This is a genomic window from Lentzea xerophila (assembly GCF_051094245.1).
Taxonomy (GTDB): Bacteria; Actinomycetota; Actinomycetes; order Mycobacteriales; family Pseudonocardiaceae; genus Lentzea; species Lentzea xerophila.
In genome coordinates, this window is the sequence record NZ_CP194934.1 from 3,599,079 (window position 1) to 4,046,256 (window position 447,178).

The window sequence follows — 447,178 nt, forward strand, 5'->3', positions numbered from 1 at the left end:
CGGGTGCGCACCGGACACCGTTCTCGGCACGGGGACGCAGACCGCGCGGGCGGCGATCGACAGCGGGCTCATCGGACGCCCGCTCTCCGCATCGGCCGTGATGGTCACGCCGGGGCACGAACGCTGGCACCCCGACCCCGACTTCTACTACACCGCGGGCGGCGGTCCACTGCTGGACATGGGGCCGTACTACATCACCGCTCTGATCCACCTGCTCGGCCCGGTGCGCACGGTGCTCGGCGCGCAGCCAGTCGCCTGCGCGCCGAGCACGTCATCGGCTCCGGCGCGCGGATGGGCCACCGAATCCCGGTCGAGGTCGACAGCCACGTCTCCGGCGTGTTCGAACACGCCAACGGCGCGCTTTCCACCATCACAACCAGTTTCGACGGGGTGGCCACCACCGCCGCGCCAATCGAGGTACACGGCGAGATCGGCACGCTCGCGGTTCCGGACCCGAACCACTTCGACGGCGAGACCCGGCTCTTCCCGCTCGGCGGCACCGGATGGCGAACCCTTCCCCCCAGCGCGGGCTACACGGGCGCAGGGCGGGGTATCGGCCTCATCGACCTCGTCACCGCCGGCGGGCAGCGGCGGGCCCCGCGCGCCGGCGGTGAGCTCGCGCTGCACGTGCTCGAGACGATGACCGCCCTGCTCCGAGCGGCGGACGAGGGGCGGCGGATCGAGCTGACGACCACGGTGGAGCGGCCACTGCCGGTGCCGCTCACAGCCGTGGACGAGTGGTCCCTCAGCCGTTGACGAACGTCCGGTCCTCTGCATCCGTCTAGGGCGCGGTCACGTCACCTCAGTCGAGGGCGTGGTCGCGACCGGCCCGCAGGATCTCGTCGGACAATGACGGCTCGACGTGGCGCACCGCGCGGGCGAGCATCATCGTCCCGACCAGCTCGCCGAGCAGGCGGATGGCCCTGCGGCGCCCCTGGTCCGGGTCGGGCGTCCGCCCCTTCGCCTCGGCTTCGCGCAGGAACTCGGCGGTGAAGCCGGCGAGGTAGCCCTCGACGCCCTCGGCGTACGCGCGTTGCACCGCTTCACTCTGCCGCCCGGCATCGGTGACCAGGGCGCTGGAGGGACAGCCGCCGTCCTCGGCATCCCGGTGGGCGGCGGAGAGATATCGGGCGACGACCCGCTCCAGCGGGGAGCCGGCCTCGTCATCACCGTCCTCGATCTCCTGTGCCAGTACCCCGAGTGACGCGGCGAACGACGTACCGCACACCTCCACGGCCAGGTCGTTCTTGGACGTGAAGTGGTTGTAGAAGCCGCCGTGGGTCAGGCCCGCTTCCTTCATGAGCTCCGCGATGCCGACCGCGTCGATGCCCTGTGAGCGGAACATCCGGCCTGCGGCATCGACGATGTTCTGCCGGTTGCGGACTTTGTCTTCCTTGGTGATCCGCGGCATGGCCGGCTCCCCAGCTTGACTATTTCAATGATGGGTCTCATCATAACATGGCTTACGATGATGACCGTCATCATTAACTGGGGAGGGCCCATGCGCACCATCACCTACGAACAGCAAGGACACGCCGCACAAGTGCTGCGCCTGCAGGAGTTGCCGGCACCGGCGGCACCCGCGGCCGGGCAGGTGCTGGTGCGGGTGCTGGCCCGGCCGATCCACCCGGGGGACCTGATCGGCGTGGAGGGCTTCCCGGGGCTCCCGCGGAAGCGGTTCGCCACGCCGCAGGTACCTGGCCTGGAGGGGACAGGAGTCGTCGAGGCAGTCGGTGAGGGCGTGCCGGGACTGGCGGCCGGCCGGCGCGTGGCGTTCTTCCCGGTACCGGGTGCCTGGAGCGAGCTCGTCACGATGCCCGCCGAACTGGTCGTGCCCGTGCCCGAGGCGGTCAGCGCGGAGACGGCGGCAGTGCTGCTGGTCAACCCGATCACGCTGCTGACCTTGCTGCGGGCGGTCGAGGACGCTCGGAGAGGTCAGCCGGGACCGGTCGTCCAGACGGCCGCCGGTTCGTCGATCGGAAAGCTCGTCAGCGCCGCCGCGCTGCGGCACGGCTTCCCGCTGGTCAACCTGGTCCGCAGCGCCGCAGGGGCGCGGGAGTTGCAGCAACGCTTCCCCGGACTGCCGGCGATCTCGACCAGCGACGCGGACTGGCGCACCCAGGTACGGGACGCGGTCGGCGGCAGCGGGGCGCGGGTCGTCCTCGACGCGGTGGGTGGATCACTCACCGGCGAACTGACCGCGCTGCTGGCTGACGGCGGCACGCTGATCTCGTACGGCGCCCTCGGTTCCGGGAGCACCCCGCTGGAGTCACTGGCGCTGGTCCCGCGAGAACTGACGGTGCGAGGCGTGTCGGTGGGCCGATGGCTGACCCGCACACCCGCGGAGCGGGCCGAGGACGTCGCCTTCGCCGTCAGCCTGGCCGAGACCTCCCCGGAACTGTTCGAGGTCGCCGGCCGCTACGACCTGGCCGACTTCGCGGAGGCCGTCGACCACGTCCGCCGCCCCGGCAAGAGCGGCACCGTCCTGCTCACCGGTCCCGCCTCCTGAACCCGACGAAGGACATCACCATGAAGATCGGTTCCATCGGCGCCGGGAACGTCGCCCAGGCCATCGCCCGGCACGCGGCGGGCCAGGGCCATCAGGTCGTGCTGAGCAACAGCCGCGGCCCCGCCTCGTTGGCCGCCCTCGCAGAACGACTCGGGCCGCACGTCACCGCCGGTACGCGCGAGGAGGCGGCCTCGGCGGAGCTCGTCGTGCTCGCGGTGGGCTGGCTCCAGGTGCCGGACGCGGTGGCCGGACTGCCGCCGTTCGGCGGACGCGTCGTCATCGACACCACCAACCAGTTCCTCTCCCCGCCCCCGCGCGCCGAGATCGCCGACCTCGGCCCGCTGACCGGCAGCGAGCACGTCGCCTCACTGCTGCCGGACGCCCGTGTGGTGAAGGCGTTCAACAGCCTCTACGGCCAGTACATCGCCGCCGATCCGCGTCATGACGCCGGACGGCAGGTGCTGTTCCTGGCCGGTGACGACGTCGATGCCAAGACCACGGTCACCGAGCTGACCGCCGGTTTCGGGTTCGCTCCCGTCGACCTCGGCCCGCTGCGCGAAGGCGGACGCCTCATGCAGCTCGGCGGCCCGCTCTCGGGTCTCCACGTCCTCAAGCAGGACTGAACAGGGCCTACGCCCACTTTTCGTTCCCGACAAGGAAGATCCTGATGACCAGCCAGCTCCGCACCTCCACCGCCCAGCCCCTGCTGAGGCCGGTCCGCCTCGGCGCACTCGAACTGCCCAACCGAGTGATCATGGCCCCGATGACCAGGGCCCGCGCCAACAACGCGGACCTGGCTCCCACCGACCTGCACGCCACCTACTACGCGCAGCGCGCGGGTGCCGGAGTGATCATCACCGAGGGCACCTGGGTCAACACCGACGCGATCGGCTTCATCGACGTCCCCGGCATCTACACCGAGGAACAGACCACCGGCTGGAGGAAGGTGACCGACGCCGTTCACCGAGCGGGCGGGCGGATCATCTCCCAGCTCGGCCACCTCGGCGCGCTGTCCCACCCCGACCACCTCGGCGGACGCCTGCCCGTGGGCCCGTCCGCGATCAACCCCGGCGAGCAGTCCTTCACCCCGGACGGACCGAAGGACACCGTGACCCCGCGAGCGTTCACCGCCGCCGAGATCGCCGGCACCATCAGCGCCTACCGCCAGGCCGCCGAGAACGCCCGTCGCGCCGGTTTCGACGGCCTGGAGATCCACGCCCAGGGCCAGCACCTGATTCCCCAGTTCCTCAACCCCCGCCTCAACCAGCGCACCGACGCCTATGGCGGCAGCAGCGAGAAGCGAGCACGGTTCCTGCTGGACGTCCTGGACGCCGTGAGCGACGTGTGGGGCAGCGACCGCATCGGCGTGAAGCTTTCTCCGCACTGGACCAGCGGAACCGCGTTCACCGGGGCCGAGGACACGCTCGCCGACTACGACCGGCTGCTCACCAGGCTCAACGACAACAACCTCGCCTACCTCCACCTCGTGGGCTCGCCCGGCACGCCAGAGGAACGCGTCAGCCAGTTCGCCCGCTTCCGCGCCCACTACCAGGGCAACGTGATCGCCAACCTCGGCTTCACCCAGACCCTGGCCAACGAGGTCCTGGACCAGGAGATCGCCGACGCCGTCTCCTTCGGTGCCCCCTTCATCGCCAACCCGGACCTGGTCGAACGGTTCGCCAACGGGCACCCGCTGGCCGAGAGCGACAGCGCCACCCACTACGGCGGTCACGCCGAGGGCTACACGGACTACCCGGCCTTCACTCCCGCCGGCCTCTCCTGAGCGCGGGGACAGGACATCTTGGTGGGCGCCGGACACGTTGTGGGCGGGTCCGGCGTTCCCACTTCGCTCTCCCGGCTTCTGAGTAATCAACACCTGCCGGCGATACCGCGCTTACCTGCGGAAGCATGACTCTCGTAGGTCGGCGCGGGTCCGTTAAGTCCATTGAGGACAGTCTCGGCGCGTTCAGCGGACGGAGCTGCTCCCGCTTCGTGCTCCCAAGACTCATCGGCGCTGTGCGTGGCCCGGTGTGGACAGAGCCAGGATCGGCTGACAGGTTGCCAGGTCGTCGTCAGCTGGTGAAATGGGTCAGGCTCAGGGTGAGGAGTCGCTGCTGGGTGATGGGGTCGTGGGAGACCGGCGGAGTGCTGGATTCCGTGTCACGCCTGAAATAGCGGCCGGTGACAACGGCCATGGCGGGGTCGGTCGCGATGCGTGTCGCGCTTTTCGCTCCTTCGGCGGGGGTGAGCAGGCTGCGGCGGATCAGTGTGCGCATGGGACGTAGCAGCGGGGGCACGAGGTCGTCGATGATGTCGGTGGCGACGATGCCCGGGTGCAGAGCGTTGACGGTCACTCCGTCGGCGGCGAGGTCGCGGGCGAGGGCGTAGCCGGCGGTGACCGTCATGAGCTTGGCGCGTGCGTAGGCCTCGAACGGCGTGAACCCGGCAGCGGGATTGAGTTCTGCGAGGTCACCGATGCCGGCCAGGTCGAGGGTCGCCGGACGGGGCCTGCCCGCGAGCTTGATCTGCCGGGTGTCGTTGAGGGTGTCGCTGGCGACGTTCACCACGCGGGCCTGGCCGCGTCGCAGCGGCACCTCCAGCAGCGTGGTGAGGCCGTAGGCGGCGAGGTAGTCGATGGCGATGTGCATCTCGATGCCGTCGGCCGAGACGCGGCGTTCGGAGAAGTGCGCGCCGGCGTTGTTGATCAGGATGTGGATCTGGTCGTGACGGTCCAGGATGGTCTTCGCCGCGGTCACGACGTCCGCGCGCTGGGACAGGTCTCCGGGGATGATGTCGAGCCGGTTCGCTGCCTGTGAGCCGATGTGTGCGCGCAGAGCGTCTGCACGGGCGGGATTGCGGGCGATCGTGACCACGTGCGCACCTGCGCGGATGAGATCAGCGGCGATGATCTGGCCCATGCCGCCGGTCGCGCCGGTGACGACGGCGACCTTCCCCGACAGGTCGGGGATGGCGGCGTTCACCGGATGATCCGCGGGTAGGCGTGGGCGTACCGCGGGGTTTCGGCCTCGTCGAGCAGGAACGCGGCGAGATCGGCGCGTCCGATGGAACTCCATGGCCGGATCGGCAGGTCGGTTCCGGCCCTGTACTTCCCGATCGCGTCGTGGTCGGCCAGCTTCGGCGGCCGCACAATCGTCCAGTTCAGGCCGGACGCGGTGATGAGCGGCTCCATCGTTTCCTTGTCGCGCATTCGCTCGGCCACATTCGCCCACACCGCCAAGGAGTACAACGACTTGTCGTGCGTCTCCAGCACGCCGTGCGCGCTGACGGCGATCAGGCGGGCCACCCCAGCCGCCTTCATCGCTGTGACCGCGGAGCGGATGCCGTCGGTGCAGACCGTCGTCGGTCCCTTGTCAGCTCCGCCCAGCGCGCTGATCACCACGCTCGCGCCCGGCAGGGCACGCGTGAGGGCCGAGACGTCGGTGACCTCGGGCCAGGTCACTTCGTGAAGCCCTTCCCTCGGCGCGAACGTCCCCGCGCGGCGGACCGGTGCGACCACGTGGTGCCCGCGCTGAAGCGCCGTGGACACCACGTGGCGTCCAGTGGCACCGGTCGCCCCGAGGACCGCCAGGGTCATCTGTGATACAGGATGTCTCATAGCGTTATGATGTGCACTCGCTGTACTACGAGTCAAGTTGTCTCATAAGGTTGGTTCGTGACCAGCGAGAAAGACCCTCGATTCCTGCGAAGCCGCGAGGCGATCTTGACCGCCGCCCGTGAGCTGCTGCTGGAAAGTGGCCCGACCGCGGTGACGCACGTGCAAGTCGCCGACCGCGCGGGAGTAGGACGTGCGACCGTCTATCGCCACTGGCCCCAGGCCGAACCCCTCCTCCTCGAGGCTATGGCCACCGTCCCGATGCCGTTCCTCGACAAACCCACCACTCCCACCTGGGACTGGCTACGACGAGAGCTGACCGCGATCGCCCGTCAACTCGAACTCGACGACGTCCGCGCCGTGTCCACCACCCTGGCGAACACCGCGCTGTGGGACGAGAACATGGACGCCCGCCGCGCGCAGTTCGCCGGCATCCTCGCCGACCGGCTCGCCGCCGCCCTCGACGACGCCCAAGCGCGCGGCGAGATCACCCTCACCCTCACCAGTCGAAACGCCGCCGCCATGACCATCGGGCCGATGTACTACCGCAGCACCATCGAGCACGCTCCGATCGACTCCACCCTCATCGAAGCCATCATCGCCGCCTTGGGCACCTGGTCCACCGACCAGTGAACTTCCCGGAACGGACTCAACACGCCTCATCTCGGCATGAGTGTCCGTTCCAGGGCTGATCACGGGCAAGCGACGCCCGTGCCGAGCGCGGCTGGTGAGGGGGCCTATTCGAGGCATCGCAACCACACCACACGCGGCCCGCCGACCCCCTCCCGGCCGGCGTCCACATCCACGATGCCCAACCGCACGTGGGTCTTCGCGACGGTGCCGGTACCGATACAAGCGGGTGTCGTCGCTGTCCTGCAACGCGATCGCCGTTCCGCTCGCGTTCGGCATTGCCCAGCCCTCGACGAATCGGCAGCCGCATGACTCTGCCCGCGGCTTCGCCCTGGCGGGTCAGACCGTACGCGGCGTGGCGGTCTCCCTGATTTCTTCGGCATCAACCGGCAGGTAGGTCCGTTCCTGCAAGTAGTGCTCCAGGTGATCGGCGACTCTTCGCTGCCAGCGTTCGATGCCGCCGTACAGCTCTTCGAACTTCGTCGGGGGGAACGGGGTCTCGTTCCCGTGGTACCAACTGGGGCGGCCCAGCGGGGTTGCGGCGGTCAGCGTGGACGCGGGTGCGTCGACGTAGGTGGTGCGCAGACCGCCGAGTGCGTTTCCGTGGGCATCCCGCAGGATCTCGTCGGTTTCGTCGACTGTGCTGAGCAGCTTGCTCGGGACCGGCGCCAATCCGATGTCCGACCAGTCCAGCAGCGCCTGCCACAGTGCGTGGTACACGTGGCTGTTGGGGAAGGTGCTCCAGCGGGCACCCGCGGGCAGGGGGCACTGGGCGAGCCGGTCGCGGTCGGCGGCGGACATGTGGCGGGTTTCCCGGTGGGCCATGCCCGCGACCTCGTACAGGCGGAAGGTGCTGCTGTCGGGACGGCGGTGGTTCAGGCCGCGGACCTGGCCGCCGACGCCGCACCGCCTGCGGACGCTCTGGAACTCGGCTTCGCCGAGCACTTCGACGACCGGGACGTCGATGTCGGGCAGTGCCGGGCCGCCGGAGGCTCCTGGCAGGTAGCCGTCGAAGGCAGGGGCTCCTCCTGGGAGCCGCAACCGGGTGTGGTGGTGGCGGATGAACTCCCGGACGGCACCGCCGGTCTGCGAGATGCCGCCGATGTACACCTTGCGGGCGGTAATGCCCGTGCCGGGCAGGCCGCTGCGCAGCGTGGCGGCGACCTGCGCCAGGATCTCCGGTGACTGCGGTGTGGCGTCCCACCACCGCTGCATGAACCTGTCGTACTCCTCCACGACGGCGGCGTAGTCCGGGTCCGGGGAGAACGGGATGGTGGCGGCGAACTGTTCCGAGAGCGGGCTGTCCGCGAAGGTGAACGAGCGGTACCGATCTGGGGCAGCTGCGGCGATCAGCCCCATCGCCGAGGGGGCCTGGGAGTCGATCTCGACCCAGATATGGTTCTCCCGCATGATGAACCGGTTGATCGCGCGCCACACCGAGGTCCCTCCCCAGATGTGACTGGGCTCGCTGATCACGGTGCCGCTGAAGCGGCTCAGGTCGGCCGGCCGGCGGAGAAGAATTCTTGTCCCATAGGGCGATCCGGCTGCGACACCGGACACGAAGTACTCCTCCTGCACGTAGTCGTAGCGCGCCATGCGGTCGGTGCCGTACGGCTCCAACACGACTGCGCGGGAGCCGGGGGCGTCGGGGTGCGGGCCGGTGACGGTGGCCGCGTTGACGGTCATGCAGGTCCTTTCTCTGGTGTCGTCACAGTGAGGGCGCGGCGTCGAGCAACGTTCGGGTGTAGGGCTGTTGTGGCGAGTCGAAGACGTCGTCCCGGCTGCCGAACTCCACCAGCTCTCCGCCGCGGAGCACGGCGACCTGGTCGCTGATGAACTCGACCACCGCCATGTCGTGGGAGACGAACAGCATCGCGAAGTTCCGTGAGCGCTGGATGTCCTTGAACAGGTTCAGGATCTGGGCTTGGACCGAGACGTCAAGGGCCGAGACGGGTTCGTCGGCGACGAGGAGGTCCGGTTCCAGCGCGAGCGCCCGTGCGATGGAGATGCGCTGGCGCTGACCGCCGGAGAACTCGTGGGGAAGGCGGGGGAGGCCGCTGCGGGCGAGCCCGACCTCGTCGGCGAGTGCGGCCGCGCGCCGGCGCCGTTCGTGGCGGGTGTGCAGATTCTGCACCCGGAACGGCTCGACGAGCAGTTCCTCCAGGGTCATGCGGGGGTTGAGCGAGTTTGACGAGTCCTGGAAGACCATCTGCAGGGTCCGGCGGTACTCGCGCAGCCGTTTCGGTGTCATCGGCGCGAGCGCGTTTCCCTGGACGGTCACCTGGCCGCGGTCGGGGGTGAGCAGGCCGACGGCCATCCGGCCGAGTGTCGACTTGCCGCTGCCCGACTCGCCCACCAGGCCGACCGTCTCGTTGGCGTGCACCCGCAGGCTCACCTCGCCGACGGCGGCTGTGCGGCGCCGGGCGAAGAACGGGCCGGACGAGAAGTCCTTGCCGACCTTGTCCAGGTCGAGCACCACGTGCCGGTCGTTCATCGCGCGCCTCCCGCCATCGCCCGGTTCCGGGTCTGTTCGAGCACCGCCGTGTCGATCGTGGGGAGTCGGTCGAGGCGGCGGCCGAGGCGGGGAGCCGCCTCGATCAGCGCACGGGTGTACGGCTCCGCGGGCTGCTCGATGATTTGTTTAGTTGGGCCGTGCTCGACGACCCGTCCGTCGTACATCACCAGCACCTCGTCGCTGTAGCGGGCCACCAGGCCGAGGTCGTGGCTGATCAGCAGGAGCGCGAGGTCGAGTTCCTCGCGCAGCCGAGCCAGCAGCCGGAGGATCTGTTGCTGCACGGTCGGGTCCAGAGCAGTCGTCGGTTCGTCGGCCAGAAGCAGCCGCGGGCCGCAGGAGATCGCCATGGCGATCATGACGCGCTGGCGCATGCCGCCGGAGAGCTCGTGCACGTAGGCGTCGAGCACGTTCCGTTCGGCGCCCAGTCCCACCTGGTCCAGCAGTTCGGCCGCCCGGCTCCGGGCGTCGTTGCGGCTGAGGCCGAGGTGGTAGCGCAGGGGGCGGATCATCTGGGTGCCGATGCGCAGGAGCGGGTGCAGTGCGCTCATCGGTTCCTGAAAGACGTAGCCGATCTCCGCTCCACCTCGGGCGCGGCGTCGTTTCGGCGGCTCCCGGAGCAGCTCCGTGCCGTCGAAGAGGACCGAGCCGCCGACCTGGATCTGCGGCGGCAGGATTCCCATGATCGCGGCGGCGGTGATGCTCTTGCCCGATCCGGACTCGCCGACGACGGCGAGAGTCCGTCCTCTGTGGACTTCGAAGCCGACGTCACGCACCAGCTGCGCGTTCCCGATGCGCGCGGAGAGACCGGAGACGCGCAGTACTGGCTCAGTTGTGGTGTTCACGCGGACTCCTCAGTAGCGGATGCGCGGGTCGAGCAGTGAATAGAGCAGGTCGATCGCGAGGTTGAGCAGTACGTAGACCACGGCGATGAAGAAGATGCAGCCCTCGATGACCGGGTAGTCGCGGCGCTGCACGGCCGTGAGCAGCAGCTGCCCGAGACCGGGGATCGAGAAGATCGACTCGGTGATGACGGCTCCGCCCATCAGCGAGCCGGTGGTCAGGCCGACGACGGTCACCATCGGCACCATCGCCGCCCGGAAGACGTACTTGCGGACTACCGTGCGTTCGGGCAGTCCCATCGACCGCGCGGTGGTCACGAACGGCTGGTGCAGGGAGTCCAGCACCCCGGCGCGGCTGTACCGGAACAGCGTTGCCGCTTCGAGCAGGCCCAGTGAGATCGCCGGCAGCGCGAGGTGGTGCAGGAACAGCACCGGGTCGTCAGTGGGGGACACGTAACCCGCGACCGGGAACACCTGCCACACCACCCCGAACACCGCGATCAGCAGCACGGCCAGCCAGAAGCTGGGCAGTGCGATGCCGACAGACGAACCGAAGACCAGCAGCCGGTCGAGGAGGCCATGCCTGCGGGTGCCGGCCGCGATGCCGAGCGCCGGGCCGATCAGCAGCGCCACGACCAGCGCGAGCGCGGTGAGCTGCAGCGTGACCAGCGCGTGGTCGAACACCAGGCCCGCCACCGGCTGCGACGCGAACAGGGAGTCGCCGAAGTCGAGCCGGACCACCCGGCCGAGCCAGGCGAGGAACTGCTCCCAGAGCGGCGCGTCGAGCCCGAGCCGGCGGCGGACCTCGGCGATCTCGTCGGTGGTGGCCGAGTCCCCGGCGATCGCCGCCGCCGGGTCGCCGGGCGCCAGCCTGAGCATGACGAACAGCAGCACCATGGGCACCGCGACGGTCGGCACCAGCGCCCCGAGCCGTTTGAGGAGATAGTTGATCACCGGGTCCTCACTTCCTGGCCGAGCGGGGATCGAACACGTCGCGGAGGCCGTCGCCGAGCAACACCAGCCCGAGCACGGTCAGCACGAGGGCCAGGCCCGGGAACACACCGATCCACCATGCCGAGTAGAAGTACTGCTGTGCCGCGGAAAGGCTGGCTCCCCAGCTCGGCACGTCGGGCGGCAGACCGATCCCGAGAAAACTGAGCGCGGCAACGGACAGCACGGTCACCGAGAACGCGAGAGTGGCCTGCACGATCGTCACCGACAACGCCTCCGGCGCGACGTACTTGCGCAGCACCCAACCCGTCCGCGAACCCAGCGAGGTCGCCGACTCCACCATCGGAGTCGCCTTCACCGCCAGCGCCGCGCCCCGCACGATGCGGGTGACCATCGGGACCAGCACCACGGTGAGTCCCGTGATCATCGTGCCGATGCCGTCACCCATCACGCCGACCAGGCTGATCACCAACACGATGGAGGGGAACGACATCAGACCGTCGACCACGCGCATCACCACGGCGTCGACCCAGCGGAAGTATCCGCACAGGACACCGAGCAGGTATCCCGTGACGACGGCGAGCGCGGTCGTGACGGCGCCGATCGCCAGCGACGTGCGGGCGCCGTAGACCACCATCGTCCACAGGTCCCGGCCCTTCTCGTCGGTGCCGAACCAGTGGCCTTCGCTGGGCGGCCGCAGCGTGCTGGTGGGATCGACGCGGTAGGGATCACCGCCCAGAAGCGGCGCCAGCGCGGCGAGGACGACCATCAACCCGAGCAGCACCGCCCCGGCCATCGCCGTCCGATCGCGCAACAGATCCGTAAAACGTTGTCGCAGCATGGGATTCCTCAGTCCGGGGACGGGATCTAGTGGCCGAGCCAGATGTTGTAGAAACCGCGGACGGTGCCCAGCGACGGAGCGAACCCGCCGATACGGGTGCTGGTCACCGCCAGGTTCCCCTCGAAGCCGAGCTTGACGAAGGGCAGGTCGGTCCAGATGAGCTTCTGCAGCTCCTGCCACGCGGCCTGTCGTCCGGGTTCGTCCGCGGCGGAGAGAATGCGGTTCAGCAGAGCGTTCTTCTCCGGGGTGTTCCACCAACCGGGGAACCCGGAGCTGAGGAACACCACGGTCAGCGGGTCCGAATAGCTGGTTCCGGTGGCGAGGAACATGTCCCATTGGGACGGATCCGACCTGCGGGAGGTGAAGCTGGTCTCGTCGGTGGCCTGCAGCTCGACGGTGATCCCGGCGGCGCGCAGCTGCTGGCGGACCAGTTCGGCGTGCGGGTCGCGGTTGGGCCGGTACAGCACCCGCAAAGGGCTGCCGTCATAGCCCGACTCGGCGAGCAGCCGCCGCGCGCCATCGACGTCCGGTGCCGCCTTGTAGACCTCTTTCCCCGCGGGGGAGTACCAGGGCGAGGTGCTGAGGAACATGCTCGAGTCGTCGAGGAAGTTCTCGGGTGACCCGAGGCTCTGCAGGGCGATCTGCTTCGGGTCGAGCGCACGCTGAACGGCCTGCCGCAGCTTCGGGTTCGTTGCCGGCCCCTGCTTGAGGTTGAACTGCATCAACCGGAACTGGCCTCCCGGCACCACCACCGGATTCAGCTTGTCGTCACGCTGGTAGCTCGGCAGCTGGTCCATGAGCGGGCCGGACGGTGCGATGTCCACCGCGTCGGTCCGCAGCTGGTTGAGAACGTTCGACTCGTTGTAGGGAACGAACCGCACGCTGTCCGCGTAGGCGGTCTTGGCCCCGCTGGCGCCGCCGTCCGAGGGCTCGGAACGCGGCTGGTACCCGTCGAATCGGTCGAGGACGACCTGCCGGTCGGGCACGAACTCGCGCAGCTGGTACGGTCCGGTGCAGGTGATGCGGGGCAGAGGTTTCTTCGACGGCACGTCCGCCACCAGTGACGCGGGCATGATGTAGGCGGCGGTGTCCGGGGTGGCCAGCAACGCGGGCACCGCGGAGCTGGGCTGCTTGAGCTCGATGGCCACGGTCAGGTCGTCGACGGCCGACACGCGTTCGAGGATCTTGCCGAAGGTCGCGCCGGGGCTGCTTCCCGCGTACCGCCGCAACGACGCGGCCACGTCGCCCGCCCGCAGCGGTTGGCCGTCGTGGAACACGACTCCGGCGCGCAGGCGGACCGTATAGGTGGTGGCGCCGTCGTACTGGTAGTCCTCGGCCAGGCCGTTGTGCACGCCCATGCGGGAGTCGTTCTCCCACAGACCTTCGCACATCGTCGCGGCGGCCAGCCAGTTGCTCCGCAGCGTCGAGTACACCGGGTCCAGCGCGGTCGGCATGCTCGCCACCACCAGCTCGCCACCGCGGCGAGGAGTGGACGTGTCCACTGTGGCTTCGGTGCCACATCCGGCCACAGTGGACGCCACCAGCAGGGCTGCCACGAGGCTGCGAGTGGGCTTCATCGGCACTCCAGTGTGCGTAGGGCGGTGAGTGGCGCTCAGTATGCGACCGGCCCAGCACGGACGTACCCGGAGTTACCGCGGGTGCGGTAATCGTCAGCCGACGATCCTGGCAACCAGGTCGTAGCCGATCCCATAGAGCCTGCTGATCTGGATGCGGTGCTGAACGCTGCGCCCGTGGCGGGCGGACACGACCAGTCCGGCATCGCGCAGCCGCCGCAGGTGCCGGGAGACCTGCGGCGGCGTCATCCCTGTCCGCCACGCCAGTTCGGTCGTCGTGCACTGTTCGTTGATCAGGTGGCGGCAGATCTCCAGCCGGCCGGCGTCGGTCAGCACGAGCAACCGCTCCCTGATCTTGTCCAGGGTGTCCGCACCGCGCGGCCCGTGCTGCTCGGCCGGGTACTGGACCACCACCGGCGGCTGGCGCTGCGGCGACCAGCCCTTCACCTTCTCGTCCTTGACCAGCAGATGGGGTTGGCCGAAATGAGAGGGCACGAGCACCAGACCGCGCCCGCGCACCGGCACCACCGCCTGCTGGAGCTTGCTGAACTCGACGGTCTGCTCTGCCAGGTCGATCACGGCGTTCGGCGCGAGTGACCCCACCACCAGTGGCAACGGCTCCGCGCGCAGCGACGCTTCAACCCGGTCCACCGACCGCTGGAGAGCAGGCCGCAACCGGCGCCAGAGCACGCCGAAGAACCCGCTCGACGCCGCGTGAAGGAGGCCGAGCAGCCGAAGCCGTAGAGCTTCCGGATCCGCCACGAGCTCTGCCGCCAGCACGCCGCGGCGGTGTGAACGCTCAGCGCAGGCCTTGACGAAGGTCTGCGCTGCCGCATCGCTGTCCAGCGGCCAGTCGAAGCTCCGTGCCAAACCGAAGATCGCAGTTCCAGCCATCTGGATGAACGCACCGATGTCGAGGCCCGCGATCTGCGCGAGCTCGTCGTCAAGCTCCCCGGACCCGGCAGGGATCGAGGTCAGCGGAAGCATCATCCGGGTGCGGAACCGGGCCCACAGCGGGGCGAACGCGACGCAGTCCGCCGCCGGCCCGTCGGGCAGGTCGGCCATCGCCCGTCGTACCCAGGCAGCGAGGTCCGGGTGGTGTTCCGGCTCCGCCAGCACATGCAGGCACGCCATCAGTTCGGCGGTCGCCGAACAGCGAGCCGATACCTCGGCGGGGCGCACACCGTGCAGTCGCAACAGGACGGACATGGTCACTGAGTGTAGGCATGGACACGCGGCACGACCCGGCACATCGGCGTCGACCCATTCCGAGCGCTCACGGCAGTCGATCCTCGGATGTTCGTGGCGGTCTCGGTGCTGGCGGCCGCGCTGGTGGCGACCGCGACGTTCCGGATCGTCTTCGCGCAGCGTCTGCGGCAGCTCGCGCTGCTGCGCACCGTTGGTGCCCAGCCCGGCCAGCTGGTGCGGGCGCTGATGGTCGAAGGCGCGGTGGTCGGGCTCGTTGCCGGGATCGCCGGGGTGGTCGCGGCTCAGGGGGCGAGCTCCGCGGCGGTGGCGGTCGCTCGTTCTTCCGGTGTGGCGATGGAGTTTCCGGACTTCTCGTTCGGTGCCGCCGTCGGTGTGGTGATCGGCTCGGTGCTGCTGACGGTCGGGGCGGTGACCGCGCCCGCGTTCACGGCTTCGCGGGCGGCGCCGTTGCAGGTGTTCCGTGCTTCCCGCACGTTGTCGGCGGAGAGCCGGATCAGCGCGTACCGCCTGGTGGCGGGACTGGTGCTCGGGGCCGTGGCGGCGGGGCTCGTCGCGTTGCTGCTGACGGCCGAGCCGAGCAGCGAGCCGGACGGCGGCAACTCACTGGCGTACCTGCTGCTCGCGGTGACGGCGACGTTCGGTGCGCTCATCGCGCTCGGGCCGATGGTGGTGCGTCCGGTGCTGTCGGTGGTGAGCTGGCCGTTACGCCGGTTCAGCACGGTCGGTGAGCTCGCGGCCGGTGGTGTCGGTGGTGCGCCTCGGCGGGCGGCGGGGGGTGTCCGTCGTCGTTGCGCTCGGCGTGGCGTTGATCGTGGGCACCTTCGTCGGCACCAGCGGGATGACCGCGTACCTGGACGAGGAGCTCGCCACTCGGGCGCCCGCGGATCTGGCCGTCTCCCGTATCGGGGATTCCGCCGTCATGGCGATGCGCGGCTCGCCCGAGCTGAAGGACGTGACGACGTTCTGGACCGCTTCGGTGAAGGTCGGCGAGCTGGGCGTGCCGGTGACCATCGCACCGCTGCGGAACGGGCCGTCACCGCGCAGCACCGCCCGCACGGTCAACGACGCCTCGCCGGACTCGTTGCTCTGACGGGTGGCTCACAAGGTCTCGATGAGCTTCCCGAGCAGTGCGGCGAGGTCCGGGTGGTCGCCTTTGTCGACTCGGTGTAGCAGCCGGGCTGCGACGTAGAGCAGTGCGAGTTGTCCGGCGTCGGTGTCGAGCACGTCGGCGAAGGTGTCGCGTACTCGTTCCGCTATGTCTGGCACGAGAAGGCTGTAGCAGAACAGGGTGGCCGCGTCTGTCCCTGTTGGACCGCGGCCCCACAGCTCCCAGTCCAGCAGGCCGAAGTCCGGTCCCATCAGGTTCGCCCAGTGCAGGTCGCCGTGAACCGTTTCCCAGTGGCGTACAACAGGGTTCACCGAATTCCCGAAGTACTGCTGGATCCTGCCGGTGACCAAGGCCTGATCGGCGTTGACCCGGTCGGTCGGCGTCGCCGTGACCACCTCGACCGTTCCGCGGAGTTGTGTCCACCACTGGTCGGGAAGATCGACCGTGAGGCGCAGAGCGTCGGTGGGGGAGCAGGGCGAACCGGGGGCCAGGGTCATCAGCTCGGCACGCTGCTGCCGCCATTCCTCCCACTCGTAGACGTCGAGAACGCGCGGCTTGGGCAGCGTGGTGAACACGTTGGCGTCGAGGTTCCCGGTCCAGAAGGCGCCACCGGTCCACTGCTTGTCCTCGGACACCACCCGAAGCCAGAGCTGCCGGCCGGCTGCTTGTACGGGTGCGCTGATCGACCGGTCGAGCCAGCCGAGCCGGGCTTGCCCTGAGATGGTGAGGCCGAAGTGGCCGGCTGCGTGGCTGAGGTTTTCGTGCATCCACTGCCGGAACCGCGCGTCGGCTTCGCTCAGGTCAACGCTCAACGTCCCGCCGTCGCGGTCGAGCACGGGTGGGTGGTCAAGCTGTTCAGACACATGGTCCCCTCGCCTTGGCGCTTACTGCGCACACTCTGCGAGTTCCTTGGTACCGCTTGGAAAACCTCCAAGCGAGGAACCGAAGAAGTCATGCCCCCGATCGGGGGAAGTGCTGGGCGAGTTTCTTGTGCCTGACAGAGCGTTCACCGCTCAGCCGCCACGTTCACCGTCTGACGAGTTACCTCAACGTCACGCGACAGCCTCTACCCGCTCTGTCGCCTGGAGTGACTCATCTGCGAGCCCCAGCTCAAGCCCACCACGGAGTGGCAGGCGATCGCGCGGGCGCGCCGGATGGGCCAGCTCGAGACGGTCCAGGTCCACCGGCTGCTGTCCGAGGAGGGCGTCGACCGCCGGATCACCGACATCCTCGGGCGCAAGCGCGAGCTCTTCGACGACTTCGACGTGTCCAAGCGCCCGTACGACCGCTATGACCTCATCCCCTTCGACAGGCTCGACGACCTCATCGCGGATTGCTCAGACTTGCAAGGAGTTCTCGGCGAGATGCTCGCTCAATCCGACGGTGGACGTCGCGACCGCCAGCGACGGCGGTTCGAGCCTGCGCAGCAGCCCCAGCAACAGCTCGTCCGGCAGGCCGATGCGGAACATCTGGAAGGCGTTGTAGCCGGCGGCCCAGTGCACGACGCCGTCGTTGAGCATCCAGCGGGCCTGGTCCTCCACCTCGAGTGCCGCCCAGGTGTCGGCCCTGTCGTTGAACGACTTGGGCAGGAACTCCGCGATCTTCGTCGCGTCGTCCCCCTCCGGATGTAACCCCGCGCGGGCCGCCGCCCGATGCTCCGGGTAGTCGCGCATCAGCCGGACCTTGACCAGGTCGGACGCGCTGGCGAGCGCGCCGGGCGTGGCGCGGGCGGCCCGGCACTCGTCCCACTCCCAGACCTCGTCGTCGGAGGCCGCGAGCCGCAGTCGTTCCTTCGCGGGCAACGCGTTCCAGATCTCGTCCTGCCGGGCTGTGTTCGTGCCGACGAACTTCTGCACCCAGGTGACCAGTTCGTCGTGCACCCGCCGGTCCCGCCGGCCGTCCTTCGTCATGATGTCGAGCGTCGGCTCGGGCTCCGGCTCCCTCGTCGTGTCGACGCGGCAGGACACGATCAGCAGCAGCTTCCACTGCTCCCGGGCGGCACGGCCGAACAGGCCGTCGCAGGCGTGCGGGCCCGTTTCGGGACAGCCGCCGGGGTTCGCGCACAGCCTGAGGGTGCCTGGCGTCTCCTTCGACCCGGCGATGAGCACGGGCGCGTCGCACTCGTAGAGCGCGGCGATCGCCCGCAGCTCGTGCGCCTTGTAGGGCTCGTACTTGTAGTTGGGCACCGGCGTTCCCGCGTTCGCGACGTGCATCGGGGTGCGGTGGTGGTCCTTCTTGATCAGTTCCAGCACGTTCACCGTCGCGAGCCTGGTGTCCTCGTCGGCGAAGAAGTGCAGGGTCAGCCCGGCCGGCACCGTTACCCGTTCCTTGCCCTCGTGCGAGCCGTGCCCGATCACAACGCCCACCATCGCGGTCCTCCCTCGATTGATCTCCCTACGAGATCATTCGTCGCCGTCGCGGTTCGTGTAACCGGGTGGACCCGAGCGGAGTAACGGAAATCCCGATGGCACCGCCTATGACGTCTACTGTGGACGATGCTGCTTCAGTCGCCCCAGCCCGCTGAGTTCGAGCCCTGTGCGTGCCGGTGAATACGTCCGTGCAGGTCAGTAGGCTTCGGTGGGTAGCGGTCGTCATCCGGCATGATCGCGGCCGTGCTGGTCCGGTTGACCTACCTCGCCGTCACCCACGCCTTCGCGGCGATGTGGCTCTTGCGCATGACGATCGTGAGAAGGACGTCGAGATTCTCGCGTTACGCCATCAACTCGCGGTCTTGCGCCGGCAACTCGGAGATCAGCGTCCACGGCTGAGACGTGAGGACAGGGCGTTGCTCGCGGCCTTGCTCGTGCCCCTGTGGGGTGCCAGAACTCCGCACTCACGCGTTGAGCTGCGGTGATCAGGTTCTGTCGTCCTGTGGGCATGATCGTGGGCGTGGCGCTGAGACTGCTGTACCTCGTCTTTGTCCAGCTGGGTGGCTGGCTGGTTCGGCTCGGCCGGTCCTCGGCGGCTAAGGACATCGAGTTGTTGGTGTTGCGGCACGAAGTCGCGGTGTTGCGTCGAGGTCAGCGCCGTCCTCGGATGGATTGGGCTGATCGTGCGGTGCTGGCCGCGTTGGTGCGGCAGGCTGCGAGAGCACCGGTTGGTGTCCCTGGGCACCGTGCCGCGGTGGCATCGGCGGCCGTAGGCCCGTACGACGTCACGCGGATCCTCGATGGGGTGATCAACAAGATCGTCGGCCAACAGCGCGCGTTCGAGCACCAGATCGGCGAGAAACGCAATGAGGACGTCCACATACTCGGGCAACGGCTGGTGACGGCGCGCGAACTCGGTGACTTCGGCGATGTACTCCCGGCGGAGCTGCCGTGCGTCGGGTCGGGAGGTACACACGGCGCCTGGGACACTGGACCCCCGACCACCCGTGAGACCAGGAGTGCACTTTGCAGCAGGGAACCGTCCGCTGGTACGACCTCGAGCGCGGCTTCGGCTTCCTCGCCCCCGACGATGGCAGCGCCGACATCTTCGTGCACGTCTCGCAGGTGCAGGGCGAGGGCGCGGCCCGAGCGCTGCGCGAGGGCCAGACGGTGGAGTTCGAGACCGGTGAGGGACCCCGCGGTCCGCAGGCGCTGCACGTCGCCGTCACCGGGGACGTCGCGCCCGACGCGGCCCTGGGTGTGCTCGCCACAGTCTCCTGGTACGAGCCGGCCAAGGGCTACGGGTTCGCCGCGCCGGATGGCGGGGGTGCGGAGGTGTTCGTGCACTCCTCCGCCATCGTCACCGGGGGCGTCCTCGCGGCCGGGCAGCGGGTGGCCTTCGTCGTCACCGCCGGGGAGAAGGGGCCGCAGGCCCAGCACCTGGTGCCGCTGAGCTTCGACGCAGGGGTCCGCAGAGCCCCCCTGGTCGCGCCCGGCGACGGCGCCGACGGCTCCGTCCTGTGGTTCGACGAGGAGAAGTCGTTCGGCTTCGTGGCCGCCGACGACGGGGCTGGCGACGTCTTCCTGCACGTGCGCGCCCTGGTCGACGAGTTCTACCTGCCGGCCGAGGGCGACCGGGTCTCGTTCACCACGGTCACCGTGGACCAGGGTCGTCAGGCGCGCGAGGTGCGGTTCGTGGCCACCGGCGAGCCGGTGGAGGCCGCCGCGGCCCCCAGTCAGGCCCGTTCGGCCGCCCGGCCCGCGGCCCGCGCCGGAGACGGCACGGTGGCCCGTTATGACGCGGATCGCGGTTTCGGCTTCATCACCCCCGACGCAGGCGGGCCCGACCTCTTCGTGCACGTCTCGGTGGTCTCTGGCGAGCCCCTGGTGGCCGGCGAGCGGGTGCGCTTCCGCATCCGGCAGAGCGACCGGGGCCCGCAGGCCGATGCCGTCGAGCACGCCTGACCGTCCGGGACGGTCCTACGACGCCTCGAAGCGGGCGACGTAGCGGCGCTGCCACGGCGTCTCGACCGCCTGGCGGTCCGTAGTGCGCCCGGACGTACGTGACCGCCTCGGCGGCCGGCACCCGTCCAGGACGGCCAGGCATGCCAGCGAGGTGCCGGTGCGACCGTGACCCCGCCGCAGGCGAGCTCCACCCGCTCGTCGCGCGCGGCTCCACGCCTCCCGCAGCGCGTCCGCGGCGGGTCGGTTCATGGGCCAGGAGACCAGGCGGCATGGCGAGGGGTGCGACGCGGTCGAGGTTGGTCCGGCTCTGATTGATCCAGCGGACGAGGACGTTGGCGTGTGGTTCGCGTATCGCAGTAGCGCGTCGGTCGGTGAGGTTGCGCTGCGGCTCGCGGCCTGGGTGAGTAGCGCGGTGTACGGGGTGTGGCTGACGGGTTGAAATTCGGACTGTTCCAACCAGCTCGGACGACGCGCGGTGTGCGTGCCCGGAAATACGGCCCTGCAGGTCAGTGACATCGGTGGGTATCAATCGCGGATCGGCAGGTCGGAGTCTGTATGTAGAGGACGGAAAGTCCTACCTGCGCGCCGCGAGGGTGGTCGCCTCGGCCAGTCGCACCCTCCTGTTCCTGGATCCTCTGAGGTTCGCGTCAGCTGTGGGTACCGCGGTGCTCGGAATCTCCAGGGTGCTCGGTGGCCGGTCGTCCCGGGCCGAACGCGGTGGCCGTGTCAGAACTCGATCAACGAGGTCGACGACGGTGCGTGGGTGACGCTCACGCTCCACTTCTTGGGTGCCAGGCGGATCACCTACTACGCAACGGAAGCAGGAGGATCGGTCTCCGGCGCGGCTGGCTGGGCGGCTCGTCCCGTGTCGTTATCCGCGATGGCGGCACCGAGGTGTTCCTGATCAACGCTCGGCCAGTCGCCTCCGCCTGTCCATGCACCGGTGACCAGCCAGATCTCGTAGTGGAAGAGCCACTCGCTGGCCCACGGCAGGATGCTGCCGGCGACGGGCATATCGGTTTTCCATTCACCGGGCTCGTACAGGCACAACCTGCCGTCGGTGTAGACGTGCGGTAACCCTTGCGCGCCGGGGTGCAGACGCAGAACAGGTGCAATGACCTCGATGACCGGATCGAGAGGCGGACGGTGGGTAATCCTGACGGTGTACCGGCGTGACACGCGGTGTGGGCTGAAGGTCCACGATGCACGTCAGCACACCTCGGCGGCGCCGGCAAGAAGCGTGGCTGGCGGTTCAGCGTGGCGGCTCGACGGCGTCGGTCCGTTCGAGGTCGGAGATCCTGTGCCGCTCGAAAAGTCGTCACCGCGGCGTGGCAACGCATCTCTCCCCGGCTGAGAGCATGCTCGGGTGATCGTGTCTCTGCTCTACAAGGTGACGTGGAAGGTGCTGTCCGCCGCGTCGGTGCTGCTCTGCGGTGAGGTGGCGAAGGATGCGGAGCTGCTTGTGCTGCGGCACGAGAACGACGTGCTTCGTCGGCAGTTGGCCGGCCCGGTCTGTTACGAGCCGGCGGACCGATTCTGGTTCGCGGCCCTGTCTAGGCTGATACCTCGTTCGCGCTGGCGCGAGGTCGCGAGGACACCGAGGTCGTGTGCCACGGACGGCAATATCGACAACTCCGTGACCAACGGGTCGCACTACCACCCCACGACCAGACGCCCCGCTCACGCGATCAAGATTGCGGAATGCCGATGGTGACGAGCAAGTTTGGCCATACTGCGGAGCGTGGCTGAGATCATCCTCCTGCATGGCATCGCGCAGGAACAGCGCTCCGCGGACTCCCTCCAGAGCACCTGGCTGGTCGCCCTAGCCAGCGGCATCCGCACTGCGGGGAGCGAGGAACTGGCCGACCGCATCTGGCGCGACGGCAGGCCAGGCAACGCGCGCATGGCGTTCTACGGCGACCCTTTCCGACGCGCGGGCCAGCAACCCGGCACGGCTGACGCGCTGACCCTCGAGCAACAGGCACTCTACGACGCCTTGCTCGCCAAGGTCCTCGCCAACGCCGCGGATCGGGGCATCGACGAACGTGACCGTCTCGAAGCCGAACATGTCCTCGCCGCCAACCAGCTCGACCGCCAATGCGTCCGCGACATGGCCCACTCACTGCTCAACGTCCTGCTCCGCGTCGGCCCGTTCGCCCGCCTCTGCCTGTCGGCGGGAGAACGCCTGCTCGGGGCGCTGAGGCAGGTCTCGCTCTACCTGACCGACGACGAGATCCGCGCGGCGGCTCAGCAATGCATCCTCGACCTCGTCGACTCCGATACCCAGGTGATCATCGCGCACTTGCTCAGCACCGTCGTGGCGTACGAGGCACTTCATCGCGTCGATCAACCACTGCCGTTGCTCGTGACCTTGGAGTCGCCCCTCGGCATGCGCACGGTCATCTACGAGCGACTGCGTCCGCAGCATGCTCAGGTGCTGGCATCGGTGTGGAGTTGGGTCAACGTGGCTGACCGTGACGATCTGGGCGCCGCTGCCCTCGACCTGACCGCGAGCTTTCCCGGAGCAGACGGCGTTCTGGAAAGCCACTGGACCGTTGACAACGGCGGCAAGCCTTACGAGGCCACCCACTACCTGACCAAGGCCGAGATCGGCCGCTCTGTCGCAGTGGCGCTGGCGTCGTGACCCGTCGTACTGAGCGTTCTAGGACCGGTCGTATCGGTGTGGCGCTGACCGAACTCGCCGTTGTGCGGGACATGCACTGGGTGTTCCGCGAGCCGGGGGAGGAAGACCTCGGTATCGACGCGCACTTAGAGGTGATCGACAACGGTAACTCACTCGGACTGCTCCTGGCCGTGCAGATCAAGAGCGGCCCCAGTTGGTTCCGGTCTCGTGCGGACGGCGGTTGGTGGTTCCGGCCGGACCATGACCACGTCGAGTACTGGCTCAGTCACTCGATCCCGGTCATCGTCGTCCTGGCCGACATCGACACCGGGGCGTGCTACTGGCAACACGTCTCACCGCGGACTCTGATCAAGGACCGGGGTGCGCGGTGGAAGCTGCTGATACCGAGCAGTCAGGTTCTCAACGCGACCGCAGTGGCGCCGTTGTGGGAGGTCGCGGAGACTGGAGGGCTCCCGCCCCGTGACCACGCCGGAGTACCGATCGGAAACTCGACGCGGCTGCGCTGGAGGTGCACGGCACGCATTCGAGCGGTCACGCGTCGCTGGAACTTCCCGAGTACCGGATCCGCACACATGACCAGCGGCTCGACGACGTGGTCAGAGGCGTTTTGGGACCCCAGCCCAGGTCCGCGATCACTGTTCTCGTGGCCAGGTCAGGAGCGGGAAAGACCAGGGCCCTATACGAAGCCCTGCACCGGCCTGTGCTGATCGAGTCCGCCACGACGAGCCTCGCCGAGTCCGGCTGGCAGGTGTGGCCTGAGGTGAATCCTTTGCCGCCCAGGCGATTCCTCGACGAACTCGGTCAGGTGGGCCGGCGGACGGTGGTCTGGCTGAACGAGGCGCAGCGGTACCTGCTGGAGCCGAATTTCTCTCTGCGAGCGGCGATCGCCACCGGGCTGCGCGAGCTCCTGGCCGATGAGACTCGCGGTCCCGTGCTTCTGCTGGCGACACTCTGGCAGGGGTACTGGGACCAGCTCACCGTCAAACCAGAGCCGGGGAAACCAGACGAACTGGTCGCGGCCAGGAGACTGATAGAGACCGCCTACGTGAGGGTTCCCGACACCTTCACCAACGCCGAAGTGGCTGATGCGAGGAAATCAAAGGACCGGCGACTCGCAGCGGCAGCGAACCGAGTCACCGGCACCGGCGTAACCCAGGACCTGGCCGGCGCGCCAGACCTGGTGCGCCGGTACGAAACCGCCGGCCCCGCGCAACGGGCGATCATTCATGCGGCGATGGACGCTCGCCGCCTCGGGCATCGGGAGAGCCTGCCCGAGGACTTCCTGCGCGCCGCGGCACGCTTCTACCTGAGCGACGAGGAAGCCGCGCGGGCGGCCGCCGATCCGTCGTGGTTCAGCGTCTCGATCGCCGACCTCGTCCGTCCTGGCGTCGCCAGCGGACCAGTTCTGCGGCGGAGCGCACTCGGCTACCGCTTAGACGATCTTCTCGACGAGGAGGGGCGCACGAGCCGCATGTTCGAGTTTCCACCAGAAGGCTTCTGGACAGTGGCAGTAGAGAGCGATCTGACGGCCGACAATCGTCTGAGGCTCGCGGACAGCGCGGCAGCACGGCTCCGCTTGCAGATCGCCGCCCAGTTGTACGAGGCGGTCGGTACGGAAGCCGGCGGCGAGGCCTATACGAGATCGCGATGCATTGCGAAATGAGGAAGGGGCCGCGTACTGCGGAGGTCCTGGTGCAACGCGCGGCTGAACTGGGATATGATGACGGACTCATGTCGCTGGCGATGTGGCGCCGCGGACGCGGCGGTGAGTACGACCCCTTTGCGATGCAGGTGCTGCGGCAGGCCGCTGATCGCGGCGACGTGACGGCACTTGAACAGCTCGCGACGATGCTGGAGCGCAGCGGGGACAACGAAGGCGCTGAGAGGCTCGCGCGCAAAGCGGCGGACCTGGGCTCATGGGAGGCCATGTTCTCGGTTGCCGAGTGGCGCGATGTGTTCTACCCGGAGGAGGCGGAGGCGTTGATCGCCAATCTGCCCGAGCACATGAGGATCGCTGCGGTAACGCGGCTCGCGCTTGGGCGAGACGACGTGGGCGATTACAGCGGAGCGGAGGAGTTGGCGCTGGGGCTCCTCGCTTCGGGCCATCCGCGCTTCGGGCCATCCGCAGGTGGCTCTGGCCCTCGCGGATCGGTGGGCACATCTTGAGCGGAGGTCAGAAGCTGCCCGCTTGCTGGACCACGCCGGCCTGCCAGAGGGCATCGAGGACGCGCTGTCGCTGGCAATGACCCGGATCAGCCTTCTTGACCGTGCCGCTGCCGTCCGGATCATCTCGGCCCGAGTCGGGATCGAACTCGGTCGCGTACCGATGGACAAGCAGGACTGCTGGACGGCGGGGCCCGTACTCGTCGGGTTCTCTCTGAACCATTCGGCGGAGATTATTCATCAGCTGGAGAGGGGCCTGCGAGAGTTGAACGAGGACAATCTGATCAGTTTTCTCTATGCGAAAGACAAGCCCGCGCCCGGTGACGAACCGGTATTCGCTGTCGTGGACGAGACCGAGGATCCCCGCGAACAGGTGGAATACGAGGTGGCCGACGCGTACGCCACGCTGGCCGCACACCACGCGAGGCGTGGAGATTTCGTAGAAGCGGAGTCATTGGCGTACCGCGCAGCCGAGGCGGGATCGTCGGAAGGGCTGGAGGAACTCAGCGGAGAGCTCGCCGAACGAGGAGACCGAGCTGAAGCTGACCGGTTGGCGTTGTGCGCGGTGAACATGACGTCGTCGTGGCAGGGAAACGTCTCGAGTGAATCGGCGTGGGCGGCGTTGGCCCGAACTCGGGAGGACGCTGTGCTCGAACTTGGGCTCGACGCCGAAGGCAACACGGCGCAACCCTGGTGAACACGAGTGCTTCTTATGTTCGGTGCTCGAGGGTCGTTCAGGCGCTCTCGGGCGGCATCCATAGCGGACGACTGGGCTGAGCGACTGAGTGACACGTACCGCACCAAGACGTCGCCGACCCGGATCGCTTCGGGGTGATGGTGAGCTGGGACGAGGCGTTGCATGACGGGTATCAGGTCCTGCATGTGATCTCCTACGGAACGACAACGCTTGAGGATTCTCGCCGGTCGCTGGCTGCTGATCTGCCGCGACAGCTGGACTTCGTTCCTTCGTGCGGAAAGCTGGGCAACGGAACGGACGTTTTGCATGCCGTGATCGCTTTCAGTCACCGGTGCTGACGCTTGGTGTCAGCAAAAGTGGACAAATGCTGGACATCTGCGGTCGGATGGTTCAACCAATTCGACGAAGCCGCAGGCGATTTGACGCCGTGGTCACCCGATCGAGTAGGTTGTGCGTTCGACCCGTGAACTTGGTGGAGCATCTTGAGCGCGAACAATTTGCTGGGGGACCACTCGCGACACGATCAGAGGGCTTACCGGCTTGGGCACCGCCCGCTGGGACGCGGCGGTCAAGCCGAGGTGTTTCCCGCCGAGCACAAGGCGACCGGGGCTCAGGTGGCGTTCAAACGGCGGAGGTCGTGGAACGTCGAGGCCGTGGCAAGGATGCAGCGGGAGATCGAGTTCGGCCAGTTGTCGTTGGACAACGACCACATCATGCCGGTGCTGGACTTCGGGTTGAAGCACGATTGGTTTGTCATGCCGCTGGCGCAGAGCAATGCCGAGGACGAACGTCTCTCGCTGCAGGACGACGCGGCGCTCACCACGCTAGTCCTGGGGGTTTGCTCCGCCCTGGAGGCGGCTCACCACGAGGGTTGGCTGCACCGAGACTTGAAACCCGCGAACCTCCTGCAGGTCGACGGCCGGTGGACAGTCGCGGACTGGGGCCTCGGCCGACGGCCTCGGGGCGATACGACGTTCACCGGTCGTACCAAGGCTGGTGAGTTTCTCGGCAGTGAGGGCTATGCCGCTCCTGAACAGACAACGGACGCACACGGGGCCACTGCCTCCGCCGATCTCTACAGCCTGGGACAGATCATCGGCTGGGCGCGGACGGGGCGGACGCCGAAGCACGGCTCACCGCTCGTGCCCGATGAGGAGCCGTGGAGGTCGATCGTGATCGCAGCGACGCAAAGGGAACCGGATGCTCGCCCGCAGCACGCGGGGGAGTTCCGCGAGATCATGGATGCGAGGACCCGACGCGCGTGATGGACTCCATTGCCAGCAAGTACGTCTTGGTGGACGAACCTCCCAGGACCGGCGGTTTCGCCAGCGTTCACAAGGCGTTCGACATCACCGCGCAGAAGCTCGTCGCGGTGAAGCTGATGAGCCGCACGGACGATCCGATTCGTGAGGAGGCTGTCAGACGCGAGATGGACAGCCTCCGCAAGCTGAGCCATCCCAACATCATCAGGTTGAGGGACTCTGGCTTCGACGACACTCGCGATGTCCACTACCTCGTCCTGGACTGGGTCGAGGAATCGCTCGCCGAGGTGCTGAAGGCTAAGGCAACTTACGAATGGGACGACGTCGCCAGTCAGTTGGCCGAACCTCTTGCGCAAGCGCTCTCGTACGCTCACCTGAACGGTGTCGAACATCGCGACATCAAGCCGAGCAACATCCTCATGGCCGGGGGCAACATACCGCTGCTGGCGGACTTCGGCATCGCGAAAGTCCGGCAGGGTGTCGTCAGCGAGCACACTCTGATGAGGTTCGGGTCCGGCCCGTACTCACCTCCTGAGGACGATGGCGAGGTCAAGTACATCCGTGACGTGTACTCGGTGGGCGTGCTCCTGATCCAGGCCATGCACGAGGCACTCCTGCGTTCCCGCGCTGACGTGGAACCTGCGCTGCAGGCCATCAACGTCCCTCCGGACGTGCGCAAGCTGCTCTCGCGATGTGTGCACCTCGACTACAGCGAACGACCGGCCAACGGCGCAGTCCTCGCCGACGAGCTGAAGAACGTGCTGCTCGGGCGTTCGGTGCTTCCAGTCGCGAGTCGCAGCACTGTCTGGCTCAGTCTCACCACCGCCGCCCGGCGCCAGCTGATGGAACACCCGGACGCGGCGGGTGGCAGCGCGGAGGCCGCCTTGTTGAACGACCTCAACGAGGACGTCTTCGTCGCCTACCGCTTCGACACAGCCAAGCGTGAGGCTGACCGCTCGATCGTCTTCATCACGGGAAAGCGGTGGAAGTTCACGCTCAAGCTGGACAAGCCGCTGTCCATGGTCGTCACGGGCGCGCGAGCGCCCGAGTACGAGGAGCTCGAACGGTTCCGCAGGGCTGCGTTGAACGTCGCCGAGTTCGCGGCCTGGGTGTGCGCGGAGCCGCGGAACCGCCTCCAGGCCCAAAACGGCAGGCACGATCTGCTGAGCGCGCTGGATGCCTTCGAGGAGGAGAAACGGGCTCTCCGCAACGGCGATCTCGTCTCCGGTCATGACGGCCTCGACATGCTCCAGGAGTGGAGCAAGGTCCTGCAGGCGCGCGAGGAGCTGGCCCGAGGATCCAACCGGACGCTGCACTACCGCAATCGCGTCGTCCGTGCCCGCGAGGTCGACCTGGAGCTCCGCGAACCCGTCGAGGAAGACCTTGTGGGCACGGACTGGGAGATCGTGGCCAGGGACTCTCGCCGGGTGGTGGCGTACGGCCAGATCATCAACCAGGACAGCGACTCGGTCACCCTGCGCAGCAAGAGCCCGCTGGGAGCGCTCGAACGAACGGGTGGCCTCCGGCCGTTCCTCGGCCCGTCCCGCAAAGCGTTGCAGCGGCAGCGCGACGCGTTGCTGGCGCTCCGCAACGAGACGGCCGCACGCCCGGACCTGCGAGTCAAGATCCAGAACCCTGCCGAGGTCGAGGCTCCGATACCGCGCAAGGTGGAAGAGTGGATCGGCACCCTTGACGACGGGAAGAAGAAGGCTGTCGAGGCGGCTCTCGGCGTTCAGGACGTACTGTTGGTCGAAGGCCCGCCCGGCACTGGCAAGACCGACCTCATCGCGGAGATCGTTTTTCAGTCTCTGAAGGAACGCCCCAACTCCCGCATCCTCATCGTCAGCCAGACACACGTCGCTGTGGACAACGCCTTGGCCCGCCTCGAGCAGGCGGGAATCGAGGGCATTGTCCGGCTCGGGCACCCCGATGACCCGAGAGTCGACAAGACCGTGAGCCATCTGCTGCTCAACCGCAAGATGACGAAGTGGGCCGAGGGGATTCGCCGCAACGCCCAGCGGTACCTGGAGAAGGTCGCGGACGAGCGCGGCATCGATCTGCGGCACCTGCACGCGGCGTTGTCTTTGAGACAGCTTGCGAAGGTGCTCAAGGAGCAGGAAGAGGTCGAGCGTGAGATCAGCCGCAGGGTCCTCAGCAACGACACCTCCTCTCTGGCCACGTCGCTGGAGATCGTCGAAGACGACAGCGATCTCCAGGAGCGGATGGACGATCTTGCTCTTCGGTACGAGCAGCTCCGTGCTGAGGCAGACGAACATCTCGCCGGAGACCTGACCCTGCACATCAACATGACGGTGGAAGAGGCTCAGTCCGCGGCCGGCGCGCTTCTCGGCACGTCGGTACCCGCTCAGCGGCTGCTCGATCTGGTCGGACTGCAGGCGGAGTGGTTGCAGCGCACAGCGACCGACAACCGGCTCGCGGAGGCGTTCCTCGGCACCGCACAGGTGGTCGCCGGAACCTGCATCGGTTTTGTCGGTCAGGCGGCGGTGCGCAACCTGGAGATCGATCTGTGCATCCTGGACGAGGCGTCGAAGGCCACCGCGACGGAGGCGATGGTTCCACTGTCCCGATCGCGCCGGGCGATCCTGGTCGGCGACAACAACCAGCTTCCTCCACAGGAGGAGGAACTGCTCAGGTCCAAGGAGATTCTCGCCGAGCACGGCATAGACGAGGACCTGGTGCAGGAAACGCTCTTCAAGTGGTTCTCGCACCGATTGCCCGAGCACTCGAAGTTCCTCCTGCGCGATCAGTACCGCATGGTCCGGCCGATCGGCGACATGGTCTCGACCTGCTTCTACAACGGAGAGCTCAGCTCACCTCGCACCGATGGCTTGCCAGGCCTCGAGATACTCGGCAAGCCCGTCTCGTGGCTCGACACCTCGCGACTCGGTGACGAACGGCGTGAGGACAGGGGGCCAGGTGGGATCAGTTACGCCAACCGGGCGGAGGTCCGGGTCATCTTCAACCGCCTGGAGACGCTGAACAACGCGATCGAGAAGGGATTCGTGAGTACACCTGGCGAGTCCGGCAAACTGGAAGTACTGCTCATCGCCCCGTACCGGCGACAGGTCGAGGAGATGAGGCGCCGACTGAACACGCGGAGCTTCACCAGGTTGCAGGCCGACGTGCTCTCGGTCGATGCCGTGCAGGGAAGGCAGTGCGACGTCGCTATGTTCTCGGTCACCAGGAGCAACAGCAAACTCAGCCTGGGATTTCTGGGTGCGGACAACTGGCGGCGCATCAACGTCGCGGTGTCCAGGGCGAGGTTCGGGCTGACGATCGTGGGTGACGCTGAGTTCTGCCGCTCTGCCAACGGTGCGTTGCGCGACGTGGTGCATTACATCAGTGAGCACCCTGAGGACTGCGACGTGCAGGCGGTGGAGAGTGTTTAACGCGGAAATGCTTCTCCTCAAGCGGTTCAGCGGCGATCGACCCGGCCTCGATCTCCTCGGGATCGAAAAGGCAGCGTTGCCGGTCACGGTGGTCGCCACCGACGTTCTCGCTCAGGAGGTCAAGCCGTTGCCTCTCCTGGACGAGTTCGTGCTTCGGCTGCTGAAGGCCGATGTCGGTGGGGCGACGGACATTGCAGCCTTCTTGGGCTTGGACCAGAAGCTCGTCGACGCGGTGGTGGCCGACCACTTCCGCGAGGGAGTGCTGGTGGTGGGCCCGGGGCTGGGTGAGCTGACGCTGACCGCACGGGGCCGCAGACTGGCCGACGAGCTCGAGTCGATGCGGCCGATCCAGAAGAACTTCAAGCTTGCCTTCGACAGGCTCACCTGGTCGGTGGCGGACTACGAACCGCGCGATCTGGTCAGCAAGTCCGTTGCCGTCGCCGAAGGTTGCGTGTTGCTGCCGGCACAGCGCACGACCCGCATCAAAGCGGTGGACATCACTCCCGCTGCTGTCAACTCGATCCTGAAGCGGAACGAGAGAGGCCGAGGCGGCTCGATCGACGTGCTGGACGTCATCGACGTGGCACCGTCCATGCACCGGTACCTGGTGGTAAACCTGCTGATCTACGGTGATCAGGACCGGAAGGAAGTCGAGGTCGCGATCGTCGTCGACGGCGACCACAGCGACGTGCACAATACCGCGCTGGGCACCATGGGCGGTACGGACAAGCTGGGCTTCACCGTCGCGTCCGCCCTGCCGCACACCTCGCTTCCCCCTCACATCGAGGTCGAAAGGGTCTATCCCGCAGCAGGTGCGTTGTTCGACGAGAACTCTCCGCGTGTCCGCGGAATCCAGCTGTTCGAGCACCAGGCCGCTCTGATGACTGCGCTGGATACCGCCGAGGACCGGATCTTGATATCGAGTGATCAGGCTACCTCCTCGGTGGTCGACTCGAACTTCCTCGCCAAACTCGAACAGAGGTTGCGGGCACGCGTTCGAGTGGATCTGGTGATCTCGACGTGTGGCAAGGAGGCTCAAGCCGAACTCGACCGCCTTGCCCGCCGGCATCGCAGGCTGACGGTGCATCGGCCTGATGGCGAAGTCGCGAACACACTGGTGTTCGACGGGAACTGGGTCGTCTCGGACTTTCCCTGGTTGTCCTTCCGGGGAGCGAGGATGCCATTTCGTGACTACCAGGGCACGGTGGTAGCAATCCCGGAAGAGGTTGATCACGCATATGCGCAGGAGCTTGCACCGTTCGAGTCCTAGCGGCCGACGGCGCCACCGCAAAGCGTCCACATAGGACTCAATGGCTGAGGTGGTCTCGTCGCACCGGCCCTCGATGCTGTAGGCCGGTACGTCCTTTGGGTGCCAGCGCTGAGCACAAGCTGCCCGACAAGCGATTCCGTCGTGCCGGGTGGGGGCATGGCCTGTGCCGCCCGGAAAGTCATCGCAGCTCTGAACAGTGGTGTTCTCCCGGCTGCGAGCATGTTCGGGTGATCGTTTCGCTGTTGTACAAGATGGTCTGCAAGTTGCTGTCTGTTCCGGTGGTTCTGCTTCGCAGTGAGGCAGCCAAGGATGCGGAGCTTCTGGTGCTCCGGCACGAGAACGTCGTGCTTCGTCGGCAGTTGACCGGGCGGCTCCGTTACGGGCCCGCAGACCGGTTCTGGTTCGCCGCGCTGTCGCGACTGGTGGACCGCTCGCGCTGGAAGGTGGTTTCCCGGTTACTCCTGGGACGTTGCTCGGCTGGCATCGCAGGTTCGTGTCCTGGAAGTGGGACTACGCCGCGCGTCGGCGGACCGGGCGCCCTTCCACTCAGACTGCGATCAGGGCGCTCGCGCTCCGGCTTGCTAGAGAGAATCCGCGGTGGGGACATCGGCGGATCCATGGCGAGCTGGTTCGGCTTGGTCATCGCCTGGGCGCCTCGACGGTCTGGGAGATCTTGAACCGCGCGGGCATCGATCCGGCACCGCGGCGAGGCGGCCCGACCTGGCGCGAGTTTCTGACCGCGCAAGCTGAGGGGATCATCGCGGCGGACTTCTTCCACATCGACACCGTGCTCGGCGCGCGTCTGTACGCGTTGGCGTTTCTCGAACACGGCACCAGGCGCCTGCGCATCACCGGCGTCACCGCGCACCCGACACGGGACTGGACGGTGCAGCAGGCGAGGAATCTGACCGGCGAACTCGGAGTGCGCATGGAGTCTCTCCGCTTCCTGCTGCGTGACCGCGACGGTAAGTACGGCGACACGTTCGACGGCGTATTTGAGGCAGAGGAACTGCGTGTTATTGCGACTGCGCCTCGAGCTCCGCGGATGAATGCGCACTGCGAACGGATCATCGGCAGCATCCGCCGCGAAGTTCTCGACCACGTCCTCATCATGGGAGAAGGCCATGCGCGTGAAGTCCTCGCGGCCTACCAAACGCACTACAACGAGCACCGGCCTCACCAGGCCCGCGACCAGCTACCGCCAGACGTCCAAGAGCACTCCGGAGCGGCAGATGATCTTGACAGCGCCGGCCGTCGACCCATCCGCACGCGGATCCTCGGTGGGGTGATCAACGAGTACCGATATGCAGCTTGAACTGCAGCGATGACTTTTCGAGCGGCACAGGCGGTGGCGGGCACCGGGTCGATGCCCATAACGCGTGGAGGCACGCCGCGCACGGCCCAGCTGTGCAGGCGGACCAGCGGTCGGAGACCTAGTTGCTCGGCGAGCTCGGTCGTGGTCACCACGCACATCGCTGCGGCGTCGTTCTGCCCGCTGGCGTTGTCGGCGGTGACCGTCGCGTCCGGGTCGGTGCGCTGCATCAACGGGCGGCGATCTGGACAGCCGTGTCGAGTCCCTCCGCTTCCTCCTGCGCGACCGCGACCGCAAGTACACCGCTTCCTTCGACGCCGTCTTCGAAGCAGACGAGATGAAGGTGCTGCTCAGCGCGCCCCAGACGCCGCGCATGAATGCCCACTGCGAACGAGTGATCGGCATCATCCGCCGCGAGGTCCTCGACCACGTTCTCATCATGACCAGACCCACGCCGAACAGGTGCTCGCCGGCTATCAGGAGCACTACAACAGGCATCGACCACACCGGTCCCGAGACCAGCGACCACCCGACGTCCATGAGCAACCCTGTCCCATCCGGGACTTCGAGGCCCGCAGGCTCGTGCGTACCCGCGTCCTTGCAGGAGTCATCAACGAGTACCGCTACGCCTCCTGAAGTGCAGCAACGACTTTTCGAGCCCCACAAGGTCCACTTCTTCGCGACCAAGCGCCGATGCCAGCGCAGACGGTGCCCGGAGACACCAGCCGGTGGTCCCACAACCAGACAGGCAGTCGCCGCACCAACGCGGCCAGCACCGCACGATCAGCCCAATCCAACCGGGGGCGCCGATCACCACGACGTAACACCGCGATCTCATGCCACAACACCAACAACTCCACGTCCTTCGACGCCGACGACCGGCCGAGCAGGACCGGCCAGCCCACCCGACTGGACAACGACGAAATCCAGCAGTCGCAGCGCCGCGCCCACGATCATGCCCGCAGGACGACAGTGCCCGGCCACCGCAGCTCAACGCATGTGTGCAGAGTTCTGGGACCCCACACGCCGTCAACGTCTAGCTGAGTCCGCGCTGAGAAGAGGAACCGGTGACACGCCAGCATGCCTGCCGCAGCTGGCGTGTGCCGTCCGTTCATGCTGCTGCCGGTGTCAGCGACCACGGGTGATCAAGCAGGTGGTGGTGAGTCCGGCCCCGGTGCTGACGTGCAGGTGGTGCTCACCTGTCCGTGGTCCTGGATGCTCGGCCAGGTTGGCCAGCATGTCGCCTGAACCGAGGTGCCCGGTCGCGTATCCCGTCTGGACGACTCGGTCCGCCAGACCAGCGGGCAGTCCTGTGCTAGCCAGGTGGCCCACCAACGTCTTGCCGAGCCGGGGGAGCAGCACGGAGCTGATGTCGTTCCAGTCCAGCCCGGCGTCCTCCAGCGCCTGCTCGGCGGCATCGCGCACGTTGGTGGCGAACGCGTGCAGCGCCTGCCTGCTGGGGGAGTTGGTCGTGCGGGCGGCAGCCGGTTCGAAGGGATCGGAGGTGGGGAAGTGCAGTTCCATCCCGGCATCGCCCGCTGTCGTGATGGATTCGACCACTTGCGGGCCAGGACCTCTGGTCAGCACGACGGCGGTGGCGCCGTCGCCGAGCGGCGGCACCGAAAGCCACCTGTCGTAGGGCAGGCCGCTGAAGTTGTCCGCTGTGGTCACGAGCGCGGAGGCTGCGCGAGGTTCTGCGAGCAGATGGGCGATCGCGGTCTGCATCGCGGCCGCACCGCCATTGGACATCTGTCGTATGCCGATCGCGGCGCAGCGGCGCGCGCCCAGTTCCCGTGCGACACGATGCGGTGGAGTCCACGTCTGCGGGCCCTGGTCGTACACCCAGGCATGTACCAGCAGCGCTACGTCCGCTGCCTCGACTTCCGCGCGGTCCAGTGCGCGTTGTGCGGCGAGCCGAGCCATTCGGGGTGGTGCGATGTCGGCCACCGGGAGCCGGCCGATGAGCTCGCCTTCGGAGTCTGCCGCCGTCACCGAGCCTGCGGTCTGCGCTTCGGACGCCGAGTAGACCTTCTCGGGAAGCCACAGGGCGGTTCCGGCGATCGTGACCGCTCCTGCGACCCTCACCGCGCTGCGCCGTTCAGCAGGACGGGTACGCGTTGCGGGACCCGCGGACCGATGCCACCGACCCACACCCACTCCTCGAACGGCAGCTCGAGCCGCAGATCGGGGAACCGGCTGAACAACCCGCGCAGAGCCGCGACCGTCTCGATGCGCGCGAGGTGACCACCGGGACAGCGGTGCACGCCGCCGCCGAAGGAGAGGTGCCCCTGCCGGTACCCGGCGTCCACCGTGCGGTTCGCGGCCGGGATCAGCACCAGGATCGCATCGCCTGGTGCGACGGAGTGGCCGGCGAGATCCATCGGCTCGGTGGCGAAACGCCAGCCGGTGAAGGGGATGGGCGGTTGTTCGCGGAGCAGGGACTCGACCACGGCGTCAGCGTCGCCGTGCAGCAGTTCGGCACGCGCGTGGCTGTCGGCCCGGACCAGTGCGACGCCACGGGAGATGAGCGCGATCACCGGGTCGGCGGCGGCGATCATCAGCAGCGCGAGGTTCGACATGGTCTCCCGCTTGCGCAGCCTGCCGTCCCGCTGGGCAGCGAGCAGGTCTCCCAGCAGGTCGTCGCGGCCCTCCTTCGACAGACCCTCGTCCAGTGCGCCGTTCAACGCCTGGACGAGCAGGGGATACGCCTCCAGCATGTCCGGATCCGCCGGGTGTTGCGGCCCGAACAGCTTGCTGCCGTGGGTGATGATGGCTCGGGTGAAGTCCTCGCGCACCCCGAAGAGCTGTCCGATCACGTCCGTGACGAGGGGAACCGCGAAGTCCTCGACCAGTTCCACCGTGTCGCAGCGAGCGATCGTGTCGAGCCGGCGGTGCACGAGCGCCTCGACCATCGGCCGTGCGGTGGTCAGCGCGGCACCGGACAGCCGCCTGCCGATGACGCGCCGGATGCGCACGTGGTCGTCGCCGTCGAGGTTCATGATCGTGCGACCACCCACGGAGGCGAAGTCGTCCGGCACGCGGCGGGAGCCGACGGGCTGGCCGTACCGCGCCACCCGCATCGGGTCCTTCACCAGCCGCGGGTCGCGCAGGGTCCGCTCGGCGAGGTCGCGTTCGGTGATCAACCACGCCGGCACCTCGCCGGGCAGCGAGATGCGGTGCACCGGCCCGCTGTCGGCGAGTTCGTCGAAGACCGCGGGATGAGGAGAGGTGGTGTAGTCGCTCGTGTGCAGCGGACAACGCACAGCTCGCGTTGTCATCGGGCGGACTCCTCGTCCTGCTCCGCGATCGCGGCTGCCAGTTCGCCGATGGTGCGCACGGTGACCAGTCGGTCGTCCGCCAGTTCGAAGCCCAGCTCACCTTCGACGTGGATCAGACCTCGCAGCATCGCGAGAGAACTCATGTTCGGCATCCCGACGAGCTCGACGTCTTCATCGAGGTCGGTGTCTTCGCGGTCGACTTCCAACGCGTGCGTCAACGCGCTGCGGACCAGCTCCAGGTAGTCGGTTTCAGTGCGAGCCGTGTTGGCCATGGTTGAACTCCTTCGCAGGAAAGACTGGTTCCGCCCTGAGCGGACCGTCAGGATCCGGTCAGCTGGCGGAACAACCGCGAGGTGAGCTTGCGTTGCCACTTGCCACTGGTCGTGCGCGGCAACGTGTTGCGCGGCACCGCGTACACGTCCACCGAGCCGAGGTCCAGACGCGCTGACACGAGCCCTCGGACCTTGTCGCCCAGCTCGGCGCCGGCCGCCGGATCGGACGTCTCGAGCACCACGACGACGCGTTCTTCGTCGGTGTCGGCGAACGCGACACAGCGACCGAGTTCCGGTGGCAGCAGTGTGCGTGCGACGTCTTCGACGTCTTCGGCGTAGAAGTTGCGTCCCGCCACGATGATCATGTCCTTGCGCCTGCCGGTCACGTAGAGCTCTCCGGCGATGCGCACGCCCAGGTCACCGGTCTGCAGCCAGCCGTCGCGGAACGCCGTCGCGGTCGCGTCGGGGTCGTCCCAGTACCCGGTCATCAGCGAGGGCCCGCGCAGCGCGATCTCGCCCACGGCGCCATCCGCGACCTCTGTGCCGTTGTCGGCGAGCAACTTCAGCTCCATACCGGGCACGGGCCGGCCGACCGACACGAGTCCGATCCCGTCCGAGGAGCCGTCCGGCACGCGAACGGCGACCCGTCGATCTCCGAGCGACTCGCGGTCGAGCCACAACGTCCGCGCGGGTGCACCCGGCTCCGGGCAGGCCACCGACAACGTCGCCTCCGCCATGCCGTACACGGGGAACAACACGCCGGAGGAGAGCCCAGCGGGCGCCAGCGCGGCCGAGAAACGCTCGACCGTACCGGGTTTCACCGGTTCGCCACCGCTGAGCGCCAGTCGCCACCTGCTCAGGTCGAGCCCGTCGAGAAGACCGTCGTCGTAGGCCGTGGCGATGCGGTCGTAGGCGAAGTTGGGACCACCGAACGCAGTGGCACCAGCGGCACCCATGTGTTCGACCACCTTGCGCGGCCTGCGGATGAAGTGCCACGGCGAGAACAGGTGCAGCTCGTAGCCCGACCACAGTCCGAATAGGATCGTGATGAGACCGAAGTCGTGGAACACAGGCACCCACGACACGAAGACGTCTCCCGCGGCGATGCTGCTCGCGGACGCCGTCGACGCGAAGCAGGCGAGCACGGCTGAATGGGACAGCACGACGCCCTTCGGCCGGGAGGTGCTGCCCGACGTGAACTGGACGACGGCGGGGGACTCCGGTCGCGCCGGAGACGCGACTCTCGGCTTCGGCGAGCAATCGCTGACACGCACCACACGCAACCCCGGGTGGCGCGCGACGAGTTGTTCGGCCACACCGATCTGGCTGTCCGTGACGACGAGGTGGGTCAGCAGGCCCGCCACGGGACCGAGCGCCGCGGCGACGGACTCGGCAGGGGTCGGCATCGGTGGCACCGGCAGCACGGTGATCGCGCCGCCGGCGGCCCATACACCGAACACGGCGGGCAGAAAACCCGGCTCGGTGCCGGACAGGACTCCGACGACGGAGCCTTCCTCGACACCGGCCCGCAGGAGTTCCTCAGCCACGCCCCATGCCAGCGCGGGCACGTCCGAATGGCACATCTGTTCACCAGTAACGGGAAACCGGACGAGCACGCCACCGTGCTCGTCGTCGAGGTGGTCGATCAGTTCGGCGAGAGTGGACGTGGCGGCACGGCCGTCAGTGGGCATGCGGGGGTTCCTGATCTGCGCGATGTTCGGAGGGTGGTGGTCCGGGCGGTGACATCGCCCGGCGTTCTGTTCAGCTGTGCAGTCGGACGGGGACGCAACCCGGTCCCCTGGGGCCGAAACCACCTCGCCAGATCAGCTCGGTGCTGGGGATCTGCAACTGGATGGAGGGGAACGCGCGGAAGAGTGCGGGCAGTGCCGTAGCGACCAACCGTCGTGCGAGCGACTGGCCGGGGCAGCGGTGCCTGCCGTCGCCGAACGCGAGGTTCCTCTCGGGCCGTCGCTCCGCTGGAGCACGTTCACCTGGACCCGCGGGAGCGGTGGAAGAGCGGACTGGTGGAGCGGACTCGCTGTTCGCCGTGGCGATGAGCACCATCACGGCGTCGCCCGCGCGCACCTGTTGTCCGGCGATCTCCATCGTCTCCGTGGCGAACCGCCAGCTCGTGAACGGGATGGGAGGCTGCTGGTAGAGCAGGTCCTCGACGACCGCCATCGGGTCGCCGCTGAGCATCGCTTCGCGCAGGAGCGGGTCGTCGTGCAGCGCGACCACGGAATGAGCCAGCATCTTCACCGGACCGCCGGTCGCCGCGATCATCACCATGGCCAGGTTTGACGCCGCCTCACGCCTGCTCACGAGCCCGTCGCGCACCGCGCACGCGAGCCCTCCCAGGAGGTCGTCCGCGCCCTCCGCGGTGGAACCCTCCGCAACAGCGCGGGCTGCGGCTCCGGTGACCTGCCGGTACGCATCGATCATCGCCGGTGTGGTCGGGTCGTCCGGGCCGAACAACAGCGCCCCTCCGGTCATGATGACCTCGTTCAGTTCCGGTCGGACGCCGATGATCCGGCCGATGACGTCGTTGACGAGGGGTACGGCGAAGTCCGCGACGAGGTCAGCGGTCTCCTTGGCGGCGAGGGCGTCGACGTGGTGCCGGACGGTCTCGGTCAGCACGGTCTGCTTGCGGGCGACGGCGCTGTCGACGAGGTACCTGGTGATCACCCGGCGGATCCGCGCGTGGTCGGCTCCGTCGAGGTTCATCAACTGTCGTCCGCTCACCGCGGTGAAGTCCTCCGGCACGCGTCGGCGGCCGACGGCCTGTCCGTGGCGCGCGACCTCCAGCGGGTCCTTCGTCAGTCGCGGATCGCGCAGCGCCGCCTCGGCCTCGGCCCGCCGCGTCACGAGCCAGGCAGGAGCCTCACCGGGGAGCACGACGTGGTGGATCGGACCTCGCGCGGCCAGCTCGGCGAAGACCGAAGGTACTGCCGCACACCGGTAATCCTCCGAGTCGAGAGGCCGGAACGAGGTTTCCACCGGCGTGACCGGTGTTCTGGAGGAGTGGGCAGGACAGCTGGGGGTGGACATGAGGGTGCCTCTCGCGGCAGGAGCGTGGGGCTTGCGCAGTCGCTACTTCCGGGTGAACCGTAGGTCGGCTCCTCCCCGGCGACAACGGCGTGTTCCGCAGGGTGGGACCATCCATTTCGTTTCCTCTGGCAAAGCCTTGAGGGTTGGTGTTGGCGTGTTCTTCCGCCTGCGGTGCAGGACCAGGGTTCCGGCAAAGTGGTGTTGCTGGTCAGGTGTGGATTCCGAGCAGGGTGAGTGGTCGGGTGTGGTTGCGGGCCGTGGTGCGCAGGCCGGTGGCGACGCTGGTGTGGCCTGCAACCGGTCCGCGGTCATTACGAAGTCCTCCAAGGTACTTCAGAGAGGGACTGTCCTAAGTGGACAGCTGGAAACACACCGACCTCTGCCGCAGCTTCCAGGCCGTAGGCGTCGGTGAACCGGTCGATGAACGATGCGGGGTCCAGGGAGTAGCCCTGTGAACCCTGGCTCTCCAGAACGAATGTCGCGAGGGTGCAACCGAGCTGCATCGACCGCACCGCCGGCAGGCCGCGGTCGAGGCCGGCGAGAAATCCGGCGCGGAACCCGTCGCCGACACCGGTTGGATCCACGACCTGACGGGCCGCGACGGCGGTCACGCGGACGGGTTCCATGCCGGCCATCTCAAGGCGGACGCCGTTTTCGCCCTCTGTGGTGATCCATGCCCCGACCCGGTCGAGCACCTGCGTTTCGGGCCAGCCTGTCTTCGACAGCAACAGGTCGTGCTCGTAGTCATTGGTGAACAGCCACGTCGCGCCAGACAGCAGCAAGCGAATCTGCCCACCGTCCATTCTCGTGAGCTGCTGCGAGGGGTCTGCGGCGAACGGATGACCAGAACGCACACATTCCTCGGTGTGCCGCAGCATCGCGTCCGGGGCGTTGGGCGAGATCACGACGAGGTCCAGACCCCCCAGGCGGCCCGCGACCGGAGCGAGCTCGATGTGCCGTGCCTCGGCCATCGCGCCGGTGTAAAAGGACGCGATCTGGTTCTGGTCGTCATCAGTGGTGCAAAGAAACCCTGCGGTGTGGCGGAGCTCCGACACCCGTACCGACGCGGTGTCCACACCGTGGTCCTCCAACCAGGCCCGGTAGTCGGCGAAGTCCTGGCCCACCGCGCCGACAAGAGCCGGCCGGGAGCCGAGCTGAGCGAGACCGAAGCAGATGTTGGCGGCGACGCCTCCACGTCTGACGTCGAGCGTGTCCACGAGGAACGACAGCGACACGGAGTCGAGTCGATCGGCGAGGAGCTGGTCGGTGAAGCGGCCGGGGAACACCATGAGGTGGTCCGTGGCGATCGAGCCGGTGACGGCCAGGCGCACGGTCAGCCTCCGTTCACGAGGTCGCGGAGGATGTCCGCGCGGTCCGTCGACTCCCACGGCAGGTCGATGTCGGTGCGGCCGAAGTGTCCGTACGCGGCGGTCGGGGCGTAGATCGGGCGGAGCAGGTCGAGGTCGCGGATGATCGCGGCGGGCCTGAGGTCGAAGACCTCGCTGATGGCCTGCTGGATCTTCTGCGGGTCCACGGTCTCGGTGCCGAAGGTCTCGACGAACAGGCCCACGGGGGCTGCCTTGCCGATGGCGTAGGCGACCTGGACCTCGACGCGGGTGGCGAGGCCCGCGGCGACGGTGTTCTTCGCCACCCAGCGCATCGCGTAGGCCGCGGAGCGGTCCACCTTCGACGGGTCCTTGCCGGAGAACGCGCCACCGCCGTGGCGGGCCATGCCGCCGTAGGTGTCGACGATGATCTTGCGGCCGGTCAGGCCCGCGTCGCCCATCGGGCCGCCGATGACGAAGCGGCCGGTCGGGTTCGTGAGCAGGCGGACGTCGGTCGTGTCGAGCGTGAGCTCGGCCAGCTCGGGGGCCACGACGTGCTCGCGCAGGTCGACGCCGAGGAGCTTCTCGAGGTCGATGCCGTCGGCGTGCTGCGTGCTGATGACGACCGTGTCGAGGCGCACGGGCTGGTCGCCCGCGTACTCGATGGTGACCTGCGTCTTGCCGTCCGGGCGCAGGTACGGGACGGTGCCGTCCTTGCGGACCGCGGTCAGGCGGCGCGAGAGGCGGTGCGCCAGCGCGATCGGCAGCGGCATGAGCTCAGGCGTGTCGGTGCACGCGTAGCCGAACATCAGGCCCTGGTCGCCGGCGCCCTGCTTGTCGATCTCGTCGTCGGCACCCTCGACGCGGTTCTCGAAGGCGGTGTCGACACCCTGCGCGATGTCCGGGGACTGCGCGCCGATGGCGATGTTCACGCCACAGGAGTTGCCGTCGAAGCCCTTCCGCGACGAGTCGTAGCCGATCTCGAGGATCTTCTCGCGGACGATCGTGGGGATGTCCGCGTAGGCCTCGGTCGTGACCTCACCCGCGACGTGGATCTGACCCGTGGTCACCAGCGTCTCCACGGCGACACGGGAGCGCGGGTCCTTGGCGAGCAACGCGTCCAGGATCGAGTCGCTGATCGCGTCACAGATCTTGTCGGGGTGTCCCTCGGTCACCGACTCACTCGTGAAAAGCCTGCTGCCGTGCTCACTCACAGCGCTACCTCCAGTTTTCGAATCCAGCCGGAGAGTGGCAGGACATGGTGCCCAAGCGGTACTTCGCGTTCCACTAGGTGGGTCCTGAACGGGCGACGAGAAATTCGCGGTACGGATCGAACAAGTCCCAGGCAACCGCCCCTGCCTTGCGCCGGAACCGAAGACATGACGTGCGCCCGCTAACGAACGGCACCATCTCGCTGCGGGTCGGATCGACGAAATGGAAATCGTGGCAGCACACTGGTCGGCGGAGAGCAGCTTCCGGGCGTCGTACCAGGCAGCGAGAGGGCTCGGCTGGTCATGCGGACAGCTGGTTCCAGCTGGTGTGCGGCGTCGAACGACTAGGCGTGAACGTACTTTCCCGATTTGCCTGGAACATCGCTGTGATCGCCGTCCTCATCGTCTCTTGGCCGCTCACGGCGGGCCTGGCGGACGCGACCGAGTACGCGAGCTCGCCCACCAGAAAGCGCAAACGAATGTTCACCAGGTATTGGCGCACCGGACCAAGTCCGCGCGCCGCAATCACGACTGCGGACGTCCACTGATGTTGAGAATGAAGTAACCGGTCTCATGATCGCGGCGCCTGCGAGCCCAGCTTGGCAGGCGATCGCGTCGGCCAGCATCTCGCCGACGGCCTCCTGCACTCGATCTCGAGCCAGCATCCTCCGCTTCGCCGTTTCCCCCCGGCCTGTCATCCACGTGGCAAAGACCACGCCTGAGCATGGCCACGGTCGATGTCCGCGACGCGCAGGCGGTGAACCGCTCATCGGCCCGGTCGAGATAGACGTGCCTCGTGACCGTGAAGCGTTGTCGAGGGCGGCGCTCGACTGGCCACACTCACCCCGACGATGAGCGACGCCTCGGCCGGGAAGGTGCCGGGGCGTCGCTCATCCGTCTAATGTGGCCGATACGTCACCTGACCGTCGTGCACCACCATGTCGATCTCCACCGAGCCCTTGCCCCGGTTGCCCACAGGCGCCAGCACCAGCGGGGGCTCGCCGGTTCCTTGGTGGATCACCACGTTGACGCCCAGACGGGTGGCGATCAGGTGCCCGGCCAGGTCGCGTGCGTTGCCCGCGCTCGTGTTCTCGTCCGCGTCGGAGTGCATTCTCCAGTTGGAGCTCTCGATGAGCGCGCCGGTGAGGTGTGCGGCCCGCACCGGTCTGGTGGCGGTGAAGTCGGCCACGGCCTGGCTCACCGCGACGGTGGTGGCAGCGCTGGTGAGCACCTGTGCCCGCAATGCCGCTGGGGCCTGCCGTACGACCACACCGACCGCCGCGTACAGGCCGTCCTCCGTGACCGGCGGTGGAACGGGCCTGTTGAGCACGTCGAGCGCCAGGTGCCGCAGGTGCCGCCGCGTCGCGCTGACGTGGTCGACGTGTGGATCGCGCCGACCCGGTTCTCCTGACACCGGACGCTCAGCCGAAGGGTCGTGGGCACGGTTGCCGAACATGCCTGTGAGGGCATCGAGGTGGTCCTGAGCTCCTCGGACGCCTTCTGCGGCGAGCGTCGTCAGTGTGTGCACGTCGCCGAATTCCGCGATCTTGGCGAGTGCGACGGGGTCTCCGTCCTGCGCGAAGGAGACGACGGCGTTGTAGGCGGGGCCCTTGCCGGTGGCGGCGTCGACGAGTGCGTGGACGTCGTTGTTCCCGGCCAGTGTCATGATCGCGTTGCCGTCGCCCCGCCCGGCGAGGTGCTTCAGCCCGGAGTGGGCCTCGTTCCCCTCGTCGGACAGCATCATCAGCCCAGGCACGTCCGCGTTCTCGACCATGACCGCGAGGGCGTCCGGGTCGCCGTCCTCGGCCAGGTCGCGGAGCACGAGACGTGCCTGGGAGTCGCCGTGGCGCGCCAGTTCGGCCGTGGCCCCCAGATGTCCGTCGACCGACAGGCTCCTGAGCATCTCCGCCGCGAGTTCGTTGGGAACAGGCTGGTGGGCGAGTTCGGACAGCGCTTGCACGGGTGTGCGGTCGCCGAGGTCCTCGTACTCGGTGTCGTCACCGATGCGTGCCAATCCGTCCAGTGCGTGCAGTTCGCCGTCGGACCCGAGATCGACCAGCACCTGGTGCGCGAGGACGTCGCCATCGCCGGCTCGCCTCGCGAGTTCGTCCAGGGAGTGCCGGTGTCCTTGCTCGGCGAGGGCGCTGATGGCGTCCAGGTCGCCGATGGCAGCGCGGGCGAACAGCGACTCGTCCGGTGCGGGGGCGTCGCCGTCCGGTGGCACGTACGACGTCTCCGGGACGATCTTCGTGGTGTCGGCGAGGTTTCGGGTGATCTGCCACAGCTCGCGTGGGCGCAGCACGGTGTCCGGCATCCACGACCGTGACATCAGGCCGCTGTCCTCGTCGCGCACGACGCGATTGGAGACTTTCGCGACCGCACTGCCGCCGGCTCCCCGGTGCCGCGCACCGGCCGGCTTGTCCTGGAACGAGGCGGAGGACTCGTAGGCGTCGTGCAGGGCGAAGCCGTAGTGGCCGAGTTCGTGCGCAGCGTCCTGCGGGTTGAGCCCGGCGCTCCACTGGTCGTGGAAGATCTGCTCCCTCTCCGGCCACACCCGGATGTGCTGGTAGGCCTGCGCAGGGTCGTCGGCGAACTCCACCCGGACGTGGAACTGGTCGCCGTCCGGCATCCGGTTGCCCTGGTTGTACATCCGGTCGACACCGCGCAGCGTGTTCCATTCGAGCTCTGCCACCTCGTTCGGTTCCACTCCGTCCTGGACGTCGAAGTGGACCTTGAGCGTGAACTCCTTGACCCACCGTCCGGGTTCGACCTCGATGCGGCGGACGTCGTGACGAACCGGAACCGTCTGAGCCCGCAGGTCCGGCCGCACGCGACCTTGCGCGTCGGTCACCAACGGCGAATCCGCGTCGATCGCGGTCAGCTCGGTCTCGACGTGGGTGAAGGTGCCGGGGGCGTCACTGCGCAGGTGTTCCCACTGATCGCGGTGCAGGGGGCGGGCGACCGGTTCCATCCAGTCCGCGGTCTTGCCGGGGAAGTGCCGCCAGGCCTCGTCGTCGAGCACGGTCCTCCGCGGTGCCGAGGGATCGCGTCCCGTCTCCGCGCCCCCGGATGCCGGTGGCTGTTCCGGGGGCGCGGAGACGGCGCCCCTGGTCCATCTGCTTGCCCGACAGGCTCGCCGGTTGCTGGGCTGCCGTCGTGGCTTGGCGACCTTGGCGGCCGGGTTGGAACGCTCGTCGATCAGCTCGTCGGCGACGGCGTGCCGGTAGAGGCAGCGCAGTGCGGCGATGAGGTGCTCGGCCGCCGAATTGCCGTTGCGGGTGTTGCGTCGGACGGTCAGGTTGGCCTTGATGTGCTGGACGAGCCGCTGGATGTCGGTCGGGGCGCGGTCGCTGAGCGAAATGTCCGCCCACTGGTCCAACACGCGGTTCCAGTACGGCGTGTAGGCGCGGCGGGTGCCGTCGCTGACCGCGGCGGCCACGACCGGGATGTACTCGCGGAACGTTGGTGCCGGCGGCCTCACGGAGTTGAGCAGGTCCTTGGCCGTCACGCCCATTCGATCGAGGACCAGGCGCGCGGCCGCGAGTTCGGCATGGGTCGGTGCGCTGGTCACGCGTCCTCACCACCTGGCAGGACGGGCAGAACCAGGTCGTCCAGGGCAGTGGGTGGGAACACCGTCACTGTTCGGTGATCGAGGTGAACCGTCAGGAGGACCCGGTCTCCTGAGCAGACGCCTGCCACGCGACGAGCGTCGGCAGGGAGTCGGAGATAGCCGTGTTTGGTCGGCCGAAAGAGGCCGTGCGGATCGGCGTTCACGACCAGGAGGCCGTGGTGTTCGCGGATACTCAGCCGGGTGGCGGCGTTCCAGGCCAGCGCTGCGGTGATGTAGCGATCAGCGACTCGTCCGCGGTCGTCGACGGTGGCCATCCGGTACAGGACGTTGGTCGCCCGAGGTGGTCGCGACGCCCGGACGGCTATAAGCGGAAGCGGCTGGCCAACTACGCGAGCCGACACGCCCGCGTCACTTTCTGACGCGGTGTCAGGAACGATCGGGCGGATGTAGGAGAACGTCATCGGACGCCACCTGAAAGTGGCACCGAGACGCAGAACAGGTGCTCAAGTGGACTTGAGCACCTGCCACGTGGATGTGGCAAATCTGCCACATTTTTGTGTCCGAGGGGGGACTTGAACCCCCACCCCCTTTCGGGGACTAGCACCTCAAGCTAGCGCGTCTGCCATTCCGCCACCCGGACGTATTCAGTTCTGCCGCGGCTCGCGCCGTGGTGTGCCTAGATTACATGATCGTCGACGCGCGCCAAAATCGGGGTCACGTGGGCACGTTCGCGCTGGTAGAGGTGGTGATCGCCGGTGGGTGCAGTGGACGGCTTGCGGCAGGCGGGGACCTGCGGATGGCGGTCGGGGTGGACAGGCGCGCAGAACAGTCGGAGCCGTTGACGTGGCCCACGTTCGCGCGAAGGGGTCTCGGCTGGTAGGGCCTTAGATCCAGCCTCGGGCCCTGGCGAAGCGGGCTGCCTCGTGGCGGTTGGAGGCGCCGGTTTTGCCGACGGCTGAGGAGAGGTAGTTGCGGACGGTGCCGGGGGAGAGGGAGGCGCGGCGGGCTATCTCGTCGATGGGGGCGCCTTCCAGGGCCAGTTCCAGGACGTCGGCTTCTCGTGGGGTCAGCGGGCTGTCGCCGGCGCTGATCGCTTCGGCGGCCAGGGCTGGGTCCACGTAGCGGCCGCCTGTGTGGACGGTGCGGACGACTGTGGCCAGGACGTCTGACGAGACGGTTTTGGGGAGGAAGCCTCGTACGCCTGCTGCTAGGGCTCGTTTGAGGTGGCCTGGGCGGCCGTGGCTGGTGACGATCATGGTGGAGCAGGCAGGGAGGTCGGTGGCCAGGGCTTGGGCTACCGAGACGCCGTCGAGGTCTGGCATTTGCAGGTCGATCACTGCCACGTCGGGGCGGACGACGCGGGCTGTGGCCAGGGCTTCTGCGCCGGTGGCGGCTTGGGCGACCACCTCGAGGTCGTCTTCCAGGGAGAGCAGTGCGGCCATCGCGCCGCGGATCAGGTGCTCGTCGTCGGCCAGGAGGATGCGGATCACGGGAGCTCCACGGTGAGGACGAAGCGGTTGGGAGCTTCCGGTGTGGCGGTGACGGAGCCGCCTAGGGCGGAGACGCGTTCGCGCAGGCCTGTCAGGCCGCTGCCGAAGCGGACGGACGAGGTGGTGACGCCGTCGTTGGACATGGTGAGGATCTTGCCGCGCAACGTGATCGTGCACGTGCGGGCCTCGCTGTGGCGTAGGACGTTGGTGACGCCTTCGCGGACGGCCCAGCCCAGGGCGCCGGCGGGTTCGCCGTCGAAGGTGACGTCGCCGATCACTCGGCAGTCGATGCCGGCGGAGGCGAGCAGCGAGCGGGCGCCGGCCAGTTCCACGGACAGGTCGGCGGTGCGGTAGCCGCTGACGACGGCGCGGAGTTCGTCGAGGGAGTCCTGGGCGATTTGGCGGACTTCCAGCATCTCGTCGATCGCGGAGTCACGGCCGCGGCGTGCCAGTTGGGCGGCGAGGTCGGCTTTCAGGGCCACGACGGAGAGGTTGCGGCCGACCACGTCGTGCAGGTCGCGGGCGAAGCGGAGGCGTTCCTCGGCCACGGCGAGGTTGGCGCGGACCTCGCGCGAGCGGTCCAGTTCCCAGATGAGGCCGACCATCCACAGTGTCGTGCGGAAGGCGAACGCGAGGAGCAGCAGCATGACGCTGGTGGCCAGCGCGTGGCCGGGCGGGGCGGTGATCAGCAGGAACACGCCGGCCACCGCGGCCGCCAGGACGAGGGTCCGTGGCCGGAGCAGTGCGGACAGGGTGGTGATCGTCAGCATCAGGAACAGGACCGCGACGCCGTTGGCGGGGCTGTCGGGCTTGCCGGGGAGCGGGTGCGGGAACGCGAGCTCCGCGGCGATCAGCACGACGCCGGTCAGCACCAGGACGACCACGAGCAGCCGCCGGGGGAACGGGACGTTGCCGAGGTGGTGCTCGATGCCGAGGTGGACCAGCCGCAGGCTCAGCAGGGTGTGGACCGTCACCGCCGCCACGATCGTGACGGCGGTGACGGTGCTGACCTCCTCGGCGATGCCGATGATGAGCAACGGTGGCAGGACCAGGTACGCGAGGTAGAACGTGGCGCGGACGTAGAAGTCGAACCGCGCCGCGTTGCTGCGGGACCGCCACCAGCCGAGCAAGCTCACCTCCGAGGATCCCAGCGGAACCACCGCTGCACAGCGTAGGTCCCGAGGGCGATCCACACCGCCAGAACGATCATCGGACGCAGCACCGGGCCGTCGGCCCACCCCGCCCGCAGCAGGTCGAGCACGGGCGTCAGCGGCAGGAGCCGGAGTGCCGACGCCACGTTCTCCGGCATCATCGACAGCGGGAACATCAGCCCGGAGCCGAGGACGCACGCGAGCAGCACCGGCAACGACGTCACCTGCGCCATCTCGACCGTCCGGGTGAACGCCGAGGACGCCGCCGCCAGCAACGCGAAGACGACGACTCCGCCGGCCACGCCGAGGAGGATGAACCACGGCCTCGTCGGCAACGAGATGCCCGTCATCACGCCGACGATCACCGAGAACAACACGATCTGTCCCAACGCCACCGCGACGGACGGCAGCGACGCGCCGAGGAGGATCTCCGGATCCGTCAGCTCGCCGACGCGCAGCCGTTTCAGCACCAGCTCCTCGCGCCGGGCCACGAAGGTGGTGACGAGGTTGTAGTACACCGCCATCACGATCACGAACCCCGTCAGGCCGACGACCAGCGGTACGCCGTCGGAGTCCACCGAGATCAGCAACGGCACGATCAGCAACGGCAGCAGCAGCGAGTTGAACAGCGCGGTCCGGTTGCGCCAGAACAACTTCAGCTCGGCCTGTCCCACAGCCACGGCCCTCATGCCGCCTCCTCCGCGATCGCCAGGAACGCCTCCTCGAGGGACGCCGACCGGGCGTCCAAACCAGACAGTGCGACATCGTTGTGGTGCGCCCACGCCAGCAGTTCGTGCAGGGTCTGTTGCAGGTCGTTGGTCCGCACGGTGACCCGCCCGGAGGAGTCGGCATCGGCTACGACGGGAAGCGCGACCCCAGTCGGCGGGACGAACGAGATGCGGGCCGGGTACGCGTCCACCACTTCGGACACGGTTCCCTGCGCGACGATCCGGCCGCGGTGCATGATCGCCAGCCGGTCGGCCAACTCCTGCGCCTCCTCCAGGTAATGCGTGGTCAGCAACACGGTCACGCCCTCGCGCAGGAGCGAGCGGATCAGCTCCCACGTGTTGCGCCGGCTCTCCGGGTCGAGTCCGGTCGTCGGTTCGTCGAGGAACAACACCTCGGGCTTTCCGAGTAACGCCAGCGCCAGGTCCAACCGGCGCCGCTCGCCCCCGGACAGCTGCTTCACCCGCACCGAGGCGCGGTGCCGCAGGTCGACGAGGGACAACGCTTCCTCGACCGGACGAGGTGACGTCAGCGTCCCCGCCCACATCTTCGTCGCCTCGGTCACGGTGAGGTCGGGCGGGAAACCGCCTTCCTGCAACATCACGCCCATCCGCGGCCGAACCGCCGCCCGTTCCTGGAACGGGTCGTGCCCGAGCACCCGCACCGACCCCTCCGCCGGGCGTGAGAGCCCTTCCACCACCTCCACCGTCGAGGTCTTCCCCGCACCGTTCGTGCCAAGCAGGGCGAACATCTCGCCGCGCTGCACGTCGAAGGACACGCCCCGCACAGCTTCGAACCCTCCGCTGTACCGGCGCGTCAGCCCCCGCACCTCGATCGCTGTCATGAGTTCACGATCTCCGGAAGAACGCTGGGCCGGCAGTGCCGGGACACATCAGTTCTCCATGACAGATGTCATGGCTGTCGTCCGGAAGGGCTTTCCGGCGGTGCCGTTGCGGACGTGAGACGGGTGTCTGTGGAGGCTCGGTCGTCCGGGAGACTCCTCCGCGGAGAGAGTGATCCAGGTCTCCTGCGTCGTGTTCCCCGTCCATGTCGATTTTCGGTCATCGCCTTCGACACAGCGGTGCAACCGCAATTACCGAACCGAAGGAGCAGGCGAACCATGGAGCAGGAACACGTCAGTGCGACGCTGGTTTTCCCCGTGCCGGCCGAGAGGGTGTTCGAGGTGCTGGCGGACCCGGCGACCCACGTGGCGATCGACGGCACGGGATGGGTTCAGCAGGTCGTCGACCCGGAACCGCTGGCCGAGGTGGGGCAGCTCTTCCGGATGGGCATGTACCACGTCAACCATCCAGACGGCGAGTACGAGACCGTCAACAAGGTGACGGTGTTCGAGAAGCCGCAGGCCATCGCCTGGATGACCGGATCCCGCAAAGACGGCGAGCTGGCGTTCGGCGGGTGGTTCTGGCGTTACGACATCAAGTCGCTGGGCTCGTCGGAAGCCGAGGTCACGCTCACCTACGACTGGACCGCGGTTCCGCCGTCCATCCGCGAGTACCTCACGTTCCCCGTGTTCGGTCCTGATCACCTCACCAACTCGCTGCGCAACCTGGCGGCGGCTTGCGATCGTTAGATTAAGGCCGTAATCTTACGATCGTGCCAAAACGCGCCGATCCCGCCGAACGGCGTCAGCAGGTGGTGGCCGCCCTGTACCGGGTGGTCGACGCCGAGGGGCTGGACGCGGCGAGCCTGCCCAGGATCGCGAAGGAGCTGAACGCCACCACGGGGCTGCTGCAGAAGTACTTCCGCAGCAAGGACGAGCTGCTGCTGTTCGCGCAGGACCAGCTGACCGTGGAGCTCACCGCGAGCGTGCGGGAGGTGCTGGGGCAAGAGGGGAGCCTCCAGGGCCGTCTGCACAAGGCGCTGTGTGCCATTGCGCTCGTGGGTGATGCGGCGCGCGCACGGGTGTGGCTGGCGTTCGCTGCTCGTGCGGCGGCGAATCCTGTGTTGCTCCAACGGCATGTGGAGGGCGCGCGGGAGATCAGGGATCTGTGCCGGCACGTGCTGGATGCGGCGGGTCTGGACGGCGGGGAGGTCGCCGGGCTCGCCGCGCTGGTGGACGGGGTGACGGCGCAACGCGCCCTGGAGCCGGACGTGATGACGGAGGAGGTGGCGGAGCGGGTGATCGCGCGCCACCTCGAACGGTTGTGGGGGAGTGCATGACACTGGGACTGGTCGCGGCGCTGGCTGGGCTTGCGCTGCTGGACTCGACGAGCATCGGGACGCTGTTCATCCCGATCTGGCTGATGCTCACGCCGGGGCGGTTGCGGCTCAGCCGGTTCGCCGTCTACCTCGGCACGATCACGGTCTTCTACTTCGCGGTCGGGGTGCTGATCGTGCTCGGCGCCTCGCAGGTGATCGAGCACCTCGACAGCAAGGTCGCGCTGTGGATCCAGCTGGTGATCGGCGTGTTCCTGTTCGTGGTCAGCTTCCGGTTCGACAGCAAGAAGAAGCCGGACACGGGGAAGTGGCGCAACCGCCTCAACGCCAACGGGTCCGCGCCGGCGCTCGCGGGTGTCGCGGTGCTGGCCGGTGTGGTCGAGCTCGCGACGATGCTGCCGTACCTCGGCGCGATCGGGATGATGAGCGCCGCCGAGCTGAACCCGGGCCAGATCGGGCTCCTGCTGGCCGGGTACTGCCTGGTCATGATCGTGCCGGCGGTCCTGCTGCTCGGCGGCAGGCTGGCGTTGCGGGCGAGGATCGAGCCGTTCCTCACGAGGATCAGCAACTGGTTCGCGGAGAAAGGTGCGGGGGCGACCGGCTGGATTCTCGGCATCGCCGGGTTCCTGGTCGCACGTGATGCCGTCGCACGGCTGTTCTTCGTGTGAACCATTTGGTCCGGTTGGTTGAACGACCCGGTTTCGTTTTCCTCCTACACTCGCGAGGATGACTCAGCTGGACGATCCGCGCGGATCGGTCCCGCGCGAGCTGGCGCCATTGCTCCGAATGGAAGTGGCACCCGTTTCGGTGAGCATTTTCGAGGCGATCGAGGAATCGATTCCGGAATACAGCAGGTTTCGCGAGAACGTGGTCGACGGAATACGGCAGGCGCTGGTGAAGTTCGTCGACCGGGTCGCCGCGCCGGAGACGGAACCGGACCCGCACGACGACATCCACCGCAAGCTCGGCGCGTGGGAGTTCAAGTCCGGCCGCAGCCTCGACAGCCTGCAGGCGGCCTACCGGATCGGCGCGCGGGTGGCGTGGCGGCACGTCTGCGGGTTCGCCGAGCGGCGGGAGCTGTCGCTGCACCTCATGTCGGTGCTGGGCGAGGCGATGATCGCCCACGTCGACGAGCTGGTGAGCCTGTCGGTCGAGGGGTACGCGGCCGCGCAGGCGAGTGCGGCGGGGACGCTGGAACGCAAGCGGCGCAAGCTGATGGAGCTGCTCGTCGGCGATCCACCGGGCAACTGGCAGGTGGTGCTGGACGCGGCGCGGGCGGCTGCCTGGCCGATGCCCGACCGGCTGAGCGCGGTGGCGCTGGAGCCGTCCGCCGCGCCCGTGGACGACCTGCCGGCCGACGTGCTGGTCGACTTCGAGGACGCCGCGCCGTACCTGCTGGTGCCGAACCCGGTCGCGGTCTCCCGCTGGCTGCGCGAGGCACTGCCGGGCTGGCGGGCGGCGGTCGGGCTCCCGGTCGCCCCCGCCGAGGCGCGCAGGTCGCTGGCCTGCGCCCGCCGGGTTCTCACGCTCGGCAGGAAGAAGGTGCTGCCGGACCGCCCGGTGCTCGACTGCTCCGACCACCTCGTCGAACTGACCGTGCTCGCGGACGAGTTCCTGGCCCGGCAGCTGGCCGAACGGGCGCTGGCGCCGCTGGCTCCGCTCACCGACCGGCAGCGCGGGAAGCTCACCGAGACGTTGCTCGTGTGGCTGTCGGCACGGGGCGGCGCGCCCGAGGTCGCCGCACGGCTGAAGGTGCATCCGCAGACAGTTCGCTACCGCGTGAACCAGTTGGACGAACTGTTCGGCGACCGAATGCACGACGCCGGGCAGCGGTTCACCCTCGAACTGGCGCTGCGCGCGCACTATTTGTTGCGGCGCGACTGACAAATCGCGGGAACTCAATTCGTACGCGGATGACAAAAGAGGGTTTTTACTTGCCTCGCGGAATGTGGGGTGGTTACTTTACTGGCGAGTAAAGCAACACCGCCTTCTTGCAGTTCAATGTCGTACTCAGGAGGTCCCTGCAGATGAAGACCGGACTATTCGCGCGCGCCGCCGCCTGCGTTCTGGTCGCCGGAGCGCTGAGCGTGGCGACGGCCGGCACGAGCTCCGCCGCGACCGCCGAGCTGAGCATCACCTACTCCTGCGAGTTCTCGATCGCCGGCACGCACGACATGCCGTCCGTGGTCAGCTCGCCGAACGTACCGGACTCCGCCGCCGTCGGGGTGCCGACCGCGCCGGCCTCGGCGACGGTGATCACGACCGTGTCGGACGACGTCCGCAACACGCTGTGGTGGATCGGCGGCCGTTCCGTCGACGGCACGATGACCACGAACATCGCGGTGGACAACGCCGGCACCGTCCAGAACCTGACGTCGACGCTTACCATCCCGAACACGCCGGTGCCCTCCTCGGGCTCGTTCCAGGTCGTCGCCACCGGCACGTTGCCGGCGCTGACGCTGGCCAACGCCGGCACGACGTCGATCAACCTCGGCGCAGCGAACCTCGCCCTGACCCCGCGCTACGCGAACGGCGACCCGACGTGGATCGGCGTCGTGCACGTCCCGTGCACGGTGAAGCCCGGCCAGGTCACCAAGTTCCACGAGTTCCAGGTGGCGTAGTCCCCGTCCCGTGATGGGATGGCGGCCATGGAGCTCCAGCAGCTGGTGGACCGCATCGCCGCCGAGGTCACCCCTGGCGGCGCCGTGGCCGACTACATCCCGGCGCTGGCCAGGATCGACCCGCACGCCTTCGGCCTCGCCGTCGCCACCCTGGACGGCGAGGTCTTCGGCGCGGGGGACCACGAGACGCCGTTCTCGATCCAGAGCATCTCCAAGGCGTTCATGCTGGCTCTGGCCCTCGCCGAGAACGACGACGTGTGGTCGCGCGTCGGCCGCGAACCGTCCGGATCCCCGTTCAACTCGCTGGTCCAGCTGGAGACCGAGCAGGGCATCCCGCGCAACCCGTTCATCAACGCGGGCGCCGTCGTCGTCACCGACCACCTCGGACCCGGCGCCGCGGACCGGCTGCTCGGCTTCCTGCGGCAGGAGAGCGGCAACGCGCGGATCGGCGTGGACCCCGAGGTCGCCGAGTCGGAGCTCGGCCACAGCGACCGCAATCGCGCGCTCGCGCACTTCATGGCCTCCTACGGCAACATGCGCAACCCCGTGGACGTCGTGCTGCGCGAGTACGTCCGGCAGTGCTCGATCGCGATGAGCTGCGCGGACCTCGCCAGGGCGACCTTGTTCCTGGCGCGCCACGGCGTCCGCAACGACGGCACCCGGCTCCTCGGGGTCAGCGGCGCCAAGCGGGTCAACGCCGTGATGCTCACCTGCGGCACCTACGACGCCGCCGGCCAGTTCGCCTACCGCGTCGGCCTGCCCGGCAAGAGTGGCGTCGGCGGCGGGATCATCGCCGTCGTTCCCGGAAGGTGCGCGATCTGCGTGTGGAGTCCAGCATTGGACGCGCGTGGCAACTCCGTCGCGGGCGTCGACGCACTGGACCGTTTCACCACTCTCACCGGCTGGTCGGTGTTCTGACGGATGGTAGGAAGACGGGGTGAGCACAACGGGGAACGCACTGGCAGTGGCAGAAGAAGAGGCCGTGACACTGGTCAGCGAGCTGATCAGGATCGACACCACGAACACGGGTGATCCCGCGACGGTCGTGGGGGAGCGCGCGGCCGCCGAGTGGGTGGCCGAGAAGCTGTCCGAGGTCGGCTACGAGACCACGTACGTCGAGTCCGGCGCCAAGGGCCGCGGCAACGTCGTCGCACGCCTGCGGGGCGCGGATCCCAGCCGGGGCGCGCTGCTGGTCCACGGGCACCTCGACGTCGTGCCCGCCGACGCCTCGGAGTGGTCGGTGCACCCGTTCTCCGGCGCCGTCCAGGACGGGTACGTGTGGGGCCGCGGCGCCGTCGACATGAAGGACATGGTCGGCATGACGCTCGCGCTGGCCAGGCATTTCAAGCGCGAGAACGTCGTGCCACCGCGCGACATCGTGTTCGCGTTCCTCGCCGACGAGGAGGCGGGCGGCCTGTTCGGGGCGAAGTGGCTCGTGGAGAACCGGCCCGAGCTGTTCGAGGGCGTCACCGAGGCCATCAGCGAGGTCGGCGGCTTCTCGATCACGCTGAAGGACGACGTCCGCGCCTACCTCGTCGAGACCGCCGAGAAGGGTATCCGCTGGCTCAAGCTGCGGGTCAAGGGCACCGCCGGGCACGGCAGCATGATCCACCGCGACAACGCGGTCGCGAAGCTCGCCGCCGCGGTGACCAAGCTCGACCAGCACCAGTGGCCGTTGATCATCCGGCCGTCGGTGCGCGAGTTCCTCGACGGCGTCACCGAGATCACCGGCCTCGACTTTCCCGACGACGACGTCGAGGGCTCGATCGGCAAGCTCGGCGCGCTGTCGCGGATGATCGGCGCGACCCTGCGTGACACGGCGAACCCGACGATGCTCTCCGCCGGGTACAAGGCGAACGTCATCCCGTCGACCGCCGAGGCCACTGTGGACTGCCGGATCCTGCCGGGCCGCGAGGAGGCCTTCGACCGCGAGCTCGCCGAGTTGCTCGGCCCGGACGTGGAACGAGAGTGGGTCGGCCTGCCGCCGGTGGAGACGACGTTCGACGGCGCACTCGTCGACGCCATGACGGCGTCGATCATCGCCGAGGACCCTGGTGCCCGCGTGCTGCCGTACATGCTGTCCGGCGGGACGGACGCCAAGTCGTTCCAGCAGCTCGGCATCCGCAACTTCGGCTTCGCCCCGCTGCGGCTGCCGGCCGACCTGGACTTCTCCGGCCTCTTCCACGGCGTGGACGAGCGCGTGCCCGTCGACGCGCTCAAGTTCGGTGTTCGCGTCCTGGACCGTTTCCTGCGCAACAGCTGAGGAGAGTGCCGTGTCCACTGTGGACTTGACCGGGCAGGCCGCGCTGGTCACGGGCGGTGCGGGCGGAATCGGCGCCGCCGTGGTGCGCCGGCTCGCGAAGCTCGGCGCCCGGGTGGCGGTGCTCGACATCGACGCCGCCGGCGCGCACCGGGTCGCGTCCGCGGTGGGCGGCCTCGCCCTCTCCGGCGACGTCACCGACCCCTCGACGATGCCCGCCGTCGTCGAGCAGGTGGAGAGGGTGTTCGGACGGCTCGACGTCGTCTGCCTCAACGCCGGGATCGGTGGCGGGCAGGCCGGGGTGGACGACGCGCTGGACGTCGCCCGCTACCGGAAGCTGGTCGGCGTCAACGTCGACCACGTCGTGTACGGGCTGTGCGCGGCGGTACCCGCGTTGCGGCGGCAGGGCGGCGGGAAGGTCGTGATCACCGCGTCGCTGGCGGGCCTCGCGGCGATGCCGGCCGATCCGCTGTACACGCTGACCAAGCACGCGGTGGTCGGGTACGCGCGGGCGGCGGGCAAGGCGCTGGCGGGCGACGGCATCACGGTCTCCGCGCTGTGCCCGGGGTTCGTGGACACGTTGCTGCTGGGCGCGGCGAAGGAGGAGTTCGACGCCGTCTCGTTCCCGCTGCTGACGCCCTCGGACATCGCCGACGCCCTGGAGGCGGTGCTGGCGCGGGGGAAGCCGGGGGAGGCCTGGACCATCCAGCCCGGCGGGAGGGTCTCGGCCTACGACTTCCGCGGGGTGCCGGGCGTCGGTGGCGGGCAGACGCCGCCGGATGTCGTACTCGGCCACGTTTAGAGCGTGTCCTGGAACCGGGTTGTCTCGTTAGGACGAACAGACGACACGGCGAAAGGAACTCCGCATGGTGCGGCTGGAGGACGGAACCGAGCTCAATGTGGTGCGCGCGGGCGACCCCGGGGCACCGGTCACGGTCGTGCTGACCCACGGCTACGCGCTCGACCACCGCAGCTGGCACAAGGTCGCCGAGCAGCTCAGCCCGGACTTCCAGGTCATCGCCTACGACCACCGCGGCCATGGCGGGTCGAGCCCGGCGACCAAGGAGTCCGCGACCATCGAGCAGCTCGGTGACGACCTGGGGGAGCTGATCGAGCGGGCCGTGCCGACCGGTCAGGTCGTGATCGCCGGGCACTCGATGGGCGGCATGGCGGCGCTCGCGATGGCCGAACGCCGGCCGCGGCTGTTCCGGCAGCGGGTGCTGGGCAACGTGTTCGTGTCCACGGCGGCGAGCGGGATGTCCGAGACGTCCCTCGCGTGGCCGAAGTCGGTCGGGAAGCTCGTGCGGGAGCTGGAACGGGCGTTCGGGCCGATCGTGCGGGCGGTGCGGGAGAAGATCGAGCCGACCAAGACCGCAGGCCTGCGGTGGTGGCTGTTCGGCGACCAGCCAGCGGACGAGGACGTCGAGCTGACCGCGGACATGGTGTGGGGGCACTGGCCGGAGACGGTCGCGCTGTTCCGGCCCGCCGTGGACCGCTACGACCGCGAGGCCGGGCTCACCGTGGCGCAGGAGAAGGCCGTGGTCGCCGTGGTGGGCGACGAGGACCGGCTGGTGCCCGAGTCCGACGCCGTGAAGTTCGGCGGAACATCGGTCATCCTGGCCGATGCCGGACATATGCTGCCGTTGGAACGGCCGTCGGAGCTCGCGAACCTGATCCGTGAGGTGGCCGCCAAGGCATAGCTGGGGGGCTGGTGCGGCAGTACCTGGAACCGCGGACGGACGTGCCCGCGAGAGACGACTGGTCAACCCGCCTCGCCCTGGCCGACGTCCGCATCAGCACGCGGCAGCACGTCGAGTCGCTCATCGCGGTTGTCACGTTCGTCATCACGTTCTTCGTGCCGTCCACGCCGGGGAACACGGCGGCGAAGATCGTGCTCGGCGTGCTGGTGGTGTTGTCCTTGGGGGCGTTGCTGCCGAACCGGGCCGTGCGCCGCGCGTTGCGCAGTGGTCTGCTGGACGAACCGTGGCGGCGTGCTCCGGCAGCGGTCGCCGAGAAGTGCGAGGACGACCCCGGCGACCGCCTGTTGCTCGACGGGCTGGTACTCAAGGGCTGGTTCCACGACCTGCTTCTGGTGGTGCTGGACCGGCAGGAGGCCTTCGTCTGCGGCCCCGATGCCGAGGGCCACGCGGTGGTCAGGGCCGCCGGGTCGACGTCGATGTGCGTGGTCCGGGCCGACGAGGGGGAGTACCGTCCGAGAGAACGCGAGGAGCGCCCCCTCGGACGTCCTCGCGACGACGAACGGGTCCAGGACGGGCTTCGCATGTCCCGCTCGGTGGGGCGCTACTTCTGGTTGTTCCACGCCCTGACAGCACTGGTCGTGGGGGCGCTGGTCGCGCTGAGCATCTCCCCGTTCGCGCCGACCGGGCTGGTCGCGGCCGCGATGCTCGCCCCCGGGCTGCTCGGCCTGCCCGCGATGATCGAGGTGGTGCGCCGTGAGCGCGACATCGCCAGGGCCGTGGAGAGCTCGCCGGCGTGGAGCTCGGTGCCGATCACGTTGTTCCCCTGGACGCGCGGGTACCACGTCGCCGGGATCGCGCAGATGCCGGGCGGACCGGCGCTGGTGCGGTTTCCGCGGCCGTCGTTCGACCTGGTCGCCAACATCGCCGACACCGGGGCCATGTGGATCGCGGGCACGCATCGGGGCATCCTCGCCGTGGGCGTGCCGGGGACGAGCCACTTCATGTTCGCGGTCGCGCGACCGGATTCGGCCGTTCAGAGCGGCGACCCGATGTCGTGGTGGAGGCGGTGGGGGCAGAACGACTTCAGCGTCGTCGAGGCACAGGGGGCGTGACCTGCCGCGCACCGGCGTCATGCGGATTGCCAGGACGCCGGTGCTCGCGGTGGGGTTGCCGGCGCTGACGCCGGGCTTCAGCGGCCGGCCGCGCCGGACCGGCGTCTGCCCGGCGGGCGGCCGAAGAGCCGTACGTGCTCGTCGACCAGCCAGTCCTTCAGCGGTGCCCATTCCGGGTGGTGGTTGAGCACCAGCAGCCGGTGCATCCACCAGTTCGGGTCGTCGTGGCGGGGGAACGCCGCGAGCCACGCGGCCCGTCCCTTTTCGGGCAGTCCCCAGAGGTGGGCCAGCTGGCCTTCGGCGTCCGTGTCGAGCTGAGCGGTGATCCGACCGCTCTCCGTGTGCCATTCCGCGCGCAGTTCGCGCAGCACGGCGACAGCCTGTTCATCGCCTTCCTCAGCGGTGACGACGACTGTGTGAAGGCCCTGCGCCGCGGCTTCGGCGAGCAGGGCTCTGGCGGACGTTTCGTCGTGCGGCAGTGCGCTGTGAGCGACCCCGACTTCGTGCGGCACGAGCTCCATGACTCAGAATCTGATCATATCTCGTAACCGGTTCGGTAGATTTTATTGCTTCAGTGTTGACTGACGAGTCACCTTCGCCTGGCTCGGCACCACGCACCGATTAGGTTCCCGCGCCGCGGCCGTCTGTACGTGTGAGATCGACTCACGGAAGGCTGGCACGATGCGGAAACTGATCTTCGGCATGAACCTGACCCTCGACGGCTACATCGCCGCGACCGGCGACAGCATCGACTGGAGCGGCGGGGACGGTGGGCCGAGCGACGAGCTGTTCGGGTGGTGGCTCGACCAGGAGCTGGCGAACGATCTGTCGCTGTACGGGCGCAAGCTGTGGGAGACGATGAGCTCCTACTGGCCGACCGGCGAGCAGCAGCCCGACGCCGGCCCGGCGCAGATCGAGTTCGCGCGGAACTGGCGGGACACGCCGAAGGTGGTGTTCTCCTCGACGATCGACAAGGTCGACTGGAACACCCGCCTGGTCACCGGCGACGCGGTCGCCGAGATCACCCGGCTCAAGGCCGAGGACGGCGGTCAGATGAGCATCGGCGGCGCGACGCTCGCCGGGGCCGCCATGCGGGCCGGGCTGATCGACGAGTACGCCCTGGTCACCTACCCGGTCCTGGTGGGCGGCGGCACGCCGTTCTTCACGGCGCTGGACAGCTGGGTGAACCTGAAGCTGGTGGAGACGCGGACGTTTCCCGGCGGCGTGGTGCTGACCCGATACGAGACGAGGCGATGAGCACGGGGTTCCGAGGACCTGTCTGATCACAGTACCGGGGGCAGGTCCAGCCATGGTTTGCCGGTGGCGTCGAAGCCGGTGAGCTCGGCGATCTCCCCGTCGACGATGTGCAGGACCGCGATGGCGAACAGCCGGTACTCCGGGTCGTCGGGGGTGCGGAGGTACAGCACGGCGGCAGGCATGCGGTTGACCGTCGTGGTGACGCCGCGCCAGTCGTCGTGGCCGCGCTGGAAGAGCCCACCGGAGATCCAGCCGTCCACCGCGTCCCTGGCCGTCCTGATCACGGTGCCCGGATCGGGCAGCATCGCGAAGCGCAGGTCGTCCCGCAGCAGGGACATCAGCCCGTCGAGGTCGTTGCGCTCGTGGGCGTCGATGTATGACTTGACCACGCCGCGCTCGTCGTTCGACAGCTCGTGGGTGGCAGGGCTCCGCCAGTCGAGGCGGCGGTCGGGCAGCTGCTCCCGCATCGTCACACGGGCCCGCTGCAGTGCGCTGGTCACCGAGGCGACGGTCAGCTCGAGGGCGTCGGCGGCCTTCGCCGCCGGCCAGCCGAGGACGTCGCGCAGGATGAGCACCGCCCGCTGCCGCGGCGGCAGGTGCTGGACGGCGACGATGAACGCCAGCTCGATCGTTTCCCGCGCCACCACCGATTCCTGCGGGTCCTCGGGGAGCATCCGGTCGGGGTACGGCTGCAGGTACGGCACCTCGGAGCCGGGGTCCGGCAGCTCGGACGGCACGGGTGTGCGGTGGTCGCGCTTCTCCAGGAAGTCGAGGCAGGCGTTCGTCGCGATCCGGTACAGCCAGATCCGCAGGGACGCGTGGCCCTTGAACGACTCCCGCTTGTTCCACGCTCGCAGGAACGTCTCCTGCGTCATGTCCTGGGCGTCCTCGTAGTTCGCGAGCATCCGGTAGCAGTGCACCTGCAGCTCACGCCGGTGGCGCTCGGTCAGGAGCGCGAACCGCGTCGTGTCGTCCGAGTGGACCTCGGTCATGGTCGTCAATCCTTCCACCGGTACGAGAGGGCTACCAGAACTGACGACGTGGCGGCCGATTTCTGATCGGTGAGGCGTGGCCGCTGCTTCACTTAGAATTCTCTATAGCTTCAGTGTTGACTAAGAAGAACCATAATCCGGTGTTCGCCTTCACCAGGCAGGTGCAGCGTCTCGAACACCAGCACATGAGCACCCCAGCGTTCGATGCCAGTGGTGGGAGGCAGCGTCGCGGCGGCGTCGTAGCGGTCGGTGAAGGCGGCACCGGCGGTGATGGAGAGCTCGAACGCGAGCGCGGCCGCGGCGTGGTCGCCCAGGTCGGCCGCTGCCCGGAGTGCGGCGGCGCGGGCGTCCGCGATCGCGTCCCAGTCGGGGTAGCAGGCCTTGGCCTCGGGGCTGAAGGCGAAGCGGATCAGGTTCGGCTCGTCGCCGAGACCTGAGATCGTGCGGAACGTCTCGGTGCACGCGAGGACGTCGCCGGACGGGTTGAACACGCACGCCGCGGCGGGTTCGAGGGCGTCGAGGACCGCCCGGACCGTCGGTCGCAGCGGTGGTGGCAGGGGAGGGGAGCAGGTGCTGCCGGCCTTGATCAGCCGGTACAGGTGGACGCGTTCGTCCGCGGTCAGGCCGAGCGCGTCGGCGAGGGAGGCGAGGACCTGGCCGGAGGGGGAGCGGTCGGTGCCGCGTTCGAGGCGGGTGAGGTACTCGACGCTGATGCCGGCGCGGTCGGCGAGCTCGCCGCGGCGCAGGCCGGGGGTGCGGCGGCGCTGGGTGCTCGGTGGGGGAGTGCTGGCTTCGCGGCGGGCGCGCAGGAAGCGGCCCAGTGCGTTGTCGGCCATGATCAGCGAGTGTAGAGGGGCCCTGAGCGGGACTCCCTCGGCCGGTTTCGCGCGGCGATGCTATGGATCATGCGATACCGACTGTTCGGCCGGACCGGCCTGCGCGTCTCCGAGTTGTTGCTGGGCACCATGACGTTGCGTTCGGAGGACGTGGCGCGGCGGGTGGTCGACACCTACGCCGACGCGGGCGGGAACTTCCTGGACACGGCGTCGGCGTACGGGGAGAGCGAGGAGGTCCTCGGGGCCGTGCTGGGGCGGCGGGACCGGTTCGTGGTGGCGACGAAGTACACGTTGTCGCGGGACGAGCGGGATCCGAACGCGGGTGGGAACCACCGCAAGAACCTGGTGCTGTCGCTGGAGCGGTCGTTGCGGCGGTTGCGGACGGACTACGTGGACGTGCTGTGGGGTGCACCTGTGGGACCGGCACACGCCGGCCGAGGAGACGATGCGGGCGCTGGACGACGTGGTGCGGGCGGGGAAGGTGCTCTACGTCGGGGTGTCGGACGCGCCGGCGTGGTTCGTGGCGCGGGCGAACACCCTGGCCGAGTGGCGGGACTGGACGGCGTTCTCCGGGTTGCAGGTGCCGTACAACCTGCTGCGGCGGGACGTGGAACGTGAGTTGCTGCCGATGGCTTCGGCGATGGGGCTGACCGTGGCGGCGTGGGGGCCGTTGGCCGCGGGGAAGCTCTCCGGTGGCACGCAACGGGCCGGTCGGCTGACCGAACGGGAGGCGCGCGTGGCGTCGGCCGTGCGGGCGGTGGGGGAGGAGCTGGGCGCGACGCCTGCTCAGGTGGCGTTGGCGTGGGTGCGCGCGTCCGGTGCGTTGCCGCTGGTGGGGGCGCGGACGCCGGAGCAGGTGGTCGACTGTCTGGGCGAGGTGGTGCTGCCGCCGGAAGCGGTCGCGCGCCTGGAGGCGGCGGCCCCTCATCAGCGGGGCTTTCCGGCGGACTTCATCGCGGAGTGCGAGGCGAGCCCGTTCGCGTTCGGCTCCGGTGTCGTCGTCAGGTGATGAGGCCTGGCAACAGGGAGGGCTGGCGCTTGCGGCGGAGCCAGACCTTGCGGGAGCCGTCGCCGTAGAGCAGTGTGCGGGAGAGTTCCCAGCCCGCGAACTCGGCGTGGATGGCCAGCTGCGTGGTCGCGGTGCGGCGGGAGATGCCGGGCGGCAGACGCAGCGGCCGGTACTCCCAGTCTCCGTCGATCACCCCTTCGCTCATGGTGAGATCACCTGTATCCCTCCGTTGTCGCCGGACGTGACCGTGACGCGTCCGGATTCCTGGTCGACGCTGACGGTGTTGGGTTGACGCACGGTGGGGAACCGGTGCTTCTCGGTCGGTTCGCCACCGGCGACGTCGAGTCCGACGACCTCGTTGCGCTCGGTGAGCGTGATCCACGCGATGTCGCGCTTGGCGTCGTAGGCGATGCCGTAGGGGGTGCCGGGCATGGGGTAGCGCTGGCGCATGATCAGCGGGTTGATCGAGAACGCGATGAACTCGCCGCCGCGGGTGTCGACGACGAGCAGGCGGCCGTAGCGGTCGCCGACGGCGTTGGTGGCGCCGTCGCCCGCGCGCAGGCCGGGGCCGCGCGTTTCGGCGCCCTTGTCGTCGGTGGTCATCTCGAAGACGGCGCTGCGCAGCCGGTCCAGCTCGACGTTGCGGCCGTTGACCTGGAACTTCAGGGTGGTCTCGCCCGCGGTGAACTGCCGGCCGCCGGGCGTGACCTCGCCGGGGACGGTGCCGGTCTGGGCGGGGGAGTGGGCCGGTGTGGCCGCTTCCAGGACCTCCGCGACCTGCAGCGGATCTTGTGACCCCTCGCTCTGGCCGCACGCGGTCAGCATGGCGGTGGTCAGGATCAGTGCAGCGAGCCGGCGCAAGATCGGGTCCTCCTGTGGAACGTCGTGGTCTCCAGCATCCCTGACGTTCAGCGGAAGGTCACGCAAGGGGTGGGGTGAAACTCGCCCGGGCGCCCCGGTCATTTAACTCTATTGTTTCAGTGTAGACCAAAATCAATAAGCCCGACAGTCACCAACAGCGGTCAAGTCACCACCACAGAACAGCTCAGAAGAACGGGCGTCAGGGCATGGGACGTTCGGGGTAGCCCAGCTCGATGGCGCTGACGTCGTCCAGGGCCGCGCGGATGGCCGGGGGCAGGGTCAGCTGTTCGGCTTCCAGCGAGGCGATGAGCTGGTTGGTGTCGCGCGCGCCGACGACGGGGGCGACGACGCCGGAGCGGTCGCGCACCCAGGCCAGGGCCACGCACAACGGCGAGGTGCCGAGGCCTTCCGCCGCGGTGGCGACGGCCTGCACGATCCGGGCGGCCCGGTCGTTGCGGTGCTGTTCGACGTAGCCGGCGAAGTGGGCGGAGGCGCCGCGGGAGTCCGGTGGGGTGCCGTTGCGGTACTTGCCGGTGAGCACTCCGCGTCCCAGTGGCGCCCAGGGCAGTAGTCCGAGGCCGTGGTGCAGGGCCGCGGGTGCGACCTCGCGTTCGATGCCGCGTTCGAGCAGGGAGTACTCGACCTGGGTGGAGATGAGCGGGAACGTGGAGGGGGTCATGACGGCGGTGGTGAGCTGCCAGCCGCTGTAGTTGGAGACTCCGGCGTAGCGGACCTTGCCGGAGGAGATGGCGTGGTCGACGGCGGAGAGCGTTTCCTCGATCGGGACGTTGACGTCCCAGGCGTGGAGTTGCCAGAGGTCGATGTGGTCGACGCCGATGCGGCGCAGGGAGCCGTCCAGTGCGGAGAGCAGGGCGCCGCGGGAGGCGCCTCCGCCGAAGGGGCCTTCGGTGCGGCGGGCGACGGCTTTGGTGGCGAGGACGAGTTCGTCGCGGGGGACGACTTCGCCCAGGAGGCCGCCGAGGATGCGTTCGGCTTCGCCGTCGGTGTAGACGTCGGCGGTGTCGATGAGGGTGCCGCCGGCGTCGGCGAAGGCCATGAGCTGGGTGGCGGCTTCGTCAGCGTCGGTGTCGCGGCCCCACGTCATCGTGCCCAGTGCCGTCCTGGAGACGCGGAGACCGCTGCGGCCGAGGTATCGCTGTTCCACGTGCGCGATGCTAAGGGGTGATCATCGGTTGAGCCTGGCAATCGGTATTACTGACCGGTAGGGTCACGGCTCGTGAAGCTCGGACTGAACCTCGGATACTGGGGCGCCGGCAACGACGCCGCGAACCTTGAGCTGGCCAAAGAGGCCGACCGGCTCGGCTTTTCGGTGGTGTGGGCCGCGGAGGCCTACGGTTCCGACGCGCCGACGGTGCTCGCGTGGGTGGCCGCGCAGACCGAACGCATCGACGTCGGTAGCGCGATCTTCCAGATTCCGGCGCGGACGCCGGCGATGGCGGCGATGACCGGGGCGACTTTGGACACCCTGTCGGGTGGCCGGTTCCGGATGGGGCTGGGTGTGTCGGGTCCGCAGGTGTCGGAGGGCTGGCACGGTGTGCGGTTCGACAAGCCGTTGGCGCGCACGCGTGAGTACGTGGAGATCGTGAAGAAGGCGCTGACGCGCGAGAAGCTGCGTTATGAGGGTGAGCACTACACGTTGCCGTTGCCGGATGGTCCGGGTAAGGCGTTGCAGCTGACCGTGCATCCGGTTCGTGAGCAGATCCCGATCTACCTGGCCGCGGTCGGTCCGAAGAACCTGGAGCTCACGGGTGAGATCGCCGATGGGTGGCTGGCGATCTTCTTCTCGCCGGAGTTCTCGGTGGAGTCGCTGGCGAGCGTGAAGGCCGGTCGGGAGAAGGCCGGGCTGACGATGGACGGCTTCGACGTCGTGCCGACGGTGCCGTTGGTCGTCGGTGAGGACTGGAAGGCGTGTGCGGATCCGGTTCGTGCGTACACGGCGTTGTATGTCGGTGGCATGGGCAGCCGCAAGCAGAACTTCTACAACAACCTGATGGTGCGGATGGGTTTCCCGGCTCAGGCGGAGGAGATCCAGGAGAAGTACCTGGCGCGTGACTACGCCGGTGCGATGGCGGCGATTCCGCTGGAGTTCCTGGACGCGACGTCGTTGCTGGGGCCGAAGGAGCGCATAGCAGACAAGATGAAGGCCCTTGCCGCGGCGGGGGTCACCACGCTGTCCGTTTCGCCGATGCTGCAAGATCTGGAGCAGGGGATCGCGGGCCTTCGCACCGCGGCCGAGGCTCTGGATCTGGCAGGAGTGGGTAGTTGAGCTGGTTGCAGGCTCTGGTCCTCGGACTGGTCCAAGGACTGACGGAATTCCTGCCGATTTCCAGCAGTGCGCACCTGCGCATCACGTCGACGCTGTTCTTCGGCAACGACGCGGGCGCGTCGTTCACCGCGGTGATCCAGTTGGGTACCGAGGTGGCGGTGCTGATCTACTTCGCCAAGGACATCGGGCGCTTCATCAGCGCCTGGTTCCGTGGCTTGTTCAACGCTGAGGCGCGCAAGGAGAGGGACTACCGGCTCGCCTGGTACGTGATCATCGGTTCCGTGCCGATCTCGATTCTGGGTTATCTGTTGAAGGACGAGATCCGGACGTCGGCGCGGAACCTGTGGATCACGGCGACGATGCTGGTGGTGTTCGGTCTGCTGCTGGGGTTGGCGGACCACCTGGCGAAGCAGCAGCGTGATGAGCTGCGGATGAAGGACGCGATCGGGATGGGGCTGGCGCAGGCGCTGGCGCTGATTCCGGGTGTGTCGCGTTCGGGTGGCACGTTGACGGCGGGGTTGTTCCTGGGGCTGACGCGGGAGGCGGCGGCGCGGTACTCGTTCCTGCTGGCGATTCCGGCGGTGTTCGGGGCGGGGTTGTTCTCCATTCCGGATGTGCTGGAGCGTTCGGGTTCGGGTGTGCAGGCGTCGGTTCCGCAGATGATCGTGGCGACGTTGATCTCGTTCGTGGTGGGGTACGCGACGATCGCGTGGTTGTTGAAGTATGTGTCGAAGCATTCGTATTCGGCGTTCGTGTGGTACCGGTTGATGCTGGGCTTGGTGCTGATGGGGCTGCTGTCGATGGGGTTGCTGCAGCCGATCTAAGGTGGGTGGCGTGGCCACTGTGATCCTGCTTCGACATGCGCGTTCGACTGCCAACGGTTCCGGTGTGCTCGCCGGGAGATCGTTGGGTGTGGGTTTGGACGAGCGCGGGCGGGCGCAGGCCGTGGCGCTGGTGGGCCGGTTGAAGGACGTTCCGGTGAGTGCGGTGGTGTCGTCTCCTCTGCAGCGGTGTGAGGAGACGTTGGCGCCGTTGCTGGCGGATCGGTCGCTGGAGGCGGTCGCGGAGCCGGATTTGTCCGAAGTGGACTATGGGGCGTGGACCGGCAAGGCGTTGAAGGACCTGTTCGAGGAGCCGTTGTGGGCGGTGGTGCAGCAGCATCCGTCGGCGGCGGTGTTTCCCGAGGGTGAGGGTCTGGCGCATGTGCAGGCTCGTGCGGTGGCGGCGGTGCGGGCGCATGACGCGCGGATCACGGAGGAGCACGGTCCGGGTGCGGTGTGGGTGTTGTGCTCGCATGGTGACGTGATCAAGGCTGTTCTGGCGGACGCGTTGGGTGTGCATCTGGACGGGTTCCAGCGGATCGTGGTGGATCCGTGTTCGATCTCGGTGGTGCAGTACACGCAGACGCGGCCGTTCGTGTTGCGGGTCAACGACAACGGTGGCGATCTCTTGGGTGTGGTGCCGGTGGCGCCGCCGCAGGAGGAGCCGTCGTCGGACGCTACCGTGGGTGGCGCGACCGGGACCTGAGGTAGCGCTGTTCGGGGGCGCTGAGCGTCAGTGTCGCGGCTTTCTCGTATTCCTGGCGGGCTTGGTCGTGTTCTCCTCGCAGGTCGAGGAGATGTGCTTTGACGGCGTGCACGCGGTAGTGGTCGAGGTCCAGTGTGGACAGCTCGTCGAGTGCCCGGTCGGGGCCGTGGACCATGGCGACGGCGACGATGCGGTTGAGTGACACCATGGGGCCGGGTGCGGTGACGGTGAGCAGGTCGTAGAGGCCGAGGATCTCGTGCCAGTCGGTGTCGTCGGCGGTGGGTGCCTCGGCGTGGACGGCCGCGATGGCCGCTTGCAGCTGGTAGGGGCCGATCTGTGCGGTCCGCAGTGCTTTCCTGATGAGTTCGGTGCCTTCGGCGATGGCCTTGGTGTCCCACTTCTGGCGGTCCTGCTCCGCGAGGGGGACGAGGGCGCCGTGGGGGTCGGTGCGGGCGGGTCTGCGTGCGTCGGTGAGCAGCATCAACGCGAGCAGGCCGGTCAGTTCGCCGTCGTCGGGTCTGCGTTTGTGCAGCTGGCGGGTCAGGCGGAGGGCTTCGGCGGTGAGGTCGACGCGGACCAGGTCGTCGCCGGAGCTCGCGGTCGAGCCCTCGGTGAAGATCAGGTACAGCACGTGCAGGACGGCCGTCAGGTCCTGGGGTGGGCGGAACTTCGCGCCGGACTGCTTGATCTTCTGCTTGGCGCGGCTGATGCGTTGTGCCACCGTCGTTTCCGGTACCAGGAACGCCCTGGCGATCTCCGCTGTCGTCAGGCCGCCGACCGCCCGGAGGGTGAGGGCGATCTGGGAGGCGGTGGTGAGGCTCTCGTGGCAGCACAGGGCGAGGATCGTGAGCGTGTCGTCCCGCGCCGGCACGGGGTCGGGTGGGGGAGGGGTCAGCGCGACGACCTTGTCCTCGCGCTGACGGCGTGCGGTGTCGGACCGGTACTGCTCGATCCACCTGCGGCTCGCGGCGGTGATCAGCCAGCCCTTGGGGTTGTCGGGCACTCCGTCGGCGGGCCACTGCTGGGCGGCGGCGAGCAGGGCTTCCTGGACGGCGTCCTCGCAGACGTCGAACTGTCCGTGCCGGCGCACGAGCACGCCGAGGACCTGCGGCGCCAGTTCCCGCAGCAGGCCCTCCACCTCACGGTTCACATGTCGTCCAGCATCGTGGAGTCCCAGACCGGCCGGATCTCGATGCCGTCGTTGTGGGCGTCGGGCAGCGTGGCGGCGTGGGCGATGACCTGGTCGATCGTGTCGGCCTCGACCAGGTAGAACCCGGCGAGGTACTCCTTGGCCTCGGCGAACGGCCCGTCGGTGACGACGACCTCGCCGTCGCGGATGCTCACGCCCTTGCCGGTCTCCGGTCCGGGCAGGCCCTCGCTGACGACGAGTTCGCCGGACGCGCGCAGCTTGTCGGTCAGGTCGTAGTGCGCCTTGCCGAACTGCATCTGCTGTTCTTCGGTGAGCTTGTCCCATGCGGCCCGTGACTTCGGGTTGCTGTAGATGAGGATCAGGTACTTCACTTCGGGGCCTCCGCTCGTGGCTGCCAAAAATCTTCTCACCGCCATGTCGAGACCGTGGGTCGTGTCTCGACATCGGTGTGTCAGCCGAGTTGATGGAGGTTGCGAGATGACTCAGACACTGGTGCAGGACGAGGTCGCGATCCGCGCGTTGTTCGCGGAGCAGGTGGAGGGCATGCGTCTGCGTGATCCGGCGCGGATCGTCGCGCGGTACGCCGAGGACGCGGTGACGTGCTCGTTGGCGCCGCCGTTGCGCAACACGGGTGTGGACGCGCGTGACCCGGAGGCGTTGGCGGGGTGGATGGCCGGGTTCAGCGGGCCGATCACGCTGGAGCATCGGGACCTGGTGGTGGTCGTGTCCGGTGATGTGGCGTTCGTGCACGGGCTGGCGCGGCTGGCGGCGGTGCCGGTCGGCTATCCCGAGGGGTTCTCGATGTGGATGCGCACGACCGTGGGGTTGCAGCGCCGTGACGGGCGGTGGCTGGTGACGCACGAGCACGACTCGGTGCCGTTCTACATGGACGGGTCGTTCCTGGCGGCGACCGATCTGGAGCCCTGACCGGTCTCGGTCTTCATTGGACTGGTCGTCCGTTGGTGTGCTGCGAGAGACGTGCCGAGGTCCGGACCGTGCAGGGGGTCGGTCCGGACCTCGGCGTTCTTGCGGGGAGGGAGTCCTAGTTGGCGTTCACCGCGGCCCAGGCCCGGTTGACCGCCGCGTACTCGGGTGACGAGGTGCCGCCTGGGGTTGTGCGCTTCATGAACGCTCCTTGTTCCGCCGCAGGGAGTGATCGCTCCGGCGTTACAGGGAAGCCGGGTCGATCACCGTGGAACAACCTGATCATCGTGGATGACCGGGTGTGGTGATCGTATTGCTCTCAGTGCATGGGGCCAGCCGGTTCCAGAGTGCGAGATTGCTTCATGAATTGAGTCGATGCGCTGGTCAGACAGCCGGGATTTGTCCGCATGGCGGGACATAAGGGCAGCTCAAGCGGCCTGGAAACAGAACGGAAACGTTCCGGTGTGATGGTGCCGACGGTCTAACGTGCTGCGCTGGTTGGTGCAGTCCTACTGGCGGGGATCTTGTTTAGAGTTAACCTCGCGGTCTGAGACCTGGGTCACAACTCACAGGCCCAGGCGGGTGACCGCGTTGTCCTCCAGGGGGTTCGCGGTCCGGATGTAGCGGTGCACCGTGCGCGGGTTCGTCCACCGGCCCTGCCGCATGATCTCCCGGTCGCTCGCGCCGCCCAGCGCCGCCTGCGTCGCGAACCCCGCGCGCAGCGAATGCCCGCCGAACAACGCCGGATCCAGCCCCGCCCGCACCGCGTACCGCTTCACCAACTCGGCCACCGCGCGCCCCGACATCGCCTTGTGCCCGATGCCGCCGTGCCGGTTCACCACCGGGAACAGCGCGCCCTCGCGCCGCGTGGCCTGATAGCCGTGGCAGCGGTGCAGCCCGTTCTCGGTGAGCTGCCTGCCGTCGAGCACGTCCGCCCAGTCCGCGAACGCGCACACCGGGCACGTCGGCCGCCTGCTGCCGCGCGGCAGCACCACCGATTGCTGGTGCTTGCCCGTCTGATCGGTCTTCGTCGTGCCCAGCCGGATCAGCAGCAACGGCTCGTGCGTGCGCGGGTCCACGTCCACCGTGACGTCCTGGAACTCGATCGCCGCCAGCTCGCTGCGCCGGAGTGCCCCGGCGAACCCGACCAGCAACAACAGCGCGTCCCTCGAGCGTGCCGGACCGTCTTGTGGCCGTTCGGCCAGCAGCGCTTCCAGCGTGTCGAGCAGCACGGGCCGTTTGCGCCGGGGCTGCGACTTGCGCGTGCGGCGGATACCGCGCAACGTCAGCCGTACGACGTCACTGCGCGTCGGACTCGGCAACCCGTTCGCCGCGTGCACCGCCGAGATCGCCGCCGACTTGCGTTCCAGCGTCGACGCCCCGAACGCCGGCGACCCGTCCGGCTTCACCGTGTCCGCCGCGGCCGCCAGGTACACCGCCACGTCCAGCGGATCGGCCGGCAACGCCTGCCGCCCCTCGGCCTGGCACCACCCGGCCCACGCGATCCAGTCCGACCGGTACGCGCGCACCGTGTTCGGCGACTGGGCACTGCGCAGATACGACGACAGCGACGCGGCCTGCTCGTCGTCGAACCGCTCCCGCACCCTCGCGAGCGCGTCGACGTCGATCAGCACCGAGTGCGACACCCTGACCAGCGCGTGCTGGACGGGTTCGGGCAGGCTCACACCCGCGATGGTAGCCCTCTGATCAACTCCACCACCTCGCCCGGCGTGAACTCCAGCCCGCTGATCCCCACGCTCACCTCGAAGCTGCACCGCCGCGGATCCGGGTTCGACCGCGCGTACAGGAACAGCCTGATCCCGGTCTCCTCCAGCAGGTTCAGCGCGGCGCGCTGGGCGTCGTGGCGCGACATCGGCAGGTGCACGTGGAACAGGGGAGTGGCCGGCACGTCCGGTGTGGTGTGCGCGAACCCGTCGGCGTTGATCGCCTCGGCCAGGGCCTGCGCGTGCTGCTTGAACTCCGCCCTCCGCGGCAGGTTCACGTCCATGCCCATCAACGCGATCGCCGCCAGCGGCCACGCGTCCACGATCGCCCCGCCCAACCGGCGCCGCCACACCGCGGCGTGCCCGATCGTCTCGGCGTCCCCCGCGAGCACCGCGCCCCGCACACCTTCGAGTCCTTTGTAGAGCGACACGTACACCGTGTCGAACAGGGCGGCGATCTCGGCGAGCGTGGCGTCGTACCCGGTCTGCGCCTCCCACAGCCGCGCACCGTCGCAATGCGCGGCCGCACCCGACTCCCGCACCCACTTCACCTGCGCAGCCAGGCTGGTGAACTCGGGCAGCACGCCACCGATGTCCCGTTGCGGCAGCTCGAACACCACCGCCGCGAGCGGCTCCTGCACCGCCACCAGGTCATCCAGGCCGAACAGCTCGTTGCGGTCACCCACCGGATGGAACCGCAAACCGTGCACGGCGCTGTAACCCTGGTTCTCCCACACGTGCAGATGCGTCTGCGGATGCCCCGCGAACGCCTGCCGCCCCGTCCGCTCGGCATGCACCCGCAACGCCGCCTGCTGCGCCATCGTCCCCGACGGGAAGAACAACGCGCTCGGCTTGCCCAGCAGGTCCGCGACCCGCTCCTCCAGCTCCCGCACCGGATCCTCCGGCCGCGTCTGCGGCGTCAGGTACTCGGTGAGACGGCGCGCGAGCTCCAGCGGCGACTTGCGCGGACCGCTGTGCTGCGACAGGGAACGGCGGATGTCCATGCCGCCGACACTACCTATTGCAAGTTGTTTGCAATAGGTCCGTTCGTCGTGATCAGGCGGCTGCGCTCAGGCGTGCGTCCAACTCCGCCTCGTCCGCCACGAACCACAGCTGCCGGCCCTTGTTCGACTCGTAGACGAAGTCGCGCAGCGCGGTGCTCGCCGCCACCTGCTCGGCGATGTCCCCGACCACCGCGACCTTGAACCCGTACTGCTGGAACTTCTGCACCACCGCACCCGCCACCCGCGTGCGCAACACCAGGAAGTCCTCGGCCAACCGCGGCAGCGGCAGCACCAGCCACTGCACGTCCTGACCCCACAACGTGCCGATCAAGTCCACAGCGGACTGCTCGTCACCGATCCGCGGACCGTCCGGCGCGCACATCAACACCGTCGCGCCATGGCGCGTCTGCACAACATCAGGCATGGCACGGAAACCTAGCGGCGGCACGCGCCCGGTGTCGCGCCGAATTCCCCACCCCAGCGCGGAAGACCTGCGCGTGCGCCGAACTCCCGCGCGAGCGGTGATCACCACTTGCTAAGGTCGCCGCACGCGAACTGCCTGAGGAGGTGAGTCCCATCAACGCGGTGAACCCACGTGGGCGCTCCTCCACACCATCGGCCTGACGCCATCAGCGCGCGTCGCCACGGGAGCGCTCCAGCAGCCATCCCGAAAGGCGAACGACCATGCGCTCCACCTCGGCCACAACGGCCTCCGACGGCATCACCCACCGCGACTTCGTCCACGACGACGTCCCCGGCGCGCTCTGGACCCCCGCCGGAAACCCACCGGCCTCGTGCTCAGCGCCCACGGCGGCGGTCAGCACACACAAGCCCCGGCATGATCACCCGCGCACAACGCTGCGCCGCCGCCGGACTCGCGGTCGTCACACTCGACGCCCCCGGCCACGGCGCCCGGCCCCGCAGCGCCGCCGACGACCGGTTCGCCGCCGGGATCCGCTCCCGCATCACCGCCGGCCAGGACGCCACCGCGCTCGTCGCCGAGTACAACGCCCTGCAAGCCTCACGCGCCGTCCCGGAGTGGCGCTCCGTGCTCGACGCGCTCACCGACATAGGTGACAACGCCGACATCAGCGGCCACGTCGACATCAGCGGCAACGTCGGCTTCTGGGGCGTGTCGATGGGCAGCGCCATCGGCATCCCACTCGTCGCCGCCGAACCCAGGATCCGCGCGGCCGTCTTCGGGCTCGTCGGCGCCACCGACGACCTGGTCCACGCCGCCGCGACGATCACCGTCCCCGTGCGGTTCCTGCTGCAGTGGGACGACCGGCTCATACCGCGCGACGCCGGCCTCGCGATGTTCGACGCCTTCGCCACCCGGCAGAAGACCCTGCACGCCAACCCAGGCGGCCACGGCGAGGTGCCGGCCTTCGAGATCGACAGCGCCATCGCGTTCCTCTCCTGACTCCCGGCCGCACACCCGCGCTCCGCATTCCCCGCGGGGAGGCGGTTGATCATGCAATCAGGACGTCCACCTGACGGCGCCAGGCGTGGATCCGGACAGGATCCACCCGCCCGAGGGACGCCTCGGGCGGGTGGAGCGCTCATTGCGACACACCGGCGGAGAGGCTGCGAACAGGCTCGCCGCGCGGTGTCGCAAAAGAGCGCAGGTGCCGGACCCACCCCAGCGCCGGATCACCCGGCGCCTCGATCTCGGTCGAGCAGGAGGCGACGAATCCGGGCGCACATCCCTTCGGCAGCGCGGCGGCGAGCGCGTGCCGGGCCGCCGGGGACGGTCTCCGGTGTCACCTGGGCCGCCGGGGAGGCTGCCCGGGCGCCACCTGGACCGCGAGGTCGCAACTGACCGAGTGGCCGCGAACCTTCCCCCACGCCCAAGCCGGGGAAGAAATGCCGGGCGCCCGGAGGTGGGCCTGGGTAGCGTCGCGGGCCATGCGTGACCTCGTGGCGTTGCCCAAAGCCCACCTGCACGTGCACCTGGAAAGCACCGTGCGCGCCGACACCGTCGCGGAACTCGCCGGGCACCACGGCGTCGAGGTGCCCGCCGCGTCCGCCGGGCGGTTCGACGGCTTCGCGCAGTTCGCCGCGCACAACGGGGCAGTGCGGGACTGCCTGCGGCGAGCCGAGGACTTCCACCGGATCGCGTACGAGTTCTGCGCCGAGGAAGCAGCGCAGGGGACCCGGTACGCCGAGGTCACGTTCACCGCGGCAGCGCACGGGGAACGGCTCGGTGATCCGGACATGCCGCTCGAGGCGGTGTTGTCCGGGCTCGCCGCAGGACAGGCCGCCCACGGCATCGAATGCCGTGTGATCGTGGACCACCCTCGCAAGAGGTCGGTCGAACGCTTCGAGGCCTCACTTCGGCTCGCGACGATGCACCCACAGGTCGTTGCGATCGGGATGGCCGGCGCGGAGGACTACCCGCTCACCCCGTTCGCCGCTGTGTTCGGTGCCGCGCGAGAAGCCGGGATCGGGCTCGTGCACCACGCCGGAGAGTGCTGCGGAGCACCGAGTGTCGCCGAAGCCGTGACCGTCGGGCTCGCCGACCGGATCGGCCACGGGTTCCGCGCACTCGACGATCCGGAAGTCGTCGCGCTGCTGCGGGACCGCGCCCTACCGCTCGAAGTGTGCCCGTCGTCCAACGTCGCGTTGGGACTGGTCGAATCCGTCTCCTCTCATCCGTTGCCACTGCTCATGGACGCCGGGCTGACCGTCACGCTCAGCACCGACATCCCCGCCACCACCGGCACCACGCTCACCGACGAGTACCGGCTGCTGCGTGAGGCGCTCGGCTTCGACGACGACACTCTCGCGCGCATCGCCACCAACGCCGTCGACGCCTCCTTCGCACCCGACGCCACGAAAACGCGGCTGCGTCAGGACATCGCGACCTGGCGCGCCGGCTCGTAACACACCAGACCGTGCCGGGACGCCAGTAACTCCACCAGGTCCAGCACCTGACGTTGCCCCGGCCACACCACGTGCACGATCACCGCGTCGACCCCCACCGTCAGCGCCTCGTCCCACGACACCGGCGAGGCGGGATCTGGTGAGGTCTGCCGCAACTCCCGCACGAACGCCGCCACCGACGGCTCGAACGCACCCAACGGCGAGGACCGCAGCTCCGCATACCGGGCCGCCGCCTCCGGGAAGGACGCCGGACCAGGAGCCCGCCACACCACCACATCGATCGGCACCTCGACCGGCACGACCATCACGCCACCTTCCCGAACAACGCACCCAACCGCGGAATCCGCGCCGAGACCTCCGCCGGATCGGCGAAATCCCACTGCTCACCCGCCGGCTCTGGAGACACCAGCACCTCCAGCCCGCGCGCGGCGAGCACCGACTCCAGATCGCCGTCGAACGCCTCGGCCGCCACGTAGTCGAGACCCTCCCAGTCCGGCCACTCCTCGTCCGGCCACGCGTGCACCCCGCCCAGCGACGCCAGCCACCGCACGTGGGGGACATCGGCCAACGCGTCCGGCGACGAGGCGACCGCCTCGAACACCGCACGGCCCCGACCCACCAGCCACGCCTGGAAGTAGAAGAACCCGTCGTCCGAGCACAACCCGCCGCAGATCAGCTCCGCCGCGTGCCAATGCGCCCACGTGTCGACCCGACGCCGCACCTCGTCGAGCCGCACCGCGAACTCCACCACCTCATCGGCAGGCAGCGCGGCCAGAGCCGCGGTGAGCCGCTCCAGCCGATCGTCCTGATCGGAGGCCTCCGCACCAGAGGACTCGATCAGGGCCCAGAACGCGTTCAGGTCCATGCCGAGCACGCTAGCGAGGGGGTCTGACAATTTTTGATGCCCCAGGATCGACGCAGGTCAGAGGGTCAAGGATGGTCATGTGGGAGGTCGGGAGGCGTGATCCGGGCGATGGTCGGCGACCTCGAACCGGCGGCAGGCGGCACGGAAAGAGGGACGCCACACAGTTGGCGAGGCAGAGACGCGGAATCGGCACGGGCGAAGACGGAACCGGCGAGAGGCGACGGGCGGCACGAACGGCTCGGTCGCAGGCGCCGAGCAGGTGTTCTGTGTCGGGAGAACACGAACGGCAGTCCGACCGCAGGCTCTGAGAACGCGAACGGCAGTACGGCCGCGGGCCGTGACAACTCGCCACAACCTGGAAGGCAACCCTCGGCTCAGGCCGCTGCCTCCGCCCCGCCGGACAGCTCCCACAACCGCGGCAGTCGCACCGCGGCCTCCACCGGCGAGTCCAGGTCCCACACCGGACCCGTGAACGGCCCCGCATCCGTCACCGGCGCATGCCCCAGCGCCGCCAGCGCGGTGCCCAGCGACCGCCCGGTCGCCGCGAAGAACGCCTCGGACGCCACCCACTGCAGCCCCTCCCACCGGGGCCACGCCGCGTCCGGCCACGACTGCGCACCCACCGCCAGCAACGTCCGCACCGCCGGCACCTCCGCCAGCGCGTCCGGGCACGACGCCACCGCCGCCAGCACCGGCCTGCCCAGTCCGATCAGCCACGACTGGAAGCCGAAGAACTCCTCCGCCGAACACATTCCATCACACACCACATAAGCCGCATGCCAGTGTGCGAACGTGTTCACGCGACCACGGGACGCGCTCAACAACGTCTCGAATCCGCAAATGTCACCCGGCGGCAGCGCAGCCAGTCGCGACGTCAGCCAGACGCGGCGTTCATACTGGTCAGAGCTGGTGGAAGCCGACTGGTCAAGTAATTCCCAGAAGACGTCGAGATCCATGACGACCACGTTATCGGCGAGGTCTGACAATGCGCGGGATCCGCCGAACGGGCTATTTTCCGAACAGTGCCCACAACCGCGGAATCCGGCGCGCGATGTCGGCCGGGTCCTCCACCTTCACGTCCTCGCCGCCCGGTGACACGTCGAACGCCCGCACCTGACCGCGTGAGGCCAGCAGATCGTCCAGCTCATCGGCCGACACCGCCTCGAACGCCGCGTCCGGCACCCGGTAGAGCGCCTCCCAGTCCGGCCAGTCCGCATCGGCCCACTCGTGCACACCGCCCAGCGACGCCAGCCGCCGCACGTGGGGGAGATCGGCCAAGGCGTCCGGCGAGGAGGCGACCGACTCCAACACCGCACGGCCCTGACCCACCAGCCACGCCTGGAAGTAGAAGAACGAGTCCATCCCGCACAGCCCGGAACAGATCAGCGCCGCCGCCTGCCAGTGCGCCCACGTGTCCACCCGCTGCCGCTGCTCGTCGAGCCGCACGGCGAAGTCGGCGATCTCACCCGCGGGCAGCAGCGCCAGCCGCCCGGTCAGCCACTCCTGCCGTTGTTCCAGGTCAGCCGTCTGCGCGACAGCGTGGTCGACCAGCTTCCAGAAGCCCCCTGCGTCCATGCGGACACGCTAGCCAGGGGGTCTGACAGTTATTGACGCGAACGATTCGCACGGCCTGACTATCCTTGAGGCCAAATGGACACCCCGCACGCTGAACTGCACAAACGCCTGCCCGAGCTCATGCCGCGTGATCAACGCCGGCTCGCCAGGCGCCTCGACGGCGCACGCAAGGTCAAAGACCCGATGGCGCGCCGCAAGATCACCGAGGAGATCGCCGCCCAGATCGACGAGGCCGCGCTCAAGGTCGCGCTGCGCAGGGAGTCCGTCCCCAAGATCACCTATCCGCAGGAACTGCCGGTCAGCCAGCGCAAGGACGACATCAAAGAGCTGATCGCGCACAACCAGGTCGTGATCGTCGCCGGCGAGACCGGCTCGGGCAAGACGACGCAGCTGCCCAAGATCTGCCTGGAACTCGGCCGCGGCATCACCGGCCAGATCGGCCACACCCAGCCCCGCCGCATCGCCGCCCGCACCGTCGCCGAACGCGTCGCCGAGGAGCTCGGCACCAAGCTGGGCGACACCATCGGCTACAAGGTCCGCTTCACCGACCAGTCCGGCGACGAGACGCTGGTCAAGCTCATGACCGACGGCATCCTGCTCGCCGAGATCCAGACCGACAGGACGCTGAGCCGCTACGACACGATCATCATCGACGAGGCCCACGAACGCAGCCTCAACGTCGACTTCCTGCTCGGCTACCTCAAACAGCTCCTGCCGCGCCGCCCCGACCTCAAGATCGTGATCACCTCCGCCACGATCGACCCGCAACGCTTCAGCCAGCACTTCGCGGGCGCCCCGGTCATCGAGGTCTCCGGCCGCACCTATCCCGTCGAGACCCGCTACCGGCCCCTCGACGAGGACGACGACCAGACCCAGGGCATCGTCAACGCCGTCCACGAACTGCAGGCCGAAGGCCCCGGCGACGTCCTGGTGTTCCTGTCCGGCGAGCGCGAGATCCGCGACACCGCCGACGCCCTCAAAGCAGAAGACCTCCGCGACACCGAGATCCTCCCGCTCTACGCACGGCTGTCCGTGGGCGAGCAGCACCGGGTCTTCCAGCGCCACACCGGCCGCCGCGTCGTGCTCGCCACCAACGTCGCCGAGACCAGCCTCACCGTGCCAGGCATCAAGTACGTCATCGACCCCGGCACCGCCCGCATCTCCCGCTACAGCCACCGCCTCAAGGTCCAGCGGCTGCCGATCGAACCCATCAGCCAGGCGTCGGCCAACCAGCGCAAGGGCCGCTGTGGCCGCGTCAGCGAAGGCATCTGCATCCGGCTGTACTCCGAAGAGGACTTCGACGCCCGCCCGGAGTTCACCGACGCGGAGATCCTGCGCACCAACCTCGCCAGCGTCATCCTGCAGATGACCAACATCGGCCTCGGCGACGTCGCGAAGTTCCCGTTCATCGACCCGCCGGACGCCCGCAACATCAACGACGGCGTCGGCCTGCTGCAGGAGCTCGGCGCCATCAACGCCGCCGAGAAGACGCTCACGCCGACGGGCCGCAAGCTCGCCGCCCTGCCCGTCGACCCCCGGCTGGGCCGCATGGTCCTGGAAGCCGACACCACCGGCTGCCTCAAAGAGGTCATGATCATCGCCGCGGCACTGTCCATCCAGGACCCCCGCGAACGGCCGGCCGACCAGCAGGAGGCCGCCACCCAGCAGCACGCGCGGTTCGTCGACAAGGAATCCGACTTCCTCACGTTCCTCAACCTCTGGCACTACCTCAAGGACAAGCAGAAGGAACTGAGCGGCAACCAGTTCCGCAAGCTGTGCAAGAGCGAGTTCCTCAACTACCTGCGCGTGCGCGAGTGGCAGGACATCTACCTGCAGCTGCGGCAAGTCGCCAAGCAGATCGGCATGCATCTGGACGACCAGCCCGGCGACCCCCGCAACATCCACATCGCCCTGCTGTCCGGGCTGCTCAGCCACATCGGCGTCCAGGACGTCCTCAAGAAGCAGGCCCCGGGCGAGAAACGCCGGCCGCTGACGGAGTTCCTCGGCGCCCGCAACGCCAAGTTCGCGATCTTCCCCGGCTCCGCGCTCGCCAGGAAACCACCGCAGTGGGTGATGGCCGCCGAACTCGTCGAGACCAGCCGCCTGTGGGGCCGCATCGTCGCCAAGATCGAACCCGAATGGGCCGAACGCCTCGGCGAACACGTCGTCAAACGCCAGTACTCCGAACCGCACTGGGAAACCAAACGCGGCAGCGTGGTCGCGTTGGAGAAGGTGACGCTCTACGGGGTGCCGATCGTCGCCGGCCGCAAGGTCAACTACGGCCGCATCGACCCCGAGCTGTCACGTGAGCTGTTCATCCGCCACGCGCTCGTGCAGGGGGAGTGGACCACGCACCACCGGTTCTTCCACACCAACCGCGCGCTGCTCGACGAGGTCGGCGAACTGGAGAACCGCGCGCGGCGGCGGGACATCGTCGTCGACGAGGAGACGCTGTACGAGTTCTACGACAAGCGCGTCGCCCCCGAGGTCGTGTCCGCGCGGCACTTCGACTCGTGGTGGAAGAAGCAGAAGGACAAGAACCAGCTCACCTTCACCAAGGAGATGCTGGTCAACGACCGCGCCGACGTCAGCCCCGACGCCTACCCCGACCAGTGGCGCCAGGGCGAGCTCACACTGCCGCTGAGCTACCACTTCGAACCGGGCAGCCGCAACGACGGCATCACCGTCCAGCTCCCGCTGCCCGCGCTCACCACCCTGGACGACGACGCGTTCTCCTGGCAGATCCCCGGCCTGCGCCACGACCTCGTCGTCGCGCTCATCCGCTCGCTGCCCAAGCAGATCCGCCGCAACTTCGTGCCCGTCCCCGACGTCGCCACCGCGGTCCTCGCCCGCATCAAGCCCGAGGAGACCAGCCTGCTCAACGGCGTCGAACGCGAGCTGCGGGCGTTGACCGGTGTCACCGTGCACCGCGAGGACTGGCAGTTCGACGCCGTCCCCGACCACCTCAAGCTCACCTTCCAGGTCGTCGACGAGCAGAACCGCACCCTCGCCGAAGGCAAGGACATCGCCGCACTCAAGGAGAAGCTGCGCGACGAGGTCCGCGAGTCGCTGTCGCAGGCCGCCGGCCACCTCGAACGCACCGGCCTGACCACCTGGGACTTCGACGCGCTGCCCAAGACCATCGAGCAACGGCAGTCCGGCATCACCGTCACCGCCTACCCCTCCCTGGTCGACCAGGGCGACACCGTCGCGATCAAGGTCCTCGACACCCCCGGCCGCCAGGCCCACGCCCACCGCCGCGGCGTGCGCAGGCTCCTGCTGCTCGGCATCAACTCCCCGGTCAAACACCTGCAGCGCCACCTCGACAACGCCGCCAAACTCGCGTTGACCCGCAACCCGCACGGCGGCGTCGCGGCGCTGCTGTCGGACTGCATCATGGCCGCCGTCGACCGGCTCATGGGCGACCCCGCCTGGGACGCCAAGTCCTACGCCGCACAGCTCAGGAAGGTCCAGGCCGCCCTGAACGACACCACCTGGGTCGTCGTCCAGGAAGTCCGCAAAGTCCTCGAAGCCGCCCACGAAGCCGAACTGAAACTCACCGGCCTCAAGGGCGCGCCGGACTCGGCCGCCGACATCCGCGCACAGCTCAACTCGCTGGTGTACAAGGGATTCGTCACCCACACCGGCTACGACCGGCTGCCCGACCTCGTCCGCTACCTCAAAGGCATCGCCCGGCGCATCGAGAAACTGCCCGAGAACCCGCGCCGCGACCTCGAGTGGACCGACAAGGTCCACCAGGTCCACGCCGAGTACCGGGAACTGCGCGCCCAGACCCCGGCCGACGAACCCGCGCCCGAACTCGACGAGATCCGCTGGATGATCGAGGAACTGCGCCTGTCGTACTTCGCCCAGACCATCGGGACCCGCTATACAGTCAGCGACAAGCGCATCTACAAGGCATTGGACGCCGTACCGCTGTGAGTCGCGACCCCGTACGCCCGCTCGAACCGGGCGAGGATCCGCTGCTGGGCACAGGTCAGGGCATCGGATTCACGCTGTTGCACAACACCCGCCCCGACGAGCACGGCCGGTTCTTCGCCACCCGGTGGTTCATGCTGCTGTTCCCGGTCGTGCCGCTGGGCCGCTACCACGTGCGGTTGGCCGGGGAGACCACCGGTGGGGGATTCACCAGCGTCAGCGTCACGACCGCCTACCAGCTGCTCGGCCGGTCACGCCTGCGGCCGGTGGAGATCCTGCGGACCTACCTGATGTTCTGGGTGGTCATGCCGGTGATGTTCGTCGGGCCGATCATCGCCGGCATCGCGCTGCAGGACCCGAACTCGTGGGACAGCGACGAGAACATGCCGCTCGCCGCCGGAGTCTCGATCCTGATGGTCGTGGTGTTCCTCGCGGCGTTCGCGTTCTGGAAGGCGAAGCTGCGGCCTGTGCGCCACCCGTGCGAGTAGACCCCGGAAGGCCTCACGCGCTCCCGCGACGGACTTCCGCGCGCTCGCCCAGCAGCGCCTCACCCGTCCGATACAGCTGCACCAGCAGCGGCCGCAGCAGCGTGCCCTTCGGCGTCAACTCGTACGACGTCCGCACCGGAAACCCAGGGGAGCGGTCACACCGCACCACACCCTGCGCCACCAACGAGTCCAGCCGCTCCGTCAGCACCTTCGCGCTCAACCGCGGCAAGCCCGCGCGTAGCTCGGAGAACGACCGCGGCCCGTGCATCAGGTCCCGCAGCACCAGCGTCGCCCACCGGCCGCTGATCGCCGCCAGCGCCACCTCCACCGGACAGTCCGCCGTCGGCTGGGACGTACGGCCGGACGCGGTCGGCACCAGCTCGCTGTCGACATGATCCTTCACCCCGCCAGTGTGGCCCGCAACTTCGCCGAGGCGTTCAACGCCAGGAACGCGGCCGCCGTCGACGCCATCTACGAACCGGGCGGGCTCTTCGTCCCCGAACCCGGCCACACCGTCACCGGCGCCGCCCGCCGTGACGCCAACCAGCGGTTCCTCGACCTCGGCCTGCCCATCGACGTCCGGCCACGCTACGTCAACGCACACGACGGCATCGCCCTGCTGATCGTCGACTGGACCATCGGCGACGTGACGGGTACCGCCACCGACGTCGCTCGCCGCGACAGCGACGGCCGGTGGCGGTACGTGATCGACAACCCCTTCGGCACTAAGGCGCCGGCGGCTCCATCGCGCCGGTCATGATCGCCACCGCGTCCGACATCGACACCGAACGCGGATCCACCACCGTCCTGCGGCGGCCGAGGCGCTGGATGTGGACGCGGTCGGCGACCTCGAACACGTGCGGCATGTTGTGGCTGATCAGGATCACCGGCAGCCCCCGGTCGCGGACCTGCAGGATCAGGTCCAGCACCGCACGCGACTCCCGCACACCCAGCGCGGCGGTCGGCTCGTCCATGATCACGACCCGGCTGCCGAACGCCGCCGCGCGCGCGACCGCCACGGCCTGGCGCTGGCCGCCCGACAGGGTCTCCACCGCCTGGCCGGGGTGCTGGATCGTCATGATCCCCAGCGCGTCGAGCTGGCGGCGGGCCTCCTCGCGCATGGCCTGGCGGTCGAGCATCCGCAGCACCGAGCCGAGCACGCCCTTGCGGCGCAGTTCACGGCCCAGGAACAGGTTCGCGGCGATGTCGAGCGACGGCGCCACCGCCAGCGACTGGTGCACCGTCTCGATCCCCGCCCGCCGCGCGTCCAGCGGCGTCGAGAACGACACCGGGTCACCGTCGAGGACGATCTCGCCCTCGTCCGGCACGACCGCGCCCGACAGGGCCTTGATCAGCGTCGACTTGCCCGCGCCGTTGTCGCCGATCACCGCGAGGATCTCGCCGGGCAGCAGCTCGAGGTCCGAGCCCGCCAGCGCCGTCACCTTGCCGTAGCGCTTCACCAGGCCCGTGGCCCGCAACACCGGGGTGGTCATGGCGTGACCTTCCTGATCCACTGGTCCAGCGACACCGCCACGATGATCAGCACCCCGACGGCCATCGTCTGCCACAGCACGTCCACCCCGGCCAGTGCCAGGCCGTTGCGGAACACGCCGACGATCAACGCGCCCAGCAGCGACCCCACGATCGCGCCGCGGCCGCCGAACAGCGACGTCCCGCCGATCACCACCGCCGTGATCGAGTCCAGGTTGTCCATCTGCCCCGCCTGCGGGCTCGCCGACGCGATCCGGCCGATCAGCGTCCACGCCGCCAACGCGTAGACCAGGCCCGCGACCGCGTAGACGCTGAGCAGCACCCGCGCCGTGCGGATCCCGGACAGGCGGGCCGCCTCGGTGTCGTCACCGGTGGCGTAGACGTGCCGGCCCCACGCGGTGTTCTTCAGCACGAACGCCATCGCCGCCACCAGCACCACCATCATGATCGAGCCGTAGGTGACGCGGGTACCGCCGAGGTTGAGCGTCTGCCCGGTCCACAGCAGCAGCGACGGCATGTCCGTGCCGCGGATCGTCGCGCTGCCCGAGTACCACAGGTTCAAGGCGAAGAACACGTTCAACGTCCCCAGCGTGACGATGAACGGCGGCAGCTTCAGCCTCGTCACGAGCAGCCCGTTGAGCAACCCGCACAGCGTGCCCACCACGAAACCCAGCACCAGCGCGGGCAGGCCGGGCAGACCGGTCTCGGCGGCCACCTTCGCCATCACGATCGACGTCAGCACCATGATCGCCCCGCACGACAGGTCGATGCCCGCCGTCAGGATCACGATCGTCTGCCCCACCGCGAGCGTGCCCACCACCGCGACCTGCTGCAGGATCAACGAGATGTTGCCCGGCGTCAGGAACCGCTCCGACAGCACCGCGAACACGACCACCGCCACCAGCAGCACCACCGCCGGCCCGATCGTGGCCTGCGCGTGCAACAGGTGCTGCAACCGCGTCAGCGGCGAACGCTCCCGCGACTCCACCACGGCCATCGGTCAGCCCCAGCAGTTCTGCCGGCCGAACGACGAGTCCTTCGACTCGACGCCGTCCACCGGCTGGTCGGTGATCAGCGTGACGCCCGTGTCGGTGTCCCGCGGCTTCGAGCCGTCCTTCGCGAACGCCGCCACCGCCTCCACCCCCAGCTGCGCCATCTTCAGCGGGTACTGCTGCGACGTCGCCCCGATCACCCCGGCCTGCACGTTCTGCACGCCCGGACAGCCGCCGTCGACCGACACGATCACGACATCCTTCTCCTTGCCCGCCGCCTTCAACGCCTCATACGCACCCGCCGCCGCCGGTTCGTTGATCGTGTAGACGAGGTTGATCCCCGGGTCCTTCTGCAACAGGTTCTCCATCGCCGTGCGGCCACCGGACGGATCACCGTCGGTCACGTCGTGGCCCACGATCCGCGGATCGGACTCGTCGCCGATGCGGTTGCGGTCCTTCACGTCGATGCCGAAGCCCTCCAGGAACCCCTGGTCACGCTGCACGTCGACCGACACCTGGTTCGGGTTGAGGTCCAGCAGCGCGATCTTGGCCTGCCTGCCGTCCTTGGCGAACTTCGCCTTCGCCCACTGCCCGATCAGCAATCCGGCTTTGTAGTTGTCCGTCGCGAACGTCGCGTCGGCCGCGTTCGCCGGTTCCAGCTGCGTGTCCAGCGCGATCACCAGCAGGCCCGCCGCCCGCGCCTTGTCCACCGACGGCACGATCGCCTTCGAGTCGCTCGGCGTGATCAGGATGCCCTTCGCGCCCGACGCGATCAGGTTCTCGATCGCGTCGACCTGCGTCTGGTTGTCGCCGTCCTGCTTGCCCGCGAACGACTGCACCGTCACCCCCGACGACGAGGCCGCCTGCTGCGCGCCCTCCTTCATCTTCACGAAGAACGGGTTCGTGTCCGTCTTCGTCACCAGCCCCACCAGCGTCGTACCGCCGGAGGACCCACCACCTCCGCACGCGGTGAGCACGAGCAACGCCGCTGCGCCGAAAACCCCGACCGTTCTGCGCATGACCACTCCTACGTCATCGTTGACGTAACCGCCCGTCCGCGTTCCCTCGATCGAGAAGGGGAGAGCGCCTACGTGAGTCAGTCAATCGGGTATACCGTTCACGTCATCGTTGACGCAAGGCTCGTCACTGGGAGTGAGCGGACATGGATCGGGCAGGCGGAAGACGCGAACCCACGATGCGCGACGTCGCGGCACTGGCGAAGGTCAGCACCAAGACCGTCTCCCGCGTGATCAACGACCTGCCCGGCGCCGGCGCCGAGGTCGCCGACCGCGTCCGCGCCGCCGCCCGCAGCCTGGGCTACCGCCCGAACCTCACCGCCAGCAGCCTGCGCCGCTCCGACCGCCGCAGCGCCACCATCGGCGTGCTGTTCGAGGACCTGTCCAACCCGTTCGACTCCGCGCTGCTGCGCGCCGTGGAGGACCGGGCCCGCCACCACGGTGTGCTCGTGCTCGCCGGCAGCAGCGAGGACGACCACACGCTGCAACGCGAACTGCTCGTCTCCCTGGCCGCCCGGCGCGTCGACGGCGTCGTCGTCATGGCCGCCGGCGGCCACCAGGACGCCCTGCAGCAGGAACGCGAACGCGGCACCCCGATGGTGCTGGTCGACCGGCCGCCCACCTTCGGCGGCACCGACTGCGTCACCACGACCAACCGCGACAGCTCCCGCGACGCCGTCCTGCACCTGGCCGCGCGCGGCCACCGCGACATCGCGTTCCTCGGCGACCGCCGCACCCTGTGGACCAGCCAGGAGCGCTACACCGGCTATCTCGAAGGCCTCGCCCACGCCGGTCTCACGCTGCGCGACGAGCTCGTCCACTCCGACCTGCACGGCGCCGGGCTCGCCGAGACCGCCACCGCGGCGCTGCTCGGCCTCGGCCGCCCGCCCACGGCGTTGTTCACCGCGCAGAACCTCGTCACCGTCGGCGCCATGCGCGTGCTGCGCGCACGCGGCCTGCAGCACCGCGTCGCGCTTATCGGGTTCGACGACTTCCCGCTCGCCGACATGCTCGAACCCGGCATCACCGTCGTGCGCCAGGACGTCCCCGGCATCGGCCGCAAAGCCGCCGAACTCGTCTTCGCCCGCATCGACGGCGACACCTCACCACCCGTGCACGCCGTCGTCCCCGCCACCCTCGTGCGCCGCAGCTCCGGCGAGATCGCGCCCGTCAGCTGACCGACAGCACCGCGTCGATCACCCGCGGACCCGACAGCAGCGCCTCGTCGTTGTGATCCGCGCCCGCGACCTCGATCAGCTTCGCCCGCGCCGCCGTCGCCACCTCCCGGCTCTGCGCGGGCGGCACCACCGAGTCCGCCGTGCCCAGCAGCACCACGGTCGGAACGTCCAGGGCGGACACCCGCTCGACCACCGGGTACTTGTCCTGCAACAGCATCTTCACCGGCAGCCACGGGTAGTGGTGCGACCCGACCGCTGCGAGAGAGGTGAACGGCGAGCGCAGCACCATGCCCCTGGGTGCGCGATAGGTCGCCAGGCCGACCGCCACCGCCGCGCCCAGCGACTCGCCGAAGTAGATCACCGGCCCGTCGATCAGGTCCAGCGCCGCCCGCGCGTCGTACGTCAGACCCTCCTCGCCCGGCGTGCCCGGGCTGTCGCCGTAACCGCGGTAGTCGAACAACAGCACCGACAGACCGCGCGCCGTCAGCTCACGCGCCAGCGGCGCCCGTCCCGCCCGGTTGCCGCCGTTGCCGGGGAACACGATCACCGTCGCGGGAGCGTCCGGCACCTCGAAATGCCACCCGCCGAGCAACAGACCGTCCGCCGTCACCAGCCGCACGTCCCGCCCACCGGGCAGAACCTCCTCGGCGGACGGCAACGGACCAGGGGAGGGGAAGTAGACCAGCTTGCGCTGAAAGGCGAAGACCACGGCGACGATGGTGACAACCACCGCCGCCGCGATCAACACCGCCCTGCGCATCAGCTCATTTCAGCAGCGTTTGCCCGTCGTGGCGAAGTGCGCGTACTCCGCGTTGTCGTACAGGTGCCCCTGCGCCTGCGTGCACACACTCAGCGTGTCCGTGCCCGACGACCACACCTCCTGCTGCCGGTTGGAGCCCTTCCGGTAGCCCTTCGCGCCGCCGGAGGTCAGCACCGCCGCCGAGACGCGGTAGTCGTGCCCGCGGTTGTGGTAGGAGTCCCACACGTACACGTACGCCCAGTTCTTGCCGCAGCCCTTGAACTGCTTCACCGACGCCCACTGCACGCCGGCCTCCCAGCCGATGTACGCGGTCGAGCCGATCTGCGTCACCGGACCACAACCGGGCGCGGACTCCGCGTGTGCCATCCCCGGCGACACCACCGACAGGACCAGCGCCGCCGCCGCCACGAGCGAGAGCCGCACCGTCAGCACCTCTTCTCGGTCTTGACGGTGTGGGCGTAGTCGGGGTTGCTGACGAAGTCGACCATCGACCCGGCCGCACGAGTGCACACCGACAACGTGTTGGTGCCCTTGGACCAGACGGCCTGCTGGTTGCGTGGTGCCTTCACGTACCCGTTCATCGTGGTGGTCTCGACCCACGTGGCGACCTGGAAGTCACCGACCCGGGAGACGAACGAGTCCCACACGTACACATAGGCCCAGTTCTTGCCACACCCCTTGAACTGCTTGACCGACGCCCACGCACCCGAGGAGTCGCCGTTGATGTAGGCGGTCTTGCCGATCTGCGTCACGGGGCCGCATCCCGGCGCCGACTCCGCGTGCGCCACCCCGGACGACAACCCGGCCAGAGCGATAGCGGCCACGGCCGCGACAGAAACGAATCTCACTCCCGCGACGCTGCCCGTCCCCGGTTAGCCGGCGGTAAATCACCGCAAAGAGTGAACTTTCGCTAGGGCGCCGGAGCGAATGGCACCAGCACGACGGTGATGTTGTCGTGCCCGCCCGCGTCCAGGGCCACCTTCACGAACTCCTCCGGCCCGCACGGCAGCAGCGGCTGCAGGTCCTCGGGCTGCGGCCGGTAGTTGTGCAGCCCGTCCGAGCACAGCAGGAACACCCCGGGCGAGTTCGGCCGCAGTGTCACGACCTGCGGCTCCACCCGGCCCGCGTCCGCGCCGATCCACCGCGACAGCACGTGCGCGCGGCGGTCCGTGCGGGCCTGCTCCTCGGTCAGCACACCTTCCGCCACCAGCTGCGCGGCCCACGTGTCGTCCGTGGTGAGCTGCTTGGAACCCTCGTCGGAGAGCCAGTAGGCCCGCGAGTCGCCGATCCAGCCGATCGTCACCGTCGACTCCGTGACCAGCGCCGACACGAACGTGCACGACGGCGCCACACCCCGGCCGCCCGCTTCCATGGGTTCGGTCTCCACGAGCTGCTCGACCGCGAAACACGACGCCGCCACGGCGTCGACCATCGCCTGCTCGGGGTCCGCGGTGTCGATCAGCGCGTTGAGCAGCACGTCCACGGCGGCGTCCGCGGCGGCCTGCGAGGCCTGCTCCGCGCGTTCCGACGACGCCACGCCATCGCACACCACCGCGGCGACACCCTTGCCCGCGACGTGCCCGAACGCCATCGAGTCCTCGTTGCGCGCCCGCCGCTTGCCCCGGTCCGACACACCGGACACCGCACCGAGCGTGTACTCGACCCGGTCCCGCGCCGACGGCTGGTGCCGCCCGCACTGGGTGCAGTAGTCCTCGTCATCGATGTCGGGCGACCCGCACAGGATGCATGAGGCCTGCGCGGGACCGGTCGGTCCGCCCAGCGGCGTGCGGCGCACCAAAAGGTTGTGTCCGCACGCCTCGCAGAACCGGTCCTCCGCCGCGACGGGCGCGAAGCACTCCGGGCACTTCAGGGTGTCCATCAAACCAACGTCCTAGGCCTTACCGCGTTCGCGCGGTCCACCAATGCGATCCGTTCCTCCGGCGTGGCCGCGAACCGGGCCAGCGTGCGGTAGCGACGCTCGAGACCCAGCCGAAGCTCGTGTTCGGAGAGTGCACAGTCCAGCACCTTGCCCTCGGCGGCCTGATTGCGGGTCACGTAGTCGTACGCCGCCTCCAGCACCTCCGCCGACAGCTGGGTGTGCGAGTGAACGTCGATGTCCAAGGCGCGCAACCGTTCCCCGGCCGCCACGAGGTCCTCGGCCCCGCAGTCACCCAGCTGCGCGCGCACCGCCGCGATCTGCGCCGGCAGATGTTGTGACGACGTGTCCGGAACCGACAGCAGCACCTCGACCGCCCGAGCCCGGTCCCCGCACGCCAGCAGCACCCGCGCCAGCCCGAACGCCGCCGAGACGTACGCGTGGTCCGTGCGCCACACCAGCTCGTACCAGCCCGCCGCGGCCTTGCCGTCCCCGGTGGCCTCCGCGCACACCGCCAGCGCCAGCTTCGGCGCCGCCTCGCCCGGCACCGCCGAGCACACCGCGTCGAAGAACCCCGCCGCGTCCGCGGGCCGCTGGTCGACCAGCGCCGCCAGGCCCCGGTACCAGTCAGGGCGCCAGTCCTCCGCCGGGTCGAGCTCCGGCTCGTCGAACATCGACGGCGCCGTCAGCGCCTCCAGCTCCCGCAACGCCGCCTGGGTGTCGCCGGACTCGATCAGCACCCGCACGATCCGCAGCCGCACCTCCACGGTCAGCTCCGGTGCCTTGCGCAGCCCCGCCGGATCCGACGTCGTCGCCGTCGCGAGCCACGACGCGGCCGCGTCCGAGGTGCTCACGCTCGGCGCGGGCAACGCCAGCGCCACCTCCGCCAGGTCCAGCGCGCCCTCCACGCCGAACCGGCGGCGTTCCGGCGTGAACTGCCGCGACAGACCCGGCCGCGGCACGCCGTCCTCGATCGCCAGCACCTCGCGCAGCACGCCCGTGAGCTGCTCCGCCATGTCCTCGGCCGAGCAGAACCGCAGCTCCGGGTTCGGGTTCGTGGCGCGCAGCAACAGCCGGTGGAACGACTCGAACCGGCCCAGCAGCGGTTCCTCGTCGATCGTGGGCAGCCGGTCCTTGCAGCGGCCCCGGAAGTCGAACGGGAAGCTCATCACCGCCAGCGTCCTGCCCACGGTGTAGATGTCGGAGAACACCGACGGGCCGATCGTGCCGATCTCCGGCGCCTGGTAGCCCACCGTGCCGTAGATGGGGGAGTGGTGGTCGTCGATGCGCCGCACCGCCCCTAGGTCGATCAGCTTGAGCTGCTCCTCGGTGTGGATCATGTTGTCCGGCTTGAAGTCGCAGTACAGCAACCCCACCCCGTGCAGGTAGCCGACCGCGGGCAGGATCTCCAGCACGTAGGCGATGGCCTGCGCCAGCGGCAACGCCTCGTCGCCACGGCCCTCCCGGCGCCGGTGCGTGATCATGTCCTTGATCGACTCGCCGCCGACGTACTCCATCACGATGTACTCGACGAGCTTGTCGCTCTCGCGGGCCTCGTGCCGGATGAAGTTGTGGATCTTCACGATGTTCGGGTGCTCGACCTCGGCCAGGAACCGCCGCTCGGCCAGCGCCGCCGCCATCGCGTCCGCGTCACCCGAGTCGAGCAGGCCCTTCAGCACCACCCACCGGTCACTCACCGCGTGGTCGAGCGCCAGGTACAGCCAGCCGAGGCCGCCGTGCGCCAGGCACCCCAGCACCTCGTACTGGTCGTGCAGCACCTCACCCGGCGCCAGTTTCGGCGTGAACGAGTACGCGTGCCCGCACTGCGGGCAGAACCCCTCCACCCGGCCCGGGTTGCCGTTCTTGGCCCGCCCGACCTTCTTGCCGCACTTCGAGCAGAACCGCTTCGCCTCCGGGACCTCCGGGTTGGCCAGCACCGCGGTCGTCGGATCGCGGTAGGGCACCCGCGGCACCTCGACCAGGCCCGCGCCGAGCCGGCCACGGCTCATCGACCGCGCACTGCCGCGCCGCGCCCGGCCCGAGCTCGACCGCGTCACCTCCTGCGACACCGACCAGGGCGCGGTTCCCGGTGCCGTCGACGGCCCGGTGTCGGGCAGCTCCCGCTCGTCACTCATCCCGGAACCCTCCCTAGTCCCGATAACGCGCGACCGGCGGCGTTGGTGCCGGACCCAGGGTCCTGAGCCACCGCTGGTAGAGCGCGTTCCACGTGCCGTCGGCGCGCATCCGCTCCAGCACGCCGTTGACGAACCGGACCAGGTCCTGCTGCCCCTTCGGGATCCCCACCCCGTACGACTCGTCGGTGAACCGCGAGCCCACCACCTCGGTGTACGGGTCCTGCGCCGCGAGCCCCGCCAGGATCGTGTCGTCGGTGGAGATCGCGTCCGTCTGCCCCTGCTGCAGCATCACCAGGCAGTCCGTCCAGTTCGGCACGCTCACCGTCGTCCCCGCCCGGTTCACCACGTTGCCCAGCGACGTCGACCCCGACGCCACGCACACCTTCTTGTCCTTGAGACCATCAACGTCGGTGATCCCGGAGTTACGGCGCACCAGCACCCGCTGCCCCGCCTGGTAGTAGACCTGCGAGAAGTCGACCTCCTCGAGCCGGTCACACGTGATCGTCATGGTCCGCACCACGACGTCCACCGCACCGGACTGCAGCATCGGGATCCGCTCGGCGGCGGTCACGACCTTGAACTGCACCTTCTTCTCGTCGCCGAACACGGCCTTCGCGATCTGCCGCGCCACGTCGACGTCGAAGCCCTCGATCTCACCGGTGAAGGAGTTGCGGAACCCCATCAGGTACGAGTTCTGGTCCACGCCCGCGATCAACCGGCCGCGCTGCGCGATCGTCGCCATGGTCGAGCCCGCCGGCATCTGCCCGGCCGCGGGCAACGGGCCGGGCCGCAGGCTCGCCGTCGCGTCACACGACGGTGGCGGGCCCACCTGGCTGCTCGGCGCCGCGGACACCGTGCTCGCGCCCGCCGGCTGCGGGGCGGGGGCGCCGCGGGGCGCGATCTCGCTGGGCGCGGGGCCCGCCGAACACGCGCTGAGCAGCAGCGCCGCCGCCAGGGTCAGTCGCCTCACCGGTACTCCTTGAGTCGCTGCCACAAGCCCATCGTCGACCCGGCGGCGCTGATCACCGCGAGCACCAGCATCCCCACCACCGTGCCCGCCAGCGACGACCGCGCCACCGCCACCTCGTCGCTGAAGTCCTGCCGCGCCTCCCCGATCGCGCGCACCAGCGCCTGGTCGAGCGAGTCGAAGTACGGGTTGTCGATCAGCGCCACCGCGTCGTTGTACTGCCCGGTGTCGTCGGCCTCACGGATGCGCTGGTGGACCTGCTGCCACTGCCGGAAGTGCCGCATCGCCTGATCCACGGCCTCGGTGTTCTCCAGGCGCATGGCCTGCTCCAGCAGACCCTCCAGCCGTTCGGACACCTCGACGAAGTTCTTCTCGTACGTCTGGCCCGCACCGCGCGCGACCAGCGTCAGCGTCTCCTCGCCGCGTGCCGTCAGCGTCGCGATCCGGGCCTGCGCCAGCACGTCGACCTTCTTCGACGCCGCCCGCGAGTCCGACACGTCGTTCATGACCAGCACCGACACCGTCGTCACCCACAACAACGACAGCACCGCCGCCCCGGTGGCGACGAGCAGGCCGACGTTGAGCAGCCGGTTCGTCCTGCGGGTCAGGTAGCGCTGCGTCAGCACGAGCGCGACCACGAACGCCAGTGCCACCCCCACCGCGGCCCACGGGAAATCCGTCTCGTCCTGCGCCCGTTCGACCCGGTCGGTCTCCGCCCGGTACAGCTCCTGCGCCGCCGGCAGCAGCTGGGTGCGCATCAACCCCGACGCCTCGCGCAGGTACGCCGCGCCCACCGGGAAACCCTGCCGGTTGTTCGCGCGCGCCGTCTCGATCAGGCCCGTGTAGACCGGCAGCTGCGCCGCCAGCGTCGCCGTCAGGTCGGGGGAGGAGGCCGTGGCCACCGACAACGCCGCCTGCGCCTGCGCGATGTCGGCCAGGTAGCGCTCCCGCAGCCGCGCGGGCTCCAGCCCACCGGACAGGAACGCGCTCGCCGCCGTCGCGTCCGCGTCCTGCAACGCCCGGTAGACCTCCTGCGCCGCGTGCGCGAGCGGCTCCGACCGCGTCGCCAGGTCCTCCAGCGCCCGCTCCTGCCGGTTCACGCTCCACGTCGACAGCCACCCGCTCGCCAGGCTCGCGATGACCAGCACCACGACGATCAGGCTCAGCCGCCCGGGCGTCGACCGCGCCAGACCGGTGAACCGGCGCACCAGCGCCTGCCGCGGCTGCGAGTCGATCACCACGAGCAGGCCTCCCAATGGCGAGTCGATCCGGTGGCAAGTTGATCGGCGTGGCGTAACTGTAGGCATCCACTGGACATGTCGTGGGAATTAACGACGCATGCCGCGAGGGTGTCACCCGCCTGTAACCAGCCCGGCGACGAGTCAGCCGCGGGAGGTGATCAGCCGATCGACGCCGTCCAGGATCATCGCCAGCCCGAACTCGAACGAGTGCTCCGGGCTGAACGCGCTCTGGTGCGCCTCCCCGACAGCGCCGCCCACGCGCGCCGCCACCGGATAGCGCGCCGGATCGAACACCGTCATCAGGAACGGCGCCGCCGCGTCCCACCACTGCTGGTCGGTCAGCCCCGTCTCCTGCTCGGTGATCGCCGCCGCGGTCAGCCCCCGCGCCGAGTTCTGCACGTGCCCGAGCACCAGGCTCAGCACTGAGTCCATCTCCACGTCGGAGAGCCCGACGCCCTCGATACCGCGCAGCTCGAAGTCGTACTTCGCCGCCACCTGGGGACCGAGCACCGTGCGCGACGGCGCCACCTGCAGCAACCACGGGTGCCGCCGGTACAGTGCCAGGTTCTCCCGCGCCACGTACGTCAGGTGCGCGCGCCAGCCCTCCGCCACCTCACGCCCGGTCGCGGCCTGCACGGTGTCGACCATGACGTCGATCAGCTCGCCCTTGCCCGGCACGTAGGTGTAGAGCGACATCGTCCCCACGCCCAGCGACTCGGCCACGCGGCGCATCGACAGCGCCTTGAGCCCGTCGGTGTCGGCCAGCGCGATGCCCGCCCGCACGATGCGGTCCACGCTCAGGTCCGGCTTGCCCTTGCGCGACACCCGCTCCTGGGTGCGCCACAGCAACGCCAGCGTCCGCGCCGGGTCACCGCTGCCCGTGTGTTCGATCACGAACGTGACGATACCGTACCGTATGCTGTACCGTACAGAGTATGTTCGTGCCTGCCGACCCGCCCCGATTCGGTCAGCTCCGCGGGAAGCCCCTGCTCGAAGCCCTGCCGGAGGCACTTCAGGACGACGGTTACTGGGGAGTGGCTGCCGCCACCGCGCTCGCCCTGGTCGCCCGGGGCCGGATCGTGCCCGGCGTGACGGCGGGCAACCACGACACGTGGCGCGTCGGGCCGCTCGACCACGCCGACGAGCTGCACCTGCGCCGGCTCGCCGCGCACGGCGACTACGACGAGCTCCGCCAGTTCCTCGACGCCGTCGCCGACGTGCTCCCGCGCACCGGCGAGGGCGGCCCGTTCGCCGGCGCCGAGCCGCACGACGTGCCCGAGCTCAAGGCGTGGGCCGACGAGCAGATCATGCTCTCCCTGCGCATCGAGACGACCGACGACCAGCGGTTCCGAGCCATCGTCCAGGTCCGCGCCATCACCGACCCCTACCCGCGCGACGTGCGCGGTTCGGGCCGCGAGCTCGACGCCATCAGGGCGATGAGCCGCATCGACTGGCCGCCGCTGCAACGCCTGCTCGACCAGTCCGACCTCACCGACACCGAGGTCACCGAACTACTCGGCACCGGCATCGAGGTCCACTGGCCCAAGAACCTCACCACCACGCTGTCCGCGAGAGTCGTCATCGGCGAACCCAGCGGCCGGTTCGACGCAGGCGGCCTGCTCACGTTCGACTGGCGCCTCGCTTTGGGCGGCGACGCGCTGACCGACGCGGAGATGGAGGTCGTCGCCGAGGCGTCCAGGCCGATGGTGAGGCTGCGCGACCAGTGGGTCCTCGTCGACCCGAAGTTCAGGAAGAAGGCCCGCGCCCGGCTCAGCCCGATCACCGCCGTCCAGGCCGTGACCGCCGCCCTCACCGGCACCGCGGTCATCGACGGCGAGCACGTCGAGGTCGCCCCGCACAGCCTCACCACGGCCATCGCGACCATCCCGGAGTTCCCGCAACCGGCGACGCTGCAGGCACACCTGCGCGACTACCAGCTGCACGGCCTGCGCTGGCTCGCCCACCTCACCGGCCTCGGTCTCGGCGCGTGCCTCGCCGACGACATGGGCCTCGGCAAGACCATCACCCTGATCGCCCTGCACCTGCACCGCGACCACGAACACCCGACGCTCGTCGTCTGCCCGGCCTCACTGCTCGGCAACTGGGAACGCGAGATCCGCCGCTTCGCGCCCGGCACCGAGGTCACCCGCTACCACGGTCCACAACGGACGCTCGCGCGAACGGGAATCGTCCTCACCACCTACGGCACCATGCGCCTGGACGCCGGCGCCCTGCGCGACCACGAGTGGGGCATGGTCGTCGCCGACGAGGCCCAGCACATCAAGAACCCGCACTCCGGCACCGCCAAGGCACTGCGCGGCATCCCGGCGGCGGCCCGCGTCGCCCTCTCCGGCACGCCCGTGGAGAACTCGCTGTCGGAGCTGTGGTCCATTCTGGACTGGACGACCCCCGGCCTGCTCGGCACGCACCGCGCGTTCCGCACCCGCTGGCCCGAACCCGACGACACGCTCGCCAAGGTCGTCCGGCCGTTCCTGCTGCGCCGCCGCAAGTCCGACCCCGGCGTCGCCCCCGAACTGCCCGCCAAGACCGAGACAGACCGGTTCGTCTCGTTGAGCACCGAGCAGGCCGCGCTGTACGAGGCGCTGACCAGGGAGACCCTCGAGAACCTCGCGGTCAGCGACGGCATGGCCCGCCGCGGCCTGGTGCTCAAGCTGCTGACCGGCCTCAAGCAGATTTGCAACCACCCGTCGCACTACCTCGGCCACGACACCCTGCAGGGCACGTCCGGCAAGCTCGACCTGCTCGACGAACTGCTGGACACGATCGTCGCCGAGGACGGCTCCGCGCTGGTCTTCACCCAGTACGTCGGCATGGCCAGGCTCCTGGAACGCCACATCAAACAGCCCACGAGGTTCCTGCACGGCGGCACACCCGTGCACCAGCGCGAGCAGATGGTCGACGACTTCCAGCAGGGTCGCGCGCCGGTCTTCCTGCTCTCGCTCAAAGCCGCGGGCACCGGCCTCAACCTCACCAGGGCCGACCACGTCATCCACTTCGACCGCTGGTGGAACCCCGCCGTCGAGGACCAGGCCACCGACCGCGCCTACCGCATCGGCCAGACCCGGCCCGTCCAGGTACACAAGCTCGTCACCGAAGGCACCGCCGAGGAACGCATCGCCGCGCTCCTGCAGGACAAACGCGACCTCGCCGACGCCGTCCTGCACGGCGGAGAGTCCGCGTTCACCGAACTCACCGACGCCGAACTCGCCGAACTCGTCCAGCTCAGGAGCGCCGAATGACCGCACGCGGATTCGCCGCGTTCCCCAAGGTGAAACGCCGCGTCGCCACGACGTGGTGGGGCAAGGCCTGGGTGAAGGCCCTGGAGGACACCGCCCTCGACAGCGGCCTGATCCGCCTCGGCCGCCGCTACGCCCACGCCGGCGTCGTCGGCCCCATCACCGTCAGCCCCGGCCGCCTGCACGCCCAGGTCCACGACGACGACACCGTCTACAGCACCACGGTCAGCGTCCCGGCGCTGACCGAAGTCCAATGGGGACGGTTCCTCGACCGCGTCGCCGAGCAGGCAGGGCACATCGCCGCCCTGCTGGACAACGACATGCCGCGCGACCTCGTCGCCGCCGCCGAATCCTCCGGTGTGGACCTGCTGCCCGGCATCGGCGACCTCGAACCCGACTGCGACTGCGACGGCTGGGAACTGCCCTGCCGGCACGCCGCCGCGCTCGCGTTCCAGGTCGGCTGGCTGCTCGACGCCGACCCGTTCGTGCTCCTGCTGCTCAAGGGCAAACCGGAACAGGAACTCCTCGACGCGTTGAAGCAGCGCGTCGCAGGCCCCGTCGGAACCAGAACACCTGTGGTGGTTTCCCACGAACCCGCAGTTCAGCTGGCCGACCGCCCCACGCTTCCGGCCACCACACCTGTGGTGCTCGCGGTCGAGCCGCCACCGGGGTTCTCCGCGGCCGACCTCACCGCGCTGATGGAGGTCGCCGCGAAGAGAGCCCGCGCGCTGCTGCGTTCGGGCACTCTCGACGGGTGATCACCGAGAAGCAGAAGATGATGACCGGCCGGCTCTACCGGGACTCCGACCCCGAACTGGTCGCCGAACGCCTGCGGGCCCAGGCGCTCGTGGACGAGTTCAACGCCACCCGCGACGGCGCGGTCATCTCCCGGCTGTTCGGCTCGATCGGCGAGGGCTCGTGGGTGATGCCGCGGTTTCAGTGCGACTACGGCTACCAGATCCACATGGGCGCCAACAGCTTCCTCAACTACGACGCCATCCTCATGGACTGCGCGACGATCACCATCGGCGACGACGTCTCCATCGGCCCGCGCGTCCAGCTGCTCACCGCCCTGCACCCGATCGAGGACCACGATGCTCGCCGGCAGCGGTTCGAGACCGCCGCACCCATCACCATCGGCGACAACGTGTGGCTCGGCGGCGGAGTCATCGTCTGCGCGGGAGTGACGATCGGCGACGACGCCGTGGTCGGAGCCGGTAGCGTCGTCACGCGCGACGTCCCGCCGCGGGTGCTCGCGGTCGGCAACCCCTGCAAGGTGATCCGTGAACTCTGAAAAGCGCTCCGCCACCGAACCCCTGGTCCTGCTGGGACTGACGGCCGCCGCCCTGGTCGCCTCCGGCATCACCCCGTACGACCGCACGACCTGGTACCTCGAAGTCGCGCCGGTGGTGATCGGCGCGGCGATCCTGGTCGCGACCTACCGGCGCTTCCCGTTGACGCCGCTGCTCTACCGGTTGATCTTCGTGCACGCGTTGGTCCTGATCCTCGGCGGCCACTACACCTACGCGCGCGTGCCGGTGGGGTTCTGGGTGCAGGACCTGCTCGACCTCGCGCGCAACCACTACGACCGGTTCGCCCACTTCGTGCAGGGCTTCGTGCCGGCCGTGCTCGCTCGCGAGGTCCTGCTGCGCCGCAGTCCGCTGCGCCCCGGTGGATGGCTGTTCTTCCTGGTGGTCTGCGTCTGCCTGGCCTTCAGCGCGACCTACGAGCTCGGCGAGTGGGGCGCCGCCGTCCTCGGCGGCTCGGCGGCGGAGGACTTCCTCGGCACCCAGGGCGACGTCTGGGACACCCAATGGGACATGGCCATGGCACTGCTGGGCGCGATCACCGCCCTGCTGACGCTGTCGCGGCCGCACGACCGGGAACTCGCGCGTGAGCGTTGAACAGGCGATCGCCCACGTCGCCGCCCGCTCGACCGGCCAGCCGATGCCGCGCGACCTGCGCGTCACGCTCAACTTCCACCCCGGCCACGGCGTGCTCGCCGCCCTCGTGCGCGACGGCGTCTACCGGTCGCAGTTCGAGACCGGCACCAGCAACGGCGGCCTCACCGCCCACCCCGGCGGCGCCCGCTGGGACTGGGAAAGCCGCCTGTTCGGCGGCGCCTACGACCACGCCCCGCCCGCCGACCGGCCCAAGTACGGCGCGCTCAACCACCGCCGGCGGCCGCACGGAGGCGCGCCGCGGTTCGGCTCCGCGCACGTGCGGCTGAAGGAGGAGGTGCTCGACCGCACGACGTTCTGCTACCCGGACAGCGTGTTCGACCCGGTCGACTTCGGCACCGCACAACGGTTCGCCCTCATCGACCTCGCCGACGCCGACGACCGCGACGCGCTCGACGACTACATCGAGGCCCACGTCCACGGCCCCGTCACGCTCGACGACGTCGAGGCCGTCGTGCTCGATCCCAGCTTCCCCGGCGTCGACCTGCCGTGCCCCGTCGAACGCCACCCCGGGTTCCGGCTGTCCACAGAGGACCTGCTGCGGCACGCCGGCTACCGCACGCCCGAGTCCGTCGTGCTGGGACTCGCGATCGCCCGCGACGGGTTCGTCGACCCGTACCTCTTCGAGAACACCGAAGCGGAACCCCAGGTCGTCAAACACCTGTGGCACCACCTCGCGCGGTTCGGGATCAGACCCGGTCGCTGAGCAGCGGGCGTGGCGGATCGTCCGCGCCCGCCCCGCGCGGCGGCAGGTAGATCGACGCCAACCGGCGTACCGCGTCAGTGAGGTGTTCGCGCAGTTCGGCGGGCGCGAGCACCTCGACCTCGCCGCCCATCCGCAGCAGCATCCCGGTCGCGTGACCGATCGACTCGATCGGGATCGTCACCCTGACGTACCCGCCGTCGTCCACAGCGGACTCCTCGGCCGCGCGCGCCACCACGGGCAGCACGTACGACGAGAACGACTCCCACCCCCGCGGCGAGAGCCGGATGACAGCCTCACCGGTGTACTGCCGCGACTGGAACTCCTCCAGCGACGCCGTCCAGTGCGCCGCCAGGTCGAAGCCCTCCGGCCGCGCGAACGACTCGTCCAGCACCGTCACCGACTGCATCTGCGACACCCGGTAGGTCGAGATCCTGCTGCTGCCCCGCGCGACGAGGTACCACCGCCCGGCCTTGAGCACGAGCCCGAGCGGCCGCAGCACCCGCGTGACCTCCTCCGGCGCCTGCCACCGCCGGTACACGACCTCGAGCAGCCGCTCCCGCCACACCGCGTCCGCCACGCGCTCCAGGAACGGCGAGCGCTCCGGGTCGTAGTACCAGGCGGGCGCGTCGAGGTGGAACCGCGTGGCCATCCGTTCGGCCCGATCCCGCATCGACGACGGCAACGCCGCCATCAGCTTGAGCTGCGCCGCCGACACCGCCTCACCCAGCCCCAGGTCCGCCGCCGGCCCCGGCAGCCCCGCCAGGAACAGCGACTCGGCCTCCTGCTCGGTCAGCCCGGTGAGCTTCGTCCGGTAGCCGTCGAGCAGCTGGTAGCCGCCCTGCGGGCCCGCGTCGCCGTAGAGCGGCACCCCGGCCGCGTGCAGCGACTCCACGTCCCGGTAGATCGTGCGGACCGACACCTCCAGCTCGTCGGCCAGAGCCTGCGCCGTCATCCGCCCCTTGGTCTGCAGCAGGAGCAGCAACGACACCAACCGGCTCGCACGCACGCGGACACCCTGCCACACGTCGTCAGTGATCCCGGCCGGCACAACCGGAGGAAAAACGGCGCGCGACCACTGACACACCCTGTCAGGGTTAGCTCATATGTTCGACGCATGGCTTTCTACGAGAAGCAGCTGGCGGTGAAGGAACCGCTGGTCGTCGCGGGCAGACACGTCAAGCGCTACGAGGTGGTCACTCCGGGGCTGGAGATCACCGACGACGTCCGCGCGGCCGCCTACGAGTTCCTGCCCAAGATCTACCCGGACTTCGCCGACCCGACCCCGCCCGCCACCGTGACGGTCCTGCACCGCAGCGCCGCGGGCATGTACCTCAACGCCTACAACTGGGTCTGGGACAACGTCCTGCACTGCCGCACCGCCGTGTCCGGCGACCAGCCGTTCCTCGGCTCGACCGACCCGGACCTCACGCACTTCAGCGTCATCCCGAAGGACCTCATCGGCTGCGTGTGGGAGCTGCCGCCGCTGGAACACGAGCGCCGCGCGTGGGTGCGGCACGTCCTGGCGCCCGACGAGCCGGACTTCGAGGGCTACCTCGCCGACGCCATGGCCGAAGGCCTGGTGGGCCGATGAACGACTGGCAGGGCGCGCCGTCCCGCTGAGCGGCCCGACCACGAAATCGGCTGGACGGCGCGGTTACGGTCGCAGACATGACCACCCCGGAGAACGTCGTGCGCGCGCTGGCCGAACCGATGCGGCTGCGGGCGTTCGCCGCCGTCGTGCTCGGAGCGGGAACGCCGGCCGACGTCGCCGCCGCCTCCGGGCTCGAGGTCAAGGACGCCGGCACCGCGCTGCGCAAGCTGCGGGAGGCCGGGCTGGTCGAGGGGGAACCCGCCCGGCCGGCCGACCTCAAGCCGCTCGCGGCGACGCTCACCGGGCGGGTGCCCGCCGACGGGCTCGCGCCGTTCGTGCGCGGCGACAAGCTGATCTCGTTGCCCGTCGCGCACGAACGCCGTCGCAAGATCCTCGAACACGTCGCCTCGCACGCCTTCGTCCCGCAGACCTACTACGAGGAGAAGGAGATCAACGAGCGGCTGAGGAGCTGGTGCGACGGGGGAGAGCTCGACCACGTCACCATCCGCCGCTACCTCGTCGACCTCGGCCTGCTCGAACGCGGCGGCGGCCTGTACCAGGCTCAGCCTCTGCCGATGTAGGGCATCGAGGTGGCCATCACGGTCATGAACTGCACGTTGGCGTTCAACGGCAGCTGAGCCTGGTACAGCACCGCGTCGGCCACGTGCCGCACGTCGAACGTCGGCTCCGGCGCCGTCGAGAAGTCCGCCTGCAGCACGCCCTGCCCCATCCGCTCGGTCATCTCCGTCGCCGCGTTGCCGATGTCGATCTGCCCGCACGCGATGCCGAAGGCCCGGCCCTCCAGCGACAGCGACTTGGTCAGTCCGGTCATCGCGTGCTTGGTCGCGTTGTACGCCACCGAGTGCGGGCGCGGCACCGAGGCGGAGATCGAGCCGTTGTTGATGATCCGGCCGCCGCCGTGGGTCTTCATCACCCTGAACGCCTCACGCGCGCACAGAAACGCGCCCGTGAGGTTCACACCGACGACCTTCTCCCACGCGCCGAGGCTGAACTCCTCGATCGGCGTCGGGCGCACGTTCATACCGGCGTTGTTGAACAACACGTCCACACGGCCCCAGCGGGAGACCACGGCGTCGAACAACGCGACGACCGAGTTTTCGCGCGACACATCGGTCGGCACGACGAGCGCGGAGCCGGGAAAGCCCTCTCCGGTGTCGATCAACGCGTCCTCGCGCCGGCCCGCCAGCGCCACCTGGAAGCCTGCCGCCAGCAGGGTTCGCGCCGCCGCGCGACCCACCCCGGAACCCGCTCCCGTCACGACCGCGACCGCCATCGGTGATCTCCCCTCGATCCAGCGATTGCCCACAGTGTCCGGCGTGGAGTAAGAACCTCGTGTGGAGTGCGAAGAGGACACCTGCCGGCTTTGTGCGGGGTCCGGAACCATGTCGTGGCAGCAACCCGTTCCCGGCCCGGAAGGCCTTGTCCTGCACGAGATGTCGCATCCGTGTCCGCGCGGGTGCTCCGGCTGGTGGATGCTCCCGCACGGTGAACGCAGCGGCATCGTCGCAGGCAACGTCGCGCGTGCCAACGAGATTCCGGCCGGACCGTCCACCCCGGTGTGATCACCGAGCGTGCACGACGGGGGTCACCCGTTATTGCCGGGAGGGTCCCTGCTTGGCGGCTGCCCTCGCTCCCAGCGGAAGCGGACACTGTTCTGCTGTGAAGGAGTGCAGCCGTTGCCTTGGTTCCGGGCTCAACGAGGACCGGACCGCCTGCCGGGTCTGCGGTGGCCTGGGTCAGGTCCCCGACCGCTAGCCAGGCCTACCTCTTCGTCATCAAGGTCGGGCCGAGGATCCGGCGGGCCAGCCGCCGGGTCAGCGACTTCGGCTTGCGCTCAGCCGCCGGGGCCGGCGCGGGGGCTGATGGAGCGGGCGTCACCGGCGACACTCCTGGGATGGTCGCCGCGTCCAGTTCCTCGGTCGTGATCTTCGCGAACACCTGGGTCTCCGGCTCGACACTGCCGGATTGCTGCTCGATCGGCACGCCACGATCTTGCCATCGGTGTCATAGGCGCCTCGAATGAGGGGCTCGCTCCCCGCCACCGCGTGACGCGCGTCACGCAGCACACTGGGCCGTGACGGCCCCAGGCGGAGTGTGATGACTGAGACGACCGAGCGCGCGGACGTGGGGCCACCCGACACGCGCCTCTGGGAACAGATCGCGAAAGGCGACCACGCCGCGTTCACCCAGCTGTTCGAACGCCACGCCGAAGCGGTCTGGAACTACGCCTACCGGCTCACGGCCTCGTGGTCGCAGGCCGAGGACCTGCTCTCCGCGACGTTCCTGACCGCGTGGCGCAAGCGCGGCGAGGCCCAGCTGGTGCGAGACTCCGCGCTGCCGTGGCTCTACACCGTGACCGCGAACCGCGCCCGCACCGAGTGGCGGGCGTCGCGCAGAGCGTTGCGCCTGGTCACGAGGCTGACACCGCAGGACGAACGCGACCACGCCGACGAGGTCGCCGCCCGCACCGACGCCCAGCGCAGACTCGCGCAGGTCGTGGCCGCGATCGCGAAACTGCCCCAGTCCGAACGCGAGATCGCCCAGCTCTGCCTGCTCGGCGACGTGTCCACCGCCGACGCCGCCGCGCTCCTCGGGATCGCCGAGTCGAGCGTGCGCGCCCGCGTCTCCCGCACTCGCGCCCGGTTGCGCGACCTGACCCCCGAGGACAACGGATGATCGACCACCTGCCCGACCACCGCACCCTGCCCGACGACGTCCGCATGCGCGCCCGCCAGCGCCTGTCCGAGGGCATGAGCCCCGCCGCCCGCAACGGCAGGCCCGCCCTGATCGCCGCCGGTGTCAGCCTTCTCGCCGTGGGTGCCGTTGTCGCCGGCCAGGCCGTGATCGGCGGCTCCGCCGACGTGGCCGCGCCTCCTGTGCAGTACAACGGCGAGTTCGTCGGCAAGGACCGCACGGTCGTCAACCACGTCGAACTCGGCAAGGTCGCCCCCGACGCGCTGGCCCGCTGTGTCGCCGCGGCGAGGGCGCACCCACCGGCCGAGCAGTGGCAGCCGATCGCGACCAGCCACAAGAACGGCACGGTCCTCACGGCGTTCCGCGGCCCGACCGGCCTGTTCTTCTGCGCGAACACCGCCACCACGACGACGATCTCCGAGCCGAACGCGGCCAAGATCGAGGACGGCCGCCGCAAGGTGAGGATCCTGTTCACCACCCCGTCCGGCACGATGGCGGGCCTGGTCTCACCGGACGTCAGCTTCCTCAGCCTGTCCCAGATCGCCGACTCCGGGCAGAACAGCACCCTGCCCGCGCTCGTGGAGGGCCTGTTCCTCGCCCCCAGCGGCTTCCAGAAGGCGGAGAACGGCACGAAAGCGCTGGTCAACGGCGAGCAGTCCGCCGTGCGAGGCGTGCCGAAGCCCACGCCGTCCGTCGTCGACCGGCCGCTGCCGCCCGCCGCCCGCGACACGCCCGAGACCGCGCGGTTCGGCGCCTGCCTGAAGGGCCGGCCGGTCCCGGACGCCGACCAGTTCGCGCTCGGCCTCACGGCCAAAGTGAGCGCCACCGACACGATCATCACCGGACGGTTCGGCGACCTGCTGCTCTACTGCCGGGAGGCGGACAACGACCCGACCCCCGGCATGGTCTACGACCTCGACGACATGGAGGAGCTCCGCGGCACGACCGTCGCGGCGATGTCGGCCTTCTACGACTTCAAGCCGTTCAAGGTCAAGGAAGGCGGCGAGGAGGGGGAGCTGGAGTCGGGCGGCAGCACCTCCTCCGCGGCCGTCGGCCTGGTCCTCGATCCGAAGGTCGCGTCGATCACCTACGTCCGGCCGGGCACGGCCGACGTGCCCGCGTCGATGGGCAACGGCACGTTCGTGCTGGCCGCGCCGCTGATCGACCGGCACCCGGACGCCCGCGTGGTCGTGCGGGACGCCGCCGGCAACATCCTGGAGACGATCACGCCGGCGAACGTCCCGTAGGCCCGCGTCGCCGCGGACCGGTAAAGCGGTGGACGACCGCGACAGGATTCCCCCGTGGAAACCGAACGCCTGACGCTTCGCCCGGTCGCCGAGTCCGACGTGGACTCGCTGCGCGCGCTGCACGCCGACGCCGAGGTGATGCGGTTCCTCGATCCGGCGCCGGTCGAGAACTACCTCGGAGACAGCTTCCACGCGGCCCACGACAAGGCCACCGGCCGGTTCGTCGGCTGGTTCGAGCTCCGGCCGACGGGGTCGGGTGAGGCGGAGCTCGGCTACCGGCTGCACCGCGAGTTCTGGGGCCTCGGCTACGCCACCGAAGGCGCGAAAGCGCTGATCGAACGCGGTTTCACGGTTGGCGGCGTGCGGCGGGTCGTCGCGACCACGATGTTCGTCAACGCGGGTTCCCGGCGCGTGATGGAGAAGTGCGGACTGCGGCACGTCCGCACCTTCCACGTCGACTTCCCGGATCCGTTGCCCGGTTCGGAATACGGAGAGGTCGAATACGCGCTGACGAAAGAGGAATGGCAACAGGCCTAGGGGGAACACCATGTGGCAGACGGAATCGGTCGACCTGGACGCGTACTTCGAGCGCACCGGAGCTTCAGCGTCGAGTTCACTGACCGAGTTGCACGAGGCGCATGTGCGTGCCATTCCGTTCGAGAACATCGACGTGATGCTGGGCCGCGTGCCGTCGCTGGACCTCGACGACATCCAGGCGAAGCTGGTCGGACGCCGCCGCGGCGGCTACTGCTACGAGCACCAGTTGCTGTTCACGGCCGTGCTGGAACGCCTCGGCCACACCGTCGAACGGCGGATGAGCCGCGTGAAGACCGGGCCGCGCACGCACTTCATGTCGATCGTGGACGGGCAGCTCGTCGACGTCGGCTTCGGAGCCGGGATGCTGCACCCGATGCCGCTGGTCGACGGCGTGGTCGTGGACCAGGCCGGATGGCCGCACCGGCTGCGTCGCGAAGATCGCCGCTGGGTGCTGGAGAAGCAGTCGGCGGAGGGCTGGGAGCCGCAGCACGCCTTCGAGGACGACGTCGAGCAGCGGCCCGTGGACTACGCGGCCGCGAACTATTACGTCGCCACGCACGAGCGTTCGCCGTTCAGCCGCCAGTTGGTCGTCATGCGTCTCGAACCGGGTCTGAGCCGCCGGCTGGTCGGCACGGAGCTCACCGTCGAGCACGCCGGCGCGAAACCTGAGAATTCTCAGGTTGAGGACCTCGCGAAAACGTTGGAATCGCTGGACATCACGCTTACCGAGAGGGAGCTGAGTCACATCAGCTCAACTCTGGGAACAAAAGTGGGAGCGCGTTCGTAATACCAGGTGTAGGGATCGCATTTCGGAGGTGTTGGAAATGACCACCGCGACTCCGTTCGTCACCGGAGCCAATTCCACTGGCGTCAATGCACTGCCCACGCCGCCCACCGGGTGGCCCATCGGTTCCTACGCGACCTACGAACAGGCGCAGCGGGCCGTGGACCACCTGGCGGACAACGACTTCCCGGTCGCCGACGTCACGATCGTCGGGGTCGGCCCGATGATCGTCGAACGCGTCACCGGCCGGCTGACCTGGGGCCGCGTTCTCGGCACGGGTGCCGCGTCGGGCGCCTGGCTCGGTCTGTTCGTCGGTCTGCTGCTGGGCCTGTTCTCCACCGGCGGCGCCATCGCCCCGATCATCACGGGTCTGGTCGCCGGTACGGTGTTCGGTCTCGCCAGCGCCGCCGTCCGGTACGCGGCCACGCGCGGCCGTCGTGACTTCGCCTCGACCACCCAGCTCGTGGCCGGTCACTACGACGTGCTCAGCCAGCCGCGCAGCGCCGAGCGCGGCAAGGACATGCTGACGACGCTCGCGTGGCGCTCGTGACCACCCGCCCACAAGCCTGACAAACCAGCTCCCACCACAGGAAACGCCGTCCCGGACGACCGGGGCGGCGTTTTCGCTTACTGACGGCATGGCGCACCTGGGGGAGCGGTGCGGTGGCGGATGGCGCGTGGGACGCGGCGCCTGTCGGCCCTGTCCGGGTGGTGCCGGTCCTGATCTCGTGCGTGCCGGCCCGAGCTCGCGAGACCGGAGTGGCCGTCGGGCTGGTCCTGCTCGCGCTGCTGGTGGTTCGTGGTGCCGCGTGGCCTGGGACGGTCCGGGCCGCAGGGTGAACCAGAAGGGGCGGCAGCCCGCAGGCTTGCCGCCCCTGTCACTGTCTGGGCTCCTTTCGCGCCGGCTGGACGGGACGTGCGTTCCTCATCCAGCCGGAGGAGATCGCTGCCGCGACCTCGCGACCCCGGCGCGCCGCACCTCTCGCAACGTGGCGGGTTCCGGATAGCCCGCCGCGTTGACGCGAGAGTGAGGACGCGGTGTCGGCATTGTGCCGAAGTTGGCGTCGATGATCGCCTCGAACTCCGCGCTCACCCATGCCGGATCGGCGCACACCAGGTCCGCGAAAGCCCTCTCGCTAGTACTCAGCACCTCGTGTCACTCCCTTGAGGAAGAGCTACCAGGTACAGATTTTTTGTAGCGCCGACTGTAGATATTGTCAAGCACCAACTTGAGGACTCACCTGAACGAGGATCGGCCCAGGTTTCCGTATGACATACGGTATTGTTTCCGTATGGCCTACGGAAATGGGGTGGACGGATGGCCGCCGAACGCAGTGGCGGGGGAGACCCGGCCAGGACGCTCGCACTGCTCTGGCGCACACCGCCGGAGCCGAAGCAGGTGGGCAGGAAGCCGAAGGTGAGCGTCGACCAGATCGTCACCGCGGCGATCGCGGTGGCCGACCGCGAGGGGCTCGGCGCGATGTCGATGGCCCGCGTCGCGCAGGAACTGACCGTCGGCACGATGTCGCTCTACACGCACGTGCCCGGCAAGGCCGAGCTGATCGACCTGATGGCCGACACCGTGCTGCAGGAACGAGACCTCACGCCCGAAGGCACGTGGCGCGAACGCATCAAGCACTACGCCGACCGCACGCGCGAGGTCTACCAGGCACACCCGTGGATGCGGGACGTGTCGATGGTGCGGCCGCCGCTCGGGCCGGGGCTGATGGACGGTCAGGAGTTCCTGCTGGCCGCGCTCGCCGACTCCGGGCTGGAACCGCGGCAGGTGACGGTCGCGCAGGTGGCGGTCGAGGGGTTCGTGCACGGCGCGGCCGCGTCCGAGGTGGACGACCAGCAGCTCGCGGCGACGACCGGTGAGTCCGGTGACTCGTGGTGGGGTGCGCGGCAGGTGTTCTGGGACGACTACTTCGACGTCGAGCGCTACCCGACGATGACGACCCTCTGGAACGCCGGCGCCTACGACACCGAGGGCACGCTCGCCGACAGCGTGCGCGGCTCGTTCGACTACGGGCTCGACAGACTGCTCGACGGAATCGAAGGGGGCCTGCGATGACGATCCTGGTCACCGGTGCGACGGGCAACGTCGGCCGCCTGGTGGTGCGCGGACTCATCGGGCCGGTGCGGGCGATCACCCGCGACCCGGCCAAGGCCGCGTTCCCGGACGGCGTGGAGGTCGCGAAGGCCGACCTCGACGACCCGGACAGCATCCCGTTCGACGGCGTGGAGAAGCTGTACCTGTTCGCGCACCCGCCGACCGCCCAGGAGGTGGTGGATCGGGCGGTGCGGGCCGGCGTCCGCAGGATCGTGACGTTGTCCTCGGGCGCGGTGACCTACGGCTACGACACCAGCCATCACCTGCCGGTCGAGCAGGCCGTCGAGGCGTCCGGCGTGGAGTGGACGCACCTGCGGCCCGGCGAGTTCGCCGTCAACAAGATCGATCTGTGGGGGCCGTCGATCCGGGAGGACGGCACGATCGTGCACCCCGACCCGGACGCGTTCGGGCAGCCGATCCACGAAGCCGACATCGCCGACGTGGCGATCAGAGTGCTGCAGGAGGACGGGCACGCGGGCAAGGCCTACACCCTGACCGGGCCGCCGCAGCTCACCCAGCGGGAGATGGCCGCGGCCATCGGTGAGGCGATCGGCCGCGAACTGACGTTCCAGGACGTCACGGTCGACGAAGCGCTCGCCTACTACGTGAGCATCGGCTGGCCGGAGGAGATCGCACGGTACATCCTCGGCATCGCCGGCTACGAGGGCGGCGACCCGGACGACTTCGCCGACTACGAGTTCGTCGTGTCGCCGGACTACGAAGCGGTCACCGGCAGGCCGTACCGGACGTTCGCGCGGTGGGCTCGCGACCACGTCGCCGACTTCACCGCGAAATGACCGGATAACCGCACGGCCTCCGCGCCGAAACCAGGTCCCGGCGCGGTGGCCGCCGCCTTTTGAGACCAGCCGCTGATCATCCTGTCGATTCCGGCACCCCCTCGTTCGACGTCGATGTAGGAGCGACCGAGGAGGTCCGGTGCGGTTCATGGTGTTCGTCAGGAGCCCGAAACCGTTGGCGGCACTGCACAGGGACGCGCTCGAGCGCGCGGGCGTCCTGCTCGACGCCGGCGACCTGGTGCCCGGCGCGTGCGGGGTGTCGGGGTACTGGCTGATCGACGTCCGCAGCCGGGAGGAGGCGGTGGAGCGTATCAGGCGCATCGCCCTTCCGGCGTGCGTCGTGGAAATACGGCAGGTGGCTGTGGTCTGATGCCCCCATGGGGGCTACCACCTCGGTGCACCGCACCATCGACGCTGTCTGGCGGATGGAGTCGGCGAAGGTCATCGCCGCTCTGGCGCGGTACACCCGCGACGTCGGACTCGCCGAGGAGATGGCGCAGGACGCGCTGGTCGCTGCCCTGGAGCAGTGGCCGGAGGAAGGCGTGCCGCGCAACCCCGGCGCGTGGCTGACGACGACGGCGAAGCGGCGGGCGATCGACCAGATCCGGCGGCGCGAGAACTTCAACCGCAAGGTCGAGGAGATCGGCCGCGACGTCCAGGAGGCCACGCCGGACGCCAGCGAGGGCATCGAGGACGAGATCGGCGACGACCTGCTGAGCCTTATCTTCACGGCCTGCCACCCCGTGCTGGGCACCGAGGCGCGGGTCGCGCTGACGTTGAAGATGCTGGGCGGCCTCAAGACCGAGGAGATCGCCCGCGCGTTCCTGGTCAGCGACTCCACGGTGGCGCAACGGATCGTGCGCGCCAAGAAGGCACTGGCCGACGCCGGTGTGCCGTTCGAGGTCCCCGAAGGTCCCGACCTCGCGCCCCGGCTGGCGTCGGTGCTCGAAGTGATCTACCTGATCTTCAACGAGGGCTACTCCGCGACCCAGGGCGACGACTGGCTGCGTCCCGAACTGTGCGCGGAGGCGCTGCGGCTCGGCCGCGTGCTCGCCGAGCTCGCGCCCAAGGAGGCCGAGGTGCACGGCCTGGTCGCGTTGATGGAGATCCAGGCCTCCCGCTCCAAGGCCCGCACCGGGCCCGGCGGCGAACCCGTGCTGCTGCTCGAGCAGGACCGCGGCAAGTGGGACTGGCTGCTCATCGGCCGCGGCCTCAAGGCCCTCGAACGCGCCGAGGCGCTCAACCAGCCGCCCGGCCCGTACTACGTGCAGGCCGCCCTCGCCGCGTGTCACGGCCGCGCGCGCAGGGCCGAGGACACCGACTGGCAGCGCATCGCCACGCTCTACCAGGTGCTCGCGCAGATCTCGCCGTCGCCGATCGTCGAGCTCAACCGCGCGGTCGCGTTGTCGATGGCCTTCGGGCCAGCGGCCGGCCTCGCGCTCGTCGACGAGATCTCCGGTGCGAAGGCGTTGCAGGGCTACCACCTGCTGCCCAGCGTGCGCGGCGATTTCCTGGTCAAGCTCGGCCGGGCGCGGGAGGCGAAGGCGGAGTTCGAGAAAGCCGCCTCGCTCACCCGCAACGAACGCGAGAAGGTGCTCCTGCTGCAACGCGCCGCCGCCTGCGACTGAGAGGGATTGGCCGCGCGACTGCTCAGGTGAGTGCGAGCTTCACCCCGAGCGCCGCGAACGAGGCCGCGAAGAACCGCCGCAGCCAGACCATCACCCGCGGGCGCGCGAGCACCCGGTTGCGCATCGACGCCGCGAACACCCCGTAGACGGCGAAGACGGCGAACGTCAGCGCCATGAACACCGCGCTCAACGTGACCATCTGACCGAAGCCCGTCGCGAACTGCGGCAGGAACGCCACGAAGAAGATCGTCAGCTTCGGGTTGAGCAGGTTGATCAGCACCGCCGACACCACGATCTTCCGTGCCGACGCCGGTGCGGACGAGGTGTCCACGACCAGTTCGCTCTTGTCCCGCAACGTGCTCCACGCCAGGTACACGAGGTACGCGACACCCAGGTACTTCACGATCTCGAACGCCACGGCGCTTGCGTGCAGCAGCGCGGCCAGGCCGGTCACGGTGGCCAGCACGTGCGGCACGATCCCCAGAGTGCAGCCGAACGCGGCGATGACGCTCGCCTTGCGTCCGTGCGCGAGGCCGGCCGACAGCGTGTACAGCACACCGGTGCCGGGCGTGGCGACCGCGATCAACGTGGTGATCAGGAAGGCGAGGCTCATACCGACGACTCTGCCGCCCAAGCGGTCCAACTGACAGGGCCAAAACCGACTTTCGAAATTGGACCACTTTCGGTGTCGAGATCCGGCAGGACGCTCCGTCCCCTGGACATGACCATCAAGCGCATCGACCACGTCGGCATCACCGTCACCGACCTCACGGCCGCCGTCGCGTTCTTCGAGGACCTCGGCATGGAGCTGGAAGGCAAGGCGCACATGGAGGGCGCGTTCGTCGACGACGTCATCGGCCTCGACGGCTCCCGCAGCGAGATCGCGATGATGCGCACCCCGGACGGCCAGTACAAGGTCGAGTTCAGCCAGTTCGAGACCCCGCGGAGCATCGACGGCGCCTCCGGCGGCCCGATCCACGCCCTGGGCCTGCGGCACCTCACGTTCGTGATCGACGACCTCGACGACACCCTCGTCCGCCTCAAGAGGCACGGCGCCGAGCTGGTCGGGACCGTCGAGCGGTACGAGGACGTCCTGCGGCTCGTCTACGTCCGCGGCCCCGAGGGGATCATCGTCGAGCTGTGCGAGTACCTCACGTGAGCGCCCGCGCGTAGGCGGTGGGGGAGACGCCGACGGTCTGGGTGAAGTCACGCACGAGGTGGGCCTGGTCGCTGTACCCGAGATCCGCGGCCAGTCGAGCCCACTCGACCTCGGACTCGGCACGCTCCAACGCCTCGTGGATGCGGTACCGCAGGATGACCCACTTCGGGCTCACACCGACGTAGTCCGCGAACAGCCGTTGCATCGTCCGCACCGCAACGCCGCAGTCCCGCGCGAAGTCCGCGACCCGCCGGATCTCCCGGTCGTCCCGGATCCGCTGGGCCAGCTCCATCGCCAGCGACGCCTGCGGATCGGCAACCGGTCCCATGCCCAGCAGGAACGCGTCGAGCGCTGCCACCCGCTCGTCCTCGTCCTCGACTCCCAGCACCAGCGACGACGCGACGTCGAGCCGCACGTGCCGCCCGGTCCACTCGGACACCGGTTCAGCTCGGAAAGGCCGGAACCCGCCGGGCCGGAACTGCACACCGGCCACCCGGATCCGCCCGTCCAGCACGCGGCTGAACAGCCCCAGTCCGACCCCGGCGATCTCCGGTTGCGCGTACCCGTGCTCGAAGACGATGTTCACGGACGGATGCGGCACGACGTGTGTGGTGTACGGCGCGTCCAAGTGACCGTCGATCAGCCAGTAGTGCTCCAGATACGGCTGCAACTCCGCGCACGGCAGACGGCGGCGGAACCTCACACGAGCGAAAAGCTCGCGCGCGTCCACGATCCCCCGAGTGTCCCGTCGCGGCCCCTGCACAGCGCCGATCCTAATGCTGCGCCAGTCAGCCTTTGCCCCGTATTCGGTGCTCAGACTGCCGCGAGGCGGCCCGCTGAGCGCCGAAGACGCGGCGAAGGTTGGCTGACGCAGCACTGGGTTGGCGCGTTTCTTCAAGAACGCCCACACGCACGGAAATACCGTCGGCACCATGAAGCTCAGCGTCCTGCTCGACCGCGCCCGCGACCACGCGTTGCCCGTCATCGCCACCATCACCGACGACGACCTGACCAAGCCCACCCCATGCGCCGACTACGACGTCCGCGCCCTGCTCGACCACCTGCTGCACGTCGTCGTGGAGTTCCAGAAGCTCGCCGTGAAGCAGGACGCCGACTTCAGCCACACCCCGTCCTACCCGGACTGGCGCGACCGGTACCCGGCCGAGACGGCCAAGCTCGTCGAGGCGTGGGCACAGCCCGGCGCGACGGACGGCATCGCCGGGAACATGCGGATGCCCGCGCAGACCGTCGGCGGGCTGGCGCTGCTCGACCTCACCATCCACGCCTCGGACCTCGCCCAGGCGACCGGCCGGCGCTTCGAGCCCGATCCCGAGGTGCTGGCGGAGGTCGCGAACCTCGTCGCCCAGATGGGGCCGACGGCCGTCGAGTGGAACGTCTTCGGCCCGCCGGTCGAGGCATCCGCGGACGCGTCGGAGTTCGAGCGGCTGCTCGCCACCACCGGCCGCGACCCGCGCTGGAGTGCTTGACTGGCACCATGCTGACGATCGGAATGCTGGGCGGAATGAGCTGGGAAAGCAGCGCGGAGTACTACCGGCTCGCGAACGTACTCGTGCGCGAACGCCTCGGTGGCCTGCACTCCGCGAAGGTCGTGCTGCACTCCGTCGACTTCGCCGAGATCGAACGCATGCAGGTCGAGGGCAGGTGGGACGACGCGGGCAAGGCGCTCGCCGAGGCCGCCGCACAGGTGCGGGCCGGCGGCGCGGACTTCTTGCTGATCTGCACCAACACCATGCACAAGGTGTACGACGAAGTGCAGGCCGCCGTGGACATCCCGGTGATCCACCTCGGCGACACCACGGCCACGGCGATCAAGGCCGCGGGCCTCACCACGGTCGGCCTGCTCGGCACCGGCTTCACGATGGACCAGCCGTTCTACCGCGAACGCCTGGAGTCGCACGGCCTGAAGGTGCTGCTGCCGTCCGAGGACGACCGGGCGACCGTGCACCGGATCATCTACGACGAACTGTGCCTGGGCATCGTCCGCGACGAGTCCCGCCGCGCCTATCAAGACGTGATCGCACGGTTCGAAGGGGCAGAGGGGATCATCCTCGGCTGCACCGAGATCGAACTGCTGATCACCCAGGCTGACGTGCCGCTTCCCGTCTTCCCGACGACCCGCCTGCACGTCGAGGCGGCCGTGGAGCGCGCTGTTCTGTGAACCGTTGATGTGACCGGCCGCACAACGCGACCACTCTGGGAAGTGTCTCTGTCACTGAGAGCCATGCAGTGAACCCAGGGGAGTTCGCGTTGAAACGATCACACATCGCCGCCGGGCTGACGGCTGCCGTGGTTGCCGCCACGGCAGCCGTTCCTGCTTCAGCGGCGCCACCGGAACAACACGTGCAGGCCGACGGCCTGACCACGAAGGTCACGCTCATCACCGGTGACGAGATCACCGTCGTCGGCGGCAAGGTCCGGGCCAGAGGAGCCAAGGGCAGGGAGGACGTCGGGTTCCGCACCTTCAAAGACCCACAGGGCGACCTGCACGTCGTCCCGCTCGACGCCCAGGCCCGGCTCGCCTCGGGTGAACTGGACGAGCGGCTGTTCGACGTCTCGCTGCTGGCCAGATCCGGCTACGACGACGCGTCCACCAGGACCATTCCGCTGATCGTGCAGGGGCAGGGGATCAGCGCCGCGAACGCCGAGCCGTTGCCCAGCATCGGCGCGCACGCGGTCAAGGCCGGCAAGGACGGCGGGTTCTGGGCCGGTGCCCGGGCGGCGGGCACCGGCAGGATCTGGCTCGACGGCAAGGTGACCGCGTCACTGGACCGCAGCGCCGCGCAGGTCGGCGCGCCCCGGGCGTGGGAGAAGGGCTTCACCGGCAAGGACGTCACGGTCGCGATCCTCGACACCGGCGTCGACGAGACCCACCCGGACCTCGCGGGCGCCGTCGTGGAGTCGAAGAACTTCTCCGACAGCGACACCACCGACGACCGCGTCGGCCACGGCACGCACGTCGCGTCCACCGTCACCGGCGACGGCAAGTACGAGGGCATCGCACCCGACGCGAAGCTCATCAACGGCAAGGTGCTCGGCGACTACGGCGGCGGGCGGGAAAGCGACATCATCGCCGGCATGGAGTGGGCCGCGACCAAGGCCAAGATCATCAACATGAGCCTCGGCAGCTCGTGGCCCGACGAGGGCACCGACCCGATGTCGCTCGCGCTCAACCGCATCACCGAGCAGACCGGCGCGTTGTTTGTCGTCGCCGCCGGCAACTCCGGTGGCCCGATCGGCTCCCCCGCGTCCGCCGACGCAGCCCTCACCGTCGGCGCCGTGGACCGCGACGACAAGCTCGCCGACTTCTCCTCACGCGGCCCGCGCTGGGTGAACAACGCGGTCAAACCCGACATCACCGCGCCGGGCGTCGACATCGTGGCCGCCAAGGCCCGCAACGGCCAGATCGGCACGCCCGCCGGCGACGCGCACGTCGCGCTGTCCGGCACGTCGATGGCCACGCCGCACGTGGCGGGCGCGGCGGCGATCCTCGCCGCCAAGAACCCCGCGTGGAAGGCGGAGGACATCAAGGCCGCGCTGATGAACTCGGCGAAGCCCAACCCGTCGTTGAGCGCCTATGAGCAGGGCGCCGGACGTCTCGACGTGGGTCGCGCCGTGTCGACGGCCGTCTCCACCGACCACGGCAGCTTCTCGCTTGGTACCGCGTTGTGGCCGCACGACGACGACAAGCCCATCACGCAGAAGCTGACCTACCGCAACAACGGCACGTCTGAGGTGACGATCGATTTCAGCGTCGCCGACGTGAAGCCGGCCGCGAACGGCCTGTTCAGCGTCTCGCCCGCGAAGCTCACGATCCCGGCGGGCGGCACCGCCGACGCCACGGTCACCGCCGACACCAAGGCCACCGTGCCGGACGGCATCTACAGCGCGGCGGTCGTGTCGTCCGACGGCACCCGCACGGTGATCGGCGTGAACAAGGAGGTCGAGAGCTACGACGTGAAGGTCACGTTCCTCGACCACGACGGCAAGCCCACGACGAACTACAACTACCGGTTCGTCGACGTGAACCAGCCCAAGGCCTACTTCCGGTCCCTCCCAGCCGGCGCGCTCGTGCAGCGCCTGCCGAAGGGGACGTTCTTCCTGGACGGGTCCATCCACACGCCCAACGCCGACCCGACCAAGCGCGGCACGACGACCACGCTCACCGAACCGGCGCTGGAGGTCAACGGCAACGTCGACCTCGTGCTCGACGCACGGCACGGCGTCCAGCCGTCGATCAAGGTCGAGCGGGAGACCGCCCCGGCGTCCGCCGAGCTGGTCTTCGACATGCAGGCCAACTGGGGCGCCACCGGTGGCTCCTGGTACCTGAACGACTTCGAGAGCCTGCGCGTCCGGCCGTCGACGACGTCCTGGCCGAAGTTCCGGTTCCACGCACAGTCGGTCATGGCAAAGCCGGACGGCGGCGGCGGCTTCGCCGGCAGCCCGTACCAGTACCACGTGCGGATCAGCGAGAACGGCCGCGTGCCCGAGAACCTCCAGCGCTCCGTGAAGGACCGTGAGCTCGCCAGGGTCGACTCGGTGACGCACGTCCGCGTGCCGGGTTCGATCGGCCAGCGCGACAGCGGCGCCTCGGGCCCGCTCCCGTTGCGGCTCAAGGAGTTCTACACGCCCGACGTCGCCTGGGACGGCTCGCTGACCGAGTTCGCGAAGCTCGGCGAGTACCCGGCGTACGGCAGCCAGTACTCGGGCTTCGGCCGCGTGTTCAAGCTCGGCCGCACCACCACCGAGCACTGGAACAGCGCCGTCTACGGCCCCGGCCTGCCGCACGACGCGCGGTACGTCCGCCATGCCGGACGCGTGGGCGACCTGCTGCGCCTGAGCGTGCCGATGCACGGCGCGGAGGGCATGATCGGCGTCACCGGTGAGACGGCGGGCCGCACGACCGTGACCGTCGACGGCAAGGTGATCTCCGACCAGCCTTCCTCCGGCTACGCCTACATCCAGGGCGTGCCGGCGGAACGCAAGCGCTACCAGGTGCACACCGAGTCGGCCCGCGACGGCCAGTCGTCGCGGATCACGGCCGCCTGGTCGTTCACCTCCGAGCACGTCGCCGGCGAGGAGTACCAGCCGGTGCCGCTGCTGGCGGTCCGGTTCACGCCGCGACTCGACGAGTCCAACCGGGCCGGTCGCGTCGTCACCGTGCCGATCACGGTGGAGCGCAACGGCACGGGCAAGGTCACGGACATCAAGGACCCGGCGGTGCAGGTGTCCTACGACGAGGGCGCGACCTGGAAACCGGTGCCGCTGCGCAAGAACCGCGGTGGCTGGCAGGTCACGCTGATCCACCCGCACGGCGCGAAGAACGTGTCGTTCAAGGCGCGGGCGGCGGACGCGGACGGTGAGGTCCAGCAGACCATCATCCGCGCGTACGACCTGAAGTAGCTTCTGCGACCGCACGCGGGGCCCTTTCATACTGTGTGACAGTACGAAAGGGCCCCGCGTGCGCTCACGGCTACTTCTTGTACGGCGCCAGGGTTTCCGGGTCCACGTCGGGCGCGGACATGATCGGGTGCACCTCGATCGGCTGGTTCAGCAGCTTCCCGCCCGGACCGGGGCACGCCGAGGCCTTGTGGGCGATCTCGAGCAGCCGTTCGCGGCTGTCGACCTCGACCACCCAGTACCCGGCGATGACCTCCTTGGACTCCGCGAACGGCCCGTCGACCACGAGCGGACCGTCGTCGCCGCCCCGCACCACGAACGCCCGCGCCGGCCCGCTCAGGCCCTCGGACTGCAGCAGCTCACCGGACGCGCGCAGTTCGGCGTCCAGGTCGCGCATGTAGGCGACCATGCGGTGCAGGTCCTCGTCCGACCACGCGGCGACGCCCTCCCAGTCCTCCTGGTTGCCGCCGTAGCTGACCAGCATGTACTTCACTTCCACTCCCCACCGGTAGCGCGGGCCTTGATCTCCTGCACGGCCCAGCTGTTGCCGTCCGGGTCGTCGAAGAAGATGAACGACCCTCCGTCCGCCTCGTTCATGCGCACGATCTCGCCGACCTCGACACCGCGTTCGACGAGCTGCGCGCGGGCCTTCTCCAGGTCGGAGACAACGAGTTGCACGCCCTTCAACGAGCCGGGCTCGCCCTTGACGATGCCCTTGCCCAGCACGATCGAGCAGCCCGAGCCGGGTGGCGTGAGCTGCAGGACGCGGGTGTCCTCGTTGAACGTCGTGTCGTGGTCGACGGTGAAACCGAGCTGCTCGGAATAGAAGTGCTTCGCCCGGTCGAGGTCCGACACCGGTATGACGACGACTTCCAGGGTCCAGTCCATGGCCGTGCTCCTTCTTGGCTGGTTTCAGCGGTCGCCTTGCACTGACCCGTCGACGTGCTCAGACATTTTTCGACACGGGGTTCCGGCCCACATACCCGAGGAGCCGGTCCTGCAGCGGGGCGTCCGGCGGCACCGGGACCTCCGCGCCGTAGACCTCGATGCCGGGACCGAACGCGCCGGGTGTGCGGAAGCGTTCCATCAGCTCGGGCGGCACCGCCGTCGCGGTGGCCCAGAGGCGTTCGACGTCCGCCGCGGGGATGGTCTCGTCCTGGCCGGTGGCGCGGGCGAGGTCCCAGCCGTGTAGCACCAGGTCATCGCTCACGACCTGGTCGACGTGGTCTTCCAGCGTCATCGGGCCGGCCGGCGTGGAGACCTCGGCCCGCGCCCGGCCGGAGTCGAGCGCCTCCTGCACCTGGCGGCGGGCCTCGCGGAAGTCCGTGAGCGGGTCGCCGGTGCGGGGGATCGCCACGCCGAGCATGACGCCGTGCATCTCTATGACGTGGTCCACGACCTCGAGCGCCGTCCACCTGGCGCACGGCGACGGGTTGCCCCACTGCTCCGCGCGCACCTCCGAGACCTTCGCCTCGAACGCGTCCGCGCGGGCGCGGTACCTCGCAGAGATCATGACCTCACTCCTCGACGGCGCCGCCGATCTCACGCAGATGCTCGCGGAACGTGAGCCCGCTCGCCAGGTACTCGCTGAACCGCAGCTGGCTGCGCAGGGACTCACCCTGTCGCACTCGGTCCGCCTGCGCTCGTTCGACGTCACGGATGCTGGTGGCCTTGGCGACCAGCGAGTCCACGTGGGAGGCCGGCAGGAACAGAACGCCGTCGTCGTCGCCGAACACGACGTCGTCGGTCGTGACGGTCCACTGGTCGACCTCGGCCGTCGAGAGAGCCTCGGGCGCACGGTCGCGCAGGCTCAGCGGACCGGTCGGGTTCGCGCCGAGGCTGAACACGGGCAGCCCGATCGCCCGGATGTCCTGGGTGTCGCGGTGCAGCCCCCAGATCACGACGCCCGCGAGGCCGGCCTGCTGTGCTTCGAGCACGACCAGGTCACCCACGCAGGCCTCGTCGGTGCGGCCGCCGTTGTCGACGACCAGCACGTCGCCGGGCTGACCGCGTTCCAGCGCCTCCAGGAAGACGTCGACGCTGCCCGCGTGCCGGGCGGGCAGGACGCGACCGGACGTCTTCGTGCCGGGGACGACCGGCTTGAGACTCGCCGTGCGGACCGGGATGTGGGACCGGATGCAGGCGTCGGCCAGGTGTGCGGTGGTGAGATCCAGTTCGGCGAGATCCATGCGGGCATTCTTACGCCGAGACGCGCTCCTCGGCGGATTCGGTCCGCAACACGCCAGCGGACAGCGCCGCGACCAGGCACAACGCCACCGGCAGCAGGAACGCGATGTTGAGCGGCACGACGTGGGTCAGCCAGCCGATCACCGCCGGTCCGGCCAGCACGCCGAGGTAGCCGAGCCCGGCTACGCGCGAGACGTTGGCGGCCGCCGCACCGGGTTCGGCGTGCCCGGCCGCGCTGAAGAGCTGCGGAACCGTGCCCGACAGGCCGATACCGGCGATCGCCCAGCCCACCAGGGCCAGCCAGATCCACGGCGACAGCGCCGCGGTCGCGATGCCCGCCGCACCGATCACCGAGCCCCAGCGCAGCACCGCCATCGGCCCGATCTTCGCGGTGACCCGGTCCGCGAGCAGCCGTCCGATGGTCATCGTCGTGGCGAACGCACCGTAGGCGAGCGCCGCGATCTGCGGCGAGGCGTCGAGGATGTCCTGCAGGTGCAGCACGCTCCAGTCGTTGGCCGCGCCCTCGCTCAGCATCACCAGCAGGGCGAGCACCGCCATGATCCAGATCCGGCGCGGCACCTTGCGCTTGCCGGTCTGCCCGGTGGCGTGCTGCTCCTCCTTCTCGTCGAGCAGCAGCCGCGCGGTCACCAGGCTGACGACGACGCCGAACACGGCGGCCGCGCCGAGCGTCGTGGCGGGGGAGAGCTCCCAGCTCAACGTGCGCGCGCCGGTCAACGCCGCCGCCACACCACCGAGAGACCACGTCGCGTGGAACGCCGACATCACGGGACGGTTGTAGTGCCGCTCCACCACCACGGCGTGCGCGTTCATGCTGACGTCGATCAGGCCGTTGCCGACGCCGAAGATGAGCAGTGCCGCACCGAGCGTCCACTGGTTGACGGCCACACCGGGCAGGAAGGCCGTCACGCTGCACACGACACCGGCGATCGGCGTGATCAGCTTCACGCCCAGGCGGTCGGTGATCTTGCCGCCGATCCGCATGCCGACGAACGCCCCGAGCCCGAGCAGGAGCAGCAACCGGCCGAGCTCGGCGTGGGTGATGCCCGTGCGGTCCTCGACCGTGGGGATGTGCACGAGCCACAGCCCGAGCAGGAAGCCGTTGAGGCCGAAGTAGGTGAAGGTGGCCACCCGCGCGGCCTTGAGAGCGTTCACACGGACACGCTAACGAACGGTTCGCATGTTCGAAAGATTGAGTTTCGAACATCACTGATGTTCAATCACGGTCGTGTCCCGACTGAAGCAGATCACCGAGGCGGTCCGCGACGCCGGTTCGCTCGGTGTGGCGGACCTGGCGCTGCTGACCGGTGCCTCCGAGATGACGATCCGCCGTGACCTGGAGGTCCTGGCCGCGCAGGGCGTCCTGGAACGCTTTCGCGGCGGCGCCCGCAGCCTGCTGTTGCGGGGCGAGGAACCCCCGTTCGCGTTGCGTTCGGACGAGAACATGGACGCGAAGCGGCGCATCGCCGCCGCCGTGGCCGCCCTGATCGCGGACGGCGAGTCGGTCGTGCTGGACAGCGGCACCACGTGTCTCGAAGTGGCCCGCCTGCTGCACGACAGACGCGTGACCGTCATGCCGTTGTCGCTGCATTCCATGAACGCGCTGTCTTCGTCGTCGACGCTCACGCTGCTGGTGCCCGGCGGCCGCCCCCGTCCCGGCGAGCTGGCCCTGACCGGACCGCTGACCCTGGCCTCGCTGCAGGCCCTGCGCTTCGACACCGCGGTGATCGGCTGCTGCGGCCTGTCGGCCGAGCACGGAATGACCGCTTTCGACCTGGAGGACGCCTCGGTGAAACGAGCCGCCATCGCCTCGGCCCGGCGCGTGATCGCCGCCGTCGACGCCTCGAAGCTGACCCGCACCGCGCTGGCGTTCGTCGCCCCGGTGTCCTCGCTGGACGCCGTGGTCACCGACGCGGACGGCGACGCGGGGCTGACGGCCGCGGGCGTGCCGGTGGTGACGGCATGATCGTGCTGTTCGACATGTTCGGCGTGATCGCCCGCGACCAGTCACGGGAGGTCATGGACACGATGAGCGTCGACCCGTCGTTCTGGGAGGCGTACTGGGCCCACCGCCCCGGCTACGACCGCGGCGACGTCACGGCCGAGGAGTACTGGCGGCTCGTCGGGCACCCGCCGCTCGTGGAGCAGGACGTCGCCAGCTGGAGCCGCGTCGACTACGAGATGGTGGCGCTGCTGCACGAGCTGCACAACGCCGGCCGCCGCATCGCGTTGCTGTCCAACATCCCCGAGGACCACGCCCGGAACCTCGAACGCGCGCACGCGTGGCTCGACCTGTTCGAGGTGCGCGCGTTCTCCTGCCGCATCGGCGCCGCCAAACCGGAACGCAAGGCGTTCGAGTGGTGCCGCGACCGGCTCGGGGACGGCGACATCCTGTTCGTCGACGACAGGCAGGAGAACGTGGTGGCCGCGCGTGAGGTCGGGATGCGCGGCCACCACTTCACCGGGATCGCCGGTCTGCGCGAGGTGCTCGGTCAGACCAGCGACGACCAGTAGAACCAGAACGCCTGCAGCACACCGGCGATGATCAGCAGGTACCACAGGATCAGCACGACGCTGTGGTACTGGAACCCCGGCCGGATGTTGCGCAGCGTCGTGTACCAGAAGATCGGGATCGTCACCGCCCACACGACCATGCAGTACGGGCACAACGCGCCGATCTCGTACAGCGACTGGAAGATCAGCCAGTGCACGAACAGCACGCCGAACGTGACCCCGACCTGCAGCCCGATCCACACCCACGACGGCAGCGGCACCCCGGCGAGCAGGAGCACGCCGATCGTCGTGACCACCGCGAACCCGGCGATGCCGAGCAACGGGTTGGGGAACCCGAACACGTCGGCCTGGGCGGTCTTCATGACCGAGCCGCAGCTCAGCACCGGGTTGATGCTGCACGTCGGCACGTAGAACGGGTCTTTGAGCAGCGCGATCTTCTCGATCGTCAGCACGAACGAGGCGACCAGGCCGACGAACCCGCCGACCGCGAGCACCCATGCGACCAGACGGTTCACGAGAGCACCTTGTCGATCGCGGCCTTCAGGTTGGCGTAGGACGGAGCGCCGGAGAACTTGGTGCCGTTGATGAAGAACGTCGGCGTGCCCTGCACGCCGGCCTCGCTGCCCTCCGACCGCTGGGCGAGCACCTTCTCGCGCAGCGCGGGGTCGTCCAGCGCCTTCTCGAAAGCGGCCTGGTCGAGCCCGAGCTGCTGCGCGAACCCGTCGAACGCCGCGCGCTGCGAGGTCTGCTGCCCGGCCCACTCCTGCTGCGAGTCGAACAACAGCCCGAACATCTCGTCCCGCTTGCCCTGCGCTCCCGCGGCCTCGACCGCGACGGCGGCGAGCTCGGAGTTGCGGTGGCTGGGAATCGGGAAGTGGCGCACGTCGAACGTCACCCGGTCGCCGTACTCGGACCTCAGCCTCTCCACACCGGAGTAGGCGGCGCGGCAGGCCGGGCACTCGAGGTCGAGGTACTCGACGACGGTCACCCTGCCGTCGGCCGACGGGGGTGCCGCGGTGGTGTCGTTGCGGCTGAACAGGAGGAAGCCGGCGATCACCACTGCGACGACACCGACGATGACCAGGGACAGACGAGCGTTTTTCGACATGGCAGAACTCCACGTGAGGCGAAGGGAAGAGGACCGAACGACGGGTTCGGTCTAGGCGCGCAGCACGCAGAGCTGCGTCAGCCGCACTTCCAGCCGACGTGAAGGGGGAGACAGAACAGCAGGCAGGCGCACCAGCGGCACCGGGATCGAGCGAGACCGCCGCAGCAGGGCGAACCCGATCAGCACCGCGAGCGCCACCACGAGACAACAGCCCGCGACGAGGATGCCTTCGAGCAACGACGAACCGTCGTCCACGTCATCAGCCACGTAGGCGATCGCGGACGTGGCCGACGTGGGGCACTGCGCGGTCCAGGCGAACTCGGTCTCGCAGGGGGTGCCCTGCATCATCGCCACCCCGGCCACCAGCGCGAGCACGGCGAACACCCGCGCGAGATACGCGCGGGTTCGCGAGCTGCGGGTGCCGGGCACACCTCCAGGGTAGCGATGATCGGAATCACACTCCGCTGAAGGTCGGCGTTCACGCCCACGGGGCGGTCGTGGTGCTGACCAACCCGACCCGCTCACTCGCCTACTCCCAGAACGCCAACTTGTGGATGCCCGCGTAGTCGACCGGACCGATCGCACCCGGAGCCAGCGACTGCACGTACTGCCCCTCGGAGAACCGCGGCCACCCCGGCGTTCCGGTGCGGGCGAAGTCCGTCCACGCCTTGATCATGTGGTCGGACAGCCCGCGGTCCTTGCTGAAGGAGGCGTCCGGGAACAGGTAGTCGATGTCGGATGAGTGGTTCGCGCCGTGCAGCTCCTTCGGGAACTCCGGGCTCGTCGCGGCGTTGCGGTCCGCGAACTCGAACGCGTAGACGGGTGCCTTCTGCGCGTACAACGTGTTCTGCCGGAACGTCGCTCGCGCCCACACGCGATCCGTCAGCACCGTGGCCCAAGCCTGCTTCGGCGACGCGTAGGCACTGGCCAGGTACTCGCGCTCGATCTCGGCCGCGCGATCGGGGAACGCCTCCCGCAGCAGCCGTGAGTAGTCCTCCGCGGACATCGGGCCGGGCCGGAACAGTCCGACGAAGCTGTTGTGCTCGTCGCGGGTCGCCCCGACGAGCATCGGCACGTTCGCGTACTCGCCGGCCGCCAAGGACTCGCCGGGCAGCTTCGGCAGCAGTTCGCCGCCGTACCCGACCGGCTGGAAGATGTTCATGATCTGTGGGTGGCCGAGCAGCTTCTCCACCGGCAGTGCCCGCAGGCACTCGACGTCCGCGCAGCCCAGCTCGCCGGCGACCATCGTGCCGATCTCCTGGATCTCCGGCACCGGCCGCCACGCGAGCGAGGGGAGTGCCTCCAGGTCCGGGTACCAGGCACCCTTCGGCACGTCCACCAACGTGAACGAGCTGTGCATGATCGCCTTGTGGAACAACGGTTTCCGCCCGATGAGGTGAGCGCTGACAGCCGTCGCGCCGAACGACACCCCGAACAGCGTCACGTTGCCCGGATCCCCGCCGAACGCGGCGATGTTGCGCTGCACCCACTCCAGCGCGGCCCGCTGGTCGAGCAACCCGAACTCACCGGAGTGCGGGAGGCCCGGCAACCCGAACCCGCCGAACACGCCCATCCGGTAGTTGAAGGTCACCACGACGACATCGCCTTGCCGTGCCAGGCGTTCCGCGTCGAAGTAGTGCCCGGCGCCGATCGCGCCGTCGCCGTGCACCCACACCAGCACCGGCTTGCGGCCATTCGTCGAAGGCGTGGTGACGTTCGCGAACAGGCAGTCCTCGTCCGTGCTCGTCGTCTCCGAGTAGCTGGACCCGACCTGCGGACACGGACTGCCCGGAGTCAGCGCGTCCCTGACCTCGCCCCAGGCGGCCGCGCGCACCGGCGGCTTCCACCGCTCCGGCTTGGCCGCGTAAGGAATCCCCTGGAACCGCAGGTGCCCGTTCCGCACCTCGCCCCGGACCTGTCCGGTGTCGGTCGTGACGACGTCCGGCGGCACCGCATCCCCCTTCCCGCACGCGCTCACCAGCAGCATTGCGGCCAGCAACAACGTCCCCCGACGCATGATGATCAACCCTTTGTGGCCAGCTCGACGGCCGCGACCAGCTCCCGTTCGCAGACGTCGAGATCGAGTGCCCCGGACCGCAGCACGACGCCGTTGCGCATCGCGAGCACGAACACCGCCATCACGTCCGGGTCGAACGCGCGGAAGTCGCCGGCCACCTGCCCCTGCCTGAGGAGGCCGGCGAGTGCCACGTGATCGGAGTCGGCGACGCCCCCGTCGGTCACCGCCGCGTGTGCCCTGATCCGCAGGAACGCGAGCATGTCGGCGCGGTGCTCACGGAGGAACGCGATGTTCGCGCGCAGGAACGCCCGCAGCTCCTCCCTCGCCGTGCCCTGGCCCATGCGTTCGTTCACGAACGTCCCGAACCGCGCCAGGATGTCGGCGAACACCTCGTCGACGAGCTCCTGCTTGTTCCTGAAGTGGTACGAGATCAGCCCCGTGCTGCTCAGGCCCGCCCGCGCCGCGATCGCCCGGAACGACGTCTCCGCGTAGTCCAGCTCGGCGATCGTGGCGATGGCCGCCTGGACGATCTGCGCCCGGCGGGCCTGCTCGGTCACGGACTTTGCTCGCATGAGCAAAAATTAGCACAGCTGAGCAAACTGCGGGGTCGTCACCGCGAAGGATGTGCCGCACGCAGGCGACCGGGGGCGGAGATCCGCGCTCCAAGTGGTTCAGCGCGGTGGCGACGACGTGACGAGGAGGTTCTCCGCGGATCTGACGAACTCCGCGACGAGGAGGTTGGTGTCGGCCGCCCGGATGGCAACGACGACCTGGGCGGGCTCGATCTCGTCGACGGGAACGGCGACCAGGTCGGGGCGAAGGCTGTACCGCCGGTCGCCGGCCGGGACGACGGCGATGGCGCTCCCGCCGGCGATGGCTTCGAGCTTGTCGTCATAGGTGTCGGCGAGCGTCGGGCCGAGCGGGGCCGGTGTGGCGTCCGGACGGGGTTCGAGCCGCCAGAACCCGGTCCACTCGGATCCCATGCCGGTGCAGCCGACGAGCGATTCCGCCCAGATGTCGGCGGCGGTGACCGACTCCTTGCCGGCGAAGCGGTGCGATGCGCTCACGAGCACGACCCTGGGTTCGGCGTAGAGCACCGTCAGGTCGAGGTCGTCGGCCGGGATCGGCAGCGGTGTGCGGATGACCAGGGCGTCGACCTGCTGGTCGAGCAGGACGCGGGCGTCCTGCGAGCCGATGTGGCGGGTGCGGACGTGGACGTCGGGATGGCGGTGGCGCAGGTCGCGCACGGCGGGCGTGATGATCAGGTCGTCGGCGTGCCCGATGGTGATCGTGCGGGCCGGCGCCGCGGCCTGCGCGGTGAGCACCGCCTGTTCGGCGGCGTGCAGCAGTTGCTGTGCCTGCGGCAGGAACGCCGCGCCGGCGGCGGTGAGCCGGGTGCCCTGGGTGGTGCGTTCCAGCAGGCGTACGCCGAGGCTGTTCTCGAGCCGTTGGATCTGACGGCTCAGGGAGGGCTGGGCGACCCGGAGCTCCTCGGCCGCGCGGGTGAAGTTCAGCTGGTCGGCGACGACCGCGAAGTATCGGACCAGCCGCAGGTCCAGGTCGGGAACCATGTCCGCAGCGTACTTGTCATACCGATACTGCATAACGATGTGCGGAACAGGTCTTGGACGGTCGTTACCCACCACTGCTGTTGTTGTCGTATGACCATTGTTTTCGTCAACGGTGTGCCGGTGACTTCCGCGGTGTGGACGCCGCTGATTCACGAACTGTCCGAGTCCCAGCCGCGGGAGATGGTTCCGCTCTCGCCTCCCGGCTTCGGTGCGCCACTTCCCGAGGAGTTCGGGGCCACGTTCGACGACTACCGCGACTGGCTCATCGACGAGCTGTCCCGCTTCGATGAGCCCGTGGACGTCGTGGGCCACGACTTCGGCGGTGGGTTCATCCTGGAGGTGGCGATGGCCCGTCCCGATCTGATCCGCAGCTGGGTCAGCGACACCATCGGCGGTTACGAGGCGGACTTCCGCTGGCACGACATCGCGAGGCTCTGGCAGACGCCGGGCGACGGGGAGCGCCACGTCGAGGAGCTCTTCTCCGGCGACGTCGGCCAGCGGGCGGCACGCATGGTCGGCTGGGGGATCCCCGAACCGGTGGCCCGCGAGGTGGCACTGGGCCAGGGCCCGGAGATGGGCAGGGCCATCCTCGCGCTGTACCGGTCCGTGCCCCGGGAGACTCTGGCCGAGCGCGGCCATGATCTGCCCAGAGCCGCTGCCAGGCCTGGTCTTGTTCCGGTCGCGATCGAGGACCTGACGGTCGGCAGCGCGGCCCTGCGTCACCGCGCCGCCCGGCGTGCCGGCGCTCGCGCCGTCGACCTCGACGGTCTCGGTCACTGGTGGATGCTCCAGGAACCGGCGCGGGTGGCCCGCGTGCTGTCCGATTTCTGGGCCGGCCTGCGAGCGCAGACCGGCGCCTGATCACGTCAGCCGAGGTCCGACAGGTCGAGAACGAAGCGGTAGCGGACGTCACCGCGGCCGAGCCGGTCGAGGGCCTCGGTCACGCGGGCCGACGGGAGGGTCTCGACGTCGGCGGTGATGCCGTGGGTGGCGCAGAACTCCAGCATGGCGGCGGTGGCGGGAAGGCCGCCGCTGCCCCCGGAGCTCAGCTTCTTGCGACCGAGGAGCAGGTCCATCGTCTCCACCGTGATGGAGCCGAGGTAGCCGACCTGGCTGAGCGTCCCGTCGACGGCCACCAGACGCAGGTACGGGCCGAGGTCGTGGGGCACGGGGATCGTGTCGATCAGGACGTCGAACCGGTCGCGGGCGGCGGCCGTGCTGTCCGAGTCGGTGGAGACGACGATGTCGCGCGCACCGAGCCGCACCGCGTCGGCCGCGCGTTCCGCCGACCGGCTCACCACCGACACCTCGGCGCCCAGGGCCGCGGCGAACTTGACCGCGAGGTGGCCCAGCCCTCCCAGCCCGGCCACCGCGACGCGCGTTCCCGGACCCACGCCCAGGGCACGCAACGGTTCCCACACGGTGATCCCCGCGCACAGCAACGGCGCCGCGGCAGCCGGGTCCAGCCCAGGCGGCAGGGGATAGGCGAACCTCTCCCGCACGACGTATTCGCGGGAGAAACCGCCCAGCGTCGTAGTTCCGTCGTGGCGATCCGTGCCGCCGTAGGTGAGCGTGGGGAACTCACGGCAGAAGTTCTCCTGGCCCGCCGCGCACATCGAGCACGCGCCGCACGAGTCAACGATGTTGCCGACCGCAACCGGATCTCCGACCGCGAACCCGGTCACGTCCGGGCCGATCTTCGTGACCGCGCCGGTGAACTCGTGACCAGGTACCAGCACATCGTCACCGTTGTGCGCGTGCACGGCGTGCAGGTCGGTGTGGCAGACCCCGCAGAAGTCCACGCGTACCGCGATGTCGTCGCGGCGCAGGTCACGCCGGGAGATCTCCACCTCGCGCATCTTCCCGGGGCCGTCGGCCTGCCAACCGGTGGTGCTTCGCATGACGCTCCTTCAAACAGACTGTTCGGTCTATTTCGAGGCTAGGCGTGTTCGACCGGAAAGTAAACCGACTGGTCTGTCGTACAGTTTTCCCATGTCCGACCAGCAGCTGACCGCCCGGGGCGCCGCCACCCGGCAGCGCATCATCGACGTCGCGACCCGCGAGTTCGCCGAACACGGCATCGCCGGAGCCCGCATCGAACGGGTCGTCGCCGCGGCGCGCACGAACAAAGCCCAGCTCTACGCCTACTTCGGCAACAAGGACGGGCTGTTCGACGCGATCTTCTTCGGCTCGCTGGAACGGATCGTCAACGTCGTCCCCATCGACGCCACCGACCTGGCGGACTGGGCGGTCCGCCTCTACGACGAGTACCTGCGCAACCCCGACCTCATCCGGCTCGCCACGTGGGCCCGCCTCGAACGACGCCCCACCGGCCACCTGGTCGCCGAGACCGACCGGCTCGACGCGAACAAGCTGCGCGCCATCACCGAGGCGCAGGAGGCCGGTCTGGTGCGCGCCGGCGACCCGTTCGACCTGATGGCCATGGTCATCGCGATGTCGATGGCGTGGTCGCCGGTCAGCAACGTCTACGCGGCCACCGCCGGCGAACCCGCCGAGGTCCACGAACGCCGCCGGGAGTTCCTGCGCGACAGCGTCCGTCGTGCCGTGGCGCCCGGCCCGTGAGGTTTGGAAGACCGCCAAACAACATGCTTTCAGGTTGACCTTCGCGGAATGGGTGGAGCCAAACGGAAGCGCGGCTCTACCTTGTCCCGCATGCCTTTGCGGAGATCAACGGTGCGCGGCCGCGAGTTCGGCGACGCGATCCGGGCGCTGCTGCGGGCGGCGGGCCTGACGAACCGAGCCGCCGCCGACCTGTTGGGCTGGCAGGAGGCGAAGGTCTCCGAACTGGTCAACGGCAAGGAAGGCGTGAGCGACGTCGACCTCGCCAAGCTGCTGGGACTGCTGCGCACACCGCCCGCCGAGTGCGACCACCTGATGGCCCTGCACCACGACGCGCACATCAGGGATTGGTTGCAGCCGACCGGTTCCGGTGTGCCAGATCGGGCTCGCACCCTGCGAGAACACGAGAAGATCGCGTCAGACATCACCAGTTGGTCGATGAACGTGGTTCATGGCCTCCTGCAGGTGCCCGACTACACCTTCTACCTGGCCAACTCGGCGGTGAACGTGAAGGACGTCCCGGCTGTGGTCCGCACCCGGCTGGAGCGACAGCAGTCGGTTCTCGACGGCCACCGCACGATCACCATCTTCATGCACGAACACGCACTCCGGCTTCCAGTCGGTGATGCCGCTGTGATGGCTGAACAACGCCATCACCTGCTCCGCCTCTCTGTGCGTCCCTACCTCACAATTCGCTTGATTCCGACGACGGTGGGCCCGCACGCGGGCCTTGCCGGGGACTTCGACGTCCTCAACTTCAAGAAGATCCCACCCATCGTCTACTTGGAGAGTCACGGCGCTAACGTCTTCCTCGAAGATCAGCCTTCTGTCGAGCTCTACGAGAACGTCGTCAAGTCACTCGGACGGACGGCGTTGGACGAGGCGCAAACCAGGAAGCTGATCACTGACATCATCGGTGAGGAGGCTCGTGATGAGCAGGTGGCGCAAGAGTAGTTACAGCGCTAACGACGGCAACTGCGTCGAGGTGGGCCGCGGCGTCGGTATCCGGGACAGCAAGTCGCCCTCCGTCGAACTCCCGCTCACGACCCACCAGTGGTCAGGCTTGCTGCGCATGGTCAGGACTGGTCCCACGGCGAGGTGACCGAGTCGTCCCACTCGTCGTCGAGGTCCTGCCGGGGCCGCGGCGCGTCCGGCAGCAGCGGCGGGTCGAGGATGCTCGCCGTGACAGCGACCGCATGACCTGGGCGCCCTCGGCGGCGGCGGTGGCGAAGTGGTCGCGGCAGGCGAGGCTGTTCGCGGCGGCGATCACGCGAGCGGCGTAGCCGGTTCAGCTCATTCCGGCGTCGTTCCACGTGCCTTCCATCATCGCCCGCGACCCACCGATGGACGCGGTTGCCACGTCAGGTCAAGGCCGGCTGACCAGCCGCCACCGCTTGGTGTCGAAGTCCCAGTCGTAGCGAGGCCGTCCGCCGGGGGGACGGCTCAGGAACGGTGCTCCGCGGTCGCTGATCTGCAGCACGCCGGACTTCCCCGCGCTGGTCCAGTGCAACTCGGCCAGCCACTCGACGTCCTGCCCGCCGAGTTCGAGGTCCACCACGAAGTGCTCGGGCTCGGCGTGGTGCACGACGTACGGGAACTCGGCGCTCTCGCTGTGTGCCCGGTTCGGGACGACGGAGACGCTGCTGCGCGCGCTCAGGTCGGCGCGGAACCACTTGGGCTCGAGTTTGTAGAACAGCTGCGGAGAGAACAGCTCGATGCCTCCGGCGGGTGCGGCGGGACGGCGAGCGGTGACCGCGATGGTGAGATCGGTCAGCACGACCGCCTGCGGGCGGGTGCCTTCCACCAGCAGCTTCAGGCGGGTGTTGTCCGGTGGCTCGTCGCCGTGCGGGAACTCGAGCATGTTCCCGGTCCCCGTCACTGCCTCGATCGGCGTGTAGACCACGGAGTGCATGCCGTACCGCTCTTTTGTCCACGTCAGCGTGGGCGTGACCACCAGAGGAGTCTCGTCGGGCACGAGGTCCGGGAGCAGGAATCGGCCACCGTGGAGCTGCCGGACCTGGATGACCACGCCGCTCGTTTCGTTCCGTACGCCGTCCATGCGCGAACTGTATCGAGGACCAAACCTCTTGACATCGCCAGCCGGTGCGCAACCGAAGGTTGCGCCAACTGGGATCTGCGGCTAGCTTCAAGTGCAACCGATGGTTGCACTTGAGTCAGGAGAGCAGCATGGAACACGGAAGTATCGAACGCGAGCTGCGCATCGACGCCACCCCCGAGGTGGTCTACGAGGTGGTCAGCTCTCCCGAGCACCTGCGCGAGTGGTGGCCCGACGACGCCGAGCTCGACGCGGTGCCCGGTGGCACCGGCCGGATCTCCTTCGGCGACCCGGCCTCGCCGGACGTGAAGGTCGAGCACCTCACCGTCGTGGAGGCTGATCCGCCTCGCCGGTTCGCGTTCCGCTGGGTGTACGACCAGGGCGAGTCGGCGGCACCGGGTAACTCGCTGCTCGTCACCATCGACCTCCTGCCGTCCGGTGACGGCACGGTGCTGCGCTTCAAGGAAAGCGGCTTCCGCGAGCGTGGCTGGGAGGCCGCCGTGCTGGAGCAGGCCTACAGCGACCACGTGCGCGGCTGGGACCACTTCCTCCCGCGTCTCGTCGCGCGCGCCAACAGCCTGGTGGCGCGGCCGTGAGCACCGCGATCGACGACGACCTGTGGTCCGCGGTCGGCGACCCGACCCGCCGCCGGATGCTCGACCTGCTGCTGAGCGGCGAGGGCGGCACCGCGACCACGCTGAGCGAGCAGCTCCCGGTCACCCGGCAGGCGGTCGCCAAGCACCTCGGTGTGCTCGACCGCGTCGGCCTGGTGCACGCGACGCCGGCCGGACGTGAACGCCGCTACGAGGTGGACGAGGCGCAACTGGCCCGCGCGGTCGCCCAGCTGTCCATGGTCGGCGCGACCTGGGACGCCCGGTTGCAGCGGATCAAGCGGATCGCCGAGCGGATCCAGCGCGACAGGACCGACCAGAAGACAGGACAGGATCACTCATGACGACGCAGGTACCGCGCACCGAGCGCAGCTACTCCACCTCGTACGCGGTCGAGAAGTCACCGGACGAGGTCTTCGCCGCCGTCCTGGACGTCCGCGCCTGGTGGACGGGAGAGATCGAGGGGCTCGCGGACGAGGTGGGTGCCGAGTTCACCTACCGGCATCCCCCTCAGCACTACAGCCGTCAGCGCGTGACCGCACTGGAGCCGGGCCGCCGCGTGGTCTGGCAGGTCACGGACAGCGACCTGTCCTTCGTCTCCGAACCGGCCGAGTGGACCGGCAGCGAGATCGTGTTCGACATCGTCCCCGCGGGTGACGGCGCCGAGCTGAGGTTCACCCACGTCGGCCTGGTGCCGGACGTCGAGTGCTTCGACGCCTGCTCCGCGGGGTGGTCGCACTACGTCAACGGCAGCTTGCGCAGCCTGATCACCACCGGGCAGGGTCTGCCTGACCCGTGGTGACGCCACCGATGATCAAGGAGAGCGTGATGTCCGATCAGGCTGACAAGGCCGATCTTCTGCGTTCGCTGCACGTTCCGGGAGATCCCCTCGTGCTGGCGAACGCGTGGGACGTCGCCAGCGCCCGCGCTGTCGTCGACGCGGGGTTCCCGGTGGTCGCGACGGCGAGCAACGCGATCGCCGCTGCACTCGGTCACGACGACGGTGAGGGCGCGCCGAGGGACGAGATGATGTTCATCGCCGCGCGCATCGTGGCATCGGTCGACGTTCCTGTCACGATCGACGCCGAAGCCGGGTACGGACTGGCTCCCGGCGAGCTGGTCGAGCTGCTCACCGGGATCGGCGCCGCCGGCTGCAACATCGAGGACACCGACCACGCGAACGGCGGCCTGGTCGCCCCGGACGTGCGGGCCGCCTATCTCGGCGAAATGCGGGCGGCCGCGAACCGGATAGGGGTGCCGCTGGTCATCAACGCCCGCGTCGACTCGTTCTTCACCGCCTCGCCGTTCACCGGCGAGCGGAGGCTGGCCGATGCCATCAGCAGGGCGCGGGTGTACTGGGCGGCCGGCGCGGACTGCGTGTTCGTGCCGGGGGCTGGTGCGGACGACCTCCGCGCGGTCGTCACCGAGGTCGGTGCCCCGGTGAACGCCGGTCTGCCGTTGCCGGGCGGGTCGTTGGAGGACCTGCGTGCAGCTGGTGTCGCCCGCGTGTCGGTCGGTCCGCAGCTCTACCGCAGCGCGCTCGGCCACCTGCGCGCCGACCTCGAGCAACTCGCCGGAGCGGCCAGCTACGCGCCCACCGCGTGACGACCGGCTACTGAGCCGTGGTGACCAGCCCGTCTCCAGCGTCCTGGTCACCACGGTTCGTCCACACAGTCCTGATGCCGCTCAACCCGACGATCGTCGGGATTCGCGAAATCGGCGCCCAATCGGACACTGACGGGTGCATGCTGGTGTGCGACAAACCTCGACCCGAGGACTGATGACCATGACGAGTGCGACCGCGGGATCCCGCCACAGCTGGGAGTCCGATCTGGAGCGCTACCGAACAAGAGCGGTCCAGGTGCTCGACACGCACCTGCCCGCGACCACCGGCTGCACCGAGTGCGGCGACCCGTGGCCCTGCGCCCGCGCGTGCTCGGCCGAGCTGGTGCTGGAGCTCTGACGCCTACGAGCTCACCCGGCCGAGGAACGCACGGACACCGGTCACGAGCCGCTCGACCTGCTCGTCGAGCGTGATCGACTCCTTGAACCGCGACCCCGGCCCGGCGCTCTTCCTCCCGCGCAGGTACAGCGAGCACGCCAGGTCGGCGCACACGTAGGCGCCGACCGAGTTGCCCAGTTGCCCGGACTTCCCGGCCTTCCGCGCGGTCATCAACGACACGCCATCACCGGAATGCGTGGTGAGGCACCACGCGCACATCATCTTGCGCGCGTGCCCGGCCTGCGTCGCCCGCCGCAACGCGATGCCGACGAGCCGCCCGTCCAGCTCGATCACCAGGTACGAGCGGTCGGGTGCGGCCGGGTCGGTCCAGCCGAGGAAGTCGAGGTCGTCCCACTTCCGCTCGCCCAGGTCCCTGGGCACGTGCATGCGCTTCGCCTCGCCCTTGGTGGAATTGACGAAGGACGCGCGGATGTCGGGTTCGGTCAGCGGCTTCATGACCAGGAACGCTAGGCTTTCCTAGAGGTCCTAGGCAAATTATTATGAGCCTTAGGAAGGGTGATCGATGGCACGCGCGGGCCTCACGGCCGACCGCCTCACGCAGGCGGCGGCGGACCTGGCGGACGAGGTCGGGTTCGAGAACGTGACGGTGTCCGCGCTGGCCCGCCACTTCGGCGTGAAGGACGCCTCGCTCTACTCGCACATCCGCAACGCCCAGGACCTGCGCGTCCGCCTCGCCGTCCTGGCCCTCGCCGAGCTTGCGGACCAGGTGGCCGAGGCGATCGGTGGCCGTTCGGGCAAGGACGCCCTGGTGGCGTTCGCCGGCGCGTACCGGCGTTACGCGCGTGAGCACCCCGGCCGTTACTCGGCGACGCAGATGGCGCTGGACCCGGACACGGCGGCGACCAGCGCGGCCGGCAAGTACGCCGAGATGATCCGCGCGATCCTGCGCGGCTACGACCTGTGGGAACCGGACCAGACCGACGCCGTGCGGCTGCTGCACAGCACGTTCCACGGGTACGTCTCGCTGGAACGCGCCGGGGCGTTCCACAGCCACCCGCGCGGAGTCGAGGCGTCCTGGATTCGTGCGCTGGACGCACTCGACTCCTTGCTCCGGGCGTGGCCCGCGGCCTGACCTGACCGGACGAACCTCAGCGGGCGAACTTCTCGATGGCGGCCGGGGTGACCGGGGTGAAGAAGTTGACGAGGTTGCCGTCGGGGTCGCGGAACAGCAGCGCGCGGTTGCCCCACGGCATCGTGGTGGGTTCGGTGACGAAGTCCTCCACGAGACCGGCGAGGTTGCGGTGCACGGCGTCCACGTCGTCGACGAGGAACTCGATGATGACGCTGCGGTTGACGCCCGGCTCGGCGGAGCCGGGTCCGAACAGGCCGACGGTGCGGGTGCTGCCGATCGCCAGGGTGGCGGTCGCGGTCCTGATCTCGGCGAAGTCCTCGGTGGCCCAGTTCGCCGGCACTCCGGTCGCGCGCTCGTAGAAGCCGACGAGGCGCGCGATGTCGCCGGTGATGATGCGGATCGAGACGAAGTCCACGGGGTTCTCTCCTGGTCGTTCGGTGCTGATGACCGCACGTTAGGAGCAATACCGGACAGAACTCGCCCGGTATTTGCGGAATACTTTCCGGCGTGCCCCGGCCCATCGCTCGCGTGCTCGCGCTGCTGGAACTCCTGCAGTCCGGAGGTGTCCGGACCGTGGCCGAGCTCGCCGACCGGCTCGGCGTCGACGAGCGCACGGTCCGGCGGTACGCCGACCACCTCCTCGACCTCGACGTGCCCGTCGAGTCGGTGCGCGGCCGCTATGGCGGCTACCGGCTCGCCTCCGGGTACCGCATGCCTCCGCTGATGCTGAGCGACGACGAGGCGCTCGCCGTGCTGCTCGGCCTGGTCGCGGGGCGCCGAGCAGGCCTGACGACGGCCACCGGCGCGGCGAGCGAGACGGCGGCGGCGAAGATCCGGCGGGTGCTGCCCGAACGGCTCGGTCGCAGGCTCGACGCCGTGCTCGGCTCCACGGCCTTCACCGCCCCGGCCGGCGAGCCCTCAGCCCCGCAGGCCTCGGTCCTGCTCTCGATCGCCGACGCGGTGAGCCACCACCGGCCGGTCTCGATCCGGTACACCGCCGCCGACGGGCGGCACAGCGAACGCACGCTGCACCCGTACGGGCTCGTCGCCCATTCGGGCCGGTGGTACGTGACGGGCGCCGATCCCGCGATCGGCGAGGACCGGACGTTCCGGCTGGACCGCATCGCGAGCGCCAGGACCCTGCCCGGCTCGTTCGACCCGCCCGACGGACTCGACCCGGCGCAGCGGGTGCTGACCGGACTCGCCACCGCTCCGCACCGGCACGAGGTGTCCCTGCGGATCCGGGGGACCGCCGAGCAGATCCGCACCCGGCTGCCCGCGAGCGTCGCGGTCGTGGAGCCGGGCACCGCGGACTGGTCCCGCGTCACGCTGCGGGTGGAACGGCTCGACTGGCTGCCCGGCGTCCTCGCGTCGCTGGATCTGCCGTTCGTCGTCGAACAGCCGGACGAGCTCCGCGACCTCGTCGTGGCACTCGCGGACCGGCTCACCCAGTCGGCCCGGCAGCGGTGACCTGATCAACCCTCCGGCTCGCCCTCGGTGAACATGGTCCACATGGTCGTCGCCTCCGCCGAGAGTGGTCGCTGAGGTATTGACATCCTCTCCGTCCTAAAGCTAAAGGGCGGAGATTCTCTCCACGCTGCGCGTGGATCGCGCGGCGTCTGAGTGGGTTACCGCTTCGCGGCGCGGTGCCAGCACGGATGCTGGTCTTACCCGTGCTCCACGGTCGTTTGAGTTGTCCGCCTGCCCGGCGGCCAACACGTTCCTCGCGGCGTTGACGTCCCGGTCGTGGACGCTGCCGCACGGGCACGTCCACGACCGCACGGACAGCGGTTTCGGCCCGTCGATCCGCCCGCACTCCGAACAGGTCTGCGAGGTCGGCAGCCACCTGTCGACCTGGGCGAAGACACGCCCGTACCGATCCGCCTTGTACCGCAGCATGCCGATGAAACCGGCCCACCCGGCATCGTGCACGGACTTCGCGAGCCTGGTACGGCCCAGACCGGTCACGCACAGGTCCTCGACGTACACCGCTTGGTTGTCGCGGATGATCGCCGTGGACAGCTTGTGCTGCCAGTCCCGTCGCGTGTCGGCCACCTTCGCGTGCGCGCGGGCGAGCTTGATCACAGCTTTCTTGCGGTTGTTCGAGCCCTTGACCTTGCGGCTCAGCGACTTCTGCAACCGCGCCAGCCTGCGTGCCGCCTGGCGCAGGAACCTCGGCGCGGCCACCTTCGTACCGTCCGAGAGCACCGCGAAATGCGTCAGGCCCAGATCGATGCCGACCTCGGACTCGGCCGCCGGCAGCGTCTCGTCGGGCTTCGTCGTGACGACGAACGAGGCGAAGTACCGCCCGGCCGCGTCCTTCACGATCGTCACCGAAGACGGTTCGCAGGGCAGGCCACGCGACCAGCGCACGTCCAGGTCACCGATCTTCGGCAACCGCAACCGCCCGTTGCCCAGCACCGCGAACCGGGCGTTGCGGGTGAACCGGACAGCCTGCCGATTGTCCTTACGGGACCGGAACCGGGGCGGGGCGACCTTGCGGCCCTTGCGTTCACCCGTGACCGAGGCGAAGAAGTTGCGGTACGCGGTGTTCAGATCCGCCAGCGCCTGCTGCAACACCACCGCCGACACCTCACCCAGCCACGCCCGCTGCGGCGTCGCCTTGGCCAGCGTGATGACCTGCTTGGACAACTCCCCGTCCGAAATGCGAGGCAGCCCGGCGGCATAGGCGTCCTGCCGGGCACGCAGACCATCGTTGAACACCACCCGCGCACACCCGAACGCCCGCGCCAGCGCATGCTGCTGAGCCGGCGTCGGATAGACGCGGAAGTTGTAACGCAGCTGCACCCGCACCAGCCTATTCGGTTGGCCTCATGACAGATCTTGCTGGTGTCCGTACTGGCAGGCACTGCGTTTTCGCGCACGGGCGGTGTGCGCCGACTTCGAGACCGAACTGGTCGAGTTCAACGGCGAGAACAACCACATACACCTGCTGGTGAACTTCCCGCCCAAGATCGCGATCTCAAAGCTGGTCAACTCCCTCAAAGGCGTCTTCTCCCGCAGGATGCGGCAAGAGTTTCCCGAACTCGCCCGCACTACTGCCGGGCACAACGGCTCTGGTCCGGCTCGTACTTCGCCGGTTAGGTCGGCGGCGCCCCGATCTCCGGGCTACGGCAGTACATCGAGCAGCAGAACCCCCCGGCTTAGAGCACCCTCGGCCGCAGCCGGCCTCCCACGCGGGCCTTCACCACCGGACTGAAGCCCAGCGCACTGGCCCGCATGACAGGTAACGCTCGAACAGGTCGCTGGACTCCTGGACGACCTGGAGCGCGTCCGGCAGGCCCCTGCTCGCCGCCACCGCCCCCAGCACGGCGTCGGACGCCTCGCCCACGTCGCGGTGCTCCGCGAAGCCGGGCACCGTGATGGGCAGCATCCCTTCCGTCGCGATGTCCAGGGCGTCCTCGCGGAACTTCAGCCGGTAGCCGGAGTTCAGGTGGCGGCCGGCCAGGTGGAAGAAGTCGCGCAGCACGGCGAGGTGTTCGACCCGCAGCGGGATGAAGCCCTTGTGGTGAAACCCCAGGCGTGCGCCGTGCTCGGTGGCGTGCTCGCGCTTGACCGCGTTCGAGTCCTGGCCCGAGTGGTAGACGCGCAGCATCCAGCTGACGTGCTTCCAGTTCGCCGAAGCCATGAACGACGCGCGCTCGACGGCGCGGGTCGCTTCGGCCAGTTTCCGCTTGCCGGTCTTCGGTCGCGGCAGGGCGTCGAATGCCGCGCGGTCGCAGGCGAAGGCGTAGCTGTCGGCGTTCTTCAGCGCGATGAGCGACGGCAGCCGCAGGAAGTAGGACGTGCCGGAGTAGGCGTAGTCGAGGGTGAGCAGTTCGCAGCCGTGCGAGGCCTCGTGGATGAGCGTCCTGGCGACGTCGTCGCGGTCGGGGAAGTTGCTCGCGAGCACCAGCATCGCGGTCGCCCCGGTGCCGGACAGGTGCGTGCCGCCGCCGTTGCGGTCCACCTTGACCCGCTTGGACGCCTGCTGCTCCAGGCCGCGGAGGTAGCCGCCGATCTTGGACAGTCCGGCCTTGACCTCGGCGCGGATCTCGCCCTTCCGGCGTGCGGTGTCCTTGCCGAACAGCGCGTCGATCGTGCCGTTCCGGGCGCTCGCGATCATCTGCTGGGCCTGCGGGAACTCGCTCTTCAGCGCCGCCCGCTCCCGGCGCGACAGCGACTGCGCCCGAACGCCCTTCTCCTTCGGGCGGTTCGGGAACGTGCGCTTGACCTCGCCTATCAGTTCGTTGATGGCCTTGCGGTCAGGAGCCTCCAGCAGTGCGCTGATCTTCTCCTGGTACTCGAGCACCGCCGCCAGCTTGACGGAGTCGGGGTTGCCCTCGCGCAGCCTCGCCACCTGCCCGGACAGCGCCAGCAGCGTCACCCTCTCCTCGGCCTCCCGCTCCGGGGGCGGTTTCCTGGGCAGCTTGGCGACGAGGCGTTGCACGGCCCTGTTCCCGGCGGCCGACTGGAGCCGGTGCAGGGGGTGCACGGTCGCCGGTGCTGTCGTCTGGGCCGCGATCGCAACGGAGTCCTGCGCCCAACGCCTCATGGCGCTATTGGAACCAACCGGCTGTACTGAACGGCCCGCGTTCCGGGCGGCGTGAGGTGCCGTGCCTGCTGCCCGTCCGGCTGCCCTTCCGGGTCAGTCGCGGCGGTCGTGGAACGTGCGGCGCAGGTCGGTCACCCAGCCCTCGGGGTTCTCCCAGGGGATGAAGTGGCCGCCGTGGTCATGAGCGTTGACGTTGACGTGGTTGAACCAGGCGGCCTGCGGGCCGGTCTCGAACGCCCGGACGCGCTCCTGCGCGGTGTGGATGCCGGGAGGGTTCTCGTAGGTGACGAAGGTGAGGCCGACCGGGGCGTGCACGACCGGCGTGCGGTCGTGGGCGGGGGACCAGGGGTAGCGGTTGGCGTTGGCGTAGTAGCGCATCGACGTGGCGATGGAGTTGTTCACCCAGTAGATCGTGGCGTGGGTGAGCAGGTCGTCCTTGGTGAAGACGGACTCGACGTCGCCGCCGTTGTCGCTCCAGGCGTTCCAGCGTTCCAGTAGCCAGGCGAGCAGTCCGGCGGGTGAGTCGCTCAGCCCGTGGGCCAGGGTGGCGCCGTCGAGCATGTGCACGGCGAGGTGGGGCGCCCAGCGGTGGTCCATCTCGATGACGCGGGCGCGGACGTCGGCGGGCAGGTCGTCGGTGAGGGGCCGGTTGCGGGCGAAGTCCCAGGCGCGGGGGCCGGTGAAGAAGTCGAGCGGCAGGCCGGAGCCGATGTGGATGCCGTACAGCTCGTCGGCGTACTTGTGGCCGAGCTGGCTGGATACGATTCCGCCGATGTCGCAGCCCGCGGCGGCGTACTTCCGGTAGCCGAGGGTCTCGGTCATCAGGGTGTGCCAGAGGTCGGCGACCTTCCAGAAGTTGACGTCCGGGAAGCCGGTGAGCGGACCGGGGAACCCGAAGCCGGGCAGCGACGGCACGATGACGTCGAACGCGTCGTCCGGGTCACCTCCGAACGCGGCCGGGTCGGCCAGCGGGTCGACCACCTTGGACCAGTGCCAGAACGTCCACGGCCAGCCGTGGGTGAGGATCAACGGGATCGGGCGGGGGCCGCGGCCGGGTTTGCGCAGGAAGTGCACGGGGACTCCGGCGACGTTCACCTGGTAGTGCTCGTAGGCGTTGATCGCGGTCTCGGCCTTGCGCCAGTCGTAGGCGTCGCGCCAGTACGCGACCAGTTCGGTGAGATAGCCGGCCGGGACACCGTAGGACCAGTCGTCGTTGCCCTCGTCCAGCGGCGGGCGGGTCGTCGCGAGGCGGGCGCGCAGGTCGTCGAGGACCTCGTCGGCCACGTGGATCGGGGTGGGCTCCAAGGGGAAGGCGTGCGGAGTCGTCAAGGCGCGGTCCTCACCGGGGTGTCGTCGTAGAGGTCCCAGTTTTTCAAGGCGTATCTGGCCCAAATCAGTCGGGACGTGTGCTGTCTCAACGCGTAGTGGCTGGTCCGAGCTCCTCTATCCTGCAGCGCATGGGGCCGATGATCCGCACGGCGAGTCTGCGCGGGTTCGTGCCGTTGGTCGCGGAGCTGGGCGGTGACCCCGACGCGCTGCTCACCCGGTTCGGCATCCCCCGCTCGTCCCTGGAGTCCGACGACGAGCTGATCTCGATCACCGCCCACGACCGGATGATCGACGCCGCGTCCGACGCGCTGGGCTGTCCCGACTTCGGCCTGCGGCTCGCCGAGCGGCAGGACCTGGGCGTCCTGGGACCGCTCGCGGTCGCGGTCGAGTCCTCGTCGACGGTGGCCGAAGCGTTGTGGTGCGTGTCGAGGTTCATGTTCGTGCACAGCCCCGCCCTCACCATCGACGTCCGTCCCGACCCTCACGGCCGCCGGGGCGTGGTCGCGCTGACGTATCACAAGGACCTGCGCGAGTCGCTGTACTCCCCGCAGGCCATGGAACTGGGACTCGGTCTGTTCCACCGCGTCTCGGTGGCGCTGCTCGGCGACATCAGGGGCCTGCGCTCGGTGGAGTTTCCGCACGTGCCCGTGTCCCCGGTGCGGCGGTACCTGGACTTCTTCGGCTGCGAGGTGAGGTTCGGGGCACCGGCCGGCGCTCTGTGTGTCGAGCGGCACGTCCTCGACGAGCAGTTCAGGACCACGAACGAGACGATCCGCAGGATCGCCCTCGACCACCTGGTCACCCACTACCCCGACTCGACCGGCGCCGTCCCGGCACGAGTCAGGCTCGCCATCGCCGAAACCCTCGGCACGTCCGTCCCGTCCATCATGGCTGTCGCGCGGCTGCTGGCCACGCATCCGCGGACCCTGCAGCGGCAACTGGCCCGTGAGGGGACGTCGTTCGAGACCGTTCTGGACGCCGTGCGCCGGGACGCTGCCCATCGCTTCATCACCGGCACGGACCTGCCGCTCGGTCAGGTCGCCACCCTCGTGGCCTTCACCGAGCAGTCGTCACTGAGCCACGCCGTACGGCGTTGGTTCGGGATGAGTCCACGCGAGCTGCGCCGGTCCGGTGGGTAGAGCACCGGGCTTCAGGCCGATCGGCCCGGCCCGTCGCCTGCCAGCAGTCGCCTCTGGGTGCGGCGGCCCTGGGCGACCACGAGCGGCACGGCGGCCAGACCCAGCCGGGGCGCGAGATCCGCGAGCCGGGCCACGAGCCCTCGTCGGCGGGGAATCGTGGTGACCAGGCGGGGCTTGTCGAGAACTTTCCTGACCGCGTCGACGACGTCTTCCGGCTGGAGCAGCTTTCCGGAGAAGGACAGGGCCGAGGCCGGATCGTCCAGCTTGTCGTGCAGCATCGGCGTCCAGATGCCGTCCGGGCACACGCAGGAGATGTCGATGCCGCTGATGCCGGCCACCTTCAGATCGGCCATCGTGCTGAGGCTGAAGCCGATCGCGGCGTGCTTGGACGCCGCGTAGACCGCTTCGCCGGCCACGGCGGTGAGGCCGGCGAGGGAGACGATGTTGACCACGTGGCCGCCGCTGTCGCGCATGGCGTTGATCGCGGCGACGGTGCCGTTGACCGTGCCCAGGGTGTTGACCTCGATCATCAGTCGCCGGGCCGCGGGGTCCTGTTCCCAGGCCGGGCCGGTGATCAGCACGCCGGCGTTGTTCACCCACACGTCCAGCCGCCCGGCCCGGGTGATGACCGTGTCGCGGGCCGCGTCGAGCTGGGCCGGGTCGCGGACGTCGACGGCCAAGGCGGTGGCGGCGCTGCCGAGCTCGTCGGCCGTGGCGCGGGCGGAGTCCGCGTCCAGGTCGGTGACGAGGACCTGGTGGCCGCGGGCGACGAGGAGCCGGGCGATCTGCCTGCCCAGACCGCGGCCGGCGCCGGTGGCGACGGCACCGGCGGGGGAGCGGGTCATCGCAGCCCCGCCTTGATCTCGCCGTAGGCGATGCCGCCGTGGGCGTAGGTGGGGACGACGGGCCAGAACCGCTTCCACGGGGCGAGCTCGGTCGACGGCAGGATCTGCAGCCAGCGAGGGTCCCGCCTGCAGGGGTCGGCCAGCGTCTTCTCCTTGACCATCGAGTCGTACTGGTCCAGCGAGTCCTCGAGGGTGTTGGCGTTCGGGCAGATCTCGCGGCCGAACCGCTCGTGGTACCCGCGCACTCCGGGGATCTTCGACAGTTCCGGCTGCCAGTTGTCCAGGGAGATCCCGTTCTCCGACGAGACCCAGACGCCGTCGGGCGTGTTGATCACCAGCGAGTGGTTGCCGTCGGTGTGGCCGGGAGTCCACAGCAGCGCGATGCCGGGGCCGAGTTCGATGTCGCCGTCGAACGTCACGAACTTCGCCGGGTCGACGCCGCCAAGTCCGCCCTCGACGTACCAGGCCCACTGCATGGGGTGCAGCGACTGCAGAGTGGCGAGCTCGCGGCGGTGCACGAGCATCCTGGCGTCGCCGAACAGCGGCCGGCGCGGTTCGCTCTCTCCCTCGATGACCTCGGTGGAGCCGAGGATCATCCGCGGATCCTGCACGTGCAGGTGGTCGAAGGTGCAGAAGTCGATGTCGCCGGCGGTCAGGCCGACTTTCGCGAGCACGTCGCCGGGCTCGTTGTAGTACCGGAGAACGACCTTCTCCAGCAGGTGCCCGCCGGGGAGCTTCGCCATGACCCTCTGGAGGTTCCGGTAGAACGGCGCCTCCGCGGAGCCGTCCGGGACCGTGGGCTCGAACACCAGCGTGCGTGGGACACCGTCCCAGTCGTCGTACTGGACGACGACCATCCGGTTGATCATCGAGATCAGTGGCAGCGTGGGCACCGACACCGCGCCGTGAAAAGCGTAGGTGACCGGGTACGGCGCCGCCGCGATGTCCACCGACTTCACCGCACGCACCTGGCCCTGCGCCTTGAAACGCACCTTGTACGCGGCCGCGGCCCGTCGCACCGCGGCCAGCCGCTCGCCTCGCGGCCACACGTCGTGGACGCCGTCGAACTCGGGGATCGGACGGGCGCCGATCTCGGCCAGATCCGTCCCGGACCGCTCTGCCGACTGCGCCATCTGTGCCTCCTCGTGCGTTGCTGATGCGCCTCAGAGTGCAGCCGAACGAGCACCGCGAAACTTGTTCCAGCACGACAACTCGGAGTGGGCGGTGGGATCCACACCGTCGACCACGGGAGGTCGCCTCCCGTCCGACTTCACCACCCGATTAGAGGGGTCACACCTGACGGTCGAGAGGTCGATAATGGATTGTTGGGCCTGCGACGGGTGGGACTCATGTTTCGAATGATGTTAGCCATGATGATGGTGCTGATAGCAGGCTGCTCAGGTGCTGCGAATGATCAGCGTGCCACGACGACGGCCAGCGGTACCACCACCGAATCGACGACCTTCACCACGCCCGCGCCCGAACCAACGGGCAGTAGCGTTCTCCCCGAGCCCACCACCGATAGGCCTGTGCCGACGCCGACAAAGCAGTCGGGCAGGGCGATCGAGATCTCAGGTCCGACAATGGACTCGTACTCACCGAGTACCAACTGGCCGTATTTCGTGGTGTGGGAAGGCCACGAGACGCGGCTGTGCCACTATCTGATCAACAGGGCCGTGCAGAACACGTCACGAGTGCCGCTGACCATCGTCAACATCCAGTTGGCCAACGTCACGTCCGGGCGTTCCCCGTTCACGATCGAGGCCACACCGCCTTCCCACTGCGTGTGGGGAACCTTCGTGTCAGGCTGTTTGGGCCGCACGCTGCAGCCGATGAGCGACGCGGCAGCGCCCGGCGGGTGTGTATTCGGCGAGCTGGCGAAACCATTCCGCGGCACGCGATTCGAGGTCGCGGTCAAAGTCACCGCCGAGGCGTGGTGCCGATCACTCGAGGGGACGCCGTGCGGGAGGCTCGCCGAAAAGAAGGTGACACCGAGCGAAGCGAAGCCGGTGCTGGTCACGTGGACATGGACAACCAAGGTCCTCACAGCCGAGATGACATCGTGCCCGCCAAATCCGAACTACCGATGCCCGACAAGTCAGCCGACGACAACTCGGCCGACGGCGACCACGTAACAAAACCTGGTCTCGGCAAGCGGCTCGAGACGTTCGCCGGTGTGGCCGCACCGACCACGCTGGCCACCGCGCTGCTTTTCTACTTCGGCTATGTGGCCACTTTGGCGCGCTACCTGCACTTTGGTGTCGACCTCTCGACGTTGAACCTCACGACCACGGAATTCCTTCTGCTCGGCACCGAGGTGATCTTTCCGGCGATCGCGGTACTGCTGGTGTTGACGGTCGCGGGCTGGGCGACGCACCGAGGCGTTCGGCGCGTCCTGGCCGCCGGCCGTTCCCTGGTTGGCCGTGTCCTGGCGATCGTGATCTTCCTCGTCGGGGCGTCGATGTTCGTCCGCGGCACCATCGGGGTGCTGTCGATCGCGATCGCGAGGGACGAGTTCCCCGGGATCACGCCGCTGACGTTCGGCCTTGGACTGCCGATCGCGGCGTATGGCGTGTGGACCCTTCGCGGAACGGGCAAAATGCCGGCCGTGCTGATGGTCGTTCTGGTCGGGATCGCCACGCTCGGCCTCTTCTGGGCGACCAACAGCTTCGCGGCCGCCTACGGCCGTGGGCGTGCCAACCAGGTCGCTGCCGCGCTGCACACCCGTCCGGCAGTCGTGTTGGACACCAAGGAAAGGCTGTACCTGACGCTGCCGGGCGTGACCGAGACCGCGTTGCCCGCGTCCGAAGGCCAGACGTTCCGGTACCGCTACCGCGGACTGCACGTGCTGATCGCCGCCGGTGGTCGCCTGTTCCTGGTCCCCGCGCACTGGAACGGCACGCCTGGCACCGTGGTCGTGCCCTACGGCGACGCGGCTCGGATCCAGTTCTTCCCTGGCTAAGTCCTTCTGCCTCCGGGATTGCCGGACCGGCGCCGGTCAGGGCCGCCCATGCCTGAGTCGTCCGATCCAGGAACGAAGCAGTCCTGGCTTCCCGCGGTCCTCGTCGGGTCGGACCCGCACGGCCATCAGCTCGTCGACGACGTCCCCGACGTCTCGGCCGTCTCCCGGGTCGATGGCACCGGCGATCAGGATCTGGGTGGCTTTCCCCAGCACGGAGCGCCGGTTGGCGTGATCGATCACCTTGCCGCCGGCGGCTCCGATGTGGCGCAGGCTGAGCCCTTGGGCCATCCCGGTCAGCATCATCGTCAACTCGTCGAGGGAGATCCCTGGCCGCAGCGACACGCCGCGCGCCTCGAGGATCTCCGCGTACACCTTGCGCCAGTAGTCGAAGGAGTGCTTGTACACGCCGGCAAGCGCCTCCCTGATCTGCTCGTGGAAGTCGGCCAGGCCGGTCACCAGGTACTGGAACCGCGCCGAGGTCTCGTCGGCGTACAGGATCTTCATGTCCTCGTAGGCGACCTTCTCCACCGCGGCGCTGAAGGTTGCCGTCTCGCGCAGCTCGGCACGTGTCGTTTCGTCGAGCATCCCCTCGGTCAGTGAGTAGCGCTCCCGCAGCACGTACCGGACCAGGTCGCCCATGTAGAGAGTGAGATTGGGCCACCGATCCTTCATGGTGCCGACCGAGGGCCTGGTTTTGGCTTTCTTCCAGTAGGGCGGCGTTCCGAACAGCGCGCGGGCGAGGGGTTCGTCGTGCTGCGCCTCTTGAAAGATCAGCTCCGCCTCGTGAGCGATGTTCTTCTGCGTCAGCGTGTCCAGCAGGCGGTACAGGTGCTCCTCGCTCGCGAAGCCCAGCAGTTCTCGCTCGGCTAATCGCCGGCCGCTTTCGAGGCACGCCCGCGTCACCGGGCTGTTGGCCAGCTTCAGGCCGGTTCGCAACCTGCCGCTCTTCTTCCGCACGTTGATCGCCACGTCGTCCAACGGACCGTCATACATGGCGATCGAGTATTCCGGGTCCGGGGCCGGAACTCTTCCTCCGCTCGGGAGGAACTGCGAGGACTTACCAGGTCAGCCCATGTCCGGGTGTCCTGTGATCACCGACCGACGCGCAGAGAGGTGACCACGTTGAGCAAGCACACCCGCAAGCCCCGCCGACAGTCGCAGTCCATCGTCGTGTTGCAGATCGGCTTCGTCCTGCTCCAGATCGGCCTCGTCCTGATCGAGGTGGTGGACGCGGTCAGCAGGTTGCTGGGCTACCTGTGGTGAAGGACCGGTCACTCGGAATTCTGGCCGCCGATAAGGTTCACTTATCGGCGGCCAGAATTATCCCGCCCAATTGGGTAGCGTTGCGTTGTATAACGTAACTGCACACGTAATTCTGCTACGATATGCCGGTGGAGACGAGCTGCAACTTCCCCGGCTGTGAGCGCCCCGTTTTTCGAGGTGGCGGGCCCGGCAGGCCCTCGGAGTACTGCGACCTGCCCGAGCACACGCGCTGGCGGGCATGGAGGGAGCGGCAGCGGCTGGCGGAGAACCCCGAGCAAAACCTGGAGGTCGTCACCGTGACGAATCTCCCGAGGGTCTCCGGTACCGCCAAGATCAGGGCCGAAGAGCTTCTCGACCGCTTCCGGGTCCTGTCCGAGCAGATGACGCAGACGCTGGGGCGGGCCGTCGGCGAGTTGAACGCGATGGCGGACCCGAGCGTCGCGGAGAGCCTGGTGCAGGCCGCTGAGGCGGAGGCCGCGCGGCGGGTCGCGGAGGCGCAGGCGGAGCTGGCGGCGGCGGAACGGCGCCGGCACGACGCTGAGCAGGCGCGTAAGGCGGCTGAGGAGACGACCGAGCAGGCGGTGCGGGCGGCCGAGGAAGCCGACGATGCCGCTGACACCGCGTTGAGTGAGCGGGACGAGGCTCGGGAGGCGGCACGGGCTGCCGGCGAGCGGGCCGATGCGGAGATCGCGGCGGTCCGGACGCAGGCGGCTGCCCTGATCGAGGAGATCCGGGCCGAGGCGGACGAGAAGGTACGTCTCGCGCACGAGGCGGCGGAGCAGGCGAAGGCCGACGCGGTGAAGCACGCCGAGCAGGCGCGGCGGCAGGCGGCCAAGGAGATCGAGCAGGCTCGCGCCGACGCGCGGGCCGAGGTCGAACGCGCCCGTGCGGAGGCTCACAAGGTGGCTGAGCGAGCCAAGGCTGAGGCGGTGGCCGCCGTTGACGCGGCCGAGCAGGCGCGCGGTGAGGCTGCGGAGACCGTCGGGAGGGCCGCGAAGGCGCGGGACCAGGCGGTGGTGCGGGCGGAACGGGCCGAGCAGGCCGCCGCGGACGCCCGTGCGGAGCTGGAGCGTTCCCGCGGCGAGTTCGAGACGCGGCTCGCGCAGGTCAGGCACGAGGGCGCCGAGCAGGTGGCGGCGGTGCGGCAGACGCTCGCGGTGGTGGAGGACGCGCGCGCTCAGACGTTGACGCGGGCTGAGCGCGCGGAGCGTCAGCTGGACGAGGCTGCTGAGGAGCTGCGGGCGGCGCGGCGGGCGAAGACCTCGTCCTGAACGGCGGCCATCTCGCGCAGCGCGGACTTGCGTTCGCGCTGGGTGAGGCGGTCGAGGTAGAGCCTTCCGTGCAGGTGGTCGGTCTCGTGCTGCAGGCAGCGGGCGAAGTAGCCCCAGCCCTCGACGACGATCGGGTTGCCGTCCTTGTCCTGGCCGCGCACGACGGCGCGGTCGGGGCGGGCGACCACGCGGTAGGGGCCCGGCACGGACAGGCAGCCTTCCGGTTCTTCCAGGAGCCGGCGGCTCTCCGCGGGCAGGTCGTCGAGCACGGGGTTGAGGATGTGGCCCGTGTGGTGGACTCCCCACTCGTCGCTCATGTCCCACACGAACAGCTGCAGGTCGACGCCGACCTGGTTCGCGGCGATGGCGGCGCCCTCGGCGACGTGGTTGGTGGCGAACATGTCGTCGATGAGCCGGGTGAGCTCCGGCGTGCCGAACTCGGTGACCTCGCGGCAGCGGCGGGTCAGGACCTCCTCGCCGACGACGGTGATGCGGCGCGGTGTTCCGCGGTGGATCTCGGGCATGCTTTGCAAAGTAGCAGCCTTTGCAAAGTTGCCGGTAGGGTGCGCGTCATGGCCCGACGCCCGCTTCCCGACCATCCGGTGCGCATCGCGTTGCTGGACCTGCTGGCCGAGCACGGCACGCTGACCTCCACCCAGGCCGCCGCCCGGCTCGGGGAGAGCTCCGGGCTGTGCTCGTTTCACCTGCGCCGGCTCGCCGAGCTGGGACTGATCGAGGAGGCGCCGCACCAGGGCGGCAAGGCGCGGCCGTGGCAGCTGCGGTGGGAGGCGGCCGGTGAGCCCGCCACCACGGAGGAGTCGTTCACCGCGGTCGTGCACGTGACGCCGCAGGAGATGGCGGAGATCGGTGCCTCGATCCAGCGCCTGCTGTTCCGCTACCGCGACCGGGGCACGCGCCCGGACGACGCGGTGGCCGTCACCGCGGAGGTGCGCCTGCGCGGCGGGAGCCCCACGCGGGCGAAGTAGGCTGTCCGGTGATGGACGAGCTGAAAGGCGACTGCGCCAACTGCTTCGGGTTGTGCTGCGTCGCGCTGCCGTTCGCCAAGTCGGCGGACTTCGCGGCCACCAAGGACGCCGGCACGCCCTGCCGCAACCTTCTTGCCGACCACAGCTGTGGCATCCACGACCAGCTGCGGCAGAAGGGATACTCCGGCTGCACGGTCTACGACTGCTTCGGCGCCGGTCAGCGGGTCTCGCAGACCGTGTTCCAGGGCAACGACTGGCGTACCGGCGAACGGCAGAAGATGCTCGCGGTGTTCCCGGTGGTCCGGCAGTTGCACGAACTGCTCTGGTACCTCGCCGAAGCCCGTCGCCTCGACCCGCACGACGACCTTACCGCGGCCTACGCCGAGGTCGAGCGGCACACCACGGCCGAGCCGGACGCCATCCTGGCGCTCGACGTCGCCGAGGTCCGGGCCAAGGTCAACGTCCTGCTGCTGCGCACCAGCGAACGGCTGCGGACCAGCGCGAAGTCCTACCGGGGCGCGGACCTGATCGGCGCGCGGCTGCGGAACAGGAACCTCGCCGGCGCGGACTTCCGCGGCGCGTACCTGATCGGCGCGGACCTCACGAACTCCGACCTGTCGCGAGCGGACATGATCGGTGCCGACCTGCGCGGCGCGGACCTGTCGGGTGCGGACCTCAGCACGTGCCTGTTCCTGACTCAGCCGCAGGTCAACGCCGCCCGCGGCGACGCGCGGACGGTACTGCCGGCCGCGCTGACCCGGCCGGCGCACTGGAACGCGAAGCCCGCCCGGCGCCGCTGACCCGGCTCGCGGTCACCGCTGGGCACGACGCTGGGCGACGGTGTCGCGGGTGTCGCGGCGCAGGCTCTGCACCATCGTGAGCAGGCCGAACAGGATCGTCACCAGCAGCACCAGCAAGCCTCCGGCCTGCCGGATGCCGGCGGCCGAGTCCACCGGAGTCACCATGGCGGCCGGGAGGATCAGCATGGGAAGGAGCAGGGTGAGTCCGCCGCCCACCGCGGTCAGGATCCAGCCCGCGGGCCACGACTGCACCATCAGCACCGCGCCGGCGAGGCAGCACAGGCCGACGATGGCGAGCACGATCCTGAGCGCGACGCCGAAGGTGCCGGCCTGGGCGTCGTCGAGGTCGAACAGGCCCGCAGCGGCCAGCAGCGTGAACAGGCTGAGCAGGAGCGCGAAGGTCACGGCCAGGGCGAACGGGACGCGACTCGGCCGATGCCGCTGAGCCTGTCCGATGGGTCCGTTCATCAGCTCCTCCTGGGTTGATCGTGTCGCGGCAGGCGCGGCGACGCAGCCCAAGTTGACCGCATCCGGTGGCGCCGTGACCCGTGACTGGCACCAACCGGCCACCCGGCGTGCTCTTGCCCGGGAAGCGAATCGGCGCGGCGGCGGGCCGGGAGGACGGCTCGCCGCGGCCGGGACGATCGGCTAGACGGTCAGTCGCTGCTGGGCGACCGCGCGGGCGAAGCCCTCGACGTTGTCGATCATGATGTTGTGGCCGGTGTGCGGTACGGAGACGAGCTGGACACCGGAGGCGGTGAGCTCGCGTCCGCCGGTGGGCGGGGCGTCCTCGGGGTGCAGCAGGACGCGCGGGATCTCCAGTTCCAGCAACAGTTTGCGCATCGTCGGTGAGGTGCCGCGCACGAGGTCGACGGCGCTGCGGTAGAGGGCTTCGCGGCCGGCCATGCGCATGGTGGCGGCCCAGTGGGGGCCGACGTCGCGCAGCACGCGGTCGAATCCGTGGTTGAGGAAGTCCGCCTCGCCGTAGGCGGCGATGCCGCGGCTGCCGGGGGCGCCGAGCGAGGGTGTGGCGGGGTCGATGTGGGGGTCGACGAGGACGAGTGAGCGCACCATCTCGGGGTGGCGTGCGGCGAGCACGATGGCGACGGCGCCGCCCATGCTGTGGCCGATGATCTCGTTGCGCCGCAGCCCGATCTTGGCCAGCGCCACCGCGAGGGCGTCCGCGTGGCCCTCCAGCGAGTAGGCGAAGCCGCTCGGGCGGTCGCTGATGCCGAAGCCGAGGATGTCCATCATGAGGCTGCGGCGCCCGGCGAGCAGGGGGTGCGCGACGGCCTCGGCGTAGTAGGGCGCGGAGGAGGCGCCCAGGCCGTGCAGGTAGACGCGGGCGGGTGTCGCACCCGGCACCTCGACCCAGCGGATCCGGACCCCAGGTCTGATCTCGACGGCGCGCATGTCTCTCCCGGCGGTGGTTTGGTGTCCGGACCCTACCTCGCGTGCGCGGCGGGCGAGTCCGCTTTCGAGAGCGGATTCTCATCTGGTGCGCGAGATCCTAGAGCGGCGCGGGACGTCTGGGATCGTGCTGCCGCAGTAACTTTCCCGGCCGCCGGAAATGTCGGACGGGGACGGTTTCCCGGCATCTGGTCGCCGTTGGTTGATCTTGGTGTGGTGCGGATCATGGACTCCACTGACCTGATGGACCTTGGAGCCACCCCGTGAGACAACTGATCCTCCTGGCCTTGGTGGGCCTCGGCGCGCAGCTCGTCGACGGCAGCCTCGGCATGGCTTACGGCGTGACGTCGACGACCCTGCTGCTGGCGATCGGCACGAACCCGGCGGCGGCGTCGGCGACGGTGCACCTCGCGGAGATCGGCACGACGCTGGCGTCCGGGTTCTCGCACTGGCGCTTCGGCAACGTCGACTGGAAGGTCGTCGCGAAGATCGGCATTCCCGGCGCGGTCGGCGCGTTCGCCGGTGCGACGTTCCTGTCGAGCCTGTCGACGGAGGTCGCGGCGCCGGTGATGTCGCTGGTGCTGCTCGCACTCGGCCTGTACGTGCTGATCCGGTTCACGACGTTCGGGTTGCCGCGCACCAACCTGGGCAAGCCGCTGCGCAAGAGGTTCCTCGCCCCGCTGGGTCTGGTCGCGGGGTTCGTGGACTCGACCGGTGGCGGCGGCTGGGGACCGGTCGGCACGCCCGCGATCCTCGCCAGCGGCCGGTTGGAGCCGCGCAAGACGATCGGGTCGATCGACACCAGCGAGTTCCTCGTGGCGGTGGCGGCGAGCATCGGGTTCATCGTCGGTATCGGCTCGGAGGGCGTGAACTACTCGTGGGTGCTCGCGCTGCTCGCCGGCGGGCTCATCGCGGCTCCGGTCGCGGCGTGGCTGGTGCGGCACATCCCGCCGCGGGTGCTGGGCTCCGCGGTGGGCGGCGTCATCATCCTGACCAACACCCGCACGTTGCTGCGCAGCGACTGGATCGACGCGAGTGACGCGGTGAGGTGGCCGATCTACGGGCTGATCTACGTGGTGTGGGCGGCGGCGCTGGCGTACTCGATCAAGGAGTACCGCGCGAACCGCGAGGTGGAGCGGGAGGTCGTGGCGGAGGCGGAGAAGGACTCGGCGGCGAGCGCCTGAACCGGTCACTCTCGCGGCCGGTCGAGGTCACTGGGCGCGGTGGTCCTCGATCCCCAGTGCGGCGCAGGCGGCGGTGACGGTGGCGGCGCGCAGGTCGTCGAGCGGGGCGTCGGGGAACTGCATGGTGCAGTCCTGCATCCCGCCGAACGCCAGCACCGCCCGCGCCTGCTGTTCCAGCGTCGCCGCGGGCCCGAACACGAGCCGGGTGAGGCGGGCGCGCCAGGACAGCACGATGTCGATCAGGCCGAGCTCCGCGAGTGTGGTGAGCTCGGTGAGCAGCAGCAACATGTCCTTGCGGTGGCGGTGGTGGAAGTCGAAGAAGCCCTCGACCAGCTCCCGCGGCGCGACCTCGGCGCGGTCCTCCATGCGGGTGAGGAACGTTTCGCCATCGTCGAGCAGCGGGGTGACGATGCTGCGGATGAGCTCTTCGCGTGAGGCGAAGTGGTAGTAGAGCGCGGGTTTGGTGATGCCGAGGCGGTCGGCGATCTCCTGCAGGCTGGTCTGCTGCACGCCCTTGCTGGCGAACAGCTCCCGCGCGGTCTGCATGATCCGCTGCTTGGTGTCGGACTTGGCCACGGGCCGAATCCTACTTAACAGTCGGTAAGTCGCGGTGCTACAGTCGCCTGATAAGCTTACCGACCGTTAAGTAAGGTGGTGTGACGTGCGGATTCTCGTCTCGGGCGCCAGTGTGGCCGGCCCGGTGCTCGCCTACTGGCTGACCCGGTACGGGCACGAGGTGACGGTGGTGGAGCGGTCCCCGGTGCTGCGCAAGACCGGTGGGCACGCGGTCGACCTGTTCAAGCCGGCGATGGACATCTCGGAGAAGATGGGTGTGCTGGGGCGCGTCGAGGCGCTGGCGACCGGGACCGAGCGGATCACGGTGGTGCGCGAGGACACGCGCAGGGCGATCAGCGTGGACGTCACGAAGATCTTCACGGCCGCCTCGGACCGGCACGTCGAGATCATGCGCGACGACCTGAGCGAGATCTACCACGACGCGACGCGCGCGGACGTCGAGTACGTGTTCGGCGACTCGATCGCCTCCCTCGGGCAGGACGGCGAGGTGACGTTCGACCGGGGCGCGCCGCGGCGGTTCGACCTGGTCGTCGGGGCGGACGGGCTGCATTCGAACGTCCGGCGGCTGGTGTTCGGTGAGGTCGACAAGGCGTTCGTGGGCGCGTACCTGGCGGTGTTGTCCGTGCCGCGCGAGATCGGCTCGCCTGGGGAGATGATCGGGCACATCGGGCCGGGGCGCAGTGCGGCGGTGTACGGGGCGCGGCACCTCGACGACGCGCGGGCGGTGTTCCTGTTCCGGTCGGGTGAGCTCGCCTGTCATCACCGGGACGTGCCGCGGCAGAAGCAGCTGCTGCGGGAGGCGTTCGCGGGGCTGCACCCGCGGGTGGACGAGTGGATGTCCTACCTCGACGACGAGCGGGCGTTCTACTTCGACTCGATCACGCAGCTGCGCACCGACACCTGGTCACGCGGGCGGGTGGCGCTGGTCGGTGACGCGGCCTACTGCCCTGGCCCGGCGATCGGGGGCAGCACGAGCCTCGCGGTGCTGGGCGCGTACGTGCTGGCCGGGGAGTTGTCCGCGGGCGCGGACCACGAGGCGGCGTTCGCGCGGTACGAGGACGAGATGCGCGAGATCGTGCACACCAGCAGGGCGTTCGCGCTGGGGATGGCCAAGACGCTGATCCCGTCGACCCGCGCCGGGGTGTGGGCGTTGACGCGGGGCATGCAGATGGTGACCTCCCTGCCGTCGTGGCTGGTGCGGCCGTTGGCCAAGCTCAACTCCAACGGTGTGCGGATGCACGACTCGATGGCGGTGAAGGACTACGAGCGTCAGGGCGCCGGCACGCCGGCGCCCTGACGGCTCACCACTTCGGAACTACGGGCCGGCTCAGAACTGCAGGCTCCACTTGTCGAGGAACCCGGTGTCCTGGGCGGCGTTGTCGTTGACCCTCAGCTGCCAGTTGCCGTTGGCGACCTCGCTGGAGGCGTTGACGGTGTAGGTGGTGTTGATGTTGTCCGTGCTTCCGCCGGAGCGGTTGTGCAGGACGTAGACGGTGCCGTCCGGCGCGACGAGCTCGACGCGCAGGTCGCCCTGGTAGGTGTGCTTGATGTCCACGGCGACCTTGAGGGTCGACGGGGCGTTGCCCGCTACCTCGGACACCACGAGCGGGGAGTTGACGGTGGTGTTGTCGCGGATCTGGAAGTCCGTGGCGTTCTCGAAGTACTTGCCGGGCAGGGGCGGGTCCACGCCGCAGTACTGCTGTTCCTTGCCGATGGCCTCGTAGGGGCAGTCGGCGCGTTCGAGCAGCTGCAGCACGGCCTCCTTGTTACGGGAGGTCTGCGCCGGGATCACCTCGTCGGGCGGGTAGAAGCCGCCACCGCCGGCGCTGCCGGGGTACATCTCGAAGGTGTAGGCGAAAATGCCCTGCGTGCCCCACAGCCAGTCAGGGATCGACCCGTCGGTGATGTACAGGTCGCTGGACTGCTCGGGCGTGTAGTTGTTGCTGGCGGCCATCTGCCGGCCGATGGTGGCGAACGTGTCGCGCTGGTCCTGGGTCAGGCCCGGTGCGACGTCGTCGTAGGTCCAGCCCCACGGCCACAGGATGAGCTCGCTGTAGGTGTGGAAGTCGATGGACGCGGTGATCTGCTGCTTGCCGCCGACGTTGCGGCCGCGCACGAAGTCGGCCACGACCTTCACCTCGGGCGCGGACTCCGCGCTCGGCCCGCGGTAGGTCTCCGAGCCGGTGCTGCCCGAGGAACCGCCGCAGCAGCCCCACTTGTAGCCCCAGTTGCGGTTGAGGTCGGTGCCGACGTTGCTGGAACCGGCGTTCGGCTGCCGGTTCTTGCGCCACGACCGGTAGCTGCCGGTGGCGATGTCGTACTCGCCGCCGTCGGGGTTGACGTCCGGGATGATCCAGACCTCGCGGGTGTCGAGCAGGCCCTTGATCCGCGCGTCGGTCGCGTACTGGGTCGTGAACTGGTTGATCAGGTACAGCGCCATCTCGACGGTGAGGTGCTCACGGGCGTGCTGGTGGTGCGTGAACAGCACCTCCGGCTCGTTCTCGTCGACGCCGACGTTGTCGCTGATCTTGAGCGCCACGATGTCGCGGTTCTCGTAGGACTTGCCGATGACCTGCTTCGAGATCAGGTTCGGGTACGCCGCGACGGCCTGGTTGATCTTGGCGGTCATCTCGGCGTAGTTGTGGTAGTTCGAGTCCGCGGCGGGGAAGTCGAACGGGCCGATCGCCGAGTTCTCCTCCATCCGCTTGGGCAGCTCGGTGACCTCGAAGCCCTGGGCCCGCAGGCTCTTGGCCTCGCGTTCGGTGGCGGTGACCACGACGATGCCGTGTTCTTCGACCGAGTCGATCGCGGCACCGGACTTGGCGAGCTTGGTGCGCTGTTCAGCGGTGCGAACGTTGCTGACCTGGTAGTTCGTCGACGTTTCCGGAGCGCCTGGGGCCGCGCCGGTGGGCACGCCTCCCATCGCGAACACGACGCTCGCGGCGACGGTGACCCCGATCAGGGGTCTGAGATGGCTCTTTCGCATGCAGGGCAACCCTTTCGTACCACGGCAGGACATGGCTCCGCCTTGTGTAGTCCGTGTTAAGGGTCACTGTCATCCCGCCATCCGTATGGGCTTGGCTGGTCATGGCTTGGCTGGTCCGATGACGCGCTACGACGCTGTGGAGGCCGCCTCGTACCGGGTGGCCCGGGAGATCTCGTTGCCGGGGTTGCCGGCGTGGCGTGCCGCGGTGGCGCCGTACTTCCTGCCGGGCCGCACGGTTCTGGATCTGGGCGCCGGGACCGGGTTGTTCGTGCGGGCGTTCGGGTCATGGTTTCCGGACGTGTCCGTGGTGGCGGAGGGTCTGGGGTTCGCGGTGCCCCAGGTGACCACGTCGTCGTTGGCGGACAAGGCCTCGACGCTGCGCCGGGAAGCTGCGGTCGTTGTCCACACAGGAGTTCGAGGCGGGCCGGCAACGCCTGCTGGAGGCCGCCGCCGTCGAGACCGGACCGGTGGTGGATCACCTGGACCTGCTGGTGCTCAGGATTGTCGGTGCTGTCTGAGACGCTGCTCGGTGTGGACGAGAAAGCACTCGGTACCTGGACTTGGCGCGCTCGGCGTTGCTGTGGAAGCTCGAGGGCCTCTCGGAGTACGACGTGCGCCGGCCGATGACGCCGACGGGCACGAACCTGCTGGGGCTGGTGAAGCACGCGGCCGGGGTGGAGCTGAACTACTTCGGCCGCGTGTTCGGCCGGCCGTTCCCCGACCCTCCACTGTGGTCGACGGCGGAGGCGTTACCGGCGTCGGACATGTACGCCGAGCTCGACGAGTCACGAGAGTCGGTCGTGGCCTTCTACGCGGAGGTGCGCTCGTTCGCCGACGCCACGATCGCCGCCATGCCGCTGGACGCGCCGGGGTTGGTGACGTGGTGGCCGGAAGGCCGTCGTGAGGTGACGCTGCGGCAGGTCCTGGTCCAGGTGTCGACCGAGCTGCACCGCCACGCCGGGCACGCGGACGTGGTGCGGGAACTGGTCGACGGCGCGGTCGGCATGCAGGACGGCAACGCGAACATGCCGCCGGAGCCGGCGTCCTGGTGGGCGGAGCACCGTGCCCGGCTGGAGAAAATCGCGGACGCCGCGGACCGGGTTCTGCGAGGCTGACCGCCATGGCCTCAGACCCGAAAGCCGATCTGCACCGCTATCTCAAAGCCGCCAGGGAGACCGTGCTCTGGAAGCTCGACGGGCTCTCCGAGTACGACGTGCGTCGTCCGTTGACCCCGACCGCCACGAACCTGCTGGGCCTGGTCAAGCACCTCGCGAGCACCGAGCAGGAGTACTTCGGCGGCTGCCTGGGCCGTTCGTTCGGTGAGAAGCTGCCGTGGCTGGACCAGCTCGACGACGACCCGAACGCGGACATGTTCGCCACGGCGGAGGAGTCGCGCGAGGACATCGTGTCGCTCTACACGCGCGTGACCCGGTTCGCCGACACGGTGATCGCGGAGCTGCCGCTGGACGCGCCGGGCGTGGTGCCGTGGTGGCCGGAGGAGCGCAAGTACGTGACGTTGCACCTGTTGCTGGTCCACATGATCGCGGAGACGAACCGGCACGCCGGTCACATGGACATCCTGCGCGAGGGCCTCGACGGTGAGGCCGGTCTGCGGACGGGGATGTCGAACCTTCCCGAGCAGGACTGGGCGGCGTACCGGGAGCGGGTGGAGCAGGCGGCACGGCAGGCTTCGGGCGGGGTGTGACTTGTCGGGCCAGGCCTGAGCGCCCAGGCGTGGGGTCCCGTCGTGATCGGGGTGCGGATGGGGTGCAGGTACGGCAGGGCGCGCGTTCGAGATGAGTGGCTCGGCCGAGGTGCGCCGTGCGCTGGGGTGTGACTCAGCCCGTGGGAATCGCGGCTGACAGGGGCCTCGGAACGATCAATACTGCTGAGCATGGGTAAGGAATACGAGCGCATCGAGCCGCGGCTGTGGGAGTTCATCGAGAACCAGAAGGTGTTCTTCGTGGCCAGCGCCCCGCTGGCGGGCGACGGGCACGTGAACCTCTCGCCCAAGGGCCGTGAGGGCACGCTGCGGATCCTCGACGACCGCACGGTGGCCTACCTCGACTTCGGCGGCAGTCATGCCGAGACGATCGCGCATCTGCGGGAGAACGGCCGCATCACGTTGATGTGGTGTGCGTTCGACGGGCCGCCGAACATCGTGCGCGTCCACGGCCGCGGTGAGGCCGTGTTCCGCGACGACCCGCGGTTCGGTGAGCTGGTGGCGGGGTTCGGCGAGGCGGACGGGCCGGCGTTGCGGGCGGTGATCGTGGTGAGCGCGGAGCTGATCAGCGACACGTGCGGGTTCGCGGTGCCGTTCATGGACTACCGCTCGGAGCGGGAGTTGCACGCGGACTACTTCGGCCGCAAGTCCGACGAGGAGTTCCGCGAGTACACCAACAAGAAGCCCTACAACATCGAGAGCATCGACGGGCTTCCCGCCGTGCCGCTGCCGTTGCCGCCCCGCTGACGCGATCGTCCGGAGGATCGGCTGATGCCCCCGGACGCCCCTGACGCAACGCGCCGGGAGATCTGCCGCCATACAGCCCAGCGCGGCGCGGGAGCTCGTCGAACAGAGGTCAGCTCGACAGGAAGCGGTCCAGGACGCGCACCCCGAACTCCAGGCCGGCGACGGGGACGCGTTCGTCGACGCCGTGGGCCATGGCGCGGTAGTCGAAGCCGACGGGCAGCTGCAGCGGTGAGAAGCCGTAGCAGTGGATGCCGAGCCGGCTGAACGCCTTGGCGTCGGTGCCGCCGCCCAGGCAGTACGGCACGACGGCGGCGGTGGGGTCCTCGTCGCGCAGGGCTTCGGTCATCGCGGCGAACCACGGGGTGTCGATGGGGGCTTCGACCGGGGGCTGGTGTTCGAGGAACTCGCGGGTGACGCCGGGGGCGAGCAGCGAGTCGATGGTGGCTTCGAGCTCGTCGGCGGTGCCGGGCAGGGTGCGCACGTCGAGTTGGGCGGTGGCGGTGCCGGGGATGACGTTGACCTTGTAGCCGGCCTGCAGCATCGTCGGTGTGGTGGAGCAGCGGACGGTGTTCTCCACGAGCTTGGCGGCGGGGCCGAGGCGCGCGATGGTGCCGTCGACGTCGTCGAGGTCGACCTCGACCCCGAGGGCTTTGCCCGCGCCGACGAGGAACGCCTCGACTGTCGGGGTCAGGCGTACGGGGTGCTGGTGGGCGGCGATCCGGGCCAGTGAGGTGAGCAACGCGGTCACGGCGTTCTGGTCGTTGCGGCGTGATCCGTGCCCGGCGCGGCCGGTGGCGGTGAGCTTCATGTGCGAGGTGCCGCGTTCGGCGGTGCCGATCGGGTACAGCCGCACGCCGTCGACGTCGTAGGAGAACCCGCCGGACTCGCTGATCGCGGCCTGCACGCCGGCGAAGTGGGCGGCGTGGTGCTCGACGAGCCAATGGGCTCCGTAGGCGCCCTGGTCCTCCTCGTCGGCGACGAACGCCAGCACGACGTCGCGGCGCGGGCGGCGGCCCTCGGTGTGCCAGCGGTTGATCACGGCCAGGGTCATGGCGGCCATGTCCTTCATGTCGACCGCGCCGCGGCCGTGCACGTAGCCGTCGCGGATCTCGCCGGCGAACGGGTCGACGGTCCACTCGGCCGGGTCGGCGGGCACGACGTCGAGGTGCGACTGGACCAGCACGGCGGGCAGTGACGGGTCGGTGCCGTGGACGCGGGCCAGGACGTTGGTGCGGCGCGGCGCCGGTTCGAGCAACGTGGGCGGCACGCCGTTGTCCTGAAGGACCGCGGCCACGTGTTCGGCGGCCTCGCGTTCGCCCGCGGAGTCACCGCCGCCGTGGTTGGTCGTGTCGAAGCGGATCAGTTGCGCGCACAGCCGCGCCACGTCCAGCGTCATGCCGACACCCTACGGTCAGCCGTAGATGCCCTCGATCGCCCCGGCCGCGACGTGGGTGACGACTTTGAAGGCCTTCATCGCCTCGGTCATCGACGCGGCGTCGAACCCGACCCGCCGCTCGCCGACGAGGTCGACGGTCGGTACGACGGCGGCGGCCTCGGCCAGGTGCGTGGCGTCGAACTCGACCTCGATGCGGTGTGCGGCGACCACGCCCGCGACCCGGCCCGCGGCCGCCATCGCGGCAGTCGACGCTTCGGTGATCTGTGCGGACGTCACGGCGGGTGGCAGGCACACGGCCGCGTACCGCGAGACACAGTCCTTGACCGCCACGGTCTGCGCGGAGGGGGCGTAGGTGGTGGCGTCGGCGCACGTCAGATCATCACCGGTGACGAGCAGCACCGGGACGCCGTACTCGGCGGCCAGTGCGGCGTTGAGGCGTCCTTCGGAGGCGAGCACGCCGTCGAGCCACACGCCGGTGATGGAGTTCTCCAGGTAGGTGTGCGCGAGCACGCCGCGTGTGCCCGCGGCGGTGTGGTAGCCGAGGAAGACCACACCGTCCACTTCGGAGTCGATGCCCTGCATCATCGACAGCGGCTTGTGCCGGCCGGTGAGCATCCGCGCCGAGGTGTGGAGGTCCTCGAGCAGGAGGTTGCGCTGCGAGGAGTGGGCCTCGTTGACCAGCACCTGCCGCGCGCCGCCGGCGACCAGGCCGGCCACGCACGCGTTGACGTCGCCGGTGAACAGGCGCCGGAACCGTTGCCACTGCTCGGTACCGGGGACGACGTCGCCGGTCCAGGTGATTCCCGTGGCGCCTTCCATGTCCGCCGAGATCATGATCCGCACATCTCGGTAGGTTAGCGGTGGGCTGCTGGGAAGAGGGGTTTTCGTGCGGGTGAAGTTGTGTGCGTTGCTTGCGATAGCAACAACTGTGGGGCTGTCGGCTCCTCCGGCGAGCGCGCAGGGGCCGGTGATCCTCAAGGTCGCGATCGTCCAGCAGATCGACTCGCTGAACCCGTTCCTCGCGGTGTTCCAGTCGAGCACCGAGATCGGCCGGTTGATGTACGACTACCTGACGGCGTACACGGCCGAGGACCAGAGCGTGACCGAGGGCATCGCGAGCAGATGGGCTCCCTCGGCCGACAAGCTGACCTGGACGTTCACCGTCCCCGAGGGCAAGAGGTGGTCCGACGGGATGCCGATCACGGCACACGACGTCGCGTTCACCTACAACCTGATGCTGACCAACGAGGTCGCGCGCACCGCGAACGGCAGCTTCGTCGCGAACTTCCGCGACGTCACCGCGACCGACGACCGGACCGTGGTCATCACGACCAAGACGCCCCAGGTGACGATGCTGGCGCTGGACATCCCGATCGTGCCCCGGCACGTGTGGGAGAAGGTCGGCAGCATCAAGGACTACGCCAACGACGAGATGCCGGTCGTCGGCTCGGGCCCGTTCGTGCTCACCGAACACGTGCCGGGCCAGTTCATCAAGCTCAAGGCCAACAAGGACTACTGGCGCGGCCCGGCGAAGTACGACGAGCTGCACTTCGTGTACTTCCAGAACTCCGACGCCGCGGTGCGGGCGCTGGGCAACGGCGAGGTCGACCTGGTCAACCGGATGGCGCCGGCCCAGTTCGACTCGCTCGCGGGTGAGGAGGGCGTCACGCGCAACAAGGCGCAGGGCCGCCGCTTCACCGAGCTGCTGATCAACCCCGGCGCGCGGACCCGCACCGGCGAGCCGATCGGCGACGGCGCCCCGGCGCTGACCGACGTGCGGGTGCGCCGGGCGATCGCGCAGGCCATCGACCTCGACGCGCTGGTGCAGCGGGTCAGCCTCGGCTACGCGGAGAAGGGCTCGGGCCTGGTGCCGCCGGTGTTCGGCAAGTGGCACTGGCAGCCCGGCGAGTCCGAGCGGCGCGAGTTCGACCCGGCCGCGGCCAACGCGGCACTCGACGCCGCCGGGTTCCCCCGCAAGGCCGACGGCACCCGCTTCCCGCTGCGGCTGATCGGCCGCGCCGGCCGGGCCTACGACGAGCAGGCCAGCGAGTACCTGAAGCGGTCGATGAGCGACATCGGCATCCCGCTGGACGTGCGGCTGGTGTCGGACAACCAGCTCAACGAGGCGACCACCGCCGCCACGTACGACCTGGCGTTCTCGGGCTGGGCGAGCAACATCGACCCGGACTTCATCCTCGGTCTGCACACCTGCGCGCAACGGCCGGGCGCGGACGGCAAGGGCGGCACCACCGACGCCTACTTCTGCGACGAGACCTACGACGAGCTCTACGCCCGGCAGCTCTCGGAGTTCGACGAGGGCGAGCGGGTGCGGATCGTGAAGCAGATGCAGGCCCGCTTCTACGACCAGGTGCCCGCGGTGGTGCTCGCCTACGACAACGCGCTGGAGGCCTACCGTTCCGACCACTTCAGCCGGTTCACCACCCAGCCCGCGCAGGGTGGCGTGATCATGGCGCAGAACGGCATGTGGGGCTACTACCGCGCCGAACCGGCCGAGCGTGCCGAACGGGCCGCGCTGGTGCCGGGCGGCAGGTGGGCCCTCCTCGCGATCGGCGGCGCGGTGATCGCGGTTTTCGTGCTGGCGGTGGTCGTGATGGTCCGCCGGCGCAACGCCACGGCAGAGGAGCGCGAGTAAGTGCGTCTGGCCGGTCGGTTCGGTGGTGCCGCGCTCAGCCTGCTGATGGTGGCGGTGCTGGGCTTCTTCCTGTTCCGGGTGGTGCCCGGCGACCCGGTGGTCTCGATGACGCGGGGCCGTCCGACGACGGAGGCGATGCAGGCCCAGCTGCGGGCGCAGTTCGGCTTGGACCGTCCGCTGCACGAGCAGTTCTGGAGTTACTTCACCTCGCTGCTGCAGGGCGATCTGGGCACCTCGTTCACGTTCCGGCGCCCGGTGGCGGAGGTGATCGCGGAACGCCTGGGGCCGACGCTGCTGCTGGTCGGCACGTCCACGCTGATCGCGGTGGGGCTGGGGTTGTGGCTCGGGGTGCGGGCGGCGTGGCGTCGTGACTCGGTGTTCGACCGGGCAACGACGGGGGTGTCGCTGACGTTGTGGGCGGTGCCGACGTTCTGGCTCGGGATGCTGCTGATGATGGCGACGGGGGATCTGTTCCCGTCGCGGGGCATGCGCGACACCGACACGGCGCCGGACTTCCTGTCCCAGGCCCTCGACGTCGGCCACCACCTGGTGCTGCCGTCGATCACGCTGGTCGCGGTGGTGTGCGCGGAGTACATGCTGGTGATGCGGTCGTCGTTGCTGGAGGAGATGCATGCCCCGTATCTGACGACGGCGCGCGCGAAGGGTCTGCGTGACGACCTGGTGCGCCGCCGCCACGCGGTGCCGAACGCGATGCTGCCGGCGATCACGCTGGTGTTCCTGCGGTTCGGGCTGGTGGTGAGCGGGGCGATCACGACGGAGACGGTGTTCTCCTGGCCGGGTCTGGGGCTGCTGTTCTACGACGCGCTGACCGGGCCGGACTACTTCCTGCTGCAGGGGCTGCTGGTCGTGACGGCGGGCGCGGTCGTGGTGATGAATCTGGCCGCCGACCTGCTGCACGGGGTCCTGGATCCACGGGTGAAGGTCGTATGAGCAGGTTCGGCAGGCCGGGCATCGCCGGCGCCGTGGTCCTCGTCGTGGCGGCACTGGTCGCGGTGGTCGCGCCGCTGCTGATCCCCGCCGACGCGCTGGACGTCACCCGCGTGACGGCGGCCCCGTGGCAGGCACCGGACGCCGGGCACTGGCTGGGCACCGACCACACCGGACGGTCGGTGGCCCTGCTGGTGCTGCAGGGCGCGGGCACGTCGTTGTTCGTCGGGCTGACCGCGGCGGTGCTCGCGGTCGGCATCGGCACGCTCGTCGGCATCCTCAGCGCGCATTTCGGTGGTCTGCTGGCGGGGGCGTTGCTGCGGGTGACGGACTTCTTCCTGGTGCTGCCGGCGCTGGTGCTGGCGATCGCGCTGTCCACGGTGCTGCCGCGCGGCCTGGGCACGATCATCCTGGCGATCGGCCTGACGAGCTGGCCGTCCACGGCGCGGATGGTGCGCGCGCAGACGCTGACGATCGAGGCCCGCCCGTTCGTGGAGCGGGCGCGGGCGCTCGGGGGCGGCCACGTGCACGTGATCGGCCGGCACGTGCTGCCGTCGGTGGTGCCGCTGGTGCTGGTCAACGCGACACTCGCGGTGGCGTCGGCGATCGTGGCGGAGTCGACGCTGGCGTTTCTCGGGCTGGGTGATCCGACGCGGATCTCGTGGGGCGCGATGCTGCACCAGGCGCAGCTGCACGGGGCGGTGCCGCAGGGGGCGTGGTGGTTCCTGCTACCGCCGGGTCTCGCGATCGTGGTGGTCGTGCTGGCGTTCACGCTCGTCGGGCGTGCCCTCGAAGCCGTCGTGACGCCGAAGAGGTGAACGCATGCTGGAGTTGAACAACCTCACCGTCCACTACGGGCACAGGCGCGTCGTCGACGACGTGAGCCTGACCCTCGCGCCCGGTCAGACGCTGGGGCTGGCCGGCGAGTCGGGGTCGGGCAAGTCGACGGTGGCCATGTCGGTGCTGCGGCTGCTGCCCAGGACCGCGCGGGTCGAGGGCGAGATCCTGCTCGACGGCGACGACGTGCGGACGATGTCGTGGGGCCGGTTGCGGGCGGTGCGGTGGGCGTCGGCGTCGGTCGTGTTCCAGGGCGCGATGCATTCGCTCAACCCGGTGCGGCGCGTCGGTGAGCAGATCGCCGAACCGATGCGCCTGCACGGCACGGACGGCAGTGTGGCGGAGCTGCTGGAGCAGGTGGAGCTGCCGCGCGAGAAGGCGCGGGCGTATCCGCACGAGCTGTCGGGCGGGCAGAAGCAGCGGGTGATGATCGCGATGGCGCTGGCGTGCGGGCCGCGGCTGGTGATCGCGGACGAGCCGACGACGGCGCTGGACGTCGTGGTGCAGGCGCAGGTGCTGGCCGTGGTGAAGCGGCTGGTCGCCGAGCAGGACCTCGGGTTGCTGATGATCAGCCACGACCTGTCGGTGCTCGCCGAGACGTGTGAGGACCTGGCGGTGATGCACCAGGGACAGCTGGTCGAGCGCGGCCGCACGCGGGAGGTGATCGCGAACCCGCGGCACCCGCACACCGCGGCGCTGACGGCGGCGTTCCCGGTGATCGGCGACCCGGCGCACCGCTGGGCCGAGCCCGCCGAGCCCACGGAGCCGTTGCTGCGGGTGCGGGAGCTGGTGGTGGACTACGGCCGGACGCGCGCGGTGGACGGGGTGGACCTGACGGTCGGGCGGGGCGAGATCGTGGCGCTGGTCGGGCAGTCCGGCTCCGGCAAAACGACACTGGCCCGCACCATAATGGGGCTGCGGGTGCCGTCCTCCGGTCGGGTGATCTTCGACGGTGTGGAGGTGCCCCGCACCGGCAAGGCGCTCAAGGCGTTCCGGCGCCAGGTGCAGCTCGTGCTCCAGGATCCCGCCAGCGCCCTGAACCCCCGCCACACCGTCTTCGACGCCGTCGCGGAGGGCCTGCGCGTGCACGGCCTGCGCGAGGACGAGGAATCGCTGGTCACGGCCGCTGTGGAGCGTGCGGAGCTGCGGCCGGCGAGCCTGTATGTGGAGTCGCTGCCACACGAGCTGTCCGGGGGCCAGCAGCAGCGCGTGGTGATCGCCGGGGCACTGGTGCTGCAGCCCCGCCTGCTGGTGGCCGACGAGCCCGTCGCCTCCCTGGATGCCTCGGTGCGCGGGGAGATCGTGGCCCTGCTGCTCCGGTTGCGCCGCGAACTGGGCCTTGCATCATTGATCATCACGCACGACCTAGGGCTGGCGTGGCAGATCGCCGACCGGGTCGCGGTGATGCACCAGGGGAGAATCGTGGAACAAGGCCCGGTCGAACAAGTCCTGCTCACCCCCTCCCACGACTACACGCGCGCGTTGCTGCACGCGGTACCGCGGGTGTGACGTGGTCCCGCTCGAACACGCCCGCTACCGGGCCTCGCTGACGCCCGCCGAGATCGGGCGGGGCGGGGCCGACGGCTGGGTGGCCGTCGGCGAGGTACCGGCGCTGGCGTCATTGGCGTGGCACGACCTGGGCTGCCCGCCCGGAGTCCTGGGCGAGCTCGCCGAGGCCACCGAACCTGGGCACGTGCTGGCGCTGTGCCGGATCCTGGCCTCGACCTCCCGCGCCGACACCGCCGCCGTCTGGCGCTACCTGGCCGCGGACTGGGAACGCACGGGCGAGCGGTCCGACGGCAGGCAGCGGTTCCTGCTGGACCGGGCCATGCGCGGCGAGGGCATGGACTGGCACAACTGCGCGGCGGTGATGGGCACCGGGCGGCCCGAGGACGTCGACGCGGCGTTCGGCCGCGGCGAGGACATGGTCGGCGTGGCCGTCATCGGCCTGGCCCTGTCCCACCCCGACCCGCTGGTCGTGCTGCCGCGCGTGGCCCGCGCGCTGGACCACAACCGCCTCGAGGTACGCCGGCAGGGCGCCACGGCGCTGGCACACGTGGCGCGCATCCACGGGGTGGTGTCACGGGAGTGCCTGGAGGTGCTGCGCCGCCATCCCGACGACACCGCCGAGGCCGACCTGTGGACGTTCATCGCCCACCACCGGCTGCCCGTGTGGTTGTGGTGGCGGCGGATCAGGTCACGGGCAGGACGGCGAGCTCCGCGCGCACGGCGGTCTCGGTTACCCGGTTGCGCTGCGCCCGCGCCCGCCGCAATGCCTCGTGCAGGTGCCGCCGGGCCCCGTCGAAATCGCCCTCGGCATGCGCGATCCGGCCTCGTTGCAGCGCGATGTGGCACCGCATCTCGTTCGGCCCGTACCAGCCGACCGGACACAGCTCCCACGCCCGGTCGCACTCCGCGCGGGCGGTCGCGTACTCGCCGGTGACGCGGGCGAGCTCGGCGAGGCCGAAATGAGCACCCGCCTGGACCAGGGGCGCCCCGGCGCGGCGGGCCAGGGTGAGCGCGAGAGCGAAGTCCGCCCTGGCCCCGTCGAAATCTCCCGCGACGACCCTCGCCTGGGCTCGTCCGCTGACCGCTTCGGCGGTGTCCTCGGTGGCGCCGAGCTCGGTGAGCAGGCCGCGAGCCCGTTCGATGTGCGCCAGGGCGCTCGTGGCGTCACCGACGCTCAGGGCGATCTCGCCGAGCTGGTTGAACGCGAGCGCGGCACCCCAGCGGTCACCGACGTTCGTGAACGCCGCCGCACCCCGCAGCAGCAGCTCCCGGGCGGTCGCCGGGTCGTCGCCCATGCGGGCCACGAGACCGTCGCCGATCAGGGCGAGTGCCGCGCTCCACGGGTCGCCGCCCAGCAGCCGGGTGCGGCGCTGCCACACCTGCGAGTCGTTCTCCGGCGCTCCCAGCGCCATGCCCCACATCATGGTCATGATCGGGTAGTGCGGCGGGGCGTCGAGCGCGGTGAGCAGGACGTCGGCCTGCCGGATGCGGGCGCTCTGGTCGCCGGTCGCGACCGGCCACGCGAGCAGCAGGCACAGCGCGTACTCCTGCTCCCTGCCTGACGGCGGGGTCTCGCCGCACGCGTGCAGCACGGCGTCGGCCAGCTGGGCGGCTTCCGTGCGCAGGCCGCGGCACCAGTAGTAGGTCGCCAGCGCCGCGACGAGTTCCAGCGCGAGCCCCAGGTCGTGGGCGGTGGCCCAGGTGACGGCGGCGACGAGGTTGTCGTGGTCGGCGGCCAGCCGGGCGAGCCAGGCGACCTGCTCGTGGGCGCGCAGATGCGGTTCCGCTTCGCGCGCGCGATCAAGGAACCAGCGGGCGTGCCGTTCACCCAGCTCCGGCGCGTGGGTGGCACAGAACGCGCGGATGGTGTCGAGCATCCGGTAGCGCTCGCCGACGACCTCGACGAGCGACTTGTCCACCAACGAGGTCAGGGTGTCCACATCGGACTCGCACACGGTCGTGACCGCGGCCAGGTCCGCGCCGCCGGAGAAGACGGTGAAGCGGGCGGCGAGGTCACGTTCGGCGTCGGTGAGCAGGTCCCAGCTCCACTCGACGACGGCGTGCAGCGTGCGGTGACGGGGCGCGGCGGTGCGGCTGCCCCTGGACAGCAACCGGAACCGGTCGTCGAGCCGGGCCGCGATCTCGCCCAGCGGCAGTGACCGGACGCGTGCGGCGGCCAGCTCGACGGCGAGCGCGATGCCGTCCAGCCGCCGGCACACCTCGGCGATGACGCCGTGGTCGGCGGTGAAACCCGGCCTGACCGCCTGGGCCCGGTCCAGGAACAGGCGCGTGGCGGCCTCGTCGTCCAGCGCCGTCACCGGGCTGAGGGTCTCCCCGGTGATGCCGAGCGGTTCCCGGCTGGTCGCGAGCACCCGCACGTCCGGGCACGCGCTCAGAACGCCGCCCAGCACGCGGGCGGCGTCGTCGACGACGTGCTCGCAGTTGTCCACGACCAGCACGATGGCGCGCGCGGCCAGCGCGGCCCGCAACCGGTCCTCGACGCTGACCGATCCCGCCGACAGCAGCCCGGCCTCCCGCACACCGACGCCGTCGAGCAGCGCACGGGCGACGTCAGTGGTGGCACTCAGGTCGACGAACGCCACCTCACCCGGTTCCCGATGCGCGACCTCGACCGCGAGCCGCGTCTTGCCGGTACCACCGGGACCGATGAGCGTCACCAGCCGGTTCTCCTGCAGCCACTTGGTGACGCGCCGCAGGTCCTCGTCACGCCCGACGAAGCTCGTGAGCTGCGCCGGCACACCCCGATGCGGCGCCTCGGCCCGCAACACCTCCAGGTGCGCGGCGGCCAGCACGGGGGAGGGGTCGACACCGAGCTCCTCGGCCAGCAGCTCCCGGCCCCGCTCGAACACCTCCAGCGCCTCGGTCTGACGGCCGTCGCGGTGCAGCGCGCGGATCAGCGCCGCCCGCAGGTCCTCCCGCAACGGGTGCTCCGACACCAGCTCCCGCAACCGCGCCGTGGTCCCGCCCGACAGCGCACAGCCGATGAGCACCTCGGTCAGCCGATGCCGCGCGGCCGGCACGAACGGCGCGTCCACGTCGGCCAGGGCCGGCCCGCGCCACAACGCCAGCGCCTCCGCGGCCCGCCCCGCGGCGAGCAGCTCCTCACACCGGTGCGCGTCGATGTCGGACGGGTCGGCCACCAGCCGGTACCCGGCCGGATGGTGCTCGACCACCAGCCCCGGCACCGTCCGCCGCAGCCTCGACACCTGCGACTGCAACGCGTTGGCCGCACCCGAGGGCGGCTCGGCGTACAGGCCGCCGATCAACTGCTCGTGCCCCACGATCCGCCCGGCGTCCAGCACCAGCCTCGCCAGCAGCGCACGCTGACGAGGCGCCGCGACCTCCACACCGTCGACCAGCACCGGACCGAGCACCCCGAACCTCACAGGGCCCGATTCTTCCCGAGTCAGTGCAGCGGCGAAGCAGGAACGGCCACGCTCCCTCACCGTCAGGCCAGCGCGTGCCCGGTCGTCGCGTCCACGTGGGCCGGAACCTCGTCGTGCCGGTCGCCGACGGTCGGCGTTCCGGTGGGCTCGAACATCAGGATCTGCGCACCGTGCGGGGCTGACGGCTTGTGGAACGTGCCACGCGGCACCGTGAACACCGCGCCCTTCACCAGCACGACCGTGCGTTCACCTGAGGCTTCACGCAGCGCGATGTGCAGTTCGCCGTCGAGCACGAGGAAGAACTCGTCGGTGTCGTCATGCACATGCCACACGTGCTCACCCCGCACTTTGGCAACACGCACGTCGTAGTCGTTGACGCGGGTGACGATCCGAGGGCTCCACACGGCGTCGAACGAGGCCAGGGCGTGGTCCAGGGCAATGGGTTCGTTGGTCACGCCGTCCAGCCTCGCCGCTGACACACGACCACCGTGAGTGCTAGGAATCGCACATGCCGCAAGAATCCTCGCACCGCGTCGTCGTGATCGTCGACGAGAACTCCAACCCCTTCGAACTCGGCTGCGCCACCGAGATCTTCGGCCTGCACCGCCCCGAGATCGGCGGCCACCTCTACGACTTCCGCCTCTGCGCCCCCGAACCCCGCACACCGATGCGCGACGGCTTCTTCACCCTCACCGGCGTCACCGGCCTGCACGCCGCCGACACCGCCGACACCCTCATCGTCCCCAACCGGCCCAACATCGCCGCACCCCGCCACCCGGCCGTCCTCGACGCCATCCGCCGCGCCCACACCCGCGGAGCACGCCTCGTCGGCTTCTGCAGCGGCGCCTTCACCCTCGCCGAAGCCGGAGTCCTCGACGGCCGCCGCGCCACCGCCCACTGGCAGTGGGCCGACGACTTCCGCACCCGCTTCCCCCGCGTACGGCTCGAAACCGACGTCCTGTTCGTCGACGACGGCGACATCCTCACCTCCGCCGGCAGCGCCGCCGCCCTCGACCTCGGCCTGCACCTCGTCCGCCGCGACCACGGCGCCGAGATCGCCAACTCCGTCAGCCGCCGCCTCGTCTTCGCCGCCCACCGCGACGGCGGCCAGCGCCAGTTCGTCGAACGCCCCGTACCCGACCTGCCCGACGAGTCACTGGGCCCCGTCCTCGCCTGGGCCCAGCGCCACCTCGACACCCCGCTCACCGTCAGCGACCTCGCCACCCGCGCCGCCGTCAGCCCGGCCACGATGCACCGCCGCTTCCAGGCACAACTCGGCACCACCCCACTCGCATGGCTCACCGGCGAACGCGTCACCCTCGCCTGCCGGCTCATCGAACTGGGGGAGCAGCGCTTCGACGTCGTCGCCCGCCGCACCGGACTCGGCACCGCCGCCAACCTCCGCGCCCTCCTCCGCCGTCAGACCGGCCTCACCCCGTCGCAGTACCGCCGCCGCTTCGGCCCAGCGCCCGCAGGATGATCCGCTCCACCACACGGGTCTTCTCGTCCGCGTAGTCCTGCACCCGGCGCCACGTCCGGCCCGCCAACGCCCGCTTGACCCGCTCGTACTCCTCCCGGTCCCGCGGATGCGTGCGCAGCCGATCGCGGAACACCAGCATCCGGTCGACCTCCTCACACCCAGGGGAGAAGACGTGCAGGTTCACGTTCGGCACCGTGCCCTTGAGCAACCGGTGCTCATGCCACCCCGGCTCACGCAACCGCAGGTAGTAGCCCGCCCGCACCAACGCCGGCACATAGGCGTCCTCATCACGCGAATCCGGCACCACCAGCAGAATGTCGATCAACGGCTTCGCCGCCAGCCCCGGCACCGACGTCGACCCGCAGTGCTCCAGCAGCACGATCCCGCCGCCCAGAGCGGACCGGATCTTCGCCTCCTCAGCCGCGTACCACCGCGGCCATGCCGAGTCGTACTCCGCCAGCACGACCGGGGCGTCGTGCGGCGGGTCCTCCGTCACGAACTCCACCACGCCCGGATCCGCCCGCCACGCCACATAGGCGCGTTCGAGGATCTCCAGCACGACCTCGGACTTCGCGTCCACGTAGTCCTGCACCCGGTCCCACTCCCGCGCCGCCAGCCCCCGCTTGGCCGACGCGTACAACTCCCGATCGGCATCGTTGCCGCGCAACCAGTCCCGCAACACCACATGCCGCCGCACCTGAGCACACCCACGCCCGAACACGTGCAACTCGACGCCCGGCCCCGTGAGGATCCGGTACCCGTGCCAGTCGTCCTCCCGCACCACCACCCGATACCCCACCGCCTCCAAGGCGGGCACGTACGACACCTCGTCGCGGGGATCCCCGACCACCAGCATCACGTCGACCAACGGCCGCGCGCACAGCCCCGGCACCGCCGTCGACCCCACATGCTCCAGCTCCGCACCCGGCAACGCCGTCAGAATCCGCTCGCGTTCCCGTTCATAGCGGCCAGGCCAGGCAGAGTCATAGCCGACGAGCTCGACGTTCACAGCACGACCCCCAGGCCGCCGAACAGAAGATCAACCCCCGAACAGCTCACCCACCGAACCCACCCGCTCCAAAACCTCATCCGCCGTGAACACCAGATCCTCCACGACCTCGCACTCCTCGACCTCGTCCCACGTCACCGGCGTCGACACCGTCGGCCGCTCCCGCGCCCGCAACGAGTACGGCGCCACCGTCGTCTTCGCCGGATTGTTCTGCGACCAGTCGATGAACACCTTCCCGGTGCGCTGCGCCTTCGCCATCGTCGCCACCACCAGCTCCGGCATCTCCCTCGCCAGCCGCTGCGCCACCGCCTTCGCATACTCCGACGTGTCCTTCGCCGGCGCATACGCGTACACCTGCATGCCCTTGTTCCCCGACGTCTTCACCCACGAATCCACACCGTCGTCATCCAGCACCACCCGCACCCGCTCAGCCACCCGGCAACACTCCACGACCGTCGCCGGCGCACCCGGATCCAGATCGAACACCAGCAGATCAGGATCCCGCTTACCCCCACGCGGCCCCACCGTCCACTGCGGAACGTGCAACTCCAACGCCGCCAGATTCGCCAGCCACACCACCGTCGCCAACTCGTCCACCATCACGTAGTTGACCGTCTCGTTGCCCCTCGAACTACCCGGCGACTCCAACCGCACCGTCCGCACCCACTCCGGACGATGCTCCGACGCGTTCTTCTCGAAGAACCACTTCCCGTCCACCCCGTTCGGATACCGCTTCAACGTCACCGGACGGTCCTTCAGATGAGGCAACAGCACCGGCGCGATCCGCGTGTAGTAGTCGATCACCTCACCCTTGGTGAACCCGAACTCCGGATACAACACCTTCTCCAGGTTCGTCAGCTTCAGCACGCGATCCTCCACGCGCACCGTGGCGTCACTGCTCAACCCGACGCACCTCCTCCGGCGCCTTGTCCGGACGCAACCCCCGCCACGCCGGAAACCGCATCCGCCCATCCGGCGTCCACTGCCGGAACACCACCTCCGCCACCAGCTCCGGCTCCACCCACCTCGCGCCCTTCGACCGCTCCCTCGGCATCTCCGTCACGAACGGCGACGACCGGCGCGCCAACGCCTTCAACCGCGGCGTCAGCACCGCCAGCTCCGCATCGTTGAACCCCGTGCCCACCGACCCCGCGAACGCCAGCCCGCCATCCTGCGGAATACCCAGCAACAACGCCCCCACCACACCGGACCGCTTGCCCTCACCCATCCGCCAGCCGCCGATCACCACCTCCTGCGCCATCAGATCCGTGATCTTGCGCCACACCGGCGACCGCATCCCCGGCTGGTACACCGAATCCAGGCGCTTGGCCACCACGCCCTCCAGGCCCTGCTCCCGGCTCGCGGCCAGCACCGCCGCACCGTCCTCGTCAAAGGACGGGGGAGTGAGCCAGCTCGGACCCCTCAACTCCAGCCCGCGCAACAACTCACGACGTCGCCGAAACGGCAGCCCGAGCAACGAAGTGCCATCGAGGTGCAGCAGATCGAACAACAGAAGCGTGACCGGATACAGCCGCGCCGCCCTGCGCGCCGCATCGGACTTGCTCACGTGCATCCGGTTCTGCAACGCACTGAAACTCGGCCGGCCACCCTGCAACGCCACGATCTCCCCGTCGAGCAGCGCCTCCGTCGACCCCAGCTGCTCACCGACACCCTGCAGCTCCGGATACGCGACCGTGATGTCGTTCCCCAGCCGCGACCACGCCTGCACCCGGCCACCCTCCACCCGCAGGATCGCCCGGACGCCGTCCCACTTGAACTCATACGCCCACAGATCATCATCGTCGTGGGGGAGAGGCCCAGGCACCGCCAGCATCGGCTTCACCTGCTCGGGCAGCACCTGCCAGTCCGGAAGCGCCGGAGCGTGCCGGCGCTTCATCATCCAGTTCCTGTCGTCCTTGCCCGACCGGAAGAACACGAACTGCCCCTGGACGCGCTGACCGTGCAGAACGACGTCGACCTCGCGGTCCGACCACTTCACCGTCTCGTAGCGGCCGCGGTCCCAGATGAACATCTCGCCGCCGCCGTACTCACCCTTCGGAATCTCACCCGAGAACTCCGCGTACTCCAACGGATGATCCTCGGTGTGCACCGCAAGCCGCACCACATCCGTCGTCGGCGGCAAACCCTTCGGCACCGCCCACGACACCAACACACCACCACGCTCCAGCCGCACATCCCAATGCAAACTGCTCGCGTGATGCTCCTGGATCACGAACGTGTCATCGTTGCCCCTCGGCAACGCGTCCACGTCCGGAACGGGCTCCGGCGTCCTGGCCGGATCCCGCTTGCGCCGGTACTCGTCGAGCCCGGCCATCTACGCCGACGAAGCCTTCTTCTTCGCAGGAGCCTTCTTCGCGCCCTTACGGCCCGACTTCGCCTTCTCCACACTGCGCTCCAGCGCCGTCATCAGATCGATGACATCGCCCTTCTCCTCGGCCTCCGGCTGCTCGGGCAACTCCGCACCCTCCGCCTTCGCCGCGATCACCTTCTCCAGCGCGTCCCGGTAGTCGTCGGTGAACGTGTCCGGATCGAAGTCACCCGCCATCGACTCCACCAGCGACGTCGCCATCTTCAACTCCTGCGGCCGCACCTCGACGTCGGAATCCAGGAAGTCGAACTCCGCCTTGCGGATCTCGTCCGGCCACAACATCGTGTGCATCACCAGCACGTCATCACGCGCCCGGATCGTCGCCAGCGTCTCCTTCTGCCGGATCGTGATCTTCACGACCGCCAGCTGGCCCGTCTTCACCAAAGCGTCCCGCAGAAGCACGTACGGCCGCGCCGCCGCCTTGTCCGGCTCCAGGTAATACGTCTTCTGGAAGTAGATCGGATCGATCTCCTCCGCCGGCACGAACTCCAGGACGTCGATCGACTTGTCGGTCTTCACCGGCAGCTTCTCGAAGTCCTCGTTCTCCATGATCACCATCCGGCCGTCGTCCAGCTCATAGCCCTTGGTGATGTCCGAAAACTCGACCTCTTCACCGCACACCGAACAGACGCGCTTGTACTTGATGCGCCCGCCGTCCTCCCGGTGCACCTGGTTGAAACGGAAGTCGTGCTCCTCGACAGCCGTGTAGAGGCGCACGGCGATCGTCACCAACCCGAAGGAGATGGCCCCACGCCACACGGATCTCATTCTCATTGGGTACCCCTGAGATGCGGTTCACGCACTATCAGGTCACCCACCTGGCCTAACGATCCGGCAACGGAGCGACCCCCGGCTCACGCGTACCAGCCGAGAGTGCCCCATGACGGTGGAGCACCGCTAGATGTCCCTGAGCGCCCGGTACGTCCTGTTACTCGCCACCGCGGCCCTGCGCTCCCGCGCCGTCGCCTCGATGTAGTTCTGACTCGTCGCCAGACTCGCGTGCCCGAGCAACGCCATGATCTCGCTCGCACTCGCACCGTCCTCCGCCAGGCGCGTGGCGAACGTGTGCCGCAACGCGTGCAGATTCGCACCCGTCGGCACCCGGTCGTTCAGCCCCGCCCACCGGAAACACGACTTCACCAGGTACTCCAGACCACCCCGCCCGATCGGCTCACCGTGGCGGTCCCGCAGCAACGCCGAGTCACGGTCGAAACGCCCCTGTGGGAACCGCTGCCTGCAGCTCTGCAGGTAGGCGTCGACGATCCGTTCCATCGGCGGCTCGATCGGCACACTCCGGTCCCGGCTGCCCTTGCCCTTCACGTGCAACCTGCGGTCGCCCTCCCGCCCGACGACCGACGCGAGCGTCAAGGTCCGCATCTCCGCACTGCGCAGGCCCGCGACCAGGCCCAGCGCGATGACCAGCACGTCCCGCTCCGGCCACGGGTCACGACCCTTCCGCGCACCCTCTGCGGCGGCCGTGAGCAGCTGTTCCGGCGTGTCCTCGCCCCGCAGCGGCTTGGGGACGAGGGGAGGGGTCCTGGGCCGGGCGACGGCGCCCATCGGGTTGCCGGCGATGAGGTCCTCCGCCACGCAGAACGTCAGGAACTGGTTCCACGTCGACCAGGCCCGCAGCACGGAGCTCTTGGCGTGGGTGTCCGCGAACAACCCGAAAGCGTTGCGGAGGTTGGCCCCGGTGAGGTCCTGGATCGCCAGATCCTCGACGGGGGAGGAGAGGGTCTGCGCCAGGAGCGTGTTCACGCCGGACAGATCGCGCCGGTAGGCCGCCGTCGTGTGCGGCGAGTCCTTGCGGGTTCGGCGGGCGAGGAAGAAGGCGTCCTGGGCGGCGAGCACGTGCATATGGATCTTGTACCGCACACCACCGACAATTCCGTGCGCTACCGGTGGGCTCACGTATTCCAACGTCACGAGTTCGGGGCCCGCAAGACGTCGGCGTAGACGGGCCGGGTGCGCGTCCCGCAGGCAGCCTCGCGTTGCGTCACACCGCAGGCAATTGCTGGGCTTTTTCTGGGCATCGTGCTTCACTCCACTACATGCCCAGAAAAAGCCCAGCACAGGACGAGGTAGTCGCCGCGGTCGGGCAGCTGCTGCGCCGCGGACTGCCGGTCACCCTGGCGGCCGTGGACCCGGTGCTGCTGGACCTGCGCGGAGTGATCGCTCGGACGGTCGACCCGGCGGACCAGGCCAGCCGCGCCACGGCGCTGGATGGGACATTGCGCGGTCTGCTGGCCCGGTTCCCCGATGCCCGGTACGCGGCGGCGGCACGGGCGCTGTTCGGCCTGCCGCCAGCCACACAGGGAATCAACCTGACCGTGCGGCGCGAGCTCGCGGCCGAGCAGGCCGGTCACGAGGTGCACCACTTCCGCAAACGGATCGAACCGAAGCTGGTGGCGACGCTAGCGGCCGAGTTGCTCGCCGATGCCGATCGGTTCACCCGCTCGCCACTGATCGCGCCCCGGCTCGCACCAGCGGCCACGCGTCAGCCGGTAATCGCCGACCCGTTCGCGTGGGAGGTGGCCGAGCAGGAGCAGCAGCTCTCGCTGTTGTGGTCGGCCATCTATGCCGCCCGCGCCGAGCTACTCGCCGTGGAACGGCTGATCAGCCTGCGGGCTGACCGGACCGACGTCATCCGCGCCGCCGTGACCGCCGCGTGGCGGTGGGCCGTCGCCCGTGCCGAGGCGATCAGCTACACCACCGCCTTCGCCCCCGACCTCGCGGTCGACGACCTGACGACACTGGCCGGATGGGCCCCGGCTCTCACCGCAGCGCAGGCCTCGCGGATGACCGAGGCCGCCGCCGGGGGCGCGAGCCGTGAGCAGTTCGTCGCGCATCTGCACGGCGAGACCGGCCTTGGCAACACCTGGACAGAAGGCTTCCTCACCGCTCCACCATCCCTCGAACCCCGCCCCGACAACGAGAACGGAAACCCGTGACCAGCATCAACCCCAACCTGTCCGCTGCGCTCGCCGCTGCGGCGGCCGGCAACCCACGCCGCTACGTCATCACCGGCGGCCCATCTTCGGGCAAGGACGACCTGATCAGTGCGGTGCACGCCGCCGGGATCCCGTGCATGGTCGACGAGCCGGGTCGCGAGATCTACCGCAAGCACCGCGAACGCCTCGGACGCCACCTGCAGAAGGACGACCGGCGCGAGTACTCGCTGGAGGTCCTGGAAGCGTTCGTCGCCGAGTACACCGCACACGTCCACGGAATCCGCTTCTACAACCGGGGGATCCCGGACGGCTACGGCTGGGAAGGCTTCTTCGGCCTCAAGCCCACACTTGAACTCGAGGAAGCGACGAAGCGGTACCGGTACGACGCGATCTTCGTGCTGGACCCGCTGGACACCTTCGAGGACCCCGACGACATCGTATGGGCCAAGGAACGCGAGATCCGCCGCGTCCACGAGCTGATCGTGCAGGGCTACTACGACGCCGGCTACGAACCGGTGTTCGTCGCCGCCGACGCGGCAACCGCCCGGCTGGACTTCATCTGCGCCAACCTGCGACTGCCCAAACCCAGTCGAGGAGCGTGAGTCTCATGTCCCGCAGCGAAAAACCCGCACTGCTCCTCTCACCGAACAGCATCCTGGCCAACGCACTACTGCGCTCGATCGACCTACTCCGGCCCCGCGTGCTCGCCGCCCGCCCGAAGCGGATCGAGTTCGTAGTCGGCACGCAGATCAACGGCGCCCCGCACCTGGGGACGAACCTGGTGCAGACCGCGGCGTTCCTGCTCGCGAAGATCGCCCGACGGGAGTTTTCCATCGACACCGTGGTGCGGTGCGGCGCGCTGGACAACGCGCCGCACACCGTCGACCTTGACCCGGAAACCCACCACGCCTACCAGAAAACCTACTTCCACGCCCTGGGCAAGGACCAGATCGGTGAGCTGATCGAGGGCTACTACCAGGCGGTCTTTCGCTCGCTGTCGGAGGCGACGGGCACGGCGTACGAGGTGGAGACCTACACCGACCAACAGGCCACTCCCGGTTTCCGGGCGGAGTTCCTGCGCACGTTGGAACGGCTGGAGGACATCCGCTGGTGGATGGCGCCCAGCCACGGTGTGGTGCACATCCGGGTGCCGTGCCCGGACTGCGGATGGGCGGAAAAACGCGCCGACCGCACCCGGCTCGCCCACCTCGATGAGGACGGCGCCACCTTTACAGCGGTCTGCATGGACCACGGCAACTACGAGGTCCACATCGACCCCGAGGACGACGCCCCGTACCTCGACCTGGCGACGCTGTACCGGAATCTGGTCAAGGAACGCGCGTTCGGCCGCGATACCGATGTGCTGCACGTGATGCTCAAGGGCGGCGACTGGGCTTTCGGCTGCCAGCTCGTCGACGGCGCACTTGGCGCGCTGGGCACGCCGGCCGCGCAGATGCCGATCCGCGTGTTCACCCCGCAGGTGCTCGCCCCGACAGGCGCGAAGCTGTCGAAATCGCTACTGCGTGAGCAGGGACGCGCCGCGCTCCCGCCTGACGTCGAGCCATGGATGCTCGACACCACCGCCTGGCCCGGCACCGTCGACGACTATGTCGACGCACTGGTGTGGCTGGTCGGCGAGCTTCTCCAAGACCCCAAGCACTTCTTCCGCTCGTTCACCGTCAAGGAACTCGGCCGACTCATGACTCTGCGTCCTAGCGAACCCGCCGTTCGCGCCCACGAGATGGGCATCTACAAGCGCTACTTCGACCTGATCGCCACCGGCCGCAAGACAACGGAGATCCGCGTCAACGACTCCAGCCGCCGCAGCATCAAGCCCGGCTCGCTGATCCGATTCAACTGCCAGGGCGACAACGTCCTGACCCGCGTCACCAAGGTCAACCGCTACACCAGCTTCGAGGAGATGTTCGACCACGAACCCGTCGCCTCGGTCAACCCGACCGCCACCCGCGCCGACCAGCTCGCCAACATCCGCCAGATCTACCCGCCCGAACGCGAAATCCTCGGTGTGGTCGCCATCGGCATCGAACTCGTCGACCCGCCTCGGCTTGCCTGACACGAGCATCAGCCCAGATCGAGAACTGGCTGCCACTCTGCAGACGATCGTCAGTTGACGCCGCGAGCGGTAGCACACAATGGCTCGATGCAACCTCGCGCCCCGAAGGACTTGTGGGGAGCGACCTGGCCAACGGAGTGGGATCCGAACCTCGGACCCGACCTCCCCGCTGACGGACGCCTCTTCGAGCTTGAACACTGGAAGTACCGCTGGCCGACCGGATGCAGGCGTCCGGCAGAGCTGATCCGTGGCGCTTTGGTCTTCTACGGCCTGTTCGACCACCGCGACGTCGAGATCGCCACATGCATGCCACCATGACGACCCCAGGGGAGGGGAGTGCTCGAAATCTGCCTCGCGCGCCTGGTGAGCTGCAGCTCATCGGGCCTAGAACCGCAGGTAAGAGGTTGAGTTCGACCGCCGCGCCGGACCGCAGACCGATCGCCAACATGTCGACGTCATAAGTTCGCAGGTTCTGCAACTCATGCTGGTCTGTGCTGGATAATGGCGATTATGCATGAAATGTCCGTTTCGCCGGGTTTGACTCGGCGGCGGGACGCGCTGGACCGGGTGGCGTCACTTGTCGGGGATCGCGAGCGTAATGGCGCCCCGCCGCGTACGTCTCACTGACGACACGTCGGTGGCGACCGCGCTCCGGCATCGCCGTGGTTCAGATGTTGTGGCGTCTGCAAGAGCAGCCGGCCTGCCCGTTGGCTGACGCTTGCAGACGCGCAACACGGGCGGATTCGGCCCCTTCTGGACGATCTTCGCAGGTCGCCGTTTCGCCGATAATCTACATTATGTCAAGTAACGTGGATTTGGGTCGCTGAGGACGCTCTCCTGGCAGGCTGCGGGCCGCCGATTTCGCCTCTGTCTTTGGTGTGTGCGTCCACGCTCCGGCAGTGCTGCCCCTTCGAGTGCGCTCCGGCTTGGCTCGTTGTCTGCTGCTGGTGCCGACGTCCGCGACTCCGGCGTCCGCGTCGCTGTCACTTCCCGGTCGGAGGTGATGTGGAGTTACGTCACCGTGGCGATAGGAATCAACAGCGGTGTGCGACGCCGGCGTGGCAGGCTCCGGTCTTGTGATCGACGACTTCGCCAAGGAGTACCTGCACAGCGATCTGCGCGAGGTGCGGGAGGTGATGGTGTGGAAGCTCGGGGGCCTTTCCGATTCCGAGATGCGTCGTCCGCTCACCGCGAGTGGCACGAACCTGCTCGGTCTGGTGAAGCACCTGGCGTTGTCGGAGTCGCGGTACTTCGGTGAGGTGTTCGGCCGGCCGTTTCCCGAACCGTTGCCCCGGTGGGACGACTTGGCGGCGCGCGGTGCGGACATGCGGGCGGCCGAGGGTGAGTCGCGTGAGGAGATCGTGGCGCGTTATCGGCGCGTGTGGGTGCATTCGGATGCGACGATCTCTGCTCTTGCGGTGGACTCCCCTGGTCATGTGCCGTGGTGGCCGCGTCCGGACGTGATGTTGTTCAACGTGTTGGTGCATGTGTTGACGGAGACGTCGCGGCACGCGGGGCACGCTGACATCCTGCGGGAGCAGATCGACGGCGCGACGGGAGTCGGCTGGTGAGCCTCTCCCCTGTTTTCCCAGCTCACGCGCTTGTGGACGATCTTGTCGGGGGTGCTTGTCACACTCGGGGGCATGCGATTCGCGATCTATGTGCCGGGGTTCGGTCCGTCGCTGGGTGATCCGTCGGTTCTGGTGTCGCTCGCCGTCGCCGCGGAGGAGGCGGGGTGGGACGGGTTCTTCCTGTGGGATCACGTGGTGGTGCCGGAGGAGCCGGTGGTGGCTGATCCGTGGGTGACGCTGGGTGCGGTGGCGGCGCGGACGTCGAGGATCACGGTGGGGCCGTTGGTGACGTCGTTGGGGCGGCGGCGTCCGTGGAAGGTGGCCGCGGAGGCGTCGACGTTGCAGCGGTTGTCGGGTGGCCGGCTGGTCCTGGGGGTGGGTGCGGGTGTGCCGCAGGACTACTCCCCCTTCGGCGAGCGGGTGTCGCGGGCCGAGGCGATGTCGGACGGTGTGGAGTTGGTGACGGCGTTGTTGTCGGGCGGGGTGGTGGAGCACCGGGGGCCGGTGTTCCGGGCGAGTGGTGTGCGGTTCGCGCCGGTGGAGGTGCCGATTTGGGTGGGTGGGAACTGGCCGCGGGAGGCGCCGTTTCGTGCGGCGGGGCGGTCGGCTGGGGTGGTGCCGGCGACGTTCGGTGCGGAGGGGTTGGTGGTGCTCTCCCCCGAGGATGCGGCTCGGGTGAAGGCGGACTTCGTGGCGTCGGGCGGGCCTGTTGATGGTGATGTGGTGCTGTGGGGTGGTGCCGAGTTACCCGAGGACGTGCGCGGGTACGAGGACGCCGGGGTGACGTGGATGCTGACCGACGGTGGTGCGCGGGGGCTGGAGGAGCTGCGGGCGTTCGTGGCGGCTGGTCCCCCGCGGTCAGGCGGCGAGGCCTCGTAGGAGGGTGTCGAGGTAGCGGCGTGCGGCGGGGAGGCGGTCGGCCGGGGTCGCGCTGTGGACGTAGGTGGCGTAGGCGATGCCGCACAGGAGTGGGACGAGGTCTGCGTCGGCGAGGTCGGAGCGGACGGTGCCGGCGTCGCGGGCTCGGGCGAGTAGCTGGGCGCCGATGGCCATGACCTGGTTTTTGAGTTCGGTGGTGCGGGGCAGGACGTCGTCGCTGGTGGCGGAGACCTTGGCGAGGGCGGGGTCGGTGACCTGGCCTTCGACGAGCCGGGTGACGAAGGTGGAGAAGGCCTGCCAGGGGTTGTCGTCGTCGAGGGCTGTGCGGCCGTGGTCGGCGAGGGTTTCGAGGCAGGGTGTGGCGACGGTTTCGAGGAGTGCTTCGGGTGTCGGGAAGTGCCGGTAGACGGTGCCGACGCCGAGTCCTGCGCGGCGGGCGACGTCGTTGAGTTGCAGCGGGGTGCCTTCGTCGACGAGTTCTCTGGCGACGGTGAGGATGTGTTCCCAGTTGCGGGCGGCGTCCTTTCGCTGCGGTGTCATGCCTTCAGCTTAATTGGATATGCCATCCGGAACGTGGTGGAGCGGGGCGTGCTTCTCGCTGAGTGCGCGCACGGCTTTGACGATGCGTGGGTTCGTCGCGGCGCGGTGGGGTTTCACGGGTGTGGCTTTGGAGCCGATGACGGTGCCGGTGGCCAGTGTCTGGTCGGTGGCGGCGACGATCGACGGGCGCGCGGCGGTGGAGGCCGGTCCGGAGGTGGCCCAGTGGAGGGTGCGGCGCACGAGTGGCCAGAGCAGTCTCAGTCCGGGTGAGACGATCTTGGGTTTGAGCGAGTGGCCGCTGGTCATGTCGGTGGCGGCGCCGCCGGGATCGGCGGCGAACACGGACACGCCGCTGCCCCGCAGCCGCCGGGCGAGGTCGAGGGTGTAGGCGAGGTTCGCGAGCTTGGCGCGTCCGTACCAGTGGAAGCCGTAGTAGCCGCCGGGCGGTTCGACCTCGTCGAAGACCTTCTTGGCGAGGATGGCCGCTTCTGATGTCACGTTGACGATGCGGCCGGTGAGCACGGGGAGCAGGAGTTCGGTGAGCAGGTAGGGCGAGAGGTGGTTGACGACGAACGAGGCTTCGACGCCGTCGAGTTCGGTGTGGTCTTCGAACATGGCGCCGACGTTGTTGACGAGTACGTCGAGTTCTCCGTCGGCGGTGATCCGCGTGGCGAGGGTGCGGACCTGGTCGAGTGAGCTGAGGTCGGCCTGCAGGAACCGGGCGGGCTCCCCCGCTCTGGCGTTGATCCTCTCGACGGCGCGGGCTCCTCGTTCGGCGTTGCGTCCGACGATGGTGACGGCGAATCCGGCGTCGGTCAGTCCGAGGGCGGTTTCGAGTCCGATGCCTCCGGTGGCGGCGGTGACGAGTGCTGTGCGTGCCATGATGTCCTCGATCCGGATAGTGAATCCGTTTGTTGGGTCGACGCTAGCACACATTCGGATGAGCTATCCGTTTCTCGGTCGCGCGGATGCTGCCGTGGGTCTCGGGGTGGATCTCGGAGTGATCGGCCAGGCGGGCATGTCCACGGGAGCGAACGGCGATGACCTGGTGCTGTTCTTCGCGCGGGCCAGGTCATCGCGAGCGAGTTCGCCGAGCCGGAGCCGGACCGTCTCGATGACGGCACGCACCGCGGGCAACTGGACGTCGGCCGGACGTGGTCAGGCGGGCCAGAGCGGCTGCTGCTGAGCCGGGTCTTGGATGGCCGCGGTCAGCGCCGCCGCCATCGCCGCCAGTTGCGCCTCGGTGAGGTCGCGCTCCCCCACCCGTCGCAGGATCTCCGTGCGGGAGCACACCACGACGGCTCCTGTGTGGCCGCCGAGTTCCGCGGCGGCCACGATCCGTGTCGATCCGGTGTGCACGACCAGGATCGGGTCGGGCGTGTCGGTGTAGAGCAGCCGCTCGATGTCCCGTCCGGTGATGGCCATGCTCAGTCTTGTACGGCGCGGGCGTAGCGGGCCGCAAGAGAGCGAACGTGTGCCACGAGCTCGGGTGGCGAGGTGACCTCGAAGTCGAAACCGAGCATGCCGATCCACACCGCGAGCGTCTCGACGGAGTCCGAGCCGGTCACGAGCACGCACGAGTCGGAGTCCACGGCTTCGACGGTGCCGATGGCGGCGTGGACGCGGGCGGCGACGGCGTCGGCCGGGGCGTGGACGAGGACGCGGGCCTGGAAGCGCCAGGCGGCCTGGCTGACGCGGGAGGCGACGTAGGTGGTGGCGTCGAAGTCGCGTGGCGGGAAGCGGGGGCCGAACGGGGGCTGGGGCGGCACGATGCGGTCGACGCGGAAGCTGCGCCAGTCCTGCTTGTCGGCGTCCCAGGCGACGAGGTACCAGCGGCGGCCCCAGTTGACGAGGCGGTGGGGTTCGGCGCGGCGCCGGGTCGGGGTGCCGTCGTGGGAGTGGTAGTCGAAGCGGATGGTCTCGCTGTCGCGGCAGACGGCGGCGAGGGTGGACAGCAGTTCCGGGTCGAGGGCGGGGGCCGGTGAGTCGCGTGGGACGGACTCGACCTGTTCGAGGGCGGCGACGCGGTGGCGCAGCCGGGAGGGCAGGACCTGTTCGAGTTTGAGCAGGGCGCGCAGGGAGACCTCTTCCAGGCCGGTGACCGCGTTGGTGCGCAGTGCGGCGGCCACGGCGACGGCTTCGTTGTCGTCGAGCAGCAGTGGCGGGAGTTCGGCTCCGGCGCCCAGGCGGTAGCCGCCGAACGATCCGGTGGTGGCGTTGACGGGGTAGCCGAGCTCGCGCAGGCGGTCGACGTCGCGGCGCACGGTGCGGGGGCTGATCTGCAGTTCGTCGGCGAGTTCGCTGCCCTGCCAGTCGCGGCGTGACTGCAGCAGGGCGAGCAGGCGCAGCAGGCGCGCCGAGGTCTCCAGCATGGACGCACACTTTAGGTCAGGACGTGGCCACAACTCCGGTCTTGGTTGTGACGTGCTCCCATGCCGTTGACGACGCGGCCGGGTGCGGACACGACGTGCGGGAGCCGTTGGCGGGCGACCTGAGGGGGTTCTCGCCAAGATGGTGACCATGCCCCAATGGGTCGAAGCGGGTGTGTGGGGACTGGCGGGCGGTGGTGCGCTCGTGGTGGGTGCGCTCGTCGCCTGGTTCCTGCGCGTGCCCCGGGCCGTGGTCGCGGTGGTGATGGCGTTCGGCGCGGGTGTGCTGACCGCGGCGGCGGCGTTCGAGTTGATGGATGAGGCCGAGCAGACCGGTGGCCTGCTCGCGACCTCCGCGGGGTTCCTCGGCGGGGCCGTGGCGTACGTGCTGGCCAACGTGCTGCTGGCCCGGCGTGGGGCGCGGCACCGCAAGCGCAGCAGCAACCAGCCCACCGAGTCCGAGCAGGCGGGCAGCGGCACGGCCATCGCGGTCGGCGCGTTGCTCGACGGCGTGCCTGAGTCCGTGGTGCTGGGGGTGTCGCTGCTCAGCGGCGGCGGGGTCGGGGTGGCGATGCTGGCGGCGGTGGTGATCTCGAACGTGCCGGAAGGCCTGTCCAGCGTCGCCGGCATGAAGCAGGCGGGTCGCGGCCCCGGGTACGTGTTCGGGGTGTGGGGTGCGATCGCGGTGGCGAGCGGGCTGTCCGCGGCGCTGGGCAACCTGCTGCTCGACGGCGCGTCACCGCGGCTCATCGCGGTGATCACGGCGGTCGCGGCGGGGGCGATCCTGGCGATGATCGCGGACACGATGATCCCCGAGGCCTACGAACGTGCCCGCCTGTACACGGGGCTGTGCACCACGGCCGGGTTCCTGACGGCGTTCGTGGTGGAACGTCTGGGCTGACGACCACGCCGCGCCGGCCGGGTACCGATTCCGGCTGGGTCCTAAGCGCGCCACACGGTCGCGCTGCGGGTCTCGGTGCTCTCCAGCGTCAGCGGCACCGGCACCTCGTAGCGGGCCTGCGCGGTGAACCGGTCGCGGGGCAGGTGTGCCCGGTCCGGATCGCCGAGCAGGACCACCGCGCCCCGTGCGGCGGCCCTGGTGAGGAACGGCAGCACCAGCGCGGTGATCTTCGCGTCGTAGAACACGTCACCGGCGAGCACCACGTCGGCTCCGTGGGCGTCGCTGTCGAGCTGGTCACCGCCCAGCGTGGTGATCGTGACGTCGTTGGCGGCGGCGTTGAGCTCCACCGCGGCGAGCGCGAGCGGGTCGATGTCGTTGGCGGTGACCGAGTCCGCTCCGGCCAGCGCGGCGGCGATCGCCACGAGGCCGGAGCCGGACGCGAGGTCGAACACCTTCTTGTCGCGCACCAGCCCGGAGTTGTCCAGCACGTGCCGTGCGAGGGCCTGGCCGCCCGCCCAGGGGAACGCCCAGAACGGCGGCTGGTCGTGGCGGGTCAGCTCCCACAGGTCCAGTGCCTCGACCGCGCTGTGCAGCCCGACCTCGGGCACCAGCGGCACCGGGGCCAGCGTCGTGTGGGCGAGCACGAAGTCGGTGAGCGTGGGCGCGGACATGACGCTGAAGCTTAGGGCTGTCGCGCGCGGTGGCCGCAGAGGCGAAAGGCCGCAGATCCGCTCAGGTCCCGCCGGTCACCCGCAGGATCGATCCTGTCGCGTAGGACGCCTCCTCCGACAGCAGCCACGCGATGGCGTTCGCGATCTCCTCCGCCTCACCGGGCCTGCCCATCGGCACGCGTCCGGCGACCTTGTCCGGGCGGTCGGGCTGGCCGGAGAGCTGGTGGATGTCGGTACGGATGGTGCCCGGCTGCACGCCGTTCACCCGGATCCCGCGCGGCGCGAGCTCCTTGCCCAGGCCGATCGTCAGCGCGTCCACGGCGGCCTTGGTGGCGGCGTAGTGCACGTACTCCCCCGGACTGCCCAGCGTCGCCGCGCCCGACGACACGTTCACGATCGCTCCCCTGGTCATCCGCCGCGCCGCTTCCCGCGCCACGAAGATCGCGCCGATGACGTTGACGTCCACGACGCGGCGCAGGTCCTCGGTGCGCAGCTGCGCCAGCGGCCCGGACGGGGAGGTGATGCCGGCGTTGTTGACCACGCCGGTGATGTCGTCACCGGCGGCGTCGAACAGGCGTGCCACGTCGTCCTCGTTCGCGGTGTCGGCCTGCACGGCGAGCACGCCGAGCTCCTTCTCGAGCAGGCGCGCCTGCTCGGCGGCCTGGCGGTAACTGATCACGACCCGGTGCCCGTCGCGCACGAGCCTGCGCGCGGTCGCGGCACCGATACCCCGGCTTCCCCCGGTGATCACCGTTGTCATGCCACCCACCCTAAGACGTTCGGACGGGCGAACCCCTGGCCCTGGCGGTGCTGGCGCTGCTGTCGGAGCGACCCATGCACCCCTACGAGATGGCGTGGCGATGCCGCGCGCCGAACGCTGCCGGGCTGGGCTGGTTCGCCACCGCCACCCACCACGCCGACGCCCTTGACCCGGCCGGGCGTGACGTCGCCGGCCCAGGACATAAGCCGCTCTTGTTTCGGCTTGGCCGGTGTGGTGAAGCCAGCCATTAGATACAAGGGCCGCCACACCCGGCGCGATCCACACGGCGAGGTTCATGATCGAAGTAACGGAAATTAAGTAAGGGCGGCCTAAGTCCTCACCCGAACGGCCGTATAGAGTGTGCGAATGAGGTGCTCGATACTCTCCGAGTTCGCGGGCGAACCGCTGGCCGGCACGGCCGCGACCGCGACGGCGTGGCTGTGTCTGGAACAGCCGGGCCCGTGGGGCCGTGACGCCCTGCTGGAGAGCCACCTCGACCCCGAACTCGGCGCCGAGCTGCAGCGCCGCGCCGAGGGCACGGGGGTGCGCATCCTGCTGATCCGCCGTCCCGGCAAGCACGCCGACGACCACGTGCCCGCGCGGCGCCGGCTGTACCTGGCCTCGGCGAGGCCCGGCGCGTCGTGGCTGGAGCAGGCCGATCTGGCCACTCCGGAGGAAGCGCTCGAGCTCGACTTCGCCGCTCTGGGCGCGGGCCGTTCGACGGCGTTCGGCACGCCGGTCCATGATCCGTTGCTGCTGATCTGCACGAACAGCAAGCGCGACGTCTGCTGCGCCTTGTACGGGCGTCCGATCGCCACCGCGCTGAACCTGTGGGAGTGCACCCACACCGGCGGGCACCGCTTCGCGCCCACCGGAGTCCTGCTGCCCACTGGCCACCTGTACGGGCGTATCGACCACCAGTTGGCCGAGCGTGTCGTCACCGAGGGCATCGTCGCCGATCGCTGCCGGGGCCGTTCCTGCTTCACGCCGCGCGGGCAGGTCGCCGAGGTCGCCGTGCGCCGGCAGATCGGTGAGACCCGCGACGTGCTCACCGTCGCCGCCGAGACGGCGGACTCCGCGACCGTGCGGCACTCCGACGGGCGTGAGTGGCGGGTGGCGCTCGCCGAGCAACCGGTGCCGGCGCGACCGGCCAGTTGCGGCAAGTCACCGGACATCGCGATCGCGCTGGTGGCGACGGCGATCGACGAGCTGGCGAAGGTCGGCCGCTAAGGGCCTGGCCCGGACCGCGAGCTCGCCCGGCAACGGGTCGGAGCGACGCCGCTAGCCTTGATCAAGTGCCCCGGCTGATCCACCTCAACGGCCCCACCGGCGTCGGCAAGTCCACGATCGCCGCCCGCTACGCTGCCGACCATCCCAGGACGCTCAACCTCGACGCCGACGAGATCGTGCGGCTCGTCGGCGGCTGGCAGGACGACTTCTACGGCGCGGTCGGCCTGGTCCGCCCGCTGGCCCTCGTCATGGCGAGCACCCACCTGGCCTCCGGTCACGACGTCGTCATGCCGCAGCTGATCGCCGACCGCGGCCAGAGCGCCGCCTTCGCGCGGGCGGCCGCGTCGGCAGGCGCCGGCTACCTGGAGTTCGTGCTGCTCGCGCCACCCGAGACGGCGATCGACCGGTTCCGGCGCCGCGAGCACCACATCGACGCCGCCGTCGAGGCGATGGGCGGCGCCACGGTCATCCGCCGCATCTACGAGCACCTCGACGCCTACCTCACGCCCGCGTCGGTGGTCATCGAGACCGCCGGGGCCGACGTCGGGCAGACCTACGCGGCGCTGCTGGACGCCCTGGCCGCCGCGGTCTGACTAGCGCGACGGAGCCTTGGGCGCGGTCGCGGAGAACACGCCGATCCCCAGCGCGTACGGGTCGTCGAGCCCGACGGTCTCGAGCGTCTCCCTGGGCAGCGCGAGCAGTGAGATCGCCACGCCCAGGAAGTAGGCGTCGAGCAGGCCCGTGTCGCGCACCGTGGACGGCAGGCCCGCCGCCTGCTGCAGGGTGGCCGCGGCCTCGGCGTTGGCCAGCACCATGCCGGACAGGGCGGCGCGCACGCCGGGGCGGCGGACGGCTTCCAGGTACAGCTCGACCATCGCGAGCATCTGGGTCGGGTCGTCGGCGACCGCGCGGCGCAGCAGGGCCGGGTAGAGCTCGGCGACGTCGGAGGCGCTGATGTCGGCCGGGGTGGTCTCCCGCAGGCGCTGCACGGCGGCGCGGTGCAGCGACGTCATGCGGGCGGCACACGCGGTGAGAACGGCCTCGCGGGTCGGGAAGTAGTTCTTGGTAGTGCCGATGGGGACTCCGGCCTCGCGGTCGATCGCGCGGTGGGTCAGGCCCCGGCCGCCTTCCACCGCGAGGATCTGGATCGCGGTGTCGCACAGAAGATCACGACGGCTCACGGTCCGGGACACTAGCAAGATCACCACAGCCGTGGTGAGTCGGGGCGAACGTGCTGGTCCCGGCCGTCGCGGTGACCACTCCCCGTTCCACGACGAGGAACAGGCCGCAGACACAGCGCACGTAGGCGACCGGGCCGTGCGTGGAGACGGCGCCGGTGGCGGGCCAGTGGCAGGTGGGGCAGGTGGCGATCATGACCCCCAGCCTGGTGTCATGGTCTAGTGCATTTCAACCCTTACGGCGGGGCGGCCGCCGAGCTCGCCGCGGCGCTGGTCAACGCCGGCCCGGCCGATCCGCTGCTCGACGTGCTGAAAGCGTCCGACTACAAGCCCCTGGGCTCCCTCGACGCCCGCCAGGAACGTGACGTACGAGACTGGGTCGAGCAGCTGCGGCAGGTGTTCCGCCACCCCACGGTCGAGCTGCTCAACGAGCTGCTGGCCCGGTCGTCGACCACGCACTACATCTCCACCCACGACGGACGCGCCCCGCATCTGCACTACGCCCGTGAGGACGCACCGACCGACGTGCGGGTCAAGGCGTACACGGCGGCGGGCATGGCGGCGTTGTTCTGCGAGGACGCGCAGCGCATCGGCTGGTGCGACCGCGAGGGCTGCGACACGGTGTTCGTCGACACCAGCCGCAACGGCAAGAGGCGGTTCTGCTCCACCAGGTGCGCCAACCGCGTGGCCGTCGCGAACCACCGCAGCCGCCGGCCGGCATGACGGACGCGCCGGCTGGTGTCGATGACGTGGTGCAGGCGCCGGGCCGTGTAGTCGGAGCAGGGCTCCAGGCCGTAGGTGCGCGAGCGGTAGTCGGTGCCCGGCCGTCGCGGGAACTCTCGTGCGTGTTACTCCCATTCCGTAGATCACCTGCGGGCGCTTAGGGTCGGTTCATGGAGCTGACGGAGCTGTGTTTCGCCGGTGTCGCCAGGCAGGCGCAAGCCGTGCGGTCCGGCGAGGTGAGCGCGCGGGACCTGCTCGCGGAGCACCTGCGCCGCATCGAGCGGATCGATCCGCGGCTCAACGCGTTCCGGCTGGTCTTCACCGACAAGGCCCAGGCGGACGCCGCCCGGGCGGACGAGCTCAGAGCCGCCGGTGAGGACCTGCCGCTGCTCGGTGTGCCGATCGCGGTCAAGGAGGACATCGCGGTCGAGGGCCTGCCCACGACCAAGGGCACGAACGCCGCCCGCACCCCGCAGCCCGCGGACTCCGCGATCGTCACGCGGCTGCGCGAGGCCGGGGCCGTGATCATCGGCCGCACCCGCATGCCCGAGCTGGGGTTGTGGCCCTACACCGAAAGCTCCTGGGCGGGGCCGACGCGTAACCCGTGGTCGTTGACGCACTCCCCCGGCGGTTCCAGCGGCGGTTCGGCCGCCGCGGTGGCGGCGGGGCTCGCGGCGGCGGCGATCGGCACCGACGGCGCCGGGTCGATCCGCATCCCGTCCGCGGTGACCGGGTTGTTCGGGCTCAAGCCCCAGCGCGGCCGTGTCTCGCTGTCCCCGGAGCCGCAGATGCTGGACGGCCTGGTCGTGGCGGGGCCGATCACCCGCACGGTGCTGGACTGGGCGCTGGTCGCCGACCAGATCCGCGGCGCCGCACCCGGTGACGCGCACGTCGCCCACCCGCCGCGCACGAGCTTCACCGAGGCCGCGCGGACCGATCCGGGACGGCTGCGCGTCGGGGTGTCGCTGCGGCCGTGGGGTCCGGGCATCCCGATCGCCGACGAGGTCCGCGACGCCGTGCAGGACACCGCCGCGTTGCTCACCGACCTCGGCCACGACGTCGTGCGCCTCGATCCGCCGATGCGTGACGTCACCGCCTCCACGCGGTTCGCTGCCCGGTACCTGCACAACGCCCACCTCGCGCGAACCGGCATGGAGTTCCCTGACCTGGTCGAGCCCCGCACCCGCGCGGCCGGTGAGCTGGGCCGCCGTGTCCCGCGCGCCGCCGCCCGGTGGGCCCGCAAGGACGACGCGGCGCTCACCGCGTATGCGAACCGGGTCTTCACCTCGGTCGACGTGCTGCTCACCCCGGTGCTGACCCGGCCGCCGATCCGCGTGGGCGAGTGGGACGACCGCAGTGTCTTCACGGCGCTGCTCGCCGCCTCGCGCTACACGACGTTCCTGCCGCTGTGGAACATCGTCGGCAACCCGGCCGCGGCCGTTCCCGCCGGCCACACGTCGTCGGGTCTGCCGCTCGCGGTGCAGCTCGTGGGCCGTCAGCACGACGAGTGCACGCTGCTGTCGGTGTCGGCCCAGCTGGAGCGCGCGAGGCCGTGGGCGGACCGGACCCCGTCCGGTCTCGGTCAGGCGAAGTAGGACAGTTCGAGTACGGACTACCGGGAACGGTCAGAATCCGCGGCGGGACAACTCGTCGAGCAGTTCCCGATCGGCCGCGTGCCGTGACCTGATGTGGTCCAGGTAGTCCGCGAAGGCGTCGGGCTGCAGGCCGCGGAGCTGCTGCAGCCATTCGACGAGCAGTTCCTGCTCCTCGATGCCGCGCCGGGCGAGCTCGACCTCGACGATGCGCCGGTAGACCTCGACCGCCAGCCGGCCGCCGTCGCGCACGAGGTGGTCCACGAGCTCGGCGCGCAACGGCGGCCATTCGTCGGTGTGCACGACCAGCGCCCTGGCCTTGAGGTAGATGTCGAGGTTGGGGCGGGCGAAGAACGCCTCCCGGCACACCTGCACCGCCCGGTGCGCGGCGCCGCGCCGCAGGTGCTCCTCCACGGCCAGGTCGATCAGCCGCAGCGCCGCTCCCCTGCCGCCGACGGCACGCAGGCCGCGTCCGACCCAGTCCAGGGCCTCCTCGGAGCGGCCGCTGTCGCGCAGCACCGTGGCGATCTGCAGGTAGTGCCAGCCCGAGGACAGGTCCTTGGTGAGCACGAGCAGCTGCAGGTCGACGTCCTCGGTGTACTCGGCGAGCTCTTCCATGACGCGCAGCAACGCCCAGCGGGCGCGGTCGTAGCGGCCGGTCTCGCCGAACCCGATCACCGGCAGCGGCGCGAACAACGCCACCGCGCGGTCGCGGTAGTGCCGCAGGCCCTCGTCGTCGAGCGCGCCGGCATAGGCGGCCAGGCTCACGTCGGGCGCCTCGGGGTAGTGCAGCTGCAGGTCGAGCAGCCAGTCCGCGAGCCGCGCGGGGTCGGGGGTGATCTCGGCGCACGCGCGGGCGTGGGTGCTCAGGACGCGGTGGGCCAGTTCGGCGAGCTCGACCCGGTGTCTTCGGCTGGACGCGACCCCGTTGGCCAGCTGGGTGACGATCTGTTCGATCAGCGCCACGAGCTCCGGGCCGGGGTCGGTGACCAGCAACGACTGCAGCTCGATCGACACGGCGGTGAGCGCACGCCACTGCGCGGGCCAGTCGGCGCTCTCACTGTCGGCCTCGGCGAGCGCGGAGGCCACGGAGGCGGGCAGCGAGTGCATCACAACATCATTCCCGCGTCGCCCGGTCGAGTGCTACCTGTGTCGCCCTGACGGATTTGAGGTTCACCCCGCGTGGTCAGACGTTTACAGCTCGGCCAGCTTCCGGGTCAGCACGGCCCGCTCGCGTTCGTTGCCGCACAACTGAATGGCCTGCTCCAGCGCGGTGCGGGCCTCCTCGATCCGGCCGAGGCGGCGCAGCAGCTCTCCGCGCACCCCGGGTAGCTGGTGGGAGCCCTTGAACTCGTCGGCGGACGCGAGCGAGTCGACGATCGGCAGCGCGGCGGCGGGACCCTGGGCCATCGACACGGCGACGGCGCGGTTGAGGTCGACGACCGGTGACGGGGCGAGGCGGCCCAGGCCGTCGTACAAGGCGACGATGCGGTCCCAGTTCGTCTCCTCGACCGAGGACGCCAGCGCGTGGCATTCGGCGATCGCGGCCTGCAGCCCGTAGTAGCCGTAGCCGCGGCCCGCGTCGGCGGCCTTGGCCAGGGCGGCGCGGCCGCGGGCGATGGCGGAGCGGTCCCAGCGGCGCCGGTCCTGGTCCTCCAGCAGCACGGTCTCGCCGGCGGGGCCGCGGCGGGCCGGGAACCGCGCGGCGGTCAGCTCCAGCAGGGCGAGCAGGCTGTGGACCTCGGGTTCCTCTGGCATGAGCCGCGACAGGATCCTGGCCAGCCGCTGGGCTTCCCCGGCCAGGTCGAAGCGGATGACCTCGTCGCCGGAGCTCGCCGACGAGCCTTCGGTGAAGATCAGGTAGATGACGCTGAGGACCTGCGCGAGCCGCGCGGGGCGTTCGTTGACCGGCGGCACCTCGAACGGCACGTTCGCCGCGCCGAGGGTCTTCTTGGCGCGGGTGATGCGGGCCTGCACGGTCGCGGTGGGCACCAGGAACGCCCGCGCGATCTCGTCGCTGGTCAGACCGCCGATGACGCGCAGCGTCAGCGCCACCCCGGCCTCCCGCGACAGCACCGGGTGGCAGGAGGTGAACATCAGGGCGAGGGTGTCGTCGTCGATCTGGTCGGGGTCCCACAGCACGTCGTCCGGCGCCGGGCCGGGTTCGGTGGCGCCGGTGAGCGCGCCGCCCTCGGGCAGGTTGTGCGCCAGGGCGGCGTACTTCTCGTCGCGGGTGCCGCGGCGGCGGAACGCGTCGATCGCGCGACGCCGCCCGACGGTGAGCAGCCACCCCGCGGGGTTGTTCGGCACGCCCTCGCGCGGCCAGGTCACCAGCGCTTCGGCGAGTGCTTCCTGGGCGAGGTCCTCGGCCAGCGCGAAGTCGCCGGTGTAGCGGGTGAGCGCACCGATGATCCTGGCGGAGTCGATGCGCCACACCGCCGCGACGGCCTTGCGTCCCGTGGGGTCGCTGCTCATGGCCCTAATGAGATCAGAGCTGGTTGGTGGCCTCGCGCCAGGCCCGTTCCTTCTTGATCCACTCGTTGTCCTGCGGGAACTCGTCGATCGAGGGGACGCGGCGGATCTCGGTCTTGAACCCGGCGGCGGTCATCGGGGTGCGCTTGGCCCACTCGACCGCGTCCTGGATGGTCGGGACGTTGATCAGGTAGAAGCCGTTGAACAGCTCCTTGGTCTCCCCGTACGGGCCGTCGGTGACGACGGGCGGTTCGGAGGAGAAGTCGACGACCACGCCTTCCTCGGCGGGGGCGAGGCCTTCGGCGGCGATCAGCACGCCGGCCTCGATGAGCTCCTCGTTGAACCTGCCGACCGTCTCGAGCATCGTGTCGAAGTCGATGTCGCCGAGGTTGCCCCAGGCCTCGTCCGAGGTCACGCGCCAGATCAGCATGAACTTCATGTCGGTCTCTCCCAGTGGTTCGTGCGGTCCGTTGTGGACCCTTTCACGCTCAGGTCGAACGGGCAGCCGGTTCGATCGACACGCGCCCGGAAAAATCTTCGAGCGGACGAACGCGAGCGGCCCACCCCGGTGATCGGGATGGGCCGCTCGCGGTGGTGTTGCTCAGACCTGGTCGCCTGGCTGGTGCAGCGACCGGGGCTGTTCGGCCTCGAGCTCGGGCACCGGCGTGGCGGCGGCGACCGAGCGCGGCGGGGTGCTCAGCGGTCCGGGCACCTCCTGGCGTGCGACGGCCTCCGCGGCGGCGACCGCCTCGGCGACCTTCGGGTCGGACTTGAGGTCGAACCAGGCGGCGACCGACTCGTCCTCGTCCTCCGGGCGCGGCGACTCGCCCTCGTCGGCGGCCGGGGGCTCGTAGCGGAACACGCCGTCGTCGCCGGGGGCGCCGAGCATGCGGGCGAAGCCTTCGAGGGCCTTGCCGTAGTCGGACGGGATCATCCACACCTTGTTGGCGTCGCCCTGCGCCATCTGCGGCAGGGTCTGCAGGTACTGGTAGGCCAGCACCTCCGGGGTGGGCTTGCCCGCCTTGATCGCGGCGAAGATCTTCTCGATGGCCTTGGCCTGCCCCTGCGCCTGCAGGTACCGGGCGGCACGTTCACCCTGCGCGCGCAGGATCTGCGACTGCCGCTCCCCTTCGGCGGACAGGATCGCGGCCTGCTTGCCACCCTCGGCGGCGAGGATCTGCGACTGCTTCTGGCCCTCGGCGGTCTTGATGGACGACTCCCGCTGGCCCTCGGCGGTGAGGATCATGGCGCGCTTCTCGCGGTCGGCGCGCATCTGCTTCTCCATCGAGTCCTGGATGGAGGGCGGCGGGTCGATGGACTTCAGCTCGACGCGCGCCACCCGCAGACCCCAGCGGCCGGTCGCCTCGTCCAGGACGCCGCGCAGCTGGCCGTTGATGTGGTCGCGGGAGGTCAGCGTCTCCTCCAGGCTCATGCCACCGACGAGGTTGCGCAGCGTCGTGATCGTGAGCTGCTCGACACCGACGATGTAGTTGGAGATCTCGTACACCGCGGAGCGCGGGTCGGTGACCTGGAAGTACACGACCGTGTCGATGGACACCGTGAGGTTGTCCTGGGTGATCACCGGCTGGGGCGGGAACGACACGACCTGCTCGCGCAGGTCGATGCGGGCCCGCACCTTGTCGATGAACGGCACCATGATGTTCAGGCCGGGCGCCGCGGTGGTGCGGAAGCGGCCGAGGCGTTCGATGACGGCGGCCTGCGCCTGCGGGATGACCAGCACCGACTTGACGGCGATGGTCAGCACGAAGATCGCGATGACGGCCACGACCACAAGGGTGATCGGGTCCAACTCAGGTCACATCCTTCCGGGTCAGACAGCCGCGATGACCACGGCGGTCGCACCCGAGATCTCGACAACGGTGACGGCCTCGCCTGCCTGCACCACGGACCCGTCGAGGGTGCGCGCGCTCCAGGTTTCGCCGCCGATCTTGACCTGCCCGCTGTGCTCGTCCACCTGCGACAACGCGATGGCCCTGGCACCGAGCAGCGCCTCGTGGTGCATCTTGATTCCGGAACCGAGCTGCAGGCGCCTCTTGACGAAGGGCCTGGCACCGACGATCAGCCCGACCGACGTGGCCGCGAACACGAGCACGCTCACCAGGTCGGCGGCCCCCAGTGCCGATACGCCCGCCGCGGCCAGTGCGGCGGCGCCGAGCATGACCAGCACGAAGTCACCGGAGAGAACCTCGGCGACGACGAGCAGTATCCCGACGATCAGCCAGATCAGCGCGGCCATGCGCCCATACATACACCAACGGGCGGCGTGCGGCTCCAAGATTCACCGTGCTGGTCGCTCGACCGTGACGTAATCGATCACCAGCCGGTGCCGGAACCGCGTTTCGCCGTGCGTGCCGGCGGTGTCGGTCTCGGCCGCGGCGGGTCAGTCCTGCGGGACGGTGACGAAGTCGATCAGCCGCTCGACGGCGCCGAGCAGGTCGGGCTCGATGTCGCGGTAGCTGCTCACGGAGCCCAGGACGCGCTGCCAGCCCTCCCAGGTCTCGCCCCAGCCCAGCTGCGCGCAGACACCGGTCTTCCAGTCGGCGCCGCGGGGCACGACGGGCCAGGCCTCGATCTTGACGGCCCGTGGTTTCACGGCCTGCCAGATGTCGACGTAGGGGTGGCCGGTGACGAGCACGTTGCCGTCGTCGATCTGGTCGACGACGCGTTGTTCCTTGGAGCCGGCGACGAGGTGGTCGACCAGGACGCCGAGGCGGCGGTGCGGGGCGGTGCCGAACTCGGCGATGCGCTGCGGCAGTTCGTCGACGCCGTGCAGGGGTTCGACGACGATGCCTTCGACGCGCAGGTCGTGGCCCCAGACGCGTTCGACGAGCTCGGCGTCGTGCTTGCCCTCGACCCAGATGCGGCTGGCCTGGGCGGTCCGCGCGCGCAGCCCCTCGACCTTGACCGAGCCGGAGGCGCTGACGCGTGGCTTCCGCGGCTGCGGCGGGGGTGCGACGAGCGTGACGGGTTTGCCGTCGACGAGGAACCCGGCGGGACGCAGCGGGAACAGCCGGTGGCGGCCGTGGCGGTCCTCCAGGACGACCTGGCCGTACTCGAACTTGACGACGGCACCGCAGAAGCCGCTGGCGGGGTCTTCGACGACGAGGCCGGGTTCGGCCGGGATCTCGGGGACCTTCCCCCGCTTCGGGGTCGACAGGATGTCGCGGCCGTAGTCGTGAGAACGCACGCCAGGACACTAATGTGTCGCGCCGGAGATTCGCGGTTACGCCACCGGCCGTGCCGTGGGGAACAGAAGGTGCTCAGGCGCCGGGCACGTAGAAGGGCGCGAAGGCGGCGAGCCAGGCGTGGACGCGGTCGAGGTCGACGTCGGCGCCGTGCAGGTCGTGTCCGCCGTGCACGAAGTCGAGCCAGTCGACGGCCGGGTCGCCGACGCAGGCCCGCGGGTCGATGGCCACCGGGCCGTGCGGGCCTTGCAGGACGTTGCCGGGATGCATGTCGCCGTGCAGCAGGACGGGTGTGACGTTGTCGGCGGCGAGTGCGCGGGCGCGGGCGTGTTCGGCGGCGTGGTAGGTGCCGGTGCGGCGGGTGAGCAGGACCTCGAACAGGAAGTCGACGCGGGCGGTGAGCGGCGGGAAGCCCGTCGGGTCGGCCTCGTGCAGGTGCGGGACGACCTTGGCCGGGTCGCGGGCGGGGGTGCCGGGCCGCACCGCGGCGAGCAGCAGCGCGCCGCGGGTGAGGTCGGCGTCGAGCAGGTCGACCATGGCGGTGGTGCCGGACCAGGCGGTGAGGGCGCGGGCCTCCTGGACGGCGATGTCGTGGTCGGGGGTGAGTTTGAGGACCGCGTCGGTGCACAGGAACGCCGTGCCGGTGCCGCCGGGCATGAGGCCGGCGATCGTGAGGTCCCAGCGGGCGGTGAGCGTGGCGACGAGGCCGGGCAGCGCGTCGATCCAGCCGGTCACGTCGTCGCCGAACCGGCGCAGCAGCCGTGCTCTGGTGTCCTGGTCGATCATCTCGCTCAGAGTAACGAGCCCGCTCCCGACTGACGGCGCAGCTGGTAGTCCGCGAGCGCCGGGCGCCACAGCGCGTTGACGTCGAAGCAGGTGGACAGCAGCCGCAGGTCGGCGTCGTCGCGGGCGATGGCGACCTTGCCGTCGACGACCCACCGGTCGACCGGCAGCAGCGGCACGGGCCAGCCGGCCACGACGAGCCGGTCGCACACCAGGCGCTGCAGGCGGCCGCCGTCGTTGTCGACGATGACGGCGGGCGTGTCGAGGTCGAGGTCGCGGACGATGGCGAGCGGGTAGCGCCGGACACCGACGTCGGCGAGCGCCTCGGCTCCGGGGCCGATCAGGTGAACCGGTCCGAACCTGCGGGCCAGGCACGCCGCCGCCCGCGCCCCGAGGTCGGCGGCGCCCACGACGACGATCCGTTCGAGAGAGGTCATGTCCACCGTGTCCCACATTCGCCATTCGAATGTTTCCGCAGGTCAGAACGCCTCACAGAAGATAGGGGCACGGTGATCGGCACGTCAACGGCGTCTCGTTCGGTGCCGTGCAGCCGCGCGGAGACCCGCGTCAGTAGGTGACGGTGATCGTGCGGTCCGGGCCGTTGACCTCGACGACGCCGCCGACGGGGATGACGACCTGCGGGTCGGTGTGGCCGAGGTCGACGTCGAACACGATCATCGCGTCGGGCGCGTACTCGGCGAAGGCCTTGAGGACCGCTTCGCGCTGCTCGGTGGTGTAGGTGGCGCGGTCGGTGTCCTGGTTGGTGAAGAACCACGACTTGGCGCGCCCGACGAGCACCGCGGGGAACTGCCGCAGCAGGCCGCGTTCACCCATGTTGCGCAGGATCCGGTACACCTCGGTCGGCGACGGCATCTCCTCGGAGGTCTCGAAGAACAGCACGGTGCCGGCGTAGTGCTCGGGGGCGTTGATCTCGCGGCCGGCCATCATCAGCCAGGACAGGATCTCGAGGTTGCCGCCCCACGACCGGCCCCGCACCACGGTGTGCGGCTGGTGCCAGATCCAGCCGCCGCTGGGGTCGAGGGCGGGTTCGGTGTCGAAGGTCCGCGGGTCCTCCCAGGGGCTGTCCCTGTCGCCGTAGGCGGTGGACTCGGCCAGCCGGTACTCCCCCGGCGTGAACAGGGCGGCCCGCAGCGAGGCGGCGCTGGCCGGGTGCATGGCGCCGGGCCGGCCGAACTGGACCATGACGCTGCCGCCGGAGAAGCCGACGATGCCGCGGTTGGCGAGCCACACCAGCAGGTTGGTGTTGTCGCTGTGACCGAAGAACGGCTTGGGGTTGGCCGTGATCAGCTCGTCGTCCAGGTGCGGCAGCACGGTGATCTGGTCGTCGCCGCCGATCGTGGCGATCACGGCCTTGATGGCGGGGTCGGCGAAGGCGGCGTGCAGGTCGGCGGCGCGTTCCTGGGGGCTGGAGCCCATCTTGCGGGTCGCCGGGTATTCGACGGGCACGAGGCCGAAGTCGCGTTCGAGGCGCCGCAGGCCCAGTTCGTGCGGCAGGGGGAACAGGCCCGGCAGGCCCGAGGCCGGGGAGACGATCGCGACGCGGTCGCCGGGCTGGGGCTTGGGCGGGTTGATCAACGACATGGGTGCCGATCGTAGTAACGCGCGGCGCCGCGGGTGCCGTCTTTGCCGGTGCCGGACCAGGCGGCCGCCTCACCGGGTGGCCGGCTCGCCGGGTGGCTGGGTCAGAACGCGGGCCAGGGGATCGCGGGCCAGTCACCGGACGGCTCGGGGTACACCCCGGCGGCGAGCAGCTTGTCCACGCGTTCCCCGACGGCCCTGACCTCGGCGCGGGTCAGGTGCTCGTGCAGCGCCTCGCCCAGCGCGCCGTCGAGCTCGGACCGCAGGCGGCGCAGGGGCTGCAGGACGTGGTCGGGCAGGGGTTCGCGGGCCCAGCCCCACAGCACGGTGCGGAGTTTGGGTTCGGTGTGCAGGCAGATGCCGTGATCGACGCCGTAGACGCCGCCGTCGTGCGCGTGCAGGACGTGGCCGCCTTTGCGGTCGGCGTTGTTGACCACGACGTCGAAGGCGGACATGGCGGCGATGCGCGGGTGGTCGGCGTGCACGAGCACCGCGGGGTCGCCGAAGCGGTCGTGGGCGTGGAAGACGGGGATCCAGCCCGGCTTGACCTCGTCGACGCCGACGATGTCGACGAGCTCGTCCTCCTCGCGGGTGTCGACCCACAGCTGCACCATGCCGCTGCCGAACGGGCCGGGGCGCAGCACGGTGGGCGGCACGATGTCCAGGCCCGCCGCGGCGGAGATCAGGTAGGTGGCCACCTCGCGGCCGGCGAGGGTGCCGTCGGGGAAGTCCCACAACGGCCGTTCGCCGCGCACGGGTTTGTAGACGCACTGGGCGTCGACGCCGTCCAGCGAGATCTTGCAGAACAGGGTGGCGTTGGAGGCGTCGACGAGGCGTCCTTCCACCTCGATGCGGCCGTGTTCGAGCAACTGCAGGGCCGCGGAGGTGTCCACGTCAGTCTTCTTCGGTGCGGCGGTACCCGTTTTGCCGCGGGCAGATGTGGCCGTCCGCGTCGAGCGGTTCGGCGCACAGGGGACAGGGTTTGCGGCCGGCGTTGACGACGCGGTCGGCGCGTTCGGCGAAGGCACGGGCGGCGGACGGGGACAGGAAGACCCGCACGGCGTCGGGACCTTCCTCGGTGTCGTCGAGCACGACGGCCTCGTCGACCTCCTCCTCGGAGATCGCGAGGAGCTCGATGACGACGGCCTTCGACTCGGCGTCCCAGCCCAGGCCCATCGTGCCGACCCGGAACTCCTCCTCGACGGGCACGTCGAGGGGCTGGGTGTCGAGGTCGTCGGGGGGCGCGTCGTCGGGCACGTCGGTGCCGAAGCGGCGGTGCACCTCCTCGAGCAGCGAGCCGATGCGTTCGGCGAGGACCTGGACCTGCTGCTTCTCCAAGGCGACGCTGATCAACCTGCTCTGCTCGGAGGCCTGCAGGTAGAAGGTGCGGTCGCCGGGCTGCCCGACGGTCCCTGCGATGAACCGGTCGGGTGCGCGGAATACATGAATGACGCGAGCCATGGCAGATACGACCCTAGGCCACGCGGAGATCGTCGGCAGGTCCTCCCCCACCAAACACCCCGCGTATAGGGTCGGGTAGTGGTGAAGATCGCTTCGTACGGGACCTGGACCTCGCCGATCAAGGCCGGTGACACCTCCGCGCCGGGTGGCGGGTTCCAGTGGGCCGACCTGCACGGTGAGCGGGTGTGGTGGGCGGAGAGCCGGCCCGCCGAGGGCGGCAGGGTCGCTCTGGTGCGTGACGGGGTGGAGGTGCTGTCCGCTCCGTGGAACGCCCGCAACCGGGTGCACGAGTACGGCGGGCGGCCGTTCGTGGTGCTGGCCGGGGACAGGGTGGCGTTCACGCACTGGGACGACCAGCGCGTGTACGTGTTCGACCCGGACTCGCCCGCCCCGGAGCCGCTGACGCCGGAACCGGAGCGCCACCACGGCGTGCGCTACTCGGACCTGACGGCGGGCCCGGACGGCGAGGTGTGGTGCGTGCGCGAGTCGGTCACCGGCGATGCCCGCACCGACGTGCGCCGCGACCTCGTGGCGATCACTCGTGCGGGTGAGGTGCGGGTGCTGGGCGCGTCGCACCACTTCATGACCGGCCCGAAGATCAGCCCGGACGGCACGAAGTTCGCCTGGATCGGCTGGAACCATCCGCAGATGCCGTGGGACGGCACCGAGCTGTGCGTCGCCGAGGTCGGCTCGACACAGCACCGGGTGGTGTCGGGGTCGGCCACGGAGGCGGTGTGCCAGTTCGAGTGGGAGGGCGAGGACCTGCTCGCGCTGACCGACCCGGACGGCTGGTGGAACCTGTTCCGCGTCTGTCCCGACGGCACGCGGCGCAACCTCGCGCCGTGCGAGCAGGAGCTGGGCGGCCCGATGTGGCGGCTGGGCAACCGCTGGTTCGCCACGCTGTCGCCGGGCCGGTACCTGGTGGTGCGCTCGGGGCATCTGGCGGTGCTCGACGAGCGGTCCGCGACGGTGACCGACGTGCAGACCGACCTGCCGACGTGGGCGGCGGACCTGTCGGTGCGCGACGGTGTGGTGGTCTGCGGCGCGGCCGGTCCGACGTCGGACTTCGCCGTGGTGCGGCTGGACCTGTCCAACGGTGAGCTGACCTACCTGACCGGGGGCCAGGAGTCGCCGGAGGCGGCGTACCTGTCGGTACCGGTGGAGCGGATGTTCGGCGAGATCCCCGCCTACGTGTACCCGCCGTCGAACCCGGACTTCGCCGCTCCCGAGGGCGAGCTTCCGCCGTACGTGGTGCACGTGCACGGCGGCCCGACGGGCAGGGTGCTGCCGAAGCCCGACGGCGACATCGGGTACTTCACCAGCCGCGGCATCGGTGTGGTGGCGGTGAACTACGGCGGCTCCACGGGCTACGGGCGGGCGTTCCGGGAGCGGCTGCGCGAGCAGTGGGGTGTCGTGGACGTGCAGGACTGCGCGTTCGTGGCCCAGCAGCTGGCGCGGGAGGGCACGGCGGACCCGCGGCGGCTGGGCATCCGGGGCGGGTCGGCGGGTGGCTGGACGTCGGCGGCGTCGCTGACCTCGACCGACGTGTACCGGTGCGGCATGGTGGCGTTCCCGATCCTCGATCTCGCCGGGTGGACGTCGCAGGGCGGCGAGACGCACGACTTCGAGTCCCGCTACGTCGAGGGCCTGGTGGGGACGTTGCCGGAGGCCGCGGACCGCTATCGGGACCGGTCGCCGTCGACGAAGGCGCGGTCGGTGTCGGGCCCGGTGCTGCTGCTGCAGGGCCTGGAGGACGAGATCTGCCCGCCGGAGCAGGCGAACCGGTTCGCCGCGGACCTGGCCGGGTCGGGCATCCCGCACGCCTACCTCACGTTCGAGGGCGAGCAGCACGGGTTCCGGATGGCCGCGAACATCAAGACAGCGCTGGAGGCGGAGCTGTCGTTCTACGGCCAGGTGTTCGGGTTCGTTCCGCCGGGTGTGCCGGTGCTGGAACTGTCGCGGTGAGCGTGCTCGCCGCCGGGGACCGGGTGGCGCTGGTGTCGCCGGCCGGTCCGGCCTCGCCCGACCGGGTCGCCGCGGGTGCCGAGGTGCTGCGCTCGTGGGGCCTCGAGGTCACCACGCCCGTGGTGGCACCGTGGTCGCTGCCGTACCTGGCCGGGCCGGACGAGGCACGGGCGGCGGAGTTCGTGTCGGCGTGGTGCTCGGACGTGGCCGCGGTGTTCTGCGTGCGCGGCGGCTACGGGTGTCTGCGGATGGCGGACCTGGTGCCGTGGAAGGACCTGCCGCCGCGGGTGTTCGTCGGCTCGTCGGACGTGACGGTGCTGCACACCGAGCTCAACGCCGTGGGCCTGGCCACGGTGTTCGGGCCGATGCCGGGCACGTCGGACTTCGTCGACGACCCGCTGGCGCAGTCGCGGTTGCACGAGGTGCTCTTCCGCGGTGTCGGGTCGTGGCGGGCCGGGACGCCGGTGGTGGCGGGGACGGCGCGCGGGGTGCTGACGGGCGGGAACGCGGCGTTGCTGGCGGCGTCGGTGGGCGGGCCGCGGTGGGCGCCGCCGGTGCCGGGCGCGATCGCTTTGCTGGAGGACGTCGGTGAGGAGCCCTACCGGCTGGACCGGATCCTGACGCAGCTGCTGCGGGCCGGGTGGTTCGCGCCGGTGTCGGGGATCGTGCTGGGGTCGTGGACGGGCTGCGGTGACGTGTCCGCGGTGCTGCACGACCGCCTCGCCGGGCTGGGTGTGCCGATCCTGGGTGACTTCGGGTTCGGGCACTGCGCGGGCTCGTGGAGCCTGCCGCTGGGGGTTCCGGCGGTGCTGGACGCGTCAGCTGGGACGTTGACGCTGGCGTAGCGCGGCGGTGCGCAGCCGGTCGGTGTGCCGGCCGATGCCGGCGATCCGGTCGGCGAGCGCGGGCTGCCCGGCGCGCAGTGCGGGCCCGGCGTCGGCGAGCGGTCCGAGCAGGTCGGCCGCGTCCTCACCGCCGAGCGCCCGCTGCACCGCGGCGTCGTGCGGCCCGACCTGCGCGGCGAGCATCCGCAGCACGCCGGCGTTCTCGCGTGCCCAGGCGGCGACGGCCCTGTCTCCCGCGCGGCGGTCGCGTTCGGCCTGCACGCGTTCGTCGCCGGTGCCGGTCTCGCCGGTGCGGCGCACGCGCAGGTACCGCTTCTCCGCGGCTTGGCGGCTCGCGACACCGAGGACCGGCGCGAGGTCGGCCCAGCTCGTGCCCAGTGCCCGCGCGGCTTCGATGAGCTGGGGTTCCCAGCCGGACAGCTCGTCGCGCAGGTGCCGCAGCAGCATCAACGCGCCGAGCACCTCGGCGGCGTCGCCGGGTGCGGCGGCCGCGGACCGGACCGCCTCGTAGTCGCTCGCAGAGTCGTTTGCGGAGTCGTTTGCAGAGTCGTTCGCATGGTCACTCGTCATGTCGTCCTCCCGATGACGCTCGCCACTTGTCATCGTTCCGACGACATGTTACAACGGTGGGGCAGCGCATTGACAGTCCCACGAGAGATGACTGGAGGTGTCAGATGTTGATGCGCACTGACCCGTTCCGTGAGCTGGACCGGCTGACGCAGCAGGTGATGGGGGCCGCGGGCACGTGGTCGCGGCCGACGGCGATGCCGATGGACGCCTACCGTGACGGCGACCGGTTCGTGGTGGCGTTCGACCTGCCGGGCGTGACGCCGGACGCGATCGAGCTCGACGTCGAGCGCAACGTGCTGACCGTGAAGGCGGAGCGCCGTCCGGTGGGCAAGGACGTGGAGATGCAGGTGTCGGAACGGCCGCTGGGTGTGTTCTCGCGGCAGTTGTTCCTCGGCGACGCCCTGGACACCGACCACATCGACGCCCAGTACGACGCGGGTGTGCTGACGCTGCGGATTCCGATCGCGGAACGCGCGAAGCCCCGCAAGATCGCGATCACCACGGGTGAGGAGACGCCCAAGCAGATCGACGCGTGATCCATCCGGCGGGCGGCGGCCGCCCGGGTGCCGCCGGGTAGGCTTCCGCCCGCCATGAGACCGCAGCCTCAGTGGACGGCGTTGGACGTCTACGCGTCCAATTCCGACCTTTACGCCGATCCCCGGCTGGTGGAACGGGTGGACTACCGGCGCCGCTTCAAGCGTCACCGGCCCCGCACCCCGTCGGTCGTTCTCGCCCCGCACGGCGGTGGCATCGAAGTCGGCACCTCGGAACTGTGCCTCGCGATCGCGGGTTTCCACCCGTCCACCAGGGTGCCTTTCGGGCAGACGCACGACTACTGGATGTTCGAGGGCCTGCGATCGTTCGCGAACGACGAGCTGCACGTGACCTCGTCGAACTGCGACGACCGCGTGGCCCGCACGCTCGTGTCGGGTGCCTCGCACGCGTTGGGCCTGCACGGCTGCACGGCCGCCGCCGCGGGTCTGGAGGACCACGACCGGGCGGTGCTGGTCGGCGGGCGTGACGGGCTGTTGCGGCTGGAGCTGCTCACGCGGTTGCGGCGGGCGGGGTTCCACACGATCGACGCCGCGGACCACCCGGTCCTGGGCGGCTACGACCGGGCGAACATCGCGAACCGGACCCGGTCGCGGCAGGGCGCTCAGCTGGAGCTGACCACTCCCCTGCGCACCGCCATGTTCGCGGAGAACTCGCGGTCGGACCGGCGGCACACGACGACCGAGGTGTTCTGGGGCTTCGTGCACGCCTGCCGGGCGGCGCTGGCGGCACGCGAGGCGAGCAACAACTAGCGTCCGGCGTTCGCCCGCGCGGACGAGGATCGGGCGCTGGTGCGGGCGCCGGCCGGGTTCTCGATCGGTGTCGAACTCGGGGCGCGCCCGTTGCCCGGTCAGACGCGCTGGGCGAGCAGGCGGCCGGGCCAGGTGCCGTTCCTGGCGGTGAAGGTGTCCACCGGGGTGAAGCCCTGTTTCTCGTAGTAGGCGACGAGGCGGTGGTCGTCGCCGTCGTAGCAGTCGACGCGCAGCAGGCCGATCCCGGCGGCGCGGGCCTCGGCGCGGGCGTGGGCGAGCAGGGCGGCGCCGACGCCGGTGCCGGCGTAGGGGCGGGCGGTGACGAGCAGGGACACGTAGTGCTCGGGTTCGGGGGCGGGCGGGACGTAGTCCGGTGGCGTGGCCGAGGTGATGATCACGCCGGCGAGTTCGGCGTCGACGACGTCGCTGCCGGTCACGTCGCGGTTGGCGGTGGCGAGCCAGACGGTGCCGGTGGTGGCGAGATGGGTGAACCTGTCGACGGCGGCCGGGAGGCCGGAGAAGTGGTCGGTTCCCCATTGTCCGGTGCGGCCCTGCGAGGCGAGCCAGTCCTGGGCGTCGTCGAGCATCGCCATGATCGCCGGCACGTCGGCCGGCCCGCCTCGCGTGATGTCCATGTGTCTACAGGTACTTCCTGAGCTCCCGTTTCGCCAGCGACATGCGGTGGACCTCGTCGGGTCCGTCGGCCAGGCGCAGGGTGCGGGTGGCGGCCCAGAGCTCGGCCAGGGGGAAGTCCTGGCTGACGCCGGCGCCGCCGTGGGCCTGGATGGCCTTGTCGAGGACCCATTCGGTCATGGCCGGGACGCCGATCTTGATGGCCTGGATCTCGGTGTGGGCGCCCTTGTTGCCGACGGTGTCCATGAGCCACGCGGTCTTGAGCACGAGCAGGCGGGCCTGTTCGATGCGGACGCGGGACTCGGCGATCCACTCGTGCACGACGCCCTGGGCGGCGATGGGCTTGCCGAACGCCACTCGTGTCGTGGCGCGCTTGCAGAGCAGTTCGAGGGCGCGTTCGGCCATGCCGATCAGGCGCATGCAGTGGTGGATGCGGCCGGGGCCGAGGCGGGCCTGGGCGATGGCGAACCCTTCGCCTTCTCCGGCGATGAGGTTCGCCGCGGGGACGCGGACGTTCTCGAAGAGGATTTCGGCGTGGCCGCCGTGGGCGTGGTCGCCGTAGCCGAAGACGTGCATGGCGCGTGTGACGGTGACGCCGGGGGTGTCGCGCGGCACGAGGATCATGGCCTGCTGGCGGTGGCGCTCGGCGTCGGGGTCGGTCTTGCCCATGACGATGAAGATGGCGCAGTTGGGGTTCATCGCGCCGGAGGACCACCACTTGCGGCCGTTGATGACGTAGTCGTCGCCGTCACGTTCGATGCGGGTGGCGATGTTGGTGGCGTCGGAGGAGGCCACGTCGGGTTCGGTCATGCAGAACGCGGAGCGGATCTCGCCGTCGAGCAGGGGCTGCAGCCACTGCTTCTTCTGCTCGTCGGTGCCGAACATGGCGAGCACTTCCATGTTGCCGGTGTCCGGTGCGGCGCAGTTGAGCGCTTCGGGGGCGAGGTGGGGGCTGCGGCCGGTGATCTCGGCCAGGGGCGCGTACTGCAGGTTCGTCAGGCCGGCGCCGTGCTCGGGGTCGGGCAGGAAGAGGTTCCACAGGCCCTGGCGGCGGGCCTCGGCCTTGAGGTCTTCGAGGATCGGCTGGCGTTCCCACGGGTCGGCGGCGTCGTGCAGCTGCTGTTCGAGTACCGCTTCGGCAGGGTAGACGTGCTCGTCCATGAAGGCGAGGAGCCTGGCGCGCAGGTCCTCGGTCGTGGCGTCGTAGGCGAAGTCCATGACTCAGAGCTCCTTGTGGGCGGCGGCGAGTCCCTGCCGCACGAGGGGGACGGTGAACGCGCCGAGCTTGTCGAAGCCGGCGCCGACGGTCTTGCCGCCGGCGTAGCGGAAGTGGATGCCTTCGACGATGACGGCGAGCTTGAAGTAGCCGAAGGCGATGTACCAGCCGAGGCCGGAGGTGTCGGTGCCGGTGCGGGCGGTGTAGCGGGCGACGAGCTCGTCGGCGGTGAGGAAGCCGGGCAGGGAGGTGACGCCGCCGGTGATGGGGTCGCTGCCGGCCCGCGGGTCGGCGCCCAGGCCCGCCCAGTAGACGTAGAGCAGGCCGAGGTCGGCGAGCGGGTCGCCCAGGGTGGCCATCTCCCAGTCCAGGACCGCGCTGATCCGCAGGGGGTCCTGGGTGACCAGCGCGTTGTCGAGGCGGTAGTCGCCGTGGATGATCGTGGCGCGGGCCGAGTCCGGGACGGTGCCGGCGAGCTTGTCGCGCAGTTCCTCGATGCCGGGCAGGTCGCGGCTGCGGGAGGCGTCGAGCTGGGTGCCCCACCGTTTGACCTGGCGGGCGAGGAACCCTTCCGGGCGGCCGAAGTCCTGCAGGCCGACGGAGGCGGGGTCGACGGCGTGCAGGTCGGCGAGCACGTCGACGAGCCGTTCGGACAGCGTGGTGGCCATGGCGGGGGTGATCCACGGGCACTGGGAGCGTTCGCGCAGGGCGGCGCCGGGCATCTCCTGCATGAGGTAGAACGGCGCGCCGATCACGGCGGTGTCCTCGACGAGCAGTTCCGCGCCGGGCACCGGCACGGCTGTGCCGGCGAGCGCGGAGATGACGCGGAACTCGCGGGCCATGTCGTGCGCGGTGGCGAGGACGTGGCCCAGCGGCGGGCGGCGCAGCACCCACGTCCGGGTGCCGTCGCTGACGCGGTAGGTCAGGTTCGAGCGGCCGCCGCGGAACAGCTCGCCGGTCAGCGGGCCTGTGCCCAGGTGCGTGGCCAGTGCCCGCAGGTCGAGGCCGGGAAGGTCGGTCACAGGGTCACTCCGAGGGTGGCGAGGTCGCAGCGGGTGCCGTCGGCGGTGGTGTGGCGGAAGGCGTGCATGCCGACGGCGCGGGCGGCGTCGACGTTGACCGGCGCGTCGTCGAAGAACACCGCGCGCCCGGCGGGGACGCCGATCCGGTCGAGGGTGTGGCGGTAGATGCGCTCGTCGGGTTTGCGCAGGCCGATCCGGCCGCTGATGACGACGGTGTCGAACAGCTCGAGCAGCAGGTCCTTCGGGTAGCCCTCGCCCCAGCTGTTGGACAGCAGCGCGGTGTGCAGGCCGGCGGCGCGGGCCTTGCGGACGAGCTCGACCATCGCCGGGTCGGGCGTCGCACCGCCGAACATGCGCTTGAGCAGCCCGTTTCCGTCGATCGCGGTGCCGGTGGTGGTGATGAGCTCGGCGGCGAGCAGCCGTTCGAACTCCGCCACGGTCAGCTCACCGGTCTCGAGCCGGAACACGGGGTTGTCCGGGAGCGCGTCGCGGCCGAGCCACTCGCGCATGATGCAGCCGTAGACGTCGCGGTCGATGGCCTCGGCGTGCAGCCAGGCGCCGACGAACTCGGGCACGGAGACGGTCATGACGCCGCCCCAGTCGAAGATCAGCGCGTCGACCTCGGGCTGTGCCGGAAGCGTTGTGTCACCCACGCCCCGGAGGGTACCGACCGGTCGGTATGTGGGCAACAGGTGAACGTCCACTTCCACTTTCGGCGGAGGCGACAAGGTCCTTTATCTGGTTTCCGGTTGCCGTGGACCTCGATACGTTCGAGCCGAAAGGGTCACATCGCCTGGCGGGAGGCGGATCCCGTGCCGGCGTTTCTGGGGATGACGACACTGAGGGGTGTTCAGCTGATGAAACGACTGCTGACGGCGGCGATGGCCGCCGCGCTGGCGTTCACGATCACGCAGGTGCCGGCCAGGGCCGAGAGCCAGGGCGCGGTCGTGCGCACCGACAAGGGCGCCGTCAAGGGGACGGTGACGGGCACCTACCGGACGTTCGGGAACATCCCGTTCGCCGCGCCGCCGGTCGGCGCGAACCGGTGGCGCGACCCGCAGCCGGCCGCGGCGTGGCAGGGGGTGCGGGACGCGACGACGCCCGCGCCGTTGTGCGCGCAGACCTCGCAGCTGGGCCAGCCCGGTTCGCAGACCGAGGACTGCCTCTACCTCAACGTCACGACACCGGCCACGACCGCGGCGAAGCCGCGACCGGTGATGGTGTGGATCCACGGCGGCGGCTTCACCGCCGGCGGCGGGTCGCAGTACGACGCGCGGCAGCTGGCGACACGTAACGACGCCGTCGTGGTCACGGTGAACTACCGGCTCGGCGTGTTCGGCTACTTCGGCCACCCCGGCCTCGCCGGGTCGGGCGCGTTCGGCCTGGCCGACCAGCAGGCGGCACTGACCTGGGTGCAGCGCAACGCCCGCGCCTTCGGCGGCAACCCCGGCAACGTGACGATCTTCGGTGAGTCGGCGGGCGGGCTGAGCGTGTGCGCGCAGCTGGCCTCGCCGCGCGCGGCCGGCCTGTTCGACAAGGCGATCATCCAGTCCGGGCCGTGCGGGCTGATCTCGCCGTCGTTCACCGAGCCCGGCACGTTCACGCACGTGTGGAAGACCCGCGCGGACGTGCAGAAGCAGGGTGCGGGCACGCTGGGCTGCGCCGATCTGGCCTGCCTGCGGGCCAAGCCGGTCGCGGAGCTGCTGACCGTGCACGACCAGTTCGCCAGCCCCGCGTTCGACACCGCCGTCCTGCCGATCGACCCGGTCGTGGCGCAACGCACCGGCCGCCTGCACCGCGTACCGACGATGATCGGATCGACCCACGACGAGTTCACCCTGTTCGCCGCGCTGATCTACCCGCAGCCGCTGCCCGAGGCCGGCTACCGCGAACAGGTCGCGGGCCTGTTCGGGCAGGCCCCGGCCGACCGGATCATCGCCAGGTACCCGGTCAACGGCAACGACGACGCCCGCGACGAACTCGCCAAAGTGCTGACCGACGCCTCGTGGGCCTGCCCCACCGACACCGCCCGCCGCGAGATCGGCCGCCACACGCGGGTCTCGGGCTACGAGTTCGCCGACGCCGACGCGCCGCTGATCTTCCCGGACCTGCCGCCGTTCCCCGAGTACGGCGCCTACCACGCCTCGGAACTGCTCTCGTTGTTCGAGTTCCCCGGCGTGCAGCTCACGCCCGCACAGCGGCGGCTGTCGGACTACATGATCGCCGCGTGGGGCCGCTTCGCCCGCACCGGCGACCCGGGCTGGCGTGCCCCGGTGCAGTCCCTGGCGCCGGACGCCGTCGGCGGGACCGACTTCGCCCGAGACCACCACTGCGGGTTCTGGTCCTCCATCCTGTAACGCATGCCCGGCTACCGCGAGCTCGTCCGCGACGCTGAGTTCCGCGCCCTGCTCGTGGCGCACGTCGTGTCGGTGGCCGGAGATCAGTTCGCACGGGTCGCGCTGACGGTGCACGTCTACGACCGCACCGCCAGCGCCGGCCTGACCGCGCTGACCTACGCGTTGACGTTCCTGCCGGACCTGGTCGGCGGGCCACTGCTGTCCGGGCTCGCCGACCGGTTCGCCCGCAAGCGGGTGATGGTGACCGCCGACCTGATCCGGGCGGCCCTGCTGCCGCTCATGGCCGTGCCGGGACTGCCGCTGTGGACACTCGCGTCGCTGCTGGTGCTCGTGCAGTTCGCGGGAGCACCACACGGGGCGGCGCGGGCGGCGCTGCTGCCGCACATCCTGCCCGACGAGCGCTATCCGCTGGGACAGGCGGTGCTCGCCACCGTCACGCAGGCCGCGCAGGTCGCCGGGTTCCTCGCCGGCGGCGCGCTGGTCGCCTGGCTCGGACCGGGCCTGGTGCTGGTGGCGGACGGGGTGACGTTCGCCGTCTCGGCGGTCCTGGTGGGGGTGTTCCTGCTCCCCCGGCCCGCACCGGAAAGCCCGCACGTGCGGGCATGGTCGGCGGACCTGGTCGGCGGGGCGAGGCTCGTGTGGGGTGACCGGCGGTTGCGGGCGCTGGTCGCGCTCGCCTGCGTGTCGGGCTTCTACATCGTCGGCGAGGCTCTCGCGGTGCCGTACGCATCGCAACTCGGAGCCGGGCCGGCCGGCGTTGGGCTCATCTTCGGTGCTTACGCCCTGGGAGCGGCGGTGGGCATGCTGCTGATCGCACGCGTGAGCGAGCGGCTGCAGCTGCGCCTGATGCCGTGGCTGGCCATCGCCGCGTGCGCTGTACTTGTCCCGGCCGCGCTGCGGCCGGGACTCGCCGTCAGTGTCGGGTTGTTCGCGCTGTCCGGCGCGGCCAGTGCCTATCACCTGGTCGCGAACACGCGGTTCGTGCGGGCGGTGCCGGACCCCTCACGCGGGCAGGCGTTCGGCCTGGCGGTCACCGCGTTACGCGTCTCCCAGGGACTGGGGGTGGCGCTGGCGGGCGCAGCGGCCGAGATGGTCACCGCGCACCAGGTCGTCGCCGCCGCCGGAGCACTGGGTGTGCTCGCGGCGAGCGGTGCGGCGATCGTGTGGTGGCTCAGCGCCGCCAGTCCGTCGGACGGTTCCAGTCAGTCGGACGCAGCCAGTCGGTCGGACGAACGGGGCGGCCGGTGGCGGAGGTACGGTTGATCATGACTGCTCCTATGGGTGTTCGTTGCGCTTGAGTTCGCAGGGATATCGGGTGTGCATTCTGTGAGGACTACTTACGGTGAGGTCCCCCACATGGAGCCACGACTTTGCGTTACCCGGTAGCTACAGTGGTTGGTTCCCGGACAGTGGTGTGGGGGTGGCAGCGTGCCTTGGCTTGACCCGCGCCGGTGGAAGTTATGGTCACTTCCACCTGTGGTGCTGGCCTACGTCGTGACGGTGGTTGTCTCAGCGACCCTCGTTGCGCTCGCCACCGCATGGCGTACCCCCGCCGAGGCCTTGAACTGGCCCTGGTTCCTGCTGCTGGCCGGTGGCGCGGTACTGCACCTGGAAGCAGCACGGGGAATCGAACGGATCCGCGAAATCGGCGCCGAGGGATCACCCCACGCCCACATGCAGTCGGTGTGGCTGTTCGCGGGCGTGCTCGTACTACCAATGCCACTGCTCGTGGCGCTGATCATCATCAGCTACGCGCACTCGTGGTACCGGGTCTACAAGCGGCGGGCCGTCCTGTTCCGCAAGGTGTTCTCCGCGGCCACTGTCGTACTCGGCAGTGCCGCGGCGCAACTCGTCCTTAGTTTGTTCCCGGACCGCGCCCTTGACGTCGACGGCCCTCTCGCCCTGCTGACACTGGCTACGGCCGGGTTCCTGTACTGGTTCATCAACTATGCGCTGGTGGTCACCGCGATCTTCGTGACCAACCGCCAGAACCCCGTCCACACCGCACTCGGCAACGCCTCCGACGTGCTCATCGTGCTGGCCTCGGTGGGTCTCGGCTCCGGTGTCGCGATCATCATGACCTCACGGCCGTGGCTGACACCGATGCTGCTGCTGACCGTGCTCGCCCTGCACATGGGCCTGCTGCTCCCGCAGTTCCGCGTCGCCGCCCGCACCGACACCAAGACCGGCCTGGTCGACGCGGCGTTCTGGCACGACGTCGCCGAACGCGAACTGCAACGCGCCCGCCGCCTGCAGTCCACGGTCGGCATCCTCATCCTGGACCTCGACCACTTCAAGCTGATCAACGACAACTACGGCCACCTCGCCGGCGACCGTGTGCTGCGCGCCGTGGCCGACGCGTTGAAGCACTCGGTGCGCTCCTACGACCTCGTGGGCAGATTCGGCGGTGAGGAGTTCGCCGTGGTGCTGCCCGGCGTCAGCACAGACGAGGTCCGCGCCACCGCCGAACGCATCCGCCACGAGATCGCCGACCTGCACATCGCCGTCATCGACCGCCTCGGCCAGGACCAGGTGATCTCCGGCCTGACGGCCTCGGTGGGCGCGGCGGTGTTCCCCGACACCGGGGCCGAGCTCAGCCCGCTGCTGCTCGCCGCGGACGAGGCGCTCTACCAGGCCAAGAGCAACGGCCGCGACCGCGTCGCCACCGCCCAGATCTCCTAGACCACCAAGGCCTGGCAGCCTTCACCCCGGCGTTCCGACGGGTCCGTCGTGGTGCCCAGGCTCGCGTCCTCCTGGTTTGGCTGCGCAGGTGGCGCCAGGCGTCACGCGACCGTGCCCAAGACGAAAGCCTCAGCGGTCCAGGAAAGTCGCGACCTGCTTCACAACCTGATCCGGCTCCTCCACCCACGGATAGTGCCCCACACCCTCGTGCACGTACACAGTGGCGTTGGGAAACAGACCCGCCAGCTCCACACAACGCCGCACCGGCGAAATCGGATCCTCCGAACACGCATACACCAGCACCGGACGATCGAACTCCGCCAACGCCCGCCGCAACACACCCGGCACGAACGCCCCCTCGGCGTTGTACCCCAGCGCCACGTGATACTTCCACTGTCCCAGCTCCGCGTTCGCGTGCGCCTGAGCCCGCTCATCCCACCGCGCATACAACAACGGCGACGCCGCCACCCGGTTCTCCACCGAGTCATCACCCGCCGCATTGCGCTCCAGCGCCGTCACCGCCGCCCCGAACCACGGCTCGTCCGCCCGCGACGCCAGGAACACATCCCAGTCACTCTGCTCCGGCGACAACCCCACACTGCGCAACGCCGGCGTCAGCAGCACCAGCCTGCCCACCCGATCCGGGAAGTCCGCGGCATACCCCATCGCGATCCCCGCCCCCGCGGAGTGCCCCAGCACGTCCACCACGTCCAGGCCCAGGTGCCGGCGCAACATCTCCACGTCCCGCACCAGCATGTCCCGCCGGTAGGTGAACGGATCAGCCGGCTCGTCCGACTCCCCCGTCCCCCGGTTGTCCAGGACCACCAGCCGCCGCGACGCGTCCAGACCGCCCAGCGTCTCCAGATACTCCGAAGCCCGGCCGGGACCACCGGCCAGCACGACGAGCGGAACCCCCTCACCCGCTTCCCGGTAGGCGAGTTCAGTGCCGTCGAACGAGGTGAAACGTGCCATGCTGAACATCATGCCGAAGATCGCCACCGCCGACCTCGTCGACCGGCCGCAGCTGCTCGAGTTCCTCCGCAACCGCCACCACGGCGTCCTCATCACCCGCCGCTCCAGCACCGACGGAGTGCAGGTCTCCCCCGTCGCCTGCGGCATCGACTCCCAGGGCCGCATCGTCATCGCGACCTACCCGCAGCGCGCCAAAGTCCGCAACGCCCGCCGCAACCCCGCCGTCACCCTGTGCGTGCTCTCCGACGACTGGAACGACGCCTACGTCCAGATCGACGGCACCGCCGAAGTCCTCGACCTGCCCGCGGCACTCGACGACTTCGTCGAGTACTACCGCTGCATCGCCGGAGAACACCCCGACTGGGACGAATACCGCGCCGCCATGCTCCGCCAGGGCAAAGCCCTCATCCGCATCACCATCGACCACTGGGGCCCCATCGCCACCGGCGGCTTCCCACCCGAACTCCAGCAGTGACCCGCTAACCGGACCAGCTGCCGCCCCACCCCGCGGGCTTCTCCAGCAACACACACGCACCACCACGCGGACCCTCGACCGACGCGACCAGCCCCGTCGGCACCGTCATCGGCTCCACCAGCACCCGACCGCCCAACTCCGGCACCACCGCACACGCCGCCGCCACATCGTCGACGGCGAAATACACCTGCCAGCCCTCAGCACGCGTCGTCGTCAGCCGACCCGCCACCGCACGAAGGCCACCATGCCGCGCGGACGTGAACAGCACGAAATCATCCACCGCCGGCGAGATCTCCCACCCCAGCTCCGCCGCCCAGTACCCGTCATCCGGCGACCCCGTGCACAACTCCACCCAGCACGGCTCACCCGCACGCGGCGGCGGCGCCCACGGACCGTGCAGCACCCTGCCACCGTCCACCGCGGCATCCCCCGTCAGCCCGCGCGGCTCGTCACCACCGAAGAACACACGCCAACCCCGTTCCCCCGCCACGACCTGAGCCACAAACCGATCACCCACCCACCCCGAGAACGACCCGCCAGGCTCCGCTATCACCGTCCACCCCAGCACCCCGGCGAAGAAGTCCACCGACAACCCCGGCTCGGCAACGCTCAACTCAAGACGACGCAGACCACAAGACGACACGGGCATCCCATCAGGCGGGGATCAGGAGAGGGCACCATCCTCTGCTCCAACCACCCGAGACGACAATGCGCCATTCGGCGGCATGCGCTCCGCGCTCACCACGTCACGCAACGGCACCGGACGCCCCAGGTGAAACCCCTGCCCCACCCGCACACCCAGCTTCCGCAACGCATCCACCTGCGACGGACGCTCCACCCACTCCGCCACCGCCGACAACCCCAGCCCGTTCGCGATCTGCACGATCCCCGACACCAGCACCGCATCCGCCTCGCTGGTCTCGATGCCCTTCACGAACTCACCATCGATCTTGATACCCGTGATCGGCAGATGCTTCAGATGCACGAACGACCCGAACCCCGACCCGAAGTCATCCAGCGTGATCCGGCACCCGAACGCACGCAACTGCCTCGCCAGCGTCACCGCCGCGTCCAGGTTCGTCACCGCCGCCGTCTCCGTGATCTCCAGCCCCAACCGGCCCGGCGCCACCCCCGCCGACCCCAGCTTGTCCAGCACGAAATCCCCGAAGTCAGGATCCTCCAGCGTCCGCCCCGAGACGTTCACGTTGAACCGCAACCGCGAATCCGGCTGCGCCACCAACGCGTCGATCGCCGTCGACAACACCCACCGGTCCACGTCCAGGATCAGGTTCGACCGCTCCGCCACCGGCAGGAAATCCGCCGGCCCCAGATACGGCTCCTGCCCGTCCTCCAACCGCAACAACAACTCATGCCCCAGCGTCTGACCCGTCGCCAGCTCCACCATCGGCATGCCGTACAACGCCAGCCCATTACCCGCCAGCGCCGCCCGCAACCGATCCAGCACACTGACCCGCTTCACCGTGTCCGCGTAATGGTTCGGCTCATACACCGTCACCCGGTCCCGGCCCGCCGCCTTCGACGCGTACAACGCCAGATCCGCGTTCGCCAGCACCAACTCCCACGAGTCACCCGGCCCGAACTCCGCCAGACCCGTACTCACCGTGATCCGCGCCGGCGTACCGATCCCCGCCAGCGGAAAACCCGCCACCGCGTCACGCAGACCATCAGCCACCTCGGACGCGTCCTTCGGCGACGCCCCCGGCAACACCACCGCGAACTCGTCACCACCCAGCCGCGCGATCAACCGATCACCCAACCGCGACTGCAACGCACTCGCCAGCATCCGCATCACCCGGTCACCCACCGCATGGCCACGCAGATCGTTGACGTCCTTGAAGTTGTCCAGATCCAGCACCAGCAACGCACCCGACGAGTTGTTCGCCAGCTCCTGCTCCAGCGCCCGCGTCAACGCCCGCCGGTTCGGCAACCCCGTCAACGGATCCTGCTCCGCCATCCGCACCAGCTCGTCGTGCACCCGCGACGACTGCGTCACGTCATGCGCCGTACCCAACGCCCTCAGCGGAACACCGTCGTCCCCCACGACGACCTCACCGAAGCACTCGAACACCCGCTCCTTGCCATCCGGCCGCAACATCCGATGCGTGTACGTGAACACCGAACCCGTCTTCAACGCCGCATCGAGCGTCTCCTCGATCATCGGCAGATCGTCCGGATGCACCAGCCGCGAGTACATCTCGAAGTCGAACGCCGTCCCCGGCGCGAACCCGAACATCTCCAGCAACGTGTCCGACCAGGTCACCTGGTCTTCCGTGATCGCCCACTCCCACGTGCCCATCCGGCCCAGCGCCTGAGCCCGGCGCAACGCGTCCGCCTCCTGCGTCACCGTCAGCTCACGATCACGCCACGCCGACACGTCCACGACCTCGTACATCAGGTCGTCACCCAGCCGCGAACACCGCACCTCGAGCCACCGCGGCCCCGGCATCAGCACTTCCCGCGCCGGCGCCGCCACCTCGGGCACCCCCGGCAGCAGCGCGGGCAACGACCGCCCGTACGCCTGCTCGACCGGAACCCCCAGCACAGCACCCAACGCGCGGTTGCACCACAACAGGTTCCCGCGCGCATCCGTCACGGCATAGCCGACACCCGCTCGGTCCAGCACCGTGCGGCAGTAGGAGGTCACGCGCGTCATGATCGTCCGATCACCGGACGTAAGCAACCCGCTACGCCGGTAGGTTCGCTACTTCGCGAACGGCTATCGCAGCCGTTCCAAGCCCTTCGCCGACTCCACCAGCTCGGCCGCCAGCTTCCTCAGCTCCTCGTTCTCCGCTCCGTCCTGCGCCGCCGTCACCACGTCCTCCGCGGCACACCGCAGCTGGAACAACCTGTCCTGCAGGTCCGCCAGCTCCGCGGTGCTCAGCACCACCGCGTCCTCCGGCAGACCACCCCGCTGCAACGCCGCCCTGCGCTCGTACGCACGCTGGCGACACGGCTGCGCGCAGTACCGCCTCGGCCGGCCGATCCGCCCACTCCCCGGCAACCGCCTCCCGCACCACGCACAGTGCCTGGGCTCATCCGCCTCCATGGAGCGCTCCATGGCGCGCGACGGTAGCGAATGGCGGTGGTCGGTCTCCAGCGACGCGCCAGAATGCCCGACCTTCGTAGGGAACCGGACAGTACCGGCAGCCCGTCCATGTCGCTTCCGGGTGGGGTTTGATCACCTCCAGTCCGGTTCCTCGGCTCCTTGGCGGTTGTGGATCTTTGGTTACAGGTCGAGCCGAGGGCCGAGAGGTTTTGACTTTAGGCAACACTGAAGCGATAGAGAACAGAAAGAAAGTGGGCCGCCACCCACCGTCCACCCCGCAGCCACCCCCGGAAGGCAGACTCTCAGCCGTGACACACCCCTACCTCGCAGGCCCGCGCCCCCGCGCCTTCGCCCACCGCGGCTGGCACGTCGACGACCTCACCGGCATGGAGAACTCCCTGAGCTCCTTCCGCCGGGCCGTGCAGGAGGGCTACCGCTACATCGAGACCGACGTCCACGCCACCGCCGACGGCGAAGTCGTCGTCCACCACGACCACACCCTCGACCGCACCACCGACGCCCACGGCCCCGTCGCCGCCCTCCCCTGGACCGAGGTCCGCCACGCCCGCGTCGGCGGCCGCGAACCCATCGCCCGCCTCGCCGACGTCCTCGAAGAGCTCCCGGACACCTTCTTCAACATCGACGTCAAGTCCGACAGCGCCGCCGAACCCATCATCACCCTGCTGCGCAAAACCAAGTCACTGCACCGCGTCTGCCTCGCCAGCTTCTCCGACAACCGCCTCACCCGCCTGCGCCGCCTCGGCGGACCCGGCCTGCTCACCTCCATGGGCCCCCGCTCCGCCGGCGCACTCTGGGCCGCCGGACGCATCCCGTTCGCCGGACTCGCCGTCCGCGGCCAGGTCGCCCAGGTCCCCCTCAACCAGGGCCGCCTCAAGGTCGTCGACCACCGGTTCGTCCAGGCCGCCCACCGCAGAGCACTCGAAGTGCACGTCTGGACCATCGACGACGAAGCCGACATGCGCGCCCTGCTCGACCTCGGCGTCGACGGCCTCGTCACCGACCGGCCCGACGTCCTGCGCGAAGTTCTCCGCTCGCGCAACAGCTGGTAACAGGTTGGGTAGTCGATCATTCGACGTGTCGGCGGACAAGTACAGTCCGCCGACATGAAGGTCAAGGGCGACGCCACCGCCGACGCCAACAACGCAGGCCGCCGCAGGGAACAACGCGGCTGGGTCTGGTATGACGTGGCCAACTCCGTGTTCCCCACCTCAGTGATCACCGTCTTCCTCTCGCTGTACCTCACGAGCATCGCGACCAACGCCGCCAAGGCCGACACCACGCTCAACGGGACCAACCCGTGCGCGAACGACAACGCCTTCGACCACTGCGACGTCACGATCCTCGGACTGCAGTTCCCCTCCGGCTCGCTGTGGGGCTACCTGCTCTCCGCCGCCACCGTGATCCAGGTCCTCGTGCTGCCCGTCATGGGCGCCATCGCCGACCGCACCCAGAACAAGAAGAAGATGCTCGGCTTCTTCGCCTTCACCGGCTCCGCCGCCACCATCGCGCTGGCGACCGTCGAAGGCACCAACTGGAAGCTCGGCGTCTTCTTCTTCGTCATCGCGAACATCTGCTACGGCGCCAGCGTCGTCGTCTACTACGCCTTCCTGCCCGAGATCGCGACCCCCGACGAACGCGACGCCGTCTCCAGCCGCGGCTGGGCCTTCGGCTACCTCGGCGGCGGCGTCGCCCTCGCGATCCAGCTCGGCATCACCCTGTCCGCCGACGCCCTCGGCATCACCTCCGGCGACGCCGCCCGCATCGCGTTCGTCATCTCCGGCATCTGGTGGGCCGCCTTCACGATCATCCCGCTGCGCGCCCTCACCGAGCACCAGAACCCGCACGGCCGCGAACACGGCGCCTCGGTGGTCTCCGCCGGCTTCAAGGAACTCGGCACGACACTGCGGCAGGCCAAGGCCTTCCCGCTCACCCTCGCGTTCCTCGGCACCTACCTGATCTACACCGACGGCATCGCCACCGTCGCCAACGTCTCCGCCCAGTACGGCAGCGTCGAGCTCAAGTTCGAACAGCAGACGCTGATCACGGTGATCCTCATCGTGCAGTTCGTCGCGTTCATCGGCGGCGTCCTGCACGGCTTCGTCGCCAAACGCGTCGGCGCCAAGAAGACGATCCTCGGCTCACTGCTCGTCTGGATCGTCGTCATCACCGCGGCGTTCTTCGTGCAGGCAGGCGACGAGATGCAGTTCTACCTCGTCGCCGCCGGCATCGGCATCGTGCTCGGCGGCACCAACGCCCTGTCCCGCAGCCTGTTCAGCCAGATGGTGCCGCCCGGCCGCGAAGCCCAGTACTTCTCGCTCTACGAGGTCGGCGAGCGCTCCACCAGCTGGCTCGGCCCGCTGGTGTTCGCGGGCGTCGGCCAGGCCACCGGCAGCCTGCGGCCCGCCATCCTCGCCCTGATCATCTTCTTCGTGGCGGGCTTCGTCCTGCTGATCTTCGTGCCCGTCCGCCGGGCCATCAAGGCCGTGGGGAACTCCGAACCCGCACTCGTCTGACTCAGGTCACGTGCGGCGTCGCTCGCGAGCGACGCCGCACCGGCCCGACCACGGCGAGCACGAGCAACATGGCCAGCGCACCCGCCGGCACCACGAGCGCTCCCACCGGCACGACCAGGTACAGCAACGGCACCAACTGCAGCAACGCGAACAACGACAACGCCCGTCCCAGCACGAAATCACCGCGCACGAACGCCACCACCCGCACCACCACAGTGATCAACCCGATCGTCAGCATCCCGGTCCCCGCCGAGACACCGCCGATCACGCCGACCAGCACCGCTCCCCCGCCCCACCACAGCAGCCGCCGCGCCGGCGGAACCGGCGCCTCCCGGTGGAAACCCAGGCACAGACACGCGAACGTCACCAGCGACGGCAGCTGGAACACGCTCCACGTCAGCAGGTACCCGGGCTGCCCCAGCGAGACCAGCGCGATCAACGCGGGCGCTGCCGCGGCCACCTTCGCGAGCGTGCGCCGCCCGTTCAGCAACGCCGCGAACGCCACCACCGGCCCCAGCTCCAGCACCCACCACCACGGTTCGGGCGACTGGTACGGCCGCCCGAACCCGACCACGACCCTCACGACCGCCGTCATGGCGTAGAAGATCCCGAGCAGCAGCCCGAGCATCCCCAGCGCCCGCACCACCTCGCCGCGCCACACCACCTTCGCCGGCACGCTGGTCACGACCGCGCCCGCCGCCAGGTGCGTGCGCACGGCGAGCCCGAGCACCGCCCACGTCTCCCCCCACCCCGGCCAGCTGTGCTCCAGGTCGAGCTCGTCGGTCCGCTCGGCCAGGAAGATCCCGACCATCTCCTCCTCGCGGTCCCGCCGGTACCACTTCGGCAACACCCGCAGCAGCGTCCGGTACCGCCGTTCCAGGTTCCTCATGCCCGACCCGCCCATGCCTGGACATCCCTCCCCCTCAGCACCGCCGACGCAGCCCGCACGTTCGCGCTCAGCCTCGCGACCTCCGCCTGCAACGCCCGCACACCGGAGTCGGTGAGCTTGTAGTAGCGCCGCAGCCGGCCCTGGTGCACCTCCTCGCGGTCGCGCTCGGCGAGCCCGTCCGCCACCAACCGGTCCAGCACCCCGTACAGCGTGCCCACCCGCAACACCATCCGTCCCTCGGACAGCTGCTCGACGGCCTGCACGATCGCGTACCCGTGCAACGGCTCCTCCGCGAGCGCGGTGAGCACGAGGAACGTCTGCTCGGACATCACTCGACCACTCATGCCGCTGAATATATCGCGGCGCGAGCTATATCGGAAACCGGTACTTCGTCGCGGCGTTGGTGGTGCGTGTCCGCGCCGGCTATCCCGACGCGGACACTGAGTGCTTGATTTTAGGCAACACTGAAGCTATTGAGGATACTGGCGGGAAGTTTGCCGAGGCGTTCGCGCTGCGGGAAGTCGCCGACGGGGACCCGCGTCACCTCCCGGCCGGTGCGGTAGTCCACGACCGATACGGCGTCCAGGTTGGACAGCGTCACGAAGCAGTGGTTGCCGTCGACGCTGGTGAGCGACCAGTACGGCAGCGCCCCCACCGGGTAGTGCACGTAGCTGTCGACGGTCAGGCCGGGCCGGGAGACGATCGCGGTGTAGTCGTCGATGGTGCCCGCCATGCAGAGCTTGTCCGCTCCCCCGCTGAGCGCCATGCCGTGGTGCGCGGAGTTCTGCGGGTACTCGTCCTCCTTGAGCTTGCGGCCCGCCTCGCTGAACGGCATCTGCACGGTGCGGGTGATCCGCCCGTTCACGAGGTCGAACTCCGCGAAGCCGTTGAGGTAGGACAGCTGCAGGTAGAGGGTCCGCTCGTCCGGCGTGATCACCGAGGGCCGCACGCCGTACTCGAAGTCGTAGGACCGCACCTTCTGCAGTGTCTGCGCGTCGACGACGGTGATGCGCTTGGCGCCCTTGGCCCAGTTCATCCACTTCGGCAGGACCGGGTTGCCGATGCTCATGTTGTAGATGCGCTCGCCGTTGGGCGAGTACATGTTCTCGTGCGGATAGGCGCCCGTCGCGAACGAGCCGAGCACACGGCCGTTGGCGACGTCGAGCACCTGGGCCTTCTCCGCGGTGATCGCGGAGATGACGTACTTCGTCCCGTCGGGCGACAGCGTGGCGTGGTCGGCCTTGAAGCCGTCGAGCTGTGTGCGCCACTTCTGCTGACGTGACGCGACGTCGAACGCCACCGCGTCACCGAGGTTGCCCCGCGAGACGATCAGGGTGCGGCCGTCGGGCGTCAAGTGGGCGTCGTCGACGAACTTGTCCCCCACCTGACCGCGGATCACCTCGTAGGCGGCGCGGCGGATCGGGTCCATCTCGTTGATGCGCTGCTGCTTGTCCGCGGCGACGTCGAGCGTGCCGACGTTCGCGAACGTGCGGCCGTCGAGGAACGTGACGGTGCCGGCCACCGAGTTGCCGACGATGACGACGTCGCGCAGTGGGTCGGCGGCGTGCGCGGCGGGTGCCGCGGTCAGCCCGAGGCAGACCACGGCCAGCAGGAGACGTGCAGGGTTCATCGCCTCTGGTCCTTTCCGATGCGTCGTTGCGGTAGACACCTGAAGGATTCTCACGTCTGGGTTCGGGCGGGACCGCCGTTCGTGCGAAGTACGTGTGCGTCAGTCAACACTGAAGTTATCGAGCAGCTCGATTCCAAGGGATGTTTCGAGCTTCGAGGCACGGGTATGTCATGACGGAAGTACCAGGTCGCACGAGGGAGATGACGCGATGGCGAGGGATGGACCGCGGGAATTCCTCATGATCGGGATCCAGGCACTAGGGTGACCCGCCGTGGACGCCCTGACCGATCCGACCGACGCCCTCTCCGCTGTACCTGTCGCGGGCTCACGGCGCTCGACGCCGGTGGTGGGACACCTCAAGTTCTTCTTCGGCCCGATGGACTGCGGCAAGTCGACGCTCGCCCTGCAGATCGACCACAACAACTCACGCCAGGGCCGGCGCGGGCTGCTGCTGGTGCGGCACGACAGGTCCGGGCGGCCGCGGATCTCGAGCCGCATCGGCATCACGCGCGAGGCGGCCGAGATCCGCGACGACGATCTCCGCCGCCTGGTGCGAGCGGAGTGGGCCGAAGGCCGGCGGGTGGACTACCTGATCGTGGACGAGGCGCAGTTCCTCTCCTCCGAGCAGGTGGAGCAGCTCGCGGAGCTCGCGGACGACGTCCAGGTCGACGTGTACTGCTTCGGGCTCGCCACGGACTTCCGCGGCGAGATGTTCCCCGGTTCGCGGCGGCTGTTCGAGCTCGCGGACGAGCTGAAGGCGATCCAGGTCGAGGTGCTGTGCTGGTGCGGGGTACCCGGGAGGTTCAACGCGCGGGTGCGGGCCGGACGGGTGATCCGTGCCGGGGACACGGTTCTGGTCGCGGACACGGTTCCGGACACGGAACAGCATCGATCGGGTACGGAGAGCAACGGTGTAACCGATACCACGGAAACTACTGTCCGCTACCAAGTGCTCTGTCGGCGTCACTTTAGGTTGGGCGACCTCGGCCCTGACGTCGCACAAAGTGGTCAGCTTCGGTTGGCCTAGGCGGTTGTCCACCGCCCCTGTTGGGCCATTAGAGTGACGCATGACCGCAGTAGCTTGATAACGCGTCACGATCCTGTGGCGATCGCATCCATTAGTAGGAAGCCTTCGTTGACGAGTGAACGACGTCACTGTGGGCGACCATGAGAGCGAACCGGAAACAAACGGAGCAATCCGGGCGTTGCACACGGTGAGCAAGAAGCCTGGGCCCCGGCCCTGAGCCGAGCGAAAGGACACCGCCATGGCCGACCGCGTTTTGCGTGGCAGCCGGCTCGGAGCAGTCAGCTACGAGACCGACCGCAACCACGATCTCGCTCCGCGCCGGGCAGCGCGGTACGCCTGCCCGAAGGGACACGACTTCGAGGTCCCGTTCTCTGACGACGCCGAGTTGCCGCCGACCTGGGAATGCCGCCTCCACGGCACCGAGTCGAAGATCATCGACGGGGTCGAGCCGGAGGTGAAGAAGATCAAGCCGCCGCGCACGCACTGGGACATGCTCCTGGAGCGCCGGTCGATCCCGGAGCTGGAAGAGCTGCTCGACGAGCGCCTCGAAGAGCTCCGCGGACGCCGCACCCGCACGGCCTGATCCTCGGCGAGCAGGTCACACACGCCCTGAGCCGTCCCGGTCTCCCGCCGGGACGGCTTTTTGCGCGCCTGTTGCGGGTGCCTGGGAGGCCCGTGCGGCCCCTGTGATCAAGTTCCGGCCCCACCACACCCCGGCGGCCGCCAGAACCGCCCAGATCGACAACGCGACGATCGAGCGCGGCGAGCCGAGATCGCTCAGCGCGTCCCCCAGCACCGCGGCGAGCACCGTCGAGGGCACCAGTCCGAGCGCGGTGCCGAGCGCGAAGTCCCTGCCTTCGACCGAGGTGACACCCGCGCCGTAGTTCGCCAGCGTGAACGGCAAGATCGGCAACAGTCTGATCACGAGCGTCGCCTCGATCCCGCGCCGCGCGAAGACCTCCTCGAGGACGCGCAGCCGCTGCCCCAGCCAGCCCTTGACCGTGTCCCGGCCGAGCCGGCGAGCGACGGTGAACGCGATCAGCGCGCCCGCCGTGAACCCGGCGATCCCGAGCACGCTCCCCCACCCCACGCCGAACAGCAGGCCCGCCGCCGTGGCGAGGACCGGTTTCGGGAAGAACACCGCCGTGCCGAGCGCGCACACCACGAGGAACACGACCGGAGCCGCGTTTCCCGCTCCGTCCACGAGCTCGCGCAGACGTGCGCCGTCGGGGAGGTCGACGAGCTGGGCCGGCACCGCCAGCGCGACGACGAGCAGCACCAGGAGGATCGGGCCCGCACGTCGCATCAGACCAACGTACCGGGCGAGCTGGAGCGCATGACCGTGCCGCTGCCCTCCGGCGGGACCATCCCGCGCTCGGCATGGGCACCTGGATGATGGCCGGAAGCCCCCCTCGCCGCGCCTCCGAGATCGCCGCGCTGCGCGCCGGCCTCGGCCTCGGGCTCACGCTGATCGACACCGCCGAGATGTACGGCGGCGGCGCGGCCGAGACGCTCGTCGGCGAGGCGGTCGCGGACCGCCGTTCCGAGGTGTTCCTCATGTCGAAGGTGCTGCCGCCCCGCGCGTCCACCGCACGTCCTGCACACCCAGCGGCCTTCTCTTTCGGTCCCCGCCGAAATCCGGGTGGTCGATGTGCGGCAGTCCACACGTTCGCAAGGGGCGAACCCGCCGGTTCGGCCCGGTCGACTACCGGCCGCCGCGCTACCTCTTCCGATCGATCACAAGTCTCTGAGCCGGTCCCGCGCCGAGAAGTCCGCCTCGTTCTTCAGCGGGGGACGGGGGCGGAGCGAGTCCAGCGTGTCCTGGTCCTCGTGCCTGACGGAGCCGATCAGCTGACCGTCCGGGTAGAAGAACCCGACCTGGAGCCGCTGGATGCGGTCGTACTGGTCCTGGGGCAGGTTGACCATGATGTCGTTCAGGTGGGGAAGCACGTGGTCCCGGAGCGCGTTGAAGCTCAACACCTCCGGGGGAATCTGGATCCAGAGTTCCCCGGAGGTCCGTGTCCAGTGCGCCCAAGCGGTCGGCGGCGGCCTTCATCGAGTCCGCGATGCCGTGGACGATGCCCAGCTGGCCGCCCTCGACCTTGACGACCTCACGTCCCACCACCGGCTGTGCCGGGTTGGTCCCCTCGGGTACGGCGACCAGGCCCACGCCGGAGTCCGCGCTCACCACGGGAAGCGCCGCTCCCCCCGGCGTGAACGACAGGGCCATCGACGACAGTTGCGGGCTCACGCCCGCCGCCGTCATCGTGCGCAGCCAGTCGACGTAACGCTGCTGCTCGGCGGGCGGGACACGCTCGAAGATCGCGTGCGGCGAGTTGTCCGAACCCATGGGGAGCCAGCCGTGCTTCGAGGCACGCCACTGCCCTCCCGGCACCTCCGGGGTGTCGGTGGGCGGCTCGGGGCGGTCGTGCGGAATGATCTGGTCCGCGTCTGGGTCCCGGTCCGCCACGCGCCCGATCCCCCTGGCGTCGCCGGCCTCGGCGGTGGTGTCCACGCCGGACTGGCCGCCCCACGAGCGGACGAGCTCTTCGAGCTTGGCCGTGGGGGACGCCAGGGAGCGGGTGGCCTGCTCCCTGGCGTCCCGGACCTGGCGCTCGACGGCCGACACCGGACCGCTGTAGGACCTGACCAGGTCGCCGGCCTGCGCCAGCGCGGTCGCCGTCATCCCGCCCTCGATCGCCATCGACTGGTGGGCGAGTGACGTGAGCCGCCGCACGAGGTCTGCGACCAGGTCGTACGCGGCGGACCTGCCGTGAAGCGACAGCGGTCGCGCCGTGGTCCGCGGCGGCGACCGCGGTCCGGACCGCGTGCCTGAATTCGCCGAGGGACGCGCCGAAGCCGCTCGCCCGTGCGCGGTAGGCGTCGGCGGCGGCTCCGCGCCACTGCCCGGTGTCCTTCGCGACGGCCTCGCCGAGCTGCCGCTGGACGCGGTCGGCGCGGTCGGCGACCCCAGTCCACGCCGTGACGAAGTCCCCGACCAACTGCGCGTTGCCGGCCATCCGGTCGAGCACGCCCTGGAGCGGCGCGACCAGCGGCACGAGGTGGCCCAGCCCGGCCCCGGTCAGCGCGTCAACGGGCCGCATGGTCGCGGACAGGGCGCGCAGGTCGGCGTCAGACACGGCGCAGTTCCGCCGCGTTCGCCGTTTCGACCTCGTCGATCCGCGCGGCCGAGGCCGCCACGCCCGCCGCGGTCGCGTCCAGCGCGGCGGCGCCCGCGCGCAGCGCCCGCTGAGCGGCGTCGGCCGCACCGATCAGCCCGACGCCGAGCGGGAGGCCGATCTCCCCGAGCGCGTCGCGGGTGACGGTGCCGGCGTCCGTGCCCGCCTGGAGGTCGTCGGTGATTCGACGCAGCACGCGGGCGTGCCGCGTCAACGAGTCGGTGACCGCTTCGAACCCCCCGGCCATGTCCTCACCTGCCCACGTCGAACACGGCCGGGCTCTCGTCCCAGTCGTCATCGGCGGGCGGCCCCTGCCGCTGGTCCGGCGGTGGCAGTTGACGCGAGGCCGGCCGGTGGTCCAGCGGTGGTTCGGGGAACCGCTCGCGGGCCGCCGCCACCAGCAGGTGCGTGTTCGCGTCGGTCTCGCCGAGGTTCGCCGCGGCGGCGTCGCGCACCAGGTCCGGAATCCTGGCCTGCGCCCGCCTCAGCGTGGACATGATTTGCGCGGACAGTTCGTCGAAGGGCTGCTTCCGATCCACCAGCCGCAGGTCGGTGAGCACCCCGGTGGCCGACACCGTCAGGCGCACCGTCCCGTCCCGGGACACCTCGGTCACCGAGATCTGCTCGGCCCGCTCGCGCAGCCGCTGGTACGACGCCGCCGTCTCGGCCACAGCCGCCACCCAGTCATCTCCGCCGGCCACACGCACCCCCTGCGTCGTTTGGCTGCGGCCAGTCTCACGGCTCTCGCGGAACAGCAGGTACCGCTGAACGGCCGACGATCTTGACCTGGTGCGACCGGTCCGGCGCGGAGACGTGCTGGTCGCAGGCGTCATCGCCGACACCGTGAGCACCCTGGTCGGCACCATCGGCACGCACATCCGGCCAACCTCATGCCCGACCGGCGACTACGCACCAGACCACGCGTAGTCAACGCGCGATCTCCAAGTACACGCCAAAGGCGCGTGAGCCGGGCTCCGTGAGACGCGCGTCCCACTCCCACGCCGGGCTTACGGCCCGTTCGCTACCGTGGACAGGTCTTGCCTATCAGACAAGAGGAAGCGAGGTGAGCGACACATGCCAGGCGACAGTAGCCAGCGCAGGTCCGTACACCTCGCACGCTCCAGTTCTGGCGTGTGACCGCACACCCCTGTACGCAAGGGGAGTCACACGATGCACGTTTTCGACATGACGCTGCGCATCGCCGAGAGCATGGGCCTCGGCGCGTTGATCGGTTTCGAGCGGCAGTACCGCTCGCGCATGGCGGGTCTGCGGACCAACGCCCTCGTGGCGGTGGGGGCCGCGTTGTTCGTCCTGCTGTCCGCGCAGAGTTTCGACGGCCAGGGCGACCCCACGCGGGTCGCGGCACAGGTGGTGTCCGGGATCGGGTTCCTCGGCGCGGGCGTGATCCTGCGCGACGGCCTGTCGGTCCGCGGACTCAACACCGCGGCCACGCTGTGGTGCGCGGCCGCGGTGGGGTCACTGGCGGGTGCCGGGCTGCACGCCGTCGCGGCGGCCGGCACGGTGGCGATCATCGCGGTCAACGTCGGCCTGCGGGAGCTCGGCCGGGCCGTCGACCGCAAGGACGAGGAGGGCTAACGCGGTTGGTACGTCAGGCAGTTCGCGTGGTGGGCGCCTGGGCCCTGGCCGACCCGCACGCTCTGTGCCGTGCACTCCAGTGAGGCGTTGTGCACGCAGTCGGTGCGCGAACAGGCGCCGACCTGCGCGATGACCTTGTCCAGGCCGCCCTTCGTGCCCAGCGGGATGAAGGTCCCGCAGTCGGCCGCACCGTTGTCGCCGCGCACCGTGATGGCGAAGGCGTGGCAGCCGTCGTGGTTGTAGGAGCAGTCGCTCACGGTGCAATCGTGGACGGCGGGCATCGCCGGGTTCTCGAGAGTGGTCATGTCCGCTCCTGCCGTGGTGGGAAAGGTTCGGTAATCCGGACCATGCCACCGCGGCAGGGGCCCCGCAATTCGAGATTAATTAGGCGAGCCTATCCTTCAACAATCATTTCAGGCGTGGCCCGGAACGTGCCGCGAGAACCGCCGGATGCGTTCTTCGCGCGGGTCGGCGATCATCTGACCAGGAGTTTCGTGCTCCACCGCGCTTGATCGCTCCCCTGCTGCAAGGTTTCACAGCGCACGGGCGGGCAATATCCACACGTTGCCCGTGTCCCACCGGAAAGGGCGGGAATCAGCGCGTCCCTCTGACGGCCCAGGCCTTGGCGGTGAGCTCGATCGGGCCTTCCGCGGGCAGCCGGGACCGGAGCAGGTCACGCACCGCGTCCACCTGTTCCGGCGGCAGCTTCGCGACGTAGGCGGGCGCCGCGCCCGTACCGCCCAGGAACGGCTCCCAGAAGTCGGCGAAGTCGCGGAACACCGTCGGCACGACGATGCCGGTCACCTCGACGTTGTGCAGGCCCGCGCCGGTCCACAAGGCGCGCAACGGTTCAGGGCCGCTCACCTCGCTGAACCGCGGGCCTTCGTCGTGCGCCGCCGCGGCCGGGTCCACGTCCTTCGCGGCGTCCCAGAACAAGCGCATCATCTGCATGCCGCTCGTGTAGTCCCACAGGTACGAACCCACGTACGAGCCGGCGCGGGCGAACTCCCCCACCGCGCGGGCCACGTCGGGCACGAACGTGAGCACGAGCCCGCTCACCACGACGTCGGCGGTCCGCCCGCCGAGGTCGGTCGCGTCACCGATCTCGAACGTCGCACCGGGCACGCGCCGCCGGGCGCGGTCGAGGAAGCCCTCGGACGGGTCGATGCCGGTGACCGAGGCCGGTCGGGCGTGCGCGAGCACGGTCTCGGTCAGGGCGCCGGTACCGCAGCCGACGTCGAGCCACGTCCGGCCGGGCGGCACGTCCAGCCAGCGCAGGAACTCCACCGCGACGGGCCGGCTCCACCGGCCCACGTACCGCTCGTAGGCGTCACCGAAACCCCACACGCGCCGAAACTAGCGCAGCGACCTGCCCGGAGCGAGCCCGGAATTTCGTGCGACGCTTGCTTTCGGTTGAGTCTCTTCGCAGCCCATTTCAGGCAACGTGGCTGTGCGGTTTCCGGTGACGCGCGTAGCCGATTTGCTCACATGGCGACGACTGAAGTCTTGCCGCCATCCACTGTCAACACGGCGCCCTGAATGTAGGAAGCCCGGAGTGAGACGAGGAACCGGATGGCCTCGGCCACTTCTTCGGGCTTACCGCCCCGGCCCGCCGGCACGCCGGCGAGATATCCCCCGTACATTTCGCGCATGTGCTCGTTGACCGGGGTGAGGATATAGCCGGGATCGACGGAGTTGACCCGCACACCGCGTGGCCCGTATTCCGCGGTCCACGATTTCGTCAGCATGTTCAGGGCTGCCTTCGCCGCCTGGAAAGCACTCGTTCCCGCGGCCGCCATCGTGGTGCTGAGGCTGCCGACGTTGACGATCGCCCCCTGTCCACGCCGGGCCATAGCGGGCGCGAACGCTCCGGTCAGGATGTAGGGCGCCTTCACGTTGAGGTTGAACGCGGTATCGAACATTTCGTCCGTCGTGTCCTCGGTCGGCGCGAAGCCTCCGCCGCCGGCGTTGTTGACCAGCACGTCCAAGTTATCGCCGTCGAGGATCTCGTTCACTTCTGCGACCAAGCCGCGTACCGCCGCGGGGTCGCTGAAGTCGGCAATCAGATCGAACGCTCGCCCTCCGGCGGACTCAATCAGTTTCCGGGTCTCGGCGGCTCGGTCTTTGTCGCGGCCACAGACCACGATCGAGTATCCGTCCTCGGCCAGTCCCAGGGCTGTCACTCGCCCGATCCCGCTCGTCGAGCCGGTGACCATTGCCCACGAGCCCGGCACCTTTTCGTTCAACGACAACTTTTTCTCCCTGTACGAACCAACAATCACCTGCATTTCCCACGCTACCCGTCCGAGCCGCTCATGATCCTTCACCGCCCCACCGGGTGCCTGCCCCGGCGGAATAAACGGGGGCTGGTCCGGTTAAGCTGGATGACACGTCAACCAACTAGGGGCGGGTGTGCTGTGAAGATCGCTGTTCTCGGTGCGGGCCACGTCGGTCCCGTCATCGCGCGCCTCGCCCTGGCTGCGGGCTACCCGGTGGCCATCGCGGGGTCCGGTGATCCGTCGCGGATCGAGATGATCACCGAGTTCCTCGCGCCGGGAGCGGTGGCGCTGTCCGCCGCCGACGCCGTCGCGGACGCCGGCCTGGTCGTGCTGGCCATCCCGTGGCACCGCTTCGCCACGCTCGAACCGGGGATGTTCGCGGGCAAGGTCGTCGTGGACGCGATGAACCACTGGCCGCCCGCCTCGGCGCCGTCGGGCACGAGCGAAGAGGTGGCCGCGCGGCTGGTGGGCGCGCAGGTCGTCAAGACCCTCAACCACGTCGCCTACCAGGACATGGAACCCGCCGCAGGGCGCGCTCTCGGGGTCGCCGGTGACTCGCCGGCCGCCGTCGAGGCCGTCGTGTCGTTCCTGGAGCGCATCGGGTTCGACCCGGTGCCGGTGGGACCCCTGGCGGCGGGCCGGTTGCTGGAACCCGGCAGCCCGGTGTTCGGTGCCGCCGCCCGCAGGCCGGAATTCGAGAAGCTCGAGATGCTCGCGAAGGAGCAGTCATGACCACCACGTTCGGACTCGACACGTTCGGCGACGTCACCCAGGACGCCTCCGGCACCCCGCTCACCCACGCCCAGACCATCCGCAACCTCGTCGACCAGGGCGTGCTCGCGGACGAGGTCGGCCTCGACTTCTTCGGCATCGGCGAGCACCACACTCCCGACATGCCGCTGTCGGCCGCCGACGTCGTGCTCGCCGCGATCGCCGCCCGCACCTCCCGCATCCACCTGGGCTCGGCCGTCACCGTGCTCAGCTCGGACGACCCGGTGCGCGTGTACCAGCGGTTCTCGACGTTGAACGCCCTGTCCAGCGGCCGCGCGGAGATCATCCTCGGCCGCGGGTCCAGTGTGGACTCGTTCCCCCTGTTCGGCTACGACCTCGCCGACTACGAGGACCTGTTCGAGGAGAAGACGAACCTGTTCGCCGAGCTGCTCAAGGGCGGCCCGGTGACCTGGCAGGGCAAGACCCGCGCGCCGCTGCACGAGCAGGACGTCGTGCCGTTCACCGAGCCGTTCCCCACCTGGATCGGCGTCGGCGGCAGCCCGCAGTCCGTCGTGCGGGCCGCCTCCTACGGCTTCTCGCTGATGCTCGCGATCATCGGCGGCAACCCGGCGCGCTTCGCGCCGTTCTCCGAACTGTTCACGCACGCGCTGGAGAAGTTCGGCCACGCGCCGCAGCCGATCGGCATCCACTCCCCCGGCCACGTCGCCGCCACCGACGAGCAGGCGCGGGAGGAGTTCTGGCCGCACTACCTCGACCTGATCGGCCGGCTCGGCAAGACGCGCGGGTTCGCCACGCCCACCCTGGAGTCCTACGCCTACGAGGTGGGCCCGCAGGGTGCGCTGTTCGTCGGGTCGCCGGAGACGGTGGCCGCGAAGATGGCGCGCACGATGAAGACGCTGGGCGCCGGCCGGTTCGACCTGAAGTACGGGATCGGCGGCCTGCCGCACGAGTCCCTGCTGCGGACGATCGAGCTGTACGGGACCCAGGTGGTGCCGAGGGTGCGCGAGTTGCTGGCCTGACTCACTTCTTCGAGGACGCGTCGTTGTGGCGTGTTCCAGCGCGAACAGGACAAGGCGCTGCTTCGTCGGAGGTCACGCCGCGAGCGCCTGCGTTGGAGTGAGCCTGGCGGCGCGGATGGAGGGGTACAGGCCGGCGGCGGCGCCCACGACGAACGCGGCGAGCACGCCGGAAGCGAGTACCGGCAAGGGGATGACGAGCGGCCACCGGTGCAGGGTGGCGTAGCCGGCGACGCCCAGTGCGCCCAGTGCGGTGCCCGCTGTGCCGCCCAGGCCGGAGAGCAGGACCGCCTCGGTGAGGAACTGCGCGCGGATGTGGCCGCGGGTGGCTCCGAGGGCACGGCGCAGGCCTATCTCGCTGCGCCGTTCCAGTACGGAGATCACCATCGTGTTCGCCACGCCGACGCCGCCGACGAGCAGCGCCACGCCCGCCAGGCCCAGGAACAGCGCGCTGTAGGAGTTCTGGGTGGCGCGTTTGGCCGCCAGCGCGTCGGACGGGCGGCTCACCTGCACCAGGCCGGGGATCTCGCCGTAGAGCGTGGCGGGCAGGACCGCGCGGACGTCCTCGATGGACTCCTCGCGCGCCTTGACGTACACGACCGTCGGGTGGCCGTCGAACCCGAGGTGGGTGCGGGCGGCCTCCCAGCCGACCAGCACCGAGCGTTCGATCTCGGGCGCCAGTGGCATCGGGCCGAGGACGCCCGTGACGGTGAACCAGCGGTCTCCCACGAACACCGCGGGCTGCTCCCCCACGTCCGGGATGCCGAGCCGCTGCGCGGCGACGCTGCCGAGCACGACCGAGGGGAAGTCCGGGCGCGGCAGGAACTCGCCGCTCCGGACGTGGCCGTTCACCGTCTCGAGCAGGCCGGGGGTCGCGGCGAGGACGGTGATGTCGGAGCTGTGGCCGGGGTCGAGCAGGTCGTTGCGGCGGACGCGGGCGTGGGTGTTGGCCACGGCCGCGGCGGAGGTCACCGGGCCGATGCGCTGGACCATCGCGACGGAGGACTCGGGCAGCAGGACCGGGTCCTCCTGGCGCTGAGTGGGCTGGGCGCGCAGGAGGTTGGTGCCGAGCGCGGTCAGCTCGTCGAGCAGGGCCTGCTGGCTGGAGGCGGGGATGCCGGTGACCACGATGACGGTGGCGATGCCGAGCGCGATGCCGAGTGCGGAAAGGGCGGCGCGGAGCCGGCGGGTGCGGATGCCGAGCGAGCCGACGGCGAGGAGGTCGGCGGGCGAGAGGCGGGTCATCGCACGCTCCCGGTGGCGGGGCGCGGGAACCGGACGGTCGGGGAGTCGTCACGCGGGTCGACGCGGGCACCGCCGGTGACGGCCGTCTGCCCAGCACTCCCGGTGATTTGGCCGCCAAGCCCAGCGCTCTGCTCGCCACTCCCGGCAGCCTGCCCACCACTCCCGGCGGCGGAACCCGTGTCGACCACGATCCGCCCGTCCCGCAGCTCCACCCGGCGCGGCAGCGACGCGGCGATGTCCCGGTCGTGCGTGATCAGCGCGATGGTCGTCCCCTGCCCGTTCAGCTCTCTCAGCAACTCCAGCACCGCACGCCCGTTCGCCGTGTCGAGGGCACCGGTGGGTTCGTCGGCCAGCACGAGAGCCGGGTTGTTCACCACGGCACGGGCGATGGCGACGCGCTGCCGTTCACCGCCGGAGAGCTGGGCCGGCCGGTGCTCGATCCGATGCCCGAGTCCGACGCGGTTCAACGCCTCCACGGCCAAGCCTCGGCGGTCCTTGCGCCGCACGCCCGCGTACAGCAAACCGGTGGCGACGTTCTCCGCCGCGCTCAGGGCCTCCGACAGGTGGAACTGCTGGAACACGAACCCCAACTGCCTGCCCCGCAACGCCGACAACCGGCGGTCCGACAGGCGGGAGACGTCCTGGCCGTCGATCTCCACCGTGCCCGACGACGGCAGGTCCAGCGTGCCGACCAGGTGCAGCAGGGTCGACTTGCCGGAACCGGACGGGCCGACGACCGCGAGCAGCTCCCCCTCGTTCACCTGCAACGACACGGAGTCCAGAGCCGTGACGCCGCCGGGGTAGGTCTTGCTCACCGAGCGCAGCGCGAGCACCGGGGTCACTGGGCCGTCACCACTTCGAGGCCCTCGACGATGCCGTCGCCGGAGATCTCGACCTGGTCCTGCGAGTACAGGCCGGTCCGCACGGCCTTCAGGCCGCCGTCGGCCAGTTGCACGGCGTACCCGCCCTCCTTCAACGCCACGAGCGCTGCCAGCGGCACGGTCAGCACGCCGGTACGGCTCTCGGTCGTGATCTTCAGGCCGACCGGGGCGGTGTCCAGGTCGCCCACGTCCGCCGGGTTGCCGGGGGTGACCACGATGTCGGCCTTCGGGCCGCCGCCGTTCTCGCCGGCGGCCGCCGGGGCCACCGAGGTGACCTTGCCGGGGATCTCGCGGTTGTCCGGGCGCACGATCACCACGGGCATCTCCGCCTTCACCGCGCCCGCCTCCCCCGCCGGCACCTGCGCGGTGACCAGGCGGGTGGTCGGCGTGAGCTCGAACAGCTCCTCCACCGCGGGCGCGCCGAGCTGCGCCTTCACCGCGTTCACCCGCATCGGGCGGTCCAGCACGATCACCCGGCCGGGGGCGAGCACGCCGTTCTGTTCCACGCCGACGGCCTTCTGCCACTTCTTCAGAGCCTCGACCACACGCGGGGTGAACTCGGCCTTGGCGGCGTCACGGGATCTGGGGCCGACCTGGTAGCCCAGCGCCGCGAGGTTGTCCACCAGCACGGCCACGTCCGAGCCCTTGAGGCCCGGCGTGTCCAGGGCCCGGAACATGGGTGTCGCGCCGAAGAACACGACCACCGGCTGGTCGTCGACCCGGTAGAGCTCCTTGCCGAGCTCGGTGGCCTGGCCGACGGCGGGGAGCTTCGTGACGGTCCCGGTGCCGCCTTTGACCGGGCGGGCCGCGCCGAAGCCGAGCTGTGCCTGCAGCGTGCGGGTGTTCGCGAGGTCTCCCTTCCGCACGGTGGTGGTCTCCGCCGCGGGCGGCGGGGCCGCGGCGGGCTCGGCTGGTCTGCCGCGCACCAGCAGCACCGCGGCGGTGGCGACCACGGCGAGCAGAGCGGCCGCGATGAGGGCGTTGCGCATGCGGTGGATCTTCGGAGGCGGTTGTGAGGATCCTGTGTCGAACCCGTGACCGCGCGAAGGGCGTCCCTATGATCGGCTGGTGAGCGCTCTCATCCTGGTCGCGGAGGACGACGAGAACCAGGCCGAACTCATCCGCCGTTACCTGGAACAGGACCACCACCGGGTGCTGGTCGTCCACGACGGACGCGACGCGGTGAACGTGGTCCGGGAGCGGCAGCCCTCGCTGGTGGTGCTCGACCTCATGCTGCCCGGGCTCAGCGGCCTGGACGTGTGCCGCGCGCTGAGGACGGGCTCCGACGTGCTGGTGCTGATGCTGACGGCGCGGTCCACCGAGGACGACCTGCTGCACGGGCTCGGGCTCGGCGCGGACGACTACATGACCAAGCCGTTCAGCCCGCGCGAGCTGGTGGCGCGCGTGCGGACGTTGCTGCGGCGCCGCCCGGCGGACAAACCCGCGCCGATGCTCAGGGTCGGGCCGATCGTGGTCGACCAGCTCCGGCACGAGGTGACGGTGCGCGGCGCGCTGGTCGAGTGCACACCGGGCGAGTTCGGGCTGCTGGAGGTACTGGCGTCCGAAGTGGACAGAGTGTTCAGCCGCGAGCAGTTGCTGCAGCGGATGCACGGCATCGACAGCTTCCTGACCACCCGCACGATCGACACGCATGTGAAGAACCTCCGGCGCAAGATCGAGACCGACACCCGCACGCCCGAGCACCTGGTCACCGTCTACGGCATCGGCTACAAGCTCACCGCGGGACGTCCCGATGCGCCGTAGCGTCTTCACCCGGTTGCTCGTGGTCGTGGTGCTGATCGCGGTCTGCTCGATCGCGACGACCGCGTGGCTCGCCGCCGGGCTGACCGAGGCCTCGATCGCCCGCGAACAGGGCCGCGAGCTGGCCTCCGACCACAAGATCTACACCACGCTGCTCGCCTACGCGGCCCAGCACCGGGACTGGTCCGAAGTGGACCTCTACGTCACGTCCCTGGTCGCCGGGCACCCCAACCGCCGCATCGCCCTGGTCACCAAGGACGGCCGGACGATCACCGACCACGGCGGCAACGGCGGCCAGCTCCCGGCCACGGCCGCGGCGGTCGTGGACCCGCTGACCGTCGACCCGGTGCTCGTGCCGGACGCACCGGCCGACCGGATCGACAAGCGGGTGCTGGGACCGTTCCGGACCCCGATCGACTTCCGGGTCAAGGAGAGCACCCCGACCCTCGAGTGCCTGCGCGCCAGGAAGGAGCGGCCGGGCCTCGACTGCCGGGAGGAGAGCCTGCTGTTCGACACCGCCGCCGACTTCGCCGCGCTGCTCGCCCTGGAGGAGCTGGTCAACGCCTGCCTGGCGCGCAAGGCGCTACCGCCGGTGGACCTCGACCCCGACTACACCCCGGCTCGCAAGCAGTCCGTCGCCGTGCCCCCGGACGAACCGGCCGTCTCCGCGTGCGTCACCGCTGCCCGCAAGGAACAGCTCACGCCGTACGTGGCGCCGCCGGTGCTGCTGTACCTGACGAACCCGACCGGCCCGCCAACGGCCGCCATCTCCTTGTCCGGCAACGGCTGGCAGGTCGCCGGCGCCGCGGCGGGGGTGCTGCTGGTGGCGGTCGGGGTGGCGGCGTACGCGGGGGCGCGGATCACCCGCCCGCTGCGGGCGTTGACGGCGGCGGCGCAGCACATGGCGGGCGGCAGTGACATCCCTCCGGTGCCGGTGCGGGGCCAGGACGAGATCGCGGGCCTGACCAGGGCGTTCAACACGATGGCCGCGAACAGGGCACAGCTGGAGCAGGCGCGCAAGGCGATGGTCAGCGACGTCGCGCACGAGCTGCGCACCCCGTTGAGCACGATCCGGGGCTGGCTGGAGGCGGCCGAGGACGGGGTGAGCGACCTCGATCCCGCGCTGATCACGTTGCTGCTCAAGGAAGCGCTGGTGTTGCAGCACGTCGTGGACGACCTGCAGGACCTCGCCGTGGCCGACGCCGGTTCGTTGCGGCTCACCGTCGCACCGGTGCCGGTCGCGAGTGCGCTGGAGCAGGTTCGCGCGGCGCACGAGGCACGGGCCGCGCAGGCCGGTGTCATGCTGTCGGTGTCGGCCGCCCCCGGACTCGTCGTCACGGCGGACGCCCTGCGGTTGCGGCAGATCCTCGACAACCTCGTCGCGAACGCGCTGCGCTACGTGCCCGCCGGCGGGTCGGTGACGGTCGGCGCGGCGGCCGGCGACGGTGCCGTGGTGATCACCGTGACCGACACGGGCGCCGGTATCGCCGAGGAGGACCTGCCGCACGTGTTCGACCGGTTCTGGCGGGCCGACAAGTCGCGGAGCAGGACCACCGGCGGCAGTGGTCTTGGCCTCGCGATCGTGCGCAAGCTCGTCGAGGCGCACGGCGGAACCGTCGATGTGACCAGCACAACAGGCGTCGGGACCAGGTTCACCCTCCGATTGCCGGAACTCACCTGATACTGCCAGCGTTAGACCGCTGGAGAGGAAACCGGTGATCGTTCCCATGCCCACGAGCGCGCCCCGTCGCACGGGCTCGTTCGTCCTGACCGAAGACGTCACTGTCCGCGTGACCGGACAGGCGCGCACCGCGGCCGCGATGCTGCGCGAGCACATCTTCAGACAGACCGGCTACCTGCTGGCGGAATCGCCCGACGGCATGCTGATGGTGTCGCACGATCCCGCCATGCGCGGGCTCGGCCCGGAGGGCTACGCGCTGCTGGTCAGTAACGACGCGGTGATGCTCCGCGCGGGCACGCAGGCCGGTCTGCGGCACGGCGTGCAGACGTTCCGGCAGCTGATGACCCGCGACGCCACGGTCCGCGCGGCCGACGTGCGCGACTCCCCCGCGTTCGCCTGGCGCGGCGTCTCGAGCGCCCTGCTGCCGCCCACGGAGATGCGCAGGGCCATCGACAGGATGGCCGCCTACAAGCTCAACGTGCTGCACGTCTTCCCCGACGGCGACCCCGACCACCTGCGTGATCTCGTCGAGTACGGGCGTGACCACGGCATCACCGTCGTGCCCGAGCTCAGCCCGGCGACGATCGAGCTGCTGGAGCTGTTCCCGAGCCGCTGGGTGCACATCGGCGGCGCCAAGCTGACGACCAGGTTCGCCGGTCTGCTGGAACGCCACGGGCGGCTGCCGGTGCGGTGGCACGACGGCAGCACGGACGTCCTCGGCCCGCACGGCACGCTCGCCGAAGGGGACGACGGGCTGCGCGCCGTCGCGACCGCGGGCTGGGTGGGCGGCCTGCGCACGACCTCCGCCGTCGCCGCGGCCTGGTAGGACTGCCGGCGAACCCGCGCCGGTGCCCCCCATCAACGTTGTCGCGCGGCCTGGCAGTCCTTCACAGTCGTCGTGTGATCGCAGGTCACGCGACGACAGCGGTTCACATGTTTAACTTTCCTCCACCGGTTTCGCGCGACGCCATGGGCGCCCAGTCGCCGCGGAGGGTGCGCCGGATGCCGTACCACGCGCTTCCACAAGGCGTGGAAACCGGGCGAATCCCGGCATCTCCACCACGTCCGGGACCGGTCGCGGATTCCTGTCCGTTGGCTGTTGCTCCGCTTCGGCGACCTGTCCGGCAAGGTGATCACGTGCCATCGTGGTGCGGTGCGGGCCATGTCGAAGTTCCGGCCGGTCCACCACTTCCGGCTGTTGCTCGTGGAGGACGACCGGGAGCTGGTGGAGCTGCTCTCCGAAGCGTTGCGCGGCGAGGGCTACGCCGTGGACGTCGCGCTCGACGGGCAGCGCGGTCTGCACCTCGCGCTCACGCGCCCGTACGACGTGGTGGTGATCGACCGCGGGCTGCCGGTGCTCGACGGGCTGGACCTGTTGTCCCGGTTGCGTTCCCGGTCCGTGCGGACGCAGGCGCTGGTGCTCACCGCGATGAGCTCGGTGCACGACCGGATCGACGGCCTCGACGCCGGCGCGGACGACTACCTGACGAAGCCGTTCGACCTGGGTGAGCTGACCGCACGGCTGCGGGCGTTGTGCCGGCGGGGCGCGGAACTGGCCGCGGTGCTGCGGATCGGCGCCGGCCGGTTGGAGCTGGAGCAGCACCAGGTGGTGCTGCCCGACGGCGAGACGGTACCGCTGACCCCCAGGGAGTTCGCGCTGCTGCGCATCCTCGCCACGCATCCCGAGACGGTGCACACGCGGGCGGCGTTGCGGCGGACGGTGTTCTGCGACGCGCCCTCGCCGTCCATTGTGGACACCTATGTGCACTACCTGCGGTCCAAGGTCGGGCGCTCGGTCGTGCACACGGTTCAGGGGATTGGTTACCGGTTGGGGGCTCTGTGACGAGGTGGGCCGAGGCGGAGCGCACGGAGGTCCGGCAGGCGCGGCTGCGGGTCAGCGTCCTGGTGGGCCTGGCGATCACGCTGATGATCTCGTTCGTCGGGGCGATCGCGTACGTCGTCATGGTGCACGCGCAGGAAATGGAGGTGTCGCGCGAACTCCAGTACAACGCCCGGTACGGCGTACCGGACATGGCGCCGCGGTGCGCGTGGGTGTTCGTGCTGGAGGACGGCGTGGTGCACGAGGGCCCGCTGGAGGTGCCGGGCGGGTTTCCGCTGCGGGACGACATCGACGCCGTGCACGCGTCCGGCAAGGCCGTCGAACGTGACGTGACCGCGAACGGCACCGAGTACATGGTGCTCACGGCGCCGGGCACGGACGGCACCACCGTGCAGGCGGTGTTCGACCTGCGCTACCAGCTCTCCGACCGCACGCACCTGCTGCTGGCACTGGCGATCGCGCTCGTGGCGGGACTCCTCGTGGCGACGTTGATCGGCCTCGGCGTCAGCCGCCGCACGGTCGGGCCGCTCGCGGAGGCGCTGGCCAGACAACGGCGGTTCGTCACCGATGCGAGCCACGAGCTGCGAACCCCGATCGCGCGGGCGCACCTGCGCGCCCAGCTGCTCGCGGCCGCCGCCGACCTGTCCGACGACCAGCGGACCACCGCCGACGCGCTGGCCAGGTCGATCCGCGGTCTCGCCGACGTGGTCGACGACCTGCTGGCGTCCGCGCAGCTGAGCGAGCGCCCCCGCGCCACGCCCGTGGACCTGGCCGACGTCGCGGAGGCCGCCGTGGTCGGCGAGACCGAGCGCGCCACCGAACGCGGGATCACACTCACCCTGGACCACCCCGGCCACCCGCTCGTGGTCACCGGCATCGAGACGGCGCTGCGGCGGGCGGTCGACGAACTGCTGGCCAACGCCGTGCGCCACACGCCGGAGGGTGGCCGGATCTCCGTCCGTGTCGCGGCTGCGGGCGGGCAGGTGGAGCTGGTGGTGGCCGACAGCGGTGAGGGGTTCGACCCCGGCGAGGCGGAGCGGTTGTTCGACCGGTTCCACCACGGGCCGGGTGAGGGCCGGTCCGGGCTGGGGCTCGCGCTGGTGCGGGAGGTGGTGGCGGGCCACGGCGGAACCGTGGAGGCGGCCGGGCAGCCGGGGCGGGGTGCTCGGTTCACGCTGCGGATCCCCTTGGCGGGGCTGGACTCGCCCGCGGTGCGGGAGCAGGTCACCAGCGCCTGCTGACCACCACCTCCGCCGCCACCCGCACGTCGGCGTCCAGCGGCCGGTCCGGGCTGGGCTCGCGTTCGGCACGGGGCGCCCGGTACACGCTGCGAATCCCTTGCCGGGACGGACAGCAGGTCACCAGCGCCTGCTGACCACCACCTCCGCCGCCACCCGCACGTCGGCGTCCAGCGGCCGGTCCGGGTCCACCGGCTCGATCGCCTCGGCCAGCGCGTCCAGCAACGCGGCGCACCGGGGTGCGGTCGGCCTGCGACCACCCACGTGCACGGCCTGCCGCAGCCCTAGCGCGAGCGACCCGCACAGCAGCCGGAGCAGGTCCGCGAGGTCGTAGGCGCGTAGCGCGGCCTGCGTTCCGAACGGCACGACGTCCTGGTTGTGCAGGTTGGTCGGCAGGCTCTGGGTGCTGGCGGGCAGGACGCCGCGGCGGATCTCGGCGACGAACGCGGTCGCCGCGAGTTGCACGCCCTGCAGCCCGTGCTGCTGACCGGGGCCGGCGGCCAGCATCGGCGGCAGGCCGGTGTTGCGGGCCGGGTCGACCAGCAGGTCGAGCTGGCGTTCGGCCAGGTTTCCCAGTGACGCCGTCACCATGGCCAGGACGTCGGCGGCGAACGCGGCCGGCTGGCCGAAGAAGTTGCCGCCGTGTGCGACGAGGTCGTCGCCGGGGAAGAACAACGGGTTGTCGCTGACGCCACCGAGGTCCGCCGCCACCACGCCGTCGACGTAGCGCAGCGCGTCCTCGGCGGCGCCGAGCAGCTGCGGTGAGCAGCGGATGCTGTACGGCTCCTGCAACGCGCGCAGGCCGCTGGGGGTCGTGCCGTCCAGCATCGCGCGCATCCGCGACGCGACCGACACCGCGCCGACGTGGCCGAACGCGGAGATCAGGCGCGAGCCGGTGAAACCGGGGTCCGCGCCGAGGATGTCGACCAGCGCGCAGGTCAGGTCGGCCAGCGCCTCATGGGACGCGCGCACCGATGTCAGGGCAAGGGCGGTGGCCGCGGTCGTGACGGAGGTGCCGTTCACCAGGGCGAGCGCGTCACGGCCGTCCAGCCGCAACTCCGAGAGCCCCGCGGAAGCCAACGCCTTCGCGGCGGGCAGCCGCACGCCGTCCAGGTACGCGTGTCCACGGCCGCGCAACGCCTGTGCCGCGTAGGCGAGTGGGATGAGATCTCCGCTGGCGCCAACGGATCCGTAGCGCGGGATCGCCGGGACGAACGTGGTCGCGAACATCGCCGCGAGTCCGTCCACCACGTGCGCGGACACGCCGGACAGGCCCTGGGCCAGCGACCAGGTCCGCACCAGCAGGGCGGCGCGGACGACGTCCAGCGGGAGGTCGGGGCCCTGGCCCGCGCCGAGGTGTGCCAGGGTGTTGTCGCACTGGTCGGCGTCCGTGGCACGGCCCGCGAACCCCACCAGGGCCCCGAAACCGGTCTTGGCGCCGTACACCGGGCGTTCGTCGTCGGCGAGAACGGTGCGCAGGTAGGCGCGGCTCCGAGCGACGCGGTCCGCGACGTCGGGTCCGGCGAGTACCTCCAGCGGCGCCGAAGCGCGCTGCAGGTGCGCCGGGGTCAGGGGCGAACCGAGGTCCACGGACGTGTCTGATGCGGTCGTGGTCACTGCACGGACGGTAGGCAGCCGATCTCAGAAAGTTCTGAGATCGCGTGGGTAGCTTCCCTCGGCATGGCGTACGACTACCTGATCATCGGCGCGGGACCGGCCGGTTTGCAGCTCGCCGCACTGCTCGAGCGCGACGGTCGTGACTACGCCGTCCTCGAACGCGGCAGCGGGGCGGGCACGTTCTTCACCCGGTACCCGAGACACCGCAAGCTCATCTCCATCAACAAGGTGCACACCGGGTTCACCGACCCGGAGCAGCGGATGCGGATGGACTGGAACTCGCTGCTGCTCGACGACCCGGAGCTGCTGTTCACCCGCTACAGCCCCCGGTACTTCCCGGACGCCGACGACATCGTCCGCTACTTCCAGGACTGCGCGGCCGGCCTGAAGATCACCTACGACATCGACGTCACGCAGATCTCCCGCGACGACGCCGGGTTCGTCGTGCGGGACCACAGTGGACAGACGTGGCGGACACGCGACCTCGTGATGGCCACCGGTGTCTCCCAGCTCCACGTGCCACCGATCCCCGGCATCGAGCACGCCGAGCGCTACGACACCTTCGACACCGACCCCGAGTCGTTCACCGGCCAGCGGGTGCTCGTGATCGGCAAGGGCAACTCGGGCTTCGAGACGGCCGACGCCCTGGTCGAGCACGCGGCCGTCATCCACCTCGCCGGGCCGCACTCGGTCAAGCTCGCGTGGCAGACCCACTACGTCGGGCACCTGCGGGCGGTGAACAACAACTTCCTCGACACCTACCAGCTCAAGAGCGAGAACGCGGTCCTCGACGGCTCGATCGAACGCATCGAGCAAAGGCCAGAAGGCGGGTTCCGGATCCAGTTCCGGTACGCCCGCACGGTCGAGAAGCTCCGCGAACTGGAGTACGACCGGATCATCGCGTGCACCGGCTTCCGGTTCGACGCCTCGGTCTTCGCGGACGACTGCCGGCCGGTGCTGATCATCTCCGACCGGTTCCCGCAGCTCACCCCGGCGTTCGAGTCGACGACCATCCCCGGCCTGTACTTCGCGGGCACGATCACCCAGTCCCGCGACTTCAAGAAGTCCACCAGCGGGTTCATCCACGGCTTCCGCTACGGCGCCCGCGCCCTGCACCGCGTGCTCAGCGCCCGCAACCACGAGACACCGTGGCACGGCAGGGATCTGGAGCTCTCACCGGAGGCGATCAGCGACGCGGTCATCGCCAGGGTGAACACGTCCTCGTGTCTGTGGCAGCAGTTCGCGGTCATGGGCGACGTGGTGACAGTCAGTGGGGAGATCGCACGGTACTCCGAGGAAGTGCCGGTCGCCTACGTCGCGGACGGCGGGCTCGGACCGGCCGAGCACCGGTTCGTCGCGACGCTGGAGTACGGGCCGGACCACGACACCGTCGACCCGTTCGACATCTCCGTCCCGCGCGTCGCGGGGAACGACGCCGTCAACGCGGCCGGCGCGAGCTACCTGCACCCGGTGGTGCGCTACTACCGCCACGGCGTGCTCGCCGCGACCCACCACCTGGCCGAGAACCTGGAGAACAACTGGGACCTGCCGGAGGTGCACCAGCAGCCGCTGGGCGTGTTCGTGAAGGAATGCCTTGCCGGCGCGTGACACCGTGCCGTTCCCGCGCGCGGTGCTCGACGTGCTCGGGGCCGCCGCGGACCGGCCGGTGTTCGAGCACGGCACCCGCACGGTGACCGGAGCGGAACTGCTGGACCTGGTCGCGCGGATCGCGACCGGGTTGCGCGCCAGGGGACTCGTAGTGCTTTGTTAGGTGTTGCTGACCTGGGGTGTTGTTGTGGGTGTTGGGGTCTGGACGGGTTGTCGGCAGGTGTGGCAGACGCCTGTCCAGACCGCGAGTAAGGCCTGGAGTTCGCGCAGGACCGCGTAGAGCGTCAGGCCTGCGCAGGGGCTTTTGGGGTGCGGCGGAGCTGGGTGCAGATGGCTTGGGCGACGGCGGCGAGGGTGACGTGGCGGTGCCAGCCGAGCCAGGAGCGGCCTTCGAAGTGGTCCAGGCCGAGGCCGTCTTTGAGTTCGCGGTAGTCGTGCTCGATGCGCCAGCGGATCTTGGCCAGCCGCACCAGGTCCCGCAGCCGGATGTCGGCGGGCAGGGTGGAGAGCCAGTAGTCGGTGGGCTCGGGTGCGCCGGGCGGCCATTCGGCCAGCAGCCAGCACTCGGGCAGGCTCCCGTCGGCGGCGCGGGGGATGTTGCGGTTGGCCGGCCGGACTCGCAGCGTGAGGAACCGTGACCGCATGCTCGCGGTCGGATTGCCCGGTGACTTCTTGGTTCCGTGGCGCCAGACCACGAACCTGCCGGCCGATCGGCCCGCGTTCATGACCAGAGTCTTCAGGTCGACAGGTTTGTCCTGGTAGCGCGGCCCCGGCGGGCGGCCGTTGCCGGCCCAGGCCGCGGTCGTCGGCATCGCCTCGGCGGGGTGGGCGGTCGCGGCCGGGCTGACGGCCAGCACGTAGGTCAGGCCGCGTTCGGTCAGGCCGAGCCGGAACTCGGTGGCATCGCCGTAACCGGCGTCGGCCACCACCGGCCGCTGCGGCAGGCCCCAGTCGCCGGTGACCTCGTCGAGCATGTCCAGCGCGAGGCGCCACTTCTCCCGATGCCGCACCTCGTCCGGGATCACACTGCGGGCCCGGCGCGTCCGGATCTCGGCGGCCGTTGTGTCATCGGCGGTTTTCTCGTCGTCCCACGATTCCGGCAGGAACAACCGCCAGTCGATCGCGGCCGAGGCCCAGTCGGTGACCGCGTGCACGCTCACCCCGATCTGACAGTTCCCGGTCTTGCCCAGCGCGCCGCAATACATGCGTGCCACACCGGGGGAATCCTTGCCGTCCTTGGGAAAACCGGTGTCGTCGATGACCAGCGCGTCCGGGTCGACGAACTTGCCGGCCCAGGCCGCCAGGCGTCGCCGCACCTCGACGTGATCCCACGTCGAGGTGCTCACGAACTGCTGCAACTGCTGATGATCGACCCCGAGCCGCTCCGCCATCGGCTGCATCGACTTGCGCCTGCCGTCCAGCATCAACCCGCGCAGATACAGCTCACCCTTCGCCCGCTGGTCACGCCGCGCGAACCCGCCGAACATCGCCGCGGCGAAGTCCTCGATCACCGGCCGAACCCGAGCCATCTCCTCCGGAGTCACCCGGCAAGAAGATCACACACGACAGCCACCCGAACATCCCACCTAACAAAGCACTACTCGGGCCCGGTGACGGGATCGCGTTGCTGCTCGGCGTGCACCCGGAGGCCTTCGCGACGATCCTGGCGGCGCACACCGTGGGCGCACGGGTCGTGGGCGTGCGGCCGGGGCTGACCGACGCCCAGGTGGAGCACCTGCTCAGCCTCGACATCACACTGGTGGTCCGGGACGAGGACGTCCCCGGTCTGCTCGACGCGCCCGCGGAACCGTTGCACTGCAACGGAAAACCCGACGACATCGCCCGGCTGATCCATACCAGCGGGAGCACCGGTGTGCCCAAGGCGTGCGCGCAGACCTACGCCTCGATGACGAACTACTGGAACGCGCGGCCCGCCGCCTGGCCTCCCGTGATCCGGGAGCTCGCGCCCCGCCTCGGCCGGTACCTGGTGTTCGGGTCGCTGTCGAGCCAGGTGATGTTCGAGTACGCGGTGCTGACCCTCACCGCGGGCGGCACCGTGGTCGTCGCCGGCGACCCGGCTGACGCGATCACCCGTCAGCGCGCCACGGCACGGGTGATCACCGTGCCGGGCCTGGCGAAGCTCGTCGCCGCCCAGCGCCACTCCCCCGCCGACCTGTCGACGTTGCGGGCGCTGGTCGTCTCCGGCTCTCCCCTGACCGCCCGAACGCCACCGCGAGGCCCTGGAGGTGCTGGGACCGGTCGTCTTCCACGGCTACGGGCAGACCGAGACCGGCATGATCTCGATGGCCATGCCGTCCGACCCTCCCGGCACCGTGGGGACACCCGCGGTGGAGGTGGAGATCCGCGCCGGTGAGCTGTTCGTCCGCTCTCCCGGCCAGGCGAGCTCCTACTGGGCGAACCCGGAGGAGTCCGCCGAGGTGTTCGTCGACGGCTGGGTCCGCACCCGCGACCTCGGCCGGTTCGACGCCTCCGGCCACCTGCGCCTGACCGGCCGGGCGAGGGACGTCGTCATCGTCAACGCGAACCTGCACCACGCCGGCCCGATCGAGCAGGTGCTCGCCGAGCACCCGGACATCGCCGAGGCCTACGTCGTGGCGGTGCCGGACGACGAGACGGGCGAGGCCGTGCACGCCTTCGTCGTCCCCCGTCGCGACCGCGTTCCCGAACTCGGCGAGCTGCGTGAGCTCGTGACCGGACGGCTGGGCGCGGCCTGCGCTCCCGTTCGCGTCACCGCCATCGCCGAACCCCCTGTCGCGCCCAGCGGCAAGCCCGACAAACGCCAGTTGACCGCGTGAGGAGAGAAGTCGTGTCCAGCGAGGTAACGACCGAGTGTCTCGTGATCGGCGCCGGTCCGGCGGGGCTGCAGGCGTCCTACCTGCTCAAGCAGGCCGGACGGGACCACCTGGTGCTGGAGTCCGGTGCGGCGGCGGGAACGTTCTTCACCCGCTTCCCCCGGCACCGGCAGCTGATCTCCATCAACAAGATCCACACCGGCTGGGACGACCCGGAGCTGAACCTGCGCGTCGACTGGAACTCGTTGCTGTCGGACGATCCCGACCTGCTGTTCACCGCCTACACCCCGCGCTACTTCCCGCACGCCGACGACATGGTCCGCTACCTCGGCGACTTCGCGGTCAAGAACGACCTGCCGATCCGCTACGGCACCGAGGTCGTCGCGGTCACCAGGCCGGACGACTTCGTGGTGCGCGACCATCACGGCGGCACCTACCGGGCGAAGCGGATCATCGCCGCGACGGGCGTCTCCCGGCAGTACGTGCCGGACATCGAGGGCGTCGAGCACGCCGAGCACTACTACGACGTCTCGGTGGACCCGCAGGAGTTCACGGGCAGGAAGGTGCTGATCATCGGGCGCGGCAACTCGGCGTTCGAGACCGCCGACGCCCTCGTCGAGACCGCGTCGGTCATCCACGTCGCCGGGCCCGGTTCACTGAAGCTGGCCTGGCAGACGCACTTCGTCGGCCACCTGCGGGCGGTGAACAACAACTTCCTCGACACCTACCAGCTCAAGTCGCAGAACGCCGTGCTGGACGGCCACATCGCGGGCATCCGGCGAGACGGCGACGACTACCTGGTGAAGGTCAGCTTCCAGCGGGTCAACGAAGTGATCAAGGAGATCCGCTACGACCGGGTCATCCTCGCGACCGGGTTCCGGTTCGACGCCTCGATCTTCGCGCCGGAGTGCCGCCCGCGGCTCACGATCAACTCCCGCTTCCCCGGCCAGACCGCCGCCTGGGAGTCGGTGAACGTGCCCGACCTGTTCTTCGCCGGCACGATCACGCAGGCCAGGGACTTCAAGAAGTCGACCAGCGGGTTCATCCACGGCTTCCGCTACGGCGTGCGCGCGCTGCACCGGATCGTCGAACAGCGCTACCACGGCGTGGACTGGCCCAGCCGCGACGTGGCGCCCGAGGCCGTCACCGAGGCGATCATCGAGCGCGTCAACCGGACCTCCGCGCTGTGGCAGCTGTTCGAGTTCATGGCTGACGCGGTGCTGACCGGTCCGGACGGAGCCGTGCGGTACGTCGAGGAGGTGCCGGTCGCGCACCTGCACGAAGCCGTGGCACGGGGCGAGTTCGGCGAGGTGGAGTCGTACCTGACCGTCACGCTGGAGTACGGCGCGGACCACGACCGGATCAACCCGTTCGACATCACCGCCGGCCGGAACTCCCAGGACGAGGCCACCGGGCTCGACGGCCGCTACCTGCACCCGGTCGTCCGGCGGTTCCGCGGCGGTGAGCTCGTCGACGAGCACCACCTCACCGAGAACCTCGAGAACGAGTGGGACAGCGAACAGGTCCACCAGGCGCCGCTGCGGGAGTACCTGCGGTGAACCCCGTGCTCGCGGAACTGCACGACAAGGCACGCGCGGTGCTCGACCCCGTCCACTACGACTTCTTCGCGGGCGGGGTCGGGGACGAGGTCGTGCTCGCCGAGAACGAGGCCGCGTTCCGGCGCCTCGCCCTGCTGCCGAGGGTGTTGCGGGGGAACGAGACCCAGGCCGGGTTCCCGGTGCTGATCTCGCCGACCGCGTTCCACCGGCTCGCGCATCCCGACGGTGAACTGGCCACCGCACGGGCCGCGGCGGGGACCGTTCTCGTGGCGAGCATGGCCTCGACGGTGCCGATCGCCGACATCGTGGCGGCCGCGACCGGGCCCGTGTGGTTCCAGCTGTACGTGCAGCCCGACATGGACGTCACGGAAGCCCTGGTGCGGCGGGCGGAACGGGCGGGGTGCGGCGCGCTGGTCGTGACGGCCGACTCCCCGGTCTTCGGCCGGCACCGCCGGGACCTCGCGCACGGTTTCCACGACCTGCCCGCCGGGCTGGCCGCGGAGAACATGCGGGACCTGGCCGGTGTCCCAGGTCCGCGGAGCATCGAGATGTCCGCGGCGGTGTCGTGGGAGCACGTCGACCGGCTGCGGGAGATGACCTCGCTTCCGTTGTGGGTCAAGGGAATCCTGCATCCGCAGGACGCCGTGCTCGCGGTGGGGCACGGGGTGGCGGGCATCGTCGTGTCCAACCACGGCGGCCGTCAGCTCGACCTGGTCCCGGCCGCCCTCGACGCGCTGCCCGCGGTCGTCGACGCGGTGGCCGGACGGGTTCCGGTCGCGCTCGACGGAGGTGTCCGCGGTGGCGGCGACATCGCACTGGCGCTGGCCCTCGGCGCGTCGGCGGCCGGGATCGGCAGACCGGTGCTGTGGGGACTGGCGGCCGACGGCGAGCAGGGCGTCCGGCGAGTGCTCGACGTGCTGCGCGACGAGTTCGACCACGTTCTGACCCTGTGCGGCGGAGAGCTGACCCGCGACATGGTCGTGCGGAGGCACGCCGGATGCTGAGCTGGTTGCCCGCACGGGTGGTCGCGCTGCGCGCCAAGGTGTTCGAGAAGGTCAACGGCGACAACGCGATCACGTTCCCGAACTCCCAGGTCGGCCCGGACCGGTTCCAGGAGCTCTACGGCCACCCCGCCGCGAACGGCCGCAGCCGGGGCGCCGGACTGTCGGACCTGTTCTGGTACTGGCTCTCCCCCGGTCCCGAGGTGCACCAGGAACACCTGGAGGCAGGCCCGCGCTACGACGACGTGGCCCGCGCGACCCGCGCCTTCCTCGCGGGACCGGGCGACGCACTGGCCGCCGCCGCGACGAGGTGCACGGCCAAGGTGCTGGACGAGGTGGTCACCGGTCGCGTCACCGCCGTGCGGCTGCGCGACCTGATGATGCCGGTGTGGGCCGAGTACTTCTACGAGCTGGTGTTCGGCGAACCGTGCCCGCGCGCCGCACGTGACCTGATCATCGGGCACGCCGACGACGTCGTGACCTCCTTGAAGTGCACCGGCCTGCGCCATCCCCGGCGCCGGGCCCGCCTCACCCGCTACCTCGGCCAACGCCTGCAGGACGTCCGGCACCCACTTCCCGTGACACTGTCGAAAGCCGAACAGGTCCACTACCTCCAGGGCACCTACTTCAACACCGCCGTCGTGCAGATGTCCGAGGCGATGGCGCACGTGCTGCTCGCGTTGGCCCAGCACCCCGAAGCAGCGCAACGGGTGGACGACGACAGGTACTTCGCCCATGTGCTCGACGAGACATTCAGGCTCTACCCGCTGTTCGGCATCGCCCACCGCATCACCACCGCGGACATCGTGCTGGACGAGCGCACGTCGTTCCCGGCGGGTTCGGTGCTGTGCTTCAACTACCCGGCCTACCACGCCACCGGCTACCAGGATCCACACGTGTTCGACCCGTCTCGCTGGGAGAACACCGCCGCGCGCAACGCCCACCACATCCCGTTCGGCATCGCCGCCAACCGCCCCTGCCCGGCATGGCGGCTCTCCCCCATCGCGATGCGCGCCGCCACTCGCGAAGTGCTGCGCCGCGTCACGCTGCACTCGTCGGTCACGCACAGCCGGTCGTTGCCCAGCCGAGGCCCGTGCCTGCTCGTCCGCGACGGCTCCCCGCCACGGTTCCGGCTGACTCTGATGCGCGTGCGGGACCGCTGGGAGGACGTCTGGCGCAGCGTCGTCCAACTGGTGCTCGGCACGGTCATGGTGCTGCACGCCCACCGGCTCCGGTTGGCGGGCCGCTACTTCGACACGCACGACACGCAGGGCTGCCCAGTCCGCCACTGACCACAGGAGATCACCCGTGCACCAGATCCACTTCGCGTTGCAGGTCTTCGCCGCGCTGGCGGTCGTGCTGGTCGCGACCACGGTGTGCGGGCGGCTGGCCATGCTGGTCAGACAACCGAGGGTGGTCGGCGAGATGGTCGCCGGCGTCCTGCTCGGCCCCGCGCTGCTCGGCGCCGTGGCACCCGGCATGCAGGCCCAGCTCTTCCCCGAGGACGTCAAAAGCACCCTGTACGTGCTGAGCACGATCGGGCTGACGTTCTACATGTTCCTCGTCGGGTCCTCTTTGGACCACGGCCTGACCACAGGCGCGAACGCCCGCAAGGCATCCGTGCTCGCCGTGTCCGGCATCGTGCCCACCTTCCTGCTCGGCGCGGGCGCGGCGGTGATCTTCTACGACACGCTGAGCCCCGCGGGGTCGAGCCTGTGGGTGTTCATGCTGTTCGTCGGCGGCGCCCTGTCGATCACCGCGTTCCCGATGCTCGCGCGGATCCTGCAGGAACGCGGCATCGCGAACACCCCGATCGGCGGCCTCACCCTGGTCGCCGCCGCCATCGACGACGCGGTGGCGTGGGCGTTCCTCGCACTGATCATCGCGGTCGGCGCGTCCGGCAGCCCGTCCGGTGCGCTGCGCACCATCCTGGGCGCGGCGATCTTCGCGGCGCTGATGCTCACGCTGGGCCGCAAGTGGCTGGCCAAGCTCGGCGAGCGGGCCGAGCGCGACGGCAAGCTCAGCCGCGACATGGTGGCGGTGATCCTGCTGATCGTCCTGGTCGCGGGCTGGTTCACCGACTTCATCGGCGTGTTCTCCGTCTTCGGCGGGTTCGTCACCGGCCTCGCGATGCCCAAGTCCGCGGTGGTGCGCCACGAGTTGGAGACCAAGCTGTCCGACCTGAACTCGATCCTGCTGCTGCCGGTGTTCTTCGCGTTCAGCGGCCTCAACACCCAGGTGTCCGGGTTCGGCGCGGGCGGCGCGCTGTGGTTCCCGCTCGCGGTGATCATGCTGGCCGCGTTCGCCGGGAAGTACCTCGGCTGCGGCCTGGTCGTGCGCGCCCAGGGCTACTCGTGGCGTTACGCGAGCGCGGTCGGCGGCCTGATGAACGCCCGCGGGCTGATGATCCTGATCTTCATCAACATCGGGCTCGCCTACAACCTGGTGACACCCGAGATGTTCGCGATCCTCGTCGCGGTCGCGATCATCACCACGGCGGCGGCCATGCCGATCTACCGCGCGTCCCTGCCCGACCGCCTGGAGGCGGAGGCCGACGTCAGGGCTCCTTCACCCGTGCGCTGAGCCGGTCGACGCCCCGCGGCGGTGGACTCTTTTCAGTTTACACTGAAGCTATAGAGTTTACCGGCCCCGTCTGGATCAGCCGACGTCGACCGTGAGCGCCGCCCTGTGCACCTTGCCGCCGTGCGCGAACTCCAGGAACAGCCGGTACTCGCCGCGGTCGGCGAACACGGCCTGGAAGCTCAGCTCTCCGTTGGTGAGCGGGATGCCCGCGAGTTCGAGCGGGTGCAGGTGCGTGGCGGACAGCAGCATGGTGTGGAAGCCGGTCATGTGCCCGTTGGCGCCGAGATGCGGTTCCAGCGAGCTCACCGGTGCGCCGTCCGGGCCGCGGATCGACAGCCGCAGCACCTGCGGGTTCATCGCCTTGGGCTGGGCCGGTTCGTCGACGCGGGTCACGGTATAGCCGTCGGCGGTCGTCGCCGACGGGGCGGGGGCGGGTACCGGGACCACGGTCGTGTCGCCGGGCACGCTGAACGGCACGCCGAGCACGACCGGGTGGCGCGGGTCCTTCGTGTCCAGCGGCACGAACTCCGCGAACATCCGGTAGGCGCCGCCGTCGGGCAGCGCGAGCGTGGTGTGCCAAGTGTCGCCGTGCAGGACCGGGTGCAGGTGCTCGAACACGTTCATGTCCTCGCGGACGGCGAAGAAGTGCATCTGCTTGGTCTGGTTGTCCAGGAACCGGGTGACGGGCCGGCCGGCGGCGTCGAGGATCCGGAACGCCACCGGCACGGCGGCGCCGCGGCTCTCGGGCATGGTGACGCGTTCGAACCGGTAGCCACTCTCCACATCGGACAGTCCGTCGCTGTGCGCGGCGGGGGTCAGCTCGACCCGCTGCCGGTGTGTCGAATGTCCCGACGACGGCTGCGCCAGCACGAACACGCCCGCCGCCACCAGCACCAGGGCCAGCGCGGCGAAGACCCAGTCCGTGAACCGCAACTTGCGCATGATCGCTCCTAGGGCGTGTCCCGTAAGTCCGTTCGATGAGAGTCACGGGCGAGACTTACGGGACACGCCCGAGCGGTGCGGGCGGGCGACCGGCGCCCGCCGCACCAGTGGTGGGTCAGAACTGCAGGCTCCACGCGTCGATGTAGCCGGTGTCGGCGCGGTAGGTGTCCTGGACTTTGAGCTGCCAGGTGCCGTTCGCGACCTCCGCCGATGCGTTCACCGTGTAGGTGGTGATCACGTTGTCGCCCGAGTCCGAGCCGGTGTTCTTGAGCCGGTAGGAGGTGCCGTCCGGCGCGACCAGGTCGATCGACAGGTCACCGCGGTAGGAGTGCTTGATGTCGACGCTCACCGCGAGCGTCGCCGAGGCGTTGCCGGACAGGCCCGACACCGTGATCGGGGACGTCACCGCGGCGCCCGCGTCCGGAATGGACACGTCGGTCGTGTTCTCGAACTTGCCGCCGGGCGGTGGCTCGACGGCGCCGAGGTTGGGCTTGACCACGACCAGGCCCTGCTCGATGCCGTTGACCAGGACGATGCCGCTGGCGAAGTACGGGTAGTTGCTCCACGCCCCGTTGAACCTCGCCTCGTTCGCCGCCGGGTAGATGTCGAAGAACCCGGCCTCCGTCAGCTGCGCCGAGGCGACGCCGCTGACGTCGAGGATGCGCAGACCGGCCTGGTAGTTGGCCTGGTAGGAGTACTTGCCCTTGATGTACTGGTTGTGGTCGATCGCGGTGGCGGGCGAGTGGTAGACGCCGGTGTGCACCGGGTTCGCGAGGCTCGCCAGGTCCCAGATGTAGGTCTTGGTGCGCTTGTCGGTGCCACGCGACTCGTCCAGCTCGTCGTCGAGCAGGAAGTAGCGCTGGTCCTCGGTCAGCCAGCCCTGGTGCGAGTACTGCGCGCCGGAGTAGGCCTTGCGGACGATCTGGACCGGGTTGGCCTTGTCGGTCACGTCGACGATGGTCAGCGTGTCCTCGTTGGAGTTGAAGCAGATCTCCCGGCCGCGGTAGGAGGCGTCCGGTCCGCGGTAGACCACGCACTGGTTGTCGTGCGTGTAGCCGTCCTGCGCGACGCAGCCCGCGTTCTTCGGCGACTTCGGCGTGCGGATGTCGACCATGTGCGGGCCGCCGCTGCACGTGTTGGAGCCGATCGCGTACGCGTAGCCGGTCTCCTCGTTGATGGCGATGTTGTGCGCCGGGCCGAACTCCCGGTAGAGGGCGTCGGCGGTGAACGTCTGCGGCGTCGTGACCGTCCGCAGGCGGGTCAGGTCGAACACCTGCATCCCGTGGCCGGTGATGAAGTCGGCGACGATGAACGCGTGGTCCTTGTAGACCTTCATGTCGCGCCACGAGCTGCTGCCGCCGTTGGACGGCAGGTTGCCCAGGAACTTCGGTGCCGTGGGCGTGCTGACGTCGACGAACGCGGTGCCGTTGGTGCGGCCGACGATCGCGTACTCCTTGCCGGAGGACGGGTCGGTCCAGCCCCAGATGTCGTTGCCGTTGCCACCGCCCATCGCGGACAGGGGCAGCACGCTGAGCAGGTCGACGTTCTTGCAGGGGTAGATGTCGGCCTTGCCGTCGACACAGGGCACGCCGGCGGCGGTTCCGGTGACGGCGTGGCGGTCGGCGGGCAGGTGGTCGGCCAGGAAGGTTCTGGCGGCGGCCTGCCCCTCCGCGGTGTTGGGATCGTGTGCGGACGCACCGGTCATCGAGAGGGCGACCACCGAGGCCGTCAGGACGGCCAGCGCCCCCGTGCGCAGGGATTTCATGAAATTGGGCTCCTCACACCGGAAAGCAGGGGGTTTCCGGTCAACCCACCGACCGTAGAAGGACCGGGCACTCGCCGTGAACCGTCGATCGTCTGGTTCGGGTGGAATGTGGATCAGCTCGATACGCTCGGGCCCATGGACACCAGCAGGCAGACCCGCGTGCGCCAGGCGCTCGACGACTTCTTCGCGCCCAGCGAGCCGACGTCCGCAGCCTGGGTGCTCGACCTGTTCCGGCGCACGGCCGGGACCGTGCCCGCGTATCGGAAGCTTTTGCGGGACAACGGGATCGATCCCGCGTCCGTCACCTCGTTCGCGGACTTCCAGCGGCTGCCGCTGCTCGACAAGCCGAGCTACCACGAGCGGTACCCGCTGCCGGAGCTGTGCCGCGACGGCGTGCTCACGGGCTGCGACATGATCGCCGTGTCGTCCGGGTCGAGCGGGCGGCCGACGATCTGGCCGCGGGCCCTCGAGGACGAGCTGCGGGTGGCGCGGCGGTTCGAGCAGGTGCTGGTCGACGGGTTCCACGCGGACGAACGCACGACACTGGCCGTGGTGTGCTTCCCGCTCGGCACGTGGGTCGGCGGCCTGTTCACGCAGGCGTGCGTGCGGCACCTCGCGGCCAAGGGTTGCCCGGTCACGGTGGTGGCGCCGGGCAACAACAAGGCCGAGATCCTCCGCGTGCTGCCGGAACTGGCGCCGCACTTCGACCAGGTCGTGCTGCTGGGCTATCCGCCGTTCGTGAAGGACGTCGTCGACACCGGGCTCGCGGAGGGCGTCGACTGGCCCGCGTACCGGATCAAGCTGGTGCTGGCCGGTGAGGTGTTCAGCGAGCAGTGGCGTGACCTGGTGTCACAGCGAGCCGGGATCGCCGATCCCGTCCGGGACATCGCTTCTCTCTACGGCACGGCGGACTCCGGCGTGCTGGGCAACGAGACCGCGGTGTCGGTGGGCATCCGCAGGTTCTTCGCGGACCATCCCGATCTCGCCCGCGAGGTGTTCGGCGACTCGCGGCTGCCGACGCTGGTGCAGTACGACCCGGCGAGCAGGTTCTTCGAGGTGCACGACGGCACGCTGGTCTTCACCTCGGACGGCGGCATCCCGCTGATCCGCTACCGGATCGCCGACGAGGGCGGGATACTCGGCCACGCCGAGCTGCTGGAGTACTGCGCCCGCAACGGCTTCACTCCCCCGCCCGGTCCGGAGCTCCCGTTCGTCTACCTCTTCGGGCGGTCGCTGTTCACCGTGTCGTTCTTCGGCGCGAACGTCTATCCGGAGAACGTGACGGTCGGACTGGAACAGCCCGGCATCAGCGACACCGTCACGGGGAAGTTCGTGATCGAGTCCGTGGAGAACGAGGATCGCGACCGGTCGTTGCGGATCACCGTCGAGACCGCGCCGGGCAGGACCGCGGACGCGGCGGTGATCGCGGAGTCGGTGCGGGCCCAGCTGCTGCGGCTCAACAGCGAGTTCGCGCACTACGTGCCGGCCGAGCGGCAGTTGCCCGAGGTCGTGCTGCGGCCGTCCGGCGATCCGGAGTACTTCCCGGCCGGCGTGAAGCACCGGTACACCCGGCGGGCCTGACAGCGCATTTTCCTGGCGCCGCGTCACCGTGGGCCGGCTGGCCGGGCGTGGGGCTCCGCTTCCGATCGCGGCCGCCGGCGTGACCACAAGGCCAGCAGGCACGCCGCGAACGCCGCGCCGGTGAGCAGGATGTGGATCGCGCCGCCGAACCTGGTGGCGAACGTCAGATCGGTGCGCAACGGCACGGTGTCGACCATCAGCTCGTCGGTGAACATCCCGGTCGACTGCACCACGCTGCCGTCCGGGCGCACCACGGCGCTCACGCCGCTGATCGCCGCCACCACGACGGCGCGGCCGTGTTCGATCGCGCGCAGGCGGGCCATCGCGAGCTGCTGGTAGGTCATCTCGCCGCGGCCGTACCAGGCGTTGTTCGTCGGCACCACGAGCAGTTGCGCACCGGCGGCCGCGCTCTCGCGCAGCACGTAGTCGTAGGCGACCTCGTAGCAGATGCCGATGCCCACCTGCGTTCCCGCGATGTCCAGCACTCCCGGTTCGGTGCCCGCCTCGAGGTCCGCCTGGTCCGCGAACGGCGTGAAGATCCGGGCGAGCGAACGCAGCGGGATGTGTTCGGCGAACGGGACGAGCTCCTGCTTCGCGTAGGACTCGCCCGCGCCGGTGGCGGGGTCCCAGGCGATGACGGCGTTCTGCCCGCCGCGTGACGCGCTCACCAGGGTCGGCACGCCGAGGTCGGCTATGGCGGCGTCGAGCACCGGGTCGCGGTCACCGGTCCTGGTCGCGCTTTCCGGCCACACCACGAGGTCCGGCTTCGGCAGCGCCCCGCCGCGGATCAGCGCCGCGAGCTCGCCGGTCTTGCGCAGGTGGTTGGCACGCAGGGTGGCGCCCTCGGTGAGCAGGCCGAGCCCGATGTCCGGGGCGTTGCCCTGGACGACGGCGACCGTACGCCGGCCGCTCTGCGAGTCGACCGAGATCAGCGGACCGACGGCGAGTGCCGCGGCGATCGGGACCACGGCCCAGGCGCGGGACCACCGCACCCAGGCGGCCAGCCCGAACCCGGTCAGGACCACCGCGAACGTCACCAGCGGCGCGCCCCCGACCACGGCGAGCTGCCCGAACGGGCCGTCGACCTGACCGAACGCGACGCGGCCCCAGGGAAAGCCGTTGGCAGGGACCAGGCCGCGCGCGGTCTCCTGCAGCACGAACAGCGCCGCCGCCCACACCGGTGCGGCGGGCAGCCGGGAGACCAGCGGGAACAGCGAGCAGACGCCGCAGACGAACAACGCCATCAACGCGCTGAGCAGAAGCCAGGGCCAGGGCCCGAAGTCCGCGCCGAGGAAGTGCTGGATCCACCACAGGTGCGGCAGGAAGAACGCCAGCCCGAACGCGAACCCAAGGCCGGCCGAGCGGCGGGCGGCCGCGCCCTTGAGCGCGAGCCACAGCACCACGAACGCGGGCACGGCGAGCCACCAGAGCGTTCGCGGCGGGAAGCTCAGCGCGAGGGCGAGACCGCCGACCGAGGCCGCGCCGTAGCGCGCGAAGTCAGCCCTGTGCAACGGACACCCTCGCCCGGCGCAGAACGAGGTACGCGCCACCGACCAGCGCGATCCCCAGCACGTAGGCCATCACCAGCTCGGGCACGCGACCGGAGAAGTTGCCCGCGAGCGGCGGAACCAGCAGCGCGAACACCCCGGTGAGCACGGCGACCCTGATCCGCCACGTCCCCACCGGCAGGCAGGCGGCCAGTGGCAGCACCGCCCACAGCAGGTACCACGGCTGGACCACCGGCCCGAGCACCACGACCAAGCTCATCATCATTCCCAGCGCCGTCACCGGAGAGATCCCGCCGCGCAACTGGCGGTGCACCACCACCGCCATCCCGCAGAGGATCAGCACGAGCCCCGCGATCCGTGCCGAGGAAATCATCGCCTGACCGCTTTCCGGGCCGAACACCGCACCCGCCAGATAGCCCGGCCAGTTGGTCGGCGCCATCCAGCTGTTGATCTTCGACGGCGTGCCGAGCGCCCGCACCCAGCCGAACCCCGCCCCTCCGGCCATCGACGTCGCGACCGACACCACCACCGCGGCGGCCACCATGCCCAGGCCGGCGAGGACGAACCGGACCCAGCCGCCGCCCAGCCTGCGGGCGAGGGCGGTGCCGACGACCGCGAGCGCGACCAGCGCGGGCAGCTTGACCTGCGCTCCGAGTCCGATGAGGACGACACCGGCGGTGAACGGCCACCACTTCAGCTCGGGCAGCGCCTGCAACGCGATCACGGTGCCCGACAGCATGAGTCCGAGCATCAACGCGTCGTTGTGGACACCGCCGATGAGATGCCACAGCACCAACGGGTTCAGCACGCCCAGCCACAACGCCGCACGCTCCCGCACACCCGCCATCCGTGCGAGCCGGGGCACCGCCCACACGACGAGCAGCAGTCCCGCGACCGCCGCCAGCCGGTACAGCGCGATGCCGAGCACCGGGTCGCCCCCGGTGATCCGGGTGATCATCCCCTCGACCGTGCTGAACAGCGGCCCGTACGGCGACGGCGTCTCCCGCCAGTAGACCCCGACGCGCGCCACCGCCTCCGCGCTCGCCCCGGCCGCCGGGCTCACGACGTTCGGGTCGAGCCCCCGCGCGGCCACCTCCCCCTGGGCGAGATAGCTGAAGACGTCCCCGCTGAACAGCGGCGGCGCCACCAGCAGCGGCCCGCACCACCAGGCGAGCGTCCGGCGCAGCCAGTGGGCGTCCGGCGCCGTGCGCCCGAGCAGTCCCCACGCCAGCACGACCAGCCCGGCGCCCGCGATCGCGGCCCCCAGCGCGAACGCCCCCGTTCTGGCGCTCACCGCCCACGCCCCGGCGGTGAGCAGGACCGCGCCGCCGAACCCCGTCCAGCGCAGCAGGTCCGGGGTGGTGTCGGTGGTGGTGACCGCGGTCGGCCAGCGGTAGGTGACGGTCGGCGTCTGCACGGAAGAGACAGTGCTTTCCGGACGGATCGTCACGCGTCCGACTGTGGTCGCCTCTCGATGTACGCCTGAAGGATGATCTTTTCTAGCCGAGAGTCGGTCAACCTCCGGCGAAGTCGTGGGTCATCCACACCGTTCCCTTGGCGTCGCGGACCACCACGATGCCGATCCGGGTGGAGGATCTGCTGAGGATGTTCTTGCGGTGACCGTCGTTCGGCGGCTTCTCGTCGATCATGGCCTGGGTCAGGCCGAGCGCCATCCTGGAGATCGCGGCGATGTCGTCCTTGACCGGGCCGCCCTTGCCGACGTTCTCCGCGACGGAGCTCCACCGGACGCCCGCCGCCGTGCTGCGCTCCCCGAGGCCACTCTCGCCGGGGCATTGGTGCGACAGGCCGCAGCCGTTGCTCATCATCGCCCTGGTGTGGCGGTCGGCCGCGACGACGAGGGCCGGGTCCACGGTCAGTGGCGGCAGGCCCGCGGCCGCCCTGGTCTCGTTGATCAGCGCGAGGACGCGTTCCGCCGGTGTGGCGACGCGAACCGGCTCCGGCGTCTGCGTGGTGGTCGTCGTCGTGGTGGTCGTGGTCGTCGCGGGCGACGACGTGGTGTCCGCCACCGAAGACGACGTCGTGAGCGTGGTCCGGGTTGGCGTGTCGGGAATCGCCACGGCGGCCGGCTGGTCGGACGGGAACAGGACCATGGTGCCGGCCACGCCGACGAGTGCGCAGATGGCCGCGGCGCCCGCCACGACGAGGACCGGCTTGCCGCTCGCGATGCCCGCGAGCTTGCCGAACACGCCCGTCGCCTCCGCGAGGTGAGTGGGTTCGGACACGAGCGCCGCGGGTTCGGGCGTGACGTCGGCGAGGTTCTCGAGCAGGTGCGGCAGGTAGGCGGCGGGGATCACGAGCAGGGCGGCGCCGGTCAGGACGCGTTCGACCGGCATCGCGTCGTCCACACCGCGACGGCAGCGCCCGCACTCGTCGACGTGGCGCAGGAGCCGCTTGCGCCACAACGGGTTCGGCTCGCCGTTCCAGCCCTGCGCCGCCCTGTCCAGAGCGGCGCAGCGCGGCTCCGCCGACACCGCGCGCACCAGGTGGCGGATCGTCTCGAGCCGGCCCTTGAGCCTGCTGACTCGCACCGTGACGGCGTGGGCGCCGAGGTCGAGCGCGTCGGTCACCTCGGCCCTGCTCAGCTGGCCGACGCGCTCCAGCGTCCACAGCGCGAGCAGCTCGCGGTCGGCCGGGTCGAGCCAGCGCGCGGCCTCGTCCACCTCACGCCGTTGCTGGGCGAAGTGCAGGCGGGACAGCGCGACCTCGACGAACTCGGCGCCGGGATCGGCCCTGTCGTACTCCTCCAGCGGCGCCGGCGCGAGGCCGCGGCGCCGGTAGTGCTCGCGGACCTGGTTGATCGTGACGGCGACGAGCCACGACCGGAACCGGTCCGGCTCCCGCAGCGCGTCGATGCCGCGGATCACGCGGACCATCGTCTCCTGCACCACGTCGTCGACATCCGCGACGGCGTGCAGCGCCCGACCGGCGACGTTGTAGACCAGGGGCAGGCAGGCCGCGACGACGGCGTCGAGCGACGCCCGATCACCGGACCGCGCGGCCTGCACCTGCTCCGCGTCCACCTGCCCCAGCCACTCCCGACCCGTCACTTCCGCACCCTTCACCCGGCAACTGTCCGTACGCCATGGGAGACCGGCGAGTCTCACCTCAGGTCACAGAAACCGGACTGATTGGTGAGCCAGGTCACACGGCGACGACCGCCACGCCGGTCCGCCCGCCGTCGACGTCCAGCACGATGCCGTGCACGAACTCGGCGTCGTCCGAGGCCAGGTAGACGGCCGCGGCGGCGATCTCGCCGGGGTGCCCGGACCGGCCAGCCGGGGTGCCGTGCATCATCCGGTCCGCGTACCCGCGGGTGGAGTCGTCCCAGTCCGCCGAGGCGATGACGCCGGGCGAGATGGCGTTGACCCGGATCCCCTGCGACCCGAACTCCGACGCCCACGCGCGCGTGAACGTCTCCATGGCCCCCTTGCTGGCGCTGTAGATGGATCCGCTGGGAACACCGAGCCTGGTGATCCACGAGCCGAGGTTGATCACCACGCCGCCACCGGCGCCGATCATCGCGGGGACGAGGGCCTGCGTGAGGAAGAACGGCGCCTTCACGTTGACGCCGAAGACCCGGTCGAACATCTCCTCGTCGGCAGTCGGGGTGGACGACGGCGGGTAGATGCCGGCGTTGTTGACGAGGATGTCGACGCGCCCGCCGAGCAGGTCGGTGGCCTCGGCGGCGAGCGCCCGGCTCGCGGCGGAGGTGCCGTCGAGGTCGGCGCGGGCGAAGCCGCCCTTCCCGCCCTTCTCGCGGATCTCGGCGACGACCGCCGCTCCCTTCGCCTCGTCGCGCCCGGAGACGACGACGTGCGCTCCCTCCTCGGCCAGGGCGACCGCGATCGAGCGGCCGATGTTGCTGGTGGAACCGGTGACGAGGGCTGTCCTGCCCTGCAGACGTTGTGCCATGCCCTCGAAGTTAGGAGCGAATTTTTGGACCGGCAAGTCCAGAAGTTCAGCCTCGGAGGTGGTCGATGAGGGTGTCCATCGCCGCCTCCAGGTGCACGACGCTTCCCGTCGACATGAGCACCAGGACACCGCCCTGGACGCCCGCGATGAACGCGGCGGAGACCCGTTCGGGGTCCAGGTTCCCGCGCACCAGACCGGACCGCTGCATCTCGCTGACCCCCTGCCGCAGGTGGAACTGCCACTGGCCCAGCAACGCGCTGACGACCTCGTGCGCACCCGGTGTGCTGCCCAGCTGCCCCATCAACGCGCCGAGCGGGCAGTGCCGCCCCTGGGCCCGGTACCGCGCGACGACCGAGTCCCGCCACCGCTCCCACGCCGCCCACGACGTGAGCGCGCCGAGGTGCGGCTGCTGGTCGTCGAGGACGCGCTCGGCCTCGTGCCGGGCCACGGCGAGGAAGAGCTCCTCCTTGCCGTCCGGGAAGTAGTGGAAGATCTGGCCCTTGCTGGTGCCGGTGATCGCGCGGATGTCGTCCAGCGTCACGCCCGCCGGGTCGTCGCCGCGCAGGTAGGCCGCCGCGCCCTCGATGATGCGCTGCCTGGTCGCGCGCCCCTTCGCCGTGAGTGCCATGACCCAAGCCTAGATTTTCTGGACTAGCGGGTCCACTGTGGTTGACTGGGACCATGCTTCCGTGGGAGGGCACACTTTCCGGTCGGCTCGACCGGCGCACCGTCGACTCCGCACTGCTGCGCGGCAACCCGCTCGGCGACCCGCACGAGCGGCCGCTGTGGGTGTACGTGCCGCCGGGCTACGACGACAGCGCCGAGCGCTACCCCACCGTCTACCTGATCCAGGGCTACACCGGGCACGTGGCGATGTGGGCGAACCGCGGGCCGTTCCGCCAGCCGTTCATCGAGACGGCCGACGCGGTGTTCGCGGAAGGGACCCCGGGGTGCGTCGTCGTCTACGTCGACGCGTGGACGACGTACGGCGGGTCGCAGTTCGTCGACTCCCCCGGCACCGGCCGCTACCACTCGTACCTGTGCGACGAGATCGTGCCGTGGGTGGACGCGCACTACCGCACGATTCCGGACCGCGAGTCGCGGGCGATCGCGGGCAAGTCGTCGGGCGGGTTCGGCGCGATGATCACGCCGATGCTGCGGCCGGACCTGTTCGGCGCGTTGGCCACGCACGCCGGTGACGCGCTCTACGAACTCTGCTTTCCCCCGGACTTCGGCAAGGCCGCACGGGCGTTGCGCGGATACGACCACGACATCCAGAAGTGGTGGGCGGACTTCCAGGGCCGGACGGCGTTCACCAAGCCCGAGGACATGACCCTGCTCGGGGTTCTCGGTGTCTCCGCCTGCTACTCGGCGCGCGAGGACGGCACGCCGGAACTGCCGTTCGACCCGGTCACCGGCGCGCTGGAACCCGAGGTCTGGCAGCGCTGGCTCGACTGGGACCCGGTGCGGATGGTGGCGGGCAACGCCGACGCGGTCCGCTCGCTCAGGGCCGTGTGGATCGACGCCGGCACCAGGGACGAGTACTTCCTCGACCTGGGTGCCGAGGCGTTCCACAAGGAGATCACACGGGTTGGCCTGCCTGCCGAGCGCGTCCACTTCGAACTCTTCGACGCCGGTCACGGCGCGATCGACTACCGCTATCCGCTTTCCTTGGCGTGGCTCGCGAATAAGCTGGCTCGATGATCAGTGAAGTGACGCTGCGGCCCGTCGAGGACGCCGATCTGGACGTCCTGTTCGAGCTCATGCGCGACCCGGAATCGGTGGCGATGGCCGCGTTCACCACAGAAGATCCGGACGACCGCGCCGCCTTCGACGCCCACACCCGCCGCAACCTCGCGAACCCGGAGACCACGAACAGGGTGATCGTGGCCGACGGGCGGGTCGTGGGCAGCATCGCGAGCTTCGTGATCGAGGGCGACACCGAGATCACCTACTGGGTCGACCGCGCCGTGTGGGGGCAGGGCGTGGCGGGACGAGCGGTGGCGTTGCTGCTCGACGAGGTCACCGTCCGGCCGCTGCACGCGCGCGTCGCGAGCGACAACGCCGGTTCGCTACGGGTGCTGACCAGGGCGGGTTTCGAGATCGTCGGCACCGACGTCGGCTATGCGGCGGCACGGAAAGCCGAGATCGAGGAGACGATCCTCAGGCTGGGCTGACGAACTCCTCCGTGCCCAGCACGCCGAGCAGCTGCAGCTTCTCGAACGCCTCGGTGCGCGGCGGCGCGGTCAGCACCAGCAACGCCTGCGACTGGTCCTCGGTGAACAACGCCTGGCAGTCGACCTCGATCTCGCCGAGCCGCGGGTGCACGATCACCTTGTGGTCCTCGAACCGCTTCGCGACCTCGTGCCGCTCCCACAGCTCGGCGAACTCGGCGCTCTCCCGGCGCAGGACGCGGACCAGCTCACCGGCGCGCGAGCGCGGACCCATCGACGCGTAGGCGGCACGCAGGTTCGCCACCTGGGCGCGGCCCTGCCGGTCCCGGTCGTCCTCGGGGTAGATCAGCCGCTCGGCCGGGTCGGTGAACCAGCGGTAGATGCCGCTGCGGGCGAGGCCGGTGAAGTGCGAGGAGTCGCCGTACAACGCCTCCGCGAACCGGTTCTGCACCAGGACCTCGCCGAGGTTGGACAGGATCAGCGCGGGCGTGTCGTCGAGCCGGTCCAGCACCCGTTGCAACGCCGGCGCGACGTGCGTGGCGGTGAGCTGCGGCGACGGGGCGTTGCGGCCGGCGACGCGGAACAGGTAGTCGCGCTCGTCGTCGCTGAGCCGCAGCGCGCGGGCCAGCGCGGCCAGCATCTGCTCGCTGGGTTGCGGACCCCGTTGCTGTTCCAGCCGCGTGTAGTAGTCGGTGGACATCGCGGCCAGCGCCGCGACCTCCTCACGCCGCAGACCCTGTGCCCGCCTGCGCGCCCCCACCGGCAGGCCGACGTCCTGCGGCCGCAGTTCCTCCCGGCGGCGGCGCAGGAACGCCGCGAGCTCCACCCGATCCATGACCCCAGTATGCGGGCCCGGCGAACGTCAACCAGGGATCGCCGATCCCCCGACAAGCGCTCTCTGCCGCACCCCTGCCGCAGGTCCGAAGCTCGGTGCATGGACATCACCGGAAACACCGTCTTCATCCCCGGCGCCACCAGCGGCATCGGCCTGGCGCTCGCCCTCGCCCTGCGCGAGCGCGGCAACACCGTGATCGTCGGCGGCCGGCGCACCGACCTGCTCGAGAAGATCGCCGCCGAGCACCCCGGCGTGGAGACCGTCCGCATCGACACCGCCGACGCCGGTTCCGTGCAGGCCGTGGCCAAGGACGTGATCGCCCGCTTCCCCGAGCTCAACGTGCTGATCGCCATGGCCGGCATCATGCGCGTCGAGGACTGGCGCGGCGCGGAGTTCCTGGAGTCCGCCGAAAGCACCGTCACGACGAACGTCCTCGGCCCGATCCGCCTGATCGCCGCGTTCGTCGAGCACCTCCAGACCCGCCCGCACGCCACGATCATGACCGTCTCCTCGGGCCTCGCCTTCACGCCGCTGCAGGTCACGCCGAGCTACAACGCGTCCAAGGCCGCCATCCACATGCTCAGCGAGTCGTTGCGCCTGCAGCTCGCGGACACCTCCGTGGAGGTCGTCGAACTGGTGCCACCGGCTGTGCGGAGCGACCTGCTGCCGGGCCACGCGGAGAACGAGAACGCCATGCCGCTCGACGAGTACATCGCCGAGACCATGAGCATCATCGAGACCCAGTCCGACCTGCGCGAGATCCAGGTCGAGCGGGTGAAGTTCCTGCGCTACGGCGAGGCGCGCGGCGACTACGACCAGGTGGTAGCGGCGCTCAACAGTGCGGACCCGCACGGGAAGTGAGGGGAACGCTCAACGCCAGCAGGGCGGTGTCGTCCTCGACGCCGTCGCCCAGGCTGGTCAGCAACCGGGCCACCGCCTCGATCACCGCGGGCGCGGTGGCCGGGGCGAGGCCGCGCAGGTCGCCGAGCAGCGCTTCCTCGCTGTAGCGGGTGTCCGCGTCGACCCTGGCCTCGGTCAGCCCGTCGGTGTAGAGCAGCAGGGCGTCGCCCGGCGCGAGGTGCACCTCCGCCGTGGTGAACCGGGGGTTCGGCAGCACACCCAAAAGCTGGCCTCCCGTCATCCACACCAGCTCCGCGGTGCCGTCGGCGCGGACCAGCAGCGGTGGGGTGTGCCCGCCGTTGGCCAGCGTGACGGTGGCACCGCCGTCACCGGGCCGGATGCGGCCGTAGATGACGGTGCACAGGCGTGGGGTGGTCTGGTAGAGCATGGTGTTAAGGTGCTCGAGCACACCGGTCGGCTCCGGCTGGTGCACCGCCGCCGCACGCAGGGTGTAGCGCGCGAGCGACGTCACCACCGCCGCCTCCGCCCCCTTGCCCGACACGTCACCGAGGAAGAACCCCCAGGTGCCGCCGCCGAGCGGGAACATGTCGTAGAAGTCGCCGCCGACCTGGTCGAGCGACGCCGGGTGGTAGAAGGCCTCGGCCTGGATGCCGGACACGTCGGGCAGAGCGGGCGGCAGCAGCGTCTGCTGCAACGTCCTCGCGAGCTGCTGCACCCGGTCGCGCTCCCGCTCGGCCTGTTCTCTGGCCCGCAGCAGCTCTTCCTCGTACGCACGCCGGTCGCGGGCGATGAACACGGCGGTGCGGATCAGCGGCGTGCCAGACCCGGACCTCACCACCGACATCAGCAACACCGGCAGCCGCGTGCCGTCCGTGGCCTTCATCTCCAGCGCCACCTCGCCGACCTCGCCCTGCATGTGCAGCAACGGGGCGAAGTGGGTCTCGTAGTACATACGGCCACCGACCGTGAGCAGGTCGGCGAACCTCCTCCGCCCCACCAGCTCGTCGGCGGAGTGGCCCAGCCAGCCCAGCAGCGTGGCGTTGACCTTCACGATCGTGCCGTCCGGCAACGTCGAGACGTAACCGCACGGAGCGTTGTCGTAAAGGTCCTCAGCGCTCTCCTCGGGCAACACCGGCTGGTCAGGCCAGGTCATCGGGAGTCCACGAAGTCGAGGATCGCCGCCGTCGTGACCTCCGGCGCGCTCAGCTGCGGGCAGTGGCCGACCGCGTCCAGCGTCACCAGCCGGCTGCCGGCGATCTGCTCGTGCGTGAACCGGCCGACCTCGGGCGGCGCGATCGCGTCCACCGCGCACTGGATCACCAGCGTCGGGACCGTCACCTTCAGCAGGTCCGCGCGGTTGTCGGACAGGAACGTGGCCCTGGCGAAGACACGCGCGATCTCGGGATCGGTCCGGCAGAAGCTGTTCGTCAGCTCCTCCCCCAGCTCGGGCCGGTCCGGGTTGCCGACGATCACCGGCGCCATCGCCGCCGACCAGCCCAGGTAGTTCGACTCCAGTGCGGTGAGCAGCTCGTCGACGTCCTGCGGGCTGAACCCGCCGCGGTAGTCGCCGTCGTCCACGTAGCGCGGTGACGGGGTGAGCAGCACCAGTTTCGCGAACCTCTCCGGCTCCGCGTTGGCCGCCAGCACCCCGATCATCGCGCTGACCGAGTGGCCGACCAGGACGACGTCCTCGAGGTCGAGCTCGCGGCAGAGGGTGAGGACGTCGTCGGCGTACCCGCCGAGGTCGCCGTAGCGGTCGGCCGACCAGGCCGAGATGTCCGAACGCCCGCACCCGACGTGGTCGAACAGCACGACCCTGCACCGTTCGGCGAGGCCGGGGACCACGCGGCGCCACAGGTTCTGGTCGCACCCGAAGCCGTGCGCGAGCACCACGGCCGGGCCGGACTCGCTACCGGTCACCACGACGTTGTTCCTGCGCACGACATCCACCAGACATACTCTAGGTGGCCACGGTGTGATCTCCAGTCGACGCGGGTACCACCGCCCCAGATGCTCAGGGGAAGGACCACCACCATGTTGCGCCGTATGGCCGTTCTGCCTCTCGCGCTGTTGACCACCGCGGCGGTGATCGACGTGCTGCATCTGCTCACCGGAAGCGCCGCGCTCGCCACCGCGGCCTGGCACCTCATCACCGCCGGCCTGTTGCTCGGCATCGCGGTGATGGCGGCGCAGTGGCTCGACCGGCTGTTCGGCGAGACGGCGGTCCGCACGTCCGGACGCGACCTCGCCGTACTGGCCGCTCTCCTGCTCTTCGGTGCCAGCTGGGTGTTGCGGCTCGGCCAGCCCGGGTGGGAGCCGACCTGGGCGGCCGTGCTCGCCGGGTGGTGCGGCGCGCTCGGCATCTGCGCGGTCGCGCAGGTCCGCCTTCCCCGCCGCCGGGTCCGGCTCGGCGGCGCCTCCGCCCGCTGACGCACCCCGGTGAGCGTCCTGATCAGACGGAGGAACACGGCCTGGAACCCGGCACTTGCCGGCCGTCGCGCACGGCATCCGGGGAGCGGGACGACGCTCCCGCACGTGCTCGCGTCCGACACCGGTGCCGTCCGGCTCTGCGAGCGGGCTCGGGTTCCGGCTGCGGCAGTGGGCCGAACCGCTGGTCCTGACTTTCCCTGGGGGTGGCATGAAGCAGGTTCTAGGGATACGACCCGCCCTTTTGCAGTCATCGTGGTCCCTGCTCGAAGCGGACGGGCGCCCTGGCGGGCCGGACCGGTGGTGCGGGATCCCATACGATGATCTGCGCCGTGACACGGTCCGCGAGGTGATCGCCGCCGGTAGCGTGAGCTCATGCCACAGATCACCGTCGACTACTCCGCCGAACTGAGCGAGGCGTTCGACCGCCGCGCCTTCGCCGTCGCGCTGCACCGGACGCTCTCACCGCTGGTCAGCTCGGAGGAGGCCGCGTTCAAGACGCGGCTGCGGCAGATCGAGGAGTCCGTGATCGGGGATGGCTCCCCCGCGGCGATGATCCACATCCGGGTCGGGCTGCTGTCCGGGCGGCCGGTCGAGCTCAAACAGGAGGTGGGCCGGGTGAGCATCGAGATCGCCCGGGACCACCTCGAGCCGGTGGAGGGACTGCCGACCCAGGTCACGCTGGAGGTGTACGACCTGGATCGCGAGCAGTACCAGAAGCTGGTGCTCTGAAAACCGATGCGCCCATGCGAATTGCTTATGGAACGCAGACCCTGTGGACAACCCTTTATCGAGCAGCCAAGCACTTCAGCCACCATCAGCGGAATTAACTGAAGTCGATCGCACGCCCAATTAGGGGAAAAATCCTCGGATCGTCATCGGGTCCCGCCACCACCCGCTAATGTCAAAGCTCCGACCCGGTGGCAGCCGAGTCGGAGCTTTGAGGCTCTAGGTCAGATCATCACCTGGGCGTGACGATCCACATCGATCGAGCCAAATTTCATCGAGTCCGTCTCCAGGTCGCCTGCATACGCCGGAACGTCCTCAGATGACCGCTCGGTGGTTGCGCCGGCCGGCGTGGCCCCGAGCGGGCCCGTCAAGGTCATGATCGCAGCGGCTGCGATCAGGCCCAACGAGGCCACAGACCCAGTCTTGGGACGAGTGCTCATTCAAACCTCTATCCGATGTTGTCCCCGACCGGATAGATCATCCTGCATCGCCCTGTCCCAGCTCGCGCCGCCCCTACGCGCCGCAGCCCTGACGTACCCCGACCGTGATTGGTCGAGACCAATTTCGATCAAGCGGCATTGCGCGCACCCCTTTTCGCGAAAACGGATGCACTTTCCGTGAAAGAGGCACCAGAATGGTGGACCCCCAATACGGTGACTGGAGGAACAATTCCATCGCACGAAGACTACGGCACGATTTCGCCGCCCGCCCGTTCGTCCGTCTGAGATGAAAGACGTGCCTGAGGTATCTCGGGTTGCGTGAATCGCGCGAGTTCGTCCAGATGGGCGGCGATCAGGTCGGCCTTGCTGTCGCCGATGTCCCGGAACGCCGCGAACGAGGCCTGCCAGTGCTCGACCGCCGGCTCCAGCTCCCCCGCCTTCCAGGCGATCTGCCCCAGGACGTCCAGCACCACCGCTTCCGCTTCCCGGTCGACGCCCCGGCACAGCTCGATCGCGAGGGTCGCGTAGTACCGCCCCAGCTCCAGGTCGTCGGCCTTGACGATCGCGGCGAGCAGCGTCAGCGCGCGAGCCTCCCCTGGACCGAAGTGGGCGAGCTGGAACAGGGAGCGCGCGAGGTGGCAGTTGGCCTTGGCGCCGAACGAGTCCCCGAGGTCGAAGGCGAGCTGGGCGAGGGCGAGCCGGCTGCGCGCGTGGCCGAGGTTGTCGCCGAGCTTCTCCCTCAGGTGCTGGGCCTGGTACAGGTGCGAGGCCGCCTCGTCGAGCCGGCCGCCCTGGCCGCACGCCACGCCCAGCCGGTGCAGGATCCCGGCTCTCGTGTCCTCGGTGACGGCCAGCGCGAGCGCCTCCTGGTACATCTCGATCGCGCGGGGCACGTTGTGGGCTCCGCGCAGGCATTCGGCCTGGTTGCGCAGGAGCACGGCGAGCGTCTCGGGGTCGTCGCGGTCGCCGAAGATCGCCCGTGCCTCCCGGAAGCACCGGTCGGCGGACTCGTGGTCGTGGCGAACCGTCATGTGGACGAAGCCCAGGTTCTGCAACGTGTCGACCACGACGTCGATCTCGCCGGACTCCCGTGCGGCGGCGACGCCCGCCTCCATCACCGCGACCACGGTGTCGTTGCGCAGGTACCGCGAGAAGAGCTCGCCCGCGGAGTTGGCCAGGCGCCAGATCTGGTCCGGGCCGGCCACGTGCCGGATCACCCCGACCAGCGCGCCCTCCTCCTGGAGGCACCACCGCGCCACGTCGTCCTCGTCGGCGAACTGGCGCGGGCTCACGCCGGCGGGCAGCGCGAGCATCGGCACCTCCTGACGGAAGCCGACTACGCGGCGGTCGGCGTTGTGGACCGTGTGCGTGTACCAGGCGAGCATCCGTTCCACCGCCGCTCCGCGTTCTGCCGCGTACTCGCCTCGTTCCGCCAGTTCCGCCGCGTACTCACGCAGGAGGTCGTGCATGCGGTAGCGGTCGCCGTCCGCCGAGTCGACCAGCCGGGTCCACACCAGGGAGTCGGCGAGGTGCCGCGCCTCCTCTCGTTCGACGCCGGCCAGCGCGGCCACGATGTCGAGCGACACCTCACGCACCGGGTGCAGGCCGAGCAGGCGGAAGAGCTCGGCCTGCGCGGGTGTCAGGTTGCGGTAGGACAGTTCGAAGGCGTTCCGGATGCTGCCGGACGAGCCGTTGTTCAGTGACAGCAACGCGCGGCCGGTCGCCAGGACGCGGACGAAGTCGTCGAGCGATCGGCGCGGCTGGGCCGCCACCTGCTCCCCGATCAGGCCCATCGCGAGCGGCATGCCGTCCGCCAGCGCGGCCAGTCTGGCCACCGCCTCCGGAGCGGACGAAGCCCGGTCGCCCAGCCGGTTGCGCAGCCACGCGATGGTGTCGTCCTGAGCGAGCGGCTCGACGGTCAGGCAGCGGGCGTTGGCGTGGACGGCGAGGTCGCTCAGGCGTGACCGGCTGGTCGCGAGCACGACGCAGTTCGACAGCGCCGGCAGCAGCGAACGCACGTGATCGGTGTCCGCCACGTTGTCGAGCACGACGAGCATGCGGCGGTTGGCCAGCAGTTCGCGCAGCCGGGCCGTGCGGGTCTCCAGCGACGGGATCGCGTCGGCCGCCACGCCGAACTCGGCCAGCAGGTCCTTCACGACCTGGTGAGCCTCGACCCGCGGGCCGTGCGCGACGCCGTCGAGCGAGGCGAACCAGTAGCCGTCGGCGAACCTCTCCCGCACCGACCACGCCCAGTGCAACGCCAGGGTGGTCTTGCCGACTCCGGGAGGTCCGTCCAGCGCGATGAGGCGTGGTTGCGGGTGCGGGAAAACGAGGTTGTTCAGTTCCGCCAACGTCTTCTCGTGTCCGGTGAACGCTTCGGCACCGTGCGGGAGGTAGCGCGGTCGCGGACCGGGCGGCGCGGGAGTGCTGTGCCGGGCGTGTTGCGAGCGCAGCTCCTCGAACAGGATCCGGAGCTCTTCCTCCGAACCGTCGCCGATCCTCGCCTGGATCTGGCGCCGGACGTGCAGGTGGTACTGCACGACCTCGACCCGTTTGCGCAGCCCGAACAACGCCATCAGGCGATGCCGGGCCAGCATCACGTCGAGCTCGTGCTCGGGCTGGATCTCGTTGAGGTGCACCAGCATCTGCTCGTACCGGCCGAGCTTGCCCAGGCCGTACAGCAGGCCGTTCATGGCCGGCAGGTAGTGGTAGCGCACCACCGAGTCGCGGCGCTCGCAGGCGACGGTGCTGTCGAGGTCGGCGAACAGTTCGCCGGTCCACAACCTGATCGCCTCCTCGGAGAATGCGCACGCCTTCTCGAAATCCGGTGACGCCTGGTAGGCCGCCGCCTTCGCTTTCCCGGCGAGCTCCGTGAAAGCGTAGAAGTCGATCAGTGAACGGTCGACGTCCAGCTGGTATGCGCGTTCCACATTGGAGATGACGCCCGGCAGACCCGCCTCCTGCAAAGCCTGCCTGATCCGCGCGACGTAGGTCTGCAGGGTCGAGTAGGGATTGCTGGGCCAGTCGTCCGGCCACACCCATTCCAGGAACGTGCGCACAGGAACGGGCCTGCCCGCGTAGAACAGCAGAACCGCGAGCACGGCACGATCTTTCGGCTTCCCCCAGTCGACGCCGAAGCCATCTGCCGTCCTCAGGCCGGTTCGCCCGAGAATCCTGAATGCGATCTCCACCCGCGCCACCCCTCGCCAGGTGCTTCTCTCCCCCGCACAGTGTGCTCTGCATCACGGTGACTTTCCAGCGATGTTGTGAATTCGACGCCGGATTGGCGTACTGAAAGCGGCGTGAAACCACAATCAGTCCAGCACGCCTGGAAAACGCCGCCACCATTGCGCCGCCACGCCGTCCCACCTGCGCTTACAGCGGACTCACAGAGCACGGAAAGCGATTCGAGCAGAGCGGGACCGCACCGTGGTGTCCACAAAACTCATTGGGAGGTGCGTTGTGGACATCATCGACATCGCCGTCGTCGGACTCGGATTCACCGGATTGCCGACCGCCGTCGCCGCCGCGCGGTCCGGCATGACCGTTCTCGGCGTGGACGCGAGCGCGGAACGGGTCCGTGAGATCAGCGAGCAGCGGCCGGGGTGCGGGCTCACCACGGTCGCGGGCCACGACCTCGCCGCGGCCTTGGCAAGCGGACGGCTTTCGTTGCGGCACAACGCGGACGGCCTGCCGCACGCGGGTGTCTACGTGTTGTGCGTGCCGACGCCGGCGGATCGGCACGGCAGGCTCGACGTGTCGTTGCTGACGCGGGCCGCCGACGACGTGGCACGGGCGATGCGGCCGGGCGCGCTCGTGGTCGTGCAGAGCACCTGCGCGCCGGGCACCGTCGAGGAAGTGGTGTTGCCGCGCATCGCGGCCGTGTCGGGCCTGTGCGCGGGACTGGACTTCCACCTCGCCCACTCGCCGGTGCGCACGGATCCCGGCAACGTCGCGGTCGACACCGTCCCGAGGGTCGTGGCGGGCTACACCCCGCAGTGCACGGAACGCGCGGTGCGCTTCGTGAGCCGGGTGGCGCACCGGGTCGTGGCCGTGAGCTCGCCACGGGTCGCCGAGATGGTGAAAATTTTTGAAAACACCTTCCGAATGGTGAACATCTCACTTGCCAACGAGCTCGCGGCGCTGTGCCGCGTCCACCGCGTCGACGTCGACGAGGTGCTGGAGGCCGCGGGCAGCAAGCCGTACGGGTTCCTGCGGCACCGGCCCGGCCCCGGTGCGGGCGGCGACTGCATCCCGGTGTCGGCGGGCTTCTTCACCGCCAGCGCGCGCCGGCACGGCCTGCACTCGCCGGTGGTCGACGCGGCGATCGCGGTGAACAACGCGATGCCCGCGCACACCGTGCACCGGGTGCGGGAGGCGCTCGCCGCGCGCGGTCTCCCGCCGTTGCGGCGCAGCCGGGTGCTCGTCGCGGGCGTGACCTACAAGCCGGACACGGCGAACGTCCGCCAGTCCGCCGCGGTGCGGGTGCTCAACGAGCTGGCCGGCGAGGCGGACGTGGCCTACCACGACCCGTACGTACCGAGCCTCGTGCTCGACGACGGGACGACGCTGCTGTCCCAGCCCGTCTCGGCGCCCGCCGACCTCGTGCTGATCATCACGAGGCACGCGGCGCACGACCCGGTCCGGCGCACCGACGTGCCGGTCTTCGACTGCTCGTCCGGCGACCCCGTCGAGGTGGCGTGATGTGGGAGCCGTTCGGGCCGGGCGCCGGGAGACGGGTCACCGTGCCGGAGTGCCACCAGGTGCTCGTGCTGGTACCGCACGTCGTCGCCGGGACCCGGTTGATGGACGTGGTGCCGCTGCTCGCGGGAGACCCGCGGCTGCAGGTCGTCTGCACGGTGCCTCCCGGATCCCCGCCGGGCACCGAGGAGTTCGTGCTGTCGCGGCGCCTGCTGGCGGTGCCGTGGGACAGCGCGCTGCGGCACCGGTTCGACCTGGTCGTCGCCGCCAGCGGGCAGGCCACGGATCTGGTGCACGGCCCGGCCGTGGTGCTGCCGCACGGCGCGAGCGCGGCGAAGTCCCGGCGCCTGCACGGGCACGGCCTCGACCGCGCCTCGCTGACGCGCAGGGGGCGGGTCGTGCCGGAAGCGATCATGCTCGCGCACGACGACGAACTGGAGTTGCTGGCGGACGCCTGTCCCGAAGCCCTGCCGCGCGCCGTGGTGGCGGGCGACATCTGCTTCGACCGGATGCGCGCGAGCCTGCCGTTCCGCGCGCGGTACCGGGCCGCCGCGGGCATCGGCGAGGACGAGGAGCTCGTCACGATCACCTCGACCTGGTCACCCGCGTCGATGTTCGGCAGCAGGATCCCGCTGTACCGCGAGCTGTCCCGGCAGGGCAGGACGGCGGCCGTCCTGCACCCCAACATCTGGCAGGTGCACGGCGAGTGGCAGGTGCGCGCGTGGCTGGCCGACTGCCCGGGGCTGATCGTCGTGCCGCCGGAGGAAGGGTGGCGGGCGATGGTGATCGCGAGCGATGCCGTCGTCTGCGACCACGGTTCGGTGTCGCAGTACTCGGCGGCCCTCGGCGTGCCGGTCGTCCTCGCCGGCACGCCACCGGTCAGGCCGGACAGCTTCGCCGACCTGCTCGCCCGGCAGGCGCCGCTGCTCGATCCCGGCGCACCCGTCGTGCCTCAGGCCCGGCGGGTGCCGCTGGCGATCAGCTCCCGGCCCGGCGAGGCTGCGGCCGTGCTCCGGCGGACGATGTACCGCCTGCTCGACCTGCCGGAACCCGCGCGGGACTGCCGTGCCGAGCCGGTTCCGGTGCACCGTGCTTGACCGGGGTGTGGTCAGGATCGGTGACCTCCTCGTGGTGCACCTCGGCAGCGCGGACGCCCGGTGGCACGGCCTCGCGGACGTCCTGGTGTGCCGGCCGGTGCCGTCAGCGGCGGTCGCCGTGCTGCTCGCCGGTCGCCTGCTCGGGGATCACGTCGGCTGCACGGCCGTGCTCGTGCCGCTCGAGCAGGTCCCGGACGCGCACGGCAGCGGGATCGGCGGGATCCCGGAAGCACCCGAGTGCGGCGAGGTAGTGCTCCCGCGCCTCGCCGTGGTCGTCCGCGAGCGTGGCCAGCAGCACCAGGGCGTCCGCGCGGTGGAACGGTGACGTGCGCAGGTCGTTGCTCGCCGACTCGAGCAACGACCTGGCGCGGCCCGTCCGGCCGGCGTCGGCGCACGCCCGCGCGAGGAACGTCCGCACTCGCGCCCGTTCCACCGGATCGGTGAGCAGCGACTCGGCGAGTTCGAGCTCCGCGATCGCCTCCCCGGCCCTGCCCAGTTCGATCAGCGCCTGACCGATGCGTCTTCGCGCCATCCCGACCCCGCGGTCCCGCCCTCGTTCGGCGCGTACCTCGAGGACCCGCCGGTAGCAGTGCAGAGCGGCAGCCGGATCTCCACGGTCGAGGTGCACCCGGCCGAGCATCGACAGCGCGACCGTCTCGCTCACCGGGTCGTCCAGACCGGCCGCGAGCACGGCGTCGAGTTCGGCGACGGCCTCGTCGTAGCGGTGGAGGTTGACGTAGGCCATCGCCAGCCGCGTGCCGAGCCGGGCCGCCGCCAGCGGTTGCCCGGCCGCACGGGCCGCGGGAACGGCGAGCCGGTGGGTCTCGACCCAGTCCGCGTAGTAGTGGCCGTTGAGGAACAGGTGCCACATCGGCTCGCACAGCTGCCAGACGAGACCGGGCCAGCCGCGCTCGTGCGCGCACTTCACCGCGGACACCAGGTTCACCCGTTCCGTTTCGAGCCAGGCAACGGGGTCCTCCGCCATCGCCGCCGTCTCGCGGTAGGCCGGTCCGACCCTCTGGCGATCCGGCATCGCGGCCAGGTCGGCGGAGACCGTGGTGGCGACGTACCACTCGAGCGCGCGCCGCAGGCCCTCGTCCCTGGCCGCATCGGGCTTGCTGCGCGCGTGGGTCCGCAGCATGTCGTGGTAGCGGAACCTGTCGTCCGCGATTTCGCTGAGCAGGCTTTTTTCCACGAGGGCTTCGAGCGCCGCGCGGACGTCGTCCACCTGGTCACCGACCATCGCGGCCGCCGCCCCGGCCCCGAACCACCTGCCGGGAAGCCAGGCGCACAAGCGGTACAGCCGCGCCTGCCGGGCCGGAAGGTCCACATAGGACAAATCCAGGACCGACCCGACCGACGCGTCCCCGTCCAGCTCGGGCAGCCGATCGTCACGCAACGCGCTCAGCTCCCGTCCCAGCGACCGGCGTGGCCGTGCCGACAACCGCGCGCCCACCACCGACAGCGCGACCGGGAGCCCGCCGCACAGCCTGGCCAGTTCCCCGGCCGCGTCGGGTTCGGCCGCCGGCCGGTCGTCCCTGACGATCTCCTCGAGCAGGCGGACGGAATCGCGCAACCCGAGCGGTTCCACCTCGACGAGCCGCGCGCCGTCGGTGCCGAGTGAGCTCAGCCGCCAGCGACTGGTCACCACGACCGTGCCCGACGCGGGCAGGAGCGGCCGGACCTGGGCCGCCGACACCGCGTTGTCCAGCAGCACCGCGAAGACCAGCCCGGCCGTGACGGACCGGAACATCGCCTGCCGGGCGGCGAGCGACGCCGGCACGTCCCGCATCCCGAACGCGTGCAGGAACCACTCCAGCACGTCCTCCGGCGCGACCGGCCCGTCCGGCGCGTGGGCGCCCAGGTCGACGTAGAGCTGCCCGTCCGGGAAGTCCGCGCGCCGGTCGTGCAGCCACCGCAGCGCCAGCGACGTCTTGCCCACGCCGCCCGGACCGCTGATCACCAGCAACGGCCAGCCGTCCAGTGCCGCCAGTTCGTCCTGCCTGCTGACGAAGCACCTCGGCGCGGGCGGTAGCTGGAAGGGCACCGGCGTCGGCTCCTGGTTGTGCAGGTGCACCGCGCCGATCGACGACGCCTGAACCACCCTGCCCGCACTGCCCGACATCACGTTCCGCACCGGCCTCGCCTCCCCGTCCGTCCACGCTACGGCTTGGAGGGCGCAGAATTCAGCCATCACTCGGGTTGTGGGCGCGTCAGTGGGGTGACCACCTTCTGTCCCGAAGTCGCGGTCCGCCGCCGGACCGGTCAAGTACCGTGCGCGCGTGGAGATCACTGACGACCGGGAGTTCCCCGCCGCGCTCACCGCGTTGAGCGGCATCGACTTCTCGTGGGAGTACGACGAGAAGACCGATTCGCCGTCGCCGGGCAACATCGACTACGAGCCCTACCAGGAGTTCGAGCCCGCCGAGGAGACGACCGGCTGGATCAGGGCGTGGACCGGGGACAAGGAGCGCGACGGCGACGCGTTCCGGGTGTTCGGGCAGGACGGCACCGGCGGGCTGGCCGCGCTGTGGCTGGTGCGGGAAGGGCCGTTGACCGCGCAGCCCGTGGTGTTCTTCGGATCGGAGGGTGCGACCGGGCCGGTCGCGACGAGCCTGGGCGAGTTCCTGTGGCTGCTCGCGGGCGGGGTCGGGCCGCACGAGGCCGTCGAGTTCGGCGCGGACAGCGGTGTGCCGCACGACGAGCTTCGCGCTGTCGCGGAGAAGTACTCCGGCGTCGAGCCGCGTACTCCCGGCGAGGTGCTGGCGGCGGCACGAGCGGAGTTCGCCGGCTTCGAGGCGACCGTGCGGTCCTGGTGCCGGTAGCGGAATCAGTACTTGGAACTTGTTGTGCCGCAAGGTGAACAAGACCTTGTCATGCGGAGGTTCGTGCCGGCACGCGGAACGGCGTGAGCAGGCCTAACATGGATCCATGGGTACCACGACCCTGGAGCTCACCGACGAGGAACTCGTCCTGCTGCGGCACGCGCTGCGCCACTACCTCTCGGACTTCGGTCACGAGGAGGCCGACATCCGGCGCATGACCCGCACGCTGATCGGCAAACTGCCTGTGCCGGCCCCCAGGTAACCGGCACAGGCTCACCGCGCACGACTGGCCACGAGGTCAGCCGGCGGCCCCGATCGCCTCGTCGAGGATGCCCAGCCCGAGCGCCAGTTCCTCCTCCGACGCCGTCAGCGGCGGCGCGATCCGGAACACCCCGCCCATGCCGGGAATCTGCACGATGTTCATGTGCAGACCCAGTTCGAGGCACTTCTGGGTGATCGGCGCGCTCAGCGACTCGTCCGCGATCTCCAGTCCCACCAGCAGCCCACGCCCGCGGACGTCGGACACGAGCGAGTGCCGCGCGGCGATGTCGTCCAGCCCGGTGCGCAGGAACGTCCCCAGCTTGGCGGCCCGCTCGTCGAGGCGCTCCTCCACGAGCACGTCCAGCACCGTGTTGCCCACCGCGGCCACCAGCGGGTCCGACACGTGCGTGGTGAAGAACAGGTAGCCGCGGGCGTACGCCTTCTCCTCGATCTCCGCCGAGGTGACCACGGCGGCCAGCGGCAGACCGGCGCCGAGGGTCTTCGACAACGTCAGGATGTCCGGCACCACGCCGTCGCGCTCGAACGCGTACCAGGTGCCGGTGCGGCACAGTCCGGTCTGCGCCTCGTCCATGATCAGCAGCATCCCCCGCTCACGGCACTTCGCCTGCAACGCGGCGAAGTAGCCCAGCGGCGGTTCGAGGATCCCGCCGGAGCTCAGGATCGGCTCGACGATGCAGGCCGCCAGCGAGCCGACGGACTGCGCGTCGACCAGGTCGAACGCCAGGTCCAGCTGCGCCTGCCAGTCGCCGGACGGCGCCGGGATCGCGAAGTTGCCGGGCGTGGCCGGGCCGTAGCCCTTGCGGCCCGCGCTGTAGGTGGCGGCGGCCGCGGCGGCCGTCATGCCGTGCCACGAGCGGGCGAACGCCACCACCTCGTGCTTGCCGGTCACGAGCTTGGCCAGGCGCAGCGCGGCCTCGTTGGACTCGGCGCCGGTGGTCAGCAGCTGCACCTTCGCGAGCGGGTCGGGCAGCGTCCCGGCGAGCCGGCGGGCCAGGTCGACCACCGGGCGGCTGAGCATGCCGCTGAACAGGTGGTCGAGGTTCGCGATCTGGCGTTGCACCGTCTCGACGATGCGCGGGTGCGAGTGGCCGAGGATCGCGCTCATCTGCCCGGACGTGAAGTCCAGGACGCGGCGGCCGTCCTCGGTGAACAGGAAGCTCCCCGACGCGCTGTCGATGATCTCGCGCGTGAACGTGCCGCCGTAGCGGACGAGGTGGCGGTCGACGTCGTCCCAGAAGGTGTCCATGCCTGACGACGCTACGAGCGGGTGAGCATCAGGTCCATCTCACGATCCCACGCTCGCTGTTCGGAAATACTGAACAGATGACGCTCAACCCGTGGCGCCTGCGCCTGCTCAGCCAGCTCGACGCGCTGGGCACCGTGCGGGCCGTGGCGCAGGCCGCCAACCTGAGTGCGTCGAGCGTGTCGCAGCAGCTCGCGGTACTCGAGACCGAGACGCGCACGCAGCTGCTCGAACGGACCGGCAGGCGCGTGCGGCTCACGTCCGCCGGGCTGATCCTGGCGCGCAGGGCTCGGTCGATCCTCGACCAGATGGACGCCGTCGAGGCCGAGCTGAGAGGCCTGAACGACGAACCCTCCGGCCTCATCCGGCTGGGCGCGTTCCAGAGTTCGGTCCACACGCTCGCCGTGCCCGCCATCCAGGCGCTCGGCCACCCGCACCTCGACGTCGAGATCGTCGAGCTGGAACCGCACGCGAGCATGCCCGCGCTGCTGGCCGGCGAAGTCGACGTGATCATCACGACCACGGACTTCGTCGAGCTGCCGGTCCCCCGCGACATCGACGTCGTGCCGCTGGGCGAGGACCCGATCGTGCTGGTCACGCCGCCGGGCCAGCCCAAGAGCGATCTGGCCGCGTGCGAGGACGAGCCGTGGGCGTTCGACATCCCCGGCTCCTACATGGCGAACCTCGCGACGCGGCTGTGCCGGCAGGCCGGGTTCGAGCCGCGGGTGGTGGGGCGGTTCAGCAACTACATGCTGACGCTGCGGCACGTCGAGGCGGGTCTGGCGGTCGCCGTGCTGCCCGGGCTGGCCGTCGACCGGCGGTTCGACGTGCTCACGAGGGAGCTGCCGGTGACAAGAAGGATCACCGCGGCTGTGCGGCGCGGCTCGCGAGCCGCGATCACCGCGGTGCTCGACGCCCTGCACACCCGGTCGCAGTCGGACGAGCGGTGACCACGAACAGGCGCGGCACCGGCGTTGCGCCTACGCGGACGACCGCCAGACCTGCCCGCTTCGGCTGCGGACGTGGGGCGCCTTCGTACTGTGTCATAGTACGAAGGCGCCCCGCGTGCGGTCAGGAGGAGCGGGCGGCCACGTCGGGGGCTGCGGTCTGGAGTGCCCACCAGGTGTCCATGCGCGGCACGGCGGTCGCATCCCCCTGAGCGACGCGACCGGCGTGGAACAGGAACCCGGCGATGCCCGCCGCGCCCTGCATCCAGCCGATGCCGGGCGGCAGCAGCGGGTCGTCGTCGCGGTGCTCGATGAACCGCCAGCACACGCCGGAACCGTCCGGGATCGCGCGCTGCACGACCACATCGGCCAGCTGCAGTGCGAAGTCCGTGTGCTGTCCCGCGTCGAGCAGCCTGTCGCCGACGCCCGCGGTGCCGCAGCACCGGCCGTCGTTGTCCCAGAAGCCCGGGTACTTCCGTTCGGGCAGGCCGCAGACGCGGAGGCTGTGCAGGCACCGGCGGTGCCAGTCCACGACGTCCGTGCCCGCCACCTGGGACACGCCCGCGTGCTGCAAAACCCGCCACAGCAACGAGGTTCCGGTCGGGCCGTGGCACCAGCCGTAGCTGAACTCCTCCATGTCCTCCAGCAGGGGGATGCGCAGCTGGACCCGGAAACCGCCGTCGAACGTGTCGGCGAGCGCCACGAGGTGCGCGGCGCCGGCGGTCGCGGCCTCGACGAGGTCCGGGCGCGCGAGCTCGGCACCGGCCAGGGCCAGTGCCGTGGCGATGCCCGAGAGGCCGTGCGAGAAGTTGGGCATCTGCCGTTGCTCCCCGCCGAACCGCACCGGCACCGCACGCCAGTTCAGCCCGCCGGGCACCTGTTCCCGCTCGGCCATCAGCACTTCGGCCGCCAGACCGGCGAGTTCCTCCGCACCTGCCACGCCGTGCCGCTTCGCCCACACCGCGGCCAGCAGCACACCCGCCGAGCCCAGCGTCAGATCGTGGGTGCGGGCACCTTCCGCGAACCGCGGCGGCCCGTACCACTCGTGCGCCCACCCGTCCGGTGTGGACAGTTCCAGCAACCTGGCGACGGCCGCGTCGGATCCCGGCGCGTCGAGGACCGTCAGCACGCCGATCGCGCTGACCAGACCGCTGAAGAACGTGTAGTCGGTGGTGGTGGCGATGCCGGCACGGACCTGGCCTGCCACCACGTCCGCCAGGCGTTGCTCCTCGGCGGTCCACTCGCGGGTCAGGCGGATCTCCGCCAGCGCGTGCGCCAGCCCACCGGCACCCGCGTACATGCCGTCCCGGTCGTCGGGATCCAGCTCACCACCGGCGGACGGCGGGATCCAGACCACACCGTCGTCGTACTGCACCTGATCCAGCACCCATCGCCAAGCACGCTCGGCGGTCCCCCGGTACGTCTCCACCTGGTGATCATCGCACCGGCGGGGCTCGGACAGGCGGCGCTCGCCCGCGCACTCGGCGTTCCCGCCTGGTCGCCGCACGTGATCTGGAAGGCTGGACCCGTGCGCGTGGCATTGCTGGGGCCGACGACCGTGACGGCCGAGGACGGCACACCGGTCGACATCGGTGGGGCCCGCGTCCGCATGCTCCTGGCCCGTCTCGCCCTCGACCCCGGCCGTCCCGTGGCCACGACCACGCTGATCGACGACCTCTGGGGCGAGCAGCCGCCGGCGGACGCGCCGAACGCGCTGCAGTCGCTGGTGTCGAGGCTGCGCAAGGTCTGCCCCGTCGCGCTGGAGCCGGGCGGCTACCGGCTCGGCGTCGCGAGCGAGCACGTCGACGTCTTCCGCTTCGAACGACTGCGCGCCGCCGGAAGGCTCGACGAGGCGCTGGACCTCTGGCGTGGTGACGCGCTGGCGGACGTGCGGGACGCGCCGTTCGCCCAGCCCGTTGCGGCGCGGCTGGAGGAAGCACGGGTGGCCGCCGAGGAGGACCGTCTCGAGTCCGCTGAGCTCGACGTCGCCGCGCTGACGGCGATACACGAGAAGCACCCGCTGCGGGAACGCCTGGCCGGGCTGCTGATGAGGGCGTTGTGCGCGCGGGGCAGGCAGTCCGACGCGCTTCGGGTGTACGCCGAGGTCCGCGGCCGGCTCGCGGACGAGCTGGGCGTCGACCCGTCGCAGGAGCTGCAGGACGTCCACCTCGCGGCGTTGCGCGGCGAGCTCGGGCCACGCGCGGTGGTCGACCGGTTGCCGGTGCGGCTCACCAGCTTCGTCGGGCGCGACGACGAGCTGGCGGAGATCGCGGGGCTGCTCGGCTCAGCGCGCCTGGTGACGCTGTTCGGACCGGGCGGTGCGGGCAAGACGCGGCTGGCCACCGAGGTCGCCGCCCGGCATCCGTTGCACGGCAAGGGACGCGTGTGGTTCGCCGCGCTGGCCGGCGTGCGGGCGGCTGAGGACCTCGCCGGTGCCGTGCTCGGCGCGTTCGAGCTGAGGAGCGGCAGCGGCGATCCACTGCGCCGCGCCAGCGAGGGCATGACGCGCATCGCCGAGGTGCTCGGCGCGGGCGAGTCGTTGCTGGTGCTGGACAACTGCGAACATCTGATCGCGGCGGCCGCCGAGTTCACCACCGAGCTGCTGCGCCGGGTGCCGCACCTGCGCGTGCTCGCCACCAGCCGGGAACCGCTCGCGATCGACGGCGAGTCGCTGTGCCCCATCGGCCCGCTCGCGGTGCCCGACAGGCACACCGACCTGGCCGGGTTCAGCGCGGTGCGGCTGTTCCTGGACCGGGCCGGCGCGGTGAAGCCGGGCTTCCGGCTCGACGAGTCCACTGTGGACGACGTCAGGCAGATCTGCCGCCGACTCGACGGCATGCCGCTGGCGCTGGAGCTCGCGGCCGCGCGGCTGCGGTCGATGACGGTCCGGCAGATCACCCAGCGCCTGGACGACAGGTTCCGGCTGCTCACCTCGGGCAGCCGCACGGCGCTGCCGCGCCAGCGCACGTTGCGCGCCGTCGTCGAGTGGAGCTGGGACCTGCTCACCGAGGAGGAGCTCCGGCTCGCCCGCCGGCTCGCGGTGTTCCCGGCGGGCGCCGACCTCGCGGCGATCGAGGAGGTCTGCCTCGCCGACGCGCTGTACGTGCTCACGTCACTGGTCGACAAGTCCATTGTGGACGTGGTGGAGCTCGACGGCGAGGCCCGCTACCGGATGCTGGAGACGATCCGCGTCTACGCCGCGGAGCGGCTCGACGCGTCCGGCGAGAAGCGGGAGGTGGTGGACCGGTTCCGCCGCTACTACCGGGACCTGACCGCAAGGTGGGAGCCACTCACCCGCACCGCGCGGCAGATCGAGGCGATCAAGGTCTACGAGGCGGAGCAGGACAACGTCGTGGCCGCGTTGCGCGGCGCGATCGACGACCGCGAGGTCGTGCTGGCGGCGGACCTGCTCGGCGGGGTGTTCTGGTACTGGCTCATCAAGGGCGACAACGAACGCGCGGAGCTGTCGGTGCGCGAGCTGCTCGCGCTGGGCGACGACCTGCCGGCCGACCGCCGCGCCACCTTCCAGGCGATGCAGCTGATCATGGTCGCGGTGCCCGGCGCGCCCATGATGGACAACGCGGCGCAGGTCATCGACGACTGCGTCGCCACCGGTGCCGTCGGAAGGTACCCGTCACTGGCGATCGCGCTCCCGATGCTCGCCTTCCTCAGCCAGAACCCGGAACTGGCGCGCCGCGAGGTGAAACGGGCGGCGGCGAGCGAGGACGCGTGGGCGCGGGCGGGAGCCGAGTGGGCGTTGAGCTTCATGCTGGTCGACGAAGGCGACCTCGACGGCGCCGAAGCCGCCCGCGACCGGGCGTACGAGCAGTTCATGGCCGTGGGCGACCGCTGGGGCTCGGCGATGACGCTCGGCATGAAGGCGGCGTTCGTCTCGCACACCGGCGACAACCTGGCAGCGATCGAGTTGTACGAGCAGGGTCTAGCGGTGGCACTGGAGCTGCGGTCCCAGGACGACACGGTGCAGCAGCGGTGGCGGCTCGCGGTCGAGTACGCACGGCTCGGCGACCACGCCGCGGCCGAGCGCCAGGTGGCCGAGGCGGAGCAGTACGTCCGGGAGATCGGCAACGACCACATGTCCATCATGATCGGCTACGCGAAGGCCGAGGTCCTGCTGCGGGCCGGCGAGACCGCCCAGGCACGCGAGCTGAGCGACTGGTTCAAGGAGTCGGCCACGACCTCGACCCTGTTCGGCTCGTTCGTCACGGAGTGGTCGGCGATGCTGGACGCGCGCATCGCGGTCGCCGACGGCAACCTGGACGAGGCCGAGGCGTGCGTCGCGGTGGCGATCGGGGCGACGTCCGATCGCGGCGACATGCCGGATCTCTCGACCGTGACGGAGCTGCTGGCCCACGTCCGGCACCGGCAGGGCCGCGCCGGCGCGGCGACCCGGTTGCTCGCGCTCGCGCAGGTGATCCGCGGCCGGCTCGACATGGGCGACCCCGACGTGCGGCGGATGGTCGCCGAGTTGGGTGAGCCGGAACCGCTCTCGATCACCAAAGCCGAGGCGCTGCACCAGGTCCGCGAAGAGGCGGGCATCGCCTGACACCCGCCTCCCGGCGGTTCACACCCGCTTGCGGTAGGCCCACATGGCGAGCGGGAAGAACACCGCCACCGCCGCGACCATCCAGATCACCGACCCGGTCAGCGGCCCGGCGATCGCGCCGCCGTTGAGCAGCCCGCGCAGCGCGTCCGACAGCAGGCTCACCGGGCTGATGTCCGCCCACGCCCGGAGCCAGCCCGGCATGGTCTCGGTGCTGACGAACACGTTGCTGCCGAACGTCAACGGCATGATCAGCACGAACATCATGCCCTGCACCGCCTGCGGGGTCTTGAGCAGCATGCCCACGAACACCGAGGCCCAGCAGAAGCACAGCCCGAACGCGATCGTCAGCCCGGCCGCGACCAGCAGCTCCACCGGGCCGGTCTGCACGCGGAAGCCCATGATCGTGGCGACCACCAGCAGCACGACGACGCACACCACGTACCGCACGACGTCCGCGAGCACCGCCCCGATCAACGGCGCCGAGCGCGCGATCGGCATCGAGCGGAACCTGTCGAACACGCCCTTGGAGACGTCCGTGTTCAGCTGCACGCCCGCGGTCATGCTGGCCTGCAGGATGTTCATCACCATGATGCCCGGCACCAGCATCTGCAGGTAGGTGTCCGTGCTGCCGGCGAGCGCGCCGCCGAACAGGTAGGTGAACATCACCAGGAAGACGATCGGTGCGAGCGTGACGTCCATCAGCTGCTCGGGGTTCTTGCGGATCTTGAGGACTCCGCGCCAGGCCAACGAGAGGCCGTGGCGCATGCCCCGGTCCAACGCGATGGTGCTCATGCCAGGCTCCCTTCGGTCTGCTTGCCGGTCAGCGCGAGGAAGACCTCGTCGAGCGAGGGCAGCCGCAGCGCCAGTTCGTCCGCGGTGATCCCGGCCTCGTCGAGCTTGCGGACCAGCGTGGACAGCAGCACCGGGTCGTTCACCGGCGCGGTGAGCAACCCCGTGTCGTCGTCCCGCGTCGGCCGGACGCCGGTGAGGTCACCGAGGATCCGGTGGACCACGTCCAGGTCCCGCAACGACGTCGGCCGCACCTGCAGCGTCTGCCCGCCGACACGCCGCTTCAGCTCGTCCGGCCGGCCCTCGGCCACCACGCGGCCGTGGTCGAACACCGTGATCGAGTCCGCGAGCTGGTCGGCCTCCTCCAGGTACTGGGTGGTGAGCAGGACCGTCACGCCGTTCGCGACGAGCTTGCGCACCACCGCCCACACCTCGTTGCGGGCGTGCGGGTCCAGGCCCGTGGTCGGCTCGTCCAGGTAGAGCACGGACGGGTTGCCGACCAGGCTGGCCGCGAGGTCGAGCCGGCGGCGCATGCCCCCGGAGTACGTCTTCGCGGCCCTGCCCGCGGCGTCGGTGAGCTCGAACTGCTCCAGCAGCTCACTCGCCCTCGCCCTGGCCCCCGCCCGCGAGTGGTCCAGCAGCCGCGCGAGCAGCATGAGGTTCTCCGTACCGGAGAGGTCCTCGTCCACCGACGCGTACTGCCCGGTCAGCCCGATCAGCGAGCGGACCGCTCGCGGGTCCTTCACCACGTCGTGTCCGTGGACCGTGGCGTGTCCCGCGTCCGGGCGCAGCAACGTCGCCAGCACCCGCACCGCCGTGGTCTTGCCCGCGCCGTTCGGCCCGAGCACACCCACGACCTTCCCCACCGGCACCTCGAGATCCACCCCGTCGAGGGCCTTGGTCTCCCCGTAGTGCTTGACCAGGCCTTCTGCCCTGATCGCCAGCGCCATCGTTGGTTCCTCCCTGTGTCGGGAGGAACTGTGCGCCGTGCCGCTGGCAGCGCGCGCACAGACGGCTGACAGCCCGGCGCCCGCTCTGTCAGCGGCGCGCTGCGAACTTCATGTCTCCTCGCATGACCGTGCGGATGTGGTCACTGGCGAGCAGGGCGTGCGGGTTGCCGAGCTCGATCGCGCTGACGGCGTCGAGGCGCGCCAGCTGGTCGTCACTGAAGTCGACCTCCAGGGCGCCCAGGTTGTCCGTGAGCTGTGCCGCGGTGCGCGCGCCGATCACCGGTGCCGCGACGCCGGGGGTACGCAGCGTCCAGGCCAGTCCGACCTGGGCCGGGGTGTGGCCCAGCTCTCCGGCGACCTCCCGCACCACGTCGGCGATGGCCAGGTTGCGTTCGCTGACCAGGCCCAGGCCGGTGTTGAAGCTCTTCCGGCTGCTGTCGGCGGAGTCGGTGCCCTGGCCGGTCAGGTCGGCGCGGGTGTACTTGCCGGTGAGGACGCCGCCTCCCAGCGGAGAGTACGGGCACACGCCGAGCCCGAGCTCCCGTGCCATGGGGATCAGGTCGCGTTCCCCGGTCCGGTTGATCAGGCTGTACTCGATCTGCAGCGCGACGAGCGGTGACCAGCCGCGCAGGTCGGCGATCGCCTGCATGCGCGAGATCTCCCAGGCCGGGACGTTGGACATCCCCAGGTAGCGGACCTTGCCCTGGCGGACCAGGTCGTCGAGACCGCGCAGGATCTCCTCGACCGGTGTCGCGAAGTCCCACACGTGCAGCAGGAGCAGGTCGAGGTAGTCGGTGTTCAGCCGCCGGAGACTGCCCTCCACCGACGCGAACAGGTTCTTGCGGCTGCTGCCCGCGGAGTTCGGGTCGCCGGGCCTGCTCAGCGTCGTGTACTTCGTCGCCAGGACGAGGCTGTCGCGGTTCTGGCGGGTGAACTCGCCGAGCAGGCGTTCGGAACTGCCTTCGGTATAGGTGTCGGCGGTGTCGATGAAGTTGCCGCCGCCGTCGACGTAGGTGTCGAACAGCTTGCGCGCATCGTCCTTGTCCGCGCCCCATCCCCACTCGGTGCCGAAGGTCGCCGTGCCGAGCGCCAGCGGTGAGACCCGCAGCCCCGATCGGCCCAGCAGCCGGTAGGTGTCGAGAGTGAGCGGCATGGTCGTCCTCCTGTGTGTCGGTGCGGAGGACGAGTCTGCGGACGTCGCCGGCCGGGGGTAAGGGAAGGAAGTTCCTGGGAAGGTCAGTCCTACCCTCGCTCGGGTAACTTCGGACGCGATGACCCGCACGGTGGACACGACACAAGAGCTGGCCGCGTTCCTGCGCAGCCGGCGCGAAAGCCTCGACCCGGGCGACTTCGGCCTGCCCTCGCACCGCCGGTCCCGGCGGACACCAGGGCTGCGCCGCGAGGAGGTCGCCGAGCTCGCCGGGGTCAGCACCGACTACGTCGTGCGGCTGGAACAGGCCCGCGGGCTGCGACCGTCCGCCACGGTGGTGGAAGCACTGGCCCAGGCGCTGCGCCTGAGTCCCGACGAACGCGCCTACCTCTACAACCTCGCCCAGCAACGCTCCCCCGGCGCCGGCAAACCGGCCACGACCGCCGCGGCACCGCTCGCGCGACTCGTCGCCGACCTCTCGCCGCTGCCCGCCATGCTGATGAACCACCGCTCCGACGTACTCGCCTGGAACGACGAGATGTCGGCACTGCTGGTTGACTTCGCCGCGCTGCCACCGTCCCAGCGCAACGCCATCTGGGTGTGCCTGATGCACCCGCGGACCCGCGACCTCTACGTCGACCGCGACGAGGTGGTGCGCGAAGGTGTCGCGCACCTGCGGGCCGCGTGGGCCGCGCATCCGGAGGACGAGGTGCTGGGCGACCTCGTCGCCGAGCTCGTCGCGGGCGACGAGGAGTTCGCGCGGCTGTGGGCCCAGCGGGACGTCAAGGTCAAGGGCCGGGGGCGCAAGGTGCTGCGGCACCCCGCGGCCGGACTGGTCGCCGTGGACTTCGAGGTGCTGACACCGCTGCAGGACCCCGACCAGTTGCTCGCGATCTACCGTCCCGCCGACGAGGAGAGCCGGGCAGCGCTGGACCGGTTGCGGACCCGCTGACCCACGCGCACCTGGTCAGCCGGGTGGTGTCACGTTGGTTCCGGGCTGGTCAGCTGTCAGCGCGTTCCGCACGCCCGTAGGGCACCGCTTCGAGCAGGGTCACGCGCATCATGGCGCCGCTGGGCACCCGGTAGGCGCGCTGCTCTCCTCGGCGCGCACCGTTCACCGCCGCCCCCAGCGGTGAGCCCGGCGAGTAGACCTCGATCGCGGTGTGTTCCGCGGCGCGCACACCGAGCAGGAACGTCTCGGTGTCCCCGGTGTCGTCGAAGCGGACCGTGAGCACCATGCCGGGTTCGGCGACGCCGTCGTCCGGTGGGTCCTCCCCGACCACCGCGGTGGCGAGGAGGTCGTGGATCTCCCGGACGCGTTCGTCTCTCGCCCGCTCCGAGAGGGCACCGGGCTCGCCTCGTCTGGAGGCGAGCAGTCCCGCCAGCTCGTTGCGAAGCCGGTGGTGCGCTTGTGGCGTGAGCCAGATGCGTTGGGCTGTGCTCATCGTCGTGTCTCCTCAGCGACAGAAAAGTGCCGTCAGGGCGGCCTGGGGGGAGGCGTACCGCCCTGACGGCGGGATGTCCGCGCGGGCCGGGTTCGGCTGTCACGGCCCTTGCGAACCGGCGGAAAGTCAGTCGTGGCACCGTTCCGCGGCACGGCGCTGGACGATGTCGAAGTCCCGCGCGTAGCCGCTCGCGACACCCAGGAGGATGTCGCGCTGGACGCGGAGGAACTCGTTCTCCGCCCGCAGCCGCGCCAGTTCGGCGCGCTCGTCCCCGGTCAGCGGCGTGTTCATCGCAGCGGGTCGAACTCGCGCAGGGCGGCCGGTTGCTTGCCGGTGGTGATCTGCTCGGCCAGCAGCCGTCCGGTGACCGGCCCCTGTGCCAGGCCCCACATCCCGTGCCCGCCCGCCACGTAGACACCGGGCAGCCTGGTCGCGCCGATCAGCGCCCGGCCGTCCGGGGTGACCGGGCGGGGTCCCACCCAGACGTCGGTGCGCTCGTCCCAGCGCACGCCGCGCAGGAGTGGCCGGGCGGAGGCGACGAGGGCGTCCACGCGCGCGGTGTCCAGGGGCGCGTCCGGTCCGCGGAACTCCATGGTTCCCGCGACCCGCAGCGCGTCGCGGTAGGGCGTGCAGGCCACGCGGACCTCCGGCAGGTAGACCGGGCCGGTGGCGGGCCGGTCCACCGGCACCGTGAAGGAGTAGCCACGTCCGGCGCGGACCGGGGTGCGGACACCGAACCGGGCCGCGAGCCGCGGCAGCCAGGCGCCGGTGGCCACGACCACCGCCTCTGCGGAGACAACTGTGCCGTCCGCGGCGTACACGCTGGTGCCGCGGATGTCGGTGGCCTCGAACTGGTGGATCGTGGCACCCCTGGCGACGACCGCGCGGCCCAGTGCCCGCACGAAGCCGCCGGGGTCGACGAAGCGCTGCCCGTCGATGCGCACTCCGGCGGTCAGCGCGGGCGACGCCAGCGGAACCTGCTCACCGAGGTCCTGTGTGGACAGTTCGGCGTGCTCGACCCGTTGTCCCGCCGACCTGAGCCGGTCCAGCTCACGCAGCAGGCTCTTCGCCTCCTTCGCCGACGTGAACGCGGCGGTGATCGGCCGGTCGTTCGTCGGGGCGTCGACGCCGTTCGCGGTGAGCACGTCGTACGCCTCGATGCTCTCCTCGTTGAGCGGGAGGTTGGCGTGCACCGCCCTGGTCCACGAGGACCACCGGCAGTTCGCGGCGAACCGCGTGAGGAACGACCACAGCCCGGGATCGGCCGTCAGCGGCACGTGCAGCGGCGCGGCGGAGTCGAACAGCGACCGCACGCCGTAGCGCAGCACCGCGGGCTCGTTGAGGGGAATCGCGAGGCCCGGCGCGATCCAGCCGGCGTTGCCCCAGGACGCCCCGGCGGCGACACCGGTCCGGTCGACGACCGTGACGTCGACGCCGCGTTCCTGCAGGAACCACGCGGCCGACAGCCCGACGACACCTGCTCCGACCACCACCGCTGACCGCGGACCTCCGTCGATGCGCTCGACGCCGGCCATCCCGACCTCCACCCGTTGTGTGCTGACGACGTCAGGATGGCTCGGGAAGGGAGCGGACCGGATGTCCGTTCCCGACAATCTCAGGGCAGGTGGTTGTCCGATTCCGACACCGTGGCGGCGAGGTCGATGATCATGGCGACCCGTTTGCCCGCGTCGGCCAGGTCGAGCCCGGCCACGTCGGCCATCTTCCGCAGCCGGTTGCGGACGGTGTTGCCGTGCACGCCGAGCCGGTCGCCCGCGGCGAGGAGGTCGCCCTGGGCCTCCAGCCACGCCCGCAACGTCGCCACGTAGTCGGTGCCGTGCTCGGCGTCGTGCCGGCGCAGGTCCGCCACCGGTCCCCGTGCCGGTGCGCGGCCCACTCGCGCCGCGGTGCGCAGGCGTTGCAGCAGGATCTCGTCCCACGACTCGTCGTAGGCGGGCGGCCCGCCGTCACCGCCGCCCGTCTCGTGCAGGGCCAGGCACTCGTCGGCCTCCTGCCGTCCCGCCGGCAGGTCCGCGGGTGCGGCGACGCCGCTGATCCCTGCCGACATGACCACGTTCGCGGGCAGCGCGGCCTTCAGCGCCGCCACCCACGCCCGTGCCACCGACGCCTGCTCGCCCGGCAGGATCGTGTAGATGCTGTTGCCCGCCAACGCGCTGCGGCCCGGCCGCGACCACCCGAACCCCGTGGTCGCCTGTTCGAACGCCAGCAGCAGCGCCGCGTGCCGTTCGTCGCCGACGTGGGCCCGCACCGCGACCACCCGCGCCGGGCCGGGCAGGAGCCCGAGCTGGCTCAGGACGGTCGCGGCGTCCGCGGTGCCTTCGAGCAGGCGGATCACGAGGTCCGACTCGACCTGGCGTTCCAGGTCGGCGCTCGCCCGCAGCCGCAGCAGGTGCAACGCCACGGTCCGGGCACCGTCGGTCAGCGCGGTGAGCCGCTCCGCCTCCAGCGGAGCCGGACCGGCCACCCAGACCGACCCCAGCAGCTCCCGGCCGGCCCGCACCGCCACGACCGTCCGGCCCGTGAGGCCCCGTGCGGGCTCGCCTGCCACGAACAACGGTTCGTCCGACCGCAACAGGTGTTCCCGCACTCCCCTGGCGTCGAACAGCTCCCGCACCCAGGCGGGCACCTGCCGGCCCAGGATCGTCTCCAGCCTGGCCGCGTCGGCCTCCTGCTGGGGACTCGAGTAGGCGAGCACCCGCGAGAGCCGGTCCTCGATCGTCACCGCGCCGTCGATCGCGTCGGCCAGACTGTCCGCCAGCGCGAACAGGTCGGTGGGGCCACGTCCTGACTCGGTCTCGCCCCCCTCCAGCACGAGCCCGTAGACGACACCGGCGAGCTGGCTCCACGACACGGCCGGATCGGCGAGCACCACCGCGACCCCCGCCGCCTCCCCCGCCGCGGCCGCGGCCTCCCGGACCTCCTCACCACCACGCAGGAGCACGACGACCGCGCGTGCCGACGCCGCCGCGCCGACCGCGTCCTTGACGGACTCGGCGCCGACGGCGAGGAAGACGTCACCGATCTGGGCCCGGTCGTCGGAGGCGTCCCGCAGGACCACACCGCGCAACTCCGCCGAGCGCGGCACCGGGCAGCAGCACAGCCGCACCCCGTACCCGCCCAGCACGTTGACGAGACGATCCAGCCGCACCATGAACGCAGTCCTCTCGAGCCGTCTGGCCGTGCCTGAGGACGTGGACGACGGCCTGCACGCGGTCGTGCAGATTATCGCGCCGCGACGCCGGCCACCGCGTTGTGCCACCGGGGGCCGTCGTACGGCAGACCGCTTCGGAGCCCTACTTCCTCGACGCCTCGATCTCGCACTCCTTCGTGTACCGGAGGCCGAGCGTGATCGACTCCTGGTCGTTGTTGGGGCCACCGTACGAAGGGCCGATCACCTCCGACCCCGGCTCCTGGTAGACCTCGACGTACCGAACGCCCTTCTGCCGCAGGCACTGCACGACGCGGTTGGCGAAGTCGAGGGCCTCCGGGTTGGTGGCGTCGAGCTCCCACGCCGGCAGCGGCCTCTTCGGCTCGCACGCCTTGTTCGCCCTGTCGGTGACTTCCCGGGACGGCGGCGGGTCGGCCTTCTTGTCCACGCCGTGGTCCGTGAGACACCTCAGGTACGGCGCCACCAGGGCGTCGCGGTCCTCCTCCGTCATGTCCAGGCGCTCGCGCGGGCGTTGCTCCTCGGGTGCGGCCGAGGACGACGTGCCGACAGGGGTGGACAGGGAGGCCACCTCGGCGCCGCCGCTTTCCGGCGGCGCGGCGCACGACGTCAGCACCAGGGCCGCGCACATGACCACGATCCTCTTCATGCCGCGATCTTCGGGGCCGCTTGTGAGGAACCTGTGTGGATCAGGTGTCCAGGTCGGGGGCGAGGGCGGTCAGAAGTGGTCGTCGCGGGTCAGCTCGTGCTCGAAGGCGTCGGCCCCGGCGACCAGCAGGGTCAGCGGGCGCTCGAACTCCTCGCGGACGCTGAGGTCCTCGAGCGGGACCGTGTGCTTGAGCAGCGCCAGGCCGTCCACCACGGCCGCGCCGCCGATGCCCGACTTGCCGGCGAGCTCCAGCAGGCGGCGGAGGTCGATCTCGTCCGCGCGGCCGACCGGGGAGGAGATCTCCAGCCAGGCCACACCGTCCAGGTCGGGCAGGTGGTGCACCGAGACCTGCTGGGTCCGCTGCGCCTCGGCGTCGAGCCGGAACCGCAGCCAGTCCTCCGTCTCCTCCAGGACCTCGTACCGGACTCGGACGTAGTTGACGACCTCGACCCACGACGTCATGTCGCGCCCCTGCCCCTCACACCGTTCGTGCCTCTGTGCCGATCAACACCGTAGTGCGCGCGGGGCGCGGGCGTCGTGAGTACGCGCCGATCACCGGTCCGGTCATTCGCGGTCCGCGCGGCGTTCCCGGAAGGCGATCATGTTCATCCGGTTGCCGCACCGCACGGTGCAGAACCGCTTGAGGCCGTTGCGCGAGAGGTCCAGCAGGAGTCCGGCGCAGTCGTCCGCCGCGCAGATCCGCAGGCGCTCCGTCTCGTCCATCCGGATCACGTCGATGAGGGCGAGCGCGGCCTCGACCCGGATGCGTTCGGCGAGCGGCGAGGTGGGTTCGGTGGCGTGCATGTGCCAGTCGAGCTCGTCGTGGCGCACCAGCTGCGGGAGTGCCCTGGCGTCGCGGAGCATCTTGTTCACGGCTTCGACGGCGTCGTCGCGATCGAGGGTCCAGACGTGCCTGAGCAGCGCACGCGTGTGGTGGACGTCGTGCAGTTCCGCCTCGTCGTGGTCGATGCGGCCCGTGTAGGAGTACCGAGTCAGGAGGTCCGTGAGCTGGTCGGCCGTGGCCAGCTCGTCCTCGCCGCTGCGCGACGCCGAGGGATCGGTGTTGCACAGGGCGACGACGAAGGCGAGCGACTCCTCCGTGTCAGGGGCAAAATGCAAATTGACTCCTTACTCGGACCGGCCTAGCGTCAGGGGCGTTCGCCACGTTAGACCATGACAGGGCACGGGACCGGGAGGCGCGCGAGCATGGGGATTCAGTCGAAGTCGACCGGTCTGATCGCGGCAGCGGTCTCGTTCATCTCGTTCGGCACCTCGGGGGCGTTCGTCAAACCGCTCCTGGAGGCAGGCTGGTCGCCGACCGCCGCCGTCACGGCCCGCGCGCTCACCGCCGGGCTCGTGCTGCTGCCGTTCGTCGTCCTCTCGCTGCGCGGCCGGTGGAACCTGCTCCTTCAGGCCAGATGGCCCGTGCTGGGCATGGGCGTGGTCGGCGTGGCGATCACCCAGGTCTGCTACTTCGCCGCCATCCAGCGCATCCCGGTGGCGACCGCGCTGCTCATCGAGTTCCTCGCGCCGCTGCTGCTGGTCGGGTTCACCTGGGCGGTCAGCAGGCGCACGCCCGCGCCCGTCGTGCTGGTCGGCTCGGTGCTCGCGATCGGCGGTCTGGTGCTCGTGATCGGGCCCGGCGCGATCCAGGCCGTGGACCCGGCCGGCCTGGCGGCGGCGTTCGGTGCCGCCATCGGCTGTGCCGTCTACTTCGTGATCGCCGCGCGCCCCAACGAGGGACTGCCTCCGGTCGCGCTCGCCGGGGCCGGGCTGCTGCTGGCCGCGCCCGTCCTGGCGATCATCGGGACGACCGGGTTGCTGCCGCTCACCGCCACGTTCGGCGACGTGCCCCTGTTCGGCACGCCCACCGCCTGGTGGGTGCCACTGCTCGTCGTCGCGGTCGTCGGCACGGCGCTGGCCTACGCGAGCGGCATCACGGCCTCCGGAATCCTCGGGTCGCGGCTCGCGTCGTTCGTCGCCCTGTTGGAGGTCGTCTCGGCCTCCCTGTTCGCCTGGCTGCTGCTGGGCGAGAAGCTCACGCCGCTGCAGCTGTTCGGCGGCGTGCTGATCCTCGCCGGCATCGCCTCGGTCCGGGCCGAACGGCAGGAGGCACGACCGGACGTAACGCCCGCGGTCGGCGCGCCCTGCCCTTAGTACGCCGGAAGTTCGCCGCCGCCGGACGTTCGGCCTTCGGGTGTGGATCGACGCGGCGGCGCATATCCGGCAGGAACACGGGTACTGCCTCTCAGACGTTCCCGCTCTGAGGAGGATCCAGTGGCCACCCGCAAGCCAGGCAAGCTCGTGAAGGCGGCGCTAGAGAAAGCGGTGGACAAGGTCACCGATCTGGTGAACCCGCCGATCCCCGGCGCCCCGAACAGCGAGCCGCCCGCGCTCGACGAGCCCACCGAGCCGCGTGGGCCGGTGCCGCCCAAGCCGGACCAGACCGGACCGGAGACGGTGTCGCCGACGGGTGCTCCGACCGGCGCCCCGAAGCTGTCCATGGGACAGCAGGGCGAATTCCTCACCACGTCGGCCGGCGCGCGGCTGCGCGACAGCGACCACTCGCTGAAGGCCGGCGAGCGCGGGCCGACCCTGCTGCAGGACCACCACCTGCGCGAGAAGGTCATGCACTTCGACCACGAGCGCATCCCGGAGCGGGTCGTGCACGCCCGCGGGTACGGGGCGCACGGCACGTTCGTCGGCTACGGCACGGCCGCGAGCGTCTGCATGGCGGACTTCCTCGGCGAAGGTGTCGAAACGCCGGTGTTCGTGCGGTTCTCGACGGTGGTCGGCTCGCGGGGCTCGGCGGACACCGTTCGCGACACCCGCGGGTTCGCCGTCAAGTTCTACACCCAGCAGGGCAACTTCGACCTGGTCGGCAACAACATCCCGGTCTTCTTCATCCAGGACGGGATCAAGTTCCCGGACATCGTCCACGCCGCCAAGCCGCACCCCGACCGGGAGATCCCGCAGGCCCAGAGCGCGCACGACACGTTCTGGGACTTCGTCTCGACCCACACCGAGGCCACCCACCACGTCATGTGGCACATGTCCGACCGCGGGCTCCCCCGCTCCTACCGGACGATGGAGGGCTTCGGCGTCCACACGTTCCGCCTCGTCAACGCCGAGGGCGGGACCGCGCTCGCGAAGTTCCACTGGAAGCCGCGGCTGGGCGTGCACTCCCTGGTGTGGGAGGAGGCGCAGATGATCAACGGCATCGACCCCGACTTCCACCGCCGCGACCTCGCCGACGCCATCGAGTCCGGCGCCTACCCGCAGTGGGAGCTCGGGCTGCAGATCCTCCCCGACACCCCTCGGCAGACGTTCGAGGGCATCGACCTGCTCGACCCGACGAAGATCGTGCCGGAGGAGCTCGCGCCGGTGCAGCCGGTCGGGATGCTGACGCTCAACCGCAACCCGATGAACTTCTTCGCGGAGACCGAGCAGGTCGCGTTCCACCTCGGGAACCTGGTGCCGGGCATCGACGTCACCGACGACCCGCTGTTCCAGGCCCGGCTGTTCTCCTACCTGGACACCCAGCTCACCAGGCTCGCCGGGCCGAACTTCAACCAGATCCCGATCAACCGCCCGCACGTGCCGGTCAACGACATGCTGCGCGACGGGTTCCACCAGCACGCGGTGCACGCCGGCGTCGCGCCCTACCGGCCGAACACCCTCGACGGCGGCAACCCGTTCGAGACGCGGCCAGAGGACCGGCCGTTCGTCGAGGTGGCGCAGCCGTTGCCGAAGGCGATCAAGGTCCGGGAGGCGCCCGCGTCGTTCTCCGACCACTACAGCCAGCCGAGGCTGTTCTGGCTGAGCCTCTCGCCGGTCGAGAAGGAGCACCTCGTCCGCGCGTTCACCTTCGAGCTCGGCAAGTGCTACGAGCAGGCGGTCAAGGAACGCCAGCTGGGCGTGCTGGCCAACGTCGACCCGACGCTGTGCGCGCAGGTGGCGCAGGGTCTCGGGCTGCCGGCGCCGAGCGCCACCGTGCGGCCGAAGAAGGTCACGCCGAGTCCCGCGCTCTCGCAGATCGGGCAGACGTGGCCCACCGACGGCCGCCTGATCGGGATCGTGGTCGACCCGGCGAACCTCGACGGCGTGCGCACGGTCCGCGAGACGATCCTGGCCGGCGGCATGGTGCCGTTGCTGATCGCCCCGACCGGCGGTCCGATCGGCGACAGCGGACTGGTGGCCCAGCGCACGTTCCTCACCACGCGGTCGGTCGAGTTCGACGCCCTGCTGCTGGCGGGCAGCCCGCCTCCGGGTGCGGACGCCGTGCCGGCCAGGGACGCGAAGGCCGGTGCTCCCGGCACCGCCGTCGACCCGCGGGTCGTCCTCATGGTCCAGGAGTGCTTCCGCCACGCCAAGGCCATCGGCGCGTGGGGCACCGGACGCGCCGCCCTCGAAGCCGCCGGATGCGCGGAAGGGCTGGGAGTCGTGATCGAGGACGACGCGTCGAAGGCGCTCACGGGCCTGATGACGCTGCTCGGATCCCACCGCGTGTGGGACCGCTTCCCCGCGACGATCTCCTGAGGAGTCCCGGCATGACCGACGCGCTCACCGAGGAGGAGCTCGCCTTCCTCCGCTCGATGTTCGACCTGGCCCGTACCGGCGACACCGAGGGGCTGACCGAGGCGATCGACGCGGGGATACCGGTGAACCTCACCAACAGCAGTGGTGACTCGCTGCTCATCCTCGCCGCGTACCACGTCCACCCGGAGACCGTCCGGGCACTGCTCGAGCGTGGTGCCGACACCGGGCGCGTCAACGACCGGGGACAGACGGCGCTCGGAGCGGCGGTCTTCCGCCGCTGCGAGCGCACCGTCGGGCTGCTGCTGGACGCGGGGGCGGATCCCGCCCTCGGCCCGAGGTCCGCACTCGACGTGGCGCGGTACTTCGACCTTCCGGAGATGCTGGCGCTGCTGACCGCGAGGTCCGCGGACGTAGCCGCCGTCCAGCACTGACGAACTGCCACTTTTTCCCGCGAACCGGCTCGACGACGCCGGCACCGCCGCTAGCCTCCCGCGCGAAGGCCCCGAGGAGCGGAGGAGCCATCAGCGGGTTGAGCGTGCGGGTGCTGGGCCCGCTCGAGGTCTGGCGCGACGGCCGCAGGGAGAGCCTGGGCGGCGTCAAGCAACGGGCGCTGCTCGGGCATCTTGCGTTGCACGCGAACACCGGCGTCTCGCTCGACCAGCTCGTCGAGGCGCTGTGGCCGGTGTCCCGGCCGCGGTCGGTGGTGTCGAACGTCCGCACGTACGTCTGGCAGCTGCGGAAACTGCTCGACGACCACCTGCGCACCCACGGCACCGGCTATGTGCTGGCGGTGTCGCCTCAGGAGCTCGACGCGTTGCTGTTCGAGGAGCTGGCGGCCGAGGCACGCCGCCGGCCTGACGCCGCGCTGGAGCTGTTGCGGCGGGCGGAGTCGCTGTGGCGGGGCAGGCCGTTGGAGGACCTGCCCGACCACGACGCGTGGACGCCCGCCATCGCACGGCTGCAGGAGGCACGGCTCGTCACGACCGAACAGCGGCTCGCGTTGCAGGTGGCGCTGGGTGAGAGCGCCGCCGCGATCCCGGAGCTGCGGGCGTTGCTGGCGGAGCACCCGTACCGCGAGAGTGTCTGCGGGCAGCTCGTGGTCGCGTTGCAGCGGGACAACAGGCGTGCAGAGGCGCTGCGGGTCTACTCCGACATGCGCGAACGGCTCTCGGACGAGCTCGGGCTGGAACCGGGACCGGCGCTGCGGGAGGCCCAGCTCGCGGTGCTGCGGGACGAACCGGCCGGTGCGCCGATCCGGCAGCTGCCGCCGTCGGTGCCGGACTTCTGCGGCCGGGTGGCGGAGATCGAGGCGCTGGCCGCGGCATTGCGACACGGCTCGCTGTCCGCGCCGGTGGCGAGCGTGACCGGGCCGCCCGGTGTCGGCAAGTCGGCGCTCGCGGTCCGGGTGGCGCACGAGGTCGGTGACCACTTCCCGGACGGTCAGCTGTACGTGGACCTCGCCGGCACGGCCGAGCAGCCGCGTGACCCGGCCGACGTGCTCACGGAGCTGTTGCACGCCTTGGGGATCACCGGTGCCGGGTTGCCCGCGCAGCTCGCGGCCCGTGCCGCGCTCTACCGCTCCCGGCTCGCCGGGCGGCGGGTGCTGGTCGTGCTCGACGACGCCGCCTCGGTGAGCCAGGTGGTACCGCTGCTGCCGGCCGACGCCGGGTGCGCGGTGCTGGTGACGAGCAGGCGCCGGTTGCCCGAGCTGCCCGGAGCGCCGCAGGTGGACCTGCGGCCGTTCGACCCCGAAGAGGCCGCCGCGCTGCTCGCGGGCATCGCGGGTGAGGACCGCGTCCACGCCCAGCCCGCCGAGGCCGCGGCGATCGCCCTCGCGTGCGGGCACCTGCCGCTGGCCATCCGGGTGGCGGGCGCGCGGCTCGCCGGGCGCGGCGGGTGGTCGATGCAGGTTCTGCGGGAACGGCTGGTCGACGAGTCGACCCGGTTGCGCGAGCTGAGCTCCGGTGAGCTGGCGGTGCGGGCGAGCTTCGACCTCAGCGTCCGGCAGCTGCCCGAACGCGAGTTCCAGGCGTTCGTGCGGCTGGCGTTGCTCGGGCCGCACGACTTCCCGAGCTGGGTGGCCGGGGCGTTGCTCGACGAGCCGGGCGGCGACCACCTCGTCGACGGGCTGGTCGACGCGAACCTGCTCGAGTCCTGCGGCGCCGACGGGATCGGGCAGCCCCGCTACCGGCTGCACGACCTGCTGCGGTGCCACGCGTGGGAGCTGGCCCGTTCGGTGACCGGCCGGTCGGCCGCGCTGGAGCGGACGCTGCGGGCGTGGCTGTGGCTCGCGGTCACGGCGGCGCGCCGGTTGCCGGTCACCTTCGGCACGACGATCGCGAACGTGCCCCGGGTGCGGGCACCCGAACACCTGCTCGCCGAGCCGGTCGCGTGGTTCGAGGCCGAGCGGCGGACGTTGTGCGGGGCGGTGGACATCGCGGCGGCCGCCGGTCTCGACGAGGTGGCGTGGCAGCTCGCGGCGGCCTGCGTGCCCTTCTTCGACCTGCACAGCCACTACGAGGACTGGGCGTGCACGCACACGCGGGCTTTGCACTGCGTTCGCGCGGCCGGGAACGAGGCAGGCGAGGCGGCGTTGCTGCGCGGCCTCGCCCAGGTGCACATCTACCGCGACGAGTTCGCCGAGGCCGAGCAGGGACTGCTTGCGGCACAAGACCTTTACCGCTCGATCGGGGACGAACGCGGTGAGGGCACCGCCGTGGCGGGCATCGGTGTGATCTACCGGCTGCGGGCGGAGTACGAGCGCTCAATGGCCTGCTACACCGAGGCGTTGCGGCTGCTGGAGTCCGCCGGCGACCTGCATTCCGTCGCGCATGTGCGGGCGTCGATCGGCGGGGTGCATGGCTCGCTCGGTTCCCCGCGGGAGGCGCGGGAGTGGCTCACCGGCGCCCGGCAGCTCGCCGCCGACCTCGGTGACGCGCATCGGGAAGCACTCGTGCTGGTCCGGCTCGCCGCGCTGTACCGCACCACGGGCGAGCACGCGGAGGAACTGGTCAGCGCGCGCCGGGCCGTGTCGATCCTGATGGACCTCACCGACGAGCGGTGCACGGCGTTCGCTCAGGTCGAGCTGGCTGAGGCGTTGCTCTCGAACGGTCACCCGCGGGCGGCGCACGACCTGGTGCAGCAGGCGTTGGAGACCTACCGCCGGACGGGCAACAGGGAAGGCGAACCCGCCGCGCAGCGCACGTTGGCACGCGCGGCGGGTGCACTGGATCAGTTGCTGTTGCCGGGCTTCCAGCCGAGGTAGTTGCGGAAGTAGCCCACCGACTTCGCGTGGCCGATCTTGCCGCCGACGCTGGTGGACCAGAACCCGCCGTTGCCGTCGGCGATGCCCACGTGGCCGTACTGGCTGGTGTTCCAGAAGACGAAAGCGCCCTTGGGCGGCGTGCCCTTGGTGCGGCGGGTGCCGTCGGACGACCGCCAGTGCGCGATGGCCGACGCGTGGTGGGTGCGGCGGTTCCACGCGAGCCGCACCGCGCGCTCGCAGTAGCCCTCGTAGGCGGTGCTGCCGCGGCGGTTGGACATCCACTTGATGGCACCGGCCGCCGTCTGCTGGATCGAGACGTCGCCGTCGAGCGACGGCGCGGACGCCGTGTCCTCGAGCCACGGCTGCGCGATCTCGACGGTCGGGCTGGGCGCCTCCTGGCCGGTCGCACCGGCCGGGGTGGCGGTGCCGATCAGAGCCGCGCTTAGCAGGCCGATGGCCGCCGCCGTCAGTTTGGTGAACCGCATTGAAGATCCCCTTTTCGCATGGCTGAACTGCTCCAGCAGCGTCTCGGGGGCACATCCACAGCCGATACATCGCCGATACACGGGGTCCGGCCCGGTCCACCGGGCCGGACCGTTCACGTGGTCACCGGCGGCTCCCGTACTGGGCGATCACCGCCTGCACCAGGAGCGGACTCGTGTCCGGCACATCCGCATCGCCCACGGCGATCATCCGGTCGGTGCCGGGAACCGCGGTGATGGCGTTGTAGCTCGCGCCGGACGTGCCCGCCGGGGCCGGTGCCGGGGTGCTGACCCAGGCGCCCGCGCGGTAGGTCTCGAAGGCGGTGCCCGGCGAAGGCGGCAGGTTGCCGATCACCCACGGTGCTCCGGAGGCGCCGACCGCGACGCCGGCCAGGTCCGGGGCGCTCGGGCTGGTGAGGACCTGCCAGGTGGTGCCGTCCCCGCGCACGACGAGCGTGCCCGACCCCATGCCCCCGGTGTCGCCGACCGCCCAGATGTCGCGCGAGGACGTGCCGTCGATCGACTGCAGGCTCAACGCCTGCCCGGTGCCGCCGACCGGGACCGCGCTCCACGAGGTGCCGTCCCAGTGGAACAGCACCGGGCCGATGTGACCGTTCCACCAGCCGTTGCCGGCCGCCCAGACGTCGTCCGCCGCGAACGCCCGGACGGCGTTGACGGTGCAGAAGTTCGGGAAGCCGCCCATCACGCACTCGGCAGGGGGCTGGTGCTCCCGCCACTCCTGGCCGGTCCACTCGTGGAACACCGCTCTGCTGCCGCTGTACCCCACCAGCCAGACACGTCCGTCCACAAGGGACATGTCGCGGATCGTCACGCCGCCCGGGGTGCTGCCCACGGGGTACGGCACCTCGGTCCACGCCACACCGTCGTAGCGCCACACGGACGTCACGATGTCGTCGCCACCCTGAGACCTCGACTTGCTCAGGAGCCAGACGTCGGACGCCGACGACGCCGCCACGCGCTCGAACGACACCCTGCCCGGCACGGCGGGGATCGGCGCACGGGACCACCGGATCCCGTTCCACTTCAGCAGCAGCGGACCACCGGCGTCCGGCTGGCCCGGGTGGTAGCCCTCGATGCCGGCCGCCCAGGCGTTCCTGGCGTCGACCGCGGTCACGTCCCAGAGGTTGCTGGTGGCCTCGACCCGCGGGATCGACGCGAGGCGCCAGGCAGGAGCCGATCCGGTGGCACCCGCCGGAACAGCGGCGAGAGCCGGTACGACGACCGCGGCCGACAAGACAGCGGCGAACCATCTGCGAACACCCATACTCCATGTCCCCCAAGCTCTTCGACTCGTACAGGACTGATGCGCCGCCGATCATTCATGACGATCGGCTGCCCACCGGGCGTTCGCGGCACCTTGACGTAGTTGAGCCGTGATCGTGGCCCAGCCGACGCGGCCGAGTAACCCGAATGGGATTCAGGTATGCCCTTGTGATCTAGCTCACCCACGGGTACAACTGAACGCACGGTTACCGGAAATCGCACCTCACGGACCACCCTCCCTGCCAACCGAATACTTGTGAGGCCTCGTGCGAACCGCAGTCGTCGTCGCCCTGCTCGGACTCGGTGCGTTCGCTGTCGCCACCGGACTGGTGCTGCAGCTGCACACCTACCCCTTCCTCGCCAAGCTCCAGCACGACATCGACACCGTCACGGTGTCCGAGGGCGAAGGGGTCACCGCGGTCGTGTACCCACCCGGCGGTGTCCCGGAGATCCGCCACAACCTCAGCCTCACCGCGACCACGCACGTCGAGGGTGACCTCGCGGCGCCGGAGGTCAAGGAGGACGGCGACGTCACCGTGTGGAAGCGGGCGACGATCGTCAAGGAGGGCCGGGACGACCTCGTGCTCAGCGCCGAGGTGCGCAAGATCTGCCTGGACCGCCGCACCGGCGAGGCCGTCGCACCGTGCCACGGCGAGTTCTACGAGACCGAACAGGGCAAGCGGATCACCGCCGAGGGCAGGCAACTACTCCAGCCCGGCCTGAACTTCGTGTTCCCGTTCGACACCGAGCAACGCGACCATCGTTGGTACGACACGGTTCTCAAGCGACCGGTCACCATCCACTTCGACGGGGAGCAACGGCTGCAGGGCCTCGACGTCTACCGGTTCGTCCACACCGTGCCGCAGACGGCGCTCGACCGGTTCGAGGTGCCGGGTTCACTGGTCGGCCGGCCGGAGTCCTCGGTGGACGTCACGCAGTACTACGGCGTCACGCGCACGTTGCTGGTCGAACCCAGAACCGGCGCAGTGCTGTCGGTGCGCGAGGACATCAAGCAGGAACTGCGCACCGCCACTCAGGAGGAGGGCGCCGGAACCCCGGTGTTCAACGGAGAGCTGCGGCTGACGAACGCCTCGGTCACCGCGAACGTGGACGAGGTCAAGAAGAACCTGCCGAGGCTGTTCGTGATCACCACCCTGCCCGTGCTCCTGTGGATCTCCGGTGCCGTGCTGGTCGCGATCGGACTGGTTCTGCTCTTCCTGCACCGGCGCGGATTCCTCGCCGGCGCGCTGGCGCTGGTGATCGGTGCGGGCCTGGCCGGCGCGATCACCTACGGGGTCACCGGCGCCAGCAGCCCCGACGGTTCGCTCGACCTGGAGAACGTCGTGTCGTCCTCGAACGTCGACTACGGACTGCGATGACCTCCGCGGTCCTCCTCGATGATCCTTGCGACGCCGAGCAGCGCGCCTTCCGCCGCCGGCACCGCGATCAGGGTCACCGGCAACGGGTTCCCGTCGGCGTCCGAGCCCGCGCGCACGGACACCGCCGGGTATCCGCTGACCCGCCAGAGCGGGGAGAACGGCGACGTGTCGCCGTTGCGCACCAGCACTCTCCCCGGCAACGCCGTGGTCTCGGCCGGGCCGGTGTGGCCGGGCGTCACCAGCACGTCGACGCCCGCGAACATCTCCTCCAGCATCACCCGTTCCGCCGCCCGCAGCGAACGGCAGATGCCGCGCAACGGCGTGGGCACGACCCGGCCCAGCAGTTCCAGCTCACGACGCCCGGCGGTCAGGTGCGGGGCGAGCAGGAGCCGGGACTCGCTGGCCAGGTGCGGGTCGTGGTCCACGACCTCGCCGACGTGGAACGACAACAGCGCGGCGACGTCCTCGACGGCACGGCGCATGGGCGCGCGCGTCCGCGTGGTGACCGAGACGCCGCGCAACGACACGCCGATCCTCAGTGGACGGTCCGCGGGCTCGGCCTGCCAGCCGAGCCCGGCCAGGACGTGTTCCACGTCGGCGACGTCCCTCGCCAGCACACCGGACCCACCGGAGGTCTCGAAGCCCACGACTCCGGCGGCACCGGCGGGCACCAGCCCGGCTCCGGGAGCGCGGCGCGCGAGCACGGCGGACACCACGCCGGAGGCGACGGCGATCGCCGTGCCCGAGACCCGCGGGTCGAGCGCCGTGATTGGCAGACCCGACGCCGGGTTGCGGTGTCTCTCCGCCGCGGACGTCCGGCCGACGACCACGGCCCCGGCCGCCGCCAGAACGCCGGCAGCCGCACGGGGCAAGGAGTCCTCAACCGCGAGCGGCAGGCCCAGGAGCCCACCGCGTTCGCCACGGGCCAACCGCCGATCGGCCTCTTCGGCACTGCGCCGGGCGGCCGCCAAATCGACATCTGTGAAAACGTGCCGCCGCGAACCCAGCCGGTGTTCGGTCGCCGCAAGGAGCTCTGCTGCGGTGGTCGTACCGCGTGCGAGCAGCCGGGCCTGCTCAGCTGCTCCGGGATAGCACACAGGGATTTCTTCCACGTGTCTCTTCCTCCGGCATCGTCGCCGTCGAGTAAGGAGCTGGTCGCTTCAGCCGCTACCCGTTGGATCGCAGGGGTTCCGCCGAACGGCTCCGAAGTCCGGCGGCCGAGTAGCTGCTTTCTCCACGCAGACCGATCAAGATGACCCGAGTCACCCCGGTCGGGGGGTTGCGCAGAGGTTACTGTCCGGTAGGTTCCTCGCCACTGTGACTTCCCTCATACACCTAGAAGGAGGACGAGTGCGACGTGTTGCGAGCCTCGTGCTGGTAGGACTGGGCATCTTCTCGCTGGCGCTCGGAGCAGTCCTGCGCTTCTACGTGTACCCCGAGCTCGCCGTCGTGCCGCTCGACCAGAAGACGGAATCCGTCGCGGAAGGCGCCGCGAAGGTCTTCTACCCCAAGGACCTCGTCGTCAAGGACGCCCTGCTGACGGCCACCCGCAAGGTCGAGAGCAACCTGACCCTGCCCGAGGCGAAGGTCGACGGCGACGTGATGGTGTGGGACCAGGGCCTCGTCGTCACCGACTCCGAGAACCAGCTCGTCTCCGCCATGAAGCACCGGGTGTGCCTGGACCGGCGGACGAACATGGCGCTCGAGAAGTGCAGCCAGCAGTACGTGACCGACGACGAGAAGGGTCCCACCGCCGACGACAGGGCGGTGCGCCAGGAAGGCCTGAACTACAAGTTCCCGTTCGGCACCGAGGCGCAGGACTACGAGTACTTCGACACCACCCTGCGCAAGGCGTCGACCGCGCGCTACGAGGGCACCGACGAGATCAGCGGGCTCGAGGTCTACAAGTTCGTCCAGAAGATCCCGTCGACCAAGTTCCGCGACCAGGAGGTGCCGGGCCAGCTGGTCGGCAGCTCCGAGGCCTCGGTCACGGCGGAGCGCCGCTACCAGAACACCAGGACCATGTGGGTGGAGCCGGTGAGCGGCATCATCGTCAAGGGTTCGGAACAGCAGCGGCAGGTACTGGTCGGGCCGGACGGAAAAGAAGGAACGGTGCTGCTCGACGCCACTTTGACCTTCAACGAGGAAACGGTCAAAGAATCGGTCGAGCGCGCCACCGACGCACGGGACAAATTGACGCTGATCAGCAGCACCGGCCCGATCGTCCTGCTTTCCGTGGGAGCGGTGCTGCTGCTGGCGGGAATTCTGCTCGGCGTGGTCGGACGACGCGCTAGGCACGTCGCCTGAGCACGATCACGAAGTTCCACGAGGCGACCTCCCTGACCCCCGGGACACGGGTGATCCACTTCGCCCACCACGGGTGGTACCGGGGGAACGTCTCGACCACGTCGGCGGCGGCCTGGCGGTGAGCCCACCTCCGGACCGCCCCGACGCTCACCGGGAACAGGGAAGTACCGAAGGAGTTCTTCGGCGGTTTGCCGTTGCGGCGCTCGTAGCGCCGCCGCGCGTAGTGGCCGCCGAGGAAGTGCCACGGCGCGGTCTCGTGACCACCCCAGGGCGAGAACCACGGCGTGTAGGACATGAAGATCGTGCCTCCTGGCCTGGTCACCCGCACCATCTCGGCCAGCATCAGCCACGGGTCACCGACGTGCTCCAGGACGTTGGAGGAGTAGCAGACGTCCACCGAGCCGTCGCGGAACGGCAGTGCCGTCCCGCTGGCGCGGATCATGCCAGGGTCGGGCTCGCCGCGGGCGGACAGCTCGCCGACGTCCGGGTCGAGACCCACGTACCGGGCGCCGGCGGCGCGGAACGCCTCGGCGAAGTAGCCGGGACCGCCGCCCACGTCGAGGACGACGCGGCCGCTCAGCGGCACGTACGAGGACAGCTGACCGACTGAGTCGTCAGCCAGCACCCGGTAGAAGTGGTCCGGGTCCGACTGTTCTTTCAAGAATGCGCGAAAAAGCTGAACAGAGCGCGCGAAAGTTGGCTTGTGCGAACTTTCTCGGGCCGAAACTTGACCGATCTCGACCATTGCCACCGCCTGCATTCCGTCTACTATGGCTACCTGGCGGTAACCTAACATCCGGGAGAGGCAGATGTCGCGTTGTCCCGATAGCCGGCCGAGCATTCTGCTGGTGAATTGGCGCGACACCAGACACCCTGAGGGCGGCGGTTCCGAACGGTACGTCGAGCGCATCGCCGAAGGGCTCGCGCAGCTCGGCTACCGGGTCGCGATCCAGTGCGCCGGCCACGGTCGCGCCCCTTCCGGCGACTGGGTGGCGGGGGTGCGCTTCCGCAGGCGTGGCAACAAGTTCACGGTCTACCTGCACGCCCTGCTGGCCATCCTGCGTTCCGACGCGGACGTCATCGTGGACGTGCAGAACGGCATGCCGTTCTTCAGCCGGCTCGTCGCGCGCTGCCCCGTCCTCGTGCTGGTGCACCACGTGCACCGCGAGCAGTGGCACAGCGCGCTCGGCCCGGTCTTCGGCCGGATCGGGTGGTGGATCGAGTCGTGGCTCGCACCCCGGCTGTACCGCAAGTGCCGCTACATCACGGTGTCCAACGTGACGCGCGACGAGCTCGGTCAGCTGGGCGTCGAACTGCGCCGCACCGCCGTCGTCCCGAACGGGCTCGACGCGCCACCGGCGGTGACCGCGCGCCGAAACGACGCCCCGGTCCTCGTCGCGGTGTCCCGGCTGGTGCCGCACAAACGGCTGGAGCACGCGATCGACCTGGTCGCGCGGCTGCGTCCCCAGTGGCCGGACCTGCGGCTGGAACTGGTCGGCGAAGGCCCGTGGAAGGACGTGTTGCAGCAGCACGCGATCGACCGCGGCGTGGCGGACAGCGTCGTCCTGCACGGCTGGGTCGACGAGCAGACCAAGCACGAGATCCTCGCCGGGGCGTGGGTGCACCTGTGCCCGTCGGTCAAGGAGGGCTGGGGCATCGTCATCATGGAAGCCGCCTCGCACGGCGTGCCCACGATCGCGTACCGCTCGGCGGGCGGCGTGGCCGAGGCGATCGTCGAGCACCGTACGGGCTTGCTGGCCGACGACTTCGACGAGTTCGTGCGGCACGCGGACACGCTGCTGCGGGACCGGCCGTTGCGCAAGGCGATGGGCGCGGCGGGCCGGGAGCGCGCCCGGCAGTTCAGCTGGGAGGAGAGCCTCGACGCGTTCGAGCACGTCCTGCACGGCGCCCTGCGGTCCACCGCCGGGCCTCGCGGCCACTGAGCGGCCGAAGCAACCCGGCGGTCTACCGCCGGGCCTCGTGCCCGGCGACAACCGCGTCGCACAACAGGTCGAGCAGGCCGGCGGTCGCGCCGGCGTCGAAGTCGGTGCGTCGCGCGCGCACCGTGACCGTGGTGACCTCCCCTGTCGTCACCGCGCCGAACGCGACGCCGGACCGGCCGCTGGCCGCGGGGTAGAAGCGCAGGGCGCTCACGCCCGCCCGCACGACGCCGAGGTTCGAGACGAGGAAGGTCGAGCCGAGCCGGGACGCCAGCAGCCGCATCCCCAGTTGCGCCACCGGATTGCGCTCACTGGGGAAGCCCGCTTCCGGCGCCGCGTTCGCCAGCAGCGAGCGGACGTCGTTCTCGTCGGCCCCCGCGGGGAGCCGCAGTCTCAGCAACGCGCTGCCGACCTCGGGACGTGGCTCCGCTCCCCCGCGCCAGGACGCGCCGATCGCGGCGACGACACGGCTGTGCGGGACGCCACGGGCGGCGTTCCACCTCCGCGTCGTGTCCAGCGCGGCCGTGGTGAGCCGGGCGCTGCCCAGCTTGACGGCCGGCAGTGACCGGGACACCAGGTGGTCGCCGGACTCGTTGCCCCGCAACGAGGGCTGGATGCGGGTCGGAGGCGTCCACACGGCCTCACGCACGCGGTCCAGGGCATTGAGCAGATAGGACCTGTCGGGGCTGCGCTGCGCCACACCGGTCGCGGAACTGCGCACGGGTTCACCCAAAGCTATGCCCAGCAACGCGACGAGGCCGAGCCCGTCGACCGCGCCGTGGTGCGCGGCGATCATCAGTGCGTCACCGGAGAGCGCTACCCGGACCAGCGGATCGCTTTCGTGGTAACGCTTGTCGGCGAGCTCGGCGCGCGCGGCGTCCCAATCGGACGGTCGGAGCACGACGGCGGCCGGGCCGAGGTTCGGGAACTCCGCGCAGGCGTGGGACAACCGCGCGGCAACGGCGGAGGGGTCCGGCGCCTCACGGAGGGTCGCCTCCAGCAGGATGCTCCAGGAGGCCGCCGGGTCGCCGGAAAAGGCCACGGTCACCCGGGTCAGCGGGAGCCGTAGTCGAGAACCTCGGGCTCAACGGCCTTCTGGCCCTGCTCCAGCTGCTGCTCCACGACCTTGTCCGGGCTGTTCTGCTGGACGACGATCACGCCGACCCCGCCGGCGAGGGCGGCCCCGGCCACGATCGCGACCAGCACCGAAACCAGTTCCACGTCTACTCCTCACGTCGGGGTGCCGCGAATCTACCGACCGGTAACCGTCTCCACAACAGGCTGGCGCCGATCAGTGACCCCGCCGCGACCCAGGCCAGCACAACGGGTGCGGCGGGTGGGCCGTTCGGGCCATCCGGCGCTGCTCCCGGCACCCGGTACAGGGCGAGGTCCGGTCCGTCGTACACCTTTTCCAGCCGTGCCGTCAGGTTCTCGTCCACCCGGCCCGGCGTCCCGCGCTCCACCAGGACCCAGCCGATGCCGCTCAGGTCACCGGCGCGCACCCGCGCGGCGCGGGGGTCCTCCCCCGCCACGATCCGCCCGCCGACCGACAGCGAGTCGTCCACGACGGTCGTGCCGGGCAGGTAGCGCGGCGCCGGGTCGAGCTGGGTGCGCCGGTCGTTCCAGTCGAACCGCCGGAACGCCGACAGCGGGAACACCACGACATCACCGGGCTGGTCGACGAGCCGCTCCCGCACCGCGGCCCAGTCCGGCGGGTAGTCCACCGGTTCGAGCCGACCGAACCCGCCCCACGCGAGGTCCGGCAGCAGACCGAGCAGCAGCACGGCCACGAGCAGCCGCGCGCGCAGCCGTTCCACCGCGACGGCGAGCCCGATCGCGAACGGCAGCGCCAGCCACGCCACCCACTTCTGGCTGTCACGCAGCAGCCCGGCGCCCGGCACGTGCTCGATCAGCGCCTCCAGCACCGGCACCCCGCCCGGCAGGACCGCGACCAGGGCCAGCAACGCCCCGAACCCACCCAGCCACGCCAACGGCCACACGGGCAGGCGTTTCGCCAGCTCCCGCAGCCCGAGGAACGCAGCCGCCAGGAGCAGTACCGTGATCACGGGCAGCAGCGGGTTGGCGCGGCTCGCCGGGACGACCTCGGCGTTCCAGATCCCGCCCAGGCCCAGCACGCTGAGCACCGGCCCGCCCCAGTTCTCGCCGCGCGCGCTGAACGCCTCGACGCCCGCCGGGTCGGAAAGCCCGTTGTGCAGCAACGAGGGCACCCACCACGGCGCGTTCAGGACCACGCCGATGCCCACGACCTGCCACGCCTTGCGCCGTCCCGCGGTGGCGAGCGCCGTGCCCAGCGCGAGGATCCCGCCCGGCGCCGAGAGCACGGCGGGCAGGCTCGCGAGCACCAGCCGCGTCCACGCGCGTGGTTCGCCCTCACGCACCTTCAACCCGGCCATGGCGACCCAGGGCAGCGCCGCGTACCCCAGCAGCAGCGTCCAATGGCCGATAAAGAGCCGTTCGGCCACATAGGCGTTCCACGAGTACGCCACCGCCGCGACGATCCGCACGCCCGTCTTGTCCGTCGGCACCAGCAGTCCGGCTCCCAGCGCACCGGCGAAGACGATCGCGAGCAACGCGAGCTTCTGCACCAGCTGCCCGGACACCACCTGCGTCACCAACGCCACCACGGCGTCCACCGGCACCGCGCGGGGCAACGCGTCACCGAGGCCGAACGCTGCCGCGTTCAGCGGTTGTTCTGGCGTGAACACCATGTCGTAGACGAGGACATAGCCCGGCAGCAGCACGGGCGCGAGGACGGCGAGGGTCAGCGCCGCGCACGTGGCGTAGAGCTTCAGTCCGTTCGGCCGCACTTGCTCCCTCTCCGGTCGCGCCGGGGCTACAGTCGCCGAAACTACCGGCCAGTAGTACCGGCGGGTAGTACCCCTGCGGCACACCCTGCCACCGGAAGGATCCGGCGTGTCCGCTCCGGCGACGACCACCACCACCCGGCTGGACGCCCTGCTGATCACCGGCGCCCTGCTGGGCGCCAACGCGGCGAGCTACGTGCTCACGATCGCGGCCGCGCGTGCCCTGGCACCCGCCGTGTTCGGCGAGCTCAGCGCGCTGCTCGCGCTCGTGGTCATCGGCGTGGTGCCGGCGATGGGCCTGCAGACCGTCGCCGCGCTGCGCGTGCGGAGCCTCGGCCCCCGTCCTCTGTTCGGGCTCGGGCTGGGCGTGAGCGCGGGCATGACGGTGTTGACGCTGGCGCTCGTGCCCCTGCTCGCCCGCCTGCTGCACCTGGACGGGCCGTGGCCGGTCGTGTGGCTGGCGCTGTCCCTGGCCCCGCTCACCGTTCTCGGCGTCCTGCACGGACTTCTGCAGGGCACGCACCGGTTCGGCGCGCTGGCGTTGCTGGTGTCACTGGAAGGCCTCGGCAAGGTCGGCGGCGGGGTGACGGGTCTGCTGCTCTCCCCCTCGTCGACCTCGGTGCTGGCGGGCACGGCCATCGGCTCGTTCCTGGTCGTGCTGGCCGGGTGGTGGCTGTGCGGCAGGCCTCGCCCGGCACGGCCACTGGGCGGCAGCGAGGTGCTGCACGCGTCGCAGGCCATGCTCGCGCTGGTGCTGCTGGTGAACCTGGACCTCGTGCTGGCCCGGCACCAGCTCGCGGACCAGGCCGGCGGCTACGCGGTGGGCGCGGTCGTCACGAAGATCGCGTACTGGCTGCCGCAGGCCGTGGGAGTGCTCGTGCTCCCCCGCATGGCATGCCCGGACGAACGCCGCCGCACGCTGCCGAAGGCCTTGGCGGTCTGCGCCGGCCTCGACGCTTTCGTGGTCGCGGGCTGTGCGTTGTTCGGACCGCTGGGCGTCTCGCTGATCGGTGGCGCCCACTACGACGGTGACGCGATTCCGCTGTGGCAGTTCGCCCTCGTCGGGTCCTGCCTCGCGCTGGTGCAGCTGCTGCTGTTCTCCCGGATCGCGAGCGGCGACCGGCGCTCCACCTTCGCCGTGTGGGTCGCCGTCGGCGCCGAGGTCGTGCTGATCACCCAGTGGTTCAACGCCTCCGCCGGTCAGGTCGTGACCGGCGCACTGATCGCCACCGCGGGACTGGTCGTCGCCGGTGCTGTCATCGAGGCGCGCAGCACGCGGTCAGCCTGACCTGACCGGTTCCACGGGAGCGGTCCGTTCGGCGTCCGTCTCGGTCGCGTGCCGCGGGCCGAACGGGCGGAACGCGGCCGCGATCACCGCCGAGACCGCCACCAGCAACGCGGCCTGCACCAGCGGGACGTAGGCCCACTCCTGCCCGTGGCCCAGGACCCGGCCGAGCACCGCGACACCGGAGCCGAGCGCGACGCCGCCGAACGCGACCACCTTCGGCGCCGCCGGCCAGAACTCGCGGGCCAGCAGGCAGGCGATCACCGCCACGATGGGCAGCATCCCGCCGAGCACGGCCAGCAGCACCAGCATCGCCACCACCGGCCACCGGCCGCGCGACGGCGCCACGAACGCCACCCTCCGCCGCACCGGGAGCGCGGCGAGCGCGATGACCGCCAGCACGCCCAGCACGCCGACCAGCAGGCCCGTGCGGTAGCGGGCGTCCGGCACGAAGTCCAGCGCCACCACGCCGCCGTCGCCCTCAGGCAGCACCCACGCCTGCTGCCACCCGTCGACGCGGGTCTTCTCCAGCACCTGCCCGTCGAGCGTCGCCCGCCAGCCGTCGTTGACGTTCTCCGGCACCACGAGCAACGCCTGGGCACCCGCCGCGACGGTGATCTCGCGTTCGGTCGCCTCCCAGGTGGTGATGCTGACTTCGCGGTGCGTCGCAACGGGTTTGGGCAGGTCGAGGTGCGTCACGGAGACGTCCTGCACCACGAACGAGTCCGACCTCGACGTGGTCAGCACGTGGTCACCGGCCGTCAGCTCCAGCGCGGTCGCCAGGTCGTCGTCGCACAGCGTCGCCTTGAGCGGGCGGTTGCCGAGGACGTCCCCGAGCACACCGGTCACCGAACTGGTGATCTTCTTGCCGTCGATCTCGATGACCGGTCCCTGTCCGCACGGCACGGTGAACGGCGTCGTCGGCGGCACCGGCCGCAGCACGTCGTCCAGCGCGGGCACGCGGAGCTCACCGATCTCGGCGGGTCCGAGGCCCCGGCCGCCCGTCTCGCGGACGACGAGCTCGAGCTTCTCGGTGGCCGCCGGCCTGATGGTGGCGAGGCCGTCCGCGCCGACGCGCACGACCTCCTCGCCCGCGTCGGTGCGCACCTCGAGCTCGGCGGGGATCCTGGCGCCCGGCACACCCTCGACCCGGAACTCCGACACGGTCCGCTTTCCCTGCCACCCCAACGAGAGCGCCGGCCGCAGGTCCGTCACGTCCGGCACCCACGAGGTACCCGGATCACCGTCCACAGCGGACAGAGCGCTCGCCGCGACGTCGCCCGCGAGCGACGTCGACCCGGTGACGGTGACTCCCTCTGGTGTGACCGGATTCTTGGCACCGGCTGCGGGCACGACGGTGGCGTTCACCGCGAACTTCCCGTCCGCCGAGGTGCGGAAGAGCCGCGTGAGGCCGTTGACCTCCTCGCCGAACCGGGACAGGGCGGAGTCGCACCGCACCGCGTCCCCGGTCCGGTAGCACGCCGGCCGCGGCCCGGTGCCGCGGGTGAAGGAGAAGCCGGGCCGGTCCGCGTCCTGGTCGCGCGGCACGCGGAGCGCCCGCTGCGCCGTCATGCCCGGCACGCTCAGTTCCCTGATGCCGACGTTGCCGTCCTGGCGGTCGGCCGCGACGGCGAGGATCGTGACGCGCACGCTGCCGGTCAGCCCGGGGCGGACGGCGAACTTGTGCGCGCCGTCGCCCGGCGGCACGTCGTGCTCGCTGTCCCCGGCATCCGTGGTGAGGCGGACACGGGTGACGGCCCACCCGACCCGCAGGTCGTCGACCAGGTCGAGCGTCACCTCACCGACCGAGCGCGGGGTGTCGAGGTCGATCTCCAGCCACTGCCCGACGGGTCCGGTGAAGCTCGACGAGTGCCACGCGGACCCGCCGTCGCCGTCGACCGCGGCGAAGGGCGAGTTCGCCGGGTCTATCGCGCCCGCCGCGTCGGCGTAGGCGGTCGAGGTCGACGCCCGGACGGCCCGGATGCCGCGGTACTCGGCCACGGTCTGGTGCTTGACGTCCTGGAACGGCGACACGTCCAGCGCGACGCGTCCCTGCCGGGAGGCCTCGTCCGCGGACATCGTCTGGCTGAGGTTGTCCGACACCCTGCCGACGTTGCGTTCCTTGCGCCGCAGGCCGTCGGTGACGAGCGCGGACCCGGATCGGCCCTGCGCGTCACCGGCGAGGACCGCGGGCTGGTCGGCCTGGAGAAGTCCCTGGGACAGCAGGGGCAGCAACGACTCCGGACCGCCGCTCACCGTCGGCACGTCCGCCGCGTTGACCGCCTTGACCACCGGTACCGGCCGTTTGACCTCGTAGACCTCCAGGGACCTGCCGGTCGCGGTCGCGTCGACCGAGCTGACGAGCCTCTGGTCGCTCATCGCCACCTCGGGCCCGAACTCGGCGACGCGTTCTATGCCGGGAGAGCCTTGCAGCCCCTGGCGCAGCACGGTGAGCGGCGGCGATCCGGTCGGTTCGCGCGCGATGTCGTTGCGCAGCAGGAGGAACCGGTATCCGCCGCGGGCGAGGAAGCCGGCCAGCCCGGCGGAACCTCGCCCGTCCGCGAGGGAGTCGTAGACAGCGTCCATGAACCGCGTGTTGCCCTCGGAGCCGAGTGGCACCTGGTTGCGCACCGCCCACGGCGCCTCGGCGAGCGCCTGCATCGGCTCGTCCACGGTCCTGCCCCACGTGTACTGGCCGAAGCCCGTGGCGGGCAACAACAACGTCCGTGCCCTGCCGTCCTGCTCCGCCAGCCACCCCGCCGCCTCGCGCCAGTGGCCCGGCACGTCCGACCACCCGAGCCCCGGCCGCAGGGTCAGCAGCCACGCGGGTGCCGCGACGACGACGATCAGCGCCACGGCGACCCCCGTCCGGACCCGGCGCCGCCAGTGCTCGGACGCCGCCCGCAGCCCGGCGGGCCGCGACAGGTGCAGGCCGTGGACGAAGCCCAGGATCAGGCACAGCCGCAGCACGGGCTCGAACTTGTGCACGTTGCGCAGGGGCGCGAGCGGCCCGTCCAGCAGGCCGCGGACCGTCTCGGCGAGCGGCGAGTCGAGCGACCCGACGTAGCCGACGGTCAGCAGCGTCAGACCCGCCAGCGTGCCCAGGACGAGGAACCGGCGTTCCGGCAACCCGAGCCGGGCCAGCCCGACGACACCGATCAACGCCACCAGTGCCGTGCCGGCCATCAGCACGGGGTTGTCGACGAGCACGAACCCGTTGGGCCACCACGGTTCGCCCTGCAGCACGTAGGCGACCCACTGGTTCGTGCCGCGCAGGACCTGGAACAACGACATCGGCGCGGTCGTGTTCGCCGCCGACTCGATGTAGTCGAGGAACGGCAGGCTGTACCGCCCGAGCAGCAGCAGCGGGACGATCCACCACAGCGCGACCGCGATGACGCACCCGCACCACCACAGCACCAGCCTCACGTGCGCGCGGTTCCACTTGCGCGTCAGCAACCAGATGCCGGGCAGCACCAGGGCCATGACGACCATCGCGCCGTTGATGCCGCCCATTGCGAGCACCGCGAGCGCGGACAGCGCGGCCGCCCGGCGCGGCGACCCGATCCGGTCCGCCAGCACGAGCGGCAGCAGCACCCACGGCAGCATGACGGCGGGCAGCATCTCCGCCGAGAGCGGCCCGATCTCGGTCAGCACGCGAGGTGCCAGCGCGTACGCGAGCGCACCGGCGTATCGGGTCGGTTCGTGGCCGATGCGCAGCGCGCGGGCCAGCCGCAGCACACCGTAGAACGCGAGGCAGAGCAGAACAGCGCACCACAGCCGTTGGGTGATCCACGCCGGGATGCCGAGGATCTGGCCGATCGCGAAGAACGGCCCCATCGGGAAGAAGTAGCCGTACGCCTGGTTCTGCAGCTCACCCGCCGTCGCCGCGGGATTCCACAGGTGCAGCGCTCTGCCGAGGAAGCCGAGGGGGTTGACGGCGAGGTCGAGTTTCGTGTCGAACGTGGCCGTCCCGAACCTCTGCGCGAACGACAGCACCGTGAGTGCGATGAGCACCCACGTCGTCGGGTTCCGGTGTGCGATCTTCAGGCTCCTGATGGCGGAGGAAGTTACCACCGGGTAGTGCTTGGGGGCGACTATCGCTATCTTGGGCCCCCACGACCGTTCTGGGGCGCACTCAGGCAGGTGGAGATGACTTCTTCGACCGCGTTCGAGCAAGCGTGGGAGCTGGGCGATCAGGTTCCCGGCTGGTTGACAGTTGACCAGGCCACCATGCTGTGGAGAGCCGCGCTGCGGCTCGGCCCCGGCGCGCGGATCGTGGAGATCGGCAGCCACCAGGGGCGATCCACCACCGTGCTGGGCATCGCGGCGCGGTCCATCGGCGCGACGGTGGTCGCCGTCGACCCGTTCGTCGAGGGCAGGCTGTTCGGCGGCACGCCCACCCGCGTCCGCTTCGAGAAGAACGTCGCCCGCGCCGGCCTGACGGACGTCGTGCGGCTCGAAGCCGAGTACAGCACCGAACTGCGCAAGCACTGGGACGAGCGCATCGACCTGCTGTACATCGACGGCAAGCACGACTACTGGACCTACACCGACGACATGCGGTGGTCGGAGAACCTCGTGCCGGGCGGCGAGATCCTGGTGCACGACGCGTTCTCGTCCATCGGGGTGACCAGCGGGATCCTGGCGAAGGTGCTGTGCGGCAAGCGGTACGTGTACCTCGACCGGGCGGGTTCCCTGGCGCGCTTCCGGCTGGCGGAGCCCACCTGGGCCGACCGCCGGCGCGTGCTGGCCGAGATGCCGTGGTTCCTGCGCAACGTGTGGATCAAGGTCCTGCTGCGCCTGCGACTCCGGCCGGTCGCCCGGCTGTTCGGCCACGACGGCCCGTACGACCCCTACTGACGGAACTGTCTGCGGAGACTGTCTACTGTGGACGGCAGGCGGGCGGCTGGCAGAGCATGGTGCTCAGCGCCTGCGCGAAGATGTCGCTGATGCCGGCGGGATCGACGGTGGTGAACGCCCGGCCGCCGGTCGCGTCGGCGATCCTCGTCAGCTCGTCGACGTCCACGTCAGGGCCCATGCCGATCGCGATCACGGGCAACGGCCTGCGCTTGTCCTGCAGCTTGGCGAGCTCGTCCAGCAACTGCCGCTGGCTGATGGAGGCCGGGTCCTCGTTGCGGCCGTCGGTCATGATGGCGACGATGTTGATGCGGCCCAGCTCCCAGTTCTTCCTGGCCTCCTGGTACGCGGCCAGGGTGGTGTCGTAGAGGCCGGTCGCCCCGTTGGCCGTCGCGCGGGTCGCACGGACCTCCTGCACGGCCCTGCCGCTCGCGAGGTGGTCCCTGACCGGCGCGAACGGGATGATCTCCTGGTAGTCCTTGTCGCCGTCGAGCCTGGTGGAGAACTTCCACAGGCCGATCTGCGTGCCCGGCTTGAACATGCCGAGGCCCCGCTCGGCCGCGGCGACCGCGAGCGCCATCCGGGTGGTGCCGGTCCTGGGCACGACCTGGTTCATCGAACCGGACACGTCCAGCACGCCCAGGACGCGCGCGGTCAGCGTGAGCCCGCTCCAGATCCGCAGCGTCTCGTCGACGAAACCCTGGTCGAGAACCGCGGCCTGCTCGTCGGGAGCACGCAGGCCGAACTTCTCGAGGTTCGTCCCGGATCGCAGGTACGCCAGGAACTTCTCGGCACCGGCGCGCTGCTTCTCCCCCGCGTCCGGCAGCACGACGTACGGGAAGTCCAGCGGCGGCACCGGGTTCTCCGCGGCGACCGCCGTCAGCCGGGTGGCACCGGGCGTGGAGTTGTGCCGCTCCAGGGCCTGTTCGGAGGTGGGGAACACGTCCAGCGGGCGCGTGAACAGGTCGTCGGCCTGCTCGGCGTAGTCGGCGGACACGGGCCGGATGGCGGCGACCGTCGCGGCCGCCGGGTCCTTCTCCGCCGCCGCGAACCCCCGCAGTGCCAGCAGGGCCGACAGGCTGGCCGGGTCCTTCGCCGGATCCGCGATCCCACCGGCCGCCGTGGCCCCCGGCCCGATCAGCTCACGCCAGTTCTTGCCTTTCGCCGGATCCTTCACGGCGAGCACGACAGGCGACCGCGCGACGGAGATACCCGACTCCGGCACCCGCCACGCACCGGAGTCCCGCGCCTGCCGCAACCACATCGTCGACTCGGGCACCCACACCGACGGCGATCCGCCACCGTCGGCGAGCCGGCCCATGGTCTCGCGCGCGGACTCGGCCCTGACCTCGACCCGGTAGCAGTCGGCGCCCGCGTCCAAGCCGTCCGCGGCCTCGCTGAGCGCCGGCGCGACCGCGGGCGCCGCGGTGATCAGGACCGTCGCCGGGTCCGTGCAGCGCGTCGCGTTGAGCCGGTCGAGGACCGCGTCACCACCGATCCAGGCGACGATCGACAACACGAGCAGCACCGAGAGCCCGACGACGGGCGCCGTCACCCGCCGTGGTCGCACCATGGCGGACACCCTAGACAACCCGGCCCGGCACATCCAGAACTCGCCGGTTCCGGGTGCGCGGGCTCAGCAGCCGCGGGCCGACCCGGCCCCGCGAGTCGGGGTGAACTTGCCATCGCGGCCGAACCGGTTAAAGATGGCATGAAGCGGTTGAGCTTACAGCTGCGTCCTTCTTCCGGATCGAGTTTCCGAAGGGCGAGGAGGCTTCCGCATGTCGAACGTCCCACTCTGGCCGTTGCACGTGCAGCGCGAGGTGAACGGCCTCTCGATCATCGTGCGCGCCGACGGCGAGGTCGACGGGCACACCGTCGCGGCGCTGCGCACCGAGCTGCAGACCGCGTTCGCGATGGCGACGTCGCCCTACCCGGTCGTGGTCGACCTGAGCGCGGTGCGGTTCTTCTGCTCAGCCGGGCTCGACGAGCTCGTGCGACAGCACCGGCGGGCCGTCGCCGCGCGCGTCCCGTTGCGGGTCGTGGCGGCGAACCGGGCGGTGCTCCGCTCGATCACGATGACGGGGCTCGACCAGTTGCTGGAGCTCTACCCGGACGTCGAACAGGCGCTGTCCGCCGGGCGGCGGGCCCCGACCGTCTGCTGAGACACCTCACCGTCCACACAGGACTAGCTGCCCGGCGGCAACGGCGGGTGCGTCGGTGAGGCGCGGAACGCCTGGATCACGAGCGCGGCGAAGCGCCGGGCCGGTGAGGCGGCGTGGATGCCGCCGTTGGCCATGAGGACCAGGACGAGGTCGTCCAGCGCGAAGTCCGGGCGCAGGTCGCCCGACTCCTTGGCCAGCCGCGCCAGCTTCGCGACCGATCCGGCAGACGCCATGCCACGGATCGGGGTCCGCGAGCCCCTCCGCCACGATGGTCTCGCAGACCCGCATCTGGTCGGCGAACGCCTCGGTGGCGAGGAGCTCCTTGGTCGGGAAGCCGCCGGGGGTTGCGCTTCCGCACACTGAGGAGAAGTGCGGCGTCCGGCCAGGTGCTCGCCCTGACCGGACGGGACGCCTCCAAAGCCGATCACTCGGGGGCGGAACCGGACGAGCCGCGCGCGTGTCAGGCCAGCTCTTCCCGAGCCCACTCGGCGAACGTCGTGAGCGGCAGGCCCAGCGCCCTGGCGAACTCCGGACGCCCCACCATGCCGGTCCTGTTCATCCGGTCGTGCCCGGCGGCCGTCTCCGGCAGTCCGGCGGCACGGGCCTGCTCCAGCGTCATGTCCGGCGCGGCCAGCTCGGTGCCGAGCGCGCGGGACAGCACCTCGGCGATCTCCGCCATCGACAGGTAGTCACTCGCGAGTTCCAGTTCCACTCGGTCGAACCGTTCCGGGTCCGCGACCGCGTGCGCCACCGCGGTGCCGATGTCCCGCACCGCGACCAGGGACAGCCGCGTGGCGGGCTTCAGCATGCTCACCAGGCCGCCCTCGACGCCGCGCGGGAACACGTACGCGAACGACGGTGCGAGGTTCTCCATGAAGAAGCCCGGCTTGAGCAGCGTCCACCGCTCGAAGCCGGCCGCACGGAGCCGGTCCTGGATCGCCGCCTTGGCGTTCAGGGACCCTGCGGTGATCGGGTCGGCGTCGTCCTCGATCGGCTTGCCGGCGCCGTCGACGGTGCTCTGGATGAACTGCGGCACGCCCTCCTGCAGGGCGGCGTCCATCAGGTTGGCGGCCTGGGTGACCTCGCCCGCGAAGTCGATGCCCTTCTCGGTGAACGCGGGCATCTGCACCGAGAACACCGCGCGGACGCCCTTGACGGCGCTGACCAGCGAGCCGGGGTCGAGCATGTCCCCGGTGGCCAGCTCGACGCCCAGCGCCCGAGCGCGGTCGGACTCCGGATTTCGGACCAACGCGCGTACTGGCACACCTGCCGCGACGAGGGCACGGACGGCCGCGCCGCCCTGTTTGCCGGTGGCTCCTGCGACGAGTACTGGTGCGGACATGACTCTCCTCGATGACGTAGGGCAAAATGGCGGGGCCCGCCGGTTATGCGTCCGCTACGATATGGCGGGCCCCGCCATTTATCAACCCGAGGTTCGTCATGACCGATGGCCAGCGCGCCGACGCCCGGCGCAACCACGAGCGGATCCTCGCCGTGGCCTCGCAGGAGGTCGCCGCGCACGGCGCCGGTGCGTCGCTCGAGCAGATCGCCCGTATCGCCGGGGTCGGCTCGGCCACCGTGCGGCGTCACTTCCCCACGCGCTACGCACTACTGGAAGCCGTTACGTGGCACCGGGTCGAGGCGCTGTGCGAGCGGGCTCGCGAGCTGACCGGCGCGGGTGACAGCAGGGACTCGCTGCTCACGTGGCTGGACGAGCTCGTGACGTACTGCGTGGAGGCGCGCGGGCTGGCCACCGCGCTGTCCTACGAGGGTGACCCGGTGCAGGGAAGCTCCTGCGCGGCGGCGATCGGGGAGGCCGCGGAACCGCTGTTGCGGCGCGCGATCGAGGACGGCGCGGTCGAGAAGACCGTCACGGTCGTCGAGCTGGTCACGTTGATCGCCGGCATCGCGACCGTCACCGAGAACCATCGGGATCCCGCCGCCACGGCCAAGCGGCTGTTCGCGCTGACCGTGGCGGGGATCAGCCCGGTCAGCTGACCAGGGTCGCCGAGCGCAGCGGTGCGCCCGTCCGTTCGCGCAGGTCGTCGAGGGAGACGCCAGGGGCGGTGTCCACGACGACGAGGCCGTCCGCGGTGACGTCGAGCACCGCGAGGTCGGTGATGATCCGGTCGACGACGCCCACGCCGGTCAACGGCAGGGTGCACCGCTCGACGATCTTCGGGCTGCCGTCCTTGGCCACGTGGTCGGTGATGACCACGATGCGCTTGCTGCCGGCGACCAGGTCCATCGCGCCGCCCATGCCCTTGACCAGGGCACCGGGCACGGTCCAGTTGGCGAGGTCGCCGTTGGCGCCGACCTGGAGCGCGCCGAGGATCGCGAGGTCGATGTGACCGCCGCGGATCATGGCGAACGACGTCGCGGAGTCGAAGAAGCTGCCGCCGGGGATGATCGTCACGGTCTGCTTGCCCGCGTTGATCAGGTCGGCGTCCTCCTCGCCCTCGTACGGGAACGGGCCGAGCCCGAGGATGCCGTTCTCGCTCTGCAGCGTGACCGCGATCCCGTCGGGCACGTGGTTGGCGACCAGGGTCGGGATGCCGATGCCCAGGTTCACGAAGTCGCCGTCGCGCAGCTCTCGGGCGGCGATCGCCGCCATCTCGTCACGGGTCCAGCTCATGGGTCAGGCCACCTCCTTGGCGCGCACGGTGCGCTTCTCGATGTCCTTGACGCGGGGGCGCGCGACCGTGAGGCGGTCGACGAACGCGGCGGGCGTCACGACGTGGTCCGGGTCGACGAACCCGTCGAGCAGGACCTCGGTCTCCACCACGGTGATCCGGCCGCACGTCGCCACGAGCGGGTTGAAGTTGCGCGACGCGTGCCGGTAGGTCAGGTTGCCCGCCCGGTCCGCGGTGTGGGCGTGCACCAGGGCCAGGTCGGCGACGATCCCGCGCTCCAGCACGTAGGCGCGGCCGTCGAACTCGGCCTGCGGCTTGCCCTCCGCGACCGGCGTGCCGACACCGGTCGGGGTGTAGAACGCGGGGATGCCGGCGCCGCCCGCGCGCATGCGCTCGGCCAGCGTGCCCTGCGGGACGAACTCGACCTCGACCTCGTTGTCGAGGTACTGCTGCGCGAAGAGCTTGTTCTCGCCGACGTAGGACGCCAGCACCTTGCGGACCTGGTTGTTCTCCAGCAGCAGCCCGAGCCCGATCCCGTCGACGCCCATGTTGTTGGACACGATCGTCAGGTCCCGCACACCCGAGTCGCGCACCACCTCGATCAGGTCGTGTGGCACACCACTGAGCCCGAACCCGCCGACCGCGATCGTCATGCCGTCGGCGAGCAGGTCTCGTACCGCCTCCCCGGCGTCGCTCACAACCCTGACCATGCGATCCTCCCGTTCACTCAGCGGACGCACGCGAGTCAACGGCTCACCGCTGAATATGGTCAAGAAGGCTTTCGCGGAGTGAACGGCAAGCCCGGAACCGTTCACTGAGTGGACGTATCCTCGGCCAATGACCACACCTCCGGAGACCGCGCCGGGCCGGATCGCCGCCGTGCTGCGGGCGCTGTCCCGGCTGCCGGGCGCCACCGGCACAACCTCGCAGATCGGGCGGGCGACGGGCCTGGCGCGCCCGACCGCCCACCGGTTGCTCACCGCGCTGGCCGGGGAGGGGTTCGTCGACCGCGACCAGCGCAGCGGCGCCTGGTTCCTCGGCCCCGAGCTGTACCTGCTCGGCGGCGTCGCGGCCCAGCGCTACGACGTCGTCACCCAGCGGGCCCGCGGCAGCGTGCACAGACTCGCCGCCGCGACGGGCGAAAGCGCGTTCTTCTCCGCCCGCCGCGGCGACGAGACGGTGTGCCTGCTGCGCGAGGACGGCGCGTTCCCCATCCGGTCCTTCGTGCTGCACGAAGGCGCCCGGTTCCCGCTCGGCGTCGTCTCGGCCGGCCTGGTCGTGCTGGCGATGCTGCCGGACGCCGAGGTCGACGACTTCCTGGACCGCGTCGACCTCACCGAGTCCTACGGCCCGGCGCACCGGCCGGACGCCGTGCGCGCACTCCTCGCCCAGACCCGCGAACTCGGCTACTCCGTCAACCCCGGCCTCATCGTCGAGGGCAGCTGGGGCATGGCGGCGGCCGTGTTCGACCGGTCCGGCGCCCCCGCCTGGGCGTTGACGATCACCGGCGTCGAGTCGCGCTTCGGCGACGACCGGCGACCCGAACTCGGCGCGCTGCTGCTCAAGGAGGCGCACACGCTGACTCAGGCCCTCCGGCCGGGCACGTCCAGCCACGGATGACCTGCCCCGATCGCCCGCGGCGCCGGCTAGCGCCAGCCGAGTGCCGGAGCGACGTGCACGAGGATGTCCTCCAGCAGGTGCGCGTTGTAGTCGACGCCGAGCTGGTTCGGCACGGTCAGCAGCACGGTGTCGGCCTCGGCGATCGCCTCGTCCCCGGCCAGCTGCTCGACGAGCACGTCGGGCTCGGCGGCGTACGAGCGGCCGAAGATCGCCCTGTTCGGTCCGTCGATGAAACCGACCTGGTCGCGGCTCTCGCCGTCGCCACCGAAGTACGCGTGGTCGAGGTCGGTGGTGAGCGCGAAGATGCTGCGCGACACCGACACGCGCGGCTCGTGCTGCCACCCGGCCTCGGTCCAGGCCTTGCGGAACGCCCGGATCTGGTCGGCCTGCTGGACGTGGAACGGCGCGCCGCCCTCGTCGAACTTCAGCGTCGAGCTCATCAGGTTCATGCCCCGCTCGGCGGCCCACACGGCGGTGCCGTTGGACCCCGCGCCCCACCAGATCCGGTCCCGCAGGCCCGGCGCGTGCGGCTCGATCCGCAGCAGACCGGGAGGGTTGGGGAACATCGGGCGCGGGTGGGGCTGCGCGAAACCACCGCCCTCGAGCATCTTCAGGAACACCTCGGCGTGCCGGCGGGCCATGTCGGCATCGGTCTCGTCCTCGGCCGGCTGGTAGCCGAAGTGCCGCCAGCCGTCGACGACCTGCTCGGGCGATCCCCGGGAGATGCCGAGCTGCAGCCTGCCGCCGGCGATGAGGTCGGCGGACCCGGCGTCCTCGACCATGTACATCGGGTTCTCGTAGCGCATGTCGATCACGCCGGTGCCGATCTCGATGCGGCCGGTCCTGGCTCCGATCGCGGCGAGCAGCGGGAACGGCGAGGCGAGCTGCCTGGCGAAGTGGTGCACGCGGAAGTAGGCGCCGTCCAGGCCGAGCTCCTCGGCGGCGACGGCCAGGTCGATCGACTGCAGCAGCGTGTCGGCCGCCGTCCTCGTCTGCGAGTGCGGACTGTCCGACCAGTGCCCGAACGACAGAAAACCGATCTTCTTCATACCGGCGGAACGTCCATCCCTGTCATTGATCAGGTGCGAGAACTCGACGGTAGTTGAGGTGTGGCGTCACCTGCCACCGGGCGCGACGCCGATCACGATGTGACCGGGAGCGCGGCGCGGGCGTCGTACTGCCAGAACGACCGCACGCACACGGCCGCGACATTGAGGGTCATGCGACCAGCCGTTCGAGCTCGGCCACGCGGGGTGCTGGCCATTTGCCGGCGCACGCGGGGCAGGTCGGGTCGTCCGACCAGGTCATCGAGCCGGTGTGGTGCGACGCCACCCAGGCGCCGGAGCCGGCTTAGCGCCCGCCGGTGCCGGGTATGTACGAATCCGTGACCGACGTGACCTCAGCCTCGGCGGACCTGCTCGCCGAGGGCTACACCGCCGAGTTCCCCGACGCCGACGAACCCGTTCTCCGCGACGCCGAGGGCCGCGAGGTCCTCACGTGGCAGGAGAACTACCCGTTCACCGAGCGGATGCCCCGGCCGGAGTACGAGCGGCTCAAGCGCCTGCTGCAGATCGAGCTGCTCAAGCTCCAGTACTGGGTGGCCGGCACCGGGCAGCGGCTCGTCATCCTCTTCGAGGGCCGCGACGCCGCCGGCAAGGGCGGCACCATCAAGCGGTTCACCGAGCACCTCGACCCCCGCGGCACGCGGACGGTCGCGCTCGACAAGCCGAGCGAGCGGGAACAGGGCGAGTGGTACTTCCAGCGCTACGTCCGCAAGCTGCCGACCGCCGGGGAGATCGTGCTGTTCGACCGGTCCTGGTACAACCGTGCCGTCGTCGAGCACGTCATGGGGTATTGCACGAAGGCGGAGTACGACCTGTTCATGCGGCAGGCGCCGGTGTTCGAGCAGATGCTCGTCGACGACGGCGTGCTGCTGGTCAAGCTGTGGTTCTCGGTGTCCCGCGACGAACAGCGCACCCGGTTCGTCATCCGGCAGATCGACCCGGTGCGCCAGTGGAAGCTCAGCCCGAACGACATCAAGTCGCTCGACCGCTGGGACGACTACACCGAGGCCAAGGTCGCCATGTTCCGCGCCACGGACACGGAGACCGCGCCGTGGACCGTGGTCAGGAGCAACGACAAGAAGCGCGCCCGCATCGAGGCCATGCGCAGCGTCCTCGCCCGCTTCGACTACGCCGACAAGGACTCCGGCGTGGTCGGTACTCCGGACCTCCGCGTCGTCGGGCCCGCGGCGACGCTGCTGGAGGACGGCGAGGACGACACCGCGCTCAGCCCGACCCCCATCGCTCCCAGCGCGGAACCGGGCCCCGGCCTGCATCCCTGAGCCGGACACCGTCTCGCGGGAAGACCGGGTCGGCGCCAGGCACCCGCCGGTCGGGTGGAAGCGCTCGATCAGAACGCCGACCCCGCGCAGGACCTCGGCCGGGCGGTGTCCCTCGACGGCGTAGGCGCCCCGCCTCGATCGAGTGGCCGCACCCGTCACCGATGGTGATCAGCATCCGGCCGCCGAGCTCGATCACGTCGCGGTCGCCGTCGATCTCGGCATCGCTCGGCGCGGGCACGTTTAGCGGGCTCCTCCCGGAGGTACGTCCTCCCTGCTCGAACTGCGACAGGGAGGCACCACCCTTGGCCGTCGGAGACGACCCTCCGGACACCTCCCCGGTGCTGGAGCTGGACAGCGAGGTGCCCGACATCGCGGAGATCCGCAGGTGGGCGCGCTCGGCGCTGCCGCGCCTGCACGAGGACGACCTGCTGGACGTACAGCTGGTCGTGACCGAACTCGTGTCGAACGTCTACGACCACGGGCTCTTCCCCGCGCGGCTGCGGCTGCACCGGTCGGACGACGTGACCGTCGTGGTCGAGGACGCGTCGATCGCTCCCCCGGTGCTCCAGCCCTCCTCACCGCACTCCGCGCGGGGCCGTGGCCTCATTCTCGTGGACCAGCTGTGCGAACGGTGGGGCGTGACGCCGCACGCGGCGGGCAAGGCCGTGTGGGCGGTCGTGCCGTGCCTGGGCACTTCGTGATCGCCGCGCGCCAAGGCGTGGTAGCCGAGGCAGCGTCATCGCCACAGTCGAGGAGCACCACCGGGCGCGATGGTCTATCCGGCCGATGAACTACGTTGAAGTCATGGAGATCTACGACATCCCGGTCAACACCCTGGCGGGCGAGCCGGGCGACCTGAGCGCGCTCAAGGGCAAGGTGGCCCTCGTCGTCAACGTCGCCTCGCGCTGCGGCCTCACCCCGCAGTACGCCGGACTGGAGCGGCTCCAGGAGAAGTACGGCGCCGAGGGCTTCTCCGTCATCGGCTTCCCGTGCAACCAGTTCGCGGGGCAAGAGCCGGGCACCTCCGAGGAGATCGCCACGTTCTGCTCGGCCACCTACGGGGTGTCGTTCCCCCTGTACGAGAAGGTCGAGGTCAACGGCCCCGGGCAGCACCCGGTCTACCAGGAGCTCGTGCGCCACCCCGATGCGGACGGCGCCGCCGGTGACGTGCAGTGGAACTTCGAGAAGTTCCTGGTGTCGCGCGACGGGCAGGTGCTGGGCCGGTTCCGCCCGCGCGTCGAGCCCGAGGACGCCGTGATCACCGAGGCGATCGAGGCCGCCCTGCGTTAGCTGTACCCGGCCGCCGCGGTGGTGGCGGCGTGTCGGCTTGATCATGGGTGGGGCTCGCACTGTCCTGACCGCGTACCAGCGGCCCTTCGACTTCCGGACGAGGCGACCGATGTCCACTGAGTTCCCTCCAGCACCGTGGAACCTGTGCGGCCAGGGCTGGCTCACGGTCTGGACGGCACCACGCCGGGCGATACCCCAGCTGCCGCCGGGCGTGGTGCCTCTGACGGTGTTCGGCCGCGCGGTCGTGGTGTCCGCGTTCGTCGACTACCGCCCTCCCGGTCTGCTCTCGTACCACGAGTTGCTCGCGGCCGTGGTGATACGCCGGGGAGTCCGGTTGGGACTGTCCATCACGGACATCTGGGTCGACGACGAGACGTCCCGGCGCGGTGCGCGGGAGATGTGGGCGATTCCCAAGCAACTGGCGGACTTCACGCTCTCCGCCGAACCGCACCTCACCGCCGTCGCGCACACTCTCGCGGCCGCTGACGAACACCCGCACGCGGCACCGGCGCTGCCCGTGCGGATCGGCACGTCGGTGTGGCAGTCCAGGGACGGCGACGCCCACCGCACCGCGTTGCGCGCCTCCGCCCGCGTCCGGCCGACGCGGCTGCACTGGCGGATCACCCCGCAGAGCGGGATCGGCTGGCTCACCACCGCCCGGCCCCGCCTGCACCTCGCCGTGACGAACCTGCGCCTGCGGTTCGGCTGACGCCGACCCAGGTCATGACCGGAACAGGCTGACGAGGCGGACACCCGCCCAGATCAGCAGAGCGAGGACCGCGACCAGCAGGTACTCGATCAACGGAATCCGCACCACCTCGTCGATCCTGCCAAAGCCACGCCAGGAGTAGACCGCCAGCGCCGCCACCACGAACGTGCCGCCGATCCACCACCGCGCCGCCGCGCTGAGCCCGACGCCGTGCATCTGGGTGAGCACGAAGATCGCCACGAACCCGAACAGGAACATCGGCCACACGCCGTCCGGGCCGGAGTTCATGACCGCGACGAGGGTGCCGTGCACGGCGACGAGTAGTTCCAGCGTCAGCGTCCACCAGCGGTTGGTGTGCGCGGTGGTGAACATCAGGCTGCTCTGCACCAGCAGCAGGAACATGTAGAAGAACCCGATGAGGTGCCCGCTGCTCGACTCCATCGGGTGGTACCAGAACGTGTAGATCGCGGCCCAGCTGAACAGGTAGCCGTGGTAGCGCCGGGCGAAGCCGACGACCTGCGCGGAGATCGGTGCCGACCAGGTGAGGACCAGGCCGCGGCGGCGGTTCTCCATCAGCAGGACCACCACGAGCAGCAGGACGACGGAACCCTGCGAGCTGAAGATCGAGACGTCCTGGGCGAGGCCGTCGTAGAAGAGCTGCGTCTGCAGGGCGTGCAGCGCGATGAACGCGCCGTTCGCGGCGAAGGCGATGACGTTGACCCGGTGCAGGCCGGAGGTATAGCGCCGGACTCGGGTCTGCGCGTAGTAGATCAGGCCCCACGACACGACCTGATGCGCCGCATAGCCCAGCCAGGCGGACGCCCTGGTCCAGAAGGTCGGGTCCGGCAGCTTCCAGTAGTACCAGGACGCGCCTTGGTCCGGGAGCAGGACGACGCCGTGCAACCGTTGCCCCAGCAGCCACACCAGGCCTGTGAGCAGCGCGCTCGCCACCACTCCCCACATCAGCACACCGCGGCCGGACCGCAAGTTGTTCAGCACACTGAGCATTATGCAGACATTCAGCAGACTGAACAAAGCCTTGCCCACCGTGTTACGTTCAGCGGACTGAGCAAACTCGGGAGGCACTCGCGGTGGCTCGATATTCGTTGCGCGTCAACGGTGAACGACATGAGGTGGACGTCGAGGGCGACACTCCCCTGTTGTGGGTGCTGCGCGACGAACTGGGGCTGACGGGGGTCAAGTACGGGTGCGGTGTCGGTCTGTGCGGCGCCTGTACGTCCCATGTGGACGGTGAGGCGGCACGGCCCTGCGTCCGGACGGCCGCCGACAGCGCGCGGACGCGGATCACCACGATCGAGGGACTCTCCCGCGACGGGAACCACCCGGTGCAACGGGCGTGGCGGGAGCTCGACGTGGCGCAGTGCGGATACTGCCAGCCCGGTCAGGTCATGGCCGCGGCGGCGCTGCTCGCCCGTGATCCCGATCCCGACGACGCGGCGATCGAGGAAGCCCTGCGCGACAACGTGTGCCGCTGTGGCACCTACCCGCGCATCCGCGCCGCCGTGCGCCGCGCGAGCCGGATCATGCGGGAGGAACGGTGATCAGCAGGCGCACGTTGTTGCGTGGCGCGGGAGCCGGTGTGCTGGTCGTGGCGGTGCCGGTGCCCGCGTTCGCCGCCGGGGAGCTGGTGCCGAACGTCTTCGTGCGGCTCGACGACGCCGGCCGGATCACCGCGACCGTGCCGCGCCCGGACACCGGTCAGGGCGTACGGACGGTGGTGGCGCTCATGGTCGCCGAGGAGCTGGCGGTCGAGGTCGCCGACGTGACGCTGGAGCAGGCGTTCGGTGACACCGAGCGCTTCGGCTCGCAGATCGTGGCGAACTCGTCCTCGGTGCGGCAGCTCACCATCCCGATCCGCACCGCCGCCGCGACCGCGCGCTGCCTGCTCGTCACCGCCGCCGCCCAGCGCTGGCGCGTGCCGGTAGCCGAGTGCGCCGCCCGGGACGGAGCCGTGCGCCATCCCCGCCTGGGCAGGCTGCCGTACCGGGCGCTGGTCGGCGCGGCGGCGGCGCTCGATCCCGGCACCGTGCCCGTCGAGCTCACGCCACCGGAGAAGTGGCGACTGCTCGGCCGCACCCGCGACGGACGGGCCGACGCCCGCGACATCGTCACCGGGCGCACGCGGTACGGCATCGATTCCCGGCCACCCGGCGGGTTCGTCGCGGTCGTCGCTCGGCCGCCGTGGCGCGGCGCGGTGCCGCAGTCCGTCGACGACTCCGCGACCCGCGGCCTGCCCGGCGTGGTCGACGTCCTGACGCTCACCGCGCCCGCGGACGGGCAGGGTGGTGTCGCGGTGATCGCCCGGTCGACGCACCAGGCGTTGCGCGGCAGGGACGCGTTGCGGATCTCCTGGGGCGGTGGCACTCCCGGTGCGGACAGCCGCGGGTGGCTCGCTGACCTGCGGGCCGCGTTGCCCGCGCGGAGCCCGATCACCGGCTTCGAGCGCGTCTACGAGATGCCGTTGCTCGCGCACGCGCCGATGGAACCGATGAACGCCACCGCGCATGTTCGCCCTGATGGCGTGACCGTCTGGGCGCCGACACAGGATCCCGGCGGGCTGCGCACCCAGCTGGCCCGTCAGCTCGGTGTGCCCGCAACGGCCGTACGGGTGGAGGCGACGGCGGCCGGTGGCGCGTTCGGGCGCCGTGTCGAACCCGACCCGGTGCTGGAGGCGGTGGCCTGCTCCCGCCGCGTGGGCGCGCCCGTGCAGGTGTTGTGGACTCGTGCCGACGACATGCGCCACGACTCCTACCGGCCGATGTCCGTCCACCGGATGAGCGCGGAGATCGGCGCCGGCGGGCTGCCCGTCCGGCGGGCGCACGAGGTCGTGACCTGGCCGTTGACCGTCCTGCCGTTCTTCGCCGACCCGGCGTTGATCAAGGCGAGCGGCGACCACTTCCCGTACACCGTGCCCGGCGACGTCACGGTCACCGTGCGGCCCGCGCCGCTGCGCACCGGGTTCTGGCGTGCCGTGTACGCCGGGCAGTTCGTCTACGCCGAGGAGAACTTCCTCAGCGAGATCGGCGCGCGGTCCGGCCTCGACCAGGTCGCGCTGCGCCGGTCCCTGCTACCCGCGGACTCGCGGCTGCACCGCGTGCTCGACACCGTCGCCGACCGCGCCCGCTGGAACAAGCCACCCGCACGCGGCACCGCGCGTGGCGTCGCCTGCCTGGAGGAGTACGGCTCCGCGATCGCCGTGATCGCCGTCGCGGAACCGGCGTCGCGCCGGGTACTGCGCGTGCACGCGGCGGTCGACGTCGGCGTGGCGCTGCACCCGTCCGGAGTCCGCGCGCAGGTGGAAGGCTGCGTGGTCGACGCACTGTCCACTGTGCTCGGTGCCCAGATCACCGTCCGGGAGGGACGGGTCGCGGAGTCGTCGTACGGCGACTACACGTGGGCGCGGATCGGCCAGACCCCCGACATCGACGTCACGATCGTGCGGTCGAACGCCCCGCTCGGCGGCCTGGGCGAACTCGCCTACTCGCCCGCGGCCGCCGCCATCGCGGCAGCACTGGCGGGCGGCACGCCCGTCACCGGCATGCCGTTCGGGACCGGCGTGGGGTGATCGGACCGGTCTGGGATGATGGCGCCGTGGCCGAGGGAGACGAACTGGCGGTGGCGCACCGCCCGGACCAGGTGGGCGCGGACGTGGCCTCCTGGCCGACCGGCAGGCTCCTGTCGGTCGCGGCCCGCGTCGTCGAGAAGCGCTTCGAGGACTTCCTGGCGGGCCGCGGCCTCACCCACGCGGGCATGATCACCCTGCACCACCTCGCCGACGGCCCGCGATCGCAACGCGAACTGGCCCTGCTCTGCCGCGTCACCGACCAGACCATGAGCCGCACCATCGAGCACCTCGACCGCGGCGGCCACGTGGTGCGCAGCCAGGACCAGCACGACCGCCGGCGGACGTCGGTGAAGATCACCCCGTCCGGCCGCCGCGCGCTGGCCGCCGCCCGCCGCGAGGAACGCGAGTCCGACACGCTGCTCGGCGCGGTGGACGACTACGAGCACTTCCGGCGCCAGCTGATCGCGCTGATCGCGGCGGCCACGTCCACAGAGGACTGACCGGCGCACCCGGCGGGTGGACGGAGCCGAGTTGACGATGCGACCGGCCACCAGCCGCTCAACCCCCGCACGACTCCCGGACCACCAGGCGCGTCGGCAACACCGCCGGCTCCTCGCGCCCGGCACCGGTGATCATGGCCATGATCGCCTTGGCCGCCGCCACCCCGAACCCAGGCTTGTCCTGCGCCACCGTCGTCAGCGCCGGCTCGACCACCGAGGCGATCTCGATGTCGTCGAACCCCACCAGCGCCAGGTCGTCCGGCACCCGCAGCCCTGCCGCGCGGGCGGCCAGCAGCGCGCCGACCGCCATCTCGTCGCTGGCCGCGAACACTGCGGTGGGCGGCTCGGCCAACGCCAGAAGCCGTTGCATGGCAGCGGTTCCGCTCGCCCGGTAGAAGTCTCCCGCGACGACGTAGTCCTCACGCACCGGCAGGCCCGAATCGCGCAACCCCTTGCGGTAGCCCGAAACGCGGGCCTGGGAGGGCTGGTTGCCGGGCGGGCCGGTGATCGTGGCGATGCGCGTGTGGCCGAGTGCGGCCAGGTGGCGAGTGGCCTCCCGTGCACCGCCCTCGTTGTCCGACGTCACGTAGGTGGCCCTGGGGCCGTCGACGGCGACGTCCAGCGCGACGCACGGGACGCCTGACTGGGCGAAGGCTTCGAACGCCCCGGCGTCGGATCCGCTGTCGATCAGCACCAGTCCGCCGAGGTGGTGGCGGCGGGTCATGTTCACGTAGCCGACCGGGTCCGCGAGCGAGGCGCCGACCTCACGGGCGTCGCCGCTGGTCGCGAGCATCAGCAGGTGGTAGCCGTGGGCGCTGAGCGCGGACTTCAGGCCGATCAGCAGGTCCTGCAGGTACGGGTGCCGCCAGCCGGGCCTGCGGTGGTCGGTGTCCCAGACCAGTCCGATCATCGTGGACTGCTTCGTCGACAACGCCCGCGCGGCCTCGTTCGGCCGGTAGTCCAGCTCCTTCGCGACCCGCAGGACACGTTCGCGCGTTTCCTCGTTCACCGTTTCCGGCTGGTTGAAGACGCGCGACACCGTCGCCACGGACACGCCGCAGAGCTGGGCGATCTCACGCCCGGTCGCCATCGGATCCTCCGTTTCACCGTAAGCGGTTACATCACCCTAGGAGCAGCAGTTTCCCTAGTCAAACAGGTGCACGTCCGAAGCCGTTTATCCTTTTGTTACTTGACGGACACCACGTAACCCGGTTGTCATAGGCGCCACACATCTTCGGCCGGCGTTTCATCTCGACTCCGGCTCACCTGTTCCAGCACGACCCTTTTCTGCTTCAGCGCGCCCAAAAAACGACGCAAGATCGACGGAGGCCTGGAAAATGCGCCCCAAAGCACTCGCCCTCGGCTGCGCCGCCCTGGCGACCGCCGTGGTGCTCAGCGGTTGCGGCAGCGACACCGCGTCCGGTGGCAAGACCAAGCTGACCATCGGGTTGTTCGGCAACTTCGGGTACGCCGAGCTGCTCAAGGAGTACGCGAGCATGCACCCGGACATCGAGATCAGCGACCGGACCGCCTCCTACTCCGACCACCACAAGAACCTCGCCGCGCACCTCGCCACCAACAACGGCACCGCGGACATCGAGGCGGTCGACACCGGCTACATCAACCAGTTCAAGGCGACGCCGGACAAGTTCGTCGACCTCAACACCAAGGGCGGTGACCAGCTCAAGGACCGCTGGCTGCCGTGGAAGTGGGAGGGCTCGCTCAGCAAGGACGGCAAGCAGATCGGCTACGGCACCGACGTCGGCGGCCTCGCCATCTGCTACCGCCGCGACCTGCTGCAGAACGCCGGGCTGCCCGCCGACCGCGACCAGGTCGCCGCGCTGTGGCCGACCTGGGAGAAGTTCATGGCCGCGGGCAAGGAGTTCCAGAAGAAGGCGCCCGAGGGCGTGAAGTGGTTCGACGGCGGCCCGACCGTCCTCAACGCGATCGTCGGCCAGGCGTCCGTCGGCTACTACGACAAGTCCGACAAGATCGTCGTCGGCGAGAACAAGGAGATCAAGGCGGCCTGGGACCTCGTCGTCGACGGCGTGCAGTCAGACCTGTCGTCGAAGCTGCTGTTCTCCACGCCCACCTGGAACACCGGGTTCAAGCAGGGCCAGTTCGCGACCGTGCCGTGCCCCGCCTGGCAGATGGCCAAGATCAAGGACCAGGCCGGTCCGGAGGCCGCCGGCAAGTGGGACGTCACGTCGGTGCCCGGCGGTGGCGGCAACTGGGGCGGCTCGTACCTCACCGTTCCCAAGTCGGGCAAGAACGTCGACAAGGCCGTGGAGCTGGCGGCGTGGCTGACCGCGCCCGAGCAGCAGGCCAAGGTGTTCAAGAGCGCCGGGCTGCTGCCGTCGATCCCGAAGCTGTACGACGACCCGTCGATCGTGGACTACAAGAACCCGTACTTCAACGACGCTCCCATCGGCAAGCTGTTCACCGACGCGGCGAAGAAGCTGAACCCGCAGTACCAGGGCCCGAAGGCAGGCGACATCCAGACCGCGATCGGCAACGCGATGCAGCGCGTGGAGCAGGGCAAGCAGAACGGCGAGGAGTCGTGGCGCCAGTTCGTCGGCGACGTCCAGAAGTGACGAGCTGACATGGTTCTGATCGACAAGACGGCCAGAAGGCACCGCTGGGACACCAAGTTCGCGCCGTACGGGTACGTGGCGCCGTACTTCCTGGTCTTCGGTGTCTTCGGGCTGTTCCCTCTGCTCTACACGGTCTGGGTCTCGATGCAGGAGCGCAACCTGCTCAACGAGGCCGCCGCGAAACTCGTCTGGCTCGACAACTACGCGCGGCTGATGGCGGATCCGTACTTCTGGAACGCCATGGGCAACACGCTGAGCCTGTGGCTGCTGACCACGATCCCGCAGATCCTGCTGGCGCTGTGGATCGCCCAGCTGCTCAACCGCAAGGTCCGGACCCGCACGCTGTTCCGGATGGGCGTCATCCTGCCGAACATCACCTCGGTGGCGGCGGTGACGATCATCTTCGCCCAGCTGTTCGGCCGGGACTTCGGCCTGATCAACTGGGTGCTGGACCTGTTCGGTGCCGGGCACATCGACTGGCAGGCGGGCACGGCCACCTCGCACATCGCGATCGCCGTGATGGTGGTGTGGCGCTGGACCGGCTACCACGCGCTGATCTTCCTGGCCTCCATGCAGGCGATCCCGTCGAGCCTGTACGAGGCGGCCACGCTGGACGGGGCGAACGGGCGGCAGCAGTTCTGGCGGATCACGGTGCCGTTGCTGCGGCCGCAGATCATCTTCTCGACGATCATCGCGACCACCGGCAACATGCGCCTGCTCGCCGAACCGCTGCTGTTCAACCCCGGCGCCGCGGCCGCGACCGGTGGCTCGGACCGGCAGTTCCAGACCGCCGCGCTGTACCTGTACGAGCAGGGCTTCACCAACTACGACTTCGGCTACAGCTCGGCCATCGCGGTCGTGCTGGCGATCGCCACCGTCATCGTCGCCGGGTTCGGCTACCTGGTGACCAAACGGATCCGGACGGAGTGAACCCATGACCGCTGTGCTGGAGCGTCCCGCGCCGGTGCGTCCCGCCGGTCCGTCGACGAGGGCGCGCAGGCTGGCCAGGCGCGTGGCAGGACCGTGGACGTACGCCGCGCTCATCGCGGTGCTCGCCGGGTCGGCCTTCCCCGTGTACTGGTCGTTCGTGGTGTCCTCGCAGACACCGGACGCGATCGACAGCGTGCCACCGGTGCTCGTGCCGGGCGGCCATCTCTTCGCCAACATCGCACGGGTCTTCGACACGACGGACTTCGCGCTGGCGATGATGAACTCGATCATCGTGGCCGGCACGGTGACCGTGTCGGTGGTGCTCTTCTCCACCCTGGCCGGGTTCGCGTTCGCCAAGATGAAGTTCCGCGGGCGCAACGTGTTGCTGCTGGTCATCATCGGCACGCAGGCGATCCCGACCGAGCTCGGCATCATCCCGCTCTACATGATGATGAGCGAGTTCGGCTGGGCCGGCGAGATCCACGCCGTGATCGTGCCGGGGCTCGTGACGGCGTTCGGCGTGTTCTTCATGCGGCAGTACTTCGAGCGGGCGATCCCGGACGAGCTGCTCGAGGCGGGCCGGATGGACGGGTGCCACTCGCTGCGGCTGTTCTGGCACGTCGCGCTGCCCGCGGCCAGGCCCGCCGCGGCGGTGCTGGGGTTGTTCACGTTCATGCAGGCGTGGAACGACTTCTTCTGGCCCCTCGTGGTGCTGGTGCCGGAGAACCCGACCGTGCAGACCGCGTTGTCCACTTTGGCCAGTGGCTACACCACCGACTACACGCTGGTGCTGACCGCCGCGACCATCGGCACGGTGCCCGTGCTGGTCGTGTTCCTGTTGTTCGGCCGCCAGATCGTCGGCGGCATCATGTCGGGCGCAGTCAAGGGCTGACCCCTCGCAGAGGAGATCGTTGTGAGTTTTCCGGCCGGCTTCCGCTGGGGCGTGGCGACCTCGGCCTATCAGATCGAGGGCGCGGCACGGCTCGACGGCCGTGGTCCGTCCATCTGGGACACCTTCGCGACCGTTCCCGGCGCGGTCGCGTCCGGCGACACCGGTGACGTGGCGGCGGACCACTACCACCGCTGGGCCGAGGACGTGCAGCTCCTCGCCGACCTGGGGGTCGACTCGTACCGGTTCTCGGTGTCGTGGTCGAGGATCCTGCCGGACGGCCGCGGTCCCGTCGAGCAACGCGGTCTCGACTTCTACCGGCGGCTCGTCGAGGCGTTGCTGGGCAAGGGCATCGAGCCGTTCCTCACGCTGTACCACTGGGACCTCCCGCAGACGCTGGAGGACGAGGGCGGGTGGCGCGAGCGCGACACCTCACACCGGTTCGCCGACTACGCCGCGATCGTGCACGACGCGCTCGGGGACGTGGTCAGGAAGTGGACCACGCTGAACGAGCCGTACTGCTCCTCGATCGTGGGCTACGGCGAGGGCCGCCACGCACCCGGCGCCCGCGAGGGCCACGGCGCGCTGGCCGCCGTGCACCACCTGCTGCTGGGCCACGGCCTGGCCGTGCAGGCCATGCGCGCCAACGGGTTGCCCGAGCAGGAGTTCGGCATCGTACTGAACCAGTCCCCCACCGTGCCGGTGACCGACTCGCCCGCCGACGTCGCCGCCGCGAGCCGCCAGGACTGCCTGTTGCGCCGGCAGTTCACCGACCCGCTGTTCGGTGCGTCGTACCCGGACGAGCTGACGTCGATGTTCGGCGACATCAGCGACTTCTCGTTCCGGCGGGACGGCGACCTGTCGATCATCAGCGAACCGCTGGACTACGTCGGCCTCAACTACTACTACCGGCTGCACGTCGCCGACGCACCCCACCGCGAGCCGGACCCCGCCAAGCGCACCGCCCACGACATCGGCGTCGACACGACCCAGCTCCCGGACGTGCCGCGCACCGGCATGGGCTGGCCGGTGGAACCCGAGGGTCTCACCATCGCACTGACGGACCTCAAGGCACGCCACCCCGGCCTGCCGCCCGTCTACGTCACGGAGAACGGCTGCGTCTACCCCGACACGGAAGGGTTCGAGGACGAGGACCGGATCGCCTACCTCGGCGACCACATCGCCGCGGCGGAGGCAGCCGCGGCGGCAGGAGTGGACCTGCGCGGTTACTTCTGCTGGTCACTGCTCGACAACTTCGAGTGGGCGCACGGCTACAAGCACCGGTTCGGCCTGATCCACGTCGACTACGCGACCCAGCGCCGCACACCGCGTGCCAGCTACCACTGGTACCGCAAGTTCATCTCGACAGCGCGAGACTGATCCCGCTCCGCACGGAAGTGCCCGGCTCAGCGGTGCCGAGCCGGGCACTTCCGCACTCCGGTCACCCGAAGTTCACGTCACTGCACCACATGTAGGTCTGGTCGAGGTGCGAGGCCTGCCAGATCGTGAACACGACGTGGTGTCCCCGGTAGGCGCCGGAGGTCTGGACGTTGAACCTGATGTCCTTGGCCGGCGCGAACCTCCCGGTCTGCGTGATGAAGTCGAGGTTGCCCCAACCGAGGCGCTGGGTGGTCGGGTCGAACCCGTTCTTGCTGACGTAGACGCGGAAGTAGTCGGCACCGTGGCTCGCCTGGTCGTGCAGGTGCATCGAGAAACTGCTTCCCAGGTTGGTGGTCTTCCACCGGCCCGGCGTGTTCAGGGAGTTGTTGCGCGACAGGGCGTTGCTGCAGAGCTGACCGTCGGGCGTGGACCCCTGGAAGTTCCCGCCGAGTCCGTCCCGCAGCGCGCTCATCCAGTTCCACATGGTGTCGGCGTTGGCCTGGAAGGCCTGCCAGCACATGGGGTCCTGCTGTTGCATCGCGGGGTTCGTGTGCTGACTGCCCCACGTCTGCCAGCACTGGTAGGCACGTGTCGCGGGACCGACGATCGTGCCGTGCGCCGAGGCCGTCGGGGCGAAGAGGAACGTGCAGGTCAGCACGCTGATGATCACCGTGATCACTCTCCGCCGCCTGGTGGCGGACCCGAAGGTGCTGCGCGTGCGCATGAATGAGCCTCCATTCTCCGATGATCGACAGCAGCGGCGGAATGGGAGCGCTCCCAGAAAATTGAGCTTACTCGTCACACTTCGAAACGGCAAGGACACATTGCGTGATGATGTTCGGTACCGCGACGGTGGGCGCTGAACGCCCAGGTCACGGCTCGACGGCCGGGCAGCGTCCCGCCGGGGTCGTCAGGCCGAGCAGGTAGTCGTCGACGGCACCGCGCGTGCCGGCGCTGCGCGGATAGGCGCCTCGTAGGTCAGCGGCGCCTACCGGTGGACGCCGACCGCCCAGGCGTGGGGCGCCGTGCCCTGGGGACGGGGACCAGGATCCTCGGTGCGTCGAGCACGTCAGGGATCACTCGCTGCGGTGCTCATCGCCGGAGCCGCTCGGCGGCGAGCCTGCCGGAGATGAGCACCGGCGGGATCCCGACACCGGGTGTGGTGCCGCTGCCCGCCAGCACGACGTTGCCGTCGCGGAACGGCAGGTTGCGCGGCCGGAACGGGCCGGTCTGGCCGAACGTGTGGGCGGCGGAGAACGGCGTCCCGGCGGCCTGGCCGTCCCGCGCCCAGTCGTCCGGCGTGATCACCGCGAGCGGTTCGGCGTCGACGAGGAGCTTGCGCGTGGACATCTCGCGCACGAGCTCCTCGGCGTACCGGTGCCCGATCGCGTCCCAGCGCAGTGGGCCGGTGTCGAGGTTGGGGCAGGGCGCCAGCAGGTACTGCAGGTGCCTGCCCTCCGGCGCGAGCGCGGGATCGGTCAGGGTCGGCGTGGTGAGCAGCAGCGACGGGTCGCTCATCAGCTTCCCCCGCTTGACGATCTCGTCGAACGTGCCGTCCCACTTGTCGCCGAATGAGATCGTGTGGTGCGCGAGGTCGTCCGCGACACGGCCGGCGCTGAGGTGCACGACGACCGCGGACGGCGACCAGCGCAGCGGACGGATCCGGCGCGGTTCGCCGCGCAGCAACCTGGTGCTCTGGCCGGGTCCGGTGGCGAGAACGACCGCGTCGCAGGGGAACCGGTCGTCGGCCGTGCGCACGGCCGTCACGCGGTGGCCCGTGCGTTCGAGCTCCTCGACCTCCGTGCCGTAGTGGAACCGCACACCGGCAAGGGAAGCGGCGTCGGCCAACGCCTGCGGCACGGCGCGCATGCCGCCGCGCGGGAACCACACGCCGGCCACGGTATCCATGTAGGCGATGACGGCGTAGGCGGCCAACGCGTCTTTCGGTGCGACACCGGCGTAGAGCGCCTGGAAGGTGAAGACGCGCCGGAGCCGGTCGTCGTGCAGGAACCGCCCCACCGCCTTCGCGAGCGACCCGAAGCCGCCGAGCCGGGTCAGCTCGACGAGATCAGGACCGACGAGGTCCCACGGTGAGTCGAAGCTCGCGCCGATGAACCTGTCGCGTTCCACCCCGTACAGCTTCGTGAGCCATGCCCGCAGGTCGCGGTACCCCTGCGCCTCCCGGCCGCCCGCGAACTCCCGCACCGCCTGTTCCATGCGGCCGGCGTCCGTGTGCACGTCCAGCGCGGTGCCGTCGGCGAACGTCGCGCGGTAGGCGGGGTGCAGCGGCAGGAGCTCGAGGTGGTCCTCCCGCTTCCGGCCGACCGCGGCGAACGCCTCGTCCAGCAGCTCCGGCATCGTGAGCACGGTCGGGCCGGTGTCGATCAGGTGGCCGCCGATGTCCAGCCGGCCCATGAGCCCACCCGGATGCGGGTGCCGCTCCAGGACGGTCACCTCGTGTCCCGCGCCCCGCAGGTGCAGCGCCGCCGACAACCCCGAGAGACCCGCACCGACCACGACCACCCGGTCCGTGCGGCCCTTCACCACCTGCACCACTGCCATTCCCCTCGATCGGGTCGTCCACTGCCGACGGCACGGTTCGTCGTCCTGCCTGCACCCAGATCCTGCCCGACCGGCTTTCCGGGCGCCGCCGTGGTGCGGAGGACAACTCGCGGACCTAGCGTTGGGGGGACCTTCTCCGCGAAAGGACCGCTGATGTCGGCTGAACGCGAACTGGACGCCGCGGGCATCACGGCGCCGGCGTTGCGCGACGCGTACCGGCGCTGCCGTGAGCTCAACGCACAGCACGGACGGACCTATTACCTGGCAACGCGGTTGCTCAGCGCGGAGCAACGCCCCGCCGTGCACGCCCTGTACGGCTTCGCCCGGTGGGTGGACGACGTTGTCGACGACGTCCACAGTGGATCGGAAGCCAAGGCCGGGGCGCTGGCGTCGGTCGAGGTCCGTCTGCAGGCCGCGCTCGAAGACCGGACGACGGACGACCCGGTGCTGGCGGCGTTGATCGACACCGTGCGCCGCTACGACATCCCGGTCCGGCACTTCCAGGACTTCATGGCGTCGATGCGCATGGACCTCACCGTCACCGACTACCCCACCTATCCCTATCTGGAACGGTATGTGCACGGTTCCGCGGCCGTCATCGGCCTGCAGATGCTGCCGGTGCTCGGCACCAGCGTGCCGAGGGAGGAGGCGGAGCCTGCCGCCGCGGCGCTCGGGGTCGCCTTCCAGCTCACGAACTTCATCCGCGACGTCGGCGAGGACCTCGATCGTGGCCGGGTGTACCTGCCCGCCGACGAGCTCGCGGAGTTCGGCGTCGACCGGGAACGCCTCCTGCACGCCCGCGCGCGGGGCAGGGCCGACCAGCAGGTCCGGGCCGCGCTGCGCGACCAGGTGCGGCGGGCGCGCCAGGTCTACGACAGGGCGTGGCCGGGCATCGGCATGCTCGCCCCGCGGTCACGGCCGTGCGTGCTCACCGCCTACCGCCTCTACGGGCGGATTCTCGACCTCGTCGAGGAGGCGGACTGCGACGTGCTGTCGCGCCGCGTCGTCGTGTCCGGCGGCAGGCGGCTCGCGGTCGCCCTGCCGGCCTTGGCCAGGGCGGTGTTCGCCCGTGCGACCTGAGGGAAGGAAGACCATGCGTGACCGGGTCCCGGTGCGGATCTACTCGAGCCCGCCGTGGCGTGAGCAGCGGCCGACGTGGCAGGACGCCAAGCCGGCGCTGATCGAGGCGGCGCTCAAGCGGGCGACCGCGCGCCCGTCCGGCAACTGGTTCGTCGCGGGAGCGAGCCGCGACGTCGTGCGGGGCAGGCCGCGCGGCCGGACCGTCGCGGGCCAGGAGGTCGTGCTCTGGCGTGGCCCTCATGGCGTGCTCATGGCGGGCTCCGGCTCGTGCCCGCACCTCGGCGCACCGCTGTGCGACGGCGCGGTGGCCCAAGGCAAGCTGATCTGCCGCTGGCACGGACTCGCGCTCGACGGCACGCGGTTCGGGGCGTGGACGCCCTTCCCTGCGCACGACGACGGCGTTCTGGTCTGGGTCAGGCTGGACCAGGCAGGAGGTGAGGAACCCCTGCCCGCCCCCGTGCTGCCGCAGCGGCCACCGGCGGGGTCGATCGACGCGGTGGCCACGTTCGCCGGCCGGTGTGATCCCGAGGACGTGGTCGCGAACCGGCTCGACCCGTGGCACGGCGCGTGGTTCCACCCCTACTCGTTCGCGAACCTGCACGTGCTGGAGACGCCCACCGAGGCGGACGACCGCTTCCTGGTCGAGGTCACGTTCCGGCTGGCCGGTCGCGTCGGGGTGCCGGTCGTCGCCGCGTTCACCTGCCCGGAGCCGCGCACCGTCGTGATGCACATCGTCGAGGGCGAGGGTGCGGGCAGCGTCGTCGAGACGCACGCGACGCCCATCCGGCACGGCCGCACCGCCGTGGTGGAGGCGACCATCGCGCACTCGGAGCGGCGCGGGTTCGCCGTGGCCAGGTCCGCGGCAGGGGCGTTGCGGCCGGTCATGCGCTGGGCGGCGGCACGGCTGTGGCGCGACGACCTCACCTACGCGGAACGCCGGTACGCACTGCGTCAGACGGGCCGCTTCCCGGACTGAGCCCCCAGAGTCACAACGTCCTCCAACGACGGGCGACCGAGCGCAGCAGTGGCACGCGGCCCTCGGTCGGCACGGTCCACAGGTCCGTTCCGGCGACGCCCCAGCGGCCGAGCAGGTGGTTGGCGGCCGCGAAACCCGTGGTGGCGGCACGTTCCATGAGCGCGACCGGCAGGTCGACGCGCACCAGGTCGCCCGCGACCACCAGGAAGTCGTCCGGTGTGGTCACCGCGGGCCGGCGCGCGTAGCCGCCCGCGGGGAACAGCGGGCAGTCCTCGCGCAGCTCGTGCCGTTCGTCGACCACCCCGGCCCGCTTGGTCTCCGGGTAGACCTCGGTGAGCTGTTCCCAGAGCCGGGCGCGAGCGGACTGTTCGTCCACATCGGACGGAAGCGCGTACCCGTGCAGCTCCACCACCGAGCCGCCCGTCCGCGCGGCCCAGGCCCGTGCCTCGTGCTCGTAGTGGTTGAGCACGCTGATGTTGTCGAGCAGGTCGTGGCCGCTGGTGCCGAGGAAACCCGGCCGGTCCGGGTCCACCGGGGCGTCCAGCCAGTACCGCGACACGAGGAACCGCGGTGCGGTGCGCAGTTCGCCGATGTTCGCGCGCCACGCGGCGTCGCCGAGCGAGGGCGAGGCGCCGACGAGCGCCCGCAGGCCGGGAACGTCCGCGGCCAGCACCACGGCGTCCGCCTCGATCGCCCCGCCGCCGATGGTGACCGAGAAGCGCTTCCGCTCCCCCGGCAGCACGGACCGGACCTCGACACCTGTGCACACCGTGGTGCCCAGCGAGGTGAGGTGGCGGCGCAGCGGCTCCCACAGGCCGTGCGGGAACGGGTCCGCGGCCACGTCGAAGAGCAGGCCCTCTGACGAGCCCAGGAAGTAGATGTGGAACATCACCGCGAGTTCCGCGGCCGACATCCGGGTCGGATGCGCGAAGAAGCTGCGGGAGAACACCTCGAACGCGAGGGCGTGCGCGGCCTCCGGGAAACGGATCCGCTCCAGGTACGTGGCTGCGTCGATGCCGTCGAGCTCGTCGTACACCCGCGGCACGGACACGTCGAGCAACGACAGCGCGGCCCTGGTGTCGACACCGGGCAGGTCGCGCCACCGGAACGTGGGGCTGCCGCGCAGGAACGCGAGCGCGTTCCACGGCACTGCCGTCGGCAGGTCCGCGAAGCCGTCCCGGTGGCCCGAGGCGTGTTGCAGCGGGTAGTCCGGCAACCCGACCAGGGCGTTGCCGGCCGGGTCGACGCGCTTGAGCAGCGCCCGCAGGTTGTAGTACTGCCGGAAGAACGCGTGGAAGCCGCGCGTCATGGTGGCCTCGCTGCCGTCGGCAAGCCTGGTGCTCCAGCCACCGACGCGCCCGCCGAGGTAGTCCTCCCGTTCACACAGCACGACCAGCGCCCCACGTTCGGCGAGCAACGTCGCCGAGGAGAGGCCCGCGATGCCGCCGCCCACCACAACGACCACGGGCGCGTCCCCGTCGAACTGCGCCCGCCCGGCCGGAGCCGGGATCCGCACCGCCCTGCGATCCCTCACCACTGCTCCCGCCCTGGCACGTGCCCCCGGAAGGTGTGCACGACGCCCAGTTGCAGGCCGGGCACCGGTGCGCTCCGCACGCCGACGAAACCGTTGCGGCGCAACCGATCCCGCAACGCGGCCGCCCCGTCGAAGTCGAGCACGCTGCGCCACAGGTAGGTGTAGAGCGAGCGGTCGCCGGTGGCGAGCCATCCCGCCGGCACGATGACCCCGCACAGCACCGTCCACAGTGCTGTGCTCACCGGCGAGTCACGGACCGAGTACTCGTGCAGCACCACCGTTCCGCCGGGTTTCAGCATGGTCCGGACGTGCCGCAACGCGGGGTCCGGCGCGGGCAGGTTGCGCACCAGGTAGGCGGCGAACACCGCGTCGAACCGCCCTTCGTCCACGTCCTCGGCGCGGCTGTGGACGAACCTCACCGTGTCCGGCCAGCGCTTCCGCCGTGCCCGCGCGAGCATGCCCTCCGACGCGTCGACGGCGACGATCTCCACGCCCGGCGAGGCCGCTACGAGCGCTGCGGTGGAGGCGCCCGTGCCGCAACCGAGGTCGAGCACCCTCATACCGGGCCGGAGTCCGAGCGCTCTCGCCGAGAGCCGCAACGCCTGGTGGTAGCCGGGGTTGAGTCCGACGAGGAGGTCGTAGCCACGCGCGGCGCGGTCGAACTTCGCCGGGACCTCAAGCTTGTTCACGTGCCGACCTTCCCCGTTCCCACAACAACAGCACGGCGGTGACCATGGCGAACCCGTAGAGGAAGTCCTCCACCGGGATGTCCCACGGCACCCGCACCCCGCTGATGGCCCAGTCCGCGTACAGCACGATCGGCGCGTCGAGCCTCGTCAGCCATCCGTCCACCGGCACCTGGAACCCGAGCACGATCGCCATCGTGACCCAGTAGGCCGGCCGCTTGAACAACCCCGTGCGCAGCAGGCAGAACTCGAGCAGCAGCACCACGACCACCGCCGTCAACGCGGCGAGCGAGTACTCCTCAACCATCGCGTGACCAGCGTTCCGACCGACCTCGGACGGCCTCGTAGGTCAGCACCGCGCAGAGCGGGATCGCCACGAAGAACAGCACCTCCTCGATCGGCAGCACCCCGCCGACCAGCACACCCGTCGTGGCCTCCGGGTGGAAGCTCCAGTGTCCGCGCAGGATCGCGACGACGTCCCAGACCGCGAGGACGAGCAGCACAGGTGCGATGGCCCGCGCCAGTTCCGGACCCCGCCGGTAGACCCCGCGGCCCATCCACTCCAGTGGCACCGTGATGAGCACGCACACGCCCAGCACCGCCAGGTATTCGTACTGGCTTCGCATCACCGACCTCCCACGACGACCGTATGGGCGGCACGACGAGTCCGCACCACGACGGAATACCTTTCGCGTGGACCTCAGGTCGTGTCCGCTTTCGCGATCGCGTAGTAGGCGTCCACGGTGTCGCCGTCGATGCCCACGTAGGCGTCGATCCACGCCGCCGCGGCGCGCGCCAGCAGCAGTAGCACCTCGAACTGCCGTTCCTGGGCCAAGCTTCCCAGCACCAGCGCGACCCGCCGGTCGTCACCACTCGCCAGGCCGCTCAGCAGTTCCGACGCCACCTGCCTGCCGGTCTCCTCTCCTGGCGTCGCCGGTCCCGGCGGCACCGTGACCGGAATGCGCGCCGACGGCGCCAGTGAGCCGCGCGGAACGCCTCGCAGCAGAACTGCCGCGCAAGTGTCGAGCGCCACCACCTTCGTTTGTTCGTCCGATGCCAGGCACCGCACGGCTTCGCCGGCCCACGGGTGATCACGCCTGTTGAGCGCACCTATCGCGGCCAGCGTGAGTTCTCTGGCCTGCACATCGTCGAGCCGCTGCATCGACCCCTTGCCTCCCTAGCAGTCGGCCCCGACTGGAATGCGCCCCCGCGCGTGGTTTCCCCTGTTACCCGGTTCAGACATGGTCAAACGACCGGAGAGGTTTGGTCCCACTACCGGGTCACAGTTCACCCATCCGCCGCAGCGCATCCGTGCCCACCGCACTGAGATCCCGATACCATTCAGATGTTTACGACATCTGAACGCGGAGGACAACGCGATGGCGACCCGGCACCTGTACCTGGCGCGCCACGGTGCGGCCGACCCCTTCGGTGAGCTCACGGAGGTCGGGCAACGGCAGTCGCACCTGCTCGGCCGGCGCCTCGCCCTCCTGCCGATCGACGCCGTGTGGCACTCGCCCCTGGCCAGGGCGGCCTCCACGGCCGAGATCCTGGGTTCGCACCTGCCGGGCGTGCCCGTGGCCGAGGCGGCCGAACTGGTCGACCACGTGCCGCACGTTCCGGACGAGATGCCACCCGCCTGGGCGGGCTTCTTCGACGGCTTCGACGCCGCGGAGGCCGCCACCGGCGCACGCCTCGCGGAGGCGTTGGTGGACCGGTTCGCCCACCCGGCCCCGGCCGAGACACACGAGGTCCTGGTCACGCACGCCTACCAGGTGGCCTGGCTGGTGCGGGACGCCCTCGGCGCACCGCCCGCCCGCTGGCTCGCGATGAGCTGCGGCAACACGGCGCTGACAGTGATCCAGCACCGCGACGGCATGCCCCCGACCCTGCTGACGTACAACGACATGAGCCACCTCCCGGCGGAGCTGCGCTGGACGGGGTTCGGGCCTGGCGTGCGGCCGTGACCGCTCCGGCCGCTCACCAGGCACGTGCCCATCACCCTCAGCCGCGCCGCCGAAGCACCGCCTGCGCGGCACCCAGCCGCTCACCCTCATCCCGTTCCGACCGGTCCCCCGACACCTCGTCCGCCCAGCCGAGCAACCGGTGCAGGTGCTCCTCCGCTTCGGCCGCGACCACGCGAGGCGAACCGAGGACGACCTCACCGCTGGTCCCGTCGATCGTGACCAGCGCACCCACCGGCACGGTGTGCCCGCCCACCGTAACCGAGTCACCACCCACGACGAGGTCGGCGACCCCCACGACGGCGGGCTTGCCCATCGAGCGCGCGACGACGGCGGCGTGACTCGCCGGCCCGCCGAGCGCGGTGACGATCCCCGTCGCCGCGGCCAGGCCGCGGATGTCGTCCGGCGACGTCTCCGGCCGCACCAGCACGACCGGGCCGCCGGCGGACAGGCGCACCGCCTCGTCCGCCGTGACCGCCACCCGCCCGGACGCCACACCGGGGCAGACGCCCAGGCCTCGGGCGAGGACGTCCGCGGCCACGATCCGCGGTGTCCGGACGTGCCGCAGGTGGTCCGGTGACACCCGCAGCAGTGCCTCATCGCGGTCGATGACGCCGTCGGACACGAGGTCGGTGGCGAGGCGGACGGCGGCGGCGCCGGTGAACCGGCCCGGCCGCACCTGGAGCAACCACAGGACGCCCGACTCGAAGGTGAACTCCACGTAGCAGGCGTCGCGGTAGTGCTGTTCGATCCGGCTCAGCGCGGAGAGCAGGTCGCGCCAGACCGCGGGCTCCCGCTCGGCGAGCACACTCAGGGGCAGGGTCAGCGAACGGCCGGAGACGACGTCGTCGCCCTGGTGTCCGAAGAGGACTTCGCCGAACGGCACGTCCGCGCCGGTGTTGGGGTCGCGGCTGAACGCGACACCGGAACCGCTGCGTTCGTCACGGTCGCCGAACACCATCTGCTGCACCACCACGGCCGTGCCGAGGTCGTGCGGGATGCCGTGCAGAGTGCGGTAGGTGTGCGCGCGAGGTGTGTTCCAGGACGAGAAGACCGACTTGACCGCTTCTTCGAGAACCTCCGGTGTGGGACGCAGGTTGAGGATCGTGTTCATCATGCCGGGCATCGACACGGCGGCACCGGAACGCACGGAGACCACCGGAAACGTCGCCGCCGCGAGCTCGTCGCTGAGCCCGGCAGGAAGGTGACCGGTGCGCAGGAACGCACGGCACGCCGAGGTGGTGACGACGAACCCGGCGGGCACCGGGAGGCCGAGGCGGTGCAGCAACACGAGACCGTGCGCCTTACCGCCCACCACCTCCGGCGGCTCGTCGAGCTCGGCGGAAAGCCGCCTCACCCACTCCATCGCGCGATCCCCAGCGTCGCGAGCAGATCTTCGTGCAGTTCGGCCCACACCGTGTGGAACGACGCCAGGTTGTCCGCCAGGTACCCGAGCTCGCCCGCCTTGGTCCGATCCAGCGCCTCGCCGAGACGCGCCGAGTAGCGGCCGAACCGAGGCGCCACAGTGGACAAAGCGGCGATGACGACGACAGCGCGCTCGTAGAACGACGTGAACAGACGGAGAACGCGGGCGTCGTAGGCAGTGTCGCGGTGGTCGTTGATGGTCGTGACGCCGTCGACCGACCGGACCTGCCACGCCGTGCAGAGGTCGAGCAGCTCCGGGTTGAGCACGAGGAAATCGTCGAACGCCTCCTTCAGCGCGGGACGACCACCGGCCGGCTCCAGCTCGGCGGCGATCCGCGCGGCGTCGGCGGCTTTCCCGGCCTCGGTCAGCGCCCACCCGCCGAAGTCCCTGTGATGCGTCACGAGACCGGCGACCGCGAGGTCGATCAGCTCCGACTCCACTTCGGACTCACCCAGGCCCGTGAACGACGCCACGCGGGCGAGTCCGGTGGAGCCGCAGCAACGCAAGGCGTGGAGTACCAACAGGTCCGCGCTCACGACGTGGCCTCCCGCCGCTTCGCCCCGGCCGCGTGGCCGGCACCGAGTCCCTGGGCACGGGCCACGATCACGCCATCGCGCACGCGGACCGCCACCTCGGTGTCGTCGCCGACGGCCGCCACCCCTATCGCGGGTGCCACCACCCCCTCGTCGTCGAGCACGAGCCGCACGTGCTGCCAGGTCTCGGGCGCGAACACCCTCCGCAGACAGCTGACGACATCGTTCACCCTCAGCCGCACGAGGCGACCGGACACGTCCGGATCAGCGGTGACGACGACCAGCGTCACCTGGTCACCGGGCTGGGCGGACCGGACGGCCTCCTCGGCCGCACCGAGTCGGTCAGTGCCCAGCAGCACGACCAGTCCGTCGGCGAAGTCGGCCGGACCACCTCTGATCTGGTCCACCAGCCCGGACGGAGCGGTCCAGGCATCGGCGCACGCCCTGGCGGGGGCGACGTAGGGCAGGTGCGGAGGAGCCCACGTGTCCGAGAGGTCGATCGCGGCCAGGTGCCGGCACGCGTGCGCCACGTCGAACGGGTCGCCGAACCCCGGCGACGTCTCGGCCCGGTGCCCAGCGCCGTCCAGGAAGGTGAGCGCCACCTCGGCCAGGCGCACCTGCCGCGCCGGCCCACCCCGTTCGAGGGCGAGGGCGAGCAGCAACGCCTCCAGCCGGGCGACCTGCGCCAGCACGGCCGGCCCGCGCTCGTCGTCGAGGACGCCGTCCAGCGACCGCAGCTGCAGGCGTCCGCCCGACGCCGAGTCGCCGGCCAGCGGCAACCGCTCGAGCCACACTCTCGCGAACACTCCCAGCGCGTCCGCCGTCGTCGCCGGCGACACCTCCGCCGCCTGCTCGCCCGAGGCAGCCTTCTCGACCAGGTCGATCAGCACGGCCAGGTACAGCGCCTTCTTGCCGGGGAAGTTCGAGTACACCGCGCCGCGGGTCAACTCAGCCCGCTCGGCGATCCGGTCGACCTTCGCCAGTGCGAAACCGCACTCCGCGAACTCCTCTCTCGCTGCCGCCAGCACGGACGCACGTGTGCGCGCCTGCTGCTGCACCCGAGTCAGCCGAACCATCGCCACCCTCAATCTGAGATGTTGTCATCATCCAGATTACATCAACCTTTGAAGTGCGTGCGCGCGACCGGCAGTTTCGGGTCGGGCACTACCTAACCGGCCACCCGCTGTCTGACACTGTTCGGGTCCGACAGGCTGGTGACGCGGCTCAGAACTCCAGGCACCACACCGCACTTACCGACCAGAACCGATCCCGACTAGAAGGTGACGATCACTTGGCAACGGGGGACGAACCACTGCACTTCCGGGTTCTGGGGACGTTCGAGGTCACGCGCGGCAGCCGCCGGTGCACGCCGACGGCACCGAAACAGCGGGCGTTGCTCGCGCTGCTCGCCCTGCACGCCAACGAGTTCGTGCCGACGAGCAGGATCGTGGACCGGCTGTGGTCGCGTGGCGCGCCGCGGTCGGCCATCGCCGCGCTGCACGGCTACGTGACCGCCGTACGACGGGTGCTCAGCCCGGACTGGACGAGCTCCAGGACGTCGCACCCGGTCCTGAACACCCGCCCGTCCGGCTACGTCCTCTGCCTGGAGCCGCACGAGCTCGACCTGACCCGGTTCCGAAGACTCGCGAGACAGGCACAGTCCGAGATCACGGCCGGGGACTGCGTGCGGGCACGGGAGCTGCTCACGAGAGCGCTCGACCTGTGGCAGGGCTCCCCGTTGGCGGACCTGCGCGAGACCGGCATGTTCGACCACGACGTCGCGCGGCTCGAGAAGGAGTACCTCGAGTTGTTGCGCAACCGGTTCGACGTGATGCTCTGCAACGGTGACGGGCACCTCGCGGTGAGCGACCTCGAGGAGCTGTGCCGCAAATACCCGCTGTGGGAGAGGTTCCACGAGCAGCTGATGCTCGCGCTGTGCCAGGCCGACCGCCGCGCCGACGCGCTCACGGCCTACGCCAGAACGTACCGGATGTTGTCCAGCCACGCCGGGATCGAGCCGGGACCGCGGCTGCGGGCCATGCACCAGCTCGTCCTCAGCGGCGACGACCCGTTCGACCGGGTGCACCGGCACGACCGGATAGCGGTCGGCCTACCGGTGGCGCACGCCGTTTCTCCTTAGCTCCCAGCCGAAAGCCGCCAGTCGAACAGCCGCCGGTAGAAGACGAGCGGTTCGCCCTCCGCCACCTCGGTGCGGGCGACCTCACCGATCAGGATGGTGTGGTCGCCGTGGTCGAACACGGCGGACGTGGTGCAACGCAGGTAGATCGGAGCCCCGCACAACCGGGGCACGACCCCGTCCCACTCCCACCCGACGTCGGCGAACTTGTCCGCGCCACGGCTAGCGAACGTCCGCGCGGTGCGTTCCTCGGTGCTGCCGAGCACGTGCACGCCGAACTCCGAGCAGCGCATCAGCGGTTCACGGCAGCGCGACGCGTGGTCGACGACCACCAATACCGACGGCGGATCCACACTGTAGGAACAGATCGACGAGACGAGCAGCCCGCACGGCCTGCCACCCGCCTGCCGCGTGGTGACCACGGCCAGGCCGGAGACCAGCCGGCTCATGGCGTCGGTGAACGTGGCCACCGGCCGTGCGGCGGCCACGTCCTCCGTTGCTGTCACGGCGTTCCTCCTACCTTGCCGTCGCCGCGGCGCACAGTTCCCTGCGGTGCCGGGCGTCCTCGTCGTCGGTGACGGCGAGGACCGCGTCGTAGTCGACGATCGCCGCGCCCCAGTCGCCGGACTCCTCGTAGGCGACGGCGCGGTTGAAGCGGGCCTCCGGGTTGTCGTCGAGCGTGATGGCACGGCTGAGGTAGCTGATCGCGTCGGTCAGGTCGCCGGACGCCACGGCGATCGTGCCGCGGATCGCCCAGGCCTCGGCCAGCCGGTCGTCGCGCCGCACCGCCTCGGCCAGCGTCTCGGACGCCGCGTCGTACCGGTCCTGCTCGACGAGCAGCTGTCCCTTGAGGCACAACAGGTGTGCGTTGTCCGGCGCCAGTTCGAGAGCGGCCTCGACGTCGCGCCACGCCGCCTCGGTGTCACCGTTCGCGAGCAGGAGGCCGGCACGGTTGATCCTGGCGTCGACGTGCCGCGGGTCGAGCTCGATGACGTATCCGAAGTCGGCGAGGGCGCCCTCGGTGTCGCCGAGAGCCAGCCGGGTGTCGCCGATGTTGTAGTACGCCTCCGGGAACGGCGGTGAGAGCCTCAGCGCCTCGCGGTAGGCGTCGATCGCCTCCTCGTCGCGGCCGAGCCTGCGCAGGACGTTGCCGACGTTGAAGTGGTGCTCGGGGAAGTTCGGATCGCGTTCGAGGACGAAGCTGTAGTCGGCGAGCGCCTCTTCCAGCCGGCCCATCGCGCCGTAGACCTGGGCCCGGTTGTACCGCAGCACCAGGCGGTGCAGCGCGTGCTCGTGCGGTTCGAGCTCCCGGTCCAGTCTCGCCATGCCCTCGTTGACGAGGGCGAGCGCCGCGTCGGGCCGCTTCTCGCGCACCTCCACGAGCGCGAGACCGTTGCGGGTGAAGACGGACTGGAACGCTTCCTTCTTCGGGTCGTCCAGCTGCGAGGCGATCGCGATCGCCAGGTTCATCCACGCCCGTGCGCGCACGTAGTCCCGTTCGGCCTCCGGGTAGTGCCGCGCGTGGAGCATCGCCGTCGAGTACGCGAGTTCCAGCTGCACGGCCGGATCCGTGGACGCGGCGCGTCCTTCGACGTAGAGCTCCTCCGCCTCGTGCGCGCGTCCGACCGCCGCCAGCACGATCCCCGTCTGGAAGGTGAGGTGCCACCAGGTCTCGGAGTCCTTCTCCTGGTCCACGACCACGCGACCGCGCAGGCCGAGGTCCGCGGCGGCCTGGTAGAGCCCGGTCTTGTGGCAGTGGTCCAGTGCGGCGCGCAACGCCTGAGCACCGGCTCCGGCGGGGTCGCTGCCGTGCTCCAGGTGGTACGGGATCGCGCCGAGGTGCAGGGAGAACTCGGTGGACCGCGCGAGCCGCTCGGCCCGCGCGTCGTGCAGCGCGGCCCTGCTCTCCCGCGGCAGGTCGAGGTAGGCGGCGAGCAGGCGCGGGTCGTCGGCCGTGCCGTCACTGTCCACATAGGCCTGAGCGGGAGTGGCGGGCAACGGCGGCTCCGCGGTGACCGGCGCTTCGACCACCTGTGCGTGCGCGGCGATCGTCCGCGCCAGCGACACGTCGATCTCCCCGCGCGGGTCGGTCAGCGGTTCCCGGCTCGTCCCCACCACCACGGTGAGGCCGGGGATGTCCTGGCGGCGCACCAGGACGGCGATGAACTCCTGGTCCGACGGGTCGGCGTGGTGCGCGTTCTCGATCACGAGGGTGCGCGCCCCGCCGCCCAGCGCGGCCAGGTAGTCGCGCAGGACCTCGGCCAGGCCGTTCGCGATGTTGCGGGTGTGCAGGCGCGAGTAGTACCGGGTGCGCTCGCTGTCCTGCACGGCCCACTCCAGCGTGTGCCACGCGCTGGGCACGCGGCCGGCCAGCTCGGGCGTGCTCGTGAGGAGCTCGATGTTGTGGCGCTCCCCCAGTTCCGGGCACCGGTCCAGCAGGTCGTCGGCGATCAGGCGCAGCAGGGACCCGGCCGCCGTGTACGGTCCGCGCAGCCGCCGGTGCGCGTCGACCGCCGCCCAGATCGGCGGCAGCTCCAGTGCGGCGAGCGCGTGCGTCCGGTCGCGTCGCTGGTCGGCGCGGATCCAGTAGCGGCTGTCCATGGTGCGTCCTTTCAGTGGATGACGTGGTGCGGACGGCGGTCCCGGCGCGTCCGCACGCGCTCCCGGACCATGAGCCAGCCGAGTACTGCGCACTGCGCGATCGCCATGCCGCCGAAGACGATCGCGTCGAGCAGCTGGGTCGTCGGCACGGCGTCGCCCGTGAGGCGGCCGAGCACACCGGCGGCGAAGTGGTAGAGCACGGGAGCACCGGCGAGCACGAACGTCGTCAGGCTGGCCGTGTAGCCGACGACGACGAGCCACGAGTACCAGCGCGCCGCCCGCCGGTCGACCGGGTGCAGCACCGACTCGTCCGTCTCGGGGCGCCCGGCCAGCCGCCGGAACCGGTTGCGGACCAGCTGCTTCGCCGCCCCGTGCAGGTCGACGCAGCCGAGCACCGTGCTGACCAGGACGTAGATGTCCGTGCGCAGGTAGAAGAAGAACTGCCAGATCACCCGCAGCAGCGCGGCGAACGCGACGGCCAGCAGGAACCGTCCCGGGCCTGACAGCGCGCCGTCCGGATGCCGGGTCAGGTCGGCCGCGATGGTGCACGCCGCGATCCCGATGACGTCGGCGAGCAGTCCCGCGACGATCGGCAGGTACCGCTTCCGGCGCGGCACGGCCACGAGCCCGTCGAGCGACGTCTCCAGCACGATGAAGTACAGCCGCCGCCCGATTCTCAGCCGCGACCGGACGCCGAGCCTGCGTCCTGCCAGCGCGTGGAACGACTCGTGCAGGAAAAGGAGCGGAATCGCGGCCACGAACAGCCCGACCTGAATGACCGTGTAATAGTCGGAGAAGAAGATGTGCCGATAGGTCGGCCGCAGGTCCGGAGTGACGATCATCGCCCACAGAGCCCAGCCGGAAATCAGCGCGTAAACAACCCAGGCGACCGGGGAGAACAGCGCGGAACCAAGCCCGCTGAACCGTACCGGCGCTTTCACGGCGACGGTTTCACCGGATCCGCGGATGAGGTCGAGCTCGTCGAGAGCCGCGACGACGTCCTCGATGTCGACGGACTCGCCGTGCGTCCGCTCGAACCATTCGGCCGCCTGGTTCGGGGTGTCGCCCGCGACCAGCCTGCGCACGAGGTCAGCGCCCTCAGCGGGGAAGATGCCGTACGAGTCGACGTCGGGACGGCCGATCGTCACCTCGTCGCCGTCCTCCAGGAACACCAGCTCGTGCAGGGGCACCGGCCGGTCCGGATCGAACTCGGTCACCACGTTCCTCCCGCGGCGTGGGGCCAGATGCGCTGGGCGGTGAAGCCCAGCGCATCCCCGCCGTGTCTTAGGCCGGCTTGACGTTGTACTGCGAACACGCGGCCGCCGTGAGGCGAACCGGACCCGCCTTGCGAACCGTGATCTTCTTCATCTTCGCCCGAGTCTTCTCCATGAGTGCCACCTCCTTCCGACCGTGGTACCGACCGACATCGACGAGTTTGCCCGCGCTCTCCAAGAAATCTCCAACAACGCCCCAAAATCGGTTCGGCTCACAAAGAGCCGTCGAAATCAATTGCCGGAGAACCACTCGGCGTATGGCGCCTATAAGGTGGCGGCATGGCTGAGTTGCTGACGATCGACGACGTGCGGGCCGCCGCCGAGATGATCGACGGGCGGGTGCTGCGCACGCCGGCGCTGTCCTCGCCCGGGCTGTCCGCGCTACTGGGCGTCCCGACGTCGGTGAAGCTGGAACTGTTGCAGCGCAGCGGGTCCTTCAAGACGCGCGGTGCCCTCGCGAAGATCCTCTCCTTGTCCGAAGGGGAACGTGCCGCCGGCGTGGTCGGGGTCAGCGGCGGCAACCACGCGATCGCGCTGGCCGACGCCGCGAACGAGCTCGGCGTGGCCGCCACGGTCGTGATGCCGTCCTCGGCGCCGGCCCGGTCGGCCGCTCTCGCGCGGGCGTCCGGTGCGGAGGTGCGGCTCACCGACGACCTGCCGTCGGCGTTCGCGCTGCTGAACGACCTGGTCGCAGCGGGCGCCACGCTGGTGCACCCGTACGACGACCCGATCGTGGCCGCCGGCCAGGGCACCGTCGGCCTGGAGTTCGCCGCCGACGCCCCGCACGTCACCGACGTGCTGGTGAGCATCGGCGGCGGAGGGCTCATCTCGGGCGTCGCCACCGCGTTCCACGCGCTCGTGCCCGGCGTCCGCGTGTGGGGCGTCGAGGTCGAGGGCGCCGACGCGATGCGCCAGGCGCTGGCCGCGGGTGGACCGGTGGACATCACGCCCACGTCGATCGTCTCGACGCTCTCCGCGCCGCACGCGTCGCAGCTGACCTACGACCACGTCACCGCGCTCGTCGAGGACGTCCTGGTGATGCCGGACGCCGACGCTGTGCAGGGCACGATCACGCTGGCCGAGACGCAGAAGGTGTGGGCGGAGCCCGCCGCGGGCTGCCTCGTGGCGGCGGCGCGCACGGTGGTCGGCCGGGTCGGCCCGGACGCGCGGCTCGGGCTCGTCCTGTGCGGCGGGAACGTGGCGGTCGCCGACGTCGTGCGGTGGGCGAACGCGTGACCCTCGCCCGCGTCGATCAGGCTGTCACGTTCGCGGGCGATGCGGCGATGTCGTGTGCGAGGGAGGCGTGGTGGCGAACTCGGTGAAATCGCGCAGAGGCCGGATCGTGGCCGGGATCGTGCTGGTGGGCGCGGTCGTGGGGCTGGTGTTCGTGATCCGGTCGGCTACGGAGCAGCGGTCGTGGTCCAGCACGGAGGGAACCGTGCAGGAACGGCTGAGGTCGGGCAAAAGCTTCTCGGTCAGGGTCGCGTACCCGCTGCCGGACGGCACGCAGCAGGTCGCGACCCTGTCGGAGAACGGGCCGGCCCGGCACCCCGGTGAGCGCGTGACGGTCCGCTACGACCTGGAGAACGGGCGGGTCGTCGACGCCGCCCTCGCCGACAACGACCAGGCGCACTGGGTCGCGGGCGGCATGTTGGGCGTCGTGATCCTCGGCGGAATCTTCGCGAACCTCATCGCCTGGGCTCCCAGGCCCAGGGTCTGATCGCTTCCACCGAGCCGGAGGTCCACGGCTCAGCGGGCGGCGAACGGGCCGCCGGGCGCGAAGGCGTACGCGGCGAAGCGCTCGCCGATCAGCTCGTGCGTGGCGGTGTCCGGGTGCAGCGCGTCGGGCAGCGGGTGCGTGATCGCGTCCTGTTCGCCGTACAGCCGGGTGCCGTCCAGGTAGTGCAGGTTCGGGTCGTCGTCCCGGCGTTCGGCCAGCGACTTCAGGGCGTCGCGGATGACCCGCAACGTCAGCTGCGGCGCCGGCCCGTGCGGACCGGTGGCCCTGAACGTGACGCCGCCCTCGCCGAGGTTCATCTCGGCGGGACCGGGCGTGTCCTCGTGGACACCGCAGAAGATCGGTGACACGAGGACGAGCGGCGTGCCGGGGTGGCCGTCGCGGATCGTGTCGAGGAACCCGTGCACGGCCGGGACGAACGCCCGCAGCCGCATCAGGTCGGAGTTCACGACGTTGATGCCGAGCTTCACGCTGATCAGGTCGGCCGGCCGGTCGCGCATCACGCGGGCGACGAACGGGTCGGCCAGCGCGCTGCCACCGAACCCGAGGCTGTGCAGCTCGACATCGCCACGCATCGCCGCGACGGCGGGCCAGATCCGGGTCGGCGTGCTCGCGTTCGAGCCGTGGCTGATCGAGCTGCCGTGGTGCAGCCAGATCCGCCTGGTGGACTCGACGGGCCGCACCGGCGCGTCCGTGCGCAGCTCGACCAGGTCGACGGTCTCGTTGTGGGGCAACCAGATCTCGACGACCTTGGCGCCCTCCGCGAGGCCGGCGAACCGGGTGGTGCACGCGACGCCCTCGTGGAGTTCCATGGCTCCGGTCGTCAGGTCGATCTCTGCGCGGTCGCCACCTTCGAGCTGCTCGCTGCCGGCCCGTTCGCCGTCGACCACCAGGTCGACGCTGCCGCGCGGGCGCGCGATGCCGCGGTAGGCCTGGTAGGTCGGGTGGGTGACCAGCTCGATGGTGCGCGCTTCGGTGGCCAGCACCACGCGCACACCGGAGGGCCTGCTCTCCGCGCCGAGCAGCTGCGGGTCCGGGAAGCGGGTGCGCACCCAGGCGGGCAGGCGGTGCGGCCGCACGCCGCGGGCGGTGTCCTCCAGCTCGGCGGCACCGCGCACGAACGCGTCGGTCAAGGGGGTGCTGATCATGTTCATTCCGTTCAGGAGTGCACGGGCCAGGCCCGCAGGAGTGCGTCGAGTGCGACGACGGTCTTGTCCCAGGACACTTCGGGCGCGGGATCGCTGTGGTCGAAGTTGCCGGTGCGTTCGAGCGCGAGGAAACCGTTGATCGTGCTGCCCAGCAGTCGCACGGCGTGCACGTGCTGGTCCTGCGGCACCGGGTAGCCCCTGAGCACCGCACCGGCCTGCGCGGCCATGGCCCGCGCGGCGTCCGAACGCACGACGGCCTCACCCGCGCGGCGCTGGAGTGCCTGCCAGCGCCCCGGCGACTCGCGCGCGTAGGTCCGGTATGCCGCCGCGTACCGCTCCAGGGCGAGGCGGCCCGCACGTCCGGCGATCGCCTCGCCGATCCGTTCGGACAACTCGCCGAGCGCGAGCGCGGTCACCCCGTCCCGCAACGCCTCCAGGTCGCGGACGTGCGAGTACAGGCTGGGTGCCTGCACGCCGAGCCGTCGTGCGACCGCGGACAGGGTGACCATCTCGAACCCGGACTCGTCCGCGAGAGCGGCCGCGTCGGCGATGACGGCGGCCGCGGTCAGTGGAGAACGCATGACCACAGCCTACACCCTATAGGCAAAACCCTTTTGCCTATAGGCCGCCGGGCGGGTCGCGACCTAGCCCCGCAGCGGCGCCGGTTCGCGGTGAGGGGTCCAGCGCAGGTGGACGTCGCGATCTGGCGGATCCGCCCGCAGCAGCGACAACCTCGGCCGCACGGCGTCGGTGCGCGCGGACGGCGGACGACGGCTGCCCGCCCGGTACTGGACGGGCCACTCGGCGCCGCGGAACTCCTGTTCGGCCGCCGCGTGCAGCGTCCAGTGCGGGTCGTACAGGTGGGTGCGGCCGAGCGCGCACAGGTCGGCGCGGCCAGCCAGGAGGATGGAGTTCACGTCGTCGTAGGAGGCGATGGCACCGACCGCGATGACGGCCGTGCCGGTGGCGGCGGCGACCTCGTGGCGGATCCGGTCGGCGAACGGGGTCTGGTACGAGCGGCCGTACGCCGGGCGCTCGTCCGGCGTGACCTGGCCGGAGGAGACGTCGATCGCGTTCGCGCCGTGGGCGATGAAGGCGCGGGCGATCTCGACGGCGTCGTGTTCGGTGTTGCCGCCGTCGATCCAGTCTGTCGCGGAGATGCGCACGATCATCGGGCGTTCGGCGGGCCACGCCGCGCGGACCGCGTCGAACACCTCCAACGGGTACCGCAGCCGGTTGGACAGTGATCCGCCGTAGGAGTCCGTGCGCTGGTTGGCGATCGGCGAGAGGAAGGACGACAGCAGGTAGCCGTGCGCGCAGTGCAGTTCGAGCAGGTCGAACCCCGCTTCGGCGCCGCGCCGGGCGGCCGCGACGAACGAGGCGGTGATCCGGTCCAGGTCGTCGCGGTCCACTTCGGACGGTACGGCGGACCCCGGCCCGTACGGCAGCGGTGACGGTCCGACGACCTGCCAGTTGCCGGAGGGCAGCGGTTCGTCCATGCCCTCCCACATCAGGCGGGTCGAGCCCTTGCGGCCGGAATGGCCGAGCTGCAGCCCGATGCGCGCGGTGCTCCGCTCGTGGACGAACGACACGATCCGCGCCCAGGAGTCGCGCTGCTCGTCGGTCCAGAGTCCGGTGCAGCCGGGCGTGATGCGGCCCTCTGGCGAGACGCACACCATCTCCGTCATCACCAGCCCCGGCCCGCCCATCGCCTTCGACCCCAGGTGGACGAGGTGGAAGTCGCCCGGCACCCCGTCGACGGCGGAGTACATGTCCATCGCCGAGACGATCACGCGGTTCTTCAGCTCCAGGCCGCCCAGGCGGAACGGCTGGAACATGGCTGGAGCCGTACCCAAAAGCCCTTGGGAGGCAGCGAAAGCGGCATCCACTCGGTCAGCGAACCGCGGGTCGCGGGTGCGGAGGTTGTCGTAGGTGATCCGGCGGGACCGCGTGAGCAGGTTGAAGCAGAACCGGGTCGGCTCCTGGCCGGCGTACATGCCGATGTTCTCGAACCACTCCAGCGACGCCTGGGCCGCGCGCTGCGTGGACTCGACGACCGGGCGCCGCTCAGCCTCGTAGGCGGCCAGCGCGGTTTCGACGTCGCGGTGCTCGTGCAGGCACGCGGCGAGGGCGAGCGAGTCCTCCATCGCGAGCTTGGTGCCGGAGCCGATCGAGAAGTGCGCGGTGTGCGCGGCGTCGCCGACCAGGACGAGGTTGCCGTGGTGCCACCGCTCGTTGCGGACGGTGGTGAAGCTGAGCCACTTCGAGTTGTTGGCGAACACCTGGTGCCCGGCCAGTTCTCCGGCGAACATCGAGCGGATCCGCTCGACGGCGCGCTCGTCGGAGTCGCCCGGCCCGAACTCCTCGCCGGTGTCGAACCCGGCCCGGCGCCAGACGTCCTCGTGCATCTCGACGATGAACGTGGAACCGCTGTCGGAGTAGGGGTAGCCGTGGACCTGCACGGTGCCCCACTCGGTGTCCTTGATGAAGAACTGGAACGCCTCGAAGACCAGGTCCGTGCCGAGCCACATGTACTTGTTGTGCCGCTTGTCCAAGGCCGGGTGGAAGACGTCCGAAAAGGACTGCCGCACCAGCGAGTTGACGCCGTCCGCCCCGACCACGAGGTCGTGACACGCGCGCAGGGACCGGACGTCGGGCGCGGGCGTCGAGAAGTGCACGACGACGCCGAGGTCGTGGCACCGCTGCTGCAGCAGGCCGAGCAGCTCCTTGCGGCTCATCGCGGCGAACCCCTGTCCGCCGACGGTGTGGGTCTCGCCGCGGTGGTGGATGTCGATGTCCGTCCACCGCGCGAACCGGCGCGTCATGGCGTCGGCGAACTCCGGGTCGGCGTTCTCGATCCCGCCCAGGGTCTCGTCGGAGAACACCACGCCGAAGCCGAACGTGACGTCCGGGGCGTCGCGTTCCCAGACGGTGATGTCGTGCGCGGGGTCGAGCTGCTTCATCAGCGCGGCGAGGTAGAGGCCACCGGGGCCACCGCCGACGATCGCGATCTTCACGCGGGCACCTCGTCCTCGACGATCTTGCGGAGTGCGAAGCGCTGCAGCTTGCCGCTCGCGTTGCGCGGCAACGAGGTACGGAACCGCACCTCGCGCGGGTACTTGTAGGGCGCGATGGTGCGCTTCACGTGGTCCTGGATCTCGCGGGCCTTCGCGTCGTCACCCGGCACGCCCTCGCGCAGCACCACGAAGGCGCACACGACCGAGCCGCGTTCGTCGTCCGGTTTCGCGACGACGGCGGACTCCAGCACGTCCGGGTGGGTGTCGATGGCATCCTCGACCTCCGGGCCGCCGATGTTGTAGCCGGAGGAGACGATCATGTGGTCGCTTCGGGCGTGGTAGTGGAAGTAGCCGTCCTCGTCGCGGTGGAAGACGTCGCCGGTGACGTTCCAGCCGCTCACCACGTAGTCCTTCTGCCGCTCGTCGTCGAGGTAGCGGCAGCCGACCGGGCCGATGACGCCCAGGCGTCCCGGCTCACCGGGACCGAGCTCGAGACCGTCGGGGTCGAGGATCGTGGCCCGGTAACCGGGCACCGGCTTGCCGGTGGAGCCCGGCCGGATGTCGTCACCGGCGGCGGAGATGAAGATGTGCAGGAGTTCCGTGGCGCCGATGCCGTCGATCACCTTGAGCCCCAGCCGATCCCGCAGCCGCTGCCAGACCTCCTGCGGGATGTGCTCGCCGGCCGAGACCGCGCTCCGCAGGCCGCGGAGCTTCTCCTCGGCACCTTCGCGCAGGATCGCCTTGTACGCCGTCGGCGCCGTCGCGAGCACCGTGACGCCGTGCTGGGCAACGAGATCCGCGACCTGCAAGGGCGTCGCCGCCTCGGTCAGCAACGAGCAGGCACCCGCCCGCAAGGGGAACACGACGAGCATGCCCAGGCCGAAGGTGAAGGCGAACGGCGCTGTGCAGGCGACGAGGTCGTTCTCGGTCAGCTTCAGCACGTGACGGCCGAACGTGTTGTCGATGGACAGGACGTCGCGGTGGAAGTGCGCGGTGATCTTCGGCGATCCCGTGCTCCCGGACGTCGGCGCCAGCAGTGCCACGTCGTCGGCGGCGGTGTCCACGGCGGTGAACTTCCCGGACTTCGTCCCGGCCCGTGCCGCGAGGTCGTCGTACGCCACCACCGTCAGCTCCGGCAGGGCTCGGACGTCCTCCGCGAACCGCTGGTCCACCAACGCGATAGACGGCCGGGTCCGCTCGACGATCGGCGTCAGCTCGCGGGTGCGCAAAGCCGCCATGGTCGTCACCACGACCCCGCCCGCCTTCAGCACGCCGAGCCACGCGGCCACGGTCCACGGGTTGTTCGGTGAGCGCAGCAGAACCCGTTGCCCCGCAACGAGGCCAAGGTCCTCGGTCAGCACCTCCGCCACCTGGTTGGCGCGGGTCAGCAGCTCGCCGTAGGACCACACTTCCCCGTCCGGCGTGCGCAGCGCCGCACGGTCGGGCCCGAACGCCGCCACCGGCACGTCGATCAGTTCGGTCGCGGCGTTGAGGCGATGCGGGTAGGTCAGTTCCGGCGTCGTGAACTCGATCGCCGGCCACAGCGCCGGGGGAGGGAGGTGGTCGCGAGCGAAGGTGTCCATGATGAGTCCTTCCGCGGGCGGCGGGTCAGGAAGCGCGGATCATGCCCTCCTGGGCAACAGTGGCGAGGTGCCGGTGGTCGCGGGTGAAGAAGCGGCCGGAGCCAAGACCGCGGCCCGCGTCGGCGGCGACGGCCTCCTGCACGTAGAGCAGCCAGTCGTCGACCGGGCCCTCGCGGTGGAACCACATGGCGTGGTCGAGGCTCGCGGTGACCAGTCCCGGCTGGGCCCACGGCAGGTCGAGCACGCGCAGGACGGGCTCCAGGATCGTGTAGTCGCAGACGTAGGCCAGCGCGGCGAGGTCGCGCTGGGCGCCGGTCAGCCCCTCGACCGGCCGGAGCGGGTCGAACGGCTTGATCCACACCGCCTGGTGCGGCACCTTCTCCCCGTCGACCGCCAGATAGACGGGACCGGGCACGTGCCGCATGTCGAAGCTGCGGCCGGCGGCCCAGTAGGCCTTCGACTCCTCGGTCATCGAGCCGCCGGTCCGGCCCGTGAGGTAGTCCGCCGAACTGGGCAGGTCCTCCGGACCGGGCAGCTCCTCGGCGAACGAGGCCTGGAAGCTGCCGCTCGTCTCGCCCGCGGCGAAGTTCGCCAGGCAGACGTAGAGCGGCTTGCCGTTCTGGTGGCCGCGGACCTGCCGGGTGCTGTAGCCCCGGCCGTCGCGCAGCAGTTCCACCTCGTAACGGACCTCCGCGCCGATGTCGGCGGGGCGCAGGAAGTAGCTGTGCATCGAGTGCATCGTCTTGCCGTCGGTGACCGACCGCATGGCCGCGGCCGCCGCGGCGGCGACCAGGTCTCCCCCGTACGCCTTGGGCCACGGGCACGGCTGGGTGACGGCGGTGAAGGCGAGGTCGAAGTGCTCGGGTTCGGCCTGCGTCAACGTGATCGCCGACGTGAAGACCTCGGAGGTCGCGAGCGTCCCGGCCGTCATCGGGTCAGCCAGTCGCGCAGATCGGCGTCCGGGACGTCGTCCAGGTTGACCACGATGTTCTCCGGCGTCCGCGTCGTCATCCACGTCAACGGCTTGTTGCGGGACAGGTTGCACTCGATGTGCGGCATGAACGGCGGAACGAAGACCCAGTCGCCTTCTTCCATGTCGACGTAGTCCTCGAACCTCTCGCCGAAGTAGATCCGCGCCCGCCCGGACAGCACGTACCCGCCGGTCTCGGCCTCGCCGTGGTGGTGGGTGACCGAGCGGTAGCCGGGCTCGTTGGTGACCTTGCCGAACCACAGCCGCGTGGCCGGGGTGTGCTGGATGCTCACGCCCGAGATCCGGATCGCGCCACCGGAGTTCGCGGTATCCGGGTTCTCGGCGCCGCCGCGCGTCACCACCGGGGCGACGAGCCCACTCGGCAGCCGGTACATCGAGTTGTCGCCTTCGAGCTGGTACCTACTCAGATCGGGCTCCATATATCGCATTCTTCACTGCCGTCAGATATTGTCAATACGCATGAGGCCCGTAGCAGTGAACCCGGCCAGCCTTCCCGCCCCCAGGGGGTACTCCCACGGAACACTCGCCGGCACCACCCTGTACCTCGGCGGGCAGACCGCCCTCGACGCCGGCATGAGGATCGTGCCCGGCGGCATCGTCGAGCAGTTCCGCCAGGCGTTCGGCAACGTGCTGGCCACGCTGCGCGAGGCGGGTGGCATACCGGAGGACCTGGTCAGCATCACGATCTACCTCACCGACATCCCGGACTACCAGGCGCACGGCAAGGAGATCGGCAAGGTGTGGCGTGAGCTCGCCGGGCCTGTCTACCCGGCGATGGCGGGTATCGGGTGCACCGCGCTGTGGCAGCCCGAGGCACTCATCGAGATCCTCGGGGTCGCCGTGATCCCGGAGGACCGGCTGGTCACTCCGATTCAGGGATAGCGATTTCATGATCTACGAAACTGGAACGCGATATCTGAAGGAGGATCGCGGGTGAAGCTCGCTTCGGTGACCGTCGATGGTGTGCGCCGCGCCGGCGTCGTGGACGAGATGAACCGGTCCATCTCGCTGCTGTCCACCACGGTCGACGACATCGTGCGCGGTGCTCCGGTCGACCTGGCCGGTGCCGAGGTGCTCCCGTTGCCCGGGGTAAGCCTGGAGCCACCCCTGCACCGCTTCAACCGCGACATCCTGTGCACCGGCTGGAACTACCTGGACCACTTCGAGGAGTCGAGGGGCAGGCGCGAAGGACAGGACCCCGTGTCCCTCCCCGAACGCCCCACCTTCTTCACCAAGGGCCCGGACACGGTCATCGGCCCGTTCGACGCCATCGCCTACGACCCCGGCCTCTCGCAGAAGTGGGACTACGAGGCCGAGATCGTGATGGTCATCGGCCTCGACGGCCGGTCGATCCCGGAGGAGAAGGCCCTGGACCACGTGTTCGGCTTCCTCGTCGCCAACGACGTCTCGCAGCGCGATCTCCAGCGCGCACACGGCGGACAGTGGTTGAAGGGCAAGAGCATCGACGCCACGATGCCGCTCGGCCCGTGGCTGACCACCATCGACGAGATCGACGACCTCGCGGACCTCCAGGTGCAGTGCGAGGTCAACGGCGTTCAGCTGCAGAACGCCTCCAGCGCGCAGATGGCGTTCTCGTTCGCCCGGATCATCGCCGAGCTCAGCCACGGCATGACCCTGCGCGCCGGCGACGTGATCCTGACCGGCACCCCCAGCGGCGTCGGCAACGCCCGCGAGCCGCAGGTCTTCCTGCGCGACGGCGACGTGGTCGTGACGCGGGTGAGCGGGCTGGGCGAGCTGCGCAACACCGTGACGCCGACGGACCTCGGCGGAGCCGGGCGTTAAGCTCGCGGCCTGCTGATCAAGGCCTGCCGATCAAGGTGAGGAGAGGGCACTGAACGTCGCGGACATGACCGTGGAAGCGGCGGCTCCCGCCGGGCGCGACCGGCTCGGTCCTCTCATCATCACGATCTTCGGCCTCTACGCGCGCGGTGAGCACAACTGGTTGTCCGTCGCGTCCGTCGTGCAGCTCATGGCGGACCTCGGCGTCGAGGGCCAGGCGGTGCGGTCCTCGATCTCCCGGCTCAAGCGCCGTGGCGTGGTCCGCAGCGAACGCCGCGACGGCGCCGCCGGGTACGCCCTCGCGGAGTCGACGCTGGAGACGCTCGCGGAGGGTGACACGCGGATCTTCGAACGCAGGCGGGCCACCACGGAGGACGGCTGGCTCGTGGTCGTGTTCTCCGTGCCGGAGTCCGAACGCGAGAAACGCCACGAGCTGCGCACCAGCCTGACCCAGCTCGGTTTCGGCACCGCGGCGCCCGGCGTGTGGGTCGCGCCGGGCAACCTGGCCACCGAGACCCGGCGGACCCTGGAACGCCGCGACCTGTCCGAGTACGTCGACATCTTCGCCGGGCAGCACTTCGCGTTCGGGGACCTGCAGTCGAAGGTGCGCTCGTGGTGGGACCTCGACGAGCTGGCCGACCTGTACGCGGAGTTCGTCCGCCGGCACCGGCCCGTCCTCGAAGCCGCCGGTGTCACGAGCCCGGAGCAGGCCTTCCAGACGTACGTGCCGATGCTGACGCAGTGGCGGCGCCTGCCCTACAGCGACCCCGGGCTCCCCTTGTCGCTCCTGCCTCCCGGCTGGAACGGCGTGACCGCGGAGGCGTTGTTCGAGGAGCTGAACACCAGGCTGAGCGCACCGGCGCGGGAACACGCCCTGACCGTGATCCACGGGCTGGGTTAGAGCGCCGGCCGGCGGGACCCGGAACAGGCCGTCAGCTCAGTGCGTGCGTGGCCGTGGCCCCTCCGTCCACCACGAACTCGCCGCCCGTGCAGTAGGCGCTCTCGTCACTGGCCAGGAACAGCACCATGTTCGCGACGTCGCCGGGCCGGCCGATCCGGCGCAGCGCCACCTTCTTGCCGATCGGCGACACGTCGATCTCCCGTCCGAGCGCCTCGCTCACCATCGGGGTGTCGATGGCGCCGGGGTGCACCGAGTTCACGCGGATCCCGTGCTGGCCCAGCTCCATCGCGGCGACCTTGGTCATGCCGCGGATCGCGAACTTCGACGCCGTGTACGCCACCAGGTACGGCATGCCGCCCAGGCCCTCGACGGACGACACGTTCACGATCGAACCGGCGCCGGCCTGCTTCATCGACGGCACGACCGCGCGCATGCCGAGGAACGTGCCGACCTGGTTGATGCCGATCACCCGCTGGTAGTCGGCGAGCGTCGTGTCGGCCAGCGCGGAGAAGTGCAGGACCCCCGCGTTGTTCACGAGAACGCTGATGTCGCCGAACGTCGCGGTCGTGAACGCCACGGCGTCGGCCCACTCCTCCTCCGACGACACGTCCAGGTGGCAGTACTCGGCGCCCAGTTCGGCCGCGAGCTCCTTGCCCTGCTCGTCGAGGACGTCGGTGATCATCACCCGCGCGCCCTCGGCGGCGAACCGGCGGGCCGCGGCCGCGCCCTGACCCCGCGCCGCGCCGGTGATCAGGGCGACCTTCCCGTCCAGCCGCATCTACATCATCTCGTCGGTCAGCGGCATCATCACCGTCTTGAGCTCGGTGTAGGCCTCGTAGGCGCTCTGCCCGCCCTCGCGGCCCAGCCCGGACTGCTTGTAGCCGCCGAACGGGATGTGCGGTTCCAGCTGGAAGCCGTTGATGCCGACCATCCCGACGCGCAACGACTTCGAGACGCGGAACGCGCGGCGGACGTCGTTGGTGTAGACACCGGCACCCAGGCCGTACTCGGTGTCGTTCGCGATGCGGATCGCCTCTTCCTCGCTGTCGAACGGCACGACCGTCAGCACCGGGCCGAAGATCTCGTCGCGGGCGATGGCCATGTCGTTGCTGGCGTCGGCGAAGATCGTGGGCGCGACGAAGTTACCGGACGCGTAGTCGCCGTCGAGCCGGGTGCCACCGGTGACCAGGCGCGCGCCTTCCTCCTGGCCTCGTTCGATGTAGCCGAGGACGCGTTCGAGCTGTTTGCCGTTGATCAGCGGGCTGGCGAGCACGGCGGGGTCGAACGGGTCGCCGAACGTCACCGCGGTCGCGAGCATCTGCGCCATCGAGATGAACTCGTCCTGCGCGTCCCGCTGCACCAGCGCCCGCGTGTGCGCGACGCAGGCCTGTCCGGACAGGCCCATGGTGACCATGCCCATGCACGTCATCGCGGCGAGGCCGACGTTCGGGGCGTCCGCGAAGACGATCGCCGGTGACTTCCCGCCCAGTTCCAGGGACACGCGCTTCATCGTCCCGGCGGAGGCCTCGACGATGCGGCGGCCGACACCGCGGCTGCCGGTGAAGCTGATCTTGTCGACCAGCGGGTGGGTGATCAGCGCCTCGCCGGTCGGGGTGCCGGGGCCGGTGACGAGGTTGACGACGCCTTCGGGGAGGCCGGCCTCGATCAGCAGCTCGACCATGCGGATCACGCAGAAGCTCGCGTACTCCGAGGGTTTCACCACGACCGTGCAGCCCGCGGCCAGCGCCGGTGCGAGCTTCTGGGCGAAGAGCACGAACGGCGCGTTCCACGGCAGGATGGCCGCGACCACGCCGACCGGTTCGCGGAACGTCATCGCCAGATGGTCGCCGCCCTGGTACGGCGGCAGGGTCTGGCCGCCGACCTTGTCGATCCAGCCGGCGTGGTGGTCGAAGATGTCGGCCGCGATGCCGACCGAGGTGGCGTAGATCTGCCCGAACGACAGCGGCACGCCGTTGTCCAGCGCCTGCAGGCCACGCAGCTCGTCGGAGTGCTCGCGCAGCAGGTCGCCGTAGCGGCGCAGGATCTTGATGCGCTCGCCCGCCCTGGACCGCGGCCACGGTCCCTCGTCGAACGCCTTGCGGGCCGCGCGCACCGCCGCGTCCACGTCCTGGGGAGACGCGACGGCGAAGTGGCCGATCTCCTCACCGGTGGCGGGGTGGTGGTGGGTCCAGGTCTCGTCGGTCTCGCGGAACTCGCCTCCGATGAGGAGCCGGCCGTCCTTCAGACCCAGCGTCTCGCGGTGTGGTTGGACGGTGAGCGTCACAGCTCCTCCTACAGGGCCATCGTTTCCGTACAGGAGAAAGTCCTTTGTGGATCCCGGTCGGCGAAGTGGCCGTCGAGATCGCCGAACGTGCCGAACGTCTGCTCGACGGTCGGGGGAGCCATCAGCGCGACCATGCCGCCGTGCACGACGAAGAGCTGGCCGTTGACGCGGTCGCCGGACGGACCCGCCAGGTGCGCCACGAACTTCGCCACGTGCTCGGGCGCCAGCGAGTCGTCGCCCTCCGGCGCGTCACCGAACACGTGCGCTGTCATCTGCGTGCGGGCGCGCGGGCAGATCGCGTTGGCCCTGACGCCGTACCGGCTCGTGCCGCGAGCGGTCGCCACCGTCAACGCGGCGATGCCCGCCTTGGCCGCCGCGTAGTTGGCCTGGCCTTCAGATCCGAGCAGGAACGCCTCCGAGGAGGTGTTCACGATCCGCGCGTAGACCGGTTCGCCCGCGGCCTTCGACTGCTGCTTCCACAGCGCGACCGCGTTGCGCGACAACAGGAAATGGCCGCGCAGGTGCACCCGCACGACGAGGTCCCACTCCTCGTCGGTCATGTTGAACAGCATCCGGTCGCGCAGCACGCCCGCGTTGTTGACCACGACGTGCAGCCCGCCGAACTGCTCGACGGCGGCGGTGACGAGGGCGTCGGCGGTGCCGCGCTCCCCCACGTCACCCTCGACCACGACGCACTTCGCGCCCAGTTCCTCGATCTCGGCCGCGGCGGCGCCGGCCGCACCCGGCAGGTCGTTGAGCACGAGTGCGGCACCGGCCCTGGCGAGCTCCAGCGCTTCCGCGCGGCCGAGCCCGGCACCGGCGCCGGTGACCACGGCGACCTTCCCCGCAAGGTCCACAAGAGACTCCCAGAAGAGGTGTGTCAGTCGAAGAGGATGACCTGGCGGATCAGCGATCCCCCGCCGCGCAGGGCCTGCAGGCCCTCGTTGACCTCCTCGAGCCTGATCCGCCTGCTGATCATGCTCTCCAGGTCGAGCCGGCCTTCCCGCCACAGCGCGATCATGCGTGGCACGTCGCGGCGGAAGTTCGCCGTCCCGTAGAACGACCCGTGCAAGGTCTTGTCGTGCAGGAAGAGCTCCTGGGCGCTGAACGACACCATCGCGTCCGCCCGGCCCGCGCCGACGACGACCGTGTGGCCACCGCGCCGGGTGAGGTCCCACGCCTGCCGGATCGTCGCGGGGATGCCGACGACGTCGAACACGTAGTCGAAGCCCATGCCGGAGTTCAGCTGGTTGTTGAGGTCCGCGATGCCGTCGGGTGTCGTCGCGTGCGTCGCGCCGAACTTCCGCGCCACGTCGTGCTTCTCGGTCACCGGGTCGACCGCGACGATCCGCGCGGCGGCGGCCAGCCGCGCACCCTGGACCACCGCCACACCCACACCGCCGCAGCCGATCACCGCGACGCTGGAGCCCGGTTCGACCTTGGCCGTGTTGAGCACGGCACCGACGCCGGTCAGGATGCCGCACGACAGCAGCGCCGCGATCTCCCACGGCACGTCATCGTCGACCTTCACCGCGGCGTCGGCGGGCACGACCATCTCCTCGGCGAACGCGCCCAGGCCCGCGTACCCGAAGGCCGGGTTGCCGCCGACGACGAACCTCGGTGACGTGAAGGCCGAGATCGTGTGCACGAGGCACAGATGCGACTGCCCTGTCACGCATTGGGCACACTTCCCGCACGGCGGCACGAACGTGATCGCCACGTGGTCGCCGACCGCGAGCGACGTCACGCCGCTGCCGATCTCGACGACCTCGCCGGCGCCCTCGTGGCCGATGACGCCGGGTGCCAGCGCGGGCAGTGTTCCGTCCATTGCGGACAGATCGCTGTGGCAGACCCCGCAGGCCTTGATCTTGATGCGGATCTCCTGCGGCCCCGGAGCGGTGGTCGTCACGTCGTCGCGGAGCTCGAGCTTGTCGTCGCCTACCTGGTTGAGCACGGCAGCCTTCACCGGTATCACTCCTCGCTGAGCTCACACGGCCTGGTGCCGCGACCGGCAGCCTTTGCCCCGTATTCCGGCGTTCAGACGGGTGCATCGCGGCGAAGGTTGCCGGTCGCGGCACCACGTACCCGTCGCACACTAGAATCTGTTCCTGTTCGTGACAAGGCCCATCAGCGTGAGAGGTGCAGTGCGCCCTTGGGGCAGGACGCGACGGCGCGCTCGGCCGGCTCCTCCTCGTCCCCGGCCAGCTCACCGTCCCGGATCTGCAGAACCTCGTCATCGTCAAGGTCAAACACCTCAGGCAGGATTGACACGCACGCCCCGTGCGCCTCGCACAGCGAAGGGTCGACGCCGACCTTCATCGCGACCTCCTGACAGCAAGTAGAACTTGTTCTAGAGTAGCGGGCATGCGCATCGGTTTCACGCCCGAACAGGAGCAGTTGCGCCAGGAGTTGCGGGCGTACTTCGCCGCGCTCATGACGCCCGAACGCCGGGAAGGACTCGCAGGCGGTGGCGCCTACGGCGACGCCGCGGTCTACAAGGACACCGTCCGCCAGATGGGCCTCGACGGGTGGCTGACCATCGGCTGGCCACTGGAGTACGGCGGCCGCGCCCGCCCGATGATCGAGCAGCTGATCTTCCTCGACGAGGCGTCCGCGGCCGGTGCGCCCGTGCCGTTCCTGACGCTGAACTCGATCGGACCGACGATCATGGCGTACGGGACGCCCGAGCAGAAGGCGTTCTACCTGCCGAGGATCGCGTCCGGCGAGATCCACTTCGCCATCGGCTACTCCGAACCGGAGGCGGGCACCGACCTCGCCGGGCTGCGCACGCGGGCCGTCCGCGACGGCGACGAGTACGTGATCAACGGCCAGAAGATGTGGACGAGCCTCATCCAGTACGCCGACTACGTGTGGCTGGCCTGCCGCACCGACCAGGAGTCGCGGCGGCACAGGGGGCTGAGCATCATCATGGTGCCGACCACGGACCCCGGCTTCTCCTGGACACCGGTGCCGACGATGTCCGGGCCGACCACCAGCGCCACCTTCTACGACAACGTGCGGGTGCCCGCGGCGAACCTCATCGGCGAGGAGCACAAGGGCTGGAAGCTCATCACCAACCAGCTCAACCACGAACGCGTCGCGCTGTGCTCGGCCGCGCCACTGCGGACCGCACTGCGCGAGGTTCGTCAATGGGCGGACGAAACCGGTGCCACGAAACAGGAATGGGTGCGCCTGCACCTCGCCCGGGTGCACGCCAAGACCGAGTTCCTCAAGCTCATCAACTGGCGGATCGCGTCCGGTTCCGACGAAGCCCCGTCGCCCGCGGAGGCCTCGGCCACCAAGGTGTTCGGCACGGAGTTCGCCACCGAGGGCTACCGGCTGCTGATGGAGGTGCTGGGCGCCAACGGGATCGTGCGCGCCGGATCACCGGGAGCGTTGCTGCACGGCCGGGTGGAACGCATGCACCGGTCGTCGCTGATCCTGACGTTCGGCGGCGGTACCAACGAGATCCAGCGGGACATCATCGCGCGGGTGGGCCTCGGGCTCCCTGCCGTACCTCGGTAAGGAGACTCCGTGGACTTCACGCTGACCGAGGCGCAGCGCGAGCTGGCCGCGCTGACCCGCAAGATCCTCGACTCGTCGGACACGCCGTGGCCCGACCTCGTCAGGTCCGGAGTCGTGCCGGAGCAGCCCGACGAGTTCGGCGTCCTGGAACAGTGCTCGGTGCTGGTCGAACTGGGCCGCGCGGTCGCACCCGTGCCGTACCTGCCGGCGATGGTCGCGCGGTCCGCGCTGGCGTCCTTCGGAACCCCGGAGCAACGCGAACGCTGGCTGACACCGGGAACCGTGCTGTCCGTGGCACTCTCCGAGTCAGAGGGCGCGTGCACGACCGTGCCGTTCGCTTCGACGGCCGAGGCCTTCCTGGTGGCACACGGCGCGGAGGTCTTCCTCGTCGAGGCCGGTCAGCTGGAGATCACCCGGCAGGAGCTCGTCGACGGCACGGACGCGGGATGGTTCGAGCACGCGGGCGCCGGTGAGGTGGTGCCCGGCCTCTCCCCCGGCTGGCTCGTCACGCGGTACACGCTCGGGCTGTGCGCTCTCCAGCTCGGCGTGACCGAACGCGCGTTGGAGCTCACGGCCGAGTACGCCCGGACGCGCGAGCAGTTCGACCGGCCGATCGGCAGCTTCCAGGCCGTGGCGCAACGACTTGCCGATGCCTACATCGACGTCGCGGCGATCCGCCTGACGCTGTGGCAGGCGGCCTGGCGCCTCTCGGAGGGCCTGGACGCGGAAGCGGAGGTGGCGACCGCGAAGTTCTGGGCGGCCGACGCCGGGCACCGCGTGGCGCACACCGCCGTGCACGTCCACGGCGGCACCGGCATCGACATGAGCCACGAGGTGCACCGCTACTTCACCGCGGCCAAGCGCAACGAGTTCGAGCTGGGCGGCGCGACCGCCCAGCTCCTCAAACTCAGCGCCGCGTGGTGATCAGCCGCACCAGAACCAGCGCGCCGGGTGCGAGCGACCCCTGTCGTCGTGGTAGACGCCGATCAGCGCCCCCTCGTCGGTGACGTCGCCGTAGTAGGTCGATGTGACCACGGGCTGCTTCGCGGAGTCCACAGGGTAACGAATGCCCCACTGCCACAGCGTGGCGACGCGGTTGACGGCACCGAACACCACGTGGCCGCTGGACGTCCTGCCCCACGGCAACGTGCCACCCACCCAGGTGGCGACCTGCTGACCGGCGAGGTCGCGCTCCTCGATGCCGGTCGCGGTCGGGTAGAACACCCGGTCGTTGTCGAGCACCATCGGACGCTTCCCGCCCGGCAGTTCCACCTGCTGGCCGGTCGCGAGGTCGTTCACGAACGCCGAGGTGTGGCTCAAGTGCGTGTACTTGCCGTCGTCGCTGATCCCGACCGCGATGTAGGACGAGGTGCGCGTCATCGATCCGATGCGGGGCCACACGACGACATCCCGGACCTCCGGATCGTCCTCGTGCCACACCTCGCCGACGACGTCGCCGAGGTTGTTGATGCCCTCCGCGCGGGAGCTGTACCCCTCGGGCGTCTCCAGGAGCTCGAAGGCGCCACCGCTGTAGCGGAAGGCGAGAGTGCGCTGCTGTCCGTAGAACTGCTGACGGCCGACGACGACACCGTCGTTGTTCACGTCCACGGGGCGAACCCCGATCATGGACGAGCCCGCGGACGGCAGGCGGGTCAGCACGCCGTTGTCCCACAGCAGGCCGGTCTGCCCGACATCGCTGCCGACCTCGGCCTCGCCGACGATGAACCGGTTGTTCTCGCTGCTGCCGCTGGTCCTGGCCCAGTCCGAGTTGGCAGGCAAGGGCAGGTCGTGCGCGATCCACCGGCACGGATCGGCCGCGGCGTGCGGTGCCGCGACGGTGGAGGCGATCACCAGCGCGCCGCACAGCGCGCCGAACACACGTGTGCGCCGCATCAGCCGCACCAGAACCAGCGCGCCGGGTGCGAACTGCCGTCGGCGTTCTCATAGGTGCCGATCAACGCACCTTCGTCACTGATGTCGCCGTAGTAGCGGACGTCCGGCTGCTTCTCCGAGTCCACGGCGTACCGGATGCCCCACTGCCACAGCATCGCCGTGCCCATGCTGGCGCCGAACACCACATGGCCGCTGGACGTCCTGCCGTAGGGCTCGGTGCCGCCTTCCCAGGTGGCGACGTGCTGACCGGCGGTCGTCCACTCCATGATGCCGCCCCACGAGAAGTGCAGGACCCGGTCGTTGTCGAAGACCATCGGGGTGCGGCCACCGCGCAGTTCCGTCTGCTGCCCGCTCGCGACGTCGATCACGAACGCGGACGAGGCCGTCGTCTGCACCAGCTTGCCATCGTCGCTGATGCCGGCGGCCTGCCCGTTGAGGAACTCCTTGCGAGCTCCGCCGTTGGGCCACACGACGACCTGGCGGACGTCTGGCGCGTCCTTGCGCCACATCTCGCCGACCACGTCACCGTTGTTGTTGACGGCCCTCGCCCACGAGTGGTGGGTCGCAGGGGTGTCGAGGAGCTCGTAGGTGCCGTTGCGGTAGCGGAAGGCGAGCCAGCTGTCCCAGCCCCAGTGGTCACGCCCGCCGACGACGACCCCGTTGTCGTTCACGTCCTTGGGGTGGATCGCGATCGTCGAGGAGCCCGGCGACGCCATCGGGACCAACGCGCCGTTGTCCCAGAGCAGCCCCTGCTCGGCGCCACCGGTCCGGGCCTCCCCGACGATGAACCGGTTGCTCTCGCTGCTGCCGCTGGTCTTGGCGTAGGCCGCGCCGGACGGCAGCGGCAGGTCGTGGGCGATCCACCGGCACGGATCGGCGGCGATGGCCTGTGGCGCGGCCACGACCGTGGACGCCAGCACCACCCCGCTGAAAAGCACGCCAAATACAGGTCTTCGCATCGTGTTGCCCCCATAGTCGTCCCAAGTGGGCACACGATACGTCCTAACGGGCCAGTTTGGTCAACCTCTCGACAGTCTCGCCGTACTCCCTCAGCAGGTCGGCCATCACCTCGGCGACCGGGCGCACCTCGTTCATCCGCCCGACGACCTGCCCGACCGGCATCGACACCACCGACGGGTCGTCGGACCGGGCGATGCGCTGGTGCGCCTCGCTGACCAGCAGGTTCTGCAGCGGCATCGGCAACGGTTCCGGCGCGCCCGGCTCGGCCCAGGCCTCGGTCCACCTGGTCTTCAGCAGGCGCGCGGGCTTGCCGGTGTAGATGCGGGTCCTGACCGTGTCGCTGGAACCGGCCGCCAGCAACGCCTTCTGGGTGAGCGGGCTCTGCGTGTACTCGGCCGTGGTGAGCCAGTACGAGCCCATCCAGACCCCGGACGCGCCGAGCGCCATCGCGGCGGCCGCCTGGCGGCCGGAGCCGATGCCGCCCGCGGCGAGCACCGGGACGTCCACCGCGTCCACGATCTCCGGCACGAGGACCATCGTCGCGACCTCACCCGTGTGGCCGCCGGCCTCGTAACCCTGCGCCACCACGATGTCGACGCCGTTGGCCACGTGCCGGCGGGCGTGCTCGGCCTTGCCCGCGAGGGCGGCGACCGGGATGTTACGAGCGTGCACCAGATCGATGACGTCGGTGGGTGGTGAGCCCAGCGCGTTCGCGATCAGCCGGATCGGATGCTCCAGCGCCACGTCGACGTGCGACCGCGCCACCGAGTGCAGCCAGCCCAGCACTCCCTCGCCGCCCTCGCCGTCCGGCAGCGGTGGCACGCCGAGCTTCAGCAGCGTCTGCCGCACGAAGTCCTTGTGGCTCTGCGGGATGAGGCCGGCGAGGTCGATCTGCGTGCCTTCCTTCGGCACGGTGGCGGGCATGACGATGTCGACGCCGTACGGCTTGCCGTCGGTGTTCTCGTCCATCCACGTCAACGCGCGGTCGAGGTCCTCCGCGTCGTTGAACCGCACGCACCCGAGGACACCGAGCCCGCCCGCCCGGCTGATCGCCGCCGCCACCTGCTCGGACGGCGTGAAGCCGAAGACGGGGTGCTCGATGCCCAGCTCGTCACACAGGCTGGTGCGCATGGTCCTCCACGTGGCGCTGGGCCCACTGGTAGTCGGGTTTGCCGCTCGGGGTGCGGCCGATCTCGTCGACGAGCCACAATGAACGCGGCACCTTGTAGCCCGCGAGCGTCTCGCGCACGTGAGCGTCCAGTTCGGACAGTGTCGGCGTGGCGCCGTCGCGCGGCTGGACCAGCGCGCCGACGCGTTGGCCGAGCAGGTCGTCCGGCACGCCGATGACGAGCGCGTCGAACACGTCCGGGTGCGACTTGAGCGCCGCCTCGACCTCTTCCGGGAACACCTTCTCGCCGCCGGTGTTGACGCAGGTGTTGCCGCGCCCCAGCAACGTGATGTCGCCGTCATCCTCGAACCGCGCGTAGTCCCCAGGCACCGTGAACCGCTTGCCGTCGACCTCGACGAACATCCGCGCGGTCTTCTCGGGGTCCTTGTAGTAGCCGATCGGGATGTGGCCGCCGCGCGCCAGTTTGCCGATGACGCCGGGCTCCGGTTCGAGCTTGTTGCCGTCGTCGTCGATGACGATGGTGTCCTCGTTGAGCTTCACCTTGGTGCCGTCGGTCTTCACGATCTCCTTGGGCACCGCGCCGATGCCGGTGGACCCGGTCTCGCTCGACCCGATCGACTCCAGCAGTGTCGTGTGCGGCAGGAGTTCCTGATACTGCTTCTTCACGGTGTAGGAGAACAGCGCGGCACTGCTGTTGAGGATGAACAGCGACGACCCGTCGTACTCACCGCGCTGGAACTCCTCGATCAGCGGCCGGCCCATGGCGTCCCCGGTGATGACGGCGACCTGGACCTTTTCCCTTTCGATCACCTGCCAGATCTCGGCGGGGTCGAACTTGGGCACCAGCACCACCGTGCTGCCGCTGAACAACGCGCCCAGCACCGCCCACTGCGCCGCGCCGTGGATCAACGGTGGCAGGCACAGCCGCACGAGCCCGTAGTCCTTGCCGGACTTGGCCTGGTGCCACTCGTCGGTGAGCCGTTCGCCGGTGACGAAGTCGATGCCGCCGCCGAGCGTGCGCCACACGTCCTCGTGCCGCCACAGCACGCCCTTGGGCATGCCGGTCGTGCCGCCGGTGAACAGGATGTAGAGGTCGTCGGGACTGCGGGGCCCAAAGTCGCGCTCGCCGGACTCCTCGCCGAGCGCCGTCTCGTAGTCCGCGCCCGCGAAGGGCTCGTCGCTCTCGTCGTCGATCACGACCGTGTGGCCGGGAGCGCCGACCTCCGCGACCAACGGCGAGTACCGCCGTTCGTGTACGAGCGCCTTCAGGTCCGCTTCGCCGAACAGGTACTGCAACTCGTTCTTGGTGTAGCGGTAGTTCACGTTGATGGCCACGGCACGCAGCTTGTAGACCGCGAGCATGGCCTCGACCAGTTCGATCGAGTTGCGCGCGTAGAGCCCCACGTGCGCACCCTGTGTCACGCCGTTCTTTGCCAGATGGTGAGCCAGTTTGTTGGCTCGTGACTCAAGTTCGGCGTAGGTGACCCTCTTGGTCCCGCACACGAGCGCGGTCCGGTCGGGCACGGTGTCGGCGGCGTGTTCAACGAGGTCTGCGACGTTGAGGGCCATGGTAGGCAAAGTAGAACGTGTTACTGTTCTGGACAATCCCCCGTGCGGTCAGACTCGATCCAGGAGGCGCGCGAATGACGACCACGACGGAACCACACGCGTTGGTGGACTTGGTCGGCAACGTCCTGGTCGTCACGATGAACCGCCCGGAGGTCCGCAACGCGTTGTCCGGACCCATGCTGGCGATCATGCGCGAGGCCTGGGACCGCGTGGACTCCGATCCGGACGTGCGGGTCTGCATCCTCACCGGCGCGGGCGGCTCGTTCTGCGCGGGCGCCGACCTGAAGGCCATGACGTCCAACCACCCCAGTGAGAACGCGGGGAAGTTCGACTTCTCCGTCATCGAGCCGTTGCTGAAAGGTCGGCGGTTGACGAAACCGCTCATCGCCGCGGTGGAGGGCCCCGCGGTCGCCGGCGGCACGGAGATCCTGCAGGCGACCGACATCCGCGTGGCCGGCGAGAGCGCGCGGTTCGGCGTCTCCGAGGCCCGCTGGGGCCTGTTCCCGCTCGGCGGCTCGGCGGTCCGGCTGCCGCGCCAGATCCCGTACACCGTCGCGGCCGACCTGCTGCTGACCGGGCGGCACATCAAAGCGGCCGAGGCCAAGGAGATCGGGCTCATCGGGCACGTCGTGCCGGATGGCCAGGCGCTGTCACGGGCTTTCGAACTGGCCGCGCTGATCACGGCGAACGGTCCGTTGGCGGTACGCGCGATTCTGCGGACCATGCGGGAGACCGAGGCCATGCACGAGAACGAGGCGTTCACAGTGGACGCTCGGCTCGGGATGGAGGTGTTCTCCAGCGAGGACGCGAAGGAGGGTCCCCGCGCGTTCGCCGAGAAGCGCAAGCCGGAGTTCAAGGGCCGCTAGCCGGTGCCGCGACCACACCGACTCGTTCGCATCCGTAACACTTCGTGACGGCCCGCCGATCTGCCCCGTACCGAACATCGTCAGTGCGGGGCAGGGGCCAGTTTTGAACCACTCTGATCAGTCGACCGAGAACGTGGCGGACGGAGACATCGGCGGCACGTTGTTCCAGGCGGGGTCGATCGGCGGCGACGTCTACTGGGGCGCCCCCGCCAAGCCCCGGTGGCGCAAGGCACGCTGGTACCTGGGCATTCCGGCCGCAGCGGCTGTCGCCGGTGCCGCGACGATGGTGTTCGAGCTGGTGACGCCGGACGAGTCGGTCAACGAGAAGCCCGTGGCCGCCACCAGTTCCGCCGCGGCCGGGACCACCACGACGTCCTCACCGTATGTCACAACCAGTGCGCAGGTTCCCGCGACCACAGCCGGCACGGTCCGTCCGGCGCCGCCTGGACTCACTCCGCGGCCGAGCAGCGGCGCCCCGGTCACGCCGATGCCTCCCACCACCATGACCACGGTCGTCCCCGTGGCCGCACCGCCGTTCACGGGTACCGGTGTGCGCTTCAGCGGCGAGCTGCGGTTCGGCAGTTTCCACCTGGACCGCGCCCAGCCACGTGACGTGCCGGAGTCGAACGTCTGGGCGCTCACCCCGACCCGCCTGCACGGCGACCCCGGCTACTGGCTGGCGGAGTGGCACAGCGACGGCGTGCCGGGACGGGAGGAATGCGCCACCCACCTCGCAACGCGGTCCACCCAGGACGCGGAGAACGTCTTCGTGGGCAGCCGGGTGTGCGGGAAGACGCCCGAGGGCCGGATCTTCCGGATCGAGGTCTCCGCGATGGACGGCAGCGCGATCACCGGCCAGGTCACGGTGTGGGAGTAGCTCGACCAGCCCGAACCCCAGGCCGCCGCACTCCTTCGGCCACCTGGCGCCGAGCTCCTATCAGATGTCGTTGGCGGCGATGTACCCGAAAGTCATGGCGGGTCCGATCGTCGACCCCGCACCGGCATAACTCCGCCCCATCACGGCAGAACTGACGTTGCCCGCCGCGTACAACCCCGGGATCACCGAACCGTCCGGCCGCAGCACGCGCGCACGGGCGTCGGTCACCAGACCGCCCTTCGTGCCGAGATCACCCGGCACGATCTTGAAGGCGTAGAACGGCGGCGCCCACAGCGGCGCGAGGCACGAGTTCGGGATCACCGCCGGGTCGGTGTAGTAGTGGTCGTAGGCGCTGTCGCCGCGCTTGAAGTCGGGATCCCTGCCGGTCAGCGCCTGGTTGTTGAACCGGCTGACGGTGGCCTTCAGTGCGGCGCCGGGAACACCGATGGCGGAGGCGAGGCCGTCGAGAGACCAGTTCCGCACCACGGCACCGGACTGGTACCACCCGTCCGGCAACGGCAGCGCCGGCGCGACGTCGGCGAACAGGTACCTGTTGCGGTAGTTCTGGTCGACGACCAGCCAGGCGGGGATGCACGGGTCCACGGGGTTCTTGTCGTACATGACGTGCACGACGTCGCTGTAGGGCGCGGCCTCGTTGACGAACCGCCGGCCCGCCGCGTTGATCATCAGGCCGCCGGGCAGGGTGCGTTCGGCGAGGCAGAAGTACGGCGAGCCGGGCGTCGGGATGGCCGGGCCCCACCACGCGTCGTCCATCAGGTCGAGCGCGGCGCCGGCCCGCTCGCCCGCGCGGTGGCCGTCGCCGGTGTTCTCCTTCGCTCCGACCGTCCACTCGGTACCGATCGGCTGGCGCTGGTACTGGGCGCGCATCGCCGCGTTGTGCTCGAAGCCGCCGGAACCCATGATCACGCCGCGCCGGGCGCGCACGAGCCCGCGCGAGGTCAGCACTCCCCTGACGGCGCCGTTCTCCACGACCAGGTCCTCGAGCCCGGTGCCCAGCCAGACCGGCACCTGAGCCTGCATCAGGCCGGCACGCAGACCGCCCGCCAGCGCCTGCCCCATCGTCAACGGTTTCTGGCCGGCCAGCGCGGCCGCCGCCCCCCGTGCCAAAGCCGCGGCGGCCGTCGCCGCGCCCTTCGCGTTGACCAGGGCGAGCGCGAGCCACTTGTAGTCCGCGCCGTAGATGACCATGCCCGCGGGCGTGGCGAGGTAGGGCGCGTTCAGGTTCGCGAGCTCGGCGCCGAGGATGCGGCCGTCGATCATCTCCGGCTCGATCGACCGGCCCCGCGCGATGCCGCCGGGGAACTCCGGGTAGTAGTCGCTGTAGCCGTCCATGTGCCGGAAGCGCAGCGGGCTGTTCCGCATCACGAACGAGATCATCCGCGGCCCCTGCGCCAGATACGCCTGCTGCCGCGCGGCGGGGATGTCGCCGACGACCGCCGCGAGGTACTGGGCCGCCTTCGCCGGTGTGTCCGGCACACCGGCCGCCAGGATCACCTCGTTGTTGGGGATCCAGATGCCCGCGCCGGACCGTGCGGCGGAACCGCCGTAGGTCGGCGCCTTCTCCACGACCACACAGCTCAGGCCGCGTTTGGCCACGGCCAGCGCCGCGGTCATGCCGGCCGCGCCCGAACCGACCACCACGACGTCGAACTCGCCGAGCGGGTCCGCGCCGGCGGAAGAGGGCCTGACGAGCCCCGAGGCCAGCGCGAGACCGGCTCCGGCGAGCACCTGACGGCGGTTCAGGTTCATGGGGTCGCTCCCGACATCGTCTTGCGGTGGTCCCAGCTGGCGGTCCTCGTCGGACGGAAGATCACGGCGACGCGCCGCGACATCGCCTTTCGCAGCGCCTCACGCGCCGTGTCGTCGTCGCCGACCTCGCCGAAGTTGCGCGCCACCACGGCGTCGACGACCCGGCCGAGGTCGGGGGTGAACTCGGTGACGCCCTCCATGTGCACGCCGCGCAGCTGGTCGTAGGTCTCCCCGGCCTCGGCCAGCACGCTGCAGCGCGGATCCCGGCGCAGGTTCACGATCTTCTGCGACTTGCGGTCGGTGCAGAACACGAGCTCGCCGTCCACCCACGCGAACCACATCGGCGCGAGGTGCGGCAGGCCGGTGCGGCCGATGGTGGCGACGATCAACGTCTTCTGCTCGCCCAGGAACGCCTCGACCTCGGCCGGCGTCATCCTGATCAGGTCACGCACGGTCCCTCAGCTTTCGCTTGTAGAGCTTGCCGTTCGGGTCGCGCGGCAGCTCGGCCAGGTACTCGATCGTGCGCGGCAGCTTGAACTTCGCGAGACGCGTGCGGGCGAACTCCAGCAGCTCCTCGGTCAGCGCGTCGTCCGCGACGACCCCGTCCGCGGGCTGCACGACGGCCTTGATCGCCTCGCCCCAGTCCGGGTGCGGCACGCCGAACACCGCCACGTCCGCGACCTTGGGGTGGCACACCAGCTCACCCTCGATCTCCGCCGGATAGATGTTCACGCCACCGGAGATGATCATGTCGTTCTTGCGGTCGCACAGGAACAGGTAGCCGTCCTCGTCGAGGTAACCGATGTCCTGCAACGTGAACAGCTTGCCCACCCGCGCGGACCGGGTCTTCTCGGCGTCCTTGTGGTACTCGAAGGTCGAGTCGCCCATCCGCATGTAGACCAGGCCCTGCTCGCCCACGGGCAGCTCGGTGCCGTCCTCGCCGAGGATCTTGATCTCGGACGTCGGCCAGGGCAGGCCGACGGATCCCGGTTTGCGCAGCCATTCCTGCGCGGTGATCGCGGTGCCGCCGCCCTCGGTGGCCGCGTAGTACTCGATCACGACCGGCCCCCACCAGTCGAGCATCCGCCGCTTGACCTCGAGCGGGCACGGCGCCGCGCCGTGGATCATCGCGCGCAGCGACGACATGTCGTACTTGGCCTTGACCTCGTCCGGCAGCGCCAGCAGCCGGTGGAACTGGGTCGGCACCATGTGGCTGTGGGTGACCTTGTGCCGTTCGATCAGCCGCAGCATCTCCTCCGGCGCCCAGTGGTCCATCAGCACCGCAGTGTGGCCGAGCTGGATCGAGATGACGACGAAGTTGAGCACCGCCGTGTGGTAGAGCGGCGACCCGCACAGGTGGACGTGGCCGTCGTGCGGCTTGATGCCGAAGATGCCGAAGAACCAGGCGGCGGACGGCGGCACGGCGTCGGGGTCCGCGCCGGTCAACGGCCTGCGCACGCCCTTGGGCCGCCCGGTCGTGCCGGACGTGTAGAGCATCGGCGACCCGGTGGTGCGGCGGTCGGGCCGGCCTTCCTCACCTGCACCGAGCGTGGCCAGCGGCGCGAACTCCGGGATCTCACCGACCGCGAACCGCGCGCCGGTGGGCAGGCTCGCCGCAGCTTCGGAGGCCGCCTCCGCGAACCGTTCGTGCGCAACGAAAGCCTTGGCACCGCTGTCCCGCACGAGGTACGCGACCTCGGCCCCGGTCAGGTGCCAGTTGGCCATCACGACGTAGAGGCCGGTCTGGTAGGCGGCGAAGTACACCGCCACCAGTTCGGCGCTGTTGGGCAGCATCAGCACGATGCTGTCGCCGGGTTCCAGGCCCAGCGACCGGAACCCGCGCCCGTAGCGGTTCGCGGCGTCCGCGAGCTCGGAGTAGGTGATCTCGCGACCACTCGGATCGACCAGCGCGGTCAGGTCCGGCTGATCGGCGGCGATGTTCCAGAGTCCAGTGACCACACCCTCAAAGTAGAACGCGTTTCACCTACTGACAAGCCTCCGAGACGGCCTTGATCGAGGCAACGTCGCGGCATCCGACGAGCAGCATCGTGACGCCCGCCTTCTCCCAGCGGCCGATCTCCTCGCGCACGTGCTCGGCCGTGCCGACGATGCTGATCTCGGCCACCAGCTCGTCCGGAACCACCTGCGCCGCCTCGTCCTTGCGCCCGGCCTGGAAGAGCTTCCCGACGTCCTGGACGACCTCGCCGTATCCCATGCGGGTGAACACCTCGGCGTGGAAGTTCATCCCCGGCGCGCCCATTCCGCCGATGTACAAAGCGACGAACGGCTTCAGCATCGCCCGCACCGCCGCGGGTTCGTCCGTCACGACGACCTGACAGGTGGCCGCGACCTCGAAGTTCTCCCTGCTACGTGCCGGATCCTTCTGGCGCGATTTCGCGAACCCCTCGTCCAGCCACTCGTCGTACATGCCGGCGAGCCGGGGCGCGTAGTAGATGGCGAGCCAGCCGTCCGCGATCTCGGACGTCAGCGCGACGTTCTTCGGCCCCTCCGCGCCAAGCCAAATGGGCAGGTCAGCGCGCAGCGGATGGGTGATGGGCCTGAGCGGCTTGCCGAGTCCCAAAGCGCCCGGCCCCTGATAGGGCAACGGGTAGTGCGGGCCGTCGTTGCGCACCGGCGCCTCGCGCGCCAGCACCTGCCGCAGGATCGACACGTACTCCCTGGTCCTGGCAAGGGGTTTGGCGAACGGACGGCCGTACCAGCCCTCCACCACCTGCGGCCCGGACACGCCCAGTCCGAGCACGAACCGCCCACCGGACAGGTGGTCCAGGGTCAGCGCGTGCATCGCGCAGGCCGCCGGTGTGCGCGCCGACATCTGCACGACCGACGTGCCGAGCCGCACCCGTCGCGTATCGGATCCCCACCACGCCAACGGGGTGAAGGCGTCCGAGCCCCACGCCTCGGCGGCGAACACCGCGTCGAAGCCGAATTCCTCCGCCGCCGCCACGAGAACGGCCGCGTTCCGAGGCGGACCGGCGCCCCAGTACCCGAGTTGCAGACCGAGCTTCATGCACCCATCTTGCCACCATTTCGAGAACCTGTTTCACTTTGATCTGTGACTCGTCCGCCGGAGACAAGACCCCTCAGTGCTCCCCTCGACGTCGGCTTCGACTACACGCGCTCCCTCGGCCCGACGCTGGGCCGGTTCCTCTCGGATCTGCGCCGCCGCAAGGTGACCGGCATCCGCGGCAGTGACGGGCGCGTGCACGTCCCGCCGCTCGAGTACGACCCGGTGACCGCCGAACGGCTCTCGGAGTTCGTGGACGTGACGGCGACCGGTGTCGTGCGTGGGTGGTCGTGGATCCCCGAGCCGCTCGAAGGCCAGCCGCTCGACCGGCCGTTCGCGTGGGCGCTGATCCAGCTCGACGGTGCCGACACCTCGCTCCTGCACGCCGTGGACGCGGGTTCGCCGGACCAGATGTCGACCGGAACACGCGTGCGGGCAAGGTGGCGTGGCGAACGCGTCGGCGCGATCACGGACATCGAGTGCTTCGAGATCTCCGGCGAGCCCGCCGATCCCCCGGCCGAGGCGGACGACGTCACGATGGTGACCACGCCGGTGAACCTGCACTACACCCACTCGGCCTCACCGACGGAGGACCCGTTCCTGCGCGGCCTGATGGAAGGCCGGCTGATCGCCCAGCGCTGCCCGGTGTGCGAGAAGGTCTACTTCCCGCCGCGCCCGGCCTGTCCCGTGGACGGTGTGCCGACGACGGACCAGATCGAGCTGTCCGACCACGGCACCATCACGACGTTCTGCGTGGTCAACGTTCCGTTCCTCGGCCAGCGCATCCCACCGCCGTACGTCTCGGCGTACGTGCTGCTCGACGGCGCGGACATCCCGTTCCTGCACCTGCTGCTCGGCGTCGCGCCCGAGGACGTGCGGATGGGCATGCGCGTGGAAGCGGTGTGGAAGCCACGCGAGGAGTGGGGTCCGACGATGCAGAACATCGACCACTTCAAGCCCTCCGGCGAACCGGACGCGCCGTTCGACTCCTACTCCCAGCACCTGTGAGGCCCACGTGCGTGACATCGCGGTAGTCGGCTTCGCGCAGACGCCCTGCGTGCGCGAGACCGACGGCACCACCAACGGCGTCGAGATGCTGGTGCCGATCTTCCACGAGGTGCTCGGCGGCCTCGGGCTCACCAAGACCGACATCGGCTTCTGGTGCTCGGGCTCCTCGGACTACCTGGCCGGGCGCGCGTTCTCGTTCGTCTCCGCGGTCGACGCGATCGGCGCGTTCCCGCCGATCGCCGAGTCGCACGTCGAGATGGACGCCGCCTGGGCACTCTACGAGGCCTGGGTGAAGCTGCTCTGCGGCGAGGTCGACACCGCCCTGGTCTACGGCTTCGGCAAGTCGTCGGCGGGCGAGCTCCGCCGGGTCATGGCGATGCAGCTCGACCCCTACCTCGTGACACCGCTGTGGCCGGACTCCCTCGGCCTGGCCGGAATCCAGGCGCGGATGGGCATCGAGAACGGCCTGTGGGACGAGCGGGCGATGGCGGCGGTGGCCGCGCAGAGCCGTTCCGCCGCCCTGTCGAACCCGCTGGCGCAGCTGTCCGGCGAGGTCGACGCCGAGGAACTGCTCGCCCTCCCCTACGTCGCGGACCCGTTGCGGCGGCACGACTGCGCACCGATCACCGACGGCGCGGCGACGATCGTGCTGGCAGCGGGCGACCGCGCACGCGAACTCTGCGAACGTCCGGCGTGGATCACCGGCTTCGAACACCGCACCGACTCCCCGTCGTTCGGCACCCGTGACCTGACCACCTCACCCTCCGCCGTGGCCGCGGGCAAGGCCGCCGGTGCCGACGGGATCGAGGTGGCCGAGCTGCACGCGCCGTTCACGCATCAGGAAATCCTGTTGCGCCAGGCACTCGGGCTCGGCGACGACGTCACCGTCAACCCGTCCGGCGGCGTGCTCGCGGGCAACCCGATGTTCGCGGCCGGGCTGGCGCGTATCGGCGAAGCCGCAAGGCGGATCCACGACGGCTCGGCGACCAAGGTCCTCGGCCACGCCACCAGTGGACCGCTCCTGCAACAGAACCTCGTCTGCGTCATGGAAGGACGGGAGTAGATGCGACCGGCAGCAGTGGTCGGCACCGGCCAGACGCACCACGCCGCGAAACGCCTCGACGTGTCGATGGCGGGCCTGTGCCGCGAGGCGATCGACCGCGCGATGGCCGACGCCGGCGTGGACTGGCCGGACATCGACGCCGTGGTGCTCGGCAAGGCACCGGACCTGTTCGAGGGCGTGATGATGCCCGAACTGTTCCTCGCCGACGCCCTCGGCGCGGTCGGCAAACCGTTGCTGCGCGTCCACACCGCGGGCTCGGTGGGCGGCAGCACCGGCAACGTGGCCGCGTCCCTGGTCCAGTCCGGCGTCCACGACCGCGTCCTCGCCGTGGCGTTCGAGAAGCAGTCCGAGTCCAACGCCATGTGGGCGCTCTCCGTGCCGACCCCGTTCACCATGCCGGTGCACGCGGGCGCGGGCGGCTACTTCGCCCCGCACGTCCGCTCCTACATCCGCCGAGCGGGCGCCCCCGAACACGTGGGCGCGATGGTCGCCGCCAAGGACCGCCGCAACGGCGCCCGCAACCCCTACGCCCACCTCAAACAACCGGACATCACCGTCGAGTCGGTCCAGGCCTCCACCATGCTGTGGGACCCGATCCGCTACGACGAGACGTGCCCCTCCTCGGACGGTGCCTGCGCGGTCGTCATCTCGTCCGAACCGGCCTCGGGTCGTGCCGCCTGGATCCACGCGACCGCGATGCGCACCGAGCCCACGACGTTCGCCGGACGCGACCAGGTCAACCCACAGGCAGGCCGCGACGCCGCACGGGCGCTGTGGAAGCAGGCTGGCATCACCGACCCGCTGTCCGAAGTGGACGCGGCCGAGATCTACGTCCCCTTCTCGTGGTTCGAACCGATGTGGCTCGAGAACCTCGGCTTCACCGACATCGGCCAGGGCTGGAAACTCACCGAGGCGGGCGAGACCGAGATCGGCGGCCGCCTCCCGGTGAACCCGAGCGGCGGCGTCCTCTCGTCCAACCCGATCGGCGCCTCCGGCCTGCTCCGCTTCGCCGAAGCAGCCATGCAGGTCATGGGCACCGCAGGAGACCACCAGGTGGACGGCGCACGAGTAGCACTGGGCCACGCCTACGGCGGCGGCTCGCAGTTCTTCGCCATGTGGGTAGTCGGATCGGAGAGGCCATGAAGTTCACCGTCGGCATCGCCATGAGCCCACTGGACCAGCTGACCGAACTGGCCCAGTGCGCCGAGGAGTGCGGCTACTCCTCCATCGCCCTCCCGGACTCCCTCTTCTTCTCGGAGAAGGTCTCCGCCGACTACCCCTACACCCCAGACGGCTCCCGCATGTGGAACGCCGACACCCCCTGGGTGGACCCGTTCGTGGCCGCGGCCGCCATGGGCGCCGTCACGTCCCGCATCCACTTCTACACCCAGGTCCTGAAACTGGGCTCCCGCAACCCTTTGCTGCTAGCCCGCCAGGTCGGCTCGGTGGCCCACATGACCGGCAACCGCTTCGGCTTCGGCGTGGGCCTGGGCTGGTCACCGGAGGAGTTCGAGTGGTGCGGCGCCCCGTACAAGAACCGCGGCCCGCGCGTGGACGAGATGATCGACGTCCTCAAACTCGTCCTCGGGGGCGGCATGGTCGAGTACCACGGCGACTACTTCGACTTCGACCGCCTGCAAATGTCGCCGGCCCCCACGTCCCCGGTCCCGTTCTACGTCGGCGGCCACTCCCCCGCCGCTCTGAAACGCGCCGCCCGCGTCGGCGACGGCTGGACCTCAGCGATGATCAAGTTCGAGGACCTGAAGTCGGTGATCGCCCAGCTGACCGATCTCGGCTGCTTCGAACGCCCCTTCGAGATCCAGGCAGTGTGCATCGACCGCTTCGGCCTGGACGGTTACAAGCAGCTCGCCGAGATCGGCGTGACCGACACGATCGTGGTGCCCTGGCTGTTCTACGGCGTCGGCTTCGACGGCAGCCTCCAAGCCAAGAAAGACGGACTTCGGCGCTTCGCCGACGAAGTGATCGGAGAGTTCGCATGACCGCAGTGACCTGGACGGCCTCCAAGACCGAAACCCCGGCCCGCGCGGCCTCGTGGCGTTCCATGGAGGCAGTCTCGAGCGGCAAAAAGGACGAGTGGCTGGCCCTGTTCGCCGAGGACGCGATCGTCGAGGACCCCGTAGGCCCCTCGATGTTCGACGCAGAGGGCAAGGGCCATCACGGCAAAGAAGCAATCTCCGCCTTCTGGGACCTCGCGATCGCCAACGTCGAACGCTTCGAGTTCGCGATGCACGACTCGTTCGCGGCAGGCTCCGAGTGCGCCAACGTGGGCACGATCTCCGCGTTCCTCCCCGGCGGCGCACGCGTGGACACCGAGGGCGTGTTCGTCTACAACGTGGGCGAGGACGGCCTGATCAAGTCGATGCGGGCGTTCTGGGAGACCGAACGGGCCCTGGCCACCCTCCGCACCGAGTCCTGAACCAGCTCCATGGGGGGAGCTTTCATGAACCTGAGGTTCATGAAAGCTCCCCCCATGGACTTCGCTAGGCGTACTGGACGCGGAACTCCTTGATGCCGTTGAGCCAGCCCGACCGCAGGCGTCGCGGCTCGGCCACCTGCCTGATGTTCGGCATGGCGTCGGCGATGGCGTTGAAGATGAGGTCGATCTCCAGCCGGGCGAGGTTGGCCCCGATGCAGAAGTGCGCCCCACTGCCGCCGAACCCCAGGTGGGGGTTCGGATCCCGGGTGATGTCGAACTTCTCCGGCTCAGCAAAAACTTCCTCATCGAAGTTGGCGGACGAGTAGAACATCCCCACCCGCTGCCCCTGCTTGATCTCCACCCCACTCAACTCGGTATCCGCCATCGCGGTCCGCTGAAACGACACCACGGGCGTAGCCCACCGAACGATCTCGTCCCCAGCAGTAGCGGGCCTCGAATCCTTGAACAACTCCCACTGCTCAGGATGATCAAAAAACGCCTTCATCCCATGAGTGATCGCATTACGAGTGGTCTCGTTGCCGGCCACAGCCAGCAACAACACGAAGAACCCGAACTCCTCCGAGGCGAGCCCGGCCCCGTCCACGTCCGCCTGGACGAGCTTCGTGACGATGTCCGACCGTGGACACTTCCGCCGGTCCTCGGCCATCGTCCACGAGTACCCCAGCAGCTCGGTGGCCGCTGCCAGCGGCTCGATCTCGAACTCGGGGTCGTCGTAGGCGATCATCTGGTTGGACCAGTCGAAGATCTTCCTGCGGTCCTCCTGCGGGATCCCGATCAACTCGGCGATCGCCTGCAACGGCAGCTCGCACGCCACGTCGGTGACGAAGTCCCCGCTGCCCTTCTCGAGCGCCTCCGCCACGATCCGCTCGGCGCGCTCGGTCAACGCGTCCCGCAGACTGTTGACCGCACGAGGGGTGAACCCGCGGGAGATGATGCCGCGCACCTTCGTGTGCGTCGGCGGGTCCATGTTCAGCAGGAGCAGCCGTTGCATCTCGATGTTGTCGCGCGGCATGTCGTCGCGGAACCGGATGATCGCGGTGTTCTCGCGGCTGGAGAAGAGCTCGCTGTTGCGCGAGACCTCCTTGACGTCGTGGTGCCTGGTCACCACCCAGTAGCCCTCGTCGGGGAACCCGCCCTGGCCCAGCGGTTTGGAGTTCCACCAGATCGGCGCGGTCCGGCGCAGTTCGGCGAACTCCTCGAGCGGCAGCCGACTCGCGTACATGTCAGGGTCGGTGAAGTCGAAGCCTTCCGGGATGCGCGGCTTGCCCACAGGCACCTCCTAGGTGGAACGCGTTCTATCCGATTCAAACACGCTTGCGCCTTGTGTTGAAGCCCCCATGCAGCCAATCTGGTCTCACACAGGAACGTGTTCTAGTTTCCAGGCCAAGGAGGCTCGCGTGGGCAGTCCGGTGATCGTGGGAGCGGTGCGCACGCCCATCGGCAGGCGGAACGGCTGGTTGTCGGGCCTGCACGCCGCCGAGCTCCTCGGTGCGGCACAACGGGGATTGCTTGATCGGACCGGTGTCGATCCGTCCACTGTCGAACAAGTCATCGGCGGCACCGTCACCCAGGCGGGCGAGCAGTCCAACAACATCACCAGGACGGCCTGGCTGCACGCGGGCCTGCCGCGGACCACCGGCTGCACCACCGTCGACGCCCAGTGCGGGTCGGCCCAGCAGTCCACGCACCTCGTCGCCGGGCTGATCGCGGCGGGCGCGATCGACGCCGGCATCGCGTGCGGCGTCGAGGCGATGAGCCGCGTGCCGCTGCGCAGCAACATCGGCGAGACCGGTATGCCGCGTCCTGACTCGTGGGCCATCGACCTGCCCAACCAGTTCGTCGCCGCCGAACGGGTCGCCACCCGGCGGGGCATCGGACGCGAGGAGGTCGACAGGTTCGGCGTCCAGTCCCAGAACCGCGCGCGCACCGCGTGGGCGCAGGGACGGTTCACCGCCGAGGTCGTGCCGGTCAAGGTCGGCGAGGACCTCGTGGACACCGACCAGGGCCTGCGGGAGACCAGCCTGGAGGCACTGGCGGCACTCAAACCCGTCGTCCCGGACGGCGTGCACACCGCCGGAACCTCATCGCAGATCTCCGACGGCGCCTCGGCCGTCATGGTCGTCGACGAGGACTTCGCACGTGCGCACGGCCTGAAGCCACGCGCCCGGATCGTCACCCAGTGCCTGGCCGGATCGGACCCGTACTACCACCTGGACGGCCCGGTCGACGCCACCGCACGACTCCTGGAACGCAGCGGCATGAAGATGGCCGACATCGACCTGTTCGAGGTCAACGAGGCGTTCGCGTCCGTCGTGCTCTCGTGGGCCGCGGTGCACCGCCCGAACCTCGACCGCGTCAACGTCAACGGCGGCGCCATCGCGATCGGTCACCCGGTGGGCAGCACTGGCACCCGGCTCATCACGACCGCGCTGCACGAGCTGGAGCGGCGGGACGCGTCCACGGCGTTGATCACGATGTGCGCGGGCGGGGCCTTGGCCACCGGCACGATCATCGAACGGATCTGAGGTCCGCGGCCGGGTACGGCGTCCGCCGGCTCTCGTGCTGGAACCGGCGGTAGAAGTCCTTCATCACCGCGGCGACGTCGTTGTGGCGACTCAGGATCTCGGCGACCCGTGGCGGAACTCCCTTCGCGCGCAACGCGTACGAGAACCACATGACCAGGTGCGTGACCGTGTAGCAGCGGTCGAAGTCCTGGTTCTCGGCGAAGAACGCGGTCTCCTCCCCGGACAGGTCGAACCGGGAGGAGATCGCGAGGCCGTAGTCGGCGAAGTACAGCCGTTCGCCGTCGGTCAGGATGTTCCCGAAGTGGCCGTCGAAGTGCAGCAGGCCACGGGAGTTCATGAACTCCACCCCGGCCGCCAGCTCCCGCTCGACCATCTCGCAGGCACCCTCGAGGTCGTCCTGGGCGTTCAGCCAGTCATGCAGGTTCTGCGGGACATACTCCAGAAATAGCGCGATGCTCGCCCTCGAATCACGCAACGCCTCGATCCGGGGCCGCATCTCAGGTCCCCAGTAGCCGGCCGCCCCGTCCAGCTCTGCCGGAAGCGCCTGCCCGGGGTGCGGCAGGACCCGCCAGTGGTACATCAGCGGGAAGCCCTCGTACTCGCGCGCCAGCACCCAGTCCGTGGTCATGGTGTGCACGGCCAGCTCACGCCAGGCTCCGAAGCCCGGCGACCCGATCAGCCCGACCCCGTAGTGCGTGTGCATGGGCAGGTCGTAGAGATTCGCGGTCGACCCGACGTGCTCCGGCCGCAGCTCCAGGTCGGTCAGCGGCACCCGCTTGACGAACACCGGTGTGCCTTCGACGTCCAGCAACGCCGTGGGGCCGCCGATCCCCGCCCCGATCGGCGTGGCACGGTCCACCAGGTCGCCGAGTTCACGATCGCCGAGCAGCGACAAAGCGGCCGAAACGGCGGCGTGGGAGGCCAGGCGGTGCACCTGACCGAAGCTACCCGGCTCCGTGGACCGGCGTCGGCTGGTCGTCGGCGACCAGCTCGCGGACGGACGTCGCCCAGCTCGTCCGGTCAGGTCGCCGGCATCCTCCACGACCTGCCGGCGTGCGCCGACCTGATCGAAGGGATCGCCTATGACGCCGAGGCCGCGATCGACCGGCTCAGAGACGTTCGATGATCGTCACGTTCGCCTGACCGCCGCCCTCGCACATCGTCTGCAACCCGAACCGGCCACCCGACCGCTCCAGTTCGTGCAGCAACGTGGTGAACAGCTTCGTGCCGGTCGCGCCGATCGGGTGCCCCAGCGCGAGGGCTCCCCCGTTGACGTTCACCCGCCCGAGGTCGATCTTCAGCTCCTTGGCCCAGGCCATGGCCACCGACGCGAACGCCTCGTTGATCTCGAACAGGTCGATGTCGGAGATCGACATCCCGGCCCGTTCCAGCGCGTACCTGGTGGCCCTGATCGGCGCGGTCAGCATGTAGATCGGGTCGGAGCCGCGCGCGGACATGTGGTGCACCCGAGCCCGAGGCGTCAACCTGTGCTCGCGCACCGCCTGTTCCGACACCACCAGCACCGCCGAGGCGCCGTCGGAGATCTGCGACGACAACGCGGCGGTCGTCCTGCCACCCGGCCTCAACGGCCGCAGTGCCGCCATCTTCTCGACGCTCGTGTCCGTGCGCGGGCACTCGTCGGCCGCGATCCCGTTGACCGGCGCGATCTCGCGGTCGAACCGGCCCTCCTTGATCGCGGTGATCGCCCGCAGGTGGCTCTGCAGCGCGAACTCCTCCATCTCGCGCCGGGACAGGTCCCACCGCACGGCGATCAGGTCCGCGGCACGGAACTGGGAGACCTCCTCGTCGCCGTAGCGGTGCTGCCAGCCCTCGCAGCCCTCGAAGGGGCTCACCGTCATGGCCGACCCGATCGGCACCTGCGACATGTTCTGCACGCCGCCCGCGACCACGACGTCGGCCGTGCCGCTCATCACCGCCTGCGCAGCGAAGTGCAGCGCCTGCTGGCTCGACCCGCACTGCCGGTCGACCGTCACGCCCGGCACCTGCTCGGGGAAGCCCGCCGCGAGCCACGACGTCCTGGCGATGTCACCCGCCTGCGGCCCGACCGTGTCCACGCACCCGAAGATCACGTCGTCCACGTCCGTGGGGTCGACGGCCACGCGGTTGAGCAGCGCCGTGATCACGTGCGCGCCGAGATCCGCGGGATGCACGCGGCTCAGTTCGCCGCCACGCCTGCCCGCCGGGGTCCGCACAGCCTCGATGATGTACGCCTCGGCCACGAGGGCCCTCCTTCTACGTCTTGGAGCTCTTCCGGCGGCCGGTGGCGATGCCGTCGAGCAGGATCGCGAGGTACTGGTCCGCCACGGCCTCCGCGGACAGCCCGCCCTCGGGCCGGTACCAGCGCACGGCCACCCACACCGTGTCGCGGATGAACCGGTACGCCACGTCCACGTCCAGGTCGGCGCGGAACACGCCCACGCTCATGCCGTCCTCCAGCGGCATGAGGTGCTTGGACTCGTTCTGGTAGATCTCGACCGCGGCGTGCCGGGTGACGATGGCCTCGAACGACGCCACGACCAGCGCCTTCAACGTCTGCTTCGGACAAATAGGACGAGTGGTCGCCGGCGAGGAACGCGATCACATTCGCGACCTCCCAGGGCTCGGCGGCGCGCCCGAACGCTTCCCGGGACGCCGGTTCCGTCAGCAACTCCTCACTGGTGACCTTGGCCAGGAACGGGTGCGCCGCCAAGCTCGGTGCGACCGCGTTCACCCGGATGCCGTACGCGGCCACGTCCATCGCGGCGCACCGGGTGAGCGCCATGACTCCTGCTTTCGCTGCGGCGCAATGGGTCTGACCCTTCCGTGCCCTCCAGCCGGTCACACTGGAGTTGTTGACCATCACGTCGATCCGGCCGAAGCGCTCGACCGTGTCGTCGACCAGCGCCTGCACCAGCTGCTCGTTCGTGACGTCGCACGGAACCGCGTGATCGGTGCCGAGCGCGTCGTGCTCACGGCCCGGGCCGCCCAGGTCGCGCAACTGCGCGAACTCACCGACGAGGTTGGCGGACAACCATTCCCGCACCTCGCGCCGGAAGGACTCCATGCGCCATACTCTAACCGACCAAGCACTTGCTTTGGATGGCCTTCGGAGGTCACTGTGGCCGTAGATCCAAGCAGGCAAACGGTTTCAGCCTTGCTCGACGGCGCTGCTGCTTCGTACATCGACGCGGAGGCGTTGGTGGACGGGGAGGTTCGCCTCACCTTCACCGAGCTGCGTTCCGCGGTGCACGACGCGGCTCGTGCTCTCGTGGGGATGGGCGTGCGACCGGGCGACAGGGTGGCCTTGTGCGCACCGAACTCCGCGCACTGGGTGGTGGCGGCGCTCGGGGCGTTGCACGCGGGGGCGGCGCTCGTGCCGATCAACACCCGGTTCACCGCGACCGAGACGCTCGACGTGCTGACGCGCAGTGCCGCGCGCGTCCTGCTCGTGGAGGGCGAGTTCCTCGGGCGTGACCGGCTCGCCGAACTGCAAGCTCTGTCACCGGAGCTGCCTCGAGCCGTGCGACTACCCGCCGAGTGGGTCGCTCCCGACGTCGAGCTGCCGGAGATCTCACCGGATCAGCTGTGCGACGTGATGTACACGTCGGGCACGACCGGGCGCAGCAAGGGGGCGATGAGCGCGCATCGCCAGTCGCTCGGGGTGGCCGAGGCGTGGGCCGCGTGCGGTGAGCTGACGTCCGCGGACCGCTATCTGATCGTCAACCCCTTCTTCCACACCTTTGGATACAAGGCGGGGATCCTCGCCTGCCTGCTCAGCGGCGCGACGATCGTGCCTCAGCCGGTGTTCGACGTCGTCGAGACGATGCGGCTGGTCGAACGGCAACGGATCACCGTGCTGCCGGGGCCGCCGACGATCTTCCAGGCGTTGCTCGACCATCCCGACCGCGGCTCGTTCGACCTGTCGAGCCTGCGGCTCGCCGTCACCGGCGCCGCCGTGGTGCCCGTGGTGCTGATCGAACGGATGCGGTCGGAGCTGTCGCTGACCGTGCTGACCGCGTACGGGCTGACCGAAGCCGTCGTCGCGACCATGTGCCGCCCCGGCGACTCGCCCGAGACGGTCGCGCACACGTGCGGGGCGCCGATGGCGGGGTTCGAGCTGCGGCTGGGCGAGCGGGACGAGGTGCTGCTGCGCGGCCCGAACGTCATGCTGGGCTACCTCGGCGATCCGGAAGCGACCGCCGCGGCGATCGACGCCGACGGGTGGCTGCACACGGGCGACGTCGGGCGGATCGACGAGCGCGGATACCTGTCGATCACCGACCGCCTCAAGGACATGTACATCTGCGGCGGGTTCAACGTCTACCCGGCCGAGGTCGAGCAGACGCTGGCGCGGCTGCCGGGAGTCGCGGAGTCGGCCGTGGTCGGGATGGCCGACCCGCGGCTGGGCGAGGTCGGGGTGGCACACGTCGTCACGTCACCGGGATCCGCGCTCACCGCGGACGAGGTGATCGCGTTCTGCCGTGGGCGGCTCGCGAACTACAAGGTGCCGCGCGCCGTCGAGTTCCGTCCCGCGCTGCCCCGCAACGCAATGGGCAAGGTCCTCAAACACCTGCTGAGCAAGGAGAACGCGTGACTTCTCTGAGTAACACAACGCGCAGAACTCGGCGATGACCTACCCGTGAAGGAATCCGGCTACAACAGGCGCCTGCGCAACGCGATCCCATCGCCACGCCGGGCCAACCCCTCACCGGAGCGCCGCCTGGCGGACACGGCCAGCCGTACGCCCAACAGCACCAGGGCTGAAAAAGCGGCGAGCACGTAGGCGTTGCCCGCCAACGACTCCAGCGGCGTCCACAGCTGTTCCTGCCCTTCACCGCGCGGCACCAGCGCGAACACCCACCCGGCGTACAGCACCGCCACCGCCGCGGCGGAGCCCAGCTGCCGCCGGGCGAGCAGCACCGCGCACAGCGGCGCGACCCACACCCAGTGGTGCGTCCACGAGATCGGGCTGACGAGCACCCCGGCGAACGCCGTCACCAGCACCGCGCCCACCGCGTCACCGCGCCGATGCAGGGTGCGGGCCAGATACGCCGCCACGCCAAGGCACACCAGGACGAGCAGCACCAGAAGCACGGAGGAGCCTTCCGTGACGCGGTGGACCAGGCCGCTCAACGACTGGTTGCCCCACCACGCGTTGCCGCTCGCCTTGTTCGCCCCCAGCATCGTGGAAGTCCAGTACCGCACGGTGTCACCGGGCAGCAGCACCAACCCCGTGACGCCCAGGCCGGCGAACACGGCCAGCGCCCGCACCGCGTCCCGGGAGCGTCCGGTCACGAAGAGGTGCGCCACGAACACCAGCGGGGTCAGCTTCACCGCCGCCGCGACACCGACCAGCACGCCGGAGAACCGGGACCCGCGCAACGCCAGCACGTCCACCAGCACCAGCGCCATCAGCAGCACGTTGACCTGGCCCAGCCCGACCGTCCGCCAGACCGGCTCCAGGCACAGCAGAAGTGGCAGCGCCCACCAGCATCCGCCGACGAGCCGCACGGAGGTCCGCAGCGCCAGCACCGTCCCGGCCGCGAGCACGCCCCACGCCAGCTGCACGGGCAGTGCGGCGAGGGGCAGGAACACCACGGCGGCGATCGGCGGGTAGGTGAACGGCAGGGCTGGCGACCAGTCCGGGATCGCCGTCAGCGGGGCGTAGAGCGACTCCCCGCGCACCAGCGCCAGCGCGGCCGCCCGGTAGACGCCGCTGTCCACTCCCAGCGGCAGATCCAAGATCCACCACACGACCGCCACGAGGGCGAACGCCGCAGCCAGGAGGACTGGTAGCCGGGATGGCAGGGCTGGTTTGATCACCCGCCCGACGCTAGGAGCGACGGTCCCGGAAGACGTCCCGCCGAGGTGGTGTCCTGAGGTGCCCCGCCGGTACCGGTCGCGCCCGGCCCGTACCCCGGTACTACTCGGCGGGCACCACCAGACCGCACTCGTAGGCGAGCACCACGGCCTGCGCGCGGTCGCGGAGGCCGAGCTTGGTCAGCACCCGGCTCACGTGGCTCTTGGCGGTCTGCTCGGCGATGGTCAGCGCACCCGCGATCTCGGCGTTGGACAGTCCCCGCGCGATCAGGCGCAGCACCTCCACCTCGCGCGTGGTGAGGTGTCGCAGCGCGGCGTCGTCGGGCTTTCCCGGGGCGCGGTCGGCGTAGGCCGCCACCAGCCGCCGGGTGATGGACGGCGCGAACAGCGCGTGCCCCGCGGCGACCACGCGCACGGCGTTGACCAGATCGGCCAGCGGGGAGTCCTTGAGCATGAACCCGCTGGCGCCCGCGCGCAGCGCCCCGTAGACGTGCTCGTCCAGGTCGAACGTCGTCAGCACCAGCACCTTCGGCGGCGGGTCGCCCGAGCCGACGACGAGGCGAGTCGCCTCCAGGCCGTCCATCACGGGCATCCGCACGTCCATCAGCACCACGTCGGGCGCGAGGTCGCGGGCCAGCACCACCGCGTCGGCGCCGGTGCCCGCCTCGCCGACGACGTCCATATCGGACTGGCTGTCCAGGGCGACGCGGAAGCTCTCCCGGATCATCGCCTGGTCGTCGACCACCAGCACCCTGATCGTCACGCGGTGTCCTCTCCGTGCAGTGGCAGATCCGCGACCACCGAGAAACCGCCGTCGGGCGTGGGTCCCGCGGCGAACTCGCCGCCCAGCACGCGCACCCGCTCGGCCATGCCGACCAGGCCGTGCCGGGGACGGGCCGGGTCGTTGTCGAGCGCGGGCCGGGTCGCCGCGGCGTTGCGCACCTCGATCCCCAGCACGTCGCCGCGCGCGGCGATCTCGACCGAGACGGCGCCGCCGGGTGCGTGCCTTCCGCTGTTGCTCAACGCTTCCTGGACGATCCGGTACGCCGAGAGCCCCACCCCCGTGGGCACCGGCCCGACATCGACCAGGAGGGTGATCTCCGCGCCGGTCTCGCGGAACCGGGCCACCACGCCCTCGACGTCGGACAGGCCGGGCTGCGGCGCGGCCCCGTCCCCATCGCCGGCCCGCAGCACCACCAGCATCCGCCGCATCTCGGTGAGCCCGTCGCGGGCCATCCGCCCGATCACGTCCAACTCGTCGAGCACCTCCGGCGCCAGGCCCGGCAGCCGGTACGACACGGCGTCGGTGCGCAGGACCAGCGCGGACATATGGTGACTGACGACGTCGTGCAGCTCCCGCGCGATCCGGGTGCGCTCCTCCAACGCGACCAGGCGCGTCTGCTCGGCCCGCCGCAGGCCGTCCGCTTCCCGGCGCTGCCGCACCGCGTTGCCCAGCACGACCGCGCCGGTCGCGAGGAAGCCGGGAAGCGCCGCGTCGCCCCAGTCGTTCAGCCGCGGCCAGGTCGCGACGAACGTGACCGCCAGGACCGCCACCACCACGACGGCGTGATGGCGCAGCGCGATCCGGTACAGCAGAAACCCGACCGCCACCGTGAGACCGATGGTCCACGGCCAGCCCCACTCCAGTTCGGGGCCGGTGCGCGCGCCGTAGGCACGAGGGAGGACGAGCACCAGCAGCACGGCGAGGAACCAGGAGACCAGCAGGTTCCGCGCCGCGAAGAACACCGGCACCGCCGTCGCCACTCCGCAGGCCAGGTTCACCTCGTGCAGGCCGTCCGGGCGGTACAGGCTGGTCGGGACGACGGCGAGGAGGAAGCACAGGACCGCCATCAGGTTCGTCGTCGTGATCCGGCGGACCACCGCTGACCTGATGCCACGCAGCCGCTCCACCCGGCCACGATAACGGGTCACCGCCCGCCGCGGCCCCGCCGGCCGCTGAAGCGGGCGGGGCTGTTCCCGGCCTACTTTCGGCCCAGTACGCGCCGGAACGTCGGACACTCCATATGCGACGGCGCCGGGCAGGCCGCCGCGTGTCGCAGCTCGTCGCGCATGAAGGTGAGCTTGCGGATCGTCGCGTCCAGCTCGTCCGCCTTGGCCGCGAGCATCGCGCGGTTCGGGCTGGGACGTCCGTCCGGCGAGAACATCAGCGTAATCTCGTCCAGCGAGAACCCGGCCGAACGGCAGACCCCGATCAACGCGAGCTGCTCCAGCACGGCGGACGAGAAGACGCGCGCCAGGCCCTGGCGGCGCACCGAGGCGATCAGGCCGCGCTCCTCGTAGTAGCGCAGCGTCGAGGCGGGCACGCCGGAACGCCGGACGACTTCGCCAATGCCGATCTCGATCGAATCCACGACACTTGACCTCAAGCCGACTTGAAGTAGGACGGTATGAGCATGACATCAGAGGTGAACAGCGCCCAGGCCGAGTGGTGGAACGCCGCCGGGCAGGGCTGGGCGAACGTGCAGGACATCGTGGACCTGATGCTCCGCCCGTTCCAGGACCTGCTCGTCCAGGCAGCGCTCGAACGGCCGCGCGAACGGGTTCTCGACGTCGGGTGCGGCACGGGCAGCGTCACGAGAGCGATCTCCGAGGCCACCGGAGCGCCCTGCGTCGGCATCGACATATCGGAGACGATGCTCGCCGCGGCACGTGCGCACGGGAAGGTGCGGTTCATCCGGGCCGACGCCCAGGTACACGAGTTCGACGAGAGCTTCGACCTGATCGTGAGCAGGTTCGGGGTCATGTTCTTCGACGACCCTGCCGCCGCGTTCCGCAACCTGCTGCGAGCCTCGGCGCCGGGAGGCGAGCTCTGCTTCATCACGTGGCGCACCGCGGACGAGAACCCGTTCACGGCCACCGCGACCAAGGCCGCCGCCGCGTTGGTCCCCGACGCGCCGGTACCGGATCCGGACGGGCCGGGACCGTTCTCCCTCGCGGATCCGGGCAGGACACGCGAGATCCTCGAAAAGGGCGGCTGGGGCGGGGTGGACATCCGCCCGGTGGACGAGATCCGCGCGTTGCCCGAGAAGTTCCTGGTCCCGTACCTCAGCAACCTCGGCCCGATCGCCCACGCGCTGCGGAAGGCGGAGGAGTCCGAACGGCCCCGGATCATGGAGTCGGTCCGTGGTGCGTTCGACGACTTCGTGCACGGTGACGAGGTGCGGATTCCCGGCGCCTGCTGGCAGGTCACCGCGTCAGCTCCACTCTGACTGGCGCTGCCACGTCATCAGGTTGTCGAGGACCTCGCCGGACCAGCCGCGGGGGTCCAGTTCGGCGTGTGAGGCGTAGCGGCCGCGGTAGAACAGCAGCGGCTGCGCCTCGCGAACCGGCCCGAGCTCGACGACCGAGCCGACGACCACGTGGTGGTCGCCGGCGTCGTGCACGACCGACACCTGGCAGTCGACCCACGTGAGAGCGCCGTCGAGCACCGGGGCCCCGGTGCTCGACGGCGTCCACTTCACGGCCGAGAACTTGTCCGCGCCGGCCTTCCCGAACACCGTCGACACCTCGCGCTGGTCCTCCGCGAGCACATTCACGCAGAACGCACCGGACGACGCCATCGCCGCCCAGCTGCGCGAAGTCCGTTGTGGACAGAACAGCACCAGCGGCGGATCCAGCGACAACGCGGCGAACGCCTGGCAGGCGAACCCGACCGGCCCGTCCGGGGACATGCCGGTCACCACGGTCACCCCGGTGCAGAAGTGACCGAGAACCGAACGGTAACGGGCCGTTATTTCTGGAAGCCCACGCTGAAGTCGTGTCCCCACAGGCTCACCGCCGTGCTCTCGCGCGCGATCCAGTCCTCATCGGACACCTGCCGTCCCTCGCAGCCGAACTCGACGTCGAACCCGCCGGGCGTCTTCATGTAGAACGACAACATCAGGTCGTTGACGTGCCTGCCCAAGGTCGCCGACATCGGGACCTTGCGCCGCATCGCCCGGTCCAGCGTCAGGCCCACGTCGTCGGTGTTCTCGACCTCGACCATCAGGTGCACGATCCCGCTCGGCGTCGGCATCGGCAGGAACGCGAGGCTGTGGTGGCGCGGGTTGCAGCCGAAGAACCGCAGCCAGGCGGGCGGTCCGTCGGCGGGCCTGCCGACGAACTGTGGTGGCAGACGCATCGAGTCGCGCAACCGGAAACCCAGCACGTCGCGGTAGAAGTGCAGCGCGGCCTCGTCGTCCGAAGTGGACAGGACGACGTGCCCGAGCCCCTGCTCCTCCGTCACGAACCGGTGCCCGTAGGGCGACACGACCCTCCGGTGCTCCAAAGCGGCGCCGTGGAAGACCTCCAGGGTGTTGCCGGACGGGTCCTCGAACCTGATCAGCCCGTTGACCCGCCGCTCGGCCAGGTCCTCGGCCGACCCTTCGACGTAGGCGACACCCGCCGAGGCCAGCCGTTTGGCCACCTCCTCCAGCTCGGCCTCGGTGGCGGCCTCCCAGCCGGAGGCTTGCAACCGGTCCGCGTCTCCCGGCACGATCACCAGACGCGCCGGGAAGTCGTCCATCCGCAGATAAAGAGCGCCCTCGGCCGACCCCTTGCCCTCGACCATGCCGAGGACCTTGAGCCCGAACTCGCGCCACCGCACCATGTCGGTGGCCTCGATGCGGAGGTAGCCCAGCGACCGGATGCTCATGACGCCTCCCGCCAGATCATGATTCACTCAGGAAGTCGAGGGCGAGCCGGTTGAACTCGTCGAACTTCTCCAGCTGAGCCCAGTGCCCGCACCCGCCGAACACGTGCAGTTGCGCCCGCGGGATCAGCTTCGTCGCCAGCAGCGCGCCGTCCAGCGGGTTGACCCGGTCCTCACGGCCCCACACGAGCAACACCCGCTGGCGCAGCCTGTACGCCTCGCGCCAGAGCATCCCCTGCTCGAAGTCAGGACCGGAGAACGACTTGCCCAGCGCGGCCATCGCGCGCAGCGCCTCCGGCTGCCGGGCCGCCTCGAACCGTTCGTCGACCAGCTCGTCGGTGATCAGCGACTGGTCGAACACCATGATCCGCAGGAACTCCTCGATCTTCTCCCGCGTCGGTGTCCTGGCGAACGCGCTGAGCTTGCGCACGCCCTCGGTCGGATCAGGCGAGAAGACGTTGAGCGACAACCCACCCGGTCCCATCAGCACGAGCCGCCCCGCCCGTTTCCCGTGGTCCAGCGCGAACCGGACCGCGGTGCCGCCGCCGAGCGAGTTGCCGAGGATGTGCGCCCGCTCGACCTCCAGCGAGTCGAGCAGGTCCTTCAACGCCCGTGCGGCGAAGGAGAAGTACTGGTCGTGCTCGGCGGGCTTGTCCGACTGGCCGTAGCCCGGCATGTCGACCGCCAGCACCCGGAACGACTTCGCGAACACCCGGATGTTCGCGCGGAAGTTGCTGAGAGCCGACGCGCCCGGCCCGCCGCCGTGCAGCAGGACCAGCGTCTCGGAGTTGTCGGTACCGGCCTCGTGGTAGTGCAACCGCACGCTCATCAACGCTCCCTCAGAACAAGCCGTCGCGGACCTGGATGCCGAGCTCGTTCTTGCCGTACAGCACAAGCACGCGCTCCGGGTCGTTGGCCGCGTGCACTCGTGCGGCATGCGCGTCGCGCCAGAACCGCGGCAACGGCAGACCGGCGTTGATCGCCTTTCCGCCCGCGCTCTCGAAGAGCCGGTCGATCGCGGAGATCGCCCGCGCGCTGCCGAGCACCTGGTCGCGCCGGGCCCGCAGGCGCAGTTCGATCGGGATCTTCGTGCCGGCGACGGCGTGCTCCCACTCGTCGTTGATGTCCTTCTCGAGCTGCCACCACGCCGTCTCGATGTCGTTGGCCGCCGTCGCGATCCGCACCTGCGCGAACGGGTCGTCGACCGACTTCTCGCCCAGGTACGCGGCCCGGACGCGCTCACGGGTCGCGGTGACGTGCAGGTCGTACGCGCCGGTCGCCATGCCGATCATCGGCGCGGTGATCGCGTACGGGTGGATCGTCCCGTACGGCATCCGGAACAAGGGGCCGGGGTTGACCTCCTGACCCGGACATTTGCACCGCGCGGTGTGCATCATGCTCAACGCCCGGTACTCCGGCACGAACACGTCCTCGACCACGATGTCGTTGCTGCCCGTGCCGCGCAGGCCGACCGTGTCCCAGACGTCGTTGATCGTGTAGTCGGCGATCGGCAGCAGGAACGTGCGAAAGTCGACGGGCTTGCCCTCGTCGTTCATCACCAGGCCGCCCAGCAGCACCCAGGTGGCGTGGTCGCAGCCGGACGAGAAGCTCCACTTGCCGCTGAACCGGAACCCGCCCTCGACCGGCGTCGCGCGGCCCGTCGGCGCGTAGGAGGACGAGATCCGGGTGTCCTGGTCCTCTCCGAACACCTCGTCCTGCGCCCGCACGTCGAAGAGCCCGACGTGCCAGGGGTGCACGCCGAGCACCGACGCGACCCAGCCCGTCGAGCCGCACGCGCTGCCGATCAGCTTGACCGCGGTGTAGAAGTCGAGCGGGTGCGACTCGAAGCCGCCGTACCGCACGGGTTGCAGCATCCGGAAGAACCCGGTCTCCTGCAACGCCTTCACCGACTCCGGCGGCACCTTGCGCAGCTCCTCCGCCTCCGCCGCCCGTTCGGCCAGTGAGGGCAGCAGTTCCCGCACCTTGCCGAGGATTTCCTCGCTCATCGGACTTTCTCCCTGCTCAGCTCCAGTGCGATGTCGATCAGCTGGTCCTCCTGCCCGCCGACGAGCTTGCGCTCGCCCGCGCGGACGAGGATCTGCGCTCCGGACACGCCATAGCGTTTCGCCTGCGTGTACGCGTGTTTGAGGAAGCTGGAGTAGACGCCCGCGTACCCCATCATCAGCGCCATCCGGTCGAGCAGGCACTCCTCGGGCATCACCGGCCGGACGACGTCCTCGGCGGCGTCCACGATCTTGAAGAAGTCGACGCCGGTGTCGAAACCGAGCTTGTCGCAGACGCCGACGAACGCCTCCAGTGGCGTGTTCCCCGCGCCCGCGCCGAATCCGCGCACGCTGCCGTCGATCTGCTTCGCCCCTGCCCGTGCGGCAGCGACGGAGTTCGCGACGCTCAGCCCCAGGTTCTCGTGCCCGTGGAACCCCACCTGGGCGTCTGAGCCAAGTTCGGCGACCAAAGCTTCAACCCGTTCGGACACCTGTTCCAGCACCAGGGCGCCGGCCGAGTCGACCACGTAGACGCACTGGCACCCCGCGTCCGCCATGATGCGGGCCTGCTTCGCCAACGCCTCCGGTGGCTGCGAGTGCGCCATCATCAGGAACCCGACGGTCTCCAGGCCACGTTCGCGAGCCAACGCGAAATGCTGCACGGAGACGTCGGCCTCGGTGCAGTGCGTGGCTATCCGGACGATCGAGGCGCCGTTGTCCTGCGACACCAGGATGTCGTCCTTCACCCCGACACCCGGCAGCATCAGCACAGCGATCTTGGCTTGGGAAGCCGTCTCGACCGCGACTCTGATCAGTTCCTGCTCCGGCGTGTGGCTGAAGCCGTAGTTGAACGACGAGCCGCCCAGCCCGTCGCCGTGCGTCACCTCGATCACCGGCACCCCGGCGCCGTCGAGTGCCGCGACGATCGAGCGCACGTCCTCGGCCGTGAACTGGTGCCGCTTGTGATGCGAGCCGTCACGCAGTGACGTGTCGGTAAGCCGCAGTGTTGGATCCTTTTGGTGCACGGGCGATCTCCTCCCCCACCTTGGTCGCGGCGGCCGTCATGATGTCGAGGTTCCCTGCGTACTCGGGCAGGAAGTCGCCGGCGCCCGCGACCTCCACGAAAATCGCCACCCGGCCGGCGTCGAACTGCGGTTCGCGCAGCAGCCGGAATCCCGGCACGTACGAACGGATGTCGGTCTCCATCCGGGCGATCGAGTCCGTGATCGGGTCGGGGTCCGCGTCCTCGGGAATGGCGCAGAAGATCGTGTCGCGCATGATCATCGGCGGGTCGGCAGGGTTGAGCACGATGATCGCCTTGCCGCGCTCCGCTCCCCCGATCGCCTCGATGCCACGGCTGGTCGTGCGGGTGAACTCGTCGATGTTGGCGCGCGTGCCCGGTCCGGCCGACACCGACGCCACGCTCGCGACGATCTCCGCGTACGACACCGGGACAACGCGGGACACGGCGTGGACCATGGGAATCGTCGCCTGGCCGCCGCAGGTGATCAGGTTGATGTTCGGCGCGTCCTGGTGCTCGCCGAGGTTCACCGGCGGCACCACATACGGCCCGACCGCCGCCGGTGTCAGGTCGATCGCCCGGATGCCCGCCTCGGCGTAGCGCGGGGCGTTGGCCCGGTGCACCGCCGCGGACGTCGCCTCGAACACGATATCCGGCAGCTCGTCCTGACGCAGCAACCACTCCGCGCCGTCGACCGAGACCTCGAGCCCCAGATCGGCTGCCCGGCGCAGACCCTCGCTGGCCGGGTCGATGCCCACCATCCAGCGCGGTTCCAGCACGGACGAGCGCCGGAGTTTGTAGAGCAGGTCGGTGCCGATGTTGCCGGAGCCGACGATGGCCGCCTTCACCCAGTCACCTCAATCGAATTTCAGGTCGACGGAGCCGAGTCCGGCGAACTCGGCGTGGAACTCATCCCCAGGCCTCGCGTCGATCGCGCGCGTGCACGATCCGGGCAGCACGATGTCGCCCGCCAGCAACCGGACGCCGAAGCTCGCCACCTTGGCCGCGAGCCACGCCACCGCGATCGCCGGGTCGCCCAGCACGGCGTCACCACGCCCCTCGGCGACGATCTCGCCGTTGCGCCGCAACGTGGCCGCGACGGCGCCGATGTCCAGTTCGGACGGACGAACCCGCTCGGATCCCAGCATGAACCCGGCCGACGACGCGTTGTCAGCGATGGTGTCCTGCAGGCCGATCCGCCAGTTCTCGATCCGGCTGTCGATCAGCTCGATGGCCGGCGCGACGAACTCGGTGGCGTCCAGGACGTCGGAGACCGTGCACCCCTCGCCGGGCAGGTCGCGGGCGAGCAGGAACGCGATCTCGACCTCGACCCGCGGGTACAGGTACGCCGACGCGTCCGCGGTCCCGGCCAGCTGCATGTCGTCGAGCAGGTGGCCGTAGTCCGGTTCGTCGACGCCCATCATCTGCTGCATCGCCAGCGACGACAGGCCGACCTTGTGGCCGATCACGTCACGGTTGCGGTGCCGGACGTTGAGCAGCTGGATCTCGTACGCGTCGACCACGTCGATGCCGGGATACAGCTCCACCAGGGGTTTGATCGGCACGCGGTCGCGTTCCGCCGCCCGCAGCAACTCGGCCGCCGCCTCCCTGGACTGGATCGTCAGCACCTGGCCTCCCCTGTACCTGCTGATTCGGCGACGTGTCGCCCTGCGCGGCGGCCCGAGAAGACGCAGTCGGCGAGCGCGAGGCCGCTGACGTAGGACTCCGAGCACACCCCGACCGCCGACCGGCCGGCGGCGTACAGGCCTGCGACTCCTTGCACCTGACCGGTGTCCTCGTCCACGACGAGCCCGCCGAGCGTGAGCATCGGGCACGGGTAGCCGAACCCGGCGCGCACCGACACGTTGATCAACGAGTAGGGCGGCGTCCCGAACGGTTCGGGCGGCGCGATGCCTGCCTTGGCAGCGACCTCCTCGATCGTCGGCGCCGTGACCAGGCCGCGTCCCAGCAGGTAGCGGACCTGCCAGCGCTGGAACGGCGCCGTCTGCGTCTTCACCTGGGCCCGTGCGACCTGGAGGATCTCGTCGTCGATCAGCAGCCAGGCCTTGCCGCCGCGCTCGACGATCGCGCCACCGTTGGCGGCGCCGTAGAGGGTCGCGTCGCCGAACCGCTGCCCCGCCGAGTCGACCAGGACGCCACGCTGCAACGCGCTGGGCGGCGTGATGAACCGCCAGACCGAGATCTTGTCCATCCGCGCGGTCTTCCCGCCGGCGGCGACGCCGAGCCGGATCCCGCCGCCGTCGTCACCGGGTGTGCCCAGCGCGAGGCCGCCGCGGTGGGCCGGAGCGTGCTCGCGCATCCACTCCCGGTCCGCGACGAAGCCACCGGCGGCGATGACCACTCCCCGCCGCGCGCTCACCGTCACCGTGCGGCCGAAGCGTTCCAGCCACGCCGCCAGCCCGAACAGCCTGCGACCCAGCGGCGGGTAGTAGAGCCACGGCTTGGCGCCTGCCTGGGACAACGCCGCGTGCACAACGCGTGGCAGGCCGGAGAGCGTCCGGCAGCGCACACCCGTCACCCGGCCGTCCGACGTGACCAGGTCCAGAGCGCGGGTCTGCGGCATGATCCGCACGCCCGCGCGCCGCACGGCTTCGGCCAGACGAGCGAAGAAGACCTTGCCGGACGTGCCTTTCGCCCTGGTCCGATGCCCGCGCGGGGCCGGGTCGGGCCAGGCGTCCTCACTTCCGGACAGGTACAGGTAGTGGTCGTCGGTCGGGTACGAGGTCTTGAACGGGGACACGCGGGCGTCGAACGGCACGCCCTGGTCCTCCAGCCAGGCCAGCATCTTGGCGCTGTCCTCGCAGAACCGCCGCAACGTCGTCTCGGACACCGCGTCGCGGACCTCGTGCCTCAGGTAGGAGAACATCGCGTCGACCGAGTCGGTGACACCGGCCTCGACCTGCTGCCGCGTCCCGCCACCCGCGTAGACGACACCGCCGGACAACGCGGTCGCCCCACCACCGCCGAACCGGTCCAGCACCACCACGGACGCACCGGCCGCCGCGGCCTCGATGGCGGCGCACGCGCCGGCAGCACCGAAGCCGATGACGACCACGTCAGCGGTGACCTCCACGCAACCCTCCTGGAACAGGTTCTTGGTCAGAAACAGGTTCTTGGTGAGTCGACTTGCCTGGAACTCCTACACCATAGCGCCAAACCGCCTCAGAACTATAACCTGTTCTAGTCTAAGCCCCGTGGAGGTGTGATGTACGACGTGATCGTCGTCGGCAGTGGCGCGGCGGGCATGACAGCCGCGCTCTGCACCGCTCGACACGGCCTGCGGACCCTGATCGTCGAGAAGGCCGGGCACTACGGCGGCTCGACCGCGCGGTCGGGCGGCGGCGTCTGGGTGCCGAACAACGCCGTGGTCGCCGCCAACGGCATACCCGACTCACCCGAGCGCGCCGGCACCTACCTGGCGCACATCGCTCCCGAGGTCCCGGCCGAGCTCCGGGTGGCCTTCCTGAAGGCCGGACCGGCCATGCTGGCGTTCGTCTGCGCGCACACACCGCTGAGGTTCCGGTGGGTCCGCGACTACGCCGACTACTACCCGGAGGCGCCGGGCGGACAGCCGCGCGGCCGCTCGGTCGAACCGCTGCCGTTCAACACGAAGCTGCTCGGCGAGGAGATCAAGGACCTCGAACCGCCGTACGTGCCGACGCCAGCGGGCATCGTGATCACCCAGTCCGACTACCGCTGGCTGACCCTGATCGGCCGGCACCCGCGCGGTCTCGTCACCGCCGCCAAGGTCTTCGCCCGCCGGTTCCTGCCGGGCAGACGCCTCACGATGGGCCAGGCGCTGTCCGCCGGGCTCAGGGCAGGGCTCAAGGCGCTGAACGTCGAGGTCAGGCTCAACACCGCGATGACCGACCTGCACTACGAGAACGGCCGGGTGGCAGGAGTTCTCTGCGGCGAGAAGCTGATCCTGGCCGAACACGTGGTGCTCGCGTCGGGCGGGTTCGAGAACAACGAGCGGATGCGCAAGCAGTACCAGGACATCGGTACGGAGTGGACGGTCGGCGCGAAGGCCAACACGGGTGACGGCATCGAGGCCGGGATGCGGGCGGGCGCGGCCGTCGGGCTGATGGACGACGCCTGGTGGGGTCCGTCCGTCCCGCTGCCGCGCGGCCCGTTCTTCCTGCTCGCGGAACGGTCCCTGCCCGGCTGCGTGCTCGTCGACAAGACCGGCCGCCGGTTCGTGAACGAGGCGGCGCCCTACATCGACGTGGTCAACGCGATGACCGGCGACACCTGGCTCGTCTTCGACCACGCCTACCGCAGCCGCTACCCGTTCTGCGGCATCCCGCCCCGGCGGCCGCTTCCCCGGCGCTGGAAGGAGTCCGTGCTCACCGCGCCCAGCCTCGAAGAGCTCGCCCAGGAGGCCGACCTCCCGGAACTGGTCGAGACCGTGCGGCGGTTCAACACGCTCACGGTCGAGGGCAGGGACGTGGACTTCCACCGCGGCGACAGCGCGTACGACCGCTACTACGGCGATCCGCGCAACCACCCGAACCCCAACCTCGCGCCGCTGACCACCGGGCCGTTCTACGCGGTCAGGATCGTGCCCGGCGACCTCGGCACCAAGGGCGGCCTGCGCACCGACGCCCGCGCGCGGGTGCTGCGCGAGGACGGGTCGGTGATCGAGGGCCTGTACGCGGCGGGCAACACCAGCGCCTCGGTCATGGGCCACACCTACGCGGGCGCGGGCGCCACCCTCGGACCGGCGATGACGTTCGGATACCTCGCCGGCCTCGACATCTCTGGAGGAGAGCGATGACGCAGGACAGCGTGCGGACGATCGACGCGGGCGCACCTCCAGCGCGGTTCGCGCGCGGCTGGCACTGCCTGGGCCTCGCCGCGAGCTTCCGCGACGGCAAACCCCATGCCGTGGAGGCGTTCGGCACGAAGCTCGTGGTGTTCGCGACCGAGGACGGCAAGATCAACGTGCTCGACGGGTACTGCCGGCACATGGGCGGCGACCTCACCCAGGGCACGATCAAGGGCAACAACATCGCCTGCCCGTTCCACGACTGGCGCTGGGCGGGCAACGGCCGCTGCGCCGACATCCCGTACGCCAAGCGGGTTCCGCTGCGGGCGCGCACCCGGTCGTGGATCACGTTGGAGGAGAACAAGCAGCTCTTCGTGTGGAACGACCCGCAGGGCAACCCGCCACCCGAGCACGTGACGATCCCGCGCATCGACGCGGCGTTCAGCAACGAGTGGAGCAACTGGACGTGGGACTCGGTGGTGATCGACGGCGCGAACTGCCGCGAGATCATCGACAACGTCGTCGACATGGCCCACTTCTTCTACATCCACTTCGCGTTCCCGACGTACTTCAAGAACGTGATGGAGGGCCACGTCGCCTCGCAGTACCTGACGACGCGCGGACGGCCGGACGTCGCGATGGGCTCGAACTACACCGGTGACGTGGAAGTGCGTTCGGAGGCCGCGTACTACGGGCCGTCCTACATGATCGACTACCTGTGGAACGACTACAAGGGTCTCGAGATCGAGACGGTGCTGATCAACTGCCACTACCCGATCTCACCGACGTCGTTCAAGCTCCAGTGGGGCGCGATCGTGAAGAAGCTGCCCGGCGTGGACGACGTGCACGCCGACAAGATCGCGGCCAAGTTCGCGCGCGGCATCGGCGTCGGGTTCCTGCAGGACGTGGAGATCTGGCAGAACAAGACCCGCATCGACAACCCGTTGCTGTGCGAGGAGGACGGGCCGGTCTACCAGTTGCGGCGCTGGTACGAGCAGTTCTACGTGGACGTCGAGGACGTCAGCGACGACATGGTGCGGCGCTTCGAGTTCGAGGTCGACACGAGCCGCGCGATCGAGGTGTGGGAGAAGGAGGTCGCCGAGAATCTGGCCCGTCAGGAGCAGGCGACGTGAGCGAGCGCGACGAGTTCCTGGCCGGCGGGATGGTGCCGGTCCGCTGCGACTGCGGGAACCGGGTGCTGGTGAAGAAGAACAGCCCGCAGCACACCAGCGTGCAGTGGCTCGCCGACACCCGTGACTGCCCGGAGCTCTGCGGGGCGCGGTCCGCGCTCGTACCGACCTGCCTGCGGTTGCGGGACAGCATCGAGAAGGCGGTGCGCGAGGGGACGCTGGAGGTCGCCGATGGCTGAGGTGCACCGGCTGCGGGTCGACGCCGTGATCGAGGAGACTGCCGACGCCCGCTCGTTCGTGTTGTCAGGCGCCGACTTCGCGGTGAGGCCCGGACAGTTCCTGACCGTGCGGGCCGGTGACGTGGCGCGGTGCTACTCGCTGTCCAGCGCGCCGGGTGAGCCGTTGAAGATCACGGTCAAGCGCACGCCGGACGGGTACGGCTCGCACTGGATGTGCTCCTCGCTGGCCGAGGGCGTGGAACTGGACGTGCTGGCGCCCGCCGGCGTCTTCACGCCGTCGTCGCTGGACTCCTCGTTGCTGGCGTTCGCGGCCGGCAGCGGGATCACGCCGGTCATGTCGATCATCCGGGCGGTGCTGACGTCCGGGTCGGGCCGGGTGTTCCTGCTGTACGCCAACCGGGACGAGGCTTCCGTGATCTTCGCGCGCGAGCTCGCCGAGCTCGTTCGCGCGCATCCGGACCGGCTGACCGTCGTGCACTGGCTGGAGTCGGTGCAGGGGTTGCCGCACGTGGACGGCTTGCGGGCGTTCGTGCGGACGTGCGACGAAGCGTTCGTGTGCGGGCCTGGCCCGTTCATGGAGGCCGCCCGCAAGGCGCTGCACGACGTTCCGGTCGTGCACGTCGAGAAGTTCGTGTCGCTGTCCAGCGATCCGTTCGCCGAGGTGGTGCCGATCGTCGACGACCGGCCGGACGCGGTGGTCGAGGTCGAGCTGGACGGCGAACGGCACCGGTTCCCGTGGCCCGCGCGGACCAAGCTGCTCGACCTGTTGCTGGAGAAGGGACTCGACGCGCCGTACTCGTGCCGCGAGGGTGCGTGCAGCGCGTGCGCGTGCCGGCTGGTCGGGGGCGAGGTCAAGATGCTCAACAACGACGTGCTCGACCCCGAGGACATCGCCGAGGGCATCGTGCTGGCGTGCCAGTCGGTCCCGGTCACCGACACCGTGAAGATCACCTACGAGTGAGGGGCGCCTGATGCCGATCGATCCTTCCGTCGCCGTCGGGGCCGAGCTTCCCGAGGTCAAGTTCGCCTGGACCGAGTCCGACGTGCTGCTCTACCACCTGGCGCTGGGGGCGACGGAACTCCGGTACGTCTACGAACAGGGCCTGCGGGTGCTGCCGACGTTCGGCGTCGTCGCCCCTCGCTTCCACGAGACCGCGCCGCCCGCCGTGTCGTTCCCCGGCATCGACATCGACCTGGCCCGCGTTCTGCACGGAACGCAGGAGATCACCGTGCACACCCCTCTTCCCGCCGAGGGCGAGGCGGTGCTGAAGACGCGGATCGCGGACGTCTGGGACAAGGGCAAGGCCGCGGTCATCGTGCAGGAGGCCACCGCCGTGACACCGGACGGGACCGCCCTCTACACGACTCGGTCCAGCATCTTCGCCCGTGGCGAGGGCGGTTTCGGCGGCGAGCGCGGCCCGTCGGGCAAGGTCGAGGTGCCCGCGCGCGAGCCCGACTTCGTGATCGAGACACCGACCCTGCCGCAGCAGGCGTACCTCTACCGGTTGTGCGGTGACCGGAACCCGTTGCACGCGGATCCCGCCTTCGCCCAGCGCGCCGGGTTCGACCAGCCGATCCTGCACGGCCTGTGCACGTACGGCGTGGTGTGCAAGGCGGTGATCGACGCGGTGCTCGACGGGCCGGAGCAGGTGGCGTCGTTCGGGGCGAGGTTCGCGGGGGTGGTGTTTCCCGGCGAGACGCTGACGACGCGGGTGTGGCGGGACGGTCTCCGGCTCGTCGTGGACACCTCGGCCGGGGACCGTCCCGTTCTCGCTGACGCGGTACTCACTCTTCGCGGCGCGCCGTGACGAGCAGGGTGCCGGGCTTGCCAGGCGTCGGCCGGCTTCGCCCGTCACCGCTCTGCGGGCAGGTTCACCTTGACCTCGCCCTGCACGGCCTCGTCCGGACCTGTTCGTTGGGCGATGACGAGCCGGGTCATTTCATCGCCGCTCCGCGACGATTGCGATTGGGGCTTGACTTCGGGGCCCTTGCGAGATGCTTTCTCGGCCTAAAAGGCCGGGCATAAGGAGCCCGGCCGTTCCCTTCAACGGTAGCATCTCGCACCCAAAGTCAAGCCCCAATCGCGCGGTGGTCGCGTTATCACCGCTGGCCCGGGGGGTTCACCCAATCGCGTTCCGCTTTCATCGTTACCTTCCCGTGATCTTGCGGTAGAGTAGAACACGTGATCGAAACCCGACTCCTCCGCACCGACGAGCTGCTGAGCAGTCTCGCCGATGAGGTGACGGAGATTCGGGTTCGCGAGAATGCTGTCCTGCAGAAGATCGCCGAACTGGATCGGCGAGGAGCTGCGGGCGAGCTCGGTTACAAGAATCTGCCGCAGGTGTTGCGACACGCGGTTCGGTGGGATCTCACCACGGCCAAGAAATGGGTCACGAACGCCGGGTTGCTCGGGAGTGAGATCACCCCGACCGGCAGTGAGCTCGCTCCCGAACTTCCCGTGACCGCGTCGGTTGCGGCCGAGGGTGTGTTGTCGGTCGAGCATGTCGCGGTGGTCGCCGAGGTCATGAAGGCCCTGCCCGCCGAGGCTGAGGACTCCGTCGTGAGCTTCGCTCGTGAGCATGAGCCAAGTGCGGTGCGCGCGTTCGGCAAGGAGCTCGCGTATCGGCTGTATCAGGACGACCGGGAGCCGCGCGAACCTGAGCCCGCGCCGCAGGTCAACCAGCATGTGATGCGCTGGAAGAACGGCCAGCTGGAGATAAGGGCGGTGCTGGACGCAGTCACTGGCGCGAAGTACGAGGCGTTGCTCGATCCGCTGGCCAAGCCGCGTCCGGAGACCGCCGAGGACGGCCCGGACCTGCGGTCACGCGCCGAGCGTGAAGGCGACGCCCTGGCCGAGTTGGTCGATCTGATGCTGCGCGCCGACCAGCTGCCCGAGCACGGCGGCGAACCGGTCACGCTCACCGTGACCATCCGCTACGACGACCTCGCCGAGCAGGTCGGGCAGGCGACGCTGGACAACGGCGAGCGTGTCCCGGCCAAGCAGGTCCGTCAGCTCGCCTGCAACGCGGGCATCATCCCGCTGGTACTGGGCGAGAAGTCCCAGCCGATGAACATCGGCCGCAAAACCCGTACGTTCCCCGCCGGAATCCGCCGAATACTCGTCGCCCGCGATCGCGGCTGCGCTTTTCCCGGGTGCGGCAGACCACCGAAACAATGCGACGGCCACCACGTGCGCCATTGGGCGGACGGCGGCGAGACATCGGTCCACAACGCCGTCCTGCTGTGCCGCCACCACCACACGCTCATCCACCAAAGCGAATGGGACGTGACAATTGAGCACGGCATACCCACGTTCTACCCGCCCCGCTGGATGGACGACAACCGCAAGCCCAGGAGAAATCTTCTCCATGCCGCCGCCTGATCGTCCCGGCAAAGCCGTGGCGACGCGAAGCGAGCCGTCTTCCCTCATTCTCCGCTGCGCAAGCGGTAATAACGCAACCGCCGCGCGATTGGGGCTTTACTTTGGGTGCGAGGTGCTACCGTTGAAGGGAACGGCCGGGCTCCTTATGCCCGGCCTTTTCAGGCCGAGAAAGCGCTTCGCAAGCGCCCCGAAGTCAAGCCCCAATCGCAATCGTCGCGAAGCGGCGATGAATCGACCCGGCTCGTCGGCGAGACCGGAGTCAGGGCTGACCGAGGACCAGGCCGCTGGTCGGCACGCCGGTACCGGCGGTGACCAGGACGTGCTCGACGTTCGCCACCTGGTTCACCGCGGTGCCGCGCACCTGGCGCACGCCCTCGGCGATGCCGTTCATGCCGTGCAGGTAGGCCTCGCCGAGCTGGCCGCCGTGCGGGTTGAGGGGAAGCGAGCCGTCCAGTTCCAGCGCGCCGGACGCCACGAAGTCCTTCGCCTCTCCCCGGCCGCAGAAGCCCAGTTCCTCGAGCTGGACCAGGACGAACGGTGTGAAGTGGTCGTAGAGCACGGCCACGTCCACATCGGACGGACCGATGCCGGACTTCTCCCACAGGCCGCGCGCCACCACGCCCATCTCGGGCAGCCTGGTCAGGTCGTCGCGGTAGTAGCTGGTCATCGTGAACTGGTCCACGCTGCTGCCCTGCGCGGCGGCCTTGACGCGCACAGGTTTGCCCGGCAGGTCGCGGGCGCGTTCCGCCGACGTGACCACCAGGGCCACACCGCCGTCGCTCTCCTGGCAGCAGTCGAGGAGCCGGAGTGGTTCGGCGATCCAGCGCGACGCCTGGTGGTCGTCCAGGGTGATCGGCCTGTTGTGGAACCACGCGTGCGGGTTCGTGGCGGCGTGCTTGCGGTCGATCACCGCGATCCGGCCGAAGTCCTCGCTCGTGGCGCCGTACTCGTGCATGTACCGGCGGGCGAACATCGCGACCATCGCCGCCGGTGTGCCGAGGCCCATCGGGTACGACCAGCTGTTGTCGATGTTGGCCGCCGCGGCTGTCTGGACCTGCCCGAACCGGTGCCCCGAACGTTCGTTGAACGCCCGGTAGCAGACGACGACCTTCGCGGCACCGGTCTCGACGGCCATCGTGGCCTGCCCGATGGTCGCGCACGCCGCGCCGCCGCCGTAGTGGACCCGGCTGAAGAACGTCAGCTCCGGGATGCCCAGCTCGCGTGCCACCGCGATCTCGGCGTTGGTGTCCATGGTGAAGCTGACCAGTCCGTCCACATCGGACGGCTCGAGGCCGGCATCCGCCAGGGCGGCTCGTACCGCCTCGGCGGCGAGCTGGAGTTCGCTGCGGCCGGAGTCCTTGGAGAAGTCGGTCGCGCCGATCCCGACGATCGCGGCGTTCACGCGGGCACCTCGATCTTCACGGTTCCGGTGACGTGGTCCCCGTGGGCGGTCCTGCCGACGACCTCGATGATCAGGTCCTGTGCCTCGCGTTCGACCACCTGGCCGAAGAACTTCAGGGTGTCGTAGGCGAAGCAGGGCGCGCCGAGGCGGATGTTCACCTGGCGCACCAACGCCTCCGGGCCCGCCCAGTCGGTGACGTAGCGCTGCACGAGGCCGGTCGTCGTGAGGATGTTGATGAAGATGTCCTTCGACCCGCGCTGGACCGCCAGGTCGCGGTCGTGGTGGACGTCCTGGAAGTCGCGGGTGGCCAGCGCGGTGCTGATCACGAACGTCGGGGTGGCCTCGACGTGCCACTCGGGCAGGGAATCACCGATCCGCACGGGGCCTCCAGCTCGGCATCGTCAGCTCGTCGTCGACCTTGGTGAACACGACCTCGACCGGCAGCCCGACGCTCGGCTCGCCGTCCAGCTCGCCCAGCATCCGCACGCCCTCGTCCAGTTCGACCAGGGCGATGACGAACGGGGTCTGCTTGCCGGGCACCTGCGGGTGGTGGTGCACCACGTAGCTGTAGACCACGCCACGGCCATCCGAGACGAGGTACTTCGGTTTCGTGGCACCGCATTCCGGGCACATCGGGCCCGGTGGATGCCGCAGCAGGCCGCAGCCGCCGCACCGCTGGATGCGCAGCTCGCCTTCCCGGCACCCCTCCCAGAAGTACGCGGTGTCGCGGTTGACGGAAGGACGGATCGCCTGAGGCGGCGGGGCGGACTGGGCGGCCGCAGGAGCAGGCTGGGCGGCCGGCCGGAACTTCAGTACGCGGAACCGCATCTCGGCCACGGCCTCGTCGCCGACCCACCACGTGCTCCTGGTCGTGACGAACCAGCCCTCGCCCAGGCCCGTCCTCTTCGGCCCCGTCACGTCCTCCAGGCTCGTCGTCACCGACAGGTGCTCGCCGACCTTGAGGTACCGGTGGTAGGTCTGGTCGCTGTTGGTGGCGACGACGGACGTGTACCCGGCCTCGTCCAGGATCGCCATCATCCTGCCGAGCGGGTCGTCGAGCGTGCGCTGGCCGCGCAGTCCGGCCATCGTCCACACCTGGACCATCGCGGGCGGCGCGACCTCGGTGTAGCCGGGGTGCTCGTCGCCGATGGCCTCCAGCCAGTTGTTGATCATCGGCAGGTTCACCGGGTCGCGCGCGAGTCGCGGCGCGGACTCGCCCTGCTCGGCGATGCGGGCGGCCTCCTTCTCGATGTCGATCATCGCACCACCCGCGGCAGGCCGAGCCCGATGTTCGCGATCAGTTCGCGCTGGATCTCCTGCACTCCCCCGCCGAACGTCAGCACGAGGTTGCGCCGCGCCTGGACGTCCAGCCACCGGACGAGTTCCGCGTCGGCGCCGTGGCGCCCGACCAGTTCCTCCAGCAGCCTGCCGACGCGCTGGGTGCGGTCGGCGGCGAACACCTTCGTCGCCGACGCGTCCGCGACCTCGATCTCACCGCTCGCGACCTGCCAGTTGAGCAGCTCGTTCACCCGGTGCACCGCTCTCGCCTCGGCCAGCGCGCGCCGCACGTCCGGTTCGCCGAGGAGCTGACGCTCGGCCGCCCAGCTGTGGACCCGTTCGATCAGCACACCGATCCGCCCGGACGGGCCGAGCATCACGCGCTCGTGGTTGAGCTGGGTCGTGATCAGCCGCCAGCCCTTGTCCTGGTCGCCGACCCTGCGGGCCTCGGGCACGCGGACGTCGTTGTAGTAGGTGGCGTTGACGTGGTGTGCGCCGTCGCAGGTGATGATCGGCGTCCACGAGTAGCCGGGGTCGGTGGTGTCGACGATCAGGATCGTGATGCCCTTGTGCCGCGAGTCCGGCGCTCCGGTGCGGCAGGCCAGCCACACGTAGTCCGCGTCGTGGCCGCCCGTCGTGAAGGTCTTCTGCCCGTTGACGACGTAGTGATCGCCGTCCCGGACCGCCTTGGTGCGCAACGCGGCCAGGTCGGTGCCCGCGTCCGGTTCGGTGTAGCCGATGGCGAAGTGGAGGTCGCCGCAGAGGATGCGCGGCAGGAAGAAGTCTCTCTGCTCCTGGGTTCCGAACGACTGCAGCGTCGGCCCGACCGTCTGCAGCGTCACGTACGGCAGCGGGACGTCCGCGCGAGCGGCCTCGTTGACGAAGATCTGCTGCTCGACCGGCCCGAACCCCAGGCCGCCGTACTCCTTGGGCCACCCGACGCCGAGCCTGCCGTCCCGTCCCAGCCTGCGCACCAGCGCGCGGTAGGTCTCCCCGTGCCGTTCGGTGAGCATCGCCTCGCGTTCGGCGGCGGACATCAGGTTCGCGAAGTACTCGCGCAACTCGTCGCGCAGCTTGCGTTGCTCCGCGGTGAGGTCAATGAACATCGATGGCTCCCAAGCGGTGCTCCACTCCGCCGACGAACCGTGTCAGCTCCTTGGCCATGCCGTAGTAGCGGTGCATGGGATAGGTGATGTCGAGGCCGAGACCGCCGTGCAGGTGGTGGCAGGTGTGGACGGCCGGAAGGGCTTCCGCCGCGAGCCAGTAGGCGGCGGTGCTCAGGTCGCTGTCGTCGAGGCTCCAGCAGGCGGACAGGGTGGCGAGGTGCAGCGTGCGGGCGGCGATGTAGGCGTCGGCGACCAGGCAGGCCGCCACCTGGAAGGTCGCCAGGGGTTTGCCGAACTGGTGGCGGGTGCCGACGTGGCGCACGGTGAGGTCGAGTGCGCCTGCCAGGACGCCGTCCGCGAGCGCACAGGCCCCGGCCAGCGCGAACCGGCGAATCCCTGCCGCGGCACCCTCTCCGAGCGGTTCTCCGCGAGCTGCGTCGAGTCGCACCGTTCCGTCCGATATGGACACTCCGGGTTGTGCCGGGTCGACGACGAAGACACCGGTGTTCGTGCTGACGAGGATCCGTCGCGCCTCGGCGGCGTGCGGCACGTTGATCTTCACGCCGACGATGCCGTCCGGCCCCGCCGTGGTGTTCGGAACGGCGGGCAGGGGCCGCGACGGTTCGCTCAAAGCGGCTGTCAGCACGCCGTGCTGCTCGGTCACCAGCGGTAGCAACGCGTCCTGCTGGCCGGCGGTTCCGTACCGCGCGATCGGCAGCACTCCCAACGCGAGCGTGGCCAGCGCCGGCACGTCCACCGCACGCCGGCCGACCTCGGTGAGCAGCACGGCCGTCTCCAGCACGCCGAGCCCGTCACCGCCGAGCCGTTCCGGAACGGCCAGGGCCAGCAGTCCCGCCTCCCCCAACGCCTTCCAGGGGGTGTCGCTCTCCCTGCCCAGCACGTCGGCCGCCAGGGTGGCGATCTCCCGCTGGGTCTCGTCGAGCTCGAAGTCCATCAAGGCTCCCTGCGTCACTTTTCCCTGGGCAGACCGAGAATCCGTTCACCGGCGAGGTTCATCAGCACCTGCGTCGTGCCACCCGCGATGCTCAGGCAGCGGGTCAGGAGGAACTCGTGGACCAGGTCACCGTCGACCGCCGCGTCCGGCCCGAGCAGGTCGACCGCGAACTCCGCGACGTCCTGCCGCTGCCGCACCCCGACGAGCTTGCGCACGCTGGACTCCGCGCCGGGCTCCTGTCCGCCGAGCACCCGCAGGCTCGCCCGCAGGTCCAGCACGGACACCGCGAGGCCCTGGGCGACCAGGGCACCCAGCCGTTCCGCGTGATCGGCCGCGCCCGGAGACCTCAGGACCTGTTCCAGGGGTTCGCCCAGCGCCGAGCCCATCGCGACGCGTTCGTTGGCCAGGGTCGTACGGGCCAGCCGCCAGCCGTCGTTCACCTCGCCGACCACGCAGTCGTCTGGCACGAACACGTCGTCGAGGAAGACCTCGTTGAACCGCGCGTCGCCGGTGATCTCCCGCAGCGGCCGCACTTCGACGCCATCGGACCGCATGTCGACCAGGAAGTACGTGATGCCCTTGTGCTTCGGGACGCTGGAGTCCGTGCGGGCCAGGCAGATCGCCCAGTCGGCCTGGTGCGCGAGCGACGTCCACACCTTCTGCCCGGCGAGCCGCCAGCCGCCGTCGGCCCTGAGCGCCTTGGTGCGCAACGACGCCAGGTCGGAGCCCGCCTCCGGTTCGCTGAACAGCTGGCACCAGATGAGCTCACCGCGCAACGTCGGCCACACGAACCGTTCCTGCTGCTCCGGTGTCCCGTGGCGGAGGATCGTCGGCCCGGCCCAGCCGCCGATGACCAGGTCGGGCCTGCGCACCCCGGCGCGGGCGAACTCGCTGTCGATCACCATCTGCCGCGCCGGGCCGGCGTCCTGCCCGTACGGCTTCGGCCAGTGCGGCACGAGGAAACCGTTGTCCGCCAGCCGTTGCCGCTGGGCGGCGGGGTCCAGTCCGGCGATCTCCCGGGCGAACTCCCGCACCTGCGGATCGGACTCGACCTGAACGGCGAGGGACCGGCGTGCCCCCGCCAGTGCCAGTTGGGCGACGCGGCGGCGCCAGTACGCGACACCGCCCGCGAGCTGCTGCAACGCCAACGCCCGCCGCAGGTAGCGATGCGCGTCGTGCTCCCAGGTGAACCCGATGCCGCCCAGCACCTGGATGCAGTCCTTGGCGTTGCGCACCGCGGCGTCGAACGCCACCGCGCCCGCGACCGCCGCGGCCAGCGGGTGTTCGTCCTCGCCGACCGACCGCGCCGCGTCCCACGCGACGGACGACGCCTGCTCCGCGCGGCACAGCATCTCCACGCACATGTGCTTCACGGCTTGGAACGAGCCGATGACACGACCGAACTGCTGACGCTGTTTCGCGTACTCGACAGCGGTGTTCAGGCACCACGCGGCGACCCCGCTCGCCTCGGCGGCCATCAGCGTCACCGCGAGGTCGGTCGGGTCGGCCACCGTCTCACCTGGCGAGTGGACGGTGACCGAGCCGAGCGAACGTGAATGGTCGACGGCTTCGAGCCCCGTGACGGTCACCTGCTCGGCCGGCACGAGCATCCAGTGGTCCGTTCTGACCAGCAGATGCGTCGCTTCGGCGGCACCGACGACGTGCCCGGACGTGAAGCCGAACCCGGCGATCCCGGCGAAGTCCGGGAACAGCACCGACACCAGCGCCGTCGGCAGCAACGGCCCCGGCACGAGGTTCTCGGCCGCCCGCTCCAGCATCACCGCGAGGTCGGTGACCGTGCCGCCCTCCCGCGTCACCTCGAAGAACCCGACCCGGACCAGATCGGCCCACTCACCTTTCGCTGCGTCCACGCTGTCGCGCAACGCTCGCTGTTCCCCGGTCGTGGCGATCGGCATGCGGCCTCCTCCAGTACATGAAGAAGTTTATAGAACGTGTTCTATTTCTGACAACAGATCATGCCCGGGAAACCCATCGAGTACTATGACGAGGCAGCTGCAACACGTTCCAGGAGGATCATCTCCGTGTCACCTTCGAAGTCGCGCACGGACGCGCTCATGGCGGGCGACGAGCTGAGCTCGGCCGCCCAGCGCGAACGTCGCAAGCGGATCGTCGACGCGACCATCGCGCTGGCGTCCAAAGGTGGTTTCGACGCCGTCCAGATGCGCGCCGTCGCGGACAGGGCGGACGTCGCGCTGGGCACGTTGTACCGCTACTTCCCCTCGAAGGTCCACCTGCTCGTGTCGAGCCTCGCCGTGGAACTGGAGCGCGCCCAGGAGAAGATGGACCGGACCACCATCCCCGGCGACACCGCCTACGAGCGCGTGCTGTTCGTGCTCGGCCGCATCACCAGGGGCCTGCAGCGCAACCCGCACCTCACCGAGGCGATGACGCGCGCGTTCACCTTCGCCGACGCCTCCGCGGGTGCCGAGATCGACCGGGTCTCCCTGCTGATGGAGACCATGTTCACCAAGGCGATGAGCGACGACGCGACGACCGACGAGCAGAAGGCGATCGCGCGGGTCATCGGCGACGTGTGGCTGTCGAACCTCGTCGCCTGGGTCACCCGCCGCGCCACGGCCACGGACGTCGCGAACCGCCTCGAGCTCACGGTGCGCCTGCTGCTGAAGTGACACACCGAACACCAACGTCGATACGGGCCTAGGATCGGGGCATGGGTCTGTACGGCGATGCCGCCTTCCGGTTCCTCGTTCCCGACGCACCCCGCCACCGGCGCACCGACGCCGACCGCTTCCCCGCGCTGGGCCCGTCCCGCATCGCCACGCTGAACCAGCTGCGCACCACGCCCGGCATCGCCCGCCCGAGCCTCGTCTCCTCGTGGTCGGGGTCGATCGACCGGCTGCTGCTCGCGTTCCCGTCCTACGGCGTGCACGCCGCGGAACTGGCGGCGGGCTACCGTTCGGTGATAGCCGCGATGCGGCCGGGCACGGAGTTCGTCGTGGTCCACCACGAGAGCGACCGCGAGACCGTCGAAGGATGGTTCACCGAGGCCGGGCACACCGCCCAGTACGTGCCGATGCCCGGCTACGTGGACTTCACGGACTGGGCCGAGGACGGCTACCTCGCGCTCACCGACCAGGGTGAGGACGGGACGTACCTGCTGGAACCGTGGTCGTTCCCCCGGTCTGGCGACTCGCTGATCGCGGACGCCGTCGAGGAGTTCGGGCCGGTGCGGGCGACGCAGGCGCCGCTGGTGTTCCAGGGCGGTAACTGCCTGGTCGGCGACGACTTCTGGTTGCTGGGTACCGACTACTTCCTGGACACGCTCGAACTCGTCAATACCGGTGAGCTGCCGATCACGGTGCCGCCGGGGCAGACCGCGGTGGACTTCGTCCGCGAACTGTTCCGCCGGCACGTCGACAGCGACCGCGAACTCGTCCTCGTCGGCACGAAACGCCCGTTGGGACTGAAGAGTTACTACGCGACGGCGGAGGCCGGCGAGTACCACCTCGACATCCCCGGCGGAGGCGTCGGGGACGTCCAGCCGATCTTCCACATCGACATGTTCGTGACGCCGGCCGGGCGGGTGGACGGACGGTTCCGGGTGCTGGTCGGCAGCCCGGGGCTCGCGAATGCCGCGCTCGGCACCAGGTCGCCGTTCAGCCTGCAGAACGCCTACGACGAGATCGCGGCGGAGTTCGAGGGCCGCGGGTTCGACGTCGTGCGCAACCCGCTCGTGCACCGGCCCCACATCGCCCAGCGGCTGACGTTCGCGGACCTGCGCGCGTTCGCCGGAACGCCCGACGGCGCCGAACTGAGCGAGGTCGTCACCGAGTTCGCGGCGGTGGGCGCCGAGCCGGAGTCGACGATCAACGTCCGGCCGTGGCACCACATCACCTGGAACAACTGCCTCGTCGAGGACAGCGCCGGCGCGGGTAAGAACGTCTACCTGCCGACTTTCGGCCACGGCGAGAACGCCGACCTCGCCGTGATCGACGACGAGATGGAGCGGCTGTGGACGGGCATGGGGTTCACGGTGCACCGGCTCGCCGACTTCAACGCGTTCGCGAGCAGGCAGGGCGTGGTCCACTGCATCAAGAAGTACCTCGCCAGGGGTGCGTAGTTCCTGGGAATGATCCGCGAGTCACACCTCCGAACGATGACTGGGCAAGGTGTTCACCTCTACCGTCTGTCCTATGAAGACGCTCGTGGTCCTCGTCGTGCTGGCCGTCCTAGGTGCTGGAACCGTGTTCCTGGTGAACCAGTTCGGCGGCTGGACGACACTGATCGGCAAGGCCTGGGCCATCACCTACGAGGTGACGTCCCAGCCCGCTGAGACGGCCGTGGACGTGACGTACGCGGAGTCGCCCAACACCAACCGCAAGGAGACCCCGCGGTCCGTCACGATCTCGAGGCCGCTGCCGTGGACGTTCGAGGTCGTGATCAACGCCGGGGAGAAGGCCCAGGTCTCGGCCACGCCGAAGGGCGACCAGGTGCTCACCTGCCGCATCCTGCTGGACGGGATCAAGGAGCTGGCGACGGCGACCGGACAGCCCGGCCAGAAGGTCGACTGCGAGGCCGTGACCGCGACCTGATCAGCGGCTGGGGAACGCAACCCCGGCCATGACAGGCAACTGTCCTGTTTCTGTCCAAATATTCCCGGTCCCGCCGAGGCAGAATGACTTCCCTACGGATCGGGAGTGGTGCCCGTGGCGGTGCGGCACATCATCGGCGCGCTCGTCGCGGACTGGGACAGGGTCACCGACCTGCTCGGCGTGGACGGGCGGGCGCGGTTGCGCGCGCTGATCGGGGAGATGCGGTCCGCGACCTCCCCGGGAGAGCGGGCGGCGATCGCGCACGGGGTGACGCGGCTGCTCGGTGAGTTCCTGCCGGACGACGACCGGGTCTTCGCCGATGCCGGAGTCCGGTACGCCGGCGTCCGGCAGTCCCGCGATCTGGACCACGCGCTGATCGCCCTGTCCGGTGACGCCCGCCTGTACGGACGCCCGCGCAGCGCCAGGGAACGCATCCTCGCCCACGAGTGGAAGCCGGCCGCGGACCTGCGCGAACAGGGGCACACGCCGGACGCGTTCGGGATCATCAAGCTCCACCGCGACGACGGCAGCGCGTCGGTACCGCTGTTCCAGTTCGACGAGTCGGGCGCGCCGTTGGAGGTCGTGTTGCGGATCAACTGGGTGCTGCGCGCCCAGGACGACCCGTGGGGCGCCGCCGACTGGTGGTTCAGCGCCAACGCCTGGCTCTCCGAACCGCCGTTCACGCTGGTCGGGCGAACGTCCGACGACCTGCTGGTGGCCGCCGCGGTCGCGGTGGCGGAGGGCTGAGCCGTGCCCGAAGTCCCTCCTCCCCCGCGGCTCACCGGCACCCCGGTGCGCGAGACGATCCCGGCGGGCAGGGTGTTCTACCGCGTTCACCCCGCCGGCCGGAGCCCGCTGGCCTTCGACGCCCAGCACCGCGGCGCGTTCGGCGGTGGCCGGTTCGACGCGTGCACGGGCGCGCCTCACCGCACGCTCTGCCTGTCCGCCGCACCGGAAACGACCATCGCGGAACGGTTCCTGCGCGAGTTCGCGGTCACCCGCGGCGTCCAGCGGATCCTGCCCCGAGCGGCACTGGCCGGCCAGGTGCTCACCGAGGTGCGCACCAGCACCGACCTCGACCTCGTCCGCCTGTACTCCACTCAGGACCTCGCCGCGGTGCACCAGGACACCTGGCTGACGACGACCACACCGGACCGGTTCCACGCCACCAGGGAATGGGCGGAGTGGCTGCACGACAGGGTTCCCTGGGCGGACGGCATCCTCTGGCAGTCGATCGCGGACATGCCTAGGGAAACGGTGGTGCTCTTCGACGACCGGTGCCCTGCCCCACCCGTGCCGGGGCCGTCGCGGGCGCTGGACGACCCGGCGGAGCTTCCGTGGCTGACCGACCTGCTCAAGCCGTACGGCGTGGAGGTCGACCCGCCACCACCGACGTCGCCGAGGTTCTTCATCAACTTCCGCACCGGCGACGCCGAGGCCGTTCCCGAGCTGTTGCACCGGGAACTGGCCCGGCGGCTCGGCGAGCAGGCCGTGTTCTACGACGTCCGCTCGATGAGGCCGGGCACACCGGACTTCGCCGCGTCCATCGAGGAGAGCGTGCGCTCCTGCGAGACGGTGATCGCGGTCATCGGCAGGCGGTGGGAGAACCTGACCGACGACAAGGGAGTTCCGTTCCTGGAGGATCCACTGGACTGGGTGCGCCGGGAGCTGGTCCTGGCGCACCGGACCGGACGGAAGATCGTTCCGGTGCTCGTCGGCATGCGCGCCGCGCTCAGGGAGGAGTCGTTGCCGCCCGAGCTCCGGCATCTGGTGGGAGTCCAGTTCCACCACCTGCGCCGGGGATACGGCGACCTGGACGTCGAGCAGCTGGTGAACGAGCTGCTCGACGGGTGAACGGGCGCCCCGGAGACCGAGGCGCCCGTGAGGATCACACGTTGTCGACGTGCGCGACGCCCGCGGTGCGGTAGTCCTGCACCGCCGTCCTCACCTGGGCCGGGCTCAGCACCTGGTCCTTGGCGAAGTACACGTAGTCGACCTCCTGCTGGTAGGCGCGCTCGGCCGAGCTGCCCTGCAGGCCGCCCGAGATGAACCACAGGTTGAAGTTGATCGACATCGGCGTCTCCGGGTAGTACTTGTCGCCGTGGTCGGCGACCAGCACGCCGTCGATGAAGTACTTCACGCGGCCGTTCGCGACCTGGAAGACCAGGTCGTGCCAGCCCGCGTAGCTCTGCCGCTGTTCGTTGTGGATGTTGTCGGCGACCCAGGGCTCGTTCTGGTAGGTCTCCCAGGTGGTCTCGTACATGATGTTGGCCGGCTCGCCCCAGCCGCCGTTGGGCAGGTACTCGAAGTCGATCTCGCCGTAGTTCGGGTCCATCGGCGCGTTGAGCGGGGTGATCGTGAAGAACGTCTGCACGACGTGGTCGCCGTCCGGGCCGAAGACCGGCGCGTCGCTGAACTTCACCCTGGACGCGTACGTGCCTTCGAAGAACTTGCGCTGGTGGAACATCTCCGTCTGCTTCGCGGCGGAGCCGTTGTTCCACGAGTCGAGGCGCATGACCTTCTGGCCGTCGACGGTCGGGAACGTCACGCGCGACGCGTCCCACTCGGCGCCCGGCACGCCGGGGCCGCCGCCGCCCGACCGCACGGTCCAGCCGCGCTGGCCGATCCGCGAGTCGGTCGAGCTGGTGTAGCTGAAGTCGTCGAACAGCTTGGGGCCGTTGGGGTTCGGCGGCGTGGACGTGGTCGTCGTGGTGGTGGGCGAGGTGCCGCCGGGCGGGGTGCCCCACAGCAGCGTGCCGCCACGGTGGACCGTCACCCGGTTCCACGCCGAGTACGTGCTCTCGCCGCGGAACGAGTAGTCGTCGGACTGGGTGATCGGGCCCCAGTTGGTGCGGTAGAACCGGAGCTGGAGGTCTCCGGTGTCCTGGCCGGGCGCCAGGGTGCCGGCGCCGCCGGTGAAGCCGACCTCCAGGTAGCGGTCGGCGGGGCCACCGGTGAGCGTGCCGAACTGGCCGGTGACGTTGCCGCAGCCGCGGACCGCCCAGGAGCAGGCGAAGCGGTAGCCCACGTCCGGGGTGTCGCTCTTGAAGTAGTAACGGACCTTGACGTCGGACAGCGGCACGCTGGTGGTGCCGGAGTTGACCAGCTTGAGCCAGGGCTCGACCTGGTCGGCGGTGGCACCGGACGCGCTGGTCCGGTACTGGGCGGTGATCGAGTCGGCGGCGAAGGCGTTCGGCGCGACGGCCAGCGCGACCACGGCGAGCGCCGCGCAGGACGCGGCTACGAGTGCTCGCAAGGTTCTCTCCTCACTTCGGCAGGGATGGACAGTGCGGCGAGCCTTGATGAGTGGAGGCGCATCCGGGTCACGAAGCCCTCCCACTCAGGGCGCTGGGACCACAGGGTGTCGGCCAGCGCGACGAGACGGGGGAACGCCAGGTACTCCAGGTGTTGCCGGGAGCGGGCGTGCTCGGTCCACAGCTGGCACTGGGCGCCTAGCACGCCGTCGGGCAGCGGCACGTGGTAGACGTCGCGGGTGGTCACGACGAACCCGGGCTGGCCGGGTGGTTCGTGCGCGCCGTCCGACTGCGGGTAGTCGAGGTAGGTGGAGGTGTGCGGGGCCATCACCACCGGCTGGCCGCGGTCGAGCGCCTTGGCGGCCTGGGTCTCGTCCTTCCACGGCATCAGCACGGAACGCGGGTCGCCCGTCGGTTCCCAGGCGGCCGGGACGCGGCCGCGGTCGAGCACGTACTCGCCCGCCTGCCTGAGGAACTGACCGTGCACGTCCTGCGGCAGCAGGCACTCGTCGCCGCCGAGGTGGACGTGCTCGCCGGGGAAGACCTCCAGCACCTCGGCCAGCACCTCGCGGACGAAGCCCATCGCGTGCAGCCCGAACGCCGCGTCGCTGATGCCCCAGCGGGTCCAGACGGGCAGCGGTCGCGGTGCGATGCCGAGGCCGGGGTAGGCAGCCAGTGCGGCACGGGCGTGACCGGGCATCTCGATCTCCGGCATGATCCGGATCCCGCGCTCGGCGGCGTACGCGACGAGCCCTTGCAGTTCGCCGCGGGTGTAGGTGCCGCCGTGGGGCACGCCGTCGCCGTTGGTCTCGGTGCGCCAGCCGCCGACCGAGGTCAGCAGCGGGTGGCTCGGCACCGGCATGCGCCAGCCCTGGTCGTCGGTCAGGTGCAGGTGCAGGACGTTGAGCTTGTGCAGGGCCATCAGGTCGATGAACCGCCGCACCACGTGCACCGGCTGGAAGTGCCGGGCGACGTCGAGCATGAACCCGCGCCACGGCAGCCTGGGCACGTCGCGGATGTCGGCGCCGGGCAGCGTCCAGTCCACATCGGACACCCGGCTCGGCCGGAGTGCCTCGCCCGGCAGGAGCTGGCGGATGGTCTGCACGCCGTGCGCCAGGCCGTCCGCCGTGCCGGCGCGCAGCATGACCCCGTGTTCGTTGACGGTCAGCGCGTAACCCTCGGCGCCGAGCCCGACGAGCTTGGCGTCCAGCGCGATGAGGACCTGGCCGTGGTCCGCGATGGGCAACGGCAGTCCCGTGGCCGGTCTGAGCAGGGTGCGCAGCAACCTCGCGGCGGGCTCGGCGCCGGGCGTGACCCGCACGCTCGTGTCACGGTCCAGCGTGAAGCCCTTGCCGCGCCGCACGATCCTGCTCGGGAGTGGAACGATCACCCCTTCACCGCCCCTCCGACGATGCCGGTGGTCACCCGGCCCTGCAACACGACGAAGATCAGCAGCACCGGCAGCATGAACAGCGTCGAGGCGGCCATCGTGGCGCCCCAGTCGGTGCCGAAGGTGTTGTTGAACGAGGACAGCCATACCGGCAGCGTGCGGTCGTCCTGGTCCTTGATGATCAGCACGTTGGCGAAGGCGAACTCGTTCCACGCGGTGATGAACCCGAACAGCGAGGTCGCCAGCAGCCCCGGCGCGAGCAGCGGGAACACCACCCGCCGGAACGCCTGCCCGCGCGAGCAGCCGTCGACCTGCGCCGCCTCCTCCAGGTCGACCGGGATGGCCGCGAGGAACCCGCGCAGCGTCACGATCGTGAACGGCAGGGTCATCATGAAGTAGACCAGGGTGAGGATCCACAGCGTGTCGAGCATGCCGGTGTCCCTGGCGATCACGTAGATCGGGATCAGCAGCGCCTCCCACGGCGTCATCTGCGCGACGAACACCATGAGCACGAACGCCCTGCGGCCCTTCCACCGCAGCCGCGCGATCGCGAACGCCGCCAGCAGCGCGACGAGCAGGGCCAGCACCACCGCACCGCCCGCGACCAGCAGGCTGTTGCGCCAGAACGAGAAGAACCCCTGCGCGGCGATCGCGGTGCCGAAGTGGTCGAAAGTGATCGAGGCGGGCAGGAACGTCGGTGTCGCGCTCTGGATGTCCTTGGTGGGTTTGAAGGCGGTGAGCACCATCCAGTACACGGGGAACACCGAGACGGCGAACACGAGCAGCGCCGCCGTGGTGCGGGAGATCCGGCCGATCATGCTTCCCGCTCCTGCCGGTAGAGCTGGCGGAAGTACGCCAGCAGCGCGATCACGAGCAGCAGCACCATGAGCATCGACACGGCCGCGCCCAGGTCGTAGCGCTGCAACGACTGCGCGACCTGGAACGCGTAGACCGGCAGCGTCGTCGTGGCCTGTCCGGGACCGCCCTGGCTGATCACCCAGATCTGCACGAACGCCTTGACCACCCAGATCACCTCAAGACAGGTGATCAGGCCGAACATGGCCCGCAGCATGGGGAACGTGATGGTGGAGAACACCCGCCACGCGCCCGCGCCGTCCATGCGCGCGGCTTCGTACAGCTCCTGCGGCACGGTGATCATCGCCGCGTACAGCGACAGCGCGGCGAACGGGATCGACTGCCACACGATCAGCGTCACGAGGATCCCGAACGTCGCCTCGCCGTCCGCGAACCACGTGTAGTCCCGGTACTCCTCGAAGCCCAGCGCGACCAGTGCCCAGTTCACGACGCCGAGCCGGGACTGGAAGAGCCACTGGAACACCGTGGTCGCGGCGATGATCGGCGTCGCCCAGGTGAGCACGAGCCCGCCCATCACGAGCAGCCTGAGCCACTTCCCGAGCCGCACGAGCAGCAGCGCGACCAAAGTGGACAGAACCATGATCAGCACGACGTTGATCGCGGTGAAGTACAGCGTCCTGCGGACCACGCTCCAGAACTCCGGGTCGGACAGCACCCGGACGTAGTTCGCCAGGCCGACGAACTTCGCGTCCCCGCGCACGAGCTGCGGCAGTCCGAACTCCTGCAACGAGATGATCACGTTGCGGACCAACGGGTACACCAGCAGGTACGCGGTGGTGAGCAGGGTGGGGGCGATCAGCAGGTACGGCAGCACCGAGCGCTTGCGGCGCTTCGGCGGGGCCGGTGCGGTCTCCCGCACCGGCCTCTCGGCGAGGAGCGTCATTTGCCGGAGTTGAGCGCTTGGGTGATCACCTCGTCGGCCTTCGCGGCCGCCGTTCCCGGATCGGCACCCGTCAGCACCGCCGTCTGGAACTCCTTGATCGGGTTGCGGGCCTCGACCGCCGCCCAGTTCGGCGAGTTCGGGGTGGCGTGGCCGTTGGCCGCGCCCTGCGCCATGGCCGCGGTACCGGGGTCTCCCCCGACCGCCTGCGCGAGCGACTTGCGGTTCGGCACGTAGTTCATCGCCTTCGCGAGCTTGACCTGCCACTTCTCGCCGGCCAGCGCCTTGACGACCTCGTAGGCGCCGTCCTGCCTGCTCGACGCCATCGGGATGATCAGGTCGGAGCCGCCGGTGAACACCGCGCCGGGCTTGTCGGCGGTCTTGCCGGGGATCGGGAAGAAGCCGATCTTGCCTTCCAGCTCGGGGTTGGCCTTGGTGACGAGCTTGGCCGCGCCGGGCACCGCGATGAACTGCGCGACCTTGCCGCCAGCGACCACGTCCGTCTGCTGCGGCTTGGCCTCGTCGGCGTCCTTCGGACCGTCGCCCAGGGCCTGCAGTTTCTGGTAGAAGTCCATGCCCGCCAACGCCTCGGGCGTGTTCAGCGAGCCCTTCCACCTGTCGCCGTCCCGCTCGGCGAGGTCGCCGCCCTCGTCCCAGATGAACCCGGACAGCGTGTACCAGTTCTGCCCGGGCAGGTAGATGCCCTGCTGGTCGCCCTGGTCGAGCTTCGCGGTGGCGGCGAGCCACTCCTCGCGGGTCTTCGGCGGCGTCACCCCGGCGGCCTCGAAGAGGTCCTTGCGGTAGATCACGACCCGGTTGGCCGCGTAGAACGGGATCCCGAACTGCTTGCCGTCCACCGCACCGGGTTCGCTGAGACCGGGGATCCAGTCGTCACCCTGCAACTCGGCCTTCTTGGCGGACAGGTCCGTGACGCCCTTGCTGGCCACGTACTGGGCGACCTGCGTGTTGCCGACCTCGATCACATCGGGGGGATCGGTGCTGGCCAGAGCACTGGTCACCTTCTGCGTGATGCCGTTCCACTCCTGGATCTGGATCTTCAGGTCGAGGTCGGCGTGATCACGTTCGAACTCGCTCTCGAACTTCGAGACGAACTCCTCGGTGGCCGTGTCCTTCATGAGCCACACGGTGATCTCCTGCTTCTCACCTCCTCCCGCGGACGTGGTGCCGCAGGCGGACAACGTGAGAGCCAGGACGAGCAAGGCAGCGGAGCGCGACACGACTCACCTCTCGCTGGGATGTGACCAATTGGTCAGGTCTCGACGGGTGAGGTAGAAAGTGGCACAGACCACTTATCAGGTCAATACCCAGGTTGGACGCATGAGAGCGCTCTCGATCTTGGACGAACTGGTTACTTACCAGTGGTATGCCATACTGGCCGCCGACGAAGCGGAGAGGCATGGGCGAAGCGATCCTCAAACGCGAGCGGGTCCGGGACTACCTGCTCGAACTCATCGAGACCCACCCGGCAGGCGCCCCGATCCCCGCCGAACGCGTGCTGTGCCAGCAACTCTCGGTCTCGCGCCCCACCGTCCGCTCGGCCGTCGACGAACTGGTCAACACCGGCCTGCTGGTCCGCCAGCACGGCCGCGGCACCTTCGTCGCGCGCGCCAAGATCACCCAGGAGATGGTGTCCGGCACCGGATCCATGTCGTTGCCCCAGGCCTCGGGCACCTGGTCGTCCCGGGTGCTCGAACACGCCCGCATCCCGGCCGGCGCCAGAGTGGGCCGCCGCCTGCACCTCTCCCCCGCCGCCGAGATCCACTACATCGCCCGCCTGCGCCTGGTCGACGGCGAGCCGATGGCCTTGGAGTACCTCCACGTCCCGGCCTCCGTCGCGCCATCGCTCACGTTGCACGACATGGAGTCCGGCGACTTCTACGAACGGCTGCGCGAGCACGGCGTCCACGTCCTGGAGGCGATCCAGTCGATCGAGCCGACGGTGGTGAACGAGTCCGAGGCCTCGCTGCTCGGCGTGCCGATGCTCGCGCCCGCGCTGCTGTTCGAACGGCTCACCACCGACACCGAGGGGCGGCAGGTCGAGTACGTGCACTCGATCTACCGGGGCGACCGGTACCGGATCGTGTCGAGGCTGACGCTCGGGGCGTTCCCGCGCAACACCGTGGACGTGCAGGCGCGGTTCGGCAACGACCCGTTCTAACGGACGAACAGCCTGGGCAGCAGGTTGCCGTCCGGCCCGGTGCCGCCGTTGTCCAGGTTCACCTGGGCGCAGCCGAACCGGAACGCCTTCTCGACCGGGTGCTGCGCGGCCAGGGCCTGGTAGAAGCCGACGCTGAACGAGATGGCCGTCCTGTCGTCGATCACGTCCTCCATCCCGATCGCGTACTTCACGTGCCGCGCGACCATCTCCGCGAGCGGGGCCGACCCGCAGGCGTTCACGATCACGCACTCCACCTCGTCCGACACGATCGAGAAGAACTCGGCGATCGACTCCGGCGACGTGGGCATCGAGCGACCGCCGTCGGTCTCCAGCACGACGCTGCCGTCCGGGGTTCCGTGGCAGGCGAAGTGGATCACCGTGGGGCGGCAGTCGTGCAGCGACTGGGACAGGTCAGCGGTGCGCACGGCGAACCGGTCGTCGAACGTGAACTCGTCCCGGGCCCTGCCCCTGGCGAGCGCCGCCCTGATCTCGCGCACCTCGCGATCGGTCCGGATGCGTTCCTCGTCGACCGGATTCGCGGACAGGTAGAGGATTCCCACCTTGCTGCCCGCCGTGCCGCCGGTGGCGGCGACCCGGATTCCGACCTGCCGTGACACCCTGTCCGGACCGCACCGCGTGTCGACGTGCACCGGCACATGGCTGCCGCGCTGGCCCGCGCGGACGTGGAAGACCGCGTCCACCCGTCCCCGCACCTCGACCGGGCCCAGCTCCCGCCACGCGCCCGCCTCGTCCACGTCCAGCTGACCGTGCACGCGGACGGCCACGCCGGGCAACGGGACGCGACCGGTGTTCGCCACGCGGATCCGCAGCTCACTCCACTCGCTGAACGGCAGCTCCTCCGTGAGCAGGCTCGTCTCGAAGCTCGGCGACCTCTGGTCGTCGAGCTCCTCCGGCTCGACGACCAGGTCGGTGGTGAAGCCGGTGATCCGCTGCCCGTGGCCGAACCGGTCGCGGTAGGAGAAGTTGTTGCTGCCGACCGACCACCGCCCCGGTCGCAGCGGCCGCACCTTCATCAGCTTCACCTGCGTCTCACCGGCGGCGAGACGCTCCAGCTCCACCCGGTCTCCACCGCGCAGCACCAGGAAGTCGTTGGGCAGCAACAGCTTGAAGACCACACTCGTGCACGTGCCGGTACCGGAGTTGGTGAGCCGGACCTCCAGGTCGCAGTCCTGACCCGCGACCAGCGTGCTCGGGGACAACGAGATCTCGATCATCAGCGGACCTGGTTCAGCTGGACGGCCCTCGGGTGGTGCTTCTCCTTGCACGCCTTGCAGTGCATGGCGCGCCGGCTGATCCGGCCCTCCTCGTCGCTGAACGCGTCGTCGTCGATCTCCACCTGGTCGCCGGTGCACAGCGGCTTGCCGCAGTGGTGGCAGACGGACTTGATCTCGGAGGCGTTGCACTCCGCACATTCCCAAGCCATGGTTCCCACACTCCTCACAGGTCGCGGAGCTCCCGCTGCACCTTGTCCACGATCTCCTGGTACTGCTGTTCGGTGATCCGCCCCGCGAGCCAGGCGTCGAGGGCGCCTTCGAGCCGTGTGGTCAGGACGTCCCTGCGCTCGGCCGAGGGCCGGGAGCCACCGTTCGCCGAGTGCCGCGGGGGCGGCGGCGGTGGTGGCGCGGCCGGCCCTGGCTCGCGGCCGGGGCGCCGCAACGTGTCGACGATCAGTGCCCGCAGCTGCTCCCACTCCCGTTCGATCCGCGCCTCCATCGCCGCGCTCGCGTACGCGCCCTGCACGGTGATCTCGGCGTTGGTGGTACCGCTCGCCGCGTTGCCACCGTGGCCACGGAAGTGCTCCACTCCGGTGAGGAGCACCCGGAAGTCCACCGGGTACACCCCGTCGTACCGCCGGCCGGCGATCTCCCAGTCGCGGTTGATCGCGGCGACGCCGCCCGACATCCCCGGCGGCCCTTCGACCGCGCACTTCACGTAGTAGCCGTCGTCCGCCATCGCGTTGGTGAGCTCGATGACGGTGTGGTGGTTGGGCACCACACCCTCGAAGATCTCCTTGCCGACCCGTGCCTCGTCGCTCTTCTTCTTCCGGTCGGGTACCAGTCTCAGGTCCTGGTACCGAACTCCGGCGAGGCTCAGCCGGAAGTCCGCGCGTACGACCGTCTTGACCTCCTCCTCACCGATGTCGCCGCGCCGGCCGCCCAGCGGGTAGTGGACGTGCACGCTCTTCACCCCGGACACCGCGCCGGCGAACGTCACCTCGATGTGGCCCGCGATCGCGTCGCTCAGCTCGATCTGCCGTTCGAACTGCACCTGCAGGTGGATGCGGCGCTTGGCTCTCGCCTTCTCGTCGGCGACCGAGATCCGCGTCCACTCGATCGTGCGCACCGGCTCGCCGTGCTCGTCGGTGCCGAGACCGACGGACGGCCTGCCGACCGCGTTCTGCACGTTGCCCCAGGCGATCGGCACCGCGATCTTCAACGACTCGATGCGCTCGAACACGACCTCGCGTTCGTCCTCGTCGAGGTCCATCCACTGCACGTCCAGTTCCAGTGCGCGGCGATCCGACGAAGGCACCAGCGTCGGCGTCAGCCACACCGGGATGAAGTCGACATCGGGCGCGTCGCGCAACTCGTGCCGCAGCCGGATCTGCCACTGTGCGGCGGACCTGCTCTCGGTGTCGCCGAAGAACGGGTGATCGGCCACCTTCCCACCGAGGGGCACCAGCGTGGTGCGCTCCCGTTCGCCGAGGATCTGCAGCGCGGCCGGCCCTTCCAGCACCGCGAAACCGGCGCTGAACGAGATCGGCTCGTCCTGCGCCAGCCGGTACTTCCTGCGGTAGAGGTCGACGCGGTCGCGGTCCTGCTTGCTCATCGTCATCGAGATCTCGAGCTCGCCCGTCACGGGCGTGACGGACGTCTGGTAGCCGCCGTCGTCGCCGAGCGTGAACGTGCCTCGCAGGTTCTCGACGAACCGCACCGAGTCCACTGTGGGCACCACCGGCATGGGCTGCCTGGTGCGCATCTCCTCCTCTGCCCGCCGCCTGCCCAGGTAGTACGCGACGCCGCCGGCACCGGCGCCGGCGAGCAGCAACAGGAGGCCGACCGTGACGCTCACGCCGAGCAGCAGCAGGCCGAGCACCGCCACCGCCCCGCCGGCGTACAGGTACTTGCGCAGGTCGTCCTGGACGACGTGGTGGCAGTCCGAGCAGTGCTGCGGCCGGCCGGCCTTCTCGAGCTCCAGCCCGGCGAACTCCTTGCTCAGCGGTTTGCCCATGCTGTCGGTGGTGGGCTGGAGGTCGTCCTCGCACAGCGGGTTCCCGCAGTGGTGGCAGATCGCCTCGATGTCCGTGGATCCGCAGTCGTGGCAGCGGGTGCGGACGGCGTGGGTTTCCAGTGTCGTCGTCATCGGGAAGTCTCCGTCCTCACGTCAGGCCGGTGCGCATCGAGCGGAACCGGGTGCGCAGCTTCTGCTGCAGGGCGTTCATCTCGTGGGTGAGCTCGCGGCTGTTGCGCGCCAAGGTGCCGCCCATGAACAACCTCAGCTCGCCCGTGTCGAGGTTCGCGGTGAACGTCTGCCCGTCGGGCATCTGCGTCTCGCGCTGGATCTCGTACCGCCTGCCGAGGATGAACAACCACAGCGCCATCTGGTCCGGCCCTTCCGACTTCGTCGCGTACAGCAGGCGGCGTTCGGGGCTCGACACGGCGACACCGACCGGTCTGACCGAGAAACCGCGGTCGCTCAGCGCGGTCGTGATGTCGGTGATGCGCTCCTCCTCGGGAATGACCTCGTCGAATCGGAGGTGCTGCACGGGAGCGAATGAGCGCCGGGCGAATGCGTCGTCGAGCACGAGACGCAAACCGGTGCCGATCACGGTCTTCGACTCCGGCTGACGATCCTGCGGCATTCGGCCGTTCGCGTCCGCGAGACGAGCGCCCAGACCGGACAGCAGATAACCCGGAATCTCCACCTCGACGTGGCCGTCCAGAATCGACTGCGCGTACAGCTCACCCGGTTGTTTGATCCACAGGTTCATCTCGTGGCTGCGGTAGCTGTGCACATCGGCATTCTCTTCACCGACGCGCGTCATCGGCACGTCGTCCCATTCGATGCTGCGCGTCAGCGGGTTGTACCAGACCGCCGACTCGTCGTTGTCGTATCCTTCCGCGCCTTTGCTCAGATGCAGACCGCGCAGCGAGGTGATGGTCGGCCAGTCCAGCGACACCTTCGACACCTTCGGCTGCAGGACCACGCCCTCCGGCGGTTTGGGCAGATGCACCCAGACGGTCATCCGCAGCTGCAGGTACGGCCGGAAGCTGACGTGCCGCTCGATGCGGCTCGGCATGCTCTCGATGATCTCCCGGTCCCGCGAGCCCACCACGTCGACCTCCGGCAGCCCCGCGTTGTCGGGGTCGAGCAGGTCGACCCGGACGTCCACCGGGTACTGCTTGAGCTTGGTGCGGTCTGGACGGTAGTCGTGGCGGATCGCGCAGGTCAGCCGGTCGGCACCGAACTCGCCGGCGTCGTCGGGCAGTGGCACGGACAGCGGCATCGCCCCGTTGCGGCCCGACAGGTCGAGCAGGCGGCCGAGGTCGCTGCCCCCGTAGCTGTCGAACAGCAGGTGCCCGATCCGCACCTCCTTCGGCCGCCGCCCGGACCACGGACCGTCGAGCGCCTCCTCGACGTCGGCCCGCGCCAGCGCGCCGAAGTGGCCGGCGCCGTCGTAGGGAATCGTCACCTCGACCTTTCCCGACGGCTCGCCTTTCCAGTCCAGCGACGGGTTGCGGGAAATCTCCTGCTCGAACTCGTAGTGCTCACTCACCCGGACCACGTCCGGCACGGCACGCGCGTAAATCGCGTCCCCGGCAGAGCTTTCGGCGCCGACCGCACCGAGTATCCTGCGGATCAGGCTCTGCAGCTTCGCGATTAATTCCGCCCACACGGACATGAACGTTCCCTTCAGCCTCCACAAGGTATGCGCAACCATGTGGAATCGGTCGTCGCCGGTTCTCCGGCCGGGTTCGCGCTTGCTGTGTCGCAACACCCGTTCGATGCGTTACTGGATACACCGAATCGGCGGTGGGTTTTGTGCCACGTGACTCATTGGGAGTAACGACTGGCAGAAAAATGTCCAGTCGATCATTATCGCGGATCGGTCATGTCCACTCCGAAGAGCTCACACCGGGCGTCCAGGCAGCGGTGTGGCCGTGTTGCGGTCCGTCAGTCGAACCGCGCGGTCTGGCCGTCGATGAAGTTCTGTGCCCGCTCCAGGGTGCGGGAGCCGTAGGTCCCGCCGGCACGCGCGTCCAGCAGGGCGTTCTGCTGGGCGTCCATCATCATCCGTTGCAGCTCACGGCGTTGGTGCAGCGGGCTGTCCGGGTCCTGCTCGGTCAGCATCCGGTCGATGCCCTCGCCCATCGCGGCGGCGCGGTCGCGGGTCTCCTCGAGCAGCGCGGCGTCGAAGGGGCGGCCGTTCTCGCGGCACAGCGCCGGGTTCTCCAGCAGGTCCTGGGTGGCCGTGACCAGTTCCCCCGCAAGACGGGCGTACTCGCGGCGTTCGTGTTCCTCGTCGTTGCCGCGGATGCCCAGCCGGCGGATCAGCAACGGCAGTGAGCCGCCCTGCACGACCAGGGTGAGGATCGCGACGGTGAAGGCGATCAGAATCAGCTCGTCGCGGTGCGGCAGGTCCGTGGGCAGGGTCTGGGCCGCGGCGAGCGTCACCACGCCGCGCATACCCGACCAGGCGAGCACCGCACCGCCGCGCCAGCCGAGGCCCTCGCCGGCGTAGAACGCGATGTCGGCCCGTTTGCGTTGCAGCGCGCGGATTCCCCGGTCGAACCGCTTCTCCTCGCCGGGCCGGGGACCCCGGGCGGTGAAGCGATCCACAAAGGACTCCATCCTGCCGCTGAACGCGTCCGCGCGGCGTTGCTGGCGGCGCAGCATCGCGACCAGCGGGATCACGAACGCCCCGCGTAGCACGACCAGTGCGACCGTGGCCAGCACGCCGATCAGGAACGTCCGCGCCACGCCGTCGTCCGCCACGGCGCTGACGACCGACGTGAGCTCGAAGCCCATCAGCAGGAAGACGCCGTTCTCCAGCAGCAGCTGGATCGTGCGCCAGTTGGTGCGTTCGGAGATGCGGTCGTGCGCGCTGAACCGGCGGGCGCTCAGGTGGCCGGTGACCAGGCCCGCCACGACGACGGCGAGCACGCCGGACGCGTGCACCTCCTCGGCCGGGATGAACGCCAGGAACGGCACGACGTACGAGATCGCGGTCGTCAGCACCGGCTGCCCCTGGATCCGCGACCGCGCCCACACCGACACCAGGCCGACCACGAGGCCGATCAGCACGCCGACGACCAGGGCGTACGCGAAGTCGCCCAGCGCGTCCCCGAACGTCACGCTGGCCGTGATCGCGAGGACGGCCGTGCGCAGCAGCACGAGCGCGGTCGCGTCGTTGACCAGGCCCTCGCCCTCGAGAATGGTGACCAGCCGTGGCGGCAGGCCGAGCCGCTTGCCGATCGACGTGGCGGCGACCGCGTCCGGCGGGCTGATCACCGCGCCGAGCGCGAGCGCGGCCGCGAAGCCGATCTCCGGGATCAGCCACCAGATCAGCAGGCCGGTGCCGAACGCGGACACGACCACGAGCAGCACCGACAGCGACCCGATGGTCGCGAAGTTGCGCCGGAAGTCGACCACCGGGACGTTCACGGCCGCCGAGTACAGGATGGGCGGCAGCACGATCACGAGGATCCACTCCGGCTGCACGACCAGGTGCGGCGCGCCGGGCAGCTGGCTGCAGCCCATGCCGACGAGCACGAGCAGCACGGGCGCCGCCACGCCCACCTTGGGCGCGGCGTACGCCACCACCACGATGATCAGCACGGCCGCGACGGCGAGCAAGGCCCATTCCTGCATGACGTGCAGTTTGTCGGATGACAACGGATCTTGCCCGTGGAGCTCCGGCCATCGGCCGGCCGAGGCCGCCAGTGGTGTGGCTCGGAACGTTGCCAGGCGAATTCGCGGTCAGACGGGTGCATCGTGGTGCCGCGAGGCGCCCTGCTGAGCGTGAATCACCCAGCCCACGTTCCGAGCCGCGCCACTAGGTTCACCGGTCATGGATGATCTCGTGACGTTCATGAAGGAACGCCGGCTCGCCGACGAAGCGGCCGCGGCGGCCTGGGCGGCGCGGTCCGCGACCATCACCGCGTGGGCGCAGAAGGTCGCGACTCTCCTGACCCGCCACCGGATCCCGGCCGAACAGACGCTGTACGACCGGGTCGGCGAGCAGAAGGTGCGGATCGCGTCCGGCTGGCTCGTGCTGACGACCAGGACGCCGAGCGCGGGTCGTCCCGGCGTGGTCAAGGACGCCGGGATCCTCCTGACTCCGAGCGCGGAGCTGTGGCAGTACGACAACGAGTGGCCGATGTCCGCCCGCCTCACCGCCACCATGCCCGCGTTCCGCACCGCCGAGGGCGCCGCGTTGCTGGCCCGGTGCGAGTGGATCCTCGACAACGTCATCGAGGCGTTCGCGGACACGTTGGACCGCAACGGCATCGACGTCATCGAGCTGGAAGAGCTCTGAAGCTCTCCCCCCGCCGTTCCGCACCCCCGCAGCACCAGGCCGTCCGCACCACATGTGAGAGCCGAGGAAACAGCCCTAGCGCGGCAGCTTCCAGATCCGGACCGACTTGTCCGCACCGCCACAGGCGATCCGCTCGCCCTTGGGGTCGAACGCCACCGTCTCGATCTTCGCCCCGGCACCGATCACGGTGGCGCGGACGGACTTCGAGGCCACGTCCCACAGCTGCACCGCGTTGCCGTGTCCCCAGGTGGCGATCGTCTTGCCGTCGGGGTGGTAGAGGGCCTTCGTGATGATGCCGTCGCCCTCGGTGCGGTCGAAGACGGCCTTGCTCTGGCCGGTCGCCACGTCCCAGAGCTGCAGGCTGTTCCTGCTGTCGTCGTCGGGCACGGCGAGGGTCTTGCCGTCCGGCGAGAACGCCACTCCGTCGCCGGTCGAGTCGGTGATGGTCCTGACGGTCTTCCCGGTGGCCGGGTCGACGATCTTGATCTCCTGGTACTTCGTGCCGGCGTAGGCGAGGAGCTTGCCGTCCTGGGTGAACGCGAGCTCGCTGCTGCCGTTCGCCTCGGTCAGGCCGATCCTGACCTTGCGGGTCGCCACGTCCCACACCTTGAGGCCGCCGGTGTGGGTCAGTCCGACGACCGTCTTGCCGTCCGGGTGGAAACGCAGGCACTTCATGATCGACCTGGCGTCCTCCAGCGCGCCGATCTGCGTGCGGTCGGCGAGGTTCCACAGGTAGGTGGTGCTGTCGCCGGTGCGGTTGCCGCCCGCCGCGAGGATCTTGCCGTCCGGGCTGATCGCCACCGCGCACGCCGTGGCGCCGCCCGGCCCGTCGGGGTTCTGGACGGTACCGACGAGCTTCCCGGCCGCGACGTCCCAGATGCGGACGATGGCGCCGCCGCTGCCCAGACCGTCCTCGGCACTGGCGAGCAGCTTGCCGTCCGGGCTCCACGCGATCGACGAGACGGACGCCTTGTGGTCGGTGAGCTGCACGTGCTCGGTGATCTCCTCCGGCTGTCCCGGCTGGGCCGCCGCGGAGGTCGTCGACTGCTCGGACCCGCCCTCCTTGTCGGCGGCCGGTTTGTCGTCGCCGGTGGACGGCAGTTCCGCCGCCTCGCCGGCGTCGTCCTTCGTGGTGAGCCACCACGCGGTGCCGCCGCCGATCAACGCGAGCGCGCCGCCGGCACCGGCCAGCAGTGCCGTGCGTCTGCTGACGCCGGATCCACCTGGGACCGCCATGGCCACGGGCGCACCGGCGAGCAGCGCGAAGGCCTGCTCCACCGAGGCGCGCTCGGCCGGGTTCTTGCGCAGCAGCCCGCCCAGCAACGACGAGAGCCTGCCGGCGCGCAGCGGGGGCGGCGGCTCCTGGGTGAGCAGCATCGACAGCGTCGTCATGAAGTCCTGGCCCTGGTACGGGGGCCTGCCCTCCACGGCGGCGTACAGGGTCGCGCCGAGCGACCACATGTCGGTGGCCGGCGTGATGGGCGCGCCGGTGCCCTGCTCGGGCGCCATGTACGCGGGCGTGCCGACGATCGAGCCGTCCGTGGTCAGCGGGACGTCACCGGTCAGCCGCGCGATGCCGAAGTCGGTGATCACGACCCGGTCGCCGGACAGCAACACGTTGGCGGGCTTGAGATCGCGGTGCACGATCCCGGCCTGGTGCGCCGCCCGCAACGCGCCGAGCATCGCGTTCGCGACGTGGGCGACCTGGTCGACGGGCAGCGCGCCCTGGGCCTTGACGGCATCGGCGAGCGACCCGCCCCGGACGAACTCCATCACGATCATCGGGGTGCTGTTGTACTCGACGACGTCGTGCACGGTGACGATGCCGGGGTGGTTCAGCTGACCGGCCAGCTGCGCCTCCCGCATGGCGCGCTGGCAGAGCAACGCCCGTTGCTGCGCGTCGAGCCCGGCGGGCAGCAGCAGTTCCTTGATGGCCACCTCACGGCCGATGACCTCGTCACGGCCGAGCCAGACCCGGCCCATGCCGCCGGCGCCGATCACCTGAACGAGCCGGTAGCGCTGGGCCACCAGACTTCCCGTCGCATCTGTCACGGCGGGCAGCCTAGATGGGAGAGCGCTCTCGTTCACCGGTATCCGGCAAGTTTCTTGACGATCGGAACCGTTGGTAGGCAAGCAACATCGTGCGTGCTCAATCGGTCGACAATGGACCTGTCCCTAGTGGACTCTCGCGACCTCGATGCCGACCTCGCCGAACATCCGCAGCTTCCGCCTCCTCGTCGGCTCCACGGTGAACCCGGCCGCCGCGATCCGCTTCGTCACCGCGTCCCCGACGTTGTCGATCAGGTGCTCCTTCGCCCGCCCGTGGTCGTGGAACACGGCGTCGGCGAGCACCAGCACACCGCCGGGCCGCAGGACGCGCCGCACCTCGGCGAGCATCTCGTCCTTCGACGGGGTGTCCAGGTGGTGCAGCATCAGGCTGGAGAAGACCGCGTCGAACGAGTCGGCGGGGAAGGCGAGCTCCTGCGCGAAGCCCCGGTCCAGCCGCGCCTTCAACCCCGCCCCGCGCAGCTTGCGCTCCGCCTTGGCGAGCATCTTGAGGTCGGGGTCCACACCGAAGAGCTCGACCTCGGGATGCCTCCTTCCGGTGGCCCGCAACAGGTTCCCGGTGCCGCAGCCGACGTCGAGCACGCGGTGCCCCGGCCGCAGCCCGGCCAGCGCGACCATGTCGTCGTGCACCCGACCGAGCCCGGAGACCCGGTGCAGGACCTCGTAGAGCGGCAGCAGGTAGTGCTTGCCCATGCCCGGCAGGTAGTCCCGCTCCTGGGACGATATTTCGGTCATGGACCTATTCTGACTTGGCTGATAGCAGTATTTCTGTGTCGATCCACGGTTTGAGTGGGACAATCTGACGGTGCGCACGCGACGAACGGCACCGAACGCGGACCAGCCCGCGACCTACACCTGGCGGCCGGCGCCGGGCGAGCTCGCGGTGGCGGTCACGCCGCTGGGCCACGACGCAGACATCAACGGCGCCCACGAGGCGCACGCACACGACTTCCCCGGCATCGCCTACTTCGGCGCTCCCGGCGGCATCGTGCGCACCGGCAAGCGGGCCCGGCACGTCGAGGCGGGCGACCTGTTCGTCATCGCCCCCGGTGACGTGATGGGCCGGGCCGACAGCGACGACCTCCTCGACGCGCACGGCTGGGGCGTGTTCTTCACCGCCGACGCGCTCGGCCCCGACACTCCGGGCGCGCACCTGGCGTGGCGCACCCACCCACTGCTGTTCCCGTTCGTCCGCGGCGGCGCGGTCGACGCGTTGCGGCTCAAGGTTCCCCCGGAGCGACGCGACGAGTGGTCGTCCCGCATCAAGGCCCTGAACGACGAGCTCCAGCACCGCCGCGAGGGTTACCGGGAAGCCGTGTCGGCCCACCTCGTGCTGCTGCTCGTCGGGGTGTCGAGACTCGCCGCGGACGTCGTCGGCGACCTGCGCGAGAACGCCGAGCCACTGCTGGCAGAGGTGTTCGACGTGATCGAGCGGCGCTACCCGGAACCGTTGTCGCTGCGCGAGGTCGCCGCCGCGGTCAGCATCTCCCCGGGCCACCTCACCTCGACCGTGCGCAGGCGGACGGGCCGCACGGTCCAGGAGTGGATCACCGAGCGCCGGATGGTCCAGGCACGCCGGCTGCTCGCCGTGACGGACCTGCCCGTCGGCGACATCGGGCGGCAGACAGGGTTCCCGGACGCCGGCTACTTCGCGCGGACGTTCGGCAGGCTGCACGGGATGAGCCCGACGAGCTGGCGGCGGTCCAACCACCTGAACGGCGGTTGAACTCCTGCCGACAGCATGTCGATCACCGGCGATTCGTCAGAATCGTCCCGTTCCGGCGTGGCAGTGTCGTGCCATGACGGGCACCACCCTCACCGACAGCACCAGAGATCTCGGCACGAGGTTCCACGACCTGATGGAAGTCGTCGTGAGGTGGCTGCCGTTCGGACTGTCGCGCGTGATCGCCCCGAGCCTGCTCGGGTTCGCCCTGATCAACGGGTTCACGTTCGGCGTCGACCTGCTGCTGCTCACGCTGTTCCGCAGCGGACTCGGGCTGCCGGTGCCGCTCGCGTTCACGATCGCCTACGTGATCGCGTTCGGCCTGAGCTTCGTGCTGAACCGCGCGCTGAACTTCCGCTCGCACGCGCCGGTCGGCCCGCAGGCCGGTCTGTACGCGGTGGCGATCACGATCAACTACCTGGCGTTCATCCTCGGCGTCGGCAGCGCGCTGACCGAGATCGGCTTGCAGTACCACCTGTCCCGCATCGTCGCCGGGGCGTGCGAGGCCGCGTTCATGTACAGCGTGATGCGCTGGGTCATCTTCCGCGACACGAAGTGAGCTACTGGAGGTAGCCCTCGACCTCGCCGACCGGACGCGCGGGGACGTCGTCCGCGTTCTCGCCCTGCGACCGGGCCGAACGGCGCCGCCGCAGCAGGTCCCAGCACTGGTCGAGGGCTTCCTCCAGCGACCGCAGCCGGGCGTGCTCCTCGTCCGTCGAGATCTCGCCGGACGCGAGCTGCTGACGCAGCCTGTGCTCCTCGTCGACCAGCTCGTTGATCCGGCCCAGCACGTTCTCGTCGCTCATTACCCCGACTCTACGACCAGTCGGGGCATGTCGCGCCCCAGCCGCCAGGCTACGGCAACGACGCCAGCGAAAGGCTGTTGCGGTCCGGATCCAGCACCTCGACGTGCCGCACGCCGTTCCCGTACGTCTCGACGTCACCGTGGGCGATGCCGTGCGCGGCGAGCCGGTCCAGCGCCCCGGAGAACTCGCTCTCCGTCACCCCGAACGTGATCATCGACCCGCCCACGCGCGAGGACCGGACGTCACGGGCGTCGAGCACCAGGTAGGCGTTCTCCCCCACCTGCCAGAGGTGTTCCTCGCCGATGACCTCGTCCGCCGGGCGCCCGAAGAACACCTCGTACCACCGCAACGACTTCGCCAGGTCGCTCACACACATCACGCTGTGCAGGTCCACGCCGGTCCACCCTTCGATCGTCTGGACAGGACGGACCCGCCGGACGCCAGGAACTCATCGGTCCCAGCCGGTGCGGACCGTGGCCACGGCAGCTCGCCTGATTCGCCCGGTTGGCCCAATGTAATGGTTCAACCACTTGTTTACACTCGTGAACGGGCCGCCGAACCCGTCACGCGACCACCTCCTCGCGGAAGTGCTCGCCACCTCCCCCTGCCAGGAGGAGATTTGAAGACACGGAACCGGCTCGCCCTCGCGAGTCTCACCGCCACCACCGCCGTGGTCGTCGCGTTCATCGTCCCCACCACACCCGCGATCGCGCACGGCACGATGTCCGACCCCGCCAGCCGCGTCTACACGTGCAAGCTGGAAGGCCCGGAGAACCCGAAGTCCGACGCGTGCAAGGCGGCCGTGGCCGCCGGTGGCACCCAGGCGTACTACGACTGGAACGAGGTGTCGCTGCTCGAAGCGGGCGGCCGGCACCGCCAGCTCATCCCCGACGGCAAGCTGTGCAGCGCGGGCCGCGACAAGTACCGCGGTCTCGACCTGCAGCGCGCCGACTGGCCGGCCAAGCGGATCTCGGCCGGGCCGCTGACGGTGACCTACCACGCGTCGGCACCGCACTCGAACAGCAACTTCGAGTTCTACATCACCAGGGACGGCTGGAGCCCGACGCAGCCGCTGCGCTGGTCCGACCTCGTGCACCTGCAGACGTTCAACAACCAGAACCCGACCACGTTCACCAACTGGACGCTGAACATCCCGAACCGCAGCGGCCGCCACATCATCTACTCGATCTGGCAGCGCGTCGTCGGCAGCGCGGAAGCGTTCTACACGTGTTCGGACGTCGACTTCGGCGGCGGCAGCACCACCCCGCCGCCGACCACGACGACCACCACACCTCCTCCGACCACGACGACCACGACGACTCCTCCGCCCGTGGGCGGCACGTGGGCCGCGGGCACGGCCTACTCGGTCGGCAACCGCGTCACCTACGGCGGCGTGAACTACGAGTGCCAGCAGCCGCACACCGCCATCGCCGGGTGGGAACCGCCCAACACGCCCGCCCTGTGGCGACGCCTCTGATGCGGTTGTTGTTGCTGGCGCTCGCCCTCGTGGTGTCCGGCTGCTCCACCCAGCAGCCGGACACCATGTTGCGCGGCGATCCGCTGGACGTGATGTTCCTGCAGATGATGCTCCCCCATCACCAGCAGGGCGTGGAGATGGTCGCGCTCGCGAAGGACCGCGCCGGGAACGAGGAACTGCGGGTGCTCGCGGCCGCGATCGAGTCCACCCAGGCGACCGAGGCCGAGACG

Annotated in this window: 458 protein-coding genes, 1 tRNA gene and 9 pseudogenes (2 of these 468 only partly in view); 214 read left to right on the forward strand and 254 right to left on the reverse strand. The window is 70.0% G+C overall.

Going from position 1 to position 447,178, the window contains the following annotated elements; all coding sequences use genetic code 11:
• Together ACRSBM_RS16990 and ACRSBM_RS16995 are read left to right on the forward strand one after the other, a co-directional pair.
• A pseudogene (locus ACRSBM_RS16990) lies at positions 1–181 on the forward strand (Gfo/Idh/MocA family protein); its annotated part reaches 356 nt to the left of the window's first position; the annotation flags it as partial.
• Between the two features lie 110 nt (positions 182–291).
• Positions 292–756: a hypothetical protein gene (locus tag ACRSBM_RS16995; protein WP_434453505.1), complete on the forward strand. Its 465-nt coding sequence runs from the start codon at positions 292–294 to the stop codon at positions 754–756.
• Between the two features lie 46 nt (positions 757–802).
• Here ACRSBM_RS16995 and ACRSBM_RS17000 read toward each other — a convergent pair whose 3' ends face one another.
• Positions 803–1,411 (reverse strand): TetR/AcrR family transcriptional regulator, encoded by a 609-nt coding sequence (locus ACRSBM_RS17000; protein WP_434444378.1) that lies wholly within the window; start codon positions 1,409–1,411, stop codon positions 803–805.
• A gap of 90 nt (positions 1,412–1,501) precedes the next feature.
• On the opposite strand from ACRSBM_RS17000, the gene ACRSBM_RS17005 reads away from it, so the two are divergent.
• Genes ACRSBM_RS17005 through ACRSBM_RS17015 form a run of 3 tightly spaced genes read left to right on the forward strand, consistent with a single transcriptional unit; the run spans position 1,502 to position 4,292 of the window.
• Positions 1,502–2,509, forward strand: a complete 1,008-nt coding sequence (locus tag ACRSBM_RS17005) for an alcohol dehydrogenase catalytic domain-containing protein (RefSeq protein WP_434444379.1) — start codon at positions 1,502–1,504, stop codon at positions 2,507–2,509.
• A gap of 20 nt (positions 2,510–2,529) precedes the next feature.
• Complete coding sequence (locus ACRSBM_RS17010) at positions 2,530–3,132, forward strand: NADPH-dependent F420 reductase (protein ID WP_434444380.1); 603 nt, start codon at positions 2,530–2,532, stop codon at positions 3,130–3,132.
• A 44-nt stretch (positions 3,133–3,176) separates the two neighbouring features.
• Positions 3,177–4,292: an alkene reductase gene (locus ACRSBM_RS17015; RefSeq protein WP_434444381.1), complete on the forward strand. Its 1,116-nt coding sequence runs from the start codon at positions 3,177–3,179 to the stop codon at positions 4,290–4,292.
• A 289-nt stretch (positions 4,293–4,581) separates the two neighbouring features.
• On the opposite strand, the gene ACRSBM_RS17020 is transcribed toward ACRSBM_RS17015, so the two are convergent.
• On the reverse strand, positions 4,582–5,490 hold the full coding sequence (locus tag ACRSBM_RS17020) for an SDR family NAD(P)-dependent oxidoreductase (RefSeq protein ID WP_434444382.1): 909 nt from the start codon (positions 5,488–5,490) through the stop codon (positions 4,582–4,584).
• The gene (locus ACRSBM_RS17025; protein WP_434444383.1) at positions 5,487–6,104 is read right to left on the reverse strand and encodes an NAD(P)-dependent oxidoreductase; all 618 of its coding nucleotides are present in this window, start codon (positions 6,102–6,104) and stop codon (positions 5,487–5,489) included. The genes ACRSBM_RS17020 and ACRSBM_RS17025 overlap by 4 nt, the downstream gene beginning before the upstream one ends.
• 78 nt (positions 6,105–6,182) lie before the next feature.
• Between ACRSBM_RS17025 and ACRSBM_RS17030 the strand changes: the two genes are divergently transcribed.
• Positions 6,183–6,755: a TetR/AcrR family transcriptional regulator gene (locus tag ACRSBM_RS17030; protein ID WP_434444384.1), complete on the forward strand. Its 573-nt coding sequence runs from the start codon at positions 6,183–6,185 to the stop codon at positions 6,753–6,755.
• Positions 6,756–7,091: 336 nt separating this feature from the next.
• On the opposite strand, the gene ACRSBM_RS17035 is transcribed toward ACRSBM_RS17030, so the two are convergent.
• From ACRSBM_RS17035 to ACRSBM_RS17065, 7 genes are all read right to left on the reverse strand, one after another.
• The gene (locus tag ACRSBM_RS17035; protein WP_434444385.1) at positions 7,092–8,438 is read right to left on the reverse strand and encodes an alpha/beta hydrolase domain-containing protein; all 1,347 of its coding nucleotides are present in this window, start codon (positions 8,436–8,438) and stop codon (positions 7,092–7,094) included.
• A 22-nt stretch (positions 8,439–8,460) separates the two neighbouring features.
• The gene (locus tag ACRSBM_RS17040; RefSeq protein WP_434444386.1) at positions 8,461–9,246 is read right to left on the reverse strand and encodes an ATP-binding cassette domain-containing protein; all 786 of its coding nucleotides are present in this window, start codon (positions 9,244–9,246) and stop codon (positions 8,461–8,463) included.
• Positions 9,243–10,109 carry an ABC transporter ATP-binding protein gene (locus tag ACRSBM_RS17045; RefSeq protein ID WP_434444387.1) on the reverse strand — a complete coding sequence of 289 codons (867 nt, stop codon included), beginning with the start codon at positions 10,107–10,109 and terminating at the stop codon, positions 9,243–9,245. Before ACRSBM_RS17045 ends, ACRSBM_RS17040 begins: the two co-directional genes overlap by 4 nt.
• Before the next feature lie 9 nt (positions 10,110–10,118).
• The gene (locus ACRSBM_RS17050; RefSeq protein ID WP_434444388.1) at positions 10,119–11,060 is read right to left on the reverse strand and encodes an ABC transporter permease; all 942 of its coding nucleotides are present in this window, start codon (positions 11,058–11,060) and stop codon (positions 10,119–10,121) included.
• Positions 11,061–11,067: 7 nt separating this feature from the next.
• Positions 11,068–11,871: an ABC transporter permease gene (locus ACRSBM_RS17055; protein WP_434444389.1), complete on the reverse strand. Its 804-nt coding sequence runs from the start codon at positions 11,869–11,871 to the stop codon at positions 11,068–11,070.
• A 53-nt stretch (positions 11,872–11,924) separates the two neighbouring features.
• On the reverse strand, positions 11,925–13,475 hold the full coding sequence (locus ACRSBM_RS17060) for an ABC transporter substrate-binding protein (RefSeq protein ID WP_434444390.1): 1,551 nt from the start codon (positions 13,473–13,475) through the stop codon (positions 11,925–11,927).
• 93 nt (positions 13,476–13,568) lie between these two features.
• Positions 13,569–14,681 (reverse strand): DUF5937 family protein, encoded by a 1,113-nt coding sequence (locus ACRSBM_RS17065; protein WP_434444391.1) that lies wholly within the window; start codon positions 14,679–14,681, stop codon positions 13,569–13,571.
• An 87-nt stretch (positions 14,682–14,768) separates the two neighbouring features.
• Between ACRSBM_RS17065 and ACRSBM_RS17070 the strand changes: the two are divergent.
• Positions 14,769–15,059, forward strand: a pseudogene (locus tag ACRSBM_RS17070) (FtsX-like permease family protein); the annotation flags it as partial.
• Here the strand turns inward: ACRSBM_RS17070 and ACRSBM_RS17075 are convergent.
• Positions 14,963–15,400, reverse strand: a complete 438-nt coding sequence (locus tag ACRSBM_RS17075; RefSeq protein WP_434453506.1) for a hypothetical protein — start codon at positions 15,398–15,400, stop codon at positions 14,963–14,965. The pseudogene ACRSBM_RS17070 and the gene ACRSBM_RS17075 overlap by 97 nt on opposite strands.
• A 5-nt stretch (positions 15,401–15,405) precedes the next feature.
• Here ACRSBM_RS17075 and ACRSBM_RS17080 point away from each other — a divergent pair, with 5 nt between their 5' ends.
• Positions 15,406–15,771 carry a hypothetical protein gene (locus ACRSBM_RS17080; protein ID WP_434453508.1) on the forward strand — a complete coding sequence of 122 codons (366 nt, stop codon included), beginning with the start codon at positions 15,406–15,408 and terminating at the stop codon, positions 15,769–15,771.
• A gap of 8 nt (positions 15,772–15,779) precedes the next feature.
• Here the strand turns inward: ACRSBM_RS17080 and ACRSBM_RS17085 are convergent, their stop codons facing one another.
• Together ACRSBM_RS17085 and ACRSBM_RS17090 are read right to left on the reverse strand one after the other, a co-directional pair.
• Positions 15,780–16,601 carry an aminoglycoside phosphotransferase gene (locus tag ACRSBM_RS17085; protein WP_434453096.1) on the reverse strand — a complete coding sequence of 274 codons (822 nt, stop codon included), beginning with the start codon at positions 16,599–16,601 and terminating at the stop codon, positions 15,780–15,782.
• A 525-nt stretch (positions 16,602–17,126) separates the two neighbouring features.
• Positions 17,127–18,158 carry a putative adhesin gene (locus tag ACRSBM_RS17090; RefSeq protein WP_434444392.1) on the reverse strand — a complete coding sequence of 344 codons (1,032 nt, stop codon included), beginning with the start codon at positions 18,156–18,158 and terminating at the stop codon, positions 17,127–17,129.
• 243 nt (positions 18,159–18,401) lie between these two features.
• On the opposite strand from ACRSBM_RS17090, the gene ACRSBM_RS17095 reads away from it, so the two are divergent.
• From ACRSBM_RS17095 to ACRSBM_RS17105, 3 genes and pseudogenes are all read left to right on the forward strand, one after another.
• Complete coding sequence (locus ACRSBM_RS17095; RefSeq protein ID WP_434444393.1) at positions 18,402–18,557, forward strand: hypothetical protein; 156 nt, start codon at positions 18,402–18,404, stop codon at positions 18,555–18,557.
• A 627-nt stretch (positions 18,558–19,184) separates the two neighbouring features.
• A pseudogene (locus ACRSBM_RS17100) lies at positions 19,185–19,379 on the forward strand (cold-shock protein); the annotation flags it as partial.
• Between the two features lie 39 nt (positions 19,380–19,418).
• Positions 19,419–20,123 carry a cold shock domain-containing protein gene (locus ACRSBM_RS17105; protein WP_434453097.1) on the forward strand — a complete coding sequence of 235 codons (705 nt, stop codon included), beginning with the start codon at positions 19,419–19,421 and terminating at the stop codon, positions 20,121–20,123.
• A gap of 15 nt (positions 20,124–20,138) precedes the next feature.
• Here ACRSBM_RS17105 and ACRSBM_RS17110 read toward each other — a convergent pair whose 3' ends face one another.
• Positions 20,139–20,372, reverse strand: a complete 234-nt coding sequence (locus tag ACRSBM_RS17110; RefSeq protein ID WP_434444394.1) for a hypothetical protein — start codon at positions 20,370–20,372, stop codon at positions 20,139–20,141.
• Between the two features lie 558 nt (positions 20,373–20,930).
• The gene (locus tag ACRSBM_RS17115; protein WP_434444395.1) at positions 20,931–21,302 is read right to left on the reverse strand and encodes a hypothetical protein; all 372 of its coding nucleotides are present in this window, start codon (positions 21,300–21,302) and stop codon (positions 20,931–20,933) included.
• A 187-nt stretch (positions 21,303–21,489) separates the two neighbouring features.
• Between ACRSBM_RS17115 and ACRSBM_RS17120 the strand changes: the two genes are divergently transcribed.
• From ACRSBM_RS17120 to ACRSBM_RS17165, 10 genes are all read left to right on the forward strand, one after another.
• Positions 21,490–21,837 carry a hypothetical protein gene (locus tag ACRSBM_RS17120; RefSeq protein WP_434444396.1) on the forward strand — a complete coding sequence of 116 codons (348 nt, stop codon included), beginning with the start codon at positions 21,490–21,492 and terminating at the stop codon, positions 21,835–21,837.
• 27 nt (positions 21,838–21,864) lie between these two features.
• Positions 21,865–22,767: a hypothetical protein gene (locus tag ACRSBM_RS17125; RefSeq protein WP_434444397.1), complete on the forward strand. Its 903-nt coding sequence runs from the start codon at positions 21,865–21,867 to the stop codon at positions 22,765–22,767.
• Positions 22,768–22,805: 38 nt separating this feature from the next.
• A complete protein-coding gene (locus ACRSBM_RS17130) occupies positions 22,806–23,474 on the forward strand; it encodes a DUF4365 domain-containing protein (protein ID WP_434453098.1) in 669 nt (222 codons plus the stop codon).
• The gene (locus tag ACRSBM_RS17135) at positions 23,468–24,430 is read left to right on the forward strand and encodes a hypothetical protein (protein WP_434444398.1); all 963 of its coding nucleotides are present in this window, start codon (positions 23,468–23,470) and stop codon (positions 24,428–24,430) included. The genes ACRSBM_RS17130 and ACRSBM_RS17135 overlap by 7 nt, the downstream gene beginning before the upstream one ends.
• Before the next feature lie 68 nt (positions 24,431–24,498).
• On the forward strand, positions 24,499–24,933 hold the full coding sequence (locus ACRSBM_RS17140) for a hypothetical protein (protein WP_434444399.1): 435 nt from the start codon (positions 24,499–24,501) through the stop codon (positions 24,931–24,933).
• Positions 24,934–24,955: 22 nt separating this feature from the next.
• Positions 24,956–25,627, forward strand: coding sequence for a hypothetical protein (locus ACRSBM_RS17145; protein WP_434444400.1), 672 nt, complete (start codon positions 24,956–24,958; stop codon positions 25,625–25,627).
• Positions 25,628–26,109: 482 nt separating this feature from the next.
• Positions 26,110–26,892 carry a serine/threonine-protein kinase gene (locus tag ACRSBM_RS17150; protein ID WP_434444401.1) on the forward strand — a complete coding sequence of 261 codons (783 nt, stop codon included), beginning with the start codon at positions 26,110–26,112 and terminating at the stop codon, positions 26,890–26,892.
• A complete protein-coding gene (locus ACRSBM_RS17155; protein WP_434444402.1) occupies positions 26,892–30,299 on the forward strand; it encodes an AAA domain-containing protein in 3,408 nt (1,135 codons plus the stop codon). The genes ACRSBM_RS17150 and ACRSBM_RS17155 overlap by 1 nt, the downstream gene beginning before the upstream one ends.
• A gap of 7 nt (positions 30,300–30,306) precedes the next feature.
• Positions 30,307–31,569, forward strand: a complete 1,263-nt coding sequence (locus tag ACRSBM_RS17160) for a hypothetical protein (protein ID WP_434444403.1) — start codon at positions 30,307–30,309, stop codon at positions 31,567–31,569.
• A gap of 673 nt (positions 31,570–32,242) precedes the next feature.
• Positions 32,243–32,884: an integrase core domain-containing protein gene (locus ACRSBM_RS17165; protein ID WP_434444404.1), complete on the forward strand. Its 642-nt coding sequence runs from the start codon at positions 32,243–32,245 to the stop codon at positions 32,882–32,884.
• A 14-nt stretch (positions 32,885–32,898) separates the two neighbouring features.
• Here ACRSBM_RS17165 and ACRSBM_RS17170 read toward each other — a convergent pair.
• The 16 genes and pseudogenes from ACRSBM_RS17170 to ACRSBM_RS17245 form a co-directional block, all read right to left on the reverse strand.
• Positions 32,899–33,117 (reverse strand): annotated as a pseudogene (locus ACRSBM_RS17170) (acetyl-CoA C-acyltransferase); the annotation flags it as partial.
• A complete protein-coding gene (locus ACRSBM_RS17175) occupies positions 33,111–33,311 on the reverse strand; it encodes a hypothetical protein (protein ID WP_434444405.1) in 201 nt (66 codons plus the stop codon). The gene ACRSBM_RS17175 and the pseudogene ACRSBM_RS17170, both read right to left, overlap by 7 nt.
• Positions 33,312–34,009: 698 nt before the next feature.
• Positions 34,010–34,966, reverse strand: a complete 957-nt coding sequence (locus tag ACRSBM_RS17180) for a ketoacyl-ACP synthase III family protein (protein WP_434444407.1) — start codon at positions 34,964–34,966, stop codon at positions 34,010–34,012.
• A complete protein-coding gene (locus tag ACRSBM_RS17185) occupies positions 34,963–36,159 on the reverse strand; it encodes a hypothetical protein (protein WP_434444408.1) in 1,197 nt (398 codons plus the stop codon). Before ACRSBM_RS17185 ends, ACRSBM_RS17180 begins: the two co-directional genes overlap by 4 nt.
• Positions 36,156–36,431, reverse strand: coding sequence for a phosphopantetheine-binding protein (locus ACRSBM_RS17190; RefSeq protein ID WP_434444410.1), 276 nt, complete (start codon positions 36,429–36,431; stop codon positions 36,156–36,158). The genes ACRSBM_RS17185 and ACRSBM_RS17190 overlap by 4 nt, the downstream gene beginning before the upstream one ends.
• A 47-nt stretch (positions 36,432–36,478) precedes the next feature.
• Complete coding sequence (locus ACRSBM_RS17195; protein ID WP_434444411.1) at positions 36,479–38,122, reverse strand: AMP-binding protein; 1,644 nt, start codon at positions 38,120–38,122, stop codon at positions 36,479–36,481.
• A gap of 70 nt (positions 38,123–38,192) precedes the next feature.
• Positions 38,193–39,428 (reverse strand): cytochrome P450, encoded by a 1,236-nt coding sequence (locus ACRSBM_RS17200; protein ID WP_434444412.1) that lies wholly within the window; start codon positions 39,426–39,428, stop codon positions 38,193–38,195.
• A 362-nt stretch (positions 39,429–39,790) separates the two neighbouring features.
• Positions 39,791–40,810 carry a carbohydrate kinase family protein gene (locus tag ACRSBM_RS17205; RefSeq protein WP_434444414.1) on the reverse strand — a complete coding sequence of 340 codons (1,020 nt, stop codon included), beginning with the start codon at positions 40,808–40,810 and terminating at the stop codon, positions 39,791–39,793.
• A 2-nt stretch (positions 40,811–40,812) separates the two neighbouring features.
• A complete protein-coding gene (metK, locus tag ACRSBM_RS17210; RefSeq protein WP_434444417.1) occupies positions 40,813–42,018 on the reverse strand; it encodes a methionine adenosyltransferase in 1,206 nt (401 codons plus the stop codon).
• 895 nt (positions 42,019–42,913) lie between these two features.
• Positions 42,914–45,586 carry a hypothetical protein gene (locus tag ACRSBM_RS17215; RefSeq protein ID WP_434444418.1) on the reverse strand — a complete coding sequence of 891 codons (2,673 nt, stop codon included), beginning with the start codon at positions 45,584–45,586 and terminating at the stop codon, positions 42,914–42,916.
• Positions 45,583–46,047, reverse strand: a complete 465-nt coding sequence (locus ACRSBM_RS17220) for a hypothetical protein (protein WP_434444420.1) — start codon at positions 46,045–46,047, stop codon at positions 45,583–45,585. The genes ACRSBM_RS17215 and ACRSBM_RS17220 overlap by 4 nt, the downstream gene beginning before the upstream one ends.
• Positions 46,048–46,143: 96 nt before the next feature.
• Positions 46,144–46,226: transfer RNA gene (locus tag ACRSBM_RS17225), tRNA-Leu, on the reverse strand.
• A gap of 244 nt (positions 46,227–46,470) precedes the next feature.
• Entirely contained in the window at positions 46,471–47,076 is a 606-nt protein-coding gene (locus ACRSBM_RS17230) for a response regulator (protein WP_434444421.1), read from the reverse strand.
• A complete protein-coding gene (locus ACRSBM_RS17235) occupies positions 47,073–48,236 on the reverse strand; it encodes a sensor histidine kinase (RefSeq protein ID WP_434444423.1) in 1,164 nt (387 codons plus the stop codon). Before ACRSBM_RS17235 ends, ACRSBM_RS17230 begins: the two co-directional genes overlap by 4 nt.
• Complete coding sequence (locus ACRSBM_RS17240) at positions 48,209–48,916, reverse strand: ABC transporter permease (RefSeq protein ID WP_434444424.1); 708 nt, start codon at positions 48,914–48,916, stop codon at positions 48,209–48,211. The genes ACRSBM_RS17235 and ACRSBM_RS17240 overlap by 28 nt, the downstream gene beginning before the upstream one ends.
• Entirely contained in the window at positions 48,913–49,797 is an 885-nt protein-coding gene (locus ACRSBM_RS17245) for an ABC transporter ATP-binding protein (RefSeq protein WP_434444426.1), read from the reverse strand. Before ACRSBM_RS17245 ends, ACRSBM_RS17240 begins: the two co-directional genes overlap by 4 nt.
• 276 nt (positions 49,798–50,073) lie before the next feature.
• Here ACRSBM_RS17245 and ACRSBM_RS17250 point away from each other — a divergent pair, with 276 nt between their 5' ends.
• The 10 genes from ACRSBM_RS17250 to ACRSBM_RS17295 all read left to right on the forward strand — a co-directional run bounded on the left by ACRSBM_RS17250 (position 50,074) and on the right by ACRSBM_RS17295 (position 58,824).
• Positions 50,074–50,544 (forward strand): polyketide cyclase, encoded by a 471-nt coding sequence (locus ACRSBM_RS17250; RefSeq protein ID WP_434444428.1) that lies wholly within the window; start codon positions 50,074–50,076, stop codon positions 50,542–50,544.
• A gap of 23 nt (positions 50,545–50,567) precedes the next feature.
• The gene (locus ACRSBM_RS17255; RefSeq protein ID WP_434444429.1) at positions 50,568–51,134 is read left to right on the forward strand and encodes a TetR/AcrR family transcriptional regulator; all 567 of its coding nucleotides are present in this window, start codon (positions 50,568–50,570) and stop codon (positions 51,132–51,134) included.
• The gene (locus ACRSBM_RS17260) at positions 51,131–51,799 is read left to right on the forward strand and encodes a GAP family protein (RefSeq protein WP_434444431.1); all 669 of its coding nucleotides are present in this window, start codon (positions 51,131–51,133) and stop codon (positions 51,797–51,799) included. The genes ACRSBM_RS17255 and ACRSBM_RS17260 overlap by 4 nt, the downstream gene beginning before the upstream one ends.
• A gap of 58 nt (positions 51,800–51,857) precedes the next feature.
• On the forward strand, positions 51,858–53,015 hold the full coding sequence (locus ACRSBM_RS17265; protein ID WP_434444433.1) for a PucR family transcriptional regulator: 1,158 nt from the start codon (positions 51,858–51,860) through the stop codon (positions 53,013–53,015).
• 143 nt (positions 53,016–53,158) lie between these two features.
• Positions 53,159–53,752 (forward strand): DUF6801 domain-containing protein, encoded by a 594-nt coding sequence (locus tag ACRSBM_RS17270; protein ID WP_434444435.1) that lies wholly within the window; start codon positions 53,159–53,161, stop codon positions 53,750–53,752.
• A 27-nt stretch (positions 53,753–53,779) separates the two neighbouring features.
• Positions 53,780–54,670 (forward strand): glutaminase, encoded by an 891-nt coding sequence (locus ACRSBM_RS17275; protein WP_434444437.1) that lies wholly within the window; start codon positions 53,780–53,782, stop codon positions 54,668–54,670.
• Between the two features lie 40 nt (positions 54,671–54,710).
• Positions 54,711–56,015 (forward strand): M20/M25/M40 family metallo-hydrolase, encoded by a 1,305-nt coding sequence (locus ACRSBM_RS17280; protein ID WP_434453100.1) that lies wholly within the window; start codon positions 54,711–54,713, stop codon positions 56,013–56,015.
• A gap of 10 nt (positions 56,016–56,025) precedes the next feature.
• Positions 56,026–56,814, forward strand: a complete 789-nt coding sequence (locus ACRSBM_RS17285; RefSeq protein ID WP_434444439.1) for an SDR family oxidoreductase — start codon at positions 56,026–56,028, stop codon at positions 56,812–56,814.
• A 64-nt stretch (positions 56,815–56,878) separates the two neighbouring features.
• Complete coding sequence (locus tag ACRSBM_RS17290) at positions 56,879–57,712, forward strand: alpha/beta fold hydrolase (RefSeq protein WP_434444440.1); 834 nt, start codon at positions 56,879–56,881, stop codon at positions 57,710–57,712.
• An 11-nt stretch (positions 57,713–57,723) separates the two neighbouring features.
• Complete coding sequence (locus tag ACRSBM_RS17295) at positions 57,724–58,824, forward strand: hypothetical protein (RefSeq protein ID WP_434444441.1); 1,101 nt, start codon at positions 57,724–57,726, stop codon at positions 58,822–58,824.
• A 77-nt stretch (positions 58,825–58,901) separates the two neighbouring features.
• On the opposite strand, the gene ACRSBM_RS17300 is transcribed toward ACRSBM_RS17295, so the two are convergent.
• On the reverse strand, positions 58,902–59,345 hold the full coding sequence (locus ACRSBM_RS17300) for a hypothetical protein (RefSeq protein ID WP_434444442.1): 444 nt from the start codon (positions 59,343–59,345) through the stop codon (positions 58,902–58,904).
• A 160-nt stretch (positions 59,346–59,505) separates the two neighbouring features.
• Between ACRSBM_RS17300 and ACRSBM_RS17305 the strand changes: the two genes are divergently transcribed.
• Positions 59,506–60,081 (forward strand): dihydrofolate reductase family protein, encoded by a 576-nt coding sequence (locus tag ACRSBM_RS17305; RefSeq protein ID WP_434444443.1) that lies wholly within the window; start codon positions 59,506–59,508, stop codon positions 60,079–60,081.
• Positions 60,082–60,107: 26 nt separating this feature from the next.
• Here ACRSBM_RS17305 and ACRSBM_RS17310 read toward each other — a convergent pair whose 3' ends face one another.
• Both ACRSBM_RS17310 and ACRSBM_RS17315 read right to left on the reverse strand, forming a co-directional pair.
• The gene (locus ACRSBM_RS17310; RefSeq protein ID WP_434444444.1) at positions 60,108–61,073 is read right to left on the reverse strand and encodes an RNA polymerase subunit sigma-70; all 966 of its coding nucleotides are present in this window, start codon (positions 61,071–61,073) and stop codon (positions 60,108–60,110) included.
• Between the two features lie 110 nt (positions 61,074–61,183).
• Complete coding sequence (locus ACRSBM_RS17315) at positions 61,184–61,909, reverse strand: helix-turn-helix domain-containing protein (RefSeq protein WP_434444446.1); 726 nt, start codon at positions 61,907–61,909, stop codon at positions 61,184–61,186.
• A 129-nt stretch (positions 61,910–62,038) separates the two neighbouring features.
• On the opposite strand from ACRSBM_RS17315, the pseudogene ACRSBM_RS17320 reads away from it, so the two are divergent.
• Together ACRSBM_RS17320 and ACRSBM_RS17325 are read left to right on the forward strand one after the other, a co-directional pair.
• Positions 62,039–62,251: pseudogene (locus ACRSBM_RS17320) on the forward strand (aldo/keto reductase); the annotation flags it as partial.
• 103 nt (positions 62,252–62,354) lie between these two features.
• Positions 62,355–62,918, forward strand: coding sequence for an aldo/keto reductase (locus tag ACRSBM_RS17325; RefSeq protein ID WP_434444447.1), 564 nt, complete (start codon positions 62,355–62,357; stop codon positions 62,916–62,918).
• On the opposite strand, the gene ACRSBM_RS17330 is transcribed toward ACRSBM_RS17325, so the two are convergent.
• From ACRSBM_RS17330 to ACRSBM_RS17340, 3 genes are all read right to left on the reverse strand, one after another.
• A complete protein-coding gene (locus tag ACRSBM_RS17330; protein WP_434444449.1) occupies positions 62,911–63,123 on the reverse strand; it encodes a DUF5703 family protein in 213 nt (70 codons plus the stop codon). The genes ACRSBM_RS17325 and ACRSBM_RS17330 overlap by 8 nt on opposite strands.
• The gene (locus ACRSBM_RS17335) at positions 63,120–63,779 is read right to left on the reverse strand and encodes a YncE family protein (RefSeq protein ID WP_434444451.1); all 660 of its coding nucleotides are present in this window, start codon (positions 63,777–63,779) and stop codon (positions 63,120–63,122) included. Before ACRSBM_RS17335 ends, ACRSBM_RS17330 begins: the two co-directional genes overlap by 4 nt.
• Before the next feature lie 199 nt (positions 63,780–63,978).
• Positions 63,979–64,944, reverse strand: coding sequence for an aldo/keto reductase (locus ACRSBM_RS17340; protein WP_434444453.1), 966 nt, complete (start codon positions 64,942–64,944; stop codon positions 63,979–63,981).
• A 72-nt stretch (positions 64,945–65,016) separates the two neighbouring features.
• Here ACRSBM_RS17340 and ACRSBM_RS17345 point away from each other — a divergent pair, with 72 nt between their 5' ends.
• From ACRSBM_RS17345 to ACRSBM_RS17355, 3 genes are read left to right on the forward strand one after another with little or no spacing between them, the layout of a single operon-like run.
• Positions 65,017–66,066 (forward strand): LLM class F420-dependent oxidoreductase, encoded by a 1,050-nt coding sequence (locus tag ACRSBM_RS17345; protein ID WP_434444455.1) that lies wholly within the window; start codon positions 65,017–65,019, stop codon positions 66,064–66,066.
• A complete protein-coding gene (locus ACRSBM_RS17350) occupies positions 66,063–66,890 on the forward strand; it encodes an undecaprenyl-diphosphate phosphatase (RefSeq protein WP_434444456.1) in 828 nt (275 codons plus the stop codon). The genes ACRSBM_RS17345 and ACRSBM_RS17350 overlap by 4 nt, the downstream gene beginning before the upstream one ends.
• A gap of 10 nt (positions 66,891–66,900) precedes the next feature.
• Positions 66,901–67,593, forward strand: coding sequence for a histidine phosphatase family protein (locus tag ACRSBM_RS17355; protein ID WP_434444457.1), 693 nt, complete (start codon positions 66,901–66,903; stop codon positions 67,591–67,593).
• Here the strand turns inward: ACRSBM_RS17355 and ACRSBM_RS17360 are convergent.
• Complete coding sequence (locus tag ACRSBM_RS17360) at positions 67,565–68,743, reverse strand: RNA polymerase sigma factor (protein ID WP_434444458.1); 1,179 nt, start codon at positions 68,741–68,743, stop codon at positions 67,565–67,567. The two genes, ACRSBM_RS17355 and ACRSBM_RS17360, sit on opposite strands and share 29 nt — an antisense overlap.
• Positions 68,740–69,114 (reverse strand): YciI family protein, encoded by a 375-nt coding sequence (locus ACRSBM_RS17365; RefSeq protein WP_434444460.1) that lies wholly within the window; start codon positions 69,112–69,114, stop codon positions 68,740–68,742. The genes ACRSBM_RS17360 and ACRSBM_RS17365 overlap by 4 nt, the downstream gene beginning before the upstream one ends.
• 106 nt (positions 69,115–69,220) lie before the next feature.
• Here ACRSBM_RS17365 and ACRSBM_RS17370 point away from each other — a divergent pair, with 106 nt between their 5' ends.
• Complete coding sequence (locus ACRSBM_RS17370) at positions 69,221–69,670, forward strand: YybH family protein (RefSeq protein ID WP_434444461.1); 450 nt, start codon at positions 69,221–69,223, stop codon at positions 69,668–69,670.
• 563 nt (positions 69,671–70,233) lie between these two features.
• Here the strand turns inward: ACRSBM_RS17370 and ACRSBM_RS17375 are convergent.
• The 4 genes from ACRSBM_RS17375 to ACRSBM_RS17390 all read right to left on the reverse strand — a co-directional run bounded on the left by ACRSBM_RS17375 (position 70,234) and on the right by ACRSBM_RS17390 (position 73,225).
• The gene (locus ACRSBM_RS17375) at positions 70,234–71,352 is read right to left on the reverse strand and encodes a site-specific integrase (RefSeq protein WP_434444463.1); all 1,119 of its coding nucleotides are present in this window, start codon (positions 71,350–71,352) and stop codon (positions 70,234–70,236) included.
• Entirely contained in the window at positions 71,349–72,395 is a 1,047-nt protein-coding gene (locus ACRSBM_RS17380; protein ID WP_434444465.1) for a threonine aldolase family protein, read from the reverse strand. Before ACRSBM_RS17380 ends, ACRSBM_RS17375 begins: the two co-directional genes overlap by 4 nt.
• 52 nt (positions 72,396–72,447) lie before the next feature.
• Entirely contained in the window at positions 72,448–72,819 is a 372-nt protein-coding gene (locus tag ACRSBM_RS17385) for a DUF4180 domain-containing protein (protein WP_434444466.1), read from the reverse strand.
• A 205-nt stretch (positions 72,820–73,024) separates the two neighbouring features.
• Complete coding sequence (locus ACRSBM_RS17390) at positions 73,025–73,225, reverse strand: hypothetical protein (protein ID WP_434444468.1); 201 nt, start codon at positions 73,223–73,225, stop codon at positions 73,025–73,027.
• Positions 73,226–73,233: 8 nt separating this feature from the next.
• On the opposite strand from ACRSBM_RS17390, the gene ACRSBM_RS17395 reads away from it, so the two are divergent.
• Positions 73,234–73,818, forward strand: a complete 585-nt coding sequence (locus ACRSBM_RS17395; protein WP_434444470.1) for an alpha/beta hydrolase — start codon at positions 73,234–73,236, stop codon at positions 73,816–73,818.
• Between the two features lie 485 nt (positions 73,819–74,303).
• Positions 74,304–75,281 carry an adenosine deaminase gene (gene add, locus ACRSBM_RS17400; protein ID WP_434444471.1) on the forward strand — a complete coding sequence of 326 codons (978 nt, stop codon included), beginning with the start codon at positions 74,304–74,306 and terminating at the stop codon, positions 75,279–75,281.
• On the opposite strand, the gene ACRSBM_RS17405 is transcribed toward add, so the two are convergent.
• The 4 genes from ACRSBM_RS17405 to ACRSBM_RS17420 form a co-directional block, all read right to left on the reverse strand.
• Complete coding sequence (locus ACRSBM_RS17405) at positions 75,248–75,586, reverse strand: hypothetical protein (RefSeq protein WP_434444473.1); 339 nt, start codon at positions 75,584–75,586, stop codon at positions 75,248–75,250. The two genes, add and ACRSBM_RS17405, sit on opposite strands and share 34 nt — an antisense overlap.
• Positions 75,586–76,146, reverse strand: coding sequence for a DUF4240 domain-containing protein (locus ACRSBM_RS17410; protein WP_434444475.1), 561 nt, complete (start codon positions 76,144–76,146; stop codon positions 75,586–75,588). The genes ACRSBM_RS17405 and ACRSBM_RS17410 overlap by 1 nt, the downstream gene beginning before the upstream one ends.
• Positions 76,147–76,520: 374 nt before the next feature.
• Positions 76,521–77,102, reverse strand: a complete 582-nt coding sequence (locus ACRSBM_RS17415) for a DUF4240 domain-containing protein (RefSeq protein WP_434444476.1) — start codon at positions 77,100–77,102, stop codon at positions 76,521–76,523.
• Positions 77,103–77,154: 52 nt separating this feature from the next.
• Complete coding sequence (locus ACRSBM_RS17420) at positions 77,155–77,721, reverse strand: DUF4240 domain-containing protein (protein ID WP_434444477.1); 567 nt, start codon at positions 77,719–77,721, stop codon at positions 77,155–77,157.
• A gap of 75 nt (positions 77,722–77,796) precedes the next feature.
• Here ACRSBM_RS17420 and hrpA point away from each other — a divergent pair, with 75 nt between their 5' ends.
• Positions 77,797–81,663, forward strand: a complete 3,867-nt coding sequence (gene hrpA, locus ACRSBM_RS17425; protein ID WP_434444478.1) for an ATP-dependent RNA helicase HrpA — start codon at positions 77,797–77,799, stop codon at positions 81,661–81,663.
• The gene (locus ACRSBM_RS17430) at positions 81,660–82,148 is read left to right on the forward strand and encodes a hypothetical protein (RefSeq protein ID WP_434444479.1); all 489 of its coding nucleotides are present in this window, start codon (positions 81,660–81,662) and stop codon (positions 82,146–82,148) included. The genes hrpA and ACRSBM_RS17430 overlap by 4 nt, the downstream gene beginning before the upstream one ends.
• A gap of 13 nt (positions 82,149–82,161) precedes the next feature.
• Here ACRSBM_RS17430 and ACRSBM_RS17435 read toward each other — a convergent pair whose 3' ends face one another.
• Positions 82,162–82,551: a winged helix-turn-helix transcriptional regulator gene (locus ACRSBM_RS17435; RefSeq protein ID WP_434444481.1), complete on the reverse strand. Its 390-nt coding sequence runs from the start codon at positions 82,549–82,551 to the stop codon at positions 82,162–82,164.
• On the opposite strand from ACRSBM_RS17435, the gene ACRSBM_RS17440 reads away from it, so the two are divergent.
• Complete coding sequence (locus tag ACRSBM_RS17440) at positions 82,540–82,908, forward strand: YybH family protein (RefSeq protein WP_434444482.1); 369 nt, start codon at positions 82,540–82,542, stop codon at positions 82,906–82,908. The two genes, ACRSBM_RS17435 and ACRSBM_RS17440, sit on opposite strands and share 12 nt — an antisense overlap.
• Here the strand turns inward: ACRSBM_RS17440 and ACRSBM_RS17445 are convergent.
• The 3 genes from ACRSBM_RS17445 to ACRSBM_RS17455 are packed head-to-tail and all read right to left on the reverse strand — an operon-like array spanning position 82,874 to position 85,650.
• Positions 82,874–83,641: an ATP-binding cassette domain-containing protein gene (locus ACRSBM_RS17445; protein WP_434444484.1), complete on the reverse strand. Its 768-nt coding sequence runs from the start codon at positions 83,639–83,641 to the stop codon at positions 82,874–82,876. The genes ACRSBM_RS17440 and ACRSBM_RS17445 overlap by 35 nt on opposite strands.
• Entirely contained in the window at positions 83,638–84,636 is a 999-nt protein-coding gene (locus ACRSBM_RS17450; protein ID WP_434444486.1) for an ABC transporter permease, read from the reverse strand. Before ACRSBM_RS17450 ends, ACRSBM_RS17445 begins: the two co-directional genes overlap by 4 nt.
• Before the next feature lie 3 nt (positions 84,637–84,639).
• Positions 84,640–85,650 carry a sugar ABC transporter substrate-binding protein gene (locus ACRSBM_RS17455; protein ID WP_434444487.1) on the reverse strand — a complete coding sequence of 337 codons (1,011 nt, stop codon included), beginning with the start codon at positions 85,648–85,650 and terminating at the stop codon, positions 84,640–84,642.
• A gap of 143 nt (positions 85,651–85,793) precedes the next feature.
• Between ACRSBM_RS17455 and ACRSBM_RS17460 the strand changes: the two genes are divergently transcribed.
• The gene (locus ACRSBM_RS17460; protein WP_434444488.1) at positions 85,794–86,825 is read left to right on the forward strand and encodes a LacI family DNA-binding transcriptional regulator; all 1,032 of its coding nucleotides are present in this window, start codon (positions 85,794–85,796) and stop codon (positions 86,823–86,825) included.
• Here the strand turns inward: ACRSBM_RS17460 and ACRSBM_RS17465 are convergent.
• From ACRSBM_RS17465 to ACRSBM_RS17500, 8 genes are all read right to left on the reverse strand, one after another.
• Positions 86,818–87,585 carry an alpha/beta hydrolase gene (locus ACRSBM_RS17465; protein ID WP_434444490.1) on the reverse strand — a complete coding sequence of 256 codons (768 nt, stop codon included), beginning with the start codon at positions 87,583–87,585 and terminating at the stop codon, positions 86,818–86,820. The genes ACRSBM_RS17460 and ACRSBM_RS17465 overlap by 8 nt on opposite strands.
• 9 nt (positions 87,586–87,594) lie before the next feature.
• Positions 87,595–88,008, reverse strand: a complete 414-nt coding sequence (locus ACRSBM_RS17470; protein ID WP_434444491.1) for a hypothetical protein — start codon at positions 88,006–88,008, stop codon at positions 87,595–87,597.
• A gap of 2 nt (positions 88,009–88,010) precedes the next feature.
• Complete coding sequence (locus ACRSBM_RS17475; RefSeq protein ID WP_434444492.1) at positions 88,011–88,433, reverse strand: hypothetical protein; 423 nt, start codon at positions 88,431–88,433, stop codon at positions 88,011–88,013.
• Between the two features lie 62 nt (positions 88,434–88,495).
• Positions 88,496–89,464 (reverse strand): PP2C family serine/threonine-protein phosphatase, encoded by a 969-nt coding sequence (locus ACRSBM_RS17480; protein WP_434444493.1) that lies wholly within the window; start codon positions 89,462–89,464, stop codon positions 88,496–88,498.
• Positions 89,464–91,596, reverse strand: a complete 2,133-nt coding sequence (locus ACRSBM_RS17485; protein WP_434444494.1) for a tetratricopeptide repeat protein — start codon at positions 91,594–91,596, stop codon at positions 89,464–89,466. The genes ACRSBM_RS17480 and ACRSBM_RS17485 overlap by 1 nt, the downstream gene beginning before the upstream one ends.
• Positions 91,597–91,609: 13 nt before the next feature.
• Entirely contained in the window at positions 91,610–92,566 is a 957-nt protein-coding gene (locus tag ACRSBM_RS17490) for a transporter substrate-binding domain-containing protein (RefSeq protein ID WP_434444495.1), read from the reverse strand.
• A complete protein-coding gene (locus ACRSBM_RS17495; RefSeq protein WP_434444497.1) occupies positions 92,563–93,804 on the reverse strand; it encodes a hypothetical protein in 1,242 nt (413 codons plus the stop codon). Before ACRSBM_RS17495 ends, ACRSBM_RS17490 begins: the two co-directional genes overlap by 4 nt.
• A 141-nt stretch (positions 93,805–93,945) precedes the next feature.
• Complete coding sequence (locus ACRSBM_RS17500; RefSeq protein WP_434444498.1) at positions 93,946–94,698, reverse strand: TetR/AcrR family transcriptional regulator; 753 nt, start codon at positions 94,696–94,698, stop codon at positions 93,946–93,948.
• Between the two features lie 41 nt (positions 94,699–94,739).
• Here ACRSBM_RS17500 and ACRSBM_RS17505 point away from each other — a divergent pair, with 41 nt between their 5' ends.
• From ACRSBM_RS17505 to ACRSBM_RS17525, 5 genes are read left to right on the forward strand one after another with little or no spacing between them, the layout of a single operon-like run.
• Positions 94,740–97,064 carry a DEAD/DEAH box helicase gene (locus tag ACRSBM_RS17505; RefSeq protein WP_434444500.1) on the forward strand — a complete coding sequence of 775 codons (2,325 nt, stop codon included), beginning with the start codon at positions 94,740–94,742 and terminating at the stop codon, positions 97,062–97,064.
• A complete protein-coding gene (locus tag ACRSBM_RS17510) occupies positions 97,061–97,819 on the forward strand; it encodes an SWIM zinc finger family protein (RefSeq protein ID WP_434444502.1) in 759 nt (252 codons plus the stop codon). The genes ACRSBM_RS17505 and ACRSBM_RS17510 overlap by 4 nt, the downstream gene beginning before the upstream one ends.
• Before the next feature lie 17 nt (positions 97,820–97,836).
• Complete coding sequence (locus ACRSBM_RS17515; RefSeq protein WP_434453101.1) at positions 97,837–98,355, forward strand: sugar O-acetyltransferase; 519 nt, start codon at positions 97,837–97,839, stop codon at positions 98,353–98,355.
• A complete protein-coding gene (locus ACRSBM_RS17520) occupies positions 98,345–98,965 on the forward strand; it encodes a DUF2238 domain-containing protein (protein ID WP_434444504.1) in 621 nt (206 codons plus the stop codon). The genes ACRSBM_RS17515 and ACRSBM_RS17520 overlap by 11 nt, the downstream gene beginning before the upstream one ends.
• 43 nt (positions 98,966–99,008) lie before the next feature.
• A complete protein-coding gene (locus ACRSBM_RS17525; protein ID WP_434453102.1) occupies positions 99,009–99,728 on the forward strand; it encodes a DUF3626 domain-containing protein in 720 nt (239 codons plus the stop codon).
• Here ACRSBM_RS17525 and ACRSBM_RS17530 read toward each other — a convergent pair.
• Positions 99,712–100,734, reverse strand: coding sequence for a helix-turn-helix transcriptional regulator (locus tag ACRSBM_RS17530; protein ID WP_434444505.1), 1,023 nt, complete (start codon positions 100,732–100,734; stop codon positions 99,712–99,714). The genes ACRSBM_RS17525 and ACRSBM_RS17530 overlap by 17 nt on opposite strands.
• Before the next feature lie 108 nt (positions 100,735–100,842).
• On the opposite strand from ACRSBM_RS17530, the gene ACRSBM_RS17535 reads away from it, so the two are divergent.
• Positions 100,843–101,319: a hypothetical protein gene (locus ACRSBM_RS17535; RefSeq protein ID WP_434444507.1), complete on the forward strand. Its 477-nt coding sequence runs from the start codon at positions 100,843–100,845 to the stop codon at positions 101,317–101,319.
• A gap of 77 nt (positions 101,320–101,396) precedes the next feature.
• The gene (locus tag ACRSBM_RS17540) at positions 101,397–101,900 is read left to right on the forward strand and encodes a DUF2087 domain-containing protein (protein ID WP_434444508.1); all 504 of its coding nucleotides are present in this window, start codon (positions 101,397–101,399) and stop codon (positions 101,898–101,900) included.
• Here ACRSBM_RS17540 and ACRSBM_RS17545 read toward each other — a convergent pair.
• Positions 101,882–102,613: an SDR family oxidoreductase gene (locus ACRSBM_RS17545; RefSeq protein WP_434444510.1), complete on the reverse strand. Its 732-nt coding sequence runs from the start codon at positions 102,611–102,613 to the stop codon at positions 101,882–101,884. The two genes, ACRSBM_RS17540 and ACRSBM_RS17545, sit on opposite strands and share 19 nt — an antisense overlap.
• Before the next feature lie 109 nt (positions 102,614–102,722).
• Here ACRSBM_RS17545 and ACRSBM_RS17550 point away from each other — a divergent pair, with 109 nt between their 5' ends.
• The gene (locus tag ACRSBM_RS17550) at positions 102,723–102,902 is read left to right on the forward strand and encodes a hypothetical protein (protein WP_434444512.1); all 180 of its coding nucleotides are present in this window, start codon (positions 102,723–102,725) and stop codon (positions 102,900–102,902) included.
• A 199-nt stretch (positions 102,903–103,101) separates the two neighbouring features.
• Here ACRSBM_RS17550 and ACRSBM_RS17555 read toward each other — a convergent pair whose 3' ends face one another.
• Positions 103,102–103,323 carry a hypothetical protein gene (locus ACRSBM_RS17555; protein WP_434444514.1) on the reverse strand — a complete coding sequence of 74 codons (222 nt, stop codon included), beginning with the start codon at positions 103,321–103,323 and terminating at the stop codon, positions 103,102–103,104.
• Positions 103,324–103,437: 114 nt separating this feature from the next.
• Between ACRSBM_RS17555 and ACRSBM_RS17560 the strand changes: the two genes are divergently transcribed.
• From ACRSBM_RS17560 to ACRSBM_RS17605, 10 genes are all read left to right on the forward strand, one after another.
• Positions 103,438–104,016: an RNA polymerase sigma factor gene (locus ACRSBM_RS17560; RefSeq protein WP_434444516.1), complete on the forward strand. Its 579-nt coding sequence runs from the start codon at positions 103,438–103,440 to the stop codon at positions 104,014–104,016.
• The gene (locus tag ACRSBM_RS17565) at positions 104,013–105,281 is read left to right on the forward strand and encodes a hypothetical protein (protein ID WP_434444517.1); all 1,269 of its coding nucleotides are present in this window, start codon (positions 104,013–104,015) and stop codon (positions 105,279–105,281) included. The genes ACRSBM_RS17560 and ACRSBM_RS17565 overlap by 4 nt, the downstream gene beginning before the upstream one ends.
• Positions 105,282–105,335: 54 nt before the next feature.
• Positions 105,336–105,818, forward strand: coding sequence for a GNAT family N-acetyltransferase (locus ACRSBM_RS17570; protein WP_434444519.1), 483 nt, complete (start codon positions 105,336–105,338; stop codon positions 105,816–105,818).
• A 10-nt stretch (positions 105,819–105,828) separates the two neighbouring features.
• On the forward strand, positions 105,829–106,605 hold the full coding sequence (locus ACRSBM_RS17575; protein WP_434444521.1) for an arylamine N-acetyltransferase family protein: 777 nt from the start codon (positions 105,829–105,831) through the stop codon (positions 106,603–106,605).
• A 37-nt stretch (positions 106,606–106,642) separates the two neighbouring features.
• On the forward strand, positions 106,643–107,152 hold the full coding sequence (locus ACRSBM_RS17580) for a general stress protein (protein WP_434444523.1): 510 nt from the start codon (positions 106,643–106,645) through the stop codon (positions 107,150–107,152).
• A gap of 113 nt (positions 107,153–107,265) precedes the next feature.
• Positions 107,266–107,442, forward strand: coding sequence for a hypothetical protein (locus ACRSBM_RS17585; protein WP_434444525.1), 177 nt, complete (start codon positions 107,266–107,268; stop codon positions 107,440–107,442).
• A 478-nt stretch (positions 107,443–107,920) separates the two neighbouring features.
• On the forward strand, positions 107,921–108,676 hold the full coding sequence (locus ACRSBM_RS17590) for a TetR/AcrR family transcriptional regulator (RefSeq protein ID WP_434444526.1): 756 nt from the start codon (positions 107,921–107,923) through the stop codon (positions 108,674–108,676).
• Positions 108,673–109,512 carry an NAD(P)H-binding protein gene (locus tag ACRSBM_RS17595; RefSeq protein ID WP_434444528.1) on the forward strand — a complete coding sequence of 280 codons (840 nt, stop codon included), beginning with the start codon at positions 108,673–108,675 and terminating at the stop codon, positions 109,510–109,512. Before ACRSBM_RS17590 ends, ACRSBM_RS17595 begins: the two co-directional genes overlap by 4 nt.
• A gap of 139 nt (positions 109,513–109,651) precedes the next feature.
• On the forward strand, positions 109,652–109,882 hold the full coding sequence (locus ACRSBM_RS17600) for a hypothetical protein (RefSeq protein ID WP_434444530.1): 231 nt from the start codon (positions 109,652–109,654) through the stop codon (positions 109,880–109,882).
• Between the two features lie 7 nt (positions 109,883–109,889).
• Positions 109,890–111,140: an RNA polymerase sigma factor gene (locus tag ACRSBM_RS17605; protein WP_434444532.1), complete on the forward strand. Its 1,251-nt coding sequence runs from the start codon at positions 109,890–109,892 to the stop codon at positions 111,138–111,140.
• A 22-nt stretch (positions 111,141–111,162) separates the two neighbouring features.
• Here ACRSBM_RS17605 and ACRSBM_RS17610 read toward each other — a convergent pair whose 3' ends face one another.
• Entirely contained in the window at positions 111,163–111,753 is a 591-nt protein-coding gene (locus ACRSBM_RS17610) for a LysE family translocator (RefSeq protein ID WP_434444534.1), read from the reverse strand.
• A gap of 108 nt (positions 111,754–111,861) precedes the next feature.
• Here ACRSBM_RS17610 and ACRSBM_RS17615 point away from each other — a divergent pair, with 108 nt between their 5' ends.
• Positions 111,862–112,299, forward strand: coding sequence for a VOC family protein (locus ACRSBM_RS17615; RefSeq protein ID WP_434444536.1), 438 nt, complete (start codon positions 111,862–111,864; stop codon positions 112,297–112,299).
• On the opposite strand, the gene ACRSBM_RS17620 is transcribed toward ACRSBM_RS17615, so the two are convergent.
• Positions 112,292–113,293 carry a DUF6597 domain-containing transcriptional factor gene (locus ACRSBM_RS17620; RefSeq protein ID WP_434444538.1) on the reverse strand — a complete coding sequence of 334 codons (1,002 nt, stop codon included), beginning with the start codon at positions 113,291–113,293 and terminating at the stop codon, positions 112,292–112,294. The two genes, ACRSBM_RS17615 and ACRSBM_RS17620, sit on opposite strands and share 8 nt — an antisense overlap.
• Between ACRSBM_RS17620 and ACRSBM_RS17625 the strand changes: the two genes are divergently transcribed.
• From ACRSBM_RS17625 to ACRSBM_RS17635, 3 genes are all read left to right on the forward strand, one after another.
• Entirely contained in the window at positions 113,232–113,786 is a 555-nt protein-coding gene (locus tag ACRSBM_RS17625) for a TIGR03086 family metal-binding protein (RefSeq protein WP_434444540.1), read from the forward strand. The genes ACRSBM_RS17620 and ACRSBM_RS17625 overlap by 62 nt on opposite strands.
• An 8-nt stretch (positions 113,787–113,794) precedes the next feature.
• On the forward strand, positions 113,795–114,478 hold the full coding sequence (locus ACRSBM_RS17630; protein WP_434444542.1) for an aspartate/glutamate racemase family protein: 684 nt from the start codon (positions 113,795–113,797) through the stop codon (positions 114,476–114,478).
• Positions 114,479–114,567: 89 nt separating this feature from the next.
• The gene (locus tag ACRSBM_RS17635) at positions 114,568–117,720 is read left to right on the forward strand and encodes a S8 family peptidase (protein WP_434444543.1); all 3,153 of its coding nucleotides are present in this window, start codon (positions 114,568–114,570) and stop codon (positions 117,718–117,720) included.
• 70 nt (positions 117,721–117,790) lie between these two features.
• On the opposite strand, the gene ACRSBM_RS17640 is transcribed toward ACRSBM_RS17635, so the two are convergent.
• Genes ACRSBM_RS17640 through ACRSBM_RS17660 form a run of 5 tightly spaced genes read right to left on the reverse strand, consistent with a single transcriptional unit; the run spans position 117,791 to position 121,077 of the window.
• Positions 117,791–118,201, reverse strand: a complete 411-nt coding sequence (locus tag ACRSBM_RS17640; RefSeq protein WP_434453103.1) for a YciI family protein — start codon at positions 118,199–118,201, stop codon at positions 117,791–117,793.
• Positions 118,202–118,206: 5 nt separating this feature from the next.
• The gene (locus ACRSBM_RS17645; protein ID WP_434444545.1) at positions 118,207–118,605 is read right to left on the reverse strand and encodes a VOC family protein; all 399 of its coding nucleotides are present in this window, start codon (positions 118,603–118,605) and stop codon (positions 118,207–118,209) included.
• 58 nt (positions 118,606–118,663) lie between these two features.
• Positions 118,664–119,230: a TIGR03086 family metal-binding protein gene (locus ACRSBM_RS17650; protein WP_434444547.1), complete on the reverse strand. Its 567-nt coding sequence runs from the start codon at positions 119,228–119,230 to the stop codon at positions 118,664–118,666.
• A gap of 4 nt (positions 119,231–119,234) precedes the next feature.
• The gene (locus ACRSBM_RS17655; RefSeq protein WP_434444549.1) at positions 119,235–119,906 is read right to left on the reverse strand and encodes an RraA family protein; all 672 of its coding nucleotides are present in this window, start codon (positions 119,904–119,906) and stop codon (positions 119,235–119,237) included.
• 10 nt (positions 119,907–119,916) lie between these two features.
• On the reverse strand, positions 119,917–121,077 hold the full coding sequence (locus ACRSBM_RS17660) for an MFS transporter (RefSeq protein ID WP_434444550.1): 1,161 nt from the start codon (positions 121,075–121,077) through the stop codon (positions 119,917–119,919).
• 73 nt (positions 121,078–121,150) lie between these two features.
• Here ACRSBM_RS17660 and ACRSBM_RS17665 point away from each other — a divergent pair, with 73 nt between their 5' ends.
• Together ACRSBM_RS17665 and ACRSBM_RS17670 are read left to right on the forward strand one after the other, a co-directional pair.
• Positions 121,151–121,888, forward strand: coding sequence for a DeoR/GlpR family DNA-binding transcription regulator (locus tag ACRSBM_RS17665; protein ID WP_434444552.1), 738 nt, complete (start codon positions 121,151–121,153; stop codon positions 121,886–121,888).
• A complete protein-coding gene (locus ACRSBM_RS17670; RefSeq protein ID WP_434444554.1) occupies positions 121,885–122,436 on the forward strand; it encodes an HAD family hydrolase in 552 nt (183 codons plus the stop codon). The genes ACRSBM_RS17665 and ACRSBM_RS17670 overlap by 4 nt, the downstream gene beginning before the upstream one ends.
• On the opposite strand, the gene ACRSBM_RS17675 is transcribed toward ACRSBM_RS17670, so the two are convergent.
• The 6 genes from ACRSBM_RS17675 to ACRSBM_RS17700 form a co-directional block, all read right to left on the reverse strand.
• Positions 122,415–122,951, reverse strand: coding sequence for a vitamin K epoxide reductase family protein (locus tag ACRSBM_RS17675; RefSeq protein ID WP_434444556.1), 537 nt, complete (start codon positions 122,949–122,951; stop codon positions 122,415–122,417). The two genes, ACRSBM_RS17670 and ACRSBM_RS17675, sit on opposite strands and share 22 nt — an antisense overlap.
• Positions 122,948–123,544, reverse strand: coding sequence for a DsbA family protein (locus tag ACRSBM_RS17680; RefSeq protein WP_434444558.1), 597 nt, complete (start codon positions 123,542–123,544; stop codon positions 122,948–122,950). Before ACRSBM_RS17680 ends, ACRSBM_RS17675 begins: the two co-directional genes overlap by 4 nt.
• Positions 123,545–123,595: 51 nt before the next feature.
• Positions 123,596–123,973, reverse strand: a complete 378-nt coding sequence (locus ACRSBM_RS17685; RefSeq protein ID WP_434444560.1) for a hypothetical protein — start codon at positions 123,971–123,973, stop codon at positions 123,596–123,598.
• A gap of 100 nt (positions 123,974–124,073) precedes the next feature.
• A complete protein-coding gene (locus tag ACRSBM_RS17690; RefSeq protein ID WP_434444562.1) occupies positions 124,074–125,561 on the reverse strand; it encodes a carboxylesterase/lipase family protein in 1,488 nt (495 codons plus the stop codon).
• A gap of 5 nt (positions 125,562–125,566) precedes the next feature.
• Positions 125,567–126,133, reverse strand: a complete 567-nt coding sequence (locus ACRSBM_RS17695; protein WP_434444563.1) for a TetR/AcrR family transcriptional regulator — start codon at positions 126,131–126,133, stop codon at positions 125,567–125,569.
• Between the two features lie 99 nt (positions 126,134–126,232).
• Positions 126,233–127,132: a LysR family transcriptional regulator gene (locus tag ACRSBM_RS17700; RefSeq protein ID WP_434444564.1), complete on the reverse strand. Its 900-nt coding sequence runs from the start codon at positions 127,130–127,132 to the stop codon at positions 126,233–126,235.
• A gap of 90 nt (positions 127,133–127,222) precedes the next feature.
• Between ACRSBM_RS17700 and ACRSBM_RS17705 the strand changes: the two genes are divergently transcribed.
• On the forward strand, positions 127,223–127,993 hold the full coding sequence (locus tag ACRSBM_RS17705) for an alpha/beta fold hydrolase (protein ID WP_434444565.1): 771 nt from the start codon (positions 127,223–127,225) through the stop codon (positions 127,991–127,993).
• Between the two features lie 5 nt (positions 127,994–127,998).
• On the opposite strand, the gene ACRSBM_RS17710 is transcribed toward ACRSBM_RS17705, so the two are convergent.
• Positions 127,999–129,033 (reverse strand): NAD(P)-dependent alcohol dehydrogenase, encoded by a 1,035-nt coding sequence (locus ACRSBM_RS17710; protein ID WP_434444566.1) that lies wholly within the window; start codon positions 129,031–129,033, stop codon positions 127,999–128,001.
• Positions 129,034–129,124: 91 nt separating this feature from the next.
• Here ACRSBM_RS17710 and ACRSBM_RS17715 point away from each other — a divergent pair, with 91 nt between their 5' ends.
• The 3 genes from ACRSBM_RS17715 (at position 129,125) to ACRSBM_RS17725 (ending at position 130,814) form a co-directional block, all read left to right on the forward strand.
• Complete coding sequence (locus tag ACRSBM_RS17715) at positions 129,125–129,715, forward strand: TetR family transcriptional regulator (protein ID WP_434444567.1); 591 nt, start codon at positions 129,125–129,127, stop codon at positions 129,713–129,715.
• A gap of 111 nt (positions 129,716–129,826) precedes the next feature.
• Positions 129,827–130,666, forward strand: a complete 840-nt coding sequence (locus ACRSBM_RS17720) for a helix-turn-helix domain-containing protein (protein ID WP_434444569.1) — start codon at positions 129,827–129,829, stop codon at positions 130,664–130,666.
• Entirely contained in the window at positions 130,644–130,814 is a 171-nt protein-coding gene (locus ACRSBM_RS17725; protein ID WP_434444570.1) for a DUF397 domain-containing protein, read from the forward strand. The genes ACRSBM_RS17720 and ACRSBM_RS17725 overlap by 23 nt, the downstream gene beginning before the upstream one ends.
• On the opposite strand, the gene ACRSBM_RS17730 is transcribed toward ACRSBM_RS17725, so the two are convergent.
• Both ACRSBM_RS17730 and ACRSBM_RS17735 read right to left on the reverse strand, forming a co-directional pair.
• Entirely contained in the window at positions 130,789–131,025 is a 237-nt protein-coding gene (locus tag ACRSBM_RS17730) for a hypothetical protein (RefSeq protein WP_434453509.1), read from the reverse strand. The genes ACRSBM_RS17725 and ACRSBM_RS17730 overlap by 26 nt on opposite strands.
• Before the next feature lie 53 nt (positions 131,026–131,078).
• Positions 131,079–131,771 carry a hypothetical protein gene (locus tag ACRSBM_RS17735; protein ID WP_434444571.1) on the reverse strand — a complete coding sequence of 231 codons (693 nt, stop codon included), beginning with the start codon at positions 131,769–131,771 and terminating at the stop codon, positions 131,079–131,081.
• A gap of 128 nt (positions 131,772–131,899) precedes the next feature.
• On the opposite strand from ACRSBM_RS17735, the gene ACRSBM_RS17740 reads away from it, so the two are divergent.
• The 5 genes from ACRSBM_RS17740 (at position 131,900) to ACRSBM_RS17760 (ending at position 134,342) form a co-directional block, all read left to right on the forward strand.
• Positions 131,900–132,364, forward strand: a complete 465-nt coding sequence (locus ACRSBM_RS17740) for an SRPBCC domain-containing protein (protein ID WP_434444572.1) — start codon at positions 131,900–131,902, stop codon at positions 132,362–132,364.
• A complete protein-coding gene (locus ACRSBM_RS17745) occupies positions 132,361–132,723 on the forward strand; it encodes an ArsR/SmtB family transcription factor (protein ID WP_434444573.1) in 363 nt (120 codons plus the stop codon). Before ACRSBM_RS17740 ends, ACRSBM_RS17745 begins: the two co-directional genes overlap by 4 nt.
• Complete coding sequence (locus ACRSBM_RS17750) at positions 132,720–133,181, forward strand: SRPBCC family protein (RefSeq protein ID WP_434444574.1); 462 nt, start codon at positions 132,720–132,722, stop codon at positions 133,179–133,181. Before ACRSBM_RS17745 ends, ACRSBM_RS17750 begins: the two co-directional genes overlap by 4 nt.
• A 26-nt stretch (positions 133,182–133,207) precedes the next feature.
• Entirely contained in the window at positions 133,208–133,984 is a 777-nt protein-coding gene (locus tag ACRSBM_RS17755; RefSeq protein WP_434444575.1) for an isocitrate lyase/PEP mutase family protein, read from the forward strand.
• A 181-nt stretch (positions 133,985–134,165) separates the two neighbouring features.
• Complete coding sequence (locus ACRSBM_RS17760; protein ID WP_434444577.1) at positions 134,166–134,342, forward strand: hypothetical protein; 177 nt, start codon at positions 134,166–134,168, stop codon at positions 134,340–134,342.
• 3 nt (positions 134,343–134,345) lie between these two features.
• Here the strand turns inward: ACRSBM_RS17760 and ACRSBM_RS17765 are convergent, their stop codons facing one another.
• Complete coding sequence (locus ACRSBM_RS17765) at positions 134,346–134,837, reverse strand: FBP domain-containing protein (RefSeq protein ID WP_434444579.1); 492 nt, start codon at positions 134,835–134,837, stop codon at positions 134,346–134,348.
• A 67-nt stretch (positions 134,838–134,904) separates the two neighbouring features.
• Between ACRSBM_RS17765 and ACRSBM_RS17770 the strand changes: the two genes are divergently transcribed.
• Complete coding sequence (locus ACRSBM_RS17770) at positions 134,905–135,474, forward strand: TetR/AcrR family transcriptional regulator (protein ID WP_434444581.1); 570 nt, start codon at positions 134,905–134,907, stop codon at positions 135,472–135,474.
• Positions 135,475–135,490: 16 nt separating this feature from the next.
• On the opposite strand, the gene ACRSBM_RS17775 is transcribed toward ACRSBM_RS17770, so the two are convergent.
• Positions 135,491–135,889, reverse strand: coding sequence for a VOC family protein (locus ACRSBM_RS17775; protein ID WP_434444582.1), 399 nt, complete (start codon positions 135,887–135,889; stop codon positions 135,491–135,493).
• 92 nt (positions 135,890–135,981) lie between these two features.
• Here ACRSBM_RS17775 and ACRSBM_RS17780 point away from each other — a divergent pair, with 92 nt between their 5' ends.
• Complete coding sequence (locus ACRSBM_RS17780) at positions 135,982–136,944, forward strand: helix-turn-helix transcriptional regulator (RefSeq protein WP_434444583.1); 963 nt, start codon at positions 135,982–135,984, stop codon at positions 136,942–136,944.
• A gap of 102 nt (positions 136,945–137,046) precedes the next feature.
• Here ACRSBM_RS17780 and ACRSBM_RS17785 read toward each other — a convergent pair whose 3' ends face one another.
• On the reverse strand, positions 137,047–138,282 hold the full coding sequence (locus ACRSBM_RS17785) for an RNA-guided endonuclease InsQ/TnpB family protein (RefSeq protein ID WP_434444584.1): 1,236 nt from the start codon (positions 138,280–138,282) through the stop codon (positions 137,047–137,049).
• An 82-nt stretch (positions 138,283–138,364) separates the two neighbouring features.
• Between ACRSBM_RS17785 and tnpA the strand changes: the two genes are divergently transcribed.
• On the forward strand, positions 138,365–138,694 hold the full coding sequence (gene tnpA / locus ACRSBM_RS17790; RefSeq protein ID WP_434444585.1) for an IS200/IS605 family transposase: 330 nt from the start codon (positions 138,365–138,367) through the stop codon (positions 138,692–138,694).
• On the opposite strand, the gene ACRSBM_RS17795 is transcribed toward tnpA, so the two are convergent.
• Together ACRSBM_RS17795 and ACRSBM_RS17800 are read right to left on the reverse strand one after the other, a co-directional pair.
• Positions 138,680–140,029: a hypothetical protein gene (locus tag ACRSBM_RS17795; protein WP_434444586.1), complete on the reverse strand. Its 1,350-nt coding sequence runs from the start codon at positions 140,027–140,029 to the stop codon at positions 138,680–138,682. The genes tnpA and ACRSBM_RS17795 overlap by 15 nt on opposite strands.
• Positions 140,030–140,122: 93 nt before the next feature.
• Positions 140,123–141,358, reverse strand: a complete 1,236-nt coding sequence (locus ACRSBM_RS17800; protein WP_434444588.1) for an epoxide hydrolase family protein — start codon at positions 141,356–141,358, stop codon at positions 140,123–140,125.
• A 128-nt stretch (positions 141,359–141,486) separates the two neighbouring features.
• Here ACRSBM_RS17800 and ACRSBM_RS17805 point away from each other — a divergent pair, with 128 nt between their 5' ends.
• On the forward strand, positions 141,487–142,497 hold the full coding sequence (locus ACRSBM_RS17805) for an AraC family transcriptional regulator (protein ID WP_434444590.1): 1,011 nt from the start codon (positions 141,487–141,489) through the stop codon (positions 142,495–142,497).
• 11 nt (positions 142,498–142,508) lie between these two features.
• Here the strand turns inward: ACRSBM_RS17805 and ACRSBM_RS17810 are convergent, their stop codons facing one another.
• Both ACRSBM_RS17810 and ACRSBM_RS17815 read right to left on the reverse strand, forming a co-directional pair.
• Positions 142,509–143,342, reverse strand: coding sequence for an SDR family oxidoreductase (locus tag ACRSBM_RS17810; protein ID WP_434444592.1), 834 nt, complete (start codon positions 143,340–143,342; stop codon positions 142,509–142,511).
• Positions 143,339–144,475 (reverse strand): hypothetical protein, encoded by a 1,137-nt coding sequence (locus ACRSBM_RS17815; RefSeq protein ID WP_434444594.1) that lies wholly within the window; start codon positions 144,473–144,475, stop codon positions 143,339–143,341. Before ACRSBM_RS17815 ends, ACRSBM_RS17810 begins: the two co-directional genes overlap by 4 nt.
• Positions 144,476–144,712: 237 nt before the next feature.
• On the opposite strand from ACRSBM_RS17815, the gene ACRSBM_RS17820 reads away from it, so the two are divergent.
• Positions 144,713–145,477 carry a hypothetical protein gene (locus ACRSBM_RS17820; RefSeq protein ID WP_434444596.1) on the forward strand — a complete coding sequence of 255 codons (765 nt, stop codon included), beginning with the start codon at positions 144,713–144,715 and terminating at the stop codon, positions 145,475–145,477.
• Positions 145,429–146,304, forward strand: coding sequence for a hypothetical protein (locus ACRSBM_RS17825; protein ID WP_434444599.1), 876 nt, complete (start codon positions 145,429–145,431; stop codon positions 146,302–146,304). Before ACRSBM_RS17820 ends, ACRSBM_RS17825 begins: the two co-directional genes overlap by 49 nt.
• 36 nt (positions 146,305–146,340) lie before the next feature.
• Here the strand turns inward: ACRSBM_RS17825 and ACRSBM_RS17830 are convergent, their stop codons facing one another.
• Positions 146,341–147,297 carry a hypothetical protein gene (locus tag ACRSBM_RS17830; protein ID WP_434444600.1) on the reverse strand — a complete coding sequence of 319 codons (957 nt, stop codon included), beginning with the start codon at positions 147,295–147,297 and terminating at the stop codon, positions 146,341–146,343.
• Positions 147,298–147,426: 129 nt separating this feature from the next.
• Here ACRSBM_RS17830 and ACRSBM_RS17835 point away from each other — a divergent pair, with 129 nt between their 5' ends.
• Together ACRSBM_RS17835 and ACRSBM_RS17840 are read left to right on the forward strand one after the other, a co-directional pair.
• A complete protein-coding gene (locus ACRSBM_RS17835; protein WP_434444601.1) occupies positions 147,427–147,567 on the forward strand; it encodes a hypothetical protein in 141 nt (46 codons plus the stop codon).
• Between the two features lie 128 nt (positions 147,568–147,695).
• The gene (locus ACRSBM_RS17840; RefSeq protein ID WP_434444602.1) at positions 147,696–148,838 is read left to right on the forward strand and encodes a hypothetical protein; all 1,143 of its coding nucleotides are present in this window, start codon (positions 147,696–147,698) and stop codon (positions 148,836–148,838) included.
• Here ACRSBM_RS17840 and def read toward each other — a convergent pair.
• Positions 148,778–149,362: a peptide deformylase gene (gene def, locus ACRSBM_RS17845; RefSeq protein ID WP_434444603.1), complete on the reverse strand. Its 585-nt coding sequence runs from the start codon at positions 149,360–149,362 to the stop codon at positions 148,778–148,780. The two genes, ACRSBM_RS17840 and def, sit on opposite strands and share 61 nt — an antisense overlap.
• Before the next feature lie 48 nt (positions 149,363–149,410).
• On the opposite strand from def, the gene ACRSBM_RS17850 reads away from it, so the two are divergent.
• Complete coding sequence (locus ACRSBM_RS17850) at positions 149,411–149,824, forward strand: helix-turn-helix domain-containing protein (RefSeq protein WP_434444605.1); 414 nt, start codon at positions 149,411–149,413, stop codon at positions 149,822–149,824.
• A gap of 11 nt (positions 149,825–149,835) precedes the next feature.
• Positions 149,836–150,624, forward strand: a complete 789-nt coding sequence (locus ACRSBM_RS17855; protein WP_434444608.1) for a pentapeptide repeat-containing protein — start codon at positions 149,836–149,838, stop codon at positions 150,622–150,624.
• A 12-nt stretch (positions 150,625–150,636) separates the two neighbouring features.
• On the opposite strand, the gene ACRSBM_RS17860 is transcribed toward ACRSBM_RS17855, so the two are convergent.
• Both ACRSBM_RS17860 and ACRSBM_RS17865 read right to left on the reverse strand, forming a co-directional pair.
• Positions 150,637–151,092: a hypothetical protein gene (locus ACRSBM_RS17860; protein WP_434444610.1), complete on the reverse strand. Its 456-nt coding sequence runs from the start codon at positions 151,090–151,092 to the stop codon at positions 150,637–150,639.
• 180 nt (positions 151,093–151,272) lie between these two features.
• The gene (locus ACRSBM_RS17865) at positions 151,273–152,037 is read right to left on the reverse strand and encodes an alpha/beta fold hydrolase (RefSeq protein ID WP_434444612.1); all 765 of its coding nucleotides are present in this window, start codon (positions 152,035–152,037) and stop codon (positions 151,273–151,275) included.
• Positions 152,038–152,297: 260 nt separating this feature from the next.
• Between ACRSBM_RS17865 and ACRSBM_RS17870 the strand changes: the two genes are divergently transcribed.
• Complete coding sequence (locus tag ACRSBM_RS17870; RefSeq protein ID WP_434444614.1) at positions 152,298–153,218, forward strand: sulfite exporter TauE/SafE family protein; 921 nt, start codon at positions 152,298–152,300, stop codon at positions 153,216–153,218.
• A 27-nt stretch (positions 153,219–153,245) separates the two neighbouring features.
• On the opposite strand, the gene ACRSBM_RS17875 is transcribed toward ACRSBM_RS17870, so the two are convergent.
• On the reverse strand, positions 153,246–153,794 hold the full coding sequence (locus tag ACRSBM_RS17875; RefSeq protein WP_434444616.1) for a TetR/AcrR family transcriptional regulator: 549 nt from the start codon (positions 153,792–153,794) through the stop codon (positions 153,246–153,248).
• Positions 153,795–153,879: 85 nt separating this feature from the next.
• Here ACRSBM_RS17875 and ACRSBM_RS17880 point away from each other — a divergent pair, with 85 nt between their 5' ends.
• Positions 153,880–155,091, forward strand: a complete 1,212-nt coding sequence (locus ACRSBM_RS17880; RefSeq protein WP_434444617.1) for an FAD-dependent monooxygenase — start codon at positions 153,880–153,882, stop codon at positions 155,089–155,091.
• 30 nt (positions 155,092–155,121) lie between these two features.
• Here ACRSBM_RS17880 and ACRSBM_RS17885 read toward each other — a convergent pair whose 3' ends face one another.
• Complete coding sequence (locus tag ACRSBM_RS17885; RefSeq protein ID WP_434444619.1) at positions 155,122–156,780, reverse strand: M14 family metallopeptidase; 1,659 nt, start codon at positions 156,778–156,780, stop codon at positions 155,122–155,124.
• Positions 156,781–156,906: 126 nt separating this feature from the next.
• Entirely contained in the window at positions 156,907–157,146 is a 240-nt protein-coding gene (locus ACRSBM_RS17890; protein WP_434444621.1) for a hypothetical protein, read from the reverse strand.
• A gap of 194 nt (positions 157,147–157,340) precedes the next feature.
• On the opposite strand from ACRSBM_RS17890, the gene ACRSBM_RS17895 reads away from it, so the two are divergent.
• The 3 genes from ACRSBM_RS17895 to ACRSBM_RS17905 all read left to right on the forward strand — a co-directional run bounded on the left by ACRSBM_RS17895 (position 157,341) and on the right by ACRSBM_RS17905 (position 159,250).
• Positions 157,341–157,895: a DinB family protein gene (locus tag ACRSBM_RS17895; RefSeq protein WP_434444622.1), complete on the forward strand. Its 555-nt coding sequence runs from the start codon at positions 157,341–157,343 to the stop codon at positions 157,893–157,895.
• 5 nt (positions 157,896–157,900) lie between these two features.
• The gene (locus ACRSBM_RS17900) at positions 157,901–158,485 is read left to right on the forward strand and encodes a DinB family protein (RefSeq protein WP_434444623.1); all 585 of its coding nucleotides are present in this window, start codon (positions 157,901–157,903) and stop codon (positions 158,483–158,485) included.
• 189 nt (positions 158,486–158,674) lie between these two features.
• Positions 158,675–159,250: a pyridoxamine 5'-phosphate oxidase family protein gene (locus ACRSBM_RS17905; RefSeq protein ID WP_434444624.1), complete on the forward strand. Its 576-nt coding sequence runs from the start codon at positions 158,675–158,677 to the stop codon at positions 159,248–159,250.
• A gap of 109 nt (positions 159,251–159,359) precedes the next feature.
• On the opposite strand, the gene ACRSBM_RS17910 is transcribed toward ACRSBM_RS17905, so the two are convergent.
• Both ACRSBM_RS17910 and ACRSBM_RS17915 read right to left on the reverse strand, forming a co-directional pair.
• The gene (locus ACRSBM_RS17910; protein ID WP_434444626.1) at positions 159,360–160,646 is read right to left on the reverse strand and encodes a M20/M25/M40 family metallo-hydrolase; all 1,287 of its coding nucleotides are present in this window, start codon (positions 160,644–160,646) and stop codon (positions 159,360–159,362) included.
• Positions 160,647–160,661: 15 nt separating this feature from the next.
• The gene (locus tag ACRSBM_RS17915) at positions 160,662–161,489 is read right to left on the reverse strand and encodes a M55 family metallopeptidase (protein ID WP_434444627.1); all 828 of its coding nucleotides are present in this window, start codon (positions 161,487–161,489) and stop codon (positions 160,662–160,664) included.
• Between the two features lie 124 nt (positions 161,490–161,613).
• Here ACRSBM_RS17915 and ACRSBM_RS17920 point away from each other — a divergent pair, with 124 nt between their 5' ends.
• Genes ACRSBM_RS17920 through nikE form a run of 4 tightly spaced genes read left to right on the forward strand, consistent with a single transcriptional unit; the run spans position 161,614 to position 166,593 of the window.
• A complete protein-coding gene (locus ACRSBM_RS17920) occupies positions 161,614–163,299 on the forward strand; it encodes an ABC transporter substrate-binding protein (RefSeq protein WP_434444628.1) in 1,686 nt (561 codons plus the stop codon).
• Positions 163,300–164,250 (forward strand): ABC transporter permease, encoded by a 951-nt coding sequence (locus tag ACRSBM_RS17925; RefSeq protein ID WP_434444629.1) that lies wholly within the window; start codon positions 163,300–163,302, stop codon positions 164,248–164,250.
• On the forward strand, positions 164,247–165,065 hold the full coding sequence (locus tag ACRSBM_RS17930; protein WP_434444631.1) for an ABC transporter permease: 819 nt from the start codon (positions 164,247–164,249) through the stop codon (positions 165,063–165,065). The genes ACRSBM_RS17925 and ACRSBM_RS17930 overlap by 4 nt, the downstream gene beginning before the upstream one ends.
• 4 nt (positions 165,066–165,069) lie before the next feature.
• Complete coding sequence (gene nikE / locus ACRSBM_RS17935; protein WP_434444633.1) at positions 165,070–166,593, forward strand: nickel ABC transporter ATP-binding protein NikE; 1,524 nt, start codon at positions 165,070–165,072, stop codon at positions 166,591–166,593.
• 683 nt (positions 166,594–167,276) lie between these two features.
• Here the strand turns inward: nikE and ACRSBM_RS17940 are convergent.
• Together ACRSBM_RS17940 and ACRSBM_RS17945 are read right to left on the reverse strand one after the other, a co-directional pair.
• Positions 167,277–170,000, reverse strand: coding sequence for a BTAD domain-containing putative transcriptional regulator (locus tag ACRSBM_RS17940; RefSeq protein WP_434444634.1), 2,724 nt, complete (start codon positions 169,998–170,000; stop codon positions 167,277–167,279).
• A gap of 62 nt (positions 170,001–170,062) precedes the next feature.
• A complete protein-coding gene (locus tag ACRSBM_RS17945) occupies positions 170,063–170,455 on the reverse strand; it encodes a cupin domain-containing protein (protein WP_434444635.1) in 393 nt (130 codons plus the stop codon).
• A 53-nt stretch (positions 170,456–170,508) separates the two neighbouring features.
• Here ACRSBM_RS17945 and ACRSBM_RS17950 point away from each other — a divergent pair, with 53 nt between their 5' ends.
• Positions 170,509–171,480: a GlxA family transcriptional regulator gene (locus ACRSBM_RS17950; RefSeq protein WP_434444637.1), complete on the forward strand. Its 972-nt coding sequence runs from the start codon at positions 170,509–170,511 to the stop codon at positions 171,478–171,480.
• On the opposite strand, the gene ACRSBM_RS17955 is transcribed toward ACRSBM_RS17950, so the two are convergent.
• The 5 genes from ACRSBM_RS17955 to ACRSBM_RS17975 all read right to left on the reverse strand — a co-directional run bounded on the left by ACRSBM_RS17955 (position 171,431) and on the right by ACRSBM_RS17975 (position 176,753).
• The gene (locus tag ACRSBM_RS17955) at positions 171,431–172,489 is read right to left on the reverse strand and encodes a GrpB family protein (protein ID WP_434444639.1); all 1,059 of its coding nucleotides are present in this window, start codon (positions 172,487–172,489) and stop codon (positions 171,431–171,433) included. The two genes, ACRSBM_RS17950 and ACRSBM_RS17955, sit on opposite strands and share 50 nt — an antisense overlap.
• A gap of 30 nt (positions 172,490–172,519) precedes the next feature.
• The gene (gene ligD, locus ACRSBM_RS17960) at positions 172,520–173,392 is read right to left on the reverse strand and encodes a non-homologous end-joining DNA ligase (protein ID WP_434444640.1); all 873 of its coding nucleotides are present in this window, start codon (positions 173,390–173,392) and stop codon (positions 172,520–172,522) included.
• The gene (ligD, locus tag ACRSBM_RS17965) at positions 173,382–174,824 is read right to left on the reverse strand and encodes a non-homologous end-joining DNA ligase (RefSeq protein ID WP_434444642.1); all 1,443 of its coding nucleotides are present in this window, start codon (positions 174,822–174,824) and stop codon (positions 173,382–173,384) included. Before ligD (ACRSBM_RS17965) ends, ligD (ACRSBM_RS17960) begins: the two co-directional genes overlap by 11 nt.
• Entirely contained in the window at positions 174,825–175,646 is an 822-nt protein-coding gene (locus ACRSBM_RS17970; protein WP_434444643.1) for a Ku protein, read from the reverse strand.
• 129 nt (positions 175,647–175,775) lie between these two features.
• Complete coding sequence (locus tag ACRSBM_RS17975) at positions 175,776–176,753, reverse strand: tyrosine-type recombinase/integrase (RefSeq protein WP_434453104.1); 978 nt, start codon at positions 176,751–176,753, stop codon at positions 175,776–175,778.
• A 176-nt stretch (positions 176,754–176,929) separates the two neighbouring features.
• Here ACRSBM_RS17975 and ACRSBM_RS17980 point away from each other — a divergent pair, with 176 nt between their 5' ends.
• From ACRSBM_RS17980 to ACRSBM_RS18000, 5 genes are all read left to right on the forward strand, one after another.
• The gene (locus ACRSBM_RS17980; protein ID WP_434444645.1) at positions 176,930–177,829 is read left to right on the forward strand and encodes a hypothetical protein; all 900 of its coding nucleotides are present in this window, start codon (positions 176,930–176,932) and stop codon (positions 177,827–177,829) included.
• Complete coding sequence (locus tag ACRSBM_RS17985) at positions 177,826–178,431, forward strand: AAA family ATPase (RefSeq protein WP_434444647.1); 606 nt, start codon at positions 177,826–177,828, stop codon at positions 178,429–178,431. The genes ACRSBM_RS17980 and ACRSBM_RS17985 overlap by 4 nt, the downstream gene beginning before the upstream one ends.
• 5 nt (positions 178,432–178,436) lie before the next feature.
• The gene (locus ACRSBM_RS17990) at positions 178,437–179,903 is read left to right on the forward strand and encodes an ASCH domain-containing protein (RefSeq protein WP_434444649.1); all 1,467 of its coding nucleotides are present in this window, start codon (positions 178,437–178,439) and stop codon (positions 179,901–179,903) included.
• 1,076 nt (positions 179,904–180,979) lie between these two features.
• Positions 180,980–181,474, forward strand: coding sequence for a DinB family protein (locus ACRSBM_RS17995; RefSeq protein WP_434444651.1), 495 nt, complete (start codon positions 180,980–180,982; stop codon positions 181,472–181,474).
• A gap of 72 nt (positions 181,475–181,546) precedes the next feature.
• The gene (locus ACRSBM_RS18000; protein WP_434444653.1) at positions 181,547–182,353 is read left to right on the forward strand and encodes an LLM class flavin-dependent oxidoreductase; all 807 of its coding nucleotides are present in this window, start codon (positions 181,547–181,549) and stop codon (positions 182,351–182,353) included.
• Here ACRSBM_RS18000 and ACRSBM_RS18005 read toward each other — a convergent pair.
• Both ACRSBM_RS18005 and ACRSBM_RS18010 read right to left on the reverse strand, forming a co-directional pair.
• Positions 182,333–182,893 carry a TetR/AcrR family transcriptional regulator gene (locus ACRSBM_RS18005; protein ID WP_434444655.1) on the reverse strand — a complete coding sequence of 187 codons (561 nt, stop codon included), beginning with the start codon at positions 182,891–182,893 and terminating at the stop codon, positions 182,333–182,335. The two genes, ACRSBM_RS18000 and ACRSBM_RS18005, sit on opposite strands and share 21 nt — an antisense overlap.
• Positions 182,894–182,902: 9 nt before the next feature.
• Complete coding sequence (locus ACRSBM_RS18010) at positions 182,903–183,775, reverse strand: SDR family NAD(P)-dependent oxidoreductase (RefSeq protein WP_434444657.1); 873 nt, start codon at positions 183,773–183,775, stop codon at positions 182,903–182,905.
• A 58-nt stretch (positions 183,776–183,833) separates the two neighbouring features.
• On the opposite strand from ACRSBM_RS18010, the gene ACRSBM_RS18015 reads away from it, so the two are divergent.
• On the forward strand, positions 183,834–184,079 hold the full coding sequence (locus tag ACRSBM_RS18015; RefSeq protein ID WP_434444659.1) for a hypothetical protein: 246 nt from the start codon (positions 183,834–183,836) through the stop codon (positions 184,077–184,079).
• On the opposite strand, the gene ACRSBM_RS18020 is transcribed toward ACRSBM_RS18015, so the two are convergent.
• Together ACRSBM_RS18020 and ACRSBM_RS18025 are read right to left on the reverse strand one after the other, a co-directional pair.
• Entirely contained in the window at positions 184,052–184,318 is a 267-nt protein-coding gene (locus ACRSBM_RS18020) for a hypothetical protein (RefSeq protein ID WP_434444661.1), read from the reverse strand. The two genes, ACRSBM_RS18015 and ACRSBM_RS18020, sit on opposite strands and share 28 nt — an antisense overlap.
• A 2-nt stretch (positions 184,319–184,320) precedes the next feature.
• Positions 184,321–185,265 (reverse strand): helix-turn-helix transcriptional regulator, encoded by a 945-nt coding sequence (locus ACRSBM_RS18025; RefSeq protein WP_434444663.1) that lies wholly within the window; start codon positions 185,263–185,265, stop codon positions 184,321–184,323.
• A 148-nt stretch (positions 185,266–185,413) separates the two neighbouring features.
• Here ACRSBM_RS18025 and ACRSBM_RS18030 point away from each other — a divergent pair, with 148 nt between their 5' ends.
• Positions 185,414–186,163 carry a ZIP family metal transporter gene (locus ACRSBM_RS18030; RefSeq protein ID WP_434444665.1) on the forward strand — a complete coding sequence of 250 codons (750 nt, stop codon included), beginning with the start codon at positions 185,414–185,416 and terminating at the stop codon, positions 186,161–186,163.
• Between the two features lie 41 nt (positions 186,164–186,204).
• Here the strand turns inward: ACRSBM_RS18030 and ACRSBM_RS18035 are convergent, their stop codons facing one another.
• Both ACRSBM_RS18035 and ACRSBM_RS18040 read right to left on the reverse strand, forming a co-directional pair.
• Positions 186,205–186,834, reverse strand: a complete 630-nt coding sequence (locus tag ACRSBM_RS18035) for a class I SAM-dependent methyltransferase (protein WP_434444667.1) — start codon at positions 186,832–186,834, stop codon at positions 186,205–186,207.
• 61 nt (positions 186,835–186,895) lie between these two features.
• A complete protein-coding gene (locus ACRSBM_RS18040) occupies positions 186,896–187,594 on the reverse strand; it encodes an SDR family oxidoreductase (RefSeq protein ID WP_434444668.1) in 699 nt (232 codons plus the stop codon).
• 366 nt (positions 187,595–187,960) lie between these two features.
• Here ACRSBM_RS18040 and ACRSBM_RS18045 point away from each other — a divergent pair, with 366 nt between their 5' ends.
• Both ACRSBM_RS18045 and ACRSBM_RS18050 read left to right on the forward strand, forming a co-directional pair.
• On the forward strand, positions 187,961–188,824 hold the full coding sequence (locus ACRSBM_RS18045) for a sucrase ferredoxin (protein WP_434444670.1): 864 nt from the start codon (positions 187,961–187,963) through the stop codon (positions 188,822–188,824).
• A 65-nt stretch (positions 188,825–188,889) separates the two neighbouring features.
• Entirely contained in the window at positions 188,890–189,417 is a 528-nt protein-coding gene (locus ACRSBM_RS18050; protein ID WP_434444672.1) for an AAA family ATPase, read from the forward strand.
• Here ACRSBM_RS18050 and ACRSBM_RS18055 read toward each other — a convergent pair whose 3' ends face one another.
• Together ACRSBM_RS18055 and ACRSBM_RS18060 are read right to left on the reverse strand one after the other, a co-directional pair.
• Positions 189,418–190,005, reverse strand: a complete 588-nt coding sequence (locus ACRSBM_RS18055; RefSeq protein ID WP_434444674.1) for a TetR/AcrR family transcriptional regulator — start codon at positions 190,003–190,005, stop codon at positions 189,418–189,420.
• Positions 189,992–190,198, reverse strand: coding sequence for a hypothetical protein (locus tag ACRSBM_RS18060; RefSeq protein ID WP_434444676.1), 207 nt, complete (start codon positions 190,196–190,198; stop codon positions 189,992–189,994). The genes ACRSBM_RS18055 and ACRSBM_RS18060 overlap by 14 nt, the downstream gene beginning before the upstream one ends.
• Positions 190,199–190,224: 26 nt before the next feature.
• Between ACRSBM_RS18060 and ACRSBM_RS18065 the strand changes: the two genes are divergently transcribed.
• The gene (locus ACRSBM_RS18065; protein WP_434444678.1) at positions 190,225–190,725 is read left to right on the forward strand and encodes a CGNR zinc finger domain-containing protein; all 501 of its coding nucleotides are present in this window, start codon (positions 190,225–190,227) and stop codon (positions 190,723–190,725) included.
• A gap of 170 nt (positions 190,726–190,895) precedes the next feature.
• On the forward strand, positions 190,896–192,320 hold the full coding sequence (locus tag ACRSBM_RS18070; protein WP_434444680.1) for an amidase: 1,425 nt from the start codon (positions 190,896–190,898) through the stop codon (positions 192,318–192,320).
• 30 nt (positions 192,321–192,350) lie between these two features.
• Here ACRSBM_RS18070 and ACRSBM_RS18075 read toward each other — a convergent pair whose 3' ends face one another.
• The 11 genes from ACRSBM_RS18075 to ACRSBM_RS18125 form a co-directional block, all read right to left on the reverse strand.
• Complete coding sequence (locus ACRSBM_RS18075; RefSeq protein ID WP_434444682.1) at positions 192,351–193,427, reverse strand: hypothetical protein; 1,077 nt, start codon at positions 193,425–193,427, stop codon at positions 192,351–192,353.
• Positions 193,428–193,511: 84 nt separating this feature from the next.
• Entirely contained in the window at positions 193,512–194,792 is a 1,281-nt protein-coding gene (locus tag ACRSBM_RS18080) for an RNA polymerase sigma factor (protein ID WP_434444684.1), read from the reverse strand.
• Positions 194,793–194,805: 13 nt separating this feature from the next.
• Entirely contained in the window at positions 194,806–195,228 is a 423-nt protein-coding gene (locus ACRSBM_RS18085) for a YciI family protein (protein WP_434444686.1), read from the reverse strand.
• A 162-nt stretch (positions 195,229–195,390) separates the two neighbouring features.
• Complete coding sequence (locus ACRSBM_RS18090; protein WP_434444688.1) at positions 195,391–196,599, reverse strand: SPFH domain-containing protein; 1,209 nt, start codon at positions 196,597–196,599, stop codon at positions 195,391–195,393.
• 21 nt (positions 196,600–196,620) lie between these two features.
• The gene (locus tag ACRSBM_RS18095; RefSeq protein ID WP_434444690.1) at positions 196,621–197,046 is read right to left on the reverse strand and encodes an NfeD family protein; all 426 of its coding nucleotides are present in this window, start codon (positions 197,044–197,046) and stop codon (positions 196,621–196,623) included.
• A gap of 144 nt (positions 197,047–197,190) precedes the next feature.
• Entirely contained in the window at positions 197,191–197,997 is an 807-nt protein-coding gene (locus ACRSBM_RS18100) for a DUF3097 domain-containing protein (protein WP_434444691.1), read from the reverse strand.
• Positions 197,998–198,070: 73 nt separating this feature from the next.
• Entirely contained in the window at positions 198,071–198,781 is a 711-nt protein-coding gene (locus ACRSBM_RS18105; protein ID WP_434444692.1) for an aminoglycoside phosphotransferase family protein, read from the reverse strand.
• Positions 198,782–198,786: 5 nt separating this feature from the next.
• Positions 198,787–199,215, reverse strand: coding sequence for a hypothetical protein (locus ACRSBM_RS18110; RefSeq protein WP_434444693.1), 429 nt, complete (start codon positions 199,213–199,215; stop codon positions 198,787–198,789).
• A gap of 130 nt (positions 199,216–199,345) precedes the next feature.
• Positions 199,346–200,380 carry a S66 family peptidase gene (locus ACRSBM_RS18115; protein WP_434444694.1) on the reverse strand — a complete coding sequence of 345 codons (1,035 nt, stop codon included), beginning with the start codon at positions 200,378–200,380 and terminating at the stop codon, positions 199,346–199,348.
• A 101-nt stretch (positions 200,381–200,481) separates the two neighbouring features.
• A complete protein-coding gene (locus tag ACRSBM_RS18120) occupies positions 200,482–201,270 on the reverse strand; it encodes an SCO1664 family protein (protein ID WP_434444695.1) in 789 nt (262 codons plus the stop codon).
• Position 201,271: 1 nt separating this feature from the next.
• Positions 201,272–201,838: a DUF3090 domain-containing protein gene (locus ACRSBM_RS18125; protein WP_089920653.1), complete on the reverse strand. Its 567-nt coding sequence runs from the start codon at positions 201,836–201,838 to the stop codon at positions 201,272–201,274.
• Between the two features lie 78 nt (positions 201,839–201,916).
• Here ACRSBM_RS18125 and ACRSBM_RS18130 point away from each other — a divergent pair, with 78 nt between their 5' ends.
• Entirely contained in the window at positions 201,917–203,803 is a 1,887-nt protein-coding gene (locus ACRSBM_RS18130) for a prolyl oligopeptidase family serine peptidase (RefSeq protein WP_434444696.1), read from the forward strand.
• Positions 203,800–204,648: a S66 peptidase family protein gene (locus ACRSBM_RS18135; protein ID WP_434444697.1), complete on the forward strand. Its 849-nt coding sequence runs from the start codon at positions 203,800–203,802 to the stop codon at positions 204,646–204,648. Before ACRSBM_RS18130 ends, ACRSBM_RS18135 begins: the two co-directional genes overlap by 4 nt.
• On the opposite strand, the gene ACRSBM_RS18140 is transcribed toward ACRSBM_RS18135, so the two are convergent.
• The gene (locus ACRSBM_RS18140; protein WP_434444698.1) at positions 204,622–205,218 is read right to left on the reverse strand and encodes an HSP18 transcriptional regulator; all 597 of its coding nucleotides are present in this window, start codon (positions 205,216–205,218) and stop codon (positions 204,622–204,624) included. The genes ACRSBM_RS18135 and ACRSBM_RS18140 overlap by 27 nt on opposite strands.
• 104 nt (positions 205,219–205,322) lie before the next feature.
• Here ACRSBM_RS18140 and ACRSBM_RS18145 point away from each other — a divergent pair, with 104 nt between their 5' ends.
• Positions 205,323–205,754, forward strand: a complete 432-nt coding sequence (locus ACRSBM_RS18145) for an Hsp20/alpha crystallin family protein (RefSeq protein ID WP_434444699.1) — start codon at positions 205,323–205,325, stop codon at positions 205,752–205,754.
• Positions 205,755–205,808: 54 nt separating this feature from the next.
• Positions 205,809–206,522, forward strand: coding sequence for a poly-gamma-glutamate hydrolase family protein (locus ACRSBM_RS18150; protein WP_434444700.1), 714 nt, complete (start codon positions 205,809–205,811; stop codon positions 206,520–206,522).
• Between the two features lie 98 nt (positions 206,523–206,620).
• Here ACRSBM_RS18150 and ACRSBM_RS18155 read toward each other — a convergent pair whose 3' ends face one another.
• From ACRSBM_RS18155 to ACRSBM_RS18170, 4 genes are read right to left on the reverse strand one after another with little or no spacing between them, the layout of a single operon-like run.
• On the reverse strand, positions 206,621–207,157 hold the full coding sequence (locus ACRSBM_RS18155; RefSeq protein ID WP_434444701.1) for a GNAT family N-acetyltransferase: 537 nt from the start codon (positions 207,155–207,157) through the stop codon (positions 206,621–206,623).
• A 4-nt stretch (positions 207,158–207,161) separates the two neighbouring features.
• Positions 207,162–208,373 carry an acyl-CoA dehydrogenase family protein gene (locus ACRSBM_RS18160; protein ID WP_434444702.1) on the reverse strand — a complete coding sequence of 404 codons (1,212 nt, stop codon included), beginning with the start codon at positions 208,371–208,373 and terminating at the stop codon, positions 207,162–207,164.
• Between the two features lie 3 nt (positions 208,374–208,376).
• The gene (locus ACRSBM_RS18165) at positions 208,377–209,393 is read right to left on the reverse strand and encodes a phosphotransferase family protein (protein WP_434444703.1); all 1,017 of its coding nucleotides are present in this window, start codon (positions 209,391–209,393) and stop codon (positions 208,377–208,379) included.
• Positions 209,390–210,046 carry an HAD family hydrolase gene (locus ACRSBM_RS18170; RefSeq protein ID WP_434444704.1) on the reverse strand — a complete coding sequence of 219 codons (657 nt, stop codon included), beginning with the start codon at positions 210,044–210,046 and terminating at the stop codon, positions 209,390–209,392. The genes ACRSBM_RS18165 and ACRSBM_RS18170 overlap by 4 nt, the downstream gene beginning before the upstream one ends.
• Before the next feature lie 204 nt (positions 210,047–210,250).
• On the opposite strand from ACRSBM_RS18170, the gene ACRSBM_RS18175 reads away from it, so the two are divergent.
• The 3 genes from ACRSBM_RS18175 to ACRSBM_RS18185 all read left to right on the forward strand — a co-directional run bounded on the left by ACRSBM_RS18175 (position 210,251) and on the right by ACRSBM_RS18185 (position 214,432).
• Positions 210,251–211,750 (forward strand): carboxylesterase/lipase family protein, encoded by a 1,500-nt coding sequence (locus tag ACRSBM_RS18175; RefSeq protein ID WP_434444705.1) that lies wholly within the window; start codon positions 210,251–210,253, stop codon positions 211,748–211,750.
• A 3-nt stretch (positions 211,751–211,753) separates the two neighbouring features.
• The gene (locus ACRSBM_RS18180; RefSeq protein WP_434444706.1) at positions 211,754–213,013 is read left to right on the forward strand and encodes an MFS transporter; all 1,260 of its coding nucleotides are present in this window, start codon (positions 211,754–211,756) and stop codon (positions 213,011–213,013) included.
• Positions 213,014–213,244: 231 nt separating this feature from the next.
• Positions 213,245–214,432 carry a diguanylate cyclase gene (locus ACRSBM_RS18185; RefSeq protein ID WP_434444708.1) on the forward strand — a complete coding sequence of 396 codons (1,188 nt, stop codon included), beginning with the start codon at positions 213,245–213,247 and terminating at the stop codon, positions 214,430–214,432.
• A gap of 129 nt (positions 214,433–214,561) precedes the next feature.
• Here ACRSBM_RS18185 and ACRSBM_RS18190 read toward each other — a convergent pair whose 3' ends face one another.
• Entirely contained in the window at positions 214,562–215,404 is an 843-nt protein-coding gene (locus tag ACRSBM_RS18190; protein ID WP_434444709.1) for an alpha/beta fold hydrolase, read from the reverse strand.
• 10 nt (positions 215,405–215,414) lie between these two features.
• Here ACRSBM_RS18190 and ACRSBM_RS18195 point away from each other — a divergent pair, with 10 nt between their 5' ends.
• Positions 215,415–215,879 (forward strand): PPOX class F420-dependent oxidoreductase, encoded by a 465-nt coding sequence (locus tag ACRSBM_RS18195; protein ID WP_434453105.1) that lies wholly within the window; start codon positions 215,415–215,417, stop codon positions 215,877–215,879.
• A gap of 4 nt (positions 215,880–215,883) precedes the next feature.
• On the opposite strand, the gene ACRSBM_RS18200 is transcribed toward ACRSBM_RS18195, so the two are convergent.
• The 3 genes from ACRSBM_RS18200 to ACRSBM_RS18210 all read right to left on the reverse strand — a co-directional run bounded on the left by ACRSBM_RS18200 (position 215,884) and on the right by ACRSBM_RS18210 (position 218,958).
• On the reverse strand, positions 215,884–216,492 hold the full coding sequence (locus ACRSBM_RS18200) for a VOC family protein (RefSeq protein ID WP_434444710.1): 609 nt from the start codon (positions 216,490–216,492) through the stop codon (positions 215,884–215,886).
• A 51-nt stretch (positions 216,493–216,543) separates the two neighbouring features.
• Entirely contained in the window at positions 216,544–218,544 is a 2,001-nt protein-coding gene (locus ACRSBM_RS18205; protein ID WP_434444711.1) for a putative bifunctional diguanylate cyclase/phosphodiesterase, read from the reverse strand.
• A gap of 72 nt (positions 218,545–218,616) precedes the next feature.
• Positions 218,617–218,958, reverse strand: coding sequence for a hypothetical protein (locus tag ACRSBM_RS18210; RefSeq protein ID WP_030475304.1), 342 nt, complete (start codon positions 218,956–218,958; stop codon positions 218,617–218,619).
• 296 nt (positions 218,959–219,254) lie between these two features.
• On the opposite strand from ACRSBM_RS18210, the gene ACRSBM_RS18215 reads away from it, so the two are divergent.
• The gene (locus ACRSBM_RS18215; protein ID WP_434444712.1) at positions 219,255–220,016 is read left to right on the forward strand and encodes a glycerophosphodiester phosphodiesterase; all 762 of its coding nucleotides are present in this window, start codon (positions 219,255–219,257) and stop codon (positions 220,014–220,016) included.
• 54 nt (positions 220,017–220,070) lie between these two features.
• The gene (locus tag ACRSBM_RS18220; RefSeq protein ID WP_434444713.1) at positions 220,071–221,480 is read left to right on the forward strand and encodes an MFS transporter; all 1,410 of its coding nucleotides are present in this window, start codon (positions 220,071–220,073) and stop codon (positions 221,478–221,480) included.
• A 1-nt stretch (position 221,481) separates the two neighbouring features.
• Here ACRSBM_RS18220 and ACRSBM_RS18225 read toward each other — a convergent pair whose 3' ends face one another.
• From ACRSBM_RS18225 to ACRSBM_RS18235, 3 genes are all read right to left on the reverse strand, one after another.
• Entirely contained in the window at positions 221,482–222,369 is an 888-nt protein-coding gene (locus tag ACRSBM_RS18225; protein ID WP_434444715.1) for a hypothetical protein, read from the reverse strand.
• Positions 222,366–222,713: a PadR family transcriptional regulator gene (locus ACRSBM_RS18230; RefSeq protein WP_434444716.1), complete on the reverse strand. Its 348-nt coding sequence runs from the start codon at positions 222,711–222,713 to the stop codon at positions 222,366–222,368. Before ACRSBM_RS18230 ends, ACRSBM_RS18225 begins: the two co-directional genes overlap by 4 nt.
• Before the next feature lie 110 nt (positions 222,714–222,823).
• Entirely contained in the window at positions 222,824–223,999 is a 1,176-nt protein-coding gene (locus ACRSBM_RS18235) for a YncE family protein (protein WP_434444717.1), read from the reverse strand.
• 271 nt (positions 224,000–224,270) lie between these two features.
• Here ACRSBM_RS18235 and ACRSBM_RS18240 point away from each other — a divergent pair, with 271 nt between their 5' ends.
• Together ACRSBM_RS18240 and ACRSBM_RS18245 are read left to right on the forward strand one after the other, a co-directional pair.
• Positions 224,271–225,026, forward strand: coding sequence for a thymidine kinase (locus ACRSBM_RS18240; RefSeq protein ID WP_434444718.1), 756 nt, complete (start codon positions 224,271–224,273; stop codon positions 225,024–225,026).
• A gap of 238 nt (positions 225,027–225,264) precedes the next feature.
• Positions 225,265–225,609, forward strand: a complete 345-nt coding sequence (locus ACRSBM_RS18245; RefSeq protein ID WP_065919117.1) for an RNA polymerase-binding protein RbpA — start codon at positions 225,265–225,267, stop codon at positions 225,607–225,609.
• A 15-nt stretch (positions 225,610–225,624) separates the two neighbouring features.
• Here the strand turns inward: ACRSBM_RS18245 and ACRSBM_RS18250 are convergent, their stop codons facing one another.
• Positions 225,625–226,332: a TVP38/TMEM64 family protein gene (locus ACRSBM_RS18250; protein ID WP_434444719.1), complete on the reverse strand. Its 708-nt coding sequence runs from the start codon at positions 226,330–226,332 to the stop codon at positions 225,625–225,627.
• An 89-nt stretch (positions 226,333–226,421) separates the two neighbouring features.
• On the opposite strand from ACRSBM_RS18250, the pseudogene ACRSBM_RS18255 reads away from it, so the two are divergent.
• Positions 226,422–226,541: pseudogene (locus tag ACRSBM_RS18255) on the forward strand (aldo/keto reductase); the annotation flags it as partial.
• Between the two features lie 222 nt (positions 226,542–226,763).
• Here the strand turns inward: ACRSBM_RS18255 and ACRSBM_RS18260 are convergent.
• Positions 226,764–227,003 (reverse strand): hypothetical protein, encoded by a 240-nt coding sequence (locus ACRSBM_RS18260; RefSeq protein WP_434453510.1) that lies wholly within the window; start codon positions 227,001–227,003, stop codon positions 226,764–226,766.
• Between the two features lie 41 nt (positions 227,004–227,044).
• Between ACRSBM_RS18260 and ACRSBM_RS18265 the strand changes: the two genes are divergently transcribed.
• Together ACRSBM_RS18265 and ACRSBM_RS18270 are read left to right on the forward strand one after the other, a co-directional pair.
• On the forward strand, positions 227,045–227,314 hold the full coding sequence (locus tag ACRSBM_RS18265; protein ID WP_434453511.1) for a hypothetical protein: 270 nt from the start codon (positions 227,045–227,047) through the stop codon (positions 227,312–227,314).
• Between the two features lie 74 nt (positions 227,315–227,388).
• Entirely contained in the window at positions 227,389–227,748 is a 360-nt protein-coding gene (locus ACRSBM_RS18270; RefSeq protein WP_434444721.1) for a hypothetical protein, read from the forward strand.
• A gap of 410 nt (positions 227,749–228,158) precedes the next feature.
• Here ACRSBM_RS18270 and ACRSBM_RS18275 read toward each other — a convergent pair whose 3' ends face one another.
• Positions 228,159–228,452 carry a hypothetical protein gene (locus ACRSBM_RS18275; protein WP_434444723.1) on the reverse strand — a complete coding sequence of 98 codons (294 nt, stop codon included), beginning with the start codon at positions 228,450–228,452 and terminating at the stop codon, positions 228,159–228,161.
• A 4-nt stretch (positions 228,453–228,456) separates the two neighbouring features.
• Complete coding sequence (locus ACRSBM_RS18280; protein ID WP_434444725.1) at positions 228,457–228,885, reverse strand: YbaB/EbfC family nucleoid-associated protein; 429 nt, start codon at positions 228,883–228,885, stop codon at positions 228,457–228,459.
• Positions 228,886–228,994: 109 nt separating this feature from the next.
• Here ACRSBM_RS18280 and ACRSBM_RS18285 point away from each other — a divergent pair, with 109 nt between their 5' ends.
• A complete protein-coding gene (locus tag ACRSBM_RS18285) occupies positions 228,995–229,132 on the forward strand; it encodes a hypothetical protein (protein ID WP_434444728.1) in 138 nt (45 codons plus the stop codon).
• Positions 229,133–229,375: 243 nt separating this feature from the next.
• A complete protein-coding gene (locus ACRSBM_RS18290; RefSeq protein WP_434444729.1) occupies positions 229,376–229,801 on the forward strand; it encodes an MgtC/SapB family protein in 426 nt (141 codons plus the stop codon).
• On the opposite strand, the gene ACRSBM_RS18295 is transcribed toward ACRSBM_RS18290, so the two are convergent.
• From ACRSBM_RS18295 to ACRSBM_RS18305, 3 genes are all read right to left on the reverse strand, one after another.
• Positions 229,798–230,106 (reverse strand): DUF1540 domain-containing protein, encoded by a 309-nt coding sequence (locus ACRSBM_RS18295; RefSeq protein WP_434444730.1) that lies wholly within the window; start codon positions 230,104–230,106, stop codon positions 229,798–229,800. The genes ACRSBM_RS18290 and ACRSBM_RS18295 overlap by 4 nt on opposite strands.
• Before the next feature lie 289 nt (positions 230,107–230,395).
• Positions 230,396–231,148 (reverse strand): class I SAM-dependent methyltransferase, encoded by a 753-nt coding sequence (locus ACRSBM_RS18300; RefSeq protein ID WP_434444732.1) that lies wholly within the window; start codon positions 231,146–231,148, stop codon positions 230,396–230,398.
• A 137-nt stretch (positions 231,149–231,285) separates the two neighbouring features.
• Complete coding sequence (locus ACRSBM_RS18305) at positions 231,286–232,128, reverse strand: SDR family NAD(P)-dependent oxidoreductase (RefSeq protein WP_434444733.1); 843 nt, start codon at positions 232,126–232,128, stop codon at positions 231,286–231,288.
• 90 nt (positions 232,129–232,218) lie between these two features.
• Between ACRSBM_RS18305 and ACRSBM_RS18310 the strand changes: the two genes are divergently transcribed.
• A complete protein-coding gene (locus ACRSBM_RS18310) occupies positions 232,219–232,812 on the forward strand; it encodes an NADPH-dependent F420 reductase (RefSeq protein WP_434444734.1) in 594 nt (197 codons plus the stop codon).
• Complete coding sequence (locus ACRSBM_RS18315; protein ID WP_434444736.1) at positions 232,809–233,831, forward strand: LLM class flavin-dependent oxidoreductase; 1,023 nt, start codon at positions 232,809–232,811, stop codon at positions 233,829–233,831. The genes ACRSBM_RS18310 and ACRSBM_RS18315 overlap by 4 nt, the downstream gene beginning before the upstream one ends.
• A 72-nt stretch (positions 233,832–233,903) precedes the next feature.
• Here the strand turns inward: ACRSBM_RS18315 and ACRSBM_RS18320 are convergent, their stop codons facing one another.
• The 3 genes and pseudogenes from ACRSBM_RS18320 to ACRSBM_RS18330 form a co-directional block, all read right to left on the reverse strand.
• Positions 233,904–235,073 carry an ABC transporter permease gene (locus ACRSBM_RS18320; protein ID WP_434444738.1) on the reverse strand — a complete coding sequence of 390 codons (1,170 nt, stop codon included), beginning with the start codon at positions 235,071–235,073 and terminating at the stop codon, positions 233,904–233,906.
• Between the two features lie 170 nt (positions 235,074–235,243).
• Positions 235,244–235,915 (reverse strand): annotated as a pseudogene (locus tag ACRSBM_RS18325) (ABC transporter ATP-binding protein); the annotation flags it as partial.
• Positions 235,912–236,943 (reverse strand): peptidoglycan-binding protein, encoded by a 1,032-nt coding sequence (locus ACRSBM_RS18330; protein WP_434444740.1) that lies wholly within the window; start codon positions 236,941–236,943, stop codon positions 235,912–235,914. The pseudogene ACRSBM_RS18325 and the gene ACRSBM_RS18330, both read right to left, overlap by 4 nt.
• A gap of 79 nt (positions 236,944–237,022) precedes the next feature.
• Here ACRSBM_RS18330 and ACRSBM_RS18335 point away from each other — a divergent pair, with 79 nt between their 5' ends.
• The 5 genes from ACRSBM_RS18335 to ACRSBM_RS18355 all read left to right on the forward strand — a co-directional run bounded on the left by ACRSBM_RS18335 (position 237,023) and on the right by ACRSBM_RS18355 (position 242,477).
• Positions 237,023–237,718 (forward strand): response regulator transcription factor, encoded by a 696-nt coding sequence (locus ACRSBM_RS18335; RefSeq protein ID WP_434444741.1) that lies wholly within the window; start codon positions 237,023–237,025, stop codon positions 237,716–237,718.
• Positions 237,708–239,396: a HAMP domain-containing sensor histidine kinase gene (locus ACRSBM_RS18340; RefSeq protein WP_434444743.1), complete on the forward strand. Its 1,689-nt coding sequence runs from the start codon at positions 237,708–237,710 to the stop codon at positions 239,394–239,396. Before ACRSBM_RS18335 ends, ACRSBM_RS18340 begins: the two co-directional genes overlap by 11 nt.
• Before the next feature lie 34 nt (positions 239,397–239,430).
• Positions 239,431–240,222: a glycoside hydrolase family 20 zincin-like fold domain-containing protein gene (locus ACRSBM_RS18345; protein WP_434444745.1), complete on the forward strand. Its 792-nt coding sequence runs from the start codon at positions 239,431–239,433 to the stop codon at positions 240,220–240,222.
• A gap of 336 nt (positions 240,223–240,558) precedes the next feature.
• Positions 240,559–241,239, forward strand: a complete 681-nt coding sequence (locus ACRSBM_RS18350; protein ID WP_434444747.1) for a response regulator transcription factor — start codon at positions 240,559–240,561, stop codon at positions 241,237–241,239.
• Positions 241,236–242,477 carry a sensor histidine kinase gene (locus ACRSBM_RS18355; protein ID WP_434444748.1) on the forward strand — a complete coding sequence of 414 codons (1,242 nt, stop codon included), beginning with the start codon at positions 241,236–241,238 and terminating at the stop codon, positions 242,475–242,477. The genes ACRSBM_RS18350 and ACRSBM_RS18355 overlap by 4 nt, the downstream gene beginning before the upstream one ends.
• 117 nt (positions 242,478–242,594) lie before the next feature.
• Here ACRSBM_RS18355 and ACRSBM_RS18360 read toward each other — a convergent pair whose 3' ends face one another.
• The gene (locus tag ACRSBM_RS18360; RefSeq protein ID WP_434444749.1) at positions 242,595–244,091 is read right to left on the reverse strand and encodes an aromatic amino acid ammonia-lyase; all 1,497 of its coding nucleotides are present in this window, start codon (positions 244,089–244,091) and stop codon (positions 242,595–242,597) included.
• A 63-nt stretch (positions 244,092–244,154) separates the two neighbouring features.
• On the opposite strand from ACRSBM_RS18360, the gene ACRSBM_RS18365 reads away from it, so the two are divergent.
• Complete coding sequence (locus ACRSBM_RS18365) at positions 244,155–245,699, forward strand: NAD(P)-binding domain-containing protein (protein ID WP_434444750.1); 1,545 nt, start codon at positions 244,155–244,157, stop codon at positions 245,697–245,699.
• A complete protein-coding gene (locus ACRSBM_RS18370; protein WP_434444752.1) occupies positions 245,686–245,862 on the forward strand; it encodes a hypothetical protein in 177 nt (58 codons plus the stop codon). The genes ACRSBM_RS18365 and ACRSBM_RS18370 overlap by 14 nt, the downstream gene beginning before the upstream one ends.
• Positions 245,863–245,983: 121 nt before the next feature.
• Here the strand turns inward: ACRSBM_RS18370 and ACRSBM_RS18375 are convergent, their stop codons facing one another.
• Positions 245,984–247,243, reverse strand: a complete 1,260-nt coding sequence (locus ACRSBM_RS18375) for an IS701 family transposase (RefSeq protein WP_434444034.1) — start codon at positions 247,241–247,243, stop codon at positions 245,984–245,986.
• Positions 247,244–247,323: 80 nt separating this feature from the next.
• On the opposite strand from ACRSBM_RS18375, the gene ACRSBM_RS18380 reads away from it, so the two are divergent.
• From ACRSBM_RS18380 to ACRSBM_RS18405, 6 genes are read left to right on the forward strand one after another with little or no spacing between them, the layout of a single operon-like run.
• Positions 247,324–248,073 carry an AMP-binding protein gene (locus ACRSBM_RS18380; RefSeq protein ID WP_434444753.1) on the forward strand — a complete coding sequence of 250 codons (750 nt, stop codon included), beginning with the start codon at positions 247,324–247,326 and terminating at the stop codon, positions 248,071–248,073.
• A complete protein-coding gene (locus ACRSBM_RS18385; RefSeq protein WP_434444754.1) occupies positions 248,048–248,515 on the forward strand; it encodes a class I adenylate-forming enzyme family protein in 468 nt (155 codons plus the stop codon). Before ACRSBM_RS18380 ends, ACRSBM_RS18385 begins: the two co-directional genes overlap by 26 nt.
• 11 nt (positions 248,516–248,526) lie before the next feature.
• Entirely contained in the window at positions 248,527–250,071 is a 1,545-nt protein-coding gene (locus tag ACRSBM_RS18390; RefSeq protein ID WP_434444756.1) for an NAD(P)-binding domain-containing protein, read from the forward strand.
• A complete protein-coding gene (locus ACRSBM_RS18395) occupies positions 250,068–251,075 on the forward strand; it encodes an alpha-hydroxy acid oxidase (protein ID WP_434444757.1) in 1,008 nt (335 codons plus the stop codon). The genes ACRSBM_RS18390 and ACRSBM_RS18395 overlap by 4 nt, the downstream gene beginning before the upstream one ends.
• The gene (locus ACRSBM_RS18400) at positions 251,069–252,364 is read left to right on the forward strand and encodes a cytochrome P450 (protein ID WP_434444758.1); all 1,296 of its coding nucleotides are present in this window, start codon (positions 251,069–251,071) and stop codon (positions 252,362–252,364) included. Before ACRSBM_RS18395 ends, ACRSBM_RS18400 begins: the two co-directional genes overlap by 7 nt.
• 16 nt (positions 252,365–252,380) lie before the next feature.
• A complete protein-coding gene (locus tag ACRSBM_RS18405; RefSeq protein WP_434444759.1) occupies positions 252,381–253,655 on the forward strand; it encodes a cation:proton antiporter domain-containing protein in 1,275 nt (424 codons plus the stop codon).
• A gap of 75 nt (positions 253,656–253,730) precedes the next feature.
• Here the strand turns inward: ACRSBM_RS18405 and ACRSBM_RS18410 are convergent, their stop codons facing one another.
• Together ACRSBM_RS18410 and ACRSBM_RS18415 are read right to left on the reverse strand one after the other, a co-directional pair.
• Positions 253,731–254,597: a hypothetical protein gene (locus ACRSBM_RS18410; RefSeq protein ID WP_434444760.1), complete on the reverse strand. Its 867-nt coding sequence runs from the start codon at positions 254,595–254,597 to the stop codon at positions 253,731–253,733.
• Positions 254,598–254,712: 115 nt separating this feature from the next.
• Entirely contained in the window at positions 254,713–256,362 is a 1,650-nt protein-coding gene (locus ACRSBM_RS18415; protein WP_434444761.1) for a choice-of-anchor B family protein, read from the reverse strand.
• Between the two features lie 135 nt (positions 256,363–256,497).
• Between ACRSBM_RS18415 and ACRSBM_RS18420 the strand changes: the two genes are divergently transcribed.
• The gene (locus ACRSBM_RS18420; RefSeq protein WP_434444762.1) at positions 256,498–257,943 is read left to right on the forward strand and encodes a phenylacetate--CoA ligase family protein; all 1,446 of its coding nucleotides are present in this window, start codon (positions 256,498–256,500) and stop codon (positions 257,941–257,943) included.
• Between the two features lie 23 nt (positions 257,944–257,966).
• Here ACRSBM_RS18420 and lnt read toward each other — a convergent pair whose 3' ends face one another.
• The 5 genes from lnt to ACRSBM_RS18445 form a co-directional block, all read right to left on the reverse strand.
• On the reverse strand, positions 257,967–259,454 hold the full coding sequence (lnt, locus tag ACRSBM_RS18425; protein WP_434444764.1) for an apolipoprotein N-acyltransferase: 1,488 nt from the start codon (positions 259,452–259,454) through the stop codon (positions 257,967–257,969).
• Positions 259,441–260,868 (reverse strand): polyprenol phosphomannose-dependent alpha 1,6 mannosyltransferase MptB, encoded by a 1,428-nt coding sequence (gene mptB / locus ACRSBM_RS18430; protein ID WP_434444765.1) that lies wholly within the window; start codon positions 260,866–260,868, stop codon positions 259,441–259,443. Before mptB ends, lnt begins: the two co-directional genes overlap by 14 nt.
• A 97-nt stretch (positions 260,869–260,965) precedes the next feature.
• Positions 260,966–262,519 (reverse strand): sigma-70 family RNA polymerase sigma factor, encoded by a 1,554-nt coding sequence (locus ACRSBM_RS18435; protein WP_434444767.1) that lies wholly within the window; start codon positions 262,517–262,519, stop codon positions 260,966–260,968.
• Positions 262,520–262,613: 94 nt separating this feature from the next.
• Positions 262,614–263,384, reverse strand: coding sequence for an SDR family NAD(P)-dependent oxidoreductase (locus ACRSBM_RS18440; RefSeq protein WP_434444768.1), 771 nt, complete (start codon positions 263,382–263,384; stop codon positions 262,614–262,616).
• Between the two features lie 46 nt (positions 263,385–263,430).
• Positions 263,431–264,012: a TetR/AcrR family transcriptional regulator gene (locus ACRSBM_RS18445; RefSeq protein WP_434444769.1), complete on the reverse strand. Its 582-nt coding sequence runs from the start codon at positions 264,010–264,012 to the stop codon at positions 263,431–263,433.
• Positions 264,013–264,065: 53 nt separating this feature from the next.
• Between ACRSBM_RS18445 and ACRSBM_RS18450 the strand changes: the two genes are divergently transcribed.
• Both ACRSBM_RS18450 and ACRSBM_RS18455 read left to right on the forward strand, forming a co-directional pair.
• On the forward strand, positions 264,066–265,088 hold the full coding sequence (locus ACRSBM_RS18450; protein ID WP_434444771.1) for an alpha/beta hydrolase: 1,023 nt from the start codon (positions 264,066–264,068) through the stop codon (positions 265,086–265,088).
• On the forward strand, positions 265,088–265,561 hold the full coding sequence (locus ACRSBM_RS18455; RefSeq protein ID WP_434453108.1) for a GNAT family N-acetyltransferase: 474 nt from the start codon (positions 265,088–265,090) through the stop codon (positions 265,559–265,561). Before ACRSBM_RS18450 ends, ACRSBM_RS18455 begins: the two co-directional genes overlap by 1 nt.
• Here ACRSBM_RS18455 and ACRSBM_RS18460 read toward each other — a convergent pair.
• A complete protein-coding gene (locus ACRSBM_RS18460) occupies positions 265,548–266,393 on the reverse strand; it encodes a helix-turn-helix transcriptional regulator (protein ID WP_434444773.1) in 846 nt (281 codons plus the stop codon). The two genes, ACRSBM_RS18455 and ACRSBM_RS18460, sit on opposite strands and share 14 nt — an antisense overlap.
• A 99-nt stretch (positions 266,394–266,492) precedes the next feature.
• Here ACRSBM_RS18460 and ACRSBM_RS18465 point away from each other — a divergent pair, with 99 nt between their 5' ends.
• Positions 266,493–267,254, forward strand: a complete 762-nt coding sequence (locus tag ACRSBM_RS18465) for an SDR family oxidoreductase (protein ID WP_434444776.1) — start codon at positions 266,493–266,495, stop codon at positions 267,252–267,254.
• Here ACRSBM_RS18465 and ACRSBM_RS18470 read toward each other — a convergent pair.
• Together ACRSBM_RS18470 and ACRSBM_RS18475 are read right to left on the reverse strand one after the other, a co-directional pair.
• Complete coding sequence (locus ACRSBM_RS18470) at positions 267,226–268,407, reverse strand: SpoIIE family protein phosphatase (RefSeq protein WP_434444777.1); 1,182 nt, start codon at positions 268,405–268,407, stop codon at positions 267,226–267,228. The genes ACRSBM_RS18465 and ACRSBM_RS18470 overlap by 29 nt on opposite strands.
• The gene (locus ACRSBM_RS18475) at positions 268,404–269,204 is read right to left on the reverse strand and encodes an alpha/beta fold hydrolase (protein ID WP_434444779.1); all 801 of its coding nucleotides are present in this window, start codon (positions 269,202–269,204) and stop codon (positions 268,404–268,406) included. The genes ACRSBM_RS18470 and ACRSBM_RS18475 overlap by 4 nt, the downstream gene beginning before the upstream one ends.
• A 96-nt stretch (positions 269,205–269,300) precedes the next feature.
• Between ACRSBM_RS18475 and ACRSBM_RS18480 the strand changes: the two genes are divergently transcribed.
• Both ACRSBM_RS18480 and ACRSBM_RS18485 read left to right on the forward strand, forming a co-directional pair.
• The gene (locus tag ACRSBM_RS18480) at positions 269,301–269,684 is read left to right on the forward strand and encodes a hypothetical protein (RefSeq protein WP_434444780.1); all 384 of its coding nucleotides are present in this window, start codon (positions 269,301–269,303) and stop codon (positions 269,682–269,684) included.
• A gap of 372 nt (positions 269,685–270,056) precedes the next feature.
• The gene (locus ACRSBM_RS18485; protein ID WP_434444781.1) at positions 270,057–270,413 is read left to right on the forward strand and encodes a 5-carboxymethyl-2-hydroxymuconate Delta-isomerase; all 357 of its coding nucleotides are present in this window, start codon (positions 270,057–270,059) and stop codon (positions 270,411–270,413) included.
• A 221-nt stretch (positions 270,414–270,634) separates the two neighbouring features.
• Here the strand turns inward: ACRSBM_RS18485 and ACRSBM_RS18490 are convergent, their stop codons facing one another.
• Entirely contained in the window at positions 270,635–270,823 is a 189-nt protein-coding gene (locus tag ACRSBM_RS18490; RefSeq protein WP_434444783.1) for a hypothetical protein, read from the reverse strand.
• A gap of 272 nt (positions 270,824–271,095) precedes the next feature.
• Positions 271,096–274,041 (reverse strand): AfsR/SARP family transcriptional regulator, encoded by a 2,946-nt coding sequence (locus tag ACRSBM_RS18495; protein ID WP_434444784.1) that lies wholly within the window; start codon positions 274,039–274,041, stop codon positions 271,096–271,098.
• A gap of 271 nt (positions 274,042–274,312) precedes the next feature.
• Between ACRSBM_RS18495 and ACRSBM_RS18500 the strand changes: the two genes are divergently transcribed.
• Complete coding sequence (locus ACRSBM_RS18500) at positions 274,313–275,554, forward strand: nucleotide sugar dehydrogenase (RefSeq protein WP_434444785.1); 1,242 nt, start codon at positions 274,313–274,315, stop codon at positions 275,552–275,554.
• Positions 275,554–276,648: a hypothetical protein gene (locus tag ACRSBM_RS18505; protein WP_434444787.1), complete on the forward strand. Its 1,095-nt coding sequence runs from the start codon at positions 275,554–275,556 to the stop codon at positions 276,646–276,648. The genes ACRSBM_RS18500 and ACRSBM_RS18505 overlap by 1 nt, the downstream gene beginning before the upstream one ends.
• A 103-nt stretch (positions 276,649–276,751) precedes the next feature.
• Here ACRSBM_RS18505 and ACRSBM_RS18510 read toward each other — a convergent pair whose 3' ends face one another.
• On the reverse strand, positions 276,752–278,785 hold the full coding sequence (locus tag ACRSBM_RS18510) for an ATP-binding protein (protein ID WP_434444788.1): 2,034 nt from the start codon (positions 278,783–278,785) through the stop codon (positions 276,752–276,754).
• A gap of 145 nt (positions 278,786–278,930) precedes the next feature.
• On the opposite strand from ACRSBM_RS18510, the gene ACRSBM_RS18515 reads away from it, so the two are divergent.
• Together ACRSBM_RS18515 and ACRSBM_RS18520 are read left to right on the forward strand one after the other, a co-directional pair.
• Positions 278,931–279,473, forward strand: a complete 543-nt coding sequence (locus ACRSBM_RS18515) for an SMI1/KNR4 family protein (RefSeq protein WP_434444790.1) — start codon at positions 278,931–278,933, stop codon at positions 279,471–279,473.
• Positions 279,474–279,579: 106 nt separating this feature from the next.
• The gene (locus tag ACRSBM_RS18520; protein WP_434444791.1) at positions 279,580–279,735 is read left to right on the forward strand and encodes a hypothetical protein; all 156 of its coding nucleotides are present in this window, start codon (positions 279,580–279,582) and stop codon (positions 279,733–279,735) included.
• Between the two features lie 36 nt (positions 279,736–279,771).
• Here the strand turns inward: ACRSBM_RS18520 and ACRSBM_RS18525 are convergent, their stop codons facing one another.
• Positions 279,772–281,001, reverse strand: coding sequence for an aspartate aminotransferase family protein (locus ACRSBM_RS18525; protein ID WP_434444792.1), 1,230 nt, complete (start codon positions 280,999–281,001; stop codon positions 279,772–279,774).
• Positions 281,002–281,078: 77 nt separating this feature from the next.
• On the opposite strand from ACRSBM_RS18525, the gene ACRSBM_RS18530 reads away from it, so the two are divergent.
• Positions 281,079–281,948, forward strand: a complete 870-nt coding sequence (locus ACRSBM_RS18530; protein WP_434444793.1) for a LysR substrate-binding domain-containing protein — start codon at positions 281,079–281,081, stop codon at positions 281,946–281,948.
• Between the two features lie 121 nt (positions 281,949–282,069).
• On the opposite strand, the gene ACRSBM_RS18535 is transcribed toward ACRSBM_RS18530, so the two are convergent.
• Entirely contained in the window at positions 282,070–283,374 is a 1,305-nt protein-coding gene (locus ACRSBM_RS18535; protein WP_434444794.1) for a lanthionine synthetase LanC family protein, read from the reverse strand.
• Positions 283,375–283,377: 3 nt separating this feature from the next.
• Between ACRSBM_RS18535 and ACRSBM_RS18540 the strand changes: the two genes are divergently transcribed.
• Positions 283,378–286,509 (forward strand): BTAD domain-containing putative transcriptional regulator, encoded by a 3,132-nt coding sequence (locus ACRSBM_RS18540; RefSeq protein ID WP_434444795.1) that lies wholly within the window; start codon positions 283,378–283,380, stop codon positions 286,507–286,509.
• A gap of 18 nt (positions 286,510–286,527) precedes the next feature.
• Here ACRSBM_RS18540 and ACRSBM_RS18545 read toward each other — a convergent pair whose 3' ends face one another.
• The 3 genes from ACRSBM_RS18545 to ACRSBM_RS18555 form a co-directional block, all read right to left on the reverse strand.
• On the reverse strand, positions 286,528–287,301 hold the full coding sequence (locus ACRSBM_RS18545) for an ABC transporter permease (protein WP_434444796.1): 774 nt from the start codon (positions 287,299–287,301) through the stop codon (positions 286,528–286,530).
• Positions 287,298–288,248, reverse strand: coding sequence for an ATP-binding cassette domain-containing protein (locus tag ACRSBM_RS18550; protein ID WP_434444797.1), 951 nt, complete (start codon positions 288,246–288,248; stop codon positions 287,298–287,300). The genes ACRSBM_RS18545 and ACRSBM_RS18550 overlap by 4 nt, the downstream gene beginning before the upstream one ends.
• A gap of 88 nt (positions 288,249–288,336) precedes the next feature.
• The gene (locus ACRSBM_RS18555; protein WP_434444799.1) at positions 288,337–289,401 is read right to left on the reverse strand and encodes an aldo/keto reductase; all 1,065 of its coding nucleotides are present in this window, start codon (positions 289,399–289,401) and stop codon (positions 288,337–288,339) included.
• Positions 289,402–289,519: 118 nt separating this feature from the next.
• On the opposite strand from ACRSBM_RS18555, the gene ACRSBM_RS18560 reads away from it, so the two are divergent.
• Entirely contained in the window at positions 289,520–290,350 is an 831-nt protein-coding gene (locus ACRSBM_RS18560) for a helix-turn-helix transcriptional regulator (RefSeq protein WP_434444801.1), read from the forward strand.
• A gap of 49 nt (positions 290,351–290,399) precedes the next feature.
• Here the strand turns inward: ACRSBM_RS18560 and ACRSBM_RS18565 are convergent, their stop codons facing one another.
• The 7 genes from ACRSBM_RS18565 to ACRSBM_RS18595 form a co-directional block, all read right to left on the reverse strand.
• Positions 290,400–290,843, reverse strand: coding sequence for a GreA/GreB family elongation factor (locus tag ACRSBM_RS18565; protein ID WP_434444803.1), 444 nt, complete (start codon positions 290,841–290,843; stop codon positions 290,400–290,402).
• 126 nt (positions 290,844–290,969) lie between these two features.
• Positions 290,970–291,134, reverse strand: coding sequence for a hypothetical protein (locus ACRSBM_RS18570; protein WP_434444804.1), 165 nt, complete (start codon positions 291,132–291,134; stop codon positions 290,970–290,972).
• On the reverse strand, positions 291,131–292,378 hold the full coding sequence (locus ACRSBM_RS18575; RefSeq protein WP_434444805.1) for an NAD(P)/FAD-dependent oxidoreductase: 1,248 nt from the start codon (positions 292,376–292,378) through the stop codon (positions 291,131–291,133). Before ACRSBM_RS18575 ends, ACRSBM_RS18570 begins: the two co-directional genes overlap by 4 nt.
• An 80-nt stretch (positions 292,379–292,458) precedes the next feature.
• Complete coding sequence (locus ACRSBM_RS18580) at positions 292,459–294,012, reverse strand: PucR family transcriptional regulator (RefSeq protein WP_434444807.1); 1,554 nt, start codon at positions 294,010–294,012, stop codon at positions 292,459–292,461.
• A gap of 142 nt (positions 294,013–294,154) precedes the next feature.
• Positions 294,155–294,676, reverse strand: coding sequence for a hypothetical protein (locus ACRSBM_RS18585; protein WP_434444809.1), 522 nt, complete (start codon positions 294,674–294,676; stop codon positions 294,155–294,157).
• Positions 294,677–294,745: 69 nt separating this feature from the next.
• Positions 294,746–295,138, reverse strand: a complete 393-nt coding sequence (locus ACRSBM_RS18590; protein ID WP_434444811.1) for a hypothetical protein — start codon at positions 295,136–295,138, stop codon at positions 294,746–294,748.
• A gap of 102 nt (positions 295,139–295,240) precedes the next feature.
• Complete coding sequence (locus tag ACRSBM_RS18595) at positions 295,241–295,795, reverse strand: CGNR zinc finger domain-containing protein (RefSeq protein ID WP_434444813.1); 555 nt, start codon at positions 295,793–295,795, stop codon at positions 295,241–295,243.
• A gap of 87 nt (positions 295,796–295,882) precedes the next feature.
• Here ACRSBM_RS18595 and ACRSBM_RS18600 point away from each other — a divergent pair, with 87 nt between their 5' ends.
• The 4 genes from ACRSBM_RS18600 (at position 295,883) to ACRSBM_RS18615 (ending at position 302,480) form a co-directional block, all read left to right on the forward strand.
• A complete protein-coding gene (locus ACRSBM_RS18600) occupies positions 295,883–296,833 on the forward strand; it encodes an EamA family transporter (protein WP_434444815.1) in 951 nt (316 codons plus the stop codon).
• A gap of 120 nt (positions 296,834–296,953) precedes the next feature.
• Complete coding sequence (locus ACRSBM_RS18605; protein WP_434444817.1) at positions 296,954–299,215, forward strand: catalase; 2,262 nt, start codon at positions 296,954–296,956, stop codon at positions 299,213–299,215.
• A gap of 11 nt (positions 299,216–299,226) precedes the next feature.
• Positions 299,227–299,646, forward strand: a complete 420-nt coding sequence (locus ACRSBM_RS18610; protein ID WP_434444819.1) for an ankyrin repeat domain-containing protein — start codon at positions 299,227–299,229, stop codon at positions 299,644–299,646.
• Between the two features lie 104 nt (positions 299,647–299,750).
• On the forward strand, positions 299,751–302,480 hold the full coding sequence (locus ACRSBM_RS18615) for a BTAD domain-containing putative transcriptional regulator (protein ID WP_434453109.1): 2,730 nt from the start codon (positions 299,751–299,753) through the stop codon (positions 302,478–302,480).
• Here ACRSBM_RS18615 and ACRSBM_RS18620 read toward each other — a convergent pair.
• Together ACRSBM_RS18620 and ACRSBM_RS18625 are read right to left on the reverse strand one after the other, a co-directional pair.
• A complete protein-coding gene (locus tag ACRSBM_RS18620; RefSeq protein ID WP_434444821.1) occupies positions 302,447–302,965 on the reverse strand; it encodes a hypothetical protein in 519 nt (172 codons plus the stop codon). The two genes, ACRSBM_RS18615 and ACRSBM_RS18620, sit on opposite strands and share 34 nt — an antisense overlap.
• A gap of 121 nt (positions 302,966–303,086) precedes the next feature.
• Positions 303,087–304,247, reverse strand: coding sequence for a hypothetical protein (locus ACRSBM_RS18625; RefSeq protein ID WP_434444822.1), 1,161 nt, complete (start codon positions 304,245–304,247; stop codon positions 303,087–303,089).
• A 265-nt stretch (positions 304,248–304,512) separates the two neighbouring features.
• Here ACRSBM_RS18625 and ACRSBM_RS18630 point away from each other — a divergent pair, with 265 nt between their 5' ends.
• Complete coding sequence (locus ACRSBM_RS18630) at positions 304,513–305,625, forward strand: DUF3068 domain-containing protein (RefSeq protein ID WP_434444824.1); 1,113 nt, start codon at positions 304,513–304,515, stop codon at positions 305,623–305,625.
• Here ACRSBM_RS18630 and ACRSBM_RS18635 read toward each other — a convergent pair.
• The gene (locus ACRSBM_RS18635) at positions 305,610–306,497 is read right to left on the reverse strand and encodes a hypothetical protein (protein WP_434444825.1); all 888 of its coding nucleotides are present in this window, start codon (positions 306,495–306,497) and stop codon (positions 305,610–305,612) included. The genes ACRSBM_RS18630 and ACRSBM_RS18635 overlap by 16 nt on opposite strands.
• A gap of 478 nt (positions 306,498–306,975) precedes the next feature.
• Here ACRSBM_RS18635 and ACRSBM_RS18640 point away from each other — a divergent pair, with 478 nt between their 5' ends.
• Positions 306,976–307,932: a DUF3068 domain-containing protein gene (locus tag ACRSBM_RS18640; protein ID WP_434444826.1), complete on the forward strand. Its 957-nt coding sequence runs from the start codon at positions 306,976–306,978 to the stop codon at positions 307,930–307,932.
• Here ACRSBM_RS18640 and ACRSBM_RS18645 read toward each other — a convergent pair.
• Complete coding sequence (locus ACRSBM_RS18645; RefSeq protein WP_434444828.1) at positions 307,916–308,593, reverse strand: class I SAM-dependent methyltransferase; 678 nt, start codon at positions 308,591–308,593, stop codon at positions 307,916–307,918. The two genes, ACRSBM_RS18640 and ACRSBM_RS18645, sit on opposite strands and share 17 nt — an antisense overlap.
• A 187-nt stretch (positions 308,594–308,780) precedes the next feature.
• Here ACRSBM_RS18645 and ACRSBM_RS18650 point away from each other — a divergent pair, with 187 nt between their 5' ends.
• A complete protein-coding gene (locus ACRSBM_RS18650) occupies positions 308,781–309,875 on the forward strand; it encodes a glycosyltransferase family 4 protein (protein ID WP_434444830.1) in 1,095 nt (364 codons plus the stop codon).
• Positions 309,876–309,897: 22 nt separating this feature from the next.
• Here the strand turns inward: ACRSBM_RS18650 and ACRSBM_RS18655 are convergent, their stop codons facing one another.
• The 3 genes from ACRSBM_RS18655 to ACRSBM_RS18665 are packed head-to-tail and all read right to left on the reverse strand — an operon-like array spanning position 309,898 to position 312,700.
• A complete protein-coding gene (locus ACRSBM_RS18655) occupies positions 309,898–310,920 on the reverse strand; it encodes a hypothetical protein (RefSeq protein WP_434444832.1) in 1,023 nt (340 codons plus the stop codon).
• A 5-nt stretch (positions 310,921–310,925) separates the two neighbouring features.
• The gene (locus ACRSBM_RS18660) at positions 310,926–311,093 is read right to left on the reverse strand and encodes a hypothetical protein (protein ID WP_434444834.1); all 168 of its coding nucleotides are present in this window, start codon (positions 311,091–311,093) and stop codon (positions 310,926–310,928) included.
• 2 nt (positions 311,094–311,095) lie between these two features.
• On the reverse strand, positions 311,096–312,700 hold the full coding sequence (locus ACRSBM_RS18665) for a hypothetical protein (RefSeq protein ID WP_434444835.1): 1,605 nt from the start codon (positions 312,698–312,700) through the stop codon (positions 311,096–311,098).
• A 106-nt stretch (positions 312,701–312,806) separates the two neighbouring features.
• Between ACRSBM_RS18665 and ACRSBM_RS18670 the strand changes: the two genes are divergently transcribed.
• The gene (locus tag ACRSBM_RS18670) at positions 312,807–313,985 is read left to right on the forward strand and encodes a polysaccharide biosynthesis protein (protein WP_434444837.1); all 1,179 of its coding nucleotides are present in this window, start codon (positions 312,807–312,809) and stop codon (positions 313,983–313,985) included.
• Here ACRSBM_RS18670 and ACRSBM_RS18675 read toward each other — a convergent pair.
• Positions 313,977–318,059 (reverse strand): alpha-(1->3)-arabinofuranosyltransferase, encoded by a 4,083-nt coding sequence (locus ACRSBM_RS18675; protein ID WP_434444839.1) that lies wholly within the window; start codon positions 318,057–318,059, stop codon positions 313,977–313,979. The two genes, ACRSBM_RS18670 and ACRSBM_RS18675, sit on opposite strands and share 9 nt — an antisense overlap.
• 75 nt (positions 318,060–318,134) lie before the next feature.
• Here ACRSBM_RS18675 and ACRSBM_RS18680 point away from each other — a divergent pair, with 75 nt between their 5' ends.
• Positions 318,135–318,845 carry a class I SAM-dependent methyltransferase gene (locus ACRSBM_RS18680; protein WP_434444841.1) on the forward strand — a complete coding sequence of 237 codons (711 nt, stop codon included), beginning with the start codon at positions 318,135–318,137 and terminating at the stop codon, positions 318,843–318,845.
• A gap of 22 nt (positions 318,846–318,867) precedes the next feature.
• Here ACRSBM_RS18680 and ACRSBM_RS18685 read toward each other — a convergent pair whose 3' ends face one another.
• Complete coding sequence (locus ACRSBM_RS18685; protein WP_434444843.1) at positions 318,868–320,415, reverse strand: substrate-binding and VWA domain-containing protein; 1,548 nt, start codon at positions 320,413–320,415, stop codon at positions 318,868–318,870.
• A 208-nt stretch (positions 320,416–320,623) separates the two neighbouring features.
• Here ACRSBM_RS18685 and ACRSBM_RS18690 point away from each other — a divergent pair, with 208 nt between their 5' ends.
• A complete protein-coding gene (locus tag ACRSBM_RS18690; RefSeq protein WP_434444845.1) occupies positions 320,624–321,007 on the forward strand; it encodes an STAS domain-containing protein in 384 nt (127 codons plus the stop codon).
• A gap of 23 nt (positions 321,008–321,030) precedes the next feature.
• On the opposite strand, the gene ACRSBM_RS18695 is transcribed toward ACRSBM_RS18690, so the two are convergent.
• Both ACRSBM_RS18695 and ACRSBM_RS18700 read right to left on the reverse strand, forming a co-directional pair.
• The gene (locus ACRSBM_RS18695) at positions 321,031–321,240 is read right to left on the reverse strand and encodes a hypothetical protein (RefSeq protein ID WP_434444847.1); all 210 of its coding nucleotides are present in this window, start codon (positions 321,238–321,240) and stop codon (positions 321,031–321,033) included.
• Positions 321,241–321,467: 227 nt separating this feature from the next.
• On the reverse strand, positions 321,468–322,349 hold the full coding sequence (locus tag ACRSBM_RS18700; protein ID WP_434444850.1) for an NmrA family NAD(P)-binding protein: 882 nt from the start codon (positions 322,347–322,349) through the stop codon (positions 321,468–321,470).
• A 98-nt stretch (positions 322,350–322,447) separates the two neighbouring features.
• Here ACRSBM_RS18700 and ACRSBM_RS18705 point away from each other — a divergent pair, with 98 nt between their 5' ends.
• A complete protein-coding gene (locus ACRSBM_RS18705; RefSeq protein WP_434444852.1) occupies positions 322,448–323,005 on the forward strand; it encodes a TetR/AcrR family transcriptional regulator in 558 nt (185 codons plus the stop codon).
• Here the strand turns inward: ACRSBM_RS18705 and ACRSBM_RS18710 are convergent.
• Together ACRSBM_RS18710 and ACRSBM_RS18715 are read right to left on the reverse strand one after the other, a co-directional pair.
• Positions 322,998–323,642, reverse strand: coding sequence for a CoA transferase subunit B (locus tag ACRSBM_RS18710; protein WP_434444854.1), 645 nt, complete (start codon positions 323,640–323,642; stop codon positions 322,998–323,000). The genes ACRSBM_RS18705 and ACRSBM_RS18710 overlap by 8 nt on opposite strands.
• A gap of 3 nt (positions 323,643–323,645) precedes the next feature.
• Positions 323,646–324,350, reverse strand: a complete 705-nt coding sequence (locus tag ACRSBM_RS18715; protein ID WP_434444856.1) for a CoA transferase subunit A — start codon at positions 324,348–324,350, stop codon at positions 323,646–323,648.
• Positions 324,351–324,477: 127 nt separating this feature from the next.
• Between ACRSBM_RS18715 and ACRSBM_RS18720 the strand changes: the two genes are divergently transcribed.
• Entirely contained in the window at positions 324,478–325,260 is a 783-nt protein-coding gene (locus ACRSBM_RS18720) for an IclR family transcriptional regulator (protein WP_434444858.1), read from the forward strand.
• 26 nt (positions 325,261–325,286) lie between these two features.
• On the opposite strand, the gene ACRSBM_RS18725 is transcribed toward ACRSBM_RS18720, so the two are convergent.
• Complete coding sequence (locus ACRSBM_RS18725) at positions 325,287–326,309, reverse strand: LLM class flavin-dependent oxidoreductase (protein ID WP_434444860.1); 1,023 nt, start codon at positions 326,307–326,309, stop codon at positions 325,287–325,289.
• A 335-nt stretch (positions 326,310–326,644) separates the two neighbouring features.
• Between ACRSBM_RS18725 and ppk2 the strand changes: the two genes are divergently transcribed.
• The 4 genes from ppk2 to ACRSBM_RS18745 all read left to right on the forward strand — a co-directional run bounded on the left by ppk2 (position 326,645) and on the right by ACRSBM_RS18745 (position 329,603).
• Positions 326,645–327,604, forward strand: coding sequence for a polyphosphate kinase 2 (gene ppk2, locus ACRSBM_RS18730; protein WP_434444861.1), 960 nt, complete (start codon positions 326,645–326,647; stop codon positions 327,602–327,604).
• Positions 327,605–327,906: 302 nt separating this feature from the next.
• Entirely contained in the window at positions 327,907–328,305 is a 399-nt protein-coding gene (locus ACRSBM_RS18735; RefSeq protein ID WP_434444864.1) for an ATP-binding protein, read from the forward strand.
• Between the two features lie 103 nt (positions 328,306–328,408).
• Positions 328,409–328,894 carry a glutathione peroxidase gene (locus ACRSBM_RS18740; protein WP_434453112.1) on the forward strand — a complete coding sequence of 162 codons (486 nt, stop codon included), beginning with the start codon at positions 328,409–328,411 and terminating at the stop codon, positions 328,892–328,894.
• A gap of 109 nt (positions 328,895–329,003) precedes the next feature.
• Positions 329,004–329,603, forward strand: a complete 600-nt coding sequence (locus tag ACRSBM_RS18745; protein WP_434444866.1) for an acetoacetate decarboxylase family protein — start codon at positions 329,004–329,006, stop codon at positions 329,601–329,603.
• A gap of 12 nt (positions 329,604–329,615) precedes the next feature.
• Here ACRSBM_RS18745 and ACRSBM_RS18750 read toward each other — a convergent pair whose 3' ends face one another.
• Entirely contained in the window at positions 329,616–330,602 is a 987-nt protein-coding gene (locus tag ACRSBM_RS18750) for a hypothetical protein (protein ID WP_434444868.1), read from the reverse strand.
• A 92-nt stretch (positions 330,603–330,694) separates the two neighbouring features.
• On the opposite strand from ACRSBM_RS18750, the gene ACRSBM_RS18755 reads away from it, so the two are divergent.
• The 3 genes from ACRSBM_RS18755 to ACRSBM_RS18765 are packed head-to-tail and all read left to right on the forward strand — an operon-like array spanning position 330,695 to position 333,689.
• On the forward strand, positions 330,695–331,165 hold the full coding sequence (locus ACRSBM_RS18755) for a (2Fe-2S)-binding protein (protein WP_434444870.1): 471 nt from the start codon (positions 330,695–330,697) through the stop codon (positions 331,163–331,165).
• Positions 331,162–333,189 (forward strand): molybdopterin cofactor-binding domain-containing protein, encoded by a 2,028-nt coding sequence (locus ACRSBM_RS18760; protein ID WP_434444872.1) that lies wholly within the window; start codon positions 331,162–331,164, stop codon positions 333,187–333,189. The genes ACRSBM_RS18755 and ACRSBM_RS18760 overlap by 4 nt, the downstream gene beginning before the upstream one ends.
• Positions 333,190–333,215: 26 nt before the next feature.
• Positions 333,216–333,689, forward strand: coding sequence for a MarR family winged helix-turn-helix transcriptional regulator (locus ACRSBM_RS18765; RefSeq protein WP_434444874.1), 474 nt, complete (start codon positions 333,216–333,218; stop codon positions 333,687–333,689).
• A gap of 58 nt (positions 333,690–333,747) precedes the next feature.
• Here ACRSBM_RS18765 and ACRSBM_RS18770 read toward each other — a convergent pair whose 3' ends face one another.
• Positions 333,748–334,779 (reverse strand): LacI family DNA-binding transcriptional regulator, encoded by a 1,032-nt coding sequence (locus ACRSBM_RS18770; protein WP_434444876.1) that lies wholly within the window; start codon positions 334,777–334,779, stop codon positions 333,748–333,750.
• A gap of 247 nt (positions 334,780–335,026) precedes the next feature.
• Here ACRSBM_RS18770 and ACRSBM_RS18775 point away from each other — a divergent pair, with 247 nt between their 5' ends.
• Genes ACRSBM_RS18775 through ACRSBM_RS18790 form a run of 4 tightly spaced genes read left to right on the forward strand, consistent with a single transcriptional unit; the run spans position 335,027 to position 339,482 of the window.
• Entirely contained in the window at positions 335,027–336,283 is a 1,257-nt protein-coding gene (locus ACRSBM_RS18775) for an ABC transporter substrate-binding protein (protein WP_434444878.1), read from the forward strand.
• 9 nt (positions 336,284–336,292) lie between these two features.
• The gene (locus ACRSBM_RS18780; RefSeq protein ID WP_434444880.1) at positions 336,293–337,213 is read left to right on the forward strand and encodes a carbohydrate ABC transporter permease; all 921 of its coding nucleotides are present in this window, start codon (positions 336,293–336,295) and stop codon (positions 337,211–337,213) included.
• A 4-nt stretch (positions 337,214–337,217) separates the two neighbouring features.
• Entirely contained in the window at positions 337,218–338,105 is an 888-nt protein-coding gene (locus ACRSBM_RS18785; RefSeq protein ID WP_434444882.1) for a carbohydrate ABC transporter permease, read from the forward strand.
• A gap of 15 nt (positions 338,106–338,120) precedes the next feature.
• Complete coding sequence (locus tag ACRSBM_RS18790; RefSeq protein ID WP_434453115.1) at positions 338,121–339,482, forward strand: GH1 family beta-glucosidase; 1,362 nt, start codon at positions 338,121–338,123, stop codon at positions 339,480–339,482.
• Between the two features lie 61 nt (positions 339,483–339,543).
• On the opposite strand, the gene ACRSBM_RS18795 is transcribed toward ACRSBM_RS18790, so the two are convergent.
• Both ACRSBM_RS18795 and crtI read right to left on the reverse strand, forming a co-directional pair.
• Positions 339,544–340,206, reverse strand: a complete 663-nt coding sequence (locus ACRSBM_RS18795; protein ID WP_434444884.1) for a lytic polysaccharide monooxygenase auxiliary activity family 9 protein — start codon at positions 340,204–340,206, stop codon at positions 339,544–339,546.
• A gap of 368 nt (positions 340,207–340,574) precedes the next feature.
• Positions 340,575–342,044 carry a phytoene desaturase family protein gene (gene crtI, locus ACRSBM_RS18800; RefSeq protein WP_434444886.1) on the reverse strand — a complete coding sequence of 490 codons (1,470 nt, stop codon included), beginning with the start codon at positions 342,042–342,044 and terminating at the stop codon, positions 340,575–340,577.
• Between the two features lie 153 nt (positions 342,045–342,197).
• Between crtI and ACRSBM_RS18805 the strand changes: the two genes are divergently transcribed.
• Both ACRSBM_RS18805 and ACRSBM_RS18810 read left to right on the forward strand, forming a co-directional pair.
• Positions 342,198–343,124: a phytoene/squalene synthase family protein gene (locus tag ACRSBM_RS18805; RefSeq protein ID WP_434444888.1), complete on the forward strand. Its 927-nt coding sequence runs from the start codon at positions 342,198–342,200 to the stop codon at positions 343,122–343,124.
• 13 nt (positions 343,125–343,137) lie between these two features.
• Positions 343,138–344,100 (forward strand): DUF5914 domain-containing protein, encoded by a 963-nt coding sequence (locus tag ACRSBM_RS18810; protein WP_434444890.1) that lies wholly within the window; start codon positions 343,138–343,140, stop codon positions 344,098–344,100.
• A 10-nt stretch (positions 344,101–344,110) separates the two neighbouring features.
• Here the strand turns inward: ACRSBM_RS18810 and ACRSBM_RS18815 are convergent, their stop codons facing one another.
• The 5 genes from ACRSBM_RS18815 to ACRSBM_RS18835 form a co-directional block, all read right to left on the reverse strand.
• Positions 344,111–345,637, reverse strand: coding sequence for an FAD-dependent oxidoreductase (locus tag ACRSBM_RS18815; RefSeq protein WP_434444892.1), 1,527 nt, complete (start codon positions 345,635–345,637; stop codon positions 344,111–344,113).
• On the reverse strand, positions 345,631–346,323 hold the full coding sequence (locus ACRSBM_RS18820) for a class I SAM-dependent methyltransferase (protein WP_434444894.1): 693 nt from the start codon (positions 346,321–346,323) through the stop codon (positions 345,631–345,633). The genes ACRSBM_RS18815 and ACRSBM_RS18820 overlap by 7 nt, the downstream gene beginning before the upstream one ends.
• The gene (locus ACRSBM_RS18825) at positions 346,310–346,627 is read right to left on the reverse strand and encodes a lycopene cyclase domain-containing protein (RefSeq protein WP_434444896.1); all 318 of its coding nucleotides are present in this window, start codon (positions 346,625–346,627) and stop codon (positions 346,310–346,312) included. Before ACRSBM_RS18825 ends, ACRSBM_RS18820 begins: the two co-directional genes overlap by 14 nt.
• The gene (locus tag ACRSBM_RS18830; protein WP_434444898.1) at positions 346,620–346,946 is read right to left on the reverse strand and encodes a lycopene cyclase domain-containing protein; all 327 of its coding nucleotides are present in this window, start codon (positions 346,944–346,946) and stop codon (positions 346,620–346,622) included. The genes ACRSBM_RS18825 and ACRSBM_RS18830 overlap by 8 nt, the downstream gene beginning before the upstream one ends.
• A 74-nt stretch (positions 346,947–347,020) precedes the next feature.
• Positions 347,021–347,482 (reverse strand): hypothetical protein, encoded by a 462-nt coding sequence (locus tag ACRSBM_RS18835; protein ID WP_434444900.1) that lies wholly within the window; start codon positions 347,480–347,482, stop codon positions 347,021–347,023.
• Positions 347,483–347,699: 217 nt separating this feature from the next.
• Between ACRSBM_RS18835 and ACRSBM_RS18840 the strand changes: the two genes are divergently transcribed.
• The gene (locus ACRSBM_RS18840) at positions 347,700–348,287 is read left to right on the forward strand and encodes a histidine phosphatase family protein (protein ID WP_434444901.1); all 588 of its coding nucleotides are present in this window, start codon (positions 347,700–347,702) and stop codon (positions 348,285–348,287) included.
• A 37-nt stretch (positions 348,288–348,324) separates the two neighbouring features.
• Here the strand turns inward: ACRSBM_RS18840 and ACRSBM_RS18845 are convergent, their stop codons facing one another.
• The 3 genes from ACRSBM_RS18845 to ACRSBM_RS18855 are packed head-to-tail and all read right to left on the reverse strand — an operon-like array spanning position 348,325 to position 351,319.
• Positions 348,325–349,650, reverse strand: coding sequence for a PEP/pyruvate-binding domain-containing protein (locus ACRSBM_RS18845; RefSeq protein ID WP_434444903.1), 1,326 nt, complete (start codon positions 349,648–349,650; stop codon positions 348,325–348,327).
• The gene (locus ACRSBM_RS18850) at positions 349,638–350,246 is read right to left on the reverse strand and encodes a transcriptional regulator (protein ID WP_434444904.1); all 609 of its coding nucleotides are present in this window, start codon (positions 350,244–350,246) and stop codon (positions 349,638–349,640) included. The genes ACRSBM_RS18845 and ACRSBM_RS18850 overlap by 13 nt, the downstream gene beginning before the upstream one ends.
• Positions 350,243–351,319 (reverse strand): TetR/AcrR family transcriptional regulator, encoded by a 1,077-nt coding sequence (locus ACRSBM_RS18855; protein ID WP_434444906.1) that lies wholly within the window; start codon positions 351,317–351,319, stop codon positions 350,243–350,245. The genes ACRSBM_RS18850 and ACRSBM_RS18855 overlap by 4 nt, the downstream gene beginning before the upstream one ends.
• A gap of 215 nt (positions 351,320–351,534) precedes the next feature.
• Here ACRSBM_RS18855 and ACRSBM_RS18860 point away from each other — a divergent pair, with 215 nt between their 5' ends.
• Entirely contained in the window at positions 351,535–352,383 is an 849-nt protein-coding gene (locus ACRSBM_RS18860; RefSeq protein WP_434444907.1) for an AfsR/SARP family transcriptional regulator, read from the forward strand.
• On the opposite strand, the gene ACRSBM_RS18865 is transcribed toward ACRSBM_RS18860, so the two are convergent.
• The 3 genes from ACRSBM_RS18865 to ACRSBM_RS18875 are packed head-to-tail and all read right to left on the reverse strand — an operon-like array spanning position 352,380 to position 356,198.
• Complete coding sequence (locus tag ACRSBM_RS18865) at positions 352,380–352,886, reverse strand: flavin reductase family protein (RefSeq protein ID WP_434444908.1); 507 nt, start codon at positions 352,884–352,886, stop codon at positions 352,380–352,382. The two genes, ACRSBM_RS18860 and ACRSBM_RS18865, sit on opposite strands and share 4 nt — an antisense overlap.
• Positions 352,887–352,896: 10 nt before the next feature.
• Positions 352,897–354,981, reverse strand: a complete 2,085-nt coding sequence (locus ACRSBM_RS18870) for a tetratricopeptide repeat protein (RefSeq protein WP_434444909.1) — start codon at positions 354,979–354,981, stop codon at positions 352,897–352,899.
• 11 nt (positions 354,982–354,992) lie between these two features.
• Positions 354,993–356,198: a hypothetical protein gene (locus ACRSBM_RS18875; RefSeq protein WP_434444910.1), complete on the reverse strand. Its 1,206-nt coding sequence runs from the start codon at positions 356,196–356,198 to the stop codon at positions 354,993–354,995.
• A gap of 336 nt (positions 356,199–356,534) precedes the next feature.
• Here ACRSBM_RS18875 and ACRSBM_RS18880 point away from each other — a divergent pair, with 336 nt between their 5' ends.
• Entirely contained in the window at positions 356,535–357,491 is a 957-nt protein-coding gene (locus tag ACRSBM_RS18880) for a threonine ammonia-lyase (RefSeq protein ID WP_434444913.1), read from the forward strand.
• A gap of 82 nt (positions 357,492–357,573) precedes the next feature.
• Complete coding sequence (locus ACRSBM_RS18885; RefSeq protein WP_434444915.1) at positions 357,574–357,975, forward strand: hypothetical protein; 402 nt, start codon at positions 357,574–357,576, stop codon at positions 357,973–357,975.
• Positions 357,976–358,004: 29 nt separating this feature from the next.
• Here the strand turns inward: ACRSBM_RS18885 and ACRSBM_RS18890 are convergent, their stop codons facing one another.
• From ACRSBM_RS18890 to ACRSBM_RS18915, 6 genes are all read right to left on the reverse strand, one after another.
• A complete protein-coding gene (locus ACRSBM_RS18890; protein WP_434444917.1) occupies positions 358,005–359,141 on the reverse strand; it encodes a GDSL-type esterase/lipase family protein in 1,137 nt (378 codons plus the stop codon).
• A gap of 11 nt (positions 359,142–359,152) precedes the next feature.
• Complete coding sequence (locus ACRSBM_RS18895; RefSeq protein ID WP_434444919.1) at positions 359,153–359,722, reverse strand: TetR/AcrR family transcriptional regulator; 570 nt, start codon at positions 359,720–359,722, stop codon at positions 359,153–359,155.
• A gap of 63 nt (positions 359,723–359,785) precedes the next feature.
• Complete coding sequence (locus ACRSBM_RS18900) at positions 359,786–362,158, reverse strand: bifunctional salicylyl-CoA 5-hydroxylase/oxidoreductase (RefSeq protein ID WP_434444921.1); 2,373 nt, start codon at positions 362,156–362,158, stop codon at positions 359,786–359,788.
• Positions 362,155–363,741: an AMP-binding protein gene (locus ACRSBM_RS18905; RefSeq protein WP_434444923.1), complete on the reverse strand. Its 1,587-nt coding sequence runs from the start codon at positions 363,739–363,741 to the stop codon at positions 362,155–362,157. Before ACRSBM_RS18905 ends, ACRSBM_RS18900 begins: the two co-directional genes overlap by 4 nt.
• A gap of 25 nt (positions 363,742–363,766) precedes the next feature.
• A complete protein-coding gene (locus ACRSBM_RS18910) occupies positions 363,767–364,672 on the reverse strand; it encodes an acyl-CoA thioesterase (protein ID WP_434444925.1) in 906 nt (301 codons plus the stop codon).
• Entirely contained in the window at positions 364,669–365,151 is a 483-nt protein-coding gene (locus tag ACRSBM_RS18915) for a cupin domain-containing protein (protein ID WP_434444926.1), read from the reverse strand. Before ACRSBM_RS18915 ends, ACRSBM_RS18910 begins: the two co-directional genes overlap by 4 nt.
• 40 nt (positions 365,152–365,191) lie before the next feature.
• Here ACRSBM_RS18915 and ACRSBM_RS18920 point away from each other — a divergent pair, with 40 nt between their 5' ends.
• From ACRSBM_RS18920 to ACRSBM_RS18930, 3 genes are all read left to right on the forward strand, one after another.
• Positions 365,192–365,614: a RidA family protein gene (locus ACRSBM_RS18920; protein ID WP_434444928.1), complete on the forward strand. Its 423-nt coding sequence runs from the start codon at positions 365,192–365,194 to the stop codon at positions 365,612–365,614.
• Positions 365,615–365,665: 51 nt separating this feature from the next.
• On the forward strand, positions 365,666–366,535 hold the full coding sequence (locus tag ACRSBM_RS18925) for a fumarylacetoacetate hydrolase family protein (RefSeq protein ID WP_434444930.1): 870 nt from the start codon (positions 365,666–365,668) through the stop codon (positions 366,533–366,535).
• Between the two features lie 64 nt (positions 366,536–366,599).
• A complete protein-coding gene (locus ACRSBM_RS18930) occupies positions 366,600–367,433 on the forward strand; it encodes a PaaX family transcriptional regulator (protein ID WP_434444932.1) in 834 nt (277 codons plus the stop codon).
• A gap of 31 nt (positions 367,434–367,464) precedes the next feature.
• On the opposite strand, the gene ACRSBM_RS18935 is transcribed toward ACRSBM_RS18930, so the two are convergent.
• From ACRSBM_RS18935 to ACRSBM_RS18955, 5 genes are all read right to left on the reverse strand, one after another.
• The gene (locus ACRSBM_RS18935) at positions 367,465–368,211 is read right to left on the reverse strand and encodes a glucose 1-dehydrogenase (protein WP_434444934.1); all 747 of its coding nucleotides are present in this window, start codon (positions 368,209–368,211) and stop codon (positions 367,465–367,467) included.
• Positions 368,212–369,717: an aldehyde dehydrogenase family protein gene (locus ACRSBM_RS18940; protein ID WP_434444936.1), complete on the reverse strand. Its 1,506-nt coding sequence runs from the start codon at positions 369,715–369,717 to the stop codon at positions 368,212–368,214.
• 8 nt (positions 369,718–369,725) lie between these two features.
• The gene (locus ACRSBM_RS18945) at positions 369,726–370,574 is read right to left on the reverse strand and encodes an SDR family NAD(P)-dependent oxidoreductase (protein WP_434444937.1); all 849 of its coding nucleotides are present in this window, start codon (positions 370,572–370,574) and stop codon (positions 369,726–369,728) included.
• A 23-nt stretch (positions 370,575–370,597) separates the two neighbouring features.
• A complete protein-coding gene (locus ACRSBM_RS18950) occupies positions 370,598–371,683 on the reverse strand; it encodes a Zn-dependent alcohol dehydrogenase (RefSeq protein ID WP_434444939.1) in 1,086 nt (361 codons plus the stop codon).
• Between the two features lie 161 nt (positions 371,684–371,844).
• A complete protein-coding gene (locus ACRSBM_RS18955; RefSeq protein ID WP_434444941.1) occupies positions 371,845–372,036 on the reverse strand; it encodes a ferredoxin in 192 nt (63 codons plus the stop codon).
• Positions 372,037–372,081: 45 nt separating this feature from the next.
• Here ACRSBM_RS18955 and ACRSBM_RS18960 point away from each other — a divergent pair, with 45 nt between their 5' ends.
• Positions 372,082–373,242, forward strand: coding sequence for an acyl-CoA dehydrogenase family protein (locus tag ACRSBM_RS18960; protein ID WP_434444942.1), 1,161 nt, complete (start codon positions 372,082–372,084; stop codon positions 373,240–373,242).
• 9 nt (positions 373,243–373,251) lie between these two features.
• Positions 373,252–374,166: an acyl-CoA dehydrogenase family protein gene (locus tag ACRSBM_RS18965; RefSeq protein WP_434444943.1), complete on the forward strand. Its 915-nt coding sequence runs from the start codon at positions 373,252–373,254 to the stop codon at positions 374,164–374,166.
• Here the strand turns inward: ACRSBM_RS18965 and ACRSBM_RS18970 are convergent, their stop codons facing one another.
• From ACRSBM_RS18970 to ACRSBM_RS18985, 4 genes are all read right to left on the reverse strand, one after another.
• Entirely contained in the window at positions 374,167–375,135 is a 969-nt protein-coding gene (locus ACRSBM_RS18970; RefSeq protein ID WP_434444944.1) for a hypothetical protein, read from the reverse strand.
• Positions 375,135–376,073, reverse strand: a complete 939-nt coding sequence (locus tag ACRSBM_RS18975) for a hypothetical protein (protein ID WP_434444945.1) — start codon at positions 376,071–376,073, stop codon at positions 375,135–375,137. The genes ACRSBM_RS18970 and ACRSBM_RS18975 overlap by 1 nt, the downstream gene beginning before the upstream one ends.
• A 64-nt stretch (positions 376,074–376,137) precedes the next feature.
• A complete protein-coding gene (locus ACRSBM_RS18980; protein ID WP_434444946.1) occupies positions 376,138–377,226 on the reverse strand; it encodes an NAD(P)H-dependent flavin oxidoreductase in 1,089 nt (362 codons plus the stop codon).
• Complete coding sequence (locus ACRSBM_RS18985; RefSeq protein WP_434444947.1) at positions 377,207–378,793, reverse strand: acyl-CoA synthetase; 1,587 nt, start codon at positions 378,791–378,793, stop codon at positions 377,207–377,209. Before ACRSBM_RS18985 ends, ACRSBM_RS18980 begins: the two co-directional genes overlap by 20 nt.
• Positions 378,794–378,867: 74 nt before the next feature.
• Here ACRSBM_RS18985 and ACRSBM_RS18990 point away from each other — a divergent pair, with 74 nt between their 5' ends.
• Together ACRSBM_RS18990 and ACRSBM_RS18995 are read left to right on the forward strand one after the other, a co-directional pair.
• Positions 378,868–379,659 (forward strand): crotonase/enoyl-CoA hydratase family protein, encoded by a 792-nt coding sequence (locus tag ACRSBM_RS18990; RefSeq protein ID WP_434444948.1) that lies wholly within the window; start codon positions 378,868–378,870, stop codon positions 379,657–379,659.
• A gap of 103 nt (positions 379,660–379,762) precedes the next feature.
• Entirely contained in the window at positions 379,763–380,536 is a 774-nt protein-coding gene (locus ACRSBM_RS18995; protein WP_434444950.1) for a hypothetical protein, read from the forward strand.
• Positions 380,537–380,596: 60 nt separating this feature from the next.
• On the opposite strand, the gene kstD is transcribed toward ACRSBM_RS18995, so the two are convergent.
• From kstD to ACRSBM_RS19015, 4 genes are read right to left on the reverse strand one after another with little or no spacing between them, the layout of a single operon-like run.
• On the reverse strand, positions 380,597–382,306 hold the full coding sequence (gene kstD, locus ACRSBM_RS19000; protein ID WP_434444951.1) for a 3-oxosteroid 1-dehydrogenase: 1,710 nt from the start codon (positions 382,304–382,306) through the stop codon (positions 380,597–380,599).
• The gene (locus tag ACRSBM_RS19005) at positions 382,303–382,758 is read right to left on the reverse strand and encodes a pyridoxamine 5'-phosphate oxidase family protein (RefSeq protein WP_434444952.1); all 456 of its coding nucleotides are present in this window, start codon (positions 382,756–382,758) and stop codon (positions 382,303–382,305) included. Before ACRSBM_RS19005 ends, kstD begins: the two co-directional genes overlap by 4 nt.
• Entirely contained in the window at positions 382,751–384,265 is a 1,515-nt protein-coding gene (locus tag ACRSBM_RS19010) for an acyl-CoA synthetase (RefSeq protein ID WP_434444953.1), read from the reverse strand. Before ACRSBM_RS19010 ends, ACRSBM_RS19005 begins: the two co-directional genes overlap by 8 nt.
• A gap of 25 nt (positions 384,266–384,290) precedes the next feature.
• Entirely contained in the window at positions 384,291–385,334 is a 1,044-nt protein-coding gene (locus tag ACRSBM_RS19015; protein ID WP_434444954.1) for an LLM class F420-dependent oxidoreductase, read from the reverse strand.
• A 45-nt stretch (positions 385,335–385,379) separates the two neighbouring features.
• On the opposite strand from ACRSBM_RS19015, the gene ACRSBM_RS19020 reads away from it, so the two are divergent.
• Genes ACRSBM_RS19020 through ACRSBM_RS19040 form a run of 5 tightly spaced genes read left to right on the forward strand, consistent with a single transcriptional unit; the run spans position 385,380 to position 389,839 of the window.
• On the forward strand, positions 385,380–386,339 hold the full coding sequence (locus tag ACRSBM_RS19020; RefSeq protein ID WP_434444955.1) for a Zn-ribbon domain-containing OB-fold protein: 960 nt from the start codon (positions 385,380–385,382) through the stop codon (positions 386,337–386,339).
• Positions 386,340–386,346: 7 nt separating this feature from the next.
• Positions 386,347–387,402: a thiolase domain-containing protein gene (locus tag ACRSBM_RS19025; protein WP_434444956.1), complete on the forward strand. Its 1,056-nt coding sequence runs from the start codon at positions 386,347–386,349 to the stop codon at positions 387,400–387,402.
• The gene (locus ACRSBM_RS19030) at positions 387,403–388,545 is read left to right on the forward strand and encodes a thiolase domain-containing protein (RefSeq protein WP_434444957.1); all 1,143 of its coding nucleotides are present in this window, start codon (positions 387,403–387,405) and stop codon (positions 388,543–388,545) included.
• The gene (locus tag ACRSBM_RS19035; RefSeq protein WP_434444958.1) at positions 388,542–389,402 is read left to right on the forward strand and encodes a TIGR03619 family F420-dependent LLM class oxidoreductase; all 861 of its coding nucleotides are present in this window, start codon (positions 388,542–388,544) and stop codon (positions 389,400–389,402) included. Before ACRSBM_RS19030 ends, ACRSBM_RS19035 begins: the two co-directional genes overlap by 4 nt.
• Positions 389,399–389,839 (forward strand): nuclear transport factor 2 family protein, encoded by a 441-nt coding sequence (locus tag ACRSBM_RS19040; protein WP_434444959.1) that lies wholly within the window; start codon positions 389,399–389,401, stop codon positions 389,837–389,839. The genes ACRSBM_RS19035 and ACRSBM_RS19040 overlap by 4 nt, the downstream gene beginning before the upstream one ends.
• A gap of 64 nt (positions 389,840–389,903) precedes the next feature.
• On the opposite strand, the gene ACRSBM_RS19045 is transcribed toward ACRSBM_RS19040, so the two are convergent.
• Positions 389,904–391,130: a cytochrome P450 gene (locus ACRSBM_RS19045; protein ID WP_434444960.1), complete on the reverse strand. Its 1,227-nt coding sequence runs from the start codon at positions 391,128–391,130 to the stop codon at positions 389,904–389,906.
• 127 nt (positions 391,131–391,257) lie between these two features.
• On the opposite strand from ACRSBM_RS19045, the gene ACRSBM_RS19050 reads away from it, so the two are divergent.
• Positions 391,258–392,385, forward strand: a complete 1,128-nt coding sequence (locus tag ACRSBM_RS19050) for a steroid 3-ketoacyl-CoA thiolase (protein ID WP_434444961.1) — start codon at positions 391,258–391,260, stop codon at positions 392,383–392,385.
• Here the strand turns inward: ACRSBM_RS19050 and ACRSBM_RS19055 are convergent.
• The 4 genes and pseudogenes from ACRSBM_RS19055 to ACRSBM_RS19070 all read right to left on the reverse strand — a co-directional run.
• Complete coding sequence (locus ACRSBM_RS19055) at positions 392,369–393,319, reverse strand: hypothetical protein (RefSeq protein ID WP_434444962.1); 951 nt, start codon at positions 393,317–393,319, stop codon at positions 392,369–392,371. The two genes, ACRSBM_RS19050 and ACRSBM_RS19055, sit on opposite strands and share 17 nt — an antisense overlap.
• Before the next feature lie 175 nt (positions 393,320–393,494).
• Positions 393,495–394,625 carry an acetyl-CoA C-acetyltransferase gene (locus tag ACRSBM_RS19060; protein WP_434444963.1) on the reverse strand — a complete coding sequence of 377 codons (1,131 nt, stop codon included), beginning with the start codon at positions 394,623–394,625 and terminating at the stop codon, positions 393,495–393,497.
• 13 nt (positions 394,626–394,638) lie between these two features.
• Positions 394,639–394,947, reverse strand: a pseudogene (locus ACRSBM_RS19065) (TetR family transcriptional regulator); the annotation flags it as partial.
• Positions 394,946–395,362 (reverse strand): annotated as a pseudogene (locus ACRSBM_RS19070) (SDR family oxidoreductase); the annotation flags it as partial. The pseudogenes ACRSBM_RS19070 and ACRSBM_RS19065, both read right to left, overlap by 2 nt.
• 141 nt (positions 395,363–395,503) lie before the next feature.
• On the opposite strand from ACRSBM_RS19070, the gene ACRSBM_RS19075 reads away from it, so the two are divergent.
• On the forward strand, positions 395,504–396,979 hold the full coding sequence (locus ACRSBM_RS19075; RefSeq protein WP_434444964.1) for a FadD3 family acyl-CoA ligase: 1,476 nt from the start codon (positions 395,504–395,506) through the stop codon (positions 396,977–396,979).
• A 59-nt stretch (positions 396,980–397,038) separates the two neighbouring features.
• On the opposite strand, the gene ACRSBM_RS19080 is transcribed toward ACRSBM_RS19075, so the two are convergent.
• The 4 genes from ACRSBM_RS19080 to ACRSBM_RS19095 form a co-directional block, all read right to left on the reverse strand.
• On the reverse strand, positions 397,039–398,208 hold the full coding sequence (locus ACRSBM_RS19080) for a glycosyltransferase 87 family protein (RefSeq protein WP_434444965.1): 1,170 nt from the start codon (positions 398,206–398,208) through the stop codon (positions 397,039–397,041).
• 100 nt (positions 398,209–398,308) lie between these two features.
• Positions 398,309–398,968, reverse strand: a complete 660-nt coding sequence (locus tag ACRSBM_RS19085) for a response regulator (RefSeq protein ID WP_434444966.1) — start codon at positions 398,966–398,968, stop codon at positions 398,309–398,311.
• A complete protein-coding gene (locus ACRSBM_RS19090) occupies positions 398,965–400,116 on the reverse strand; it encodes a sensor histidine kinase (protein WP_434444967.1) in 1,152 nt (383 codons plus the stop codon). Before ACRSBM_RS19090 ends, ACRSBM_RS19085 begins: the two co-directional genes overlap by 4 nt.
• A gap of 71 nt (positions 400,117–400,187) precedes the next feature.
• On the reverse strand, positions 400,188–400,577 hold the full coding sequence (locus ACRSBM_RS19095; RefSeq protein ID WP_434444968.1) for a helix-turn-helix domain-containing protein: 390 nt from the start codon (positions 400,575–400,577) through the stop codon (positions 400,188–400,190).
• A gap of 42 nt (positions 400,578–400,619) precedes the next feature.
• Between ACRSBM_RS19095 and ACRSBM_RS19100 the strand changes: the two genes are divergently transcribed.
• Positions 400,620–401,435 (forward strand): class I SAM-dependent methyltransferase, encoded by an 816-nt coding sequence (locus ACRSBM_RS19100; protein WP_434444969.1) that lies wholly within the window; start codon positions 400,620–400,622, stop codon positions 401,433–401,435.
• On the opposite strand, the gene hsaB is transcribed toward ACRSBM_RS19100, so the two are convergent.
• From hsaB to ACRSBM_RS19140, 8 genes are read right to left on the reverse strand one after another with little or no spacing between them, the layout of a single operon-like run.
• A complete protein-coding gene (gene hsaB, locus ACRSBM_RS19105; protein WP_434444970.1) occupies positions 401,421–401,993 on the reverse strand; it encodes a 3-hydroxy-9,10-secoandrosta-1,3,5(10)-triene-9,17-dione monooxygenase reductase subunit in 573 nt (190 codons plus the stop codon). The genes ACRSBM_RS19100 and hsaB overlap by 15 nt on opposite strands.
• A complete protein-coding gene (hsaC, locus tag ACRSBM_RS19110; protein ID WP_434444971.1) occupies positions 401,957–402,859 on the reverse strand; it encodes an iron-dependent extradiol dioxygenase HsaC in 903 nt (300 codons plus the stop codon). Before hsaC ends, hsaB begins: the two co-directional genes overlap by 37 nt.
• 16 nt (positions 402,860–402,875) lie before the next feature.
• A complete protein-coding gene (gene hsaD / locus ACRSBM_RS19115; RefSeq protein ID WP_434444972.1) occupies positions 402,876–403,685 on the reverse strand; it encodes a 4,5:9,10-diseco-3-hydroxy-5,9,17-trioxoandrosta-1(10),2-diene-4-oate hydrolase in 810 nt (269 codons plus the stop codon).
• A gap of 10 nt (positions 403,686–403,695) precedes the next feature.
• Positions 403,696–404,862, reverse strand: a complete 1,167-nt coding sequence (gene hsaA / locus ACRSBM_RS19120) for a 3-hydroxy-9,10-secoandrosta-1,3,5(10)-triene-9,17-dione monooxygenase oxygenase subunit (protein ID WP_434444973.1) — start codon at positions 404,860–404,862, stop codon at positions 403,696–403,698.
• The gene (dmpG, locus tag ACRSBM_RS19125) at positions 404,859–405,884 is read right to left on the reverse strand and encodes a 4-hydroxy-2-oxovalerate aldolase (RefSeq protein WP_434444974.1); all 1,026 of its coding nucleotides are present in this window, start codon (positions 405,882–405,884) and stop codon (positions 404,859–404,861) included. The genes hsaA and dmpG overlap by 4 nt, the downstream gene beginning before the upstream one ends.
• Positions 405,835–406,728 carry an acetaldehyde dehydrogenase (acetylating) gene (locus tag ACRSBM_RS19130; RefSeq protein ID WP_434444975.1) on the reverse strand — a complete coding sequence of 298 codons (894 nt, stop codon included), beginning with the start codon at positions 406,726–406,728 and terminating at the stop codon, positions 405,835–405,837. Before ACRSBM_RS19130 ends, dmpG begins: the two co-directional genes overlap by 50 nt.
• Before the next feature lie 9 nt (positions 406,729–406,737).
• Positions 406,738–407,508: a 2-keto-4-pentenoate hydratase gene (locus tag ACRSBM_RS19135; RefSeq protein WP_434444976.1), complete on the reverse strand. Its 771-nt coding sequence runs from the start codon at positions 407,506–407,508 to the stop codon at positions 406,738–406,740.
• The gene (locus ACRSBM_RS19140) at positions 407,502–408,974 is read right to left on the reverse strand and encodes an FAD-binding protein (protein ID WP_434444977.1); all 1,473 of its coding nucleotides are present in this window, start codon (positions 408,972–408,974) and stop codon (positions 407,502–407,504) included. Before ACRSBM_RS19140 ends, ACRSBM_RS19135 begins: the two co-directional genes overlap by 7 nt.
• 132 nt (positions 408,975–409,106) lie before the next feature.
• Between ACRSBM_RS19140 and ACRSBM_RS19145 the strand changes: the two genes are divergently transcribed.
• The 6 genes from ACRSBM_RS19145 (at position 409,107) to ACRSBM_RS19170 (ending at position 415,420) form a co-directional block, all read left to right on the forward strand.
• Complete coding sequence (locus ACRSBM_RS19145) at positions 409,107–410,678, forward strand: FAD-dependent oxidoreductase (protein ID WP_434444978.1); 1,572 nt, start codon at positions 409,107–409,109, stop codon at positions 410,676–410,678.
• Entirely contained in the window at positions 410,675–411,802 is a 1,128-nt protein-coding gene (locus tag ACRSBM_RS19150; protein WP_434444979.1) for a Rieske 2Fe-2S domain-containing protein, read from the forward strand. The genes ACRSBM_RS19145 and ACRSBM_RS19150 overlap by 4 nt, the downstream gene beginning before the upstream one ends.
• Positions 411,799–412,038: a hypothetical protein gene (locus tag ACRSBM_RS19155; RefSeq protein WP_434444980.1), complete on the forward strand. Its 240-nt coding sequence runs from the start codon at positions 411,799–411,801 to the stop codon at positions 412,036–412,038. The genes ACRSBM_RS19150 and ACRSBM_RS19155 overlap by 4 nt, the downstream gene beginning before the upstream one ends.
• A complete protein-coding gene (locus tag ACRSBM_RS19160) occupies positions 412,031–412,999 on the forward strand; it encodes a 2Fe-2S iron-sulfur cluster-binding protein (RefSeq protein WP_434444981.1) in 969 nt (322 codons plus the stop codon). Before ACRSBM_RS19155 ends, ACRSBM_RS19160 begins: the two co-directional genes overlap by 8 nt.
• A 10-nt stretch (positions 413,000–413,009) precedes the next feature.
• Positions 413,010–413,846 carry a MaoC/PaaZ C-terminal domain-containing protein gene (locus ACRSBM_RS19165; RefSeq protein ID WP_434444982.1) on the forward strand — a complete coding sequence of 279 codons (837 nt, stop codon included), beginning with the start codon at positions 413,010–413,012 and terminating at the stop codon, positions 413,844–413,846.
• A 374-nt stretch (positions 413,847–414,220) separates the two neighbouring features.
• Positions 414,221–415,420, forward strand: coding sequence for a DUF222 domain-containing protein (locus ACRSBM_RS19170; RefSeq protein ID WP_434444983.1), 1,200 nt, complete (start codon positions 414,221–414,223; stop codon positions 415,418–415,420).
• A gap of 259 nt (positions 415,421–415,679) precedes the next feature.
• On the opposite strand, the gene ACRSBM_RS19175 is transcribed toward ACRSBM_RS19170, so the two are convergent.
• Genes ACRSBM_RS19175 through ACRSBM_RS19200 form a run of 6 tightly spaced genes read right to left on the reverse strand, consistent with a single transcriptional unit; the run spans position 415,680 to position 422,077 of the window.
• Positions 415,680–416,822, reverse strand: a complete 1,143-nt coding sequence (locus tag ACRSBM_RS19175; protein ID WP_434444984.1) for a lipid-transfer protein — start codon at positions 416,820–416,822, stop codon at positions 415,680–415,682.
• On the reverse strand, positions 416,819–417,202 hold the full coding sequence (locus ACRSBM_RS19180; RefSeq protein WP_434444985.1) for a MaoC family dehydratase: 384 nt from the start codon (positions 417,200–417,202) through the stop codon (positions 416,819–416,821). The genes ACRSBM_RS19175 and ACRSBM_RS19180 overlap by 4 nt, the downstream gene beginning before the upstream one ends.
• Complete coding sequence (locus ACRSBM_RS19185) at positions 417,189–418,079, reverse strand: bifunctional MaoC family dehydratase N-terminal/OB-fold nucleic acid binding domain-containing protein (RefSeq protein ID WP_434453118.1); 891 nt, start codon at positions 418,077–418,079, stop codon at positions 417,189–417,191. Before ACRSBM_RS19185 ends, ACRSBM_RS19180 begins: the two co-directional genes overlap by 14 nt.
• Positions 418,079–419,206 (reverse strand): acyl-CoA dehydrogenase family protein, encoded by a 1,128-nt coding sequence (locus ACRSBM_RS19190; RefSeq protein ID WP_434444986.1) that lies wholly within the window; start codon positions 419,204–419,206, stop codon positions 418,079–418,081. The genes ACRSBM_RS19185 and ACRSBM_RS19190 overlap by 1 nt, the downstream gene beginning before the upstream one ends.
• Entirely contained in the window at positions 419,196–420,161 is a 966-nt protein-coding gene (locus ACRSBM_RS19195; RefSeq protein ID WP_434444987.1) for an acyl-CoA dehydrogenase family protein, read from the reverse strand. The genes ACRSBM_RS19190 and ACRSBM_RS19195 overlap by 11 nt, the downstream gene beginning before the upstream one ends.
• A 14-nt stretch (positions 420,162–420,175) precedes the next feature.
• On the reverse strand, positions 420,176–422,077 hold the full coding sequence (locus ACRSBM_RS19200) for an acyl-CoA dehydrogenase family protein (protein WP_434444988.1): 1,902 nt from the start codon (positions 422,075–422,077) through the stop codon (positions 420,176–420,178).
• A gap of 159 nt (positions 422,078–422,236) precedes the next feature.
• Between ACRSBM_RS19200 and kstR the strand changes: the two genes are divergently transcribed.
• The 5 genes from kstR to ACRSBM_RS19225 all read left to right on the forward strand — a co-directional run bounded on the left by kstR (position 422,237) and on the right by ACRSBM_RS19225 (position 426,589).
• A complete protein-coding gene (kstR, locus tag ACRSBM_RS19205) occupies positions 422,237–422,812 on the forward strand; it encodes a cholesterol catabolism transcriptional regulator KstR (RefSeq protein WP_434453121.1) in 576 nt (191 codons plus the stop codon).
• A gap of 41 nt (positions 422,813–422,853) precedes the next feature.
• Positions 422,854–424,263 carry a hypothetical protein gene (locus ACRSBM_RS19210; protein WP_434444989.1) on the forward strand — a complete coding sequence of 470 codons (1,410 nt, stop codon included), beginning with the start codon at positions 422,854–422,856 and terminating at the stop codon, positions 424,261–424,263.
• A gap of 73 nt (positions 424,264–424,336) precedes the next feature.
• Positions 424,337–424,735, forward strand: a complete 399-nt coding sequence (locus tag ACRSBM_RS19215; RefSeq protein WP_434444990.1) for a hypothetical protein — start codon at positions 424,337–424,339, stop codon at positions 424,733–424,735.
• Positions 424,736–424,849: 114 nt separating this feature from the next.
• Positions 424,850–425,482 (forward strand): hypothetical protein, encoded by a 633-nt coding sequence (locus ACRSBM_RS19220; RefSeq protein WP_434444991.1) that lies wholly within the window; start codon positions 424,850–424,852, stop codon positions 425,480–425,482.
• A gap of 3 nt (positions 425,483–425,485) precedes the next feature.
• Positions 425,486–426,589, forward strand: coding sequence for an RES domain-containing protein (locus ACRSBM_RS19225; protein WP_434444992.1), 1,104 nt, complete (start codon positions 425,486–425,488; stop codon positions 426,587–426,589).
• Positions 426,590–426,623: 34 nt separating this feature from the next.
• On the opposite strand, the gene ACRSBM_RS19230 is transcribed toward ACRSBM_RS19225, so the two are convergent.
• Genes ACRSBM_RS19230 through ACRSBM_RS19250 form a run of 5 tightly spaced genes read right to left on the reverse strand, consistent with a single transcriptional unit; the run spans position 426,624 to position 432,373 of the window.
• Positions 426,624–427,991, reverse strand: a complete 1,368-nt coding sequence (locus ACRSBM_RS19230) for a cellulose binding domain-containing protein (RefSeq protein ID WP_434444993.1) — start codon at positions 427,989–427,991, stop codon at positions 426,624–426,626.
• Positions 427,976–429,379: a beta-N-acetylhexosaminidase gene (locus ACRSBM_RS19235; RefSeq protein WP_434444994.1), complete on the reverse strand. Its 1,404-nt coding sequence runs from the start codon at positions 429,377–429,379 to the stop codon at positions 427,976–427,978. The genes ACRSBM_RS19230 and ACRSBM_RS19235 overlap by 16 nt, the downstream gene beginning before the upstream one ends.
• On the reverse strand, positions 429,376–430,197 hold the full coding sequence (locus tag ACRSBM_RS19240) for a carbohydrate ABC transporter permease (RefSeq protein ID WP_434444995.1): 822 nt from the start codon (positions 430,195–430,197) through the stop codon (positions 429,376–429,378). The genes ACRSBM_RS19235 and ACRSBM_RS19240 overlap by 4 nt, the downstream gene beginning before the upstream one ends.
• A complete protein-coding gene (locus tag ACRSBM_RS19245; protein WP_434444996.1) occupies positions 430,194–431,138 on the reverse strand; it encodes a carbohydrate ABC transporter permease in 945 nt (314 codons plus the stop codon). The genes ACRSBM_RS19240 and ACRSBM_RS19245 overlap by 4 nt, the downstream gene beginning before the upstream one ends.
• Entirely contained in the window at positions 431,135–432,373 is a 1,239-nt protein-coding gene (locus ACRSBM_RS19250; RefSeq protein ID WP_434444997.1) for an extracellular solute-binding protein, read from the reverse strand. The genes ACRSBM_RS19245 and ACRSBM_RS19250 overlap by 4 nt, the downstream gene beginning before the upstream one ends.
• Before the next feature lie 179 nt (positions 432,374–432,552).
• Between ACRSBM_RS19250 and ACRSBM_RS19255 the strand changes: the two genes are divergently transcribed.
• On the forward strand, positions 432,553–433,314 hold the full coding sequence (locus ACRSBM_RS19255; RefSeq protein WP_434444998.1) for a GntR family transcriptional regulator: 762 nt from the start codon (positions 432,553–432,555) through the stop codon (positions 433,312–433,314).
• Here ACRSBM_RS19255 and ACRSBM_RS19260 read toward each other — a convergent pair.
• The 5 genes from ACRSBM_RS19260 to ACRSBM_RS19280 form a co-directional block, all read right to left on the reverse strand.
• Positions 433,311–434,549 carry a CHAT domain-containing protein gene (locus tag ACRSBM_RS19260; RefSeq protein ID WP_434444999.1) on the reverse strand — a complete coding sequence of 413 codons (1,239 nt, stop codon included), beginning with the start codon at positions 434,547–434,549 and terminating at the stop codon, positions 433,311–433,313. The two genes, ACRSBM_RS19255 and ACRSBM_RS19260, sit on opposite strands and share 4 nt — an antisense overlap.
• Entirely contained in the window at positions 434,549–434,758 is a 210-nt protein-coding gene (locus ACRSBM_RS19265) for a hypothetical protein (RefSeq protein WP_434445000.1), read from the reverse strand. Before ACRSBM_RS19265 ends, ACRSBM_RS19260 begins: the two co-directional genes overlap by 1 nt.
• A gap of 14 nt (positions 434,759–434,772) precedes the next feature.
• Entirely contained in the window at positions 434,773–436,698 is a 1,926-nt protein-coding gene (locus ACRSBM_RS19270; protein WP_434445001.1) for a hypothetical protein, read from the reverse strand.
• 16 nt (positions 436,699–436,714) lie between these two features.
• Positions 436,715–438,238, reverse strand: a complete 1,524-nt coding sequence (locus tag ACRSBM_RS19275) for a hypothetical protein (protein ID WP_434445002.1) — start codon at positions 438,236–438,238, stop codon at positions 436,715–436,717.
• 272 nt (positions 438,239–438,510) lie between these two features.
• Positions 438,511–440,208 (reverse strand): cation:proton antiporter, encoded by a 1,698-nt coding sequence (locus ACRSBM_RS19280; protein WP_434445003.1) that lies wholly within the window; start codon positions 440,206–440,208, stop codon positions 438,511–438,513.
• A gap of 199 nt (positions 440,209–440,407) precedes the next feature.
• On the opposite strand from ACRSBM_RS19280, the gene ACRSBM_RS19285 reads away from it, so the two are divergent.
• A complete protein-coding gene (locus tag ACRSBM_RS19285; protein ID WP_434445004.1) occupies positions 440,408–440,875 on the forward strand; it encodes a hypothetical protein in 468 nt (155 codons plus the stop codon).
• Between the two features lie 75 nt (positions 440,876–440,950).
• Here the strand turns inward: ACRSBM_RS19285 and ACRSBM_RS19290 are convergent, their stop codons facing one another.
• Both ACRSBM_RS19290 and ACRSBM_RS19295 read right to left on the reverse strand, forming a co-directional pair.
• The gene (locus ACRSBM_RS19290; RefSeq protein WP_434445005.1) at positions 440,951–442,927 is read right to left on the reverse strand and encodes a protein kinase domain-containing protein; all 1,977 of its coding nucleotides are present in this window, start codon (positions 442,925–442,927) and stop codon (positions 440,951–440,953) included.
• Positions 442,928–443,050: 123 nt separating this feature from the next.
• Positions 443,051–443,677: a class I SAM-dependent methyltransferase gene (locus ACRSBM_RS19295; protein ID WP_434445006.1), complete on the reverse strand. Its 627-nt coding sequence runs from the start codon at positions 443,675–443,677 to the stop codon at positions 443,051–443,053.
• Between the two features lie 70 nt (positions 443,678–443,747).
• On the opposite strand from ACRSBM_RS19295, the gene ACRSBM_RS19300 reads away from it, so the two are divergent.
• Both ACRSBM_RS19300 and ACRSBM_RS19305 read left to right on the forward strand, forming a co-directional pair.
• Complete coding sequence (locus ACRSBM_RS19300) at positions 443,748–444,668, forward strand: helix-turn-helix transcriptional regulator (protein ID WP_434445007.1); 921 nt, start codon at positions 443,748–443,750, stop codon at positions 444,666–444,668.
• A 73-nt stretch (positions 444,669–444,741) separates the two neighbouring features.
• A complete protein-coding gene (locus ACRSBM_RS19305) occupies positions 444,742–445,224 on the forward strand; it encodes a GtrA family protein (RefSeq protein ID WP_434445008.1) in 483 nt (160 codons plus the stop codon).
• A gap of 1 nt (position 445,225) precedes the next feature.
• Here ACRSBM_RS19305 and ACRSBM_RS19310 read toward each other — a convergent pair whose 3' ends face one another.
• Together ACRSBM_RS19310 and ACRSBM_RS19315 are read right to left on the reverse strand one after the other, a co-directional pair.
• Positions 445,226–445,471 (reverse strand): DUF2630 family protein, encoded by a 246-nt coding sequence (locus tag ACRSBM_RS19310; protein ID WP_434445009.1) that lies wholly within the window; start codon positions 445,469–445,471, stop codon positions 445,226–445,228.
• Between the two features lie 49 nt (positions 445,472–445,520).
• Positions 445,521–445,865 carry a VOC family protein gene (locus ACRSBM_RS19315; RefSeq protein WP_434445010.1) on the reverse strand — a complete coding sequence of 115 codons (345 nt, stop codon included), beginning with the start codon at positions 445,863–445,865 and terminating at the stop codon, positions 445,521–445,523.
• A 225-nt stretch (positions 445,866–446,090) separates the two neighbouring features.
• Between ACRSBM_RS19315 and ACRSBM_RS19320 the strand changes: the two genes are divergently transcribed.
• Both ACRSBM_RS19320 and ACRSBM_RS19325 read left to right on the forward strand, forming a co-directional pair.
• Positions 446,091–446,948 (forward strand): lytic polysaccharide monooxygenase auxiliary activity family 9 protein, encoded by an 858-nt coding sequence (locus ACRSBM_RS19320; RefSeq protein WP_434445011.1) that lies wholly within the window; start codon positions 446,091–446,093, stop codon positions 446,946–446,948.
• Positions 446,933–447,178: the start of a DUF305 domain-containing protein gene (locus ACRSBM_RS19325; RefSeq protein WP_434445012.1), read on the forward strand. It continues 303 nt past the right edge of the window; only the first 246 of its 549 coding nucleotides appear in the window; the start codon lies at positions 446,933–446,935; its stop codon lies beyond the right edge, outside the window. The genes ACRSBM_RS19320 and ACRSBM_RS19325 overlap by 16 nt, the downstream gene beginning before the upstream one ends.

Coding starts and splice junctions, on each gene's coding strand:
- ACRSBM_RS16995 (WP_434453505.1), top strand. CDS start 292: ATGGGCCACCGAATCCCGGTCGAGGTCGACAGCCACGTCTCCGGCGTG.
- ACRSBM_RS17000 (WP_434444378.1), bottom strand. CDS start 1,411: ATGCCGCGGATCACCAAGGAAGACAAAGTCCGCAACCGGCAGAACATC.
- ACRSBM_RS17005 (WP_434444379.1), top strand. CDS start 1,502: ATGCGCACCATCACCTACGAACAGCAAGGACACGCCGCACAAGTGCTG.
- ACRSBM_RS17010 (WP_434444380.1), top strand. CDS start 2,530: ATGAAGATCGGTTCCATCGGCGCCGGGAACGTCGCCCAGGCCATCGCC.
- ACRSBM_RS17015 (WP_434444381.1), top strand. CDS start 3,177: ATGACCAGCCAGCTCCGCACCTCCACCGCCCAGCCCCTGCTGAGGCCG.
- ACRSBM_RS17025 (WP_434444383.1), bottom strand. CDS start 6,104: ATGACCCTGGCGGTCCTCGGGGCGACCGGTGCCACTGGACGCCACGTG.
- ACRSBM_RS17035 (WP_434444385.1), bottom strand. CDS start 8,438: ATGACCGTCAACGCGGCCACCGTCACCGGCCCGCACCCCGACGCCCCC.
- ACRSBM_RS17040 (WP_434444386.1), bottom strand. CDS start 9,246: ATGAACGACCGGCACGTGGTGCTCGACCTGGACAAGGTCGGCAAGGAC.
- ACRSBM_RS17060 (WP_434444390.1), bottom strand. CDS start 13,475: ATGAAGCCCACTCGCAGCCTCGTGGCAGCCCTGCTGGTGGCGTCCACT.
- ACRSBM_RS17065 (WP_434444391.1), bottom strand. CDS start 14,681: ATGTCCGTCCTGTTGCGACTGCACGGTGTGCGCCCCGCCGAGGTATCG.
- ACRSBM_RS17090 (WP_434444392.1), bottom strand. CDS start 18,158: ATGGTGGGCGTTGTGATCGGGCACGGCTCGCACGAGGGCAAGGAACGG.
- ACRSBM_RS17110 (WP_434444394.1), bottom strand. CDS start 20,372: ATGAACCGACCCGCCGCGGACGCGCTGCGGGAGGCGTGGAGCCGCGCG.
- ACRSBM_RS17140 (WP_434444399.1), top strand. CDS start 24,499: ATGTCGCTGGCGATGTGGCGCCGCGGACGCGGCGGTGAGTACGACCCC.
- ACRSBM_RS17155 (WP_434444402.1), top strand. CDS start 26,892: ATGGACTCCATTGCCAGCAAGTACGTCTTGGTGGACGAACCTCCCAGG.
- ACRSBM_RS17160 (WP_434444403.1), top strand. CDS start 30,307: ATGCTTCTCCTCAAGCGGTTCAGCGGCGATCGACCCGGCCTCGATCTC.
- ACRSBM_RS17185 (WP_434444408.1), bottom strand. CDS start 36,159: ATGACAACGCGAGCTGTGCGTTGTCCGCTGCACACGAGCGACTACACC.
- ACRSBM_RS17190 (WP_434444410.1), bottom strand. CDS start 36,431: ATGGCCAACACGGCTCGCACTGAAACCGACTACCTGGAGCTGGTCCGC.
- ACRSBM_RS17195 (WP_434444411.1), bottom strand. CDS start 38,122: ATGCCCACTGACGGCCGTGCCGCCACGTCCACTCTCGCCGAACTGATC.
- ACRSBM_RS17220 (WP_434444420.1), bottom strand. CDS start 46,047: ATGACGTTCTCCTACATCCGCCCGATCGTTCCTGACACCGCGTCAGAA.
- ACRSBM_RS17240 (WP_434444424.1), bottom strand. CDS start 48,916: ATGAGGGCCGTGGCTGTGGGACAGGCCGAGCTGAAGTTGTTCTGGCGC.
- ACRSBM_RS17245 (WP_434444426.1), bottom strand. CDS start 49,797: ATGACAGCGATCGAGGTGCGGGGGCTGACGCGCCGGTACAGCGGAGGG.
- ACRSBM_RS17250 (WP_434444428.1), top strand. CDS start 50,074: ATGGAGCAGGAACACGTCAGTGCGACGCTGGTTTTCCCCGTGCCGGCC.
- ACRSBM_RS17260 (WP_434444431.1), top strand. CDS start 51,131: ATGACACTGGGACTGGTCGCGGCGCTGGCTGGGCTTGCGCTGCTGGAC.
- ACRSBM_RS17265 (WP_434444433.1), top strand. CDS start 51,858: ATGACTCAGCTGGACGATCCGCGCGGATCGGTCCCGCGCGAGCTGGCG.
- ACRSBM_RS17270 (WP_434444435.1), top strand. CDS start 53,159: ATGAAGACCGGACTATTCGCGCGCGCCGCCGCCTGCGTTCTGGTCGCC.
- ACRSBM_RS17275 (WP_434444437.1), top strand. CDS start 53,780: ATGGAGCTCCAGCAGCTGGTGGACCGCATCGCCGCCGAGGTCACCCCT.
- ACRSBM_RS17290 (WP_434444440.1), top strand. CDS start 56,879: ATGGTGCGGCTGGAGGACGGAACCGAGCTCAATGTGGTGCGCGCGGGC.
- ACRSBM_RS17300 (WP_434444442.1), bottom strand. CDS start 59,345: ATGGAGCTCGTGCCGCACGAAGTCGGGGTCGCTCACAGCGCACTGCCG.
- ACRSBM_RS17305 (WP_434444443.1), top strand. CDS start 59,506: ATGCGGAAACTGATCTTCGGCATGAACCTGACCCTCGACGGCTACATC.
- ACRSBM_RS17310 (WP_434444444.1), bottom strand. CDS start 61,073: ATGACCGAGGTCCACTCGGACGACACGACGCGGTTCGCGCTCCTGACC.
- ACRSBM_RS17315 (WP_434444446.1), bottom strand. CDS start 61,909: ATGGCCGACAACGCACTGGGCCGCTTCCTGCGCGCCCGCCGCGAAGCC.
- ACRSBM_RS17325 (WP_434444447.1), top strand. CDS start 62,355: ATGCGGGCGCTGGACGACGTGGTGCGGGCGGGGAAGGTGCTCTACGTC.
- ACRSBM_RS17330 (WP_434444449.1), bottom strand. CDS start 63,123: ATGAGCGAAGGGGTGATCGACGGAGACTGGGAGTACCGGCCGCTGCGT.
- ACRSBM_RS17370 (WP_434444461.1), top strand. CDS start 69,221: ATGACTCAGACACTGGTGCAGGACGAGGTCGCGATCCGCGCGTTGTTC.
- ACRSBM_RS17380 (WP_434444465.1), bottom strand. CDS start 72,395: ATGGACATCCGCCGTTCCCTGTCGCAGCACAGCGGTCCGCGCAAGTCG.
- ACRSBM_RS17385 (WP_434444466.1), bottom strand. CDS start 72,819: ATGCCTGATGTTGTGCAGACGCGCCATGGCGCGACGGTGTTGATGTGC.
- ACRSBM_RS17395 (WP_434444470.1), top strand. CDS start 73,234: ATGATCACCCGCGCACAACGCTGCGCCGCCGCCGGACTCGCGGTCGTC.
- add (WP_434444471.1), top strand. CDS start 74,304: ATGCGTGACCTCGTGGCGTTGCCCAAAGCCCACCTGCACGTGCACCTG.
- ACRSBM_RS17405 (WP_434444473.1), bottom strand. CDS start 75,586: ATGGTCGTGCCGGTCGAGGTGCCGATCGATGTGGTGGTGTGGCGGGCT.
- ACRSBM_RS17410 (WP_434444475.1), bottom strand. CDS start 76,146: ATGGACCTGAACGCGTTCTGGGCCCTGATCGAGTCCTCTGGTGCGGAG.
- ACRSBM_RS17415 (WP_434444476.1), bottom strand. CDS start 77,102: ATGGATCTCGACGTCTTCTGGGAATTACTTGACCAGTCGGCTTCCACC.
- ACRSBM_RS17420 (WP_434444477.1), bottom strand. CDS start 77,721: ATGGACGCAGGGGGCTTCTGGAAGCTGGTCGACCACGCTGTCGCGCAG.
- hrpA (WP_434444478.1), top strand. CDS start 77,797: ATGGACACCCCGCACGCTGAACTGCACAAACGCCTGCCCGAGCTCATG.
- ACRSBM_RS17440 (WP_434444482.1), top strand. CDS start 82,540: ATGATCCTTCACCCCGCCAGTGTGGCCCGCAACTTCGCCGAGGCGTTC.
- ACRSBM_RS17445 (WP_434444484.1), bottom strand. CDS start 83,641: ATGACCACCCCGGTGTTGCGGGCCACGGGCCTGGTGAAGCGCTACGGC.
- ACRSBM_RS17450 (WP_434444486.1), bottom strand. CDS start 84,636: ATGGCCGTGGTGGAGTCGCGGGAGCGTTCGCCGCTGACGCGGTTGCAG.
- ACRSBM_RS17455 (WP_434444487.1), bottom strand. CDS start 85,650: ATGCGCAGAACGGTCGGGGTTTTCGGCGCAGCGGCGTTGCTCGTGCTC.
- ACRSBM_RS17460 (WP_434444488.1), top strand. CDS start 85,794: ATGGATCGGGCAGGCGGAAGACGCGAACCCACGATGCGCGACGTCGCG.
- ACRSBM_RS17465 (WP_434444490.1), bottom strand. CDS start 87,585: ATGCGCAGGGCGGTGTTGATCGCGGCGGCGGTGGTTGTCACCATCGTC.
- ACRSBM_RS17480 (WP_434444493.1), bottom strand. CDS start 89,464: ATGGACACCCTGAAGTGCCCGGAGTGCTTCGCGCCCGTCGCGGCGGAG.
- ACRSBM_RS17485 (WP_434444494.1), bottom strand. CDS start 91,596: ATGAGTGACGAGCGGGAGCTGCCCGACACCGGGCCGTCGACGGCACCG.
- ACRSBM_RS17505 (WP_434444500.1), top strand. CDS start 94,740: ATGTTCGTGCCTGCCGACCCGCCCCGATTCGGTCAGCTCCGCGGGAAG.
- ACRSBM_RS17510 (WP_434444502.1), top strand. CDS start 97,061: ATGACCGCACGCGGATTCGCCGCGTTCCCCAAGGTGAAACGCCGCGTC.
- ACRSBM_RS17515 (WP_434453101.1), top strand. CDS start 97,837: ATGATGACCGGCCGGCTCTACCGGGACTCCGACCCCGAACTGGTCGCC.
- ACRSBM_RS17525 (WP_434453102.1), top strand. CDS start 99,009: ATGCCGCGCGACCTGCGCGTCACGCTCAACTTCCACCCCGGCCACGGC.
- ACRSBM_RS17535 (WP_434444507.1), top strand. CDS start 100,843: ATGGCTTTCTACGAGAAGCAGCTGGCGGTGAAGGAACCGCTGGTCGTC.
- ACRSBM_RS17540 (WP_434444508.1), top strand. CDS start 101,397: ATGACCACCCCGGAGAACGTCGTGCGCGCGCTGGCCGAACCGATGCGG.
- ACRSBM_RS17545 (WP_434444510.1), bottom strand. CDS start 102,613: ATGGCGGTCGCGGTCGTGACGGGAGCGGGTTCCGGGGTGGGTCGCGCG.
- ACRSBM_RS17550 (WP_434444512.1), top strand. CDS start 102,723: ATGTCGTGGCAGCAACCCGTTCCCGGCCCGGAAGGCCTTGTCCTGCAC.
- ACRSBM_RS17560 (WP_434444516.1), top strand. CDS start 103,438: ATGACTGAGACGACCGAGCGCGCGGACGTGGGGCCACCCGACACGCGC.
- ACRSBM_RS17565 (WP_434444517.1), top strand. CDS start 104,013: ATGATCGACCACCTGCCCGACCACCGCACCCTGCCCGACGACGTCCGC.
- ACRSBM_RS17575 (WP_434444521.1), top strand. CDS start 105,829: ATGTGGCAGACGGAATCGGTCGACCTGGACGCGTACTTCGAGCGCACC.
- ACRSBM_RS17580 (WP_434444523.1), top strand. CDS start 106,643: ATGACCACCGCGACTCCGTTCGTCACCGGAGCCAATTCCACTGGCGTC.
- ACRSBM_RS17590 (WP_434444526.1), top strand. CDS start 107,921: ATGGCCGCCGAACGCAGTGGCGGGGGAGACCCGGCCAGGACGCTCGCA.
- ACRSBM_RS17595 (WP_434444528.1), top strand. CDS start 108,673: ATGACGATCCTGGTCACCGGTGCGACGGGCAACGTCGGCCGCCTGGTG.
- ACRSBM_RS17605 (WP_434444532.1), top strand. CDS start 109,890: ATGGGGGCTACCACCTCGGTGCACCGCACCATCGACGCTGTCTGGCGG.
- ACRSBM_RS17610 (WP_434444534.1), bottom strand. CDS start 111,753: ATGAGCCTCGCCTTCCTGATCACCACGTTGATCGCGGTCGCCACGCCC.
- ACRSBM_RS17615 (WP_434444536.1), top strand. CDS start 111,862: ATGACCATCAAGCGCATCGACCACGTCGGCATCACCGTCACCGACCTC.
- ACRSBM_RS17625 (WP_434444540.1), top strand. CDS start 113,232: ATGAAGCTCAGCGTCCTGCTCGACCGCGCCCGCGACCACGCGTTGCCC.
- ACRSBM_RS17620 (WP_434444538.1), bottom strand. CDS start 113,293: ATGGTGGCGATGACGGGCAACGCGTGGTCGCGGGCGCGGTCGAGCAGG.
- ACRSBM_RS17630 (WP_434444542.1), top strand. CDS start 113,795: ATGCTGACGATCGGAATGCTGGGCGGAATGAGCTGGGAAAGCAGCGCG.
- ACRSBM_RS17640 (WP_434453103.1), bottom strand. CDS start 118,201: ATGCTGGTCAGCTACGGCGGCAACCAGGAGGACTGGGAGGGCGTCGCC.
- ACRSBM_RS17645 (WP_434444545.1), bottom strand. CDS start 118,605: ATGGACTGGACCCTGGAAGTCGTCGTCATACCGGTGTCGGACCTCGAC.
- ACRSBM_RS17650 (WP_434444547.1), bottom strand. CDS start 119,230: ATGATCTCTGCGAGGTACCGCGCCCGCGCGGACGCGTTCGAGGCGAAG.
- ACRSBM_RS17655 (WP_434444549.1), bottom strand. CDS start 119,906: ATGGATCTCGCCGAACTGGATCTCACCACCGCACACCTGGCCGACGCC.
- ACRSBM_RS17670 (WP_434444554.1), top strand. CDS start 121,885: ATGATCGTGCTGTTCGACATGTTCGGCGTGATCGCCCGCGACCAGTCA.
- ACRSBM_RS17680 (WP_434444558.1), bottom strand. CDS start 123,544: ATGTCGAAAAACGCTCGTCTGTCCCTGGTCATCGTCGGTGTCGTCGCA.
- ACRSBM_RS17690 (WP_434444562.1), bottom strand. CDS start 125,561: ATGCGTCGGGGGACGTTGTTGCTGGCCGCAATGCTGCTGGTGAGCGCG.
- ACRSBM_RS17695 (WP_434444563.1), bottom strand. CDS start 126,133: ATGCGAGCAAAGTCCGTGACCGAGCAGGCCCGCCGGGCGCAGATCGTC.
- ACRSBM_RS17700 (WP_434444564.1), bottom strand. CDS start 127,132: ATGGTTCCCGACCTGGACCTGCGGCTGGTCCGATACTTCGCGGTCGTC.
- ACRSBM_RS17705 (WP_434444565.1), top strand. CDS start 127,223: ATGACCATTGTTTTCGTCAACGGTGTGCCGGTGACTTCCGCGGTGTGG.
- ACRSBM_RS17710 (WP_434444566.1), bottom strand. CDS start 129,033: ATGCGAAGCACCACCGGTTGGCAGGCCGACGGCCCCGGGAAGATGCGC.
- ACRSBM_RS17715 (WP_434444567.1), top strand. CDS start 129,125: ATGTCCGACCAGCAGCTGACCGCCCGGGGCGCCGCCACCCGGCAGCGC.
- ACRSBM_RS17725 (WP_434444570.1), top strand. CDS start 130,644: ATGAGCAGGTGGCGCAAGAGTAGTTACAGCGCTAACGACGGCAACTGC.
- ACRSBM_RS17735 (WP_434444571.1), bottom strand. CDS start 131,771: ATGGACGGCGTACGGAACGAAACGAGCGGCGTGGTCATCCAGGTCCGG.
- ACRSBM_RS17740 (WP_434444572.1), top strand. CDS start 131,900: ATGGAACACGGAAGTATCGAACGCGAGCTGCGCATCGACGCCACCCCC.
- ACRSBM_RS17750 (WP_434444574.1), top strand. CDS start 132,720: ATGACGACGCAGGTACCGCGCACCGAGCGCAGCTACTCCACCTCGTAC.
- ACRSBM_RS17755 (WP_434444575.1), top strand. CDS start 133,208: ATGTCCGATCAGGCTGACAAGGCCGATCTTCTGCGTTCGCTGCACGTT.
- ACRSBM_RS17760 (WP_434444577.1), top strand. CDS start 134,166: ATGACGAGTGCGACCGCGGGATCCCGCCACAGCTGGGAGTCCGATCTG.
- ACRSBM_RS17765 (WP_434444579.1), bottom strand. CDS start 134,837: ATGAAGCCGCTGACCGAACCCGACATCCGCGCGTCCTTCGTCAATTCC.
- ACRSBM_RS17770 (WP_434444581.1), top strand. CDS start 134,905: ATGGCACGCGCGGGCCTCACGGCCGACCGCCTCACGCAGGCGGCGGCG.
- ACRSBM_RS17795 (WP_434444586.1), bottom strand. CDS start 140,029: ATGAGGCGTTGGGCGCAGGACTCCGTTGCGATCGCGGCCCAGACGACA.
- ACRSBM_RS17805 (WP_434444590.1), top strand. CDS start 141,487: ATGGGGCCGATGATCCGCACGGCGAGTCTGCGCGGGTTCGTGCCGTTG.
- ACRSBM_RS17810 (WP_434444592.1), bottom strand. CDS start 143,342: ATGACCCGCTCCCCCGCCGGTGCCGTCGCCACCGGCGCCGGCCGCGGT.
- ACRSBM_RS17815 (WP_434444594.1), bottom strand. CDS start 144,475: ATGGCGCAGTCGGCAGAGCGGTCCGGGACGGATCTGGCCGAGATCGGC.
- ACRSBM_RS17820 (WP_434444596.1), top strand. CDS start 144,713: ATGATGATGGTGCTGATAGCAGGCTGCTCAGGTGCTGCGAATGATCAG.
- ACRSBM_RS17825 (WP_434444599.1), top strand. CDS start 145,429: ATGCCCGACAAGTCAGCCGACGACAACTCGGCCGACGGCGACCACGTA.
- ACRSBM_RS17830 (WP_434444600.1), bottom strand. CDS start 147,297: ATGTATGACGGTCCGTTGGACGACGTGGCGATCAACGTGCGGAAGAAG.
- def (WP_434444603.1), bottom strand. CDS start 149,362: ATGCCCGAGATCCACCGCGGAACACCGCGCCGCATCACCGTCGTCGGC.
- ACRSBM_RS17850 (WP_434444605.1), top strand. CDS start 149,411: ATGGCCCGACGCCCGCTTCCCGACCATCCGGTGCGCATCGCGTTGCTG.
- ACRSBM_RS17855 (WP_434444608.1), top strand. CDS start 149,836: ATGGACGAGCTGAAAGGCGACTGCGCCAACTGCTTCGGGTTGTGCTGC.
- ACRSBM_RS17860 (WP_434444610.1), bottom strand. CDS start 151,092: ATGAACGGACCCATCGGACAGGCTCAGCGGCATCGGCCGAGTCGCGTC.
- ACRSBM_RS17865 (WP_434444612.1), bottom strand. CDS start 152,037: ATGCGCGCCGTCGAGATCAGACCTGGGGTCCGGATCCGCTGGGTCGAG.
- ACRSBM_RS17885 (WP_434444619.1), bottom strand. CDS start 156,780: ATGCGAAAGAGCCATCTCAGACCCCTGATCGGGGTCACCGTCGCCGCG.
- ACRSBM_RS17900 (WP_434444623.1), top strand. CDS start 157,901: ATGGCCTCAGACCCGAAAGCCGATCTGCACCGCTATCTCAAAGCCGCC.
- ACRSBM_RS17905 (WP_434444624.1), top strand. CDS start 158,675: ATGGGTAAGGAATACGAGCGCATCGAGCCGCGGCTGTGGGAGTTCATC.
- ACRSBM_RS17910 (WP_434444626.1), bottom strand. CDS start 160,646: ATGACGCTGGACGTGGCGCGGCTGTGCGCGCAACTGATCCGCTTCGAC.
- ACRSBM_RS17930 (WP_434444631.1), top strand. CDS start 164,247: ATGAGCAGGTTCGGCAGGCCGGGCATCGCCGGCGCCGTGGTCCTCGTC.
- nikE (WP_434444633.1), top strand. CDS start 165,070: ATGCTGGAGTTGAACAACCTCACCGTCCACTACGGGCACAGGCGCGTC.
- ACRSBM_RS17950 (WP_434444637.1), top strand. CDS start 170,509: ATGCCGCAAGAATCCTCGCACCGCGTCGTCGTGATCGTCGACGAGAAC.
- ligD (WP_434444642.1), bottom strand. CDS start 174,824: ATGGCCGGGCTCGACGAGTACCGGCGCAAGCGGGATCCGGCCAGGACG.
- ACRSBM_RS17970 (WP_434444643.1), bottom strand. CDS start 175,646: ATGAGATCCGTGTGGCGTGGGGCCATCTCCTTCGGGTTGGTGACGATC.
- ACRSBM_RS17980 (WP_434444645.1), top strand. CDS start 176,930: ATGCCCAGAAAAAGCCCAGCACAGGACGAGGTAGTCGCCGCGGTCGGG.
- ACRSBM_RS17990 (WP_434444649.1), top strand. CDS start 178,437: ATGTCCCGCAGCGAAAAACCCGCACTGCTCCTCTCACCGAACAGCATC.
- ACRSBM_RS18000 (WP_434444653.1), top strand. CDS start 181,547: ATGCGATTCGCGATCTATGTGCCGGGGTTCGGTCCGTCGCTGGGTGAT.
- ACRSBM_RS18005 (WP_434444655.1), bottom strand. CDS start 182,893: ATGACACCGCAGCGAAAGGACGCCGCCCGCAACTGGGAACACATCCTC.
- ACRSBM_RS18010 (WP_434444657.1), bottom strand. CDS start 183,775: ATGGCACGCACAGCACTCGTCACCGCCGCCACCGGAGGCATCGGACTC.
- ACRSBM_RS18015 (WP_434444659.1), top strand. CDS start 183,834: ATGAGCTATCCGTTTCTCGGTCGCGCGGATGCTGCCGTGGGTCTCGGG.
- ACRSBM_RS18020 (WP_434444661.1), bottom strand. CDS start 184,318: ATGGCCATCACCGGACGGGACATCGAGCGGCTGCTCTACACCGACACG.
- ACRSBM_RS18025 (WP_434444663.1), bottom strand. CDS start 185,265: ATGCTGGAGACCTCGGCGCGCCTGCTGCGCCTGCTCGCCCTGCTGCAG.
- ACRSBM_RS18030 (WP_434444665.1), top strand. CDS start 185,414: ATGCCCCAATGGGTCGAAGCGGGTGTGTGGGGACTGGCGGGCGGTGGT.
- ACRSBM_RS18035 (WP_434444667.1), bottom strand. CDS start 186,834: ATGTCCGCGCCCACGCTCACCGACTTCGTGCTCGCCCACACGACGCTG.
- ACRSBM_RS18040 (WP_434444668.1), bottom strand. CDS start 187,594: ATGACAACGGTGATCACCGGGGGAAGCCGGGGTATCGGTGCCGCGACC.
- ACRSBM_RS18045 (WP_434444670.1), top strand. CDS start 187,961: ATGAGGTGCTCGATACTCTCCGAGTTCGCGGGCGAACCGCTGGCCGGC.
- ACRSBM_RS18060 (WP_434444676.1), bottom strand. CDS start 190,198: ATGATCGCCACCTGCCCCACCTGCCACTGGCCCGCCACCGGCGCCGTC.
- ACRSBM_RS18070 (WP_434444680.1), top strand. CDS start 190,896: ATGGAGCTGACGGAGCTGTGTTTCGCCGGTGTCGCCAGGCAGGCGCAA.
- ACRSBM_RS18075 (WP_434444682.1), bottom strand. CDS start 193,427: ATGCACTCGCTGCCCGCCTCCGTGGCCTCCGCGCTCGCCGAGGCCGAC.
- ACRSBM_RS18080 (WP_434444684.1), bottom strand. CDS start 194,792: ATGAGCAGCGACCCCACGGGACGCAAGGCCGTCGCGGCGGTGTGGCGC.
- ACRSBM_RS18085 (WP_434444686.1), bottom strand. CDS start 195,228: ATGAAGTTCATGCTGATCTGGCGCGTGACCTCGGACGAGGCCTGGGGC.
- ACRSBM_RS18095 (WP_434444690.1), bottom strand. CDS start 197,046: ATGGCCGCGCTGATCTGGCTGATCGTCGGGATACTGCTCGTCGTCGCC.
- ACRSBM_RS18105 (WP_434444692.1), bottom strand. CDS start 198,781: ATGATCGACCAGGACACCAGAGCACGGCTGCTGCGCCGGTTCGGCGAC.
- ACRSBM_RS18110 (WP_434444693.1), bottom strand. CDS start 199,215: ATGACCTCTCTCGAACGGATCGTCGTCGTGGGCGCCGCCGACCTCGGG.
- ACRSBM_RS18115 (WP_434444694.1), bottom strand. CDS start 200,380: ATGTCGTTGATCAACCCGCCCAAGCCCCAGCCCGGCGACCGCGTCGCG.
- ACRSBM_RS18125 (WP_089920653.1), bottom strand. CDS start 201,838: ATGGCTCGCGTCATTCATGTATTCCGCGCACCCGACCGGTTCATCGCA.
- ACRSBM_RS18140 (WP_434444698.1), bottom strand. CDS start 205,218: ATGACGAGTGACCATGCGAACGACTCTGCAAACGACTCCGCAAACGAC.
- ACRSBM_RS18145 (WP_434444699.1), top strand. CDS start 205,323: ATGTTGATGCGCACTGACCCGTTCCGTGAGCTGGACCGGCTGACGCAG.
- ACRSBM_RS18150 (WP_434444700.1), top strand. CDS start 205,809: ATGAGACCGCAGCCTCAGTGGACGGCGTTGGACGTCTACGCGTCCAAT.
- ACRSBM_RS18155 (WP_434444701.1), bottom strand. CDS start 207,157: ATGGACATCACGCGAGGCGGGCCGGCCGACGTGCCGGCGATCATGGCG.
- ACRSBM_RS18160 (WP_434444702.1), bottom strand. CDS start 208,373: ATGGACTTCGCCTACGACGCCACGACCGAGGACCTGCGCGCCAGGCTC.
- ACRSBM_RS18175 (WP_434444705.1), top strand. CDS start 210,251: ATGAAACGACTGCTGACGGCGGCGATGGCCGCCGCGCTGGCGTTCACG.
- ACRSBM_RS18180 (WP_434444706.1), top strand. CDS start 211,754: ATGCCCGGCTACCGCGAGCTCGTCCGCGACGCTGAGTTCCGCGCCCTG.
- ACRSBM_RS18190 (WP_434444709.1), bottom strand. CDS start 215,404: ATGGCACGTTTCACCTCGTTCGACGGCACTGAACTCGCCTACCGGGAA.
- ACRSBM_RS18195 (WP_434453105.1), top strand. CDS start 215,415: ATGCCGAAGATCGCCACCGCCGACCTCGTCGACCGGCCGCAGCTGCTC.
- ACRSBM_RS18210 (WP_030475304.1), bottom strand. CDS start 218,958: ATGGAGCGCTCCATGGAGGCGGATGAGCCCAGGCACTGTGCGTGGTGC.
- ACRSBM_RS18220 (WP_434444713.1), top strand. CDS start 220,071: ATGAAGGTCAAGGGCGACGCCACCGCCGACGCCAACAACGCAGGCCGC.
- ACRSBM_RS18225 (WP_434444715.1), bottom strand. CDS start 222,369: ATGAGGAACCTGGAACGGCGGTACCGGACGCTGCTGCGGGTGTTGCCG.
- ACRSBM_RS18230 (WP_434444716.1), bottom strand. CDS start 222,713: ATGAGTGGTCGAGTGATGTCCGAGCAGACGTTCCTCGTGCTCACCGCG.
- ACRSBM_RS18235 (WP_434444717.1), bottom strand. CDS start 223,999: ATGAACCCTGCACGTCTCCTGCTGGCCGTGGTCTGCCTCGGGCTGACC.
- ACRSBM_RS18245 (WP_065919117.1), top strand. CDS start 225,265: ATGGCCGACCGCGTTTTGCGTGGCAGCCGGCTCGGAGCAGTCAGCTAC.
- ACRSBM_RS18250 (WP_434444719.1), bottom strand. CDS start 226,332: ATGCGACGTGCGGGCCCGATCCTCCTGGTGCTGCTCGTCGTCGCGCTG.
- ACRSBM_RS18275 (WP_434444723.1), bottom strand. CDS start 228,452: ATGGCCGGGGGGTTCGAAGCGGTCACCGACTCGTTGACGCGGCACGCC.
- ACRSBM_RS18290 (WP_434444729.1), top strand. CDS start 229,376: ATGCACGTTTTCGACATGACGCTGCGCATCGCCGAGAGCATGGGCCTC.
- ACRSBM_RS18295 (WP_434444730.1), bottom strand. CDS start 230,106: ATGACCACTCTCGAGAACCCGGCGATGCCCGCCGTCCACGATTGCACC.
- ACRSBM_RS18315 (WP_434444736.1), top strand. CDS start 232,809: ATGACCACCACGTTCGGACTCGACACGTTCGGCGACGTCACCCAGGAC.
- ACRSBM_RS18320 (WP_434444738.1), bottom strand. CDS start 235,073: ATGACCCGCCTCTCGCCCGCCGACCTCCTCGCCGTCGGCTCGCTCGGC.
- ACRSBM_RS18330 (WP_434444740.1), bottom strand. CDS start 236,943: ATGCGCAACGCCCTCATCGCGGCCGCTCTGCTCGCCGTGGTCGCCACC.
- ACRSBM_RS18340 (WP_434444743.1), top strand. CDS start 237,708: ATGCGCCGTAGCGTCTTCACCCGGTTGCTCGTGGTCGTGGTGCTGATC.
- ACRSBM_RS18350 (WP_434444747.1), top strand. CDS start 240,559: ATGTCGAAGTTCCGGCCGGTCCACCACTTCCGGCTGTTGCTCGTGGAG.
- ACRSBM_RS18365 (WP_434444750.1), top strand. CDS start 244,155: ATGGCGTACGACTACCTGATCATCGGCGCGGGACCGGCCGGTTTGCAG.
- ACRSBM_RS18400 (WP_434444758.1), top strand. CDS start 251,069: ATGCTGAGCTGGTTGCCCGCACGGGTGGTCGCGCTGCGCGCCAAGGTG.
- ACRSBM_RS18410 (WP_434444760.1), bottom strand. CDS start 254,597: ATGCGCAAGTTGCGGTTCACGGACTGGGTCTTCGCCGCGCTGGCCCTG.
- ACRSBM_RS18415 (WP_434444761.1), bottom strand. CDS start 256,362: ATGAAATCCCTGCGCACGGGGGCGCTGGCCGTCCTGACGGCCTCGGTG.
- ACRSBM_RS18420 (WP_434444762.1), top strand. CDS start 256,498: ATGGACACCAGCAGGCAGACCCGCGTGCGCCAGGCGCTCGACGACTTC.
- ACRSBM_RS18440 (WP_434444768.1), bottom strand. CDS start 263,384: ATGGCACAACGTCTGCAGGGCAGGACAGCCCTCGTCACCGGTTCCACC.
- ACRSBM_RS18445 (WP_434444769.1), bottom strand. CDS start 264,012: ATGGCACTCACGGCGAAGGGGCGCGCGACCAGGCAGCGCATCATCGAG.
- ACRSBM_RS18450 (WP_434444771.1), top strand. CDS start 264,066: ATGCTTCCGTGGGAGGGCACACTTTCCGGTCGGCTCGACCGGCGCACC.
- ACRSBM_RS18460 (WP_434444773.1), bottom strand. CDS start 266,393: ATGGATCGGGTGGAGCTCGCGGCGTTCCTGCGCCGCCGCCGGGAGGAA.
- ACRSBM_RS18465 (WP_434444776.1), top strand. CDS start 266,493: ATGGACATCACCGGAAACACCGTCTTCATCCCCGGCGCCACCAGCGGC.
- ACRSBM_RS18470 (WP_434444777.1), bottom strand. CDS start 268,407: ATGACCTGGCCTGACCAGCCGGTGTTGCCCGAGGAGAGCGCTGAGGAC.
- ACRSBM_RS18480 (WP_434444780.1), top strand. CDS start 269,301: ATGGCCGTTCTGCCTCTCGCGCTGTTGACCACCGCGGCGGTGATCGAC.
- ACRSBM_RS18485 (WP_434444781.1), top strand. CDS start 270,057: ATGCCACAGATCACCGTCGACTACTCCGCCGAACTGAGCGAGGCGTTC.
- ACRSBM_RS18505 (WP_434444787.1), top strand. CDS start 275,554: ATGTGGGAGCCGTTCGGGCCGGGCGCCGGGAGACGGGTCACCGTGCCG.
- ACRSBM_RS18520 (WP_434444791.1), top strand. CDS start 279,580: ATGGGTACCACGACCCTGGAGCTCACCGACGAGGAACTCGTCCTGCTG.
- ACRSBM_RS18525 (WP_434444792.1), bottom strand. CDS start 281,001: ATGGACACCTTCTGGGACGACGTCGACCGCCACCTCGTCCGCTACGGC.
- ACRSBM_RS18530 (WP_434444793.1), top strand. CDS start 281,079: ATGACGCTCAACCCGTGGCGCCTGCGCCTGCTCAGCCAGCTCGACGCG.
- ACRSBM_RS18545 (WP_434444796.1), bottom strand. CDS start 287,301: ATGAGCACCATCGCGTTGGACCGGGGCATGCGCCACGGCCTCTCGTTG.
- ACRSBM_RS18550 (WP_434444797.1), bottom strand. CDS start 288,248: ATGGCGCTGGCGATCAGGGCAGAAGGCCTGGTCAAGCACTACGGGGAG.
- ACRSBM_RS18555 (WP_434444799.1), bottom strand. CDS start 289,401: ATGCCGCTCACTCTCGACACCTACCGGCTGCTGGGCCGATCGGGGCTG.
- ACRSBM_RS18560 (WP_434444801.1), top strand. CDS start 289,520: ATGACCCGCACGGTGGACACGACACAAGAGCTGGCCGCGTTCCTGCGC.
- ACRSBM_RS18565 (WP_434444803.1), bottom strand. CDS start 290,843: ATGAGCACAGCCCAACGCATCTGGCTCACGCCACAAGCGCACCACCGG.
- ACRSBM_RS18570 (WP_434444804.1), bottom strand. CDS start 291,134: ATGAACACGCCGCTGACCGGGGACGAGCGCGCCGAACTGGCGCGGCTG.
- ACRSBM_RS18575 (WP_434444805.1), bottom strand. CDS start 292,378: ATGGCCGGCGTCGAGCGCATCGACGGAGGTCCGCGGTCAGCGGTGGTG.
- ACRSBM_RS18580 (WP_434444807.1), bottom strand. CDS start 294,012: ATGGTGCGGCTGGATCGTCTCGTCAACGTGCTGGGCGGGTACGGGGTG.
- ACRSBM_RS18585 (WP_434444809.1), bottom strand. CDS start 294,676: ATGAAGAGGATCGTGGTCATGTGCGCGGCCCTGGTGCTGACGTCGTGC.
- ACRSBM_RS18590 (WP_434444811.1), bottom strand. CDS start 295,138: ATGACGTCGTGGGTCGAGGTCGTCAACTACGTCCGAGTCCGGTACGAG.
- ACRSBM_RS18600 (WP_434444815.1), top strand. CDS start 295,883: ATGGGGATTCAGTCGAAGTCGACCGGTCTGATCGCGGCAGCGGTCTCG.
- ACRSBM_RS18610 (WP_434444819.1), top strand. CDS start 299,227: ATGACCGACGCGCTCACCGAGGAGGAGCTCGCCTTCCTCCGCTCGATG.
- ACRSBM_RS18620 (WP_434444821.1), bottom strand. CDS start 302,965: ATGCGGTTCACCAAACTGACGGCGGCGGCCATCGGCCTGCTAAGCGCG.
- ACRSBM_RS18625 (WP_434444822.1), bottom strand. CDS start 304,247: ATGGGTGTTCGCAGATGGTTCGCCGCTGTCTTGTCGGCCGCGGTCGTC.
- ACRSBM_RS18680 (WP_434444841.1), top strand. CDS start 318,135: ATGACTTCTTCGACCGCGTTCGAGCAAGCGTGGGAGCTGGGCGATCAG.
- ACRSBM_RS18685 (WP_434444843.1), bottom strand. CDS start 320,415: ATGGTGCGACCACGGCGGGTGACGGCGCCCGTCGTCGGGCTCTCGGTG.
- ACRSBM_RS18690 (WP_434444845.1), top strand. CDS start 320,624: ATGTCGAACGTCCCACTCTGGCCGTTGCACGTGCAGCGCGAGGTGAAC.
- ACRSBM_RS18695 (WP_434444847.1), bottom strand. CDS start 321,240: ATGGCGTCTGCCGGATCGGTCGCGAAGCTGGCGCGGCTGGCCAAGGAG.
- ACRSBM_RS18700 (WP_434444850.1), bottom strand. CDS start 322,349: ATGTCCGCACCAGTACTCGTCGCAGGAGCCACCGGCAAACAGGGCGGC.
- ACRSBM_RS18705 (WP_434444852.1), top strand. CDS start 322,448: ATGACCGATGGCCAGCGCGCCGACGCCCGGCGCAACCACGAGCGGATC.
- ACRSBM_RS18710 (WP_434444854.1), bottom strand. CDS start 323,642: ATGAGCTGGACCCGTGACGAGATGGCGGCGATCGCCGCCCGAGAGCTG.
- ACRSBM_RS18715 (WP_434444856.1), bottom strand. CDS start 324,350: ATGGTCAGGGTTGTGAGCGACGCCGGGGAGGCGGTACGAGACCTGCTC.
- ACRSBM_RS18720 (WP_434444858.1), top strand. CDS start 324,478: ATGACCACACCTCCGGAGACCGCGCCGGGCCGGATCGCCGCCGTGCTG.
- ACRSBM_RS18725 (WP_434444860.1), bottom strand. CDS start 326,309: ATGAAGAAGATCGGTTTTCTGTCGTTCGGGCACTGGTCGGACAGTCCG.
- ACRSBM_RS18740 (WP_434453112.1), top strand. CDS start 328,409: ATGGAGATCTACGACATCCCGGTCAACACCCTGGCGGGCGAGCCGGGC.
- ACRSBM_RS18745 (WP_434444866.1), top strand. CDS start 329,004: ATGTCCACTGAGTTCCCTCCAGCACCGTGGAACCTGTGCGGCCAGGGC.
- ACRSBM_RS18770 (WP_434444876.1), bottom strand. CDS start 334,779: ATGGCGACCGGGCGTGAGATCGCCCAGCTCTGCGGCGTGTCCGTGGCG.
- ACRSBM_RS18775 (WP_434444878.1), top strand. CDS start 335,027: ATGCGCCCCAAAGCACTCGCCCTCGGCTGCGCCGCCCTGGCGACCGCC.
- ACRSBM_RS18780 (WP_434444880.1), top strand. CDS start 336,293: ATGGTTCTGATCGACAAGACGGCCAGAAGGCACCGCTGGGACACCAAG.
- ACRSBM_RS18785 (WP_434444882.1), top strand. CDS start 337,218: ATGACCGCTGTGCTGGAGCGTCCCGCGCCGGTGCGTCCCGCCGGTCCG.
- ACRSBM_RS18795 (WP_434444884.1), bottom strand. CDS start 340,206: ATGCGCACGCGCAGCACCTTCGGGTCCGCCACCAGGCGGCGGAGAGTG.
- crtI (WP_434444886.1), bottom strand. CDS start 342,044: ATGGCAGTGGTGCAGGTGGTGAAGGGCCGCACGGACCGGGTGGTCGTG.
- ACRSBM_RS18805 (WP_434444888.1), top strand. CDS start 342,198: ATGTCGGCTGAACGCGAACTGGACGCCGCGGGCATCACGGCGCCGGCG.
- ACRSBM_RS18810 (WP_434444890.1), top strand. CDS start 343,138: ATGCGTGACCGGGTCCCGGTGCGGATCTACTCGAGCCCGCCGTGGCGT.
- ACRSBM_RS18825 (WP_434444896.1), bottom strand. CDS start 346,627: ATGGTTGAGGAGTACTCGCTCGCCGCGTTGACGGCGGTGGTCGTGGTG.
- ACRSBM_RS18830 (WP_434444898.1), bottom strand. CDS start 346,946: ATGCGAAGCCAGTACGAATACCTGGCGGTGCTGGGCGTGTGCGTGCTC.
- ACRSBM_RS18835 (WP_434444900.1), bottom strand. CDS start 347,482: ATGCAGCGGCTCGACGATGTGCAGGCCAGAGAACTCACGCTGGCCGCG.
- ACRSBM_RS18840 (WP_434444901.1), top strand. CDS start 347,700: ATGGCGACCCGGCACCTGTACCTGGCGCGCCACGGTGCGGCCGACCCC.
- ACRSBM_RS18845 (WP_434444903.1), bottom strand. CDS start 349,650: ATGGAGTGGGTGAGGCGGCTTTCCGCCGAGCTCGACGAGCCGCCGGAG.
- ACRSBM_RS18855 (WP_434444906.1), bottom strand. CDS start 351,319: ATGGTTCGGCTGACTCGGGTGCAGCAGCAGGCGCGCACACGTGCGTCC.
- ACRSBM_RS18870 (WP_434444909.1), bottom strand. CDS start 354,981: ATGGACAGCCGCTACTGGATCCGCGCCGACCAGCGACGCGACCGGACG.
- ACRSBM_RS18880 (WP_434444913.1), top strand. CDS start 356,535: ATGGCTGAGTTGCTGACGATCGACGACGTGCGGGCCGCCGCCGAGATG.
- ACRSBM_RS18890 (WP_434444917.1), bottom strand. CDS start 359,141: ATGATCAGCACCCCCTTGACCGACGCGTTCGTGCGCGGTGCCGCCGAG.
- ACRSBM_RS18895 (WP_434444919.1), bottom strand. CDS start 359,722: ATGCGTTCTCCACTGACCGCGGCCGCCGTCATCGCCGACGCGGCCGCT.
- ACRSBM_RS18905 (WP_434444923.1), bottom strand. CDS start 363,741: ATGGACACCTTCGCTCGCGACCACCTCCCTCCCCCGGCGCTGTGGCCG.
- ACRSBM_RS18910 (WP_434444925.1), bottom strand. CDS start 364,672: ATGACGGCCGGGACGCTCGCGACCTCCGAGGTCTTCACGTCGGCGATC.
- ACRSBM_RS18915 (WP_434444926.1), bottom strand. CDS start 365,151: ATGGAGCCCGATCTGAGTAGGTACCAGCTCGAAGGCGACAACTCGATG.
- ACRSBM_RS18920 (WP_434444928.1), top strand. CDS start 365,192: ATGAGGCCCGTAGCAGTGAACCCGGCCAGCCTTCCCGCCCCCAGGGGG.
- ACRSBM_RS18930 (WP_434444932.1), top strand. CDS start 366,600: ATGACCGTGGAAGCGGCGGCTCCCGCCGGGCGCGACCGGCTCGGTCCT.
- ACRSBM_RS18935 (WP_434444934.1), bottom strand. CDS start 368,211: ATGCGGCTGGACGGGAAGGTCGCCCTGATCACCGGCGCGGCGCGGGGT.
- ACRSBM_RS18955 (WP_434444941.1), bottom strand. CDS start 372,036: ATGAAGGTCGGCGTCGACCCTTCGCTGTGCGAGGCGCACGGGGCGTGC.
- ACRSBM_RS18960 (WP_434444942.1), top strand. CDS start 372,082: ATGCGCATCGGTTTCACGCCCGAACAGGAGCAGTTGCGCCAGGAGTTG.
- ACRSBM_RS18970 (WP_434444944.1), bottom strand. CDS start 375,135: ATGCGGCGCACACGTGTGTTCGGCGCGCTGTGCGGCGCGCTGGTGATC.
- ACRSBM_RS18980 (WP_434444946.1), bottom strand. CDS start 377,226: ATGCGCACCAGCCTGTGTGACGAGCTGGGCATCGAGCACCCCGTCTTC.
- ACRSBM_RS18985 (WP_434444947.1), bottom strand. CDS start 378,793: ATGGCCCTCAACGTCGCAGACCTCGTTGAACACGCCGCCGACACCGTG.
- ACRSBM_RS18990 (WP_434444948.1), top strand. CDS start 378,868: ATGACGACCACGACGGAACCACACGCGTTGGTGGACTTGGTCGGCAAC.
- kstD (WP_434444951.1), bottom strand. CDS start 382,306: ATGAACCTGAACCGCCGTCAGGTGCTCGCCGGAGCCGGTCTCGCGCTG.
- ACRSBM_RS19015 (WP_434444954.1), bottom strand. CDS start 385,334: ATGAAGCTCGGTCTGCAACTCGGGTACTGGGGCGCCGGTCCGCCTCGG.
- ACRSBM_RS19030 (WP_434444957.1), top strand. CDS start 387,403: ATGCGACCGGCAGCAGTGGTCGGCACCGGCCAGACGCACCACGCCGCG.
- ACRSBM_RS19035 (WP_434444958.1), top strand. CDS start 388,542: ATGAAGTTCACCGTCGGCATCGCCATGAGCCCACTGGACCAGCTGACC.
- ACRSBM_RS19040 (WP_434444959.1), top strand. CDS start 389,399: ATGACCGCAGTGACCTGGACGGCCTCCAAGACCGAAACCCCGGCCCGC.
- ACRSBM_RS19100 (WP_434444969.1), top strand. CDS start 400,620: ATGACATCAGAGGTGAACAGCGCCCAGGCCGAGTGGTGGAACGCCGCC.
- hsaC (WP_434444971.1), bottom strand. CDS start 402,859: ATGAGCATCCGGTCGCTGGGCTACCTCCGCATCGAGGCCACCGACATG.
- hsaD (WP_434444972.1), bottom strand. CDS start 403,685: ATGAGCGTGCGGTTGCACTACCACGAGGCCGGTACCGACAACTCCGAG.
- hsaA (WP_434444973.1), bottom strand. CDS start 404,862: ATGAGCGAGGAAATCCTCGGCAAGGTGCGGGAACTGCTGCCCTCACTG.
- ACRSBM_RS19145 (WP_434444978.1), top strand. CDS start 409,107: ATGTACGACGTGATCGTCGTCGGCAGTGGCGCGGCGGGCATGACAGCC.
- ACRSBM_RS19150 (WP_434444979.1), top strand. CDS start 410,675: ATGACGCAGGACAGCGTGCGGACGATCGACGCGGGCGCACCTCCAGCG.
- ACRSBM_RS19160 (WP_434444981.1), top strand. CDS start 412,031: ATGGCTGAGGTGCACCGGCTGCGGGTCGACGCCGTGATCGAGGAGACT.
- ACRSBM_RS19165 (WP_434444982.1), top strand. CDS start 413,010: ATGCCGATCGATCCTTCCGTCGCCGTCGGGGCCGAGCTTCCCGAGGTC.
- ACRSBM_RS19190 (WP_434444986.1), bottom strand. CDS start 419,206: ATGTTCATTGACCTCACCGCGGAGCAACGCAAGCTGCGCGACGAGTTG.
- ACRSBM_RS19195 (WP_434444987.1), bottom strand. CDS start 420,161: ATGGACTTCGAGCTCGACGAGACCCAGCGGGAGATCGCCACCCTGGCG.
- ACRSBM_RS19200 (WP_434444988.1), bottom strand. CDS start 422,077: ATGCCGATCGCCACGACCGGGGAACAGCGAGCGTTGCGCGACAGCGTG.
- kstR (WP_434453121.1), top strand. CDS start 422,237: ATGGCGGGCGACGAGCTGAGCTCGGCCGCCCAGCGCGAACGTCGCAAG.
- ACRSBM_RS19210 (WP_434444989.1), top strand. CDS start 422,854: ATGGGTCTGTACGGCGATGCCGCCTTCCGGTTCCTCGTTCCCGACGCA.
- ACRSBM_RS19215 (WP_434444990.1), top strand. CDS start 424,337: ATGAAGACGCTCGTGGTCCTCGTCGTGCTGGCCGTCCTAGGTGCTGGA.
- ACRSBM_RS19240 (WP_434444995.1), bottom strand. CDS start 430,197: ATGATCGGCCGGATCTCCCGCACCACGGCGGCGCTGCTCGTGTTCGCC.
- ACRSBM_RS19245 (WP_434444996.1), bottom strand. CDS start 431,138: ATGACGCTCCTCGCCGAGAGGCCGGTGCGGGAGACCGCACCGGCCCCG.
- ACRSBM_RS19255 (WP_434444998.1), top strand. CDS start 432,553: ATGGGCGAAGCGATCCTCAAACGCGAGCGGGTCCGGGACTACCTGCTC.
- ACRSBM_RS19260 (WP_434444999.1), bottom strand. CDS start 434,549: ATGATCGAGATCTCGTTGTCCCCGAGCACGCTGGTCGCGGGTCAGGAC.
- ACRSBM_RS19265 (WP_434445000.1), bottom strand. CDS start 434,758: ATGGCTTGGGAATGTGCGGAGTGCAACGCCTCCGAGATCAAGTCCGTC.
- ACRSBM_RS19270 (WP_434445001.1), bottom strand. CDS start 436,698: ATGACGACGACACTGGAAACCCACGCCGTCCGCACCCGCTGCCACGAC.
- ACRSBM_RS19275 (WP_434445002.1), bottom strand. CDS start 438,238: ATGTCCGTGTGGGCGGAATTAATCGCGAAGCTGCAGAGCCTGATCCGC.
- ACRSBM_RS19280 (WP_434445003.1), bottom strand. CDS start 440,208: ATGCAGGAATGGGCCTTGCTCGCCGTCGCGGCCGTGCTGATCATCGTG.
- ACRSBM_RS19285 (WP_434445004.1), top strand. CDS start 440,408: ATGGATGATCTCGTGACGTTCATGAAGGAACGCCGGCTCGCCGACGAA.
- ACRSBM_RS19295 (WP_434445006.1), bottom strand. CDS start 443,677: ATGACCGAAATATCGTCCCAGGAGCGGGACTACCTGCCGGGCATGGGC.
- ACRSBM_RS19305 (WP_434445008.1), top strand. CDS start 444,742: ATGACGGGCACCACCCTCACCGACAGCACCAGAGATCTCGGCACGAGG.
- ACRSBM_RS19310 (WP_434445009.1), bottom strand. CDS start 445,471: ATGAGCGACGAGAACGTGCTGGGCCGGATCAACGAGCTGGTCGACGAG.